Annotated in this window: 412 protein-coding genes, 7 tRNA genes, 3 rRNA genes, 1 other RNA gene, 3 pseudogenes and 1 riboswitch (2 of these 427 cut by a window edge); of the genes and pseudogenes, 199 read left to right on the plus strand and 227 right to left on the minus strand. The window is 63.0% G+C overall.

Annotated elements, in window-relative coordinates:
- The 16 genes from nusG to tyrS all read right to left on the minus strand — a co-directional run.
- A protein-coding gene (gene nusG / locus H0I86_RS28480; RefSeq protein WP_002555501.1) for a transcription termination/antitermination protein NusG crosses the window boundary here: on the minus strand, window positions 1-350 show its 5' portion. The gene continues 184 nt to the left of window position 1, outside the view; 350 of the gene's 534 nt are visible here — the first part of the coding sequence; its start codon is at window positions 348-350; its stop codon lies off the left edge, out of view.
- A gap of 9 nt (window positions 351-359) precedes the next feature.
- Window positions 360-728, minus strand: a complete 369-nt coding sequence (gene secE / locus H0I86_RS28485; protein WP_009045851.1) for a preprotein translocase subunit SecE — start codon at window positions 726-728, stop codon at window positions 360-362.
- Window positions 729-773: 45 nt separating this feature from the next.
- Window positions 774-849, minus strand: a tRNA-Trp gene (locus tag H0I86_RS28490).
- A gap of 53 nt (window positions 850-902) precedes the next feature.
- Window positions 903-2,096, minus strand: coding sequence for an elongation factor Tu (gene tuf / locus H0I86_RS28495; protein WP_016702644.1), 1,194 nt, complete (start codon window positions 2,094-2,096; stop codon window positions 903-905).
- Between the two features lie 84 nt (window positions 2,097-2,180).
- Window positions 2,181-2,256: transfer RNA gene (locus H0I86_RS28500), tRNA-Thr, on the minus strand.
- Window positions 2,257-2,282: 26 nt separating this feature from the next.
- Window positions 2,283-2,356, minus strand: a tRNA-Gly gene (locus H0I86_RS28505).
- A gap of 25 nt (window positions 2,357-2,381) precedes the next feature.
- Window positions 2,382-2,466 (minus strand) — tRNA-Tyr (locus H0I86_RS28510).
- Window positions 2,467-2,608: 142 nt separating this feature from the next.
- Entirely contained in the window at window positions 2,609-3,049 is a 441-nt protein-coding gene (locus H0I86_RS28515) for a hypothetical protein (RefSeq protein WP_180922996.1), read from the minus strand.
- A gap of 7 nt (window positions 3,050-3,056) precedes the next feature.
- Window positions 3,057-3,806, minus strand: coding sequence for a pantothenate kinase (locus H0I86_RS28520; protein ID WP_180922997.1), 750 nt, complete (start codon window positions 3,804-3,806; stop codon window positions 3,057-3,059).
- A complete protein-coding gene (gene birA / locus H0I86_RS28525) occupies window positions 3,796-4,755 on the minus strand; it encodes a bifunctional biotin--[acetyl-CoA-carboxylase] ligase/biotin operon repressor BirA (RefSeq protein WP_180922998.1) in 960 nt (319 codons plus the stop codon). Before birA ends, H0I86_RS28520 begins: the two co-directional genes overlap by 11 nt.
- 168 nt (window positions 4,756-4,923) lie before the next feature.
- Window positions 4,924-5,039, minus strand: a 5S ribosomal RNA gene (gene rrf, locus H0I86_RS28530).
- 137 nt (window positions 5,040-5,176) lie between these two features.
- A 23S ribosomal RNA gene (locus tag H0I86_RS28535) occupies window positions 5,177-8,068 on the minus strand.
- A gap of 240 nt (window positions 8,069-8,308) precedes the next feature.
- Window positions 8,309-8,384, minus strand: a tRNA-Ala gene (locus H0I86_RS28540).
- A 26-nt stretch (window positions 8,385-8,410) separates the two neighbouring features.
- Window positions 8,411-8,487: transfer RNA gene (locus tag H0I86_RS28545), tRNA-Ile, on the minus strand.
- 65 nt (window positions 8,488-8,552) lie between these two features.
- A 16S ribosomal RNA gene (locus tag H0I86_RS28550) occupies window positions 8,553-10,089 on the minus strand.
- Together the 16S, 23S and 5S rRNA genes with 2 tRNA genes alongside form the textbook arrangement of a ribosomal RNA operon.
- A 551-nt stretch (window positions 10,090-10,640) precedes the next feature.
- Window positions 10,641-11,840, minus strand: a complete 1,200-nt coding sequence (gene tyrS / locus H0I86_RS28555) for a tyrosine--tRNA ligase (protein WP_180922999.1) — start codon at window positions 11,838-11,840, stop codon at window positions 10,641-10,643.
- Window positions 11,841-12,051: 211 nt separating this feature from the next.
- On the opposite strand from tyrS, the gene H0I86_RS28560 reads away from it, so the two are divergent.
- Together H0I86_RS28560 and H0I86_RS28565 are read left to right on the plus strand one after the other, a co-directional pair.
- A complete protein-coding gene (locus H0I86_RS28560; protein ID WP_180923000.1) occupies window positions 12,052-13,482 on the plus strand; it encodes a peptidoglycan DD-metalloendopeptidase family protein in 1,431 nt (476 codons plus the stop codon).
- Between the two features lie 2 nt (window positions 13,483-13,484).
- A complete protein-coding gene (locus H0I86_RS28565; protein ID WP_180923001.1) occupies window positions 13,485-14,576 on the plus strand; it encodes an anhydro-N-acetylmuramic acid kinase in 1,092 nt (363 codons plus the stop codon).
- Window positions 14,577-14,643: 67 nt separating this feature from the next.
- Here the strand turns inward: H0I86_RS28565 and erpA are convergent, their stop codons facing one another.
- Complete coding sequence (gene erpA / locus H0I86_RS28570) at window positions 14,644-14,994, minus strand: iron-sulfur cluster insertion protein ErpA (RefSeq protein WP_007906865.1); 351 nt, start codon at window positions 14,992-14,994, stop codon at window positions 14,644-14,646.
- A 167-nt stretch (window positions 14,995-15,161) separates the two neighbouring features.
- Window positions 15,162-16,196 carry an N-acetyl-gamma-glutamyl-phosphate reductase gene (argC, locus tag H0I86_RS28575; RefSeq protein ID WP_009045860.1) on the minus strand — a complete coding sequence of 345 codons (1,035 nt, stop codon included), beginning with the start codon at window positions 16,194-16,196 and terminating at the stop codon, window positions 15,162-15,164.
- Window positions 16,197-16,330: 134 nt separating this feature from the next.
- Here argC and hemJ point away from each other — a divergent pair, with 134 nt between their 5' ends.
- From hemJ to coq7, 6 genes are all read left to right on the plus strand, one after another.
- A complete protein-coding gene (hemJ, locus tag H0I86_RS28580) occupies window positions 16,331-16,762 on the plus strand; it encodes a protoporphyrinogen oxidase HemJ (protein WP_180923002.1) in 432 nt (143 codons plus the stop codon).
- 35 nt (window positions 16,763-16,797) lie between these two features.
- On the plus strand, window positions 16,798-17,766 hold the full coding sequence (locus tag H0I86_RS28585) for an NAD(P)H-dependent flavin oxidoreductase (protein ID WP_114761272.1): 969 nt from the start codon (window positions 16,798-16,800) through the stop codon (window positions 17,764-17,766).
- 92 nt (window positions 17,767-17,858) lie between these two features.
- The gene (locus H0I86_RS28590) at window positions 17,859-18,728 is read left to right on the plus strand and encodes a DUF805 domain-containing protein (RefSeq protein ID WP_180923003.1); all 870 of its coding nucleotides are present in this window, start codon (window positions 17,859-17,861) and stop codon (window positions 18,726-18,728) included.
- A gap of 128 nt (window positions 18,729-18,856) precedes the next feature.
- The gene (locus H0I86_RS28595) at window positions 18,857-19,645 is read left to right on the plus strand and encodes an SDR family NAD(P)-dependent oxidoreductase (protein WP_009051137.1); all 789 of its coding nucleotides are present in this window, start codon (window positions 18,857-18,859) and stop codon (window positions 19,643-19,645) included.
- A 79-nt stretch (window positions 19,646-19,724) separates the two neighbouring features.
- Window positions 19,725-20,063 carry a histidine triad nucleotide-binding protein gene (locus H0I86_RS28600; RefSeq protein ID WP_007930180.1) on the plus strand — a complete coding sequence of 113 codons (339 nt, stop codon included), beginning with the start codon at window positions 19,725-19,727 and terminating at the stop codon, window positions 20,061-20,063.
- A gap of 125 nt (window positions 20,064-20,188) precedes the next feature.
- On the plus strand, window positions 20,189-20,836 hold the full coding sequence (gene coq7, locus H0I86_RS28605; RefSeq protein WP_124322549.1) for a 2-polyprenyl-3-methyl-6-methoxy-1,4-benzoquinone monooxygenase: 648 nt from the start codon (window positions 20,189-20,191) through the stop codon (window positions 20,834-20,836).
- Between the two features lie 83 nt (window positions 20,837-20,919).
- On the opposite strand, the gene H0I86_RS28610 is transcribed toward coq7, so the two are convergent.
- Window positions 20,920-21,342 carry an OsmC family protein gene (locus H0I86_RS28610; protein ID WP_009045862.1) on the minus strand — a complete coding sequence of 141 codons (423 nt, stop codon included), beginning with the start codon at window positions 21,340-21,342 and terminating at the stop codon, window positions 20,920-20,922.
- Window positions 21,343-21,576: 234 nt separating this feature from the next.
- Between H0I86_RS28610 and crp the strand changes: the two genes are divergently transcribed.
- Complete coding sequence (crp, locus tag H0I86_RS28615) at window positions 21,577-22,221, plus strand: cAMP-activated global transcriptional regulator CRP (RefSeq protein ID WP_009051139.1); 645 nt, start codon at window positions 21,577-21,579, stop codon at window positions 22,219-22,221.
- On the opposite strand, the gene H0I86_RS28620 is transcribed toward crp, so the two are convergent.
- The 4 genes from H0I86_RS28620 to H0I86_RS28635 form a co-directional block, all read right to left on the minus strand.
- Window positions 22,218-22,919: a lipoate--protein ligase family protein gene (locus H0I86_RS28620; protein WP_180923004.1), complete on the minus strand. Its 702-nt coding sequence runs from the start codon at window positions 22,917-22,919 to the stop codon at window positions 22,218-22,220. The genes crp and H0I86_RS28620 overlap by 4 nt on opposite strands.
- A gap of 67 nt (window positions 22,920-22,986) precedes the next feature.
- Window positions 22,987-23,823 carry an indole-3-glycerol phosphate synthase TrpC gene (gene trpC / locus H0I86_RS28625; RefSeq protein WP_009051141.1) on the minus strand — a complete coding sequence of 279 codons (837 nt, stop codon included), beginning with the start codon at window positions 23,821-23,823 and terminating at the stop codon, window positions 22,987-22,989.
- Window positions 23,820-24,869 (minus strand): anthranilate phosphoribosyltransferase, encoded by a 1,050-nt coding sequence (gene trpD / locus H0I86_RS28630; RefSeq protein ID WP_092304072.1) that lies wholly within the window; start codon window positions 24,867-24,869, stop codon window positions 23,820-23,822. Before trpD ends, trpC begins: the two co-directional genes overlap by 4 nt.
- A 9-nt stretch (window positions 24,870-24,878) precedes the next feature.
- The gene (locus H0I86_RS28635) at window positions 24,879-25,472 is read right to left on the minus strand and encodes an aminodeoxychorismate/anthranilate synthase component II (RefSeq protein ID WP_007930170.1); all 594 of its coding nucleotides are present in this window, start codon (window positions 25,470-25,472) and stop codon (window positions 24,879-24,881) included.
- A 408-nt stretch (window positions 25,473-25,880) separates the two neighbouring features.
- On the opposite strand from H0I86_RS28635, the gene estP reads away from it, so the two are divergent.
- Window positions 25,881-27,791, plus strand: a complete 1,911-nt coding sequence (gene estP / locus H0I86_RS28640) for an esterase EstP (protein WP_180923005.1) — start codon at window positions 25,881-25,883, stop codon at window positions 27,789-27,791.
- 71 nt (window positions 27,792-27,862) lie between these two features.
- Here estP and trpE read toward each other — a convergent pair whose 3' ends face one another.
- The 10 genes from trpE to H0I86_RS28690 form a co-directional block, all read right to left on the minus strand.
- On the minus strand, window positions 27,863-29,344 hold the full coding sequence (gene trpE, locus H0I86_RS28645) for an anthranilate synthase component I (RefSeq protein WP_180923006.1): 1,482 nt from the start codon (window positions 29,342-29,344) through the stop codon (window positions 27,863-27,865).
- A gap of 70 nt (window positions 29,345-29,414) precedes the next feature.
- Window positions 29,415-30,233, minus strand: a complete 819-nt coding sequence (locus H0I86_RS28650; RefSeq protein WP_180923007.1) for a phosphoglycolate phosphatase — start codon at window positions 30,231-30,233, stop codon at window positions 29,415-29,417.
- Entirely contained in the window at window positions 30,230-30,904 is a 675-nt protein-coding gene (gene rpe, locus H0I86_RS28655) for a ribulose-phosphate 3-epimerase (protein WP_009051147.1), read from the minus strand. Before rpe ends, H0I86_RS28650 begins: the two co-directional genes overlap by 4 nt.
- Before the next feature lie 80 nt (window positions 30,905-30,984).
- Window positions 30,985-32,133 (minus strand): iron-containing alcohol dehydrogenase, encoded by a 1,149-nt coding sequence (locus H0I86_RS28660; RefSeq protein ID WP_180923008.1) that lies wholly within the window; start codon window positions 32,131-32,133, stop codon window positions 30,985-30,987.
- A gap of 132 nt (window positions 32,134-32,265) precedes the next feature.
- Window positions 32,266-33,090 carry an ABC transporter permease gene (locus H0I86_RS28665; RefSeq protein WP_180923009.1) on the minus strand — a complete coding sequence of 275 codons (825 nt, stop codon included), beginning with the start codon at window positions 33,088-33,090 and terminating at the stop codon, window positions 32,266-32,268.
- 13 nt (window positions 33,091-33,103) lie between these two features.
- Window positions 33,104-34,351, minus strand: a complete 1,248-nt coding sequence (locus H0I86_RS28670) for an ABC transporter permease (RefSeq protein ID WP_180923010.1) — start codon at window positions 34,349-34,351, stop codon at window positions 33,104-33,106.
- A gap of 68 nt (window positions 34,352-34,419) precedes the next feature.
- Window positions 34,420-35,463, minus strand: a complete 1,044-nt coding sequence (locus H0I86_RS28675) for an ABC transporter substrate-binding protein (protein ID WP_180923011.1) — start codon at window positions 35,461-35,463, stop codon at window positions 34,420-34,422.
- Window positions 35,464-35,507: 44 nt separating this feature from the next.
- A complete protein-coding gene (locus tag H0I86_RS28680) occupies window positions 35,508-36,632 on the minus strand; it encodes an ABC transporter ATP-binding protein (RefSeq protein ID WP_009051151.1) in 1,125 nt (374 codons plus the stop codon).
- A 232-nt stretch (window positions 36,633-36,864) separates the two neighbouring features.
- Window positions 36,865-37,494 (minus strand): response regulator, encoded by a 630-nt coding sequence (locus H0I86_RS28685; protein WP_025807370.1) that lies wholly within the window; start codon window positions 37,492-37,494, stop codon window positions 36,865-36,867.
- Between the two features lie 55 nt (window positions 37,495-37,549).
- Window positions 37,550-39,943, minus strand: coding sequence for a PAS domain-containing sensor histidine kinase (locus tag H0I86_RS28690; protein WP_180923012.1), 2,394 nt, complete (start codon window positions 39,941-39,943; stop codon window positions 37,550-37,552).
- Between the two features lie 74 nt (window positions 39,944-40,017).
- Here H0I86_RS28690 and H0I86_RS28695 point away from each other — a divergent pair, with 74 nt between their 5' ends.
- Entirely contained in the window at window positions 40,018-41,016 is a 999-nt protein-coding gene (locus tag H0I86_RS28695) for an alpha/beta hydrolase family protein (RefSeq protein WP_180923013.1), read from the plus strand.
- 92 nt (window positions 41,017-41,108) lie between these two features.
- On the opposite strand, the gene H0I86_RS28700 is transcribed toward H0I86_RS28695, so the two are convergent.
- From H0I86_RS28700 to H0I86_RS28710, 3 genes are read right to left on the minus strand one after another with little or no spacing between them, the layout of a single operon-like run.
- Window positions 41,109-41,876: a TerB family tellurite resistance protein gene (locus H0I86_RS28700; RefSeq protein WP_009051155.1), complete on the minus strand. Its 768-nt coding sequence runs from the start codon at window positions 41,874-41,876 to the stop codon at window positions 41,109-41,111.
- A 1-nt stretch (window position 41,877) separates the two neighbouring features.
- The gene (gene murU / locus H0I86_RS28705; RefSeq protein ID WP_180923014.1) at window positions 41,878-42,549 is read right to left on the minus strand and encodes an N-acetylmuramate alpha-1-phosphate uridylyltransferase MurU; all 672 of its coding nucleotides are present in this window, start codon (window positions 42,547-42,549) and stop codon (window positions 41,878-41,880) included.
- Window positions 42,546-43,571: an aminoglycoside phosphotransferase family protein gene (locus tag H0I86_RS28710; RefSeq protein WP_180923015.1), complete on the minus strand. Its 1,026-nt coding sequence runs from the start codon at window positions 43,569-43,571 to the stop codon at window positions 42,546-42,548. The genes murU and H0I86_RS28710 overlap by 4 nt, the downstream gene beginning before the upstream one ends.
- A gap of 130 nt (window positions 43,572-43,701) precedes the next feature.
- Between H0I86_RS28710 and H0I86_RS28715 the strand changes: the two genes are divergently transcribed.
- From H0I86_RS28715 to H0I86_RS28765, 11 genes are all read left to right on the plus strand, one after another.
- Complete coding sequence (locus tag H0I86_RS28715; protein ID WP_180923016.1) at window positions 43,702-46,503, plus strand: LPS-assembly protein LptD; 2,802 nt, start codon at window positions 43,702-43,704, stop codon at window positions 46,501-46,503.
- A complete protein-coding gene (surA, locus tag H0I86_RS28720) occupies window positions 46,484-47,800 on the plus strand; it encodes a peptidylprolyl isomerase SurA (RefSeq protein WP_180923017.1) in 1,317 nt (438 codons plus the stop codon). Before H0I86_RS28715 ends, surA begins: the two co-directional genes overlap by 20 nt.
- On the plus strand, window positions 47,797-48,786 hold the full coding sequence (gene pdxA / locus H0I86_RS28725; protein WP_180923018.1) for a 4-hydroxythreonine-4-phosphate dehydrogenase PdxA: 990 nt from the start codon (window positions 47,797-47,799) through the stop codon (window positions 48,784-48,786). Before surA ends, pdxA begins: the two co-directional genes overlap by 4 nt.
- Window positions 48,783-49,601, plus strand: coding sequence for a 16S rRNA (adenine(1518)-N(6)/adenine(1519)-N(6))-dimethyltransferase RsmA (rsmA, locus tag H0I86_RS28730; protein WP_053262877.1), 819 nt, complete (start codon window positions 48,783-48,785; stop codon window positions 49,599-49,601). The genes pdxA and rsmA overlap by 4 nt, the downstream gene beginning before the upstream one ends.
- A gap of 122 nt (window positions 49,602-49,723) precedes the next feature.
- A complete protein-coding gene (gene apaG, locus H0I86_RS28735; RefSeq protein ID WP_007926128.1) occupies window positions 49,724-50,104 on the plus strand; it encodes a Co2+/Mg2+ efflux facilitator ApaG/CorD in 381 nt (126 codons plus the stop codon).
- Entirely contained in the window at window positions 50,104-50,985 is an 882-nt protein-coding gene (locus H0I86_RS28740; protein WP_180923019.1) for a symmetrical bis(5'-nucleosyl)-tetraphosphatase, read from the plus strand. Before apaG ends, H0I86_RS28740 begins: the two co-directional genes overlap by 1 nt.
- A gap of 32 nt (window positions 50,986-51,017) precedes the next feature.
- Window positions 51,018-51,347, plus strand: coding sequence for a thiosulfate sulfurtransferase GlpE (gene glpE, locus H0I86_RS28745; protein ID WP_180923020.1), 330 nt, complete (start codon window positions 51,018-51,020; stop codon window positions 51,345-51,347).
- Between the two features lie 295 nt (window positions 51,348-51,642).
- Complete coding sequence (locus H0I86_RS28750; protein WP_007926124.1) at window positions 51,643-53,565, plus strand: PrkA family serine protein kinase; 1,923 nt, start codon at window positions 51,643-51,645, stop codon at window positions 53,563-53,565.
- A 189-nt stretch (window positions 53,566-53,754) separates the two neighbouring features.
- Complete coding sequence (locus tag H0I86_RS28755; protein ID WP_180923021.1) at window positions 53,755-55,026, plus strand: YeaH/YhbH family protein; 1,272 nt, start codon at window positions 53,755-53,757, stop codon at window positions 55,024-55,026.
- Window positions 55,023-56,585 (plus strand): SpoVR family protein, encoded by a 1,563-nt coding sequence (locus H0I86_RS28760; RefSeq protein WP_009051165.1) that lies wholly within the window; start codon window positions 55,023-55,025, stop codon window positions 56,583-56,585. The genes H0I86_RS28755 and H0I86_RS28760 overlap by 4 nt, the downstream gene beginning before the upstream one ends.
- Window positions 56,586-56,649: 64 nt before the next feature.
- Entirely contained in the window at window positions 56,650-57,879 is a 1,230-nt protein-coding gene (locus tag H0I86_RS28765) for a multifunctional CCA addition/repair protein (protein ID WP_180923022.1), read from the plus strand.
- Between the two features lie 82 nt (window positions 57,880-57,961).
- Here H0I86_RS28765 and folK read toward each other — a convergent pair whose 3' ends face one another.
- Together folK and folB are read right to left on the minus strand one after the other, a co-directional pair.
- Window positions 57,962-58,480 carry a 2-amino-4-hydroxy-6-hydroxymethyldihydropteridine diphosphokinase gene (gene folK / locus H0I86_RS28770; RefSeq protein WP_180923023.1) on the minus strand — a complete coding sequence of 173 codons (519 nt, stop codon included), beginning with the start codon at window positions 58,478-58,480 and terminating at the stop codon, window positions 57,962-57,964.
- Window positions 58,471-58,824: a dihydroneopterin aldolase gene (gene folB, locus H0I86_RS28775; protein ID WP_180923024.1), complete on the minus strand. Its 354-nt coding sequence runs from the start codon at window positions 58,822-58,824 to the stop codon at window positions 58,471-58,473. Before folB ends, folK begins: the two co-directional genes overlap by 10 nt.
- A gap of 74 nt (window positions 58,825-58,898) precedes the next feature.
- Between folB and plsY the strand changes: the two genes are divergently transcribed.
- Complete coding sequence (gene plsY, locus H0I86_RS28780) at window positions 58,899-59,468, plus strand: glycerol-3-phosphate 1-O-acyltransferase PlsY (protein WP_180923025.1); 570 nt, start codon at window positions 58,899-58,901, stop codon at window positions 59,466-59,468.
- Window positions 59,469-59,509: 41 nt separating this feature from the next.
- Here the strand turns inward: plsY and tsaD are convergent, their stop codons facing one another.
- Complete coding sequence (tsaD, locus tag H0I86_RS28785; RefSeq protein WP_180923026.1) at window positions 59,510-60,535, minus strand: tRNA (adenosine(37)-N6)-threonylcarbamoyltransferase complex transferase subunit TsaD; 1,026 nt, start codon at window positions 60,533-60,535, stop codon at window positions 59,510-59,512.
- A 200-nt stretch (window positions 60,536-60,735) separates the two neighbouring features.
- On the opposite strand from tsaD, the gene rpsU reads away from it, so the two are divergent.
- From rpsU to H0I86_RS28815, 6 genes are all read left to right on the plus strand, one after another.
- Entirely contained in the window at window positions 60,736-60,951 is a 216-nt protein-coding gene (gene rpsU, locus H0I86_RS28790; protein WP_002551877.1) for a 30S ribosomal protein S21, read from the plus strand.
- A 469-nt stretch (window positions 60,952-61,420) separates the two neighbouring features.
- Window positions 61,421-63,385: a DNA primase gene (dnaG, locus tag H0I86_RS28795; RefSeq protein ID WP_180925929.1), complete on the plus strand. Its 1,965-nt coding sequence runs from the start codon at window positions 61,421-61,423 to the stop codon at window positions 63,383-63,385.
- 67 nt (window positions 63,386-63,452) lie between these two features.
- Window positions 63,453-65,300, plus strand: coding sequence for an RNA polymerase sigma factor RpoD (gene rpoD, locus H0I86_RS28800; RefSeq protein ID WP_180923027.1), 1,848 nt, complete (start codon window positions 63,453-63,455; stop codon window positions 65,298-65,300).
- Between the two features lie 122 nt (window positions 65,301-65,422).
- Complete coding sequence (locus H0I86_RS28805; RefSeq protein WP_180923028.1) at window positions 65,423-69,166, plus strand: bifunctional diguanylate cyclase/phosphodiesterase; 3,744 nt, start codon at window positions 65,423-65,425, stop codon at window positions 69,164-69,166.
- A gap of 15 nt (window positions 69,167-69,181) precedes the next feature.
- Window positions 69,182-69,258: transfer RNA gene (locus H0I86_RS28810), tRNA-Ile, on the plus strand.
- Window positions 69,259-69,529: 271 nt separating this feature from the next.
- Window positions 69,530-70,333: a WaaZ-like lipopolysaccharide core biosynthesis protein gene (locus tag H0I86_RS28815; RefSeq protein WP_180923029.1), complete on the plus strand. Its 804-nt coding sequence runs from the start codon at window positions 69,530-69,532 to the stop codon at window positions 70,331-70,333.
- An 85-nt stretch (window positions 70,334-70,418) separates the two neighbouring features.
- Here H0I86_RS28815 and H0I86_RS28820 read toward each other — a convergent pair whose 3' ends face one another.
- Window positions 70,419-72,785, minus strand: a complete 2,367-nt coding sequence (locus H0I86_RS28820; RefSeq protein ID WP_180923030.1) for a glucose/quinate/shikimate family membrane-bound PQQ-dependent dehydrogenase — start codon at window positions 72,783-72,785, stop codon at window positions 70,419-70,421.
- A gap of 214 nt (window positions 72,786-72,999) precedes the next feature.
- Between H0I86_RS28820 and H0I86_RS28825 the strand changes: the two genes are divergently transcribed.
- From H0I86_RS28825 to H0I86_RS28870, 10 genes are all read left to right on the plus strand, one after another.
- On the plus strand, window positions 73,000-73,461 hold the full coding sequence (locus H0I86_RS28825; RefSeq protein WP_009051175.1) for an Lrp/AsnC family transcriptional regulator: 462 nt from the start codon (window positions 73,000-73,002) through the stop codon (window positions 73,459-73,461).
- A gap of 182 nt (window positions 73,462-73,643) precedes the next feature.
- On the plus strand, window positions 73,644-75,326 hold the full coding sequence (locus H0I86_RS28830) for a flavin monoamine oxidase family protein (protein ID WP_180923031.1): 1,683 nt from the start codon (window positions 73,644-73,646) through the stop codon (window positions 75,324-75,326).
- Between the two features lie 104 nt (window positions 75,327-75,430).
- Window positions 75,431-76,225, plus strand: a complete 795-nt coding sequence (locus tag H0I86_RS28835; protein ID WP_180923032.1) for a carbon-nitrogen hydrolase family protein — start codon at window positions 75,431-75,433, stop codon at window positions 76,223-76,225.
- A 48-nt stretch (window positions 76,226-76,273) separates the two neighbouring features.
- Complete coding sequence (pqqF, locus tag H0I86_RS28840) at window positions 76,274-78,739, plus strand: pyrroloquinoline quinone biosynthesis protein PqqF (protein ID WP_180923033.1); 2,466 nt, start codon at window positions 76,274-76,276, stop codon at window positions 78,737-78,739.
- Window positions 78,740-78,895: 156 nt separating this feature from the next.
- Window positions 78,896-78,970: a pyrroloquinoline quinone precursor peptide PqqA gene (gene pqqA, locus H0I86_RS28845; RefSeq protein WP_009045898.1), complete on the plus strand. Its 75-nt coding sequence runs from the start codon at window positions 78,896-78,898 to the stop codon at window positions 78,968-78,970.
- 71 nt (window positions 78,971-79,041) lie between these two features.
- On the plus strand, window positions 79,042-79,953 hold the full coding sequence (gene pqqB / locus H0I86_RS28850; protein WP_180923034.1) for a pyrroloquinoline quinone biosynthesis protein PqqB: 912 nt from the start codon (window positions 79,042-79,044) through the stop codon (window positions 79,951-79,953).
- A 123-nt stretch (window positions 79,954-80,076) separates the two neighbouring features.
- A complete protein-coding gene (gene pqqC / locus H0I86_RS28855) occupies window positions 80,077-80,829 on the plus strand; it encodes a pyrroloquinoline-quinone synthase PqqC (RefSeq protein ID WP_180923035.1) in 753 nt (250 codons plus the stop codon).
- Entirely contained in the window at window positions 80,826-81,101 is a 276-nt protein-coding gene (gene pqqD, locus H0I86_RS28860) for a pyrroloquinoline quinone biosynthesis peptide chaperone PqqD (RefSeq protein WP_124322579.1), read from the plus strand. Before pqqC ends, pqqD begins: the two co-directional genes overlap by 4 nt.
- Window positions 81,073-82,245 (plus strand): pyrroloquinoline quinone biosynthesis protein PqqE, encoded by a 1,173-nt coding sequence (pqqE, locus tag H0I86_RS28865; protein WP_180923036.1) that lies wholly within the window; start codon window positions 81,073-81,075, stop codon window positions 82,243-82,245. The genes pqqD and pqqE overlap by 29 nt, the downstream gene beginning before the upstream one ends.
- Window positions 82,211-84,052 carry a S9 family peptidase gene (locus H0I86_RS28870; protein WP_180923037.1) on the plus strand — a complete coding sequence of 614 codons (1,842 nt, stop codon included), beginning with the start codon at window positions 82,211-82,213 and terminating at the stop codon, window positions 84,050-84,052. The genes pqqE and H0I86_RS28870 overlap by 35 nt, the downstream gene beginning before the upstream one ends.
- A gap of 50 nt (window positions 84,053-84,102) precedes the next feature.
- Here H0I86_RS28870 and H0I86_RS28875 read toward each other — a convergent pair whose 3' ends face one another.
- The 5 genes from H0I86_RS28875 to H0I86_RS28895 form a co-directional block, all read right to left on the minus strand.
- Entirely contained in the window at window positions 84,103-84,261 is a 159-nt protein-coding gene (locus H0I86_RS28875) for a YqaE/Pmp3 family membrane protein (RefSeq protein ID WP_003228885.1), read from the minus strand.
- A 131-nt stretch (window positions 84,262-84,392) separates the two neighbouring features.
- Window positions 84,393-84,713 (minus strand): helix-turn-helix domain-containing protein, encoded by a 321-nt coding sequence (locus H0I86_RS28880; RefSeq protein ID WP_009051184.1) that lies wholly within the window; start codon window positions 84,711-84,713, stop codon window positions 84,393-84,395.
- Window positions 84,670-85,062, minus strand: coding sequence for a type II toxin-antitoxin system RelE/ParE family toxin (locus tag H0I86_RS28885; protein ID WP_180923038.1), 393 nt, complete (start codon window positions 85,060-85,062; stop codon window positions 84,670-84,672). The genes H0I86_RS28880 and H0I86_RS28885 overlap by 44 nt, the downstream gene beginning before the upstream one ends.
- Before the next feature lie 277 nt (window positions 85,063-85,339).
- Complete coding sequence (locus tag H0I86_RS28890; RefSeq protein ID WP_180923039.1) at window positions 85,340-86,623, minus strand: aspartate aminotransferase family protein; 1,284 nt, start codon at window positions 86,621-86,623, stop codon at window positions 85,340-85,342.
- Window positions 86,620-87,318: an MOSC domain-containing protein gene (locus tag H0I86_RS28895; protein ID WP_180923040.1), complete on the minus strand. Its 699-nt coding sequence runs from the start codon at window positions 87,316-87,318 to the stop codon at window positions 86,620-86,622. The genes H0I86_RS28890 and H0I86_RS28895 overlap by 4 nt, the downstream gene beginning before the upstream one ends.
- Window positions 87,319-87,420: 102 nt before the next feature.
- Here H0I86_RS28895 and H0I86_RS28900 point away from each other — a divergent pair, with 102 nt between their 5' ends.
- Entirely contained in the window at window positions 87,421-88,329 is a 909-nt protein-coding gene (locus tag H0I86_RS28900) for a LysR family transcriptional regulator (RefSeq protein ID WP_180923041.1), read from the plus strand.
- 237 nt (window positions 88,330-88,566) lie between these two features.
- Here the strand turns inward: H0I86_RS28900 and H0I86_RS28905 are convergent, their stop codons facing one another.
- From H0I86_RS28905 to bioB, 10 genes are all read right to left on the minus strand, one after another.
- Window positions 88,567-90,345: an acyl-CoA dehydrogenase C-terminal domain-containing protein gene (locus tag H0I86_RS28905; RefSeq protein WP_180923042.1), complete on the minus strand. Its 1,779-nt coding sequence runs from the start codon at window positions 90,343-90,345 to the stop codon at window positions 88,567-88,569.
- A gap of 201 nt (window positions 90,346-90,546) precedes the next feature.
- Complete coding sequence (locus tag H0I86_RS28910) at window positions 90,547-92,343, minus strand: acyl-CoA dehydrogenase C-terminal domain-containing protein (RefSeq protein ID WP_180923043.1); 1,797 nt, start codon at window positions 92,341-92,343, stop codon at window positions 90,547-90,549.
- Between the two features lie 90 nt (window positions 92,344-92,433).
- Entirely contained in the window at window positions 92,434-93,726 is a 1,293-nt protein-coding gene (locus H0I86_RS28915; protein ID WP_180923044.1) for a GGDEF domain-containing protein, read from the minus strand.
- 218 nt (window positions 93,727-93,944) lie between these two features.
- On the minus strand, window positions 93,945-95,750 hold the full coding sequence (locus tag H0I86_RS28920; protein WP_009051192.1) for a phenylacyl-CoA dehydrogenase: 1,806 nt from the start codon (window positions 95,748-95,750) through the stop codon (window positions 93,945-93,947).
- A 302-nt stretch (window positions 95,751-96,052) separates the two neighbouring features.
- The gene (locus H0I86_RS28925; RefSeq protein ID WP_180923045.1) at window positions 96,053-96,349 is read right to left on the minus strand and encodes a pyrroloquinoline quinone biosynthesis protein PqqE; all 297 of its coding nucleotides are present in this window, start codon (window positions 96,347-96,349) and stop codon (window positions 96,053-96,055) included.
- A 107-nt stretch (window positions 96,350-96,456) separates the two neighbouring features.
- Entirely contained in the window at window positions 96,457-97,137 is a 681-nt protein-coding gene (gene bioD / locus H0I86_RS28930; protein WP_180923046.1) for a dethiobiotin synthase, read from the minus strand.
- Window positions 97,134-97,946, minus strand: a complete 813-nt coding sequence (gene bioC, locus H0I86_RS28935; protein ID WP_180923047.1) for a malonyl-ACP O-methyltransferase BioC — start codon at window positions 97,944-97,946, stop codon at window positions 97,134-97,136. The genes bioD and bioC overlap by 4 nt, the downstream gene beginning before the upstream one ends.
- Window positions 97,939-98,670, minus strand: a complete 732-nt coding sequence (locus H0I86_RS28940) for an alpha/beta fold hydrolase (protein WP_009051196.1) — start codon at window positions 98,668-98,670, stop codon at window positions 97,939-97,941. Before H0I86_RS28940 ends, bioC begins: the two co-directional genes overlap by 8 nt.
- Entirely contained in the window at window positions 98,663-99,841 is a 1,179-nt protein-coding gene (gene bioF, locus H0I86_RS28945; protein WP_180923048.1) for an 8-amino-7-oxononanoate synthase, read from the minus strand. Before bioF ends, H0I86_RS28940 begins: the two co-directional genes overlap by 8 nt.
- 140 nt (window positions 99,842-99,981) lie before the next feature.
- Window positions 99,982-101,037: a biotin synthase BioB gene (bioB, locus tag H0I86_RS28950; protein WP_180923049.1), complete on the minus strand. Its 1,056-nt coding sequence runs from the start codon at window positions 101,035-101,037 to the stop codon at window positions 99,982-99,984.
- A gap of 91 nt (window positions 101,038-101,128) precedes the next feature.
- On the opposite strand from bioB, the gene H0I86_RS28955 reads away from it, so the two are divergent.
- The 5 genes from H0I86_RS28955 (at window position 101,129) to rarD (ending at window position 107,007) form a co-directional block, all read left to right on the plus strand.
- Window positions 101,129-101,869: a ComFC family protein gene (locus tag H0I86_RS28955; protein WP_180923050.1), complete on the plus strand. Its 741-nt coding sequence runs from the start codon at window positions 101,129-101,131 to the stop codon at window positions 101,867-101,869.
- Between the two features lie 64 nt (window positions 101,870-101,933).
- Window positions 101,934-102,698: a TOBE domain-containing protein gene (locus tag H0I86_RS28960; RefSeq protein ID WP_180923051.1), complete on the plus strand. Its 765-nt coding sequence runs from the start codon at window positions 101,934-101,936 to the stop codon at window positions 102,696-102,698.
- A gap of 176 nt (window positions 102,699-102,874) precedes the next feature.
- Window positions 102,875-104,776, plus strand: coding sequence for a PhoX family protein (locus H0I86_RS28965; protein ID WP_180923052.1), 1,902 nt, complete (start codon window positions 102,875-102,877; stop codon window positions 104,774-104,776).
- A gap of 148 nt (window positions 104,777-104,924) precedes the next feature.
- A complete protein-coding gene (locus H0I86_RS28970; protein ID WP_180923053.1) occupies window positions 104,925-105,899 on the plus strand; it encodes a serine/threonine protein kinase in 975 nt (324 codons plus the stop codon).
- A 220-nt stretch (window positions 105,900-106,119) separates the two neighbouring features.
- Window positions 106,120-107,007, plus strand: coding sequence for an EamA family transporter RarD (gene rarD / locus H0I86_RS28975; RefSeq protein WP_180923054.1), 888 nt, complete (start codon window positions 106,120-106,122; stop codon window positions 107,005-107,007).
- Window positions 107,008-107,232: 225 nt separating this feature from the next.
- On the opposite strand, the gene H0I86_RS28980 is transcribed toward rarD, so the two are convergent.
- A complete protein-coding gene (locus H0I86_RS28980; protein WP_180923055.1) occupies window positions 107,233-107,751 on the minus strand; it encodes a glycine cleavage system transcriptional repressor in 519 nt (172 codons plus the stop codon).
- Between the two features lie 495 nt (window positions 107,752-108,246).
- Between H0I86_RS28980 and H0I86_RS28985 the strand changes: the two genes are divergently transcribed.
- Window positions 108,247-110,424, plus strand: a complete 2,178-nt coding sequence (locus H0I86_RS28985) for a malate synthase G (RefSeq protein ID WP_180923056.1) — start codon at window positions 108,247-108,249, stop codon at window positions 110,422-110,424.
- 80 nt (window positions 110,425-110,504) lie between these two features.
- Here H0I86_RS28985 and H0I86_RS28990 read toward each other — a convergent pair whose 3' ends face one another.
- Window positions 110,505-110,951: a response regulator gene (locus H0I86_RS28990; RefSeq protein WP_009045922.1), complete on the minus strand. Its 447-nt coding sequence runs from the start codon at window positions 110,949-110,951 to the stop codon at window positions 110,505-110,507.
- Window positions 110,952-111,204: 253 nt separating this feature from the next.
- Between H0I86_RS28990 and H0I86_RS28995 the strand changes: the two genes are divergently transcribed.
- The 7 genes from H0I86_RS28995 to H0I86_RS29025 all read left to right on the plus strand — a co-directional run bounded on the left by H0I86_RS28995 (window position 111,205) and on the right by H0I86_RS29025 (window position 119,590).
- A complete protein-coding gene (locus H0I86_RS28995; protein WP_180923057.1) occupies window positions 111,205-113,145 on the plus strand; it encodes a putative nucleotidyltransferase substrate binding domain-containing protein in 1,941 nt (646 codons plus the stop codon).
- The gene (locus tag H0I86_RS29000; RefSeq protein WP_180923058.1) at window positions 113,142-113,849 is read left to right on the plus strand and encodes a 3'-5' exonuclease; all 708 of its coding nucleotides are present in this window, start codon (window positions 113,142-113,144) and stop codon (window positions 113,847-113,849) included. The genes H0I86_RS28995 and H0I86_RS29000 overlap by 4 nt, the downstream gene beginning before the upstream one ends.
- Window positions 113,850-114,075: 226 nt before the next feature.
- Complete coding sequence (locus tag H0I86_RS29005) at window positions 114,076-114,594, plus strand: RNA polymerase sigma factor (RefSeq protein WP_009051207.1); 519 nt, start codon at window positions 114,076-114,078, stop codon at window positions 114,592-114,594.
- Window positions 114,591-115,577 (plus strand): FecR domain-containing protein, encoded by a 987-nt coding sequence (locus H0I86_RS29010; RefSeq protein WP_180923059.1) that lies wholly within the window; start codon window positions 114,591-114,593, stop codon window positions 115,575-115,577. The genes H0I86_RS29005 and H0I86_RS29010 overlap by 4 nt, the downstream gene beginning before the upstream one ends.
- Before the next feature lie 200 nt (window positions 115,578-115,777).
- Window positions 115,778-118,207 carry a TonB-dependent siderophore receptor gene (locus tag H0I86_RS29015; RefSeq protein WP_180923060.1) on the plus strand — a complete coding sequence of 810 codons (2,430 nt, stop codon included), beginning with the start codon at window positions 115,778-115,780 and terminating at the stop codon, window positions 118,205-118,207.
- 64 nt (window positions 118,208-118,271) lie between these two features.
- Complete coding sequence (locus H0I86_RS29020; RefSeq protein ID WP_180923061.1) at window positions 118,272-119,405, plus strand: PepSY-associated TM helix domain-containing protein; 1,134 nt, start codon at window positions 118,272-118,274, stop codon at window positions 119,403-119,405.
- Complete coding sequence (locus H0I86_RS29025; protein WP_180923062.1) at window positions 119,402-119,590, plus strand: hypothetical protein; 189 nt, start codon at window positions 119,402-119,404, stop codon at window positions 119,588-119,590. The genes H0I86_RS29020 and H0I86_RS29025 overlap by 4 nt, the downstream gene beginning before the upstream one ends.
- Here H0I86_RS29025 and H0I86_RS29030 read toward each other — a convergent pair.
- On the minus strand, window positions 119,568-119,990 hold the full coding sequence (locus tag H0I86_RS29030; RefSeq protein WP_180923063.1) for a hypothetical protein: 423 nt from the start codon (window positions 119,988-119,990) through the stop codon (window positions 119,568-119,570). The genes H0I86_RS29025 and H0I86_RS29030 overlap by 23 nt on opposite strands.
- Before the next feature lie 111 nt (window positions 119,991-120,101).
- On the opposite strand from H0I86_RS29030, the gene H0I86_RS29035 reads away from it, so the two are divergent.
- Window positions 120,102-120,731, plus strand: coding sequence for a glutathione S-transferase (locus H0I86_RS29035; RefSeq protein ID WP_180923064.1), 630 nt, complete (start codon window positions 120,102-120,104; stop codon window positions 120,729-120,731).
- A gap of 206 nt (window positions 120,732-120,937) precedes the next feature.
- On the opposite strand, the gene creD is transcribed toward H0I86_RS29035, so the two are convergent.
- The 4 genes from creD to rloA2 form a co-directional block, all read right to left on the minus strand.
- Window positions 120,938-122,314: a cell envelope integrity protein CreD gene (creD, locus tag H0I86_RS29040; protein WP_180923065.1), complete on the minus strand. Its 1,377-nt coding sequence runs from the start codon at window positions 122,312-122,314 to the stop codon at window positions 120,938-120,940.
- 284 nt (window positions 122,315-122,598) lie between these two features.
- Window positions 122,599-124,020 (minus strand): two-component system sensor histidine kinase CreC, encoded by a 1,422-nt coding sequence (gene creC, locus H0I86_RS29045; protein ID WP_180923066.1) that lies wholly within the window; start codon window positions 124,018-124,020, stop codon window positions 122,599-122,601.
- Entirely contained in the window at window positions 124,020-124,700 is a 681-nt protein-coding gene (gene creB, locus H0I86_RS29050; protein ID WP_101283783.1) for a two-component system response regulator CreB, read from the minus strand. Before creB ends, creC begins: the two co-directional genes overlap by 1 nt.
- 59 nt (window positions 124,701-124,759) lie before the next feature.
- Entirely contained in the window at window positions 124,760-125,260 is a 501-nt protein-coding gene (gene rloA2, locus H0I86_RS29055; RefSeq protein WP_009051216.1) for a retropepsin-like aspartic peptidase RloA2, read from the minus strand.
- Between the two features lie 213 nt (window positions 125,261-125,473).
- On the opposite strand from rloA2, the gene yihG reads away from it, so the two are divergent.
- Window positions 125,474-126,361 (plus strand): 1-acylglycerol-3-phosphate O-acyltransferase, YihG family, encoded by an 888-nt coding sequence (gene yihG / locus H0I86_RS29060; RefSeq protein ID WP_180923067.1) that lies wholly within the window; start codon window positions 125,474-125,476, stop codon window positions 126,359-126,361.
- Here the strand turns inward: yihG and H0I86_RS29065 are convergent, their stop codons facing one another.
- Window positions 126,362-126,934 (minus strand): DUF2780 domain-containing protein, encoded by a 573-nt coding sequence (locus H0I86_RS29065; RefSeq protein WP_180923068.1) that lies wholly within the window; start codon window positions 126,932-126,934, stop codon window positions 126,362-126,364. It abuts the gene before it with no gap.
- Between the two features lie 320 nt (window positions 126,935-127,254).
- On the opposite strand from H0I86_RS29065, the gene H0I86_RS32305 reads away from it, so the two are divergent.
- From H0I86_RS32305 to H0I86_RS29085, 3 genes are read left to right on the plus strand one after another with little or no spacing between them, the layout of a single operon-like run.
- Window positions 127,255-127,833 (plus strand): PAAR domain-containing protein, encoded by a 579-nt coding sequence (locus H0I86_RS32305; protein WP_081359560.1) that lies wholly within the window; start codon window positions 127,255-127,257, stop codon window positions 127,831-127,833.
- Window positions 127,834-127,842: 9 nt separating this feature from the next.
- Window positions 127,843-128,796 (plus strand): CHAP domain-containing protein, encoded by a 954-nt coding sequence (locus H0I86_RS29080; RefSeq protein WP_180923069.1) that lies wholly within the window; start codon window positions 127,843-127,845, stop codon window positions 128,794-128,796.
- Window positions 128,793-129,359: a hypothetical protein gene (locus tag H0I86_RS29085; protein ID WP_162096227.1), complete on the plus strand. Its 567-nt coding sequence runs from the start codon at window positions 128,793-128,795 to the stop codon at window positions 129,357-129,359. The genes H0I86_RS29080 and H0I86_RS29085 overlap by 4 nt, the downstream gene beginning before the upstream one ends.
- A 62-nt stretch (window positions 129,360-129,421) precedes the next feature.
- On the opposite strand, the gene fdhA is transcribed toward H0I86_RS29085, so the two are convergent.
- The 8 genes from fdhA to H0I86_RS29125 form a co-directional block, all read right to left on the minus strand.
- Entirely contained in the window at window positions 129,422-130,621 is a 1,200-nt protein-coding gene (gene fdhA / locus H0I86_RS29090; protein WP_009045939.1) for a formaldehyde dehydrogenase, glutathione-independent, read from the minus strand.
- A gap of 195 nt (window positions 130,622-130,816) precedes the next feature.
- Window positions 130,817-131,674 (minus strand): formyltetrahydrofolate deformylase, encoded by an 858-nt coding sequence (gene purU, locus H0I86_RS29095; protein ID WP_180923070.1) that lies wholly within the window; start codon window positions 131,672-131,674, stop codon window positions 130,817-130,819.
- Window positions 131,675-131,818: 144 nt separating this feature from the next.
- Window positions 131,819-132,451, minus strand: a complete 633-nt coding sequence (locus tag H0I86_RS29100) for a sarcosine oxidase subunit gamma (RefSeq protein WP_180923071.1) — start codon at window positions 132,449-132,451, stop codon at window positions 131,819-131,821.
- Between the two features lie 172 nt (window positions 132,452-132,623).
- Entirely contained in the window at window positions 132,624-135,641 is a 3,018-nt protein-coding gene (locus H0I86_RS29105) for a sarcosine oxidase subunit alpha (protein WP_180923072.1), read from the minus strand.
- Window positions 135,638-135,967 carry a sarcosine oxidase subunit delta gene (locus H0I86_RS29110; RefSeq protein WP_009051222.1) on the minus strand — a complete coding sequence of 110 codons (330 nt, stop codon included), beginning with the start codon at window positions 135,965-135,967 and terminating at the stop codon, window positions 135,638-135,640. Before H0I86_RS29110 ends, H0I86_RS29105 begins: the two co-directional genes overlap by 4 nt.
- A gap of 14 nt (window positions 135,968-135,981) precedes the next feature.
- Complete coding sequence (locus H0I86_RS29115; protein WP_009051223.1) at window positions 135,982-137,232, minus strand: sarcosine oxidase subunit beta family protein; 1,251 nt, start codon at window positions 137,230-137,232, stop codon at window positions 135,982-135,984.
- A gap of 23 nt (window positions 137,233-137,255) precedes the next feature.
- Window positions 137,256-138,509, minus strand: a complete 1,254-nt coding sequence (gene glyA / locus H0I86_RS29120; protein ID WP_180923073.1) for a serine hydroxymethyltransferase — start codon at window positions 138,507-138,509, stop codon at window positions 137,256-137,258.
- Window positions 138,510-138,964: 455 nt separating this feature from the next.
- Window positions 138,965-139,708, minus strand: a complete 744-nt coding sequence (locus H0I86_RS29125; protein WP_180923074.1) for a TraX family protein — start codon at window positions 139,706-139,708, stop codon at window positions 138,965-138,967.
- A gap of 224 nt (window positions 139,709-139,932) precedes the next feature.
- Here H0I86_RS29125 and H0I86_RS29130 point away from each other — a divergent pair, with 224 nt between their 5' ends.
- The 4 genes from H0I86_RS29130 (at window position 139,933) to H0I86_RS29145 (ending at window position 144,370) form a co-directional block, all read left to right on the plus strand.
- A complete protein-coding gene (locus tag H0I86_RS29130) occupies window positions 139,933-140,973 on the plus strand; it encodes a threonine aldolase family protein (RefSeq protein WP_180923075.1) in 1,041 nt (346 codons plus the stop codon).
- 168 nt (window positions 140,974-141,141) lie between these two features.
- Window positions 141,142-142,587: a purine-cytosine permease family protein gene (locus H0I86_RS29135; protein WP_180923076.1), complete on the plus strand. Its 1,446-nt coding sequence runs from the start codon at window positions 141,142-141,144 to the stop codon at window positions 142,585-142,587.
- Window positions 142,584-143,408 carry a nitrilase-related carbon-nitrogen hydrolase gene (locus H0I86_RS29140; RefSeq protein ID WP_180923077.1) on the plus strand — a complete coding sequence of 275 codons (825 nt, stop codon included), beginning with the start codon at window positions 142,584-142,586 and terminating at the stop codon, window positions 143,406-143,408. The genes H0I86_RS29135 and H0I86_RS29140 overlap by 4 nt, the downstream gene beginning before the upstream one ends.
- 137 nt (window positions 143,409-143,545) lie before the next feature.
- Window positions 143,546-144,370 carry an SDR family oxidoreductase gene (locus tag H0I86_RS29145; protein ID WP_180923078.1) on the plus strand — a complete coding sequence of 275 codons (825 nt, stop codon included), beginning with the start codon at window positions 143,546-143,548 and terminating at the stop codon, window positions 144,368-144,370.
- A gap of 192 nt (window positions 144,371-144,562) precedes the next feature.
- Here H0I86_RS29145 and gbcB read toward each other — a convergent pair whose 3' ends face one another.
- Window positions 144,563-145,663, minus strand: coding sequence for a glycine betaine monooxygenase reductase subunit (gbcB, locus tag H0I86_RS29150; protein WP_023969192.1), 1,101 nt, complete (start codon window positions 145,661-145,663; stop codon window positions 144,563-144,565).
- A gap of 439 nt (window positions 145,664-146,102) precedes the next feature.
- Between gbcB and gbca the strand changes: the two genes are divergently transcribed.
- Window positions 146,103-147,398, plus strand: a complete 1,296-nt coding sequence (gene gbca, locus H0I86_RS29155) for a glycine betaine monooxygenase oxygenase subunit (RefSeq protein ID WP_124300668.1) — start codon at window positions 146,103-146,105, stop codon at window positions 147,396-147,398.
- Between the two features lie 72 nt (window positions 147,399-147,470).
- On the opposite strand, the gene H0I86_RS29160 is transcribed toward gbca, so the two are convergent.
- The 8 genes from H0I86_RS29160 to H0I86_RS29195 form a co-directional block, all read right to left on the minus strand.
- Window positions 147,471-147,749 (minus strand): hypothetical protein, encoded by a 279-nt coding sequence (locus H0I86_RS29160; protein WP_180923079.1) that lies wholly within the window; start codon window positions 147,747-147,749, stop codon window positions 147,471-147,473.
- A 24-nt stretch (window positions 147,750-147,773) separates the two neighbouring features.
- Window positions 147,774-148,388 carry a hypothetical protein gene (locus H0I86_RS29165; protein ID WP_180923080.1) on the minus strand — a complete coding sequence of 205 codons (615 nt, stop codon included), beginning with the start codon at window positions 148,386-148,388 and terminating at the stop codon, window positions 147,774-147,776.
- A gap of 1,230 nt (window positions 148,389-149,618) precedes the next feature.
- Window positions 149,619-150,389, minus strand: coding sequence for an electron transfer flavoprotein subunit beta (gene etfB / locus H0I86_RS29170; RefSeq protein WP_180923081.1), 771 nt, complete (start codon window positions 150,387-150,389; stop codon window positions 149,619-149,621).
- A 15-nt stretch (window positions 150,390-150,404) separates the two neighbouring features.
- On the minus strand, window positions 150,405-151,625 hold the full coding sequence (etfA, locus tag H0I86_RS29175) for an electron transfer flavoprotein subunit alpha (protein ID WP_180923082.1): 1,221 nt from the start codon (window positions 151,623-151,625) through the stop codon (window positions 150,405-150,407).
- The gene (gene dgcB, locus H0I86_RS29180) at window positions 151,625-153,574 is read right to left on the minus strand and encodes a dimethylglycine demethylation protein DgcB (protein ID WP_180923083.1); all 1,950 of its coding nucleotides are present in this window, start codon (window positions 153,572-153,574) and stop codon (window positions 151,625-151,627) included. Before dgcB ends, etfA begins: the two co-directional genes overlap by 1 nt.
- A gap of 140 nt (window positions 153,575-153,714) precedes the next feature.
- Complete coding sequence (gene dgcA, locus H0I86_RS29185; RefSeq protein WP_151264733.1) at window positions 153,715-155,775, minus strand: dimethylglycine demethylation protein DgcA; 2,061 nt, start codon at window positions 155,773-155,775, stop codon at window positions 153,715-153,717.
- Between the two features lie 15 nt (window positions 155,776-155,790).
- Window positions 155,791-156,321: a DUF5943 domain-containing protein gene (locus tag H0I86_RS29190; RefSeq protein ID WP_003228980.1), complete on the minus strand. Its 531-nt coding sequence runs from the start codon at window positions 156,319-156,321 to the stop codon at window positions 155,791-155,793.
- Window positions 156,322-156,397: 76 nt separating this feature from the next.
- On the minus strand, window positions 156,398-157,375 hold the full coding sequence (locus H0I86_RS29195; protein ID WP_007926352.1) for a dipeptidase: 978 nt from the start codon (window positions 157,373-157,375) through the stop codon (window positions 156,398-156,400).
- A gap of 227 nt (window positions 157,376-157,602) precedes the next feature.
- Here H0I86_RS29195 and H0I86_RS29200 point away from each other — a divergent pair, with 227 nt between their 5' ends.
- The 4 genes and pseudogenes from H0I86_RS29200 (at window position 157,603) to H0I86_RS29215 (ending at window position 159,230) form a co-directional block, all read left to right on the plus strand.
- The gene (locus tag H0I86_RS29200; RefSeq protein WP_180923084.1) at window positions 157,603-158,004 is read left to right on the plus strand and encodes a lysozyme inhibitor LprI family protein; all 402 of its coding nucleotides are present in this window, start codon (window positions 157,603-157,605) and stop codon (window positions 158,002-158,004) included.
- Window positions 158,005-158,230: 226 nt separating this feature from the next.
- Window positions 158,231-158,473: pseudogene (locus H0I86_RS29205) on the plus strand (type II toxin-antitoxin system RelE family toxin); the annotation flags it as partial.
- On the plus strand, window positions 158,466-158,780 hold the full coding sequence (locus tag H0I86_RS29210; RefSeq protein ID WP_180923085.1) for a helix-turn-helix domain-containing protein: 315 nt from the start codon (window positions 158,466-158,468) through the stop codon (window positions 158,778-158,780). The pseudogene H0I86_RS29205 and the gene H0I86_RS29210, both read left to right, overlap by 8 nt.
- Before the next feature lie 33 nt (window positions 158,781-158,813).
- Window positions 158,814-159,230, plus strand: coding sequence for a DUF3010 family protein (locus tag H0I86_RS29215; protein WP_180923086.1), 417 nt, complete (start codon window positions 158,814-158,816; stop codon window positions 159,228-159,230).
- Window positions 159,231-159,349: 119 nt separating this feature from the next.
- On the opposite strand, the gene H0I86_RS29220 is transcribed toward H0I86_RS29215, so the two are convergent.
- Window positions 159,350-160,297, minus strand: a complete 948-nt coding sequence (locus tag H0I86_RS29220) for a GlxA family transcriptional regulator (protein ID WP_180923087.1) — start codon at window positions 160,295-160,297, stop codon at window positions 159,350-159,352.
- A 193-nt stretch (window positions 160,298-160,490) separates the two neighbouring features.
- Here H0I86_RS29220 and choX point away from each other — a divergent pair, with 193 nt between their 5' ends.
- The 7 genes from choX (at window position 160,491) to aac(6') (ending at window position 166,294) form a co-directional block, all read left to right on the plus strand.
- The gene (gene choX, locus H0I86_RS29225) at window positions 160,491-161,435 is read left to right on the plus strand and encodes a choline ABC transporter substrate-binding protein (protein ID WP_180923088.1); all 945 of its coding nucleotides are present in this window, start codon (window positions 160,491-160,493) and stop codon (window positions 161,433-161,435) included.
- Between the two features lie 72 nt (window positions 161,436-161,507).
- Complete coding sequence (gene cdhC, locus H0I86_RS29230) at window positions 161,508-162,395, plus strand: 3-dehydrocarnitine:acetyl-CoA trimethylamine transferase CdhC (protein WP_009051243.1); 888 nt, start codon at window positions 161,508-161,510, stop codon at window positions 162,393-162,395.
- A gap of 51 nt (window positions 162,396-162,446) precedes the next feature.
- Window positions 162,447-163,412, plus strand: coding sequence for an L-carnitine dehydrogenase (locus tag H0I86_RS29235; RefSeq protein WP_180923089.1), 966 nt, complete (start codon window positions 162,447-162,449; stop codon window positions 163,410-163,412).
- A 149-nt stretch (window positions 163,413-163,561) separates the two neighbouring features.
- Entirely contained in the window at window positions 163,562-164,038 is a 477-nt protein-coding gene (locus H0I86_RS29240; RefSeq protein WP_180923090.1) for a thioesterase family protein, read from the plus strand.
- A 25-nt stretch (window positions 164,039-164,063) separates the two neighbouring features.
- On the plus strand, window positions 164,064-165,227 hold the full coding sequence (locus tag H0I86_RS29245) for a gamma-butyrobetaine dioxygenase (RefSeq protein WP_180923091.1): 1,164 nt from the start codon (window positions 164,064-164,066) through the stop codon (window positions 165,225-165,227).
- A gap of 297 nt (window positions 165,228-165,524) precedes the next feature.
- Entirely contained in the window at window positions 165,525-165,785 is a 261-nt protein-coding gene (locus H0I86_RS29250; protein ID WP_180923092.1) for a hypothetical protein, read from the plus strand.
- A 62-nt stretch (window positions 165,786-165,847) separates the two neighbouring features.
- Window positions 165,848-166,294, plus strand: a complete 447-nt coding sequence (gene aac(6') / locus H0I86_RS29255) for an aminoglycoside 6'-N-acetyltransferase (protein ID WP_180923093.1) — start codon at window positions 165,848-165,850, stop codon at window positions 166,292-166,294.
- Here the strand turns inward: aac(6') and gbdR are convergent, their stop codons facing one another.
- The gene (gbdR, locus tag H0I86_RS29260; RefSeq protein ID WP_009045963.1) at window positions 166,295-167,389 is read right to left on the minus strand and encodes a choline metabolism transcriptional regulator GbdR; all 1,095 of its coding nucleotides are present in this window, start codon (window positions 167,387-167,389) and stop codon (window positions 166,295-166,297) included. It lies immediately after the preceding gene.
- Window positions 167,390-167,959: 570 nt separating this feature from the next.
- A complete protein-coding gene (locus H0I86_RS29265) occupies window positions 167,960-169,336 on the minus strand; it encodes an L-serine ammonia-lyase (RefSeq protein ID WP_180923094.1) in 1,377 nt (458 codons plus the stop codon).
- Between the two features lie 427 nt (window positions 169,337-169,763).
- On the opposite strand from H0I86_RS29265, the gene H0I86_RS29270 reads away from it, so the two are divergent.
- The 3 genes from H0I86_RS29270 (at window position 169,764) to choV (ending at window position 172,798) form a co-directional block, all read left to right on the plus strand.
- The gene (locus H0I86_RS29270) at window positions 169,764-170,711 is read left to right on the plus strand and encodes a choline ABC transporter substrate-binding protein (RefSeq protein ID WP_180923095.1); all 948 of its coding nucleotides are present in this window, start codon (window positions 169,764-169,766) and stop codon (window positions 170,709-170,711) included.
- 66 nt (window positions 170,712-170,777) lie between these two features.
- Entirely contained in the window at window positions 170,778-171,623 is an 846-nt protein-coding gene (gene choW, locus H0I86_RS29275; RefSeq protein WP_007925985.1) for a choline ABC transporter permease subunit, read from the plus strand.
- Complete coding sequence (choV, locus tag H0I86_RS29280) at window positions 171,620-172,798, plus strand: choline ABC transporter ATP-binding protein (RefSeq protein WP_124322633.1); 1,179 nt, start codon at window positions 171,620-171,622, stop codon at window positions 172,796-172,798. Before choW ends, choV begins: the two co-directional genes overlap by 4 nt.
- A gap of 234 nt (window positions 172,799-173,032) precedes the next feature.
- On the opposite strand, the gene H0I86_RS29285 is transcribed toward choV, so the two are convergent.
- Entirely contained in the window at window positions 173,033-174,973 is a 1,941-nt protein-coding gene (locus tag H0I86_RS29285; protein ID WP_373369440.1) for a BCCT family transporter, read from the minus strand.
- A gap of 482 nt (window positions 174,974-175,455) precedes the next feature.
- Here H0I86_RS29285 and betI point away from each other — a divergent pair, with 482 nt between their 5' ends.
- The 9 genes from betI (at window position 175,456) to yccS (ending at window position 189,511) form a co-directional block, all read left to right on the plus strand.
- A complete protein-coding gene (gene betI / locus H0I86_RS29290) occupies window positions 175,456-176,049 on the plus strand; it encodes a transcriptional regulator BetI (protein WP_180923097.1) in 594 nt (197 codons plus the stop codon).
- Window positions 176,050-176,162: 113 nt separating this feature from the next.
- A complete protein-coding gene (betB, locus tag H0I86_RS29295) occupies window positions 176,163-177,635 on the plus strand; it encodes a betaine-aldehyde dehydrogenase (protein WP_180923098.1) in 1,473 nt (490 codons plus the stop codon).
- A 177-nt stretch (window positions 177,636-177,812) separates the two neighbouring features.
- Window positions 177,813-179,516: a choline dehydrogenase gene (gene betA / locus H0I86_RS29300; protein WP_180923099.1), complete on the plus strand. Its 1,704-nt coding sequence runs from the start codon at window positions 177,813-177,815 to the stop codon at window positions 179,514-179,516.
- A 397-nt stretch (window positions 179,517-179,913) separates the two neighbouring features.
- Window positions 179,914-181,356 (plus strand): TldD/PmbA family protein, encoded by a 1,443-nt coding sequence (locus H0I86_RS29305; protein WP_180923100.1) that lies wholly within the window; start codon window positions 179,914-179,916, stop codon window positions 181,354-181,356.
- Window positions 181,356-182,693 (plus strand): TldD/PmbA family protein, encoded by a 1,338-nt coding sequence (locus tag H0I86_RS29310; protein ID WP_180923101.1) that lies wholly within the window; start codon window positions 181,356-181,358, stop codon window positions 182,691-182,693. The genes H0I86_RS29305 and H0I86_RS29310 overlap by 1 nt, the downstream gene beginning before the upstream one ends.
- A 109-nt stretch (window positions 182,694-182,802) precedes the next feature.
- Window positions 182,803-184,233: a multidrug transporter subunit MdtD gene (mdtD, locus tag H0I86_RS29315; protein ID WP_180923102.1), complete on the plus strand. Its 1,431-nt coding sequence runs from the start codon at window positions 182,803-182,805 to the stop codon at window positions 184,231-184,233.
- A gap of 165 nt (window positions 184,234-184,398) precedes the next feature.
- The gene (gene dbpA / locus H0I86_RS29320) at window positions 184,399-185,736 is read left to right on the plus strand and encodes an ATP-dependent RNA helicase DbpA (protein WP_231999354.1); all 1,338 of its coding nucleotides are present in this window, start codon (window positions 184,399-184,401) and stop codon (window positions 185,734-185,736) included.
- A 161-nt stretch (window positions 185,737-185,897) separates the two neighbouring features.
- On the plus strand, window positions 185,898-187,076 hold the full coding sequence (locus H0I86_RS29325; RefSeq protein WP_180923103.1) for a BaiN/RdsA family NAD(P)/FAD-dependent oxidoreductase: 1,179 nt from the start codon (window positions 185,898-185,900) through the stop codon (window positions 187,074-187,076).
- 242 nt (window positions 187,077-187,318) lie between these two features.
- The gene (gene yccS, locus H0I86_RS29330; RefSeq protein ID WP_180923104.1) at window positions 187,319-189,511 is read left to right on the plus strand and encodes a YccS family putative transporter; all 2,193 of its coding nucleotides are present in this window, start codon (window positions 187,319-187,321) and stop codon (window positions 189,509-189,511) included.
- 108 nt (window positions 189,512-189,619) lie between these two features.
- On the opposite strand, the gene H0I86_RS29335 is transcribed toward yccS, so the two are convergent.
- Window positions 189,620-190,357 (minus strand): substrate-binding periplasmic protein, encoded by a 738-nt coding sequence (locus H0I86_RS29335; RefSeq protein ID WP_180923105.1) that lies wholly within the window; start codon window positions 190,355-190,357, stop codon window positions 189,620-189,622.
- A gap of 274 nt (window positions 190,358-190,631) precedes the next feature.
- Here H0I86_RS29335 and H0I86_RS29340 point away from each other — a divergent pair, with 274 nt between their 5' ends.
- Window positions 190,632-191,084, plus strand: coding sequence for a GNAT family N-acetyltransferase (locus H0I86_RS29340; RefSeq protein ID WP_180923106.1), 453 nt, complete (start codon window positions 190,632-190,634; stop codon window positions 191,082-191,084).
- A gap of 66 nt (window positions 191,085-191,150) precedes the next feature.
- On the opposite strand, the gene H0I86_RS29345 is transcribed toward H0I86_RS29340, so the two are convergent.
- Genes H0I86_RS29345 through H0I86_RS29355 form a run of 3 tightly spaced genes read right to left on the minus strand, consistent with a single transcriptional unit; the run spans window position 191,151 to window position 194,148 of the window.
- Window positions 191,151-191,447 (minus strand): winged helix-turn-helix domain-containing protein, encoded by a 297-nt coding sequence (locus tag H0I86_RS29345; RefSeq protein WP_023969222.1) that lies wholly within the window; start codon window positions 191,445-191,447, stop codon window positions 191,151-191,153.
- 22 nt (window positions 191,448-191,469) lie between these two features.
- The gene (locus H0I86_RS29350) at window positions 191,470-191,982 is read right to left on the minus strand and encodes a M48 metallopeptidase family protein (RefSeq protein WP_016704232.1); all 513 of its coding nucleotides are present in this window, start codon (window positions 191,980-191,982) and stop codon (window positions 191,470-191,472) included.
- 42 nt (window positions 191,983-192,024) lie between these two features.
- A complete protein-coding gene (locus H0I86_RS29355; protein WP_180923107.1) occupies window positions 192,025-194,148 on the minus strand; it encodes a putative bifunctional diguanylate cyclase/phosphodiesterase in 2,124 nt (707 codons plus the stop codon).
- A 318-nt stretch (window positions 194,149-194,466) separates the two neighbouring features.
- Here H0I86_RS29355 and H0I86_RS29360 point away from each other — a divergent pair, with 318 nt between their 5' ends.
- Window positions 194,467-195,138, plus strand: a complete 672-nt coding sequence (locus tag H0I86_RS29360; RefSeq protein WP_180923108.1) for a polysaccharide lyase family 7 protein — start codon at window positions 194,467-194,469, stop codon at window positions 195,136-195,138.
- A gap of 25 nt (window positions 195,139-195,163) precedes the next feature.
- On the opposite strand, the gene H0I86_RS29365 is transcribed toward H0I86_RS29360, so the two are convergent.
- The 7 genes from H0I86_RS29365 to tkt form a co-directional block, all read right to left on the minus strand.
- Window positions 195,164-196,084, minus strand: coding sequence for a WaaS/CpsH family glycosyltransferase (locus H0I86_RS29365; RefSeq protein WP_180923109.1), 921 nt, complete (start codon window positions 196,082-196,084; stop codon window positions 195,164-195,166).
- Between the two features lie 257 nt (window positions 196,085-196,341).
- Window positions 196,342-197,406 carry a class II fructose-bisphosphate aldolase gene (gene fba, locus H0I86_RS29370; RefSeq protein WP_003229012.1) on the minus strand — a complete coding sequence of 355 codons (1,065 nt, stop codon included), beginning with the start codon at window positions 197,404-197,406 and terminating at the stop codon, window positions 196,342-196,344.
- A gap of 255 nt (window positions 197,407-197,661) precedes the next feature.
- On the minus strand, window positions 197,662-197,991 hold the full coding sequence (locus H0I86_RS29375; protein WP_180923110.1) for an MliC family protein: 330 nt from the start codon (window positions 197,989-197,991) through the stop codon (window positions 197,662-197,664).
- 60 nt (window positions 197,992-198,051) lie between these two features.
- The gene (locus H0I86_RS29380) at window positions 198,052-198,270 is read right to left on the minus strand and encodes a hypothetical protein (RefSeq protein ID WP_124322647.1); all 219 of its coding nucleotides are present in this window, start codon (window positions 198,268-198,270) and stop codon (window positions 198,052-198,054) included.
- A 31-nt stretch (window positions 198,271-198,301) separates the two neighbouring features.
- Window positions 198,302-199,465 carry a phosphoglycerate kinase gene (locus tag H0I86_RS29385; protein ID WP_180923111.1) on the minus strand — a complete coding sequence of 388 codons (1,164 nt, stop codon included), beginning with the start codon at window positions 199,463-199,465 and terminating at the stop codon, window positions 198,302-198,304.
- A gap of 41 nt (window positions 199,466-199,506) precedes the next feature.
- Window positions 199,507-200,562 (minus strand): erythrose-4-phosphate dehydrogenase, encoded by a 1,056-nt coding sequence (epd, locus tag H0I86_RS29390; RefSeq protein ID WP_180923112.1) that lies wholly within the window; start codon window positions 200,560-200,562, stop codon window positions 199,507-199,509.
- Between the two features lie 147 nt (window positions 200,563-200,709).
- A complete protein-coding gene (gene tkt, locus H0I86_RS29395; RefSeq protein WP_180923113.1) occupies window positions 200,710-202,707 on the minus strand; it encodes a transketolase in 1,998 nt (665 codons plus the stop codon).
- A 272-nt stretch (window positions 202,708-202,979) separates the two neighbouring features.
- Here tkt and H0I86_RS29400 point away from each other — a divergent pair, with 272 nt between their 5' ends.
- From H0I86_RS29400 to H0I86_RS29415, 4 genes are all read left to right on the plus strand, one after another.
- Window positions 202,980-203,975, plus strand: coding sequence for an ArsR/SmtB family transcription factor (locus H0I86_RS29400; RefSeq protein WP_180923114.1), 996 nt, complete (start codon window positions 202,980-202,982; stop codon window positions 203,973-203,975).
- Between the two features lie 19 nt (window positions 203,976-203,994).
- Window positions 203,995-205,185 carry a methionine adenosyltransferase gene (gene metK, locus H0I86_RS29405; RefSeq protein WP_007922339.1) on the plus strand — a complete coding sequence of 397 codons (1,191 nt, stop codon included), beginning with the start codon at window positions 203,995-203,997 and terminating at the stop codon, window positions 205,183-205,185.
- A 248-nt stretch (window positions 205,186-205,433) separates the two neighbouring features.
- Window positions 205,434-207,122, plus strand: a complete 1,689-nt coding sequence (gene ligB, locus H0I86_RS29410; protein ID WP_180923115.1) for an NAD-dependent DNA ligase LigB — start codon at window positions 205,434-205,436, stop codon at window positions 207,120-207,122.
- Window positions 207,123-207,219: 97 nt separating this feature from the next.
- Window positions 207,220-207,615: a DUF1090 domain-containing protein gene (locus H0I86_RS29415; RefSeq protein WP_180923116.1), complete on the plus strand. Its 396-nt coding sequence runs from the start codon at window positions 207,220-207,222 to the stop codon at window positions 207,613-207,615.
- 52 nt (window positions 207,616-207,667) lie between these two features.
- Here the strand turns inward: H0I86_RS29415 and H0I86_RS29420 are convergent, their stop codons facing one another.
- Window positions 207,668-208,117, minus strand: coding sequence for a c-type cytochrome (locus H0I86_RS29420; protein ID WP_180923117.1), 450 nt, complete (start codon window positions 208,115-208,117; stop codon window positions 207,668-207,670).
- A 128-nt stretch (window positions 208,118-208,245) separates the two neighbouring features.
- On the opposite strand from H0I86_RS29420, the gene mltA reads away from it, so the two are divergent.
- A complete protein-coding gene (mltA, locus tag H0I86_RS29425) occupies window positions 208,246-209,421 on the plus strand; it encodes a murein transglycosylase A (protein ID WP_180923118.1) in 1,176 nt (391 codons plus the stop codon).
- 51 nt (window positions 209,422-209,472) lie between these two features.
- On the opposite strand, the gene H0I86_RS29430 is transcribed toward mltA, so the two are convergent.
- Together H0I86_RS29430 and H0I86_RS29435 are read right to left on the minus strand one after the other, a co-directional pair.
- On the minus strand, window positions 209,473-209,859 hold the full coding sequence (locus H0I86_RS29430; protein ID WP_009051278.1) for an MAPEG family protein: 387 nt from the start codon (window positions 209,857-209,859) through the stop codon (window positions 209,473-209,475).
- A gap of 36 nt (window positions 209,860-209,895) precedes the next feature.
- The gene (locus tag H0I86_RS29435; protein WP_180923119.1) at window positions 209,896-210,729 is read right to left on the minus strand and encodes an EamA family transporter; all 834 of its coding nucleotides are present in this window, start codon (window positions 210,727-210,729) and stop codon (window positions 209,896-209,898) included.
- A gap of 209 nt (window positions 210,730-210,938) precedes the next feature.
- On the opposite strand from H0I86_RS29435, the gene H0I86_RS29440 reads away from it, so the two are divergent.
- Both H0I86_RS29440 and H0I86_RS29445 read left to right on the plus strand, forming a co-directional pair.
- Entirely contained in the window at window positions 210,939-212,108 is a 1,170-nt protein-coding gene (locus H0I86_RS29440; protein ID WP_180923120.1) for an MFS transporter, read from the plus strand.
- Between the two features lie 176 nt (window positions 212,109-212,284).
- Window positions 212,285-213,544 carry a cation:proton antiporter gene (locus H0I86_RS29445; RefSeq protein WP_180923121.1) on the plus strand — a complete coding sequence of 420 codons (1,260 nt, stop codon included), beginning with the start codon at window positions 212,285-212,287 and terminating at the stop codon, window positions 213,542-213,544.
- Here the strand turns inward: H0I86_RS29445 and H0I86_RS29450 are convergent.
- Window positions 213,538-214,419: a formate/nitrite transporter family protein gene (locus tag H0I86_RS29450; protein ID WP_180923122.1), complete on the minus strand. Its 882-nt coding sequence runs from the start codon at window positions 214,417-214,419 to the stop codon at window positions 213,538-213,540. The genes H0I86_RS29445 and H0I86_RS29450 overlap by 7 nt on opposite strands.
- Before the next feature lie 118 nt (window positions 214,420-214,537).
- On the minus strand, window positions 214,538-214,942 hold the full coding sequence (locus H0I86_RS29455) for an acyl-CoA thioesterase (RefSeq protein WP_180923123.1): 405 nt from the start codon (window positions 214,940-214,942) through the stop codon (window positions 214,538-214,540).
- A gap of 197 nt (window positions 214,943-215,139) precedes the next feature.
- Window positions 215,140-215,246, plus strand: a riboswitch (S-adenosyl-L-homocysteine riboswitch).
- A gap of 22 nt (window positions 215,247-215,268) precedes the next feature.
- On the opposite strand from H0I86_RS29455, the gene ahcY reads away from it, so the two are divergent.
- The 5 genes from ahcY (at window position 215,269) to rhlE2 (ending at window position 221,831) form a co-directional block, all read left to right on the plus strand.
- Window positions 215,269-216,678, plus strand: coding sequence for an adenosylhomocysteinase (gene ahcY / locus H0I86_RS29460; RefSeq protein ID WP_180923124.1), 1,410 nt, complete (start codon window positions 215,269-215,271; stop codon window positions 216,676-216,678).
- Between the two features lie 189 nt (window positions 216,679-216,867).
- A complete protein-coding gene (gene metF / locus H0I86_RS29465; RefSeq protein WP_053270112.1) occupies window positions 216,868-217,713 on the plus strand; it encodes a methylenetetrahydrofolate reductase [NAD(P)H] in 846 nt (281 codons plus the stop codon).
- Window positions 217,714-217,795: 82 nt separating this feature from the next.
- The gene (locus H0I86_RS29470) at window positions 217,796-218,878 is read left to right on the plus strand and encodes a hypothetical protein (protein WP_180923125.1); all 1,083 of its coding nucleotides are present in this window, start codon (window positions 217,796-217,798) and stop codon (window positions 218,876-218,878) included.
- Between the two features lie 55 nt (window positions 218,879-218,933).
- Complete coding sequence (locus tag H0I86_RS29475; RefSeq protein WP_180923126.1) at window positions 218,934-219,749, plus strand: substrate-binding periplasmic protein; 816 nt, start codon at window positions 218,934-218,936, stop codon at window positions 219,747-219,749.
- A 225-nt stretch (window positions 219,750-219,974) separates the two neighbouring features.
- Complete coding sequence (rhlE2, locus tag H0I86_RS29480) at window positions 219,975-221,831, plus strand: RNA helicase RhlE2 (RefSeq protein ID WP_180923127.1); 1,857 nt, start codon at window positions 219,975-219,977, stop codon at window positions 221,829-221,831.
- Window positions 221,832-222,011: 180 nt separating this feature from the next.
- Here rhlE2 and H0I86_RS29485 read toward each other — a convergent pair whose 3' ends face one another.
- Window positions 222,012-222,608, minus strand: coding sequence for a YceI family protein (locus H0I86_RS29485; protein ID WP_009051286.1), 597 nt, complete (start codon window positions 222,606-222,608; stop codon window positions 222,012-222,014).
- A 32-nt stretch (window positions 222,609-222,640) separates the two neighbouring features.
- Entirely contained in the window at window positions 222,641-223,192 is a 552-nt protein-coding gene (locus H0I86_RS29490; RefSeq protein WP_180923128.1) for a cytochrome b, read from the minus strand.
- 280 nt (window positions 223,193-223,472) lie between these two features.
- Between H0I86_RS29490 and H0I86_RS29495 the strand changes: the two genes are divergently transcribed.
- Both H0I86_RS29495 and H0I86_RS29500 read left to right on the plus strand, forming a co-directional pair.
- Complete coding sequence (locus tag H0I86_RS29495; protein ID WP_180923129.1) at window positions 223,473-224,879, plus strand: adenosylmethionine--8-amino-7-oxononanoate transaminase; 1,407 nt, start codon at window positions 223,473-223,475, stop codon at window positions 224,877-224,879.
- Between the two features lie 97 nt (window positions 224,880-224,976).
- The gene (locus tag H0I86_RS29500; RefSeq protein WP_180923130.1) at window positions 224,977-225,696 is read left to right on the plus strand and encodes a 16S rRNA (uracil(1498)-N(3))-methyltransferase; all 720 of its coding nucleotides are present in this window, start codon (window positions 224,977-224,979) and stop codon (window positions 225,694-225,696) included.
- A 67-nt stretch (window positions 225,697-225,763) separates the two neighbouring features.
- On the opposite strand, the gene H0I86_RS29505 is transcribed toward H0I86_RS29500, so the two are convergent.
- Genes H0I86_RS29505 through H0I86_RS29515 form a run of 3 tightly spaced genes read right to left on the minus strand, consistent with a single transcriptional unit; the run spans window position 225,764 to window position 228,313 of the window.
- Entirely contained in the window at window positions 225,764-226,666 is a 903-nt protein-coding gene (locus H0I86_RS29505; protein WP_038636122.1) for a transporter substrate-binding domain-containing protein, read from the minus strand.
- A 27-nt stretch (window positions 226,667-226,693) separates the two neighbouring features.
- Window positions 226,694-227,044 carry a RidA family protein gene (locus H0I86_RS29510; protein WP_124355490.1) on the minus strand — a complete coding sequence of 117 codons (351 nt, stop codon included), beginning with the start codon at window positions 227,042-227,044 and terminating at the stop codon, window positions 226,694-226,696.
- Window positions 227,045-227,071: 27 nt separating this feature from the next.
- Window positions 227,072-228,313 (minus strand): D-amino acid dehydrogenase, encoded by a 1,242-nt coding sequence (locus tag H0I86_RS29515; protein ID WP_124355491.1) that lies wholly within the window; start codon window positions 228,311-228,313, stop codon window positions 227,072-227,074.
- A gap of 106 nt (window positions 228,314-228,419) precedes the next feature.
- Here H0I86_RS29515 and H0I86_RS29520 point away from each other — a divergent pair, with 106 nt between their 5' ends.
- Complete coding sequence (locus H0I86_RS29520; RefSeq protein ID WP_124355492.1) at window positions 228,420-229,334, plus strand: LysR family transcriptional regulator; 915 nt, start codon at window positions 228,420-228,422, stop codon at window positions 229,332-229,334.
- A 27-nt stretch (window positions 229,335-229,361) separates the two neighbouring features.
- Here H0I86_RS29520 and trhA read toward each other — a convergent pair whose 3' ends face one another.
- Entirely contained in the window at window positions 229,362-229,979 is a 618-nt protein-coding gene (gene trhA / locus H0I86_RS29525) for a PAQR family membrane homeostasis protein TrhA (RefSeq protein ID WP_124355493.1), read from the minus strand.
- Between the two features lie 154 nt (window positions 229,980-230,133).
- On the opposite strand from trhA, the gene H0I86_RS29530 reads away from it, so the two are divergent.
- Window positions 230,134-231,060: a LysR family transcriptional regulator gene (locus tag H0I86_RS29530; RefSeq protein WP_180923131.1), complete on the plus strand. Its 927-nt coding sequence runs from the start codon at window positions 230,134-230,136 to the stop codon at window positions 231,058-231,060.
- A gap of 9 nt (window positions 231,061-231,069) precedes the next feature.
- On the opposite strand, the gene madM is transcribed toward H0I86_RS29530, so the two are convergent.
- From madM to pilG, 15 genes are all read right to left on the minus strand, one after another.
- The gene (gene madM / locus H0I86_RS29535; RefSeq protein WP_180923132.1) at window positions 231,070-231,834 is read right to left on the minus strand and encodes a malonate transporter subunit MadM; all 765 of its coding nucleotides are present in this window, start codon (window positions 231,832-231,834) and stop codon (window positions 231,070-231,072) included.
- A gap of 5 nt (window positions 231,835-231,839) precedes the next feature.
- A complete protein-coding gene (gene madL, locus H0I86_RS29540; protein ID WP_180923133.1) occupies window positions 231,840-232,232 on the minus strand; it encodes a malonate transporter subunit MadL in 393 nt (130 codons plus the stop codon).
- 66 nt (window positions 232,233-232,298) lie between these two features.
- Window positions 232,299-233,234 carry a malonate decarboxylase subunit epsilon gene (gene mdcH, locus H0I86_RS29545; RefSeq protein ID WP_180923134.1) on the minus strand — a complete coding sequence of 312 codons (936 nt, stop codon included), beginning with the start codon at window positions 233,232-233,234 and terminating at the stop codon, window positions 232,299-232,301.
- The gene (locus H0I86_RS29550) at window positions 233,231-233,851 is read right to left on the minus strand and encodes a malonate decarboxylase holo-ACP synthase (protein ID WP_180923135.1); all 621 of its coding nucleotides are present in this window, start codon (window positions 233,849-233,851) and stop codon (window positions 233,231-233,233) included. Before H0I86_RS29550 ends, mdcH begins: the two co-directional genes overlap by 4 nt.
- A 5-nt stretch (window positions 233,852-233,856) precedes the next feature.
- Window positions 233,857-234,663 carry a biotin-independent malonate decarboxylase subunit gamma gene (mdcE, locus tag H0I86_RS29555; RefSeq protein WP_180925930.1) on the minus strand — a complete coding sequence of 269 codons (807 nt, stop codon included), beginning with the start codon at window positions 234,661-234,663 and terminating at the stop codon, window positions 233,857-233,859.
- Window positions 234,660-235,508, minus strand: coding sequence for a biotin-independent malonate decarboxylase subunit beta (locus H0I86_RS29560; protein WP_180923136.1), 849 nt, complete (start codon window positions 235,506-235,508; stop codon window positions 234,660-234,662). The genes mdcE and H0I86_RS29560 overlap by 4 nt, the downstream gene beginning before the upstream one ends.
- Window positions 235,501-235,800: a malonate decarboxylase subunit delta gene (locus H0I86_RS29565; RefSeq protein WP_180923137.1), complete on the minus strand. Its 300-nt coding sequence runs from the start codon at window positions 235,798-235,800 to the stop codon at window positions 235,501-235,503. The genes H0I86_RS29560 and H0I86_RS29565 overlap by 8 nt, the downstream gene beginning before the upstream one ends.
- The gene (locus H0I86_RS29570; protein WP_180923138.1) at window positions 235,800-236,675 is read right to left on the minus strand and encodes a triphosphoribosyl-dephospho-CoA synthase; all 876 of its coding nucleotides are present in this window, start codon (window positions 236,673-236,675) and stop codon (window positions 235,800-235,802) included. Before H0I86_RS29570 ends, H0I86_RS29565 begins: the two co-directional genes overlap by 1 nt.
- Entirely contained in the window at window positions 236,676-238,352 is a 1,677-nt protein-coding gene (gene mdcA, locus H0I86_RS29575) for a malonate decarboxylase subunit alpha (RefSeq protein WP_180923139.1), read from the minus strand.
- Window positions 238,353-239,089: 737 nt separating this feature from the next.
- Entirely contained in the window at window positions 239,090-239,545 is a 456-nt protein-coding gene (locus H0I86_RS29580; RefSeq protein WP_085533007.1) for a chemotaxis protein CheW, read from the minus strand.
- On the minus strand, window positions 239,538-245,492 hold the full coding sequence (locus H0I86_RS29585; RefSeq protein WP_180923140.1) for an Hpt domain-containing protein: 5,955 nt from the start codon (window positions 245,490-245,492) through the stop codon (window positions 239,538-239,540). Before H0I86_RS29585 ends, H0I86_RS29580 begins: the two co-directional genes overlap by 8 nt.
- 30 nt (window positions 245,493-245,522) lie before the next feature.
- Window positions 245,523-247,586, minus strand: coding sequence for a methyl-accepting chemotaxis protein (locus H0I86_RS29590; RefSeq protein WP_180923141.1), 2,064 nt, complete (start codon window positions 247,584-247,586; stop codon window positions 245,523-245,525).
- Window positions 247,587-247,683: 97 nt separating this feature from the next.
- Complete coding sequence (locus tag H0I86_RS29595; RefSeq protein WP_038575084.1) at window positions 247,684-248,223, minus strand: chemotaxis protein CheW; 540 nt, start codon at window positions 248,221-248,223, stop codon at window positions 247,684-247,686.
- An 11-nt stretch (window positions 248,224-248,234) separates the two neighbouring features.
- The gene (pilH, locus tag H0I86_RS29600) at window positions 248,235-248,600 is read right to left on the minus strand and encodes a twitching motility response regulator PilH (RefSeq protein WP_007953328.1); all 366 of its coding nucleotides are present in this window, start codon (window positions 248,598-248,600) and stop codon (window positions 248,235-248,237) included.
- A 43-nt stretch (window positions 248,601-248,643) separates the two neighbouring features.
- Complete coding sequence (gene pilG / locus H0I86_RS29605; protein WP_180923142.1) at window positions 248,644-249,051, minus strand: twitching motility response regulator PilG; 408 nt, start codon at window positions 249,049-249,051, stop codon at window positions 248,644-248,646.
- 236 nt (window positions 249,052-249,287) lie between these two features.
- On the opposite strand from pilG, the gene gshB reads away from it, so the two are divergent.
- The 7 genes from gshB to H0I86_RS29640 all read left to right on the plus strand — a co-directional run bounded on the left by gshB (window position 249,288) and on the right by H0I86_RS29640 (window position 255,231).
- The gene (gene gshB / locus H0I86_RS29610; RefSeq protein WP_180923143.1) at window positions 249,288-250,244 is read left to right on the plus strand and encodes a glutathione synthase; all 957 of its coding nucleotides are present in this window, start codon (window positions 249,288-249,290) and stop codon (window positions 250,242-250,244) included.
- Between the two features lie 100 nt (window positions 250,245-250,344).
- Window positions 250,345-251,244, plus strand: coding sequence for an energy transducer TonB (locus H0I86_RS29615; RefSeq protein ID WP_180923144.1), 900 nt, complete (start codon window positions 250,345-250,347; stop codon window positions 251,242-251,244).
- A 53-nt stretch (window positions 251,245-251,297) separates the two neighbouring features.
- On the plus strand, window positions 251,298-251,867 hold the full coding sequence (locus tag H0I86_RS29620; RefSeq protein ID WP_007929972.1) for a YqgE/AlgH family protein: 570 nt from the start codon (window positions 251,298-251,300) through the stop codon (window positions 251,865-251,867).
- The gene (gene ruvX, locus H0I86_RS29625) at window positions 251,867-252,304 is read left to right on the plus strand and encodes a Holliday junction resolvase RuvX (protein WP_180923145.1); all 438 of its coding nucleotides are present in this window, start codon (window positions 251,867-251,869) and stop codon (window positions 252,302-252,304) included. Before H0I86_RS29620 ends, ruvX begins: the two co-directional genes overlap by 1 nt.
- Window positions 252,305-252,425: 121 nt before the next feature.
- Window positions 252,426-252,932, plus strand: coding sequence for a bifunctional pyr operon transcriptional regulator/uracil phosphoribosyltransferase PyrR (gene pyrR, locus H0I86_RS29630; RefSeq protein WP_007929976.1), 507 nt, complete (start codon window positions 252,426-252,428; stop codon window positions 252,930-252,932).
- A gap of 26 nt (window positions 252,933-252,958) precedes the next feature.
- Entirely contained in the window at window positions 252,959-253,963 is a 1,005-nt protein-coding gene (locus H0I86_RS29635; protein ID WP_007929978.1) for an aspartate carbamoyltransferase catalytic subunit, read from the plus strand.
- Window positions 253,960-255,231 (plus strand): dihydroorotase, encoded by a 1,272-nt coding sequence (locus tag H0I86_RS29640; RefSeq protein WP_180923146.1) that lies wholly within the window; start codon window positions 253,960-253,962, stop codon window positions 255,229-255,231. The genes H0I86_RS29635 and H0I86_RS29640 overlap by 4 nt, the downstream gene beginning before the upstream one ends.
- A gap of 108 nt (window positions 255,232-255,339) precedes the next feature.
- On the opposite strand, the gene H0I86_RS29645 is transcribed toward H0I86_RS29640, so the two are convergent.
- The gene (locus tag H0I86_RS29645; protein ID WP_038575076.1) at window positions 255,340-255,759 is read right to left on the minus strand and encodes an NINE protein; all 420 of its coding nucleotides are present in this window, start codon (window positions 255,757-255,759) and stop codon (window positions 255,340-255,342) included.
- Between the two features lie 250 nt (window positions 255,760-256,009).
- On the opposite strand from H0I86_RS29645, the gene H0I86_RS29650 reads away from it, so the two are divergent.
- Window positions 256,010-256,642 carry a C40 family peptidase gene (locus H0I86_RS29650; protein WP_009046022.1) on the plus strand — a complete coding sequence of 211 codons (633 nt, stop codon included), beginning with the start codon at window positions 256,010-256,012 and terminating at the stop codon, window positions 256,640-256,642.
- Between the two features lie 82 nt (window positions 256,643-256,724).
- Here H0I86_RS29650 and H0I86_RS29655 read toward each other — a convergent pair whose 3' ends face one another.
- The gene (locus H0I86_RS29655) at window positions 256,725-257,759 is read right to left on the minus strand and encodes a type IV pilus twitching motility protein PilT (RefSeq protein ID WP_180923147.1); all 1,035 of its coding nucleotides are present in this window, start codon (window positions 257,757-257,759) and stop codon (window positions 256,725-256,727) included.
- 57 nt (window positions 257,760-257,816) lie between these two features.
- Here H0I86_RS29655 and H0I86_RS29660 point away from each other — a divergent pair, with 57 nt between their 5' ends.
- The 11 genes from H0I86_RS29660 to H0I86_RS29710 all read left to right on the plus strand — a co-directional run bounded on the left by H0I86_RS29660 (window position 257,817) and on the right by H0I86_RS29710 (window position 265,542).
- A complete protein-coding gene (locus H0I86_RS29660; RefSeq protein WP_180923148.1) occupies window positions 257,817-258,515 on the plus strand; it encodes a YggS family pyridoxal phosphate-dependent enzyme in 699 nt (232 codons plus the stop codon).
- Between the two features lie 34 nt (window positions 258,516-258,549).
- The gene (gene proC / locus H0I86_RS29665; protein WP_180923149.1) at window positions 258,550-259,368 is read left to right on the plus strand and encodes a pyrroline-5-carboxylate reductase; all 819 of its coding nucleotides are present in this window, start codon (window positions 258,550-258,552) and stop codon (window positions 259,366-259,368) included.
- A 10-nt stretch (window positions 259,369-259,378) separates the two neighbouring features.
- Window positions 259,379-259,969, plus strand: a complete 591-nt coding sequence (locus H0I86_RS29670; protein WP_009051315.1) for a YggT family protein — start codon at window positions 259,379-259,381, stop codon at window positions 259,967-259,969.
- Window positions 259,970-259,982: 13 nt separating this feature from the next.
- Window positions 259,983-260,276 carry a DUF167 domain-containing protein gene (locus tag H0I86_RS29675; RefSeq protein WP_009046027.1) on the plus strand — a complete coding sequence of 98 codons (294 nt, stop codon included), beginning with the start codon at window positions 259,983-259,985 and terminating at the stop codon, window positions 260,274-260,276.
- Between the two features lie 209 nt (window positions 260,277-260,485).
- Entirely contained in the window at window positions 260,486-261,625 is a 1,140-nt protein-coding gene (gene metX, locus H0I86_RS29680; protein WP_180923150.1) for a homoserine O-succinyltransferase MetX, read from the plus strand.
- A 7-nt stretch (window positions 261,626-261,632) separates the two neighbouring features.
- Window positions 261,633-262,253, plus strand: coding sequence for a methionine biosynthesis protein MetW (gene metW, locus H0I86_RS29685; RefSeq protein WP_007921185.1), 621 nt, complete (start codon window positions 261,633-261,635; stop codon window positions 262,251-262,253).
- A 27-nt stretch (window positions 262,254-262,280) separates the two neighbouring features.
- Window positions 262,281-262,715, plus strand: a complete 435-nt coding sequence (locus H0I86_RS29690) for a DUF4426 domain-containing protein (protein ID WP_028683555.1) — start codon at window positions 262,281-262,283, stop codon at window positions 262,713-262,715.
- Window positions 262,712-263,308, plus strand: a complete 597-nt coding sequence (gene rdgB / locus H0I86_RS29695) for an RdgB/HAM1 family non-canonical purine NTP pyrophosphatase (protein ID WP_009046030.1) — start codon at window positions 262,712-262,714, stop codon at window positions 263,306-263,308. Before H0I86_RS29690 ends, rdgB begins: the two co-directional genes overlap by 4 nt.
- On the plus strand, window positions 263,305-264,507 hold the full coding sequence (hemW, locus tag H0I86_RS29700; protein ID WP_258019373.1) for a radical SAM family heme chaperone HemW: 1,203 nt from the start codon (window positions 263,305-263,307) through the stop codon (window positions 264,505-264,507). Before rdgB ends, hemW begins: the two co-directional genes overlap by 4 nt.
- A 22-nt stretch (window positions 264,508-264,529) precedes the next feature.
- Window positions 264,530-264,853 (plus strand): DUF3392 domain-containing protein, encoded by a 324-nt coding sequence (locus tag H0I86_RS29705; RefSeq protein WP_007921199.1) that lies wholly within the window; start codon window positions 264,530-264,532, stop codon window positions 264,851-264,853.
- Between the two features lie 137 nt (window positions 264,854-264,990).
- Window positions 264,991-265,542 carry an RNA 2'-phosphotransferase gene (locus tag H0I86_RS29710; protein WP_180925932.1) on the plus strand — a complete coding sequence of 184 codons (552 nt, stop codon included), beginning with the start codon at window positions 264,991-264,993 and terminating at the stop codon, window positions 265,540-265,542.
- A gap of 44 nt (window positions 265,543-265,586) precedes the next feature.
- Here the strand turns inward: H0I86_RS29710 and trmB are convergent, their stop codons facing one another.
- From trmB to H0I86_RS29730, 4 genes are all read right to left on the minus strand, one after another.
- Window positions 265,587-266,312, minus strand: coding sequence for a tRNA (guanosine(46)-N7)-methyltransferase TrmB (gene trmB / locus H0I86_RS29715; RefSeq protein ID WP_180923151.1), 726 nt, complete (start codon window positions 266,310-266,312; stop codon window positions 265,587-265,589).
- 9 nt (window positions 266,313-266,321) lie between these two features.
- Window positions 266,322-267,116 carry a thiazole synthase gene (locus tag H0I86_RS29720; RefSeq protein ID WP_007921204.1) on the minus strand — a complete coding sequence of 265 codons (795 nt, stop codon included), beginning with the start codon at window positions 267,114-267,116 and terminating at the stop codon, window positions 266,322-266,324.
- A 67-nt stretch (window positions 267,117-267,183) separates the two neighbouring features.
- On the minus strand, window positions 267,184-267,384 hold the full coding sequence (gene thiS / locus H0I86_RS29725; RefSeq protein WP_180923152.1) for a sulfur carrier protein ThiS: 201 nt from the start codon (window positions 267,382-267,384) through the stop codon (window positions 267,184-267,186).
- A 71-nt stretch (window positions 267,385-267,455) separates the two neighbouring features.
- Window positions 267,456-267,836 carry a DUF423 domain-containing protein gene (locus H0I86_RS29730; protein ID WP_180923153.1) on the minus strand — a complete coding sequence of 127 codons (381 nt, stop codon included), beginning with the start codon at window positions 267,834-267,836 and terminating at the stop codon, window positions 267,456-267,458.
- 73 nt (window positions 267,837-267,909) lie between these two features.
- Between H0I86_RS29730 and mtgA the strand changes: the two genes are divergently transcribed.
- Window positions 267,910-268,632, plus strand: a complete 723-nt coding sequence (gene mtgA / locus H0I86_RS29735) for a monofunctional biosynthetic peptidoglycan transglycosylase (protein WP_180923154.1) — start codon at window positions 267,910-267,912, stop codon at window positions 268,630-268,632.
- Between the two features lie 148 nt (window positions 268,633-268,780).
- Here the strand turns inward: mtgA and rpoH are convergent, their stop codons facing one another.
- The 4 genes from rpoH to ftsY all read right to left on the minus strand — a co-directional run bounded on the left by rpoH (window position 268,781) and on the right by ftsY (window position 272,985).
- Complete coding sequence (rpoH, locus tag H0I86_RS29740) at window positions 268,781-269,635, minus strand: RNA polymerase sigma factor RpoH (RefSeq protein WP_007921212.1); 855 nt, start codon at window positions 269,633-269,635, stop codon at window positions 268,781-268,783.
- A gap of 115 nt (window positions 269,636-269,750) precedes the next feature.
- A complete protein-coding gene (gene ftsX / locus H0I86_RS29745) occupies window positions 269,751-270,773 on the minus strand; it encodes a permease-like cell division protein FtsX (RefSeq protein WP_180923155.1) in 1,023 nt (340 codons plus the stop codon).
- Entirely contained in the window at window positions 270,770-271,441 is a 672-nt protein-coding gene (gene ftsE / locus H0I86_RS29750; RefSeq protein ID WP_180923156.1) for a cell division ATP-binding protein FtsE, read from the minus strand. Before ftsE ends, ftsX begins: the two co-directional genes overlap by 4 nt.
- Window positions 271,438-272,985, minus strand: a complete 1,548-nt coding sequence (gene ftsY, locus H0I86_RS29755) for a signal recognition particle-docking protein FtsY (RefSeq protein WP_180923157.1) — start codon at window positions 272,983-272,985, stop codon at window positions 271,438-271,440. Before ftsY ends, ftsE begins: the two co-directional genes overlap by 4 nt.
- Window positions 272,986-273,606: 621 nt before the next feature.
- On the opposite strand from ftsY, the gene H0I86_RS29760 reads away from it, so the two are divergent.
- The 5 genes from H0I86_RS29760 (at window position 273,607) to H0I86_RS29780 (ending at window position 278,963) form a co-directional block, all read left to right on the plus strand.
- Complete coding sequence (locus H0I86_RS29760; protein ID WP_180923158.1) at window positions 273,607-274,962, plus strand: M16 family metallopeptidase; 1,356 nt, start codon at window positions 273,607-273,609, stop codon at window positions 274,960-274,962.
- Complete coding sequence (locus tag H0I86_RS29765; protein ID WP_180923159.1) at window positions 274,955-276,445, plus strand: M16 family metallopeptidase; 1,491 nt, start codon at window positions 274,955-274,957, stop codon at window positions 276,443-276,445. Before H0I86_RS29760 ends, H0I86_RS29765 begins: the two co-directional genes overlap by 8 nt.
- Window positions 276,445-277,065, plus strand: coding sequence for a 16S rRNA (guanine(966)-N(2))-methyltransferase RsmD (gene rsmD / locus H0I86_RS29770; RefSeq protein ID WP_180923160.1), 621 nt, complete (start codon window positions 276,445-276,447; stop codon window positions 277,063-277,065). Before H0I86_RS29765 ends, rsmD begins: the two co-directional genes overlap by 1 nt.
- 63 nt (window positions 277,066-277,128) lie before the next feature.
- Window positions 277,129-278,133: a hydrolase gene (locus tag H0I86_RS29775; RefSeq protein ID WP_180923161.1), complete on the plus strand. Its 1,005-nt coding sequence runs from the start codon at window positions 277,129-277,131 to the stop codon at window positions 278,131-278,133.
- Window positions 278,130-278,963: an AraC family transcriptional regulator gene (locus H0I86_RS29780; RefSeq protein ID WP_180923162.1), complete on the plus strand. Its 834-nt coding sequence runs from the start codon at window positions 278,130-278,132 to the stop codon at window positions 278,961-278,963. Before H0I86_RS29775 ends, H0I86_RS29780 begins: the two co-directional genes overlap by 4 nt.
- Window positions 278,964-279,084: 121 nt before the next feature.
- Here H0I86_RS29780 and H0I86_RS29785 read toward each other — a convergent pair whose 3' ends face one another.
- Together H0I86_RS29785 and H0I86_RS29790 are read right to left on the minus strand one after the other, a co-directional pair.
- The gene (locus H0I86_RS29785) at window positions 279,085-279,939 is read right to left on the minus strand and encodes a sulfurtransferase (protein WP_180923163.1); all 855 of its coding nucleotides are present in this window, start codon (window positions 279,937-279,939) and stop codon (window positions 279,085-279,087) included.
- A 39-nt stretch (window positions 279,940-279,978) separates the two neighbouring features.
- Complete coding sequence (locus H0I86_RS29790; RefSeq protein ID WP_180923164.1) at window positions 279,979-280,650, minus strand: TetR/AcrR family transcriptional regulator; 672 nt, start codon at window positions 280,648-280,650, stop codon at window positions 279,979-279,981.
- A gap of 145 nt (window positions 280,651-280,795) precedes the next feature.
- On the opposite strand from H0I86_RS29790, the gene H0I86_RS29795 reads away from it, so the two are divergent.
- The 5 genes from H0I86_RS29795 to H0I86_RS29815 all read left to right on the plus strand — a co-directional run bounded on the left by H0I86_RS29795 (window position 280,796) and on the right by H0I86_RS29815 (window position 285,513).
- Window positions 280,796-282,226, plus strand: a complete 1,431-nt coding sequence (locus tag H0I86_RS29795) for a coniferyl aldehyde dehydrogenase (RefSeq protein WP_180923165.1) — start codon at window positions 280,796-280,798, stop codon at window positions 282,224-282,226.
- Window positions 282,227-282,253: 27 nt separating this feature from the next.
- The gene (locus H0I86_RS29800) at window positions 282,254-282,799 is read left to right on the plus strand and encodes a twin-arginine translocation pathway signal protein (protein ID WP_180923166.1); all 546 of its coding nucleotides are present in this window, start codon (window positions 282,254-282,256) and stop codon (window positions 282,797-282,799) included.
- A 113-nt stretch (window positions 282,800-282,912) separates the two neighbouring features.
- A complete protein-coding gene (locus H0I86_RS29805) occupies window positions 282,913-284,508 on the plus strand; it encodes a GMC family oxidoreductase (RefSeq protein WP_180923167.1) in 1,596 nt (531 codons plus the stop codon).
- 115 nt (window positions 284,509-284,623) lie between these two features.
- Window positions 284,624-285,103 (plus strand): pantetheine-phosphate adenylyltransferase, encoded by a 480-nt coding sequence (coaD, locus tag H0I86_RS29810; RefSeq protein WP_003229157.1) that lies wholly within the window; start codon window positions 284,624-284,626, stop codon window positions 285,101-285,103.
- Between the two features lie 158 nt (window positions 285,104-285,261).
- Window positions 285,262-285,513, plus strand: coding sequence for a YfhL family 4Fe-4S dicluster ferredoxin (locus tag H0I86_RS29815; protein ID WP_007921257.1), 252 nt, complete (start codon window positions 285,262-285,264; stop codon window positions 285,511-285,513).
- Window positions 285,514-285,641: 128 nt separating this feature from the next.
- Here the strand turns inward: H0I86_RS29815 and mutM are convergent, their stop codons facing one another.
- Complete coding sequence (gene mutM / locus H0I86_RS29820) at window positions 285,642-286,454, minus strand: bifunctional DNA-formamidopyrimidine glycosylase/DNA-(apurinic or apyrimidinic site) lyase (protein WP_028683539.1); 813 nt, start codon at window positions 286,452-286,454, stop codon at window positions 285,642-285,644.
- A 34-nt stretch (window positions 286,455-286,488) separates the two neighbouring features.
- The gene (locus H0I86_RS29825) at window positions 286,489-287,301 is read right to left on the minus strand and encodes an HDOD domain-containing protein (protein ID WP_164485217.1); all 813 of its coding nucleotides are present in this window, start codon (window positions 287,299-287,301) and stop codon (window positions 286,489-286,491) included.
- Window positions 287,302-287,565: 264 nt separating this feature from the next.
- On the opposite strand from H0I86_RS29825, the gene H0I86_RS29830 reads away from it, so the two are divergent.
- Complete coding sequence (locus tag H0I86_RS29830) at window positions 287,566-288,762, plus strand: class I SAM-dependent rRNA methyltransferase (RefSeq protein ID WP_180923168.1); 1,197 nt, start codon at window positions 287,566-287,568, stop codon at window positions 288,760-288,762.
- An 84-nt stretch (window positions 288,763-288,846) separates the two neighbouring features.
- Here the strand turns inward: H0I86_RS29830 and H0I86_RS29835 are convergent, their stop codons facing one another.
- A complete protein-coding gene (locus H0I86_RS29835) occupies window positions 288,847-289,410 on the minus strand; it encodes a hypothetical protein (protein ID WP_180923169.1) in 564 nt (187 codons plus the stop codon).
- 310 nt (window positions 289,411-289,720) lie between these two features.
- Between H0I86_RS29835 and ilvD the strand changes: the two genes are divergently transcribed.
- A complete protein-coding gene (gene ilvD / locus H0I86_RS29840) occupies window positions 289,721-291,562 on the plus strand; it encodes a dihydroxy-acid dehydratase (protein ID WP_081359501.1) in 1,842 nt (613 codons plus the stop codon).
- A gap of 156 nt (window positions 291,563-291,718) precedes the next feature.
- Here ilvD and H0I86_RS29845 read toward each other — a convergent pair whose 3' ends face one another.
- A complete protein-coding gene (locus tag H0I86_RS29845; protein WP_180923170.1) occupies window positions 291,719-292,774 on the minus strand; it encodes an HAD family hydrolase in 1,056 nt (351 codons plus the stop codon).
- Window positions 292,775-293,014: 240 nt separating this feature from the next.
- On the opposite strand from H0I86_RS29845, the gene H0I86_RS29850 reads away from it, so the two are divergent.
- Entirely contained in the window at window positions 293,015-294,406 is a 1,392-nt protein-coding gene (locus H0I86_RS29850) for an L-cystine transporter (RefSeq protein WP_124355702.1), read from the plus strand.
- Between the two features lie 92 nt (window positions 294,407-294,498).
- Here H0I86_RS29850 and H0I86_RS29855 read toward each other — a convergent pair whose 3' ends face one another.
- Entirely contained in the window at window positions 294,499-295,011 is a 513-nt protein-coding gene (locus H0I86_RS29855; RefSeq protein WP_180923171.1) for a dihydrofolate reductase, read from the minus strand.
- A gap of 96 nt (window positions 295,012-295,107) precedes the next feature.
- Between H0I86_RS29855 and H0I86_RS29860 the strand changes: the two genes are divergently transcribed.
- Together H0I86_RS29860 and H0I86_RS29865 are read left to right on the plus strand one after the other, a co-directional pair.
- Window positions 295,108-296,487 carry a DUF2868 domain-containing protein gene (locus H0I86_RS29860; RefSeq protein WP_180923172.1) on the plus strand — a complete coding sequence of 460 codons (1,380 nt, stop codon included), beginning with the start codon at window positions 295,108-295,110 and terminating at the stop codon, window positions 296,485-296,487.
- Window positions 296,480-297,868, plus strand: a complete 1,389-nt coding sequence (locus tag H0I86_RS29865) for a GTPase/DUF3482 domain-containing protein (protein ID WP_180923173.1) — start codon at window positions 296,480-296,482, stop codon at window positions 297,866-297,868. The genes H0I86_RS29860 and H0I86_RS29865 overlap by 8 nt, the downstream gene beginning before the upstream one ends.
- 114 nt (window positions 297,869-297,982) lie before the next feature.
- On the opposite strand, the gene H0I86_RS29870 is transcribed toward H0I86_RS29865, so the two are convergent.
- The 7 genes from H0I86_RS29870 to H0I86_RS29900 form a co-directional block, all read right to left on the minus strand.
- Window positions 297,983-298,537, minus strand: coding sequence for a phosphonate degradation HD-domain oxygenase (locus H0I86_RS29870; RefSeq protein ID WP_180923174.1), 555 nt, complete (start codon window positions 298,535-298,537; stop codon window positions 297,983-297,985).
- Window positions 298,537-299,670 carry a TIGR03364 family FAD-dependent oxidoreductase gene (locus H0I86_RS29875; RefSeq protein WP_180923175.1) on the minus strand — a complete coding sequence of 378 codons (1,134 nt, stop codon included), beginning with the start codon at window positions 299,668-299,670 and terminating at the stop codon, window positions 298,537-298,539. The genes H0I86_RS29870 and H0I86_RS29875 overlap by 1 nt, the downstream gene beginning before the upstream one ends.
- Before the next feature lie 120 nt (window positions 299,671-299,790).
- The gene (locus tag H0I86_RS29880) at window positions 299,791-300,816 is read right to left on the minus strand and encodes a putative 2-aminoethylphosphonate ABC transporter substrate-binding protein (RefSeq protein ID WP_180923176.1); all 1,026 of its coding nucleotides are present in this window, start codon (window positions 300,814-300,816) and stop codon (window positions 299,791-299,793) included.
- A gap of 47 nt (window positions 300,817-300,863) precedes the next feature.
- Complete coding sequence (locus H0I86_RS29885) at window positions 300,864-302,588, minus strand: putative 2-aminoethylphosphonate ABC transporter permease subunit (protein ID WP_180923177.1); 1,725 nt, start codon at window positions 302,586-302,588, stop codon at window positions 300,864-300,866.
- A gap of 1 nt (window position 302,589) precedes the next feature.
- Window positions 302,590-303,666 carry a putative 2-aminoethylphosphonate ABC transporter ATP-binding protein gene (locus H0I86_RS29890; protein WP_124309754.1) on the minus strand — a complete coding sequence of 359 codons (1,077 nt, stop codon included), beginning with the start codon at window positions 303,664-303,666 and terminating at the stop codon, window positions 302,590-302,592.
- A gap of 170 nt (window positions 303,667-303,836) precedes the next feature.
- Window positions 303,837-304,700, minus strand: a complete 864-nt coding sequence (locus H0I86_RS29895; protein ID WP_180923178.1) for a LysR family transcriptional regulator — start codon at window positions 304,698-304,700, stop codon at window positions 303,837-303,839.
- 20 nt (window positions 304,701-304,720) lie between these two features.
- On the minus strand, window positions 304,721-306,982 hold the full coding sequence (locus H0I86_RS29900) for a heavy metal translocating P-type ATPase (RefSeq protein WP_258019374.1): 2,262 nt from the start codon (window positions 306,980-306,982) through the stop codon (window positions 304,721-304,723).
- Here H0I86_RS29900 and H0I86_RS32310 point away from each other — a divergent pair.
- A complete protein-coding gene (locus H0I86_RS32310) occupies window positions 306,956-307,150 on the plus strand; it encodes a hypothetical protein (RefSeq protein ID WP_373369393.1) in 195 nt (64 codons plus the stop codon). The genes H0I86_RS29900 and H0I86_RS32310 overlap by 27 nt on opposite strands.
- 49 nt (window positions 307,151-307,199) lie before the next feature.
- Complete coding sequence (gene cadR, locus H0I86_RS29905; protein ID WP_007930346.1) at window positions 307,200-307,649, plus strand: Cd(II)/Pb(II)-responsive transcriptional regulator; 450 nt, start codon at window positions 307,200-307,202, stop codon at window positions 307,647-307,649.
- 78 nt (window positions 307,650-307,727) lie between these two features.
- Here cadR and H0I86_RS29910 read toward each other — a convergent pair whose 3' ends face one another.
- The 3 genes from H0I86_RS29910 to H0I86_RS29920 all read right to left on the minus strand — a co-directional run bounded on the left by H0I86_RS29910 (window position 307,728) and on the right by H0I86_RS29920 (window position 310,430).
- Window positions 307,728-308,699: a thymidylate synthase gene (locus H0I86_RS29910; protein ID WP_041984989.1), complete on the minus strand. Its 972-nt coding sequence runs from the start codon at window positions 308,697-308,699 to the stop codon at window positions 307,728-307,730.
- A 47-nt stretch (window positions 308,700-308,746) separates the two neighbouring features.
- Window positions 308,747-309,568: a prolipoprotein diacylglyceryl transferase gene (gene lgt, locus H0I86_RS29915; RefSeq protein WP_009051352.1), complete on the minus strand. Its 822-nt coding sequence runs from the start codon at window positions 309,566-309,568 to the stop codon at window positions 308,747-308,749.
- 79 nt (window positions 309,569-309,647) lie between these two features.
- Window positions 309,648-310,430 (minus strand): sulfite exporter TauE/SafE family protein, encoded by a 783-nt coding sequence (locus H0I86_RS29920; RefSeq protein WP_180923180.1) that lies wholly within the window; start codon window positions 310,428-310,430, stop codon window positions 309,648-309,650.
- Window positions 310,431-310,553: 123 nt separating this feature from the next.
- On the opposite strand from H0I86_RS29920, the gene H0I86_RS29925 reads away from it, so the two are divergent.
- Window positions 310,554-311,300, plus strand: coding sequence for an NRDE family protein (locus tag H0I86_RS29925; protein WP_180923181.1), 747 nt, complete (start codon window positions 310,554-310,556; stop codon window positions 311,298-311,300).
- 72 nt (window positions 311,301-311,372) lie between these two features.
- Here the strand turns inward: H0I86_RS29925 and ptsP are convergent, their stop codons facing one another.
- A complete protein-coding gene (gene ptsP, locus H0I86_RS29930) occupies window positions 311,373-313,652 on the minus strand; it encodes a phosphoenolpyruvate--protein phosphotransferase (RefSeq protein WP_016704812.1) in 2,280 nt (759 codons plus the stop codon).
- Window positions 313,653-313,674: 22 nt separating this feature from the next.
- The gene (locus H0I86_RS29935) at window positions 313,675-314,154 is read right to left on the minus strand and encodes an RNA pyrophosphohydrolase (protein WP_007927344.1); all 480 of its coding nucleotides are present in this window, start codon (window positions 314,152-314,154) and stop codon (window positions 313,675-313,677) included.
- Between the two features lie 143 nt (window positions 314,155-314,297).
- Between H0I86_RS29935 and H0I86_RS29940 the strand changes: the two genes are divergently transcribed.
- Window positions 314,298-314,954: a histidinol-phosphatase gene (locus H0I86_RS29940; protein WP_180923182.1), complete on the plus strand. Its 657-nt coding sequence runs from the start codon at window positions 314,298-314,300 to the stop codon at window positions 314,952-314,954.
- Window positions 314,955-315,003: 49 nt separating this feature from the next.
- Here the strand turns inward: H0I86_RS29940 and H0I86_RS29945 are convergent, their stop codons facing one another.
- Both H0I86_RS29945 and ilvA read right to left on the minus strand, forming a co-directional pair.
- A complete protein-coding gene (locus tag H0I86_RS29945; RefSeq protein WP_124322732.1) occupies window positions 315,004-315,432 on the minus strand; it encodes a DUF2269 family protein in 429 nt (142 codons plus the stop codon).
- Between the two features lie 46 nt (window positions 315,433-315,478).
- On the minus strand, window positions 315,479-316,993 hold the full coding sequence (ilvA, locus tag H0I86_RS29950) for a threonine ammonia-lyase, biosynthetic (RefSeq protein ID WP_180923183.1): 1,515 nt from the start codon (window positions 316,991-316,993) through the stop codon (window positions 315,479-315,481).
- 262 nt (window positions 316,994-317,255) lie between these two features.
- Between ilvA and rpiA the strand changes: the two genes are divergently transcribed.
- Window positions 317,256-317,927 (plus strand): ribose-5-phosphate isomerase RpiA, encoded by a 672-nt coding sequence (gene rpiA / locus H0I86_RS29955; RefSeq protein ID WP_180923184.1) that lies wholly within the window; start codon window positions 317,256-317,258, stop codon window positions 317,925-317,927.
- Between the two features lie 285 nt (window positions 317,928-318,212).
- The gene (locus tag H0I86_RS29960) at window positions 318,213-320,165 is read left to right on the plus strand and encodes an autotransporter domain-containing protein (RefSeq protein WP_180923185.1); all 1,953 of its coding nucleotides are present in this window, start codon (window positions 318,213-318,215) and stop codon (window positions 320,163-320,165) included.
- Between the two features lie 172 nt (window positions 320,166-320,337).
- Here the strand turns inward: H0I86_RS29960 and H0I86_RS29965 are convergent, their stop codons facing one another.
- From H0I86_RS29965 to H0I86_RS29980, 4 genes are all read right to left on the minus strand, one after another.
- Window positions 320,338-321,249 carry an SdiA-regulated domain-containing protein gene (locus H0I86_RS29965; protein ID WP_009051361.1) on the minus strand — a complete coding sequence of 304 codons (912 nt, stop codon included), beginning with the start codon at window positions 321,247-321,249 and terminating at the stop codon, window positions 320,338-320,340.
- A gap of 116 nt (window positions 321,250-321,365) precedes the next feature.
- Window positions 321,366-322,295, minus strand: coding sequence for an SdiA-regulated domain-containing protein (locus H0I86_RS29970; protein WP_180923186.1), 930 nt, complete (start codon window positions 322,293-322,295; stop codon window positions 321,366-321,368).
- 188 nt (window positions 322,296-322,483) lie between these two features.
- Window positions 322,484-323,149: a fumarylacetoacetate hydrolase family protein gene (locus H0I86_RS29975; RefSeq protein WP_028683527.1), complete on the minus strand. Its 666-nt coding sequence runs from the start codon at window positions 323,147-323,149 to the stop codon at window positions 322,484-322,486.
- Window positions 323,150-323,204: 55 nt separating this feature from the next.
- Window positions 323,205-324,599, minus strand: coding sequence for a D-2-hydroxyglutarate dehydrogenase (locus H0I86_RS29980; protein WP_180923187.1), 1,395 nt, complete (start codon window positions 324,597-324,599; stop codon window positions 323,205-323,207).
- A gap of 204 nt (window positions 324,600-324,803) precedes the next feature.
- On the opposite strand from H0I86_RS29980, the gene serA reads away from it, so the two are divergent.
- Window positions 324,804-326,033: a phosphoglycerate dehydrogenase gene (serA, locus tag H0I86_RS29985; RefSeq protein ID WP_007932850.1), complete on the plus strand. Its 1,230-nt coding sequence runs from the start codon at window positions 324,804-324,806 to the stop codon at window positions 326,031-326,033.
- A 74-nt stretch (window positions 326,034-326,107) separates the two neighbouring features.
- On the opposite strand, the gene H0I86_RS29990 is transcribed toward serA, so the two are convergent.
- The gene (locus H0I86_RS29990) at window positions 326,108-326,545 is read right to left on the minus strand and encodes a DUF4399 domain-containing protein (RefSeq protein ID WP_009051365.1); all 438 of its coding nucleotides are present in this window, start codon (window positions 326,543-326,545) and stop codon (window positions 326,108-326,110) included.
- A gap of 133 nt (window positions 326,546-326,678) precedes the next feature.
- Here H0I86_RS29990 and H0I86_RS29995 point away from each other — a divergent pair, with 133 nt between their 5' ends.
- On the plus strand, window positions 326,679-327,452 hold the full coding sequence (locus H0I86_RS29995; RefSeq protein WP_180923188.1) for a transporter substrate-binding domain-containing protein: 774 nt from the start codon (window positions 326,679-326,681) through the stop codon (window positions 327,450-327,452).
- Window positions 327,453-327,532: 80 nt separating this feature from the next.
- On the opposite strand, the gene H0I86_RS30000 is transcribed toward H0I86_RS29995, so the two are convergent.
- Both H0I86_RS30000 and H0I86_RS30005 read right to left on the minus strand, forming a co-directional pair.
- On the minus strand, window positions 327,533-328,015 hold the full coding sequence (locus H0I86_RS30000) for a 2-thiouracil desulfurase family protein (protein WP_180923189.1): 483 nt from the start codon (window positions 328,013-328,015) through the stop codon (window positions 327,533-327,535).
- A 2-nt stretch (window positions 328,016-328,017) separates the two neighbouring features.
- A complete protein-coding gene (locus tag H0I86_RS30005) occupies window positions 328,018-328,650 on the minus strand; it encodes a 2OG-Fe(II) oxygenase (RefSeq protein WP_009051368.1) in 633 nt (210 codons plus the stop codon).
- Window positions 328,651-328,821: 171 nt separating this feature from the next.
- On the opposite strand from H0I86_RS30005, the gene H0I86_RS30010 reads away from it, so the two are divergent.
- Window positions 328,822-329,574 (plus strand): DUF2059 domain-containing protein, encoded by a 753-nt coding sequence (locus tag H0I86_RS30010; protein ID WP_180923190.1) that lies wholly within the window; start codon window positions 328,822-328,824, stop codon window positions 329,572-329,574.
- 96 nt (window positions 329,575-329,670) lie between these two features.
- Here H0I86_RS30010 and bipL read toward each other — a convergent pair whose 3' ends face one another.
- A complete protein-coding gene (gene bipL, locus H0I86_RS30015) occupies window positions 329,671-330,594 on the minus strand; it encodes a phospholipase BipL (protein ID WP_180923191.1) in 924 nt (307 codons plus the stop codon).
- Window positions 330,595-330,703: 109 nt separating this feature from the next.
- Here bipL and H0I86_RS30020 point away from each other — a divergent pair, with 109 nt between their 5' ends.
- The 3 genes and pseudogenes from H0I86_RS30020 to H0I86_RS30030 all read left to right on the plus strand — a co-directional run.
- Entirely contained in the window at window positions 330,704-331,282 is a 579-nt protein-coding gene (locus tag H0I86_RS30020; RefSeq protein ID WP_180923192.1) for a DUF6436 domain-containing protein, read from the plus strand.
- Window positions 331,283-331,389: 107 nt separating this feature from the next.
- Window positions 331,390-333,801: a penicillin acylase family protein gene (locus H0I86_RS30025; RefSeq protein WP_180923193.1), complete on the plus strand. Its 2,412-nt coding sequence runs from the start codon at window positions 331,390-331,392 to the stop codon at window positions 333,799-333,801.
- 161 nt (window positions 333,802-333,962) lie between these two features.
- Window positions 333,963-334,085 (plus strand): annotated as a pseudogene (locus tag H0I86_RS30030) (carboxymuconolactone decarboxylase family protein); the annotation flags it as partial.
- Between the two features lie 190 nt (window positions 334,086-334,275).
- Here H0I86_RS30030 and H0I86_RS30035 read toward each other — a convergent pair.
- The 8 genes from H0I86_RS30035 to H0I86_RS30070 form a co-directional block, all read right to left on the minus strand.
- A complete protein-coding gene (locus H0I86_RS30035; protein ID WP_023967929.1) occupies window positions 334,276-335,166 on the minus strand; it encodes an ABC transporter permease subunit in 891 nt (296 codons plus the stop codon).
- Window positions 335,163-336,044 carry an ABC transporter permease subunit gene (locus tag H0I86_RS30040; RefSeq protein WP_180925933.1) on the minus strand — a complete coding sequence of 294 codons (882 nt, stop codon included), beginning with the start codon at window positions 336,042-336,044 and terminating at the stop codon, window positions 335,163-335,165. Before H0I86_RS30040 ends, H0I86_RS30035 begins: the two co-directional genes overlap by 4 nt.
- Window positions 336,045-336,079: 35 nt before the next feature.
- On the minus strand, window positions 336,080-337,222 hold the full coding sequence (locus H0I86_RS30045; protein ID WP_007928322.1) for an ABC transporter ATP-binding protein: 1,143 nt from the start codon (window positions 337,220-337,222) through the stop codon (window positions 336,080-336,082).
- Window positions 337,223-337,293: 71 nt separating this feature from the next.
- The gene (locus H0I86_RS30050; RefSeq protein ID WP_023967926.1) at window positions 337,294-338,388 is read right to left on the minus strand and encodes a polyamine ABC transporter substrate-binding protein; all 1,095 of its coding nucleotides are present in this window, start codon (window positions 338,386-338,388) and stop codon (window positions 337,294-337,296) included.
- A 186-nt stretch (window positions 338,389-338,574) separates the two neighbouring features.
- Entirely contained in the window at window positions 338,575-339,669 is a 1,095-nt protein-coding gene (locus H0I86_RS30055) for a polyamine ABC transporter substrate-binding protein (protein WP_123363317.1), read from the minus strand.
- Between the two features lie 185 nt (window positions 339,670-339,854).
- Window positions 339,855-341,219: an aspartate aminotransferase family protein gene (locus H0I86_RS30060; protein WP_180923194.1), complete on the minus strand. Its 1,365-nt coding sequence runs from the start codon at window positions 341,217-341,219 to the stop codon at window positions 339,855-339,857.
- Between the two features lie 57 nt (window positions 341,220-341,276).
- Complete coding sequence (locus H0I86_RS30065; RefSeq protein WP_007928318.1) at window positions 341,277-342,635, minus strand: glutamine synthetase family protein; 1,359 nt, start codon at window positions 342,633-342,635, stop codon at window positions 341,277-341,279.
- A 30-nt stretch (window positions 342,636-342,665) separates the two neighbouring features.
- Window positions 342,666-343,463 (minus strand): gamma-glutamyl-gamma-aminobutyrate hydrolase family protein, encoded by a 798-nt coding sequence (locus H0I86_RS30070; protein WP_180923195.1) that lies wholly within the window; start codon window positions 343,461-343,463, stop codon window positions 342,666-342,668.
- Window positions 343,464-343,731: 268 nt separating this feature from the next.
- Here H0I86_RS30070 and H0I86_RS30075 point away from each other — a divergent pair, with 268 nt between their 5' ends.
- Both H0I86_RS30075 and H0I86_RS30080 read left to right on the plus strand, forming a co-directional pair.
- On the plus strand, window positions 343,732-345,108 hold the full coding sequence (locus tag H0I86_RS30075; protein WP_009051380.1) for a glutamine synthetase family protein: 1,377 nt from the start codon (window positions 343,732-343,734) through the stop codon (window positions 345,106-345,108).
- 222 nt (window positions 345,109-345,330) lie between these two features.
- Window positions 345,331-345,966: a TetR/AcrR family transcriptional regulator gene (locus H0I86_RS30080; protein WP_124355511.1), complete on the plus strand. Its 636-nt coding sequence runs from the start codon at window positions 345,331-345,333 to the stop codon at window positions 345,964-345,966.
- 194 nt (window positions 345,967-346,160) lie between these two features.
- Here H0I86_RS30080 and H0I86_RS30085 read toward each other — a convergent pair whose 3' ends face one another.
- The 10 genes from H0I86_RS30085 to argE form a co-directional block, all read right to left on the minus strand.
- Window positions 346,161-346,376: a TOBE domain-containing protein gene (locus tag H0I86_RS30085; RefSeq protein ID WP_007928303.1), complete on the minus strand. Its 216-nt coding sequence runs from the start codon at window positions 346,374-346,376 to the stop codon at window positions 346,161-346,163.
- A gap of 107 nt (window positions 346,377-346,483) precedes the next feature.
- Window positions 346,484-347,290, minus strand: coding sequence for an aliphatic sulfonates ABC transporter ATP-binding protein (gene ssuB, locus H0I86_RS30090; protein WP_124355512.1), 807 nt, complete (start codon window positions 347,288-347,290; stop codon window positions 346,484-346,486).
- A complete protein-coding gene (gene ssuC, locus H0I86_RS30095) occupies window positions 347,287-348,075 on the minus strand; it encodes an aliphatic sulfonate ABC transporter permease SsuC (protein ID WP_124355513.1) in 789 nt (262 codons plus the stop codon). Before ssuC ends, ssuB begins: the two co-directional genes overlap by 4 nt.
- Window positions 348,076-348,084: 9 nt before the next feature.
- Complete coding sequence (gene ssuD / locus H0I86_RS30100; RefSeq protein WP_180923196.1) at window positions 348,085-349,233, minus strand: FMNH2-dependent alkanesulfonate monooxygenase; 1,149 nt, start codon at window positions 349,231-349,233, stop codon at window positions 348,085-348,087.
- Window positions 349,234-349,257: 24 nt separating this feature from the next.
- The gene (locus tag H0I86_RS30105) at window positions 349,258-350,226 is read right to left on the minus strand and encodes a sulfonate ABC transporter substrate-binding protein (protein WP_180923197.1); all 969 of its coding nucleotides are present in this window, start codon (window positions 350,224-350,226) and stop codon (window positions 349,258-349,260) included.
- A gap of 89 nt (window positions 350,227-350,315) precedes the next feature.
- The gene (gene ssuE, locus H0I86_RS30110; protein WP_007928287.1) at window positions 350,316-350,909 is read right to left on the minus strand and encodes an NADPH-dependent FMN reductase; all 594 of its coding nucleotides are present in this window, start codon (window positions 350,907-350,909) and stop codon (window positions 350,316-350,318) included.
- A 254-nt stretch (window positions 350,910-351,163) separates the two neighbouring features.
- Window positions 351,164-351,802, minus strand: coding sequence for a peroxiredoxin (locus H0I86_RS30115; protein WP_009051386.1), 639 nt, complete (start codon window positions 351,800-351,802; stop codon window positions 351,164-351,166).
- A gap of 272 nt (window positions 351,803-352,074) precedes the next feature.
- Entirely contained in the window at window positions 352,075-353,448 is a 1,374-nt protein-coding gene (locus tag H0I86_RS30120; RefSeq protein WP_009051387.1) for an OprD family porin, read from the minus strand.
- Window positions 353,449-353,954: 506 nt separating this feature from the next.
- Window positions 353,955-355,253 carry an amino-acid N-acetyltransferase gene (argA, locus tag H0I86_RS30125; protein ID WP_038574944.1) on the minus strand — a complete coding sequence of 433 codons (1,299 nt, stop codon included), beginning with the start codon at window positions 355,251-355,253 and terminating at the stop codon, window positions 353,955-353,957.
- A gap of 145 nt (window positions 355,254-355,398) precedes the next feature.
- The gene (gene argE / locus H0I86_RS30130) at window positions 355,399-356,547 is read right to left on the minus strand and encodes an acetylornithine deacetylase (RefSeq protein WP_150085996.1); all 1,149 of its coding nucleotides are present in this window, start codon (window positions 356,545-356,547) and stop codon (window positions 355,399-355,401) included.
- A 158-nt stretch (window positions 356,548-356,705) separates the two neighbouring features.
- Between argE and H0I86_RS30135 the strand changes: the two genes are divergently transcribed.
- Window positions 356,706-358,073, plus strand: coding sequence for a CYTH domain-containing protein (locus H0I86_RS30135; RefSeq protein ID WP_180923198.1), 1,368 nt, complete (start codon window positions 356,706-356,708; stop codon window positions 358,071-358,073).
- 77 nt (window positions 358,074-358,150) lie between these two features.
- On the opposite strand, the gene H0I86_RS30140 is transcribed toward H0I86_RS30135, so the two are convergent.
- Window positions 358,151-358,621: an Lrp/AsnC family transcriptional regulator gene (locus H0I86_RS30140; RefSeq protein ID WP_180923199.1), complete on the minus strand. Its 471-nt coding sequence runs from the start codon at window positions 358,619-358,621 to the stop codon at window positions 358,151-358,153.
- A gap of 124 nt (window positions 358,622-358,745) precedes the next feature.
- On the opposite strand from H0I86_RS30140, the gene H0I86_RS30145 reads away from it, so the two are divergent.
- Together H0I86_RS30145 and tfpB are read left to right on the plus strand one after the other, a co-directional pair.
- Window positions 358,746-359,066, plus strand: coding sequence for an ACT-like domain-containing protein (locus H0I86_RS30145; RefSeq protein WP_150085994.1), 321 nt, complete (start codon window positions 358,746-358,748; stop codon window positions 359,064-359,066).
- A gap of 126 nt (window positions 359,067-359,192) precedes the next feature.
- Complete coding sequence (tfpB, locus tag H0I86_RS30150; protein ID WP_180923200.1) at window positions 359,193-360,971, plus strand: type IV pilus assembly ATPase TfpB; 1,779 nt, start codon at window positions 359,193-359,195, stop codon at window positions 360,969-360,971.
- 9 nt (window positions 360,972-360,980) lie between these two features.
- Here tfpB and H0I86_RS30155 read toward each other — a convergent pair whose 3' ends face one another.
- A complete protein-coding gene (locus H0I86_RS30155; protein WP_180923201.1) occupies window positions 360,981-361,964 on the minus strand; it encodes a hypothetical protein in 984 nt (327 codons plus the stop codon).
- A 209-nt stretch (window positions 361,965-362,173) separates the two neighbouring features.
- On the opposite strand from H0I86_RS30155, the gene H0I86_RS30160 reads away from it, so the two are divergent.
- Complete coding sequence (locus H0I86_RS30160; RefSeq protein ID WP_009051394.1) at window positions 362,174-362,491, plus strand: DUF2388 domain-containing protein; 318 nt, start codon at window positions 362,174-362,176, stop codon at window positions 362,489-362,491.
- A gap of 77 nt (window positions 362,492-362,568) precedes the next feature.
- Here H0I86_RS30160 and gcvP read toward each other — a convergent pair whose 3' ends face one another.
- The gene (gene gcvP / locus H0I86_RS30165) at window positions 362,569-365,442 is read right to left on the minus strand and encodes an aminomethyl-transferring glycine dehydrogenase (RefSeq protein ID WP_180923202.1); all 2,874 of its coding nucleotides are present in this window, start codon (window positions 365,440-365,442) and stop codon (window positions 362,569-362,571) included.
- A gap of 174 nt (window positions 365,443-365,616) precedes the next feature.
- On the opposite strand from gcvP, the gene H0I86_RS30170 reads away from it, so the two are divergent.
- On the plus strand, window positions 365,617-366,756 hold the full coding sequence (locus tag H0I86_RS30170) for a DegT/DnrJ/EryC1/StrS family aminotransferase (RefSeq protein ID WP_180923203.1): 1,140 nt from the start codon (window positions 365,617-365,619) through the stop codon (window positions 366,754-366,756).
- Window positions 366,757-366,820: 64 nt separating this feature from the next.
- On the opposite strand, the gene gcvH is transcribed toward H0I86_RS30170, so the two are convergent.
- The 8 genes from gcvH to H0I86_RS30210 all read right to left on the minus strand — a co-directional run bounded on the left by gcvH (window position 366,821) and on the right by H0I86_RS30210 (window position 375,794).
- On the minus strand, window positions 366,821-367,204 hold the full coding sequence (gcvH, locus tag H0I86_RS30175) for a glycine cleavage system protein GcvH (RefSeq protein ID WP_092298127.1): 384 nt from the start codon (window positions 367,202-367,204) through the stop codon (window positions 366,821-366,823).
- 51 nt (window positions 367,205-367,255) lie between these two features.
- The gene (gene gcvT, locus H0I86_RS30180) at window positions 367,256-368,338 is read right to left on the minus strand and encodes a glycine cleavage system aminomethyltransferase GcvT (RefSeq protein ID WP_180923204.1); all 1,083 of its coding nucleotides are present in this window, start codon (window positions 368,336-368,338) and stop codon (window positions 367,256-367,258) included.
- A 156-nt stretch (window positions 368,339-368,494) separates the two neighbouring features.
- Window positions 368,495-370,111: an ABC transporter permease gene (locus tag H0I86_RS30185; protein WP_180923205.1), complete on the minus strand. Its 1,617-nt coding sequence runs from the start codon at window positions 370,109-370,111 to the stop codon at window positions 368,495-368,497.
- A 94-nt stretch (window positions 370,112-370,205) separates the two neighbouring features.
- Window positions 370,206-371,207, minus strand: a complete 1,002-nt coding sequence (locus tag H0I86_RS30190; protein ID WP_180923206.1) for an extracellular solute-binding protein — start codon at window positions 371,205-371,207, stop codon at window positions 370,206-370,208.
- Between the two features lie 144 nt (window positions 371,208-371,351).
- Window positions 371,352-372,569 (minus strand): 2-octaprenyl-3-methyl-6-methoxy-1,4-benzoquinol hydroxylase, encoded by a 1,218-nt coding sequence (locus tag H0I86_RS30195; protein WP_180925934.1) that lies wholly within the window; start codon window positions 372,567-372,569, stop codon window positions 371,352-371,354.
- A 121-nt stretch (window positions 372,570-372,690) separates the two neighbouring features.
- Window positions 372,691-373,878: a 2-octaprenyl-6-methoxyphenyl hydroxylase gene (ubiH, locus tag H0I86_RS30200; protein ID WP_038574913.1), complete on the minus strand. Its 1,188-nt coding sequence runs from the start codon at window positions 373,876-373,878 to the stop codon at window positions 372,691-372,693.
- Window positions 373,875-375,209 (minus strand): Xaa-Pro aminopeptidase, encoded by a 1,335-nt coding sequence (gene pepP / locus H0I86_RS30205; protein WP_180923207.1) that lies wholly within the window; start codon window positions 375,207-375,209, stop codon window positions 373,875-373,877. The genes ubiH and pepP overlap by 4 nt, the downstream gene beginning before the upstream one ends.
- Before the next feature lie 27 nt (window positions 375,210-375,236).
- Complete coding sequence (locus H0I86_RS30210; RefSeq protein WP_180923208.1) at window positions 375,237-375,794, minus strand: YecA/YgfB family protein; 558 nt, start codon at window positions 375,792-375,794, stop codon at window positions 375,237-375,239.
- A gap of 140 nt (window positions 375,795-375,934) precedes the next feature.
- Between H0I86_RS30210 and H0I86_RS30215 the strand changes: the two genes are divergently transcribed.
- The 4 genes from H0I86_RS30215 (at window position 375,935) to H0I86_RS30230 (ending at window position 377,393) form a co-directional block, all read left to right on the plus strand.
- A complete protein-coding gene (locus tag H0I86_RS30215; protein WP_110644473.1) occupies window positions 375,935-376,144 on the plus strand; it encodes a TIGR02449 family protein in 210 nt (69 codons plus the stop codon).
- Window positions 376,141-376,464, plus strand: a complete 324-nt coding sequence (locus H0I86_RS30220; RefSeq protein WP_007926742.1) for a cell division protein ZapA — start codon at window positions 376,141-376,143, stop codon at window positions 376,462-376,464. Before H0I86_RS30215 ends, H0I86_RS30220 begins: the two co-directional genes overlap by 4 nt.
- Before the next feature lie 24 nt (window positions 376,465-376,488).
- Window positions 376,489-376,667, plus strand: a non-coding RNA gene (gene ssrS / locus H0I86_RS30225) — 6S RNA.
- Between the two features lie 120 nt (window positions 376,668-376,787).
- Entirely contained in the window at window positions 376,788-377,393 is a 606-nt protein-coding gene (locus H0I86_RS30230) for a 5-formyltetrahydrofolate cyclo-ligase (protein WP_180923209.1), read from the plus strand.
- Between the two features lie 34 nt (window positions 377,394-377,427).
- On the opposite strand, the gene H0I86_RS30235 is transcribed toward H0I86_RS30230, so the two are convergent.
- On the minus strand, window positions 377,428-377,574 hold the full coding sequence (locus H0I86_RS30235) for a hypothetical protein (protein WP_007926740.1): 147 nt from the start codon (window positions 377,572-377,574) through the stop codon (window positions 377,428-377,430).
- Between the two features lie 195 nt (window positions 377,575-377,769).
- On the opposite strand from H0I86_RS30235, the gene H0I86_RS30240 reads away from it, so the two are divergent.
- From H0I86_RS30240 to H0I86_RS30255, 4 genes are all read left to right on the plus strand, one after another.
- Window positions 377,770-378,219 (plus strand): EVE domain-containing protein, encoded by a 450-nt coding sequence (locus H0I86_RS30240; RefSeq protein WP_180923210.1) that lies wholly within the window; start codon window positions 377,770-377,772, stop codon window positions 378,217-378,219.
- A 137-nt stretch (window positions 378,220-378,356) separates the two neighbouring features.
- Entirely contained in the window at window positions 378,357-379,322 is a 966-nt protein-coding gene (locus H0I86_RS30245; RefSeq protein WP_180923211.1) for an HlyD family secretion protein, read from the plus strand.
- Window positions 379,319-382,039 carry a ribosome-associated ATPase/putative transporter RbbA gene (rbbA, locus tag H0I86_RS30250; protein ID WP_180923212.1) on the plus strand — a complete coding sequence of 907 codons (2,721 nt, stop codon included), beginning with the start codon at window positions 379,319-379,321 and terminating at the stop codon, window positions 382,037-382,039. Before H0I86_RS30245 ends, rbbA begins: the two co-directional genes overlap by 4 nt.
- Window positions 382,039-383,154: an ABC transporter permease gene (locus tag H0I86_RS30255; protein WP_009051411.1), complete on the plus strand. Its 1,116-nt coding sequence runs from the start codon at window positions 382,039-382,041 to the stop codon at window positions 383,152-383,154. Before rbbA ends, H0I86_RS30255 begins: the two co-directional genes overlap by 1 nt.
- A 129-nt stretch (window positions 383,155-383,283) precedes the next feature.
- Here H0I86_RS30255 and H0I86_RS30260 read toward each other — a convergent pair whose 3' ends face one another.
- Window positions 383,284-383,691, minus strand: coding sequence for a flagellar basal body-associated protein FliL (locus H0I86_RS30260; RefSeq protein ID WP_009051412.1), 408 nt, complete (start codon window positions 383,689-383,691; stop codon window positions 383,284-383,286).
- A 158-nt stretch (window positions 383,692-383,849) separates the two neighbouring features.
- Between H0I86_RS30260 and H0I86_RS30265 the strand changes: the two genes are divergently transcribed.
- Together H0I86_RS30265 and glpT are read left to right on the plus strand one after the other, a co-directional pair.
- On the plus strand, window positions 383,850-384,827 hold the full coding sequence (locus H0I86_RS30265) for an NADPH:quinone oxidoreductase family protein (protein ID WP_180923213.1): 978 nt from the start codon (window positions 383,850-383,852) through the stop codon (window positions 384,825-384,827).
- Between the two features lie 251 nt (window positions 384,828-385,078).
- Window positions 385,079-386,428 carry a glycerol-3-phosphate transporter gene (gene glpT / locus H0I86_RS30270; RefSeq protein WP_007926732.1) on the plus strand — a complete coding sequence of 450 codons (1,350 nt, stop codon included), beginning with the start codon at window positions 385,079-385,081 and terminating at the stop codon, window positions 386,426-386,428.
- On the opposite strand, the gene H0I86_RS30275 is transcribed toward glpT, so the two are convergent.
- From H0I86_RS30275 to H0I86_RS30300, 6 genes are all read right to left on the minus strand, one after another.
- Window positions 386,425-387,072 (minus strand): gamma-glutamylcyclotransferase, encoded by a 648-nt coding sequence (locus H0I86_RS30275; RefSeq protein ID WP_180923214.1) that lies wholly within the window; start codon window positions 387,070-387,072, stop codon window positions 386,425-386,427. The two genes, glpT and H0I86_RS30275, sit on opposite strands and share 4 nt — an antisense overlap.
- Window positions 387,073-387,292: 220 nt before the next feature.
- Window positions 387,293-388,261 (minus strand): CDP-6-deoxy-delta-3,4-glucoseen reductase, encoded by a 969-nt coding sequence (locus H0I86_RS30280; protein WP_180923215.1) that lies wholly within the window; start codon window positions 388,259-388,261, stop codon window positions 387,293-387,295.
- Window positions 388,261-389,727 (minus strand): 4-hydroxy-3-polyprenylbenzoate decarboxylase, encoded by a 1,467-nt coding sequence (gene ubiD / locus H0I86_RS30285; RefSeq protein ID WP_009046125.1) that lies wholly within the window; start codon window positions 389,725-389,727, stop codon window positions 388,261-388,263. The genes H0I86_RS30280 and ubiD overlap by 1 nt, the downstream gene beginning before the upstream one ends.
- 140 nt (window positions 389,728-389,867) lie before the next feature.
- Window positions 389,868-391,127: a transcription termination factor Rho gene (gene rho / locus H0I86_RS30290; RefSeq protein ID WP_007926725.1), complete on the minus strand. Its 1,260-nt coding sequence runs from the start codon at window positions 391,125-391,127 to the stop codon at window positions 389,868-389,870.
- A gap of 249 nt (window positions 391,128-391,376) precedes the next feature.
- Window positions 391,377-391,706, minus strand: a complete 330-nt coding sequence (gene trxA / locus H0I86_RS30295) for a thioredoxin TrxA (protein WP_003206727.1) — start codon at window positions 391,704-391,706, stop codon at window positions 391,377-391,379.
- A 126-nt stretch (window positions 391,707-391,832) separates the two neighbouring features.
- Window positions 391,833-392,531: a FadR/GntR family transcriptional regulator gene (locus H0I86_RS30300; RefSeq protein WP_009051417.1), complete on the minus strand. Its 699-nt coding sequence runs from the start codon at window positions 392,529-392,531 to the stop codon at window positions 391,833-391,835.
- Window positions 392,532-392,785: 254 nt separating this feature from the next.
- Between H0I86_RS30300 and H0I86_RS30305 the strand changes: the two genes are divergently transcribed.
- The 5 genes from H0I86_RS30305 (at window position 392,786) to ppx (ending at window position 397,355) form a co-directional block, all read left to right on the plus strand.
- Complete coding sequence (locus H0I86_RS30305; protein ID WP_009051418.1) at window positions 392,786-393,571, plus strand: transporter substrate-binding domain-containing protein; 786 nt, start codon at window positions 392,786-392,788, stop codon at window positions 393,569-393,571.
- Window positions 393,572-393,592: 21 nt separating this feature from the next.
- The gene (locus tag H0I86_RS30310; protein ID WP_023967888.1) at window positions 393,593-394,261 is read left to right on the plus strand and encodes an amino acid ABC transporter permease; all 669 of its coding nucleotides are present in this window, start codon (window positions 393,593-393,595) and stop codon (window positions 394,259-394,261) included.
- Window positions 394,258-394,908 carry an amino acid ABC transporter permease gene (locus tag H0I86_RS30315; RefSeq protein WP_023967887.1) on the plus strand — a complete coding sequence of 217 codons (651 nt, stop codon included), beginning with the start codon at window positions 394,258-394,260 and terminating at the stop codon, window positions 394,906-394,908. The genes H0I86_RS30310 and H0I86_RS30315 overlap by 4 nt, the downstream gene beginning before the upstream one ends.
- Window positions 394,895-395,629 carry an amino acid ABC transporter ATP-binding protein gene (locus H0I86_RS30320; protein WP_007926719.1) on the plus strand — a complete coding sequence of 245 codons (735 nt, stop codon included), beginning with the start codon at window positions 394,895-394,897 and terminating at the stop codon, window positions 395,627-395,629. The genes H0I86_RS30315 and H0I86_RS30320 overlap by 14 nt, the downstream gene beginning before the upstream one ends.
- Window positions 395,630-395,852: 223 nt before the next feature.
- On the plus strand, window positions 395,853-397,355 hold the full coding sequence (gene ppx / locus H0I86_RS30325; RefSeq protein ID WP_180923216.1) for an exopolyphosphatase: 1,503 nt from the start codon (window positions 395,853-395,855) through the stop codon (window positions 397,353-397,355).
- Window positions 397,356-397,455: 100 nt separating this feature from the next.
- Here the strand turns inward: ppx and ppk1 are convergent, their stop codons facing one another.
- Both ppk1 and hemB read right to left on the minus strand, forming a co-directional pair.
- Entirely contained in the window at window positions 397,456-399,675 is a 2,220-nt protein-coding gene (gene ppk1 / locus H0I86_RS30330; RefSeq protein WP_180923217.1) for a polyphosphate kinase 1, read from the minus strand.
- Between the two features lie 18 nt (window positions 399,676-399,693).
- Window positions 399,694-400,707 (minus strand): porphobilinogen synthase, encoded by a 1,014-nt coding sequence (gene hemB / locus H0I86_RS30335; RefSeq protein WP_180923218.1) that lies wholly within the window; start codon window positions 400,705-400,707, stop codon window positions 399,694-399,696.
- Between the two features lie 207 nt (window positions 400,708-400,914).
- Between hemB and H0I86_RS30340 the strand changes: the two genes are divergently transcribed.
- Window positions 400,915-401,547 (plus strand): DedA family protein, encoded by a 633-nt coding sequence (locus H0I86_RS30340; protein ID WP_009051424.1) that lies wholly within the window; start codon window positions 400,915-400,917, stop codon window positions 401,545-401,547.
- On the opposite strand, the gene H0I86_RS30345 is transcribed toward H0I86_RS30340, so the two are convergent.
- Window positions 401,528-402,763: a sterol desaturase family protein gene (locus tag H0I86_RS30345; protein ID WP_180923219.1), complete on the minus strand. Its 1,236-nt coding sequence runs from the start codon at window positions 402,761-402,763 to the stop codon at window positions 401,528-401,530. The genes H0I86_RS30340 and H0I86_RS30345 overlap by 20 nt on opposite strands.
- 113 nt (window positions 402,764-402,876) lie before the next feature.
- On the opposite strand from H0I86_RS30345, the gene elbB reads away from it, so the two are divergent.
- Entirely contained in the window at window positions 402,877-403,545 is a 669-nt protein-coding gene (gene elbB, locus H0I86_RS30350; RefSeq protein WP_038574879.1) for an isoprenoid biosynthesis glyoxalase ElbB, read from the plus strand.
- 47 nt (window positions 403,546-403,592) lie between these two features.
- Here elbB and H0I86_RS30355 read toward each other — a convergent pair whose 3' ends face one another.
- The 5 genes from H0I86_RS30355 to H0I86_RS30375 all read right to left on the minus strand — a co-directional run bounded on the left by H0I86_RS30355 (window position 403,593) and on the right by H0I86_RS30375 (window position 409,671).
- Window positions 403,593-404,048, minus strand: a complete 456-nt coding sequence (locus H0I86_RS30355) for a YaiI/YqxD family protein (protein WP_180923220.1) — start codon at window positions 404,046-404,048, stop codon at window positions 403,593-403,595.
- A 102-nt stretch (window positions 404,049-404,150) separates the two neighbouring features.
- Window positions 404,151-406,049: an FTR1 family protein gene (locus H0I86_RS30360; protein WP_180923221.1), complete on the minus strand. Its 1,899-nt coding sequence runs from the start codon at window positions 406,047-406,049 to the stop codon at window positions 404,151-404,153.
- Between the two features lie 262 nt (window positions 406,050-406,311).
- Window positions 406,312-406,944 (minus strand): LysE family transporter, encoded by a 633-nt coding sequence (locus H0I86_RS30365; RefSeq protein ID WP_180923222.1) that lies wholly within the window; start codon window positions 406,942-406,944, stop codon window positions 406,312-406,314.
- A gap of 235 nt (window positions 406,945-407,179) precedes the next feature.
- A complete protein-coding gene (locus H0I86_RS30370) occupies window positions 407,180-407,761 on the minus strand; it encodes a mechanosensitive ion channel family protein (protein WP_180923223.1) in 582 nt (193 codons plus the stop codon).
- Entirely contained in the window at window positions 407,761-409,671 is a 1,911-nt protein-coding gene (locus tag H0I86_RS30375) for an ATP-binding cassette domain-containing protein (RefSeq protein ID WP_180923224.1), read from the minus strand. The genes H0I86_RS30370 and H0I86_RS30375 overlap by 1 nt, the downstream gene beginning before the upstream one ends.
- Before the next feature lie 50 nt (window positions 409,672-409,721).
- On the opposite strand from H0I86_RS30375, the gene H0I86_RS30380 reads away from it, so the two are divergent.
- The gene (locus H0I86_RS30380) at window positions 409,722-410,186 is read left to right on the plus strand and encodes a TIGR02444 family protein (protein WP_180923225.1); all 465 of its coding nucleotides are present in this window, start codon (window positions 409,722-409,724) and stop codon (window positions 410,184-410,186) included.
- Here the strand turns inward: H0I86_RS30380 and H0I86_RS30385 are convergent.
- On the minus strand, window positions 410,183-411,334 hold the full coding sequence (locus H0I86_RS30385; RefSeq protein WP_180923226.1) for an AlgP family protein: 1,152 nt from the start codon (window positions 411,332-411,334) through the stop codon (window positions 410,183-410,185). The genes H0I86_RS30380 and H0I86_RS30385 overlap by 4 nt on opposite strands.
- A gap of 193 nt (window positions 411,335-411,527) precedes the next feature.
- On the opposite strand from H0I86_RS30385, the gene H0I86_RS30390 reads away from it, so the two are divergent.
- Entirely contained in the window at window positions 411,528-412,193 is a 666-nt protein-coding gene (locus H0I86_RS30390) for an FKBP-type peptidyl-prolyl cis-trans isomerase (RefSeq protein WP_180923227.1), read from the plus strand.
- A gap of 62 nt (window positions 412,194-412,255) precedes the next feature.
- On the opposite strand, the gene rsd is transcribed toward H0I86_RS30390, so the two are convergent.
- The 8 genes and pseudogenes from rsd to H0I86_RS32625 all read right to left on the minus strand — a co-directional run.
- The gene (gene rsd / locus H0I86_RS30395; protein ID WP_180925935.1) at window positions 412,256-412,714 is read right to left on the minus strand and encodes a sigma D regulator; all 459 of its coding nucleotides are present in this window, start codon (window positions 412,712-412,714) and stop codon (window positions 412,256-412,258) included.
- Window positions 412,715-412,922: 208 nt separating this feature from the next.
- Window positions 412,923-413,444, minus strand: coding sequence for a disulfide bond formation protein B (locus tag H0I86_RS30400; RefSeq protein WP_180923228.1), 522 nt, complete (start codon window positions 413,442-413,444; stop codon window positions 412,923-412,925).
- 164 nt (window positions 413,445-413,608) lie between these two features.
- On the minus strand, window positions 413,609-414,847 hold the full coding sequence (locus H0I86_RS30405; protein ID WP_180923229.1) for a heme biosynthesis protein HemY: 1,239 nt from the start codon (window positions 414,845-414,847) through the stop codon (window positions 413,609-413,611).
- The gene (locus H0I86_RS30410; protein WP_180923230.1) at window positions 414,844-415,983 is read right to left on the minus strand and encodes a uroporphyrinogen-III C-methyltransferase; all 1,140 of its coding nucleotides are present in this window, start codon (window positions 415,981-415,983) and stop codon (window positions 414,844-414,846) included. The genes H0I86_RS30405 and H0I86_RS30410 overlap by 4 nt, the downstream gene beginning before the upstream one ends.
- Before the next feature lie 17 nt (window positions 415,984-416,000).
- Window positions 416,001-416,768 carry a uroporphyrinogen-III synthase gene (locus H0I86_RS30415; protein WP_180923231.1) on the minus strand — a complete coding sequence of 256 codons (768 nt, stop codon included), beginning with the start codon at window positions 416,766-416,768 and terminating at the stop codon, window positions 416,001-416,003.
- Window positions 416,765-417,706, minus strand: a complete 942-nt coding sequence (gene hemC / locus H0I86_RS30420) for a hydroxymethylbilane synthase (RefSeq protein WP_180923232.1) — start codon at window positions 417,704-417,706, stop codon at window positions 416,765-416,767. Before hemC ends, H0I86_RS30415 begins: the two co-directional genes overlap by 4 nt.
- A gap of 141 nt (window positions 417,707-417,847) precedes the next feature.
- Entirely contained in the window at window positions 417,848-418,594 is a 747-nt protein-coding gene (locus tag H0I86_RS30425; protein WP_180923233.1) for a LytR/AlgR family response regulator transcription factor, read from the minus strand.
- A pseudogene (locus tag H0I86_RS32625) lies at window positions 418,591-418,743 on the minus strand (sensor histidine kinase); the annotation flags it as partial. The gene H0I86_RS30425 and the pseudogene H0I86_RS32625, both read right to left, overlap by 4 nt.
- A 441-nt stretch (window positions 418,744-419,184) precedes the next feature.
- Between H0I86_RS32625 and argH the strand changes: the two are divergent.
- Entirely contained in the window at window positions 419,185-420,579 is a 1,395-nt protein-coding gene (gene argH / locus H0I86_RS30430; RefSeq protein WP_009051440.1) for an argininosuccinate lyase, read from the plus strand.
- A gap of 70 nt (window positions 420,580-420,649) precedes the next feature.
- On the opposite strand, the gene H0I86_RS30435 is transcribed toward argH, so the two are convergent.
- Window positions 420,650-421,306: a glutathione S-transferase family protein gene (locus H0I86_RS30435; protein ID WP_180923234.1), complete on the minus strand. Its 657-nt coding sequence runs from the start codon at window positions 421,304-421,306 to the stop codon at window positions 420,650-420,652.
- A 125-nt stretch (window positions 421,307-421,431) separates the two neighbouring features.
- Here H0I86_RS30435 and H0I86_RS30440 point away from each other — a divergent pair, with 125 nt between their 5' ends.
- The 3 genes from H0I86_RS30440 (at window position 421,432) to H0I86_RS30450 (ending at window position 425,184) form a co-directional block, all read left to right on the plus strand.
- Window positions 421,432-421,728 (plus strand): hypothetical protein, encoded by a 297-nt coding sequence (locus tag H0I86_RS30440; protein ID WP_009051442.1) that lies wholly within the window; start codon window positions 421,432-421,434, stop codon window positions 421,726-421,728.
- Between the two features lie 186 nt (window positions 421,729-421,914).
- The gene (locus tag H0I86_RS30445; RefSeq protein WP_007926676.1) at window positions 421,915-422,160 is read left to right on the plus strand and encodes a TIGR02647 family protein; all 246 of its coding nucleotides are present in this window, start codon (window positions 421,915-421,917) and stop codon (window positions 422,158-422,160) included.
- Window positions 422,161-422,334: 174 nt separating this feature from the next.
- Window positions 422,335-425,184: a class I adenylate cyclase gene (locus H0I86_RS30450; protein ID WP_180923235.1), complete on the plus strand. Its 2,850-nt coding sequence runs from the start codon at window positions 422,335-422,337 to the stop codon at window positions 425,182-425,184.
- 17 nt (window positions 425,185-425,201) lie between these two features.
- Here the strand turns inward: H0I86_RS30450 and rnk are convergent, their stop codons facing one another.
- The 3 genes from rnk to cyaY form a co-directional block, all read right to left on the minus strand.
- Window positions 425,202-425,615 (minus strand): nucleoside diphosphate kinase regulator, encoded by a 414-nt coding sequence (gene rnk, locus H0I86_RS30455; RefSeq protein ID WP_007926672.1) that lies wholly within the window; start codon window positions 425,613-425,615, stop codon window positions 425,202-425,204.
- 147 nt (window positions 425,616-425,762) lie between these two features.
- The gene (locus H0I86_RS30460) at window positions 425,763-425,996 is read right to left on the minus strand and encodes a DUF1289 domain-containing protein (protein ID WP_180923236.1); all 234 of its coding nucleotides are present in this window, start codon (window positions 425,994-425,996) and stop codon (window positions 425,763-425,765) included.
- Between the two features lie 4 nt (window positions 425,997-426,000).
- Window positions 426,001-426,333 (minus strand): iron donor protein CyaY, encoded by a 333-nt coding sequence (gene cyaY / locus H0I86_RS30465; RefSeq protein ID WP_023967860.1) that lies wholly within the window; start codon window positions 426,331-426,333, stop codon window positions 426,001-426,003.
- A gap of 239 nt (window positions 426,334-426,572) precedes the next feature.
- Here cyaY and lptM point away from each other — a divergent pair, with 239 nt between their 5' ends.
- Genes lptM through H0I86_RS30495 form a run of 6 tightly spaced genes read left to right on the plus strand, consistent with a single transcriptional unit; the run spans window position 426,573 to window position 431,159 of the window.
- A complete protein-coding gene (gene lptM, locus H0I86_RS30470; protein ID WP_007926668.1) occupies window positions 426,573-426,725 on the plus strand; it encodes an LPS translocon maturation chaperone LptM in 153 nt (50 codons plus the stop codon).
- A gap of 9 nt (window positions 426,726-426,734) precedes the next feature.
- Entirely contained in the window at window positions 426,735-427,982 is a 1,248-nt protein-coding gene (lysA, locus tag H0I86_RS30475) for a diaminopimelate decarboxylase (protein WP_180923237.1), read from the plus strand.
- A 4-nt stretch (window positions 427,983-427,986) separates the two neighbouring features.
- Window positions 427,987-428,817 (plus strand): diaminopimelate epimerase, encoded by an 831-nt coding sequence (gene dapF / locus H0I86_RS30480; RefSeq protein ID WP_180923238.1) that lies wholly within the window; start codon window positions 427,987-427,989, stop codon window positions 428,815-428,817.
- A 13-nt stretch (window positions 428,818-428,830) separates the two neighbouring features.
- Window positions 428,831-429,556 carry a DUF484 family protein gene (locus H0I86_RS30485; RefSeq protein WP_180923239.1) on the plus strand — a complete coding sequence of 242 codons (726 nt, stop codon included), beginning with the start codon at window positions 428,831-428,833 and terminating at the stop codon, window positions 429,554-429,556.
- A gap of 2 nt (window positions 429,557-429,558) precedes the next feature.
- Window positions 429,559-430,455 (plus strand): tyrosine recombinase XerC, encoded by an 897-nt coding sequence (xerC, locus tag H0I86_RS30490; RefSeq protein ID WP_038574777.1) that lies wholly within the window; start codon window positions 429,559-429,561, stop codon window positions 430,453-430,455.
- Window positions 430,455-431,159 carry an HAD family hydrolase gene (locus H0I86_RS30495; RefSeq protein WP_180923240.1) on the plus strand — a complete coding sequence of 235 codons (705 nt, stop codon included), beginning with the start codon at window positions 430,455-430,457 and terminating at the stop codon, window positions 431,157-431,159. Before xerC ends, H0I86_RS30495 begins: the two co-directional genes overlap by 1 nt.
- Before the next feature lie 103 nt (window positions 431,160-431,262).
- Here H0I86_RS30495 and sutA read toward each other — a convergent pair whose 3' ends face one another.
- From sutA to glnK, 4 genes are all read right to left on the minus strand, one after another.
- Entirely contained in the window at window positions 431,263-431,586 is a 324-nt protein-coding gene (gene sutA, locus H0I86_RS30500; RefSeq protein ID WP_023967855.1) for a dormancy-specific transcriptional regulator SutA, read from the minus strand.
- A 101-nt stretch (window positions 431,587-431,687) separates the two neighbouring features.
- On the minus strand, window positions 431,688-432,113 hold the full coding sequence (locus H0I86_RS30505) for a secondary thiamine-phosphate synthase enzyme YjbQ (protein WP_016703180.1): 426 nt from the start codon (window positions 432,111-432,113) through the stop codon (window positions 431,688-431,690).
- Between the two features lie 211 nt (window positions 432,114-432,324).
- The gene (locus tag H0I86_RS30510) at window positions 432,325-433,662 is read right to left on the minus strand and encodes an ammonium transporter (RefSeq protein WP_009051452.1); all 1,338 of its coding nucleotides are present in this window, start codon (window positions 433,660-433,662) and stop codon (window positions 432,325-432,327) included.
- Between the two features lie 35 nt (window positions 433,663-433,697).
- A complete protein-coding gene (gene glnK, locus H0I86_RS30515) occupies window positions 433,698-434,036 on the minus strand; it encodes a P-II family nitrogen regulator (RefSeq protein WP_002555808.1) in 339 nt (112 codons plus the stop codon).
- Window positions 434,037-434,452: 416 nt separating this feature from the next.
- Here glnK and H0I86_RS30520 point away from each other — a divergent pair, with 416 nt between their 5' ends.
- The 9 genes from H0I86_RS30520 to H0I86_RS30560 all read left to right on the plus strand — a co-directional run bounded on the left by H0I86_RS30520 (window position 434,453) and on the right by H0I86_RS30560 (window position 443,212).
- Entirely contained in the window at window positions 434,453-434,713 is a 261-nt protein-coding gene (locus H0I86_RS30520) for an accessory factor UbiK family protein (RefSeq protein WP_007926648.1), read from the plus strand.
- Between the two features lie 221 nt (window positions 434,714-434,934).
- The gene (locus H0I86_RS30525; protein ID WP_180923241.1) at window positions 434,935-435,996 is read left to right on the plus strand and encodes a CDP-glycerol glycerophosphotransferase family protein; all 1,062 of its coding nucleotides are present in this window, start codon (window positions 434,935-434,937) and stop codon (window positions 435,994-435,996) included.
- A gap of 4 nt (window positions 435,997-436,000) precedes the next feature.
- Window positions 436,001-436,528, plus strand: coding sequence for an adenylyl-sulfate kinase (locus H0I86_RS30530; RefSeq protein ID WP_180923242.1), 528 nt, complete (start codon window positions 436,001-436,003; stop codon window positions 436,526-436,528).
- On the plus strand, window positions 436,522-437,094 hold the full coding sequence (locus H0I86_RS30535) for a hypothetical protein (RefSeq protein WP_180923243.1): 573 nt from the start codon (window positions 436,522-436,524) through the stop codon (window positions 437,092-437,094). Before H0I86_RS30530 ends, H0I86_RS30535 begins: the two co-directional genes overlap by 7 nt.
- Window positions 437,091-437,819 (plus strand): formyltransferase family protein, encoded by a 729-nt coding sequence (locus tag H0I86_RS30540; RefSeq protein ID WP_180923244.1) that lies wholly within the window; start codon window positions 437,091-437,093, stop codon window positions 437,817-437,819. The genes H0I86_RS30535 and H0I86_RS30540 overlap by 4 nt, the downstream gene beginning before the upstream one ends.
- On the plus strand, window positions 437,816-440,215 hold the full coding sequence (locus H0I86_RS30545) for a PEP/pyruvate-binding domain-containing protein (RefSeq protein WP_180923245.1): 2,400 nt from the start codon (window positions 437,816-437,818) through the stop codon (window positions 440,213-440,215). Before H0I86_RS30540 ends, H0I86_RS30545 begins: the two co-directional genes overlap by 4 nt.
- The gene (locus H0I86_RS30550; RefSeq protein WP_180923246.1) at window positions 440,212-440,844 is read left to right on the plus strand and encodes a gamma-glutamyl-gamma-aminobutyrate hydrolase family protein; all 633 of its coding nucleotides are present in this window, start codon (window positions 440,212-440,214) and stop codon (window positions 440,842-440,844) included. Before H0I86_RS30545 ends, H0I86_RS30550 begins: the two co-directional genes overlap by 4 nt.
- 6 nt (window positions 440,845-440,850) lie before the next feature.
- Complete coding sequence (locus tag H0I86_RS30555; protein WP_180923247.1) at window positions 440,851-441,600, plus strand: phosphocholine cytidylyltransferase family protein; 750 nt, start codon at window positions 440,851-440,853, stop codon at window positions 441,598-441,600.
- 118 nt (window positions 441,601-441,718) lie between these two features.
- Window positions 441,719-443,212: a YifB family Mg chelatase-like AAA ATPase gene (locus H0I86_RS30560; protein ID WP_180923248.1), complete on the plus strand. Its 1,494-nt coding sequence runs from the start codon at window positions 441,719-441,721 to the stop codon at window positions 443,210-443,212.
- A gap of 6 nt (window positions 443,213-443,218) precedes the next feature.
- Here the strand turns inward: H0I86_RS30560 and H0I86_RS30565 are convergent, their stop codons facing one another.
- The gene (locus H0I86_RS30565; RefSeq protein WP_180923249.1) at window positions 443,219-444,433 is read right to left on the minus strand and encodes an aldose 1-epimerase family protein; all 1,215 of its coding nucleotides are present in this window, start codon (window positions 444,431-444,433) and stop codon (window positions 443,219-443,221) included.
- A gap of 106 nt (window positions 444,434-444,539) precedes the next feature.
- Window positions 444,540-445,115 (minus strand): TetR/AcrR family transcriptional regulator, encoded by a 576-nt coding sequence (locus H0I86_RS30570; RefSeq protein WP_180923250.1) that lies wholly within the window; start codon window positions 445,113-445,115, stop codon window positions 444,540-444,542.
- A 114-nt stretch (window positions 445,116-445,229) separates the two neighbouring features.
- Between H0I86_RS30570 and H0I86_RS30575 the strand changes: the two genes are divergently transcribed.
- Window positions 445,230-446,153: an ABC transporter six-transmembrane domain-containing protein gene (locus H0I86_RS30575; protein WP_180923251.1), complete on the plus strand. Its 924-nt coding sequence runs from the start codon at window positions 445,230-445,232 to the stop codon at window positions 446,151-446,153.
- A 97-nt stretch (window positions 446,154-446,250) separates the two neighbouring features.
- Here H0I86_RS30575 and H0I86_RS30580 read toward each other — a convergent pair whose 3' ends face one another.
- Together H0I86_RS30580 and H0I86_RS30585 are read right to left on the minus strand one after the other, a co-directional pair.
- Window positions 446,251-448,227 (minus strand): methyl-accepting chemotaxis protein, encoded by a 1,977-nt coding sequence (locus H0I86_RS30580; RefSeq protein ID WP_180923252.1) that lies wholly within the window; start codon window positions 448,225-448,227, stop codon window positions 446,251-446,253.
- A gap of 189 nt (window positions 448,228-448,416) precedes the next feature.
- Window positions 448,417-449,337: a LysR substrate-binding domain-containing protein gene (locus H0I86_RS30585; protein ID WP_009051546.1), complete on the minus strand. Its 921-nt coding sequence runs from the start codon at window positions 449,335-449,337 to the stop codon at window positions 448,417-448,419.
- 157 nt (window positions 449,338-449,494) lie between these two features.
- Between H0I86_RS30585 and H0I86_RS30590 the strand changes: the two genes are divergently transcribed.
- On the plus strand, window positions 449,495-450,904 hold the full coding sequence (locus H0I86_RS30590; RefSeq protein WP_180923253.1) for a NorM family multidrug efflux MATE transporter: 1,410 nt from the start codon (window positions 449,495-449,497) through the stop codon (window positions 450,902-450,904).
- 42 nt (window positions 450,905-450,946) lie between these two features.
- Here H0I86_RS30590 and H0I86_RS30595 read toward each other — a convergent pair whose 3' ends face one another.
- Complete coding sequence (locus H0I86_RS30595; RefSeq protein WP_180923254.1) at window positions 450,947-452,620, minus strand: putative bifunctional diguanylate cyclase/phosphodiesterase; 1,674 nt, start codon at window positions 452,618-452,620, stop codon at window positions 450,947-450,949.
- A 266-nt stretch (window positions 452,621-452,886) separates the two neighbouring features.
- On the opposite strand from H0I86_RS30595, the gene rep reads away from it, so the two are divergent.
- Window positions 452,887-453,061, plus strand: the start of a protein-coding gene (gene rep / locus H0I86_RS30600; RefSeq protein WP_009046172.1) for a DNA helicase Rep. It continues 1,835 nt past the right edge of the window; only the first 175 of its 2,010 coding nucleotides appear in the window; the start codon lies at window positions 452,887-452,889; its stop codon lies off the right edge, out of view.

A 453,061-nucleotide genomic window follows, 5' to 3' on the forward strand; every position in this document is an offset into this window, starting at 1 on the left:
TTGTCGCTACCGTCAGCGACACGACGCAGAATTGCTTCTGCTTCTTTGTCCGTGATTGGTGCAGGTTTGTCGGCAGTACCGCCAATAAAGCCCATCACCCGAGGAGTGTCCTTGACCAAGTGCCAAGTACCCTCATTCATATCCATCTGAACCAGCACATAACCCGGGAAGAACTTGCGTTCACTTTTGCGTTTCTGGCCATTACGCATTTCAACCACTTCTTCAGTGGGAACCAGAATTTCGCCAAAGCCATCTTCCATGCCAGCCAGCTTTACGCGCTCGATCAACGAACGCATTACATGCTTCTCATAACCCGAGTAAGCATGCACAACGTACCAACGCTTAGCCACGGGACACCCTTAGCCAACAATCAAGGAAACGAGCCAGCCGAGCAGGGAATCAAGCCCCCACAACAGCAACGCCATAACCAGAACAACAGCCACTACGATCAACGTGGTCTGCGTGGTTTCTTGGCGAGTTGGCCATACGACTTTACGAATCTCGGTGCGAGCTTCCTTAACCAGTACAAAGAAAGACTTGCCCTTGGCCGTCTGCAAGCCTACAAAGGCAGCTACAGCAGCGATGGCAAGCAAAGCGAGTACACGGTACAGGATCGGCGAAGCAGAGTAATACTGATTACCGACAACGCCAACGACCACCAAAGCAACTACTACAAGCCACTTGAGCAAATCGAAGCGAGAGCCTTGAGCTTCAGCTTTAGGAGTCATCTGTGAAGATCCTGTGAAAAGAAAGCCAGACACAACAAGTGAATCTGGCAGGTCAGGAGGGAATCGAACCCCCAACCTACGGTTTTGGAGACCGTCGCTCTGCCAATTGAGCTACTGACCTAAAAACAAATCAGGCCGACCATTATGCCGGCCCGATGGAGATATATCAAGAACTTACTCGATGACTTTGGCCACGACGCCAGCGCCGACGGTACGACCGCCTTCACGGATAGCGAAACGCAGACCATCTTCCATCGCGATGGTTTTGATCAGAGTGACAGTCATCTGGATGTTGTCACCTGGCATTACCATTTCAACGCCTTCTGGCAGCTCGCAGTTACCAGTCACGTCAGTAGTACGGAAGTAGAACTGTGGACGGTAGCCCTTGAAGAACGGAGTATGACGGCCACCTTCTTCTTTGCTCAGAACGTACACCTCAGCGGTGAACTTGGTGTGCGGCTTAACGGTACCTGGCTTAACCAGAACCTGGCCACGCTCAACGTCGTCACGCTTGGTGCCACGCAGCAGAACGCCGCAGTTCTCGCCAGCACGACCTTCGTCGAGCAGTTTGCGGAACATTTCAACGCCGGTGCAGGTGGTTTTCTGAGTTTCGCGCAGACCAACGATCTCAACTTCTTCCTGGATGCGAACGATACCACGCTCAACACGACCAGTTACCACGGTGCCACGACCAGAGATCGAGAACACGTCTTCGATAGGCATCAGGAACGGCTTGTCGATAGCACGCTCTGGCTCTGGAATGTAGGTATCCAGAGTTTCTACCAGCTTCTTAACAGCGGTAGTGCCCATTTCGTTGTCGTCTTGGCCGTTCAGAGCCATCAGAGCCGAACCGATGATGATTGGAGTGTCATCACCTGGGAAGTCGTAAGTGCTCAGCAGATCGCGCACTTCCATCTCAACCAGCTCCAGCAGCTCAGCGTCGTCAACCATGTCAGCCTTGTTCAGGAAGACAACGATGTACGGAACGCCCACCTGACGGGACAGCAAGATGTGCTCACGAGTTTGTGGCATCGGACCATCGGCAGCCGAGCAAACCAGGATCGCGCCGTCCATCTGGGCAGCACCAGTGATCATGTTTTTGACGTAGTCGGCGTGACCTGGGCAGTCAACGTGCGCATAGTGACGAATGTTCGAGTCGTACTCTACGTGCGCGGTGTTGATGGTGATACCACGAGCCTTTTCTTCCGGGGCGCTGTCGATCTTGTCGAAGTCAACACGAGCCGAACCGAAAACCTCGGAGCAGACGCGAGTCAGAGCAGCGGTCAAAGTGGTTTTACCGTGGTCAACGTGACCGATGGTACCAACGTTGACGTGCGGCTTATTACGTTCGAACTTTTCCTTAGCCATCGAAATCACCCCTAGGAGAAGAATTGAGCAAGTCACACAAGCCATTAAAACAAAGGCAGATATTTTCATATCTGCCTTGTTATATGGAGCTCTTGAGCGGATTTGAACCGCTGACCTCACCCTTACCAAGGGTGTGCTCTACCAACTGAGCTACAAGAGCGAAACACTTTGCACAACCTGCAAACTTGGAGCGGGTAGCGGGAATCGAACCCGCATCATCAGCTTGGAAGGCTGAGGTTCTACCACTAAACTATACCCGCGGAGCTTGCAGCTCACACTTAAATCTGGTGGAGGGGGAAGGATTCGAACCTTCGAAGTCGTAGACGTCAGATTTACAGTCTGATCCCTTTGGCCGCTCGGGAACCCCTCCTAAGCGAGGCAGCATTCTATACCATGCCACCCTTCTGTCAAGCATTTTCTCATTAAAAACCTGAGGTTAGCTGCGTTGACCTTGCTTCGCTGCGCCTACCTCTAGAGGTCTTCACTGCGGAGCGGGCGCCATTCTATGCAAACTATTCGGCACTTGCAATGCCTTCGCATGACATTATTTTATGTTTTAACTCATTGAATTCTTTAGCAAGATTCTGCAGCAGCGAATCATCCAGCAAATGCTTGCTTTCAGGGGCCACACGCAACCAGTAACCAGAAGCATCAGGCAGAGCCAAAGACTTCAACCGAACCTCCACACCCAATACCGACAGGCGCTGCTCAAGCGTTTGAGCCTGATCACGACGAGCAAAACCACCTATATAGAGGCAATCGCCTTGAGCCTCGCCTCCCTTGTCACGCCTGGAGAGCGAGCCAGACGACTCACTCAATAAGCGAATATCCTGCTGAGACCCTTTATAAAGCGTCAGAGGCGTTACCTCCTTCGCACGCAAAGGCGCCTCCTGCTGATGCCAGACGTAATAGAACACATTGAGAACCAGGAGCAGCAGGAACAACCAGCGCATAAAAACCTCAGGACAATGGGCACGCCATAGCCAATCCAACAAAAACCAGATCCGGGACCACTCGCCCCTGCGGCACGACGCCAGAAACCAGCCCAGCATCACCACCAGTGAGGAACACCACGAAGTCCTCCCCCCAATAGTCGCGCGCCAACTCCAACTGGGTCAGCACGAACCCTCTCAGCATCAATGAGCAGCCGCGCTCTACCGCCTCAACTGTCGTACGACCCGGCAACAGGCTCTCCAGGGCGCGCTCGGCAGACAAATCGTCGTACCGAATCCGACGAGTGTGGGTTCTCAGCTGATTACGCATCAATGGCATCCCCGGACAGATAAAGCCCCCCAGGTGCTCCCCATCCGCCGCAATGAAGTCCGCAGTAACAGCTGTCCCAAAATCGAGCACCAGACAAGCACCAGCTGCCAGGCGAAAGCCCCCCAGCATGGCAAGCCAGCGATCCAGCCCAAGTCGTTCAAACTCCTCATAGCCATTTCGTACGCCAGCCATTTCTTTCGCAGGCACAGCACAGACCACCGACACACCAAAAGCCTGTACCAACATGGAAGTAAGCTTGCTCGTCTCTTCGACCGTACGAACGCTGACCAAGCGGCAGCGAGTCAAGACCAAGCCGCTTAGCGCACGCAGATGCCCGACCAAAGCGTCATCGGAATCAACCACGCCCTCAGCAAATACCCCAAGCGCAGCATTAGCCAGAACACGCCATTTAATGAAGCTGTTTCCGCAGTCAAGCTCAAGAATCATCGCGCAACCTCAAGCTGAGCTCACCACCGCTGTAGACCTTCTCAACCCCATCTACTTCCAATCGCAATGCCCCCTGCTGATCGATGCCTATAACAACACCGTCTATTTTATTGATCCCAGCAATCAGAGACACCGCATTACCTTGCCACAAGTGATTCTGCTCCCACTCCTCTTGAATAGAGGAAAAGCCCTGGACTTGGTGACGCTCCAGATAGGCCCTCAGCATCATGCTCAGCCGAGCAACCAACTGGTTGCGATCAACCTGCTTGCCGGACTCAAGCCGCATAGAAGTCCACTGCTGATCAACCTCGTCGGTTTTCTGCATGTTGACGTTGATACCCACACCCAGAACCACATGACAAACATCGGCGGGATCCCCAACCAACTCCAGCAGGATTCCAGCAATTTTTTTGCGCCCAACCAAAACATCGTTTGGCCACTTCAGCCCCACACCAGCAATCCCAAACTCACGCAAGGTTTGCATGACTGCCAGCCCGACCACTAAGCTGAGCCCTTCAAGCTGACGCATTCCACCATCGATACGCAGTACGAGGCTGTAATAAACATTTTCTGCAAAAGGGCTCACCCATTTGCGACCTCTCCGACCACGCCCCGCCGTCTGACGCTCAGCGAGCACCAGGAACGGCGCAGGCACACCGCGCTCGACAGCCCTCAGAGCTTCAGCATTTGTAGAGTCGATGGAATCGAAAGCCAACACAGCCCAAGGGCAATCCTTTGACTGCTCGTAAATATTTGCCGGGCTCAGGAGCATCAGCGGAGCCGCCAATTGATAACCGCGACCGCGAACTTTATGGATAGAAAGCCCCAGATCAGCCTCCAACTGCTGCAACTGCTTCCACACGGCACTGCGGCTAATACCCAAGGCAGCACCAAGGGCCTGGCCCGAGTGAAACCGCCCGTCCTTCAGAAGCTCCAACAATGTCAGCATGCAGATCTCGCCTCACAATGAGGCAGGCATGATAGCCATGCCTAAGGCTGTTGCATAGAAAGCGTGACAGGCACAATCAAGCAGCTAGCACCTGCAATTCAGAATGGTTTTTCTACGCGCCAAAAACAAAACCCCAACTGCTTTCGCAATTGGGGTTTCGGAATTTAATCTTGACGATGACCTACTCTCACATGGGGAAACCCCACACTACCATCGGCGATGCATCGTTTCACTTCTGAGTTCGGGATGGGATCAGGTGGTTCCAATGCTCTATGGTCGTCAAGAAATTCGGTGTGCCGACTCGTCTTTCGACGTTTCAGCAAATTGGGTATGTAATAGCTTTGTGTGTTTTCTCGAACTTTCGGTTCGTTTCGTCTTCACACACCGCAATTCGCTCTTAAGCAAATTGCTTGGGTGTTATATGGTCAAGCCTCACGGGCAATTAGTATTGGTTAGCTCAACGCCTCACAGCGCTTACACACCCAACCTATCAACGTCGTAGTCTTCGACGGCCCTTTAGGGAACTCAAGGTTCCAGTGAGATCTCATCTTGAGGCAAGTTTCCCGCTTAGATGCTTTCAGCGGTTATCTTTTCCGAACATAGCTACCCGGCAATGCCACTGGCGTGACAACCGGAACACCAGAGGTTCGTCCACTCCGGTCCTCTCGTACTAGGAGCAGCCCCTCTCAAATCTCAAACGTCCACGGCAGATAGGGACCGAACTGTCTCACGACGTTCTAAACCCAGCTCGCGTACCACTTTAAATGGCGAACAGCCATACCCTTGGGACCGGCTTCAGCCCCAGGATGTGATGAGCCGACATCGAGGTGCCAAACACCGCCGTCGATATGAACTCTTGGGCGGTATCAGCCTGTTATCCCCGGAGTACCTTTTATCCGTTGAGCGATGGCCCTTCCATACAGAACCACCGGATCACTAAGACCTACTTTCGTACCTGCTCGACGTGTCTGTCTCGCAGTCAAGCGCGCTTTTGCCTTTATACTCTACGACCGATTTCCGACCGGTCTGAGCGCACCTTCGTACTCCTCCGTTACTCTTTAGGAGGAGACCGCCCCAGTCAAACTACCCACCATACACTGTCCTCGATCCGGATGACGGACCTGAGTTAGAACCTCAAAGTTGCCAGGGTGGTATTTCAAGGATGGCTCCACGCGAACTGGCGTCCACGCTTCAAAGCCTCCCACCTATCCTACACAAGCAAATTCAAAGTCCAGTGCAAAGCTATAGTAAAGGTTCACGGGGTCTTTCCGTCTAGCCGCGGATACACTGCATCTTCACAGCGATTTCAATTTCACTGAGTCTCGGGTGGAGACAGCGCCGCCATCGTTACGCCATTCGTGCAGGTCGGAACTTACCCGACAAGGAATTTCGCTACCTTAGGACCGTTATAGTTACGGCCGCCGTTTACCGGGGCTTCGATCAAGAGCTTCGCGTTAGCTAACCCCATCAATTAACCTTCCGGCACCGGGCAGGCGTCACACCCTATACGTCCACTTTCGTGTTTGCAGAGTGCTGTGTTTTTAATAAACAGTCGCAGCGGCCTGGTATCTTCGACCGGCATGGGCTTACGGAGCAAGTCCTTCACCCTCACCGGCGCACCTTCTCCCGAAGTTACGGTGCCATTTTGCCTAGTTCCTTCACCCGAGTTCTCTCAAGCGCCTTGGTATTCTCTACCCAACCACCTGTGTCGGTTTGGGGTACGGTTCCTAGTTATCTGAAGCTTAGAAGCTTTTCTTGGAAGCATGGCATCAACCACTTCGTCACCTGAAAGGTAACTCGTCATCAGCTCTCGGCCTTAGAACCCCGGATTTACCTAAGATTCCAGCCTACCACCTTAAACTTGGACAACCAACGCCAAGCTGGCCTAGCCTTCTCCGTCCCTCCATCGCAATAACTAGAAGTACAGGAATATTAACCTGTTTTCCATCGACTACGCTTTTCAGCCTCGCCTTAGGGACCGACTAACCCTGCGTCGATTAACGTTGCGCAGGAAACCTTGGTCTTTCGGCGTGGGTGTTTTTCACACCCATTGTCGTTACTCATGTCAGCATTCGCACTTCTGATACCTCCAGCAAGCTTCTCAACTCACCTTCACAGGCTTACAGAACGCTCCTCTACCGCATCACTTACGTGATACCCGTAGCTTCGGTGTATGGTTTGAGCCCCGTTACATCTTCCGCGCAGGCCGACTCGACTAGTGAGCTATTACGCTTTCTTTAAAGGGTGGCTGCTTCTAAGCCAACCTCCTAGCTGTCTAAGCCTTCCCACATCGTTTCCCACTTAACCATAACTTTGGGACCTTAGCTGACGGTCTGGGTTGTTTCCCTTTTCACGACGGACGTTAGCACCCGCCGTGTGTCTCCCATGCTCGGCACTTGTAGGTATTCGGAGTTTGCATCGGTTTGGTAAGTCGGGATGACCCCCTAGCCGAAACAGTGCTCTACCCCCTACAGTGATACATGAGGCGCTACCTAAATAGCTTTCGAGGAGAACCAGCTATCTCCGAGCTTGATTAGCCTTTCACTCCGATCCACAGGTCATCCGCTAACTTTTCAACGGTAGTCGGTTCGGTCCTCCAGTCAGTGTTACCTAACCTTCAACCTGCCCATGGATAGATCGCCCGGTTTCGGGTCTATACCCAGCGACTAAACGCCCTATTAAGACTCGCTTTCGCTACGCCTCCCCTATTCGGTTAAGCTCGCCACTGAATATAAGTCGCTGACCCATTATACAAAAGGTACGCAGTCACAGAACAAAGTCTGCTCCCACTGCTTGTACGCATACGGTTTCAGGATCTATTTCACTCCCCTCTCCGGGGTTCTTTTCGCCTTTCCCTCACGGTACTAGTTCACTATCGGTCAGTCAGTAGTATTTAGCCTTGGAGGATGGTCCCCCCATATTCAGACAAAGTTTCTCGTGCTCCGTCCTACTCGATTTCATGACTAAGAGACTTTCGCGTACAGGGCTATCACCCACTATGGCCGCACTTTCCAGAGCGTTCCGCTAATCTCAAAGCCACTTAAGGGCTAGTCCCCGTTCGCTCGCCACTACTAAGGGAATCTCGGTTGATTTCTTTTCCTCAGGGTACTTAGATGTTTCAGTTCCCCTGGTTCGCCTCTTGCACCTATGTATTCAGTACAAGATAACCATCTTATGATGGCTGGGTTCCCCCATTCAGACATCTCCGGATCAAAGTCTGTTTGCCGACTCCCCGAAGCTTTTCGCAGGCTACCACGTCTTTCATCGCCTCTGACTGCCAAGGCATCCACCGTATGCGCTTCTTCACTTGACCATATAACCCCAAGCAATCTGGTTATACTGTGAAGACGACATTCGCCGAAAATTCGCGATTAAACTCACAAATTTTACCTTAGCCTGAATAAACACCAGTGAAAGTGCTATCCAGTCTATCTTTCTATCACATACCCAAATTTTTAAAGAACGATTCTGATAAAGATCAGAAATCAACATTCATCGCCACTTTAGCGGAATGCTCATTTCTAAGCTTTAAACGATGGACACCAATCTGTAATGGTGGAGCCAAGCGGGATCGAACCGCTGACCTCCTGCGTGCAAGGCAGGCGCTCTCCCAGCTGAGCTATGGCCCCGTATCGCTACAGGGTGCACCAGTAATTGGTGGGTCTGGGCAGATTCGAACTGCCGACCTCACCCTTATCAGGGGTGCGCTCTAACCAACTGAGCTACAGACCCAATCGTCTTCTTCAATGAATCAAGCAATTCGTGTGGGAGCTTATGAAGCAGCTGATGTCGTCGATTAAGGAGGTGATCCAGCCGCAGGTTCCCCTACGGCTACCTTGTTACGACTTCACCCCAGTCATGAATCACACCGTGGTAACCGTCCTCCCGAAGGTTAGACTAGCTACTTCTGGTGCAACCCACTCCCATGGTGTGACGGGCGGTGTGTACAAGGCCCGGGAACGTATTCACCGCGACATTCTGATTCGCGATTACTAGCGATTCCGACTTCACGCAGTCGAGTTGCAGACTGCGATCCGGACTACGATCGGTTTTATGGGATTAGCTCCACCTCGCGGCTTGGCAACCCTCTGTACCGACCATTGTAGCACGTGTGTAGCCCAGGCCGTAAGGGCCATGATGACTTGACGTCATCCCCACCTTCCTCCGGTTTGTCACCGGCAGTCTCCTTAGAGTGCCCACCATAACGTGCTGGTAACTAAGGACAAGGGTTGCGCTCGTTACGGGACTTAACCCAACATCTCACGACACGAGCTGACGACAGCCATGCAGCACCTGTCTCAATGTTCCCGAAGGCACCAATCCATCTCTGGAAAGTTCATTGGATGTCAAGGCCTGGTAAGGTTCTTCGCGTTGCTTCGAATTAAACCACATGCTCCACCGCTTGTGCGGGCCCCCGTCAATTCATTTGAGTTTTAACCTTGCGGCCGTACTCCCCAGGCGGTCAACTTAATGCGTTAGCTGCGCCACTAAGAGCTCAAGGCTCCCAACGGCTAGTTGACATCGTTTACGGCGTGGACTACCAGGGTATCTAATCCTGTTTGCTCCCCACGCTTTCGCACCTCAGTGTCAGTATCAGTCCAGGTGGTCGCCTTCGCCACTGGTGTTCCTTCCTATATCTACGCATTTCACCGCTACACAGGAAATTCCACCACCCTCTACCATACTCTAGCTCGCCAGTTTTGGATGCAGTTCCCAGGTTGAGCCCGGGGATTTCACATCCAACTTAACGAACCACCTACGCGCGCTTTACGCCCAGTAATTCCGATTAACGCTTGCACCCTCTGTATTACCGCGGCTGCTGGCACAGAGTTAGCCGGTGCTTATTCTGTCGGTAACGTCAAAATACTCACGTATTAGGTAAGTACCCTTCCTCCCAACTTAAAGTGCTTTACAATCCGAAGACCTTCTTCACACACGCGGCATGGCTGGATCAGGCTTTCGCCCATTGTCCAATATTCCCCACTGCTGCCTCCCGTAGGAGTCTGGACCGTGTCTCAGTTCCAGTGTGACTGATCATCCTCTCAGACCAGTTACGGATCGTCGCCTTGGTGAGCCATTACCTCACCAACTAGCTAATCCGACCTAGGCTCATCTGATAGCGCAAGGCCCGAAGGTCCCCTGCTTTCTCCCGTAGGACGTATGCGGTATTAGCGTCCGTTTCCGGACGTTATCCCCCACTACCAGGCAGATTCCTAGGCATTACTCACCCGTCCGCCGCTCTCAAGAGAAGCAAGCTTCTCTCTACCGCTCGACTTGCATGTGTTAGGCCTGCCGCCAGCGTTCAATCTGAGCCATGATCAAACTCTTCAGTTCAAACATCTTTGGGTTTTGAGAAAACCCTAAACTTGGCTCAGCAATCGTTGGTTACATCTTTGATTTCTCGCGGAGTAACTTGTGATGCTGATAATCTTTTTGACTATCAGTCTGACTCCACAAGCACCCACACGAATTGCTTGATTCAGTTGTTAAAGAGCGGTTGGCTAAGTCTTTCGTCTCAACCGAGGCGCGCATTCTACAGCAGCCCCTATATCTGTCAAGCGGTTATTTTAAGAAGTTTTCAAAGTTTCCTTTGCAACTTCAACCACTTGCGCTTCCGATCTCTCGTCAGCGGGAGGCGAATTCTACAGCGTTACACACTGCTGTCAACACCTCTTTTTCTCCGCTTTCGACCGAGAAGATCGAACCGTCAATAAGGCGAAAACAAGACACCTTATCAACTCCTTCGGGCTTCGATGAACTGAAGCGCAACCGCTGTCGAAAACCGCGTAACTCATTGAATCTCAAGGAGTTTTCCGTTTCGACTGCGCCGGAAGTGGAGCGAATTATAGAGAGATATAATTCGCCGTCAACACCTATTTTCAGTTTTATTCGGATTTAAGTGTAATTCGTGCAAAAGCCTTCTTTCCGGCCTGGCAAATATGAGTCGAGCCGATCGCCCATATAAAGGAACGCTCAACCACCTCACCATCCACACGCACACCACCCGAGCCGAGCAGGTCACGCGCCATCGCCGAGTTCTTTACCAAGCCGGCCTTATTAAGGACAGCCGCGATCGGCATGTCTTCAGCAGCAGCCAGCTCGATCTCAGGCAGATCATCCGGCAGCTCACCATCCTTCATACGGTTACCCGCCGCACGATGAGCATTCGCCGCAGCCTCTTCACCATGGAAGCGCGCAACGATCTCTTCAGCCAGCTTGATCTTGATATCCCGCGGATTCGCACCCGCCTCGACATCCGCCTTAAAGGAAAGGATTTCCTCCATGGAGCGGAAGCTCAGCAGCTCGAAGTAACGCCACATCAAGGCATCCGGAATAGAAACCAACTTGCTGTACATGACTCCTGGCGTTTCTTGGATACCCACATAGTTACCCAGCGACTTGGACATCTTCTTGACGCCGTCCAACCCCTCGAGCAATGGCATCGTCAGAATGCACTGAGCTTCCTGACCATAACCGCGCTGCAGCTCACGACCCATCAACAGGTTAAACTTCTGATCGGTACCACCCAACTCCACATCGGCACGTAGCGCCACCGAGTCATACCCCTGAACCAGCGGATAGAGGAACTCGTGAATGGCAATTGGCTGATTGGTGGAGTAGCGCTTGTCGAAGTCGTCACGCTCGAGCATACGGGCAACGGTGTACTGGGAAGTCAGGCGAATGAAATCCGCAGGCCCCATTTTGTCCATCCAGGTGGAGTTGAAGGCCACCTCGGTTTTCGCCGGGTCGAGAATCTTGAACACCTGACTCTTGTAGGTCTCGGCATTTTCGAGGACCTGCTCGCGAGTCAGTGGCGGACGGGTTGCGCTCTTGCCGCTCGGATCACCGATCATCCCAGTGAAGTCGCCGATCAGGAAGATCACCTGGTGCCCCAGATCCTGAAACTGGCGCAGCTTATTAATAAGCACGGTGTGCCCCAGGTGCAAATCCGGCGCCGTCGGGTCGAAGCCAGCCTTAATACGCAGCGGCTGGCCGCGCTTGAGCTTTTCGATCAGCTCGGACTCGACCAACAACTCTTCCGCACCACGTTTGATCAGCGCTAGCTGCTCTTCAACCGACTTCATAACAGACCCGCAAGGCTCAGATTCAAAGGGAACCAACCATACAAGATCAGCGCCCAATTACAAGTTTTGCCCGGCGTATGGATGGCTTTCCGCGAACAGGACGTCCGCAGGCTTGCTTAACAGATGATTTGGTTATATTTTATACAGTTATTTCATCTTCATCATGTCATTCATCTTTTCCAATTCATCTTTTTCAAAGTCAAAATTACCTATGACCACAGAACCGCCTAAAGCCCCACCGCTTTATCCGAAGACCCACCTGCTCGCCGCAAGTGGCATCGCCGCCCTCCTCAGCCTGGCGCTCCTGGTATTCCCTTCCAGTGATGTAGAAGCCAAAAGAACAACTCTGAGTCTTGATCTGGAAAGCCCAGCCGAGCAACTGACACAAGATCAAGACGCTGCAGACGCCGTACAAGCCACAAATGAAGCCGTACCTTCCCCGTTCGCGCAAATCGAAAACAGCCCCGAAGACACCGCAAAGACCGCTGAAACCACTCAAGAACAGCCTACTCCAGCCCTAGCAGAAGAAAAGAAGACGGCCAATCACAGGGAAGTCATTGTTGCCAAGGGCGACACCCTTTCCACGCTATTCGAGAAGGTCGGCCTGCCAGCCACCTCGGTGCACGAAGTGTTGGCCAGCGACAAGCAAGCCAAGCAGTTCACCCAGTTGAAGCGCGGCCAGAAACTTGAGTTCGAACTGGGCCCGGACGGTCAGTTGAGCAACTTGCACAGCAAGGTCAACGACCTGGAAAGCATCACCCTGACCAAAGGGCCAAAAGGCTTCGCCTTCAGCCGTATCACCGCCAAACCCATGGTGCGCACAGCCTACGTTCATGGCGTGATCAACAGTTCGCTGTCGCAATCCGCAGCACGAGCTGGCCTCTCTCACAGCCTGACAATGGACATGGCCAATGTCTTTGGCTACGACATCGACTTTGCCCAGGATATCCGCCCGGGCGACGAGTTCGACGTGATCTACGAGCAGACCGTCGTCAATGGCAAAGCCGTGGGTTCCCGCAACATTCTCTCTGCGCGCTTCACCAACCGCGGCAAGACCTACACCGCGGTGCGTTACACCAACAAACAAGGCATGAGCAGCTATTACACCGCTGACGGCAATAGCATGCGCAAGGCCTTTATCCGTACGCCGGTGGACTTTGCACGTATCAGCTCACGCTTCTCCATGGGCCGCAAGCACCCGATCCTGAATAAGATCCGCGCTCACAAAGGCGTCGACTACGCAGCCCCTCGCGGCACGCCAATCAAGGCCGCCGGCGATGGCAAGGTGCTCCTGGCAGGTCGTCGTGGCGGATACGGCAACACCGTGATCATCCAGCACGGCAATGCCTACCGCACGCTGTATGGCCATATGCAAGGCTTCGCCAAAGGCGTCAAGACCGGTGGGACCGTCAAGCAGGGCCAGGTGATCGGCTACATCGGTACCACCGGGCTTTCCACAGGCCCGCATCTGCACTACGAGTTCCAGGTCAACGGCGTTCACGTCGACCCTCTGGGCCAGAAGCTGCCGATGGCCGACCCGATCGCCAAAGCGGAACGCGCGCGCTTCCTACAACAAAGCCAGCCGCTGATGGCGCGGATGGATCAGGAAAAAGCCACCCTGCTCGCTTCGAACAAGCGTTAAGCATGGCGCTCTATATAGGTGTGATGTCCGGGACCAGCCTTGATGGCCTGGATATCGCGCTCATCGAGCAAACCCCGGCGATCAGGCTGATCGCCACGCACTACATCCCCATGCCCGAATCCCTGCGCACCGAGCTGCTTGGCTTGTGCGCCAGCGGCCCCGATGAAATCGCCCGCTCCGCCATCGCCCAGCAGAACTGGGTAAAGCTGGCCGCCCAAGGCATTCATAGCCTCCTTGCCCAACAGCAGCTGAAACCCGCTGACATCCGTGCCATTGGCAGTCATGGCCAGACCATTCGCCATGAGCCAGCCCGCGGTTTCACGGTCCAGATCGGCAACCCGGCCCTGCTGACAGAGCTCACTGGAATTACGGTGGTCAGCGACTTCCGCAGCCGCGACGTCGCCGCCGGCGGCCAGGGCGCCCCATTGGTGCCGGCCTTTCATGAAGCGCTCTTTGATCGAAGTGCCGGCAAGCGCGCGGTCTTGAACGTCGGCGGCTTCAGCAACCTGAGCCTGATCGAGAACGACAAGCCGGTTACCGGCTTCGATTGCGGCCCGGGCAACGTTCTGCTGGACGCCTGGATCAATGCCCAACGTGGCGAGAACTACGATCGCGACGGCCAGTGGGCTGCCAGTGGCCAAGTTGAGCCGACGCTGTTGAACGCACTGCTCAGCGACCCGTTCTTTGCCACTCAAGGCCCGAAGAGCACTGGCCGCGAGGTGTTCAACCTGGAATGGCTACAGGGGCATCTGGCTCGCTTGCCAGTTTTTGCTCCCGAAAACGTACAGGCAACGCTCCTGGAGCTGACGGCACTGACCATTGTCGAGTCGCTGCAAGCCGCGCAGACCGGTACCCAGGAACTGTTGGTCTGCGGCGGTGGCGCCCACAACTCGGCCTTGATGAATCGCCTGTCCAGCCTGCTGCCTAACGCCAAGGTCAGCAGTACCGCCACCCACGGCGTCGATCCGGACTGGGTTGAAGCCATGGCGTTCGCCTGGCTGGCCCACTGCTGCCTCGAAAGCATAGCCGCCAACCGCCCAAGCGTCACCGGTGCCCGCGGCCTACGTGTATTGGGCGCGATCTACCCCGCCTGATCGCCAGACAGCAAAACGCCGCAAAGCCCGAAAGCCCTGCGGCGCCTGATAAAACCTTGACCAGCGATCAGATCGAGAACGAAGAACCGCAACCGCAAGTGGTCGTGGCATTCGGGTTCTTGATCACGAAGCGCGAACCTTCCAGACCTTCCTGATAATCCACCTCGGCACCCGCCAGGTACTGGAAGCTCATCGGATCGACCACCAGGCTGACACCCTCGCGCTCGACGATGGTGTCGTCATCCGCGACTTCTTCATCGAAAGTGAAGCCGTACTGAAACCCTGAACAACCGCCGCCCGTAACGAATACGCGCAGCTTCAAGCGATCATTACCCTCCTCATCGACCAGGCTCTTCACCTTGTGTGCGGCACCGTGAGTGAATTGCAAAGCCGTGGGGGTGAAGGATTCGACGCTCATGCTGACTATCTCCCGGCGTTACGCCGCCATAATGCGTGATGACGCGCATTATCCGCTTCTCCCAGAAAAGCGGTCAACTATTGTTACGGTATATCAATAAGCCCGGGGGCTCACCGCAGAATGCAAAAAGGCCCGTAACGGGCCTTTTGCTGAAGCAGGCAGACGCCTTAAGGCAGCATTCCAGCGTGGGACAGACCCAGGCGCTCGTCCAGACCGAACAGGATGTTCAGGTTCTGTACGGCCTGGCCCGAAGCGCCTTTGACCAGGTTGTCGATCACCGACAACACGACCACCAGATCGCCATCCTGCGGACGGTGCACGGCAATCCGGCAGACGTTGGCGCCCCGCACGCTACGGGTTTCCGGATGGCTGCCCGCCGGCATCACATCCACGAACGGCTCGTTGGCATAACGTTTCTCGAACAGCGCCTGCAGGTCCACCGACTTGTCCACAACAGTGGAATAGAGCGTCGAGTGAATTCCGCGAATCATCGGCGTCAGGTGCGGCACGAACGTCAGGCCGACATCCTTGCCCGCCGCACGGCGCAGGCCCTGGCGAATCTCCGGCAGGTGACGATGCCCCTTGACCGCATAGGCCTTCATGCTTTCCGAGGTCTCGGAGTACAGGGAGCCAACACTGGCACCCCGACCGGCACCGCTGACACCCGACTTACAGTCGGCGATCAGCCGCGAAGTGTCGGCCAGCCCAGCTTCCAGCAATGGCAGGAAGCCGAGCTGGGTAGCGGTCGGGTAGCAACCCGGAACAGCGATCAGGCGCGCCTTCTTGATCTGCTCGCGATTGACTTCCGGCAGGCCATAGACGGCTTCGTCGAGCAATTCAGGGGCACCGTGAGGCTGGCCATACCACTTGGCCCACTCATCGGCGTCCTGCAGACGGAAATCCGCCGACAGGTCGATGACCTTGGTACCCGCAGCCAGCAGCTCCCCCGCCAGGGCATGGGCAACGCCGTGCGGCGTCGCGAAGAACACCACATCGCAGGCACCGAGGGTCTTGATGTCCGGAACGCTGAATGCCAGGCCGTCATAGTGGCCTCGCAGGTTCGGGTACATATCGGCAACGGCAAGGCCTGCCTCGGATCGGGAAGTGATGACTACCACTTCAGCTTGCGGATGCTGTGCCAACAGACGCAGCAGTTCGACACCGGTGTAACCCGTGCCGCCGACGATACCGACCTTGACCATAAACCTGCCCTCAACGAACCCACTGGAAAGCCGTCGATAATAGGGGCCACGCGCCCCTGCGACAACCGTCAAGGTGACGTGCGGAGGCTCCTGCCTCTACTATCTGCGCTACCGTGAACCTGGGAATAACCGAAATGCTCTATCTGTGGCTCAAAGCCTTTCACATCGTCAGTCTGGTCTGCTGGTTTGCCGGGCTGTTCTATCTGCCGCGCCTGTTCGTTTATCACGCTCAAAGCGAAGACACGATCAGCAAGGAACGCTTCAGCGTCATGGAGCGCAAGCTGTACCGCGGGATCATGGGGCCGGCGATGATTGCCACGCTGATTTTCGGTATCTGGCTGCTGAGCCTGAACCCCAGCGCCTACTTCGGCCAGGGCGGCTGGATGCATGCCAAGCTGATCCTGGCGGTCATCCTGATTGGCTACCACCACATGTGCGGTGCCCAGGTGAAACGTTTTGCCCGTGGCGAAAACACCCGCAGCCATGTCTTTTACCGCTGGTTCAATGAAGTACCAGTTCTGGTATTGCTGGCTATCGTAATTCTGGTCGTCGTCCGGCCGTTCTAACTCCTACTAGCCGTTCATTATTCGGAGTACTTCCAATGTCGCTGCCCGCTCTGCTCGAACAACGCTTGCGCTTGCCTGTCGTGGCGGCGCCGATGTTCCTGATTTCCAACCCACAACTGGTTCTGGCGTGCTGCCGCAACGGTGTGGTCGGCAGTTTCCCTGCCCTCAACCAGCGTGAAAGCAGTGGCTTCAAAGCCTGGCTGGAAGAAATCGAAGCAGGCCTTGCGCCCCTGGAAAACCCCGCACCCTATGCCGTCAACCTGATCGTGCATCACAGCAATCCACGCTTGAATGCCGACCTGGCGATCTGCATCGAACACAAGGTGCCTATCGTCATCACCAGCCTGGGGGCGGTGAAGGAGTTGGTCGATGCGGTGCATGCTTATGGAGGCCTGGTCTTCCATGACGTCACCACCCGGCGCCATGCAGAAAAAGCCGCCGAGGCCGGGGTCGACGGCCTGATCGCCGTAGCCGCCGGCGCCGGCGGCCACGCCGGGACCTGGAGCCCGTTCTCCCTGATCGCTGAAATCCGCCAGTTCTTCGACAAGACGCTGCTGCTGGCCGGCTGCCTGAACCATGGCCACGAGATCCTCGCCGCCCAATTGCTTGGCGCCGACCTCGCCTACTTCGGCACGCGCTTTATCGGCACCACGGAAAGCCACGCGCCGGAGGCCTATAAAGAGATGCTGCTGAGCGCCAAGGCCGCCGACATCGTGCACACCGCGGCAGTCTCCGGGGTTCCGGCAAGCTTCATGCGTCAAAGCCTGGAAAACGCCGGCTTCGACCTTGCCGCCCTACAGGGCAAAGGCGAAGTCAACTTCGGCTCGAAACTCAAGCCACTCAGCGACGAAGCCAAAGCCTGGAAAACCGTATGGTCCGCCGGACAAGGCGTCGGTGAAATCGATGACTTGCCGAGCGTCGATCAACTGGTCGCCCGCCTGGACGCCGAATACCGTGCAGCGCAGGAGCTGGCCGCTCGGCTGCCGCAACGCTGGCCACGCTGAATCGCTGATGTTTTTTGGCCAGCCACGGACGGCTGGCCTTAAACTATCGCCTTGCGAAAGCCCTCTCTATATAGCCGACAAGGAAGCCCTGCATGAGCGAAGACCGTTTCAAGATCGTATTTGACGGGGCTCTGCTTCCGGGTGTCGACATCGAACATGCCAAGCAGAAAATCGCCAAGCTGTTCAAAAGCGATATCGCCGCGATCGAGCCTCTGTTCAAGGGGCAAAACATCACCCTCAAGCGCGACCTCTCCCAGCAGGATGCCGATATTTATCTCGCCGCGCTAAACCAGGCCGGTATCGCCCCACGCGTCGAACCGGATCTTGCCCCAGGCACCAGCCAACCGACATCTCAACCTGCTCCCCCAGCGCCAGCCCCTTCACTTTCAGTGGACTTGCCTCAGGCAGGACCCACCGCGACAAGTGACTGGCAACGCCCGACACCGACACCGGCGCCAGAACCCATGGCCGGCGCGGACACTTCGCCCTATACCCCGCCTCAAGCCACAGTGGGCGATCCCCTCCCCGAGTTTGGCGAACTGAAGTTCTATACCGTCGATGGCCGCATCGGGCGCCTGCGCTATCTCGCCTGGACCCTGGCGCTGATCCTGTTGACTACCCTCGTCGGCGGTTTCCTGACCGCAGCCCTGGTCGGCAACGGCTTGCAGGTTACGGGAATGATCTTCCTTGGCGTCGTAGCACTGGCCTTCGCCTATCTGAACATCACCATTTCCGTTCAGCGCCTGCATGACCTGGGCTGGTCGGGCTGGCTCTGGCTGTTGAACTTGCTGCCTTTTGTGTACGCAGTGTTTCCGCTGCTGCTGGCGGTCCTGCCGGGCAACACCGGCGCCAATCGTTACGGCGCGCCGCCTCCGCCAAACAGTGGAGCAGTCAAGGGGCTTGCCGCGCTGTGGATAATCGTTTTGCTGCTGTCCTTCATTGGAGGGCTCAGCTCGGTCTAAGGCGTCCAGGATGGCAGCAGCGAAAGCAGCAAGCCCGCCCTGGCCACCTGTAGACTATCGGATTGAACTAACGCGCCGGTGCCTGGGACTTTACCCACAGGCGACCGACCGTTGCAATGGAGAACCGCATGACCCGTTACGCTCTGATCACAGGCGCCTCCAGCGGCATAGGACTGGCCCTGGCCGAAGCGCTGGCCCGGCGCGGCCGCAGCCTGATCCTGGTGGCCCGTCAGCGTGATCAGCTGGAAAGCATCGCCATCGAGTTGACCCAGCGCTTTGGTGTCGAAGTGCTGTTCCGCGCCTGCGACCTGTCCGAGCCTTTGCGGCTTTCGGGCTTTCTGCTGGAGCTGGAGGAAGGCGACCGGCAGATCGACCTGCTGGTGAACTGCGCCGGCATCGGCACCTGCGGGCCGTTCCTCGCCCAGGATTGGATGACCGAACAAGACCTGATCGAAGTGAACATTCTCGCCCTCACCCGGCTTTGCCACGCCCTGGGCAACAGCATGGCCTTGCAGGGCGGCGGGCAGATTCTCAACGTCGCCTCGATCGCCGGCTTCTATCCCGGCCCCTGGATGAGCACTTACTACGCCAGCAAGGCCTATGTGCTGCACTTCTCCGAAGGCCTGCGCGAAGAGCTGAAAAACAATGCGGTGAAGGTGTCCGTGCTCTGCCCCGGCCCGACCCGCACCGGTTTCTTTGATACCGCCCAGTTGAACACCAGCAAGCTCAACGACAGCAAGCTGCTGATGAGCCCGGAAGAAGTCGCGCTGTACACCGTACGCGCCCTGGAAAAGAACCGCGCCATTATCATCCCCGGCCGCCGCAACCGCTGGTTCGCGTTCAGCCCGCGCCTGGGTTCGCGCTGGCTGACCCGCAAGATTTCCGGCGCCGTCAACAAAGCCTATTGCCCGCGCTGAACTGACAATCATCTAAGGCTGTGCGCACTCGGCTTGCCTGAGTACACTCAGCCCGGACCAACACAACGGAGAAACAGCTGTGGATACTCTGTTCACCAAGATCATCAACCGGGAAATACCGGCGAAGATCATCTACGAGGACGACCAGGTTCTGGCCTTTCACGATATCGCCCCACAGGCCCCCGTGCATTTCCTGGTAGTTCCGAAAAAGCCGGTGCGTACCCTCAATGACCTGACCGAAGACGACAAGCTGCTGGCCGGACACATCCTGTTCACCGCCCAGCGCCTGGCCAGGGAACTGGGTTGCGAGGAAGGCTTCCGCGTCGTCATGAACTGCAATGAACTCGGCGGCCAGACCGTGTATCACATTCACATGCACGTTCTGGGTCAGCGCCAGATGCACTGGCCGCCGGGCTGATCCCCGTCCAAAGTGCGCGACAGCACACTTCTCGCCCGGTTTTGCCGAGAGTGTGCTGATCCAGCGCAGGCCTCTGCCTATCGATTGGGGTAAACTGGCCGCCGTGATTCTTCCCGGAGGTAAGCATGACTACCCAACGTCACTACTCGCCGATTGACCGTCTACTGCTGCAGGCAGATGCGGCAATGCGTACCTTGCTGCCCTTCAGCGGCCAGCCTTATCGCCCTTCCCCTGCCATCGTGCAGCCAGACGTGCAGATGAGCGAAGAGGACACCAAGCATGTCGCCGGCCTGATGCGCATCAACCATACCGGCGAAGTCTGCGCCCAGGCGCTGTACCAGGGCCAGGCCCTGACCGCCAAGCTGCCGCACGTGCGCGCCGCCATGGAGCACGCCGCGGAAGAAGAAATCGACCACCTGGTCTGGTGCGAGCAACGCATTCACCAGCTGGGTAGCCACACCAGTGTGCTCAACCCACTGTTTTACGGCATGTCGTTCGGCATTGGCGCGGTGGCCGGGCTGATCAGCGACAAGGTCAGCCTGGGTTTCGTGGCTGCCACTGAAGATCAGGTGTGCAAACACCTCAACGAGCACCTTGAGCAATTGCCGGCTGAGGACGAAAAATCCCGGGCGATTCTCGAGCAGATGCGCATCGACGAAGAACAACACGCCGAAAGCGCGCTGGATGCAGGGGGATTCCGCTTCCCGGCACCAGTAAAATTCGGCATGAGCCTGCTGGCCAAGGTCATGACCAAAAGTACTTACCGGATCTGATCGATACAAATTGCAGGCAAAAGAAAGGGCGCTTTTTCAGCGCCCTTTCTTTTGCCACGAGTTCAGGATGGTTGAATGGGAATTCAACCGAGCTCGACGATTTCGTAGTCGTGAGTGATGGCAACCCCGGCCGCCCCGAGCATGATCGATGCCGAGCAGTATTTTTCCGCCGACAGCTCAATGGCGCGCTTGACCTGGGCTTCTTTCAGCCCACGCCCCTTGACCACGAAGTGCATGTGGATCTTGGTGAAAACCTTGGGATCCTCGGTCGCACGCTCGGCGTCGAGAAAGGCTTCGCAACTTTCGACAGCCTGGCGGGACTTTTTCAGGATGCTGACCACGTCGAAGTTGCTGCAACCGCCTACGCCGAGCAGGAGCATTTCCATCGGGCGCACGCCCAGGTTACGACCACCAGCTTCCGGCGGGCCATCCATTACCACCACATGACCGCTGCCCGATTCCCCGAGGAACATGGCTTCGCCAGCCCATTGGATGCGTGCCTTCATCGCCAAGACTCCACTGCTAAAAAAGGGTCGCCAGCTTAGCACAGGGCCTTGGATGGCAGCGCTTTGCCTGTTCCGGTGCCACACTCAGTTCTGATAGGAAAATTCTTAATTACCCAAAGGATGTGTCTGTTAAGCTGGCGCCAAATCACTGGCGCATTGCCAGCTATCGGCGATCCTGCTTGACCGCCCCATAAAAAACCAAATCACACCGTGCTGTCTTTTCGGGATACAACCATGGTTGCTCTTGCCCCTACACCCAAGATCAAGAACCTCGACAAGCTGTTGATGCACTGCCAGCGCCGCCGTTATCAGGCCAAGAGCAACATCATCTGCGCCGGCGACCAGTCGGACACGCTGTTCTTCATCATCAAAGGCTCGGTCACCATCCTGATCGAAGACGATGACGGTCGGGAAATGATCATCGCCTATCTCAATGCCGGGGACTTTTTCGGCGAGCTGGGCCTGTTCGAACAGGCCGGACATGAGCAGCAACGCAGCGCCTGGGTACGCGCCAAGGTCGAATGCGAAGTTGCGGAGATCAGCTATGCGAAATTCCGTGAGCTGTCTCAACAGGATCCGGACATTCTGTACGTGCTCAGCGGCCAGATCGCCCAGCGCCTGCGCAACACCACCCGCAAGGTCGGCGACCTGGCGTTCTTCGATGTCACCGGGCGCGTGGCCCGCTGCCTGCTCGAACTGTGCAAGCAGCCGGATGCCATGACCCACCCGGACGGCATGCAGATCAAGGTGACCCGCCAGGAAATCGGGCGAATCGTCGGCTGCTCACGGGAAATGGTCGGCCGGGTGCTCAAGGACCTCGAAGAACGCAACCTGGTCCATGTCAAAGGCAAGACCATGGTGGTGTTCGGCACCCGCTAGAGCGGCAGGAACTGCGCCAGCATCTGCCGATACAGGGTATCCAGGCGCTCGATGGCATTCGGCGCGGCGAACGCCTCATGCAAGGCGATATGGCTCTCGGCACGGCAACGCTGCTCCAGGCCACAGGCCTGGTTGAACCGATTGACCGCCGCGACCATGGTTTCCCGCTCGTCATCCAGCAACAGCGCGCCATGCACCAATCCAACCGGACGCGTCCCACCCTTGCTCTGACGCCAACGCTGGGCGGTGCCAACCATCTTGCGCCCGTTGAGATTGACGTTGAACCGGCCATCGCAGAAAGCGCCCTCGACTTCACCCAGGGAGGGTTCGCCCCCCAGCTCGGAAAGCAGGTCGCAGATCGGCTGGCACAAACGGCGATAACCGGTTTCGATCCGGTTCTGGTCACCCTCACTGCGAGGCGGCGCATAGACCAGCGCGATATTGATCGTCGCAGCCGATTGCGGCACCGGCTCCCCACCGGTTTCCCGTAGCAACACCGGCCAGCCACTGGCGGCCAGTGCCTCGCAAGCCTGCTCAAACCCCGGCAAACGACTCAAGCGCCGCGGCATCACCAGCACCCTGTCACTCGGTTGCCAGAACAACAGGCCGTACTCCTGGTCACCGCTGCATACCTGGGCGAGCAGATCCTGTTCGGCCTGCAGGCCGGCTTCGACGGTCAGGGAAAGGGGTTGGGTCATGGCAGTAAAAGTCCTTTGCGATAGGTATAAAAAAGCCGGCGGCGCCGGCTTCTTCATCAACTCAGGTTCAGTCCAGGGTCGAACCGCTCACCGGCACGCCACGCTCCGGGAAGAACAGCCGTTGCAGTTCCAGGCCTGGGCTCTCGGCCCGCATAAAGGCCTCGCCCACCAGGAAGGAGTAGACGTCGCTGATTTCCATCAGCTCGACATCGGCCCGGTTGAGGATGCCGCTCTCGGTGATCACCAGACGATCGCGCGGAATCTGCGGCAACAGATCGAGGGTGGTCTCCAGATTGACCTCGAAGGTGTGCAGGTTGCGGTTGTTGATGCCCACCAGCGGCGTGTCGAGGGTTTTCAGGGCGCGTTGCAGCTCGTCGCCGTCATGCACTTCGACCAGCACATCAAGCCCCACGCCTTTGGCCACGGCAGCCAGCTCGGCCATCCTGGCATCATCCAGCGCAGCCACGATCAACAGCACGCAGTCGGCCCCCAAGGCACGGGCTTCGACGATCTGGTACGGATCGATCATGAAGTCCTTGCGAATCACCGGCAGCGAACAGGCGGCACGCGCCTGTTGCAGGTAGGCATCGGCGCCCTGGAAGTAATCGACGTCGGTGAGCACCGACAGGCAGGTCGCGCCGCCCTTCTCATAGCTCTTGGCGATTTCCGCCGGCACGAAATGCTCGCGGATCACGCCTTTGCTCGGCGAGGCTTTCTTGATTTCGGCGATCACCGCCGGCTGCTTGAGCTTGGCCTGGTCGAGTAGCGCCTTGGCAAAGCCGCGTGGCGCATCTGCGGCGCGGGCCAAGCCTTCGAGTTCGGCCAGGCTTACCCGTGCGCTACGCTCAGCCACTTCCTCGACCTTGCGGGCGAGGATTTTTTCCAGAACCGTCGGCACACTCATCCTTCATTCTCCTGCTTGAATACCGCGGTAAAGGCGCCCAATTCCTCAAGCTTCTCGCGAGCCAGCCCAGTGTGCAAAGCGTCATGGGCCAGGGCCACGCCCTCTTTCAGACTGCTGGCATGGTCCGCCGCATAGAGCGCGGCACCGGCATTGAGCACGATCATCTCCGCCGCCTTCTGCCCATGCTCGGTCTTGCGCCGCCCCAGGGCATCGCGAATCAGCTCGAGCGATGCCGCCGGGCTTTCGACCACCAGGCCGAACAGGCTCTGGCTCTTCATGCCGAGGTCTTCGGGCTGTACCCAATACTCAGTGATCTGATCGTCCTTCAGTTCGGCGACAAAGGTCGGCGCGGCGAGACTGAATTCATCCAGGCCATCCTGAGAGTGCACTACCAGCACGTGCTTGCTGCCCAAACGTTGTAAAACTTCGGCCAACGGCCGGCACAACGCCTGAGTGAACACACCCACCACCTGATGTTTCACGCCGGCCGGATTCGTAAGCGGGCCGAGCATGTTGAACAGGGTGCGCAGGCCGAGATCGCGGCGCGGGCCGGCGGCGTACTTCATTGCACCGTGATGGGACTGGGCGAACATGAAACCGATGCCGACGTTGTCGATGCAGCGGGCAACCTGTACCGGCGTCAGGTTCAGGTAGATGCCGGCGGCTTCGAGCAGGTCGGCACTGCCGCTTTTCCCGGACACCGCACGGTTGCCATGCTTGGCCACCGTGCAACCGGCCGCAGCGACGACAAAGGAAGAAGCCGTGGACACGTTGAAGATGTTCGCACCGTCACCGCCGGTGCCGACCACATCGACCACGCCGTCGAGGGTTTTCAGCTCGACCTTGTCCGCCAGCTCGCGCATGACCGAAACAGCGCCGACGATTTCGTCGATGCTTTCGCTTTTCATGCGCATAGCCATCATGAAGGCGCCGATCTGTGCGTCGGTGCACTGGCCGGTCATGATTTCACGCATGACCTGGCGCATTTCATCGGTGCTCAGATCGAGATGGCCGACGATACGGCTCAGGGCAGTCTTGATATCCATGGAAAGTCCTTAGCGCGTGCCGCCGCTCTGTTTGAGGAAGTTGGCGAACAGCTCGTGGCCCTGTTCGGTGAGAATAGACTCGGGGTGAAACTGCACACCCTCGATGTTCAGCGTCTTATGGCGCAGCCCCATGATCTCGTCGACGGAGCCGTCTTCCAGCTGGGTCCAGGCGGTCAGTTCGAGGCAGTCCGGCAACGTGTCGTGCTTGACCACCAGGGAGTGGTAACGGGTCACGGTCAGCGGATGGTTCAGACCGGCGAATACGCCCTTGTCCTGGTGAAATACCGGGCTAGTCTTACCATGCATCACCTGCCGCGCACGCACCACGTCGCCACCAAAGGCCTGGCCAATGGACTGGTGGCCCAGGCAGACACCCAGGATCGGCAGCTTGCCGGCGAAATGCTTGATCGCTTCGATGGACACACCGGCTTCGGTCGGTGTGCAAGGACCGGGCGACACGACAATCCGCTCAGGATTGAGCGCTTCGATTTCAGCCACGGTCAGCTCGTCGTTGCGCACTACCTTGACCTCGGCACCCAACTCGCCAAGGTATTGCACAACGTTATAGGTAAAGGAGTCGTAGTTATCGATCATCAGCAACATGGGAATTACAACCTCTTGAATTCACTGACTTTTAATACAGCCTTCAGTGGATTGCCCGCTGACAGGCCCGCCGGAGGTTGCAATCACTCAACCAGCACAAGCGGAGTCGAACAGGGGTAAAGAAGGCAAAGCGGCACAGGTCCGGCCGGGCCGGCAGAGAAAAGTTAGGCGCGCCAACGCCAACGGGCGTGTGCCTTAACAACTCGCATCAAGAGTTTGCTGACGATCAACACGGGGAAGGTCTCATTCATACGTTCAGGCACAGTAACTTAGCTGAGCAGAGGGTGCAATATGGCGGGCCCCGCGCCCGGATAAACAAGCGATATGGCTTATAGCCATAGCTGAAACGCAAAAGTTTTTGGTACTGTCGTCTCGTTCTCTACAACAATAAATAAAACGGACTTGCTCATGATCAAAAAGACGTTGTTCGTACCACTCGCCAGCAGTCTTTTGTCTTTGGCCTGCGTTCAAGCAATCGCAGCCCCCTCCCCCTATTCCAGCTTTATCGTGTTCGGCGACAGCCTCAGCGATGCCGGGCAATTTGCCGATCCAGGCGGTCCCGCGGGAGCCACCCAGCGCTTTACCAACCGCACCGGCCCGGTCTATCTGGATGGCAGCGGAGAACTCCGTTCCTCCAACTCGACCCAATTGCTCGGCGCCAAACTGGGATTCTCGGACGACCAGCTCGCCGCCTCGACCTCGGCCACCCGCGCCAGCGAAGGGCTGCCTGACGGCAACAACTGGGCGGTCGGCGGCTATCGCACCGACCAGATTTTCGATTCGATCACCACCACCTCGACCGCCGGCAGCCGTAGCCGCCCGGGTTATCTGGTGGCCAACAATTTCCGCGCCGACCCGAATGCCCTGTACTACCTGTCGGGCGGCGGCAACGACTTCCTCCAGGGCCGCGTCACCAGCCTCGACCAGGCCAATGCAGCAGCTGGTCGCCTGGTCGACAGCGTGCAGACCCTGCAACAGGCCGGCGCCCGTTACATCATGGTCTGGCTGTTGCCGGATATCGGCCTGACCCCGGCGATCAACGGCAGCCCGTTGCAAGGGTTCACCTCCCAGCTCAGCGCCCAGTTCAACACCGAGCTGGTGCGGCAACTGCAGACGGTCGATACCGAAGTCATTCCCCTTAATATTCCCGCGCTCTTGAATGAAAGTTTCGCCAACCCGGCGCAGTTCGGCCTGGCCATCGACCAGAACCTCACCGCCACCTGCTTCAGTGGCAATGGCTGTACGGAAAACGCCCGCTATGGCATTCACAGTGCCACACCGGACCCGAGCAAGCTGATCTACAACGATGCGGTCCACCCCACCGAAGCCGGCCAGCGGCTGATCGCCGATTACGCTTACTCCCTGCTGGCGGCGCCCTGGGAAATAACCCTGCTCCCGGAAATGGCCCAGGGCACCCTGCGCGCGCACCAGGATGAGCTGCGCAACCAATGGCAGGCCGACTGGGAGAACTGGCAGGGTGTCGGTCAATGGCGAGCGATTGTCGCCGCGGGCGGCCAGCATCAGGACTTCGACAGCCAGCGCAGCGGCGCCAGTGCCGACGGCAACGGTTTCAACCTGAACATCGGTGGTAGCTACCGGCTCAATGAGGCCTGGCGAGTGGGCGTGCTGGCCGGTGCCTATCGGCAGAAGCTCGAAGCGGGCAGCAACGATTCGGACTACAAGCTCAACACCTACCTGGGCACCGCCTTCGTCCAGTACCAGCAAAACCGCTGGTGGGCCGACGCGGCAGCCACCGCCGGGCATCTGGACTACGACAACCTGAAGCGCAAATTCGACCTGGGGCCTAACGAGCGCGGGGAAAAAGGCGACACCAGCGGCGACATCCTGGCCTTCAGCGCTCGCCTGGGCTACGACATCGCGCAGCAGGCCAGCAGCCCGTGGCACCTGTCGCCGTTCATCAGCGCCGACTACGCGCGAGCCAAGGTCGACGGTTACTCCGAGGACGGCAACGACTCCACCGCCCTGACCTTCGATGACCAGAAACGCACCTCGCGGCGCCTGGGCATCGGCCTGCAGGGCAAGTATCAGATCACCCAGCAAACCCAGGTGTTCGGCGAAGTCGCCCACGAAAAGGAATACGAGGACGATACCCAGAAGCTGACCATGGCCCTCAACAGCCTGCCGGACAACCACTACACCCTGGAAGGCTATACCCCGCAGACCAACCTGAACCGCCTGAACCTCGGGGTCAGCCACAAGCTCACCCAGGACCTGGCCTTGCGCGCCAGCTACAACATCCGCAAGGACGATGACTTCACCCAGCAAGGCATCAACGTCGGGGTCAGCCTCGACTTCTAAGCCTGAACCGCAGGCAATAAAAAACGCTGCCCCGTGAGGAGGCAGCGTTTTTTTATCGCCCTAGATCCAGCTCAGCTGTCAGGCGTTTGCTCGGCCAAGGCCACCGCGCGGAACATGGCGCGACGCTTGTTCAGGGTTTCTTCCCATTCCAGCGCCGGCACCGAGTCGGCGACTATGCCGCCACCGGCCTGCACATGCAGTTCGCCGTCCTTGATCACCGCCGTACGAATGGCGATGGCGGTGTCCATGTTGCCGTTCCAGGCGAAGTAACCCACTGCCCCGCCATACACTCCGCGCTTGACCGGCTCCAGCTCGTCGATGATTTCCATCGCGCGGATCTTCGGCGCGCCGGACAAGGTGCCCGCCGGCAGAATCGCCCGCAATGCGTCCATCGCGGTCAGCCCGGCCTTCAACTGGCCCGTGACGTTGGAGACGATGTGCATCACGTTGGAATAACGCTCGATCACCATCTTCTCGGTGAGCCTCACCGAACCAATCTCGGAAACCCGCCCGGTATCGTTGCGCCCCAGGTCGATCAGCATCAGGTGTTCGGCGATTTCCTTGTCGTCGGACAGCAGGTCCTTCTCCAGCGCCAGGTCCGCCTCTTCGTTGGCGCCGCGTGGGCGGGTGCCGGCGATCGGGCGAACGGTGATCAGGTTGTCTTCGACCCGCACCAGCACTTCCGGCGAACTGCCGACGACATGGAAGTCGCCGAAGTTGAAGAAGTACATGTAAGGCGTCGGGTTGAAGCAACGCAATGCGCGATACAGATCGATCGGCGCCGCCTTGAAGTCGATGGACATGCGCTGCGACGGCACCACCTGCATGCAGTCGCCCGCCAAGATGTACTCCTTGATGGTATCGACGGCACGCTCGTAGTCGCCCTGGGTGAAGCTGGAGCGGAATACCGGGTCGGCCGTCTGCTGCTTGCTGAAGTCCAGGCCGGGACGCGGGGTGATGGGCTGGCGCAGCTTCTCAAGCAACGCCTGCAGGCGTGCCTGGCCTTGCTCGAAGGCATCGGCCTGGGAAGGGTCGGCGAGGACGATAGCGTGCATCTTGCCGGCGAGGTTATCGAACACCACCACGGCGTCGGAGACCATCAGCAGAATGTCCGGTACGCCGATCGGATCCGGGTTCGGACATTTGCCCAGACGCTTCTCCACGTAACGCACACAGTCGTAGCCAAAATAACCGACCAGGCCGCCGTTGAAACGTGGCAGGCCCGCGATGGTCGGCACCTGGTAGCGCGCCTTGAATTCTTCGACGAACGCCAGCGGATCGGCCACGTCATGACTTTCGGTCTCGACGCCATCGACGGTGACGCTGACATGGTGGTCATGCACCCGCAGCACGGTGCGGCAGGGCAAACCGATGATCGAATAACGACCCCATTTCTCACCGCCCTGCACCGACTCCAGGAGGTAGGAGTTGGGCTGGTCGGCCAGTTTCAGGTAGATCGACAGCGGCGTGTCGAAGTCGGCCAGGGTTTCGCGGGCAAGCGGGATGCGGTTGTAGCCAGCAGCGGCCAAACGCAGGAATTCTTCGCGGATCATGGGGTGCCTCGTGGCTTGAGGTTCTGACAGTCAGGTATGCAAACGCGCCGGAAGACCGGCCAGGAACAAGTCAGGCGCGCCAACGCCAGCGGGCCAAGGCCTTGATGACTTTCATCCAGAGTTTGCGAGTGACCACCACGATGGCGTTTCCAGGAGGGGATTGAACAGCGTCGGGCAACGTTATCTCAGCGGCCGGATCCAGGCAACCGGGAATTAGCTGGCGCAGATCGTCGATCACCAGGGCCGGCATTTCCTCGGCAATCGGCTGTCCGTGGTTGTAGCCATAGCTCAATGCCACGCACTTCACGCCCGCGGCTTTCGCCGCCTGCACGTCGCTGCGCGAATCACCGACGAACAACGATTGCGAGGCCGGGATACTGGCCATTTTCATGACGAAAAACAGGGCGGCCGGATCGGGTTTCTTCTGCGGCAGGGTATCGCCACCGATGATCCAGCGGAAATAACGGCCGATCTTCATTTGATCCAGCAGGGGCGCGACGAAACGCTCCGGTTTGTTGGTGATCAGCGCCATTTCGACGCCCTGCTTGTGCAGCCATTTGAGGGTGTCGCGCACGCCGGGGTAGACCACGGTCAGTTCGTGGCCATCTTCATAGGCGCTGTTGAACAACTCCAGTCCGCGCTCCGCCTCGACATCGTCGACGCCCTGCGCCGCGATGTCGTTGGCCAGGGCCCGGCGCACCAGCATCTGCACGCCATTGCCGACCCACTCGCGCACCGCCTCGATACCGGCGGGCGGACGCCCCAGTTTGAGCAGCATGTCGTCCACGGCCGCCGCGAGGTCGGGAACCGAATCGACCAGGGTGCCATCCAGGTCGAACATCACCAGCCGCGGCAGACGCCCCGGGAACAGCTGCTCGAAACCGCTCATGGACGCGCCAGCGCCAGTTCGGCACGCATCTTCTCGATCACGTCCTGGTAGTTCGGCGCATTGAAGATCGCCGAGCCCGCCACGAAGGTATCGGCACCCGCTGCAGCGATTTCGCGGATGTTGTTCACATTCACCCCGCCGTCGATTTCCAGGCGGATATCGCGACCGGAAGCATCGATCAGGGCACGGGCCTCACGCAACTTGTCGAGGGTGCCCGGGATGAACTTCTGGCCGCCAAAACCGGGGTTGACGCTCATCAACAGGACCATGTCGACCTTGTCCATGACGTACTTGAGCACGTCCAGCGGGGTGGCTGGGTTGAACACCAGGCCGGCCTTGCAGCCGCCTTCGCGGATCATTTGCAGGGAGCGGTCAACATGCAGCGTGGCTTCCGGGTGGAAGGTGATGTAAGTCGCGCCGGCCTCGATGAAGTCGCCGATGATGCGATCCACCGGGCTCACCATCAGGTGGGCGTCGATCGGTGCTGTGATGCCGTACTTGCGCAGGGCAGCGCAGACCATCGGACCGATGGTCAGGTTAGGTACGTAATGGTTGTCCATGACATCGAAGTGCACGATATCGGCGCCAGCGGCGAGAACATTGTCCACTTCCTCGCCCAGGCGGGCGAAATCGGCGGAGAGGATCGACGGAGCAATTGCGAAGGGCTGCATGACGCACCTTTTTGAGCAGAAATCACGGTGGCGCGCATTGTATACCTCATGCTTTGGCGCGCGCACCGTGACTGCGATGATCAGTAAGCCGCGCGATAGATCTTCTCTATGTCGCCCGGGCTCAGCTTGCGCGGGTTGTTGCGCATCAGGCGTTCGATCCCCGCGGCCTCCACCGCCATGGACGGAATAGCCTCCTCCGGCACCCCAAAGCTGCGCAGTCCCGATGGAATCTCCACCGCGGCGCAAAGCTGGGTCATGGCCTCGACGGCCTTGTCGGCAGCTTCGGCCGCGCTCAGATGAGCGGTCTTCACCCCCATGGCCTCGGCGATATCCTGCATGCGCTCGACGCAGGCCATCTTGTTCCAGGTCATGACGTACGGCAGCAGTAAGGCATTGCTGACGCCATGGGCAATGTTGAAGCGCCCACCCAGCGGATAGGCCAGCGCATGCACTGCGCCGACCCCGGCGTTGCCGAAGGCCATGCCGGCCATCAGGCTGGCGGTGGCCATGTCTTCGCGGGCCTGCAGGTGGGCAGGATTGGCGTAGGCTTTGGGCAGCGCCTGGACGATCAGCTTGATGGCGCCAATGGCCAGGGAATCGGTGATGGGCGAGGCGTTGAGCGACAGGTAGGACTCGATGGCGTGCACCAGCGCATCGACACCGCTGGCGGCGGTGACACTACGAGGGCAGGTCAGGGTCATCTGCGGGCTGACCAGCGCCACATCCGGCAACAGGTAATCGCTGACAATGCCCTTTTTCAACTGAGCGACCTTGTCCGAGAGAATCGCCACATTGGTGACTTCGGAGCCGGTACCGGCCGTGGTGGGGATGGCGATCAGCGGCGGCCCCTTACGCGGCACCTGGTCGATACCGAACAGGTCTTCCAGCGCCCCATGATAACCGGCGTAGGCCGCAACGCTTTTGGCGATGTCGATGGCGCTGCCGCCGCCCAGGCCGATCAGCCCGTCGTGCCCGCCCTCGCGGTAAACCTGCATGCAGTCTTCGACGATGGCGATTTCCGGGTCGGGCAGCACCCGGTCGAAAATCTCGTAGTCACGCCCCCCCAGCTGCGCCAGCGCCAGCTCCACGGTGCCGGATTTGACCAGCGCGGCATCGGTGACGATCAGCGGGTTATCGACATCCAGACGGCTCAGCTCGGTGGACAGTTGCTCGATGGCGGCAGAACCGGTGAGCAGTTTGTGGGCGATTTTGAAAGAGGAAAGACTCATGTGCGCGGCCTCTTATAAAGGGGGAAGCTGGCACAAGAGTAGCTGGGGATTCGGGGTTGTCTGCCATTCAGCCAATGAATGCCGTAACAGATCGCGCCCACGGCCGGCGCGGGAGCGATCTGTCCGTGGCGATCAGACCGAGGCGGTCCGCAGTTTTTCGCTGCGGCCACGCAACCATTCCAGGGTCAGCAGCAAAATCACCGAGAAGGCGATCAGCAGCGTCGCCGCGGCGGCGATGGTCGGGCTGAGGTTCTCGCGGATGCCGCTGAACATCTGCCGGGGCAAGGTGGCTTGCTCGGGACCGGCGAGGAACAGCGTGACCACCACTTCATCGAACGAGGTGGCAAAGGCGAACAGAGCGCCGCTGATCACCCCCGGCGCGATCAACGGCAGGGTCACCCGACGGAACGCCGTCAGTGGCGAAGCGCCGAGGCTGGCCGCGGCCCGTACCAGGTTCTGGTTGAAGCCCTGCAAGGTGGCCGAGACCGTGATGATCACGAAAGGCACGCCCAACACGGCATGGACGATGATCAGCGAGAAGAAGCTGTTACCCATGCCCAGGGGCGCGAAGAACAGGTAGCTGGCCACACCGATGATCACCACCGGCACCACCATCGGCGAAATCACCAACGCCATCACCAGCGCCTTGCCGGGGAAGTCGCCGCGGGTCAGGCCGATCGCCGCTAGCGTGCCGAAGACCATCGCCAGCACGGTGGCCGCCGGGGCGACGATGATGCTGTTCTTCAGGGCGCGCATCCATTCCGCCGAGCCGAAGAAGTCGTGATACCACTGCAGCGAGAAGCCTTGCAGTGGGTACACCAGGAAGCTGCCCGAGTTGAACGACAGCGGAATGATCACCAGCACCGGTAGGATCAGGAACAGCAGGATCAAGCCGCAGAGAATCCGCAAGCTGTAGAACCAGACCCGCTCGACGGGCGACATGTAAGGGCTCAGCATTTCGACTCTCTCCTTAGCTCAGGCGCAGGCGACTGGCGCCCACCAGCCAGCTGTAAATCAGATACAGCACGATGGTCGCCAACAGCAGCAGGCCACCCAGCGCAGTCGCCATGCCCCAGTTGATGCTGGTGTTGGTGTAGAAGGCGACGAAGTAGCTGACCATCTGATCGTTCGGGCTGCCCAGCAGCGCCGGGGTGATGTAGTAGCCGATGGCTAGGATGAACACCAGCAGGCAACCGGCGCCGACGCCGGCATAGGTCTGCGGGAAATACACCCGCCAGAAGCTGGTGAACGGATGGCAGCCGAGGGAAATCGCCGCGCGCATATAGGTCGGCGAGATGCCTTTCATCACGCTGTAGATCGGCAGGATCATGAACGGAAGCAGGATGTGCACCATGGAGATGTAGACCCCGGTGCGGTTGAACACCAGTTCCAGTGGCTTGTCGATCACGCCCATGGCCATCAGCGCGCTGTTGATCAGGCCACCCGATTGCAGCAGCACGATCCACGCCGCCACGCGTACCAGGATCGACGTCCAGAACGGCAGCAGCACCAGGATCATCAGCAGGTTGCTCTGGCGCGCCGGCAGGTTGGCCAGCAGATACGCCAGCGGGTAAGCCAGCACCAGGCAGATGCCGGTAATCACCAGGCCCATCCAGAAGGTCCGGGCGAAGATATCCAGGTAGATGGCCTGGTCAGGGGTCGCCGGGGCGATCTCTCCCAGGTCGTCGATCCGATGGTCGACGGCGGCCAGCAGGTAGAACGGGGTCAGGCTGCTGGTGTTGCGGCGTACCGCCTGCCAATAAGCCGGGTCGCCCCAGCGCTCGTCGATGGCTTCCAGCGCTTCTTTATAAGAAGCCGGCTCCTCCTTGAACGGCAGGGCTCTCGCGGTTTTGGTCAGCAGGCTACGATAGCCGGCCAACTCCATATTCAGGCGCTTGGACAGGTCGCCCAGGGTTTGCTGCTTGCGCGCTTCGGCCAGGTCTTCGCTCAGCGCCTTGTACACCGGTTCGGCCGGCAGGCCGCGTCCGTCCCAACCAGCCACGGCGACCACGGTGCGCGGCATGCCTTCGACCACTTCCGGGTTACCGACGCTCTTGTACAGCAGCGCTACGATAGGCACGAGAAACACCAGCAGCAGGAACAGCACCAGAGGCGCGATCAACGCTTGCGCCTTCCAGCGGTTGACCCGCTCGGCGCGCGCCAGGCGCTGCTTGAGGCTGGGGCTGGTGACCTCGTTCAGGGGAACGCTAATGGCCATGACGAACTCCGCAAATCTTTAAACAGTAACGGCGTCACCCACAGGTGACGCCGCCCATGCATGACGCCTTACTTGGCCGCCCACGAGTTGAAACGCTGCTCCAGCTGCTCACCGTTATCAGCCCAGAAGCTGACGTCGATCTGCACCTGGTTGGCGATGTTTTCCGGGGTGGTCGGCATGTCTTTCAGGATGTCCTTGGCCAGCAGCGGGACTGCCTGGGTGTTGGCCGGACCGTAGGCGATGTTTTCCGAGTAGGTCTTCTGCTGCTGCGGCTGCACCGAGAAGGCGATGAATTTCTTCGCCGCTTCGGCGCGGGTCTTGTCCAGGCCCTTCGGAATGGCCCAGGCGTCGAAGTCGTAGATACCGCCGTTCCACACGACCTTCAGGTTGCTTTCCTTCTGTACCGCGGCGATCCGGCCGTTGTAGGCCGAACTCATGACCACGTCACCGGAAGCCAGGTATTGCGGCGGCTGGGCACCGGCTTCCCACCACTGAATGCTCGGCTTGAGCTCATCAAGCTTCTTAAAGGCACGATCCTGACCGTCCTTGCCGGCCAGCACCTTGTACACATCCTTGGGCGCCACGCCGTCGGCCATCAGGGCGAATTCGAGGGTGTACTTGGCGCCTTTGCGCAGGCCGCGCTTGCCCGGGAATTTCTTGGTGTCCCAGAAATCCGCCCAACTGGTCGGCGCGGTCTTCAGCTTGTCGGCGTTATAGGCCAGGACGGTCGACCAGACGAAGAAACCTACGCCGCAAGGCTGGATCGCGCCCTTGACGTAATCTTCGGCCTTGCCGAACAGCTCGGGATCGAGCTGCTCGAACATGTCTTCGTCGCAACCGCGGGACAGCTCCGGCGACTCGACTTCCACCAGGTCCCAGGAAACGCTCTTGGTGTCGACCATGGCTTTGACCTTGGCCATCTCGCCATTGTATTCGCCAGCGATGATCTTGCCGTTGCCCGCGGCTTCCCACGGGGCATAAAAGGCTTTGACCTGAGCCGCCTTGTTCGCCCCGCCAAAGGACACCACGGTCAGGTCCGGGCCCGCCGCCATCGCGTGCGCCGCGCCCATCAGGCCCAATGTCAAAGCGGTGAATTTCAGGGATCTCGACATTTATTGTTCTCTCCACGTGCAGGGTTGGTGAAGCAAGGGGGCGATCAATGCGCCTCTAGAAGTGGGTCGAGCGCGCGAACGTGCTCGACCTGCCAGCCAAGCGGAACCACATCGCCCACTGCCAGCGCAGGATCGAGCTCGGCAATCGGCTGTTTCACGAAGAAGTCGGTCTTGCCACAGACTTCCAGGCGAACCCGGACGTGGTCGCCCAGATAGATGAATTCCGCCACCCTCCCTGAGAAGCGGTTGACACAACTTTCGCTGGAGCCGTTGAGGCTCACACGCTCCGGACGAATCGACAGGGTCACCGGCTCACCGGTCTTGCCGACATTGACCGCCAGCGCCTCGACCTTCTCGCCGCGCCCCAGCTCGACCACGCAGCGATCGCCGCTGTGGCTGTGCAGACGGCCGTTGAGACGGTTGTTCTCGCCGATGAAGTTGGCGACGAAGGTGTTCTTCGGCTCTTCGTAAAGGGTGCGTGGCGGGGCGATCTGCTGGATTTCGCCCTGGTGGAATACCGCGACCCGGTCGGACATGGTCAGGGCTTCGCCCTGGTCGTGGGTCACATAGACCACGGTCACACCGAGGCGTTGGTGCAGGTGCTTGATTTCCATCTGCATGTGTTCGCGCAGCTGTTTGTCCAGCGCGCCGAGGGGTTCGTCCATCAGTACCAGCTGCGGCTCGAACACCAGCGCCCGGGCCAGGGCCACCCGCTGCTGCTGGCCACCGGACAGTTGCGCCGGATAACGCTGGGCGAAGGATTCGAGCTGGACCATGCTCAGCACGCGTTTGACCCGCTCGCTGATGTCGGTCTTGCTCAGGCCACGCACCGACAGCGGGAACGCCAGGTTCTCGGCCACGGTCATGTGTGGGAACAGCGCATAATTCTGAAACACCATGCCGATATCGCGCTTGTGCGGTGGCACGTTGTTGATCGCGCGCCCGGCCAGCTGGATTTCCCCGGCGGTCGGAGTCTCGAAGCCGGCCAGCATCATCAGGCTGGTGGTCTTGCCGGAGCCGGATGGCCCGAGCAGGGTAAGGAACTCGCCTTTGCGAATTTCCAGGTTGAGGTCTTTGACAATCAGGTTTTCGCCGTCGTAGCTCTTTTGCACACCACGGAAACTGACCAGTACATCACTCGCCCCAGCGCTTGAATCGACCTCGCTCATACCCACACCTTTTGTTTTTTGACGGCTGTGGACTAAGCCTAGTGGAGGCCACAAGCCGCGCAAATCGGGGGGTATGAGAGATTGGCCTCAGCCGGATGGAAGGTTCCTTGTAGGAATCCCCCTACAAGGATGGCGCGATTGGATAAGTCCCGGCAGAGGCCTGACGGGGATCATGGCCATAAGCCGGTTTTCGTGTCGCAAATGAATATGTCGCGGCTGATAGCCCTTACGATCAAAGCAGCTTGTGCTCCATCGCGTACTTCACCAGCTCGGCCAGGGAGGTGATGTTGAGTTTCTGCATCAGCCGCGCCTTGTGGGTACTGATGGTCTTGCTGCTCAAGGCCAGCTGCTGGGCGATGTCGTTGACGTTGGCCCCCTGGGCCAGCCGTTCGAACACGGAAAACTCACGCTCCGACAGCAGGGAATGCAGGGGCCGGGTATCCGTCAGGCCGACTTCGAAGACCATCCGGTCGGCCAGTTCCGGGTCGATATAACGCCCGCCCGCCGCCACCTTGCGGATCGCCGTCAGCAGCAGCGCCGGGTCGCTGTCCTTGGTGGCATAACCGGCCGCTCCCACTTTCAGCGCCCGGGCCGCCATCTGCGCTTCGTCGTGCATCGACAGCACCAGGATCGCCGGTGGATTGTTCAGCGCGCGGATCCGCGGGATCGCCTCCAGGCCGTTGACGCCAGGCATGGAAATATCCAGCAGCACCACTTCGCAAGGCACGTGGCGCAGGGTTTCCAGCAACTGCTCGCCATTGCTCGCCTCCCCCGCCACCGTCAGGTCCTTGGCCAGGCCGATCAACTGCTTGATGCCTTCGCGAACGATGGTGTGGTCTTCGGCTACCAGTACACGGATCACAGCTCGTACCTCTTCTTATTGGTGATGATCTCTGCAGCGGCGAGTCTGCTCGCGCCTACAGGTCCAGCGGCACCGTAACGCTCAGGGTGGTGCCCTCGCCCAGCTGACTGTCCAGGGTCAGGCTGCCGCCCATGATCAGTACCCGCTCGCGCATGCCCACCAGACCGAAGGACGTCGGCCGCCCGGCCTCGACCACGAAACCCTGGCCGTCGTCGCTGATGGTCATGCACAGCTGATTGTGCTCGAGGCTCAGGGTCAGTTCGACAGTATGCGCCTGTGCATGGCGCATCACGTTGGTCAGCGCCTCCTGGAGGATGCGGAACAGACCGATGGCCTTGGCGTCGCTGAGCACCGGCAGATTGTCGGGCACCTGCACCAGGCAAGGAATCTGCGTGCGCGCCTCGAAACGCCGCGCCTGCCACTCGATGGCCGACGCGATGCCGGCATCGAGAATCGGCGGGCGCAAGGCCGTGGCCACATCGCGCACCAGTTGGAACAGCTGGGCGATCAGGCGCTTCATGCTGTTCAAGCGTTCGTGCAGCCCCGGATCGAGTTGCGCGTAGGCCAGCTCGCACATCGAGGTCTCCAGCTTGAGCACCGTGAGCATCTGCCCCAACTCGTCGTGCACCTCCCGGGCGATGCGGGCCTTTTCCTCTTCGCGCACGCTTTCCAGGTGCGCCGACAGCTCGCGCAGTTGCTCGCGCGAGCTGGCCAGTTCCAGTTCGATGCGCTTGCTTTCGCTGATGTCCCAGACGATGCCGTCCCAGACATAGGCGCCGTCCTCAAGCTGGCGGGTGATGGCCTTGATTTCCGCCCAGCGCTGTTCGCCCTGGCGGGTCAGGATCCGCCCCTGCCAGGACCAGTCGCTGTCGGTGTCCAGGGCATGGTCCTGGGTCTGGTGGTAGCTGGCCCTATCTTCGGGGTGCACCAGGCTGCGCAGCCCTATGTCGCGGTGGCTGAGGGTCGCCGGGGAGTAACCCACCAGGCTCTCGCTGCCTTCGCTGATGTAGGCGAAATCGATCTGCCCGGTCACCGGCGCCCGTTCCAGGCGGAACACCAGCCCCGGCACATTGGCGGCGATCCCCTGCAACCGCGCCTCGCTTTCCTGCAGGGCCGCCAGGGCGCGACGACGCTCGGTGACGTCAGTGAGGTAAACCACCAGGTATTCGCCATCGCGAAAGCGCAGAAAGCTCAACGATACATCGGCCGGCAGGATGCTGCCGTCGGCGCGGACACACTGGGTCTCGAAGCTGGGCGGCGCGTCCTCGCTGGCCCGGGCGCGCTTCCACAGGCCAAGCCAGCGGTCCATGTGCAGGTTGGGTTCGAAGTCGCTCAACGGCCGGTCGACCACCGCCCCCGGCGCATAACCCAGCATGCTTTCGGCCGCGCGATTAGCGTAGCGCACATGGCTGTCCCAGTTGACCCAGAGAATGCCCACCGTGCTCTGGTCGATGGAAAACTGGGTCAGGCGCAAGGCTTCTTCACTGGCCTCGCGCCGGGCCAGATCCTCGCGGGTGCTCAGCAACCGCTGCTCGAGCGCCTGTTGCTGGCGGCGCTGCCAGATAACGATGGCCATGCTCGCCAACAGCAGCACGGCCAGCAACAGGCTGAGGTTCTGCCAGAAAGCGCGGGACTCGCTCAGCCGCGGATACTTGGGCTGCAGCCAGCGATTGTGCAACTGCTCCAGGTCCTTGGCGGCGATACCGTGCAAGGCGCGTTGCACGATATCCGCAAGCTCGGGCCAGTCGCGCCGGGTAGCCACCCGCAGCAGTTGCGGCAGGCCGATATCGCCCACCACCGCCAGGCCGGCGAACTCCGGTTCCGCCGACAAACGACTGAGCTGCGCTTCATCGATCACCGCATAACGCGCCTGCTGGCTGAGCAGCAATTGCAGGGCTTGGCGCTCCAGGGGCACGCCCTGCAAATTGAGATTGGAGTAAGTCGCACGCAGATAGTCCGCCACCGCGCTGGGCATGCGCACCGCCACGCGAGTCTGGCTGTCGAGCTTTTCCAGCTCCACCGCGCCGGCGCCCTTCTGCTCGCCGACCACCAGTTGCGGGACGCGCATATAGGGATCGGAAAACTGCCAGAGCCGCAGCCCGGCCGGGGTCTGGCTCAGGCCCGGGGCCATATCGATTTCACCGGCGCGCACCGCAGCCTCCAGTTGCGCCTGATCGGCAAAGTTGCGCCAACTCAGATCGACCTTCATCGCCTGGGCCAGCCACTGCATCAGTTCGATATTGGCGCCGGACAAGCGTTGCAGCCGCCGGTCGTACTGGGCGTAGGGGGCCTGGAGCACCACGCCGACCCGCAGTTCCCGGTGCTGTTCCAGCCACTGCTGCTGCGCGGGGCTCCACTGCGCCTGGGCGATATGCGGCGCAGGCACCGCCCAGGCCATCAAGGGAAGGCAGATACAGCCGATAACCAGCAGGCAGCGAAAACGCATCATCTGAAGTCTCACACACTGACAAATACTGACCAACCCATTAGGCTGCCGGGATTACTTCTGGCCTGGAATAACCGATGCCCTTTGTCCACCGCACGGCACTGCCCGCATTGTGCCTGTCGCTGATCCTGCCTTGTGCCTTTTCGGTCGAGGCCGACGATCCGCAACCCGCCCCGGCAGAACAGGCTGCCGCGGAAAAACCGGCCGAGCGCCAGCCGCTCCTTGAGCGTAGCCAGGAAGATGCCGCGGCCCTCGAACGCGTCATACCGCCCGGCGAACAACAGTCATTGCAAGCCGGCAGCGAGAGCTTTCTGGCCCTGTGGAAACCGGCCAACAGCAGCGACCCCAAGGGCATGGTAATTATCATCCCCAGCGCTGGCGAAACCGCTGACTGGCCTCAGGCAATCGGCCCTTTGCGCAACAGATTGCCGGATGCCGACTGGAGCAGCCTGAGCCTGACCTTGCCCGACCTGCAGAGCGATGCGGCGCAACCGCGCATCGTCGAGGCCGAACCTGCCCCCGCGCCCGTCGACACTAGCAGCAAAGATGCCGCCACGGCGGCGCCCAAGCCGATCGAACAGGCCGCCGGTGGCGAAGCCGAAATTGCCGATCACGCAGTGGTGGAGAGCAGCGAAGAACAGGCCAAGGCCGATGTCGAGCGAATCTTTGCCCGTATCGACGCCGCGGTGACCTACGCCCAGCAGCAGAACGCCCGCAGCATTGTGCTGCTGGGTCATGGCAGCGGCGCCTACTGGGCCACGCGCTACCTGAGCGAAAAACAGCCGCCGGAGATTCAGAAACTGGTGCTGGTGGCCGCCCAGACTCCGTCCATCGGCAAGCCCGGACTGGCGGAACTGACCCCGACCCTGAAGCTGGCGACCGCCGACTTTTTCTACAAGGACAACGCGCAGTCTCGCAAGAGCGCCCTGGAACGTCTGCAAGCGAGCAAGCGCCTGAAGAACGCCAACTTCACCCAGATCTCGCTCAATGCCCTGCCGGGCAACAGCAGGGCTGAAAACGAACAGCTGTTCAGACGCGTACGTGGCTGGCTGAGCCCGCAACCCGCGCAAGACTGAACCCCGCCGCGCCCGGCCCCGCTCCTGTTTTTGACAGGGGTGGGGCCGGGCGCGGGGCATTTCCCTCTAGCGCATCTCTCTAACGAGTCTCTCTAACGAAAATCCCGACGCTCGCGGATCAGCGCATAAGCGCTGTGCAACTCGCGGGTTTTTTCCGTGGCTTCCCGCACCTGCAACGGACTTGCGCCGCTACCGGCAATCTTGTCCGGGTGATGACGGCTGAGCAGGCGCCGGTAGGCGCGCTTGATCTGCGAAGGCTCACTGGTCGCCGAGACACCCAGCAGGCGCAATGCGTCCTGATAAGTGCCACTGCTATTGGCCAACGGTTTTTTGCTCGGCTCATAGTCCGCTGCCAACGCCTGCACCTGCTGCACAGTCCAGCCCAGCCATTTGCCCCAGAGCTGGATCAGCTCACGCTCGGCGGGGCTGGCCCGGCCATCGGCCCAGACCATCCGCCAGCAAGCACGCAATACACCCTCGGCGGCATGAGGCTGCGCCGCCAGGCGGCGCAGGTAGCCTCGCAACCGATCGTTACCCGACTTGCCCCGATTGAACGCGGCAATGGCGCGGCGCTGCGCGACTTCACTCATATCCAGCGAGCGCATTTCCAGACGCGCCTGCTGGATATGCCCATCGACCACCCGGCCATCGCTTTTCGCCAACCGCCCCAAGAGTACGAACAGCAGTTCATCGTTGCGCAGCGCCGGTCGACCGCCCAGACGCTCACGCACCTGGGCCCAGCTATGCAGTTGCAGGCGCCGGTCCAGCGCCTGTCCCAGCAACGCTCCCAGCATGGCCCCCGGGATACTGGCTATGGCAAAGCCAGCCCCGGCTCCGATCAGAGTCCCTGGCCACAACATATCAGTGACTCGCTTCTAACAAGGTTTCGACTTCCGCCAGGCGCTCATGGGTACCGACATCGACCCAGTGTCCCTGCAAACGCTCGCCGCTGACCTGTCCATCGGCCATGGCCTTGCGCAGCAGGGGCGCCAGTTTGAACGCATCCGGCGTGCAGCCCTGGAACAGGTCCGGGTGCAACACCGCGATCCCGCTGTAGGTCAGGGTCTGCACGCCCGGCTCGGCGTCCCGCACCCGGGCATCGCTGAGGACGAAATCCCCGGCTGTATGGTGAGCCGGGTTATCCACCAGCACCAGGTGCGCCAGCGCGTCCAGCGGACGGTTCAACGAGCGGAAATCGTAATCGGTCCAGACATCGCCGTTGACCACCACAAAGGGCTCGTCGCCCAGCAATGGCAAGGCGCGGAAAATACCGCCGCCGGTTTCCAGCGGCTCGCCCTCCGGCGAATAGCGGATGCTCAGGCCGAAGCGCGAACCATCGCCCAGATGATCTTCGATCTGCTGCCCCAGCCAGGCGTGGTTGATGACGATTTCGGTAAAGCCCGCCCGGGCCAGTGCCCGCAGGTGGTACTCGATCAACGGCACACCGGCAACGCGGATCAATGGCTTGGGCGTGGTCAGGGTCAAGGGGCGCATCCGTTCGCCCTTGCCTGCGGCCAGAATCATCGCCTTCATACACAGGCTCCGACCGGTTGACGCAGGCTGGCCAACAGCTCACCCAACTCCGCCAGCTCCGGCCGACGAGCCACGACGGCTTCTATATAAGCAAAGAAACGCGGCACGTCGCCCAGATAGCGGGGCTTGCCGTCGCGGTGGCAAATACGCGCGAAGATCCCGATCACCTTGAGATGGCGCTGCACCCCCATCAGGTCGCTGGCGCGCAGGAAATCCTCGAAATCGGGCTGTACCGCGATCCCGAGCCGGGACGCTTGCTGCCAGTAGTCTTCCAGCCAGCCGCGCACCCGCGCTTCGGGCCAGCTGAGAAAGGCATCCTTGAACAGGCAGGTGACGTCATAGGTCACCGGGCCATAGACCGCATCCTGGAAATCCAGCACGCCCGGGTTGGGCTCGCTGAGCATCAGGTTGCGCGGCATATAGTCACGATGCACCAGCACCTTGGGCTGGGCCAGGGCGCTTTCGATCAACAGTTCGCTGACCCGCTGCCATTGGCCGCGCTGGCGCTCATTCAGCTCGACGCCCAACTCGCGTCCCACGTACCACTCGGGGAACAGTTCCAGTTCGCGGCGCAGCAAAGCGACGTCATAACTGGGCAACGGCGCATCCATCGGCAACTGCTGGAAAGCCAGCAAGGTTTGCAGCGCATCCTTGAACAGGGCGTCGGCATTTTCGCCGTCGATCACGTCCAGATAGGTTTTGTTGCCCAGGTCATTGAGCAAAAGAAAGCCGCGCGGCAGATCTTCTGCATAAATTTTCGGCACATTGGTTGCGGATTTTGCCAGCAGATGAGCGATATCCACGAAGGGTTTGCAGTTTTCCTGGGGCGGTGGAGCATCCATCACGACAAAGCTGCGGCCTTCGCCTTCCCAGCGGAAATACCGCCGGAAACTCGCGTCGCTGCTGGCCGCGGTCAATGTGGCCGGGGGCACGGGGCCCCATCCGTTGGAGGCGTAAACAATCGACAACTGCTCATCGAGCCAAACTTTCAGGTGTTGCAAGCGTACATCTTGGTCAGGCATTGCAAGGGTCTCCGACGGCGCTAGCCGTCAAGCGGGTCATGCTTTATTATCCAGCATCTTTTTCAGACCATCGAGAGGCGTGCGGCCCACACCGCGGGCAGATGGCACGCAGGAAGCCCGGACTAATAAGATGGCATTGAAATCCCCCGCGTTTCGTAAAAAATTTCCGTTGTTGGTTACTGGCAGTCTGCTGGCCCTGCAACCCCTAGCCACTTCGTTCGTGGTCGCCGCAGAACAGTATGACTGCTCAGTCTCTGCTTCGGGTGGCTGGGACTGCGCGCCGAAAACCAGCGCCGCTAAACTGCCTCCGCGCCCCGTGCATGATGCGAGTGCGGTCAGTTCGAGTACCGCTACACCGGCCGAAGGCGGCGAAACCCGTGAAGACACCGGTGCCAAGCCGATGCTGGTTACCGAGTCCAAGGGCCGCGGCCTGAAGTCCCGCAGCGAAGACTACAGTCACCTCGACTGGGTTCCGCGCGAGAAGCTGACCGCCGCCCAGTTGGCCGAGACCGGTCCTTACTGCGCTGGTGCTTATATCGAACCGATTCGTCCTGGCATGAATGACAAGACGAATAAAAGTGACGCCCCGACCTTTATCGGCGCCAAGGCTTCGCGTTATCAGCAGGAGCAACAGATCGCTACCCTGGCCGGTGACGTGGTCATGCGCCAGGGCAGCATGCAGGTCGAGGCCGACGAGGCCAACCTGTACCAGGCTGAGAACCGTGGCGAACTGAGCGGCAACGTCCGCCTGCGCGACAACGGCACCCTCATGGTTGGCGATCACGCCGACGTGCAACTGGACACCGGCGAGGCCAAGGTCGACAACGCCGAATACGTGATGCACAAATCGCGCATCCGCGGTAACGCGCTGTACGCCAAGCGTGCCGAGAACGCGATCATTCGTCTCAAGGACGGCACGTACACTACGTGCGAACCGAGCAGCAACGCCTGGCAGCTCAAGGGCAACAACATCACCCTGAACCCGGCGACCGGCTTCGGCACCGCGACCAACGTGACGTTGCGCGTCAAGGACATTCCGGTCCTGTACACGCCATACATCTATTTCCCGATCGACGACCGTCGCCAGTCCGGCTTCCTGCCGCCGACCATCGGCAGCGGCAGCGATACCGGCTTCATGCTGGTCACCCCGTACTACTTCAACCTGGCGCCGAACTACGACGCCACGTTGTATCCGCGCTACATGAGCAAGCGCGGCCTGTTGATGGAAGGCGAATTCCGCTACCTGACCAAGTCCAGCGAAGGTCAGTTCGGCGCGGCGTACCTCAATGACGAAAACGACGACCGCAAGCTGCAGTCGGACTACGAAAAAACCCGCTACATGTACAACTGGCAGCACAAGGGCGGGCTCGATTCGCGTCTGATGACCGAGGTCGACTACACCAAGATCAGCGATCCGTACTACTTCCAGGATCTGCAGACCGACCAGATTGGTGTGGAAAGCCGAGACTTCGTGAACCAGCAGGGTGCAGTGACCTATCGCGGTGATACCTATACCGCGCGACTCAATGCACAGGCTTATGAACTGGCCACGGTTTCCAATATCACGCCTTACAACCGTCTGCCGCAAATCACCTTGAATGGTTTCCTGCCGCAACATCCGGGCGGTCTGGATTTCAAGTACGAAACCGAGATTGTTCGCTTTGATCGCGACCTGCAGAACGGTACGTTTTTTGATGAGAATGGTGTCGGTGCACCGAGACTCGACCGCAACATTCAAGGTCTGGCGCGTGCCAATGGCAATCGCCTGAATCTTGCACCGTCTGTAAGCCTTCCGCTTAACTGGACCTATGGCTTCCTGAAGCCGTCCCTCAAGTATCAATACACCCAGTACGATCTGGATCTGGACAGTATTGGCAAGAGCCAGGTTGCTGCACAGACTGCGGAGCAGAACCGTCTTGACGGTACTTACAGCAGCAACCAGAACCGTGGCGTGCCTATTGCCAGCATCGACAGCGGCTTGTACTTCGACCGCAACACCCAATGGTTCGGCAAAAACTATCGCCAGACCCTGGAACCGCGCCTCTACTATCTCTACGTACCGGAGAAAGACCAGAGCGACATCCCGGTATTCGATACCAGCGAGTCTACTTTCAACTACTCGTCGCTGTTCCGTGATAACCGTTTCACCGGCTCCGACCGCGTAGGCGACGAGAACAAACTGTCTCTCGGCGTCACCAACCGCTGGATCGAAGAAAACGGCTTTGAACGTCAACGCATCAGTATCGGCCAGGCCTTGTACTTCAAGGACCGCGAAGTCCAGTTGCCGGGTATCGATGCGAAGACCCGCGATGACGCACACTCCAATGTTTCGCCTTATGCGCTGGAATACGAGTACCGCTGGAACCGCGACTGGCGTACTACTGCCGACTATAACTGGGATCCGGACAGCCACAGCCCGCGCTCCGGCAGTGCGATGTTCCACTACCAGCCGGAAGACAACCCGAACAAGGTTATCAACGCCGGTTATCGTTATCGCAACGACCTGGTTCGTTACGACCAGTCCACGGGTAAATGGTCGGTGGGTGGCGGTGACTACGGCACTCCTGGCACTCCTGGCTACGTGAAGGACTATTACAAGATCAAGCAGCACGACTTCTCGGTGATCTGGCCGATCGTGCCGCAATGGAACCTGATCAGCCGCTGGCAGTACGACTACAACCGCAACCGTACCCTCGATGCCTTCGGTGGTTTCGAATACGACAACTGCTGCTGGAAACTGCGCCTGATCAACCGTTACTGGGTCAAGTATGACGAACTCAGTCAAGACGCCCCGCAGAACGAGAAAGGCGACCATGGCATCTTCCTCCAAATCGTCCTGAAAGGACTCGGCGGCCTGACCGGCGCCAAGGTAGAGAGCTTCCTCGACAAAGGCATTCAAGGTTACCGTGAACGTGAAGACCAAGCTTTCTGATTGTCTGCGCCCGCTGATGCTGGGCGCGTTGTTCCTGGGTACCGCGGCGAGCGCCGCGGTACAACCCATCGACAAAGTGGTGGCCATCGTCGATAACGATGTGGTCATGCAGAGCCAGCTGGACCAACGGGTTCACGAAGTTCAGCAAACCATCGCCAAGCGCGGCGGCGGCATGCCTCCCGCCGAGGTCCTGAACCAGCAGGTACTGGAACGCCTGATCGTCGAAAACCTGCAACTGCAGATCGGCGAGCGCTCCGGCATCCGCATTACCGATGAAGAGCTGAACCAGGCTGTCGGCACCATCGCCCAACGCAACAACATGACGCCCGATCAGTTCCGCGCCGCCCTGGCTCGTGATGGCCTGTCCTATCAGGACGCCCGTGAGCAGATCCGCCGCGAGATGATCATCAGCCGTGTGCGCCAGCGCCGTGTTGCCGAGCGCATTCAGGTCTCCGAGCAGGAAGTGAAGAACTTCCTCGCCTCCGACCTGGGCAAAATGCAGCTGTCCGAAGAGCTGCACCTGGCCAATATCCTGATTCCAACCCCAGAAAGCGCCAACTCCGAAGCGATTCAGAGCGCCGCGCGCCAGGCCATGGATATCTATCAGCAGCTCAAGCAAGGCGCCGACTTCGCTCAGTTGGCCATCGCCCGCTCGGGTAGCGACAACGCCCTGGAAGGCGGCGACATGGGTTGGCGTAAAGCCGCTCAACTGCCCCCTCCGTTCGACCGCGAACTGAGCGCCATGGCAGTGGGCGATATCACCCAGCCAGCCCGTACGCCAGGCGGTTTCATCATCCTGAAGCTGTTGGAAAAACGCGGCGGCGGCAATCAGATGCGTGACGAAGTGCATGTCCGTCACATCCTGATCAAGCCAAGTGAAATTCGCAGCGAAGAAGAAACCAAACGCCTGGCCCAGAAGCTCTATGAGCGCATCGAAGCCGGCGAAGACTTTGCCGAACTGGCGAAAAGCTACTCGGAAGATCCGGGTTCCGCCCTCAACGGCGGCGACCTCAGCTGGATCGACCCGAACGCCCTGGTACCCGAGTTCCGCGACGTAATGGCCAAGACCCCGCAAGGTCAGCTGTCCAAGCCGTTCCAGAGCCCTTATGGCTGGCACGTACTGGAAGTCCTTGGCCGCCGCGCCACCGACAGCACTACCCAGGCTCGCGAACAACAAGCGATGACTGTGCTGCGCAACCGCAAATACGACGAAGAGCTGCAAACCTGGCTGCGCCAGATTCGCGACGAAGCCTACGTCGAGATCAAACTTCCTGGCGCTGACCAGGCGGCACAGTGAAACCCAAGCGTTTCGCGCTCACCCCCGGCGAGCCAGCCGGCATAGGTCCCGACCTGTGCCTGTTGCTCGCCTCGCAACAACAGCCACACCCCCTGATCGCCATCACCAGCCGCGACCTGCTTACCGAGCGGGCCGCGCAGCTGGGTGTGGCCGTCAGCCTGATTACGGTCGGCCCCGACAATTGGCCGAACCAGCCGGCCGCCGCCGGTAGCCTTTATGTCTGGGATACCCCGCTGTCGGCCAAGGTCGTCGCTGGTCAGCTGGACAAGGCCAACGCCGCATTCGTCCTGGAAACCCTGACCCGGGCCGGCCAAGGCTGCCTGGACGGGCATTTCGACGGCATGATTACCGCCCCGGTGCACAAGGGTGTGATCAACGAATCCGGCATCGCCTTTTCCGGCCATACCGAGTTTCTCGCCGACCTGACGCACACCGAACAGGTAGTAATGATGCTGGCCACCCATGGCCTTCGCGTCGCACTGGTGACCACTCACCTGCCCCTGCGGGACATCGCCGACGCCATTACCCCGGAGCGCCTGGAGCGGGTTACACGTATTCTGCATGCGGACCTGCGCAACAAATTCGGCATCGCCCAGCCACGTATCCTGGTCTGCGGGCTCAACCCGCATGCCGGCGAAGGCGGACATCTGGGCCATGAAGAAATCGATATTATCGAACCCACCCTGGAGCGTCTGCGCAACGAAGGCATGGACCTGCGCGGCCCCCTGCCCGCCGACACTCTGTTTACCCCAAAATATCTGGAGCACTGCGACGCAGTGCTGGCGATGTACCATGACCAAGGGCTGCCCGTGCTGAAATACAAAGGCTTCGGCGCCGCGGTCAACGTGACGCTGGGCCTGCCGATCATCCGCACCTCGGTCGACCACGGCACTGCCCTGGATCTGGCTGGCAGCGGCAAGATCGATACCGGCAGCCTGAAAGTCGCCCTGGAAACCGCCTACCAGATGGCCGAGACCCGTTTATGACCGAGCAATACCAGCACCGGGCGCGCAAGCGCTTCGGCCAGAACTTCCTGCATGACGCCGGCGTGATCGACCGCATCCTGCGCTCCATCAATGCCAAGTCCGGCGACCGCATGCTGGAAATCGGCCCGGGCCAGGGCGCCCTGACCGAGGGCCTGCTCAACAGCGGCGCCCAACTGGATGTGGTCGAGCTGGACAAGGACCTGGTGCCGATCCTCAACCAGCAGTTCGCAGGCCGGGACAATTTCAGCCTGCACCAGGGCGACGCTCTGAAGTTCGACTTCAACAGCCTGAATGCCGCGCCCGGCAGCCTGCGCGTGGTCGGCAACCTGCCCTACAACATCTCCACCCCGCTGATCTTTCACCTGCTGCAAAACGCCGGGCTGATCCGCGACATGCACTTCATGCTGCAGAAAGAAGTGGTCGAGCGCCTCGCCGCGGGCCCGGGCGGTGGTGACTGGGGCCGCCTGTCGATCATGGTCCAGTACCACTGCCGCGTGGAGCATCTGTTCAATGTCGGCCCTGGCGCATTCAATCCGCCACCGAAAGTCGACTCGGCGATCGTCCGCCTGGTGCCACATACGGTACTGCCTCACCCGGCCAAGGATCATCGCCTGCTGGAGCGCATCGTCCGCGAAGCCTTCAACCAGCGCCGCAAGACCCTGCGCAATACCCTCAAGGCCCTGCTCTCCAGCGCCGAGATCGAAGCCGCCGGCGTCGATGGCAGCCTGCGTCCGGAGCAACTGGACCTGGCAGCCTTCGTTCGCCTGGCCGACAAGCTCAGCGAACAAGCCGCGGACACCGCCAGCGCCAGCTGACACGCCGCCAACGTTATCGGGTAAGACGCCAGGCGCCATGTCTGGCTTACTACCCGATACTTGGCCTAGACTGACCTCCATCAGCTTTGTCCCGCGTCCCGCTTCGTTTTAAGGCCCCTTGCATGTCCGATCCTCGCTATCAGATCGACGTCAGCGTCGTCACCCGCTTTCTCGCAGAACAGTCGCAACCCGAGCAGAACCGCTTTGCCTTCGCCTACACCATCACCGTACAGAACAATGGCTTGCTGCCCGCCAAATTGCTCTCGCGGCACTGGGTAATCACCGATGGCGACGGGCACGTCGAGGAGGTTCGCGGTGCCGGTGTCGTCGGCCAGCAACCGCTGATCGCCGTAGGAAAAAGCCACACCTACAGCAGTGGTACGGTCATGACCACACGCGTCGGCAATATGCAGGGCAGCTATCAGATGCTCGCCGAAGACGGCAAACACTTCGACGCCATCATCGCCCCCTTCCGTCTGGCCGTGCCCGGAGCCCTGCACTGATGACGACTTATGCCGTCGGTGACCTGCAAGGCTGCCTGGGGCCGTTGCAGTGCCTGCTTGAAAAAGTCTCTTTCGACCCGGCCAGGGATCGCCTGTGGCTGGTCGGCGATCTGGTCAACCGCGGCCCACAGTCGCTGGAAACCCTACGCTTTCTGTATGCCATGCGCGATTCCCTGGTATGCGTGCTGGGCAATCACGACCTGCACCTGCTGGCCGTCTGGCGCAATATCGAACGCCTGAAGAAAGCCGATACCCTGAGCGAGATCCTCAACGCGCCGGATTGCGAGGAATTGCTCCAGTGGCTGCGCCAGCAAAAGCTGATGCACTATGACGAACAGCGCAACGTCGCCCTGGTTCACGCGGGGATACCGCCACAGTGGTCGCTGAAAAAGGCCCTCAAGTACGCCACCGAAGTCGAAGAGGCGCTGCGTGACGACAACCGCTTCGAGCCCTATCTGGACGGTATGTACGGCAACGATCCGATAAAATGGGACAACGAGCTCAAAGGCGTGACCCGTCTGCGGGTGATCACCAACTATTTCACTCGCATGCGTTTCTGCACCAGCGACGGCAAGCTCGACCTCAAGGGCAAGGAAGGGCCGGACACCGCCCCACCGGGTTACGCCCCATGGTTCGAGCACAAGGAACGCAAGACCCGGGACGTGAAAATCATCTTCGGTCACTGGGCCGCCCTCGAAGGCAACTGCAACCAGCCCGGCGTCGTCGCCCTGGACACTGGCTGCGTCTGGGGCGGCGCCCTGACCCTGCTGAACGTCGACACCGGCCAACGCCTCGGGTGTGAATGCGACACCCACGGCCACATCAAGCCCCAGGCCAATCAACCTTCCCCTGAACCCATGCCAATCACCGCCAAGCGCTAGACGGCGCTTGCCACCAGGCCCAGGAACCCGCCATGAGCGAATTCAAACGCATCCCCCCAGAACAGGCCCAGGCACTGCGCGAGCAAGGCGCCGTGGTGGTCGATATCCGCGATCCGCAGACCTTTGCCTTGAACCACATCAGCGGCTCCCTGCATCTGGACAACCACTCCATCTCCGACTTCATCCGCAATGCCGATCTCGACGCCCCGCTGGTGGTCGTCTGCTATCACGGCAACTCCAGCCAAAGCGCGGCGGCCTACCTGATCAGCCAGGGGTTCTCCGACGTCTACAGCCTGGACGGTGGTTTCGAATTGTGGCGGACCACCTACCCTGCGGAAATTGCCCAGGGTGGCCACGAATAATTTTTTCTGCGCTCCAGCCCGCGTCACTCGCGGGCTGGCGCCTCGACCGACGAACGGTCACTTGAACAAATTGCGTATTCCACCTTTATCTCCCCGATTCCGAACTATCCTTAGCCTCAGGCCATCCAATCAGGGGAGAGCCGGTACACCGGCGTGCGGGTCATCGGTACTAGCTTTCAAGGTCGATAGCTTTGAAAGTGTTCTGGGGGGTAAATAGCAGCCGGATTCCCGGTTGCATGCCAGCACTTGACTGACTGATCCGGCGTCGGCTCCACGTATCGAGCGAGGTGACGTCATGAGTATTTTTAGCCACTTCCAACAACGCTTCGAATCCACACGCCAGGAAGAGTTCTCGTTACAGGAGTACCTGGAGCTCTGCAAAAAGGACCGTAGCGCCTACGCGTCGGCCGCTGAACGCCTGCTTCTGGCTATCGGTGAACCAGAGCTGCTGGACACATCGACCAATTCGAGACTGTCACGGATCTTCTCCAACAAAGTGATCCGTCGCTATCCGGCCTTTGAGGACTTCCATGGAATGGAAGAATGCATCGACCAGATCGTCTCCTACTTCCGTCATGCCGCTCAGGGCCTGGAAGAGAAGAAACAGATCCTCTACCTCCTCGGTCCCGTCGGTGGCGGTAAATCATCCCTGGCCGAGAAACTCAAACAACTGATCGAGAAGGTACCCTTCTACGCCATCAAGGGCTCCCCGGTATTCGAGTCGCCTCTCGGGTTGTTCAACGCCACGGAAGATGGCGCAATCCTCGAAGAAGACTTCGGCATCCCACGGCGTTACCTGAACACCATCATGTCGCCCTGGGCTACCAAGCGCCTGTCCGAGTTCGGCGGCGATATCAGCCAGTTCCGGGTGGTCAAGCTCTATCCCTCGATCCTCAACCAGATCGCGGTTGCCAAGACCGAACCTGGGGACGAGAACAACCAGGACATTTCCGCCCTGGTGGGCAAGGTCGATATTCGCAAGCTGGAGGAGTTCCCGCAGAACGACGCCGACGCCTATAGCTATTCGGGCGCACTGTGCCGGGCCAACCAGGGCCTGATGGAGTTCGTCGAAATGTTCAAGGCACCGATCAAGGTGCTGCACCCATTGCTGACGGCCACCCAGGAAGGCAACTACAACAGCACCGAGGGGCTGGGCGCGATCCCCTTCACCGGCATCCTGCTGGCTCACTCCAACGAATCGGAATGGCACACCTTCCGTAACAACAAGAACAACGAAGCCTTCATCGACCGGATCTATATCGTCAAAGTCCCTTACTGCCTGCGGGTCAGCGACGAAGTCAAAATCTACGACAAACTGTTGTTCAACAGCTCCCTGTCCAAGGCGCATTGCGCTCCCGACACCCTGAAAATGCTCGCTCAGTTCACCGTGCTCTCACGCCTCAAAGAGCCGGAGAACTCGAACATCTACTCGAAAATGCGCGTCTACGACGGCGAGAACCTCAAGGACACCGATCCGAAAGCCAAGTCGATTCAGGAATACCGTGACGCCGCCGGCGTGGACGAGGGCATGAACGGTCTGTCGACCCGCTTCGCCTTCAAGATCCTGTCGAAAGTCTTCAACTTCGATCCCCATGAGATCGCGGCCAACCCGGTGCACCTGCTCTACGTGCTCGAACAGCAGATCGAACAGGAGCAATTCCAGGCGGAAACCCGCGAACGCTACCTGCGCTTCCTGAAGGAATACCTGGCTCCGCGCTACATCGAGTTCATCGGCAAGGAAATCCAGACCGCGTACCTGGAGTCCTACAGCGAATACGGCCAGAACATCTTCGACCGCTATGTGCTGTATGCGGACTTCTGGATTCAGGATCAGGAATACCGCGATCCGGAGACCGGCGAGATCCTCAATCGGGTCGCGCTCAACGAAGAGCTGGAGAAAATCGAGAAACCGGCCGGCATCAGCAATCCGAAGGACTTCCGCAACGAAATCGTCAATTTCGTACTGCGGGCCCGAGCCAACAACAATGGCAAGAACCCAACCTGGCTCAGCTACGAAAAACTGCGGGTGGTCATCGAGAAGAAAATGTTCTCCAACACCGAGGACCTGCTCCCGGTCATCAGCTTCAATGCCAAGGCCAGCAAAGAGGATCAACAGAAACACAACGACTTTGTTACCCGAATGGTCGAGCGCGGCTACACCGACAAACAGGTACGACTGCTGTCCGAGTGGTATCTGCGGGTCAGAAAATCGCAGTAACCCGCCGGTTGCACCGGTTGTCGTTAGCCAGGAGCCTGTCTCAGCGATTTCTGCTACACAGGCTTCAGGAAGCGCGTTTGAACGTTCGCAGCGAGGCTCGGGCAGAGTACCGGCGGCAAGACAAACTTACCGCCCCCTCTCCCCGTCCGGGCCGCTTGCGAGCTTCAAGACCGCTTCTAAGGAGCAGTCATGAGTTATGTGATCGACCGACGTCTCAATGGCAAGAACAAAAGCACGGTAAACCGCCAGCGGTTTCTGCGGCGCTATCGTGACCACATCAAGAAGGCCGTCGAAGAGGCGGTCAGCCGCCGTTCCATCACTGACATGGAGCATGGCGAACAAATCAGCATCCCAGGCCGGGATATCGATGAACCCGTGCTCCATCATGGGCGCGGCGGCAAACAGACCGTGGTGCACCCGGGAAACAAGGAGTTCACGGCCGGCGAGCACATCGCACGCCCTCAAGGCGGGGGCGGCGGGGGCGGCCGGGGCAAGGCGGGCAATTCCGGCGAAGGCATGGACGAGTTCGTTTTCCAGATTACCCAGGAGGAGTTCCTCGAGTTCATGTTCGAGGACCTGGAACTGCCGAACCTGGTCAAGCGCAACCTGACCGGGACCGACACCTTCAAGACCGTCCGGGCCGGGATCAGCAACGAGGGCAATCCCTCGCGCATCAACATCATTCGGACCCTGCGCTCGGCCCACGCCCGGCGCATCGCCCTGTCCGGCAGCAGCCGGGCAAAACTACGCGAAGTCAAAGAGCAACTTGAACGCCTGAAACGCGAAGAACCGGACAACTTCGGCGATATTCAGGAAATGGAAGCAGAAATCGAGCGTCTCAGCGCCCGTATCCATCGGGTGCCGTTTCTCGACACCTTCGACCTCAAGTACAACCTGCTGGTCAAACAGCCCAACCCCAGCTCCAAGGCCGTGATGTTTTGCCTGATGGATGTTTCTGGCTCCATGACCCAGGCCACCAAGGACATCGCCAAGCGTTTCTTCATCCTTCTGTACCTGTTTCTCAAGCGTAACTACGACAAGATCGACGTGGTGTTCATCCGTCACCACACCAGCGCGCGTGAGGTGGACGAAGAGGAGTTCTTCTACTCCCGGGAAACCGGCGGCACCATCGTCTCGAGCGCGCTGAAGCTGATGCAGGAGATCATGGTCGAGCGTTATCCGAGCAACGAGTGGAACATCTACGCCGCCCAGGCTTCCGACGGCGACAACTGGAACGACGACTCGCCAATCTGCCGCGATATCCTGATCAACCAGATCATGCCCTTCGTGCAGTACTACACTTACGTGGAGATTACCCCGCGCGAACATCAGGCTCTGTGGTTCGAATACGAGCGCATCGCCGAAGCCTTTTCCGATACTTTCGCCCAGCAGCAACTGGTCTCGGCCGGAGATATCTATCCGGTCTTCCGTGAACTCTTCCAGCGCAGGTTAGTGACATGACCGCCAGAGAGCAGAAACGCCAGCCTATCTCCACCGGTTCGGAATGGACGTTCGAGCTGATCCAGGCCTACGACCGCGAAATCAGCCGTATCGCGGCGCGCTACGCCCTGGATACCTATCCCAACCAGATCGAAGTGATCACCGCCGAACAGATGATGGATGCCTACGCCTCTGTCGGCATGCCCCTGGGTTATCACCATTGGTCTTATGGCAAGCATTTCCTTAGCACCGAAAAGTCCTACAGCCGCGGCCAGATGGGGCTGGCCTACGAGATCGTGATCAACTCTGACCCCTGCATCGCCTACCTGATGGAAGAAAACACCATCTGCATGCAGGCACTGGTGGTGGCCCACGCCTGCTACGGCCATAACAGCTTCTTCAAGGGCAACTATCTGTTCCGTACCTGGACGGATGCCAGCTCGATCATCGATTACCTGGTGTTCGCCAAGCAGTACATCATGCAGTGCGAAGAGCGCCACGGCATCGATGCCGTGGAAGACCTGCTGGACTCCTGCCATGCCCTGATGAACTACGGAGTGGACCGCTACAAACGTCCTTATCCGATTTCCGCGGAAGAAGAACGGCGCCGGCAAAAGGACCGGGAAGAACATCTGCAGAAACAGATCAACGACCTGTGGCGCACCATCCCCAAAGGCACGGACAAGTTCAGCGACAAGGACAACGCGCGCTTCCCTGCCGAACCGCAGGAGAACATCCTGTATTTCATCGAGAAACACGCGCCGCTGCTGGAGCCGTGGCAACGGGAAATCGTGCGGATCGTGCGCAAGATCGCCCAATACTTCTACCCGCAACGCCAGACCCAGGTGATGAACGAAGGCTGGGCAACGTTCTGGCACTACACCCTGATGAACGACCTGTATGACGAAGGCCTGGTGACCGATGGCTTCATGATGGAATTCCTCGCCTCCCACACCAGCGTGGTCTTCCAGCCTGGCTTCGACAGCCCCTACTACAACGGTATCAACCCCTACACCCTGGGTTTCGCCATGTACCGCGATATCCGGCGCATCTGCGAAGAACCGACCGAGGAGGACCGCCGCTGGTTCCCGGAACTGGCCGGGACCGACTGGCTTTCCAGCATCAAGTTCGCCATGAGCAGCTTCAAGGACGAGAGCTTCATCCTGCAGTACCTGTCACCCAAGGTCATCCGCGACCTCAAGCTGTTCAGCATCCTGGACGACGACCAGAAAGACGATCTGCTGGTACCGGCCATTCATGACGAAAGCGGCTATCGGATCATCCGCGAAACCCTCGCCGCCCAGTACAACCTGGGCAACCGCGAGCCTAACGTGCAGATCTGGAGCATCGACAGGCGGGGCGACCGCTCGCTGACCCTGCGCCATCAACAGCACGACCGCAAACCATTGGGCGACTCTACCGACGAGGTCCTCAAGCACCTACACCGGCTATGGGGGTTCGACATCCACCTGGAGACCCTGCAGGGTGACCAGGTGATGAAAACCCATCACGTACCGCCAAGAAGCGATCACAACGAAGGGGACTACGGCCGCCTGGACCTGGCGGTCATCCACCTCTGAGCGCATGACAAACCTCCGAAAGCTCGGCGCAAGGGTTATTCTGTCGGGCTAACGGAGGTTTTTTATGCAGATTTACAAGGTCGGCGGTGCGGTACGCGATCGCCTGCTGGGCAAACCGGTAACCGACATCGACTGGGTGGTAGTCGGCGCCACGGCCGAAGAAATGCTCGCCAAGGGTTTTCGCCCGGTAGGTTCGGACTTTCCGGTCTTTCTTCACCCCAAGAGCAGCGAGGAATACGCCCTGGCCCGCACCGAACGCAAGAGCGGTCGTGGCTATGGCGGCTTTACCTTTCACGCCAGCCCCGAGGTCACTCTCGAAGAAGACCTGATCCGCCGCGACCTGACGATCAATGCCATGGCGGAAGACGACCAGGGCGTTCTGACGGACCCATATCACGGCCAGCAGGACCTGGAAAACCGCCTGCTGCGCCATGTTTCCCCAGCATTCGCCGAAGATCCACTGCGCGTCCTGCGCGTTGCGCGCTTTGCTGCTCGCTACGCCGGGCTCGGCTTCCGGGTGGCGCCTGACACCCTCGAACTGATGCGCCAGCTCAGCGAATCAGGCGAGCTGGAAGCCCTGACGCCGGAACGCAGCTGGAAGGAAATCTCCCGCGCACTGATGGAAGATCACCCCCAAGTGTTCATCCAGGTACTGCGCGACTGTGGCGCGCTCAAGGTCCTGATGCCTGAGGTGGAGGCGCTGTTCGGCGTCCCGCAACCCGCCGCCCATCATCCGGAGATCGACAGCGGTGTGCATACACTGAGCGTTCTCGAGCAGGCGGCACTGCACAAGCAGCCATTGAGCGTGCGCTGGGCGTGCCTGTTGCACGACCTGGGCAAGGGCCTGACACCGCAAAGTGAATGGCCACAACACATCGCACATGAACACAAGGGCCTGAAGCTGATCAAGCAGGTCAATGAGCGCTTCAAGGCGCCACGCGACTGCCAGGAACTGGCGCTGCTGGCGGGCCAATACCACACCCATGGCCATCGAGCCCTCGAACTGAAACCTTCGACACTGGCGGAGCTGCTGCAGAACTTTGACGTGTACCGGCGGCCACAGCGTTTCGAGGAGTTTATCGCCGCCTGCGAAATGGATGCCCGCGGCCGTCTCGGCCTGGAGGAGCGCGCCTATCCCCAGGCGGACTATCTGCGCGGCGCGGCTACGGCGGCGCGAACGGTAGCGGTACAGCCGCTGCTGGAGCAGGGATTCAAGGGGCCGGAGCTGGGGGAGGCGCTGAAACGGGAACGACTGAAGGCGCTGAAGGCCTACAAGGAACAGTACTCGCAGTAAGAAACATCACGAGCAAGCGCCTCCATAGGAGCCAGCTTGCTCGCCAGCCGATCGCAGTCGGCCAGAGCTGCGCCAGCCAGGGCTATCCCAGCTCCGGCGGCGTCAGCTGTATACCTCGCCACTCGAATGCCACGGGCGCCAGTACCTGGTCGATCCGGGCCTCACGCCAGAGGGTAGCGAAGTCCTGCCCCGCCAGCGGATGAACCCGCTCCGGAGCCATCAGCGACAAGGGCCAAAGCACAAAGGCGTTCTTCAGAATCTCTGCACGCGGCAGGATCAAACCGTCGAAATTGCCCACCAGATCGCCGTACAGCAGCACATCGATATCCAGCGGCAAACCTTTGCGGTCCGGGGCATAACGACCATTGTCCGCTTCGATGAACTTCAACCGACGGTCCAGTTCCATCAGCGGCAGATCGGTAAAACCCGAGACCACCAGATTGAAGAACGGCCCGCTCTTGATCCCCACCGGCTGGCTTTCGAACACCGCCGAGCAGCGCATATCCAGCAGGAAGCCCGCCAGGGCATCGAGCCCGGCCAGCAGATGGGTTTCGCGCTCGATATTGCTGCCGAGCCCAAGAAATACCTGAGTTAGCGACATCCGCGCTCGATCTCCACGCCAACACCTTTGGCGGCCGCGACAGCACCGGGTTTGGTCAGCTTGAGGTGCAACCAGGGGATATGGAATTCGGCCATGAGGACTTCAGCCAGACGCTCGGCAAAAGTCTCCACCAGCTGGAACTGCGCCTGTTCGGCAAACGCCTGGATCCGCGAAGACACGCTGGCATAGTCGAGCGCCAGGGTCAGGTCGTCACCGGCGGCGGCCGGGCGGTTATCCCAGGCGAAGCTCAGGTCAAGGCGCAGGCACTGCCGGATGCCTCGCTCCCAGTCGTAGGCACCGATCACCGTGTCGACTTCCAGGCCCTCGATAAACACTCTGTCCAAGCACTCTTCTCCGCAGCACGACAAGGGCGCAATGCGCCGTTAGAATCAGGGCGTCCTCGCCCGGAATAGTTAGCATGTTTTGGTTACTGGCGATCTTCGCCTACCTGCTCGGCTCGCTGTCCTTCGCCATCTTGCTCAGCCGCCTGACCGGTACACCCGATCCGCGAATGAGTGGCTCGGGCAATGCCGGCGCCACCAACATGCTGCGCCTGGCCGGCAAGAAACTTGCGGTACTGACCTTGCTCGGCGATCTGCTCAAAGGGCTATTGCCCGTGCTGATCGCCAGTCTCGCAGGCCTTTCGCTCCAACAACAGGCCTGGATCGGGCTCTACGCCGTACTGGGCCATCTGTTCCCGGTGTACTTCCGCTTTCGCGGCGGCAAGGGTGTCGCCACCGCCGCCGGGATGCTGCTGGGGCTTTACCCGCCAGCGGCGCTCCTGGCCATCACCGCCTGGCTACTGACCTTTTACCTGACCCGCACCAGCTCGCTGGCGGCCCTGATCGCCACGCCCCTGACCTTGCCATTGCTGGCCTGGCAGGCACCGGCGGCGCTGCTGCCGATGAGCGTGCTCACACTGCTCATCGTCTGGCGCCACCGCGGCAATCTACGCGACCTGTTTGCCGGGCGCGAACGGCATTTCTGAATCCTGAAGATGAACCGGGCTCAGGTCGGGTAGATCCCGACTCACAACGGCGACAACTGCTCCATCGGCCAACGCGCCTGCACACTGATCGCCAGGCTTTCCTGCTGACCTGCCTGCAAGCGCTGGCAACCGGCAAACGCAATCATCGCGCCGTTGTCGGTGCAGAACTCAGGACGGGCGTAAAACACGCTCCCCTTCATCTCGCCGAGCATTTTCTCCAGCGACGCACGCAGAGCCTTGTTGGCGCTAACGCCGCCAGCGATTACCAGACGTTTGAGTCCCGCCTGCTTCAAGGCTCGCTTGCATTTGATGGTCAGAGTTTCCACCACCGCCTGCTGGAAGGCGAGCGAGATGTCGCAACGGGTTTGCTCGCCGTCGTCCCCAGCGCTGACGCATTGTTGCCAGGTGTTCAGGGCAAAGGTTTTCAAGCCACTGAAGCTGAAATCCAGCCCCGGACGATCGGTCATCGGCCGCGGGAAGACAAAGCGCCCGGCCACGCCTTGTGCGGCCAGGCGAGCGATTTCCGGACCGCCCGGATAATTCAGGCCGATCATCTTCGCTGTCTTGTCGAAGGCCTCACCGGCTGCATCATCCAGGGTTTCACCCATCAGCTCGTATTGGCCGATGCCATCGACCCGCACCAGTTGCGTATGGCCGCCGGAAACCAGCAAAGCGACGAACGGAAATTCCGGCGGTTGTTCTTCCAGCATAGGGGCCAGCAAATGGCCTTCCATATGGTGCACACCCAGCGCCGGGATACCCCAGGCGAAGGCCAGCGCCTGCGCGCAAGAGGCGCCCACCAGAAGGGCGCCGACCAAGCCGGGGCCCGCGGTATAGGCAATGGCATCGATTTCGGTCGGCACACAGTCCGCCTCGGCCAGAACCTGACGAATCAGGGGCAGCATACGCTTGACGTGATCGCGAGAGGCCAGCTCCGGCACCACGCCACCATAGGCCCGATGCAGGTCGATCTGACTGAACAGCGCGTCGGCCAGCAGGCCACGTTCACTGTCATAAAGCGCGACGCCGGTTTCGTCGCAGGAAGTTTCTAATCCCAGTACTAGCATGGGTTTGCGCCTTGTAGAGGCTAATTTCGAAGGCGCGCATAATAGTCGCCACTCCCTCAGCCGACCAGCGGTTTTCGATCAGAGGCTTTGCATTCCGAGCGATGAGGGGTTAACATCCGCAACCCTTAAAAACCGACGACCTCAGCCGCGATTTTTGCGACGAGAACGTTGACCCCGGTAATGAATGAAGGTAGCTCTGGATGCCAGCCGTCAAAGTTAAAGAGAACGAACCCTTCGACGTAGCTCTGCGTCGTTTCAAGCGCTCCTGCGAAAAAGCCGGTGTTCTGGCTGAAGTTCGTAGCCGCGAATTTTACGAGAAGCCGACTTCCGAGCGTAAGCGCAAAGCAGCTGCTGCTGTTAAGCGTCACGCCAAGAAAGTTCAGCGCGAACAGCGCCGCGCCGTACGTCTGTACTAATACACAGACGTTCGCTGCAAGCTTCTGCCAAGCCCGGCCCTCAGCCGGGCTAATGGCATTTGCGGACAACGCTTGATGCTTCACCGTCAACGCCGCGCATGCGACCGCGACAATCCGCTTCACCACGTCAGACCTGGCTTCCTGCCAGCGGTGCACGTCTCTTCTGACGAGCCTTCCAAGGCTACTGACGAGCACACTTTTATTCTGATTCCTCAACAGACTCAGCCCAAGGCGCCCTTCTCCAGCGCCCGCTTATGAGCCATCCGAGAGCTGTCGGACTCAGAGCAATATCTTCAAATAGTCGAAGACTGATTGAAACTAACGTCAGTGGACTTTCGGCAGATACACTTCCCGATAGCGATCAAGCCGACGACAGATGGTCGAACGCGCAGCCGTTGCGTCTCGAACAGCCCATTTTCGAAGCCTTCGCATTGGTCCAATTCTTTCGCGCAGTGATGACGAGAACGCCATGGCCGGGCTGATTCCCCAGAGCTTTATTGACGACCTTCTGAACCGCACCGACATCGTCGATGTTGTCAGCTCGCGCCTGCAGATGAAAAAGGCCGGCAAGAACTACACTGCCTGCTGCCCGTTCCACAAAGAAAAAACCCCCTCCTTCAGCGTCAGCCCCGACAAGCAGTTCTACTACTGCTTCGGCTGTGGCGCGGGCGGGAACGCCCTCGGCTTCATCATGGACCACGACAACCTGGACTTCCCCCAGGCGGTCGAGGAACTGGCCAAAGCCGCGGGCATGGAAGTCCCGCGGGAGGAAAGCGGCCGCTCGCACAAACCCCGGCAGCCGACCGATTCGCCGCTCTACCCGCTGCTGACCGCCGCCGCCGATTACTATCGCCAAGCCCTGAAAAGCCATCCAGCCCGCAAGGCAGCGGTCGACTACCTCAAGGGACGCGGCCTGACCGGCGAGATCGCCCGCGATTTCGGCCTCGGTTTTGCGCCGCCCGGCTGGGACAACCTGTTCAAGCACATGAGCAGTGACACCCTGCAACAGAAAGCCATGATCGACGCCGGCCTGCTGATCGAAAATGCCGAAACCGGTAAACGCTACGATCGCTTTCGCGACCGAGTGATGTTTCCGATCCGCGACAGCCGCGGCCGGATCATCGCCTTTGGTGGCCGGGTACTGGGCGATGACAAGCCGAAATACCTGAACTCGCCGGAAACCCCGGTGTTTCACAAGGGCCAGGAGCTTTACGGCCTGTTCGAGGCTCGCAAGAACAACCGCAACCTCGACGAAATCATCGTCGTCGAAGGCTACATGGACGTGATTGCCCTCGCCCAACAGGGCTTGCGTAACGCCGTTGCGACCCTGGGCACCGCCACCAGCGAAGAACACCTCAAGCGCCTGTTCCGCATCGTGCCCAGTGTCCTGTTCTGCTTCGACGGCGACCAGGCAGGACGCAAGGCCGCCTGGCGCGCGCTGGAGGCGACCCTGTCCAGCCTGCAGGATGGTCGCCGGGCGCGCTTTCTGTTTCTTCCCGAAGGCGAAGACCCGGATACCCTGGTGCGCTCCGAGGGTACAGACGCCTTTCGCGCACGCATCAATCAACACGCTCAACCGCTGGCCGATTATTTCTTCCAGCAACTGACCGACGAAGCGGATCCACGCTCGCTCGAGGGCAAGGCCCACCTGGCCACTCTTGCTGCACCGTTGATCGACAAGGTCCCCGGAGCCAACCTGCGGACCCTGATGCGCCAGCGCCTCAGTGAAATTACCGGACTCAACAACGAGACCGTCAACCAGTTGGTGCACAGCGCCCCACAAGAAGCGCCTCCGGTGTACGACGCCGGCATCGACTACGACGGCATACCGGACTATGTCGACTACCACGAGCCGCAAGAAGCCTACGTGCCACAGCAGGAATGGACGCCGAAGAAAAGCGGCGCGGGCGGCAAGAAGTGGGAGAACAAACCCTGGGACAAAAAGGGCAAGCGTAACGGCGATCGTGATCAACCACGTGCCCCGCGCGTTCCGGCCGCCGTCGAACCCCCAACACTGTCAGCCCTTCGAACATTGCTGCATCACCCGCAACTGGCCGAGAAAGTTGAAGACGCCGGGCATTTCGCCGCCGACGACAACACCAATACCCAGTTGCTGGTCGCTCTGATCGAAGCCGTGCAGAAAAATCCTAAGCTACGCTCTATTCATCAGCTGATGGCGCGCTGGCACGGCACCGAACAGGGCCGCCTGATCAAGGCGCTGGCAGAAAAGGAGTGGTTGATTGAGGGCGATAACCTTGAACAACAGTTTTTCGACACCATTAAAAGCTTGTCCGCTCGTCAACGTGAGCGTGTTTTGGAACAACTTCTCAGGAAATCGCGTCAAAGCGAGTTGAGTGGCGAAGAAAAAATTCAGCTACTTGAGCTTCTAAAACGAAATGTTCCCGCATCAAACCCGACCTCAACTGGCGCGTGAGGTCATAGCTCGGGTATAATCCTCGGCTTGTTTTTTGCCCGCCAAGACCTTCAGTGGATAGGGTGTTATGTCCGGAAAAGCGCAACAGCAGTCTCGCCTCAAAGAGTTGATCAGCCGTGGTCGTGAGCAGGGTTACCTGACTTACGCGGAGGTCAACGACCACCTGCCGGAGGATATTTCAGATCCGGAACAGGTGGAAGACATCATCCGCATGATCAACGACATGGGGATCAACGTATTCGAGAGTGCTCCGGATGCGGATGCCCTTTTGTTGGCCGAAGCCGATACTGACGAAGCTGCAGCTGAAGAAGCCGCCGCAGCGTTGGCGGCTGTGGAAACCGACATTGGTCGCACTACCGACCCAGTGCGTATGTACATGCGCGAAATGGGTACGGTAGAGCTGCTCACACGTGAAGGCGAAATCGAAATCGCCAAGCGTATCGAAGAGGGCATCCGTGAGGTGATGGGCGCGATCGCGCACTTCCCTGGCACGGTTGAGCACATCCTCTCCGAATACACTCGCGTCACCACCGAAGGTGGCCGCCTGTCCGACGTCCTGAGCGGTTACATCGACCCGGACGACGGCATTGCGCCGCCTGCCGCCGAAGTACCACCGCCTGTCGATGCCAAGGCCACAAAAGCGGACGACGACACCGACGACGATGACGCCGAAGCCAGTGACGACGAAGAAGAAGCCGAAAGCGGTCCGGATCCGGTCATCGCAGCCCAGCGCTTTGGCGCCGTTGCCGACCAGATGGAAATCACCCGCAAGGCGCTGAAGAAGCACGGTCGCGAACACAAGCAAGCCCTGGCTGAAATGCTGGCCCTGGCTGAACTGTTCATGCCGATCAAACTGGTTCCGAAGCAATTCGAAGGCTTGGTTGAACGTGTTCGTAGCGCCCTGGATCGCCTGCGTCAGCAAGAGCGCGCGATCATGCAGCTCTGTGTTCGTGATGCCCGCATGCCACGCGCCGACTTCCTGCGCCAGTTCCCTGGCAATGAAGTGGACGAAAGCTGGTCCGACGCACTGGCCAAAGGCAAGGCCAAGTACGCCGAAGCCATCGGCCGCCTGCAGCCGGACATCATCCGTTGCCAGCAGAAGCTGACCGCGCTCGAGACCGAGACCGGCCTGACGATCGCCGAGATCAAGGACATCAACCGTCGCATGTCGATCGGCGAGGCCAAGGCCCGTCGCGCGAAGAAAGAGATGGTCGAAGCCAACCTGCGCCTGGTGATCTCCATCGCCAAGAAGTACACCAACCGTGGCCTGCAATTCCTCGACCTGATCCAGGAAGGCAACATCGGTTTGATGAAAGCGGTAGACAAGTTCGAATACCGTCGCGGCTACAAGTTCTCGACTTATGCCACCTGGTGGATCCGTCAGGCGATCACTCGCTCGATCGCCGACCAGGCCCGCACCATTCGTATTCCGGTGCACATGATCGAGACGATCAACAAGCTCAACCGTATTTCCCGGCAGATGTTGCAGGAAATGGGTCGCGAACCGACTCCGGAAGAGCTGGGCGAACGCATGGAAATGCCTGAGGACAAGATCCGCAAGGTATTGAAGATCGCTAAAGAGCCGATCTCCATGGAAACCCCGATCGGTGATGACGAAGACTCCCATCTGGGTGACTTCATCGAAGACTCGACCATGCAGTCGCCAATCGATGTCGCCACCGTCGAGAGCCTTAAAGAAGCGACTCGCGAAGTACTCTCCGGCCTCACTGCCCGTGAAGCCAAGGTACTGCGCATGCGCTTCGGCATCGACATGAATACCGACCACACCCTCGAGGAAGTCGGTAAGCAGTTCGACGTTACCCGTGAGCGGATTCGCCAGATCGAAGCCAAGGCGCTGCGCAAGCTGCGCCATCCGACGCGAAGCGAGCACCTGCGCTCCTTCCTCGACGAGTAATACCAAGACCCCCAGCCCTGCTGGGGGTTTTGTTTTGTGCAGTTTAAAACTCCCCGCGCCTCACTCCCTGCGGATTGCCCGTCTACACTCGAAACATTCCCCCGTGCCATAACGAGACCGTTATGCCCAGACTGCCGACCGTGCTGATGCTGTCGCTGCTCGCCTGGACCGCAACGGCCGGCGCACTGACGCTCACCGATGAAGAACGAGGCTGGCTTTCCGCTCATCCGGAGTTGCGCCTGGGCGTCGATGCATCATGGCCACCCTTCGAATATCGCGATGAGGAAGGGCGCTACCAGGGCCTTGCGGCGGACTATATCCACCTGATCCAGGATCGCCTGGCGATCACGCTCAAGCCGATAGAGCCCGCCAGCTGGAGCGAAGTGCTCGAATCCGCGAAAAAGGGCAAGCTGGACCTGCTGCCGGGCATCATGTCGACCCCGGAGCGGCAAAACTACCTGGCTTTCACCCGCCCGTACCTCGATTTCCCCATCGTGATCCTGGCCCATAAAGGCGGCGCGCAACCTCGCAAGCTCCCGGACCTGTACGGCCTGAAGATCGCCGTCGTGGAGAATTACGCCCCCCACGAACTGCTGCGCACCCACCATCCAGACCTGAACCTGGTCGCCCTGCCCAATGTGAGTTCGGCTTTGCAGGCACTGGCCCTCAATCAGGTCGATGCCGTGGTCGGCGACCTGGCCTCCAGTGTCTGGAGCCTGCGGCGGCAGAAGTTGGACGGGCTCTATGTCAGTGGCGAAACGCCCTACCGCTATCAGTTGGCCATGGGCGTCCCCCGCGACAGCAAGATACTGGTAAGCATTCTCGACAAGGTGCTGGCCGACATAAGCCCGGCGGAGGTCAACGAAATCCAGCAGCGCTGGGTGGGCAATGTACTCGACCATCGTTCGTTCTGGTCGGACTTGCTGTTCTATGGTCTGCCAGGGCTGCTCCTGCTGTTTGCCGTGCTGGCGGCGGTGATCCGCATCAACCGCCGGCTGAGCTCCGAAATCGCACGGCGCGTGGCGCTGGAACAGGAGCTGCGCAGCAGCGAATACCATTACCGCGGCCTGGTCGAAAGCCTTTCGGCGATCGCCTGGGAAGCCCGCATCAGCGACTTCACCTACAGCTACGTGTCGCCCCATGCCGAGCAACTGCTGGGCTATCCCCTTTCGCACTGGCTGATTCCCGGGTTCTGGAAAAACATCATTCACCCCGCCGACCTGACGCGCGCCCAGCACTTCTGCGATCACGAGGTCCTGGCCGGACGCGATCACAGCCTGGATTACCGGGTGATCACTGCCGATGGCCGCTGCCTGTGGGTTCGCGACATCGTCAGCCTGATCGAGCATGGGCATGAACCGATCATGCGCGGCCTGATGATCGACATCAGCGAAACCAAACGCACCGAAGAGGCCCTGCAGCTCTCAGAACAGAAATTCGCCTCGGTTTTCCAACAATGCCCGGACATCCTGGTCATTGCCCGCCTGTCGGATGGTTGCCTGCTGGAGGTCAACGAGGCGTTCGAGGAGCAGATCGGCCTGAGTGCCGAGCAAGTCATCGGTCAAACGGCCACCGAGCTGAACATCTGGGGTATCCAGGGCGTCGGCCCCGGTCTGCTGCAGCGCTTGCAGGCCGGCAGTATCCGTAACCTGGAGATGCCCTTTCGGCGTAGCAATGGCCAGCTGTTCACCGGACTGATCTCCGCCGAACCCTTCGACCTCGACACCACGCCCGCCCTGGTCGTGGTGGTTCGCGATATCACTCAGTTGAAGGAAACCCAGCAGCAGTTGCAAACCTCCGAAGAGAAGTTCGCCAAGGCGTTTCACGCCTCGCCCGACGGCCTGCTGCTTAGCCGCCAGCGCGACGGCTTGCTAATAGAGGTCAACGAAGGTTTCAGCCGCATCACCGGCTTCAATAGCGCCATGTCCGTCGACCGTTCCACGCTGGAGCTAGGCATCTGGGTCAACCTCAACGAACGCCGGCAGATGCTCGACCTGCTGCAGCGGGATGGTTTCGTGCGCGACTTCAGTTGCCACATTCGCCGCAATGACGGTCAGATCCGCCTCTGTGAGCTCTCCAGCCGGCCGCTGCCGATCGGCGACGAGGATTGCATGCTGACCATCGCCCGCGACATTACCGAGCGCCACCTGATGCAGGAGAAGCTACAACAGGCCGCCACCGTGTTCGAGAGCACCGCCGAAGGCGTACTGATCACCGATACCCAGCAGCACATCAGTGCGGTCAACCGGGCGTTCACCGAAATCACCGGCTACAGCGAAACCGAAGCCCTGGGCCACACCCCGCGCCTGCTGGCTTCCGGCCTGCATGACAGCGCCTTCTACGCCGCCATGTGGCACCAGCTGACCGCCGAAGGTCATTGGCAGGGAGAAATCTGCAATCGACGCAAAAATGGCGAGCTGTACCCCAGTTGGCTGACCATCAGCGCCGTGCGTAACAAAGACCGCTTTATCACCCACTTCGTCGCGGTATTCGCCGATATCTCCAGCCTCAAGCACGCCCAGGCCAAGCTCGATTACCAGGCGCACCATGATCCGCTGACCGGCCTGCCGAACCGCACCCTGTTCGAAAGCCGCCTGCTGACTGCGCTCAACAGCCAGCAGGAGAACGGTGGCCAGGGAGCCGTGCTGTTTCTCGATCTGGACCGCTTCAAGCACATCAACGACAGCCTCGGCCACCCGGTCGGCGACTTGCTGCTCAAGGGCATTGCCGTACGCCTGAAAGAGCAACTGCGGGATATCGACACCGTGGCCCGCCTGGGCGGAGACGAGTTCATCATCCTACTGCCCGGGCTGCAGCAGCCCAGCGATGCCGACCACATCGCCAACAAGCTGCTGAACTGCTTCACCGCGCCGTTCCAGGCCGGCGAGCACGAGTTCTTCATCAGCGCCAGCATCGGTACCAGCCTCTACCCCAAGGATGGCTGCGACGTGGCCACGCTGGTCAAGAATGCCGACGCCGCCATGTACCGCTCCAAGGCCAAGGGTCGCAACCGGGTCGAAAGCTACACCCGCGACCTGACCGCCCAGGCCAGCGAGCGCGTGGCCCTGGAACATGAACTGCGGCGCGCCATCGAACGCAACGAGCTGCATCTCTACTACCAACCCAAGATCAGGCTGGGCGACCAGGCGCTGGTAGGCGCCGAGGCGCTGATTCGCTGGCATCATCCGACCTTCGGCGATGTCCCGCCCGAGCACTTCATCCCCCTGGCCGAAGAGAACGGCATGATCCTGCAGATCGGCGACTGGGTGCTGGAACAGGCCTGCCAGCAGTTGCGTAAGTGGAACGAGAGCTACGAGAGCTTCGGCCCGCTCTCGGTCAACCTCGCCGGCGCCCAGTTGCGCCAACCGAACCTGCTGGGGCGGATTGAGCAACTGCTGAAAGACAACCGCCTCAAACCCGGCTTCCTGCAGCTGGAAATCACCGAGAACTTCATCATGAGCCAGGCCGAGGAAGCCCTGGCGGTCCTGCACCAGCTAAAGCGCCTGGGCGTTCAGCTGGCGATCGACGATTTCGGTACCGGCTACTCGTCCCTGAGCTACCTCAAGCGCCTGCCGCTGGATTTCCTCAAGATCGATCAATCTTTCGTCCGTGGCCTGCCGGATGACCCGCACGATGTGGCAATCGTGCGGGCCATCATCGCCCTGGGCCGCAGCATGCAATTCACCGTGATCGCCGAAGGCGTGGAAACCCATGACCAGCAGGTATTTCTCGGGAACGAAGGCTGCGAGCAGATCCAGGGCTACATCATCAGCCTGCCGCTGAGCGCCGACGAATTCGCCGCGACCTTTCTGAGCCTTCCCGTTTCGGATTTTTCGGATAGCACAGGCGAGAAACCGTCGCTATAATCCGCGGCCTACTGAGGGCCTATAGCTCAGTCGGTTAGAGCAGAGGACTCATAATCCTTTGGTCCACGGTTCGAGTCCGTGTGGGCCCACCATCTTTGAAAGCCGCGCATTGCGCGGCTTTTGCGTATTCACAACGCTGCAAATCCCTCGATCAGGCCGCCAGGCCGGCAAAGCCCCCGATCATTTCTTCCCAGAAATCAGCCCTAGCGCACAACTATTAAAAACCGCCACGGTCATAACCGCGCGGAAGTCGCGCATGGCCGACGTTTGGTCCTAGACTGCACTTCTATCAATGGGGGAGAGCCTGTCCTTTCCCCGGCGTGATGCACCACCTAAGCCACCCCTAATAATCAGAGTGGCCTGATGATTCGGACACAGCACATGGAAGTAGTATCTACGGCGCCTTCGCCTGGCCGGGTAACGGGGTTCGCACGTTGCCGGAATATTCAGCAAGGCCCTGTTTTCATCATTGCATCCGGTAGTTCGGCAAAGGACTTCCCCATCGAGGCCTTTTCCAACATCCCGATGATCACCATGAACGGGGCCATCTCGATGTTCCGCGGGACCGGCATTCAGCCCTTTTTTTATGCCTGCACCGACACCAGTTTCTCCCTCCAGCAACCCGAACTCTTCGCCCAGGCGATGGCTATCAGTCAGCGGGTAGCGCTCTGGGAAGAACATGCCCGGACGATTCCGATCCAGCCTCGCGGCGAGCTGTTTCTGCTGAAGAAGGCGCCACGACAGACCTGGAAGGAGCGGTTGCTCAGGAGCAACCGCGATCTGGTGCGCCCTCCTCTGCTCTGGGGCAACAGGAACCGGACCATCGGCTTCAGCAAGAATCTCGAACTGGGTTTCTTCGACGCCCGTACTGTGGCTTATCTGGCGCTGCAACTCGCCTATCACGCTGGCTTCGATACAGCGATCCTGGTGGGCGTCGACCTGAGTCCTGCCCAGGGGCGCTTTTATGAAACGCCAGACACCTTCAAGTCACCCTGCGGCCTGGACCAGCACTTGCAATCGCGGATCCTGCCGTCCTTGAAGCTGATGTCGGACAAGGTCATGGGCAAGGTTTTTTCCGTATACAACCTGTCCCCCACGTCGCGTATTCCTACCTCGATCATTCCCAACATCAGCCTCGACGAACTCGGCAAACTGATTCATCGCTGAGCTGTCGCAGAAGAACCAACGGGGTGTATCCGCCACAAAAAAAACCGCGCCAGGCGCGGTTTTTCTGTCAGGCCAGGATCAGCCCTTATTCAGGCAATGCATAAGCGATCACATAGTCCCCACGGTCCGGCGACTGACGCGCGCCGCCAGCGGTCAGCAGGATGTACTGCCGGCCGGTCTTGGGCGAAACGTAGGTCATGGGCCCCGACTGGCTACCCACCGGCAGGCGGGCTTTCCAGATTTCGTTGCCGTTGCCGGTATCGAAGGCGCGCAGGTAGAAATCCTGGGTGCCGGCGAAGAACAGCAGGCCGGACTGGGTCGCCAGGGACGCGCCCAGGGTCGGCATGCCGATCGGGATTGGCATGTGCATGCGAATGCCCAGGGGACCGGTGTCCTGCACGGTACCGACCGGCACCTGCCACACCAGCTTCTTGGTTTTCAGGTCGATGGCCGACATGGTGCCGAACGGCGGCTTCTGGCACGGGATACCGGCAGGCGAGAGGAAACGCTGGCGCATGGCCCCAAACGGCGTGCCGTCCTGGGGTACTACACCCATTTCGATACCGCTGGCCCCGGCCGCGATCTTCGCGCGCGGGATCATGTAGTTGGCCAGGCCCAGGCGCATGTCGTTGACGAACATATAGTTGCTGTTCGGGTCCACCGACACGCTGCCCCAGTTCATGCCACCCAGGGAACCCGGGAACTGCAAGGCGTGATCCATGCCCGGCGGGGTGTAGACGCCTTCATGGCGCATGCCCTTGAACTGGATGCGGCACATCAACTGGTCGAACGGCGTCGCGCCCCACATATCCGATTCGGTGAGGGTCTGGTTGCCGATCGACGGCATCTCCACCGAGAACGGCTGGGTTGGCGAGTAGCGTTCGCCCGGCATATTGCCCTGCGGCACCGGACGCTCTTCCACCCGGGCGATAGGCACGCCGGTTTCGCGGTTGAGCAGGAAGATCTCACCCTGCTTGGTGACTTGCGCCAGCGCCGGCTGCACCCCGCCCTTGTCGTCCGGCACGTCGTACAGCAGCGGCTGCGCCGGCAGGTCGAAGTCCCACAGGTCGTGGTGGGTGGTCTGGAAGTGCCAGCGCACCTGACCGGTTTTAACGTCCAGGGCGACGATCGACGAACTCCACTTGTCGTCGAATTCCGTGCGCTGGCCTGCGAAGAAGTCTGGCGTGGCATTGCCGGTCGGCAGATAGACCAGGCCGAGCTTGGCGTCATAGGACATGGCCGACCAGACGTTCGGTGTACCGCGGGTGTAGGTCTCGCCCGCCGGTGGACGCTTGGTGGTGTTCGGGTTACCCGGATCCCAGGCCCAGACCAGCTCGCCGCTGCGCACGTCGAAGGCGCGGACCACGCCCGGTGGCTCGCCGATGGAATAGTTGTCCGCTACCCGGCCACCGACGATGACTACGTTGCCGGCCACCAGCGGAGTCGAGGTCTGCTGGTAATAGCCAGGCTTCACTTCGCCCATATCGGTTTTCAGGTCGACCGTGCCCTTGTCACCGAAGTCTTCGCACGGCTTGCCGGTTTCTGCGTTGATCGCGATCAGGCGCGCATCGCCGGTCGGCAGGAACAAACGCTTGGTACAGGCGGCCGGAGCGACCGCTGCCTCGGCAGCCGGCTCGGCGGAGGCATCGAAGTAACCCAGGCCGCGGCAACGCTGCCAGTTAGGCGCCGAGCCTTGCGGATCGAACTTCCAGCGTTCGGCGCCAGTGTCGGCGTCCAGGGCGAACACCTTGCCGTAGGCGGTGCAGGTATAGACCGTGTCACCAATCTGCAGGGGTGTGTTCTGGTCTTCGGCGCCCGCGCCAGTGCTTTGCGGAATATCGCCAGTGCGGAAAGTCCAGGCCACCTGCAACTGGTCGATGTTGCCCTTGTTGATCTGGTCCAGCGCGGCAAAACGATTGCCGGCGGTGGTGTTGCCCCAATGGGCCCAGTCCTTCTGCTCGGTACCTGGAGCCACAGGCTTGATCGCCGGCTCGCTGCTGGCCTTGACCACATGGGTCGGCACGAACATGTAGGCCAGGGTCGCCACGATACCAATACCCAGCACACCCGCCAGGCCATAAGCGCCACGGCCGGCGGTCGCGCCCGAAGCACGTACCAGGGTTGGATAGATCAGCGCCACCACCAGGCCGATGACGGCGAAGGTCAGCGCCCGCGAAACCAGCGGCCAGTATTCCAGCCCGGCATCCCAGACCGCCCAGATCGCGGTCAGGACCAGCGCCACCCCGTATAGCCAGGCGCCGCGCGGGTTACGCCGGGCGATCAGCAGCCCGGAAACGATCATCGCCAGGCCCATCAGCAGGAAGAACCAGCTACCGCCCAGGCTGACCAGGTACCCGCCCCCGCCGGCCAGCCCCAGGCCGATCAATGCGATCAGCGCCCCCAGCGCCCCCAACAGCCATTTGCTGCCGGTGGCAGCCCCATAATTATTCATGTTGGAAATTTCTCCCATTCTTTACGTGGCGAGAGAATGTACTAACCAGTTACTTATGACAACTTGTCGCAGGCAATTCGTGGCAAAAAATCTCAGCCGTGCCATTGAGCCTAGCCGTCACAGCACAACCCGCAGCCAATACGCCATGCCACGAGCATCGCCCCCAGCTAGCCTGTAACATGCTCGGCCACCGTTGCCCGCGCCGGAGTTCACCTTGTCTGACAGCCGCCCTCCCGTCCTCGACGAAATCGACCGCCAACTGATCGCGGCCCTGCAGATCAATGCCCGCGAAAGCGTGGCCATGCTCGCCAGGCAGCTGGGGATCGCCCGTACCACCGTGACCTCGCGCCTGGCGCGGCTGGAAAAGGCGCGGGTGATTACCGGTTATGGCGTGCGCCTGGGTCAGCGGGTCATCGATGGCGGCTTGCAGGCCTATGTGGGGATCAAGGTCCAGCCGCGCTCCGGCAAGGAGGTACTGCGGCGCCTGAGCGCCATGGCCCAGGTCCAGCAGCTCTGCGCAGTAAGTGGGGAATTCGACTATGTCGCCTGGCTGCGCACCGATTCACCGGAACAGCTCGACCAGTTGCTCGACCAGATCGGCAGCGTCGACGGCGTGGAAAAGACCACCACCTCGATCATCCTCAGCAGCAAGATCGACCGTGGGCACCCCGTCTGAAGGGCCTGCCCTCGCTGCGACATGCGCAGTTCGTCAATCTGTAAAGCTCAGTCGCCATATTGATTGCTCATCATTCAAAACGACGACACTTTGCGTCTTATTAACGTGCGCAACGCTCCCTAGAATGGCTGCCATCTTTTCCTATACTCAGCGCTCTGCTCGAGTCGCCAGCAAGGTCAGCCATGAACAAGAACAATCGCCATCCTGCAGACGGTAAGAAACCCATCACCATTTTCGGCCCGGACTTCCCGTTCGCCTTCGACGACTGGATCGAGCACCCGGCCGGCCTGGGCAGCATTCCCGAGGCCAACCATGGCGCCGAAGTGGCGATTGTCGGTGCCGGTATCGCCGGGCTGGTGGCGGCCTACGAGCTGATGAAACTGGGCCTCAAGCCCGTGGTGTACGAAGCCTCGAAAATGGGTGGCCGGCTGCGCTCCCAGGCGTTCGAAGGCGCCGAAGGGATCATCGCCGAGCTGGGCGGCATGCGCTTTCCGGTGTCCTCCACGGCCTTCTATCACTACGTCGACAAGCTGGGTCTGGAGACCAAACCCTTTCCCAACCCGCTGACGCCGGCTTCCGGCAGCACCGTGATCGACCTCGAAGGCCAGACTCACTACGCGCAGAAGCTCGCCGACCTTCCGGCGCTGTTCCAGGAAGTGGCCGACGCCTGGGCCGATGCCCTGGAAGACGGTTCGCGCTTCAGCGAAATCCAGCAGGCCATTCGCGAGCGCGACGTGCCGCGCCTCAAGGAACTGTGGAACACCCTGGTGCCGCTGTGGGACGACCGCACCTTCTATGACTTCGTCGCCACCTCGAAAGCCTTCGCCAAGCTGTCGTTCCATCACCGCGAAGTGTTCGGCCAGGTCGGTTTCGGCACCGGCGGCTGGGATTCGGACTTCCCCAACTCGATGCTGGAAATCTTCCGCGTGGTGATGACCAACTGCGACGATCACCAGCACCTGGTGGTCGGCGGCGTCGAGCAGGTGCCGCTGGGCATCTGGCGTCATGTGCCGGAGCGCTGCGCCCACTGGCCGCAAGGCACCAGCCTCAGTTCGCTGCACCACGGCGCGCCGCGTCCCGGGGTGAAACGTATCGCCCGGGCCGCCGATGGCCGCTTCAGTGTCACAGACAATTGGGGCGATACCCGCGAATACGCGGCGGTGCTGACCACCTGCCAGAGCTGGCTGCTGACCACCCAGATCGAATGCGAAGAATCGCTGTTCTCGCAGAAGATGTGGATGGCCCTGGACCGTACCCGCTACATGCAGTCGTCGAAGACCTTCGTCATGGTCGACCGGCCGTTCTGGAAGGACAAGGATCCGGAAACCGGTCGCGACCTGATGAGCATGACCCTCACCGACCGCCTGACCCGCGGCACCTACCTGTTCGATAACGGCGACAACAAGCCAGGGGTCATCTGCCTGTCCTATTCGTGGATGAGCGACGCCCTGAAGATGCTGCCGCATCCGGTGGAAAAACGGGTCAAACTGGCCCTCGACGCGCTGAAGAAGATCTACCCGAAAGTCGATATCGCCGGGCGCATCATCGGCGACCCGATCACCGTGTCCTGGGAAGCCGACCCGCACTTCCTCGGCGCGTTCAAGGGTGCGCTGCCTGGCCACTACCGCTACAACCAGCGCATGTATGCGCACTTCATGCAGGACGACCTGCCCGCCGAACAGCGCGGTATCTTCATCGCCGGCGACGATGTGTCCTGGACCCCGGCCTGGGTCGAGGGCGCAGTCCAGACCTCGCTCAACGCGGTCTGGGGCATCATGAAGCACTTCGGTGGGCAGACCCACGCCCAGAACCCGGGCCCGGGCGATGTGTTCCACGAAATCGGCCCGATCGCCCTGGCCGACTGAACCTGTAGCTGCTGCGGGCTGCGATAGAGCGCAACACTCGTGGCTTTTGAACAGCCCGCGGCAACGGCTACAGTGACAGTCCAGCGCACAGAGGAGTCATCACCATGCGTGTAGCGCTTTATCAATGTGCCCCACAACCGCTGGATGTCGCCGGCAACCTGCAACGCCTGCAGAAAGTCGCCGTGGAAGCCTCCGGCGCCGACCTGCTGGTGCTGCCGGAGATGTTCCTCAGCGGCTACAACATCGGCGTAGAGGCGGTGGGCGCCCTGGCCGAGGCCCAGGACGGCCCGTCGGCGCAATACATCGCCAACGTCGCCCAGTCGGCGCGCATCGCGATTCTGTATGGCTACCCGGAGCGCGCCGACGACGGCCAGATCTACAACGCCGTGCAACTGATCGACAGCAACGGCCAGCGTCTGTGCAACTACCGCAAGACCCACCTGTACGGCGATCTCGACCGCTCGATGTTCAGCGCCGGCCCGGACGATTTCCCCTTGGTGGAACTCAATGGCTGGAAGCTCGGTTTCCTGATCTGCTACGACATCGAGTTCCCGGAGAACGCCAGGCGCCTGGCGCTGGCCGGGGCCGAGCTGATTCTGGTGCCCACCGCCAACATGCTGCCCTACGACTTCATCGCCGATGTCACCGTGCGTTCGCGCGCCTTCGAAAACCAATGTTATGTGGCCTACGCCAACTACTGCGGCCACGAAGACGAGATCCACTACTGTGGCCAGAGCAGCATCGCCGCGCCCGACGGCCAGCGGATTGCCCTCGCCGGGCTGGATGAAGCCCTGATAACCGGCACGCTGGACCGCCAGTTGATGCTCGACTCACGCGCCGCCAATCGCTACTTCCATGACCGGCGCCCGGAGCTTTACGACGACCTGAACAAGCGTTGATCCGAGGTTATCCGCTAGCATGGGCGCTTCACTGTTCTGGAAGTGCTCATGCCCGCGCTGAACCACCCTCTGCCTCATCAGGAAACCCTGGCCAACGGCCTGCGGGTTTCACTGCACCACGTCCCTCGATTGAAGCGCTGCGCGGCGGCCCTGCGGGTCTCGGCCGGCAGTCACGACGTACCGCTGGCCTGGCCCGGGCTGGCGCACTTTCTCGAACACCTGCTGTTTCTCGGCACCGAGCGTTTTCCCGCGGAACAGGGCCTGATGGCCTATGTGCAACGCCACGGCGGCCAGGTGAACGCCAGCACCGGCGAACGCCACACCGATTTTTTCTTCGAACTGCCCCCCGCGGATTTCGCCGCCGGGCTGGAGCGCCTGGCCGACATGCTCGCCCACCCGCGCATGAGCCAGGAAGACCAGTTGCGCGAGCGCGAGGTGCTGCATGCGGAGTTCATCGCCTGGTCGCGGGATGCCGCGGCGCAACGGCAGTTCGCCTTGCTCGACGGCCTGTCGGCGGAACACCCGCTGCGGGCGTTCCATGCCGGCAATCGCTACAGCCTCAACGTGCCGCGCCCGGCGTTTCAGCAGGCGCTGCGGGCCTTCTATCAGGCTCACTACCATAGTGGGCAAATGTCCCTGAGCCTGGCCGGCCCACAGTCGCTGGAGGAGCTGAAGGCCCTGGCAGAGGGTTTTGGCGCGGCCCTCGCCGTCGCTGAGGCGCAACCGCAAGACGCCCCTGTACCCTTGCTGGCATCTGCGCAGCAGCATTATCAGCAGCTCGAAGGGAGCCACCTGAACCTGCTGTTCGCCTGCGAGCAACTGCCCACGGCCGCCCGCGAGGCGCTGGACTTTCTCTGCACCTGGCTGGCCTCCGGCAAACCCGGTGGGCTGCTGGCCACGCTCAAGGAACGCAAGCTGGTCGAGGGGTTGAAGGCCGCGCCGCTGTATCAGTTCGCCGGTCAGGCATTGCTGCATATCCAGTTCGACTTGACCGAGCAAGGCGCCCAACAGCCGGAGCAGGTGAGTGAGTTGCTCTTCGATTGGCTGGCCTTTTTCAGCAGCCAGGACGACTGGCCAGCATTGCGTGACGAATACGCCCTGCTGCAACAGCGCAAACGCCAGGTCGCCAGCGCACTGGCGTTGGCAAGACTGAACAACGAACAGCTGGAACCACAACTGTCCGACCATGGCGTCACAGCCCTCAAGGCCTTGCTGTCGCAACTTCAAACCCCGCAGGCCGCCAGCTGCGGTATCCACTGGCAACTGCCTGCGCCCAATCCGTTCCTGCGCAGCTCGGTGCCAGCCGCCCGGGCCGGCCTGATTCGCGGGCAAACCAGCGCCCACCGCGGCTTGCGGACCTTCGCCCAGGACCGCTTGCGGCAGCGTCGCGAATCCTCGGCGATGACCTTCAGCCAAGCCATCGCCGACGATACCGGCGAAGCCGCCCTGTATTTGCGCTGGCGCCTGCAAAGCCTGTTGCCGCAGGAGCTGCACAGCCGCTTGCAAAACCACCTGCGCAACCTGCGGGACGACGGGCTTCAGGCGGGCGTCGAGTTGTCCTTCGGCGTCTCGGGCAACCAGTGTCTGTTGACACTGAAAGGGCTTCCCGAGCCGATGCCGGCCATGCTCCAACAGGCTCTGCTGGAACTGAGCCAACCCGGCGCGGCGTTCTGGCAGATGTCCCCGGCGGCTCCCACGCCGTTGCTGCCGATCCGCCAATTGCTCCAGGAGCTGCCCGAGCGCTGCCTGGACGTACCCGCCTCCCAGGCGCCGCATCCACTGGATGAACAAGGCTGGCAAACGCTGTGGGAGGACGCCCACTGGGACGGCCTGGCCATCGGCCTGGGTCATGCCCAAAGCGCGATCGGCGCGGCATTGGGCAAGGCCCCCGGGACTGCCGACAGCCGGCTTTCAGCGCCGCCCTCGATAGCCGCGCAGCAGCTCTGGCATGAGCTCGCAACCGGCGCCGGCGAGCAGGCCCTGCTGCTGTTTTGCCCGGCACCGGGCAGCACCCTTCAGCAGGAAGCCAGCTGGCGGCTGCTGGGGCAACTTGGCCAGATGCCGTTCTATCAGCACCTGCGGGTCGAGTTGCAACTGGGCTATGCGGTGTTCAGCGGCGTGCGGCAGATCAACGGCCAGACCGGCCTGCTGTTCGGCGTGCAATCGCCCAGCGCTTCGCTGAGCGAAATCCTCGAACATATCCAGGCGTTCCTGGCGCGCTTGCCCGAGTTGATCGAGGCACTGGATGATGCCTCCCTGGACGACTTCAAAGCTAACCTCGCCGCCCAGTTCGATGCCCATGCATTGCCCGTGGCGCAACTGGCCGAGCTGCTCTGGCAGGACCGACTGGCCGGCCATCCGTCGGATTACCTGGAGCAATTGCAACAGGAGATGATGGCGGCCACCCGGCCACAGCTGCTGCTCGCAGCCGAACAATTGCAACAGGCGCAAGGCGGCTGGCGCTGCCTGGCCAATGGCGCCTGCCCAGGCGAACCCTGGCAAGCGGCAAAATGATCGTTACCCTGGCTGCAACGAGCTTTCTTCAACAAATGCGGTCATTCCCCGAAGGGAATTTAGTAAGATAGCCCCCTAAGCATCTGAACATCTCCGGTTGGAGGTGGACTATATGTATAGATCTCAACCGTCCCACCCACCTGAAGGAGCACCTCCATGTCCTGGTCCAAACCTGCCTACACCGACCTGCGTATCGGCTTTGAAGTCACCATGTACTTCGCCAGCCGTTGATTGCTTGCGCAGTGCAACGCCTCGGCTCGCCGGGGCGTTTTTATTTTCAGCTTTAACCTGATGGAGCGGCCATGTTTGTCCAGATTCTAGGTTCCGCCGCCGGTGGCGGTTTTCCGCAGTGGAACTGCAACTGCGTGAACTGCGCGGGCTTTCGCGACGGCAGCCTGCGGGCAAAGGCTCGCACCCAATCGTCCATCGCCATTTCCGATGACGGCGTGAACTGGGTCCTGTGCAACGCCTCGCCGGACATCCGCGCCCAGCTCCAGAGCTTCGCCCCGATGCAACCGGGCCGCGCCCTGCGCGACACCGGGATCAGCGCGATCATCCTGATGGACAGCCAGATCGACCACACCACCGGCCTGCTCAGCCTGCGCGAAGGCTGCCCGCATCAGGTCTGGTGCACCGACATGGTCCATGAAGACCTCAGCAGCGGTTTCCCGCTGTTCACCATGCTCACCCACTGGAACGGCGGGCTGGACTGGAACCGCATCGAGCTCGACCAGAGCTTCACCATCCCGGCCTGCCCGAACCTGCGTTTCAGCCCGCTGCCACTGCGCAGCGCCGCGCCGCCCTATTCGCCCCATCGCTTCGACCCACACCCGGGCGATAACATCGGCCTGATCGTCGAGGACCTGCGTACCGGCGGCAAATTGTTCTACGCCCCTGGACTGGGTAAGGTCGATGCAGCGCTGCTGGAAATCATGAGCGGCAGCGACTGCCTGCTGGTGGATGGCACCCTGTGGGAAGATGACGAGATGCAGCGCCGCGGCGTCGGCACCCGGACCGGGCGGGAAATGGGCCACCTGGCGCAGAACGGCCCCGGCGGCATGCTGGAAGTGCTGGAGCAGCTGCCGGAGCAGCGCAAGATTCTTATCCACATCAACAACACCAACCCGATCCTCGACGAGGATTCCGCCGAACGCGCGGAGCTGGCGCGGCGTAACGTTGAAGTGGCTTACGACGGCATGAGTATCGAGCTGTAACCAAAGGATTTTTCGCGAGCCAGCCGCGCTCCTGTAGATAGCGCTGTCTACAGGAGCGCGGTTTGCCCGTGACAAGCCTCAACCAGGCAACACACATCTACGGTTGTTCCCCGGAGAACCGCAATGACTGACACAGCAATGTCCCCCGCCGAATTCGAGCAGGCCCTGCGGGCCAAGGGCGCCTATTACCACATCCACCATCCGTACCACGTGGCGATGTACCAAGGCCGGGCGACCCGCGAGCAGATCCAGGGCTGGGTCGCCAACCGCTTCTACTACCAGGTGAACATCCCGCTCAAGGACGCGGCGATCCTCGCCAACTGCCCGGACCGGGAAATTCGTCGCGAGTGGATTCAGCGCCTGTTGGACCACGACGGCGCCCCCGGCGAAGACGGTGGCATCGAGGCCTGGCTGCGCCTGGGGCAAGCGGTCGGTCTCGACCCAAACCAACTGCGCTCGCAAGAACTGGTGCTGCCGGGCGTGCGTTTCGCCGTCGACGCCTACGTCAACTTCGCCCGTCGCGCCAGTTGGCAGGAAGCTGCCAGCAGCTCGCTGACCGAGCTGTTCGCGCCGCAGATCCACCAGTCGCGTCTCGACAGCTGGCCCCAGCATTACCCGTGGATCGACCCGGCCGGCTATGAATACTTCCGCACGCGCCTGGGCCAGGCGCGACGCGATGTCGAGCACGGCCTGGCGATCACCCTGCAGCACTACACCACTCGCGCCGGCCAGGAGCGCATGCTGGAAATTCTCCAGTTCAAACTGGACATCCTTTGGAGCATGCTCGACGCCATGAGCATGGCCTATGAACTCAATCGCCCGCCGTACCACAGCATCACCGCACAACGGGTCTGGCATAAAGGAATCACCCTATGAGCTTCGATCGCAGCAAGACCCCGACCTGGCGCCCCGGCTACCGCTTCCAGTACGAACCGGCGCAGAAGGGCCATGTACTGCTCTACCCTGAAGGCATGATCAAGCTCAACGAGAGCGCCGCACTGATTGGCGGGTTGATCGACGGCGAACGGGATGTCGCGGCGATCATCCAGGCACTGGAGATCCAATTCCCCGACGTGCCCGAACTCGGTGACGACATCGAGCAATTCATGGAGGTCGCCCGTGCACAGCACTGGATCGAACTTGGCTGATTCGCCAGCGCCGATACCGCCCAAGCCGGAAGTCGGCCTGCCGCTGTGGCTGCTGGCCGAACTGACGTACCGCTGCCCACTGCAATGCCCGTATTGCTCCAACCCGCTGGATTTCGCCGAGCAGGGCAAGGAGCTGAGCACCGAGCAGTGGCTCAAGGTGTTTCGCGAAGCCCGGGAAATGGGCGCCGCGCAACTGGGCTTTTCCGGTGGCGAACCGCTGGTGCGCCAGGACCTCGCCGAACTGATCGGCGAGGCGCGCAAGCTGGGGTTCTACACCAACCTGATCACCTCGGGCATTGGCCTGACCGAGCAGAAGATCAGCGACTTCAAGAAGGCCGGGCTCGATCATATCCAGATCAGTTTCCAGGCCAGCGACGAGCAGGTGAACAACCTGCTGGCCGGCTCGAAAAAAGCCTTCGCCCAGAAGCTGGAAATGGCCCGGGCGGTGAAAGCCCACGGCTACCCGATGGTGCTGAACTTCGTCACCCACCGGCACAACATCGACCGGATCGATCGCATCATCGAGCTGTGCATCGCCCTGGAAGCAGACTTCGTCGAGCTCGCCACCTGCCAGTTCTACGGTTGGGCCCAGCTCAACCGCGTCGGCCTGTTGCCGACCAAGGAACAACTGGTACGCGCCGAACGCATCACCAACGAATACCGCGCCAGGCTGGAAGCCGAAGGGCATCCGTGCAAACTGATTTTCGTCACCCCGGATTATTACGAGGAACGCCCGAAAGCCTGCATGAACGGCTGGGGCAGCATCTTCCTCACGGTCACCCCGGACGGCACCGCCCTGCCCTGCCACGGCGCCCGGCAGATACCCGTGCAGTTCCCCAATGTCCGCGACCACAGCATGCAACACATCTGGTACGACTCCTTCGGCTTCAACCGCTTCCGCGGCTACGACTGGATGCCCGAGCCGTGCCGCTCCTGCGATGAAAAGGAAAAGGACTTCGGCGGCTGCCGCTGCCAGGCCTTCATGCTCACGGGCGACGCCAGCAACGCCGACCCGGTGTGCAGCAAGTCGCACCATCACGGCGTGATCCTCAAGGCCCGCGAAGAAGCCGAGCACGCTACCCAGACCATCGAGCAACTGGCCTTCCGTAATGAACGAAACTCGCGCCTCATCGCCAAAGGCTGAATCTTTCAGCGCCGCCCAAGCCGTCGCCGCCGGCATCGATTTCGCCGAACTGCGGCTCGGCGCCAACGGCCTGTTCTGGAACGAATACCGCCCCGAAGATGCCGCCTGCCGGATCTGGCACTGGCGCGACAACCAGGCCCGCTGCCTGACGCCACAAGGTTTCAGCGTGCGCAGCCGGGTCTACGAATATGGCGGCGGCGCCTTTTGCCTGAGCGATGACGGGCTGGTGTTCGTCAACGAAGCGGATCAGCAACTCTACCGACAATCGCTGCAAGGCGAAACGCCGGTAGCCCTGACCTCCGGCAAGTGCCGTTATGGCGACCTGCAGTTCGCCGCCGGCCAGGTGCTGGCAGTGGAAGAACACAACAACCAGCATCGCCTGGTGGCCATCGACTCCGATAACGGCAAACGCCAACTGCTGGCCGAAGGGGCGGATTTCTATGCCGCTCCCACATTGAGCCCGGACGGTCAGCGCCTGGCCTGGATCGAATGGGATCGGCCGCACCAGCCCTGGACCTCGACCCGCCTGATGGTCGCCGCGCGCCTGGCCAATGGCCGCTGGGATGACCCACAGTGCCTGGCTGGCGACAGTGCAGAAGAGTCGCTGCAACAACCACGTTTCGATGAAACCGGCCGCCTGTATTGCCTGACCGACCGCGCCGGGTTCTGGCAACCCTGGGGTGAAACCCCAAGTGGCCTGCAAGCGCTGCCCTGCGTCGCCGCCGATCACGCCCCCGCCCCCTGGCAATTGGGCGGCTGCACCTGGCTGCCACTGGGTGGCGACAGCTGGCTGGGCACCTGGACGCAAGGCGGCTTCGGCCGCCTGGGGCTGCGCCTGGCCGAGGGTTCACAGCAGGATTTCAGCGGCGACTACAGCCGCTTCCGCAACCTGGCGCTGGATGAGCGGTTCATCTATTGCATCGCGGCTTCACCTGTCAGCCCGTCCGCGGTGGTCGCCATCGATCGTCAGTCGCAGCGGGTCACAGTCCTGGCAGGCGGTGTGGCGCCGCTGCCGCCCGAGCAGATCAGCCGTCCGCAAACCCTGCGCTATCCCAGCGGCCAGGGCGAGGCCCAAGGTTTTTTCTACCCGGCCATGAGCGATGACGACCGGCCACCACTGGTGGTGTTCATCCATGGCGGCCCGACCTCGGCCTGTTACCCGATACTCGACCCGCGCATCCAGTACTGGGCGCAACGGGGGTTCGCCGTGGCCGACCTGAACTATCGCGGCAGCAGCGGCTATGGCCGCGAGTACCGGCAAGCCCTGCACCTGAGCTGGGGCGAGGTGGATGTGCAGGACGCCTGCGCGGTGGTTGCCTATCTGGCCCGACAAGGCCTGATCGATGGCGACCGGGCCTTTATCCGCGGAGGCAGTGCCGGCGGCTACACCACCCTTTGCGCGCTGGCCTTCGCCGATGTGTTCCGTGCCGGCGCCAGCCTGTATGGCGTCAGCGACCCGGTCGCCCTGGGGCGAGCCACCCACAAGTTCGAAGGCGACTACCTGGACTGGCTGATCGGTGATCCCGAACAGGATGCCGAGCGCTACAAGGCCCGTACCCCGCTGTTGCATGCCGACAATATCCGTGTACCGGTGATTTTCTTCCAGGGCGAACTCGACGCCGTGGTGGTGCCCCAGCAGACCCAGGACATGCTCAAGGCCTTGCAGAACAACGGTATTGTGGCCGAAGCGCACTATTACCCGGACGAGCGCCATGGCTTTCGCAAGGCCATCAATCAGGCCCACGCGCTGGAACAGGAATGGTTGTTTTATCGACGGGTAATGGAACAGATGGGCACTCTGCGGTAGTCGGCACCCAAGGGGACAAGCCCGCTCCGGTGCGGGAGCGGGCGCCAGGCTCAGCGCTTGGCGATGATGTACACCGCATGCACGATGCCCGGGATGTAGCCGCACAGGGTCAGCAGGATATTCAGCCAGAACGCACCGCCGAACCCCACCTGCAGGAACACTCCCAATGGCGGCAACAGAATGGCGATGATGATGCGGATAAAGTCCATGGATCAGCTCCTGATAGAAATCGACTCGTACGAGCCTCACAGCTAATCGACCCGTGGCGTTTGGCAGGGTTCAGTCGGGTCCGGCCAAGGGCAAGTTTTATCCTCAGGCGGGCTGGTGTTTCAGTACCGGCTCACGCCAGTATTTCAAGGCCATGTTTCTGCACGATGCTCAACAGTTTGAGCGCCATGCCGCTCGGGTGTTTCTCGCCGGACTCCCACTGTTTCACCGTGGACGCGCTGGTGTTCAGGTAGCGGGCAAAGACCGGCTGGCTGACATTGCTACGCTCGCGCAGCAGCTTGATCTGCTCCGCGGGAATGCTCGCCGGCACTGGCGCGATACACGCCTCATCGAACTGGCGCATGGTGGTTTTGCCGATGGCGCCGATGGCGTGCAGGGCACTGGCCGACTCATGTATCGATCCAAGGGCTTCGGTCTTGAATGGCTTGCTCATGTCTGATCTCCACAAACGCTTTCATCTCAAGTAGCTGCTGGACCTGCCAGCCATCCAGCCCTTCGTATGCCTTGGCCAGCGCGCGGAACGCCTGCAGCTCCTGGTGGCTGATATTGCTCTGGTCCTGCTTGGCGAACAGGAACTGGAACACCCAGTAGCGCCGGCCCCTGGCCAGGACGATCGAACGATGGCGGTTGGCATTCAGGCGTTTTTTCCAGACCCCACCACCAAGGTCATCAGCCTGGCCGCGGCATAACTCGCTGAATGCGGCCAACAGCTCATTGTCATGAATCAAGGCCTTTTTCGCCGCGACAGCAAAACCTTTGGTTTTGAACAACCTGATGGTCATGGCTTCCTTTCCCAAAAACATACCACTTGGTGGTATATATGTTCAACCCAAGCTGCCCGGTGGTCTTTCACCCCATGCAGCCCCCACCGTCCTGGCGGATGAGCCTAAGGAACCCTCTCTGGATGATGGCCTTCAAGACTTGCTAGTGGTTTTGCAAAAGCTCGAGACAAAAAAACGCCCCGTGCGAAAAATCGGACACGGGGCGATGCGTTATACCGCGAGACGGTTCGGGAATTCTGTCAGGGCAAGATCGGGTATGGCGGGACCAGAGCTGGCTTTAAACCACCAGTCCCTTGCGGCATTGCAGCTGCGCAGTGCGTACTCGCGAAAAGGCCCGCGCCAGGCGCAGCAGCATTTCGTCGATATTCGTCTTGCTCACCGTCAGCGCCGGGGTAAACCGCAGGCAGTCCGGCTGCGTCGCGGCCAGCAGCAGACCTTCGTAGCGAGCCGCCTTGACCACGGCCTCGGCCGAGTCGTCGGCCAGGCTCAGGCCCCAGAACAAGCCCTGCCCGCGCAATTTTCCCTGGGCATAACGGTTAGCCAGGCGGGCCAGACCTTCGCGCAAGTACTGGCCGTTGTCCCGCACATGCTCGAGAAAGCTGTTATCCAGCACGCTATCGAGCACCGCCATGCCCGCCGCGGTCATCAGGGCATTGCCGTGATGGGTACCATTCAGCTCTCCCACCTCGAAGCAGCAGGCCTTGCCACGCGCCAGCAAGGCCGCCAAGGGCACGCCGCCGCCAAGACCTTTGCCCAGGGCAACGATGTCAGCGCGCACGCCATAGACCTGTTCAGCCAGCAAGGTGCCGCAGCGGCCGATACCGGTCTGCACTTCATCCAGGATCAGCAGAATGCCTAGCTCGCGACACAAGCGCTCGACACCCTTGAGGTAATGCTCGGTCGCCGGAATCACCCCGGCCTCGCCCTGGATCGGCTCAAGCATGATCGCCACGGTCTGCGCGTCCACCGCAGCATGCAACGCCGGCAGGTCGTTGAAGGGGACATGACTAAAACCCGCCAGCTGTGGCTCGAAGCGATTGGCGATGTTGCTGCTGGCTGACGCCGACATTGCCGCAAAGCTACGACCGTGGCAGCTACCGCTGGCGGTGATGATCTTAGACGCGCCACTGCGATGCAGCTGGCCCCATTTGCGGGCCAGCTTGATCGCCGCCTCGCAGGCTTCGCTGCCACTGCTCAACAGATAGGCCTGGTCGCTACCGGTGCTGCGGCACAAACGTTCGCTGAGGTTGAGCATGCCACGGTTGTAAAAGCCCGAGCCGGGGTTGATCAGCGACTGGGCCTGGGCCGTCAGCGCCTTGACCAGCGCCGAGGGGCTATGGCCAAGGCTGTTGGCGGCGTTGCCCTGGACGAAGTCGAGATAGGCGCGGTCATCGCTGTCCCACAGCCATGAGCCCTGGCCACGCACAAATACTGGATGGGGTCGCTGGACGCTGGGCATCAGGCACTCACTGGAAAGATTGTCACTCATCGGTGACAGGTAGGGCTCGGCCGCCAGATCATCGAGGCTTGGCTGAGGGCGACGCAGGCTGAACAAATTCATGCGCTCAACCCTTCCAGCGGCAGGCCCAGCAAGCGTGAAGACCAATCCTCGACCAGGCCGGTGCGCATGCGCTTGATCGCGATGTCGCGCCAACGCGACGCCAGTGCCGGACAGTCCACCAGTTTCTTCAAGCCCGCATGCTCCAGAGGTTCTCGATAAAAACAGCGCAGGGCCCAGGCCACGGTCAGCCCTGGATAGCTGCGCTGGATCAGCTCGAAAGGCTGATCGGCACTGACGAAGCCGGGTTTGAGCACCCGGTAGAACCAGCCGCAGCGACCATTGTTTTGCGCCTGTTGCGGCAGGTCGGGGATGCCCCAGCGGTGGCTCAGGCGATAACAGGGCGAGCGTGGCTGGCTGACCTGCAGCAGCGCGCCGCCCCAGCGAAACATATCGCCCAGGCAGACCTGCTCTTCGGTCAGGCCGTGGGTGGACAGGTTTTCGCCAAAGGCTGGGGCGCACCAGTCGATCTGTGGATAACGCTTGCGCCAGTAGCGGTAGTGCTCGGCGGGATAATGGTGCAGCGCCCGCTCCGGGCCGGTATGAAACCGTGGGTCGCCGTGTTCGTCGCTGCCCAGGCCCTGCGGCCATAACCAGAGTCGGTTTGCAACCGGACGTTTGTCCGTATCACTGATCAAACCCTGTCCGAGGTTTTTTGCCTTGCCTATGTAAACACCATCCACGTAAACGGTATTCATCGCGCCTTCTGGCCCTGTAAGCCCTGTGAATAGGGGTTAGACTAGGCTTCTCCGACATGTCGGGCCATTTCGATTTTCCAGCTTTTTCGATAAGCAGAACTTATGGATTTTAAACAACTGCGTTATTTCGTCGCGGTGTATGAAGAAGGTCACGTGGGACGCGCCGCCGAGCGCCTGTCGATCTCCCAACCCGCGCTCTCGCAACAGATCCGTCAGCTGGAACAGAACCTCGACGTCAGCCTGTTCGAACGCAGCAGCAAGCGCCTGTTACCGACCCTGGCGGCCCATACCCTGTACAACCATGCCCTGCCCTTGCTCGACGGCATGCAGCGAGCTCGCGAAGCCCTGGGCAACTTCAAGGGCCAAGCCCTGCGCACATTGGCAATCGGCGTACTGCAAACGGTGCACAGCAGCCTGGTGCCACAGATGCTCGAACGGGTGCGCAAGGCCCAGCCGCACCTGGTGGTGCAGATCTACGAACTGACCGGCCTGGAAATCGAACGGCGCCTGCTCAATGGCTCATTGGATACCGGCATCAGTTATCTGCCGCCGCGCCAGCCAGGGCTGCACGGTGTGCAGCTCTACGAAGATGAGTTGACCCTGGTGATTCCCGCCGAGCATCCCCTGCGCGAATTCAAGAAGGTCTCCATGAGCCAGGCCGCGGAGCTGCCCATGCTGTTGTTGGGCGAGGAGTTCCAGATACGCCAGATCTGGCAGGCACAACTGGCCAACCTCGGGCGCCGGCCGCAGGTGCAGGCGGAACTGAACAATATGGCGGGGATTCTCGACAGCCTGCCCAACACCCGCCTGGCGACGGTCCTGCCGGGGCGCTCGCGTCAGACCCATAGCCATACGGACCTGTTATGGAAACCGCTGAGCGAACCGAGGGTGCCGTTGAAAGTGGGGCTGGTATGTCGTGATGTGCAGCGTCAGCAGGCAACCCTGGAGTTGCTGCGAACCTTGCTGGAAGAAGAGATGAGCGGCCCGGCGACGCTGGAAGGGCTTGGTTGAACAAGCGCAGAAAAAAAACGCGGGCAAAAGAAAACCCCGCCGAAGCGGGGCTTTGCAGACTGTTTCCCTGACATCCTTTTCACTCCACCATCCTGGCGGAATCCTACGTGTCCGTGTTATTGCTTTGCGCTTCCTGCGCGACGTCCATGTGAAGTAGATTAGCTCTGGATCCAATCTGCCGATATGGGTGATTAGCAGCACGTCACGTAAGAGAAAGCTTACATGACGCGCACATACTCAGAACTGCGCCGCATCCAGCAGGAACAGTGATTCGCTACCCGCCTTCACCGATGCGCTCAGCGAGTGAATACGCGGCAGCAGCCGGGCGAAGTAGAAGCGCGCGGTACCCAGCTTGCTGGCGTAGAAATCGTCTTGCGACTCCTTGCCCAGGGCCGCTTTCGCCATCAACGCCCACATATAGGCGTACGCCGTGTATCCGAATGCTTGCAGGTATTCGACCGAGGCCGCGCCGATTTCGTTCGGATTGCTCTTGGCCCGATCCAGCAGCCAGGCAGTCAGTTCGTCCAGGTTATCCAGTGCGTCGTTCAACGGTTTGGTGAACTCGGCCAGATCGGCGCTGGCAGTCGCGGTGAAATGGCGAATCTCGTCCGCGAACAGCTTGTAGAACGCCCCGCCGCTACCGACGATCTTGCGCCCGACCAAGTCCAGCGCCTGGATGCCATTGGTACCTTCATAGATCTGGGTAATGCGCACATCGCGCACCAGCTGTTCCTGACCCCATTCGCGAATGTAGCCGTGGCCACCGAAGATCTGCTGGCCATGAACCGTGGTTTCCAACCCCAGATCGGTGAGGAAAGCCTTGGCCACCGGCGTCAGCAGGGCCACCAGATCTTCCGCGCGCTTACGCACGGCAGCGTCTTCGCTGAACTTGGCGGTATCCAGTTGCATCGCCACATAGGTGGAGAACGCACGGCCGCCCTCGTTCGCAGCTTTCATGGTCAGCAGCATGCGCCGTACGTCGGGGTGCACGATGATCGGGTCGGCAACCTTGTCCTTGGCCTGCGGGCCGGTCGGCGAACGGCTTTGCAGGCGATCGCGGGCGTACTCCACAGCGTTCTGGTAGGAACGCTCGCCCGAGGCCAGGCCTTGGATACCGACGCCCAGACGCTCGTAGTTCATCATGGTGAACATCGCCGCCAGTCCTTTGTTCGGCTCGCCGACGATGTAACCGACGGCTTCGTCGAAGTTCATCACGCAGGTGGCCGAAGCCTGGATGCCCATCTTGTGTTCGATCGAACCGCAGTTGGCCGGGTTGCGCGCGCCGAGGCTACCGTCGGCGTTGATCAGGAACTTCGGTACCAGGAACAGCGAAATGCCCTTCGGCCCCGCCGGTGCGTCCGGCAGCTTGGCCAGCACCAGGTGGATGATGTTCTCGGTCAGGTCGTGCTCACCGCCGGTGATGAAGATCTTGGTGCCGCTGACCTTGTAGGAACCATCGGCCTGCGGTTCGGCCTTGGTGCGGATGATGCCCAGGTCGGTGCCGGCATGCGGCTCGGTGAGGCACATGGAGCCGGCCCAGACGCCCGCATACATGTTTGGCAGGTAGGCCGCCTTCAACTCTTCGCTGGCGTGGGCGTTGATCGACAGGCAAGCGCCCGCGGTCAGCATCGGGTACAGGCCGAACGACAGGCCGGCCGAGTTGACCATTTCCTCGACCTGGGCGGATACCGCCTTGGGCATGCCCATGCCGCCGTAGGTCGGATCGCCGCCGACGCCGACCCAGCCGCCTTCGGCATAAGTCTGGTAGGCCTGTGGAAAACCTGCCGGCGTGGTGACCGCGCCATCGCTCCAGTGACAGCCCTCTTCGTCGGCGGCGCGGCTCAGCGGGGCGATACTTTTGCCGGTGACTTTGCCGGCCTCCTCAAGAATCGCTTCGACGGTGTCGGCGTCGACGGTGTCGGCCAGAGCAGGCAGTTCGGCCCAGAGTTTGGCGACCTCGAAAACTTCATTGAGGACGAAGCGCATATCGCGCAGGGGCGCTTTGTAGTCAGCCATGGCAAACCTCGCAAGATCTAAACAAGTGGACCCGAACGGCCCCATTTACGAAAGCTCGAGTGTACCCGAACAACTTTTAAGACACATAGGGTCAACTCGTGACTTATATGTAATTTTTAGTCACCACAAATCGCAGGCAAACCCATCCCCGCAAAAACCTGCAGGAGTGGGTTTGCCCGCGATGGACGATTACATGGAAACCTAGAGCGCAAACAGCTCCGCCGGCAGCGTCATCAAGCAATCACTGCCCGCCTCGATCGCTGCCTGATGGGACGCCGTGCGCGGCAGCAGACGCTTGAAGTAGAACTCGCAGGTCGCCAGCTTGGCCTGGCAATAATCGGCATCATCTTCACCGGCATCGAGCCGGGCCTGGGCCACCAGCGCCATGCGCAGCCACAGGTAGGCGAGGATGATGTAACCGCTGTACATCAGGTAATCCAGCGCCGCGGCCCCGACCTCGTCAGGGTTCTTCATCGCCGCCATCCCGACCTTGGTGGTCAGCGCACCCCACTGCTGGTTGAGCCCATTGAGCTGCGCCACATGCCCCCTGAGCTGTGGATGCTCGGCATTCGCCGTGCAGAATTTGTGGACGATCTTGGTGAACCCCATCAGCAGCTTGCCCTGGCTGCCGAGCACCTTGCGTCCCAGCAGATCCAGGGCCTGGATGCCGTTGGTGCCTTCATAGATCGGCGCGATACGGCAGTCGCGCACCAGTTGCTCCATGCCCCATTCTCGGATGAAGCCATGCCCGCCAAACACCTGCATGCCGTGGTTGGTCACTTCCAGCCCGGTTTCGGTCATGAAGGCCTTGCAGATAGGTGTCAGGAAGGCCAACAGGTTCTCGGCATCCTGGCGCTGGGTTTCATCGGCGGCCAGGTGCGCCACATCCAGCAACTGCGCGGTGAAATAGGCCAGTGCACGATTGCCTTCGTTGAAGGCTTTCATGGTCAGCAGCATGCGCCGTACATCGGGGTGGACAATAATCGGGTCGGCGGCCTTGTCCGGCGCCTTCGGCCCGGTCAGGGAGCGCATCTGCAGGCGGTCGTTGGCGTATTTGATCGCGCCCTGGAAGCTCGCCTCACCCAGGCACAGCCCCTGCATCCCGGTACCGAGGCGAGCGTGGTTCATCATGGTGAACATGCAGTTCAGGCCCTTGTTGGCCTCACCGATCAGGAACCCCTTGGCGCCATCGAAGTTCAGCACACAGGTGGCCGAAGCCTTGATCCCCATCTTGTGTTCGATGGAGCCGCAGCTCACACCGTTGCGCTCGCCCGCCTCGCCGTCGGCGTTGGGCAGGAACTTGGGCACGATGAACAGCGAAATACCCTTGGTGCCCGCCGGCGCATCCGGCAGCTTGGCCAGCACCAGGTGGATGATGTTTTCACTCATGTCGTGCTCGCCGGCCGAGATGAAAATCTTGCTGCCGGAAACCACATAGCTGCCATCGGCCTGGGGCACGGCGCGGGTCTTGATGATGCCCAGGTCGGTGCCGCAATGGGCTTCGGTCAGGCACATGGTGCCGGTCCATTGGCCGGCGGTGAGCTTGCTCAGGTAGGTCCGTTTCTGCTCTTCGCTGCCATGGGCATGAATCGCCGACATGGCACCGTGAGTCAGGCCCGGGTACATGCCCCAGGAGGTGTTGCTGGAGCCGACCATCTCGCTGATCACCAACCCCAGTGAATGCGGCAGGCCCTGGCCACCGTAGCTCGGATCCGCTGCCAGGCCGTGCCAGCCACCTTCGACATACTGGGCGAAAGCCTGCTTGAAGCCTTTTGGCGTGGTGACCACGCCATTGTCGAAATGGCAGCCGTCTTCGTCGCCGGAGCGGTTCAGCGGCGCCAGCACGTTTTCACAGAACTTCGCCCCTTCTTCGAGGATCGCGGCCACCATGTCCGGGCTGGCATCGCTGGCTCCCAGAGCCGCATAGCTGGAATGAAAGTCGAAGACGTGGTCGATCAAAAAACGCATGTCGCGCAGGGGAGCTTTGTACTCGGGCATGGTCGTTTCTCCGGTAGCAGATCGATCCAACCTACTGCCGCTCATCCGACCTGCCAATCACAGTCCAGACGCTGAATGCGCCGCTATCACTCAACCCGCAGCGGTGTCCATGCGTACCGCGCCACGGCGGTTCTGACCGAAGGCCATGACGCAGTTACGCCCTGCCCCCTTGGCGCTGTACAACGCCTGGTCGGCGGACTTGAGCACCTCTTCCGGCGAGCGGTGCTCCATCTGCCGCTCGGCGACACCGATACTGACGGTCACCGACACGCTGGACGCCGCGGCCGCGCCCCGGCGCTGACGACCCTGCTGGTCGTCCTGCGGGCGACTCTCCTGATTGCGCAGTTGAATGTTGTAGTTGGCGATGGTCTCGCGAATGACTTCCAGGTGCGGCATGCATTCCTCGAGGGTCTTGCCGGCGAACACCACCGCAAACTCCTCGCCGCCATAACGATAGGCACGACCGCCGCCACTGACCTTCGACAGCTTGCTGGCCACCAGGCGCAGTACCTGGTCGCCCACGTCGTGGCCGTGGGTGTCGTTGAATTTCTTGAAGTGATCGACATCGCTCATCGCCAGCACATAGTTGCGGCCCAGGCGCTGCATACGCTCGTTCAAGGCGCGGCGCCCCGGCAAGCCAGTCAGTTCGTCGCGGAAGGCCATCTGATACGCCTCGTGGGCAACGGCCGCGGCGATCATCAACATCACCTGGCTGCACATGATGTTCAGGGTAAACGGCAGGATGAAGGTCTTGGGCAGCATCCAGAACAGCCCCAGCAACCCCACCAACTGCGCCGCATGCAACGGGCGTGGGTTGCGCCAGTACTGGATCGCCAACAATAGGAAGGCGGCGAGAAACACCGGATACGACAACTGGATCAGGCTCATCCAGGCGCCATGCAGGGCCGGCCAACGGATTTCCGCCAGCCAGGCCAGCAGCGCCTGGGGATAACTCTGCTCCAACCCCAGCGCCACACTGCCAAAGGCGAGCAATACGGCAAAGCGCGCCACCATGTCCTGGAACAGGTGGGTACGCTCCTGCCAGGCCGCGAACAGGCCGAACAGCAGCGGTAACAGCAGACAGACCAAGTGGAATACCACGGCCGCATCCTCGCGCACCTTGCCGTTGTCGCGGTAATAGTCAGTCTGGGTATCGAGCAGGAAATAGGCGATGTACACCGTGACCATCAGGAACAGTTCCCGCTGGCGCCGATACACCGCGCAGTAGGCACCGCCGAGCAACAGCACCAGGGTCGGCAAGACGTTGAACAGCGAGGTGAAGAAGACGTTGAGATCCTTGACGTAGGCGGCCGCAAGCCCCGCAAGCAGGAGTAACAATGACGGAAGAAAATGGCTGAAACGTACAGCAGAAGAACGCGGCAAGGTAAAGCTCCGACGCGGCTAAACAGTTGATGGCACTATGCCTTCACCGGACATAGTTAAACAGCACAAATGTGACACATATCACATTGCCACCTCTGTAACGGCAAGGATCGGCTTCTTCTTAACGTTTTAGTCGGATTATTTTCAGATTCATCCCGCGCACAAAAAAGCCGCTTCTCCCGAAGGAGAAGCGGCTTCTGAATGGACCTCGGTAAGGCTTAGTAAGCCAGGCCGAAATCTTCTTCTTTCATGTCCATCAGGTTGTTGGCACCCGACAGCATGGCCGCAACGTGAGTGCGGGTACGCGGCAGGATGCGCTGGAAGTAGAAGCGCGCGGTCTGCAGCTTGGCGGTGTAGAACGCCTCTTCGGTGGTACCGGCAGCCAGCTTTTCGGCAGCCAGGCGCGCCATGTCGGCCCAGAAGTAAGCCAGGCAGGCATAACCGGAGTACATCAGGTAGTCCACGGACGCAGCCCCGACTTCTTCACGGTCTTTCATGGCCGCCATACCGACCTTCATGGTCAGCTCGCCCCATTCCTTGTTCAGCGCAGCCAGCGGTGCGACGAACTCTTTGACCGACTCGTTGCCTTCGTTGCTCTGGCAGAACTTGTGGACGATCTTGGTGAAGCCTTTCAGGGCTTCGCCTTGGGTCATCAGCACTTTACGGCCCAGCAGGTCCAGCGCCTGGATGCCGGTGGTGCCTTCGTACAGCATGGAAATGCGGCTGTCGCGAACGTTCTGCTCCATGCCCCACTCGGCGATGAAACCGTGGCCACCGTAGATCTGCACACCGTGGTTGGCGGCTTCGAAGCCGACTTCGGTCATGAAGGCCTTGGCGATAGGAGTCATGAAGGCCAGCAGGGCGTCGGCTTTCTTCTTCTCTTCTTCATCCACGCCGTATTTGACGATGTCGACCTGCTTGGCGGTGAAGTAGACCATGGCACGGTTGCCTTCGGCGAAAGCCTTCATGGTCAACAGCATGCGGCGTACGTCAGGGTGCACGATGATCGGGTCGGCGGCCTTGTCCGGCGCTTTCGGGCCAGTCAGGGAGCGCATTTGCAGACGATCGCGAGCGTATTTCAGGCCACCCTGGAAACCGATCTCGGCGTGGGCCAGGCCTTGCAGCGCGGTACCCAGGCGAGCGGTGTTCATGAAGGTGAACATGCAGTTCAGGCCTTTGTTCGCCGGGCCGATCAGGAAACCGGTGGCCGCGTCGAAGTTCATCACGCAGGTGGCGTTGCCGTGGATACCCATCTTGTGTTCCAGGGAACCACAGCTCACGGCGTTGCGCTGGCCGACGGAGCCATCGGCGTTCGGCAGGAACTTCGGCACGATGAACAGCGAGATGCCTTTGGTGCCAGCAGGAGCATCCGGCAGGCGGGCCAGAACGATATGGACGATGTTGTCGGCCATGTCGTGCTCACCGGCCGAGATGAAGATCTTGGTGCCGGTGACTTTGTAGGAACCGTCGGCCTGAGGTTCGGCCTTGGTGCGCAGCATGCCCAGGTCGGTGCCGCAGTGCGGTTCGGTCAGGCACATGGTGCCGGTCCACTCGCCGGATACCAGCTTGGTCAGGTAAGCCTCTTGCTGCTCAGGCGTACCGTGTTCGGAGATGGTGTTCATCGCGCCATGGGACAGGCCTGGGTACATGCCCCACGACCAGTTGGCTTCGCCGACCATTTCGCTGACAGCCAGGCCCAGGGACTCCGGCAGGCCTTGACCGCCATGCTCGACATCGTGAGCCAGGCTTGGCCAGCCGCCTTCGACGAATTGCTTGTAGGCCTCTTTGAAGCCAGTCGGGGTCTTAACGCCGGACTCGCTCCAGGTGCAGCCTTCCAGGTCACCCACACGGTTCAGAGGGGCCAGTACCTGCTCACAAAACTTCGCGCCTTCCTCGAGGATGGCGTCAACCATGTCTGGAGTAGCGTCCTGGCAAGCCGGCAGGCTCTGATAGTGCGCTTCATAGCCGAGCAGCTCGTCACGAACGAAGCGAATATCACGCAAGGGGGCCTTGTAGTCAGGCATAGCGATAAACCTCTGCTGATGTAACCGGGAATGAACGACCGCGTTGATTTATTGTGGCGGTCAAACAGTTGTTTGAAACATACGTTTACGCCCAAACCTTGTCAAGCACCACGCAAACACCGTTCGTCATCGATCCTCTACAGGCCTTGCACGCCAAGGCCCACAGCGAATGCCGTGAAATATTCGGAAGCTAAATTGAGTGTAGGAGCTGGCAGGCCAGCAAGACGGAAGAAGGGACTGTGCAGGGTGTTCTTGCGCGGACCACCCTGCCCGAAAAAACGGGCAGGGCTACCGAGGGAGGGTCAAGCGTAGGTGTCGATCAGCGTACCAAGCACTTCATCGGCGGCCTTGGCGACTTTCACGCCCAGCTCCGTCTGGATCTTGCCCATGGACATCTCGACCATGTTGCTGGCCAGGTCCGATTGCTGGCTGCGATCGACGGACCGCAGGCGCTCGACCTGGACTTCGGAAGACTGGCTGGTGACAGAACGCTCGATGGTCGTGCTGGCGATCTGGCTGGCCGCCTGATCGACACGGTTCTGCCCGGTCTGCACGGTACTCAGGCCGGCGTAAAAAGCGGTATTCCCGGAAATTTCCATGGGAGGACTCGACCCTGCAAGGAATGAACAGCGGCTATTGAACCAGACGCGCCAGGAAAAGACCCGTCAAAAACACTAATAGCACAGTGCCACATCATAGGCAAAATCTAGTCAAGCAGGTCCAGCTGCAGATGCTCGGCCACTGCTTCGGCGCTGATCGCCTTCAATCTCGGGACCCGTCCCAGACAAGGAGCAGGCAAGCGTTCCGCCAGTGTGGCGAGGTTTTCCTCTAGCCGCGAAGTCTTCGGCTCGATGATGTTGGCCACCCAACCCGCCAGCTGCAAACCGTCCTGGGCAATCGCCTCGGCCGTCAGCAGGGCATGGTTGATACAGCCCAGGCGCACGCCCACCACCAGGATCACCGGCAGATCCAGGGCCATGGCCAGGTCGGACAGGTTGTCCTGGTCGGCCAGCGGCACACGCCAGCCGCCAGCCCCTTCGATCAGGGTGAAGTCCGCCCCCTTGGCCAGCACCTGGCGCATAGGCGTCAGCAAGGCCTGCACAGTCAACGCCACACCAGCCTCGCGGGCCGCCAGATGAGGAGCGATGGCCGGTTCAAAGGCCAGTGGATTGACCTCGTCGTAGGTCAGGGGCAACGAACATTCGGCCAGCAAGGCCAGCGCATCGGCGTTACGCAGCCCCTTGGGGGTCAGCTCGCAGCCTGAAGCCACCGGTTTCCCGGCCGCCGTGCTCAGCCCCGAGAGCCGCGCGGCATGCAGCAAGCCAGCGGCGACGGTGGTCTTGCCAACATCGGTGTCTGTCCCGGTAACGAAATAGGCTCGGCTCATAGCGGCTTCTCCAATACGGCGTAGACCACCTGGTAGGTCGCGGGCAATCCCTGCGCTTGACGGAACTGTTCGTAGGCGTCGATCAGGCCCCTGATCCGCGCCCGCCCTGTCAGCCCACCGGGCCGTCCAGGGTTGAGATTGTGCGCTCCCAGGGCCTTCAACTCATGGGTCAGGCTGCGCACATCGGGGTAGTGCAGCACATGCGGACGGGTTTCCAGGCTCAGCACCTGCAAACCACTCGCCGCGCACAGCTGTTGATACGTGCTGAACTCACGGAAGCGGTTGACGTGCACCATGCCGTCGACCTGACGCCAACTGTCGCGCAATTCGTACAGCGTACCGACGCACAGGCTGGCGAAGGCCAGCACGCCGCCCGGCTTCAGCACTCGATGCGCCTCGCTGAGAACCGAACGGAAGTCCGCGCACCACTGCACCGCCAGGCTGGAGAAAATCAGTTCGCAACTCTGCCCCTGCAACGGCAAACGCTCGGCATCACCGGCAATGAAATACTGCGCCCCGCCCAGCGGACGGGCGTGCTCGAGCATGCCTTCGGCGATGTCCAGCGCCAGCCCTTCGCTGGCCGGGAAGCGCTCGCCCAGCAGGCGGCTGAAATAACCGGTGCCGCAGCCCATGTCCAGCCAGCGGCCAGGCTCGCGGTCTTGTGGCAGGCGGCTCAGCAACTCGTTACCGACGTCGCGCTGCAGTTGCGCCACGCTGTCGTAACTGGACGCCGCGCGGGAAAAGGAAGCCGCCACTTGGCGCTTGTCGGGCAAGCTGCCGGGTGGCTTGGGAAGGGACAGATCAGTCATCGCCGGACTCATGCAAAAAAGCCTGGATCGCCCCCGCCACACCGTGGGGATCCTCCAGAAGAAACGCGTGGCTGGCCTGTTCAATCAGACCAACTTCGACATCGGGCAACAACGCCAGCAATTCGCCCGCGGCTTCGGCCGGCACCAGTCCGTCGAGCCCGGCGAACAGATGCAACTGCGGCCCACGAAACGCCTGCAGGGCATGGCGGGTATCCAACTGCGCCAGCAACTCCAGGCCGGCCATCAATACCGCGCCCGAGGTATGCGGCGCGCCGCCCGACAGCAGGCGCGACAGGCCGCGTGGATCTTCGGCGCCCTGGGCGCACAGCAAACTGAAGCGCTTGAGGGTGGTGCGCGGGTCGGCGTTGCAGCCGGCCAGAAACCCGTCGAAGGTCTCCCCCGGCATCGCGCTCGCCCACTCGGCGTGAGCCACGAAACTGGGGTTGCTGGCCAGGGTCAACAGACCGCAGCAGCGCTCGCCACGACGCGCCGCCAGCTCGGAAGCCAGCATGCCACCCAGCGACCAGCCACCGAGCCAGGCGTTGTCCGGCACGCTGGCGTCCAGTTCGTCGAGCCACTCATTCAGGTCGCTGGACTCCAGCTCCGGCAACGGTTCGATCTCGACCCGCAGGTGTTCGTCCAGCCCCTGCAGAGCCGCCGCCAAGGGTTCCAGCGGCGATACGCCGAGGCCCCAACCGGGCAGCAGAATCAGTCGATCACGCATGGCTTGGCTCCGGTCCCGGTTCGCTAAAACAATCCGCCAGTGCATTCAACAATAGCTGGACCTGAGCCTCACTGTGAGCGGCGGACAGGGTCACCCGCAGGCGGGCGCTCCCCGCGGGCACGGTAGGTGGACGAATCGCGCTGACCATCAGGCCGCGCTCGCGCAGCATCTGTGACAGGCGAATCGCCCGCGCGCTGTCGCCGATCAGGATCGGCTGGATCGGCGTGAAGCTGTCCATCAGAGTCAGCCCGATCTGCTCGGCGCCCTGGCGGAACTGGCGGATCAGCCTGTTCAGGTGCTCACGCCGCCAGTGCTCGCTGCGTAGCAACTCCAGGCTTTTCAGGGTGGCGCAGGCCAGGGCCGGTGGCTGGCTGGTGGTGTAGATATAGGGACGAGCGAACTGGATCAGGCTTTCGATCAGTTCCTCGCTGCCGGCGACAAAGGCGCCGGCGGTGCCGAACGCCTTGCCGAGGGTGCCCACCAGGACCGGTACATCTTCCTGGCTCAAGCCGAAGTGCTCGACGATCCCTCCGCCGTTGGCCCCCAGTGGCCCGAATCCATGGGCGTCGTCAACCATCAGCCAGGCGCCCTTGGCCCGGGTTTCGCGAGCCAGGGCCGGCAGGTCGGCCAGGTCGCCGTCCATGCTGAACACGCCATCGGTGACCACCAGGGTATTGCCGGTGGCTTTCTCCAGGCGCTTGGCCAGGCTCTCGGCATCGTTGTGCAGGTAACGGTTGAAGCGCGCGCCGGAAAGCAGGCCGGCATCCAGCAACGAAGCGTGGTTGAGGCGGTCTTCCAGCACCGTGTCGCCCTGCCCCACCAGCGCGGTGACCGCGCCGAGATTGGCCATATAACCGGTGGTGAATAGCAATGCCCGCGGGCGACCGGTGAACTCGGCCAGGGCTTCTTCCAACTGGTGATGGGGCGTGCTGTGGCCGATCACCAAGTGCGAGGCGCCACCGCCCACGCCCCAGCGGGACGCACCGGCGCGCCAGGCCTCGATCACTTGCGGATGATTGGCCAGGCCCAGGTAATCGTTGTTGCAGAATGCCAGCAATGGCTGGCCGTCGACCACCACTTGCGGCCCTTGCGGGCTTTCCAGCAGTGGACGCTGACGATAGAGGTTTTCGGCACGACGGGCAGCGAGACGCGCGCGGAGATCGAAAGACATGCAGGCCTCGATGATCGGACGATGATTGCCGTAGCCGCTGCCGCAGGCTGCGATCGACCCGAAGGGGCGCGAGGAGCTTGAGTCCATCGAGGTCCTGCGGACCTATCGCAGCCTGCGGCAGCGGCTACAGGGAGAGATGCTTAAACCGCGGCGTTATAGAACTGCTCGCTGCTCTTCTGCTCCACCAGCGCCTGCTCGATGGCGGCCTGGTGCACCTCGTCGGCGTGCTCTTCGCGGGCTTCCGGCAGGATGCCCAGGCGCGCGAACAGTTGCATATCCTTGTCGGCCTGCGGGTTGGCAGTGGTCAGCAGTTTCTCGCCGTAGAAGATCGAGTTGGCGCCGGCGAAGAACGCCAGGGCCTGCATCTGCTCGTTCATCGCTTCGCGGCCGGCGGACAGGCGCACATGGGATTTCGGCATCAGGATGCGAGCCACGGCAAGCATGCGGATGAAATCGAACGGATCGACATCCTCGGAATTTTCCAGCGGCGTGCCGGCCACTTTCACCAGCATGTTGATCGGCACCGATTCCGGATGCTCCGGCAGGTTGGCCAACTGGATCAGCAGGCCGGCGCGGTCATCGAGGGACTCGCCCATGCCGAGGATGCCGCCGGAGCAGATCTTCATCCCGGCATCGCGCACGTAGGCCAGGGTCTGCAGGCGCTCGCTGTAGGTGCGGGTGGTGATGATGCTGCCGTAGAACTCCGGCGAGGTATCGAGGTTGTGGTTGTAGTAGTCCAGGCCGGCCTTGGCCAGGGCTTCGGTCTGGTCCTGATCCAGGCGACCGAGGGTCATGCAGGTTTCCAGGCCCATGGCCTTCACGCCCTTGACCATTTCCAGCACGTACGGCATGTCCTTGGCCGACGGGTGTTTCCAGGCCGCACCCATGCAGAAACGAGTCGAACCTATGGCCTTGGCGCGCGCGGCCTCTTCGAGGACCTTCTGCACTTCCATCAGCTTTTCTTTTTCCAGGCCGGTGTTGTAGTGACCGGACTGCGGACAATATTTGCAATCTTCCGGGCAGGCGCCGGTCTTGATCGACAACAGGGTGGAAACCTGGACGCGGTTGGCGTCGAAATGCGCGCGGTGCACCGTCTGCGCCTGGAACAGCAAGTCATTGAACGGCTGGACGAAGAGGGCTTTGACTTCAGCCAAAGTCCAGTCATGACGCAGATTGGCGGTGGTGCTGGCGCTCATGGGCGATTCCTTGATTATGCTTGGCAAGCGGTGGCGGGAAGGGAATACCCACAGCCGCGACACGGATGTTGGGCATATTTAAGGAAGCGCCATGCAGTGTCAACCACATTACCAAGGACAGGTTTACATCTGGTTAAAAAACAAACAAACCTGTTTGCTTTGCGATGAGCCGACCGACACGCCCCAACCCATTTGCACCGCCTGTGAAACCGAACTGCCGTGGCTCGGCGATCATTGCCAGGTCTGCGCCCTGCCCTTGCCCGCGGCCGGCCTGACCTGCGGCCAGTGCCTCAAGCGACCGCCGGCCTTTGCCCAGGTGGTGGCGCCCTGGCGTTATGGCTTTCCGGTGGACAGCCTGGTCAGCCGTTTCAAGCACAACGGCAAATGGCCCTTTGGCCGACTTTTGGCCGAACTGCTCGCGCAATCGCTGCAACATCGCTATGCCGAGGACCTGACGCAACCCGACGCCCTGCTGCCGGTGCCCCTGGCCCGCAAGCGCTTGCGCCAGCGAGGCTATAACCAGGCGGCGATGCTCGCGCGCTGGCTGGGCGAGATCCTGCAAATCCCCTGCGACGAAACCTCGTTGCTGCGCACCCAGGACACGCCATCGCAACAAGGCCTGGATGCCAGGGCGCGACAACACAACCTGCGCCACGCCTTTGCCCTGATGCCCGAGGCGGCGGTCCATGGCCGACACCTGGCGCTAGTGGACGACGTGCTCACCACCGGCGCGACTGCCCACGCCCTGGCGCGGCTGTTGCTCACGGCCGGGGCGCGGCGGGTTGATGTCTACTGCCTGGCACGTACGCCAAAACCCGGCGAGCCCGACTGAACTTGACTCTCGGCCCTCAAGCCGCAAACTCCCTTTCCATTCCCAGCGTTCAAAGCGTTCCGCCATGCCCTTGCCCACCTTGTTGACCCAGCACATCGCCCGTCGCCCGCAGCGCATCGCCCTGCTGCAGCACATCGCCGAACAGGGCTCGATCACCCGTGCCGCGAAAAGCGCCGGCCTGAGTTACAAGGCGGCCTGGGATGCCATCGACGAGTTGAACAACCTGGCGCAAAACCCCCTGGTCGAACGCAGCGTCGGCGGCAAAGGCGGCGGTGGCGCCAGGCTCTCCGCCGAAGGCGAGCGGGTGCTGCGTCTCTACCAGCGTTTGCAGGCCTTGCAGGCCCAGGTACTGGAAGCCGCCGAAGACGCCGCCGACCTCGATCTGCTGGGGCGCCTGATGCTCCGGACCAGCGCCCGCAACCAGCTGCACGGCACGGTGCAGGCCGTCGAAGCGCAAGGGCGCAATGACCTGGTGCGCCTGGCGCTCGCAGAAGGCCTGGTGATCCAGGCGCAGATCACCCATGACAGCACCCTGCATCTGGAACTTGAGCCAGGCACAGGCGTAGTGGCGTTGATCAAGGCCGGTTGGCTGGAACTGCTAGCCATCGATCAGCCCGCAACACCCGGACACAATTGCCTGCTGGGCACCCTGGAAGCGATCCTCGACGCCGACGACGGCCCCAGCGAAATCCGCATCGCCCTGCCCAGCGGCCAGACCCTCTGCGCCCTGGCCGAACCGCTGCACTTGCGAAACCTTGGCTTGAGCGCCGGCAAGCCGGTGCGGGTGCAATTCTCACCGTCCAATGTGCTGCTCGGCACGCCGCTGTAGCCAGACTTATCACTGCTCTGTAGCCGCTGCCGCAGGCTGCGATAGGTCCGCAGGACCTTGACCGACTGCGAGCCTTCGGCAGCGGCTACACAAAACGGCGAAATGCTTTCGTCGCTGCAATATGTTCGTCATCGACGCTGATTAAGGTGGCTGCAAAATCCTGCAGGAAGCCTGTGATGAGCCTACTAGAAGAAGACCAACCTACCGACCTCGAAAAGATGGTCGGCCTCAGCCGCCGTGGTTTCATCAGCGCCGGCGCCCTATGCGGCGCGGCCATGTTCCTCGGTGGCAACCTGCTGAGCCGCAGCGTGCTGGCCGCCAGCGTCAGCGCCGGTTCCAGCAAGCTGCTGGGCTTTGAAGGCATTGCCGCCGCCACCAGCGATACCATCACCCTGCCGCCGGGCTACAAGTCCTCGGTGCTGATCAGCTGGGGCCAGCCCCTGCAGAAGAACGGCCCGGCCTTCGACCCGAGCGGCAATGGCACCGCCGCGGCCCAGGAGGTCCAGTTCGGTGACAACAACGACGGCATGAGCCTGTTCGCCTTCCCGGACGACAAGAATCGCGCGCTGATGGCGATCAACAACGAATACACCAACTATCGCTACCTCTACCCTCACGGCGGCATGCCGCAGTCGGCGGAAGACGTGCGCAAGGCCCTGGCCAGCGAAGGCGTGTCGGTGATCGAAGTGCAGCGCCGCAACGGCCAATGGCAGTTCGTCCAGGGTTCGCGCTACAACCGGCGCATCCACGGCAACGCGCCGATTCGCCTGAGCGGCCCGGCCGCCGGCCATGCGCTGATGAAAACCAGCGCCGACAAGAGCGGCAGGAAAGTCCTCGGCACCTTCCAGAACTGCGCCAACGGCAAGACGCCATGGGGCACCTACCTGACCTGTGAAGAGAACTTCACCGATTGCTTCGGCAGCAGCAACGCCCAGCAGACGTTCGATGTCGCGCAGAAGCGTTATGGCGCCTCGGCGAGCAGCCGCGACATCAACTGGCATCAGTTCGACCCACGCTTCGACCTGGCGAAAAACCCCAACGAACTCAACCGTCACGGCTGGGTCGTGGAGATCGACCCGTTCGACCCGCAGTCCAAACCGATCAAGCGCACCGCCCTGGGCCGCTTCAAGCATGAAAACGCCGCCCTGGCCGAAACCCGCGACGGACGCGCCGTGGTCTACATGGGCGACGACGAGCGTGGCGAGTTCATCTACAAGTTCGTCAGCCGCGACCGCATCAACCACCGCAACCCCAAGGCCAACCGTGACCTGCTGGACCACGGCACCCTATACGTGGCGATCTTCGACAATGGCGACGGCAACCCGGACCACCCGAAAGGCCAGGGCAAATGGGTCGAGCTGAGCCACGGCAAGAACGGCATCGACGCCAGCAGCGGTTTCGCCGACCAGGCCGAAGTGCTGATCCACGCCCGCCTGGCGGCCAGCGTGGTCAAGGCTACGCGCATGGACCGTCCGGAATGGATCGTGGTCAGCCCGAAAGACGGCCAGGTCTACTGCACCCTGACCAACAACTCCAAACGTGGCGAAGACGGCCAGCCAGTGGGCGGCCCGAACCCGCGGGAGAAAAACGTCTATGGGCAGATCCTGCGCTGGCAGACCGGCCGTGGCGACCACGGCTCGATGGACTTCACCTGGGACCTGTTCGTGGTGGCCGGCAACCCGGCCGTGCATGCCGGCCAGCCGAAAGGCGGTTCGTCGAACATCACCCCGCAGAACATGTTCAACAGCCCCGACGGCCTGGGTTTCGACAAGGCCGGCCGCTTGTGGATCCTCACCGACGGCGACTCCAGCAACACTGGCGACTTCGCCGGCATGGGCAACAACCAGATGCTCTGCGCCGACCCGGACACCGGTGAGATCCGCCGCTTCATGGTCGGGCCGGTGGGCTGCGAAGTCACCGGCATCACTTTCTCGCCGGATCAGCGAAGCCTGTTCGTGGGCATCCAGCATCCGGGCGAGAACGGTGGTTCGACCTTCCCCGAGCACCTGCCGAACGGCAAGCCGCGTTCCTCGGTGATGGTGATCACCCGGGAAGACGGCGGCATCGTCGGCGCCTGATCCACCGCTTCGCGAGCAAGCCTTGCCCCTACACGTATCTGTAGGGGCAAGCTTGCCCGCGATAGCGCCCTCACAGTCACCACCTGTCATCCTTCGTGCGCTACCATGCTTGGCCGGACGCAGCAGCCTGCTGCGCGCAGGAGTCAGCATGTCTCACCCGTTCGAAACCCTTACCCCCGATCTAGTCCTCGATGCCGTCGAAAGCATCGGTTTTCTCAGCGACGCCCGTGTCCTGGCACTCAACAGTTACGAAAACCGTGTCTACCAGGTCGGCATCGAAGACGGCGAGCCGCTGATCGCCAAGTTCTACCGTCCGCAGCGCTGGACCAACGAGGCGATTCTCGAAGAACACCGCTTCACCTTCGAACTCGCCGAATGCGAAGTGCCGGTGGTGGCGCCGCTGATTCACCAGGGCGAAAGCCTGTTCGAGCATCAAGGCTTCCGCTTCACCCTGTTCCCGCGCCGTGGCGGCCGGGCGCCGGAACCCGGCAACCTCGACCAGTTGTATCGCCTGGGGCAATTGCTCGGCCGCCTGCATGCGGTCGGCGCCACCCGCCCGTTCGAGCATCGCGAGGCGCTGGGAGTGAAGAACTTCGGCCACGATTCGCTGACCACCCTGCTGCAAGGCGACTTCGTGCCCAAGAGCCTGCTGCCGGCCTACGAGTCGGTGGCCCGCGACCTGCTCAAGCGGGTGGAAGAGGTCTACCAGGCCACGCCGCACCAGAACATCCGCATGCATGGCGACTGCCATCCCGGCAACATGATGTGCCGCGACGAGGTGTTCCATATCGTCGATCTCGACGACTGCCGCATGGGCCCGGCGGTACAGGACCTGTGGATGATGCTCGCCGGCGATCGCCAGGAATGCCTGGGGCAGCTGTCGGAACTGATGGATGGCTACAGCGAGTTCCACGACTTCGACCCGCGCGAGCTGGCGCTGATCGAACCGCTGCGCGCCCTGCGCCTGATGCACTACAGCGCCTGGCTGGCGCGGCGCTGGGACGACCCGGCGTTCCCGCGCAGCTTCCCCTGGTTCGGCAGCGAGCGTTACTGGGGCGACCAGGTGCTGGCGTTGCGCGAGCAACTTTCGGCGCTCAACGAAGAACCCTTGAAGCTGTTCTGACCCCAGCCTGTATCGGGTCTGTAGGAGCGAGGCTTGCCCGCGATCAAGACACCGCGGTGCATCAGAATCACCGCGGCGAACCTACCGCGGGCAAGCCTCGCGCCTACAGAACCCGGATCGATCACAAAAGCAGGTCACCGCGATTACGCCGACAAAGACACAGCCTGATAAACCTCCTTACAATCACTGCCTTTGTTAGCTGCCTAAGCAAGGATTCTGCATGCAAGCCGCCAACCCGCGTCGCGGGTACATCCTGGGCCTGAGCGCCTATATCATCTGGGGCCTGTTCCCGATCTACTTCAAAGCCATCGCCAACGTGCCCGCCGTGGAAATCATCATCCACCGGGTGCTCTGGTCCGCGCTGTTCGGCGCGCTGCTGCTGATGGTCTGGAAGCATCCCGGCTGGTGGCGCGAGTTGCGGGACAACCCCAAGCGCCTGGCGATCCTGGCCCTGAGCGGCACCCTGATCGCGGCCAACTGGCTGACCTATGTCTGGTCGGTGAACAACGGGCGCATGCTCGAAGCCAGCCTGGGCTACTACATCAACCCGTTGGTGAATGTGCTGCTGGGCATGCTGATCCTCGGTGAGCGGCTGCGGCGCCTGCAGTGGCTGGCGGTGGGCCTGGCGGCGGTCGGCGTGGCGCAGCAGGTGTGGCAGGTCGGCAGCCTGCCCTGGGTCTCTCTGGTGCTGGCGCTGACCTTCGGTTTCTACGGACTGATCCGCAAGCAGGCGCCGGTCAAGGCGCTGCCGGGGCTGGTGGTGGAAACCTGGATGCTGGTGCCGATCGCCCTCGCCTGGCTCTTGTACAACCCCACCGCGACCAGTGCCCAGGCGGCCTTCTGGACCAGCTCCGAAGCCTGGTGGCTGGTGGCGGCCGGCCCCGTCACCCTGGTGCCGCTGGTGTGCTTCAACGCCGCCGCCCGTCACCTGCCCTACACCACCCTGGGCTTCTTGCAGTACCTGGCGCCGACCCTGGTGCTGCTGCAGGCGGTACTGCTGTTCGGCGAACACCTGTCGTCGAGCACCCTGGTGGCGTTCATGTTTATCTGGGCCGGCCTGGCGGTGTACAGCGTGGATGCCTGGTTGAGCCTGCGCAAACGCAGCTGATCAATAAACGTACAAACCTCTACAGGCCACGGTTGGCGCGGCCTGCATCTATCCTTCCCAAGGTTATCCACAGCGTGATCCCCGCCGTTTGTGCACAAGCCCTTGAAACTGCTGGTTTTTTGATCAGATTCCGCAAAGCCTTGGCTGGCTTGGGCTGGCGGTAGGTCTCTACAGGTTATCCACAGTCGCATGCACGCTAAAACTGGATAACCTGCCTTTTCAGGTTCACACCTCGCTGCGCAGCACCAACTCCACCATCAAATCATCCGCCAGGGTTTCCAGGCGCGACTGCAGGACATCGAGGGACAAGGTCAGCGGTACCGCCAGGATCGCTTCGGCATGGAACAGCGGCTCGCTGCTCATGGGCGCCGGGCGCACTTCGGTCACCAGTCGCTCCAGGCTCACCCCCTGCTCGCTCAACAGGCGGGTGATGTCGCGCACGATGCCCGGCCGGTCGTTGCCCACCAGCTTCATGGCGATCGGCTTCCAGGTGCAGGATTGTTCGATGCCGCTTTCGGCGATCAGCACCCGGATGCCCTGGGCCGCCAAGCCTTGCAGGGCGTCCACCAGCTCGTCGTAGGCTTCCGCCGGCACACCGACCCGCAGGATGCCGGCGAACTGCCCCGCCATGCGCGACATGCGGCTCTCCAGCCAGTTACCGCCGTGCGCGGCGATGCATTGGGCGATGCGCTCGACCTGTCCGGGCTTGTCCGGGGCGAATACGGTGAGTACGAGGTGGTCCATGGCGCAACCCTCTGTCAGGACTTTTGTTATAGAAAATCAAGTATAGGCAAGGCTCATCCTGCTGCTTCCCTTGCGCCTGCAGGCAAGGCGTAAAGCCGGAAAACGGTGTGCTGCCGCTGCCGGAATATAAATCGTGTACAACTCCTTGGATTTATATGGAACAATTCAATAGTTTTTTGAGAACATCCTATTCCCCAGCGTGACTGCTCCGCGAACTTGGGTCGCGGAACGACGTATTTAGTCTAATTTTCACAACCGCAATTCATCATGTAGTATGCCGCAGCGCGCACTACATAACGTTGGATCGATGTCTGCCAAGGCGCAGTCGCAACCCTGAAAGCCCTGTCAGCAAGGCTTCAAGCCGTTGATTGGAACCATCCCAGCCGCCAGCGATGGCATGTACTGGTAGAGGGGTTTGTGGTTTAAATGGCCAGAGGCTTCATTGTTAATTTGAAGAGCTGAAAAGCGAAATAGCTGAGCAGAGTGAGGCAAGCAATGACTGAACACGTTCAAGTCGGTGGCCTGCAGGTCGCCAAAGTCCTGTTCGACTTCGTGAACAACGAAGCCATTCCCGGTACCGGCCTCACCGCCGACAAGTTCTGGGCCGGCGCCGACAAGGTCATCCACGACCTGGCGCCGAAGAACAAAGCCCTACTCGCCAAACGCGACGATTTCCAGGCGCGTATCGATGCCTGGCACCAGTCCCGTGCCGGCCAGGCCCACGACGCCGTGGCCTACAAAGCCTTCCTGCAAGACATCGGTTATCTGCTGCCAGAAGCGGCGGACTTCCAGGCCACGACGCAAAACGTCGATGACGAGATCGCCCGCACGGCCGGCCCGCAGCTGGTGGTCCCGGTGATGAATGCCCGTTTCGCCCTCAACGCCTCCAACGCCCGCTGGGGCTCGCTGTACGACGCGCTTTATGGCACCGACGCCATCAGCGAAGCCGACGGCGCGGAAAAAGGCAAAGGCTACAACAAGGTGCGCGGCGACAAGGTCATCGCCTTCGCCCGCGCCTTCCTCGACGAGGCCGCGCCATTGGCTGCCGGCTCCCATGTCGACTCCACCGGCTACAAGATCGTCGACGGCAAGCTGGTGGTCGCCCTCAAGGGTGGCAGCAACAGCGGCCTGCGCGACGACGCCCAGCTGATCGGCTACCACGGCGATACCGCGGCCCCGACCGCGGTCCTGCTGAAACACAACGGCCTGCATTTCGAGATCCAGATCGACGCCAGCAGCCCGGTCGGCCAGACCGACGCCGCCGGCGTAAAAGACGTGCTGATGGAAGCGGCGCTGACCACCATCATGGACTGCGAAGACTCGGTCGCCGCCGTCGATGCCGATGACAAGGTGGTGATCTACCGCAATTGGCTCGGCCTGATGAAGGGCGACCTGGCCGAAGAAGTGGCCAAGGGCGGCCAGACCTTCACCCGCACCATGAACGCCGACCGCGAATACACCGCACCCAACGGCGGCAGCGTGAAGCTGCACGGTCGTTCGCTGCTGTTCGTGCGCAACGTCGGTCACCTGATGACCATCGACGCGATCCTCGACAGCCAAGGCAACGAAGTGCCGGAAGGCATCCTCGACGGCCTGGTCACCAGCCTCGCGGCGATCCACAACCTCAACGGCAACACCTCGCGCACCAACAGCCGCACCGGCTCGGTGTACATCGTGAAACCGAAGATGCACGGTCCGGAAGAAGCCGCGTTCACCAACGAGCTGTTCGGGCGCATCGAAGACGTGCTGGAACTGCCGCGCAACACCCTGAAAGTCGGGATCATGGACGAGGAGCGCCGCACCACGGTCAACCTCAAGGCCTGCATCAAGGCCGCCAGCGAGCGCGTGGTGTTCATCAACACCGGCTTCCTCGACCGCACCGGCGACGAAATCCACACCTCCATGGAAGCCGGCGCCGTGGTGCGCAAGGCCGAGATGAAGGCCGCCAAGTGGATCGGCGCCTACGAGAACTGGAACGTCGATATCGGCCTGAGCACCGGCCTGCAAGGCCGCGCGCAGATCGGTAAAGGCATGTGGGCCATGCCGGACCTGATGGCCGCCATGCTCGAGCAGAAAATCGCTCACCCGCTGGCCGGCGCCAACACCGCCTGGGTACCTTCGCCTACCGCCGCGGTCCTGCACGCCCTGCACTACCACAAGGTCGATGTGTTTGCCCGCCAGGCCGAACTGGCCAAGCGCGCCCGCGCCTCGGTAGACGACATCCTGACCATCCCGCTGGCCAGCAACACCAACTGGTCGGCCGAAGAGATCAAGAACGAACTGGACAACAACGCCCAGGGCATTCTCGGCTACGTGGTGCGCTGGATCGACCAGGGCGTCGGCTGTTCCAAGGTGCCGGACATCAACGATGTCGGCCTGATGGAAGACCGCGCCACCCTGCGCATTTCCAGCCAGCACATCGCCAACTGGCTGCGCCATGGCGTCGTCACCGAAGCCCAGGTCATGGAAAGCCTCAAGCGCATGGCGCCCGTGGTGGACCGGCAGAATGCCGGCGACACCCTGTACCGTCCGCTGGCCCCGAACTTCGACAGCAACATCGCCTTCCAGGCGGCGGTCGAACTGGTGATCGAAGGCACCAAGCAGCCGAACGGCTACACCGAGCCGGTACTGCACCGTCGTCGTCGCGAGTTCAAGGCCCGCAACGGCCTGTGATCCTGCGTTAACGCAGTAAAAAAAGCCCTGGTCGCACGATCAGGGCTTTTTTGTTGGGGCCGCAAACGTCATCGCTCGCGCTAGCGCACCACCCCCAGCTCATGCTTGACCAGCGCCAGCAGCTTGCCGGTGTCGATCGGCTTGAGCAGGAAGTCCACCACGCTCAGGTGCATGGCCGCGATGGCGTCACGCACATCGGCATCCCCGGAAATGATAATGATCGGCAGCGCCGCCCGCTCCGATTCTCGCACCTGGCGTATCAGGTCCAGGCCGTTGCAGGGGGCCATGCGCAGATCGGTGATCAGCAGTCCGATCGATTTGTTCGAGTTCAACAGTTCAAGTGCGGCCTTGCCACTGGCCGCGGTCATGCAGCGAATGCCATCCAGCCCCAGAATCTCCGACAGCAACTCACGGGCATCCTTGTCATCATCGGCAATCAACACGCGCTGGGGCGGCAGATCAGGCTCGAGCATCACGGCGTTCAGCGCCTCGCGCTCGGCATCACTCAAAATATCGTGGTCGGACATGGCTTTCTCTACATATTCAAATCGATCCCCTAGCACAGTGGTCAGACATCGCTAAGCAGGCCTCCAATGTGCACTTCGTCGGATTTTTTTCCAAGAGGCCGGATAAGTACTTTTTTCACGGTTTTGACACCTGCTTGAAGCGAATTAACAGGTGCAGACCCGCTACCTAGACTTACGTCCAATGGGCACCCGGCAGCGTGGGACCGACCATGACCCAAGACCCGACCACAACAAATCCAAAAAGACTGCGGTAATGGTTATGAGTAAAGCGGATGCCTTCACCCAGGCAGGGAAAACCGCGGTGTTGCAGAACATCCACGGCACGATGCAGTTTCTCCAGCGGTTCCCCCCTTTCAATCAGATGGAAAACGCTCACCTGGCGTACCTGGTCGAGCAATGCCAACTGCGTTTCTACGGCCCCGGCGAGAGCATCATCAAACCCGCCGACGGCCCGGTCGAACACTTCTATATCGTCAAGCAGGGCCGGGTGGTCGGCGAGCGCCAGCACGCCCTCAAGGGCGGCACCGAAACCACCTTCGAGATCACCGCCGGCGAGTGTTTCCCCCTCGCCGCGCTGCTGGGCGAGCGCGCCACCCGCACCGAACACCTGGCGGCCGAGGACACCTTCTGCCTGCAACTGAACAAGCCAGCTTTCATCAAGCTGTTCGCCCTCTGCGCGGTGTTTCGCGATTTCGCCCTGCGCGGTGTCAGCAGCCTGCTGGACCAGGTCAACCAGCAGGTCCAGCAAAAGGCCGTGGAAACCCTCGGCACCCAGTACTCCCTCAACACCCGGCTGGGCGAACTGGCGATGCGCCATCCGGTGACCTGCAGCCCGCTGACCCCGCTGCGCGAAGCCGTGAGCCTGATGCACGAGCAGCAGGTCGGCAGCATTGTGGTGGTGGATGAACACAAGGCGCCGCTCGGCATCTTCACCCTGCGCGACCTGCGCCAGGTGGTGGCCGACGGCACCAGCGACTTCAACCAGGGCATCGAACGGCACATGACCCAGGCGCCGTTCGCCCTGTCGCCGGACCACAGTGCATTCGACGCCGCCATCGCCATGACCGAACGGCATATCGCCCACGTCTGCCTGGTAAAAGAGCAGCGCCTGTGCGGCGTGGTTTCCGAGCGCGACCTGTTTTCCCTGCAACGGGTCGACTTGGTGCATCTGGCGCGGACCATCCGCAACGCGCCGCGCATCGACAACCTGGTGGCGATCCGCGGCGAGATCGGCCTGCTGGTGGAACGCATGCTGGCCCACGGCGCGTCCTCGACCCAGATCACCCACATCATCACCCTGCTCAACGATCACACCGTGTGCCGGGTCATCGAACTGACCCTGGCCGACAAGGGCGACCCCGGCGTGCCGTTCAGTTGGCTGTGTTTCGGCAGCGAAGGCCGGCGCGAGCAGACCCTGTACACCGACCAGGACAACGGCATCCTGTTCGAAGCCCGCGACGCGGCCCATGCGGCACAGATCCGCGGCAAGCTGCTGCCCCTGGCGCAGCAGATCAACCAGAGCCTGGCGCTGTGCGGCTTCACCCTGTGCAAGGGCAATATCATGGCCGGCAACCCCGAGCTGTGCCTGTCCCGCGCCGAGTGGGCACGGCGCTTCGCCGCCTTCATCCGGGAGGCCACACCGGAGAACCTGCTGGGTTCGAGCATCTATTTCGACCTGCGGGTGGTCTGGGGCGACGAGCAAGGCTGTGCCCAACTGCGCCGTGGCATTCTCGACCAGGTCGGCGACAACCGTCTGTTCCAGCGCATGATGGCCGAGAACGCGCTGCGCCAGCGCCCGCCAGTGGGGCGTTTCCGCGAATTCGTCCTGGCCAGGAAAAACGGCGAAAAAGCCACCCTCGACCTCAAGATCCAGGGCCTCACCCCCTTCGTCGACGGCGCGCGCCTGCTGGCCCTGGCCAACGGCATCGACGCCAACAACACCCTGGAGCGCCTGCGCCAGCTGGTGGCCAGGGAGGTCATCGAACCCCTCGACGGCGCCGCGTATGAAGAGGCCTATCACTTCATCCAGCAGACCCGCATGCAACAGCACCAACTGCAGACCCGGCAGAACCTGCCTTACTCCAACCGCGTCGACCCGGACAGCCTCAACCACCTGGACCGGCGCATCCTGCGCGAGTCGCTGCGCCAGGCCCAGCGCCTGCAAAGCAGCCTGGCGCTGAGGTACCAGCTATGAGCCTGTTCGCCTGGTTGCGTCCGGCCAGCGCGGCACTCAGCGCCGAACAGCAACAACGCCGCGAGCGCCTGCCCGTCGCCCCGCCACTGGGCGAATGCAGCCTGCGCGAACAGCGCTGGGTGGTGCTGGACCTGGAAACCACCGGGCTCAACCTCAACCGCGACCAGGTGCTGTCCATTGGCGCGGTGGTGATCGAAGACGGCGCCATCGACTTCAGCCAGCAGTTCGAACGCACCTTGCAGCGTACCGACCACAAGCTCAGCCCCAGCGTGCTGATCCACGGCCTCGGCCCGAGCGCGATCGCCGCCGGTAGCGACCCGGTGGAGGCCTTGCTGGATTTCATGGAGTTCGTCGGCGACAGCCCGCTGCTGGCCTTCCATGCGCCGTTCGACCAGCACATGCTCGGCCGGGCCCTGAAGGACAGCCTGGGTTATCGCCTGCAGCATCCGTTCCTCGACGTCGCCGAAATGGCCCCGCTGCTCTGCCCCCAGGCGCATATCCGCGAAGCCGGGCTGGATGACTGGATGGGCTACTTCAAGCTGCACGCCGGCGAACGCCACCATGCCGCCGCCGACGCCCTGGCCACCGCCGAACTGGCGCTGATCCTGTTCAGCCGCGCCCGCCAGCAGCAGATCCACAGCCCGCTGAACCTGCAACAGCGGCTCAGCCAATGGAAGCGCCGGCAACAGTCGCACTCCTTCTGACCCTGTAGCCGCTGCCGAGCTATAGCGCGGCTGCGATCAGGCTGGGCGGCATTCCGACGCAGCGCCGGCTTCGCCGTCGATCGCAGGCTGCGCCAGCGGCTACAGAAATCGGCCCGAAACATTGGCTATCCACCCCGCCGACCAGCGCCCATTGCGCGGCTCTTTGCGCCCTGCCACAATCGCGAATAATTCTCGTTAGTTTAAACTTCTCGATTGGGATACTCAGGTGTCGTCAGCCCAAAGCCCCCACAGTGACCTCGTTGGCGCGTTGTATCGCGACCATCGCGGCTGGCTGCTGGCCTGGCTGCGACGCAACGTGGCCTGCCCGCAACGGGCCGAGGACCTGAGCCAGGACACCTTCGTCCGCCTGCTGGGCCGCGACGAACTGAAGGCCCCGCGCGAGCCGCGGGCGTTCCTGGTGGCCATCGCCAAGGGCCTGCTGTTCGACTACTTCCGCCGCGCCGCGCTGGAACAGGCCTACCTCACCGAACTGATGCTGGTCCCGGAAGAGGAACAGCCCTCCCCGGAAGAACAGCAATTGATCCTCGAAGACCTCAAGGCCATCGACCGCCTGCTGGGCAAGCTGTCGAGCAAGGCCCGCGCCGCCTTCCTCTACAACCGTCTCGACGGCCTCGGCCACGCGGAAATCGCCGAACGCCTCGGCGTGTCCGTGCCGCGGGTCAGGCAGTACCTGGCCCAAGGCATTCGCCAGTGCTACATCGCCCTGTACGGTGAGCCGCTATGAGCCCGCTCAACGCCAAGCCGGTGTCCGCCCGGGTGCTGGACGCGGCGATTGCCTGGCAGCTGTCGCTGGACTCCGGCGAGGGCAACCCGATGGCGCGCGAAGAGTTCGCCAAATGGCATGCCGCCGATGAAGAACACGCCCGCGCCTGGCGCCAACTGGGCATGCTCGACCAGCGCTTCAGCGTCGCCAGCGGCCCGGCCCGCAGCGCCCTGCTGCAATCGCGGGACAGCCTCCGCCGCCGCGTGCGCAAGCTCGGCAGCGGGCTGGCCAGCTTCGCCCTGCTGCTGGGCCTGGCCCTGTTCGCCGGCGAACGTTACGGCCAGCTGGATTACTGGCTCGCCGACCAGCGCACCGCCACCGGCGAACAGCGCACCCTGCGCCTGGCCGACGGCACGCTGATCAACCTCAATACCCACAGCGCCGTGGATGTGCGTTTCGACGAAAAACAGCGGCGCATCGTGTTGCAGGCAGGCGAGATCCTGGTCGAGACCGGCCACAACGACGCCCGGCCCTTTATCGTCGAGACCCGCGAGGGCCATATGCGCGCCCTGGGCACGCGCTTCCTGGTCAAGCGTGAGGAACAGGGCACCCGCTTGAGCGTGCTGCAATCGGCCGTGGCCGCGCGGCCGGAGTCCGGCCAGGACGAACAGATCCTCAAGGAGGGCCAGCAGGTGCTGATGCGCCGCGACGGCCTTGGCCCGCTGCTGGCCCTGAACCCCGGCGCCGATGCCTGGACCCGCGGCATGCTGGTGGTAGACAACGCGCGCCTGGCGGACCTGGTCAGTGAGCTGGGGCGCTACCGCCGCGGCCATCTGGGAGTGTCCGACGACGTAGCCGACCTGCGCATCACCGGCAGCTTTCCGCTGCACGACACCGACCTGGCCCTGAGCGCGCTGCTGCCCACCCTGCCCGTGGCCATCGAGCGGCACACGCCCTGGTGGGTCACTCTGGTGGCGCGGGCCGAGAGCAAGGCCAAGCCTTAGCACGTGCTGCGTCGGGACGATCTTTATCGCGGCAATCGCCCCTCGATCGCTCGTAAAAACGCTCCTTGGCACCGGGTGTCCCGAGCCGAAACACCGCGCTGTTTTTCGTGAATCGAAATTATTTTCAATCCGCCCTATCACTTTTTGAATCTCGTCCGGCACATAGGCAATTGAGAAATGTTTCCACCAGGAGCCGCCGTATGTCCCGCTCGCTAGACACCCTGTTGCGCCCCAGCCTGTTGGCCGTGGCCATTGCCCTCTGCGCACCGTTGGCCAGCACCCCGCTGATCGCCGCCGAACAGGCGTCCGGCGTGCGCGCCTACAACCTGCCGGCCGCGCCCCTGGCCAGCACCCTGAACCAGATCGCCAGCCAGGCCGGCCTGGCCCTGAGCCTCAACCCGAACCTGGCCGCCGGCAAGACCTCGGCCCCGGTCAAGGGCCAGTTCGATGCCGCCGGCGCCCTGCGCGAGGCCCTGCGCGGCACCGGCCTGCAACTGGAACAAAGCAGCGCCGGCACCTACAGCCTGGTAGCGATTCCCGACGGTGTGGTGGCCCTGCCGGAAACCAGCATCACTGGTCAGCAGGCTTATGAGAGTGCCTGGGGGCCGGTGGACGGTTACCTCGCCGCGCGCACCGCCGCCGGCACCAAGACCGACACCTCGCTGGTTGAAGCGCCGCGTTCGATTTCCGTCGCCACCCGCCAACAGATGGAAGACCGCAACGTGCAGAACCTTGATGATGCCGTGCGCTACATGCCCGGTATCGTTTCCGCCAGCTACGGCAGCGACACCCGCTATGACTGGATGCGCGTGCGCGGTTTCGAGCCCACTCAATTCCTCGACGGCCTGCCACTGCCCCGCGGCGTGTATGCCAACCCGAAAGCCGAAACCTGGAACCTCGACCGCCTTGCCCTGCTGCGCGGCCCGGCCTCGTCGGTCTACGGCCAGACCCCGCCGGGCGGCCTGCTGGACATGGTCAGCCGGCGCCCCAGCGCTGAATCGAGCCATGCCATCCAGCTGCAGTACGGCAGTGACAACTACCGCCAGATCAACTTCGCCAGCACCGGCAAGATCGACAATGAAGGCCAGTTCCTCTATGGCCTCAGCGGCGTGGTGCGGGATGCCGGTACTCAGGTCGATCACATCGACAACAAGCGCTACAACATCGCCCCCAGCCTGACCTGGAACATCGATACCGATACCAGGCTGACCCTGCTCTCGCAGTTCACCCGTGACGATACCGGCGCGACCAGCCAGTTCATGCCGATCCAGGGCACCAAGATCAAGTCGCCGCTGGGTGACGTCTCCCATCACAAGAACCTCGGCGACCCGGACTACGAGTTCTACGACCGCACCTACTACGCCCTGGGCTACGCCTTCGAGCACCGCTTCAACGATGTCTGGCAGTTCCGCCAGAACCTGCGCTACACCAAATCGGAGCTGTCCTTCCAGCAGCTGACCGTGGGCTCCTACGCCTACTCCCCGGCCGATGCGGCAGGCAATATCAGCCGTACCTCGACCAACGTGGACGAGGACATCAGCCAGTTCGCGGTCGACAACAACTTCCAGGCCGACTTCGCCACCGGCGACATCACCCACACCGTGCTGATCGGCCTGGATCACCAACGCACCGACACCTCCTATCTGTCGATTTACGGCGACGGCGGGACCACCAACATCTTCAACCCGGTCTATGGCAAGCCGATCGTGCGTCCGGCGCGCTCCAGCGCCTACTACGACTACAACCAGAAAACCGTGCAGACCGGCCTCTACGTACAGGACCAGATGGCCCTGGACCAATGGCGCCTGACCCTGGGCGGTCGTGAAGACTGGGTGCACCAGGGCACCACTTACTTCAACAAGAACGACGTGACCAACACCGACCGCAGCAAGAACTTCAGTGGCAACGCGGCACTGAGCTATGTGTTCGACTCGGGCCTGGTGCCGTACCTCTCCTACGCCGAATCGTTCCAGCCAGCCAGCAACGCCAGCGTCTCCCCCACCGAGTCGTATAAACCCACCGAGGGCAAGCAATGGGAGCTGGGCATCAAGTACCAGCCACCTGGTTCGAACACCCTGCTGAGCGCGGCGGTCTACGACCTGACGCAGAAAAACGTGCTGGTAACCAGCATCGGTGCCGGTGGCGAGTCGGTGACCAACCAGACCGGCGAAGTGAAGGTCAAAGGCCTGGAGCTGGAAGCGGTGTCCGACGTGACCGACAACCTCAAGGTCATCGCCGCCTACACCCTGGCCAAGTCCGAGGTGCAAAAAGGCATCTACAAAGGCAACCGCCTGCAACTGATGCCCAACCAGCAAGCCTCACTGTGGACCGACTACACCTGGCACAGCGGTGTGCTCGACGGTTTCGGCATTGGCGCCGGAGCCCGCTACACCGGCAATACCTATGGCGACCAGGCCAATACCTGGCTGGGCAAGGCCAATGCCTACACGGTGTTCGATGCCGCCGTGCATTACGACCTGGGCCGCCTGGACAGCAGCCTCAAAGGCGCGTCGCTGAAACTCAACGCCACCAACCTGTTCAACAAGGACTACCTGTCCACCTGCGATGGTTCCTACTGCTATTTCGGCGATCAGCGTAGCGTGGTCGCCAGTGCCACCTATCAGTGGTAATCGGCTGAGTTAACCACCGGGCCGTCCTGCCAAGGGCGGCTTTGCTGTGTCTGAAGGCTAAGAAATGAAAAGCAAAACCATCCGCCGCTGGTCCTTTATCCACACCTGGAGCAGCCTGGTCTGCACGGTGTTCCTGCTGATGCTGGCCCTGACCGGCCTGCCGCTGATCTTTCACCACGAGATCGACCACCTGCTGGGCGACGCGCCGCCGCTGCGGGAAATGCCCGCCGACACCCCGCAGTTGGACCTGCAGCAGCTTGTGCGCGCCGCCGAGGCCCATCGCCCGGGCGAGGTCATGCAGTACTTCGGTTGGGACGAGGAAGACCCCAACGGCGTGCTCACCATCATGGCCAGGACCGCCGGCACCGAGCCCAACTCGTCCCACACCTTCATGCTCGACGCCCGCACCGGCGAAGCCGTGGAAACGCCCTCGGCCAACGGCGGGCTGATGATGTTCATCCTGCGCCTGCACGTGGACCTGTTCGCCGGCCTGCCGGGCAAGCTGCTGCTGGCCTTCATGGGCCTGCTGTTCGTGCTGGCGATCGTCTCCGGCGTGATGCTGTACCTGCCGTTTATGCGCCGGCTGGCCTTCGCCACGGTGCGCCAGGACAAATCCACCCGCCTGCGCTGGCTGGACCTGCATAACCTGATCGGTGTGGTGACCCTGACCTGGGCCCTGGTGGTCGGCGTCACCGGGGTGATCAGCGCCTGCGCCGACCTGCTGATCGCCGCCTGGCGCAACGACAGCCTCAGCGCGATGATCGAGCCGTACCGCGATGCGCCGCCGCTGACCCAACTGGCCCCGGCCAGCCGCCTGCTGGAGATCGCCAAGGAGGTGGCGCCGGGCATGCAGCCGGACTTCATCGCCTTCCCCGGCACGCGTTTTTCCAGCGAGCACCACTACGCGGTGTTCATGAAAGGCAGCACCCACCTGACCTCGCACCTGCTGACCCCGGTGCTGATCGACGCCAGCACCCTGGAGGTCACCGCGGTGGCCGAACGTCCCTGGTACATGGACGCCATGGGCATGTCGCAACCGCTGCACTTCGGCGACTACGGCGGCATGCCGATGAAGATCCTCTGGGCGACCCTGGATGGGCTGACCATCATTGTCCTGGGCAGTGGCCTGTACCTGTGGATAGTCCGCCGCCGCGCGGCCAGGCCGGCCTTGGGCGAACCCGCCGGGGTGGCGCCATGAGGCCGCGGCAATCGAACTTCTGGAAGGTCTTCGGCGCGCCGCTGTTCATCGCCGTGCTCTGTGCCGCGGGGCTGTTCTCCGCGCTGCTCGGCGACGGCATCTGGGACACCCTGAGCTGGCTCGGCCTGAGCGCTCCGGCCCTGATCGCCCTGCGGGGTTTGTTCAACCGCCCGCCCCCGGCCTGACCCCGGCGGCGGGGAAACCGCGCCACAGGTACAGCGACAGCCCCAGGCCGATCGGCAATACCGGGATGAAGACGCGGTTTTCCCGCTGCGCCTCGGTAGCGACCAGCACGCAGAACAGTGCCAGCCCCAGCAGCGGTACATAGCTTGCCGCCAGGCCCCAGCGCCAGGGCCGGGTCAGCGGTTCGGGGCCCCGCAGGCTCAGCAGCGCACAGCCCAGGGCTGGCAGGGCCAGCGCCGGCAGCGCCCAGTACCAGGCCATGTAGGCGAACGCCATGATCAGCTCCGGCTCACCCTCGCCGTGGCGGCGAAACTCGTACTGCAAGGCCAGGTACACCGCCAGCGCGCCCAACAGGGTCAGGGCCAGGCTGTACAAGCCGTGTCGAAGATAGGACCTGCGCATTCATCACTCCTTGTCTGTCCTGCATGCCGCCCCTGTGGCCGGGGCCAGAGGCTGCGCTAAGATCCCCCGGGTTACGAGCCTGCGCTCCACTTCCACCCGCGAGGAATATTCATGTCCACCCCCAGCATGACGCTGTTCCACAACCCGGCATCACCTTATGTGCGCAAAGTCATGGTGCTGCTGCATGAGACCGGCCAGCTGGACCGCGTGGCCCTGCACGCCAGCCAGTTGACCCCGGTGAATCCGGACGCCGCCCTCAACCAGGACAACCCGCTGGGCAAGATTCCTGCGCTGCGCCTGGCCGACGGCAATGTGCTGTACGACAGCCGGGTGATCCTCGACTACCTCGACCAGCAACACGTCGGTAACCCGCTGATCCCCCGCGAAGGTTCGGCCCGCTGGCGACGCCTGACCCTGGCGGCCCTGGCCGACGGGATCATGGATGCCTCGGTGCTGATCCGTTACGAACTGGCCCTGCGCGCCCCCGAGAAACACTGGGAGCTGTGGCTCGATGGCCAGCGCGACAAGATCCGCCGCGCCCTGGCCGTGCTCGAGGCCGATGCGATCGCCGAACTGGCCAGCCACTTCGACGTCGCCGCCATCAGCGTCGCCTGTGCCCTGGGTTACCTCGACTTCCGCCACCCCGACCTGCAATGGCGCGATGCCCAGCCCCAGTTGGCGGCCTGGTACGCCGAGGTCAGCCAACGCCCTTCGATGCTGGCGACCCAGCCGCCAGCTTGAAGGCCCCGGGTGCGGTCATCACCTGAAGTACGCTGGTGGCCGGCCCGGCCCTATCGCGAGCAAGCTCGCTCCTACAGGTTTCGCGGTGTCCCATGTAGGAGCGAGCTTGCTCGCGATGGCCGCTCCTCGGTGCTTCAGGCAACAACCTGACTATCCATGCCAGCAAGGCCTCTGCTTGCTGCTGATCCTCGCGCAAGCCCAACGACCTACTCATGGGCCACCTCCGCTTCGAACGTCAGCGGCTGGGCCGGTTTGGCCTGGCCTACGCCGTACCAGTCGAGCTTGCGGGTCAGCACCATGAACACCCCCAGCAGGCCGAACAACAGCAGCGAACCCATCAGCAGCGCGTAATCCTCGGCGCTGAGCAAGCCGTACAACAGGCCATACAAGGCAGCCAGGCCGGCGGCGAAACTCAGGCCATGGCCCAGGCTGCGCAACACATGGCAGACGTAGAAACCGATCAGCATCACGCAGGCACCGGCCGACAGCAGGTAGGCCAGGGCAAAGCCGATGTGCTCCGACAGCGACAGCAGCAACAGATAGAAGAACGCCAGGGCCACGCCCACCAAGGCGTACTGCACCGGGTGCACCGCCAGGCTCTTGAGCACCTCGAAGAGGAAGAAGCCGGCAAAGGTCAGGGCGATGAACAACAGTGCGTATTTTATCGCCCGGTCGCTCTTGAGGTACTGGTCCACCGGGTCGATGAAACTCACGCCGAAGGAGCGGTTCTTGAAATCCTTGCACTGTCCGCTGGCCAGGCAATTGATCAAGGCGCTTTCCAGGTTGGTGGAGAAGAACGAGGTCTGCCAGTTGGCGGCGAAACCCAGGTCGGAAATCTCCCGCTGCGCCGGCAGGTAGTTGCCGATAAAGCTCGGATGGGGCCAGTCGGCACGCAGGCGTACCTTGCTGGTCTTGCCCACCGGCAGCACTCGCAACTGGCCGGTGCCTTGCAATTGCAGGTCGAAAGCGAAATCCAGGTCGGTGCTGCGCTTGCCGTCCAGCAGCGGCAGGTTAACGTGTACCCCCTCCCCCAGCCAGTCAACCCGGGTGCCGGGCGCGAAAGGCAGGTTCTGCCCGTTCAGCTCGAGGGCCAGCGCTTGTTCGATGCCGCGAATGTCGCTGATGCCCACGGCGAGAAACGGCTGCTCGAACTTGTAGTCGGCGAAGTCTTCCTTGATCCCCAATTGCTCGGGCAGCGCAAACTGCCCGCTGATGCGGTTGTTGGCATGGAACAGCCGGGCCTGGTAGATCCCCCGGGCACGCAACTCGGTCCGCACCTGGCCATCGAGTTCGAAGTGCTCCGGCAGGAAATACAGCTGCCCACGTTCCTCACCCTGTTCCTGGTAACGCGTGTTGGTCTTCTCGTTGGTTTTCCAGGTGCGCACCACCTTGCGATAAGGCACCACCAGCAGCGGGCCGCTCAGTTGTTGGCTGTAGCTGGAGCTGCGGGCGATGTCGGTCAGCACACCGTCGCGCAGTTCCTGGCGCTCCTGGATCAGCCCATCGATCATCAACAACGGCACCAGCAGCCCCAGGATCAAAAGGGCGATCGCCCCAAGCTTTATGGTCAGATTGCGGTTCATGGAGTCTCTCCCTGTTCGAATGAGGGAGAGTCTGGGCAGCCCATGTGGGGGTTTTATGGGGGGAGTGTGGAGAGTGTGTGGAGATTGGCTTTGTAGGAACCAGCCGACGCGTTTTCCCAGGTGAATCGCAGATTCAGGGGTTGCGGTCGCTACGTCGGAATGCCGCCCAGACCGAGCGCAGCCTCGCAGGCTCGGCAGCGGCTACATGGACTGCGCGCATCTTGTAGCCGCTGCCGAAGGCTGCGATCGGGTGCGAAGCAGCCGCAAACGGTGCACGCGGTGGCTCAGAGGGGAAACAGCAGCGTCACTTCAACGCCACCTTCCACATTGCCGATCTGCATCTGGCCGCCATGCAGTTGCACCACTTCTTCGACGAAGTTCAGCCCCAGGCCGGTGCTTTTACGCCCGCTGTCAGGCCGTGGCAGGGAGTAGAAACGTTCGGTCAGGCGCGCCAGGGCGTAGTCCGGGATGGGCTCGGCCTGGTTGAACAGGCTGAACCGCAGTTGGTCGCCCGCTCTGCTGGCGCTCAAGCGCAACACGCCACCGGCGGGGGTGAAATCCAGGGCGTTTTCCAGCAGATTGCCCAGGGCCTGGCGCAACAGGAACGCTTCGCCCGACAGCTTCAGCCCCGGCTCGATGCGCTGTTCGACCTGCAAGCCCTTGCCCTCAATCCGCGCCTTCTGGCTGTCCAGCACCTGGTTCGCCAGGTCCGCCAGCGGCACCGCCTCGCGCTCTTCCAGGCCGTGGCGCTGCTCGACCTGCGCCAGGTTCAGCAAGCGCTCGATCAGGTGCTGCATGCGCGCGCTTTCGCTGTCGATGTTGCTGACGAAACGTGCGCGCTGCTCGCCGGGCATCTCGCTCTGCAACAGCTCAGCCGCCCCGCGAATCGCCGCCAGCGGGCTTTTCAGCTCGTGGGTCAGGGTATGCACGTAACGCTCGACATAAGCCTTGCCCTCCAGCTGGGTGCGCATGTGCTCCACCGCCGTGGCCAGTTGCTCCAGCTCGCCGCCGCGGTAGTGCGGCAGCTCGGCGCGGCGACCCTCGCTGACCGCCTGGGCATAACCGGTCAGGCGGCGCAGGGCGACGCTCAGCCACCAGGACAGCAAGGCGCCGAACAACAGGCCGAGGCCGATCAGGCCGGCGCCGTACCACAGCAGGCGGCGCTCGGTGCGGTCGACGTAGGGCTGCAGGGAACTGTTGGGCTTGGCCACGGTGACCACGCCGATGATCCGGCCGTTGTCGCGAATCGGCGCGCCGACATGCATCACCGAGGAGCTAGGGTCATCGGCCACGCTGCGCGAGGAACGCGCGCCGTATTGGCCGCGCAGGGTCAGGTACACGTCGTTCCAGCGCGAATAATCCTGGCCGACCGCCAGACCGCTGGAGTCCAGCACCACCTTGCCCTCGGCGTCGGTAACGTAGATGCGGTGGTTGACCTGGTTTTTCGGCAGGCCCCAGATAGTCGCCGCCGGCTGCCGCTCGCCATAGGCCTTGAGCAGTTCCGGCCAGCGGTTCTCGCTGAGGGTGCCGGCCTTGAAGTCGTCGCGCAGGATTTCCGCCAGCAGGTTGGCGGTGTCCACCAGGGTTTCTTCGGTGGACTGGCGCACGCCCGGGCGGATTTCCTCCATCACCGTGCTGAGCACGAAATAGCCGGTCAGGCCGACGAACAGGACGTAGACCAGGAAAATCCGGATTCCCAACGGCATCAGCTGTGCCCCGGGCTGTAGCTGTAGCCCAGGCCGCGATGGGTCTGGATCGGCTCGGCGTCGGCCGCCACCAGGCGCAGCTTGGCCCGCAGGCTCTTGATATGGCTGTCGATGCTGCGCTCGTAGCCGGCATCCGCCGCCACCCCCAGGGCGTCGAGCAACTGCTCGCGGCTGAACACCCGCTCGGGTTGCTCCAGCAGGCAATGCAGCAGGCGGAACTCGTGGCGAGTCAGGCTCAGCAACTGGCCGCGGTAGCTGATCTGGAACTTGTCGGTATCGACCTGGAACGGCGCGGCCGGCGCCTCGACCACCGCTCGCGGCGCCATGCGCTTGAGGATGGCCTTGACCCTTGCGGCGACCTCGCGCGGGCTGAAGGGCTTGACCACATAATCGTCGGCGCCGATTTCCAGGCCCACCACCCGGTCGATTTCACCGTCCCGGGCACTGAGGAACATCACCGGCACCTCACTGAAGCGCCGCAGTTGCTTGCAGGTTTCGAAGCCGCTGATGTCCGGCAGGCCGATGTCGAGAATCAGCAGGTCCGCCGGCGTATGGCGCTGATAGTCCAGCGCCGCCTGCCCGAGGTTCAGCCAGGTGGTGCTGAACCCTTCACCCTGCAGGGCAAAAATCAGCGTATCGGCAATCGCCGCTTCGTCTTCGACAATCAGGATATGAGGCATGGCATCCAAGCACGGAAAGTAAGTGCCAGAACGGTGCCGGATGCCTCATGCGCCGTCAATCAGCAGTCGGGCTTGTCCGCGGTAAAACGCCGGGCCGGGTTCACCGCGGCGCCGAACTCGCGCAAGGCTTTGGCGCCGATCAGCAGCGGGTAATTGAAGCTGCTGCGGTCGGTCAGGTTGACCTCGACGGTGCGCTTGACGTTGCCCAGGCACATTTCCAGATCGACCACCGGACGCTTGGCCACCTGGGCCTCTTCCTTGTCTTCGTCTTCATCGGCGCGGCTCTTGATCTTGCTGATCCGCGCCACCTTGTGTTCGTAGACCTTGCCGTCGGCGTCCTTGGTCGCCAGGCGGAAGCGCACCCATTCCTCGCCATCGCGGGTAAAGGTCTCGATATCCTTGGCCGACAGCGAGGCGGTCAGGGCGCCGGTGTCCATCTTGGCCTTGAGGGTTTCGCCGATTTCCGGCAGTTGAATGTATTCGTAGCGCCCGTAGAGGGTCGGCTCGGCGGCCATGACCGGCAGCGCCAGCAGGGACAGGAGTGCAAGGACGGATTTCACGTGAGCAGGTTCCTTGGAAAGTGGGCAGCAGGATTTTAGACCGTGGCCGGGCAATTGGTTCGCCTCGCGAGAAAACCCGGAAACCGCCACGGTCGGCGAAATTGACCGCCAGCATATCCCCGTATACGTGAAACATTCGTCAGCACATCAGGATTTGGCCTGCCTGGCGAAGGTGCTTATCATGGCGCGCCCAAACGCTTGCAAGAGTTCCTTATGCGCCGCCTGCTCACCGGCTGTTTCGTCACCCTGTTGCTGTTGCTCAACACCCTGGTCCTGTTCGGGCCGCTGATGGTGTTCGCCCTGCTCAAGCTGGTCCTGCCAGGGCGCCTGCGCGACCACGCGTCGAAGGCGGTGATGTGGATTGCCGAAACCTGGGCCGAAATCGACAAACTGATCTTCGCCCTGTGCATTCCCACCCAGTGGGATATCCGTGGCGGCGACGACCTGCGGGTCGACACTTCTTACCTGGTGATCAGCAACCACCAGTCCTGGGTCGACATCCCGGCGCTGATCCAGACCCTCAACCGCCGTACCCCCTTCTTCAAGTTCTTCCTGAAAAAAGAACTGATCTGGGTGCCTTTCCTCGGCCTCGCCTGGTGGGCCCTGGATTACCCCTTCATGAAGCGCTACAGCAAGGCCTTCCTGGCCAAGAACCCGGAATTGCAAGGCAAGGACCTGGAAATCACCAAGGCCGCCTGCGAGCTGTTCAAGCGCCAGCCGGTCACCGTGGTCAACTACCTGGAAGGCACCCGCTTCACGTCGGCCAAGCGTGAGCAGCAGCAATCCCCCTTCAGCCAACTGCTCAAGCCGAAGGCCGGCGGCGTGGCATTCGTCCTGGCGGCCATGGGCGAACAGCTCGACGCCATCCTCGATGTGACGGTGGTCTATCCGCAGCAGAAGATTCCCGGTTTCTGGGACCTGATCAGCGGCAACGTGCCGCGGGTGATCGTCGATATCCAGACCCGTGAGCTGGATCCGACGTTGTGGCGGGGGGATTACGAAAACGATCCGGCGTTTCGCCAGACCGTCCAGAACTGGGTCAACCAGCTCTGGACCGAGAAGGACCAGCGCATCGACGCCTTGCGCGCCGAGCGCCGTTGATCAGCTGCCGCTGCCGACGCCCCAGATCCCACCCAGGCTGTTGAGCAGCGAACCGCCCACTCCTTGCTGACCCAGGTATTGCAGGATCACCGGGGCGAACTGGCCGATCATGCCACTGTCCATGCCCAGGGCGCTGAACGCGCTGTTCAAGTCATTGGTGTTCTGCACGTTACCCAACGCATTCTCCAGGCCGGCGGTCTTGCTGCCACCGCTCTGCCCCAGCAGGCCACTCAAGGCGCCCAGGCTGCCCAGCGCGTTGCCGCCCGAGAGCTTGTCCAGCCCCGGAACGCTTTGGCTCAGTTGCGAGTAGTCGGTGCTGCTCAGCTGGTTCTTCGCCAGGCCCAGCATCGCACCGGTACCACCGATGGCCTGCTCCGGCGTGACATCCAGTTGCGAGAGCGCACTGAGCAGATTGGCGGTCTGCGAGGTTGGAGCGGCAGCGGCGGCCTTGTCGCCCCCCTGCATGCTGGACACCGCATTGGCGGCATCGCTCAGGCTGAAGCCTGCGGCAAAAACCGGGCTGGCACCCAGGGTCAGCAACGTAGCCAGTGCAACACTGCGGGAAATTTTCATCGAGACAACCTCTTGAGCATGAAAACCACCCGATATTGGGTGGGAAAAAGCAGCCATTTGACTGATGGCCAATAGGAATGTTCCCGGTCGCGAGCAAATCCCCGAGTAACTATAACGAGGTGGAAAATGCAGTGCCCCGGACTGCAATTGAGCGTACATCATCACCAGCTCACGGTTTTGAAACTGGAGCGAATACTGCTTTTTGGAATGGTGCGATTAACCACCGGTCTCGAATACTTGTCACGTATAGATACAAAACCGGCCTTGAAAATAGATTAAGCGACGTGTGAGATCCGGGCTCGTTAAATGGGAGGGAGCCCATGTCATCAGCTGATCCACGAAAGCTAGCGTCCAAGGGAGGTCCTACCTCTACTGGCGGTGTCATTCTTGAGGGAAACGACGGTATATACATAGAGGGCCGAATTATCAGTTCGGTTGGCCAACTGGCCAGTTGCCCGGTTTGTGCCGCTGGAAAGGGCCCTATTGTTGCCGTAGGAGAAAGGACGGTCTACCTACCGGCGGGTCCCGCCGCACGGGAAGGAGACTATGTTGCCTGTGGCTGTCCCCCCTTCACCAATACCCTACTCACACAACAACACAGCGGACTTGCTGGCGTAGGTCACTCTGCTCCAGTGGGTAGCGGGATAGCTTTGCTTTCTAGCATAAGCCTTCCAAAAAGCCTACAAGTCATCATTGAGCGCCAGGATGATATAGAGAAACCTGGGCTGGCCTACAAGATAAAAGATAAAGACCAACTTACCTTATTCAACGACGATACTTGCCAAAAAACCGGAGAGGGAAAAGAACACCCCGTCGAAGACTACTCCTCCTGCGACACTGTTTTTGTGGGCGATGACTCGACTTGGGAGTTTTTCTCCTACGAAGAACCTATTGAATAAGGTGCCTCAATGAAATCAGAAATCACATTGGTTTTTAAAGACTTCCTGATGGATACGCCAGATGGCGTGCATTTCAAGCTTCTTATAGACAACAAACCCATCGATAAAAAAATCACCAACAAACAAGAGTCGACGATCACCTACACTTTGACCGCCCGTAAACTCGAGACGACTGTCAGAGGCCCTGACAATGCAGCTTTGACTACCATTGAAAGCAAGCCGAAATATGAAGTTTCCTTGCTTATCGTTAGTGCCGCTGGAAATAAGAAAGCCATAGGAAAAGCCACGCTAACCGCAGGCAATCGGTTAAATCTGGTTGCGGTATCTCCTTGGACGAAAATCCAGCTATCGGCTCAGGACACGCCATCGAATGATAACTTCTACTCAGTAGAATACGGAGTAAAGAATAATAACAATGAAATCAGAACGGTAAAAATCGCCGTTCATGACATACCTAGAAAAATATTGATGAAAGCACTTTCTCATCGTGGTTCGACCGATTGGGCAGGACCAAAAGAAAAAGAATCGCTACCTCATCCAACTCTAGAGAAAACCACCTCATTCAAGAAAAACACTAACAAATGCAACTTATTCGTTTACGACGTTCTCACTTCTGTCGGTATTTCCGTGGCGCTCATTGAACATGGTCGACTGACATGGCTTCCAGGCAATGGTAGCCTGAGTCCGCCCCTGGCTGCCGAATGGGGTAATCCTGACAAGTTACTCAATAGCTGGAAAGTAGAGACGCAACCGCTACCTGGCGATATTGGTGCTTACACCGCCAATTACTCAAACGCGAGTGGTCATGTTGGCTTTGTCGTTGCCAAGGGTGTTTGTGTATCTGCAGGCTGGTTAAAGGTTGAGGTCAATGATGCAGGTTTCCGAAACTTCAATGGCACCGCCTCCAGAGGGGACCATGACTTTACTGTTTTCCGTCGCTACAAACACAGCAAACCACAATGAAAAAAATCCTGTATCCACTCTTGACCATTGCACTCATCTCCATCGTAGCCTGGCGCGTCTGGTCGCCGGTCGATGATTTGGCCTGTGCAGGCCAAACCGTAGCCAACGGCCCGCTGAGTCGTTTCGTTACCGACTACTTCAAGCAAGGCGATGGAAGAGCCTGGCAAGAAGACACCAACGTCTTCGATATCCTCGCCGAACCCACGGCCAGCAGCATCACCCAGCAGCCGCAAGCGTATTACTGCGAAGCGCTCGGTCTGCTTGAAAGCCCGACACGCACACAGTCGGAGAAGGTCTATACCTCGATCCTGATGCTAAAGCTGCCCATCGACTATTACCTGAGCCTCATGGATCACAGCCACAGGTTTTATAAAGAGGGTCGGATTGATGACACGGTACTGGGGTTCGTTCTTAAACCAAGAGGAACCGCACTCAATTATTGGTGGCTTCCACAATGGCGCTCTCGCTTCAACCGAGATGCACCGTCTGTGTTTCCTCCACCCGACATTGCAGAAATATTGTCGGGAAAGTACTGGCTCCACTATCCGGGCACAGGTTTCTGAACATCGAAAACAGCCATAAAAAAGGGCGACCCGAGGGTCGCCCTTTTTGCTGCGCTGAAGGCTTACGCCGCGCTGAACAGCTTGTGCGGGTCGATGACGAATTTCTTCGGCACGCCGGCGTCGAATTCGCCGTAGCCACGCGGGGCGTCATCCAGGCTGATGACCTGCACGCCGACCACTTCGGCGATGTTGATGCGGTCCCACATGATGGCTTGCATCAGTTGGCGGTTGTACTTCATCACCGGGGTCTGGCCGGTGTGAAAGCTGTGGGACTTGGCCCAGCCGAGGCCGAAACGGATGCTCAGGCTGCCCATCTTGGCCGCGGCATCCACCGCGCCCGGGTCTTCGGTGACGTAGAGGCCTGGGATACCGATCTTGCCGGCGACCCGTACCACGCCCATCAACGAGTTGAGCACCGTGGCCGGCGCTTCGTGCTGGGCACCGGAATGGCCATGGCCGCGGGCTTCGAAGCCCACCGCGTCAACCGCGCAATCCACTTCCGGCTCACCGAGCAACGCGGCGATCTGTTCGTGCAGCGGGGTGTCCTTGGACAGGTCGGCGATTTCAAAGCCCTGGGCCTTGGCGTGGGCCAGGCGTACCGGGTTGACGTCGCCGACGATCACCACCGCCGCGCCCAGCAGACGGGCGGACGCAGCCGCGGCCAGGCCTACCGGACCGGCGCCGGCGATGTAGACGGTGCTGCCCGGGCCAACGCCGGCCGTTACCGCGCCGTGATAGCCGGTCGGCAGGATGTCGGACAGACAGGTCAGGTCGCGGATCTTCTCCATCGCCTTGTCGCGGTCCGGCAGTTTCAGCAGGTTGAAGTCGGCGTACGGCACCAGCACGTATTCGGCCTGGCCGCCGGTCCAGTCGCCCATATCGACGTAGCCGTAGGCACCGCCGGCGCGAGCCGGGTTGACGGTCAGGCAGACCCCGGTGTGTTGCTCCTTGCAGGAGCGGCAGCGCCCGCACGCCACGTTGAACGGCACCGAGACCAGGTCGCCGAGCTTCAGGTTCTCGACATCGCTGCCCTTCTCTACCACCTCGCCGGTGATTTCGTGACCCAGGACCAGGCCGACCTGGGCAGTGGTACGGCCGCGCACCATGTGCTGGTCCGAGCCGCATATATTGGTGGATACCACGCGCAGGATGACGCCGTGCTCAATCTTCCTGCCGCGCGGGTCCTGCATTTTTGGATAGTCGATTTTCTGTACTTCGACCTTGCCATTGCCGAGATACACGACACCACGATTACCAGACATGCTTTCACCTCGCTGTTGTTTTTATGAAACCGCGTTGCCGGAAAAAGGCAGCGCGTAGAGTGCTCGGGTACAGATGCTGTTTCGTCTTCAAAATCACTACGCTGTAGCCGCTGCCGCAGGCTGCAATAAGGTCCGAAGGGCCTTCCAGGACCCTCCCCTACGGGGTCGATCGCAGCCTTCGGCAGCGGCTACAGGTCATAGAACCACTGTTCGATTGGCGTTGAGGAACACCCGCCGTTCGATGTGATAACCCACGGCCCGCGCCAGGGTCAGGCCTTCGATATCGCGCCCCTTGGCGATCAGGTCCTCGGGGTAGTGACTGTGGTCCACCACTTCCACGCCCTGGGCGATGATCGGGCCTTCGTCCAGGTCGTTGTTGATGTAGTGCGCGGTAGCGCCCACCAGTTTCACGCCCTTGTTGTAGGCCTGGTGATAAGGCTTGGCGCCCTTGAAACCGGGCAGCAGGGAATGGTGGATGTTGATCGCCTTGCCATCGAGCTTGCGGCACAGCTCCGGCGACAGCACTTGCATGTAGCGCGCAAGGATCACCAGTTCGGCGCCGGACTCCTCGATCACCTGCCACACCTGACGCTCCTGGGACGGCTTGTCGTTGGGGTCCAGGGGGAAGTGGTAGTACGGGATCTGGTGCCAGTCGGCCAGGGGCTTGAGGTCCGGGTGGTTGGACACCACCGCCACCACCTCCATCGCCAGCTGGCCGATGCGCTGGCGGTAGAGCAGGTCGTTGAGGCAGTGATCGGCCTTGGAGACCATGATCACCACTTTCGGCCGATGCTGCGGCGGGGTCAGCTCGACGTTCATGTCGAAGGCCCGGGCGCGTTCGGCCAGACCGTCGCGCAGGCCCTGCTCATTGAAATCCTCGGGCTGGCGAAATTCCACGCGAATGAAAAAACGCGCCGAAAGCCGGTCATCGAACGAGTGGTGCTCAGTGACATAGCAGCCCTGCTCGAACAGAAAGCGGGTCACCGCATCCACCGTGCCGAGCACGCTGGGGCAGTCGGCAGTCAGAATCCAGGTATCGGGTGCGCGGCTCATGCGGGGTGACTCCTGTTCGTAAGTACACTTCTGTAGCCGCTGCCGCAGGCTGCGATAAGGTCCGAAGGACCTTCCAGCGCCCTTAAGAGCGACACCCCCTGCGGGGTCGATCGCAGCCTGCGGCAGCGGCTACAGGGATTTGTGTTACGCCTGGATGCTGAGGCCGTATTCGGCGGCGGCATCCTGCAGCCACAACCACCAGTAATCGGAGAAGCTGCGGCGGATCACCAGTTCCCAGGTGTCTTCGCCCATGCGGCGGATCACCAGTTGCGACTTGGCGAACACGGTGCCGACAGCCTTGCCCACCGGGAAGTTGTTGGGGTGCACGTCGTAGCTGGTGGACTTCATCAGCACTTGGCGCACATTCGGGCCGGACAGCTCGAGGATCTGCTGGCCGCCACTGACGTTGACGATCTGGATGTGCAGGTTGCCCAAGGCTTCGCGCAATTTTTTCTCGGCGGCGAATTCTTCACCGCTCGGCACCACCAGCAACCACTCGTCCGGCCCCATCCACTGCAGGCTGGTTTCGCCCTTGGCGACCACGGTCAGGGCCACCGGCAGTTCCAGGCCCAGGGCCTTGTGCACGCCGGAAGCGAAGGCCGGGTCATGCGCATCGCCACGGATGGTCAGGTGGCCGAGGAGTTTTTTCTCGCGCAGGGTCACGCCTGCGTTCTTGCGGCCCTTGCCCACCAGGCTGGCGAGATCGGCATGGTGCAGCGACGACTCGGCTTTGGCGCCAGTGGTCGGGCGCTGTTGGTAAACGTTGACTGCGGTCATAGAGCACCTGTCTTGAAATTCTGTTGTGCGAAAACCACCGATCCTGTAACCGCTGCCGAAGGCAGCAATAGGCAGGGGTCGCGCTCGACTCGAAGAACCTTCCAGCGCCAGTAAGAGCGGCGCCTGCTTCGCAGTCGTACGCAGCCTGCGGCAGCGGCTACATGGACCTTTGTTAAACGTTCTGGCGATCGCCTTTCGGATCGAAGAACACCGAAGAAACGATTTCCGCCTCGATCACCGTGCCGTCGGCCAATGGCGCGAACACCCGCTCGCCCATCCGCTTCAGGCCACCCTTGACCACGCCCAGGGCAAACGAATACCCCAGGGAGTTGTGGGCATAACTGGAGGTCACGTGACCGACCATGCTCATCGGGATCGCCTGCTTGGTGTTGAACACCAGTTGCGCGCCTTCCGGCAGCCACTGGTTCGGGTCGATCGGCTTCAGGCCCACCAACTGCTTGCGCTGGTCGCGCACGCAGTCTTCGCGGTTCATGCCACGCCAGCCGATCCACGAGAACGGCTTGGTGCGACCGACGCACCAGCCCATGTTCAAGTCGTCCGGGGTCATCGAGCCGTCAGTGTCCTGGCCGACGATGATGAAGCCCTTCTCGGCCCGCAGTACGTGCATGGTTTCGGTGCCGTACGGGGTCAGGTTGTACTTCTTGCCAGCCTCGACGATCTGCTCCAGCACGCCCATGGCGTAGTCGGCCTGGACGTTGACTTCGTACGACAGCTCACCGGTGAAGGAGATACGGAACACTCGCGCCGGCACGCCGCCCACCAGGCCCTCTTTCCAGGTCATGAACGGGAAGCCGTCCTTGTCCAGGTCGATGTCGGTGACTTCGCTGAGCAGCTTGCGGCTGTTCGGCCCGGACAGGGTCATGGTCGCCCAGTGGTCGGTGACCGAGGTGAAGTACACCTTGAGGTCCGGCCATTCGGTCTGCTGATAGATCTCCAGCCATTGCAGGACGCGCGCGGCGCCGCCCGTGGTGGTGGTCATGATGAAGTGGTTTTCGCCGACGCAGGCAGTCACGCCGTCGTCGAAGACCATGCCATCTTCCTTGCACATCAGGCCGTAGCGCGCCTTGCCCACGTCGAGCTTGGTCCAGGCGTTGGTGTAGATGCGGTTGAGGAACTCACGGGCGTCCGGGCCCTGGATATCGATCTTGCCCAGGGTCGAGGCGTCGAGCAGGCCGACGCTGTCACGCACCGCCTTGCACTCGCGCTTGACCGCGGCGTGCAGGTCTTCGCCGTTCTTCGGGAAGTACCAAGGGCGCTTCCACTGGCCGACGTCCTCGAACTCGGCGCCGTTCTTCACGTGCCACGCATGCAGCGCGGTGAAGCGCACCGGCTCGAAGATGTGCCCGCAGTGACGACCGGCCACGGCGCCGAAAGTCACCGGCGTGTAGTTCGGACGGAACATGGTGGTGCCCATCTGCGGGATGCTCACGTTCAGCGAACGGGCCGCGATGGCCAGGCCGTTGACGTTGCCAAGCTTGCCCTGATCGGTACCAAAGCCCAGCGCGGTGTAGCGCTTGACGTGCTCGACCGACTCGAAGCCCTCGCGGGTCGCCAGTTCGATGGCGGCGGCGGTGACGTCGTTCTGCAGGTCGACGAACTGCTTGGGTGCCCGCGCGGTGCCCTTTTCATGGGGCACCTGGAACAACGCCAGGGTTGGCTCTTCCAGACGGCTCAGGGCCTTGGGCAGTACCGCTTCCACGGCCTTGAAACCCGCTTCGCTGGCCGCGCGCACGCCGCCTTCGAAACCGTCGGCCAGGGAATCGCCGAGGCTGTAGACGCCGTTGATGCCGCCGACGCACACACGTTTCTGCGGTGCTTCGCCCGGTACGAAACCGAGGATGTCTTCACGCCAGATCGGCTTGCCGCCCAGGTGCGACGCCAGGTGCACCACCGGGCTGTAGCCGCCGGAGCTGGCAATCAGGTCGCAGTCCAGCCACTCGCCGGGGCTGGTGACTTTGTGCGCCTTGACGTCGATCGCCGCAACGCGAGCGCCGGTCACATGCTTGCTGCCACGGGCTTCGATGACCGCACTGGAGGTGAGGATGCGAATGCCCTTGGCGCGGGCTTCTTCCACCAGCGCACCGCGCGGGTTGTGACGGGCATCGGCGATGGCTACCACTTGCAGGCTGGCGTCGAGCCAGTCCAGGGCCACACGGTAGGCATGGTCGTTGTTGGTGCTCAGCACCAGCTTCTTGCCCGGTGCCACGCCATAGCGGCGCACGTAGACCGAGACCGCGCCGGCCAGCATATTGCCCGGCACGTCGTTGTTGCCGTAGACCAGCGGACGCTCGCAGGCGCCGGTGGCCAGCACCACGCGCTTGGCACGCACCCGGTGGATGCGCTGGCGTACCTGGCCGATCGGCGCGCGATCGCCGAGGTGGTCGGTCAGGCGCTCGTGAATGGTCAGGAAGTTATGGTCGTGGTAGCCGTTCACGGTGGCCCGTGGCAGCAGGGTCACCTCCGGCAGCGACTTCAGCTCGGCAACCACGGTGGCGACCCACTCGGCCGCCGGCTTGCCGTCCAGGCTTTCGCGGCTGTCCAGCAGGCTGCCGCCGAATTCTTCCTGCTCGTCGGCGAGGATCACCCGCGCACCGCTGCGCGCGGCAGCCAGGGCCGCGGCCAGGCCGGCAGGGCCGGCGCCGACGATCAGCACGTCGCAGTGCTGGTTCATGTAGTCGTAGGTGTCCGGATCGTTCTCGGTCGGCGAGCGACCCAGGCCCGCGGCCTTGCGGATGTACTTCTCGTAGGTCATCCAGAACGATTGCGGGTACATGAAGGTTTTGTAGTAGAAGCCCGGCGGCATCAGCTTGCCGCCGACCTTGCCGAGAATCCCCATCATGTCGTTGTTGACGCTCGGCCAGCCATTGGTGCTGGTGGCGACCAGGCCCTGGTACAGCGCCTGTTGGGTAGCGCGCACGTTAGGAATCTGGGTGGCTTCGGTGGCGCCGATCTGCAGCACCGCGTTCGGCTCTTCGGCACCGGCGGCGAAGATGCCGCGCGGCCGGGAATACTTGAAGCTGCGACCGATGATGTCCACGCCGTTGGCCAGCAGGGCAGCGGCCAGGGTGTCGCCTTCGAAGCCTTTGTAGGTCTGGCCGTTGAAGGTGAAGCTGAGGACTTTGTTGCGGTCGATGCGTCCGCCGTTGGACAGGCGATTGGACTGGCTCATACCTTCTCTCCCAGAGCCTGCGTGGCCGCTTTCGGGCTATCGGTCTTGTCGGTGAATTGCGGCTTGGTACCGATCTTGTAGGTTTCGAGAATCTCGTAGGTCACGGTGTCGCGGGTGGCGTTGAAGTACTGACGGCAGCCGGCGGCATGGATCCACAGCTCGTGGTGCAGACCGCGAGGGTTGTCGCGGAAGAACATGTAGTTGCCCCACTCCTCGTCGGTGCAGTTGTTCGGATCCAGCGGACGCGGGATATGCGCCTGGCCGGACGAATGGAATTCCTCTTCGGAGCGCAGTTCGCCGCAGTGAGGACAGAAGATGTGCAACATAGGGATTTCTCCTGTTAGTGGGCGACAGCTGCAGCGCCGTGTTCATCGATCAGCGCACCGTTGTGGAAACGGTCGATGGAGAAAGGTGCGGCCAGCGGGTGCATTTCACCCTTGGCCAGGCTCGCGGCGAATACGTTGCCCGAACCCGGGGTGGCCTTGAAGCCGCCGGTACCCCAGCCGCAGTTGAAGAACATGTTCGGCACTGGAGTCTTGGAGATGATCGGGCAGGCGTCCGGGGTGGTGTCGACGATGCCGCCCCATTGGCGGTTCATGCGCACCCGCGAAAGGATCGGGAACATCTCGACGATGGCCTGGATGGTGTGCTCGATCACCGGGTACGAACCGCGCTGGCCGTAGCCGACCCAGCCGTCGATACCGGCGCCGATCACCAGGTCGCCCTTGTCGGACTGGCTGATGTAACCGTGCACCGCGTTGGACATGATCACACTGTCGATGATCGGCTTGATCGGCTCGGACACCAGTGCTTGCAGCGGGTGCGATTCGATCGGCAGGCGGAAACCGGCGAGCTTGGCCATGTGCCCGGAGTTACCGGCGGTGACCACGCCGACGCGCTTGGCGCCGATGAAGCCCTTGTTGGTTTCCACGCCGATGCACACACCGTTTTCCTTGCGGAAGCCGATCACTTCGGTCTGCTGGATCAGGTCCACGCCCAGGGCGTCGGCGGCACGGGCGAAGCCCCAGGCCACGGCGTCGTGGCGAGCCACGCCGCCACGGCGCTGGACGGTGGCGCCCATCACCGGGTAGCGGGTGTTCTTGGAGCAGTCCAGGTACGGAATCTCGTCCGCCACCTGCTTGGCGTTGAGCAGCTCGCCGTCCACGCCGTTGAGGCGGTTGGCGCTGACCCGACGCTCGGAATCACGGATGTCCTGCAGGGTGTGGCACAGGTTGTAGACGCCGCGCTGGGAGAACATCACGTTGTAGTTGAGGTCCTGGGACAAGCCTTCCCACAGTTTCATCGCGTGTTCGTACAGGTGCGCCGACTCGTCCCACAGGTAGTTGGAACGCACGATGGTGGTGTTGCGCGCGGTGTTACCGCCGCCCAGCCAGCCTTTCTCGACCACGGCGACGTTGGTGATGCCGTGCTCCTTGGCCAGGTAGTAGGCGGTCGCCAGGCCATGCCCGCCACCGCCGACGATGACCACGTCGTAGACCTTTTTCGGGGTCGGCGTGCGCCACATGCGCTGCCAGTTTTCATGGTGGCTGAGGGAGTGCTTGAAGAGGCCGAAGCCCGAGTAGCGTTGCATAGTCATTTACTCCAAAACCGCACTCAGCGATAAACCGGGAAGTCCGCGCACAGGGCCGCCACGTGCTGGGCGACATTGGCCTCGACATCGGCGTCGCCGAGGTTGTCGAGGATGTCGCAGATCCAGCCGGCCAGCTCCACGCACTGGGTAACCTTGAAGCCGCGGGTGGTCACCGCCGGGGTGCCGATACGCAGGCCGGAGGTCACGAACGGCGACTGTGGATCGTTCGGGACAGCGTTCTTGTTCACGGTGATATGGGCGCGCCCCAGGGCGGCGTCCGCATCCTTGCCGGTGAGGCCCTGACGGATCAGGCTGACCAGGAACAGGTGGTTGTCGGTGCCGCCGGACACTACATCGTAGCCGCGTTTGATAAATACGCCGGCCATGGCCTGGGCGTTGTCGATCACTTGCTGCTGGTAGGCCTTGAAGCCAGGCTCCAGCGCTTCCTTGAAGCACACCGCCTTGCCGGCGATCACGTGCATCAGCGGGCCGCCCTGGGCGCCAGGGAATACCGCGGCGTTGAGCTTCTTCTCGATTTCTTCGTTGGCCTTGGCCAGGATCAGACCGCCACGCGGACCGCGCAGAGTCTTGTGGGTGGTGGTGGTGACCACGTCGGCGTAAGGCAGCGGGTTCGGGTACAGGCCAGCGGCGACCAGACCGGCGACGTGGGCCATGTCGACGAACAGCAGCGCACCGACTTTATCCGCGATCTGGCGGAAGCGTGGGAAGTCGAGGGTCTTGGAATAGGCCGAGAAGCCAGCGACGATCATCTTCGGCTTGTGCTCGACGGCCAGGCGCTCGACTTCGTCGTAGTCGATCAGCCCGGTGTTGGTGTCGATGCCGTACTGCACGGCATTGTACAGCTTGCCCGAAGACGACACTTTGGCGCCGTGGGTCAGGTGGCCGCCATGGGCCAGGCTCATGCCCAGGATGGTGTCGCCGGCTTGCAGCAGGGCCAGGTACACGGCGCTGTTGGCCGAGGAACCGGAGTGCGGCTGGACGTTAGCGTAATCGGCGCCGAACAGTTGCTTGGCGCGCTCGATGGCCAGGGCCTCGACCTTGTCCACGTGCTCGCAACCACCGTAGTAGCGCTTGCCCGGATAACCTTCGGCGTACTTGTTGGTCAGGCCACTGCCTTGCGCTTGCATCACGCGCTTGCTGGTGTAGTTCTCCGACGCGATCAGCTCGATGTGATCTTCCTGACGTTGCTCCTCGGCATTCATGGCCGCCAGCAGTGCATCGTCATAACCCTGGATTTGGTCTTGCTTGCTGAACATCGCGTCTCTCCCAGCGGCGGCGGTGCGCCTTTCGTCTCGGTGAGGCACGTACCCTGCGGTAGTGCCCTTTGGATGCGATGGTATGACCGGCGCTGACCGATCAAATGCCTATGGACGCCACGCAAAGGTGCGTTTACGACATGGCCTGGCGCAGAGAGACAAATGCTTGCGCGCGCCACAGGCCGAAGGCTCTAAATCGGTGGCTTGCCCGCGACCGCCAGACCCCGCCACCGACCAGTGGCGCGACAGCTTTCGGGCCTGCGCGCCTGTAGCCGCTGCCGAGCCCGCGAGGCTGCGCTCGGCCGCGAAGCGGTCGTAAAACCAGACAACCTGTTCTTCCAGACATACCGCATGTTCAGGTTTTGCGAGGACTGCGTCGGAATGCCGTCCACCTCGTTCGCAGCCTCGCAGGCTCGGCAGCGGCTACAGGGCGTTCGCAGCGACAACACTCGCCGTCAGGCCAGGAGATTGCGCAGCATCAGCAGCAGGAGGAAATGCCCGGGATACAGGAGATAGGCCCAGCGCCGCATCGGTGGCGGCGAAAAACCGCGCAGCCGCCGCAGGATCGCCAGCCCCAGCCACGGCGCCAGCACGCAGGCGACCAGGGCCCAGGCCGCCACCTGGTTGCCCTGGCGCGCCGCCGGCAGCAGGCTTTCCCACTGATTGGCCGCCAGGCACAGCAGCCCCGGCAGCAGCGCCCAGTACCAGCGGCGCTGCAACACTATTAACAGCGCCAGCGGCAGCAACACGCCGAACAGGCCGAACATCAGGTAGCGGTCGAACAGCCCGCCCAACAAGGCCGCGACGATCCCCAGCCACAGCGCCAGCCCGCCGCGTCGCTGCCAGGCACGGGCCACCAGCAGGCCCAGGGCCAGGGTCGGCAGCACATTCAGGGTATCGGGGTCGGGAATGTACAGCCGGTACGGTACTTCGCTGAGCAGGCTGAACAGCAGCAGCCAGCCCAGGTAACGCCATTGCCCCGCGCCCTCGCGATCCACCGCACCGGCCCGCGCCACATTGGCCGCCAGCGCCAGGCAGAACCAGGGAAACGCCAGGCGCCCGGGCACATACAGCAGATCCAGGCTCCAGCCGACGTAGCGCAGGTGATCGAGCACCATGCAAAGCAGCGCCAGCCACTTGAGCAGGTCCAGGGCGCCATCGCGCCGGGCGACCAGCGGGGTCAGCATCGGGTCTGGCATATATCCTCATGGCCTGTGCATTTTTCACCCATAAACAGAGCGTGTGCTCCCCCGTCAATCTTGGGTAAAGTGGCGCTCCACCGATCTCTGCGGGGCCTGCGCTGTCCTGCTGGCCCAGACCTCGTTGCGGACGCTTTACCCAAGGGCTCCTTACCCAGGAGCGCCTTATCCGGAGCCCTTTATCGAAGGACTCCCCTTTCGGACCCTTAGCACGGAAGACGGCCATGACCGACAAGAGCCAACAATTCGCCAGCGACAACTATTCCGGCATTTGCCCCGAGGCCTGGGCGGCCATGGAACAGGCCAATCGCGGCCACGAACGCGCCTATGGCGACGACCAGTGGACCGCGCGCGCCGCCGATTATTTCCGCAAACTGTTCGAGACCGACTGCGAGGTGTTCTTCGCCTTCAACGGTACCGCCGCCAACTCCCTGGCCCTGTCGTCGCTGTGCCAGAGTTACCACAGCGTCATCTGCTCGGAAACCGCCCACGTCGAAACCGACGAATGCGGCGCGCCGGAATTCTTCTCCAACGGCTCCAAGCTGCTGATCGCCGGCACCGAGAACGGCAAGCTGACCCCGGACTCGATCCGCGACATCGCCCTCAAGCGCCAGGACATCCACTATCCCAAGCCACGGGTGGTGACCCTGACCCAGGCCACCGAAGTCGGCAGCGTCTACACCCCGGAAGAAATCCGCGCCATCAGCGCCACCTGCAAGGAGCTGGGGCTGAACCTGCACATGGACGGCGCGCGGTTCTCCAACGCCTGCGCCTTCCTCGGCTGCTCGCCCGCCGACCTGACCTGGAAAGCCGGGGTCGACGTGCTGTGCTTCGGCGGCACGAAAAACGGCATGGCGGTGGGCGAGGCGATCCTGTTCTTCAACCACAAGCTGGCCGAAGACTTCGACTACCGCTGCAAGCAGGCCGGCCAGTTGGCCTCGAAGATGCGTTTTCTGTCGGCGCCCTGGGTCGGCCTGCTGGAAAACGACGCCTGGCTCAAATACGCCCGCCACGCCAACCATTGCGCGCAGTTGCTGGCCGAGCTGGTGGCGGACATTCCAGGGGTGGATCTGATGTTCCCGGTGCAGGCCAACGGCGTGTTCCTGCAACTCTCGGAACCGGCCATAGCCGCGCTGACCGCCAGGGGCTGGCGCTTCTACACCTTCATCGGTAAAGGCGGCGCGCGCTTCATGTGCTCGTGGGACACCGAAGAAGCGCGGGTCCGCGAACTGGCCGCGGACATTCGCCAGGTCATGGCCGGCTGAAACGCCCTCACTGGCCTGCCGTTTCCTGTCGCGACCAGGAGCGGTGGGCCGGCGCTGCGTGACATCAGTTCACAGATTCCTGAACTGATTATTTCCCTCCACTGATTCAACATCACAGGCGTATATCCGAGACTCCGGGGTCAATTTATAAAAACAAGGCAATACCCCATGACCAGCCTGCCCGCGGCAACGGAAAAAGCCCCGTCACCCAGCCTCAAGATCGAAACCCGTTCCATCGACTACGTGCCGCGCCACGAGCGCCACGGCAAGGTCTGGCACCAGGGACCGTTCTGGTTCACCGGCAACTTCGTCCTGACCACCATGGTCACCGGCTTCACCGGCGCCGCCCTCGGCCTGAGCCTGCACTACTCGATCCTGGCCATCGTCCTCGGCGTCTGCCTGGGCACCTTCTGCATGGCCTTCCACGCCAACCAGGGACCACGCATGGGCCTGCCGCAGATGATCCAGTCGCGGGCGCAATTCGGCCTGCGCGGCGCCATCGTGCCGTTCACCGCGGTGGTCTTCGTCTACATCGGCTTCAACGTGTTCAACGTGATCCTCGCCACCGATGCGATCAACACCGTGGTCCCCGGCGCGCGAGCGCCCTGGTACAGCCTGATGATCATCCTCGCGGTGATCATCGCCGTGGTCGGCCATGACCTGCTGCACGCCGTGCAGCGCTGGCTGACCTACATCCTGATCAGCGTGTTCACCGTGCTGACCATCAGCGCGCTGATGACCCTGCAGGCCGATGCCGCCGTGGCCGACGCGCACTTTTCCTGGTCGGCCTTCCTGATCCAGCTGTCGGCGGCCGCCGGCTACCAGATCAGCTACTCGGTGTATGTCTCGGATTACTCGCGCTACCTGCCGCACAAGACCTCGTCGCGCCAGGTGATTTTCTGGACCTACCTGGGCGCCGCGGGCTCGGCGCTGTGGCTGATGTCCCTGGGCGCCTTCCTGGCGTCCGCCCTGCCGTCTCCGGACGCCATCGGCAGTGTCCGCGAAGTCGGCAACCAGATGATCCCGGGCTTCGGCACCTTTACCGTGCTGATCGCCGTGCCCGCCCTGGTCGGCATCATGGCGGTCAACTGCTACGGCGCGATGCTCACCGGCATCAGCGCCATCGACGGTTTCCTGCAGATCCAGCCGAACCTCAAGAGCCGGGTGGTGGGCATCGCCCTGGTGGCGGTGGTGATTTTCCTGATCGCCATGAACATCCCCGACAGCTACCTGGCGAGCTTCAACACCTTCGTGCTGCTGATGCTGTATTTCCTGGTGCCCTGGACCGCGGTCAACCTGGCGGACTTCTACGTGGTGCGCAAAGGTCACTACGCCATCAGCGATATCTTCAACCCGGCCGGCATTTATGGCCGCTGGGCCATGCCCGGGCTGGTCGCCTATTTCCTCGGCCTGATCGCGATGATTCCGTTCATGTCCCTGAGCTTCTACCAGGGCCCGGTTTCCCGGGCGCTGGAGGGCGCGGACATTGCCTTTGTCATCGGCCTGGCCGTGGCCGGCGTGGCCTACTGGGCGCTGACCCGCGGCCTGGACCTGGACGCCGAACGCCTGGCGATCCAGGCCAGCGAACGCCAACTGGAAGGAGCCGGCCAATGACTGGACTGCCTACCCTGAAAGTCGCCTGCCAACAGATCGCCCCACGGGTAGGCGAGCTCGACTACAACCGCGACCTGGGCCAGCGGGCCATTCGCGAGGCCGCCGCCGAGGGCGCCCAGGTGGTGGTGCTGCCGGAACTGGTGCAAAGCGGCTATGTGTTCGCCGATCGGCAAGAGGCGCTGGCGCTGTCCGAGAGCCTTGACGGGCCGACATTGACCCTGTGGAAGGCCTTGGCTGCGGAGCTGCAGGTGGTGATAGTCGGCGGCTTCTGCGAGCGCCTGAATGCCGGGCAAGTGGCCAACAGCGCCGCGCTGGTCGAGCCCGAGGGGCGGGTGACGGTGTATCGCAAGGCCCATCTGTGGGACCGGGAGAAGCTGGTGTTCACGGTGGGCGACCAGCCGCCACCGGTGGTCGAGACCCGTTTTGGCGCGATCGCGATGCTGATCTGCTACGACCTGGAGTTCCCGGAATGGGTGCGCCTGCCCGCGCTGGCCGGCGCCGCCCTGCTCTGCGCCCCGGTCAACTGGCCGGACGGGCCGCGCCCCGCGGGCGAGCGCCCGGCGGAAATGGTCCGGGTCCAGGCCAACGCCGCGGTCAACCGTATGTTCATCGCCGCCTGCGACCGCTGCGGCGACGAGCGTGGCGTGGCCTGGGTCGGCGGCTCGCTGATCGTCGACGCCGACGGTTATCCGCTGGCCGGCAGCGCCCGTCACCCCCAGCAGCAATTGCTGCTCGCGGAGCTGCCCCTGGCGGACGCCCGGCACAAGCACATCAGCGCCCATAACCATGTGCACCTGGACCGCCGTCCGGCGCTGTACTGAGTCCTCCCCCTGCCGCGGGCAAGGCCCGCGGCCCAGCGCCTTTTCGCCCCCACCCCGCACACGCGCCAGACATGAACTAGATTGACTGGCGAGCCGCTGTACCCGCTCGGATAACGACAATAATCAGGAGCGCATCCATGTCCTTACAAGGCAAGACCCTGTTCATCACCGGCGCCAGTCGTGGCATCGGCCGCGAGATCGCCCTGCGGGCGGCGCGGGACGGGGCCAATATCGTGATCGCGGCAAAAAGCGCCGACCCTCATCCCAAGCTGCCCGGCACCATCTTCAGCGTGGCCCGCGAGGTCGAGGCGCTGGGGGGCAAGGCCCTGGCCCTGCAAGTGGACGTGCGTGACGAAGAGGTGGTGCGCCAGGCCCTGGCCAAGGCCGCCGAGCAGTTCGGCGGCATCGATGCGCTGGTCAACAATGCGGGGGCAATCAAGCTGACCGGGGTGCAGCACATCGAACTCAAGCGCTTCGACCTGATGCACCAGATCAACACCCGCGCCGTGCTGCTGTGCAGCCAGGCGGCCCTGCCCTACCTGAAAAGCAGCGGCGGGCACATCCTCAGCCTGTCGCCGCCGCTGAACCTGGCGAGCAAATGGTTCGCCCAGTACAGCCCCTACACCGTGACCAAATACGGCATGAGCATGCTGACCCTGGGCATGAGCGAGGAATTCAAGAACTACGGCATCAGCGTCAACTCGCTGTGGCCGCAGACCATGATCGCCACCGCCGCCATCGAGTTCCAGCTGGGTTCGCGCGAATCGTTCAAGCATGCGCGCACGCCTGCGATCATGGCCGACGCGGCCCACGCGATTCTCTCCAGCCGCCAGCGCCGCATCACCGGGCGCTTGCTGATCGACGAGGAAATACTGCGCGAACAGGGGGTGAGCGATTTCGCCCATTACCGCTTCGATCCCGACAGCAGCGAAGCGCTGATGACGGATCTGTTTATCGATTGAGCGAGCGGATCAATCTGTAGCCGCTGCCGAGCCCGCGAGGCTGCGAACGAGGTGGGCGGCATTCCGACGCAGTCCTCGCAAAACCTGAGCACGTGGTGTTCCAGAAAGAACGGGCTGTCCGGTTTTACGACTGCTTCGCAGTCGATCGCAGCCTCGTGCCTCGGCAACGGCTACGGGCTACCGGTCCGCCGCTCAATACTCGACCCGCACATCCCCCTTCGGCACGCTGCAGCAGGACAGGATGTAGCCTTCGGCTTCGTCTTCCTCGGTGATGCCGCCATTGTGGTCCATCTCCACTTCCCCACCCAGCTTGAGCACCTTGCAGGTGCCGCAGATGCCCATGCCGCAGGCCTTGGGGATCATCAGGCCAAGCTTGGCCGCGGCGGCGTGGACGGTTTCGCCCGGCGCCACGCGGATACTCTTGCCGGAAGCGGTGAACTCCACCTGGTGCAGGTCGGCGGCGTCGATTTCCGGCGCCTCGGCGGCCTGTTCGGCCTGTTCCACGGCGTCGGCACGGGCTTCCGGTGGCGTCGCGCCGAAGGATTCCTCGTGGTAGCGCGACATGTCGAAACCGCTGGCCTCGAGCAGGCGCTTGACCGCGTTCATGTAAGGGGTCGGGCCGCAGCAGAACACCTCGCGTTCGAGGAAGTCCGGCGCCATCAGCTCCAGCATCTTGTGGTTCAGGTAGCCGCGATAACCGGCCCAGGGCTCGCCCAGGCCATGTTTCTCGCAGATCAGGTGCAGGCTGAAGTTGTCGATCCGCGATGCCATGTGCTCCAGCTCGCGGTGATAAATGATGTCCTTCGGCGAGCGCGCGCTGTGGATAAACACCATGTCGACATTGCCATTGGTGTCGTAGAACCAGCGCGCCATGGACATCACCGGGGTGATGCCGACGCCGCCGCTGAGGTACAGGACTTTCGGGCTCGGGAAGTCGATGGCGTTGAACAGCCCCACCGGCCCGTGCACCGCCAGCTCCTGACCTTCGTGCAGGGTGTCGTGCAGCCAGTTGGACACCTTGCCGCCAGGGACGCGCTTGATGGTCACCGAGAAGCTGTACGGCACCGAGGGCGAGCTGGAAATGGTGTAGGAACGCATGATCGGCTGGCCTTCGATCTCCAGCTCCAGGGTGACGAACTGCCCCGGCTTGAAGAAGAACATGATCGGCTGGTCGGCCATGAAGCAGAAGGTGCGCACGTCCCAGGTTTCCTGGATGACTTTGACGCAACGGACGATGTGTCGGCCATTGGCCCAGGTCTGGGTGGTTACCGGGTTCAGGAAGTTGTTGGACATGCTGATCTCCACGGCCGACTGCCGGCCTTTATGGTGGCGATTGTGCGCAGGCCCATAAACACCCATTTACCTATCTGCGACATTCACATACTTATCGCGACCAGCCCCCAACCACCGGGGCTTGCGCGTCGGGAACAGATTGGGCCATGTCGCCCATGGATAAGGTTCTGGACCGCGCCGGCCCCACACTCGCCTCAACTGATAACCGCTGATTTTTCAGCCTTGCGTCGTAACCGTGGCCGGTGTGACGGGCTTGTGCGGAGCAAGCCCCCAGCCTGAAGTTCTGAGTCAAGGCGCCGCGACGAGTCATAGCCCGCTATGGCGAGGAGCGGTAACGCAGAATCAGGACTTCAGGCGCAGGGATTGCCCGTACAAGCCCGTTACACCGGCCACACTGCCACTTTCGCCGGCCACACAGATGGCCATGAGGACCAAAACGATGGACGTCACCGCAACCCTGAGCCTGGGCGATCCGCTGGAACCCGCACGCAAGGCCACCGCGCAAATGCTCCAAGAACGCGAGCGGACCTTCTCCCTGCCGCAGCCGTTCTACTGCGACGAGCGCCTGTTCGATATCGACATGCAGGAGATCTTCCAGAAGGAATGGCTGATCGCCGGCATGACCTGCGAGATTCCGACCAAGGGCAACTACATGACCCTGCAGGTCGGCAAGAACCCGATCATCGTGATCCGTGGCGCCGACGGTGTGGTCCATGCCTTCCACAACGTCTGCCGCCACCGCGGTTCGCGCCTGTGCACCAGCGACAAGGGCAAGGTCGCCAAGCTGGTCTGCCACTACCACCAGTGGACCTATGAGCTGGACGGTCGCCTGCTGTTTGCCGGCACCGAGATGGGCGCCGACTTCGATATGAAGCAGTACGGCCTCAAGCCGGTGAACGTGAAGACCGCTGGTGGCTACATTTTCATCAGCCTCGCGGAAAACCCGCCGGCCATCGATGACTTCCTGGCGACCCTGACGCACTACATGGAACCCTACGACATGGAGAACACCAAGGTGGCGGTGCAAACCACCTTGATGGAAAAGGCCAACTGGAAGCTGGTGCTGGAGAACAACCGCGAGTGCTACCACTGCGGCGGTTCGCACCCGGAACTGCTGAAAACCCTGCTGGAGTGGGACGACGTCACCGACCCGCGCGCCGACCAGGCGTTCAAGGACCACGTGGCCGCCTCCGCCGCCGCCTGGGAAGCCGAGAAGATCCCTTACGCCCACGCCAGCTTCGGCCTGCGTAACCGCATCGTGCGCATGCCGCTGCTCAAGGGCACCGTGTCCATGACCATGGACGGCAAGCAGGGCTGCGCCAAGCTGATGGGCCGGATCAAGAACCCGGACCTGGGCTCGATGCGCATCCTGCACCTGCCGCACTCGTGGAACCACTGCATGGGCGACCACATCATCGTGTTCACCGTGTGGCCGATCAGCGCCCAGGAAACCATGGTCACCACCAAGTGGCTGGTGCACAAGGACGCGGTCGAAGGCGTGGACTACGACGTCGAGCGCATGCGCCAGGTGTGGGACGCCACCAACGACCAGGATCGTCGCCTGGCCGAAGAGAACCAGCGTGGCATCAACTCCACCGCCTACCAGCCAGGCCCGTACTCCAAGACCTACGAGTTCGGCGTGGTCAACTTCGTGGACTGGTACAGCGAGCGCATGCTGAACAACCTCGGCGCCGAACCGGCTCCGTACCTCAAGGGCGTGCCGGTTCAAGGCTGAAGGCTTCTGCCCCGCCGATAAAAAACCGCGAGCATGCTCGCGGTTTTTTTTGGAGCTTCACGTTGTTAACAACTACCAGTTCCAGGAATGGATGATGCCCTGTGCCACACCGAAGATATCCTTGAAGTCCTCGGCATTGGGCGCGCGCTTATAGTTCGGATCGATATGTCGCAGTAAATCGTCATATAAGCCGTCGATTCTTTCCTGGGTTCTTTCCTTATCGTGCTGACGCAGTACATCGAGTCGTGCCTTGTTATCGGCCAGTGCCCTGTCTTCCTCGATATAAAAAGCCCTGTCCCACTCGAGCTTGTAAGGGTCGACAAAAGGCAGCAGGCCAACGGGTTTGACCATAAGCCACCTCCGAAGCTCAGCAGATCAAGAGAACCAACCGGTGATCCAGCTGACGACGGAGTTGAAGGTATTGGTTATTTTCTCCCAGACATTCTTCAGCCATTTGATGATGTTCTTCCCGATATCAACGAAGAAGTCGGCGATCTTGTCCAGCACGGCATTGAACAAGTTGCCGAAGGTTTCCATGAAGCCGACCACGGCATCGGCGCTTTGTGGATAATCGCTGACCAGGGCGATTGCTTCGTCATACATCTTGTCGATGCGCTTTTCCGCGGCGGCCTTGTCCCGGTTACGCAGTTCCTCGAGTTTTTTCTTGTAGTCCGTGGTATCGGTCGAGCCCGAGTTCTGGAAGTGCTCCGTGGCCTTGGTCAGCTCGGATTCCGACTGGTCGGCCTGCGCTTCCCCCGTCTTCCGGGCCTTGGGCTCGAGGGCGCGCACCGCGGGATCGTTGGAGCTGGTGGTGACGTAGAGGCTACGCAGGTGAATCTGCTGCAGGTGAGGCGAAGCCATCAGCAGGCCCCTGGCCTCGCCCCTGGATCTCTTCTTGGCGTGCCCGCGCATTTCATTGAGCAGCTCGATATAGGCTTCCTTGCTGGGCGCGGCAGCGGCCTTGGTTTTGGCTTTGGATGCTTCGGACATTTCAATAACTCCTTGTAATTGAATACATGCACACTTGTGCCTTTGCTCGCGGAATCGCAACAACTTCCAGGGCGCCCGCGACTATCCCAAGCCCATAACCCAGAACCAACCGTCGTTAAATACCGGTACTCAACAGGCTTTCGAGAAAGCCCTGAACTTCATCAACCAGGAGGGGCTTTGGAAATAGCTTCTTCACCGATCAACAGGCTCGATGTCAGCTATCGGAGAACGCTAGAGACAAACGATGTTTTTCACTTTTGACTCCTGTCATGGATTTTCTTGAGGGATTGTCGAGAACTCGACTAACGCCCTTGATAATCCGCCCACTTCTTGTGGTGAGAGCAAGTAAAGTCTTGGCCCCATTGCATGTCAAACAGCCCTCCATACCCAGAGGAAACTGTATTTATGCTGGCTGGATATATAAGCCATACCTCGTTCGGTGTTTATCGGGCGCCCCGCCGGAAACGGACGATCGCCGCCGCACGACTGTACAAAAATTGACCTGTTCTCGCCGGGGCACCACCGGCCAAGGCTTTCAGAGGTCCGCAAACAAGTTATCCACATCTCCACCCACAGCAAATGTGGGCAACTCGGCTTTAAACCGACGGATTCAGTGGCAGAACCTGAAGAAAATCCGTGACTTATCCAAAAAGGTCTTCTCCACAAGGCTTTGATCGTTTTTTGAACAACAGCCTGTAAGCCACATATTTAAAGGGCCATAGACGAAGGCGAACACCTTATCCACAGAAGCGCCAACAGACTTTGGGGGCAACTTCGCAGTGAAAGGCATCGGGCTGTGGAAAACCGCCGCATACCGCAAAATATCGAGGTTTCAGTGCTGCCGGCAGGGCAAAGTCCCACATTTGCCTATTTTTTGACCAGCGCCTTGAAGACCGCTGTTTATAAGGCTCTCAGCGGATAGCGAACATCTTATCCACAAAGAGGCCAACAGACTTTGGGGGCAACTCGCCGGCGGCAGAGAAGCGAGGGAGTTCCTTATCCACAGAAAAACCTTCGGAAAAACCTCGACTTAGCTTGATCGTTTTTCGTACAACGCGCTGCAGCGCTTGATTGGCGAGGCTTGCAGAGAGGGACGAACATCTTATCCACAGAGGCGCGCACAGGGATTGTGGGTAAACGTGGATAAAGGGGAGGAATCTATCGCAGGCAAGCCGCGCCCCTGTAGGAGCGAAGCTTGCTGGGGATAACGGTGAAGCGACAGGCCTGGCCCTAACGGACCACGCCTTCTTCGATCAGCAGCTTGAGGATGGCCTCGGCCCCGGCTTCGGCGCTGCCGCCCTTGAGCACCTGGCCGCCACCGCCGCTGGCCTTGGCGGTCGCGGCTTTCATGCGGTCGGCGCCGCTCTTGGCCTTGATCACTTTCAGGCGCTTGGGCCGGGGTTTGGCCGGTTGCAGGGTGGCGCTGGTGAACAACTCATCGTCGAGCACTTCCACCTGCCGCGCCTGTAGTACCCCACGTCGGGCCGGACCGTAGGCGCTCTGCCGTGGCTTGGGCGCGGCGTTATCCACAGTGGCGAGGAACGGCAGGCGCACCTTCAGCCGACGGCGCTGGCCACGCGGCAGGGCTTGCAGCACCAGGGCCACGCCACTGTCGATGGACTCCACCTGGGCCAGGCCCACCACCAGCGGCCAGCCGAGGTTTTCCGCCAGCAGGAATGGCAGCATGCCCGAACCTTCGCCGGTTTCCGCCTGGCTGCCGGTAAGCACCACTTGCGCCCCGGCATCGCGCAGATAATCGGTCAGCGCCGGCAGCGCATCGGCACCGGCCGACTGCTCCAGCACGTGCATCTGTTCCAGGCCCATGCCCAAGTACGCGCGCAGGGCCGGCTCGGCGATATCGCCGGCGTGCAGCACCTGCAGCCTGTCCCCGGCCAGTTGCAGCCCCAGCTCGACCGCCCGCGCATCCTGCTCGGCACGCCGTGGCCGGCCGGAAGTCGGGTGGGCGCCGATGGACACCAGGCTGATCACATTAGTACTCATAACCCTATCCTTCCCTTAAGCCGCATCGCGCTTGGCGCCGTTGCGGTAGGCCTCTACCGCCGCGATCAAGGCTTGAAGAAGCTCGGCGCTTTCGCCAATCACCGACAGGTCGGCGCGTTTGATCATGTCGCAGCCCGGATCGAGGTTGATCGCCACCACCTTGTCGCAGGCACCGATGCCCTGCAGGTGCTGGATCGCCCCGGAAATCCCCACCGCCACGTACACCCGGGCGGTGACCCAGGTGCCCGAGGCGCCGACCTGACGGTCGCGGGCCATGAAACCGTCGTCCACCGCCACCCGCGACGCGCCTTCGGTGGCGCCCAGGGCCGCGGCGGTCCTGTGGAAAAGCTCCCAGTCCTTGACCCCGTTGCCGCCGGAGAAAATGAACTCGGCCTCGGCCATGGGAATCGCCGCCGGGTCCACCGCCACCGCGCCCAGGTCCTCGATCCGCGCCAGGCTGCGCGCCACCGTTGTGGATAACTCCACCGGCAGAGCTTCGTGGCGGGTTTCGCTGACCGGCTCCGCGCATTCGGCGGCGGCCAGGATCAAGCGTGCCAGCGGCCGGGCCAGGTCCTGCAAGCCGGCACCGGCGCGGCCGATGCACTGCTCGTCCTTGACCTGCCAGACCCGCGTGGCCGGGCGTTCGCCCAGGGCCGCAGCAAACCGTCGGCCCAGTTCGCCGCCACCGGTGCGGCTGTCGGGCAGCAGCCAGTGACGCGGGCTGAACTGGTTATCCACAGCCCGCAGGCCCTGGACCCGTTGTTCCGGTGCATAACCGCTGAATTCGTTGCCTTCCAGCACCAGCAGGCGGTCGACGCCAGCCGTGGCGAAAGTGTTTTCCTTGTGCTCGCCGAACACCACCGCCAGCACCGCACCGTCCTTGCCGGCCAGTTGATGGGCCAGGCCCAAAAGATCGCGGTCGTGGCTGCTCAGGCGGCCGCCGACCATGTCCGGCACCACGCAGATGTAGAACGCCGGCTGCGCCACCTGATGCAGCGGCAGCTGGACTTCGACCGCGGCGCTGCGCTTGACCGCCCCACCCTGCTGGGCGCCGCTGCGGTCGATGCGCTTGATGCCGTTGGGGCCGATGAAACCGACCCCGTGGGGGTTCTTGCGGATGATGCCGTTGGGCCCCATCCAGCTGTGCTGCGCCGGTTGCATGGCCGCGTGCAGCGGGTGCAGGCGGTTACGGGCGATCCATTCAGCCCGCGGGTCGCGGCGGATAATGTTGCTCATCAGTGGGCCTCCGCAGGTTCACGTTTGGCCGGGGTCGCCGGCTTGCCGGGCGCGGCGTCTTCCAGCAAGGCGTCGGCCACCAGTTCGGCAATGTCCTTGATCAGCGGTCGTGGTTCGACCACGCCTTCGAGCATCGCGGTGCATTGTGGACAACCCACGGCCACCAGCTCGGCGCCGGTTTCGCGAATGTCGTCCATGCGCATGTCGGGGATCCGCTGCTTGCCCGGGATGTCGGTGATCGGCGCGCCGCCGCCACCGCCACAGCAGCGCGAGCGGAAACCGGAGCGTTGCATTTCCTTGACCTCGATCCCCAGCGCCCGCAGCACTTCCCGCGGCGCTTCGTACTCGCCGTTGTAGCGGCCCAGGTAGCACGGGTCGTGATAAGTCACGCTGTTGCCTTTGTGCTGGCCCAGATTCAGGGCGCCGCCGGCGATCAGCTCGGCCATGTAGGTGCTGTGGTGCAGCACCACGTACTCGCCACCGAGGGCGCCGTATTCGTTTTTCAGCACATGGAAACTGTGGGGGTCGCAGGTGACGATGCGCTTGAAGCTGTACTTGGCCAGGGTCTGGATATTGCGCTTGGCCAGCAGCTGGAAGGTCGCCTCGTCGCCCAGGCGCCGGGCCACGTCGCCGCTGTCGCGCTCTTCCAGGCCCAGTACCGCGAAGTCGACCTTGGCCGCTTTCAGCACTTTGACGAAGGCGCGCAGGGTGCGCTGGTTGCGCATGTCGAACGCGCCGTCGCCAACCCAGAACAGCACGTCGGTGGTTTTCTTCTCGCCGAGCAGCGCCAGGTTGAGGTCCGCCGCCCAGTTCATCCGCCCGCCCGGGGCAAAACCGCCCGGGTTGTCGGTGGCGATCAGGTTTTCCAGGACTTCGGCGCCCTTGTTCGGGGTGGCGCCCTTTTCCAGGGTCAGGTGACGACGCATGTCGACGATGGCATCGACGTGCTCGATCATCATCGGGCACTCCTCGACGCAAGCGCGGCAAGTGGTGCAGGACCACAGGGTCTCGGCGTCCACCAGGCCGTTGACGATCGGCTGGTGCGGATTGCCGCTGTGTTCGCCAATCGGCTTACCCGGATACGGGCTGCCAGCGAACTTGGCATCGGTACCGCCCGCCAGGCCAACCACCATGTCCTGGATCAGCTTTTTCGGGTTCAGCGGCTGGCCTGCGGCAAAGGCCGGGCACGCGGCTTCGCATTTACCGCACTGCACGCAGGCGTCGAAGCCCAGCAGCTGGTTCCAGGTGAAATCCTTGGGTTTTTCCACACCCAGCGGCGCGTTCGGGTCTTCCAGGTCCAGCGGCTTGAGGCCGGTGGAACGGCCGCCGCCGAAGCGCTCGGCGCGGCGGTGCCAGGCCAGGTGCAGGGCACCGGCGAAGGCGTGCTTCATCGGGCCGCCCCAGGTCATGCCGAAGAACAGCTCGGACACGCCCCACAACACGCCGATGCCGAGGATCACCGCCAGTACCCAGCCACCGAAGTTTTCCGGGAGGATCCCGGCCACCGGCAGGGTCACCAGGAAGAACGACGCCGAGAACGCCAACAGGCTTTTCGGCAGGCGCATCCACGGACCTTTCGACAGGCGCGACGGCGGGTTGCGGCGGCGCAGGTAGACGAAGATCGCGCCGACGAACATCACCGCCGACATCAGCAGCAAGGCGTAGCCGAGGATGCGGTTATGCAGGCCGAAACCGTGCACCAGAATCGCCAGCACGATGGACGCCACCGCGCCACCGGCCGTGGCCACGTGGGTGTTGGCGATGTATTTGTCCCGCGCCACCACATGGTGCAGGTCGACCATGTAGCGCTTGGGCATGGCCAGCAGGCCGCCGATCAGGTCGACCTTGGACGCACGGCCCCGGCGCCACATGGCCACCCGCCGCAACGCGCCCAGGACAGCCAGGCCGATGGCTGCGAACAGCAGGATGGGAAGAAGGGTGTTCAACATGGTGGAGCTCCCAAAGACCAGCTCGGTCGTTGTAGCCGCTGCCGCAGGCTGCGATGAAGTCCGCAGGACTTTCCTGCGAACTCAAGAGCACGACTGCTTCGCAGTCGATCGCAGCCTTCGGCAGCGGCTACAGGTATGGCTTAGAAATCCTTGCAGATCCGCAGGGCGTCATAGATGGCCGCGTGGGTGTTGCGCTGCGCCACGCAGTCACCGATGCGGAACAGCAGATAACCGTCGCCCGCCTGGCTCAACGAAGGCTGCGGCTTGATCGCGAACAGCGCTTCGACGTCGACCTGGCCCTTGTTGCGCGAACCTTCCTTGAGCGCGTAGTAGATCGCTTCGTCAGGCCGCACGCCGTTCTCCACCACCACCTGGTCGACCACCCGCTCCTCTTTGGCGCCGGTGTATTCGTTCTCCAGCACCGCCACCAGCTTGTCGCCTTCGCGGTAGACCTTTTCCAGCATCATGTCGCCGGTCATGATCACTTCTTTGGGGTACATGCTGCGGTAGTAGGTCGGGAACGACGTGCCACCGATGGCCACGCCCGGCTTGATGTCGTCGGTGACGATCTCGACCTGGCTGCCCTTGTCGGCGAGGAAGTCGGCCACCGACATGCCGGTGAACTCGCAGATAGTGTCGTAGACCAGCACGTTCTTGCCCGGCGCCACCTTGCCGTCGAGCACGTCCCAGCTGCTGACCACCAGCCCTTCGGCGGCGCCCCAGTGTTCGTTCTGCTCGAGGAACGGATGCCCGCCGACGGCCAGCACCACGATGTCCGGACGCAAGTCGAGGATGGTCTCGGCATCGGCCGCGGTGCCCAGGCGCAGATCGACCTTCAGCCGTGCCAGCTCCAGCTGGTACCAGCGGGTGATGCCGGCGATCTGGTCGCGCTGCGGTGCTTTCGCGGCGGTGGTGATCTGCCCGCCGATGGCGTCCTTCTTCTCGAACAGGGTCACGTCGTGGCCACGTTCGGCCGCCACCCGCGCCGATTCCATGCCGGCAGGGCCGGCGCCAACCACCACCACCTTGCGTTTCGGCCCGGTGGATTTCTCGATGATGTGCGGCACGCCCAGGTATTCACGGGAGGTCGCGGCGTTCTGGATGCACAGCACGTCCAGGCCCTGGTACTGGCGGTCGATGCAGTAGTTGGCGCCCACGCACTGCTTGATCTGGTCGATCTGGCCCATCTTGATCTTGGCGATCAGGTGCGGGTCGGCGATGTGCGCGCGGGTCATGCCGACCATGTCGACATAGCCGCCTTCCAGGATGCGCGTAGCCTGGTTCGGGTCCTTGATGTTCTGCGCATGCAGCACCGGAACCTTGACCACTTCCTTGATGCCGGCGGCCAGGTGCAGGAACGGCTCCGGTGGATAACTCATGTTCGGAATCACGTTGGCCAGGGTGTTGTGAGTGTCGCAACCCGAGCCCACGACGCCGATGAAATCGAGCATGCCGGTGTCGTCGTAATACTTGGCGATCTGCTTCATGTCCTCGTGGGACAGGCCGTCCGGGTGGAATTCGTCACCGCAGATACGCATGCCCACGCAGAAATCGTCGCCGACTTCGGCGCGCACCGCCTTGAGCACTTCCAGGCCGAACTTCATCCGGCCTTCGAAGCTGCCGCCCCATTCGTCGGTCCGCTTGTTGACCCGCGGGCTCCAGAACTGGTCGATCATGTGCTGGTGCACGGCGGACAGCTCGACGCCGTCCAGGCCTCCGGCCTTGGCCCGGCGCGCGGCCTGGGCGTAGTTGCCGATCACCCGCCAGATCTCTTCCGGCTCGATGGTCTTGCAGGTGGCGCGATGCACCGGTTCACGGATGCCTGACGGCGACATCAGGGTCGGCCAGTTGAAACCGTCCCAGCGCGAGCGGCGGCCCATGTGGGTAATCTGGATCATGATCTTGGCGCCATGCTTGTGCATGGCGTCGGCCAGATTCTGGAAGTGCGGGATGATACGGTCGGTGGACAGGTTCACCGAGCTCCACCATTCCTGCGGGCTGTCGATGGCCACCACGGACGAGCCGCCACAGATCGCCAGGCCGATACCGCCCTTGGCTTTCTCTTCGTAATATTTCACGTAGCGGTCGGTGGTCATGCCGCCATCGGTGGCGTAGACCTCGGCGTGCGCGGTGCTGAGCACCCGGTTGCGGATGGTCAGTTTGCCGATCTGGATCGGCTGGAACATCGCTTCGAAAGCCATTTTTCTTAACTCCGCTTACAACGGCTTGACGGTGAACAGGCCATCGTCGTGGCCTTCTTCGGAACCGCCGTAGACCTGTTCGGCGACGGTGCGGATCTTGCTGCCGCGGGCGGCCAGGATCTGGTCCATGGCGCCGGCGAACCAGCCGGTGAACATGTAGTCGACCTTGCGCCCGACCTTGCCGTACACATAGACGAAGGCCGAGTGTTCGAGCTTGACGCTGGCGGTGCCCTTGTCGAGGTCGATGTCCTGGATCTTGAACAGGCCCCAGCCGCGCTGCGACAGGCGCTTCATGTAGTGCTCGAACACCGCGACGCCTTCCAGGCCGTGGCATTCGGCTTCTTTTTCGCACCAGTGCCAGGCGGACTTGTAGCCAGCCTTGTAGAGGATCTCGGCATAGGCTTCGGCGCCCAGCACTTCCTCGATGCCCATGTGGTTGTTGACGAAGAAGTGACGCGGCACGTACAGCATCGGCAGGGCGTCGGAGGTCCAGACACCGGTTTCGCTGTCGACTTCGATGGGCAGTTGCGGGGCGATCTTGGCCATGGAAACTTAACTCCAGAAAATTCGTTGTGTTGCCCCCGGCGCGGACGGCCGGGGGAAAGGATTCAGAGGTTGCGGCTTATTCGCCCCAGACGTCCTTCAGGACATTCACCCAGTTCTCGCCCATGATCTTGCGCACCACACGCTCGGAGTGACCGCGCTTGAGCAGGGTCTCGGTGAGGTTGGGGAACTCGCCCACGGTGCGGATGCCCAGCGGGTTGATGATCTTGCCGAAGTTGGTCAAGCGACGGGCGTAGCCCTTGTCGTGGGTCAGGTATTCGAAGAAGTCCTGGCCATGGCCCTGGGTGAAGTCGGTGCCGATGCCGATGGCGTCTTCGCCGACGATGTTCATGGTGTACTCGATGGCTTCGGCGTAGTCGTCGATGGTCGAATCGATGCCCTTGGCCAGGAACGGCGCGAACATGGTCACGCCGACGAAACCGCCGTGGTCGGCGATGAACTTCAGCTCTTCATCGGACTTGTTGCGCGGGTGCTCCTTGAGACCCGACGGCAGGCAGTGGGAGTAGCAGACCGGTTTCTTCGATTCGAGGATGACTTCCTCGGAGGTCTTGGAGCCGACGTGGGACAGGTCGCACATGACGCCGACGCGGTTCATCTCGGCGACGATCTCACGACCGAAGCCCGACAGGCCGCCGTCGCGCTCATAGCAGCCGGTGCCCACCAGGTTCTGGGTGTTGTAGCACATCTGCACGATACCCACGCCCAGCTGCTTGAAGACCTCGACGTAGCCGATCTGGTCCTCGTAGGCGTGGGCATTCTGGAAGCCGAAAAGGATGCCGGTCTTGCCCAGCTCCTTGGCCTTGCGGATGTCGGCGGTGGTACGCACCGGCATCACCAGGTCGCTGTTCTCGCGGATCAGCTTCTGGCTGGAGGCGATGTTGTTGACCGTGGCCTGGAAGCCCTCCCACACCGACACGGTGCAGTTGGCCGCGGTCAGGCCGCCCTTGCGCATGTCTTCGAACAGCTCACGGTTCCACTTGGCAATGATCAGCCCGTCGATAACGATGCTGTCGGCGTGCAATTCGGCTGGGCTCATCAGGCAGTCCCCTTATTGGCAATTCATGCGCCGAATCGTCTGCCGGCGCTTTGGGGTCAGCATATGCCTCGGTGCCTGGGCAGCCGGGTGCAAAAACGACAGGGGAATTGCCGAAAGCGTCAATCCGCGACAAAGGGTCTGCCGGGCGTCCCTTGCCCCATCTGTTCTTTGTCATGCGCATGGGCCAGAATCCGCCGCATCACTGGATTAGAGGGGTCTGCGACGCAATGAAATCGATCTTCCTGGCTTTGGCACTGCTGGCGACTGGCGCACAGGCGGCTGAAGAAGCCGACAACTCCCCGTGCGACAGCGTCGAACAGGACCAACAGACCCTGGAATGCGCCACTTTCAACAAAACCACCGCCGAGCAACTGCTGAGCGACAACCTGCAGAGCCTGCTCGAACGCCTGGGCACACTGTACGGCAGCGACAAGGCGCAGCTGGCCGACATCACCGCCAAGGTCCAGAGCGCCCAGCAGCTGTGGCAGAAACAGCGCGACGCCGACTGCGCCATCGACACCTTCCCCGCCAAACCCGGCAGCAAGGCCTACGCCATTGCCCAGGCCGATTGTCTGGCGCGCATGAGCGATGAGCGGTCGGAGTTTCTCGAGTCGATCGGGCAGGAGTAACCGCCCTGGCCGCAGGCTTTATCTGCGACAACAACACCGCCATCGCGGGCAAGCCTCGCTCCTACGCCGGTAGGAGCGAGCGGCGACACTCGATACACCCCTGAGTACCCTCCTCCTTTCACGGCTGTAACAAGCCATGAGCAATACCCGGACAAGGTTCTCGCCTTGGCCCGCAGGCTGATATAAGCAAAGATTGATTAATCTTATAAAAGACTTATATTCGTTCATGAACAGCATCCTGCGGACCCGTAAGGCCGTCAAACAACTGCTGCGATTGCACAGCGCCCATCAGGTACAGATCCGCGATGCGGTGACCTTGCTCGGCGACATGCCCGATACCGGCAACGTCAAGGCACTCAGCGGCCATACCTATGCCTACCGCCTGCGAGTGGGCAACTATCGAATCCTGTTCGACTGGGACGGCGCTATCCGAGTGGTCAGTATTCAAGAGGTCAAGAAACGTGACGAACATCCAGATCATCAATGGCACGGATGGCAAGCCGGCGTTCGTGGTGATTCCTTATGCGCACTATGTGGCACAACAGCAGGAGCCGGACCTGATCCCCCACGACGTGGTCAGCCGCATCGTTGACGGCGCCACGCCAATCCGCGCCTGGCGCGAACACCTGCACCTGACCCAGGACGAGGTCGCCAGGCGCCTGGGGATTTCCCAGCCGGCCTTCGCCCAGCAGGAAAGCGTCGCCAAGCCCCGTCGCGCCACCCGCGAGAAGATCGCCGCGGCCTTTGGCATTCGCGCCGACCAGCTGGAACTGTAAGCTGCACGCCATTCACCGAAAAAAGGTCTTCCCATGAGCATCTGCGGCATCGAAATCAAAGGCAGCGAAGCCATCTTCGCCATGGCCACCCTGCAAGACGGCACAGCGCAACACCTGGCCAACGCCTGCAAGAAAATCACCCTGGACGACGATGACGAAGCCGCCAACGTCAAAGCCTTCGCCACCCAGGTCGCAGCCTTCGTCCGCGACAACGGCATCAGCCGCATCGCCATCAAGAAACGCAGCAAAAAAGGCGAATTCGCCGGCGGCCCGACCACCTTCAAGATCGAAGGCGTGTTCCAGTTGCTGGACAACTGCGAGGTGACCCTGCTGTCGCCGCAGACCATCAACGCGCAGAACAAAAAGCACAACTTCGACCTGCCGGCGACGCTGAACAAGTATCAGCATGAGGCGTACAAGACCGCCTGTGCGGCGTTGCTGAAGAAATAAGCGCCCTCTGCTTCTTGTAGGAGCAGGGGCGAGTCCAGTCCTTGCTCGCGATGCAGGCAACGCGCTGTGTCAGACAGGCCGCCATCGCGGGCAAGCCTCGCTCCTACAGAATCAGCAGCTCAGGCCTTCAGGCTATGGCGCCGGTCTTCCCGCGGGCACTGGGCAAAACGCGCGCGATAGCTGCGAGTGAAATACGAGGGTGATTCGAAGCCACAGGCGATGCTGACTTCCAGCACGCTCATGTCGGTCTGGCGCAGCAGTTGCCGGGCCTTTTCCAGGCGCAGCCCCAGGTAGAAGTTGCTCGGGGTGTCGTTCAGGTGCAGGCGGAACAGGCGTTCGAGCTGACGCCGGGTGACCTTGATCGACTCCGCCAGTTGCAGGGTGCTCAGGGGCGGCTCGCTGTGCTGCTCCATCTCGCCGATCACCTGCACCAGCTTCTTGTTGCGGATGCCGTAGCGGGTGGCGACTTCCATGCGCTGGTGGTCCTTGCGCGGGCGGATGCGCCCGAGCACGAACTGCTCGCTGACCTGGATCGCCAGCTCCGGGCCGTGGGCCTGGCCGATCAGGTCGAGCATCATGTCGATGGACGCGGTGCCGCCGGCCGAGGTGATGCGCCGCCGGTCGATCTCGAACAGCTCCTGGGTCACGCTGAGTTGGGGATAGGACTCCTTGAATGCCTCGATCGCTTCCCAGTGCAGGGTCACGCGGTGGCCTTCGAGCAGCCCGGCTTCGGCCAGGACCACGCTGCCGGTGTCGATGCCGCCCAGGGGCACGCCCTCCACATCCAGGCGGCGTAACCAGTGCACCAGCGCCGGGGTGACGAACTTCAGCGGCTCGAAGCCGGCCACCACCAGCAGGGTCGCGCCCCTCTTCAACGGCTCCAGCGCCGCATCGGCGTTGACCGACATGCCGTTGCTCGCCAATACCGCGCCGCCATCGGCGCTCAGCACATGCCAGCGATACAGCTCGCCGCGAAAGCGGTTGGCCACGCGCAGCGGCTCGATGGCCGAGATGAACCCGATGGCCGAGAAGCCCGGCATCAGCAAGAAATAGAAATCCTGGGACATGGAACGCACTCGGATGACGGGCAGCGTGGCCACTGTGATACGCCGTTTCCACGCCGGGTTCAAGACGAAGGTCGCTGCAGTGCAAGAGCCGGTCGCCGCTGTGCGTTTTCAGCGCTCGCCGGCTGCGTAACGTGGCATCACCGGCGCACATAGACGTCGGGCCCCACAATAACGACCTGCCGAGGAAACCTTCATGAAACGACTGATCAGCAGTTGCGTCCTTGCACTCAGCGGTACCGTCTTTCTCAGCTCCGGCGCCATGGCCGCCGACGCCGCCAGTTGCCAGAACGTGCGCCTCGGCGTGGTCAACTGGACCGACGTGATCGCCACCAGCGCCATGGCCCAGGTGCTGCTCGACGGCCTCGGCTACAAGACCAAGCAGACCAGCGCCTCGCAGCAGATCATTTTCGCCGGCATCCGCGACCAGCGCCTGGACCTGTTCCTCGGCTACTGGAATCCGCTGATGACTCAGACCATCACCCCGTTCGTCGACGCCAAGCAGGTCAAGGTGCTGGCCGAGCCCAGCCTCAAGGACGCTCGCGCCACCCTCGCGGTGCCCACCTACCTGGCGGACAAGGGCCTGAAGACCTTCGCCGACATCGCCAAATTCGAGAAGGAACTGGGCGGCAAGATCTACGGTATCGAGCCTGGTTCGGGCGCCAATACCCAGATCAAGGCGATGATCGCCAAGAACCAGTTCGGCCTGGGCAAATTCCAGCTGGTCGAATCCAGCGAGGCTGGCATGCTGGCGGCGGTGGATCGCGCGGTGCGGCGCAAGGAAGCCGTGGTGTTCTTCGGCTGGGCGCCGCACCCGATGAACGTTAACGTGCAGATGACCTACCTCACCGGCAGCGACGACGCCCTGGGCCCGAACGAAGGCATGGCCACGGTGTGGACCGTCACCGCGCCGACCTACGCCGAACAGTGCCCGAACGTCAGCCGGCTGCTGAGCAACCTGACCTTCAGCGCCGAGGACGAGAGCCGCATGATGCAGCCGCTGCTCGACCACAAGGACGCCCTGGAGTCGGCCAAGCAATGGCTGGCCGACCACCCGCAGGACAAGGCGCGCTGGCTCGAAGGGGTCACTACCTTCGATGGCAAGCCGGCCGCCGACAACCTGAAACTGACCAGCCAATAACCCCCCCTGACTCCCTCTGCGCAGCGCCAAACGGCTGCGCAGCGACTCACCACGCCTGTAAGGAACCGCACCATGAACCACGACGTCATCATCACCTGCGCACTCACCGGTGCTGGCGACACGACCGCCAAGAGCCCCCACGTGCCGGTCACCCCGAAACAGATTGCCGCCGCCGCGGTGGAAGCGGCCAAGGCCGGCGCCACCGTGGTCCACTGCCACGTGCGCAACCCGCAAACCGGCAAGTTCAGCCGCGACGTCGCGCTGTACCGGGAAGTGATGGAGCGCATCCGTGAAGCGGACGTCGACATCATCGTCAACCTCACCGCCGGTATGGGCGGCGACCTGGAGATCGGCGCCGGCGAAAACCCAATGGAATTCGGCCCCAATACCGACCTGGTCGGCCCGCTGACCCGCCTGGCCCACGTCGAGGAACTGCTGCCGGAAATCTGCACCCTGGACTGCGGCACCCTGAACTTCGGCGACGGCGACACCATTTACGTGTCCACCCCGGCGCAATTGCGCGCCGGCGCCAAGCGCATCCAGGAACTGGGGGTGAAGGCCGAGCTGGAAATCTTCGACACCGGCCACCTGTGGTTCGCCAAGCAGATGATCAAGGAAGGCCTGCTGGACGACCCGCTGTTCCAGCTGTGCCTGGGCATTCCCTGGGGCGCGCCGGCCGACACCACCACCATGAAGGCCATGGTCGACAACCTGCCGGCGGGCGCGGTCTGGGCCGGTTTCGGTATCGGCCGCATGCAGATGCCGATGGCCGCGCAGGCGGTGCTGCTGGGCGGCAACGTGCGGGTCGGCCTGGAGGACAACCTGTGGCTGGACAAGGGCGTGCTGGCGACCAACGGCCAGCTGGTGGAACGCGCCAGCGAGATCCTCAGCCGCCTCGGCGCCCGCGTCCTGACCCCGGCCGAGGGCCGGGCCAAGATGGGCCTGAGCAAGCGCGGCTGACCCCGAAGGCGGCTACAGATACGTCCACTTTTGACTTTCAGGAAACCTGTCATGAGCTTTATCACCGAGATCAAAACCTTCGCCGCCCTGGGCAGCGGTGTCATCGGCAGCGGCTGGGTATCGCGCGCCCTCGCCCACGGCCTGGACGTGGTGGCCTGGGACCCGGCGCCCGGCGCCGAGGCGGCCCTGCGCAAGCGCGTGGCCAATGCCTGGGGCGCCCTGGAAAAACAGGGCCTGGCACCGGGCGCCTCCCAGGATCGCCTGCGCTTTGTCGCGACCATCGAAGAGTGTGTGAAAGACGCCGACTTCATCCAGGAAAGCGCCCCGGAACGCCTGGAACTGAAACTCGAGCTGCACGCCAAGATCAGCGCCGCGGCCAAGCCCGATGCGCTGATCGGCTCCAGCACCTCCGGCCTGCTGCCGAGTGAGTTCTACGAGAGTTCCACCCACCCGCAACGCTGTGTGGTCGGTCACCCGTTCAACCCGGTGTACCTGCTGCCGCTGGTGGAAGTGGTCGGCGGCAAGAACACCGCGCCAGAAGCCGTGCAGGCCGCGATCAAGGTCTATGAATCCCTCGGCATGCGCCCGCTGCACGTGCGCAAGGAAGTCCCGGGGTTTATCGCCGACCGCCTGCTGGAGGCGCTGTGGCGCGAGGCCCTGCACCTGGTCAACGATGGTGTCGCCACCACCGGCGAAATCGACGATGCGATCCGCTTCGGCGCCGGCCTGCGCTGGTCGTTCATGGGCACCTTCCTGACCTACACCCTGGCCGGGGGCGATGCCGGCATGCGGCACTTCATGGCCCAGTTCGGCCCGGCCCTGCAGCTGCCGTGGACCTACCTGCCGGCCCCGGAACTGACCGACAAGCTGATCGACGACGTGGTCGAAGGCACCGCCGAGCAGCTCGGCACACACAGCATTTCGGCGCTGGAGCGCTATCGTGATGACTGCCTGCTCGCCGTGCTCGAAGCGGTGAAAACCACCAAGGCCAAACACGGCATGAGCTTCAGCGAGTAACCCTGACGCCCACCCTGTAGCCGCTGCCGCAGGCTGCGATAAGGCTCGAAGAGCCTTTCGAAAGCCGCAAGAGCGCGTCTCCTTCGGAGCCGATCGCAGCCTGCGGCAGCGGCTACAGGTTCAGCCCGCCATTTTCGTGAGCCCATGACATGCCCGCACTCACCACCTACACCACCCGCATCAGCCCCGACTGGGTCGATTACAACGGCCACCTGCGGGACGCCTTCTACCTGCTGATTTTCAGCTATGCCACCGACGCCCTGATGGACCAGTTGGGCATGGACAGCAACCACCGCGAAGCCAGCGGCAATTCGCTGTTCACCCTGGAGCTGCACCTCAATTACCTGCATGAAGTGAAGCTCGATACCGAGGTCGAAGTGCGCACCCAAATCATCGGCCACGACCGCAAGCGCCTGCACCTGTATCACAGCCTGCACAAGGTTGGTGATGACCTGGAAGTAGCCGGCAACGAGCAGATGCTGCTCCACGTCGATCTCGCCGGCCCGCGTTCGGCGCCGTTCAGCGAGCCGGTGCTGAACAGGCTGCGAGCCATCGCCGCCGAACAGGCCGACCTGCCCGCCCCCGCCTGGATCGGCCGGGTGATTGCCTTGCCGCCGGAAAAATAATCACCCCATAAAAAAGGACCGCACCGTGAATACCGCCACCACTTTTGCCGACTTTCGCAGTTACCCGTTGATCAGCGCGTTGACCGCCGTACAAGCCCTGGCGGACCGTGTTCAGGTGCAGTGGGCCGACGGTCGCTCGAGCCCCTTTCATCATCAGTGGCTGCGCGACAACTGCCCCTGCTCGCAATGCGTCTACAGCGTGACTCGCGAGCAGGTGCTGGAGATAGTCGACGTCGCCGAAGACCTGGCCCCGGTGTCCAGCCGGATCGACGCCCAGGGCTGCCTGAGCATCGACTGGCAGGACGGCCACCTCAGCCGCTTCGACCCGGGCTGGCTGCGGGCCCACGCCTACGACGATGAAAGCCGCGCCGAGCGCCGCGCCCGTCGGCCGCAAAGCCAGCTGTGGGACAGCCGGCTGCAACTGCCGGTGTTCGAGTACCAGGCGCTGATGGAGGCCCCGCAGGCGCTGCTGCAATGGCTGCTGGCGGTGCGCGATATCGGCCTGACGCAGGTCCGCGGCGTGCCCACCGCACCGGGGTCGCTGGCCCAGGTCGCCAAGCGCATTGCCTTTATCCGCGAGAGCAATTTCGGCGTGCTGTTCAACGTGCAATCCAAGGCCGACGCCGACAGCAACGCCTATACCGCCTTCAACCTGCCGCTGCACACCGACCTGCCGACCCGCGAGCTGCAACCGGGTTTGCAGTTCCTGCATTGCCTGGTGAACGACGCCGAAGGTGGCGAAAGCATTTTTGTCGACGGTTTTGCCATCGCCGACGCTTTGCGCCGCGAGGACCCCGAGGCGTTTCGCGCGCTGTGCGAGATCCCCGTGGAGTTTCGCAACAAGGACCGCCACAGCGACTACCGCTGCCTGGCGCCGGTGATCGTCCTGGATGCAGTGGGCGACGTCGCGGAAATCCGCATGGCCAACTTCCTGCGCGGGCCGTTCGAGGCCTCGGTGGACGACATGCCCCGGCTCTACCGCGCCTATCGACGTTTTATCGCCATGACCCGCGAGCCGCGCTTTCGCCTGACCCGGCGCCTCAACCCCGGCGAACTGTGGTGTTTCGACAACCGCCGCACCCTGCACGCGCGCAACGCCTTCGACCCCGCCACCGGCGCGCGGCATTTCCAGGGGTGCTACATCGACCGCGACGAGTTGCTGTCGCGGATTCTGGTGTTGCAGCGCTAGACCGCGTCGCCAGCGAAAAACCCATCTGGCAGCGCATTTTTCCCAGGCCAAAAAAGACCCCGATCAAGCCGTGACAGGATCGGGGCAGAGGAGGTTTTCTGAGGAGCCGACACGAGGGTGACCAAACCTTCGATGACCGAGCTGGAGTCCAGTGTGCCCAGTCGCCCTCAAGCCAAGTTAGCCGAAAACGACCTGTTCATAGGCATCCCGGCCATTGCGACAATTCGCCCTTGCCGACTGTCCGGGCGGCTACCAGAATCGACTCACGACCACGCTCCCTGAACAAGGATAAGAGTCATGATGCACGCGGATCTGATTGACCAGGACGACCTGCTCGGCCAACTGAGGGCCCTGGGTTTTGAAATGCCGGCCGGCGCCACGGCCGACCAGGCCTGCGAGTGCGCTGTGCGCGGCTTGAGCGATGCCCGGGCCAAGGCCCTCAAGGGCATGGTCGAGCAGATACTCACCGGTAATGCGACCATCCTGCCGGCCGTGCGCCAGGCCATCGACAAACAGCTGTTGCCGGCCCTGGCCCAGTTCCAGAACAGCCGCGCCTGAGCCTTCGCCGGGAGCGGATCCCGGCGTAGAGTGCGGTGCTTGCAAGCCAAGGAACCGCCCCCATGATTCGAATCGAACCCTGCCAGTCAGCCCGTCAACCGGGCTGGCTGTCATTGCGCCAGGCACTGTGGCCCGACTGCCCGGCCGAGGAACATCTGGACGAAATCGCCAGCTTGCTGGACGACCCGCAGCGCTATATCAACCTGCTCGCCTATACCGCCGACGGCCAGCCAGTGGGATTGGCCGAAGCCTCGTTGCGCCGCGACTACGTGAACGGCACCGAACATTCGCCGGTGGTGTTTCTGGAGGGTTTGTACGTCAGCGCCGAACTGCGGCGCCAGGGCATTGCCGAACGACTGATCGACGCCGTCGCCCAATGGGGACGGGATCAGGGCTGCGTGGAAATGGCTTCGGATACCGGCCTGGAAAACCTGTTGAGCCAGACCGTGCACAAGGCGCTCGGTTTCGAGGAAACCGAGCGCGTCGTGTACTTCAGGAAAAGCCTGTGATTACAACCTGACGCTGGCGAAGGTCGATTCGTTGCGCGCCTGGCTCAGCGAGGACATCGGGCCGGCCAGCACCAGCGCCTGCGGAATCGGCATCATCGCCACCTGCTGGGCGGTGTTGGAGCCCACGCGTTCGTCACGCGGCGGAATGCCGAAGTACTCGCGGTAGCACTTGGAGAAGTGCGGCGTGGAGACGAAACCGCAGACCGAGGCCACTTCGATGATCGACATCGGCGTCTGCTTGAGCAACTGGCGGGCGCGGATCAGCCGCAGCTTCAGGTAGTAACGCGATGGCGAACAGTGCAGGTATTTCTGGAACAGCCGCTCCAGCTGACGCCGCGATACCGAGACGTAGACCGCCAGTTCGTCGAGGTCGATCGGCTCCTCCAGGTTGGCTTCCATCAGCGCGACGATTTCCTGCAACTTCGGCTGATTGGTGCCGAGCATGTGCTTGAGCGGCACACGCTGGTGATCCTGCTCGTTGCGGATACGTTCGTAGACGAACATTTCCGAGATCGCCGCCGACAGCTCGCGGCCGTGATCGCGGCTGATCAGGTGCAGCATCATGTCCAGCGGCGCGGTGCCGCCGGAGCTGGTGAAGCGGTTGCGGTCGAGGGTGAACAGGCGAGTGCTCATGGCCACCCGTGGGAAAGCTTCCTGCATCGAGGCCAGGCATTCCCAGTGCACGCTGCAATCGAAGCCGTCGAGCAGGCCGGCGCAGGCCAGGGCCCAGCTGCCGGTGCAGACCGCGCCGAGACGACGGGACTGGCGCGCCTGGCTTTGCAGCCACGACACATGCTCGCGGGTCACGGTGCGCTGGATGCCGATGCCGCCGCAGACGATCACGGTGTCCAGGGCGGGGGCTTTGTGCATGGAGGCGTCGGGGGTGATCTGCAGGCCATCACTGGCCCAGACCTGGCCGCCGTCGACGCTGAGGGTGGTCCAGCGATACAGCTCGCGACCGGACAACTGGTTGGCCATGCGCAGCGGCTCGACCGCGGAGGCCAGGGAAATCAGCGTGAAATTGTCCAGCAGCAAAAAGCCGATGGATTGAGGCGCACGGTTCTGGGGTTGAGCCCCGGAGTTGAACGTCGTCATCGCGGTATCTCCTCACACAAAGCAGGTGATGGCCTCAGGCGGAGGCTCTTGTTATTGCCATCATTCTCACGCGGGAGACGGGCTTTGTGATGACAGAGCAATTGCCATGCCTAAAATTGAATGGCCATTCAATAACTCCTGAAAACGACGTCGCGATGCGTCTATATAAGCCGCGCGCAATGTGCGGGTTATCAGTGCCGAATCGGCCGTGGAGGGCCCTGGGCCGGTGGCTGTGAGCAAATCGGTAGCACTTGTGGGAACGGCGATAAACGTCCCGGGAAAAGAGTGTCACCGCAAGCACAGGTGGGCGCTCAGCCGAGGTCAGTGAAAAACCTGACCGATGAGCCCTTGGACTTACCTGTTTGCGACGCTCCAAAAGGTGGCGAGGGCGTCGCTGGGTGTTCAATTTATGAGCAGGACGCTGCTGCGGCTTGCCTTGAAAAGAGTGGTGAGTCTCCTGGCGCTATCGCGGGCAAGCCTCGCTCCTACACTCCTACAGATGCACGCGTTCTTCTGTAGGGGCGAGGCTTGCCCGCGATGGACTGCGCAGCAGTCCCGCTGTTTAAGCCCTCAACACTCGACGGCGCTGACCGCCAGTCCGCCGCGCGATGTCTCCTTGTATTTGTCATGCATGTCGGCGCCGGTATCGCGCATGGTGCGGATCACCCGGTCCAGGGAAATGAAGTGCTGGCCGTCGCCGCGCAGGGCCATTTGCGCGGCGTTGATGGCCTTCACCGCGGCAATCGCGTTGCGCTCGATGCACGGCACCTGCACCAGGCCGCCGACCGGGTCGCAGGTCAGGCCAAGGTTATGCTCCAGGCCGATTTCCGCGGCGTTGCACAGCTGCTCCGGCGACGCCCCGAGAATCTCCGCCAGACCAGCGGCAGCCATGGCGCAGGCGGAACCCACCTCGCCCTGGCAGCCGACTTCGGCACCGGAGATCGAGGCGTTCTTCTTGCAGAGAATGCCCACCGCCGCCGCGCCGAGGAAAAAGTCCACCACGTTGGCGTCGGTGACATCCTCGCTGAAGCGCATGAAGTAATGCAGCACCGCCGGGATGATCCCCGCCGCGCCGTTGGTCGGCGCCGTCACCATGCGCCCGCCGGCGGCGTTCTCTTCATTGACCGCCAGGGCGTACAGGTTGACCCACTCCATGGCGCTCAGGGTCGAGCCGATCACATTGGGTTTGTTCAGCTCTTGCAGGCTGCGGTGCAGCTTGGCCGCGCGGCGCCGCACATTGAGCCCGCCGGGCAGGATGCCTTCATGCTTGAGGCCCTGCTCGACGCAATCCTGCATGGCCTGCCAGAGCTTTATCAGGCCCGCGCGGATCTCCTCCTCCGAACGCCAGACCTTCTCGTTGGCCATCATCAGTTCGGCCACCCGCAGGTTGTGCTTCTGGCACAGGCCCAGCAGCTCCACGGCGCTGGAAAAGTCATAAGGCAATTCGGTGCGATCCAGGTCCACCACGCCGCTGCTGGCCTGGGCCTCATCGACGACAAAACCGCCGCCCACGGAATAATAGGTATCACGGTGCAGCTCCCCGGATTCGCCTTCGGCCACCAGGGTCATGGCGTTGGGGTGAAACGGCAGGTTCTCGTCGAGCAGCAGCATGTCGCGCGCCCAGACGAAGGGAATCGGCAGGCGGTTGTCGAGCAGCAGGGTATTGGTTTCGCGCAGGGTCTCGATGCGACCGCCGATCTGCGACGGATCGATCGCATCCGGCCATTCGCCCATCAGCCCCATGATCACCGCGTTGTCGCTGCCGTGCCCGATGCCGGTGGCTGACAGCGAACCGTAGAGCCTTACCTCGATGCGGCGCACCTGCTCCAGCAGGTCTTTTCCCCGCAGTGCCTGGACGAACAGCACCGCGGCGCGCATGGGCCCGACGGTGTGGGAACTGGAGGGGCCGATACCGATTTTGAACAGGTCGAAAACACTGATAGCCATTACTGCGAAACTCCTCGATGAGCACACGCCGGGCGCCCAAACGCCCGGTGGCGAAGCTGCTACGCTCAAGCAGTAATCCGCCGAGATACGCGCATCATCAGGCTTTTGCAGTGTCGCTCAACGTCTCACACCGACTCACTCATGCCCACCAACGCCGTGGCCCGCCGACCTCCGGTTCTGGCCGTTTTTTTTGCGGTTCAGCCGGGCAAAAAGTGCTGAAAAAAGCTGTAAGCGACCTCACCGACACTGGATGCGACCCTCCCTGTACTGGATACGACGCACCCTGTAGGCGTCAGATTTTCACTGGTACATGATCAGTCTCGACTCGATTGCAAGGCACTGTGGTAGAGCTGTCCCACTCGCCCCAACCGCAACACTTATAAGTGCGGTCAGACACACCGCCAGAAAACACCCAGGAGTCCACCCCATGAAAGGTTCCCCGTCGTTGTTGTTGGCCGCCATGCTGAGTCTGCCGCTTCTGGCGCACGCCGCAGAACCGGCGCAATGCAGCACCGTAAACTTCTCCGATGTCGGCTGGACCGACATCACCGTCACCACCGCGACCACCAGCGTGGTTCTCGAGGCACTTGGCTACAAGACCAAGACCACGATGATTTCCGTGCCGGTGACCTACAAGTCCCTGGCCGACGGCAAGAACATGGACGTGTTCCTCGGCAACTGGATGCCGACCATGGAAAACGACATCAAGCCCTACCGCGATGCCGGCACCGTGGAAACCATCCGCGCCAACCTGGAGAACGCCAAGTACACCCTGGCGGTCCCGGAAGAGCTGTACAACAAGGGCCTGAAGGATTTCGCCGACATCGCCAAGTTCAAGAAAGAACTGGACGGCAAGATCTACGGCATCGAGCCGGGTAACGACGGCAACCGCATGATCCAAAGCATGATCGACAAGAACGCCTTCGGCCTGAAAGACGCCGGCTTCAAGGTGGTCGAATCCAGCGAGGCGGGCATGCTGTCCCAGGTCGAGCGCGCGCAACGGCGCAGCACCGCGGTGGTGTTCCTGGGCTGGGAACCGCACCCGATGAACACCCGTTTCAAGATGAAGTACCTGACCGGTGGCGACGAGTTCTTCGGCCCCAACTACGGCCAGGCGACCATCTACACCAACACCCGCAAGGGCTACGCCGAGGAATGCAGCAACGTCGGTCAGTTGCTGAAGAATCTGTCGTTCACCCTGAATATGGAAAGCGCCCTGATGGGTAACGTCCTGGACGACAAGATGAAGCCCGAGGCGGCCGCCAAGGCCTGGCTGAAGAAAAACCCCGAGGTACTCGATACCTGGCTCGCTGGCGTGACCACCATTGACGGAAAACCAGGCCTGGAGGCCGTGAAAGCCAAGCTTGCGCAGTAAATCGCTTACGCCGGGTGGGTTCGCCCGCCCGGGCTGTTTATTCCTTGCATGCGGACGTTCAATACCATGCTCATTGATCAGAAAATCCCTTTAGGCCAGTACATCGCTGCCTTCGTTGAATGGTTGACGCAACACGGCGCCAACACATTTGATGCGATCGCATCGACCCTGGAAACGATGATCCACGGCGTGACGTTTGCGCTGACCTGGTTCAACCCGCTGGCCTTGATCGGCCTGATTGCCTTGCTCGCGCACATCATTCAACGCAAATGGGGCCTGACGGCCTTTGTCGTGCTGTCCTTCCTGCTGATTCTCAATCTGGGTTACTGGCAGGAAACCATGGAAACCCTGGCCCAGGTGCTGTTCGCCACCCTGGTCTGCGTGCTCATTGGCGTGCCGCTGGGCATCGTCGCCGCGCACAAGCCGATGTTCTACACCATGATGCGTCCGGTGCTCGATCTGATGCAGACCGTACCGACCTTCGTTTACCTCATTCCTACCCTGACCCTGTTCGGTCTGGGTGTGGTGCCAGGCCTGATCTCCACGGTGGTGTTCGCCATTGCCGCGCCGATCCGCCTGACCTACCTGGGCATCCGCGATGTACCACAAGAGTTGATGGACGCCGGCAAAGCCTTTGGCTGCTCGCGCCGTCAACTGTTGTCGCGTATCGAGCTGCCCCACGCCATGCCGAGCATCGCTGCCGGCATCACCCAGTGCATCATGCTGTCGTTGTCGATGGTGGTGATCGCGGCCCTGGTGGGCGCCGATGGCCTGGGCAAACCCGTGGTCAACGCACTGAACACCGCCGATATCGCCCTGGGCTTCGAAGCAGGCCTGGCAATCGTACTGCTGGCGATCATGCTCGACCGTATCTGCAAACAACCCGAAGCCAAAGTAGGGGGTGACGCATGAGCATAATCCGCTTCGATAACGTCGACGTTATCTTCTCCAAGGATCCACGCGAGGCGCTCAAGCTGCTGGATCAGGGCATGACCCGCAACGAGATCCTGAAAAAGACCGGCCAGATCGTCGGTGTGGAAAAGGCCAGCCTGGACATCGAGAAAGGCGAAATCTGCGTGCTGATGGGCCTCTCCGGTTCCGGCAAGTCAAGCCTGCTGCGCTGCATCAACGGCCTCAATACCGTCAGCCGCGGCAAGCTGTTCGTCGAGCATGACGGCAAGCAGATCGACATCGCCTCCTGTACCCCGGCGGAACTGAAGATGATGCGCACCAAGCGCATCGCCATGGTGTTCCAGAAGTTCGCCCTGATGCCCTGGCTGACCGTTCGCGAGAACATCAGCTTCGGCCTGGAAATGCAGGGCCGCCCGGAAAAGGAACGGCGCAAGCTGGTGGACGAGAAACTCGAGCTGGTGGGCCTGACCCAATGGCGCAACAAGAAACCCGACGAACTGTCCGGCGGTATGCAGCAACGTGTCGGCCTGGCCCGCGCCCTGGCGATGGACGCCGACATCCTGCTGATGGACGAACCCTTCTCCGCCCTCGACCCGCTGATCCGCCAGGGCCTGCAGGACGAACTGCTGGAACTGCAACGCAAGCTGAGCAAGACCATTGTGTTCGTCAGCCACGACCTCGACGAGGCCCTGAAACTTGGCAGCCGCATTGCCATCATGAAAGACGGCCGGATCATCCAGTACAGCAAGCCGGAAGAGATCGTGCTGAACCCGGCGGACGACTATGTGCGCACCTTCGTCGCCCATACCAACCCGCTCAACGTGCTCTGCGGCCGCAGCCTGATGCGCACCCTGGACAACTGCAAACGTATCAACGGCTCCGTGTGCCTGGATCCGGGTGGCGATTCCTGGCTGGACCTGGCCGAGGGCAACACCATCAAGGGCGCACGCCAGAACGGCGCCAGCCTCGACCTGCAGAACTGGATCCCGGGCCAGGCGGTGGAAGGCCTCGGCCGCAAGCCGACCCTGGTGGACTCCAGCATCGGCATGCGCGACGCGCTGCAGATCCGCTACCAGACCGGCAACAAGCTGGTGCTGCATGACAACAACAAGGTGGTGGGGATCCTTGGCGACAGCGAGCTCTACCACGCGCTGCTCGGCAAGAACCTGGGGTAACAGCGACACGCAAACACAAACGCCGCGACATCGATCGCGGCGTTTTTGTTTTATCGGGAATAAAGGGTGCGGATTGCTCCCTGTTGCGGGAGCGGGTGTTGCTGATGTTGCGGTGATCCAGACAGATCGCTTCGCGGGCAAGCCTCGCTCCTACAGAAGCAGGTCAATCCTTGCTGGTCCGCGATGAATGCGACGCGGTACCCGGTGAATTCGGGCCCGCGTCTTCTTCAGACCTTAGCTGTAGACCCGGCCAAGGAGCTGCCGATGGCTTTCGAACTGATCGAGCACGTCACGGGTGATCTGCTCCTGAGTGAAGCCCATCAAGTCGTATTCCTGGCTGCCGTTGTGCAGGTAGACCTCGGCGCGGTAGTAGCGCGCACGCTCCTCTGCCGCATCGGCCGATTCGCTCGGCGCCGCCAGATAGCCGTCCAGGCTCACTTCATAGACGAAAGGGTTGCCCTCTTCCATCTCGATCCGCACCCCCATGCAGCGCTTGGACTTGCCCAGCAGGGTTTGCACATCCAGGCCCTGGTTGCGCAACTGGGTAGCGGCCTCTTCCAGTGCCGGCGTCACGTGCTTGTCCATGAAACGCTGAACCACCGCCTGGGTCGGCTGCAGGTCCAGCTGGGTCAGGCGCTCGCTGAAACCACGACGACCACGGGCCGCCAGTTCCGCTTGCTCCTGTTCGATCTGCGTGTCCTGGCGCATGGCCTTGTGCAGGCCGAACATGAAGCACACCAGCACCACCGAGAACGGCAGGCCGGCCAGCACCACCATGGTCTGCATGGCCTCGAAGTTACCGGCGAACAGCAGGCCGACGGTCACCAGGGTGATCACCACCGACCAGAAGATCCGCAGCCAGTGCGGGGCGTCTTCATCGACGTTGCCGCCCTTGCAGGACAGGTTGGCCATCATCACCGCGCCGGAGTCGGCCGGGGTCAGGAACAGGACGAAGCCGACGAAAATCGACACGCCGATGACAATCTTCGACGCCGGGTAATGATCCAGCAGTTGGTAGATCGCCATGGACGGCTGTTGCAGCGCCGTCTTGCCGAGCTCTACCGCGCCGTGGTTCATCACCAGGTCCAGGGCCGAGTTACCGAACACCGACAGCCAGGCCAGGGTGAAGCCCAGCGGAATCAGCAGCACGCCCGCCACCAGTTCGCGCACGGTACGGCCACGGGAAATACGCGCGATGAACATGCCGACGAATGGCGCCCAGGAAATCCACCACGCCCAGTAGAACAGGGTCCACAGGCCCAGCCAGCGGTCGGACTTGGCGCTGTCGCCTTCGTACACATAGAGGTCAAAGGTCTTGAGCACCACACCGTTGAGGTAATCGCCGACGTTTTGCACGAAACCGTTGAGCAGGTGCAGGGTCGGACCAAACAGCAGCACGAAGATCAGCAGGCCGCTGAACAGCACTATGTTCAGGTTGGACAGGCGGCGGATGCCGTTTTCCACACCCGATACCGCGGCGATGGTGGCCACGGTGCTCATGACGATGATCACGATCAGCAGGTTGGTGTTGCTGTGTTCCATGCCGAACAGGTTTTCCAGGCCGGAAGACACCTGCATCGAGCCGATGCCCAGGTTGGTCACCAGGCCCAGCAGGGTCACGAACATGCCGAAACCGTCCACCGCGTGGCCGGCCGCGCCCTTGACCCAGCGCTCGCCCACCAGCGGGTACAGCGCCGAACGCAGCGCCAGCGGCTGGTTATGGCGGTAGGCAAAGTAAGCCACGGCCAGGCCGACCAGGGCGTAGATCGCCCAGCCGTGCAGGCCCCAGTGCAGGAAGGTCAGCTGCAGCGCCTGGCGCGCGGCCTGGTTGCTGCCCGCTACGCCTTCAGGCGGGTTGAAGTAGTGGTCCAGCGGTTCGGAAGCGCCGAAGTACAGCAGTGAGATGCCGATACCGGACGAGAACAGCATGCCGGCCCAGGCGCCATAGCTGAAATCCGGGGTGTCTTGCTTGGTTCCCAGCTTGAGCTTGCCGTAGGAGGAAAACGCCAGGCCGACGACGAATACCAGGTAGGCGGCGATCACCACCATGTAGTACCAGCCGAAGCTGCGGGACAACCAAGCCTGGGCAATGCCGAGCAGTCTGCCGGCCTCTTGCGGGGCGATGATCAGAATGGCGGTCAGCAACAGGATCAGCGCGGTAGAGGTGTAGAACACCCAACCGTTGACCCGCACCTTTTCCGGTGGGGTCTTTATAAGAGAGGCAGAACTCATGGCACAGATGCTCCAGGCAGTGCGAGAGAAGAACACAAGGCAACACGGCACCCGACCAATCGGTTAGTTGGCAGCCGACCGACGGGTGATATAAAGACACCCCGAAAAAGCCCGAACCTGCAGGAGTTGCGTTGAGAACCAGCGTCGAAGGCCGAGTGCAAACGTGCAGTTCGTCACCTGGCCTTAAGCGTCTTGCCCACTCAACACATCCGTCCTCGCTGGCTCACGCTATGTCCTGCTTGGGTTTCAGGCTTTTTTCGGAGGTCGCTTTTCCGCCATCTACACGCAGGAAGGACCTGGAGGCAGCGACGATTTGTCGCAGATCTTATTCTTTGTTGATTGAACGTTCAATCAAAACAAAATAGACTGGCCCTCACGCCGGTAGCCGTTTCACGACTGCCAGCAGGCCTAAGGAGATGTGCAAGATGCCCAAGGTCGGTATGCAACCCATACGCCGCCAGCAGTTGATCGAAGCCACGTTGCTGGCGGTCGATCAGGTCGGGATGGGGGACGCCAGCATTGCGCTGATCGCCCGTTTGGCCGGTGTCTCGAACGGCATCATCAGTCACTACTTTCAGGACAAGAACGGCCTGATCGCCGCCACGGCGCAGTATCTGATGAGTGTCCTCAGCGAGAACGTCACCGCGCGCCGTCAGGCGCTGGAGGACAACAGCCCGCGGGCTCACCTCCAGGTGATCATCGAAGGCAACTTCGACGCCAGCCAGGTCAATGGCCCGGCAATGAAAACCTGGCTGGCCTTCTGGGCCACCAGCATGCACCACCCGTCTTTGCACAGGTTGCAGCGGATCAACGATCACCGCCTGTATTCCAACCTGTGCTGCCAGTTCCGCCGCGTCCTGCCGCTGGATGATGCACGCAGCGCAGCGCGAGGCCTGGCAGCCCTGATCGACGGTTTGTGGTTGCGCGGCGCGCTGTCGGGAGACGCTTTCGACACCGAGCAGGCGCACCGGATCGCTTACGAATACATGGATTTCCAACTGGCTAAGCAGGAGCGCTAGAGCACATTACAAGACGCTCGGTCCCCTGAACTGCCACTGACCAGCGCGCCCAGGCTACACGGCGCACCCAGTGGTGAACGCCAACCACTTATGCACTTGCGAGGACTATCAACATGGCCCGTTTCGAACTGCAAAAACTCTACATTGACGGCGGCTACACCGACGCCGGCAGCGACGCCACCTTCGACGCCATCAACCCGGCCAACGGTGAAGTCCTCGCTCAAGTGCAACGTGCGACCTTTGATGACGTCGAGCGCGCCGTTGTCAGCGCCGAAAAAGGCCAGAAGATCTGGGCCGCGATGACCGCTATGGAGCGTTCGCGCATCCTGCGTCGCGCCGTGGACATCCTGCGCGAGCGCAACGATGAACTGGCTGCCCTGGAAACCCTGGACACCGGCAAGGCCTACTCCGAAACCAAATATGTCGACATCGTCACCGGCGCCGACGTACTGGAATACTACGCGGGCCTGGTACCGGCCATCGAAGGCGAGCAGATCCCGCTGCGCACCACTTCGTTCGTCTACACCCGTCGCGAGCCGCTGGGCGTCGTGGCCGGTATCGGCGCGTGGAACTACCCGATCCAGATCGCCCTGTGGAAATCCGCGCCAGCCCTGGCGGCCGGTAACGCGATGATCTTCAAGCCAAGCGAAGTCACCTCGCTGACCACCCTGAAACTGGCCGAGATCTACACCGAAGCCGGTGTTCCGGCTGGCGTGTTCAACGTCCTGACCGGTAGCGGCCGCGAAGTCGGCACCTGGCTGACCGAACACCCGCGCATCGAGAAAGTCTCCTTCACCGGCGGCACCGACACCGGCAAGAAGGTCATGGCCAGCGCTTCCAGCTCCTCGCTGAAAGACGTGACCATGGAACTGGGCGGCAAGTCGCCGCTGATCATCTTCGACGACGCCGATCTGGATCGCGCCGCCGACACCGCGATGATGGCCAACTTCTACAGCTCCGGCCAGGTCTGCACCAACGGTACTCGCGTCTTCGTACCGAGCCACCTGAAAGCCGCTTTCGAAGCCAAGATCGTCGAGCGCGTCGCACGCATTCGCGTTGGCAACCCGGAAGACGAAAACACCAACTTCGGCCCGCTGGTCAGCTTCGCCCACATGGAAAGCGTGCTGGGCTACATCGCCAAGGGCAAGGAAGAAGGCGCCCGCCTGCTGTGCGGCGGCGAACGCCTGACCGACGGCGCATTCGCCAAAGGCGCATTCGTGGCACCGACCGTGTTCAGCGACTGCACCGACGAGATGACCATCGTCCGCGAAGAAATCTTCGGCCCGGTGATGAGCATCCTGACCTACGAAACCGAAGAAGAGGTGATCCGTCGCGCCAACGACACCGACTTCGGCCTGGCCGCCGGTGTGGTAACCCGTGACCTGAACCGCGCGCACCGCGTGATTCATCAGCTCGAAGCCGGTATCTGCTGGATCAACGCCTGGGGCGAATCCGACGCCAAGATGCCGGTCGGTGGCTACAAGCAGTCGGGTGTTGGCCGTGAGAACGGCATCAGCTCGCTGAACAACTTCACCCGCATCAAGTCGGTACAGGTCGAGCTGGGCGACTACGCCTCGGTGTTCTAAGACACCCAGCCTGAACGACAACCTGTAGCCGCTGCCGAGCTTGCGAGGCTGCGATAAGGCCCGCAGGGCCTTCGAGGGCCTCAAGAGCGCGTCCCGTTCCGGGCCGACCGCAGCCTTCGGCAACGGCTACAGGCCTATTGCTCGTCCGACCTGACCACACTCAAGAGGGTGCATTCAATGTCCCAAGAATACGATTACATCATCATCGGTGCCGGCTCCGCCGGTAACACCCTGGCGACCCGTCTGACTGAAGACGAAGGCGTCACCGTGCTGCTGCTCGAAGCCGGCGGCCCGGACTACCGTTTCGACTTCCGCACGCAGATGCCGGCAGCCCTGGCGTTCCCGCTGCAAGGCCGTCGCTACAACTGGGCCTACGAGACCGATCCAGAGCCACACATGAACGGTCGCCGGATGGAATGCGGCCGCGGCAAGGGCCTGGGCGGTTCCTCGCTGATCAACGGCATGTGCTACATCCGCGGCAACGCCATGGACTACGACGGCTGGGCAAAACTGCCAGGCCTGGAAGACTGGACCTACCTGGACTGCCTGCCGTATTTCCGCAAGGCGGAAACCCGCGACATCGGCCCGAACGACTACCACGGTGGCGACGGTCCGGTCAGCGTGACCACGCCGAAAGCCGGCAACAACCCGCTGTTCCACGCCATGGTCGAAGCCGGCGTGCAAGCCGGTTACCCCGCTACCTCCGACCTCAACGGCTACCAGCAGGAAGGTTTCGGTCCGATGGACCGCACCGTGACGCCTAAAGGCCGTCGCGCCAGTACCGCCCGCGGCTACCTCGACGTGGCGAAGAAGCGTTCGACCCTGAACATCGTCACCCACGCCCTGACCGACAAGATCCTGTTCGAAGGCAAGCGTGCCGTTGGCGTGCGTTACCTGGTCGGCTCCGCCGAAGAGCGCGTCGAAGCCCGTGCCCGCAAGGAAGTGCTGCTGTGCGCCGGCGCCATCGCCTCGCCACAGATCCTGCAACGTTCCGGCGTCGGCCCGGCCAAGCTGCTGGAAAGCCTGGACATTCCGGTGGTCCACGACCTGCCGGGCGTCGGCGAGAACCTGCAGGACCACCTGGAGCTGTACCTGCAGTACGCCTGCACCCAACCGGTCTCGCTGTACCCGTCGCTGCTCTGGTACAACCAGCCGGCCATCGGTGCCGAGTGGCTGTTCAACGGCACCGGCATCGGCGCCAGCAACCAGTTCGAAGCCGGCGGTTTCATCCGCACTCGCGAAGAGTTCGAATGGCCGAACATCCAGTACCACTTCCTGCCGGTGGCGATTAACTACAACGGCAGCAACGGTGTGAAGGAGCACGGCTTCCAGGCGCACATGGGCTCCATGCGTTCGCCAAGCCGCGGCCGGATCCAGCTCAAGTCCAAGGACCCGCGCCAGCACCCGAGCATCCTGTTCAACTACATGGCCACCGAGCAGGACTGGCAGGAATTCCGCGATGGCATCCGCCTGACCCGGGAAATCATGCAACAGCCGGCACTGGACGCCTTCCGCGGCCGCGAAATCAGCCCGGGCATCGAGGTGCAGACCGACGAGCAGCTGGATAAATTCATCCGCGAGCACGCCGAAACCGCGTTCCACCCATCCTGCTCGTGCAAGATGGGCACCGACGAAATGGCCGTGGTCGATGGCCAGGGTCGCGTGCATGGCATGCAGGGTCTGCGAGTGGTCGATGCCTCGATCATGCCGATCATCACCACCGGCAACCTGAACGCGCCGACAATCATGATGGCCGAGAAAATCGCCGACAAGATCCGTGGCCGTCAGCCTCTGCCACGCAGCAAGGCGGCCTACTACGTGGCGGGCGATGCCCCGGTACGTGGCAAGCCGGTACGTGAAGTGAGCGCTACCGCGCAGTAACGTCGAACGGCGCCGATCGCACGATCGGCGCCGTTTTGCTGTATCCGGCCTGTAGCCGCTGCCGCAGGCTGCGATCGGTCTGGGCGGCATTCCGTGCGCAGCCGACGCAAACCAGCCACCACGGTTCACCAGGCAAGAACCCGATTGCCGAATCACAGCCCTTGGCAACAACTACAGTTCTCCAACATTTCCCTGCCCCTTCCCGCTTGATACCGCCCACCGCACGGGCCTAATCTAGGCGCTCGCAGCATCCCCCAGCACCTTTTCCGACCTGGCTTCAAAGCCCTTCGGGCTTTATCGCGAGCACGCTCGCTGCTACAGAAAAACACTGGCCCGACGCTCGCTTGCTCTCGATAAGGCCTGCAACAGCCGGACGGTTCACATGGAGGCTCCTCACATGTTCGATTTCCACCCCCAGCTCAAGCAGCGCTTCGCTGCCTTGCGCACGGGCGCCGAATTCTTTTCCCTGCGTTACGTGCGCGAATCCGGCCAGTACCTGTCGGTGCGCAAGAACGTCGCGGAGCCGCCGAGCCTGAGCCGTGACGAAGGCGCGATGCTCACCGTGCGGGTCAATGGCGTCGAGGCCTACGCCGCCACCAACGACCTGTCGCAAAACGGCCTGCAGGCCGCGCTGCAACGCGCCGAGCAACAAGCCCGGCTGATCGCCGCCCACGCCCTGCTCGACCTGCGCGAACAGGCGGTGTCCAGCGACCGCGCCGATTACTTCTCGCCCAACCTCGAGCAGCCCTTCCCGTCCCTGAGCGACTGCTACCAACTGCTCGGCGACGAGTCCGCGGCCGTGCCCAAGGACGAGCGCCTGGTGAACTGGCAGGTCAGCCTCGGCATCACCCACGTCGAGCAGATCTACCTCAACAGCGCCGGCGCCGAACTGCGCCAGGCCCAGCGTTTCGTCTACCCGGGCATGGACGTCACCGCCTACGATGGCAATGACAGCCAGACCCGCAGCCTGGGCCGCGAGAACTTCGGCCAGCAGGGCGGCGCCGATGTGATCAGCCGCTGCGGCCTGATCGGTGCCGGCGCCCAGGTCGCCGACCAGGCGCTGCAACTGCTGCTGGCGCCCAATACGCCCCAGGGCCCGCGCGACCTGTTGCTGATGCCGGACCAGATGATGCTGCAGATCCACGAATCCATCGGCCACCCGCTGGAGCTGGACCGCATCCTCGGCGACGAGCGCAACTACGCCGGCACCAGCTTCGTGAAAAGCAGCGACTTCGGCAGCCTGCAATATGGCTCCAGCCTGCTCAACGTGACCTTCGACCCGGACATTCCCGAGCAGCTGGCCAGCTACGGCCATGACGACGACGGCACAGCCGCCAGCAAGCAGTTCCTGATCAAGCAAGGCCTGCTGCTGCGCCCGCTGGGCGGCGCGCTCTCGCAATTCCGCGCCGGCCTCGACGGCGTGGCCAACAGCCGCGCCTGCAGCTGGAACCGCCCGCCCATCGACCGCATGGCCAACCTCAATATCGAGCCCGGCGACCAGCCGCTGGCGCAGCTGATCGGCGGCATCGAGAACGGCATCCTGATGTCCACCAACCGTTCCTGGTCCATCGACGATGCGCGCAACAAGTTCCAGTTCGGCTGCGAATGGGGCCAGCTGATCGAGAACGGCGAACTCAAGGACGTGGTGAAAAACCCCAACTACCGGGCGATTTCCGCGCAGTTCTGGAAAAACCTCAGCGCCGTCGGCGACGCCAGCACCTTCAAGGTCCTGGGCACGCCGAACTGCGGCAAGGGCGAACCGAACCAGGTGATCCGCGTCGGCCATGCCTCGCCGGCCTGTGTTTTCAGCAATGTCGATGTATTTGGAGGAGACGCCTGATGAGTACGTCCCTGAATCAGGCCGAACAGTTCAAGACCCTGGTGGACTGGCTGCGCGACGCCGTGCGCGAGCCCGAGCAGTTCACCCTGAGCTACGCCGCCGAGTCTTCGCAGTTCATCCGCTTCAACCACGCCAAGGTGCGCCAGGCCGGGCAGGTGCAGCAGGCCAGCCTCGGCTTCAAGCTGATCGACGACGGGCGCCATGCCGATCTCAGCATCACCCTCGCCGGCGACCCGCAGGTCGACATCCAGCGCCTGGCCGAAGGCCTGCAACAGTTGCGCGAGACCCTGCCGCTGCTGCCCCAGGACCCGTACCTGCTGCTCAACCACGACGCCTGGAACACCCACAATGTGCAGGAACACCCGCTGCCCAGCAGCGAGCAGGTGGTGGCCGAAATCGGCCAGGCCGCCGCCGGGCTGGACCTGGTGGGGTTCTACGCGGCCGGCCCGATCAGCCGGGGTTTTGCCAGTTCCTCGGGAGCCTTTGGCTGGCACCAGGCCAACAGCTTCAACTTCGACTTCAGCCTGTTCCACGAGAATGGCCAGGCCGTCAAAGCCAGCTACGCCGGGCACGAATGGAGCAGCCAGGGCTTCGCCCAGCGCTTCCAGCAGGCCCGGGAACAGCTGGCGTTTCTCGGCCGACCGCTGCGCACCCTGGCGCCCGGGCAGTATCGCGCCTACCTGGCGCCGGCGGCCCTGGAGGAAATCATGGGCATGCTGAGCTGGGGCGGGTTTTCCGCCCAGTCCATCGCCAGCAAGCACAGCCCGCTGCAAAAGCTCTACGCCGGCGATGCCCGCCTGAGCCCCCTGGTGTCGCTGGACGAGCAGGTCACCGGCTCGTTGAGCCCGGCGTTTTCCGATGAAGGCTACCCGCGCAGCGACCTGTCGCTGATCGCCGGCGGCGTCGCCCAAGGGCAGTTGATCAACTCGCGCAGCGCCGCCGAATACAGCCTGACCACCAACGGCGCCGGTAGCGGCGAATACCCCAGCGCGTTGAACATGGCGCCCGGGCAGTTGTCGCAGCAGGACATTCTCCAGCAACTGGGCACCGGCCTGTACATCAGCAACCTGTGGTACCTGAACTACTCGGACCAGCCGGCGGCGCGCCTGACCGGCATGACCCGCTTCGCCACCTTCTGGGTGGAGAACGGCGAGATCCAGGCGCCAGTCAGCACCATGCGTTTCGATGACAGCGTCTACAGCCTGCTGGGTTCGCACCTGGAAGGCCTGACCCGGGAGCGCGAGCTGCTGCTGTCGGCCAGTACCTACAGCCAGCGCCAGACCGCCTCGGCGCAGCTGCCGGGCGCGCTGGTGAGCCGGCTGACCCTGACCCTGTAACCGCTGTCGCGGGCAAGCCTCGCGCTTCCGTAGGAGCAGGGGGGACGCCCAGTCCTTGCCCGCGATGTGGTTGCAGGGGGATAGGTGCTCACAACAAGAAAGAGGTCCCATGCCCAACCGTGCCGAGCTTGACGCCAACACCGCCCACTGGCTGCCCTGGGTGGTGGCCATCGCCTTCTTCATGCAATCCCTCGACGGGACCATCCTCAATACCGCCCTGCCGGCCATGGCCCGCGACCTGGCGGAAGACCCATTGCGCATGCAGGGCGTGGTCATCGCCTACATGCTCACCGTGGCGCTGCTGATCCCGGCCTCCGGCTGGATCGCCGACCGCTTCGGCACACGCAAGATTTTCTTCGGCGCCATCTTGCTGTTCAGCATCGGCTCGCTGCTCTGCGCCCTGTCCAACTCCCTGAGCCTGCTGGTCGGCGCCCGGGTGATCCAGGGCCTGGGCGGCGCCCTGATGCTGCCCGTCGGCCGATTGGTGGTGCTACGCGCCTACCCGCGTTCGGAACTGGTGCGGATCATGGGTTTCATCACCATCCCCGGGCTGCTCGGCCCGCTGATCGGCCCGACCATGGGCGGCTGGATGGTGCAGTACCTGACCTGGCACTGGATCTTCCTGATCAACCTGCCGGTGGGCGTGATCGGCTGTTATGCCGTCTGGAAGCTCATTCCCGACCTGCGCGGCAGCGAACGCACGCGTTTCGACGGCCTGGGCTTTTTGCTGTTCGGCGCGGCGATGGTGCTGATCACCATTGCCATGGAAGGCTTGGGCGAACTGCACCTGCCGCACCTGCGGGTGATGTTGCTGCTGTTCGGCGGCCTGGCCTGCCTCGCGGCGTACTGGCTGCGGGCCGGGCACATCGACAATCCGCTGTTCGCGCCTTCGCTGTTCAAGGTGCGGACCTTCGCCGTGGGCATCCTCGGCAACCTGTTCGCCCGCCTCGGCAGCGGCGCCCTGCCGTTCCTGGTGCCCCTGCTGCTGCAAGTGGCCCTCGGTTATTCACCGTCCCAGGCCGGGATGAGCATGCTGCCGCTGGCCGCCGCGGCGATGCTGGCCAAGTCCATCGCCCGCCCGCTGATCGAACGCCTGGGCTACCGCATCGTCCTCACCGGCAACACCCTGGCGCTGGGGATCATGCTCGCCAGCATGGGCCTGGTCACGCAGCAGACGCCCTACCCGCTGCTGCTGGGCATGCTGGCGGTGCTGGGGGCGATCAACTCGCTGCAGTTCACGGCGATGAACACCGTGACCCTGATCGACCTCGACGACGCCTCCGCCAGCAGCGGCAACGGCCTGCTGTCGGTGGTGGCGCAACTGTCCCTGAGCCTGGGGGTGGCCTGCGCCGGCGCGCTGCTCGGTGGCTTCACCGCCGAAGTCGGCAACGACGGCGTGAACACCGTGCTCGGCGCCTTCCAGCTGACCTTCCTCACGGTGGGAATCATGGCGATGCTGGCGGCGGCAATCTTCCTGCAGCTATCACCCAAGGACGGCCGGCGGGTACGCAAGGTCGAGGAGCAACATATCGAGCACTGATTTCCCACGGGGCGCGCAGGCTTCTGCGGGGAATCTGGCTACTTTTCGTCCAGAAATTGCAGGTAAAGGGGGCGGGGCTGATACACTGCGCGACATTTTGTTTTGCAGGCCCGTCCCGTGACCACCATCGCCACCGCTTTTAATACTTTGCCGCTGTCCGCCGCCATGCTGGCTAACCTCGACTCACTCGGTTATGCCCAGATGACGCCGGTCCAGGCGCAAAGCTTGCCGGTGATCCTCAAGGGGATGGACCTGATCGCCCAGGCCAAGACCGGCAGCGGCAAGACCGCCGCGTTCGGCATCGGCCTGCTGAACCCGATCAATCCGCGCTATTTCGGTTGCCAGGCCCTGGTGATCTGCCCGACCCGCGAGCTGGCCGACCAGGTGGCCAAGGAAATCCGTCGCCTGGCCCGCGCCGAAGACAACATCAAGGTCCTGACCCTGTGCGGCGGCGTGTCCTTCGGCCCGCAGATCGCCTCGCTGGAGCACGGCGCGCACATCATCGTCGGCACCCCCGGCCGCCTGTCCCAGCACCTGCGCAAGGGTTCGCTGAAACTCGACGGCCTCAACACCCTGGTCCTCGACGAAGCCGACCGCATGCTGGATATGGGCTTCTACGACCCGATCGAAGAAATCATCGCCTACACCCCCGAGCGCCGGCAGACCCTGCTGTTCTCCGCCACCTACCCGGTGGGCATCAAGCAGCTTGCTTCCAAATTCATGCGCGACCCGCAGCAGGTGAAGGCCGAAGCCCTGCACGCCGACAGCCAGATCGAGCAGCGTTTCTACGAGATCTCACCGGAAGAGCGCATCGACGCGGTGGTCAAGGTGCTGAACCACTTCCGTCCGCAATCCTGCGTGGCCTTCTGCTTCACCAAGCAGCAGGTCCAGGAAACCGTCGACCACCTGACCGCCAAGGGCATGTCCGCGGTGGGACTGCACGGCGACCTGGAGCAGCGCGACCGCGACCAGGTATTGGCGATGTTCGCCAACCGCAGCACCTCGGTGCTGGTGGCCACCGATGTGGCCGCCCGCGGCCTGGACATCGATGCCCTGGACATGGTGATCAACGTCGAGCTGGCGCGGGATTCGGAGATCCACATCCACCGCGTCGGCCGCACCGGCCGCGCCGGCGAGAAGGGCCTGGCGGTCAGCCTGGTGGCACCGTCCGAAGCGCACCGCGCCCAGGCTATCGAGCAACTGCAGAAGTCGCCCTTGAACTGGGAACAGATCGACAGCCTGAAATCCCAGGGCGGCGGCCCGCTGCTGCCGGCCATGAGCACCCTGTGCATCGGCGCCGGGCGCAAGGACAAAGTGCGTCCGGGCGACATCCTCGGCGCCCTGACCGGTGAAGCCGGCATCCCCGGCACCCAGGTCGGCAAGATTGCGATTTTCGACTTCCAGGCCTATGTCGCCGTGGACCGCGGCATCGCCAAGCAGGCCCTGCAACGCCTGAACAGCGGCAAGATCAAGGGCCGCTCGCTGCGCGTGCGCATCCTGTAATACCACCGCTTAACCTGTAGCCGCTGCCGCAGGCTGCAACCGATCTGGGCGGCACTCCGTACGAAGGGGTGCGGGATCTTGAGATCGCTGAAGGCCTTCGGCCTTATCGCAGCCTGCGGCAGCGGCTACAGGGTTGTTTGCCCCCTATCGAGGACACCGTTTTGCGCTCTACCGAAGTCGTGATCATTGGCGCTGGCGCCGCAGGGTTGATGTGCGCGCTGACCGCGGCCGGTCGTGGCCGCCAGGTGATGCTGCTGGACCATGCCAACAAGGCCGGCAAGAAGATCCTCATGTCCGGCGGTGGGCGCTGCAACTTCACCAACATGTATACCGAGCCCGGCAACTTCCTTTCGCAGAACCCGCATTTCTGCAAGTCGGCCCTGGCTCGCTACACCCAGTGGGACTTCATCGGCCTGGTGGCCAAGCATGGCGTGCCGTACCACGAGAAAAAGCTCGGCCAGCTGTTCTGCGACAACAAGTCCAGCGACATCCTCGGCATGCTGCTCGACGAGTGCGACCAGGTCGGCGTCCAGCTGCACCTGGACACCTCGATCCAGCAGATCGAGAAGCTCGACGCCGGCTACCTGCTGGAAACCACCCTCGGCCAGCTCCAGTGCGAATCCCTGGTGATCGCCACCGGCGGCCTGTCGATTCCGACCCTGGGCGCCACCGGCTTCGGTTATCAGATCGCCAAGCAGTTCGGCCACGAGCTGCTGCCGACCCGCGCGGGCCTGGTGCCGTTCACCATCACCGACCAGCTCAAGGAGCTGTGCGGCGAGCTGTCCGGCACCTCGGTGGACTGCCTGGTGAGCTGCAACGACATGAGTTTTCGCGAGAACATCCTGTTCACCCACCGAGGCCTGAGCGGCCCGGCGATCCTGCAGATTTCCTCATACTGGCAACCCGGCGACACGCTGGAGATCAACCTGCTGCCGGACCACGACGTGCCGGGCTGGCTGCAACAGCAGCAGGCCGAGCGTCCCAACAGCGAGCTCAAGACCCTGCTCGGCGAGATCTTCACCAAGAAGATGGCCGGCCTGCTGGCCGACAGCTGGTTCGTCTCCAAGCCGATGAAGCAGTACACCCACGCCGAGCTGGCGGACATCGCCAGCAAGCTGGCGAGCTGGCAGCTGGTGCCCGCCGGCACCGAGGGTTATCGCACCGCCGAGGTGACGCTGGGCGGCGTCGACACCCGCGAGGTGTCGTCCAAGACCATGGAATCGCTGAAGAGCCCGGGCCTGTATTTCATCGGTGAGGTGCTGGACGTCACCGGCCACCTGGGCGGCTTCAACTTCCAGTGGGCCTGGGCCTCCGGCTACGCGGCCGCGCAGTACGTCTGATCCGCTTCCTGGCGCTCACCCGATCCCTGTAGCCGCTGCCGAAGGCTGCGATAGGTCCGCAGGACCTCGGGGGACGCCAGATCGCTGTGCCCCTTCGGGTCGATCGCAGCCTTCGGCAGCGGCTACAGGTACCGATGAACATCAGCGGGAACAGAATTTGCTGGCGGATGTGACGCCCCCATTGCGCGGGCGTCAATACTGGCTCAATTTAGCGGCATCGCCCCGGAAGGCTTTCTCACTTCATGTCATCGACCAGCTTTCGTCAGTCACTGCGGCGCCTTTGGGCGCTGGATAAATTCAGCTACAGCGTGCGGGTGTTCATCGCTCTGACCGGGAGCATGGCGCTGTGCTGGTACCAGGACGAAATGGCTTTGCTGATCCCCTTGTTCCTGGGGATTATCGCCAGCGCCCTGGCCGAGACCGACGACAGCTGGCAAGGCCGGATCAATGCCCTGGCCGTGACCCTGGTGTGCTTCAGCGTCGCCGCCCTTTCCGTCGAACTGTTGTTCCCCTACCCCTGGATCTTCGTCATCGCCCTGGCGCTGGCCAGCTTTGGCCTGACCATGCTCGGCGCCCTGGGCGAACGTTACGGGGCGATCGCCTCGGCGACCCTGATCCTGTCGGTCTACACCATGATCGGCGTGGACCAGCGCGGCGGCGCCGTCACTGACTTCTGGCATGAACCGCTGCTGCTGGTGGCCGGCGCCGCCTGGTACGGCCTGCTGTCGGTGCTGTGGCAGGCGATGTTTTCCAACCAGCCGGTGCAGCAGAGCCTGGCGCGCCTGTTCCGCGAGCTGGGCTATTACCTCAAGCTCAAGTCGTCGCTGTTCGAACCGATCCGCCAACTGGACGTGGAAGCGCGCCGGCTGGAGCTGGCGCAGCAGAACGGCCGGGTGGTGGCGGCCCTGAACGCCGCCAAGGAAATCATCCTGCACCGGGTCGGCAACGGCCGGCCGGGCTCGAAAGTCAGCCGCTACCTGAAGCTGTACTTCCTCGCCCAGGACATCCACGAACGCGCCAGCTCGTCCCACTACCCCTACAACGCCCTGGCCGATGCGTTCTTCCACAGCGACGTGCTGTTCCGCTGCCAGCGCCTGCTGCGCCAGCAAGGCAAGGCCTGCCGGGCCCTGGGCGAATCCATCCAGCTGCGCCAGCCCTTCGTCTACGATGCCAGCTTCGCCGAGGCCCTGAGCGACCTGCACGCCTCCCTGGAACACCTGCGCATCCAGAGCAACCCGGCCTGGCGCGGCCTGCTGCGTTCGCTGCGAGCGCTGGCCGCCAACCTCGGCACCCTCGACCGCCTGCTCAGCGACGCCAGCAACCCCGACGCCCTGGCCGACGCCACCGACAGCAGCCTGCTGGACCGCTCGCCGCGCAACCTCAAGGACGTCTGGACCCGCCTGCGCACCCAGCTGACCCCGACGTCGCTGCTGTTTCGCCACGCCCTGCGCCTGCCCCTGGCCCTGAGCATCGGCTACGGCATGGTGCACCTGATCCACCCGTCCCAGGGCTACTGGATCATCCTCACCACCTTGTTCGTCTGCCAGCCGAACTACGGCGCCACGCGGCGCAAGCTGGGCCAGCGGATCATCGGCACCGCCATCGGCCTGGTGGTCGCCTGGGCGCTGTTCGACCTGTTCCCCAGCCCGCTGGTGCAGTCACTGTTCGCCATCGCCGCCGGGGTGGTGTTCTTTACCAACCGCACCACCCGCTACACCCTGGCCACCGCCGCCATCACCATCATGGTGCTGTTCTGCTTCAACCAGGTGGGCGACGGCTACGGGCTGTTGCTGCCGCGCCTGTTCGATACCCTGCTGGGCAGCCTGATCGCCGGCCTGGCGGTGTTCCTGTTCCTGCCGGACTGGCAGGGCCGGCGCCTGAACAAGGTGCTGGCCAATACCCTGACCTGCAACAGCATCTACCTGCGGCAGATCATGCAGCAGTACGCGGCCGGCAAGAGCGACGACCTGGCGTACCGCCTGGCCCGGCGCAATGCCCATAACGCCGACGCGGCGCTGTCCACCACCCTGGCCAACATGCTGATGGAGCCCGGGCATTTCCGTAAGGAAGCGGACGTCGGCTTTCGCTTCCTGGTGCTGTCGCACACCTTGCTCAGCTACCTCTCCGGCCTCGGCGCGCACCGGGAAACCCAGTTGCCGGCGGAAGTCCGCGAGCACCTGATCGATGGGGCCGGGGTCAGCCTCGCCAGCAGCATCGATGAAATCGCCCAGGGCCTGGCGAGCAAGCAGCCGGTGGCGATCCAGAGCGATGCCGAAGAAGCCCTGGCCAACGAGCTGGAGCAGATGCCGGACGAGATCGATGAAGGTCAACGGCTGGTGCAGACCCAACTGGCGCTGATCTGCCGCCAACTGGGCCCCTTGCGGACCCTGGCGGCGCACCTGATCAAGGACACCGGCGAAGAACAGGCCGCGTAGCCGCTGCCGCAGGCTGCGATCGCCTCCGCAGGAGGCGCAAGCTTTCAAGCACGCCGCAGGTTTCGGCCTTGGCGCCCAGCCTTCCGCAGTAGCTTTAATGGCGCCGCTTTACATCCCGTGCTGGCGCAGCAAGCGCTCGTAGCTACCGTCGGCTTTCATCGCCTCGATCTCCCGGTCGAACTTCGCCACGATCTGCGCATGCGCGGGGTTCTTCAGGCTGACCAGGATATGCAGGCCGTTCTCGCTCAGGGAATTGGGCAGGAACTCCACCGCATTGCGCACCCGCGGCGACTCCCGCGCCAGGTAATAACGGGCAACGTATTCGTCCTCCAGGGTCAGCTTGACCCGGTCGGCCGCCAGCATGCGCACCGCCATCGCGAAGTTATGCACCAAGACCTTCTGCAGCTCTGGATCGCTGTCGAAATCGGGCGAGTAGGCATAACCACGCACCACCGCGATGGGGTACCCGTGCAATTGCTTGAGGTTGGTGTATTCGATGGAGGCATCCTTGCGCCGGATGAAACGCACCCGATTGACCAGGTACTCCGAGGAGAACTGCCCCAGCTGGGTGCGCGCCTCATTGAACCAGGCATTCACCAGCACGTCGTAACGGCCCTCGCCGACGCCGAGCAGGGCCCGCGCCCAGGGCACCTGTTCGAACTCGCTGGCGTAACCGGCCCGGGCCAGCGCGGTGCTGACGATGTCGGTGGCCAGCCCGCCGTTGACCAGCGTCGCATCCGTGAAGGGCGGCCAGGCGTCGGCCACCAATCGCAATTTTTCCGCATAAGCGCTCTGGCCCAGCAACAGCAATCCGATCAAAGCAAAAGCTCGATGCAATCGCGGCATGCTAAAAGATCCTTAGCGGGCGGACAGCCCTGCGTGTTTTTTGCCCAGACTCGAGGTTCTCCGGCCGGTAGACGGCCGCGATCCAGCTCCTAACAGTAGCTTATGGGCGCCACTGCACAGCGCGTCAGCGCAGATTACACAAAGAAGACACACGTGAACCAACGCGATGATGGCATTTTGATCTGCCTCACAGAATCGCCACGCCACTGCCAGGCAAGACAAGCTACCCGCCAGGCGCTTAACATCCGGTCACAGCTTTCCAAAGGATGAAACGATGACAATCGAATGGGTCTGCAAACACCACACCGATCTGGGCAAGGAGCAGCTGTACGCGATCCTGCAGTTGCGTACCGAAGTCTTCGTGGTCGAGCAGAAATGCGCCTACCAGGAAGTCGATGGCCAGGACCTGGAAGGCGACACCTGCCACCTGATGGCCTGGGACGATGACCAGCTGGTGGCTTACCTGCGCCTGCTCGACCCGGTCTCCCAGGGCGGCGACGTGGTCATCGGCCGCGTGGTGATCGCCCCGCAGGCACGGGGCAAGGGGCTGGGCCATGAACTGATGGAGCACGCGCTGAAACAGGCGCAGAAACACTGGCCGCAAACGCCGATCTATCTGTCGGCCCAGGCGCATTTGCAGGGGTATTACGAGCGCTACGGCTTCAACGTCGTGGGCGAGGAGTACCTGGAAGACAATATCCCGCATATCGGCATGCGCCGCAGCTGATATCGCGATCGCGAGCCTGCTGCAGCCAGCAGGTTCGCATTCACACCGATGGGCTGCCGGGATCCCTCAGGGATACTCCAGCACCGCCTTGATCCGTGACAGATTCGCCTCGATCCAGCCCTTGTCGATCGCGCCCCAGCTTTTGATCCGATAGCTGCCGGCATGATTGCGCGCGCCGTCCTGCTGCTCGAACTCACAGACGATATCCAGATCCGCCAGGGCCGCAATGGTGTCCTGCGCCGTGCGCCGCGGCATGCCGGTCGCCTCGGTCAGGGCCGGGACATTGCTGGCCAGGCCGCTGTCGATCAGGTAGGCCACGTACAGCCGGCGGTAAAAACTGCTTTTGGTCTTGCTCACGTCCATCGCCCGCTCCTTGTGCCCAGGGTCACTCAGCCCCGCCCGGACGCGCTTGCAGCTCGCGCCAGGTCAGGTAGACCCGCAGGTCGAATTCCAGTTGGTGATAGCCCGGCAGCATGTGCTCGCAGAGCTTGTAGAAGGCCTTGTTGTGCTCGCTTTCCTTGAAGTGCGCCAGCTCGTGGACGACGATCATGCGCAGGAATTCCGGCGCCGCCTCCTTGAACAGCGAGGCGATGCGGATTTCCTTCTTGGCCTTGAGCTTGCCGCCCTGGACCCGCGAGATCGTGGTGTGCAGGCCCAGGGCGCGGTGCGTCAGGTCCAGGCGGTTGTCGAACAGCACCTTGTCGATGGCCGGGGCGTTGCGCAGGTACTCCTGCTTCAACTCCAGGGCATAGCCGTACAGCGCCTTGTCGCTCTGTACCCCGTGCTTGCCGGGATAACGCTGGCTCAGGTAGTCGCCCAGCCGCCCTTGCGCAATCAGCTGGCGCACTTGCTCTTGCAGGGTGGCGGGATAGGCCTGGAGGTATTTCAACGCGGTCATGGGGCGGCAACGCAATCACGAAAGGCCGCCAGTGTAGCGAATTCAACCCGGCAACGCGCTCCAGTCGAAGGGCTCGGCGAAGCGCTCGGCATCCGCGGCGATCAACGGCCGCGCCACCAGGAAACCCTGCACGTACTCGCAGCCGTTGGCCTGCAGCCAGCGGTACTGTTCCAGGGTTTCCACGCCTTCGGCGATCACCAGCACACCGAACGCCTTGCACAAGTCGATCACGCAGCGCGCCAGCGCCGCATCCCGCGTCGAGCCCGGCAACCTGGCGATCAGGTGGCGGTCGAGCTTGAGGGTATCGAGCTCCAGGTCCCGCAGGTGAGCCAACGAACAGTCGCCCGACCCGAAGTCGTCCAGCGCCACCCGCACCCCGAGGCTGCGTAACAGGCGCAGTTGCTTGCGCGACTCATCGAGGTTCTGGGTCAAGGCGCTTTCCGTAACCTCGACTTCCAGTTGCCACGGCTCCAGGCCGTGACGCTCCAGGACCTGGCGCAGTTCGGTGACCAGGTTCGGCATGGCGAACTGGGTGCCGCTCAAGCTCACGGCCAACACGGTCTGCTCGGCGAACAGCGTTTTCCAGGACGCCCGCTGGCTCGTACTCTGCTGGTAGATCCAGCTGCCCAGGCGACTGATCAGCCGCGCTTCCTCCAGCAGCGGCAAAAACAACCCCGGCGGCACATCGCCGACGCTCGGATGCCGCCAGCGCAACAGGGCTTCGAAACCGCGCAGGTGCCCGTCGGCAATCGCCACCTGGGGCTGGTACACCAGGTTGAACTCCTTGCGCTCGACCGCGCTGCGCACACTTTCCTCGAGCATCAGCCGCGAGCGGGCTCGGCCATTCATTTCGTGGTCGTAATAACGGTATTGCTGGCGCCCGGCACGCTTGGACTCATACATGGCGATATCCGCCGCGCGCATCAGGCCATCCAGGTTGGAACCGCAATCGGGGTAGATGGCGATGCCGATGCTGGCCCCCAGGGCGACATCCAGACCGTCGATCTGCTGACAGATCGATATCCGCTCGATGAGCTTCTCGGAAATCTTCGCCGCCTGTTCCGGGAACTCCAGTTCCAGCAACGCGGTGAACTCGTCGCCGCCCATGCGCGCCAGGATGTCGAAGGAGCGCAGGCAGGCTTTCATCTGCTCGGACACCCAGCGCAGCACCCGATCCCCCGCGTCGTGCCCCAGGGAATCGTTGACCCGCTTGAAACCATCCAGGTCCAGGTACAGCAGCACCAGCGACTTGTCCGAGCGCTCGCTGCGCAGCAACACGCTTTCCACGGTCTGGTAGAAGCCGCGCCGGTTGAGCAGGCCAGTCAGCGGATCGGTCACCGCCTGGTATTCCAGTTGCTGGTGCAGGTGGCGGACTTCCGACATGTCGAGCAGGGTCACCACCATCGCCTTCTGTTCGCTCGGCAGCGGCGCGCAGGACAACGCCACCGACACCTGCTGGCCCGGCAGGGTACGCAAGATGGCGTCGTGCAGGCGGTAGGTCTCGCCCTTGCGATAGCAGGCATATAGCTCGGATTCGGCCCACTGCGGCACATGGGGTTTTTGCAGATAGTCGAGCAGCGCCGAACCCTCCAGCTCGCTCACCGGAGCGTCGAGCAAACGCGAGACCGCCGGGTTGGCGAAACGGACGATCCCACCTTCATCCACCACCAGAATCCCTTCCGCGGCGTTCTCCAGCACCGAGGCGTTGAAGGCCCGGGCGTTCTCCAGGTCGTGGCTCAGACGCTGCAGCGCGCGGCGATTGCGCTGCTGCTCCAGCAACGCCTGGACCTTGGGCTTGAGGATCTGCGGGTCGAACGGCTTGAACAGGTAATCCACCGCGCCGCTGGCGTAGCCCTTGATCACGGCGTCCTTGGACTGCTCGTTGGCGGTAAGGAAGATGATCGGGGTCAGGCAGGTTCGCTGGCTGCCGCGCATCAGGCGGGCGACTTCGAAACCGTCCATTTCCGGCATCTGCACATCCAGCAACACCAGATCGATGTCGTGTTCCAGTAACAGACCCAGGGCCTCGACACCCGAGGCGGCGGTCATGACCTGCCAGTCGTGGCGCTGCAGGAGTGCTCGCATGCTGAGCAGATTTTCGGGGTAATCATCAACAATCAGTAAGACCGAGCTGGCTTCACCTGGCCGAGTTTGCGCGCATTCCATGCTGCTTCTCTTGTCTGTGTAGGGCCGGCCTGCGAAGAAGACCGGACAAAAACTGAGCCTTCACTCTAGACCCGGAACCCGCAAAGCAGAAGCTGTCACAGCGCCAGCATTTAGCCAAAGCCCCAGGCACCCGACTAACGGTCAGCCCCATAGGCGCTGAAAGCGGTGGCGGCAGCTTTTCGACAGATGGTTGACGCCAATTATCCGCCAGGCGGGCATTAACAAAAGCGGCTTCTACGCTTATAAAGACCGCCTTCAAAAGCGCAGGCTAAAGCCTTTGTCGGCTTTCATCCGGCATCAAATCGGGAAGCTTTGACTATGATCGACCTCGCAACCTGGAATCTGAGCATTCCCGAAGGCAGTCCACCGGCGACCATCGACACCCCCCAACTGGTGGATGGCTTCAAGAACCAGTATTTCCATTCCGACACCGGCACCCTGTTCTTCTGGTCGCCCGTCACCGGCTCCCGTACCGCCAATGCCATCTACCCGCGCAGCGAGCTGCGTGAAACCTACGCCAACGGCACCCTGAAGAACTGGACCTACCCGGAAGCCGACAACCTGCTCTATGCCACCCTGGCGGTGAACCAGGTGCCGTCCACGGGCAAGATCGTCATCGGCCAGATCCACGCCTACAACAGCACCAGGCCGCTGGTGAAAGTCGAGTACCAGTACAAGACCACCACACAGAGCGGCAACATCGTCGCCAAGGTCCGCATGCACCCGGACGATGCCGAAAGCCGGGTGATCATCGTCGCCGAGAACGTGCCGCTGGACCGCGAGTTCTCCTACCTGATCCACCTCAGCCCCGGCGGCGCGCTGGGCGTCAGCGCCGCGGGCTACCAATGGGACACCCAGCTCAGCAGTTCCTGGCGCGACAAACCGCTGTACTTCAAGGCCGGGGTGTACGTGCAGGACAACACCGGCTACACCACCGAAGGCGGCAAGGTGACCTTCTACAAGCTGGATATCGATCACAACGAGACCTGAGCCGCCGACTCCCGAGCACTGTTGTTTATGCTGGAGCCGCTTCTGCCTGCGTATCGGCGATGATGCGCTCGAGCATGTGCTCGGGAGTGTGCTTGGACAACACCTCCCGCTCGATCAAAACCGGCTCCTTCTCGAGGAAGGCTTCCAGCCCCACAAACGAACCCTCGTCTGCGATAAAAATGTTTTCTGGCCGGTAGAAGTCGCATGCCCTGGCTTCAACGTTGCTGGTGATCAGCTTCTTGTTGAAGAACGCCGCCTCCAGCGTCCTGAGCGTCAACCCCGACTGGCCTTCCTGGTTGATTTCCACCAGAACATCCGCAGCCACCGACTTCTCGATGTTTTGCTCATAACTCAGGATATCGTCGATATAAAAACGGGAATGCGCATTCGACGTGCAGTCCCTGACGATCGCAAAGTCGACCTCGCTGCCTTTAGCCTCAAGCACCCGCGCCAGTGCCTCGATTTCATCGGTACGACCTTTGTCCCGCCCCAGAAAAAAGCAGCGCTTTACCTCCCGGCGGCAAGCTCGGGCCTCGACCATCTGTCGAGCTTCGAAGTAACCGAATGGGAAAAACTGCGGAAGGTATTCCATGCCAAACGCGGCACATTGATTGCGGTCGTAGCTGTAGATGATGTCGAAACTGCCACGCATCTGCTCCACGAAGTCCCGGGTGACCAGGTCCCGCATCAACAACACTTTCCTGCCGGAAAAGCTGTCGATCACACTGGGAATCAGTCCGCGCCTGACCTGCCCTTCGTTACAGACCAGAATATCCTCGCTGCTGACCCGGTTGAGCGACAGCACCAGCTTCCCCAGCCACTCAGTACCAATCCCGAGGAACGGCAGGCACTTGTTGATCGACTTTACATAGCGCACCGCACGCTTGGCCGATGAAGGCAGAGACATCATGGCAACGTTGTGTCGGGTAGACAGGTAATCGATCATTCGGCGCTCGTACTGCGCTGTCCACCCCAAGAAAAAAACCTTCATCCGAACTTCATGGCCCTTAACTTGAGTAATCAATCGCAAGCTCCGCTTGATAGCGGTCGCTTGAACCTAGCGTTTCCTACAAAACGGCTCCAATGCTATCACGCCCCACCCGACCAAAATCCCAAGAAATGGCGATTAGCCATTACCCACACCAAACAACAGCCACAAAAAAGCCCGCATGGCTGCGGGCTTTCTCGTAAAAACGCTAAGGCTTAGTTGACCTTGGCGTTCAGCTCACCCTTGAGGTAGCGCTGGAACATCGCTTCCAGGGAGATCGGCTTGATCTTCGAAGCGTTGCCGGCGGTGCCGAAGGCTTCGTAACGGGCGATGCACACGTCGCGCATGGCGGTTACGGTGGCGCCGAAGAACTTGCGCGGGTCGAACTCGCTCGGGTTGGTGGCCATCAGGCGACGCATCGCACCGGTGGACGCCAGGCGCAGGTCGGTGTCGATGTTGACCTTGCGCACGCCGTACTTGATGCCTTCGACGATTTCTTCAACCGGCACGCCGTAGGTTTCTTTGATGTCGCCGCCGTACTGGTTGATGATCGCCAGCCACTCTTGCGGAACCGAAGACGAGCCGTGCATCACCAGGTGGGTGTTGGGGATGCGCTTGTGGATCTCTTTGATGCGGTCGATCGCCAGCACGTCGCCGGTAGGCGGCTTGGTGAACTTGTAGGCTCCGTGGCTGGTACCGATGGCGATGGCCAGGGCGTCGACCTGGGTCTTCTTGACGAAGTCCGCGGCTTCTTCCGGGTCGGTCAGCATCTGGCTGTGGTCCAGCACGCCTTCGGCGCCGATGCCGTCTTCTTCACCGGCCATGCCGGTTTCCAGGGAACCCAGGCAGCCCAGCTCGCCTTCTACCGAAACGCCACAGGCGTGAGCCATGGCCACGGTCTGCTGGGTCACGCGAACGTTGTACTCGTAGTCGGTCGGGGTCTTGCCGTCTTCGCCGAGGGAGCCGTCCATCATGACCGAGGAGAAGCCCAGCTGGATCGAGCGCTGGCAGACATCAGGGCTGGTGCCGTGGTCCTGGTGCATGCACACCGGGATGTGCGGGAATTCTTCGATCGCCGCCAGGATCAGGTGGCGCAGGAAAGGCGCGCCGGCGTATTTGCGGGCACCGGCCGAAGCCTGGACGATCACCGGAGAGTCAGTCTTGTCAGCGGCTTCCATGATGGCGCGCATCTGTTCAAGGTTGTTGACGTTGAAGGCTGGAACGCCGTAGCCGAACTCGGCTGCGTGGTCCAGCATCTGGCGCATGCTGATGAGTGCCATTGTGTGTATCTCTCCCGGTCGAGGGTCGTTAATCGTGCAAGCCTGCCGTAGCGGCGGCTGCTATTCAAGTGATTGCAGATCGGGGGTCAGCCCGGCCTGCCGATTCGTTACTGCATCAATCTCAAGAGCCGCGCCTCTCTCTGTAGGAGCGAAGCCTGCTCGCGATCAGGGTCATCACATTCAACATCTCTGTTGACGGTTGGATCGCTATCGCGAGCAAGCTTCGCTCCTACAGGTTCAACATCGGCTCCCGGCCTACGGCGCTTTACAGCCGCGGCCGATCAAATCGTTGGTGGCAACCCAGTAAACCAGGCCTTCGTCACCTTTTTCGTGAAACGCCAGCATGTCGTTGCTGTACAGCGAACCGGAACCGCTCGGCTCCAGCTTCAGGCGATAGACCTGGTCGGCCCCGCCCAGCCGCACATCGACTTCCTTGCGGCTGCTGTCGGCGTAGCGCCAGACCACTTGCGCCTGGCTGTCGCACACCCAGGTCGTCCAGTTGTCCGTCTCGGCCGGCTTGAACAGGTCGAAGTTGGCGCAACCTGCCAGCAATCCCAGCGCAGCCACGGCGATAAAGCCTTTCATCGGTGTTCCTCGGCTGACGGCCCACGGCCGCCAGCACAGCGCGTTATCGAATCAGACCCGTCAAGGGCAACCATGTTCCTTGGCCTTGGCTGGCGTCTCGTACTTATCCAGAGCATCGGGTCCCATGCGCTTGTTGATCACAGGCGCGGTCTCGGCCTGCCAGTCGGCCTGATAGCAGCCTCTCTCCGGCTCTCCCGACTCGGGCTCCGGCTGGGCAGGCTGGCTGCCGCAACCGGCCAGCAAGCCCGCAACGATCAACAGCGGTAACGTCTTGACCATATGAACACTCCTTTGCCTGGCCATTGGGACTTCAGGCTTTGGCCCGGCTTTCCAGGACTTCGACCGCCGGCAGCACCTTGCCCTCGACGAATTCGAGGAAAGCGCCACCGCCGGTAGAAATGTAGGAGATTTGCTCGGCTACGCCATATTTATCGATGGCCGCCAGGGTGTCGCCGCCGCCGGCGATGGAGAACGCCGCACTTTCCGCGATGGCCTGGGCCAGCACCTTGGTGCCGTTACCGAACTGGTCGAACTCGAACACACCGACCGGACCGTTCCACAGGATGGTCTTGGACGACTTCAGCAGCTCGGCGAAATTCGCCGCGGTTTGCGGGCCGATGTCCAGGATCATGTCGTCGGCGGCCACCTCGGCAATCAGCTTGACGGTGGCGGTCGCGCTTTCGGCGAACTCCTTGGCCACTACCACGTCCACTGGCAGCGGCACGCTGACCTTGGCGGCGATGGCACGAGCGGTATCCAGCAGGTCCGGCTCGTACAACGACTTGCCGACCGGGTGACCGGCAGCGGCGAGGAAGGTGTTGGCGATGCCGCCGCCGACGATCAGCTGGTCGCAGATCTGGCTCAGACTGTTGAGCACGTCGAGCTTGGTCGACACCTTGGAGCCGGCAACGATAGCGGCCATCGGCTTGGCCGGGGCGCCCAGGGCCTTGCCCAGCGCTTCCAGCTCGGCGGCCAGCAGCGGACCGGCAGCGGCGACCTTGGCGAACTTGGCCACGCCGTGGGTCGAACCCTCGGCGCGGTGCGCGGTGCCGAAGGCGTCCATCACGAACACGTCGCACAGGGCGGCGTATTGCTGGGCCAGTTCGTCGGCGTTCTTTTTCTCGCCCTTGTTGAAGCGCACGTTCTCGAACAGCACGATGTCGCCGGCCTTGATGTCGACGCCGCCCAGGTAGTCGGCCACCAGCGGCACTTCACGACCCAGGGCACGGCTCAGGTAGTCGGCCACTGGCTTGAGGCTGTTCTCGGCGGAGAACTCGCCTTCGGTCGGACGACCGAGGTGCGAGCAGACCATCACGGCCGCGCCTTTTTCCAGGGCCAGCTTGATGGTCGGCAGCGAAGCCAGGATACGCGCATCGCTGGTGACAACACCGTCCTTGACTGGGACGTTGAGGTCTTCGCGGATCAGTACGCGCTTACCTTGCAGATCGAGGTCGGACATCTTCAACACGGTCATGGGTCGCAATTCCTGGGTTACTGTTTTTTGGAAACGGGAAGTTAAGAGACGGCTTTGGGTACAGCGGCTTGCAGATAGTGTCCTGCAACATCCAGCATTCGGTTGGCAAAACCCCATTCGTTGTCGAACCAGGCCAGGATGTTCACCAGCCGCGGGCCGGAAACACGGGTCTGGCTGGCATCGACGATCGCCGAATGCGGATCATGGTTGAAATCACAACTGGCGTGCGGCAACTCGGTGTAGGCCAACAGGCCCTTGAGCGGACCGCTGGTGGCAGCCTCGCGCAGGATCCGGTTGACTTCGCCGGTGTCGGTATCGCTCACGGTCTGCATCGTGATGTCGAGGCAGGACACGTTGACGGTCGGCACGCGCACAGCTTTGGCCTGAATTCGCCCGGCAAGTTCCGGCAGCAGCCGTTCGATGCCACGCGCCAGACCAGTGGACACCGGGATCACCGACTGGAACGCCGAACGGGTGCGGCGCAGGTCTTCGTGGTGATAGGCGTCGATCACCGGCTGGTCGTTCATCGCCGAGTGGATGGTGGTGATCGACACGTATTCCAGACCGATGGCCTGGTCCAGCAGGCGTAACAGCGGCACGCCGCAGTTGGTGGTGCAGGACGCATTGGACACCAGCAGCTCGTCGCCGGTCAGGCAGTCCTGGTTGACGCCGTAGACGATGGTGGCGTCGACATCCGCCTCGCTGGCCATCGGCTGGGAAAACAGCACCCGCGGCGCGCCAGCGTCGAGAAAACGCTGGCCGTCTTCACGGGTGTGATAGGCACCGGAACATTCGAGCACCAGGTCGACGCCCAGGGACGCCCAATCGATGCCTTCGGGGGTGGCACTGCGCAGGACCTTCACGCAGTTGCCATTGATATGCAGACAGTCGCCGTCGACCTTCACTTCGCCGGGAAACCGGCCGTGGGTGGAGTCGAAACGTGTCAGGTATTCCACGCTGGCCATGTCGGCCAGGTCGTTGATCGCGACAATCTCGAACCCGGCCGCAGCCCCCCGTTCGAACAGGGCACGCAAGACACAACGACCGATCCGGCCGTAGCCGTTGAGTGCAACTTTATAGGGACGCGGTTGAGGCATGGGGTTCTCGATTACCGGGGTGAATCCATCACTGTCGTGTTGCCTGTTCCATTGTCATCGCGGGCAAGCCTCGCGCCTACCGATCACGAAGATCCCGTAGGCGCGAGGCTTGCCCGCGAAGAACAACAGACAACGCGACTGGCGGACTTAGTCTTCCAGCAGCTCTTCAGCCTGACCCAGGATGTTCTCCAGGGTGAAACCGAACTCTTCGAACAAGGCCGGCGCAGGCGCCGACTCGCCGTAGGTGGTCATGCCGATGACGCGACCTTCCAGGCCGACGTACTTGTACCAGTAGTCCGCGTGAGCGGCCTCGATGGCGATACGGGCGCTGACCTGCAGCGGCAGGACCGACTGCTTGTAACCGGCGTCCTGAGCATCGAACACGCTGGTGCATGGCATGGACACCACGCGCACCTTGCGGCCCTGCTCGGTCAGTTTGTCGAAAGCCTGCACCGCCAGGCCGACTTCGGAGCCGGTGGCGATCAGGATCAGCTCAGGCTCGCCTGCGCAGTCCTTGAGCACGTAGCCGCCACGGCTGATTGCGGCGATCTGCACGGCATCGCGGGCCTGATGCTGCAGGTTCTGGCGGGAGAAGATCAGCGCCGAAGGGCCGTCCTTGCGCTCGATCGCGTTTTTCCAGGCCACCGCCGATTCCACGGCATCGGCTGGACGCCAAGTGTCGAGGTTCGGGGTGCAGCGCAGGCTGGCGATCTGCTCGATCGGCTGGTGCGTCGGGCCGTCTTCGCCCAGACCGATGGAGTCGTGGGTGTAGACGTGGATCACGCGCTGCCTCATCAGGGCCGACATGCGTACTGCGTTGCGCGCGTATTCCATGAACATCAGGAAGGTCGCGCCGTAAGGCACCAGGCCGCCGTGCAAGGCCACGCCGTTCATGATGGCGGTCATGCCGAACTCGCGAACGCCGTAGTACATGTAGTTGCCGCTGGCGTCTTCGGCGCTGACGCCCTTGCAGCCTTTCCACAGGGTCAGGTTGGAACCGGCCAGGTCGGCCGAACCGCCGAGGAATTCCGGCAGCAGCGGGCCGAACGCGTTCAGGGCGTTCTGGCTGGCTTTACGGCTGGCGATGGTTTCGCCCTTGGCCGCGACTTCGGCGATGTAGGCATCGGCCTTCTCGGAGAAATCGGCCGGCAGGTCACCGCTCAGGCGACGCACCAGTTCGTTGGCCAGCTCAGGGAATTCGGCGGAGTAGGCGGAGAAACGCTGGTCCCACTCGGCTTCGACGGCGCGACCGGCTTCCTTGGCGTCCCACTCGGCGTAGATGTCGGCCGGGATTTCGAACGGACCGTGGTTCCACTTCAGCGCGGCGCGGGTCAGGGCGATTTCCTCGGCGCCCAGTGGCGCGCCGTGGCAATCTTCCTTGCCTTGCTTGTTCGGCGAACCGAAGCCGATGGTGGTCTTGCAGCAGATCAGGGTCGGCTGCTCGCTTTTGCGCGCGGTGTCGATCGCGGTCTTGATCTCTTCAGGGTCGTGACCGTCGACGTTGCGGATCACCTGCCAGTTGTAGGCTTCGAAACGCTTTGGCGTGTCGTCGGTGAACCAGCCTTCGACTTCGCCGTCGATGGAAATGCCGTTGTCATCGTAGAAGGCGATCAGCTTGCCCAGGCCCAAGGTGCCGGCCAGAGAAGCAACTTCATGGGAAATGCCTTCCATCATGCAGCCATCGCCCAGGAACACGTAGGTGTGGTGGTCGACGACGTTGTGGCCTGGGCGGTTGAACTGCGCCGCCAGGACCTTTTCCGCCAGGGCGAAGCCCACGGCGTTGGCCAGGCCCTGGCCCAGCGGGCCGGTGGTGGTCTCGACGCCCGGGGTGTAGCCGAACTCCGGGTGGCCCGGGGTGCGGCTGTGCAGCTGGCGGAAGCTCTTCAGGTCGTCGATGGTGACGTCGTAGCCGGTCAGGTGCAGCAGCGAGTAGATCAGCATCGAGCCGTGGCCGTTGGACAGCACGAAGCGGTCACGGTCGGCGAAGGATGGATTGCTCGGGTTGTGCTTCAGGTAGTCACGCCAAAGTACCTCGGCGATATCCGCCATACCCATAGGGGCACCGGGATGGCCGCTGTTGGCTTTTTGCACGGCATCCATGCTGAGGGCACGAATGGCGTTGGCACGCTCACGACGGCTTGGCATCGCTGATCTCCTGGGGGTTATCTAAGTCGAGTTGGATAAAACGAATCGGAAAAAGGCGTGCATTTTCCCTCAGCGGTAGGCCGGGGGCAATGACAGATAATGACTCTGGCGCGTTTTTCCGGTCGATAAAGGGGCATTCGCCTGATGAAACCATTCCGCAGTTCGTCTGTAGAACACCACGACCTGCGTTAAGTGCCATCTATCGAGCAATATCAAAACTTTTTGATATTGGTCTTGCGAGGTTGGGGGTGCGTCACTAGACTGCTGGCCTTATGAATTTACGCGCGCCCTCCATTAGCCACGATGACTGCGATGAGCTGGCGGCCCTGTGCAAGGCCGGCGGCGATCCGCTGCGGCTGAATGTATTGCGCGCGCTGGCCAACGACTCGTTCGGCGTACTGGAACTGGCGCAGATCTTCGCCATCGGCCAGTCCGGCATGAGCCACCACCTGAAGGTCCTGGCCCAGGCCGAGCTGGTGGCGACCCGCCGCGAAGGCAACGCAATCTTCTACCGGCGCGCCCTGCCCCACACCGAACTGCTGGGCGGCCGGCTGCACGCCGCCCTGCTGGATGAAGTGGATAACCTGACGCTGCCCGGCGAAGTGCAATCGCGTATCGGCCTGGTGCACCGCCAGCGGGCGGCCGCCAGCCAGGACTTTTTCTCACGGGTCGCGGAGAAGTTTCGCGCCCAGCAGGACCTGATCGCAGGACTGCCCCAGTACCGCGAAAGCGTGCTGGCACTGCTCGACAAACTGAACTTCACGGACACCGCCACGGCGATCGAAGTCGGCCCCGGGGATGGCAGCTTCCTGCCGGAACTGGCCCACCGCTTCACCCGGGTGACCGCGCTGGACAACAGCCCGGCCATGCTCGAACTGGCACGCCAGATCTGTGAACGCGAAACGCTGGCTAACGTCAGCCTGCAACTGGCCGATGCATTGAATGGCGTGAGCCTGACGGCCGATTGCGTGGTGCTGAACATGGTCCTGCACCATTTCGCCGCGCCGGCCGATGCGCTGAAGCGCCTGGCCGGCTTGCTGCAACCGGGTGGCAGCCTGTTAGTGACAGAGTTGTGCAGCCACAACCAGAGTTGGGCCAGGGAGGCCTGCGGTGATCTCTGGCTGGGGTTTGACCAGGACGACCTGGCCCGCTGGGCCACCGCTGCGGGACTGGTTCCCGGAGAAAGTCTGTATGTAGGTTTACGTAATGGTTTCCAGATCCAGGTCCGCCACTTTCAGCGACCGGCTGGCGACACTCACCATCGGTAAATTTTAGGAACCCGTCGAGATGAGCGAATACTCCCTTTTCACCTCCGAGTCCGTGTCTGAAGGGCATCCGGACAAAATCGCCGACCAGATTTCCGATGCGGTGCTGGACGCCATCATTGCCCAGGACAAGCACGCCCGCGTAGCGGTGGAAACCCTGGTCAAGACCGGTGTGGCCATCGTCGCCGGCGAAGTCACCACCTCGGCCTGGGTTGACCTGGAGCAGATCGTTCGTGACGTCATCACCGACATCGGCTACACCAGCTCCGACGTCGGTTTCGACGGCGCGACCTGCGGCGTGATGAACATCATCGGCAAGCAGTCCCCCGACATCAACCAGGGTGTCGACCGCGCCAAGCCTGAAGACCAGGGCGCTGGCGACCAGGGCCTGATGTTCGGCTACGCCAGCAACGAAACCGACGTGCTGATGCCAGCCCCGATCACCTTCTCGCACCAACTGGTGCAGCGCCAGGCCGAAGCCCGCAAGTCCGGCCTGTTGCCGTGGCTGCGTCCGGATGCCAAGTCCCAGGTCACCTGCCGCTACGAAGGTGGCAAGGTGGTCGGCATCGACGCCGTGGTCCTGTCGACCCAGCACAACCCTGACGTGTCGTACAAAGACCTGCGCGAAGGCGTGATGGAACTGATCGTCAAGCACGTGCTGCCGGCCGAACTGCTGTCCAAGGACACCCAGTTCCACATCAACCCGACTGGCCAGTTCATCATCGGCGGCCCGGTCGGCGACTGCGGCCTGACCGGTCGCAAGATCATCGTCGACAGCTACGGCGGCATGGCCCGTCACGGCGGCGGCGCGTTCTCCGGCAAGGACCCATCGAAGGTCGACCGTTCGGCCGCCTACGCCGGTCGTTACGTGGCCAAGAACATCGTCGCCGCCGGCCTGGCCGAGCGCTGCGAGATCCAGGTGTCCTACGCCATCGGCGTGGCCCAACCGACTTCGATCTCGCTGAACACCTTCGGCACCGGCAAGATCAGCGATGACAAGATCATCAAGCTGGTGCGCGAAGTGTTCGACCTGCGTCCATACGCGATCACCACCATGCTCGACCTGCTGCACCCGATGTACCGCGAGACCGCGGCCTACGGCCACTTCGGCCGCACCCCGCAAACCAAGACCGTGGGTGACGATACTTTCACCACCTTCACCTGGGAAAAGACCGACCGCGCCGAAGCCCTGCGCGCCGCTGCCAACCTGTAATCCCGGCAGCACTTACCCAAGCCCCGCACGGTTCGCCTTGCGGGGCTTTTTTGTGGCTGAAGGTTTCATGATTTGCAGGGCCCTCTTACGGGAGCAAGCCTGATTCCTGCGGGTACAAGCTGGCTCGCGAAAAAACCGGCCCATCGTCAAACCAGCCCGCGAAATACCCGGCAACCCATACGCCCTTTCTCCCTCCCGCCCACCCCTCTAGCCTGCAACCTGACTCCCCCCGAGCAAGGATGCTCCCCATGCCCGACTACAGAGCACTGCCCATGGCCGGCCTCCTCCTGAGCGCCATCGCCCTGCCGAGCGTCGCCAGCCCATGCCCCGACTGGACACCCGCCCAGGCGCAAGCCGAAACGGCCACCCTGCAACAGCACATCAACCGCTGGGACGACAGCTACCACCGTGAAGGCCTGTCGCAGGTGACTGACGAACTCTACGACCAGTCCCGCGCCCGGCTCGAACATTGGCAAAGCTGTTTCCCCGCCGTCGGCGCAGAGCGCGCCAACCCGCTACGCACCGCACGCGGCACTGTCCCGCATCCCATTCCCCATACCGGCGTGGAGAAACTGGCCGATGAAAGCGCCGTACGCCAGTGGTTCGCCGGGCGCGAGGAGGTCTGGGTACAGCCCAAGATCGACGGCGTGGCCGTGACCCTGATCTATCGCCAGGGACGCTTCCAGCAAGCCATCAGCCGTGGGGATGGCCTTCAGGGCCAGGACTGGACCAGACCCGCGCAGCAGATAAGCGCCATCCCCAAACGCCTGCCCGAACCTCGGGACCTGCTGCTACAGGGCGAGCTCTATTGGCGCCAGAACGATCACATACAAGCCAAGGCCGGCAGCCTGAATGCCCGTGGCCAAGTCGCCGGCCTATTGGCCCGCAACCAGCTGGATCCCCGGCAGGCCAGCCAGATCGGCCTGTTCGTCTGGGACTGGCCCCAAGGCCCGAGCACCCTGGCGCAGCGCCTGGACGGCCTCAGGGCCCTGGGTTTTCCCCACAGCAGCGAATACAGCCAGCGCGCCAGTACGTTCGCCGAGGTCCAGCGCTGGCGAGAGCACTGGTATCGCTCGGCCCTGCCCTTCGCCAGCGATGGCATCGTCCTGCGCCAGAGCCGACGCCCGGAGGCGCAACGCTGGCAGGCCAAGGCGCCCTATTGGATCGCCGCATGGAAGTACCCGTTCGCCCAGGCCCTGGCCATGGTACGCAAGGTCGACTTCAAGATCGGTCGCACCGGCCGGATCACCCCGATGCTCGAACTGGAGCCGGTCCAGCTCGACGACCGGCGGATCAGGCGGGTCAGCGTCGGCTCGCTGCCGCGCTGGCAAGAACTGGATATCCGCCCTGGCGACCAAGTATCGATCAGCCTAGCCGGCCTGACCATCCCGCGCCTGGACAGCGTGATACTGCGCACGCCCCAGCGTGTTCCGCTGCAAGTCCCGGACGCCTCGGCCTTCCATGCGCTCAGTTGCTGGCAACCCCTGCCCGGCTGCAGGAGCCAGTTCCTCGCGCGCCTGACCTGGCTGAGCGGCAAGTCCGGGCTGGACCTGCCCCATGTCGGCGCCGGCACCTGGGAGAAGCTGCTGGATGCAGGGTTGATCAACGGGCTGGTCGATTGGTTGACCCTCGATCCTGCAGAGCTTGCTAACATTACCGGCCTTGGCGAACGCAGCATCGCGCGTTTGCTGAGCAGCCTGCACAGCGCCCGCCAGCAGCCGTTTCAGCGCTGGCTCAAAGCCCTTGGACTGCCACCGACCGGCAACGCCAGGCTCGAGGATGACTGGGCGGTGTTGGCGGCCAGAACCACCGAACAGTGGCAGACCCAAAGCGCTATCGGCCCGGGACGCGCCGCTCAGTTGAGCGCCTTTTTCCGCGATCCGCAGGTCCTGGCCTTGACTGAAGAATTACGTGCCGCCGGAATCGAAGGCTTCTGAAGCCTTTACAACCGGCGGCGTTGAACCCCGGGGACGCAGATGGCTCAAACAGCCCATCGCCCCACTCCTGCTATTCATCTTTTCACATGGAGCCTTTATGAAATTCCTTGCACCGCTCACCCTCTTCGCCGCGTTCAGCCTGACAACCCCAGCCCTGGTGGCCGCCGAGCAAGCCCAGGAACTCACCGGCTGCGCCGCCAAGCGCCAGGCCATCAGCACCCAGATCGAACAGGCCAAGGCCCATGGCAACAGCGAGCAACAGGCCGGCCTGGAAAAGGCCCTGAGCGAAGCCACCACGAACTGCACCGACGCCTCGCTGAAAAAGGAACGCGAAAACAAGGTGCTGGAAGCCAAGCACGAGGTCAGCCGGCGCCAGACCGACCTGGACAAGGCCATGAAAAAAGGCGACGCCGAGAAGATCAATAAGCGCAAGGACAAGCTGGCCGAGTCCCGCAAGGAATTGCAGGAAGCTCTCGACGAACTGGACAAGTAAGGTCGGGCCGTTGCGGCAGATGTGCCTGCCACAGCCACCTCAGGCGACGGGATCAGTGATCGCGAAACTCTTTATGGCAGGCACTGCAGGCATCTTCGACTTTCTGCACCGCCGGCCCCAGGTTGCTGGCCTTGTACGGCTGGATCTTGCTGGCGATGACCAATTCACCGGTGGCCGCCTCGAGGGCACGGGCCAGTTCCTGGAAGCGTGCCTGCTTCTGCCAGACATCGTCAGTCGCGCTGGTGTGTTCCTGTTCCTTGACCTGCGGGAAGTGCTTCCAGGGTTCGTGGGACAGGCTGTCCAGCTTGGTCGCGCCTTCGGTAAAACGCGGGCCATCGAACGGGATACGCCCACGGAGCATGCCGCCCAGATCCTCACCGGTCTTGAGCATCTGTTTGAAGATCGCCTTGCGCTGGCCCAGCGGGGAGTTCGGATCGACACCGCCGCAGGCGGACAACGTCAGGCAGGCCAGCAATACAACAGAGAGTCTTTTAAGAATCATGGTGGCTTCGGGTCACGGGAAACGGCCGCCAGTATCCTCGCCTGTCCGGCAAAGACCAATAGCCCTATTAACAATATGGATTGCCTGAAGTTGCCATGCGCCCAGGCAAGCCACAAAGGAACTACCCAATGAGCACCCGTTTCAAACTGTGGCGTCGACACCTGGCCTGGGCCTTGCCGACCGCGATCCTGCTGGCCGGTTGCAATGGCGGCGAAGTCGGCAAGCCACCCCAACCCCACGCTGTCGCGACCTATACCAGCGCCAGCTGGGAAGCCTTGCCCACTGTGTCCGACAACGACCTGCTGGCCGGCTTCGGCTCCTGGCGCAGCGCCTGCACCCGACTGAAAGCCGACCCGGTGTGGGGCTCGACCTGCGCGACGGCGGCCAATGTGCCGCTCACCGCACTCGATGTCCGCAGCTTCCTCAAGGAACACCTGGATGTCTACGGCCTGCGCTCGGCCAGCGGCAGCAGCAACGGCCTGATCACCGGCTACTACGAGCCGGTCTATCCGGGCAGCCTGACCCAGACCCAGGCCGCGTCAGTGCCGGTCTACGGCGTGCCGGAAGACATGATCATCGTCGCCCTCGACAGCATTTATCCCGAACTCAAGGGCAAGCGCCTGCGTGGCCGCCTCGAGGGCCGGGTACTGAAACCCTACGACGATGCCGCCACCATCGAGGCCAAGGGGGTCAAGGCGCCGGTGATCGCCTGGCTGACCGACCCGATGAACCTGCAATTCCTGCAGATCCAGGGCTCGGGCCGCATCCAGCTGGAAGACGGGCGCCAGCTACGCATCGGTTATGCCGACCAGAACGGCCACCCCTACCGCCCCATCGGCCGCTGGCTGGTGGATCAGGGCGAGCTGAAGAAAGAGGACGTGACCATGGGCACCATCGCAGCCTGGGCCAAGGCTAACCCCAATCGCATCCCGGAACTGCTGGGCAGCAACCCCAGCTACGTGTTCTTCAACCGCAACCCGGACAGCAACGAAGGCCCGCGCGGCTCGCTGAACGTACCGCTGACGTCCGGCTACAGCGTGGCGGTGGACCGCAAGGTGATACCGCTGGGCAGCCTGTTGTGGCTCTCCACCACCCGGCCCGATGGCAGCAGCCTGATCCGCCCGGTGGCGGCGCAGGACACCGGCGGCGCGATCGCCGGCGAGGTTCGCGCCGACCTGTTCTGGGGCACCGGCGACGCGGCCGGGCAACTGGCGGGGGACATGAAGCAGCAGGGCCAGATCTGGATGCTCTGGCCCAAGGGCGCCACGCTGCCGAAAGTGCCTGAAGTCACCGACAGCAAATGACCCTGTAACGCTGCCGCCTCGTCGAGAGGCGGCAGCGGCTACGAAAGCCGGTCAGATCGATACGAAAAAGAAGCTGGCAATCAGCGCGATACCGACGAGCCACACCAGCGACCGCAGGGTCGCCCAGTCCGCCAGGTAGCAGATGATGTACAGCAGGCGACTGGTGATGAACAGCACCGCCAGCACATCGATGGTCACCAGTTCGGCGACGTTGGCGATGTGGGCAATGATCACCCCTGCCGCGAAGGCCGGGGTCACTTCAAAACTGTTGAGCTGCGCCGCGTGCGCCCGCCGGGCGAACCCCTCGAGGGTCTCGAGATAGGCCCGTGGGTCATGGTTCTGCCGCAGGCCAAAGTTGCCCCCGCTGAACTTGGCAATGCTGTTACACAGGTAAGGCAGGAAGATGGCGATCAATACACACCAGAAAGCAACGGTCATGGCAGAGTCCTTTTTAAAGTCATGAGGGGAGCGGGGTCAGAACTTCATCACCAGCATGCCGATCAGCACCAGCCCACAAGCTAAGAGCCGAGGTCGGCCGAAAGGTTCTTTCAGGTAACGCATGCCGAACAACACCACCAGGATCACGCTGATTTCCCGCAGCGCCGCCGCCTCGGCGATCGATCCCAGCTGCATGGCCCACAGCACCAGAGCGTAGCTGAACAATACGCAGAACCCGACACTCAACCCCAGCTGCCATTGCTCGCGCCAGAACAGGGTGAAGGCCGCACGCTTGCGCAGCAGCGCCAGCAACGGGAAAGGCCAGGCGCTGAGCAGCGTCATCCACACCAGGTAATCCAGCGGATGGGACCAGCGGCGCAATGCCTGACCGTCGATAAAGGTGTAGCAGCCGATGCACAGGCCGATCAGCGCCACCACCGGCAACATCGACCACGGCAGGCGGTCGCCGCCACCGCCCTGCCACAGCAGGCACAGCATGCCGAAAGGGATCAGCAGGATGCCGAGGATCTGCTGGGGGCTGAGTACCTCGCCCGCGAAGATCAGGGTCAGGGCCAGCACCACCAGGGGCGAAAGACCGCGCATCAGTGGATAGACCAGACCCAGGTCGCCGACTCGATAGGCCTGGATCAGCAGGTAGCGGTAGAGCAATTCGAAAACCGCCGAGGCCAGGATCCACGGCCAGATCTCCAACGGCGGCCATGCGACGAATCCCAGCATCAGCGCCACGAACAGCAAGGCGACACTGTCCATGCAGGCCACCACCAACAAGCGCTCGCCGCTGAACTTGATCAGAGTATTCCATGCCGCATGCAGCAGCGCCGCCACCAGAACCAGAGCTGTCGCCAGCACCTCACACTCCCTGTTTGCGATGAGAGAATCGATTCACCTAGGCACTACGGCTGTCTATACTGACGCCGACCACGCCGCACTCAGTTGCGCATATCTATTCCAATAATTTTTGCTGCTGCCCGATCCGCCGGACCTGAGCCGATGGAGGAGCAAAGCCGGCATGCGTATGCCTGATCAAGGCGTCAAGACTACAGACAGAGAATCCTCGCATGCCACTCGCCTTGCTCGCACTGGCTGTTGCCGCCTTCGGCATCGGCACCACCGAATTCGTCATCATGGGCCTGCTGCCCGATGTCGCCCGCGACCTGTCCGTCAGTATTCCCCATGCGGGCCTGCTGATCACCGGTTACGCCCTGGGCGTGGTGTTCGGCGCGCCGATCCTCGCCGTCGGCACCGCCAACATGCCGCGCAAGGCTACGTTGCTGGGCATGACCCTGATGTTCATCCTCGGCAACGTGCTCTGCGCGCTGGCGCCGAACTACGCCACGCTGATGGCCGCGCGGGTGATCACCGCACTGTGCCATGGTGCGTTTTTCGGCATCGGCTCGGTGGTCGCCGCCAGCCTGGTGGCGCCGAACAAACGCGCCCAGGCGATCGCCATGATGTTCACCGGCCTGACCCTGGCCAACGTGCTTGGCGTGCCGCTGGGTACAGCGTTGGGGCAGTACGCCGGCTGGCGCTCGACCTTCTGGGCGGTGTCGGTGATCGGGGTGATCGCCGCCATTGCCCAATGGCTCTGGCTGCCCCGGCATATCGCCATGGACAAGGCCAACCTGGCCAGCGAGCTCAAGGTCCTGGGCAAGGCCAACGTGCTGCTGGCCCTGGGCATGAGCGTGCTGGCCTCCACCAGCCTGTTCAGCGTCTTCACCTATATCGCGCCGATCCTGCAGGACGTCACCGGCGTCAGCCCCCATGGCGTGACCATCATGTTGCTGCTGTTCGGCGTCGGCCTGACCGCCGGCAGCATGCTCGGCGGCCGCCTGGCCGACAGCCGCCTGCTGCCGTCGCTGGTGGCCATGGCGCTGGCTGTGGTGCTGGTGCTGGCTGCGTTCAGCCAGACCAGCCACCTGCTGATTCCGGCGGCGATCACTTTGCTGTTGTGGGGGATTTTCGCCTTCGCCCTGTGCCCGATCCTGCAACTGCTGATCATCGACCAGGCCCATGAGGCCCCCAACCTGGGCTCGACCCTGAACCAGAGCGCCTTCAACCTGGGCAACGCCGCCGGCGCCTGGATCGGCGGCCTGGTGGTCGCCAGCGGCGCCGACCTGGCCGACCTGCCGTGGACCGGAGCGCTGGTCGGCGGGCTGACGGTGCTGACCGCGCTGCTGTTCATTCACCTGCAACGCCGCCAGGCAGCCGCGGTCAATGTATCCGGCTGAGGCCGCCGAGCGCGCGACTGGCCGACAGTCGCCTCTAGAACCACACACCGACCGGCTCACCGCCAGAAGAATCTGAACTTTCCTTGTCGGTGTGCCCCGGGCCGCCAGCGGCCCATCCAACCCTTGCCCGATGGCTTTCGGGCTTTCTTTTCACGTTTCTATCCAAGGGACTCCGGATGCTTGAACTCGTTGCCGCCTTCATCTGCCTGACCACCCTGCTCACCTACGTCAATTTCCGCTTCATCGGCCTGCCACCGACCATCGGTGTGATGGTCACCGCCCTGCTGTTTTCCCTGCTGCTGCAAGGCTTGAGCTTCCTCGGCTATCCCGGCCTGGAAGAGCATGTGCAACAGCTGATCGGCCAGATCGACTTCGGCGACCTGCTGATGAACTGGATGCTGTCGTTCCTGCTGTTCGCCGGCGCCTTGCACGTCAACCTCAACGACCTGCGCAGCTACCGCTGGCCCATCGGCCTGTTGGCCACGGTCGGCGTGCTGATCGCCACGTTCGTCATCGGCAGCCTGGCCTACTGGATCTTCGGCCTGTTCGGCTGGCACGTGAGCTTCCTCTATTGCCTGCTGTTCGGCGCCCTGATCTCGCCGACCGACCCGATCGCGGTGCTCGGCGTGCTGCGTACCGCCAACGCGTCCAAGCCACTGAAAACCACTATCGTCGGCGAATCGCTGTTCAACGACGGCACCGCGGTGGTGGTGTTCACCGTGTTGCTGGGGATCGCCCAGCTCGGCGAAACCCCGACCCTCGGCGCCACTGCCCTGCTGTTTGCCCATGAGGCCATCGGCGGCGTGGTGTTCGGCGGACTGATCGGCTACCTGGTGTACCTGATGATCAAGAGCATCGAGCAGCACCAGATCGAGGTGATGCTGACCCTGGCCCTGGTGATCGGCGGCTCGGCGATGGCCAGCGAACTGCACGTCTCGGCGCCGATCGCGATGGTGGTGGCGGGCCTGATCATCGGCAACCTGGGGCGCAACCTGGCGATGAACGACATGACCCGGCGTTACCTGGACGGCTTCTGGGAACTGCTCGACGACATGCTCAACGCCCTGCTGTTCGCCCTGATCGGCATGGAGCTGTTGCTGCTGCCGTTCAACTGGCTGCACTTGCTGGCCGCGTGCCTGCTGGCGGTGGCGATCGTACTGTCGCGCCTGCTCACCGTGGCCCCGGCCATCGTCCTGCTACGCCGCTGGCGCAGCGTGCCGCGCGGCACTATCCGGGTACTGACCTGGGGCGGCCTGCGCGGCGGGGTTTCAGTGGCGCTGGCCCTGGCCCTGCCATTGGGCCCGGAGCGCGACCTGGTACTGAGCATCACCTACATCGTGGTGCTGTCATCGATCCTCCTGCAGGGCCTGACCATCGGCAAGCTGGTACGCCATGTCACCCAGGATGAGCCAGCGGTCACCCAGGACGCTCACTGATCCTTTTCTGATCGATCGCGGACCCGCTCGGGGTCCGCAGTCGTTTTTGGCAGGCCACTTTCACTGCGCACCTGGGCATGGCTGATCAGGGCGAAGATAAAACTGCCGCCGACGATGTTCCCCACCAACGTCGGCCCGGCGAACACCCACCAGAAATCCCGCCACGGCAATTCGCCGGCAAACACCAGGTACGAAACCTCCACCGAACCGACCACGATATGGGTGAAATCCCCCAGGGCCATCAGGTAGGTGATCAGGATGATGATCCACATCTTGGCGCTCTCCATGGACGGGATCATCCAGACCATGGTGGCGATCATCCAGCCGGAAATGATGCCCTTGGCGAACATCTGCCCGGCATCGTTCTCCATGACCTTGCGCCCGATATCGAGGAAGGCCAGGTCGGTCTTGCCGTCGAAAATCGGCAGGTGCAGCATCACGTAGGCCACCAGCAGCGTGCCGCACAGGTTGCCCACCAAGACCACGCCCCACAGGCGACACAGGCGCGCGAAGTTGCCCAGGGTGGGTTTGCTCATGACCGGCAGCACGGCCGTCAGAGTGTTTTCGGTGAAGAGTTGCTGGCGCGCCAGGATCACCGCCAGGAAGCCCGCGCAGTAACCGAAACTGGCAATCACCTTGAATCCTTCGCCGTCGGGCAGGCGCGAGTTGAGCAGGCCCATGCCCATCAGCGACAGGCCCATGGTCAGGCCGGCGGCCAGGGCCGACCACCAGAGCGCCGCGACGCTGCGCTCCAGCTCCTTGTCGCCCTGGGTGCGGATGATCTCGTGCAAGACCGCCGCGCGGGGCGGCTGGTTCTTGTCTACGTCGTGCTGTTCTTCGGGAGAAAGGCCCGGGGTCTTGCCGTCTGTCTGCACGTTAGTGGCTCCTGAACCTGTGGGTACCTTGTCAGGTACGACATCCCGGGTTCAGGGCTCGTTCAGTGCCCTCATGCAGGAATGGACAGGCTCGATACCTACCGTGGAGAGGATCGGCTCAGCCGATCGGCTCGTCATCCTTGAACTGGTCTTTCACGTACCTGATCTCGGTACGACCGTGGGGAGCCGGCAAGCCGTCCTCGCCCAGGTTGACGAAAACCATCTTCTCGACGGTGAGGATGCTTTTGCGTGTGATCTTGTTGCGCACTTCACAGGTCAGGGTGATCGAGGTGCGGCCGAATTCGGTGGCGGTGATGCCCAGCTCGATGATGTCGCCCTGGCGCGAGGCGCTGACGAAGTTGATTTCGGAAATGTACTTGGTGACCACGCGCTGGTTGCCCAGCTGGACGATGGCGTAGATCGCCGCTTCTTCGTCGATCCAGCGCAACAGGCTACCGCCGAACAGCGTGCCGTTGGGGTTGAGGTCTTCGGGTTTTACCCATTTGCGGGTGTGGAAATTCATACTCACTCCTGACCGTCTTGCCGATTGATGCCGGCATCATGGCAGACCCCGGCGCAGAGCTCTATTGAGCTTCTACTATGGTCGCGATTACCGTTCGATCATCGTCCGACAGAAATCCTTGGGAAGTCGCAGGCAGACGGCTATAATCGCCTCCGTTTCAAAACGGTAACGATCACCTGATACCGTTTTCCCGCCACCTGTCCGAGGGGCGCTGCAGCAGGTTCGACCTGTCAGGCTCGGATGGGGCGTTGTCTGGCCGTGATGGTTCGGTCAGTCACTAAACGCACAACGGCGCCCATTCGCATACTTACGAATGGAGGCTCTTCATGAGCGCTGTCATCACGCCTGCAGATTTTACCGACTACAAAGTCGCCGACATGTCCCTGGCCGCCTGGGGCCGTCGTGAAACCATCATCGCCGAATCGGAAATGCCGGCCCTGATGGGTCTGCGCCGCAAGTACGCCGCTGAACAACCGCTCAAGGGCGCGAAGATTCTCGGCTGCATCCACATGACCATCCAGACTGCCGTGCTCATCGAAACCCTGGTTGCCCTGGGTGCCGAAGTACGCTGGTCGTCCTGCAACATCTTCTCGACCCAGGACCAGGCCGCTGCCTCCATCGCCGCCGCCGGCATCCCGGTATTCGCCTGGAAAGGCGAGACCGAGCAAGAGTACGAGTGGTGCCTGGAGCAGACCATCCTCAAGGATGGCAAGCCTTGGGACGCCAACATGATCCTCGACGACGGCGGCGACCTGACCGAGCTGCTGCACAAGAAGTACCCGCAGGTGCTGGATCGCGTCCACGGCGTGACCGAGGAAACCACCACTGGCGTGCACCGCCTGCTGGACATGCTGGCCAAGGGCGAACTGAAGATCCCGGCCATCAACGTCAACGACTCGGTGACCAAGAGCAAGAACGATAACAAGTACGGCTGCCGTCACAGCCTGAGCGATGCGATCAAGCGCGGTACCGACCACCTGCTGTCCGGCAAGCAAGCGCTGGTCATCGGCTACGGTGACGTGGGCAAGGGCTCGGCCCAGTCCCTGCGTCAGGAAGGCATGATCGTCAAGGTTTCCGAAGTCGACCCGATCTGCGCCATGCAGGCCTGCATGGACGGTTTCGAACTGGTTTCGCCGTTCATCGACGGGATCAACACCGGCACCGAAGCGAGCATCGACAAGGCCCTGCTGGGCAAGATCGACCTGATCGTGACCACCACCGGTAACGTCAATGTTTGCGACGCAAACATGCTCAAGGCCCTGAAGAAGCGCGCCGTTGTCTGCAACATCGGTCACTTCGACAACGAAATCGACACCGCTTTCATGCGCAAGAACTGGGCATGGGAAGAAGTGAAGCCCCAGGTGCACAAGGTTCACCGCACCGGTCCGGGCGCTTTCGACGCCCAGAACGACGACTACCTGATCCTGCTGGCCGAAGGCCGCCTGGTGAACCTGGGCAACGCCACCGGTCACCCAAGCCGCATCATGGACGGTTCGTTCGCCAACCAGGTCCTGGCGCAGATCTTCCTGTTCGGCCAGAAGTACGCCGACCTGTCGCCAGCCCAGAAAGCCGAGCGCCTGACCGTTGAAGTACTGCCGAAGAAACTCGACGAAGAAGTGGCCCTGGAAATGGTCCGCGGCTTCGGTGGCGTGGTCACCCAACTGACCAAGCAACAGGCTGACTACATCGGCGTGACCGTCGAAGGCCCGTTCAAGCCGCACGCTTACCGGTACTAAGAGCAGTTGCAAGCCTTGAGCTTCAAGCGGCAAGCAAGGGCCACAAGCCCTGCTTGCCGCTCGAAGCTTTCGGCTTCGTCCCTATTTGCTTAAACAGTTTCAAGCAGCCCGTTCCAGGCACAAGAGCTGAGCGCACCTCCGCTACTCTTGCAGCTTGTGGCTTGCAGCTTGTAGCTGGAGGTTTCCTCCATGTCCCAAGACCGTCGCTACAGCTTCGAGTTCTTCCCGACCAAGACCGATGCTGGACATGAAAAACTGCTCGCCACTGCCCGCCAGCTGGCCAGCTACAACCCCGATTTCTTCTCCTGCACCTACGGTGCCGGTGGCTCGACCCGCGACCGCACGATGAACACCGTGCTGCAGCTCGAAAGCGAAGTGAAGATCCCGGCCGCGCCGCACCTGTCCTGCGTGGGCGACAGCAAGGCCGACCTGCGTGGCCTGCTGAGCCAGTACAAGGCCGCCGGCATCAACCGTATCGTTGCCCTGCGCGGCGACCTGCCTTCGGGCATGGGCATGGCCAGCGGCGAGCTGCGTCACGCCAACGACCTGGTGAGTTTCATTCGTGAAGAGACCGGCGATCACTTCCACATCGAAGTGGCGGCGTATCCGGAAATGCACCCACAGGCGCGCAATTTCGAAGACGACCTCAACAACTTCGTGCGCAAGGCCAACGCCGGCGCCAACAGTGCGATCACCCAGTACTTCTTCAACGCCGACAGTTATTTCTACTTCGTCGAACGCGTGCAACAAATGGGTGTGAACATCCCGATCGTGCCCGGCATCATGCCGATCACCAACTACAGCAAGCTGGCGCGTTTCTCCGACGCCTGCGGCGCGGAAATCCCGCGCTGGATCCGCAAGCAACTGGAAGCCTACGGCGACGACAGCCAAAGCATTCAGACGTTCGGCGAACAGGTCATCACCGAAATGTGTGAACGTTTGTTGCAAGGCGGGGCGCCAGGGCTGCATTTCTATACCCTGAACCAAGCCGAGCCAAGCCTGGCCGTCTGGAACAACCTGAAGCTACCGCGTTAACCGCCCGGCAGCATCAGAAAAGGCCTTGGCGAAATCCAGGGCCTTTTTTTTAACCCCCAATACATCCGAAGGATCGCCGTAGATGTCCACAGGCAGCACCGCAGCACGCCCACAATTGATCTATCTGGTTTACGGCGCCGCGACCTATCACCAGGAAGCCGCGTTCAGTATTGCCAGCGCCCTGGCCGGGCTGCGCGAAACACCGGGCGAGGCCCTCGACATCCAGGTCTTCACCGACAATGCCGCGCCTTACCGCGACCTGCCTGTGCGCGTGCGCCCCTTGGATGAAAGTACCCGCCAGGCCTGGATCGCCCCACACGGCTACCACTTTCGCGCCAAGCACGTGGTGATGCAGCAGGTGCTGCAAGAATCCGAACTGGCGTTGCTGATCGATACCGACACCTTTTTCCACTGCTCGCCGCTGGAGCTGTTTCGCCGCATCCAGCCCGGCACCCTGCTGTGTAACGCCTTCGGCATGTGCTACGGCGCCAACAAGGAATCCGGCCTCTACCAGTCCCTGGCTGGCTTGCTGCGGGAACGCAAACTCGCTGACGACCAGATGCCGTTGCTGAACTCCGGCGTGATCGGCCTGCACCGCGCGGACGCCGATGTGCTGGACCGTTCCATCGCCCTGATGGACGAGCTGTACCCGCTGGCCAACGGCGCCTACACCCTTGAAGAGTTCTGCCTGGCAGTAGCGGCCTATCGCACCAAACAGGTCCGCGAATGCCCCGACCTGATCCACCACTACTGGAGCCGCAAACAGCTGTTTCGCGCCAAGATCAAGGCCTGGCTGGACAAGCACGGCGCAGCGCCCACCAGCAGCGTCGCCCTGGACGAAACCCGCCTGGTCACCGCGACCCTGCCACGCCCGCCGGCGTTGCAACGCTTGGCCTACAAGATCGTGACCCTGGCCCTGCCTGGGCACCAGCGGCAGTTCATGCGCGAAATCCTCTACGGCTGCTACCGCCATACCAACGAATTCGATCAGGCCTGCGCCCCGGTCTGGTGGGAGAAAGCCCGGGAAAACGCCGAAGGCCGCCTGAAAAAGCCGCTCAACAGCCATCAACTCGAGCGCTGGTTCAACCACCCGGTGATTCGCCTGGTACTGGGCCAGCGACGCAAGGCCATCTACCTGCATCTGATCGAGACCAAGGCTGACTGAGGCTTGAGCTAGACAGCCTCTGGTATTGGACGACCTCTCGTCGTAATCTCCAGCGATGCCCCTCATCGCCCAGCTGCTGACAGCCTTTATCTGCGCTTGCCTGAGCCTCGCCGCCCATGGCGAGAAGCTGCGCATTGTCACCGAGCCCTGGGCCCCTTATGTCTATGAGGAACAGGGCAAGGCCCGGGGGCTGGATTACGAAACCACGGCCATTGTCTTCCAGCGCCTGGGGATCGAAGTCGAATGGCAGTTCCTGCCCTGGAAACGTTGCCTGGCCATGCTCGAACAGGGCCAGGCCGACGGTGCCCTGGACATCTTTCACAGCAACGAACGCGAAAGCAGCCTGCTCTACCCCAGCGAGCCGCTGTCGGACGTCGAGTTCGTGATGTTCTATGCCAACGCCCGGCCCTTTCCGTTCCGCACCCTGGAAGACTTGCGCGGGCTGACCGTGGGCACCTCCCCCGGCTATCTGTACAGCCAGGACTTCAGGGAATCCACGCTGTTCAAGCACGAGCCGGCGCCGACCCACGAGGCCAACTTCGGCAAGCTGCTGCGCGGCCGCATCGACCTGCTGATCACCGATCGGCGGGTCGGCCAGCATCTGCTCGACCAACTGAACATTCGCCAGCAGATCACCGAGAACCCCGTAGTCATCAGCCGCCAGAGCCAGTTTCTGGCGGTACGGCGCAATGCCGGCATGGACTTGCTGGTGCAGCGTTTCGGCGCCGAACTCAAGCGCTTCAAGCGCGAGCCGGCCTACGCCGAACTGAGCGCCCGCTACGGCGCGGCCCCGGCCATCGCCGACCCAAGCGCAATGCCGCCCGGCACACCGCTGAAAACCGTTGAGCAGCAGGAACGCAGCGCACGCTGATTGCTCTGTTATACTCCGGCCTTCCCGCCAGGCTCACGCCCGGACGCTCGATCCTGTTCAAGGCATCTCGATACCGCTACAGCGCAGCCACAAGGCCCGCGCGAGCCCTCGCCGATGAGCCTTCAGGAGCCAGCAGGACCGGACGGGATTGCGTCCTCTTAAACGCCATTCGCGCCAGGCAAGACTATCCCTCTGGGCCAAGCCCTCACTAAAACAGGATTACTCATGTCCTTTGCTTCCCTCGGTCTCTCCGAGGCTTTAGTCGGCGCCATCGAAGCCGCCGGCTACACCCAGCCTACTCCGGTGCAACAGCGGGCCATTCCCGCCGTGTTGCAAGGTCGCGACCTGATGGTCGCGGCACAGACAGGTACTGGTAAAACCGGCGGTTTCGCCCTTCCGATCCTGGAACGGTTGTTTCCCAACGGTCACCCGGACAAATCCCAGCGTCACGGCCCGCGCCAACCGCGCGTCCTGGTCCTGACCCCAACCCGCGAACTGGCCGCGCAAGTGCACGAGAGCTTCAAGGTCTATGCCCGCGACCTGAAGTTCGTCAGTGCCTGCATCTTCGGCGGCGTCGGCATGAACCCACAGGTTCAGGCCATGGCCCGCGGCGTCGACGTGCTGGTGGCCTGCCCCGGCCGCCTGCTCGACCTGGCCGGCCAGGGCAGCGTCGACCTGTCCCACGTGGAAATCCTCGTGCTCGACGAAGCCGACCGCATGCTCGACATGGGCTTCGTCCATGACGTGAAGAAAGTCCTCGCGCGCCTGCCCGCCAAGCGCCAGAACCTGCTGTTCTCCGCGACCTTCTCCAAGGACATCACGGACCTGGCCGGCAAGCTGCTGCACAACCCCGAGCGCATCGAAGTCACGCCGCCGAACACCACGGTCGAGCGTATCGAGCAACGGGTGTTCCGCCTGGCCGCCAGCCACAAGCGTGCCTTGCTGGCCCACCTGATCACCGCCGGCGCCTGGGAACAGGTGCTGGTCTTCACCCGTACCAAGCACGGCGCCAACCGCCTGGCCGAGTACCTGGACAAGCACGGCCTGACCGCCGTCGCCATTCACGGCAACAAGAGCCAGAACGCCCGCACCAAGGCCCTGGCCGACTTCAAGGCCGGTGAAGTGCGGATCCTGGTCGCCACCGACATCGCCGCCCGCGGCCTGGACATCGACCAGTTGCCACACGTGGTCAACTTCGAACTGCCGAACGTTGACGAAGACTACGTGCACCGTATCGGCCGTACCGGCCGTGCCGGTCGTTCGGGCGAAGCGATCTCGCTGGTCGCGCCGGACGAAGAGAAGCTGCTCAAGAGCATCGAGCGCATGACCAAGCAGAAGATCCCCGACGGCGATCTGATGGGCTTCGACGCCAGCGCCGTGGAAGCCGAGAAACCGGAAGTGCGCGAGCGTCCGGACGTGCGTAACCCGCGCAACTCCCGTGGCCCGCGTGGCGACGGTCCGAACGGCGGCGGTGGTGGCGGCGGCCGTAAAGACAAAGGCAAGGACAAGGGCAAGGAAAAACCGACCGCTCGCGGCGACCGCCCGGCCCGTGAGCAGAAGCCTCGCGAAGGCACCCCGGCCCGCGAACAGCGCCAGCCGACGCCACGCGCCGACCGTGCCCCGGACGAGTTCCTGGACGACGACGTGGACAACTTCGGCAATCGCGCTGACTACGTCAGCCCGTACCAGAACAAGAACAACCAGTCGGGCCGCGGCCGCCGTCCAGGCGCGCCAGGCCAGGGCGCAGCCAACAGCAATGCGCCACGCGGCGGCCAGGGTCGCTCCGGCGGTCCGCGCAACAGCAGCGGCGCCAGCACCGGCACCCCGCCTGCCAAGCGCAACGGCCCACGCAGCGGCGCTCCACGCGACGGCCAGGCCCGTCGCGAAGAGTCGCGCAATCGTCGTCCGGCCCGTGACGACCAGGCACGTCAGGAGCCGGCGGTGCAGAACCCGCGTGGCAACCAGCCGAAGATCATGCACAAGGAATCGAAAGCCGACCGCTTCCCGACACCCGAGCAGCTCGATCAACTGCCAAGCCGTCCACGTGGCGAGAAACCAGCCTTGCTGACCCGCAATCGCTGAAGTTTACGCGGCAATAAGAAACGCCCCTGATCGCGAGATCAGGGGCGTTTTTTTATGGCCTCTGTAACCGCTGCCGAAGGCTGCGATCGACCGGGAACCGGTCGCTGGCCTCAAGGGCCATGAAGGTCCTGCGGACCTTGTCGCAGCCTCGCGGGCTCGGCAGCGGCTACGGGCGAAGCATTACTTCGCTTTCACACCTTCGAAGGTGATGTACAGGTCGACATTGTTGGAGGCCGGGCCCAGGTCCATCATCTTGCCGAAATCCTGGCGATTGATGCTGGTGGTACCTTCGAAGCCGGCACGGTAGCCGCCCCATGGGTCCTTGCCTTCACCCAGGAAGGTCGCCTTGACCACGACCGGCTTGGTTACGCCGTGCAGGGTCAGGTCACCGGTCACGTCGGCAGTCTGCTTGCCATCGGCGTTCTTGCCGGTTGGCTTGACGCTGGTGGAGACGAACTTGGCGTCAGCGAACTTGCCCACGTCCAGGAAGTCTTTGCTGGCGATGTGCTTGTCGCGCTCGGCGTGGTTGGTGAACACGCTGGCGGTGCGCACATTGACTTCGATCTTGGCGTCTTCAGGCTTGGCCGCGTCGAAGCTGAATTTACCGTCCAGGTCCTTGAAGGTACCGGTGATGAAGCTGTAGCCCAGGTGGCTGATCTTGAAGTCGACGAAGGCGTGCTGGCCTTCCTTGTCGATCACGTAATCAGCGGCCATCGCCTGACCGGCAGACAACAGAGCAGAACCGATTGCCAGAGCGGCGAGAGTCTTTTTCAACATGCTTTCTATTCCTTTTGAGTCGAGGTTGAGCATCAGGCTTTGCGTCCCAGCATTCGAGCCAGGGTCGCGTCACGATCGATAAAGTGGTGTTTCAAAGCCGCCAGAGCATGCACTCCGGCAAAGATCACCAGAGCCCAGGCCAGGTACAGATGCACCTCGCCGGCCACATCCGCCTGGTCCGGTAGTCCGGAAACCAGGGCGGGAATTTCAAACAAGCCAAACACCGGAATCCCGACACCGTCTGCGGTTGAAATCAGGTAACCGGCAATCATCACAGCGAACAGACTGAGATACAGGAAGGCATGGCCGAAGGTGGCGCCCAGGCGCGTCAGGCGACCATGGTTGGCCGGTGCCGGTGGCGGCGGGCTGACAAAGCGCCACAGCACCCGCAGCAGCATGACCGCGAACAGCGTCAAGCCAATGCTCTTGTGCAGGTCCGGCGCATCTTTGCGCCAGGCACTGTAGTAATCCAGGCCGACCATCCACAGGCCCAGGGCGAACAATCCAAAGACTGCCAGCGCCACACTCCAGTGCAGGAAAATGCTTATCCAGCCGTAGCGGGAAGAAGAGTTACGTAGCTGCATCACTTATATCCTGTAAGAACTGCTGCCCAAGACTATCGATTTAACTATCGAATTAAAGCGGAAATTTTCGCTTTGAAATATCGAGAAATACGATGTTGATCTTACGAACACTAAATTAACCAGGCATTAAGGTCTACGTGGGGAAAACGTGACAGACCGTCCTGCGACTGCAATCAATTCGCCCTTCCAGGCATGCAATGGGTTGTGACACGGCCTGGCATTGCATAGGCTTGCGCGATTGTTTGCTCGCGTACTTAGAGCCGCCTCCAGGAGACTGAACATGGGCCTCAACAACCAGTGGATGCAACGCGATCTCGCGGTGTTATGGCATCCCTGCACCCAGATGAAAGACCACGAGCAGCTGCCGCTGATCCCGATCAAGCGCGGCGAAGGCGTGTGGCTGGAGGACTTCGAAGGCAAGCGCTACCTCGACGCGGTCAGCTCCTGGTGGGTCAACGTATTCGGCCACGCCAACCCGCGCATCAACCAGCGCATCAAGGATCAGGTCGATCAGTTGGAGCACGTGATCCTTGCCGGCTTCAGCCATCAGCCGGTGATCGAGCTGTCCGAGCGCCTGGTGAAAATGACTCCCGAAGGCCTGACCCGCTGCTTCTATGCCGACAACGGCTCGTCGTGCATCGAAGTGGCGATGAAGATGAGCTTCCACTACTGGTTCAACCGCGGCCAGAAGGACAAGAAGCGCTTCGTCACCCTGACCAACAGCTACCACGGCGAAACCATCGCCGCGATGTCGGTGGGCGATGTGCCGCTGTTCACCGAGACCTACAAGGCCCTGCTGCTGGACACCATCAAGGTGCCGAGCCCGGACTGCTACCTGCGCCCCGAAGGCATGAGCTGGGAAGAACACTCGCGCAACCTGTTCGCGGCCATGGAACAGACCCTGGCGGAACACCACGCCACCCTCGCCGCGGTGATAGTCGAGCCGCTGATCCAGGGCGCCGGCGGCATGCGCATGTACCACCCGGTGTACCTCAAGCTGCTGCGCGAGGCCTGCGACCGCTACGGCGTGCACCTGATCCATGATGAGATCGCCGTCGGCTTCGGTCGTACCGGCACGATGTTCGCCTGCGAACAGGCCGGCATACGCCCGGACTTCCTCTGCCTGTCCAAGGCCCTGACCGGCGGCTACCTGCCGCTGGCCGCGTGCCTGACCACCGACGAGGTCTACAGCGCCTTCTACGACGACTACCCGACCCTGCGCGCCTTCCTCCACTCCCACAGCTACACCGGCAACCCGCTGGCCTGTGCGGCGGCACTGGCGACCCTGGATATCTTCGAGCAGGACAACGTCATCGAGAACAACCGGGCGCTGGCCCAGCGCATGGCCAGCTCGACCACACACCTGGCGGACCACCCGCACGTTGCGGAAGTTCGCCAGACCGGCATGGTCCTGGCCATCGAGATGGTCCAGGACAAGACCAGCAAGACCGCCTACCCGTGGCAGGAACGCCGTGGCCTGAAAGTCTTCCAGCATGCCCTGGAGCGTGGCGCCCTGCTGCGTCCGCTGGGCAGCGTGGTGTATTTCCTGCCGCCCTACGTGATCACTCCGGAACAGATCGACTTCCTCGCCATCGTTGCCAGCGAAGGCATCGATATCGCCACCAGCGACAAGGTCAGCGTGGCGGTGCCCAAGGACTTCCACCCAGGCTTCCGCGATCCGGGTTGAGCCCCTCGCCGACAAGCCCGCCGCTTTATAGAGGCGGGCTTGCCGACGCAAAGATCCATTGACCCACCTCGAACCGAATTTTCCCCAGAGAACCACCATGAGACTGTCCCGCTTCTTTATCGACGCCCCCCTGAGCCTCGGCGAGCACGAACTGCCGGAAGCCCAGGCCCACTACATCGGGCGCGTGCTGCGCATGGCCGAGGGCGACGCGCTGCAGTTGTTCGACGGTTCGGGCAACGAATTTCGCGGCACGCTGCTGGAAGTCGGCAAGAAACGCGTGGTGGTCCGGCTCGATGAAAGCTTCGCCGGGCAGGTCGAGTCGCCGCTGCAGATCCATCTCGGTCAGGGCTTGTCCCGGGGCGAGCGCATGGACTGGGCGATTCAGAAAGCCACCGAACTGGGGGTGAATGAAATCACCCCGATCTTCAGCGAGCGCTGCGAAGTGCGGCTCAAGGACGAACGCGCCGACAAGCGCCTGGCTCACTGGCGCCAGGTGGCCGTCAGCGCCTGCGAACAATGCGGGCGCTCACGGGTGCCGGTGATTCATCCGCCGGTGCCGCTGGCCGACTGGATCAAGCAGACCCAGGCCGACCTCAAGCTGGTGCTGCACCCGGTGGCCGAGCCGCTGGTAAGCCATGCCAAACCGGCGACCCTGGCATTCCTGATCGGCCCGGAAGGCGGTTTGTCCGATGCCGAAGTGGACCAGGCCCAGGACGCGGGCTTCCTGCCGGCGCGCCTCGGCCCGCGGGTGCTGCGCACCGAAACCGCGCCAGTGGTAGCGCTGGCGGTGGCCCAACAGCTGTGGGGCGACTTCTGACTCGCCTGACACACCACGCCGCGCTCATCGCCGGCAAGCCCTGGCTCCTACAGAAGCGGACCGGTGTTTACTCCACCGGATCGCTCACCGGCTTGGCGATGATCGCCTTCAACTCGCTGGTCATCGGGAATTCCAGGTTCAGGCCCTTGGGCGGAATCGGCTGTTCGAACCAGCGCTGGTAGATCCCGTTGATCTCCCCTGAGCGGTACAGGTCCGCCAGGGTGCTGTTCACCAGTTCCAGGAACTGCGGATCGTCCTTGCGCACCATGCAACTGTAGATTTCCCGCGACTGCTCCTCGCCGACCACCACCCAGTTGTGCGGATCGCGGGCCTTGGCCCGTTCACCGTAAAGCAGCGCGTCGTCCATGTAGAACGCCGCGGCGCGACCCGATTGCAACATCTGGAAGGCTTCGCCGTGGTCCTTGGCGCTGATCACGAACATGTCGATCTTGTGCTCGACGTTATAGCTCTTGAGGAAGCGCTCGTTGGTGGTGCCGGCGGTGGTCACCACGTTCTTGCCGCGCAGGTCGGCGAAACTCTTGATCCCGCTGTCCCTGGCGGTCAGCAACTGGCCCTTGACGTAGATGAAGCCGTAGGAGAACGCCACCTGCTTCTGCCGTTCGGCGGTGACTCCGGTGGAGCCGCATTCCAGGTCCACGGTGCCGTTTTGCACCAGAGGGATGCGGGTCTGGGACGTCACCAGGTTGTACTTCACCGCCAGTTGCGGCAATGCCAGTTTGTCGCGGATGCGCTCGACGACCTTGCTCGCCAGGTCCACCGAGTAGCCCATGGGTTTGCCGCTGTTGTCACCCACATAGGAAAACGGCACCGACGCATCGCGATAACCCAGGGTAATACTGCCGGCATTGGCGATCTTGCCCAGGGTGCCGGTCAGCGGCGCCTCGCTGGCGTACAGTGGGGAGCCGAGCAACAGGCCCAGGGTGCAGCCGAGCAACGTGATTTTTTGCATTGTTATTCTCCGTTGTGGGTGAAGGCGTTAGCGGCGAACCGCGATGACAGTGATTTCCACCAGGATTTCCGGGCGCGCCAGCGCGGCCTGCACGGTGGTGCGGCTCGGCGCCTGGCCAGGGGACAACCAGGCCGACCAGACCTCGTTCATCGCGGCAAAGTCCTGCTGGATGTCTTTCAGGTAGAGGGTCGCACTGAGCAGATGATCCTTGTCGCTGCCGGCCTCGGCCAGCAAGGCGTCGATCTTCGCCAGCACTTCACGGGTCTGGCCGCCGGCATCGGTGGCCGGGCCCGGCACCTGGCCGGAGAGGAAGATCAGATCGGCAAAGCTCACGACAGCGCTGAGGCGGTCATTGCTGTGGAGACGCTGGATGGTCATGGGACAGCTCCTTGTACGCGAAAGAAATCAGGCGGCATGGGGCGCGAGCCCCTGCATGTCGATGGAAGGACGGCGCTGGCCGATCAGCTCGGCCAGCAGGCGCCCGCTGCCACAGGCCAGGGTGAACCCCAGGGCGCCGTGGCCAAGGTTGAGCCACAGGTTGCGGTAGCCGGTGGCGCCAATCAGCGGTACGCCGCTGGGAGTCGCCGGACGCATGCCGGCCCACTCGATGGCGGCATCGTAGTCGCCGGCGTTGGCGAAGGTTTCCCGGGCCTGGCGCTGCATCAGGGCCAGGCGCCTGGGGTCCAGGGACGGGTCGAAACCGACGATATCGACCATGGCCGCCACTCGCAGCTGCTGGCCGATCCGCGCGTAGACGATCTTGCGGTTGTAGTCGGTGATGCTGATCTCCGGAGCCCGATGCCCCGCGCCGATCGGCACGCTGAGACTGTAGCCCTTGAGCGGATACAGCGGCAGCTTCAGCCCGGGCAACGCCAGCTCGCCACTGCGATGACCGGCGGCGAGTACCAGTTGATCCACCGCCAGCACCTCGTCGCCCAGCTCGATGGCCTGCACCTGGCCGCCCGCCTGACGAATACCGGTGACCTGGCGCCCCGTCAGCAGCTGGCAGCGGCCGGAAGCCTGCAGCCGCGCCACCAGTTGCTGGCAGAAGGCATGACAGTCGGCCACCTCTTCGTCCGGGGTGAAGATGCCGCCGACAAAGGGCGCGCCGCCGAGGGTCGGCTCCAGTTGCGCGCATTCGCCAGCGGACAGTACCTGCTGCTGGCGAGGATCGGCCAAGCCATGGCGGGCATGCTCGAAACTGGCGGTTTCGCGAAAGGTCACCAGCTTGCCGTTACGCCGCCAGTGAAAACCCTCGAGCCGATCCTCCTCGCGCCAGCTCTGCAAGGTGGCCTGACTCAACAGCGCCAGGCGCAGCAGGTGAGCGCCGTTGCGCCGGTTGACCGAACTACGACAGGCCGCCAGGAACCCGGCCATCCAGCGCCACTGCGCCGGGTCCAGGCGCGGGCGCAGCTTCAGCGGCGAGTCGCCCCGCAGCATCCAGCCCAGGGCCTGCCAGGGCACGCCGGCATCGGCCAGCGGCGCCACGTAGCGGTACGACAGCTGGCCGCCATTGGCGAAGCTGGTCTGGCTGGCGAAGGATTCGCGCGCCTCCACCAGGCTGACGTCGAACCCTTCGCGAACCAGGGCGTAGGCGCTGGCGAGGCCGATGACCCCGCCGCCGATGATGCAAACCCGCTGTGCCATGTCAGTCCTTAAACCTTGTTGAGCGGGCTTCAGGTTAGGACCAGGTGACAGGCCCGGGACAATGAATAAAGATGGACCACCCATAAACAAAGGTTATGGACTCATCATGCGACTGCGTCATATCGAGATTTTCCAGGCCATCCGCCAGACCGGCTCGATCAGCGGCGCGGCGCAACTGCTACACGTCTCCCAGCCGGCGGTGACCAAGGTCTTGCAGCACGCCGAGCAGCAGCTGGGGTTCCCGCTGTTCCTGCGGGTCAAGGGCAAGTTGCAGGCCACCCCGGAAGCCCTGGAGCTGGAGCGCGAAGTCGACAAGGTCAGCGAAAGCCTGCAAGGGGTGCGGCGCCTGGCCCGGAGCCTGCGCCGCGAACCGGGCCACAGCCTGCGGATCGGCGCCACGCCGGCGCTGGCCCTGTCCTTGCTGCCGCCGGCCATCAACCAGTGGACCCGGCGCTACCCGGACATCGTCTGCGAGCTGTCCAGCGCCCACAGCCGCGAGCTGGTGCAGAACCTGCTGATGCGCGAGATCGACGTGGCCCTGACCCTGCAACGCCCGGATCATCCGGGGCTGACCGCCCAGGCCCTGGCCAGCGGGGTGCTGGTGGCGCTGGCGCCGCTGGATTACTGGCCCCAGGCGGCCAGGGGCACGCCGCTGCCCTTGATGGAATTGGCAGGGGCGCCCTTGATCGGCCTGTCCAGCGCCGACCCGCTGGCGGCGAAACTCGACGGTTACCTGAAAGCCGTGGAGCCCGCGCCACGGGTCAGCATTGCCGTGCAGACCTACTCCCTGGCCCGGGCCATGGTCGAATCCGGGGCCGGGCTGGCGGTGATCGACCCCTTCACCGCCCTCGGCGCCTCCCCCGCCAGCACCGCGATTCGCCCGCTGACCCCGGCGCTGCCAATCACCCTGTATGCCGTGACCCGCGCGGTGGAGGCCCTGCCCCATACCTTGAGCAGCCTGCTGGAGATCTTCGGCGGCCGGGCCCAGGAACAATTGGATAGGTTGATGACTGGGGATTGAGGCGGCCCTGCCCGGCCTTAACGCCCCTCACAACACATAGAAGAAGATCGCCACGAAGTGCAGCAGGCTGCCGGCGATCACGAACAGGTGCCAGATCCCGTGGGCGTGGCGCAAACGGCTGTCGAGGGCGAAGAAGACGATGCCGACGGTGTAGAGCACCCCGCCCGAGGCCAGCCAGGCGAAGCCGGCGAGGCCCAGGGCCGCCAGCAGCGGCTTGACCGCCACCAGCACGATCCAGCCCATCACCGCGTAGATCACGATGGACAGGATGCGCGCCTCGGAACGCGGCTTGATCTCCTGCAAGATACCGATCAGCGCCAGCCCCCAGACGATCCCGAACAGCGTCCAGCCCCAAGGCCCGCGCAGGGTCACCAGGCAGAACGGCGTATAGCTGCCGGCGATCAGCAGGTAGATGGAGTAGTGATCGACCTTCTGCATGATGCTTTTCGCCCGCCCGCGCACGCTGTGGTACACGGTCGAGGCGCTGTACAGCACCAGCAAGGTGAAGCCGTAGATCGCCACGCTGACGATTTTCCACGGGCTGCCGTCGAGGCAGGCCAGCACCAGCAGCCAGATCCCCCCGACCAGTGCCGCAATCGCTCCCACCAGATGTGTCCAGGCGTTGAGTCTTTCCCCGTAATACATGTGCCACTCACCTCCCAAGGCGGAAAATCTGCGCAAGGCTCAGGCCTGTAGCCTGAAAGCGCAATGTTTCCGAATAAAGCCATGGACGAAAAAACCTCCAGCCAAGTCATGACCCGGCAGGCACAATCGGAGCATTCGAATAAGAGTGCCCGTCATGCTGATCGATGAAGAGTTGACCCTGAAAAAGCTCGAAGTGTTTCTGGCGTTCATGCGCACCGGCAACCTGGCACGCGCCGCCGCCGAGTTGCAGACCAGCAATGTCAGCGTGCACCGGGCCATTCACTCCCTGGAAAGCGCCCTGCGCTGCCCGCTGTTCAAGCATGAAGGGCGCAACCTGACGCCGCTGGAAAGCGCCTTCGTCCTTGAGGAACGGGCGCAGAAGCTGATCCAGGACGTGCTCGAGAGCGTGCGCCTGACCCGCGAAGCCGCCGGGTTCTCGGCGGAACGTTTCAAGCTCGGTTCCCTGTACTCATTGACGGTGAAAACCGTGCCGCAGTTGATCATGGGCCTGAAGCTGCGCCGCAGCGAGCTGAATATCGACCTGATCCTCGGCTCCAACATCGACCTGCTGTACAAGCTGAAGAACATGGAGGTCGACGCGATCCTGGTATCGCTGGACGACAGCGTCAGCGACCCGGACTGCGAGCAGATCCCGCTGTTTTCCGACGATATCTACCTCGCCACGCCAGCCGACTCGCCGTTCGCCCAGCAGGCGGAAGTCGACCTCAGCGATGTGCGCGACGCGACCTTCATCACCCTGACCCAGGGCTTCGCCACCCATCAGGACGGCGTGCGGGTGTTCAAGCAGGCGGGGTTCGAACCGAAGGTGGCGATGCAGGTCAACGACATCTTCACCCTGCTGAGCATGGTCAGCTCGGGGGTGGGCTATGCCCTGCTGCCGGGAAGGATTGCCGCGGTGTACGAAAACCGCGTGAAGCTGATTCCGCTGCAGGCGCGCTACCGGCTGCAACAGCATATCGGCGTGGTGTTCCTCAAGGCCAAGGAGCGCGACCCGAACCTGCTGGCGCTGCTGGCCGAGTGCCGGATGTACGCCAACCGGCAGAGCGAATCGCCACGGTAACCGTCGGCCTCAGCCCAGCAGGCCGCGCATCAGCAGGAACAGCAGCGACGGTCCCAGCAGGCAGCCCAGGGCGGTGTAGAACGCCGCCGTCAGGCAACCGTAGGGCACCAGCTTGGGATCGGTCGCCGCCAGCCCCCCGGCCACGCCGCTGGAAGTGCCCATCAGGCCGCCAAAGATCACCGCGCTGCGCGGGTTGTCGAGGCCGATCAGCGGCGCCACGAAAGGGGTCATGACCATCACCAGGATCGCCTTGATCAGACCGGCGGCAATCGACAGCGCCATGACTTCGGAACTGGCGCCAATGGCCGCCCCGGTCACCGGACCGACGATATAGGTCACCGCCCCCGCACCAATGGTGGTCAGGCTGACCGCATCGGTATAACCGAAGGCCATGGCCACGCCGACCCCGGCCACGAAGGACGAGCCGACCCCGACGAACAGCGCCAGCACGCCGACGAAACCGGCGCGCTTGAGCTCCTCGACGCTGACCCCGAACGCCGTGGCGACAATCGCGAAGTCCCGCAGCATCGCACCGCCCAGCAGGCCAATGCCCGACAGCAGCGGGATATCCACCACGCCCTTTTGCCCGCCGGTAAAGGCGCCACCGACATAGGACAGCACCAGCCCCAGCAGGATGGCGATGGCCGAGCCATGCAGGCGGCCCTTGGTAAAGGTGTTGGAGATCCAGTAAGAGACCCACATGGTGATCCCGATCACCGCGAAACCACTGATTAACCCGTAGCCGGTAATGACCTTCATCATCGCTTCGTACATGGCGCTCACCCCACACTTTTCTGAGGGGCGGCCACGTCCGGCGCCTTGTTGCCGATGCGCACCAGCACCGGAACCAGGGCAAAGGCGATCACGACCGCCAGGGTTCCCGCGAGAATCGCCATGGGCCCACCCTTGAGCGCGCCATAAACGTTCTGCTGGGCGGCCATGGCTACCACTATGGGGATATACACCGCGCCCCAGAACTCCACGCCCTGCTCGGACTTGCCAGTGAACAGGCCGCGTTTGTTCAGGTAGCTACCGAGACCGATCAACAGCAGCATGGCGATACCCACACCGCCGACATTGGCCGGTACGCCGATCAGTTTGCCCAGCAGCTCACCGATGAAAATACCCGCCAGGGTACAAAAGGCCAGAAAGGCCACACCGTAGATAATCATTGTTGTAGTCCTCAAAGTGCATCGTCGAAGTTGTTGTTCTTGTGCTTCGCCAGCTTGAGTCGGTGTCTAGGGTTGGCGGTTTCCCTCCTCGCGCAACAGCGCTTGCAGGGTGTCGAGCCGGGCACCGTCGCAGGCCATCACGGTGCCCTGCTCGAACACCCGACGCGCCAGAGCGGTCAACACCGCACCGGGCGGCAGTTCGATCTGTAGCCGCACGCCGCGCTCGTAGGCGCTTTGCACAGTGCCGCGCCAATCCACCACCCGGCACATGTTGAACGCCAGGTCGTCGCGCAACTGCTCTGGCGTGCGCAGCGGCCGCGCGCGGCTGCCGCTCAGGTAACCCAGGCGCGGCGGCTGCAGCGTCACCCTGGAGAAGGCCTCGGCCAGGACCTGGGTCGGCTGCTCCAGCAACGGGCAATGGGACGGCACGCTGACCGCCAGACGCTTGGCCACCCCGACACCGCAACTCCGGGCCAGCTCGGCGACCTGGGCCATGGCGGTATCGCTGCCGGCGATCACCACCTGGCTATCGGCGTTGATATTGGCCAGGTACACCGGGTTGTCCGGGCGGTGCACCCGGGCCAGAAAAGCCTCCACCGTCGCCAGTTCCAGGCCGATGATCGCGGTCATGCCATAACCCTGCGGATAGGCCTGCTGCATCAGCTCGCCGCGCAGGCTGACCAGACGCAGCGCATCGCCAAAATCCAGGGCCCCGGCGACCACTGCGGCGGGATAGGCTCCAATCGACAAGCCCGCCACGTAATCCGCGCCCGGCCCGTTTTCCAGCAACACCCTGGCATTGGCCACGCCGGCGATCAGCAGGCACAGCTGCACCGCCCGGGTGCTCGCCAGGGCCTGGGACGAGTCCAGGGCCAGGGCATCCTCGCCCAGGACTTCGCTGGCCTGTCGCAGGCAGGCGTCCACCAGGGCGCTGGTCGGCAGGCGATGCAACATCCCCGGCTGCTGCGCGCCCTGGCCTGGGAACACCAGCAGGCTGCTCACGCCACCTGCTCCAGGGCCTGCCACGGATCGCTGACCAGACGCGCGCCACTGGCGCTTTTCAGCAGCACCCGCGCCGATGTCCCGGCCCACTCGCGCAGGGCCACCGCGCCGTTGGGTGTCTGCAATTGCAGGTCCACCGGGCAGACGGCGCCATCGAGCCGCGCCAGCAACGCCCGGGCCTGAACCCGGTCCATGGGCTGTGCAGTGCGCAGGATCAGGTCCAGGTCGCTCTGCCGATGCAGCGCCGGCACGCCGCTGGCCAGTTCAAAACCGGCACTGCCGCTGACACCCCAGGCCAGGCCAAGGGCATCCAAGGGTTCACGCAACTGAGCCAGCGCCTGGAGCGCTGGCCAGGCCCGATCCGACTCGACATAACGCAGCTCTTCCGGGCGCACCCGGCGCTCGATGGCTGCCACCGCCATCAGCGTCCCGTAGCGCTGCTCGCGCAGCCGCCCACGCACGCCCACCGCCACTTGCCCGGCCGCGGTCAAGGCACGGCGCACCACCACCGGTTGCCCGGCGGCCATGGCCGTCACTGCCCAGGCCGGGGCATCGGCGGGCAACTGTTGCGGGGTCAGGCCCCACAACAGGTCATGGGGCAGCAAGGCGCTGGTCATGGCGCTCACCATTGCTCGCGCAACAGCTGGCGGACCCGGTTCGAAGCACCACGGTTAGTGGCGCCCAGGCGTCCCGAAAGATCGCGGCCATGGCTCCGCACATCGACAATCGCCTGGCTCAGGCATTGCCGCACCTGGGCCAGATCGTCGGCGGTCGGCTGTTCGATCTGGCTGACCGACAGGGTCTCCCAGAGCAAACCGAGGCTGGCATAGCTGTCGATGTCATAGGCCATGGGCGGCACGCTGGCCGCCAGGGCCTCCAGTTCCTCGACGCTGCGCAGGGTGACCCGCGCCGCCGACACCTTGCCCATGGCGTGCACCATCACCCCCGGATCGCGCAGGGCGATCAGGCGGTTGGCCTGATAACCGTGGGCCAGGAAGGCCCCGGACATGGCCTTGCCCACCAGCAGGCCGATCACCGGATGCCCGGCCAGCCGGGCCCGGGCATAACTGTCGGCGGCCGCGGCCAGGGCCTGATGGATACCCAGGGCTTCTTCGCGACGCCCATAGGCCTGGCTCGGCACATCGACTATGGCGATCAGCGCGCGCTTGACGCTCTGCTCGCGGTCGGCCTCGATCGCCTCGTCCACCGCCTTGGCCAGGCCCCAGCCTTCCAGCAGGCCGACCTCACCGTTGCGGGCGCGCACAAAGGGGTTGGCCGGGTCGGCGACCACGGCGATAAAGCGCACCGGCTGCTGTTCCAGCGTGGCGTCCGCCACCTTCAACGAGGCGGGCAGGCCCGCGACCGGGGCAGCGACCGCGCTCAGGGCCGTGAACCAATGCAGGCCCCGCAGGGAATAAGCACTCATCAGTGATCTCCTCGATACAGCTGGCGAACCGTCGCCGGATCGATCTGTGGATGGCTGTCCAGCCGTGCCAGGCGTTGCAGGTACAATTCCGCCTGACGGCTGCGCTGCCCGTCGGGCAGGCCCTGGGCCAGCAGCTCGCCGACCTGTTGGCGGATCTGCGCCACGTCGTCGGCCACATAACGGTCCGCCAGGCCGCTGGCGAAACGCTGCTCGCCGCCGGTCAGGCTCCAGATAAAGGGCCGGTCGCGGGAGTCGTATTCCTCGAGGCCGGCTTCCTGTTCGATCACCTGCGGGCCATTGAGGCCCAGACGCGCCTCCTGGGTCACCAGCAGGTAACTGCACAGCCCGGCGGCAATCGACATACCGCCAAAACAGCCGACGCTGCCGGCCACGATACCTATCACCGGCTGGTACTGGCGCAGGTCGACAATTGCCGCGTGGATGTCAGCTATGGCTGCCAACCCGAGGTTGGCTTCCTGCAGGCGCACGCCGCCGGTTTCCAGCAACAGCACGGCGCGGGTGGGAATGCCCTTGCGGTTGTCTTCGGCCGCCAGTTCCAGGGCGCCGGCAATCTTCGCCCCGCCGACCTCGCCGAGGCTGCCGCCCTGGAACGCGCCTTCGATGGCGGCGATCACCACCGGCAGGCCATCGATGCTGCCCTTGGCGATCACCACCCCGTCGTCGGCCTGGGGCACCACGCCCTGGCGGGCCAGCCACGGCGACATGACGCGCTGGAACGGATCAAGCAACTCGCGAAAGCTGCCGGCGTCGAGCAGGGCCTTGGCCCGCTGCCGGGCACCGAGTTCGACGAAGCTGTGTTTGTTGAGCAAACGGGCGCTGTCAGTCATGGCCGATCTCCTCGAAACCCTGCTCCAGGCGCAGGCGGACCACGCCGGGAGTGGCGCCGAAGTCATGGATGTCGATGCTCAGGGCTGGCGGCGTCTGGCCGCCGAACATGCGCTCGAACAGATGCTGCCAGCGCGACGCGCTGCCGTTGACCGAGGTCTGCACTTGAATGCTCAGCTTGCCGGGCTGCCCGGGTTCGAGCAGCACTTCCAGGTCGCCCGAGCCGACACAGCCCACCAGCGCCCGGCCCCGGGCGGGTTGCCCGGCGGGAAATTCGAAAGACAAGGTTTCCATCACACTGCTCCCTGGATGAAGGCGGCGCCGGAGGCGATCCGGTCAATCAGCAGGCAGGCCGCGAGCAAGTCCGCGGCGCCACCGGGCGAGGCATTCAAGGCCACCAGGCACTGGTCCAGCTCATGCAGGCGGCGACGCCCGGCCAGGCTGGCGCTGCCACCGGCATCGAGCACCGCCTGGGCGCCCCGTTGCATGGCCTGCAGGCCCACCTCGCCAGCGCGATAGAGCACGCAGGTGTCGGCCAGGCCGGTCATGATCGCCAACAGCGCATCGAGCCGGGCGTTCTGTTCGCCATGCCCCTGGGCACGGCTGCGTTCGAGTTGCGGCAGGCCCCGTTGCAGCACGGCCGGAAAGCCCAGCTGGGCTTCTTCCCGGGCGCCACGCACGCCATAGCGCAGCGCCACCTGCGCGCCGTGGCTGAGGGGCCGCGGCGCATGACGGTCGTCCAGCAACGCCAGGCGCGCGGCCCGCAGGCACAGGGCTCCTGCCGTGTTGGCTTGCGGTTTCAGCGCGGCGGCGGCCACCAGCAGGCCCAGGGCCCAGATCGCGCCACGATGGGTGTTCACCCCATTGGTAGTGGCGAGCATCGCCGCTTCGCCTTCACGACCAATGCAGCCCAGGGCTTCGCGCAGGGGCAGGCCGACCGTGCCGAACTCGCTGGCGGCTTCGGCCATTTCCCTGAAGGCTGGCCACAGCGACAGCGCCGAGGCATGCATCAGCCCCAGGTGCAGGTCGCTGTGGGCGCCGTTGCCACGGCGGTCGACCAGGGCCGGTTTCGGCGACAGGTCGGCTTCGTCGATCAGCGCGTCCACCGCCAGGTCCGCCAGGCGCTCGGCCAGGCTCAGGGGTTTGCTTTGCAGGTTGAATGCGTGCATTTACCAGCTCCTGAACTTGGCGGGCGGGTTGTACAGGCCACCCGACCACTCCACCAGATCGGCGACGCTTTTCGCCGCCAGCAGCTCGCGGCTGGCGTCGGTGCGGCGAATGCCGAGGTCTTCGGGCAAGGCGATCAAGCCTTCGCGGCGCATGCGCGCGGTGTCTTTCGGGTTGTGGCGCAGGCCGATGGCGGTCACCCCGGCCACCGCCGCGATCATCGCCTGGCGCTCTTCCAGGGAACGCGCCTTGTACAGGTAGGCGATGCCCTCCTCGGTCAGCAGGTGGGTGACGTCGTCGCCGTAGATCATGATCGGTGCCAGGGGCATGCCGCTTTTCTTCGCCACTTCCACGGCATCCAGGGTTTCGACGAAGGTCGGTTTGCCGCCTTCCTGGAAGGTCTCGACCATCTGCACCACCAGCTTCTTGCCGCGTTCGAGCATGGCCGCCGGCGCGTCGCTCTGATCCTGGCGCATATCCAGCCAGGCCGGGGTGCAGTGGCGCCGGCCGCGAGGGTCGTGGCCCATGTTCGGCGCACCGCCGAAGCCGGCCAGGCGGCCGCGGGTCACGGTGGAGGAATGACCGTCGCCATCGACCTGCAAGGTGGCGCCGATAAACAGGTCCACCGCGTATTGCCCGGCCAGTTGGCAGAACATCCGGTTGGAACGCAACGAACCGTCGCGCCCGGTAAAGAACACATCCGGCCGCTCGGCGATGTAGCGTTCCATGCCCAGTTCGGTGCCGAAGCAATGCACGCTTTCCACCCAGCCGCTTTCGATGGCCGGGATCAGGGTCGGGTGAGGGTTGAGGGTCCAGTTGCGGCAGATCTTGCCTTTCAGGCCGAGGGATTCGCCGTAGGTCGGCAGGATCAGCTCGATGGCCGCGGTGTTGAAACCGATGCCGTGGTTCAGCGACTGGACCTTGTGTTTCTCGTAGATGCCGCGGATCGCCATCATCGCCATCAGCACGTGCACCGGCTTGATGTGGCGCGGGTCGCGGGTGAACAACGGCTCGATGTAGAACGGCTTGTCGGCCACCACCACGAAATCGACCCAGGACGCCGGGATATCCACCCGCGGCAGTTCGCCGACGTCGTCCACCAACTGGTTGACCTGGACGATGACGATGCCGTCGCTGAACGCCGCCGGCTCGATCAGCGCCGGGGTGTCCTCGGTGCTCGGCCCGGTGTAGATGTTGCCCACGCGGTCGGCCATAAAGCCGGCCGAGAGCACCACGTTGGGGATCAGGTCCACCACCAGCCGTGCATAGAGCTCGATGTAGGTATGGATCGCGCCGATTTCCAGCAGGCCGTCTTCCAGCAGCTGGCTGATGCGCAGGCTCTGGGTGCCGGCGAAGGAGAAGTCGAGCTTGCGGGCGATACCGCGTTCGAACAGGTCCAGGTGCTCCGAACGGCCGACGCTGGGCATGATCATGTGCAGGTCGTGCAGGCGGCCCGGGTCGACCTTGGCCAGGGAGCGGGACAGGAAGTCCGCCTGCTTCTGGTTGTTGCCCTCCAGCACCACACGGTCGCCGGGCAGAATCAACGCCTCCAGTGCCGCGACTATCTTGTCGGTGGGCAACACCGCGCCATCGGCAAGACCCCGCACCTGCTCGAGACGCCGCTGCTTTTCAGCGCGCCGCCGCGTCCAGCGCGAGTCGGGGGATATTGTTGTTGTCATGCTCACTCCACGGGTTCGCTGTCGTGGCAGCTACCTTAGGAGCGAGGATGCGTGGCATCAATCAAGCAGAGTGGTGGATCGTTACGGTGAGGGTAATGATCAAGGATGCAGGCCTTCACACCTACGCCCCATAGACAACCTTGTGCTTAACCCTCAATCCGCCACTGCAACGCATCCAGCGCATCGCAGCCATCCTGCAACAGCAGATGGGCCGCATTGACGATGTGCTGCACGTCCTGGAAACCGCGTAGCCGCTGCCGCAGGCTGCGATCGACCGCGTAGCGGGCGCAAAGCAGACGCCAGAGCAGGTCAGCTATACCGCGTCGCCAGATTTACGGGGCTGCGCCCCGATCGCAGCCTGCGGCAGCGGCTACAGGGTTAGCGCCGACCGGCATGTCGCGTCTGGCCTTGGCTTTTGATCTTGATCCACCCGCCCCACCGGAGCGAAGGCCGTACGCAGGGGCAAGTGAACGGGACAACCACATAGGTGACAGAAAAATACAGGCACATGGGTAACACCACATCAGGGCGGAACCATAAGTGGCCGTTACCGCAGAAACGGATATGTACCCCGTCCAACATCCCCAGCGCCGCCATCGTGGGCAATCGAGCGTCGACCGGCCGCTCCTACGGATCCGTGGCGTCCCAAAAACAATCGCTACGTCGTCGAACGAGCGTGCCGACATGATTGACACCATCAGTCCCTTTCTGGGACCGATCAAGCCACTCGGCAGGATCTAGGACAGCCCCGCTTCCACCAGCATCGCCTCCAACCCCAACAGATCCGGAATCTTCGCCACCTGCTCCCCCACCTGTACCGCGGCCTTTTCCAGCCGGCACAGCGGCACATCGACGTAGCTCAGCTGGCTGTCGAGCCGGCAGGAGCGCGGGATGCCCTGGATCACCAGGGCGATGAACTTCAGGCGCTCGCGGCCGCCCAGGGTGTTGAGCACCACGATGCGGGCGCGTTCGCCGATGGCGAGGGGCTGGCCGCAGGCGGCCTCGAAGCTGATCAGCGGCAGCTGGCGGTCGCGCCAGGCCACGGAGCGCAGGTACCAGGGCGGCGCGTCGCTGGCGGGCTCGCCGCGCTGGTAGTCGATCAGTTCGGCCACCGCGACGTTGGGCAGGATCAGGGTGCGGTCGGCCAAGGGCAGCAGCAGTCCGGTGAGGAAGCTGGCGCGGTAGTCATGCATGGGGTCTGCTCCACTGGGCGATGCTCTCCAGCAATACCGACTCCTGGTAAGGCTTGCCAAGGTAGTCGTTGACGCCAATGGCCATGGCCCGGTCGCGGTGCTTCTGGCCGGTGCGCGAGGTGATCATGATGATCGGCAGCTGTTGCAGGCGCGGGTCGGCGCGCACCTGCATCGCCACCTCGAAGCCGTCCATGCGCGGCATCTCGATGTCCAGCAGCATCAGGTCCGGGGTGTGCTCCTGCAACAGCGCCATGGCGTCGACCCCGTCCTTGGCGGTCAGCACGTTCATGCCGTGGCGTTCCAGCAGGCGGCTGGTGACCTTGCGCACCGTCACCGAGTCATCGACCACCAGCACCAGCCTCGGCCGCAGCGGTTCGACCTCGGCGCTCACTTCATCGCCGGCCGCCATGCGCGGCACCGGCAAACGCGTTTGCAGGGCGCGGATATGCGCCAGCAGATCGAGGATCAGCACCACCCGGCCATCGCCGAGGATGGTCGCGCCGGACAGCCCCTGCACCGCCGCGAACTGCGGCCCCAGGCTCTTGACCACGATCTCCCGGGTGCCGGCCATGGCGTCCACCTGCACGGCGATCCGGTGTTCGTTGTAGTGCACCAGCAGCACCGGCAGCGGCAGGCTCTGCCCCAGCAGTTTCGGCCGGGCCACGGTGTGCAGCAGCTCGCCGAGGTAGCACAGCTCATAACGCTGGCCGGCGTATTGGTAATGGGGCGGGTCGAGCTGGTAGTAGCTTTCCAGTTCGTGGGGCAATACCCGGACGATGCCCTCGATGGTGTTCAGCGGGATCGCGTACTGCTCCTCCAGGCACTGCACCATCAGCGCCCGGTTGACCGACAGGGTGAACGGCAGGCGAATGCGAAAATGCACGCCCTGCCCAGGGATCGAGTCGATGGTCATCGAGCCGCCGAGCTGGCGCACCTCTTCATGGACCACGTCCATGCCCACACCGCGCCCGGAAATCTGGGTGATTTTTTCCGCCGTGGAAAACCCCGGCTGCATGATGAATTGCAGCACGTCGCGGTCGCTGATCTCGACATTGGGGGCGAGCAGGCCACGCTTGATCGCCTTGCGCCGCACCGCCTCCAGCGGCACCCCGGCGCCGTCGTCGCGCATGTCGAAGACGATATCGCCACCTTCGTGGGACAGGTCCAGGGTGATTCGCCCCTGCTCCGGCTTGCCCGCGGCGCGCCGCACCTCGGCGGACTCCAGGCCATGGTCGACGGCGTTGCGCAGCATGTGTTCCAGGGGCGCGACCATGCGTTCCAGCACATTACGGTCCATCTCGCCCTCGGCGTTGCCGACGCTGAACGACACGTCCTTGCCCAGCTCCTCGGCCACCTGGCGGACGATACGCTTGAGGCGCGGCACCAGGCGCTCGAACGGCACCATGCGCGTGCGCATCAGGCCTTCCTGCAGCTCGGTATTGACCCGCCCCTGCTGCTGCAACAGGTTTTCCGCGTCCTGGTTGCGCCGGTCCAGGGTTTCCTTGAGGTCGAGCAGGTCGGACGCCGACTCGAACAAGGCCCGCGACAGTTGCTGCAACTGCGAATGGCGATCCATCTCCAGCGGGTCGAACTCCTCGTACCCCAGGCGCTCGGCCTCGACCTGCTGGCGGCTGAGGATCCGCCCCTGGGTTTCGGTGTCCAGGCGGCGCAACTGGTCGCGGATGCGCTCGATGGTGGTTTCCATTTCGCTCAGGGCCACCCGCGCATCGTTGACCTGCTGCTCGATGCGCCCCCGGAAGATCGAGGTCTCCCCGGCCAGGTTGACCAGGTCGTCCAGCAGCTCGGCCGAGACCTTGACCATGTCCCCGGCCACCGCGGCCTCCGCCGGTATCGCCGGCGGCTCGGGTTTGCTTGGCGGGATAAGGTCGGGCAGCAACAGAGGCGGGGCTTCGGCCTGGGTCGGATGAGTAAAGCCGCGAATCGCCTCGATCAGGCTGTCGGCCGGCTTGATCGGTTGTTCGGCACGGGCGGCGTCGAGCATCTGCGCCAGGCGGTCCTGGCTTTTCTGCAACAGGCCGAACAGCGCCGGGGTCGGTTGCAACAGGCCCGCGGACAGGCCTTCGTAGAGAAACTCCAGTTCATGGGCCAGGTCGCCGATCGGCACGATCTCCACCATGCGCGCGCCGCCCTTGAGGGTGTGCAGGTCGCGCAGCAGGGTTTCCACTTCCTGGCGGCTGGCCGGTTCGGCCTGCCAGCGCGTCAGCGCCGCCCCCGAACTGTCGAGAATGTCGAAGCCTTCTTCGAGGAAGATCTCCAGCAGCTCCGGATCGTGGGCCGCCGAATCGTCGGCCACCGCGGCCTCGGGCACCTCGCTGGTGACCCCGCTGCGCTGGCGAAAACCGCGGATCGCTTCGATCAGCGCCTTGGGATCGCTCAGCGCTTGCTGCGCCTGCAACTGCTGCAACAGCAGCGCCAGTTGCTCATGGCTGCGTTGCAGCAGGTCGGCCAGGGCCTCGCCATGCTGGTAACGGCGATCCACCAGGCCTTCGTAGAGGTTTTCCAGTTCCTGGGCCAGGTCGCCCACCGGGCCGACTTCGGCCATGCGCGCGCCGCCCTTGAGGGTATGCAGGTCGCGTTGCAGGGAAGACAGCGGCGCGCCGTTGTCCGGGTCGGCCAGCCAGCGCTGCAAGGCCTGGCCGGCGCTTTCGAGAATATCCACCGCCTCTTCGAGGAAGATCGCCACGATTTCATCGTCCGGTCCGTCCACCTCGATCGGCGCCTCCTGCTCCATCTTGGCGGTGGCGCTGGCCAGGTCGGTGATGCTCAGGGTGCGGCTGCCGTCGCTGCGGATCAGACCCATGGCCGACGGGTCGAGGCTTTCCTCGAGCAGTTCGCGCAAGGCCCGGACCATGGCCGGTTGCGGGCTGACTTCCTGGCCGGCGGCCAGTTCGTCGAGCATGTTGATCAGGGCTTCGTGGGCGTTTTCCGCCTCATGGAAAAACCGCTCGCCGACCGCCAGGCTGCTTTCTTCCACGGCGCCGTACAGGTCCAGCAGCGCTTCGCACAGCTCGTCCATCGGTTGCAGGTCCGCCAGGTGCGCACCTTCGCCGAGGGTGGTCAGTTCGTCCAGCAGGGCGCTGAGCTCCTGGCGCTCACCGGGGTGCTGCCGCCAGCGGCGCAGCAGGTTTTCGGCGTCCAGCAGGATGTCCATGCCCTGGGCCAGGAAGCTGCTGATCAATTGCGCATCGCGCTTGACCCGCAGCCCGGTATTGGGTGCGTTGAGCAGGGTTTCCAGGCGCTCGGCGGTCAGCGCCTTGACCCGTTCGATCAGGTCGGCGGCGCCTTCTATGGGCGCCAGCGGATCGTCGCCCAGCTGTTGCAGGCCACGACGAAACAGGCCTTCGGCTTCCAGCAGCAGCTCGACTTCGTCCAGGTCCAGGGCCATCAGGTGCGCGCGGTATTCCCGGGCCAGCAGGTCCAACGGCGCCGCTAGCTCGGCGATCGACAGCACGCCGGCCATGTAGGCGCTGCCCTTGAGGGTGTGCAAGGCACGCTGCAATTCGTCGCTGGCCTGCAGAGGCAGGTGCTCGGCAGCCTGCTCGAGAAAACGCTTGATGCTCTCCAGATGGGTTTCGGCCTCGTTGCGGAAGATCTCCAGCAACTGCGGATCGAGCCCGCCTTCCAGCCCGTCCACCAACGCCGTGTCGCCCTTGGCCAGGGCATGCGCCCGGGCAGCCAGGCGGTCGACATCGTCGCGCTGGCGCTGGGCCTGGGCGGCGAATTCGGCGACCAGCTCCGGCAGCAGTTGCAATACCTCTTCGAGCAATTGCCGCACCTGCGGCCCCGGTTCCACGCTGTGTTCCAGGACGCGGTTGAGCAGGTTTTCCACGGCCCAGGCCAGCTCGCCCAGCACCAGTGCGCGAACCATCCGCCCGCTGCCCTTGAGGGTGTGGAAGGCCCGGCGGATTTCGCCCAGCGCCGCCTTGCCGTGGGGGTCGGCGGCCCAGCGCGGCAGATACTCGCGCAACACGTCGAGCACTTCGTCGGTCTCTTCTAGGAAGACTTCACGCAGCTCGTCGTCCACCGGCGCTTCATCGCCCGGCGGCGGCAACAGGCTGCCCGGCGTATCCAGCGCCGGTGGATTGAGCGCCGAGACCGGGCTGGCCAGCACGTCGGCCAGGGACTGCACCACTTCCGGGCTGTCCAGCTCCTGCAGGTCCCGCATCACCAGGGCCTCGTTGGGGCTGAGCACATCGCTGAGCAGCGGCACCTGTTCGCTCGTCACCCACTCGTCCGGTGCCTGCTTTTGTGGCATATAGCCCAGCGCGGCCAGGCCCTGCTCGGCCACGTCGAGAATCTTTTCCCCCGGCGCCTGGTGATCGTCGCTCAGGCGCTCCAGGTAATACTCGATGCTGGTGATCACATCGGCCAGATTGTCCAGCTGCTGCCAGCCGGGCTGGCGCGGGTCCAGCAGCAGGTGTTCGCGCACAAAACCATTGCAGGCTTCCAAAAGACCCGCCGCCCGGCTCAGGGGAATCATCGCCAGGGCGCCACGCACCTGGGTCAGCAGCTCTGGCAGCGCCTGCAAGTGTTCGCGGTCCCAGCCGGCGTCGATGTAGTCGACGATCAGGTCCTTGGCCTGTTGCAGGCAGATCCGCGCCTCCTTGATCACCAGTTGGTGGATCTGGGTCAGGTCGGTGGTCGGCAGGCGGCTTTCTTCGCGGCTCTCGGGTTCGGCCGGACCGACCATGCCGGCCAGGGTCGCCTCGACATACAGCAGGGCCCCGGCCACATCCATCAGCACCGCGTCGTTCGGTTCGCGTTGGCCCTGGGCCAGGCTCAGCACCACCGCCAGTTGGTCGATGATGACCTTGCGCGGCTGGCCGAAACCCAGCACCGCCAGGGTGTCGGCGATCTGCCGCAGGGGCGCCAGCAGGCTGTCCAGGTCCGACGCGTGCTGGCGGTCGCTGCGCACGAACAGGTCCAGGCGCTCCTTGACCCGCACCAGTTCCTCGCACAGGGCCGCCAGCACCGAGCGCATGGCGTCGCGGTCGGGGCCGGCCATGCGGGCCCGTTCCTGGTCGACCAGCGCATTGTCGGGCAAAGCGTCATCGAGTCCGTAAGCGTCTTTCATGGTCTGCATCTGCGCGGTGGGATAGCGGGCCTTGGCGATATAAAACAGCAGGCTTTTGAGCAGTTCTTCGGGGGCCGGCTGGTTGATCCCGGCGATGCCCTGTTCATAGAGGCGCTTGAGTTCGCGGTCGGCATCCTTGAGCAGGCTGCGCACCGCCGGGCTGTTGGCGATCGCCCCGCTGCCCATGCCTTCCACCAGGGCCAGGGCGATCTGCCACAAGGGCCCCAGCGGGGCGTTCTGGCACAACACCTGGAGGCGCTCGAAGACCTTGGCCATATAGCCCAGGCTGTTTTTCACATCCTGCTCGCGCAGCAGATCGACCAGCGCGGTTTGCAGCATGTGCCGCAACTTGCGCAGCAGGATGGTCAGGTCGGGGGGCGCCAGGCGGTTCAGCGTCGCCTCGTCCAGCGCCGGCAGGTCCGGCAGCTGCGGGCTGAACAGGCTGGTTTCGCTCAGCAGGCTTTCGCCCCGGGCGCTGCGCAGGTCGTTGAGCAGCGGCAAAACCACCAGCGGCAGGTCGCGGCGCGCACTTTGCACCCGGTCGAGGTACTGCGGCAACTGGCTGATGGCTTGGCGCAGCAGGTAAATGGCCTCGTCGCGCTGGGCCACGCGGTACTCGCGCAAGGCCAGGGCCAGGGCTTCCATTTCTTCGGCGAGCAGCGCCGCGCCATAGAACTCGACCATCTGCAGGCTGCCGTGGACCTGATGGATGCAGTCCAGGCACTGGTCGAGGGCCTCCACCGCCTGCGGCTCGTCGACCAGGTGATCGAGCGCCTGGTGGGCCTGCTTCAGCGTTTCGGCAATTTCGCCCTTGACCCATTCCAGGGCCACATAGTCGTGCCGATCACCCATTACCATTCCCATCAAAGTCGTGCTCCGGCCTCAGCGGTTTTCCCGCGGCGTCTGCTCGCGACCGGCCGGCAAGGTGAAACCGGACACCGAGCGCCGCAGCTGGCTGGCCATTTTCGCCAGGTTGCCGATGCTTTCGGCCGTCGCGGTCGAGCCGGACGAAGTCTGTGAAGTAATCTGCTGGATCACGTTCATGGTCAAGGATATCTGTCCGGCCGACGAAGTCTGCTGCTGGGCGGCATTGGAGATGCTCTGGATCAGCGCCGCCAGGGTCTTGGAGACACCTTCGATTTCTTCCAGGGCCACCCCGGCATCCTGCGCCAGCCGGGCGCCGCGCACCACTTCCGAGGTGGTCTGCTCCATGGAGATCACCGCCTCGTTGGTGTCGGTCTGGATCGCCCGCACCAGGGTCTCGATCTGCCGGGTCGCCGCCGAAGAACGTTCCGCCAGGCGCTGCACCTCATCGGCCACCACCGCGAACCCGCGCCCGGCATCCCCGGCCATAGAGGCCTGGATCGCCGCGTTGAGCGCGAGGATATTGGTCTGGTCGGCAATGTCATCGATCAGGCTGACAATGTCGCCAATTTCCTGGGAAGACTCGCCCAGGCGCTTGATGCGTTTGGCGGTGTCCTGGATCTGCTCGCGAATGTTGTCCATGCCGTGGATGGTGTTATGCACCACCTCGTTGCCCTTGTTGGCGATCTCCACCGAACGCTCGGCCACCGCCGAGGACTCGGCGGCGTTGGCCGACACCTGGTCGATGGACTGGGCCATTTCGTTGATCGCGGTGGAGGCTTCGGAAATCTGTTGGGCCTGATGCTCCGAGGCTTCGGCCAGTTGCATGGCGGTGGCCTGGGTTTCCTGCACCGCGCCGGCGACCTGGCCGGCGGTGAGGTTGATGGTCGCCACCAGGTCGCGCAGCTGGTCGACGGAATAGTTGATCGAATCGGCGATGGTGCCGGTGAAGTCCTCGGTCACCGAGGCGGTCACGGTGAGGTCGCCGTCGGCCAGGTCCTCGATCTCGTCCAGCAGGCGCATGATCGCGTTCTGGTTGCGTTCGTTCTTCTCGGCGGTCTCGTGCAGCTGGCGATTGGTTTCCCGCACCATCACCAGGCCGATCAGGATGATCGAGGCCAGCGCCGCCAGGCCCAGGACATAACCGCCGATGGTGTCCAGCGAACGCCCGCCGGCCAGGTTCTCGAAGCCGATGGCCAGGTGCGAGGCTTCGTCGAGCAGGGTCTGCGACAGGCTGAAGATATTGCTCGCCGATTCGCGGACCTGGAACAGTTCGGGAGAGGTTTCGAGGATTTCGTCCACCGAGCCGGAGACGAACTGGAACAGCTCGCTGATCTCGGTCAGCCGCGCCCGCGCATCGCGGTCCTCGACCTGGCTGATCTTCAAGGTCGGGTTGCCCTGGAGCATGCCGCTCAGCACCTGGCCGAAGCGCGCCGCATCACGGCCAAAGGCATCGGCGGCCTGCACCGCGTTCTCGTCGCCGGCCAGCACGGTATTCACCGCGCCGAGAATCCGTTCGGCCAGCAGCGACTGGCGCTGCGCCATGGCCACCTGGGCGGCCGGAGCGCCACGCTGCAGGAGGATTTCCACGACCTTTTCATACTCGACCTGCAACTGCGGCACGGTTTCCGCCAGGGTCGCGGCTACTTGATGCAAGGACAGCACGGTCTGTTCGCTGGCCAGGATCGCGTCGGCGTTGTGCAGCAGCTTGTCCCAGTCCTGCTGCACCGCGTGCATTTCCTGGCGCACCGCCACGGGCGCGGCGGGCAGCCCGGTGGCCGGGTCGCCTTTTTTCAGGTAGCCCCAGCGCTGGGCGAAATCGTTGCGCGCATCGCCCAGCAGCTTGAAGGCCGCGGCCTTGCCCGCCGCGGCTTCCGTGGCGTTCTTGGCGATGCGCTGGGACAGCACCCGCAGTTCGCCGGCGTGGCCGATGTACTGCTTGTCGTAAGTGGCCTGGGTGTTGAGGTAAGCGAAGTTGGCGAACAGCAGCATGATGAACACGATCAGGGCGATGAACAGCACAATGATCTGTGAGCGGCTGCGCGATCCTTCCATTGGCTTGCCTGGGTTGGCTTTTAGCATCTGCACACCTGAATTCCGGTTGTTCTGTTGCCCGCGCAAGGGGCGGCGCGGTTCTGCAGGTTCATTGCGCAATATTCATCGCGAGCAAGCCTCGCGCCTACAACGCTACGTCCAGGAACCCCGGCGACTGCGCCAGGGCGAAGGGACTGAATACCCACCAGACCTGCTCGCAGGGGAAATACCCACGCAGGTACGGCGTGATGGCGCCCTGTTCGCTACCGCTGGCAGCCGTCTTCAGGCTGCTCTGCTCGAAGTGCTGCATGCCGGCCACTTCGTCCACCATCAAGCCGGCGAACACTTCCTTGTGCTCGACCACCAGCACCCGCCGCTGCTTGCGCAGCGCCGACAGCTCATGGCCGAAGAAGCCGCACAGATCCATGATCGGCAGCAGCCGTCCGCGCAGGTTGGCCACGCCCTTGACCCAGGGCTTGACCCCGGGCAGCAGCGTATAACGGGGCTCGTGCAGGACCTCGCTGACTTCGCCCATCGGCGCCACGTACCAGTGCTCGCCGATGCGAAAACCGATCCCGCTCCAGCCGTGCTGGCGGGTCTCCTGGGAGGGCAGGTCGGCCGCCAGCAGGCGACAACGCTGGTCGATCTCGAGCAGCAGTTCGAAGGCGGTTTGCGACTCGGCCATGGCGCGGGCGGTCAGCCGGCCAGGACGTTGTTCAGGGTCTTGATCAGGGTGTCTTCGTCGACCGGCTTGGTCAGGTAATCCTTGGCGCCCTGGCGAGTGCCCCAGACCTTGTCGGTTTCCTGATCCTTGGTGGTGATGATGATCACCGGGATATGGCTGGTTTCCGCGTCCTTGGTCAACTGACGGGTGGCCTGGAAGCCATTGAGGCCGGGCATGACGATATCCATCAAGACCGCGTCGGGCTTTTCCTGGCGCGCCAGGGCCACGCCGTCGGCGCCGTTTTCGGCCTTCAGGACTTCATGACCGTGCTTTTCCAGCATGCCGGTCAGTTTGTACATTTCAGTCGGCGAGTCATCGACGATCAGAATACGAGCCATGGTCTTCCCCATACGAATAGGCGTGCGGCCCGCTGGCCGAACCTCAATGTGCTTGTTCTACTGCGGCGAACCCCGGCACATGGGCCTTGATCGCGCCCAGCAGCTCTTCCTTGCTGAAAGGCTTGGTCAAAAACTGGTCAGAGCCGACGATGCGACCCTTGGCCTTGTCGAACAGGCCGTCCTTGGAGGACAGCATAATCACCGGCGTGGACTTGAACGCGCTGTTGTTCTTGATCAGCGCGCAGGTCTGATAGCCATCGAGCCGCGGCATCATGATGTCGACGAAGATGATGCCCGGGTGGTTGTCGGCGATCTTGGCCAGGGCCTCGAAACCGTCGACCGCGGTGATGACTTCACAGCCCACATTCTTCAGCAGCGTTTCGGCCGTGCGGCGAATCGTCTTCGAATCATCGATCACCATCACCTTGAGGGCGCTGGATTGCTGTTCCATATCTGCTCTACCATCGCCACAGCGAATCGATTTTCTGCCCGTACTGGTGGCCAATGCCTCAAGCCCTTGATGTTCAAGGCCTGAGCACGGCATGCGAGCCTTTTTAGCATACTCTCCCCATGCAATCTATCGGCCGGCCGGCGCGGTGGTTTTTCCTTGACCGGGAACCGCCCGGGCGCCACTCTGACGCCACTTTTTCAAGCCATTGCGCCCACTAATTTTCGAGGAAACCGCCCATGAGCGTTCGCGTCGGGATTGTCATGGACCCTATCGCCAGCATCTCCTACAAGAAGGACAGCTCGCTGGCCATGCTGCTGGCCGCCCAGGAGCGCGGCTGGACCCTGTTCTATATGGAACAGCGCGACCTGTACCAGGCGACCGGTGGCGTGGCCCGGGCGCGGATGCGCCCGCTGAAGGTGTTCGCCGACCCGCACAAGTGGTTCGAGCTGGAGGCCGAGACCGACAGCGCCCTGAGCGAGCTGGACGTGATCCTGATGCGCAAGGACCCGCCGTTCGACATGGAGTTCGTCTACTCCACCTACCTGCTGGAACAGGCCGAGCGCGACGGCGTGCTGGTGGTCAACAAGCCGCAGAGCCTGCGCGACTGCAACGAAAAACTGTTCGCCACCCTGTTCCCGCAGTGCACGCCGCCGACCATCGTCAGCCGTCGCCCGGACGTGTTGCGCGAATTCGCCGACCATCACGGTGACGTGATCCTCAAGCCGCTGGACGGCATGGGCGGCTCGTCGATCTTCCGTCACACCGCCGGCCACCCGAACCTCTCGGTGATCCTCGAAACCCTGACCCTGCACGGCAAGCAGCAGATCATGATCCAGGAGTATCTGCCGGCCATCGTCGATGGCGACAAGCGCATCCTGATGATCGACGGCGAGCCTGTGGATTATTGCCTGGCGCGGATTCCCGCCCACGGCGAAACCCGTGGCAACCTTGCCGCCGGTGGCCGTGGCGAAGCCCGTCCGCTGACCGAGAAAGATCGCTGGATCGCCGCACAGGTCGGCCCGACCCTGCGCGAAAAAGGCCTGCTGTTCGTGGGGCTCGACGTGATCGGCGAACACCTGACCGAAATCAACGTCACCAGCCCGACCTGCATCCGCGAGATCGACAACGCCTTCGGCACCAACATCGGCGCAATGCTGATGGATGCCATCGATCAGAAGCTCAAGGCTCGTTGATCCAGAACCGCCAAGCACAAACCAACATTGCGTTATCATGCGCCGCCTGTGAAACGCGCGATGTTGGTCTTGTGATGTTTTTTGTGATGTTGAGCCGCTGATGACACTCCCTTCCGATCTGCCCCCCGAGCTGGCCCACAGCGGCGTGCGCCCGGCCGATCGCCTGGGGTTTACCCTGTTCCTGGCCGCCCTGCTGCACATCGCGCTGATTCTCGGCCTGGGTTTCTCCTTCGCCGAACCCAAGCAGATCAGCAAGACCCTGGAAATCACCCTGGCCACCTTCAAGAGCGAGACCAAGCCGAAGAAGGCCGACTTTCTCGCCCAGGAAAACCAGCAAGGCAGCGGCACCCTGGAGAAGAAGGCGATCCCGAAGACCACCGAAGTGGCGCCGTTCCAGGAAAACAAAGTCAACAAGGTCACCCCGCCGCCTCCGGCCAAGACCGAGGTCAAGGAAGCCGCGCCCAAGGCCGCAGTCGCCACCACCGCGCCGAAACCGAAAAAGACCGTCACCAAGCGTGAAGAGGTCAAGACCGAGGCCAAACCCAAGGTGCCCGTGCCGACGTTCGACAGCGAGCAGTTGTCCAGCGACATCGCCAGTCTGGAGGCCGAGCTGGCCCAGGAACGGCAGCTGTACGCCAAGCGCCCGCGCATCCACCGCCTGAGCGCGGCCTCGACCATGCGCGACAAGGGCGCCTGGTACAAGGACGAGTGGCGCAAGAAGGTCGAGCGCATCGGCAACCTCAACTACCCGGAAGAAGCCCGGCGCAAGCAGATCTACGGCAACCTGCGGCTGATGGTCTCGATCAACCGCGACGGCTCGCTGTACGAGGTACTGGTGCTGGAGTCCTCCGGCCAGCCGCTGCTGGACCAGGCGGCCCAGCGCATCGTGCGCCTGGCGGCGCCGTTCGCGCCCTTTACCGGCGACCTGTCGGATATCGACCGGCTGGAGATCATCCGCACCTGGAAGTTCGCCCGCGGCGACAGGCTGTCCAGCAACTGAATGAGAGCATCCCCAGCTTGTCAGTTCGCCCCTCCACCGCCACACTAGCGCTCATGAAAAACGTCAGCCCCAGCTACCTCAAGCATCACTTCCTGATCGCCATGCCGCACATGGCCGACCCGAACTTTGCGCACACCTTGACCTACATCGTCGAGCACAATGCCAATGGCGCCATGGGGTTGGTGGTCAATCGTCCGCAGGACCTGAACCTCGCCGACATCCTCGAGCAATTGCGCCCCGAGATCGACCCGCCGGCGCTCTGCCAGCATGTGCCGATCTTCATCGGTGGCCCGGTACAGACCGATCGCGGTTTTGTCCTGCACCCCAGCGGCCCGACCTTCCAGGCCACGGTCGAGCTGGACGGCCTGTCGCTGTCGACGTCCCAGGACGTGCTGTTCGCCATCGCCGACGGCGTCGGCCCGGCCAAAAGCCTGATCGCCCTCGGTTATGCCGGCTGGGAAGCCGGGCAGCTGGAAGCCGAACTGGCGGACAACGCCTGGCTGACCTGCCCGTTCGACGCCGACATCCTGTTCAACACCAGCAGCGAACTGCGCCTGGAAGCGGCGGCCAAGCACCTGGGCATCAACCTCGCCCTGCTGACCAGCCAGGCGGGCCACGCCTGATGGCCCTGCGACTGATCCTCGGGTTCGACTACGGCACCAGACAGATTGGCGTGGCGGTCGGCCAGGCCATCACCGGCCAGGCCCGCGAGCTGTGCACCCTGAAGGCGCAGAACGGCGTACCGGACTGGAATCAGGTCGAAGCCCTGATCAAGGAATGGAAGCCGGACGCGGTGGTGGTCGGCCTGCCATTGAACATGGACGGCACCCCGAGCGAGATGTGCGTGCGCGCCGAGAAGTTCGCCCGGCGCCTCAATGGCCGCTACAACCTGCCCTTCTATACCCATGACGAACGCCTGACCACCTTCGAGGCCAAGGGCGAACGCCTGGCCCGGGGCGGGCAGAAAGGCAGTTACCGCGACAACCCGGTCGACGCCATCGCCGCCGCCCTGCTGCTGCAAGGCTGGCTCGACGAAAACGCAGCGCTGTTGAACAACTGAAACGCCGAATCCTGAAGATGTGTGGCCACCCCCCGGCCACGCGCCTCCTGGCCACAACACCAGCCGTAAGACCCTGCGCCTCGCTGCACGCAACCAGGCGCGGGCCCACGAAGGAGCAATCATGAGCCTGCCCAATCCCGCCGAACTGATCAGCCAGATGGCCGTGCGTCTCACCGCCCACCTGGAACAACGCGCCATCAGCGAGCCCCGCTATATCGGCATCCGTACCGGCGGCGTCTGGGTCGCCCAGGCCCTGCTCGCCGAACTGGGCAGCGACGCGCCGCTGGGCACCCTGGATGTGTCCTTCTACCGTGACGACTTCAGCCAGAACGGCCTGCATCCGCAGGTGCGCCCTTCCGAGCTGCCGTTCGAGATCGAGGGCCAGCACCTGATCCTGATCGACGACGTGCTGATGAGCGGCCGCACCATCCGCGCCGCCCTCAACGAGCTGTTCGACTATGGCCGCCCGGCCAGCGTGACCCTGGTCTGCCTGCTGGACCTGGACGCCGCCGAGCTGCCGATTCGCCCGAACGTGGTCGGCGCCACCCTGTCGCTGGCCGCCCACGAGCGGGTAAAATTGTCCGGTCCTGCGCCGCTTCAACTCGAGCTTCAAGACCTCGCCCTTTAATTCGCCCCTCTAAAGAGTCCATTGCGATGACGCCTCTAGACGCCAAGCGCCCGCTGCAGCTCAACGATCAGGGCCAACTGCGCCACTTCCTCTCGCTCGACGGTCTGCGTCGCGAGCTGCTGACGGAAATCCTCGACACCGCCGACTCCTTCCTCGAAGTCGGCGCCCGGGCGGTGAAGAAAGTCCCTTTGCTGCGCGGCAAGACCGTGTGCAACGTGTTCTTCGAAAACTCCACCCGCACCCGCACCACCTTCGAACTGGCGGCCCAGCGCCTGTCGGCGGACGTGATCACGCTCAACGTGTCCACCTCCTCGGCCAGCAAGGGTGAAACCCTGCTCGATACCCTGCGCAACCTCGAAGCCATGGCCGCCGACATGTTCGTCGTGCGCCACGGCGACTCCGGCGCCGCGCACTTCATCGCCGAACATGTGTGCCCGCAGGTGGCGATCATCAACGGCGGCGACGGCCGCCACGCCCACCCGACCCAGGGCATGCTCGACATGCTCACCATCCGTCGGCACAAGGGCGGCTTCGAAAACCTCTCGGTGGCCATTGTCGGCGACATCCTGCACTCGCGGGTCGCGCGCTCGAACATGCTGGCCCTGAAAACCCTGGGTTGCCCGGACATCCGCGTGATCGCGCCCAAGACCCTGCTGCCGATCGGCATCGAGCAATACGGGGTGAAGGTCTACACCGACATGGCCGAAGGCCTGAAAGACGTCGACGTGGTGATCATGCTGCGCCTGCAGCGTGAGCGCATGCAGGGCGGCCTGCTGCCGAGCGAGGGCGAGTTCTATCGCCTGTTCGGCCTGACCACCGCGCGCCTGGCCGGCGCCAAGCCGGACGCCATCGTCATGCACCCGGGGCCGATCAACCGCGGCGTGGAGATCGAATCGGCGGTGGCCGACGGTCCGCACTCGGTGATCCTCAACCAGGTGACCTACGGCATCGCGGTACGCATGGCCGTACTGTCCATGGCCATGAGCGGGCAGACCGCCCAGCGACAATTCGAGCAGGAGAACGCCCAGTGAAGCTCAGCATTCTCGGCGCCCGTGTCATCGATCCAAGCAGCGGCCTGGATCAAGTCAGCGATATCCATCTGGAAGCCGGCAAGATCGTCGCCATCGGCGCCGCGCCCGCCGGTTTCAACGCGGTTGAAAGCCTCGACGCCAAAGGCCTGGTGGCCGCGCCCGGGCTGGTGGACCTGAACGTCTCCCTGCGCGAGCCGGGCTACAGCCGCAAAGGCACCATCGCCAGCGAAACCCGCGCCGCCGCGGCCGGTGGCGTCACCAGCCTGTGCTGCCCGCCGCGCACCAAGCCGGTGCTGGACACCTCGGCGGTGGCCGAGCTGATCCTCGATCGCGCCCGCGAAGCCGGCAATACCAAGGTGTTCCCGATCGGCGCCCTGAGCAAAGGCCTGGACGGCGAACAGCTGGCCGAGCTGATCGCCCTGCGCGACGCCGGTTGCGTAGCCTTCGGCAACGGCCTGGAGGGTTTCCGCAGCGCCCGCACCCTGTGCCGGGCGCTGGAATACGCGGCAACCTTCGACCTGACGGTGATTTTCCACTCCCAGGACCGCGACCTGGCCGAAGGCGGCCTGGCCCACGAAGGCGCCACCGCCAGCTTCCTCGGCCTGCCGGGCATTCCGGAAACCGCGGAGACCGTGGCCCTGGCCCGCGACCTGCTGCTGGTGGAGCAAAGCGGCGTGCGCGCGCACTTCAGCCAGCTGACCAGCGCCCGCGGCGTGGCCCTGATCGCCCAGGCCCAGGCCCGCGGCCTGCCGGTGACCGCCGATGTGGCGCTGTACCAGTTGATCCTCACCGACGACGCGCTGATCGACTTCTCCAGCCTCTATCACGTACAGCCGCCGCTGCGCTCGCGCGCCGACCGCGAAGGCCTGCGTGAAGCGGTGAAGTCCGGGGTGGTCCAGGCCATCTCCAGCCATCACCAGCCCCATGAACGCGATGCCAAGCTGGCGCCTTTCGGGGCTACCGAGCCGGGCATCAGCAGCGTCGAGCTGCTGCTGCCGCTGGCCATGACCCTGGTGGAAGACGGCTTGCTCGATCTGCCGACCCTGCTGGCACGCCTGAGCAGCGGCCCGGCCGATGCCCTGCGCCTGCCGGTCGGCAAACTGGTGGTGGGCGCTCCGGCGGACCTGGTGCTGTTCGACCCGAGCACGTCCACCGTGGCCGGCGAACACTGGCTGTCGAAAGGCGAGAACTGCCCGTTCCTCGGCCATAGCCTGCCGGGCGCGGTGCGCTACACCCTGGTGGATGGGCGGATCAGCCACAAGGGCTGAGTCCTGCGGCGCCTGTTATCGCGGGCAAGTCGGATCGCCGCCTGCTCGCTCCTACGGATGTCCTGTATCTGTAGGAGCGGAGCTTGCCCGCGATGACGATCTCGAAACTCAACGCCGCTGCGCGTTACGCAACGACACCTGGTCGTTCAGCGTCCAGAAGTCATACAAGACCCCCAGGAAGAACACTCCGCCAGTCAGCAGGTACAGCAGGCCGCTGATCCACTTGCCCTGATACATGCGGTGCACGCCAAAGACCCCGAGAAAGGTCAGCAGGATCCAGGCGACGCTGTATTCGATAGGTCCCGGGGTAAAACGCAGGTCGGCCTCGCGGTCCATGGCCGGGATCAGGAACAGGTCGATCAGCCAGCCGATACCCAGCAAGCCCAGGGTGAAAAACCAGATAGTCCCGGTAATCGGCTTGCCGTAATAGAAGCGGTGAGAGCCGGTAAAACCGAAAATCCACAACAGGTAACCGATCACCTTGCTGTGGGTGTCATGGGTCGAACCGTCCGGGCGATAGGTGTTCATTGAGTACCTCGTTCCACGCAATAGATAAATTTTCTTTAATTCTTTGTGACTTTTTTACAGGCAGCCGACGTGTGGCAAATGTTAAGGTCGCTGCCGTGAAACCCTTGCACTGCCTGACTTCTGTCAGACAATTGCGTCAATTTGCCGCCTCTTCAGCGAATTTGACCTCCAGGTTGAATCGACCAACGGCCTGAGAAGTGACAAAAAAGCTGTTATAAAGTTGCGCGCTAACCCATATGAGCCTTGCCTAATGCGTCCATTTTTCAAGACATGGCTAACCATTTGCCTATTGATGCCACTGGCCGCCCACGCCACCAATCGTGAGCAACGTCTTCCCAACGTGAACGGCTTCACTCCAAAAGCCCACGTTACCCAAGTCAGCAAGAACAGCTCCAAGAACAAGCTGTCGGTCAAACGCCCGACTCACTTGAGCAGCGTCAGCAGCAAGCCGGTGCCGCAGATGGCGGCCAAGCAGAGCAGCACCGTGCTCAGCCGTGCCGTCAACGTACTGGGTACCCCTTACCGTTGGGGCGGCAGCAGCCCCAGCAAAGGCTTCGACTGCAGCGGCCTGGTGAAATACGCGTTCAACGACGTCGCCGCCGTCGATCTGCCGCGCACCTCCAACGCCATGGCCAGCGGCCATGGGCAGAAAGTCGAGCGCAAGGACCTCAAGCCTGGCGACCTGCTGTTCTTCAACCTCAAGAGCCGTCGGGTCAACCACGTCGCCATCTACCTGGGCAACGATCGCTTCATCCACGCGCCGCGCCGCGGCAAGTCGGTGACCATCGATACCCTGAAGAAGCCGTACTGGGACAAGAACTACGTAGTGGCCAAGCGGGTCCTGCCAAAAGAGCAGAACACCCTGCGCATCGTCCAGCGCTGATCGGCCCCTCCGATCGCGAGTCATCGAGCCACCACGCTCGATGGCTCGCGATTGCATTTACCGCCTCGAACCCTCTCCAGCCTCAAAGACTGTCCGGCGCCCGCGCCTTTTCCCGGGCGTGCTCCCGGCTGACCAGCCCTGCATCCACCAGCGCCTTCAGGCTCATGTCCAGGGTCTGCATCCCCAGCGCCCCGCCGGTCTGGATCGCCGAGTACATCTGCGCCACCTTGTCTTCGCGGATCAGGTTACGGATCGCCGCGCTGCCCAGCATGATCTCGTGAGCCGCTACCCGGCCACCGCCGATCCGCTTCACCAGTGTCTGGGAAATCACCGCCTGCAGCGATTCGGAGAGCATGGAGCGGACCATCGCCTTCTCCTCGGCCGGAAATACATCTACCACCCGGTCCACGGTTTTCGCCGCCGAGGTGGTGTGCAGGGTGCCGAACACCAGATGCCCGGTCTCCGCGGCGGTCAGCGCCAGGCGAATGGTTTCCAGGTCGCGCATCTCTCCGACCAGGATCACATCCGGGTCTTCGCGCAGGGCCGAACGCAGCGCCGTGGAGAAGCTGTGGGTGTCGCGATGCACCTCGCGCTGGTTGATCAGGCACTTCTTCGATTCGTGGATGAACTCGATGGGGTCCTCGATGGTGAGGATGTGCTGGTGCCGGCTCTGGTTCAGGTGATCGATCATCGCCGCCAGGGTGGTCGACTTGCCCGAACCGGTCGGCCCGGTCACCAGCACCAGGCCGCGGGGCACTTCGCTGATCCGGCGAAACACCTCGCCCATGCCCAGTTCATCCATGCGCGGCACCTTGGCCGGAATGCTGCGAAAGACCGCGCCACCGCCGCGCTGATGATTGAAGGCATTGACCCGAAAGCGCGCCAGGCCCGGCACCGCGAAGGAAAAGTCGATCTCCAGCGCGGCCTTGAACTCGGCCCGCTGCGGGTCCGTCATGCTGGCCAGGATCAGCTCGTGCACCTGTTGCGCCTCCAGCACCGGCAGGTTGATCCGGCGAATATCGCCGTCGATGCGAATCATCGGCGGCAACCCGGCCGAGAGATGCAGGTCCGAAGCGCCCTGTTTGACGCTGAAGGCCAGCAACTCAGTGATATCCATAGCGTTCCCCAATTCCAGTAGAATGCCGCGAACCCAAGACCCGCTGGCGTACATCGAATGTCCACGATAGCAGACAACATCGCCCTGGTTAGCGCACGGATCCGTGCCGCGGCTCAGGCCTCGCAACGTGACGAAAGCAGCATCCATCTGCTGGCCGTGAGCAAGACCAAGCCTGCCGCGGCGCTGCGTGAAGCCTACGCCGCCGGCCTGCGTGATTTCGGCGAGAACTACCTGCAGGAAGCCCTCGGCAAACAGGCGGAACTCGGCGACTTGCCCTTGAGTTGGCACTTCATCGGCCCCATTCAGTCGAACAAGACGCGAGCTATCGCCGAGAACTTCGCCTGGGTGCATTCCGTGGATCGCTTGAAAATCGCTCAACGCCTGTCCGAGCAACGCCCGGCCGACTTGCCGCCGTTGAATATCTGCATTCAGGTCAATGTCAGCGGCGAGGCCAGCAAGTCTGGCTGCACGCCGGCCGACCTGCCCACCCTGGCCAGCGCCATCAGCGCCTTGCCGCGCCTGAAACTGCGCGGGCTGATGGCGATTCCCGAGCCGACCGACGATCGTGCCGCCCAGGACGCCGCCTTCGCGGCCGTGCGCCGCCTGAACGAAAACCTGCGCGCCAGCCTGGACCTGCCAACCGACACACTTTCCATGGGCATGAGCCACGACCTCGAAGCGGCCATCGCCCAAGGCGCCACCTGGGTACGTATCGGTACCGCCCTGTTTGGTGCCCGCGACTATGGCCAGCCATGACCGTGGCGGCCCCACCTCTGAATAAGGACCTGTCATGAGCAAGACTCGTATCGCCTTTATCGGCGCCGGCAACATGGCTGCCAGCTTGATCGGCGGCCTGCGCGCCAAGGGCCTGGACGCCAGCCAGATCCGCGCCAGCGACCCGGGCGCCGAAACCCGCGCCAAGGTCCGGGCCGAGCACGGCATTGAACTGTTCGCCGACAACGCCGAAGCCATCGACGGTGTCGATGTGGTGGTGCTGGCGGTCAAGCCACAGGCCATGAAGGCCGTGTGCGAAGCCCTGCGCCCCAGCCTGAAGCCGCACCAACTGATCGTCTCCATCGCCGCCGGCATCACCTGCGCCAGCATGAACAAATGGCTCGGCGAGCAGCCGATCGTGCGCTGTATGCCCAACACCCCGGCCCTGCTGCGCCAGGGCGCCAGTGGCCTGTACGCCACCGCCGCGGTGAGCGCGGAGCAACGCCAGCAGGCGCAAGAGCTGCTGTCGGCCGTGGGCATCGTCCTGTGGCTGGAACAGGAGCAGCAACTGGACGCGGTGACCGCGGTGTCCGGCAGCGGCCCGGCGTATTTCTTCCTGCTGATCGAAGCCATGACCGCCGCCGGCGAGAAGCTCGGCCTGCCACGGGAAACCGCCCGGCAACTGACCCTGCAGACCGCGCTGGGCGCGGCGCACATGGCGGTGTCCAGCGACGTCGACGCGGCCGAACTGCGCCGCCGCGTGACCTCGCCGGCCGGTACCACGGAAGCTGCGATCAAGTCGTTCCAGGCCAGCGGCTTCGAAGCCCTGGTGGAAAAAGCATTGGGTGCCGCCGCGCACCGCTCGGCCGAGATGGCCGAACAACTGGGCCAATAAGGAGCCAATGATGATTGGATTGAACACTGCGGCGGTGTACGTGCTGCAAACCCTGGGCAGCCTGTACCTGCTGATCGTTCTGCTGCGCTTCGTGCTGCAACTGGTACGCGCCGACTTCTACAACCCACTGTGCCAGTTCGCCGTGCGCGCCACCCAGCCGCTGCTCAAGCCGATGCGCCGGGTCATCCCGAGCCTGTTCGGCCTGGACATGTCGTCGCTGATCCTGGCGATCGTCGTGCAACTGCTGCTGATGGCCCTGACCCTGCTGCTGACCTACGGCACCACCGGCAACCCGGTGCAACTGCTGATCTGGTCAATCATTGGCGTAACCGCGCTGTTCATGAAGATTTTCTTCTTCGCCCTGATTATCAGCGTGATCCTTTCCTGGGTCGCCCCGGGCAGCCATAACCCGGGCGCCGAACTGGTCAACCAGATCTGCGAGCCGGCCCTGGCGCCGTTCCGCCGTATCCTGCCGAGCATGGGCGGCCTGGATATATCGCCGATCCTGGCGTTCATGGTGCTCAAGCTGATCGACATGCTGGTGATCAACAACCTGGCAGCGATGACCATGATGCCGGAAATCCTGCGCCTGCTGATCTGACCCGGCCTCTGTGATGAGCTACTTTCGCTGGGACGGCGACGACCTGATCCTGGAGTGTCACCTGCAACCTGCGGCCCGTAGCGATGACTTCGCCGGGCTGCATGGCGAGCGCCTGAAGATCCGCCTTACCGCGCCGCCGGTGGAGGGCAAGGCCAACGCCTACCTGATGGCGTTCCTGGCCAAGGCGTTCGGCGTGTCCAAGAGCCAGGTCAGCCTGATCAGCGGCGAGCTGAACCGGCAGAAACGGGTGCGGATCAACGCGCCGAAGAAGCTGCCGGACCTGCCCGGATTACAGCGTCCGTCCTGATCACTCTCTGTAGCCGCTGCCGTAGACTGCGATAAGGGCCGAAGGCTCTTCGAGGCCCTCAAGAGCACGCCTCCTGCGCAGCCGATCGCAGCCTGCGGCAGCGGCTACAGGGATCGCCACAATCCGAGACAGAATCAGCCCCGGCCTTTGCTTGCCGCTGGGGGCAGCGGTCTTTAGACTTACGCCTCATTTAAACGAGAGCAGGGTCGATGCCAACTGCCTTTCCCGCCGATTCCGTTGGTCTGGTGACGCCGCAAGTGGCGCATTTCAGCGAGCCCCTGGCCCTGGCCTGCGGCCGCTCCCTGCCAGCCTATGATCTGATCTTTGAGACTTACGGCCAGCTGAACGCCATGGCGAGCAATGCCGTGCTGATCTGCCACGCCCTGTCCGGCCATCACCACGCCGCCGGCTACCACAGCCCCGACGACCGCAAGCCGGGTTGGTGGGACAGCTGTATCGGCCCGGGCAAGCCGATCGACACTAACAAGTTCTTCGTCGTCAGCCTGAACAACCTCGGCGGCTGCAACGGCTCCACCGGTCCGAGCAGCATCAACCCGGACACCGGCAAGCCGTTCGGCGCCGATTTCCCGGTGCTGACCGTGGAAGACTGGGTGCACAGCCAGGCACGCCTGGCCGACCGGATCGGCATCAACCAGTGGGCCGCCGTGATCGGTGGCAGCCTTGGCGGCATGCAGGCCCTGCAATGGACCATCACCTACCCGGACCGGGTGCGCCATTGCCTGGCCATCGCTTCGGCGCCCAAGCTGTCGGCGCAGAACATTGCCTTCAACGAAGTGGCGCGCCAGGCCATCCTCACCGACCCCGAATTCCACGGCGGTTCGTTCCAGGAACAGGGCGTGATCCCCAAGCGCGGGCTGATGCTGGCGCGGATGGTCGGGCACATCACCTACCTGTCCGACGACTCCATGGGCGAGAAATTCGGCCGCGGCCTGAAGAGCGAAAAGCTCAACTACGACTTCCACAGCGTCGAGTTCCAGGTCGAAAGCTACCTGCGTTATCAGGGCGAGGAGTTCTCCGGGCGGTTCGACGCCAACACCTACCTGCTGATGACCAAGGCCCTGGATTACTTCGATCCGGCGGCGAACTTCGACGATAACCTGGCGAAAACCTTCGAAGGCGCCAAGGCCAAGTTCTGCGTGATGTCCTTCACCACCGACTGGCGCTTCTCCCCGGCCCGCTCGCGGGAGCTGGTGGACGCCCTGATGGCCGCGCGCAAGGACGTCAGCTACCTGGAAATCGATGCGCCACAGGGCCACGACGCTTTTCTGATTCCGATCCCGCGCTACTTGCAGGCGTTCGGTAATTACATGAACCGAATTACGGTGTGAACAAGCCATGAGAGCTGATCTGGAAATCATCCAGGAATGGATCCCCGCCGGCAGCCGCGTGCTCGACCTCGGTTGCGGCAATGGCGAACTGCTGAGCTGGCTGCGCGATCACAAGCAGGTCACCGGCTATGGCCTGGAAAACGACCCGGACAACATCGCCGAGTGCGTGGCCAAGGGCATCAACGTCATCGAACAGGACCTGGACAAGGGCCTGGGCAACTTCGCCAGCAACAGCTTCGATATCGTGGTCATGACCCAGGCCCTGCAGGCCGTGCACTACCCGGACCGGATCCTCGACGAAATGCTGCGGGTCGGCCGCCAGTGCATCATCACCTTCCCCAACTTCGGTCACTGGCGCTGCCGCTGGTACCTGGCCAGCAAGGGGCGGATGCCGGTCTCCGAATTCCTGCCGTACACCTGGTACAACACGCCGAACATCCACTTCTGCACATTCGAGGACTTCGAAGAGCTTTGCCGCGAACGCGAAGCCAAGGTCATCGATCGCCTTGCGGTGGATCAACAGCACCGGCACGGGTGGGCCAGTAAGCTATGGCCTAATCTGTTAGGTGAGATCGGCATCTACCGCGTCAGCAGCCCCGGCCTGCAGGATCACCAGATCGCGGTATAAACCAGGTTCAAAGCAAGGAGAACGATCATGGGTCGCTTGGTTACTTTTCTATTGGCAGCGTGCCTGAGCGCGTCGGCGATGGCCGCCGAGCCCATCAAGGGCGAACGCCAGGAAGTGTTCGGTGACGTGACCGTGCACTACAACACCTTCAACTCCACCTTCCTGCAACCGGATATCGCCAAGGCCGCGGAACTGGTGCGCAGCAAGAACCAGGGCGTGATCAACGTTTCCGTGCTCAAGGCCGGCAAACCGCTGGTCGCCCAGGTCACCGGGACCGTCAAGGACCTGACCAGCCAATCGGTGCCGCTGAAATTCAAGCAGGTCACCGAACAGGGCGCGATCTACTACATCGCCCAGTACCCGGTGGAACAGCAGGAAACCCGCACCTTCGAAATCAAGGTGCAGACCGGCGACACGATCAACACCATCAATTTCAACCAAGAGCTTTTCCCCGGCGAATGATGACTTTTACCCAACTCGTACTGGCCAGCCATAACGCCGGCAAACTCAAGGAACTCCAGGCCATGCTCGGCGACTCGGTGCACCTGCGCTCGATCGGCGAGTTCAGCAGCGTCGAGCCGGAAGAAACCGGCCTGTCGTTCGTCGAGAACGCCATCCTCAAGGCCCGCAACGCTTCGCGCATTTCCGGCCTGCCGGCGCTGGCGGACGATTCGGGCCTGGCGGTGGACTTCCTCGGCGGCGCGCCGGGCATCTACTCGGCGCGTTACGCCGACGGCCAGGGCGACGCGGCGAACAACGCCAAGCTGCTGGACGCCCTGAAGGACGTCCCCGAGGCCGAGCGCGGCGCGCAGTTCGTCTGCGTGCTGGCGCTGGTGCGGCATGCCGAGGATCCGTTGCCGATCCTCTGCGAAGGCCTGTGGCACGGACGCATTCTCACGGCCGCCAGCGGTGAGCACGGTTTCGGCTACGACCCGCTGTTCTGGGTGCCGGAGCGCAACTGCTCCAGCGCCGAACTGGACCCGATCCAAAAGAACCAACTCAGCCATCGCGCCCGCGCCATGGCCATTCTGCGGCAACGCTTGAGCCTGCAATGACCATTGATTCGTCCGCGCAACCGCTGATTCTCGGCGGTGCGCAAACGCCCCGGGCGGCCCTGCCCCAGCTGCCGCCCCTGGCGCTGTACATCCACATCCCGTGGTGTGTACGCAAATGCCCTTACTGCGACTTCAACTCCCACGCCGCCAGCCCGGTACTGCCGGAAGAAGAGTACGTCGACGCCCTGCTGGCCGACCTCGACCAGGACCTGTCCGCCGTCTATGGCCGCGAGCTGAGTTCGATCTTCTTCGGCGGCGGTACGCCGAGCCTGTTCAGTGCCCAGGCCCTGGGCCGGCTGCTCAAAGGCGTGGAGCAACGCATCCCGTTCGCCCACGACATCGAGATCACCCTGGAAGCCAACCCCGGGACCTTCGAGCAGGAGAAGTTCACCGCCTATCGCGCCCTGGGCATCAATCGCCTGTCGATCGGCATCCAGAGCTTCCAGGAGGACAAGCTCAAGGCCCTGGGCCGCATCCATAACGGCGACGAAGCGGTCCGCGCCGCCGGCATGGCGCGCCAGGCCGGGTTCGACAACTTCAACCTGGACCTGATGCACGGCCTGCCGGATCAGTCCCTGGACGACGCCCTGAGCGACCTGCGCCAGGCCATCGCCATGAAACCGACCCACCTGTCCTGGTACCAGCTGACCCTGGAGCCCAATACGGTGTTCTGGAACCAGCCGCCGACACTGCCGGAAGACGACACCCTGTGGGACATCCAGGAAGCCGGCCAGGCGCTGCTGGCCGAGCACGGCTACGCCCAGTACGAAGTCTCGGCCTATGCCCAGCCCGGCCGGGCGGCACGGCACAACCTCAATTACTGGAGCTTCGGCGACTTCATCGGCATTGGCGCCGGCGCCCACGGCAAGCTCAGCCATCCGGACGGGCGCATCGTGCGCACCTGGAAGACCCGCCTGCCCAAGGACTACCTCAACCGGGCGAAAAACTTCAAGGCCGGCGAAAAGGACCTGAGCAACGAAGAACTGCCGTTCGAATTCCTGATGAACGCCCTGCGTCTGACCGAAGGCGTCGAGGCCCGGCTGTACCCGGAGCGCACCGGGCTGCCCCTGGAAAGCCTCGCCGAAGGTCGCCGCGACGCCGAACAAAGCGGCCTGTTGCAGGTCGAACCGTCACGCCTGGCGGCCACCCCGCGTGGCCAACTCTTCCTCAATGACTTGCTGCAGAAATTTCTGAGCTGATTTCAGCCCTAAGGGAAAACGAATGGATTTGATACTCGACCTGCTCGCTACCGTGTCCCGCTGGAGTCGCAGCAACCTTTCAGAAATCTCCCTGGCCCTGGTCGGCTGCCTGTTGGTGCTGTTCGGCGCCGATATCAAAGGCTGGGTCGAAGCGCGCCTGGGCGGCCTCGCCGGCGCCCTGCGCGTACCGATGATGGCGCTGCTGTGCATGATCGGCAGCGGCGCGGCGCTGATCTACGCCACGCCGTGGATCGTCCGCGGCCTGAGCCAGTTCAACAACTACAGCCTGGCGCCGGTGCTGCTGGTGGTGCTGGTGCTGATCGGCGTCGTCGCCGACCGCCGATAAACCGCGCCCCGTAGAATCGAAGGTTGCGCGCGATGAACGACGCGCTGTGCCAGGCATTGCGCGTGGCGACCATCGTGGGCAAGTCGGATCGCCGCCCGCTCGCTCCTACAGAAGACGAATGCAGGGATATGCAGAACATGAGCAAAAAGCGCCTGGACGATACCAGCAAGTTCCTCAGCTACGTGCTGCGCCACGAGCCGCAGGCGATTGGCCTGCAACTGGACAGCGAAGGCTGGGCCGGGATCGATGCCTTGATCGAGGGTGCCGCCAGGGAAGGACGCGAGCTGACGCCCGAACTGATCGCCGAGGTGGTCGCCAGCAATGACAAGAAACGCTTCGCCCTCTCCGACGATGGCCAGCGCATCCGCGCCGTGCAAGGCCACTCCAGCAAGACCGTGAGCCTGCAACTGGCCGAGCAGCCACCACCGGCTGTGCTTTACCACGGCACCGCCACGCGATTCATGGACTCGATCAACGAGAAGGGCCTGGTCCCAGGCGCACGCCATCACGTGCACCTGTCACAGGACCTGGCGACCGCCGAAGCCGTGGGGCAGCGCTACGGGAAGGTGGTGATACTCAAGATCGCCGCACAGGACATGCAGGCGCAGGGATTCAAGTTTTATCAGGCGGAGAACGAGGTCTGGCTGACCGATCACGTTCCCGTTGGTTTTATCGAAGCGTTGTCGTAAGAGCGAAGCTTGCTCGCGAGCAAACTCCGCTCCCACAGATTGGCTCAAGCCAGCTTTTCGAACTTCAGATCCCACACACCATGGCCCAGGCGCTCGCCGCGGCGCTCGAACTTGGTGATCGGACGCTCGGCAGGACGCGGCACGCACTTGCCGTCCTCGGCCAGGTTGCGGTAACCCGGCGCGACATTCATCACTTCCAGCATGTACTCGGCATAAGGCTCCCAGTCGGTGGCCATATGCAGGATGCCGCCGACCTTCAGCTTGCTGCGCACCAGCTCGGCGAAGGACGCCTGCACGATACGACGCTTGTGATGACGGCTCTTGTGCCACGGATCGGGGAAAAACAGCATCAGGCGATCCAGGCTGTTATCGGCGATGCAGCGGTTGAGCACTTCGATCGCATCGCAATCGTAGACCCGCAGGTTGGTCAGGCCCCGGGTCAGCACGCCGTTGAGCAGCGCGCCGACACCCGGACGGTGCACTTCCACACCAATGAAATCCTGCTCCGGCGCGGCCGCGGCCATTTCCAGCAGCGAGTGGCCCATGCCGAAGCCGATTTCCAGGGAACGTGGCGCCGAGCGGCCAAACACCTGATCGAAATCCACCGGCGCGTCGGCCAGCGGCAGCACATACAGCGGCGCGCCCTGCTCCAGGCCGCGCTGCTGGCCTTCGGTCATGCGCCCGGCGCGCATCACGAAACTCTTGATGCGGCGGTGTTGGCGCTCGTCGCCGGCTTCCGGCTGGATTGGCGTGTCGTTTGATTCAGTCATCAATGGCTCTTACTTGATCAGACCATCCAGCGGCGAGGAAGCGCTGGCATAGAGTTTCTTCGGCATGCGGCCGGCGAGGTACGCCAGGCGGCCTGCCACAATGGCGTGCTTCATGGCTTCGGCCATCAGCACCGGTTGTTGCGCATGGGCGATGGCCGAGTTCATCAGCACCGCTTCGCAGCCCAGCTCCATGGCGATGGTGGCGTCGGAGGCAGTGCCGACACCGGCATCCACCAGCACCGGGACCTTGGCTTCTTCGAGGATGATCTGCAGGTTGTACGGGTTGCAGATCCCCAGGCCAGTACCGATCAGGCCAGCCAGCGGCATGACCGCGATGCAGCCCATTTCCGCCAGTTGGCGGGCGATGATCGGATCATCGCTGGTGTACACCATCACGTCGAAACCTTCCTTGACCAGCACTTCGGCGGCCTTGAGGGTTTCCAGCACGTTGGGGAACAGGGTTTTCTGGTCGGCCAGCACTTCCAGCTTCACCAGGTTATGGCCGTCGAGCAGTTCACGGGCCAGGCGGCAGGTGCGCACGGCTTCGACCGCGTCATAGCAACCGGCGGTGTTCGGCAGGATGGTATAGCGATCCGGCGGCAGGATATCCAGCAGGTTCGGTTCGCCCGGGTTCTGCCCGATATTGGTCCGGCGCACGGCGACGGTGACAATCTCGGCACCCGAGGCTTCGATGGCCAGGCGGGTTTCTTCCATGTCACGGTACTTGCCGGTGCCTACCAGCAAACGCGACTGGTAAGTACGACCGGCCAGGACGAAAGGCTTGTCGCTGCGAACGTTGCTCATCGGAAATCCTCTATTGGGGTGAGGTTCTTGCAGAATGCGTGGGTGGGGCCAACCCTGGCCCGGGTGGCTAGCCGCCGCCGATGGCGTGTACGACTTCGACCCGATCGCCCTCGTTGAGGGTGGTCTCGGCGTGCTGGCTGCGCGGGACGATATCCAGGTTGAGTTCAACCGCGATCCGGCGTCCGGTCAGGTCCAGACGGGTCAGCAGGGCCGCAACGGTTTCGCCGTCGGGCAGTTCAAAGGATTCGCCGTTCAACTGAATGCGCATGCCGAATGCCGCCATCATTTTTAGGGGTCAGCATTCTAGCCCGATCATGACCTAAAGGTCAGCTACAAGCGTCAAGCGGTCAGTTGCAAACGCCAGGCGGCAAGACCCAGGCACAACCAGCCGATCAGGAAGGCCAGGCCACCGAACGGGGCGACGATGCCCAGCTTGCTGAAACCGGTGAGGGTCAGCAGGTAGAGGCTGCCGGAAAACAACAGGATACCGATGGCGAACGAAGCACCGGCCCAGGTCACCAGGCGGCCGGGGATCTGCGTGGCCAGCAGCGCCACGCCCAGCAGTGCCAGGGTGTGCACCAGCTGGTAGGTGACGCCGGTATGGAAAATCACCAGGTATTCCGCGCTCAGGCGACTTTTCAGACCGTGGGCAGCGAATGCGCCCAGGGCAACGCCGGTAAAGCCGAAAAAGGCGGCCAGCATCAGGAAGCCACGCAGCATGAGGAACTCCAGTCAGAATCGTCGATCGGGCCTGTATAATGGCGCGCTCAACGGGTTCGGCCAAGCCATCTCTATGCTGCGTTTATTTTTCCGTCGTTTATCTAAAGCCCTGCTCTGGTTCGCCGCCGGCAGCGTTTTGCTGGTGCTGGTGTTCCGTGTCGTGCCGCCTCCGGGCACGGCCTTGATGGTCGAACGCAAGGTCGAATCCTGGATCGACGGCGAACCCATCGACCTGCAACGCAGCTGGAAACCCTGGGACGAGATCTCCGACGACCTGAAGGTGGCGGTGATCGCCGGCGAAGACCAGAAATTCCCTGAACACTGGGGGTTCGACTTCGGCGCGATCCAGGCCGCCTTCGCCCACAACGAGCGCGGCGGTTCGATTCGTGGCGCCAGTACCCTGAGCCAGCAAGTGGCGAAAAACCTGTTCCTGTGGTCCGGACGCAGCTGGCTGCGCAAAGGGCTGGAGGCTTGGTTCACCGGGCTGATCGAGATCTTCTGGCCCAAGCAACGGATTCTCGAGGTCTACCTCAACAGCGTCGAGTGGGACGAAGGCGTATTTGGCGCCGAAGCCGCGGCGCGGCATCACTTCGGCGTCAGCGCGGGCTCGCTGTCGCGGCAGCAGGCCAGCCTGCTGGCCGCAGTCCTGCCCAACCCTCGGGTATGGAGCGCCAGCCATCCGAGCAGCTATGTGGCACAACGGGCCGGCTGGATCCGCCGGCAGATGAGCCAGCTGGGCGGCGACAGCTACCTGCTGGGCCTGAACGATTCGCGCAAGGCGCTGTGGGCGCAGTGAAGCTCAAGATCTGATCGCGCTACAGGCCCACGCATTCTTCTGCAGGCGCGAAGCTTGCTCGCGATAGCGCCCTTACAGACACCGCCGCCCCAACGCCACAAACAAAAACGCCCCGATCGGATCGGGGCGTTTTTTATTGCGTGGCGTATTACGCGGCAATCGACAACTTGAGCTTGTTCATCGCGCTCTTCTCGAGCTGACGGATACGCTCGGCCGACACGTTGTACTTCTGCGCCAGATCATGCAGCGTGGCTTTCTCTTCCGCCAGCCAGCGCTGGTAGAGAATGTCGCGGCTGCGGTCGTCCAACACTTCCAGCGCCTCGTGCAGGTTGCTGGTGGAGTTGTCGGTCCAGTCGGCGTCTTCCAGCTGACGGGCCGGATCGTAACGGTGGTCTTCCAGGTAGTTGGCCGGCGATTGGAAGGCGCTGTCGTCATCCGCTTCGGCGGCTGGGTCGAAGGCCATGTCATGGCCGGTCAGGCGGCTTTCCATCTCGCGCACTTCGCGCGGCTCCACACCAAGGCTTTCCGCCACACGATGGACTTCTTCGTTATTCAACCAGGCCAGGCGCTTCTTCTGGCTGCGCAGGTTGAAGAACAGCTTGCGCTGGGCCTTGGTGGTCGCGACTTTCACGATGCGCCAGTTGCGCAGGATGAACTCGTGGATTTCCGCCTTGATCCAGTGCACGGCGAACGAAACCAGACGCACGCCCATTTCCGGGTTGAAGCGTTTTACAGCCTTCATCAGGCCGACATTGCCTTCCTGAATCAGGTCGGCCTGGGCCAGACCGTAGCCGGAATAGCTACGGGCGATATGTACGACAAAACGCAGGTGGGCGAGCACCATCTGCCGAGCCGCCTCAAGATCCTGCTCATAGTAGAGACTCTCGGCCAGTTCACGCTCCTGCTCGGGCGTCAGCAATGGAATGCTGTTCACCGTGTGCACATAGGCCTCCAGGTTCGCACCCGGGACCAAGGCATAAGCAGGTTGCAAAGAAGTGGTCATACGAAAAAACCTCCGACTCACATAACTCGTGCTTATTCAGCACTGCTGAAAATTGACCGGGAACCGCAAAACAAGTTCCCAAAAGTTCTAAAAGGTCAATACAAGCAAAAAGACACTATTTCGGCGCCAGCTCCCGCAAGTGGCGGGCGACCGCAATCCACGCACCGATATACCCCAACAACACCGCGCCAAGCAAGAGTGATAGACCATCGGCGACCGGCACGCCAGCCAGGGCGAAATCACTGCCGTACAAGCCGGCCAGCCCCACTACCGCATCATTCAGCCAGTCGAGGCCGAACGCCAGAACACCCCAGGACAGAATCCCCGCACCGAAGCCATACAAGGCGCCCATATAAAGGAAGGGACGCCGCACATAACTGTCCGTGCCGCCGACGAGTTTAATCACTTCTATCTCGGTGCGGCGGTTTTCAATATGAAGACGAATGGTATTGCCTATCACCAAAAGTAATGCAGAAACCAGCAACACCGTCAGGCCGAAGACAAAGCGGTCGCCCAGCTTGAGGATCGCCGCCAGCCGCTCGACCCACACCAGGTCCAGTTGCGCCTGCTGCACCTTGGGCATTTCCGCCAGGCGCTGACGCAAGGCTTCCAAGGTCGCCTTGTCCACTTCGTTCGGCGTGACCAGGACCACGCCCGGCAGCGGGTTCTGCGGCAACTCCTTGAGCGCCTCGCCCAGCCCGGACTGCTGCTGGAACTCGTCCAGGGCCTTGTCCTTGCTGATGAACTCGGCATCCGCCACGCCCGGCATGGCCTTGATCTGCCCGCTCAGGCTTTCGCCCTCGGTGGCGCTGGCGTCGAGCTCCAGGTACAGGGAAATCTGCGCCGCGCGCTGCCAGGAACCGCCCAGGCGCTCGACGTTGTTGAGCAACAACGACAAGCCCATCGGCAGGCTCAGGGCCACGGCCATCACCAGGCAGGTGAAGAAGCTGCCGATCGGCTGCTTGCCCAGGCGGCGCAGGCTATCCAGCAGGCTGGCGCGATGGCTTTCGATCCAGGCATGCAGCAGGGTGCTGAAATCCGGGCCGTCGTCCTCGTCGCGCTTTTTCTTCTGTGGCGGCTGGTCCGAGGCTTTCGGAGCCACACGTTCGGCCACTTTGGGGCTGCGAGTCGCACTCATACGCCAGCCTCCCCGTCGCCGATCAATCGGCCGCGTTGCAGGGTCAGCATGCGGTGGCGCATGCGTGCGATCAGCGCCAGGTCGTGACTGGCGATCAGCACGCTGGTGCCCAGACGGTTGATATCTTCGAATACGCCCATGATTTCCGCCGCCAGACGCGGGTCGAGGTTACCTGTGGGTTCGTCCGCCAACAGCAAGGCCGGACGGTGCACGATGGCGCGGGCAATGCCGACGCGCTGCTGCTGACCGGTGGACAGGTCACCCGGGTAGAGATCGGTCTTGTCCGAGAGCGCCACGCGCTCCAGGGCCGAGTCCACGCGCTTGGCGATTTCGACCTTGGACAGGCCGAGGATCTGCAACGGCAAGGCGACGTTGTTGAAAACGGTGCGATCGAACAGCAATTGGTGGTTCTGGAACACCACGCCGATCTGCCGCCGCAGGAACGGAATCTGCGCATTGCTGATGGTGCTCAGGTCCTGGCCGGCCAACAGCAGCTTGCCGCTGGTTGGACGCTCCATGGCCAGCAACAACCGCAGTAGCGTGGACTTGCCGGCACCAGAATGACCGGTGACGAACAGAAACTCGCCCCGACGAACCCGGAAACTCAGCTCGTGCAAGCCGACGTGGCCGTTCGAGTAACGCTTACCGACCTGTTCGAAACGAATCATGAACGCTCCCGCTCGGCAAACAGTGCCTGGACAAAGGGTTCGGCTTCAAAGGTACGCAGGTCGTCGATGCCCTCACCGACGCCGATGTAGCGGATCGGCAGGCCGAACTGCTTGGCCAGGGCGAAGATCACCCCGCCCTTGGCGGTGCCATCGAGCTTGGTCAGGGCCAGGCCGGTCAGCTCGACCGTCTGGTTGAACTGCTTGGCCTGGTTGATGGCGTTCTGGCCGGTACCGGCGTCGAGCACCAGCAGCACTTCGTGCGGCGCGTCGGCGTCGAGCTTGCCGATCACCCGGCGAACCTTCTTCAGCTCTTCCATCAGGTTGTCTTTGGTGTGCAGGCGACCGGCGGTGTCGGCGATCAGCACATCGATGCCACGGGCCTTGGCGGCCTGCACGGCGTCGAAGATCACCGAAGCCGAGTCGGCGCCGGTGTGCTGGGCGATGACCGGGATCTTGTTACGCTCGCCCCAGACCTGCAGCTGTTCCACCGCCGCGGCGCGGAAGGTATCGCCCGCGGCGAGCATGACCTTCTTGCCTTCGAGCTGCAGCTTCTTGGCCAGCTTACCGATGGTGGTGGTCTTGCCGGCGCCGTTGACGCCCACCACCAGAATCACGAACGGCTTGGTTTGCGAAGCGATCCGCAGCGGCTGCTCCACCGGCTTGAGCATGCTCGCCAGCTCGGCCTGCAGCGACTTGTACAGCGCATCGACGTCGGTCAGCTGTTTGCGCGCGACCTTCTGGGTCAGGTTCCGAATGATCACCGCAGTGGCTTCCACGCCCACGTCGGCGGTCAGCAGGCGGGTTTCGATATCTTCCAGCAGCTCGTCGTCGATGGTCTTCTTGCCCAGGAACAGGCTGGCCATGCCTTCGCCGATGCTGGCACTGGTCTTGGACAGGCCCTGCTTGAGGCGGGCGAAGAAGCCGACCTTGTTTTCTTCGGCACGGGGCGCCTCGACGGCAGCGGGCGCTTCGACCGCCGCGACTGGAGCAACTGGAGCAACGACAACCGGGGCAGGCTCCGGTGCTCGGACAGGCTCGGGCTGCACGAAGGCCGCGATCACCGGTTGCGGCACGTCCTTTTCTTCGATCGGCGCCTGGGCCGCAGCTGGCTCGCTGTGTGCCAACTCGGCCACCAACAGCTCGGCGGCTTGCTGCACATCAGTCGCGGCCGGAATCGGCGGAGTGATGTGCGGCGCCTGCTCGTCTTCCACCAGCGCCACCGGCTCTTCCGCCACCGGAAGGGTCAGCCAGGGCTTGTGCTCGGGATCGGGGGTCAGCGGCAGCTCCGCCGCGGCAGCAGGCTCGACCGCTGGCGCAGGTTGTTCAGGCTGCAGGATCGGCTCGGCGATCGGCAACACCACAGGCGCCACAACTTCGGCAACCGGGGCTTGTTCTATAACGGGAGTGGGAGCCGAGACAGGCTCGACAGGGACTTGTGGCTGTTCGACGACGGTTTCCTGCGGCTTTTTGCGCAGCCATCCGAACAGGCCTTTCTTCTCGCCAGCCGCGGCTGGGGTCTTCTTGTCGTCGTTGGAACCAAACATGGAGGACGGCTATCTCAAGGTAGCGACGCGCCATCAAGGCGCACCGGCAAATAAATATTCGATGCAGAACAGACTGCGTTTCCGCCGGCTTGTTCACGCGCAACATTTTGTCGAGGTGCCCAATGGCATCTCAAGGATCGATTTTACTAAAGGACTGAAACGGCAAAATCGGCGAAAAGTCGAAGTCTAGTCGATAAAACAGCGCTTCTTGCCGGGAACCCATACAACCTGCTCAAGCACACGTTGATCCATGCGAGCCTGATAGGCGTGGCCGCCAGTAAAACGGATCAGTATCCTAGGGCGTGTCATCAATCATTACCAGTACCGCGTGGCCGCCTGAAAACGGGCCAGGCAAGGCGCAGTCCGCCGGAAATGTGTTTTCCTTTCCAAGGACTGCAACGCAGCATGGCCCGTTTTCAGGCGCCACCCGGAGGGCCGGGCCTGCCAGTGCGCAGGGCTGCGTTGCTCGGAGTTTATTTGGAATGACCAAACCACACTCCTCGCGCCTTGCCCTGCGTACTGGCAGGCTCCGGCGCGGTACTGGTAATGATTGATGACGCGCCCCAACCTCTCGCCCGTAGGCTAAGACCAAGCGGGCAGTCCAACAGGTTTAAAAAACGAATGAATGCTCTAGCCCGCCGCGCCGCAGGCCTGCTGCTCAGTACGGTTTGTCTGCCCCTTTCAGCCTTGGCTGCCGATCCACAACCCACCCACGAATTCACCCTCGACAACGGCCTCAAGGTCGTGGTCCGGGAAGACCATCGGGCTCCGGTCGTGGTCTCCCAGGTCTGGTACAAAGTCGGCTCCAGCTACGAAACCCCGGGCCAGACCGGCTTGTCCCACGCCCTGGAACACATGATGTTCAAGGGCAGCGAAAAGATCGGCCCCGGCGAAGCCTCGCTGATCCTGCGCGACCTGGGCGCCGAAGAGAACGCCTTCACCAGCGACGATTTCACCGCCTATTACCAGGTGCTGGCCCGCGACCGCCTGGGCGTGGCCTTCGAGCTGGAAGCCGATCGCATGGCCAGCCTGCGCCTGCCGCCGGATGAGTTCAGCCGCGAAATCGAAGTAATCAAGGAAGAGCGCCGCCTGCGCACCGACGACAAGCCGATGTCCAAGGCCTTCGAACGCTTCAAGGCGATGGCCTACCCGGCCAGCGGCTACCACACGCCGACCATCGGCTGGATGGCCGACCTCAACCGGATGAAGGTCGAGGAACTGCGCCACTGGTACGAGTCCTGGTATGTGCCGAACAACGCCACCCTGGTGGTGGTCGGCGATGTCACCCCGGACGAAGTCAAAACCCTGGCCCAACGTTATTTCGGCGCCATTCCCAAGCGGGCCGTGCCCGCGGCGAAGATTCCCCTGGAGCTGGCCGAGCCTGGCGAGCGGCAGCTCACCCTGCGGGTGAAGACCCAGCTGCCGAGCGTGATGCTGGCCTTCAACGTGCCGAGCATCGCCACCGCCGAAGACAAGCATTCGGTGCACGCCCTGCGCCTGATCGCCGCGCTGCTCGACGGCGGCTACAGCGCCCGTATCCCGACCCGCCTGGAGCGCGGCGAAGAGCTGGTGTCCGGCGGCTCGTCGAGCTTCGACGCCTACACCCGCGGCGACAGCCTGTTCCTGCTTTCGGCCATGCCCAACAGCCAGAAGAAAAAAACCATCGCCCAGGCCGAAGCCGGGTTGTGGCGTTTGCTCGAAGAGCTGAAAACCACCCCGCCGACCGCCGAAGAACTGGAGCGCGTGCGCGCCCAGGTGATCGCCGGCCTGGTCTACGAGCGTGACTCCATCACCAGCCAGGCTACCGCCATCGGCCAGCTGGAAACCGTCGGCCTGTCCTGGAAGCTCATGGATACCGAACTTGCCGAACTGCAAAGCGTGACCCCTGAAGACATCCAGAAGGCCGCTCGTACCTATTTCACCCGCGAACGCCTGAGCGTTGCCCACGTATTGCCTGAGGAGTCCGCTCATGAGTAAGCGCAAAAGCGCCAGCCCGGTCCTGCTCGGCCTGGCACTCGTGGCCCTGATCGCCGCCGCCGGCCTTTATCTGCTGCGCGCGGCCCCGTCCGACGCCAGCCAGTCGCTGGACAAGGCCAAGAGCAGCCAGAAGCTGCAATCCCTGGCCGAGCTCGACGGCAAGGCCCCAAGCCACCGCAGCCTCGACATCAAGACCTGGAGCACCGCCGAAGGCGCCAAGGTGCTGTTCGTCGAAGCCCATGAGCTGCCGATGTTCGACATGCGCCTGACCTTCGCCGCCGGCAGCAGCCAGGACGGCGACGCGCCGGGCCTGGCGATGCTGACCAACGCCATGCTCAACGAAGGCGTGGCCGGCAAGGATGTCGGCGCGATCGCCGAAGGTTTCGAAGGCCTGGGCGCCGATTTCGGCAACGGTGCCTACAAGGACATGGCCATCGCTTCCCTGCGCAGCCTGAGCGCGCCGGACAAGCGCGCGCCGGCCCTGCAACTGTTCGCCGATGTCGTCGGCAAGCCGACCTTCCCGGCCGATTCCCTGGCGCGCATCAAGAACCAGATGCTCGCCGGCTTCGAGTACCAGAAACAGAACCCCGGCAAGCTGGCGAGCCTGGAGCTGATGAACCGCCTGTACGGCAGCCATCCGTATGCCCATTCCAGCGACGGCACCGCGCAGAGCGTGCCGCCGATTAGCCTGGCCCAGCTGCGGGCGTTCCACGCCAAGGCCTATGCCGCCGGCAACGTGGTGATCGCCCTGGTGGGCGATCTGTCGCGCAGCGATGCCGAGGCGATTGCCGCGCAGATCTCCGCCGCCCTGCCCAAAGGCCCGGCGCTGGCGAAAATCCCGCAACCGAGCGAACCACAGGCCAGCATCGGCCATATCGAGTACCCGTCCAGCCAGACCAGCCTGCTGCTGGCGCAACTGGGCATCGATCGTGACGATCCGGATTACGCGGCGCTGTCCCTGGGCAACCAGATCCTTGGCGGCGGCGGTTTTGGCACCCGGCTGATGAGCGAAGTACGCGAGAAGCGCGGCCTGACCTACGGCGTCTATTCCGGCTTCAGCCCGATGCAGGCCCGTGGCCCGTTCATGATCAACCTGCAGACCCGCGCCGAAATGAGCGAGGGCACCCTCAAGCTGGTGCAGGACGTACTCGCCGACTACCTCAAGACCGGCCCGACCCAGAAGGAACTCGACGACGCCAAGCGCGAGCTGGCCGGCAGCTTCCCGCTGTCCACCGCCAGCAACGCCGACATCGTCGGCCAACTGGGCGCCATCGGCTTCTACAACCTGCCGCTGAGCTATCTTGAAGACTTCATGCAGCAGTCCCAGAGCCTGACCGTGGAACAGGTCCGGGACGTACTGAACAAGCACCTGAGCGCGGACAAGATGGTCATCGTCACCGCCGGTCCGACCGTGCCGCAAAAGCCGTTGCCGGCCCCTACTGACAAACCCGCCGAGCAGCCGCTCGGGGTTCCGGAGCACTAATGGCCAGCCCATCGCGTCCCAGCAAGAAACCCGTCCACAACCAGCACAACGGTGTGGGCCAACTGCGCATCATCGGCGGCGAGTGGCGCAGCCGCCGCCTGAGCTTCCCCGATGTGCCGGGCCTGCGCCCGACGCCGGACCGGGTGCGCGAAACCCTGTTCAACTGGCTGGCGCCTTATGTCGCCGGGGCCAAGGTGCTCGACCTGTTCGCCGGCAGCGGCGCGCTGTTTCTCGAAGCCCTGTCCCGTGGCGCCGCCATGGGCCAGGCGCTGGATGCCAGCAACCTGGCCGTGTCGCGCCTGCGCGAACACCTGGGCACCCTGCGCTGCACCGTTGGTCAGGTACAAACCGCCGACGCCCTGCGTTATCTGGAAAGCCAGCCGGCCAGCCGTTTCGACCTGGTTTTCCTCGACCCGCCGTTCCATCAGAACCTGCTGCCGGCCGCCTGCGCCCTGCTGGAAGAACGCGACTGGCTGGCCGACGACGCCTGGGTCTATACCGAAAGTGAAACCGCGCCGTCGACCCTCGGCCTCCCGGCGAACTGGCGCCTGCACCGCGAGCAAAAATCCGGGCAGGTGTACTACGCCTTGTGGCAACGTATGGCAGAGATCGCCGGTTAAACCACTGGCCTGAAAAGGTGCGCAGCCCCGCCGGGGACGCGCACCGCTGCTACGAGAATCACCGTGCCTACTCCGTCAGATCGCTTCATTCCCGCCTTCGGCCTCGGCAACCCGCACCTGCAAACCCTGTGGGGCCCGCTGTGGCGCAAGACCACTCATCTCGACCGCCAGCGCGAACGCCTGTGGCTCGACGACGGCGACTTTCTCGATCTCGACTGGCACGGCCCGCACACCGCCACCGCGCCCTTGGTGCTGGTGCTGCACGGCCTGACCGGTTCCTCCAACTCGCCTTACGTGGCCGGCCTGCAAAAGGCCCTGGCGAGCCAGGGCTGGGCCAGCGCGGCGCTGAACTGGCGCGGCTGCTCGGGCGAGCCCAACCTGCTGCCGCGCAGCTACCACTCGGGCGCCAGCGAAGATCTGGCCGCCGCCATCGACCACCTGCGCAGCAAGCGCCCGCTGGCCCCGCTGTTCGCGGTGGGCTACTCGCTGGGCGGCAATGTATTGCTCAAGCACCTGGGGGAAAGCGGCAGCGCCAGCCAGTTGCAAGGTGCCGTCGCGGTGTCGGTGCCGTTTCGCCTGGACCAGTGCGCCGACCGTATCGGCCAGGGCTTTTCCAAGGTCTACCAGGCGCATTTCATCCGCGAGATGCTGGCCTATATCAAGGACAAGCAGCGCCAGTTCCAGCACGACGGGCGCCATGAGGGCCTGGCCGTGCTGGAGCGGCTCGGGCCGCTGGAAAAAATGCGCACCTTCTGGGACTTCGACGGCCGGGTCACCGCGCCGCTGAATGGCTTTGCCGACGCCCAGGACTATTACCGGCGTGCCTCCAGCCGCTATTTCCTTGGGGAAATCCGCACACAAACCCTGATCATCCAGGCCGCGGACGATCCTTTCATATTCCCCCACAGCCTGCCGGAAGCCCGCGAGCTGTCCAGCAGCACCCACTTCGAGCTGCAGGCCAAGGGTGGGCACGTCGGTTTTGTCGAGGGTTCGGTGAAGACGCCGGGTTATTACCTGGAACGGCGCATTCCCCAGTGGCTGTCCGGCCTGGGGCGCGAGCCGCGATGAACAGCGGCCGGGGCGAATCGATCCGTTTCTGGCAAACCGCGCCCCTGGCCGGCGTGGAGTTGCTGGCCGCGCGTTATATCGAGCATCGCTTCGTGCCCCATGTGCATGACGGCTATGTGATCGGCATGATCATGGACGGTGCCCAGCGCTACCGTTATCGCGGCGCCGAGCACCTGGCGGGGCGCGGCACCCTGGTGCTGATCAACCCGGACGAGTTGCACACCGGCCACAAAGGCACCGAGGACGGCTGGCTGTACCGGGCGTTTTATCCGGACAACGCACAGATCCTCGCCATGCTGGGCGAGCTGGAATTGCCCACCGACAGCCTGCCGGCCTTCGGCGCCACGCTGTATCGCGACCCCGATCTGGTCAGCGGCTTCTGCCAGTTGCATCAATTACTGGAAAGCCCGGCCACCGCCCTGCAACAACAGACCCTGTGGCGGGAAATGATGCTCTTGCTGCTGCGGCGTCACGCCGGGGTCAAGGCGCCGGGCGAACCCGGGCGGGAACACCGGGCGATCGTCCAGGCCAAGGAGTTGCTGCAAGCACAGCTGGCCGCTCCGCCGTCCCTGGAAGAACTGGCCGCGGCGGTCAATCTCTCGCCCTTCCATTTCGCCCGGGTATTCCGTCGCGCCACCGGCATGCCGCCGCACACCTGGCTGATGCAACAGCGCATCGCCCAGGCCCGGGCACTGCTGCGCGACGGCTGCCTGCCGCTGGAAGTGGCGACGCAATTGGGGTTCTCCGACCAGAGCCATCTGAGCCGGCAGTTCAAGCAGGTCTATGGCGTAGGGCCGGCGGCCTATCGCAGCGCCCGCCAGTCCCTCTGAAACAACGCCTGCCCCTGTAGAAGCGAAACTTGCTCGCGAAAACTGTCTCAGCCGATGCGGTCCAACAGAAACAACGCAGCGCCTGGATCGCGAGCAAGCTTCGCTCCTACGGTGAGGGGGCTCAGTCGCCCGTGGCGACCGCGCGCTGCGGATCGGTGATCCATTCGCTCCAGGAGCCGGCATACAACTTGCCCAGGGGATAACCGGCCAGGCACAGGGCGAACAGGTTGTGACAGGCGGTCACGCCCGAACCGCAGTACGCCACCAGTTCGGTCGGCGAACGCTCGCCCAGCTTCGCGGCAAAACGCTTCTTGAGCTGATCGGTCGGCAGAAAACGGCCGTCGCTGTCCAGGTTGTCGGTGAAAGCCGCGCATTGCGCGCCGGGGATATGCCCGGCCACCGGATCGATCGGCTCCACTTCGCCGCGAAAACGTGACTGGGCGCGGGCATCGAGCAGGGTCAGAGTCGGCTGGCCGAGGCGTTTTTGCAGCTGCTCGGCACTCAGCAGCAGGGTTTTATCGGGCTGGCCCGTGAAGTGGCCGAGAACATTGGTCGGCGGATCCAGGCTCAACGGCAGGCCCGCGGCGTGCCAGGCTTTCAGGCCGCCATCGAGAATGAACACACCGTCGCGCTTGCCCAGCCAGGCCAGCAGCCACCAGGCGCGGGCGGCATAGGCACCGGGGCCATCGTCGTAGAGCACGATGTCGCTATCGGCGTCGATGCCCCAGGCCTGCAGGCGCGCGTTCAGCGTCGCCGGTTCGGGCAGCGGATGACGCCCGGTCACGCCCTTGACCACCCGGCCACTGAGATCGCGCTCCAGGTCGGCAAAATGCGCGCCGGCCAGATGCCCGCTGGCATAACTGCGCTGGCCGTAATCCGGGTCTTCCAGGGCAAAACGACAATCGAGAATCACCAGCCCGGGCTGCTCCAGGCGAGCGGCCAATTGCTGTGGACTGATCAGTTGCGCGATGGGCATGACGGGCTCCAGTAATTGAACGATGACTTGATCCAGATCCTACTGCACTTCTTCCAGGGCTTGCGCCAGGGGCACGTAAAACTCGTCGTATAGCGCGTCGACCGCCTCCCGGGCAGGGTCGGTGACAAATCCAGCCTCCAGCACCAGCACCTGGTACACGCCGCGCTTGATGGCTTCTTCGCTCAGGTGCGCGGAGTTTTCCCGGGTGGTACACAAAAAACGCACCCAGGAGGTAAGGATGATCCAGGCATTGAGGGTCAGGGACTCGATCTGCACCTTGTCCATCCGCAGGATGCCGGCTTCGACGAAACCTTCGTAGATCGCCGTGCCGTGGATCAGGCAGCGCTGGGAGAAACGCCGGTAACGGGCGGCCAGTTCGGCGTCGCTGTCGAGCAGGTGTTCCAGGTCGCGGTGCAGGAAGCGATAACGCCACATGGCGGCCAGCAGTTCCTGCAGGTAATAGCGCTTGTCCTCCACGGTCACGCTGCGGCCCTGGGGCAGGCGCAGGAAGCTGTCGACCAGGGCTTCGTACTCGCAGAACAGCACGGCGATGATCGCCTGCTTGTTGGGGAAGTGGTAATACAGGTTGCCCGGCGAAATCTCCATGTGGGCGGCAATATGGTTGGTGCTGACACTGCGTTCGCCTTGCTGGTTGAACAGCTCCAGGCTGTTCTGGACGATACGTTCGCGGGTTTTTATGCGTGGGGCCATGAGCGTGGGCTTTAATCGAGAAGGCATTGCCCGGCATCTTACGACCTATCCCCGATGGGATAAATCAAAGCTGGCCCGGGATCTCATTTGACATTTTAGAGTATAAACTCTAAAAATCTCCCACCCACAAAAACCGGAGCCGCCCATGTCTGCCGAAATCGCCTACTTGCCGGAAGCCCACCAGCAACTGGATGAGCTCCACCGTCTGTTCGCTGTTCAGCGCCAGGCCTTCGCGGCCAACCCCATGCCACCGGCCGCCCAGCGCCAGCAATGGCTCAAGAGCCTGCGCGACCTGCTCGACAGCGAACGCCAGGCCCTGATCGATGCCATCAGCGAAGATTTCAGCCATCGCAGCGCCGACGAAACCCTGCTCGCCGAAATCATGCCCAGCCTGCAGGGCATCCACTACGCCAGCAAACACCTCAAGGGCTGGATGAAACCTTCCAGGCGCAAGGTCGGCGTGGCCTTCCAACCGGCCTCGGCCAAGGTCGTCTACCAGCCGCTGGGCGTGGTCGGGGTGATCGTGCCGTGGAACTACCCACTGTTCCTGGCCATCGGCCCGCTGGTCGGCGCGCTCGCCGCCGGCAACCGGGTATTGCTCAAGCTCAGCGAATCGACCCCCGCCACCGGCCTGTTACTCAAGCGCCTGCTGGCCAAGGCGTTCCCCGAGGACCTGGTCGCCGTGGTGCTGGGCGAAGCCGACGTGGGCGTGGCCTTCTCCCGGCTGCCTTTCGATCACCTGCTGTTCACCGGCGCCACCAGCATCGGCAAGCACGTGATGCGCGCCGCGGCGGAAAACCTGACCCCGGTGACCCTGGAGCTGGGCGGCAAGTCCCCGGCCATCGTTTCCGACGACGTGCCGCTCAAGGACGCCGCCGAACGCATCGCCTTCGGCAAGACCATGAACGCCGGCCAGACCTGCGTCGCCCCGGACTACGTACTGGTCCCGGAACACCGCGTCGGCGCCTTCGTCGACGCCTATCGCCAGGTGGTCCGGGGTTTCTTCCCGACCCTGGTCGACAACCCCGACTACACCGCGATCATCAATCCGCGACAACTCGCGCGCCTGAACAGCTACATCAGCGACGCCACCAGCAAGGGTGCGCTGCTGATCCCGCTGTTCGAGGAGAACCAGGAGCGGCGCATGGGCCACAGCCTGATACTCAATGTCAGCGACGACATGACGGTGATGCAGGACGAGATCTTCGGCCCGATCCTGCCGATCGTGCCCTACACCGGCCTGGACCAGGCCTTCGCCTATATCAACCAGCGCCCTCGCCCCCTGGCGCTCTACTACTTCGGCTACAACAAGGCCGAGCAGGAACGGGTGCTCAACGAAACCCACTCGGGCGGGGTCTGCCTCAACGACACCCTGCTGCACGTCGCCCAGGACGACATGCCGTTCGGCGGCATCGGCCACTCGGGCATGGGCCATTACCACGGTCACGAAGGTTTCCTGACCTTCAGCAAGGCCAAGGGTGTGCTGAGCAAGCAGCGCCTGAATGCCGCTCGGCTGATCTACCCGCCCTATGGCAAACCGATCCAGAAGCTGATCCAGAAGCTGTTCATCCGCTAACCAGACCATTGCCGGGTACTAACAATAATGCCCCCCAGCCTGCCTGCAGCACCCACACTGTCGCGCCGTGGCCTGTTGAAAATCGGCCTGTGCGCCAGCGCGTTCCTGACCACTGCCGGCCTCGGCGCCAGCCTCAGCGGCTGCTCGTCCGGCACCGCGGCCAGCGGCTTTGCCGCATTGCGCAGCAGCGACCTGCCGGTGCTGCGGGCGCTGATCCCGGTCATGCTCGACGGCGCCGTGGCCGCCGAGAAGCTGCCGGCGGCGCTCGACGCCACCCTGAAAAGCCTGGATCACAGCCTCGACCACCTGTCGCCGGAGATGCTCAAGCTCACCCGCCAGCTGTTCGACGTGCTGGGCATGGGCATCACCCGTGGCCCCCTGACCGGCATCTGGGGCAGTTGGGAAAACGCCAGCGCCGAAGACATCCGGCACTTTCTCGAACGCTGGGAAAACAGCTCCCTCAGCCTGCTGCGCATGGGCCACGCGTCCCTGCTGCAACTGGTGATGATGGCCTGGTACAGCCGCGCCGAATCCTGGGCCCATTGCGGTTATCCCGGGCCGCCCAAGATCTGATACCCGTAGCCGCTGCCGCAGGCTGCGATAAGCCCCGCAGGGGCTTGCTTTGCAGTCGATCGCAGCCTGCGGCAGCGGCTACAGAAATGCAGAACAACAAGAGAGCGCCTGATATGCCCGTACCCGATCTGTTTCGCGAAGGCCTGGCCCGAGGCTGGAAAACCTACAACGGCTCGCAATTGCAGGAGGACCTGACCCTCGAAGCGGATGTCGCCATCATCGGCAGCGGCGCGGGCGGCGGCACCAGCGCCGAGATCCTCAGCGCCGCCGGCTACAAGGTGCTGCTGATCGAAGAAGGGCCGCTCAAGACCAGCGACGACTTCAAGATGCTCGAGGACCAGGCCTACGCCAGCCTCTATCAGGAAGGCATCGGCCGCATGAGCAAGGACGGCGCCATCACCATCCTGCAAGGCCGTGCGGTCGGCGGCACCACCCTGATCAACTGGACGTCCAGCTTCCGTACCCCCGACCTGACCCTGGAGCACTGGGCCAAGGAACACGACGTCAAGGGCCACAGCCCGGTCGAGATGGCGCCCTGGTTCGAAAAAATGGAGCAGCGCCTGGGGGTCGCTCCGTGGGTCATGCCGCCCAACGCCAACAACGACGTGATCAGGCTCGGCTGCGAGAAGCTCGGCTACAGCTGGCACGTGATCCCGCGCAACGTGCGCGGCTGCTGGAACCTCGGCTATTGCGGCATGGGCTGCCCGACCAACGCCAAGCAGTCGATGATGGTTACCACCATTCCCGCGACCCTGGAAAAAGGCGGCGAACTGCTGTACCTGGCCCGCGCCGAGCGCCTGCAAATCAAGGGCGACCAGGTCGAAAGCCTGCTCTGCCTGGCCATGGACGAACGCTGCGTGGCGCCCACCGGGCGCATCATCAAGGTCAAGGCCCGGCACTACGTGCTGGCCGGCGGCGGCATCAACAGCCCGGCCCTGCTGCTGCGCTCCGACGCGGCCGACCCGCACAAGCGCCTGGGCAAACGCACCTTCCTGCACCTGGTGAACTTCTCCGCCGGGCAGTTCGACCAGGTGATCAACCCCTTCTACGGCGCGCCGCAGTCGATCTATTCCGATCATTTCCAGTGGCAGGACGGCGCCACCGGCAAGATGTCCTACAAACTCGAGGTGCCGCCGCTGCAACCGGCACTGGCCGCCACCCTGCTCGGCGGTTTCGGCCTGCAAAGCGCCCTGAACATGCAGCAATTGCCCCACACCCACGCCATGCTCGCGCTGCTGCGCGACGGTTTTCACCCGGACAGCAGCGGCGGCAGCGTAGAACTGCGCGGCGACGGTTCGCCGGTGCTCGACTATCAGGTCTCGGACTACGCCTGGGACGGCGTGCGCCGGGCCTTTCACAGCATGGCGGAGATCCAGTTCGCCGGCGGCGCCAAGGCGGTCATGCCGATGCACAGCGATGCCCGCTACGTGAAGACCCTGGCCGAGGCCAAGACCCTGATCGACAGCCTGAACCTTGCGCTGTACCGCACCCGCCTGGGCAGCGCCCATGTGATGGGCGGTTGCGCCATGGGCGAAGACCCGAAAAACGCCGTCACCGACAGCCTGGGCCGGCATCACCAGTTGGCCAATCTGTCGATCCACGACGGTTCGCTGTTCCCCACCAGCATCGGTGCCAACCCGCAATTGTCGGTCTACGGCCTGACCGCGCAACTGGCCACGGCCCTGGCCGAACGGCTGAAAAGCAGGTGAAAACGCCGCTTATTTTCGTCGTCTATAGTGCTTTCTTCCGTTACAGGCGACTTGGCCGACCGGAAAGGCTGCGATACCATCCGACTCCCCAACGGACTCCCGCCAGGACGACGCGATGAACCGAGTGTTGTACCCAGGTACCTTCGACCCTATTACCAAGGGCCATGGCGATCTGGTCGAACGCGCCTCGCGCCTGTTCGATCATGTGATCATCGCCGTCGCCGCCAGCCCGAAGAAAAACCCGCTTTTTCCCCTGGAACAGCGTGTGGAACTGGCTCGCGAGGTCACCAAGCATCTGCCGAACGTTGAAGTCGTCGGTTTTTCCACGCTGCTGGCGCATTTCGCCAAGGAGCAGAACGCCAATGTCTTCCTGCGGGGGCTGCGGGCGGTTTCGGACTTCGAATACGAATTCCAGCTGGCCAACATGAACCGCCAACTGGCGCCGGATGTGGAAAGCCTGTTCCTCACGCCGTCTGAACGTTATTCATTCATTTCCTCGACCCTGGTCCGGGAAATCGCGGCATTGGGCGGTGATATCAGCAAGTTCGTGCATCCAGCCGTGGCCGACGCCCTGACCCTGCGCTTCAAGAAATAACCCCCGCGGGAGCTGGCGCGGCCCACGCCAGCTCCCGCGCGGCCGACCTGCAAACGCCCCTCCCATCGAGCCCCGCGTGCACTGCGCTCGCCAATGCGGCACAATTGCGCCATTGGTTTTTCAAATGCCTGGGCCCGCCGCCCCGGCCGGAGTGCCCCATGTCCCTGATCATCACCGACGATTGCATCAACTGCGACGTCTGCGAACCCGAGTGCCCGAACGCCGCGATTTCCCAAGGCGAAGAGATCTACGTGATCGACCCGAACCTGTGCACCCAATGTGTCGGCCACTATGACGAGCCGCAGTGCCAGCAGGTCTGCCCGGTGGATTGCATCCCACTGGACGAGGCCCACCCGGAAACCGAAGAAGAGTTGATGGCCAAGTACCGGAAGATCACCGGCAAGGCATAACACAGCCATCGAGACTTGCGACCGTAGCCGCTGCCGAAGGCTGCGATCGGCCGAAACGGCCGCGACGCCAGTAAGATCGCCACAGGTCCTGCGGACCTATCGCAGCCTTCGGCAGCGGCTACAGGCAATCAGCTCTGGCATTTAGGGCAGAACACGCTCGCACGCTGCCCCAGCTTGATCTCGCGCAGCCCCGTGCCACAGACCTTGCAGTGCTCCCCGCCACGCCCGTAGACGAACAGTTCCTGCTGGAAATAGCCCGGCTGCCCGTCGCCGCCGATAAAGTCGCGCAGGGTGGTGCCGCCGCGTTCGATGGCCGCGGCCAGGATGCGTTTGATCTCGATCGCCAGCTTCAGGTAGCGCGCCCGGGAAATCCCCTTGGCTTCGCGACGCGGGTCGATGCCGGCGGCGAACAGCGCTTCGGTCGCGTAGATATTGCCCACCCCCACCACCACCGCGTTGTCCATGATGAACGGCTTGACCGCCATCGAACGTCCCCGCGACAGCTGATACAGGCGCTCGCCGTCGAACAGGTCGGTCAGCGGCTCCGGCCCCAGGCGGATCAGCAGCTCGTGATTGAGCGGGTCGAGGCTCCAGAGCATCGCACCAAAGCGCCGCGGATCGGTGTAGCGCAGGGCCAGGCCTGACTCCAGCTCGATGTCGACGTGCTCGTGCTTGGCCGCCGGCAGGCCGACCTCTACCAGGCGCAAGTTGCCCGACATGCCCAGGTGACTGATCAGGGTGCCGACTTCGGCATTGATCAGCAGGTACTTGGCGCGACGCTCGACCTTGACGATCTGCTGGCCGGACAGGCGCACATCGAGGTCCTCCGGAATCGGCCAGCGCAGGCGCCGGTCGCGCACGATCACGCGACTGACGCGCTGCCCTTCCAGGTGCGGCGCGATACCGCGCCGGGTGGTTTCGACTTCCGGTAATTCAGGCATGTGCGCCTCGTGTTCTCTATAACGTGGTCGGGAATCAGTGCGCGCCCAGTTCGCGCACGGTTTCCTTGAGGTTCTCGAAGTCATAGTCGGACAGGCCGACGTAATCGAGGATCAGATGGCCGATGCTGTTCCATTCATGATCATCGACCTGATTGCCCAGCACCCGGTAGGACGCGCAGATATGCTCGGCCATTTTCAGGATCGCCAGCAGGTTCTTCAGTTGGCTGTTGCGCGACGACTCGTCGCTGAAGATCGCCAGGGCGTTGTGGTGATTGGCGATGGCGTTGGTCACGTGCTCCGGCAGGCGCCAGGACTTGGCCGTGTAGTAACCGACCACCGCGTGGTTGGTATTGAACACACGGTTTTCCGTATCCACCACCCGGTTCTCGGGGCCCGCGCTGGCGTAGGCCTCTTCCAGCACCGTCATGTAGTCGGGGAAGCGCTTGAGCATCAGCGGCACGCCGCAATCGTGGAACAGCCCCAGGGCATAGGCTTCGTCGACCGCTTGCGAGCCGGTGCGCTTGGCCAGGGTCAGGCAGGTCATCGCCACATCCTGGGCGGTGTCCCAGAAACGGTTGAGGGTAACGATGGTTTCGTCGCTCATCTCGCCCTTGATCGACTGCGCGTTGATCAGGTTGATGATCGAACGGCTGCCCAGCAGGTTCACCGCGCGCTGGATCGAGGCGATCTTGTTGCTCAGCCCGTAATACGGCGAGTTGACGATTTTCAGCAGGGCGCCGGAAAGGCCCGGGTCCTGGGAGATCAGCCGCGCGATCACTTCCAGGTCAGGGTCGGGCATGTACTGCTCCATCTGCAAATCCACCATGATTTGCGGTTGGGGCGGCACGCTGATGCCTTGCAGGGCCTGTTGAATCTGTTCGGCGGAAAGCTCTTGGGACATAGATACGCACTCTGGACTAGGCGGCGATTCTAACCCTTTAAAAGGCGCCCATGGCCACCCGAAAGGAACTTTACAACAGGCGCCTCGGGGCAACGCCGGGCCAGGCGCGGGTTATCCATGGCGGGTCTGCCCTGTCACCGCATATCCACTCGCCAGCCTCTCGGCGAGCGCAACACGTTATACTCCCGCTCTTTTTTCCGGAGCGACGTCATGTCCCTGCCAAGCCTGCGCCTCAAAGCCAACGCCGATCGCCGCCTGCGCGCCGGCCACCTGTGGGTCTACAGCAACGAAATCGATGTAGCCGCCACCCCACTCCACGGCTTCAAGGCAGGCGACCAGGCAATGCTGGAAGCCGCCGGCGGCAAGCCGCTGGGCGTCGTCGCCATGAGCCCGAACAACCTGATCTGCGCCCGCCTGCTGTCGCGCGACGCCAAGCTGGCGCTGGACAAGTCGCTGCTGGTGCACCGCCTGAACGTGGCCCTGTCGCTGCGCGAGCGTCTGTTCGACAAGCCGTTCTACCGCCTGGTCTACGGCGACTCCGACCTGCTGCCGGGCCTGGTGGTCGACCGTTTCGGCGACATCCTCGTCGTGCAGCTGGCGTCGGCAACCATGGAACAGCACAAGGACGACGTGATCGCCGCCCTGGTCCAGGTGCTCAAGCCAAGCGGCATCCTGTTCAAGAACGACTCCGCCGCGCGTGATGCCGAAGGCTTGGGCCGTTACGTGGAAACCGTGTTCGGCCTGGTGCCGGAGTGGGTCGCCCTGGAAGAGAACGGCGTGAAGTTCGAGGCCCCGGTGATGGAAGGCCAGAAAACCGGCTGGTTCTACGACCACCGCATGAACCGCGCCCGCCTGGCGCCTTACGCCAAGGGCAAGCGCGTGCTGGACCTGTTCAGCTACATCGGCGGCTGGGGCGTGCAGGCCGGCGCCTTCGGTGCCAGCGAAGTGTTCTGCGTCGATGCCTCGGGCTTCGCCCTCGACGGTGTTGAACGCAACGCCGCATTGAACGGCATCGCCGAGAAAGTCACCTGCATCGAAGGCGACGTGTTCGAGGCCCTGAAAGAACTCAAGGCCGCCGAAGAGCGTTTCGACGTGATCGTGGCCGACCCGCCGGCCTTCATCAAACGCAAGAAAGACCTGAAGAACGGCGAAGGCGCCTACCGCCGCCTGAACGAACAGGCCATGCGCCTGCTCAGCAAGGACGGCATCCTGGTCAGCGCTTCGTGCTCGATGCACCTGCCGGAAGACGACCTGCAGAACATCCTGCTCACCAGCGCCCGCCACCTGGACCGCAATATCCAGCTGCTGGAGCGCGGCGGCCAGGGCCCGGACCATCCGGTACACCCGGCCATCCCGGAAACCCGCTACATCAAGAGCATCACCTGCCGCCTGCTGCCTAACAGCTGAGCCTGACTGGACACCCCTTGCCCCACGCGGCAAGGGGCGCCCAAGCCGATTGTCCCCGCCCTCTCCTCACCCAAGACTCAGCGCTCAAGCGACCTGTGCCCGACGGCGCGCGCGCCATAAAGAGCCGAGGAACATGGCGCCGGAGAACGCGAGGGTCGGCGCGGCAAAAAACGCCAGGGACAGCAACCCGCTCTTGAAGGGGTCGAGGTGACGGTGCTGAATCCATAGCTTGAACAGCCACTGCACCAGCCAGGGCACTGGTAAAGCCAGCAGCACCCAGGCGCCGTTCCCGAACAGCCGTCGCCACAGGTCGCCACGCCCTTGCAACAGTGTGGCGCTGAGCAAGGTCATCAGCAGCAGGCCGGCCATCACACCGAACCCCACGCCAAGGGTGAAGGGCAAACCACGACAGGCCCAAACCAACCCCGCCGCCATCAGTGCCACCAACAGCATCGCAATCCAGGTCCGCGGCTGGCATCGCTGCTCGGCCAGCAATTGCAGCAGCCCGCCGCCCATCAGCAGGGCAACTGCCAGCGCGGCCATGGCGACACCGGGCAAGTCGCTATAAAGGACGCTCCACATCAGCAGCAGGCCCTGCGCCAGGCCAACGAAAAAGTAAAACCTCAGGGATCGCAGCGTCGCGGACATTCCAGCTCCATTGGAAGGTGATCGAAGGCCGGCGAGTCTAAACCAGTCCCTGATCGACGGCTGCCCATTTCCATATCCAGGCAATCGACGCCGTAGAGCGGCCACGGCATTCCTTCCTGGCGCCAGCGGTGTAGAATCGCGAGATTCATCGCCAGTCATCCCCCGGCGGGTTTATGAGCTCAGGCTGAGGCGCGCGGCGATCCCGCGACGTCATCGGCAGCTTCAGGACACACGGCCATTTCTGAGTGTTCCAGAGGTCAATAGAAGCTCACTCCCCATTTGTTACCTGATTAGCCGCCCGGAGTGCTCCATGCCTGATTACCGCTCGAAAACATCCACCCACGGCCGCAACATGGCCGGCGCCCGCGCACTGTGGCGCGCCACGGGGATGAAAGATGACGACTTCAAGAAGCCGATCATCGCCATTGCCAACTCCTTCACCCAGTTCGTACCGGGCCACGTGCACCTCAAGGATCTGGGCCAGCTGGTCGCCCGCGAAATCGAACGCGCCGGCGGCGTGGCCAAGGAATTCAACACCATCGCCGTGGATGACGGCATCGCCATGGGCCACGACGGCATGCTGTATTCGCTGCCGAGCCGCGAGATCATCGCCGACTCCGTGGAATACATGGTCAACGCCCACTGCGCCGACGCCATCGTCTGCATCTCCAACTGCGACAAGATCACCCCCGGCATGCTGATGGCCGCCCTGCGCCTGAACATCCCGGTGATCTTCGTCTCCGGCGGCCCGATGGAAGCCGGCAAGACCAAGCTCGCCTCCCACGGCCTCGACCTGGTCGACGCCATGGTGATCGCCGCCGACTCCAGCGCTTCTGACGAGAAGGTCGCCGAGTACGAGCGCAGCGCCTGCCCGACCTGCGGTTCCTGCTCCGGCATGTTCACCGCCAACTCGATGAACTGCCTGACCGAAGCCCTGGGGCTGGCCCTGCCGGGCAACGGTTCGACCCTGGCCACCCACAGCGACCGCGAGCAGCTGTTCCTGCAGGCCGGCCGCACCATCGTCGAGCTGTGCAAGCGCTACTACGGCGAGAACGACGAGTCGGTGCTGCCGCGCAACATCGCCAACTTCAAGGCGTTCGAGAACGCCATGATGCTCGACATCGCCATGGGCGGTTCGACCAACACCATCCTGCACCTGCTGGCCGCGGCCCAGGAAGCCGAGATCGATTTCGACCTGCGCGACATCGACCGCCTGTCCCGCAGCGTGCCGCAACTGTGCAAGGTGGCGCCGAACATCCAGAAGTACCACATGGAAGACGTGCACCGCGCCGGCGGCATCTTCAGCATCCTCGGTTCCCTGGCCCGCGGCGGCCTGCTGCACACCGACCTGCCGACCGTGCACAGCCGCAGCATGGAAGAAGCCATCGCCAAGTGGGACATCACCCAGACCAACGACGAAGCGGTGCACCACTTCTTCAAGGCAGGCCCGGCCGGCATCCCGACCCAGACCGCGTTCAGCCAGTCGACCCGCTGGCCGAGCCTCGACGACGACCGTGAAAACGGCTGCATCCGCAGCGTCGAGCACGCCTACTCGAAAGAAGGCGGCCTGGCCGTGCTGTACGGCAACATCGCCCTGGACGGCTGCGTGGTGAAGACCGCCGGCGTCGACGAGTCGATCCACGTCTTCGAAGGCAACGCGAAAATCTTCGAAAGCCAGGACAGCGCGGTGCGTGGCATCCTCGCCGACGAAGTGAAGGAAGGCGACATCGTCATCATTCGCTACGAAGGTCCGAAAGGCGGCCCGGGCATGCAGGAAATGCTCTACCCGACCTCCTACCTGAAGTCCAAGGGCCTGGGCAAAGCCTGCGCCCTGCTGACCGACGGCCGCTTCTCCGGCGGCACCTCGGGCCTGTCCATCGGTCACGCTTCGCCGGAAGCTGCCGCGGGCGGCGCCATCGGCCTGGTACAGGACGGCGACAAGGTGTTGATCGACATTCCGAACCGCTCGATCAACCTGTTGGTCAGCGACGAAGAACTGGCCGCGCGCCGTGTCGAGCAGGACAAGAAAGGCTGGAAGCCAGCGGAAAAACGCCCACGCAAGGTGACCACCGCCCTGAAGGCCTACGCCCTGCTGGCCACCAGCGCCGACAAGGGCGCGGTGCGCAACAAGGCACTGCTCGACGGCCTGTGATTGCTAGCTGCTGAATGAAAATGCCCCGCCAAGCGCGGGGCATTTTTTTGCCTGGAGATCGGCCTCTGCGAGGCCCGTCGCGGGCCAAGCCTCACACCTACAGGACTCATGCAGCCTGTAGGAGCGAGGCTTGCCCGCGATGGGTTCAACCCGCCGTTACTGGATGTCTTCCGGCTTGACGATCACCCAGTTCTTGTCCGCCGTCACCGGCAGTCCTTCCTTGGCCTGGGCCGCGGCGTGCTTGGCCATCATGCCGTTGATCTGGGCCATGTACTTGTCCTTGCGGTTGACCCACAGGTGGATGCCGCCCTTGGCCACGTCGACATCGTGGAACAGCATGTAGCCGTCGCTGGTCGGGGTGTCGCCGCCCACCAGCACCGGTTTTTTCCACTCATCGATGTAGGTCAGGATCGCCGCGTGCTTGCCGGCCATCCAGGTCGCCGGGGTCCACAGGTAAGGGGTCAGTTCCAGGCCGAGGTTGGCCTTCTCGTCATATTTGCCGGCGGTGATCTGCTTGCGCGCGGTGGTCAGCTCGCCGGTCTTGCGGTCCTTGAGCAGGGTGGTCACGCCGATGACGTTCTGCGGCTTGACGTTGTAGCCGTACTTCGGATCGGAGGCGACCATGCGCACCAGCTCTTCGGAAGCGGCGGTCATCACATAGACCTCGATGCCGTTCTCCATCAGCTTGTTGTACAGCTCTTTCTGGCCGGTGAAGATTCTCGGCGGATTGATCTCGGTGTTCTTGACCACGTCGCCTTCGAAATAAGTGGCCGGCACCGGTTTGCCCGAGGCCATCAGCTCGTCGACATAGCCCTTGAGTTCCTTGAGGGTGAAGCCGGAGAACACCTGCGCGACCCAGGGGTAGCAGACCATGTCGTCGACTTCACAGAGGCGATAGTAATAGCTGAACAGGCTTTCCTTGTGCTCGGCGGTGTCCTTGAACGGCATCAGCTTCAGGGAAGGGTCGAGGGTCTCGCGGGTGATCAGGCCCTTGTTCTCCATGAACGGCAGCAGCGACTCTTCCAGGTCGTAGCGGTAACTGGTGTTGTCCATGTCGAACACCGCGTAGTTACCCTTGTTGGCGTTGGCCGCGATCATCGCGTCCAGTTGCTTGGCCTGGTCCGCGGGCCAGTGCTTCAAGTCGGTGGCGAGAACCTGGCCGGCAAGGCCCAGGCAGAGTGCGGCAACCAGAAATTTCGGAGCGAGTTTCATCGGCGTTTTCTCCCTGATTTAAAGAGATCGACGCTAACAAATCGCTGTGACAATCCTCGCCTGTGGGCGACCGCCCGCGTCCTGATTCCGCCACCGGCATGTGCCTGAGCGTCAGCGGCTTATTCCAAAAACGACAGTCTCAATGCGTTTTTGATATTAATTCATTAGATATCAAGCTGTTAGGCTTGCCGGTTCGCAATCGCAGCCACAAGCGATTGGCACAAGTCTTATGGAGCCTCAATGAACCTGCCGCTGATCCTCAATCTGCTGGTGTTCCTCGCCTTGCTGCTGGGCCTGGCACAAACCCGTCACACCACCTGGAGCCTGGCCAGGAAGGTCCTGCTGGCGCTGGTGCTGGGCGTGGTCTTCGGTGTTGCCCTGCACAGCCTCTACGGTGCCGGCAACCCCGTCCTGAAAACCTCCATCGGCTGGTTCGACCTGGTGGGCAACGGTTACGTGCAGCTGCTGCAGATGATCGTGATCCCGCTGGTGTTCGCCTCGATCCTCAGCGCCGTGGCGCGCCTGCACAACGCCTCGTCCCTGGGCAAGATCAGCTTCCTGACCATCGGCACCCTGCTGTTCACCACCGCCATCGCCGCGGTGATCGGCATCGCCCTGACCAACCTGTTCGGCCTGACCGCCGAGGGGCTGGTGGCCGGTACCCAGGAAATGGCGCGCCTGCAGGTGATCCAGAGCGATTACGCGGGCAAGGTCGCCGACCTGAATATCCCGCAGCTGCTGCTGTCGTTCATTCCGCAGAACCCCTTCGCCGACCTGGCCCGGGCCAAGCCGACCTCGATCATCAGCGTGGTGATTTTCGCCGCCTTCCTCGGCATCGCCGCCCTGCAACTGCTCAAGGACGACGCCGACAAGGGCCAGAAAGTGGTCAACGCCATCGACACCCTGCAAGCCTGGGTCACCCGCCTGGTACGCCTGGTGATGAAGCTGACCCCTTACGGCGTGCTGGCGCTGATGACCAAGGTGGTCGCCAGTTCCAACCTGCAGGACATCATCAAGCTCGGCAGTTTCGTGGTGGTGTCGTACATCGGCCTGGGCCTGATGTTCGTGGTTCACGGCCTGCTGGTGTCGCTGGCCGGGATCAACCCGCTGCGCTTCTTCCGCAAGGTCTGGCCGGTGCTGACCTTCGCCTTCACCAGCCGCTCCAGCGCCGCGACCATCCCGCTGAGCATCGAGGCACAGACCAGCCGCCTGGGCATTCCGCAGTCCATCGCCAGCTTCGCCGCCTCGTTCGGCGCGACCATCGGCCAGAACGGCTGCGCGGGCCTGTACCCGGCCATGCTGGCGGTCATGGTCGCCCCGACCGTGGGCATCAACCCGCTGGACCCGCTGTGGATCGCGACCCTGGTGGCGATAGTGACCTTGAGTTCGGCCGGGGTGGCCGGGGTGGGCGGTGGCGCGACATTCGCCGCGCTGATCGTGCTGCCGGCCATGGGTTTGCCGGTGTCCCTGGTGGCGCTGCTGATTTCGGTGGAGCCACTGATCGACATGGGCCGTACCGCACTGAACGTCAGCGGTTCGATGACCGCCGGTGCGATCACCAGCCAGATCATGCAGCAGACAGATAAAGAAAAGCTCGATGCCGATGAGCATGCGGAGCTGGCGCAGGCTTAAGGGCTGCGACCTTTAGAACGTCATCGCGGGCAAGCCTCGCTCCTACAGAGGAACGCCTTCATCTGTAGGAGCGAGGCTTGCCCGCGAAGCTTTTAGGTTCTTTCGAAAACTTCGAAACAGTACGCAGGTTTGTCACCTTCAGCGGGATTCGGCGTAAAGGAGGTTCGCTCCCAATCGTATGGGCCAAACTCCGGGAACCACGCATCGCCTTCAGGGCGTAAAGCGACTCTAGTTAAATACAAGCGATCAGCATGCGGTAACGCCAGCTCATACAACTGCGCGCCCCCAATCAGCATTAGCTCCTCCACGCCTTGCTTCAAAGCCCACTCCTCTGCACGAGTCACAGCTGCCTCAAGCGACGGATAAACCTCCGCGCCTTCCAACTGCAAACCATCCTGACGGCTGACGACAATGTTCAAACGCCCAGGTAGCGGACGACCGAGGGAGTCCCAAGTTTTACGCCCCATAATGATCGGTTTGCCGAGGGTCGTAGCCTTGAAATATTTGAAGTCGCCCGGCAAGTGCCAAGGCATGCTGTTGTTCACGCCAATCACTCGGTTTTCACCAAGAGCTGCGATCAGACATAAAGGAAGTGTTTTGTTCATTCGAGTGAGGATACCAGAGGCTGACCATCCCGCAACTTACCCCGACCAGCGCCACAGCAGTTATGCTCTGCGCTCCATTGAGCAACGGAATAACGCGTGACAGCACTGACCCCACTGGAAAGACTCTGGCTCACCGAAGCCGTACGCCTGCGTGAAGAACACGCCGGCGCCCTGGAGGACCAGGAAGCCAATCGCCTGGCGCGCACCGCTGGCGGCGACCTGGCGAGCCGCCTCCAATACCGCGCGCTATGGCTGGCCGAACGCGACGGCCTGGCCGCCGCCCTGCGCCACTGGGTCCAGGGCGCGCGCCTGGCACTGATGCTGCTGGCGCTGCTGGCCATCGTCAGCGGCGCCGGCCTGGCCTTCGCCGCCCTGGGCAACGGGCAGGCGCCGGTCAATGTGTTCTGGGCCCTGGGTAGCCTGCTCGGCCTCAACCTGCTCCTGCTGCTGAGCTGGGCCCTGGGCCTGCTGTTCGCCGGCGAACACGGTGCCAGTCTCGGCCGCCTGTGGCTGTGGCTCAGCGCCAAGCTCGCCCGCGACGCCAAGGCCGCGCAGTTGGCGCCCGCCCTGCTGCTGTTGCTGCAACGGCGCAAACTCAATCGCTGGGCCATCGGCACCCTGGTCAACGGCCTGTGGCTGCTGGCCCTGCTCAGCGCCATGGCAATCCTGCTGATGCTGCTGATCACCAAGCGCTACGGGTTCTACTGGGAAAGCACCCTGCTCGGCGCGGATGCCTTCGTGGCGATGACCAACGCCCTCGCGGCCATACCCCGTGCCATAGGTTTCGGGGTACCGACCGTAGAGATGATTCACGCCAGCACCCGGGATGTTTACAACACCGAGCTGGTGCGCCAGATGTGGGCCGTCTGGCTGGTGGCCTCGCTGATCATTTACGGCGTGCTGCCGCGCCTGCTGTTGATGCTGTTCTGTCGCTGGCGCTGGAAGCGCGGGCAGGCGCGCCTGCAACTGGACCTCAATCTCCCCGGCTACAGCCAGCTGCGCGAAGCGCTGATGCCCAGCAGCGAACGCCTGGGGATCAACGATGCCGCCCCCGACTTGCTGCACCGTATCGAAGGCGGCGTCAGCGCGCAGGACAGCGATGGTGCCCTGCTGGTGGCCATCGAACTGGACGACCAGCGCCCCTGGCCACCGCAATTGCCGGCCACGGTGAAAGACGCCGGCATCCTCGACAGCCGCGAATCCCGGCACAAGCTGCTGGAACAGATGAGCCGCTTTCCGCCGGCGCGCCTGGCCATCGCCTGCGATCCACGACGCTCGCCGGACCGTGGCAGCCTGGCGCTGATCGCCGAGCTGGCCCGCAGCGCCACTGCCACCCGGGTCTGGCTGTTGCAGGCGCCGCCGGGCCAGGCGCTGGATGCCGAACGCCTGGGTGACTGGCACGTGGCCCTGCAACAACTGGAGTTGCCGTTCGCCGATTGCGTGCCGCTGAACTGGCTGGAGACCGGGCATGACTGATCCTCGCAAACCGCCGTTGAAGCTGGCGGTGGTCGGCCACACCAACGTCGGCAAGACCTCCCTGCTGCGCACCCTGACCCGGGACGTCGGCTTCGGCGAGGTCTCCCATCGCCCCAGCACCACTCGCCATGTCGAGGGCGCGCGGCTGTCGGTGGACGGCGAACCGCTGCTCGACCTGTACGACACCCCCGGCCTGGAAGACGCCATCGCCCTGCTCGACTACCTGGAACGCCTGGAGCACCCCGGCGAGCGCCTGGACGGCCCGGCCCGCCTGATGCGGTTTCTCGAAGGCAGCGAAGCGCGCCAGCGTTTCGAACAGGAAGCCAAGGTGCTGCGCCAGCTGCTGGACTCCGACGCCGGGCTGTATGTGATCGACGCCCGCGAGCCGGTACTGGCCAAGTACCGCGACGAACTGGAAGTCCTCGCCAGTTGCGGCAAGCCGCTGCTGCCGGTGCTGAATTTCGTCAGCAGCGCCGACCATCGCGAGCCGGACTGGCGCGAAGCCCTGGCCCGCCTGGGCCTGCACGCACTGGTGCGGTTCGACAGCGTGGCGCCGCCGGAGGACGGCGAGCGGCGGCTGTATGAAAGCCTGGCGTTGCTGCTGGAAAGCTCGCGGCCGCAGCTGGAACGCCTGATCGCCGACCAGCAGGCGCAACGCGCGGCTCGCCAGCAAAGCGCCGCGCGGCTGATCGCCGAACTGCTGATCGATTGCGCCGCCTGCCGGCGCAGTGTGATCAGCGAGGTCGAGCAGGAACAGCAGGCCATCGGCGAGCTGCGCAAGGCCGTGCGCCAGCGCGAACAACGCTGTGTCGAGGCGTTGCTCAAGCTCTACGCCTTCCGCCCGCAGGATGCCGCCGCCAGCGATGTGCCGCTGCTCGACGGGCGTTGGGGCGATGACCTGTTCAACCCGGAAACTCTCAAGCAGCTGGGCGTGCGGGTCGGTGGTGGGATCGCCGCCGGCGCGGCGGCCGGGGCCGGCGTCGATCTGCTGGTGGGCGGCCTGACCCTGGGCGCGGCGGCCCTGGCCGGAGCGATCGCCGGTGGCGCGCTGCAAACCGCCCGCAGCTACGGCGGCCGCCTGCTGGGCAAGCTCAAGGGCCAGCGCGAGCTGACCGTGGACGACAGCGTGCTGCGCCTGTTGGCCCTGCGCCAACGGCAACTGGTGCAGGCGCTGAATGTGCGCGGCCATGCGGCGCTGGGCAGCATCCAGCTGGCCACGCCCCAGGACCAGAGCTGGCGCGAGGGCAAGCTGCCGGAGGCGCTGAACAAGGCCCGCGCCCATCCGCAGTGGTCGTCCCTCAACCCGGCGCCGCGGCTGAGCCAGGCGGAGCGTCAGGAGCAGATCGAGGTGTTGGCGCAGAAGCTGGTGGTCGAGGATTAGGTCATCCATCTGTAGCCGCTGCCGCAGGCTGCGATAAGGCCGTCAGGCCTTCCTGCGTCAGTGAGAAACCTGCGACCGTTCCGGTCGATCGCAGCCTGCGGCAGCGGCTACAGATTATGCGTTCAGCAGACGCCCCGCCTTATCCTTGAGCACCTGCAAATCCATCACCGGCACCCACAGTTCCTTGGCCTGCTCATCCCAATGGCGCAGGCGCAGGCTGACCGCGCACAGCGGGTCCTGTTCGAAGGCCCGGGCTTCCTCGGCGCTCATCACTCCGCCCTGGTATTGCAGGGTGCGCCGGCTGGCTTGGCTGAGCCGCTCGTAATAGCCCGGCTCATTGAAGGTCAGGTAACGCTTGGCCTGCACGTGGTACTCCACCAGCCGCGCCAGGCGCTCGCTGAAACCGGCGCGGCGCAGGTAGTCGGCGCCCAGCCGCTCATGGCTGACCACGCCGAAACCGCCCATGTTCTCGGCACCCTGCACGCAGATATGCCCGATATCGTGGAAGAACGCCGCCAGCACCACTTCGTCGTCGAAGCCCTCGGCCATGGCCCGTTGCGCGGCCTGGGACATGTGTTCGATCTGCGACACCGGCTCGCCGATGTAGTCGCTGTCGCCAAAACGCTCGTACAGGCCGAACACCTCGGCGATCCGCTGCTCAGGCCCCATCAGGCTTCCTCCAGCAAACGGGCGATATTGCCCTCGGCCATGGCCGGGCCGACGCTCATGCCCACACCGCTGTGCATCAGCGCCGCGCTGACCCCGGCGGCCGGGCGCAGGAAGGAGAACGGCCCCGGGCCACGGGCGCCATAGACACCCTGCCAGCGCTCGATCACCTGCACCTTGCAGCCCAGGGTGTGCTCGGCCAGTTCGAGCATCCAGTTGTCCACCTGTTCGGCATTGAACGGCGACGGGTCGCTGCCGTAATGGTGGGAGTCGCCGATGATCAACTCGCCATAGGGCGTCGGGCTGATCAGCAGGTGGATGCCGTTTTCGTGCAGGTGCGGCGCGTCCCGCAGGATCTGCGCCTGCACCGCCGCCGCTTCGGGCAGGTCGGCAAAGGCGCCGTAATGCACGCAGCTCAGGCCGGTGAGCAGCGCGTGCTGCAGGTCCAGCTGCACCTCGGGCCGGGCGCGGAGCATTTGCAGGCGACAGACCTGCGGCGCCAGCGCGGCAATCGGCTCGGCCAGCAGGGTCTGATAGTCATGCCCGGAACAGACCAGGATCTGCGCCGCGCGAAAGCTGCCGGCGGTGCTGTGCAACTGGCCGGGCTCGATGTCGCGCACCAGGGTGGAGAAATGAAACGCCACCCCCAGGTCGCGGCGCAGGTAGTCGATCAGCATCGGCAGGGCTTCGCGGGAATACAGCTGCTGGTCGTCCAGGCCGTGCAGCACCGCGCGATGATGGTGGAAGCGGCCGCCGTACAAATCGTTCAAGGCTGCGCCGCGCAGCAGTTCGACGCGGTAGCCGTGTTCCCGCGCGCGCCCGGCGCAGAAGGCCTGCAGCAATTGCTCTTCGGCCTCGGTGCGGGCGAACAGGTAAGAGCCGTTGCGCTTGAGCGGCAAGCCGGCCAGTTCGGCCCAGTCACCCCAGATGCCGCGGCTGGCCCTGGCCAGGTCGAGCATCACCCCAGGCGGCTGGCCGGTCACCAGGGCCTGGCCGAAATTGCGCACCGACGCGCCCAGGGGCGTGGCGCTGCGCTCGAAAACCTTGACCCGCAAACCGCGCTTGGCCGCGGCATAGGCATGGGACAGCCCGAGGATGCCGGCGCCGACGATCAGCAGGTCGTTGTGGTTGCTCATGTGTGTGGTCCTTGGGCGATGACCTTGGCGGGGTCGAATCGCGGGCAAGTCGGATCGCCGCCCGCTCGCTCCTACAGAAGCGTCCATAGAAGCGAGGCGGCCCGCGACAGGGGCTGTCGATTACTTGGCGGCGACCTTCTCGGACTTACCGTCATACCGCTTGCGCCACTCGGCGAGGATCTGGTCACGGTTCTTCGAGGCCCAGGCGAAGTCGTTCTTGATCAGGCGCTGCTCGTAGTCGGCCGGCAGTTCGGTCTGCGGCTTGGCGATCCCCGGCTGGGCCAGGACGGCGAAGTTTTCCTTGTACAGCTCCATGGCCGCGGGGCTGGCGGAGAAGTCGGCGAGTTTCTTCGCGGCTTCTTCATGAGGGGTGCCCTTGATCACCGCGGTGGCTTCGATTTCCCAGCCCAGGCCTTCCTTCGGCAGCACGATGTCCAGCGGCGCGCCCTGGCGCTTGAGCTGCACGGCCGGGTATTCGAAGGAGATGCCGATCGGGAATTCGCCGGCCGCCGCCAGCTTGCACGGCTTGGAGCCGGAGTGAACGTACTGGCCGATGTTCTGGTGCAGCTCGTCCATGTACTGCCAGCCCTGCTTCTCGCCGAAGGTCTGCAACCAGGCGCTGACGTCGAGGAAACCGGTGCCGGACGAAGCCGGGTTGGGCATGACGATCTTGCCCTTGTACTCAGGCTTGGTCAGGTCCTGCCAGCTCACCGGCTTGGTCAGGCCCTGCTTTTCGGCTTCGACGGTGTTGAAGCAGATGGTCGCGGCCCAGATGTCCATGCCGACCCAGGCCGGCGGGTTGGCGGCGTCGCGGTAGTTGCCGCCGATCTTGCCCAAATCCTTCGGCGCATAGCTTTGCAGCATGCCCTGCTGATCGAGGATCGCCAGGCTGGAGGCCGCCAGGCCCCACACCGCGTCCGCCTGCGGCCGGGCTTTTTCCGCCAGCAGCTTGGCGGTGATGATCCCGGTGGAGTCGCGCACCCATTTGATTTCCACGTCCGGGTTGGCGGCTTCGAAGGCCTGCTTGTAGCTCTTGAGCTGTTCGGCCTCGAGGGCGGTATAGACGGTCAGTTCGGTCTTCGCGGCAAAGGCGTTCATGCTGAAAGCAGTGAGGACAGCAGCGGCAACAGCCAGGGGCTTGAACATGGTGCGGTTCCTTTCTGTAGTGGGGCTGGGGTGAGGGTTGGACAGATTCAGTGGCCGGGCGCGGTCTGCCGCCAGGCCTGGGAGCGGCGCAGCAAGCCGCGCGAAGCCCAGGCCAGGAGCAGCGACACGCCCGCCGAGGTAAAGAGGATCAGGGTCGACATGGCGGCCGCGCCGCCGACGTTGCCGGCGTCGTCCATGTTCAGCACCGCCACCGCCGCAAGGATGGTGTCGGGGCTGTAGAGGAAGATCGCCGCCGAGACGGTGGTCATGGCCGAGACGAACAGGTAGCGCAGGATGTCCAGCAGCGCCGGCAGGCAGATCGGCACGGTGACCCGCAGGTAATGGCGGTACAGCGGCGCCTTGAGCGACAGCGCGGCGGCCTCGAACTCGGCGTCGAGCTGGCGCAGCGCGGTGGTGGCGGTCATCTGTGCGGTGGTCAGGTAGTGGGCGATGGTGCACACCACCAGCAGGGTCATGCTGCCGTAGAACACATGCAGAGGGTTGCCGCTGAGGTTGAAGAAGAAGACATAACCCAGGCCCAGCACCAGCCCCGGTACCGCCATCGGCACGAAGCTGAGCATGCGCAGCGCCAGATTGAGGCCGCGCTGGGCGTGGGTCTTCTCCATCAGGTAGGCGCCGGTGAAGATCAGCACTCCGCCGATCAGCGCCGTGCACAGGGCCATGGTCAGGCTGTTGCGGTAGGCCAGCCAGCCGCCGCCGGCGGTGTCGTTGAACTGGTAATGATTGAGCGACAGCGACAGGTTATAGGGCCAGAACTTCACCAGCGACGAGAACACCGCCATGCCGAACACCAGCAGCAGCGCCGCACAGATCAGCAGGACGATCGCCAGGTAGCAGCCGTCTCTCAGGCGAGAAGGCGCCGGGTTGAAAACTTGGGCGCGGCCGCTCATGGCGTCGCCATGACGACGACGCAGCCAGGCATCGACGCCGAAGCTGAACAGCGCCGGCAGCAACAGCACCATGCCGATCAAGGCGCCACGACCGAACTGCTGCTGGCCGACCACGGCCTTGTAGGCCTCCAGCGCCAGCACCTGATAGTCGCCACCGACCACCACCGGCACGCCGAAATCGGTGATGGTCAGGGTGAACACCAGGCAGAACGCGGCGAACACCGCCTGCCGGGTGGCTGGCCAGGTGATGCTGCGAAAGGCCTTGGCCGGGCTGGCGCCCATGCTCGACGCGGCATCGAACAACCGCGCATCGGCCAGGGACAGGGCCGACAGCAGGATCATCAGGGCGTGGGGAAAGGTGTAGATCACTTCGCCGAGGACAATGCCCCAGAAGCCGTAGATATTGTCCGAGAGCAGCCCGCGCAGCAGGCCCTGGTTGCCGAACAGATAGACCAGGGCGATCCCCGGCAGCATCGACGGCGCCATCAGCGGCAGCAGCGACAGGCCGCGCCAGATCGCCTTGCCGGGAATCAGTGTGCGTTGCAGGGCGTAGGCGAACAGGTAGGCCAGCGGTACCACTATGGCGGCGACGCTGAGGGAGACTTTCAGGCTGTTGCCCAACAGCCAGTGGAAGTTGGCGCTGGTCACCAGCTCACGAGCGGCGACCAGGCCACCGCCCTGCCCGGCTTCGCCGCTGAAGCCGCGCCAGAAGATCGCCAGCAACGGCAGCAGCACCGCCAGGCCCAGTAGCAAGAGCAGCACCAGCTTGCCGCCAAGCACGAAGACACGGTCGCCGACTTCCGCACGGGCCGCCTGGCGCGCTCGTTTCGCGGGCAGCGGCAGGGTCAGGTCAACGGCCATCTCAGGCAAACACCTGCAGGCTGCGCGGTGGCAAGGCGACCCAGATGTCCTGGGCACCGAGGCGCGGCATGGCTTCCGGAGCCAGCTCGGCCAGCAGCGGATGGCCGGGCAATTCGTTGAGTTCGAAGCTCATGCGGCAGCGGTTGCCGAGGAAGGTGATCTCCCGGACCTTGGCCGGGAACAGGTTTTCCTCGTGCACCGGCGGATTGACGTTGATCGCCTCCGGGCGACAGAACAATCGGCCCGAAGCAGCCTTGCCGGAGTCCGCCGCCAGCCGCAGGTTCATCCCGCCGACCTGGGCGTGGCTGTCGCTGCTGCGGCGGAACGGCAGCCAGTTGCCCTGGCCGACGAATTCGGCGACGAACGGGGTGGCCGGGCGATCGTAGATTTCCTGCGGCGTGGCGTACTGCTCGACCTTGCCGTTGTTCATCACCGCGATGCGGTCGGCCATCAACATGGCCTCGTCCTGGTTGTGGGTGACCATCAGGGTGGTGATGCCCAGGCGCCGCTGCAGCTGGCGCAGCTCGGTACACAGGTGCTCGCGCACCCGGGCATCCAGCGCCGACATCGGCTCATCCAGCAACAGCAACGAAGGCGCCGGGGCCAGGGCGCGCGCCAGGGCCACCCGCTGCTGCTGGCCGCCGGACAGCTGGCCGGGGTATTTCTTTTCGCTGCCGGTCAGGCCCACCAGTTCCAGCATCTGCGCCACGCGCTGGCGCACTTCGTCGCGGCCGCTGCCGGCCAGGCCGTAGGCGATGTTGGCTTCGACGCTGAGGTTGGGGAACAGCGCATAGGACTGGAACAGAATGCCATAGTCCCGGGCCTGGGGCGCCAGGTGCGAGACGTCGCGAGTGCCCAGGTACAACTCGCCCCGGTCCTGGCGCTCGAGGCCGGCGATGCAGCGCAGCAAGGTGGTCTTGCCGCAGCCCGACGGGCCGAGCAGGCACACCAGCTCACCGGCCGCCACGTCCAGGGAGACGTTATCCAGCGCGGTGAAAGCGCCAAAGCGTTTCTGCATGCCGCGCACCTTCATCGGGGCGCCGGGGTTGCTCAGGGCAGTTGCGATCGGGTTGTTCATGGACGGACCTCATCAAGCAGATGCAGGCCATCCTAGGGAGCGAATGCGTAGTTACTGTGGCAGTGAGGCAAAAGCTGCCGATAGTGGTATTGGCGGATTTGGGTTGGCCCTGCCGGTAATCCCGTAACCCTGTAGCCGCTGCGCTCGGCAGCGGCTACAAGGAGCAGGGTTCAGGCCGGCGCCATTTCCTGCGCCAGCCCGAGGAAGGCCGCCGGCAGGCGCGCGCCCTTGCGCTCCTTGAGGCAGTACAGGTACTCGGCGATCTGCGGCGCGTTCTCGATGGTCAGCACCCGCAGTTGCGGATCGTGGGGGACTTCCTGGCGGGCAATGATGCTGATGCCGATATTGCGCAGCACCGCCTCGCGGATCGACTCGCGGCTACCGATCTCCAGCAGCGGCCCGAAACTGACCCGGGCACTGTCGAGCAGCTCCTCGGTCAGGCGCCGAGTGGTGGAACCCGGCTCGCGCATCAGCAGGGTGTGCCCGGCCAGGGCGTTCAAGGGCACGTGATCGAGGGTCGCCAACGGATGATTGCGGTGCACCGCCAGCACCAGCGGGTCGCTGCCAAGCACCCGGCGGATCAAGCGCGAATCTTCCAGCAGTTGCGAGGACGCGGCGATGTCGACCCGGTATTCCTCCAGCGACTCCAGGACCTGCTGCGAGTTGCCGATTTCCACCGACACCTCCACCTGGGGCAGGCGCTCCCGGAAGGTCTTCACCAGGTCGAGGATGTAATACGGCGCCGTGGCGGCGATCCGCAGGGTGCCTTGCAGCTGGCCGCTGTTGCGCAGGAAAAACTCGATATCGGCTACCTGCTGCAACAGCGCCTTGACCATCGGCAGCAGCCGGGCGCCCTCCTCACTGAGGCTGAGGCGGCGGCCGCCGCGGTAGAACAGCTCGACCGCATACTGGCTTTCCAGATGGCGGATCTGGGTGGTCACCGTGGGCTGGCTCAGGCCGAGCTTTTTCGCCGCCAGGGTGATGCTGCCCAGGCGGGCCACCATGTAAAACGCCTTCAGCTCGGCACTCAGCACTGCACGCTCTCGTTATCCCTTTATTTGCGCAACAGGCGCAAACCGTTGAAGACCACCAACAGGCTGACGCCCATGTCGGCGAATACGGCCATCCACATGGTGGCCAACCCGAAGAAGGTTACCCCAAGAAAGATCGCCTTGATGACCAGGGCCAGGGCGATATTTTGTACGAGAATGTTCGAGGTCTGGCGGGACAGCCGGACAAACGCCGGGATTTTGCGCAGATCGTCGTCCATCAGGGCGACATCGGCGGTCTCGATGGCAGTGTCGGTACCCGCCGCGGCCATGGCGAAACCGATCTCCGCGCGGGCCAGGGCCGGGGCGTCGTTGATACCGTCGCCGACCATGCCGACCCGATGCCCCTGGGCATACAGGTTTTCGATGGCTTGCAGCTTGTCGGTGGGCAGCAGGTCGCCACGGGCCTGGTCGATGCCCACCTGGGCGGCGATGGCCTCGGCGGTGTGCGGGTTGTCGCCGGTCAGCATCAGGGTCTTGATGCCCAGCTCGTGCAACTGCTGGATCGCTTCGCGACTGGACTCCTTGACCGTGTCCGCCACGGCGAACAGGGCCAGGGGGCCGACGCTATCGAGCAACAGCACCACGGTCTTGCCCTGTTTCTCCAGGGCGAACAGCTGCTCTTCCAACTCCGGCGAGCACAGCCCCAGCTCCTCCACCAGGCGGTGATTGCCCAGGTGGTAGAGCTGGCCGTTGATTTCCCCGCGCACGCCGCGGCCGGCCAGGGCCTCGAAGTTATCCACAAGGTGCAGGCTCAGCTGCTTATCCACAGCCGCATTGGAGATGGCCAAGGACACCGGGTGGTCGGAGCGGGACGCCAGGCTGGCGGCGATGGCCGGGGCGCTGCTGTCCGCCAGCGGGTCAAGGGACAGGAAATCGGTCTGCACCGGCTTGCCGTGGGTGATGGTGCCGGTCTTGTCCAGCGCCAGGTAATCGAGCTTGTAACCGCCCTCCAGGTAGACCCCGCCCTTGATCAGGATGCCTTTGCGCGCCGCCGCGGCCAGGCCGCTGACGATGGTCACCGGGGTGGAAATCACCAGGGCACAAGGGCACGCCACCACCAGCAGCACCAGGGCACGGTAGATCCAGTCGAACCAGGCCGCGCCCATGAACAGCGGCGGAATCACCGCCACGGCCAGGGCGAAGGCAAACACCGCGGGGGTGTAGATTTTCGAGAAGCTGTCGACGAAGCGCTGGGTCGGCGCACGCGCGCTCTGGGCCTGTTCCACGGCATGGATGATCCGCGCCAGGGTCGAGTTGTTGGCCGCTGCGGTCACCCTGTATTCCAGGGAGCCGGCCTGGTTGATGGTGCCGGCGAAGACCTTGTCGCCCAGGGTCTTCTCCACCGGCAGGCTTTCGCCGGTGATCGGCGCCTGGTCGATGGTCGAGCTGCCGGCTACCACCTCACCGTCCAGGCCGATGCGTTCACCCGGACGCACCCGTACCCGCGCGCCAGGCTCGATGCTTTTCGCTTCCCGCTCGACCCAGCTGCCGTCCGCCTGCTGCACCGTGACCCGCTCCGGGGTCATCTGCATCAGGCCGCTGATGGCATTGCGCGCGCGGTCCAGGGACCGGGCCTCGATCAGCTCGGCCACGGTGAACAGGAACATCACCATCGCCGCTTCCGGCCATTGGCCGATCAGCACGGCGCCGGTCACGGCGATGCTCATCAAGGCGTTGATATTCAGGTTGCGGTTCTTCAGGGCGATCCAGCCCTTTTTGTAGGTACCGAGGCCGCCGCTGAGGATCGACACCAGAGCGATCACCGCGACCACCCAGGTCGGCGCGGCGCTGGTGAAGTGGATCACTTCCGCGGCCAGTGCGCCGATACCGGACAGCGCCAGCGGCCACCAGTGCTTTTTCACCGGCGCCGCGGCCGGGGCATCGGACTCGCCGCCCTGGCCGATAGGCTCGGCTTCCATGCCCAGGGACTTGATGGCGGCGATGATCGGGGCGACGTCCGGCAGGTCATGGGTCACGCCCAGCACCCGGTTGATCAGGTTGAACTCCAGCTGCTGCACACCCGCCAGCTTGCCCAGCTTGTTCTGGATCAGCGTCTGCTCGGTCGGGCAGTCCATGGCGTCGATGCGGAAGTTGCTCAGGCGAGCAGTGGCGCTCGGCGCCGCGCTGAGCTTGACCAGCGCCGGCGCGGCGGCCGACGAACAGCAGGCGTCGCCGTGACTGGCGGCCTGGGGCTCGCTCAACTGGATCAACGACGGCGACGAGCAGCAGGAACCGCCGTGGCCAGCATGGTCGTGTTTTTTCACCGGATGCAGTTTGGCGCCATGATCGTGATCGTGATCGTGATCGTGATCGTGATCGTGATCGTGATCGTGATCGTGGCCAGCATGCTTGGAACCAGCGCCAGGTTTGCCAGGGGTGTGCAACGAATCGCTCATAAGGTCGCGTCCGAAAAGGTGCCTGTTGCCAAGTGAACACCCTGTAGCCACTATAGGGTCAAGCATCCTTTCGGAGATTGGCGCGATGAAAATTGGCGAGCTGGCGAAGCTGACCGACTGTCAGGTCGAAACCATCCGTTACTACGAGCGCGAAGGCCTGCTGCCGGAACCGGCCCGCAGCGAGGGCAATTACCGTCTGTATACCCAGGCCCACACCGAACGCCTGACCTTCATCCGCAACTGCCGCAGCCTGGACATGACCCTCGAGGAAATCCGCAGCCTGCTGAACCTGCGCGACAGCCCGCAGGACCAGTGCCAGAACGTGAACGCGCTGATCGACGAACATATCCACCACGTCAAGGCGCGGATCGACGGGCTCTTGGCCTTGCAGACACAGTTGCTCGACCTGCGCCAACGCTGCAGCGAAGGGCCGGACCTGGATCAGTGCGGGATTTTGCAGCGCCTGGAAGTCAGCGGCTCGGTGGCCCCCAGCGAGGCCGAGGATTCTCATGTGGGCCGTAGCCACGGCCACTAGAAACGACGCGGGCCAGCCTTGCTCCTGCGATAGACAGGAGCGAGGCTGGCCCGCGAGCATTGCGCAATGACGCCTGGGTCAGACCGCCATCGGCGCAGTCATCGGCGCGTGGTGCTCGTAGCCTTCCAGCGAGAAGTCGCTCGGCTCGACCTTTTCCAGCCACTCCGGCTCGTACACACCGGTCTTGGCGAACTCCGGTACACGCTCGGAAATCACCAGCTTCGGCATCGGAAACGGTTCGCGCTTGAGCTGTTCGTTGAGCATGTCCAGGTGGTTTTCGTAGACGTGGGCGTCACCGATGAAATAGGTGAACCAGCGCGGGGTGTAGCCGGTCAGGCGACCGATCAGGCTCAGCAGCGCGGCGCCTTCGGTGAGGTTGAACGGCGTGCCCAGGCCCAGGTCGTTGGAACGGATGTAGAGGGTCAGGGAGATTTCCCGGGTCTCGACATTCGGGTGGAACTGGTACAGCAGGTGGCACGGTGGCAGGGCCATTTCATCCAGCTGGGCGCAGTTCCAGCCGTGGAACAGGATACGGCGGCTGCCCGGGTCCTTGATGATGGTGTCCACGCACTGGCGCACCTGATCGATGGCCTTGTACAGCACTACGTAGGCCTGGCCGTTTTCCTCACCCTCGGCGATCTGCCGGTAACCCTGCTTCAGGGTCTGCTCGATGGCGGCCGGGTTGCTCAGGGGGATCTGCTTGTACGCCGGCCACTTGCGCCATTGCACGCCGTAGATCTCACCCAGGTCGTCCTCGCCCTGGCGGAAGGGGTTGGCCAGCCATTGCGCGTTTTCGTTGGCGTTCTGGTCCCAGACCTTGCAGCCCAGGGCGCGGAATTCGGCGGCGTTGTTCACCCCACGGAGGAAACCGCACATCTCGCCGATGGCCGACTTGAAAGCCATCTTGCGGGTGGTGATCGCCGGAAAACCTTCTTTCAGGTCATAACGCAGCATCGCGCCGGGAAAGCTGATGGTGTTCACGCCCGTGCGGTTGGCCTGCTTGGTGCCGTTCTTGATGACGTGAGCGACCAGATCGAGATATTGCTTCATGTATTACCTGTGTCCTTGAAGGCAGGGCTTGCGCCCTGCGATCCGAATTAGAGCGCGGCGTCTTTCGCCGCCGGTGCCGCTGGAGCGCGGTGGTAGGCCAGCCAGATCAGGAACAGGCCGCCAACGATCATCGGCAGGCACAGCACCTGGCCCATGGTCAGCCAGTTCCACGCCAGGTAACCCAGCTGCGCGTCCGGGACCCGGACGAACTCGACGATAAAACGGAAAATACCGTAAAACAGGGCGAACATCCCGGAAACCGCCATGGTTGGGCGAGGTTTGCGCGAGAACAGCCAGAGGATGAGGAACAGCGCCACACCTTCCAGGGCGAACTGATACAGCTGCGAAGGATGGCGCGGCAGCTGGGCCGGATCGCTGAACGGCGGGAAGATCATCGCCCACGGCAGGTCGGTCGGCTTGCCCCACAGCTCGGCGTTGATGAAGTTGCCGATGCGCCCGGCGCCCAGGCCGATCGGCACCATCGGCGCGACGAAGTCCATCAGCTGGAAGAACGACTTGTTGTTCTTCTTGCCGAACCACAAGGCCGCCAGCATCACCCCGATGAAACCGCCGTGGAACGACATGCCGCCTTTCCAGACTTCGAAGATCAGCGTCGGATTGGCCAGGTAGGCGCTCAGGTCGTAGAACAGCACATACCCCAGGCGCCCGCCGACAATGACCCCCATCGACATCCAGAACACCATGTCGGAAAGCTTTTCCTTGGTCCAGGTCGGGTCGAAGCGGTTCAACCGGCGCGACGCCAGCAGCCAGGCGCCACCGATGCCGATCAGGTACATCAGGCCGTACCAGTGAATTTTCAGCGGGCCGATGGCCAGGGCCACCGGGTCGATCTGCGGGTAAGGCAGCATTGCGACTCCTCGTTAGAGTGAAACTCGATTTGCGCCGCGACCATGTCACGCGCGGATTAAGCCAGGATTGCGAAACCTGTCAGAGCAGAAACGTCAGGCCGACCACGAACAGCAGGCCGGCGAACAGCCGCTTCAACAGGCGCGGCGACAGCCGATGGGCCAGTCGCGCGCCGAACCGGGCAAAGACCATGCTGGTCAGGGCGATGCCCAGCAGCGCCGGCAAATACACAAAACCCAGACTATGAGCCGGCAGCAACGGATCATGCCAGCCCAGAATCATGAAACTTATTGCACTGGCCACGGCAATCGGCAAACCGCAGGCCGAGGACGTGGCCACCGCCTGCCGCATCGGCACGCTGCGCCAGGTCAAAAACGGCACGGTCAGCGAGCCGCCACCGATGCCGAAAATCGCCGAAGCCCAGCCGATCACGCTGCCGGCCAGGGTCAGCCCGAGCTTGCCGGGAACGTCGCGGCTGGCCTTGGGCCGCAGGTCCAGGGCCATCTGCAGGGCGACCACCAGGGCGAAGACACCGATGATTTTCTGCAGGTTCGGCCCGGAGATCGCTTCGGCCGTCAGCGCCCCGACCCCGGCGCCGAGCAGGATGCCCAGAGTCATCCAGGCAAAGATCGGCCAGCGCACCGCGCCTTTGCGCTGGTGTTCGCGAACCGCGTTGACCGAGGTGAAGATGATGGTCGCCAGCGACGTGCCGACCGCCAGGTGGGTCAGGATCGACGGATCGAAACCTTGCAGGGTGAAGCTGAACACCAGCACGGGAACGATGATGATGCCGCCACCCACGCCAAACAGGCCGGCCAATACGCCTGCGCAGGCCCCCAGCAGCAGATAGAGCAGAAATTCCATGGAGGCATCCCGAAAAGAGAGCGGCATGGTAACGGATGCATGGCCCTTGGCTCCACTGGATGGCGATGGATACCCAGTCGATCTGTGCGTAGAGTGGGCAAAAAACACAAAAGGGACGACCTGATGTGCTTGATCGTATTCGCCTGGCGGCCGGGCCACGCCCTGCCCCTGATCGTCGCGGCCAACCGTGACGAGTTCTACGCCCGCCCCAGCCTGCCACTGGCGCAATGGCCCGAAGCACCCGACATCTACGCCGGGCGCGACCTGGAGGCCGGCGGTACCTGGCTCGGCCTGGGCGCCGACGGACGTTTCGCCGCCCTGACCAATATCCGCAATCCCCACCAGCCCCCCGCGCGCCGTTCCCGAGGCGAACTGGTGGCGCGTTTTCTCAGCAGCAAGATCTCGATAGACGACTATTTCAGCGACGTTGTCGGCCGATCCCTGGAATATGCCGGCTTCAACCTGCTGGTGGGCACCCCTGACCAGCTCTGGCACTACAACGCCCAGGCCCGTGAGCCGCAGCAACTGGGCAGTGGCGTGTACGGCCTGTCGAATGCCGGGCTCGACACGCCCTGGCCCAAGCTGCTCAAGGCCAAGGCGGCGCTGCAGGAAGTACTGCACGACCCGCAGCCCCAGGCTTTGCTCGCCCTGCTCAGCGATGCGCAGACCGCGCCGTTTGCCGACCTTCCCGACACCGGGGTCGGCCTGGCCACGGAGAGCCTGCTGTCGAGCGTGTTTATCGCCAGCCCCAGTTATGGCACGCGGGCCAGCACGGCGCTGATCGTCCGGGCCGATGGTTCCAGGCACATAGTCGAGCGCAGCTTCGGGCCCTATGGCGGGCATCTGGGGGAAGTGGAGCTGAGGATTTAGCGGACGCTATCGCGAGCAAGCCCGCTCCTGCTGATGTAGGAGCGGGCTTGCTTGCAATGGAAACAACAGAAATTAAAGGGTCTTGGCCGACGCCGGATTGATCATCCGCGCCAGGCCCAGGTTCTTCAGCGCCAGTTGCAACGAGCTGTGGATAACTTGCGGGTTGTCGATGGTCATCAACTCGGCCAGCAGTTCCTTGGCCTTGCTGAGATTGATCTGACGCAGCATCCACTTCACTTTCGGCAGGTTGGTGGCGTTCATCGACAGGCTGTCGAAGCCCATCGCCATCAGCAGCACCGCTGCCGCCGGGTCGCCGGCCATCTCGCCGCAGATGCTCACCGGCTTGCCTTCGGCATGGGCATCGCGCACCACGGTCTGCAAGGCTTGCAGCACCGCCGGATGCAGGTAGTCGTAGAGATCCGCCACCCGCGGGTTGTTGCGGTCCACGGCCAGCAGGTACTGGGTCAGGTCGTTGGAGCCGACCGACAGGAAGTCTACCTGGCGCGCCAGTTCCTTGGTCTGGTACACCGCGGCCGGGATCTCGATCATCACCCCGATCGGCGGCATCGGCACGTCGGTGCCTTCGTCGCGCACTTCGCCCCAGGCGCGGTGGATCAGGTGCAATGCTTCTTCCAGCTCATGGGTGCCGGAAATCATTGGCAGGAGAATGCGCAGGTTGTTCAGGCCTTCGCTGGCCTTGAGCATGGCGCGGGTCTGGACGAGGAAAATCTCGGGATGGTCGAGGGTGACGCGAATGCCGCGCCAGCCGAGGAAGGGGTTGTCTTCCTTGATCGGGAAATACGACAGTGACTTGTCGCCGCCGATGTCCAGGCTACGCATCGTCACCGGTTGCGGGTGGAAGGCCGCGAGTTGCTCGCGATAGATCGCCAGCTGCTCCTTTTCGCTCGGGAAGCGTTGGTTGATCATGAACGGCACTTCGGTGCGGTACAGACCCACGCCTTCGGCGCCACGCTTCTGTGCCCGCGCCACATCCGCCAGCAGGCCGGTGTTGACCCACAGCGGCATGCGGTGGCCGTCCAGCGTCACACACGGCTGGTCGCGCAGCGCATCCAGGCCCTGGGCCAGCTGCCGTTCTTCCTCGACCACATCGGCGAACTGCTTGCGCAGCACGTCGCTGGGGTTGGTGTAGACCTCGCCGTGGTAGCCATCGACGATCATCTGGATGCCGTCGACTTTCGAGTACGGCAGGTCGACCAGGCCCATCACCGTCGGGATGCCCATGGCCCGGGCCAGGATCGCCACGTGGGAGTTGCCCGAACCCAATACCGAGACCAGGCCGACCAGCTTGCCTTCGGGCACCTCGCCGAGCATGGCCGGCGTCAGTTCCTCGCTGACCAGGATGGTGTTGTCGGGGTAGACCAGGGTTTGCTGGCGCTCTTCCTGCAGGTAGGCCAGCAGGCGGCGGCCCAGGTCCTTGACGTCCGACGCCCGCTCGCGCAGGTAGGCATCGTCCATCAGTTCGAAACGGTTGACGTGATCGGTGACCACCTGGCGCAACGCGCCCTGGGCCCACTGGCCGGTCTTGATCACGGTGGTCACTTCGCTGCCCAGGGAAGCATCGTCGAGCATCATCAGGTAGACGTCGAACAGCGCCCGCTCTTCGGGGCGCAGCTGGGTAGCGAGTTTTTCCGAGAGGGTGCGCATGTCGGCGCGCACGCCTTCGATGGCGGTCTTGAACAACGCCAGCTCGGCGTCGATGTCGGTAATGCTCTTGTCAGGCACCACGTCCAGGTCGGCCGGCGGCAGCATGACCACCGCGGTACCGACCGCAGCGCCTGGCGAGCCGGGCACGCCGATGAACTTGGCTTCCTGGATGCCCTTGCCCTGGCGACCCAGGCCACGGATCGAACCGGTGGCTTCGGCATGGGCGATAACCCCCGCCAGTTGGGCGCTCATGGTCACCAGGAAGGCTTCTTCGCCCTCGTCGAACTGACGACGCTCCTTTTGCTGGATGACCAGAACGCCGACGACCCGGCGGTGGTGAATGATCGGCGCGCCGAGGAAGGAGGCATAACGCTCCTCGCCGGTCTCGGCGAAGTAGCGATAACGCGGGTGATCGGCGGCGTTTTCGAGGTTCAGCGGTTCTTCGCGCGTACCGACCAGGCCGACCAGACCTTCGTTGGGTGCCATGCTGACCTTGCCGATCGAGCGCTTGTTCAAGCCCTCGGTGGCCATCAGGACAAAACGGTTGGTCTCCGGATCCAGCAGATAGACCGAGCAGACCTGACTGCCCATGGCCTCTTTGACGCGCAACACAATAATCCCCAACGCCGCCTTGAGATCCTTGGCGGAGTTAACTTCCTGGACGATCTTGCGCAGCGTATTGAGCATGGCTCGGGGTCGAACTCCGTCGTCAGTCGCGCGCTAGAAGGCGCGGGGCAAGCTCTTTGAGAGCGCGGCGATAAACCTCGCGCTTGAATGTCACCACCTGGCCCAACGGATACCAATAACTGACCCAGCGCCAGCCATCGAATTCCGGTTTACCGGTCAAATCCATCCGCACCCGCTGCTCGTTGGAGATCAGGCGCAGGAGAAACCATTTCTGTTTCTGGCCGATGCACAGCGGTTGGCTGTGGGTACGGACCAGGCGTTGCGGCAAACGATAGCGCAACCAGCCCCGGGTGCAGGCGAGAATTTGCACATCTTCGCGTTCCAGGCCCACTTCTTCGTTCAACTCGCGGTACAAAGCGTCTTCCGGCGTCTCTTCGGGGTTGATTCCCCCTTGCGGAAACTGCCAGGCATCTTGATTGATACGGCGAGCCCATAGCACCTGGCCGGCATCATTCGTCAGAATGATCCCGACATTGGGGCGGAAACCATCGGGGTCGATCACGGCAACAACCTCGCAAACGCATATCGCCGCATTGTTCCACAAAGGTTGTGAAAGCAGCAACGAGGCTTCCTACCTTATGTGCACTCTTGTGAAAAGACCGTATTCTGGTCGCCTTTTTTCAGACTTATCAGCGAGTAACCGTGATGCGCCTGGCTTTATTCGACTTGGACAACACCCTTCTGGGCGGCGACAGTGACCATGCCTGGGGCGATTACCTGTGCGAACGAGGCTTCCTCGACGCCGTCGCCTACAAGGCCCGCAACGACGAGTTCTACCAGGACTACCTGGCCGGCAAGCTCGACCAGGCCGCGTACCTGAACTTCTGCCTGGAGGTTCTCGGCCGCACCGAGATGGACGTGCTCGACCAGTGGCACCGCGACTACATGCGCGACTGCATCGAGCCGCTGATGCTGCCCAAGGCTGCGCAATTGCTGGCCAAGCACAAGGCCGACGGCGACAAGCTGGTGATCATCACCGCCACCAACCGCTTCGTCACCGCGCCGATCGCCGAACGCCTGGGCGTGGAAACCCTGATCGCCACCGAGTGCGAGATGCAAGACGGCCGCTACACCGGGCGCAGCATCGACGTCCCGTGCTTTCGCGAAGGCAAGGTCACCCGCCTGACGCGCTGGCTCGAGGAAACCGGCCACAGCCTGGAAGACAGCTACTTCTATAGCGATTCGATGAATGACTTGCCGCTGCTGGATCTGGTGGCGAACCCGATCGCCGTGGACCCGGACCCGAACCTGCGGGCCCTGGCCCAGCAGCGTGGCTGGCCGGTGATCAGCCTGCGCGACTGAGAAAGCTAGCGCGAGCTCGCCCTATAGGAGCGAGCTCGCGATCAGGCCGTCAAACAGGCTTGGCGCCCATCAACCCAGCGATGGCGAAGAAGCACACGAAGCTGAACACCGCCAGCGCCAGGGTGAACTTCGGACTCCCCACGCCCGAAGCGATCCGCAGCCGATTGAGCCGCGCCAGCAGCCAGAAACAGCTCAAGGCACCCAGGGTGTAGATCAGGCTGGAGGCCAGGATCCAGGTCTGCCCCAGCGACCAGCCCAGCAGATGCACCAGCCACCAGCCGCTGAACGGCAGGCTGGCCAGGCAGATCACCAGCAACAGCCAGACGAACACCAGCGGCCGGCGCAACAGCCGGCTGTAGATACTCGCGTCACCCTTGCTACGAGCGCGCCAGACCCAGATCGCCAGCCCCAGCGCGCTGCCCAGCAGCAACACGGTGGCCAGGATATGGACGGTTTTGAGGACGGTCAGCGTTTCCATGTAATCGACTCCTTGAGGCCTTGGCCTTGCCCACCAGCGTAGCCGTTCAGCCGAGGAACAGCTGATACGCCGGGTTATCACTCTCGTCCCAGTACGGGTACCCGATCTGCGCCAGCGCCGCCGGCACCAGGTGACGTTCGTTCGCCGGCACTTGCAGGCCGGCGACCACCCGGCCATCGGCCGCGCCATGGTTGCGGTAGTGGAACATCGAGATGTTCCAGCGCCCGCCGAGCTTGTTGAGGAAGTTGAACAGCGCGCCCGGGCGCTCCGGGAACTCGAAGCGGAACACCACTTCGTCGCTGACCCGCGCCGCATGCCCGCCGACCATATGACGGATATGCAACTTGGCCAGTTCGTTGTCGGTCAGGTCAGTCACCGGGAAACCCTGTTCGGACAGGCTGGCGATCAGCGCGCTGCGCGGATCGTTTTCCGGGTGGGTCTGCACGCCAACGAAGATGTGCGCTTCGCTGCCGGTGTTGTAGCGGTAGTTGAATTCGGTGATCTGGCGCTTGCCGATGGCTTCGCAGAAGGCCTTGAAGCTGCCCGGCTGCTCGGGAATGGTCACGGCGATGATGGCTTCGCGGCCCTCGCCCAGTTCGGCGCGCTCGGCGACATGGCGCAGGCGGTCGAAGTTGATGTTGGCGCCGGAGTCGATGGCCACCAGGGTCTGCCCACTGACGCCACGCTGCTCGACATATTTCTTGATCCCGGCCACGCCCAGGGCGCCAGCCGGTTCGGTGATGGAGCGGGTGTCGTCGTAGATGTCCTTGATCGCCGCGCAGATCTCGTCGGTGCTGACGGTGATCACTTCATCCACGTAGTCCTTGCAGATATCGAAGGTGTGCTGGCCGATCTGCGCCACCGCGACGCCGTCGGCGAAGATGCCCACGGTCGGCAGCACCACGCGCTCGCCGGCGGCCATCGCCGCTTGCAGGCAGTTGGAGTCGTCCGGCTCGACGCCGATGATCTTGATTTCCGGACGCAGGTATTTGACGTAGGCCGCAATCCCGGCGATCAGGCCGCCACCGCCGACCGGCACGAAGATCGCGTCCAGGCGCCCCGGATGCTGGCGCAGGATTTCCATCGCCACGGTGCCCTGCCCGGCGATGGTGTGCGGATCGTCGTACGGGTGGATATAGACGTAGCCCTTTTCGTCCACCAGCTTCAGCGAGTAGGCCAGGGCTTCGGGAAAGGAATCGCCATGCAGCACCACTTTGCCGCCGCGCGAGCGCACGCCTTCGACCTTGATCTCCGGGGTGGTCTTGGGCATCACGATGGTCGCCTTCACCCCCAGCACCTTGGCCGCCAGGGCCAGGCCCTGGGCATGGTTGCCAGCCGAGGCGGTGACCACGCCACGGGCGCGTTCCGCATCGCTGAGTTGGGTCAGCTTGTTGTAGGCGCCGCGAATCTTGAACGAGAACACCGGCTGCAAGTCTTCGCGCTTGAGCCAGATCTGATTGCCCAGCCGCTCGGAGAGCTGGCGGGCAGTCTGCAACGGGGTTTCTACGGCAACGTCGTAAACGCGCGAGGTGAGGATCTTTTTGACGTACTGTTCGAGCATCGGAAAGCATCACTGAGCGGGTTGGGCAGGGCCAGCGAGTCTAACCCAGCGTTTGCCCGGGCGACCACACGAATCCTGAGGTTTCAGGATCTCTGTAACCACTGTTGAAGGCTGCGCACTCTCGTCCGTCACGACCTGACGGCCGATCGCAGCCTTCGGCAGCGGCTACCAAAGCGGTTCGCCAAACGGGCAATGACCTGCTCAGGACACCGGCCTATAATGCCGGCCTTTCCGTTCCCCCTTGCCCGCTTCCGGAGCCCGCATGACCCAGGATCAACTCAAACAGGCCGTGGCCCAGGCCGCCGTCGACCTCATCCTCCCGAAACTCGATGACAAGAGCATCGTCGGGGTCGGCACCGGCTCCACCGCCAACTGCTTCATCGACGCCCTGGCCCAGCACAAGTCTGCCTTCGACGGCGCGGTCGCCAGCTCCGAAGCCACCGCGGCGCGCCTCAAGGGCCACGGCATCCCGGTGTACGAACTGAACACCGTCAGCGACCTGGAGTTCTACATCGACGGCGCCGACGAAAGCGACGAGCACCTGAACCTGATCAAGGGCGGCGGCGCGGCCCTGACCCGCGAGAAGATCGTCGCGGCCGTGGCCAAGACCTTCATCTGCATCGCCGACGCCAGCAAGCTGGTGCCGGTGCTGGGCGCCTTCCCGCTGCCGGTGGAAGTGATTCCGATGGCCCGCAGCCATGTGGCCCGCGAGCTGGTGAAGCTCGGTGGCGACCCGGTCTACCGGGAAGGCGTGATCACCGACAACGGCAACATCATCCTCGATGTGCACAACATGCAGATCACTAATCCGGTGGAACTGGAAGCGCAGATCAACGCGATTGTCGGCGTGGTCACCAACGGCCTGTTCGCCGCCCGCCCGGCCGACGTACTGCTGCTGGGCACCCGCGAAGGCGTGAAGACCCTCACCGCCTGATGCCGCCGACTTCGCCCCTGCCGTAATGGCGGGGGCGAATGCCCTCGATCCGCCCCCTCCCGCCCCAATTTCCTCCATACCGCTACTTTTCGCCGCATTTAGCCGCAGAAATATCCAGATTCGCGCACCAGGTCTCAGTGCGGTCCACGACTTCCAGTATCAAATCCGTTACAAATTACCGCCAGGCGACGTTCGGTTTAAGCAATGCGCCAATACAGGCTCGCCCAGGGAAAGAGGCGCGCATTGTGCAACGGCCCCCGTTTTTCACCCTCAAGGAAGATCACCGTGCTCAAACCCCTCACGCTTGCTGTCAGTCTTGCCAGCGTCCTGCTGTCCACCCAGGCCCTTGCCTATGAATATGGCGAACACGCGGCCACCACCCTCGACAAACTGATCAACGACTACCCGGGCCGCTACCGCGGCACCGCCAACTTCGCCGGTGCCGCCGACTGGATGCAGAGCCAGATGGGCAGCGCCTACGACATCAGCCGCCAGGACTTCTCCTGGACCGCCGGTGGCAGCCGTCGCAGCTCGCAAAACGTGGTGGCCTACGCCGCCGGCACCAAGCCGCAATACGTGGTGGTCGGCGCGCACTTCGATACCTATTTCGGCCGTCCGACCCTGCAAGGCCTGGACGACAACGGCTCCGGCGCCAGCGTCCTGACCGAGATCGCCCGCAACCTCGGCGGGCTGCAACTGGAAAACGGCTTGCAGGTGGTCGGCTTCGGCGCCGAGGAAGAAGGCCTGCGCGGCTCCAGGGCGTTCGTCGACTCCCTCAGCGCCAGCCAGCGCGCCAACATGCTGGCCATGATCAACCTCGACAGCCTGATCACCGGCGACATGATGTATGCCCACGCCGGCCAGAACAGCACCGCCAACCCGGCCCTGGCCTCGTTGCGCGAGCACACCCTGCAGATCGCCAGGGAGCTGCAGATCAATCTGTTCACCAACCCCGGCCTCGACCCGGCATACCCCGCGGGCACTGGCTGCTGCAGCGACGGCGAGGCCTTCGAAGGGCTGAACATCCCGATTCTCTATATCGAGGCCACCAACTGGGAAATCGGTGACCTGGACGGCTATACCCAGACCACCAACCCGGCCATCCCCGGAGGCTCCACCTGGCACGATCCCGCCGAGGACAATAAGGCGGTACTGACCAACGCCTTCGGCCAGGAGCGCATCGACCAGCGCCTGCGCGATTACTCGCGCCTGCTCAGCCGCCTGGTCCTGGAGCTGACCAATGCCGACCTGCTGGCCTCCACCGCTTCCGGCGGCGCCGTGGCGCGCAACCAGCAGGATCATCTGCAACGCCAGCATCAGGCCATGGTCCGGCTGCACGACCGGCGCTGGCTGACCTTGCAGGCGATGGGTCGGGAAATCGGCAGTTTCGATGGCGAGATCGGCATCGACGGCGAGTACAGCCCCGACAGCGGTTTCGACAGCGCGCCGAATCCCGAGGCGCGCCGGCTGGGGGTGCATGCCCTGGGCGACTACCAGCTCAATTCGAGCCTGAACGTCGGCGCCAGCCTCAGTTACCAGAACGGTCGCGACAAGCTCGAGCATCGCGGCAAGCTCGACAGCGACACCTGGCAGACGGCGGTCTACGCCTTGCTCAATGACGGCGGCCCGCAATGGCTGGCCGGCGACCTGAGCGTCGGCCGCACCCGCTTCGAATCCAAGCGCAACCTGGTGATCCAGGCCAACGGCGGCCCGGTGCTGCTGAACCAGAAGCTGACGGGCGATACCGACGCCCTGACCCTGGGCGCCCGCGTGCTTGGTGGTTACGACCTGGATTTCGGTGCGATCAAGAGCGGCCCCTTCGCCGGCCTCGATTACACCCACTACCGCATCGACCGCTTCCACGAGAAACAGAACCTGCGCACGGCACTGAGTTACGAGGAGCAGTCATTCGATTCGCTGGAAGCCAGCCTCGGCTGGCGCGTTCGCGGCGCCGTCGCCCTGCCTTACGGCATGAGCCTGCTGCCTTATGGCGACCTGGCCTGGGTCAAGGAGCTGGGAGATGGCCGCCTGGACGACCTGGACCTGACCAGCCGCGCCGATGGTCAAGTGCGCGTGGCTCGCCTGGGCGGTGTGGACAAGAGCTTCGGCCGCGCCCAGCTCGGCAGCCAGTTGGCGATCACGCCGCAGCTGGGGCTGTACGCCGAGGTCAACGGCCGGATCGGTCACGCCGAAGGCAGCCAGACCGGCTATTCCCTCGGCGTGCAATGGCAGTTTTAAGCGGTAGCCTGTAGCCGATCCTTGTAGCCGCTGCCGAGTCCACGAGGCTGCGTCCGAGGACGCAGTCCTCGCTGATCCGGTGCATGCGGACTGTCTGGGAGGATGGGGTTGCCTGGTTTACGGCCGCTGCGCGCCCGGGCGCAGCCTCGCGGGCTCGGCAGCGGCTACAGGGTTACGGGGTCGGCTTCTTGAAGACGTAGAACAGGTTCGGCTCGCTGACCAGGTACAGGGTGCCGTCGTCGTCCATGGCGATGCCTTCGGCCTGCGGCACCGTGGCCTGCAACCCTTGCCGGCCCTTGCGCAGCGACATGGTGCTCAGGGGGCGACCATCCACGTCCAGCTCCAGCACCAGCCACGACTCATCCGACAGCGCCAGCAGATGCCCGGTGCGCTCGTCGTATTGCAGGCTGGACAGGTCACGCACGAACAGCCCGGCATCGCGCTTGGGGTTGTTGACCACATGCACCGCGTAGGACTTCTCGGGGTCGTAATGCGGGAAGCCCTTGACCTCGTAGATCAGCATCGGGTCGCGCTCCTTGGCGACGAACAGGCGCTTGCCCACCGAGTCGTAGGCCAGGCCCTCGAAACCCTTGTTGCCGCTCATGTGCACACCCAGGGTCATCTGCTCGGCGTCCGCCGCGTCGAGGAACACTGTGTCCTCCTCCAGATGAATCTTGATCAGCCGCTGCTGGCGCTCGTCGGTGATCACGTAGGTGTCGGCGCTGATGAACTCGACCGCTTCCGGATCGCCAAAACCGGTCAGGGCGATGCGCCGCAGGATGCGCCCGTCGAGTGACAGCTCGATCAGCTCGGCATTCTTGTTGGTCACGGTGAACAGGCTTTTGCGCACCGGGTCGTAGGTCAGCGCCGAGACGTCATCCAGGCCTTCGATCTTTTGTGCTTCGAGACTCACCCGATAGCCATCCAGGCCAATGGCATCGGTGTTGACCGGCTGCGACATGACCCGCCAGTTGAACCACAGGCGCTCGAAGTAACGGTGGTGCTGCCCGGCAATGCCCAGCAGCACCAGCACGATAAAACACAGGAGGAGGAACAGCGGTTTGGGATAGGCGAGTCGACGCATGCTGGCAAGCTCAAATACAAATCAGGCGGATGAAATATCACAGCCGGATGAATTTAAACTTAATCGCAGCGGGCGTATGCCAGATTTATGGCCTTTTGCCGCCAGAAACTGCTGAATCAGCGCTTCTCAAAGCGATAGAACAGGTTGGGTTCGCTGACCATGTACAGGTTGCCCTGCTCATCCATAGCCACGCCCTCGGCCCGCGGAATGGTGTCTTTCAGGCCGTTGAAACCGCCCAGCAAGGTCATGAAGCTGACCTGCTCACCGGTTTCGTCCAGCTCCAGCAACATGTGCGAATCGGCAGACAGCACCAGGGTGTGCCCGGTGCGTGGGTCGATGCTCAGGGCGGACAGGTTGCGCAGGTCCAGCTCATCGCTTTCCAGCTTCTGCTTGTCGCCCTTGAGAGTCTGGCTGCCGTCGCTGTTCCAGGTGAACAGCGCCGGCGGACGCTCCTCGCCCAGCAGCAACTGCTGCTTGCGCGAATCCCAGGCCACGGCTTCGAACGCCTTGTTCTGGTCCTGAGAAGGCCCAAGATCGTATTTCGGGAAATCGGAAATGTTCAGCTCGCGGGTATTGGCATCCACCTTGACGATGGTCAGCAGGTGATCGCGCTCGTCGACGATCCCCAGCAGGCCGTTCTCCATGACCGTCACCCCCTCCGGGTTGCTCCAACCCACCAGCGGCATCTTGCGCAGCACATCGCCCTGCAGGTTCAGCTCGACCAGGAACGGGTTCTTGCCCATCACCGAAAACAGGGTCTTGGTCTGCGGGTTGTAGGCCAGGTCGGAGGCCTCGTCCTTCTCCATGCCCGGCAGCACCTTGGCGTCGATCACCGCGCGGTAATCCGGCAGCCAGACACTTTCCTGGCGCTCGGCCGGGGTTTCGAAACGCTCCAGCACCCAGAGCAGGCCACGGTCGTCCCAATGCATAGCAATCGCAATGCCATACATCACCACGCCCGCCAGCAGCAGCCAGGAATACCAGCGCATGGCGAACAAACCACGACGGCGAACAGTTTGAAGCTCAGGGGTGTGAGGCACGGACATGGGAACGCGTTCCAGAAAACCAGCTATGGGTAATAGCACATCGGGGCAGACTCAGACGTCTGTAATCGGAAAATTATCCAGAACGGATGTGAAAAAAACGGCAAAGGGTCTGAAACGCCCCAGATGTCAGTACTTTCGCTGAAGAGGCCCGCCCATTGCAGGCGAGCCTCGCGTCGAAAACCGCTGGATCAGCTGACGCGACTTTCGAAGCGGCTGACGCCCGGCAACTCCAGCACCAGCTCATCACCGACGTTCAGCGGGCCGACGCCCACCGGCGTGCCGGTCAGGATCACGTCGCCCGCCTGCAGGGAGAAGCAGCCGGCCATGTACTGGATCATCGGTACGATCGGGTTGAGCATGATGCTGCTGTTGCCGTCCTGGCGGACCTCGCCGTTGATGGTCAGGCGAATATTGATGTCGGTCAGGTCCGGGAAGGTGCTGCCGACCACGAATGGCGCCAGCACGCAGGCGCCGTCGAAGCACTTGGAGATTTCCCAGGGCAGCCCCTTGGCCTTGAGCTCGGCCTGCTTGTCGCGCAGGGTCAGGTCCAGGGCCGGGGCGAAACCGGAGATGGCGTCCAGCACTTCCTCGCGGCTGGGCTTGGTCGACAGCGGCTTGCCGATCAATACCGCGATTTCCGCCTCGTAATGCACGGAGCCACGCTCGGTGGGGATGGCAAAACCGCCTTCCAGAGGCACCACGCAACTGCCCGGCTTGATAAACAGCAGAGGCTCGGTCGGCACCGGATTGTCCAGTTCCTTGGCGTGCTCGGCATAGTTGCGCCCGATGCACACGATCTTGCCGACCGGGAAATGAATACGGGTACCGTCGACATACTGGTGCTGATAGCTCATTACCGACTCCTGCTCGTTTGGTTCATCAGGTACCGCTGCTTGAATGACCCTGGGGTCAAACAGCGAAAATCTTGCCCGGGTTCATGATGCCGTTCGGGTCGAACACCGCCTTGACCGCCTTCATGTAGTCGATTTCCACCGGCGAACGGCTGTAGGTCAGGTAATCGCGCTTGGTCATGCCCACGCCGTGCTCGGCGGAAATCGAGCCGTTGTACTTCTCGACGGTTTCGAACACCCACTTGTTGACGGTGGCGCACTTGGCGAAGAACTCGTCCTTGCTCAGCTCGTCCGGCTTGAGGATGTTCAGGTGCAGGTTGCCGTCGCCGATGTGGCCATACCAGACCACTTCGAAATCCGGGTAGTTTTCCGCGACGATCGCGTCAATATCCTTAAGGAAAGCCGGTACCTTCGACACGGTGACCGAAATGTCGTTCTTGTACGGGGTCCAGTGCGAGATGGTTTCGGAGATGTACTCGCGCAATTTCCACAGGTTCTGCAGTTGCTGCTCGCTCTGGCTCATCACGCCGTCCAGCACCCAGCCCTGCTCCACGCAGTGCTCGAAGGTGGCCAGGGCGTCGTTGGCCACGTCCTCGTTGCTGGCTTCGAACTCCAGCAGCACATAGAACGGGCAATCGGTCTCGAACGGCGCCGGTACGTCACCGCGGCCGAGGATCTTGGCCAGGGCCTTGTCGGAGAAGAATTCGAAGGCGGTCAGGTCGAGCTTGCCTTGGAAGGCATGCAGCACTGGCATGATCGAATCGAAATCCGGAGTCCCGAGCACCATCGCCGTGAGGTTGTTCGGTGCACGCTCCAGGCGCATGGTGGCCTCGACCACGAAACCCAGGGTGCCCTCGGCGCCGATGAACAGCTGGCGCAGGTCATAGCCGGTGGCGTTCTTGACCAGGTCCTTGTTCAGCTCCAGCAGGTCGCCCTTGCCGGTGACCACTTTCAGGCCAGCCACCCAGTTGCGGGTCATGCCGTAGCGAATCACTTTGATCCCGCCGGCATTGGTGGCGATATTGCCGCCAATCTGGCTGGAACCGGCGGAAGCGAAGTCCACCGGGTAATACAGGCCGTTTTCTTCGGCGAGGTTCTGCAACTGCGCGGTCACCACGCCCGGCTGGCAGACCGCGGTGCGGTCAGTCAGGTTCAGGTCGAGGATCTGGTTCATGTAGTCGAAAGACACCACCACTTCACCGTTGGCCGCCACCGCGGCGGCCGACAGGCCGGTACGGCCGCCGGAGGGCACCAGCGCGACCTTGTGCCGGTTGGCCCAGCGCACGATGGCCTGGACCTGCTCGATGGTCTTGGGAAAGACGATGGCGCTCGGCGCCGGGGCGAAGTGCTTGGTCCAATCCTTGCCGTAAGCATCCAGGGAGCTGGCGTCGGTCAGGACCTTGCCAGCCTCGACCAGGGTCTTCAGCTCATCAATCAGCGCAGGATTGGTCATCGACAGAACTCTCGAACAATTCATGGTCATCCTGAGAACGCTTCACGTCGCAGGAACGAGTGTTTCGCGGGGTCCGTATGCTAGCATACGACCCCCCGCAGAATAGTGCCGAAGGGCGTTCTGCGGCGACGGCTTTCCTGCCGTCCGGGTCAGCATCTGTTGACCATTTCCTGCCATTTTTCTCCGGGACACAGGTTTACGCAGATGAGCAAGACTTCTCTCGATAAGAGCAAGATCAAGTTCCTTCTTCTCGAAGGCGTCCACCAATCGGCTGTCGACGTCCTCAAGGCCGCGGGCTACACCAGTATCGAGTACCTCACCGGTTCTCTGCCGGAAGCCCAGTTGAAGGAAAAGATCGCCGATGCGCACTTCATCGGCATTCGCTCCCGCACCCAACTGACTGAAGAAATCTTCGATCACGCGAAGAAGCTCGTCGCTGTTGGCTGCTTCTGCATCGGCACCAACCAGGTTGACCTCGACGCGGCTCGCGAGCGCGGCATCGCGGTGTTCAACGCACCGTACTCCAACACCCGTTCCGTAGCCGAACTGGTGCTGGCCGAAGCGATCCTGCTGCTGCGCGGTATCCCAGAGAAGAACGCCTCCTGCCACCGTGGCGGCTGGATCAAGAGCGCGGCCAACTCCTTCGAGATCCGTGGCAAGAAGCTGGGCATCGTCGGCTATGGCTCGATCGGCACCCAACTGTCGGTCCTGGCCGAGGGTCTGGGCATGCAGGTGTTCTTCTACGACACCGTGACCAAGCTGCCGCTGGGTAACGCCACCCAGGTCGGCAACCTGCACGAGCTGCTGGGCATGTCCGACATCGTCACCCTGCACGTTCCGGAAACCGCTGCGACCCAGTGGATGATCGGCGAGAAGGAAATCCGCGCCATCAAGAAAGGCGGCATCCTGATCAACGCCGCGCGCGGCACCGTGGTCGAGCTGGACCACCTGGCCGCGGCGATCAAGGACAAGCACCTGATCGGCGCCGCCATCGACGTGTTCCCGGTGGAGCCACGCTCCAACGACGAAGAGTTCGAAAGCCCGCTGCGTGGCCTGGACAACGTGATCCTGACCCCGCACATCGGTGGTTCGACCGCCGAAGCCCAGGCCAACATCGGCCTGGAAGTGGCCGAGAAGCTGGTCAAGTACAGCGACAACGGTACTTCGGTATCGTCCGTGAACTTCCCGGAAGTGGCCCTGCCGGCTCACCCTGGCAAGCACCGCCTGCTGCACATCCACGAGAACATCCCGGGTGTGATGAGCGAGATCAACAAGGTCTTCGCCGAAAACGGCATCAACATCTCCGGTCAGTTCCTGCAGACCAACGAGAAAGTGGGCTACGTGGTGATCGACGTCGACGCCGAGTACTCGGAGTTGGCGCAAGAGAAACTGCAACACGTCAACGGCACCATCCGCAGCCGCGTGCTGTTCTAAGCACTCGCTGGCAATAAAAAAGGGAGGCCCTGGGGCCTCCCTTTTTATTTACAGGCAGTTTTTACCGCCCGCACTTACTTGACGGTGATGGTGATCTTTTCCGAAACGATTGGCGGGTCGAACGGCACGTGGTTCTTGTCGCCCAGCTCCAGCTGCAGGGTGTGCTTGCCCGGGGCCAGGGTCAGTTCGGTTTCGGTCTGGGCCTTGCCGAAGTGGATGTGCTGGGCGTCGGCCGGAATCGGCATGTTTTCGGCCGGCAGCTTGTCGACGTCGACCAGCAGGTGGTGGTGCCCGGTGTGCGGAGTCTGGTCGCCGGCGGGCGCCAGGGAGATGTCGCTGACGCCGAACTTGACCTTGAAGGTCTTGGCCACGGTATCGCCATTGACCGGGGTGACGATAAAGACAGAAGCGCCTTCCGGCGCCTTGGTGCGAGGAATATCCGCCGCAGAAGCCAGCATCGAAGCCCCCAGCATCAGGCCGGCCAATGCAGCACGAGATATAAAGGTTTTCATTCTATTCTCCAGTTTTTCCGCAAAATCGGTACGGTTATGACAACTTCGTGGCATATCGTTGTCGAAGGGCAATCAACACCATAGCAAAGCGAGCCTGAACAGCGCATCGCACATATAAATTCAAGGAGTGACCATGCGTTTCCTGCCTGGCCTGATACTTTTGCTACCTCTTGTGAGCACTTACGCTCAAGCCGAACTGATCGACGATGTGAATGACCGCGGGGAACTGCGCATCGCGCTGGAGGCCAACACCCCGCCCTTCAACTTCAAGGACGACGGCAAGCTCACCGGCTTCGAGGTCGAGCTGGGCCAACTGCTTGCCCGCGAACTGGATGTGCGGGCGGACTTCGTGGTCGCCGACGCCGCCGACCTGCTGCCAGGCGTCGAAAGCGGCCGCTACGACGTCGCCATCAATCACATAGCAATGACTGCGGAACTCAAGGATCGTTTCGACTTCAGCGAGCCTTACAGTTATTCCAGCGCACAATTGATCGTACGCAAGGAAGAAGAGCGCGCGCTGGGCAGCCTGCAGGCGCTCCAGGGCCAGGCACTGGGCGTGGCCCAGGGCAGCCAGTTCGTCGAGCAGGCGCGCACCGTGGAAGGCATCGACCTGCGCAGCTACCCGAACGCCCAGCAACCCATCAAGGATGTGGCGGACAAGCAGCTCGACGCCGCCATCAGCGACCGCCTGCTGATCCCCTATGCCATTCGCGACAGCCGCCTGCCGGTGAAGGAAGGCGCCAAGGTCGGGCCGACCCTGAGCCTGGCGATCCCGTTCCAGAAAGGTAATCCGGCGTTCCAGGCGAGCCTCGACGGCGCGCTGCAGCGCATCAAGGCCGATGGCCGGCTGATGGCGTTGTCGGAAAAATGGTTCGGCATGGATGCGAGCAAGCCGCCCAAGCCTTGATGCCGTAGTCGCTGCCGAAGGCACGTGATATCGCTGGCCCTGCGGACCTTTCGCAGCCTGCGGCAGCGGCTACAGGAGGGTTAGAGCGCCGCCAGGGCCGCGGCGGCCTCGGCCAGTTCCAGCTCGCTGAAGACTTGCACCCCGGCCCGCTTGAGCAAGGCGGCGGTGACGCCCTCGCCACTGACCTTGACCCCACTGAAGCAGCCGTCGTAGGTCAGCAGGTTGCCGCAGGACGGGCTGTTGGCCTTGAGCACGGCGATGCGAATCCCGTGTTCGCGCACCAGTTCCAGCGCCTGCCGGGCACCGCTGAGGAACTCGGCGCTGACATCTTCGCCCTCGGTGGTGATGACCTGCGCCAGGCCATCGAGCACTTCGCCGCCCTGACCGCCGGGTATTTCTGCGGCCGCCCGTGGCGTCGGCAGACCGCCGGCGACTTCCGGGCACAACGCGACCACCCAGCCTTCGGCCTGCCAGCTCGCCAGTTGATCGAACGGCCCGCTGGCGCCACCGTCGTAACGCACGCGGTGGCCCAGCAGGCAGCGACTGACCAGGATCTTGTGCATGATCAGAACGGCTCGTTGCCGCGCCGGCGGAACCAGCCCGTCAGGGACAGGCGCTCCCGGGTCGCGGGCAGGACTTCATGGGGCACCTCGCCGGAAAGGAACACCACCAGCCGGCCGCCAGCGGGATCCACGTCGTATTCGCTCTCGCCATCGAAGTACATGCGCAGTTGCCCACCCTGCTCCGGCAGCCAGTCCTGGTTGAGGTAGATCACCGCCGACACCATGCGCCGGTCATCGTCGCGGAAACGGTCGACGTGCTTGAGGTAGAACGCCCCTGGCGGGTACAGCGCGAAATGGCTTTCGAAGTCTTCCAGGCCGAGGAACAACCCACGGTTCAGCGCCTCGCGCAGGCTGTCCATCAACCCCAGGTAGGTATCGCAGCAGTCGGCCTGGCCGGGCTCGAGCCACTGGATGTGATCGCCGCGGATCCCTTCGCGAATCTCCTGCGCCGGGCCACGGCCGACCGCCGCCGGCGCCAGCTCGCCTTCGGCCGCGCGCTTGCGGCACTCGGCCGCCAGCTCCAGGGTCAGGGCTTCTGGCAGGAAGATGTTCTGCTGCGACCAGCCACGGGTGGCCAGGTCATCGACAATGCGTAACAGCAGCGGGTGATCAGAGGGTATTTGCATGGCGCGCATAGTATCCACACCCAGATGAATCCGACAGATCCTCTAGATAATTCTGACCAAGCAGCCTGGCGCTGTCTCTGTTCGTCGTTCGATCGGACAGTTTGCGTACTGAACCTGATACGAATTCTCGACAACCATCGCCTTGCCCCGGAGAATAGTGGGCTGCCGACAGGAGTCCTTATGCGCCGTTTGCTTTTTTCACTGTTGATGTTCTGTGTGTTGCCCGCCTGGGCAGACGGCCACGACCAGTTGTACAAGGTCGCCGGCTGGCCGGAACAACGTGCGCATTTCAACGATGCCCTCACCGCCGCCCAGCAGCGTTACCAGAATAGCCTGCCGCCGGCGGTCTATCAGGCGCTGGTCAATAACAGCAACCAGCGCTTCGCCCCGCAGGCCATGGACCGTCGTGCCCAGGCGCAACTGCGGCAGAACCTCGCCGACCCGAAACCGGCCCTGGCGTTTTTCCAGTCGCCGCTGGGGCGCAAGATCGTCGCCGCCGAACTGCTGGCGACCCGCCGCGACCAGTTGGCGAAAAATGCCCAGGGCCTGCCGAAGATGCAGGCCAGCGATACCCGGCAATTGATCATCGGCCACCTGGCCCGGGCGTTGCCGGCCCGTGAAGCCGGCGCGGAAGTCAGCCTGGCGATCGCCGGCGTGGCCGCTGACAGCCTGAGCCAGATGATTCCCGGCCTGCTGGGGGCCGGCCAGGCGCAGAACATGCTCAACGGCCAGCGCCAGCGGCTGATGGCGCAGATCGGCAACGACCTGAACAACACCCTGCTGTACGTCTATCGCGACCTGTCCGACCCCGAGCTGGAAGAGTTCGCCAACTTCGCCGAGTCCGCCGAAGGCAAGGCCTACTACCAGGCCGCCCTGGCCGCGATCCGCGCCGGGCTGGCCGTCGGCCAGAGTACTTCCAGCCTCGCGCCCTAAGCGCCTCTTGTAGCCGCTGCCGCAGGCTGCAATCGACCGGTACGGTCGCGGGACCTGTCGCAGCCTTCGGCAGCGGCTACAGGCGCGTGAATACCTTCAAAGATGCTGGTTGAGGAAAGCGAAGTATTCCTGGCGAATGCGCGCCGCCTCGTTCGCCAGGTGATGCCGCGCCTCGGGCAGCATCAGCACCTGGGGCTGCTGGAACTTCTGCCGGATCACCTGCAGGTTGTGCTGCCAATCCACCGTCATGTCCGCCTGCCCCTGAACGATCAAGGGCTGCCGGCTGCTGCGCGGAGCCAGCTCGATGCGCTTGATCCACTGCGCCAACGCTCCGACCCAGGCGGTCGGCAGGCGCAAGGGCTGCAACGGGTCGCGCTGCAGGAACGGCAGAAAATCGGGATCGGTGGAGTTCTCGCTGAAGCGCCGGGCGATGCCTTTGACGAAAGGCCTGAGCATGTAATAGCTGAGCTTCGACCAGCCCCAGGCACGCGGGCGTACCAGCGGCGACAGCAGGATCACCTGGCCCTGGGCCGGGCTCTGGGCGCCCTGATTGAGCAGATGGTCGATCACGATCGCGCCGCCCGTGCTTTGCCCGCACAGGTGCCAGGGCTGGGGCAGATCGAGGGACCGGGCTTCGTCGAACAAGCCTTGCAGCACTGCCTGGTACACCGCGAAATCATCGATGCTGGCGCGCTCGCCGCTGGACAGGCCGTGGCCCGGCAAGTCGCAGGCAATCACTACCCACTGCCGCTCCAGCGCCCATTCGATCACATGCCGGTACAAGCCCATGTGATCGTAAAAACCGTGCAGCAGAAACAAGGTCGCCACCGGCTGTTCGGGCCACCAGACCTGGCCGACCACCTCAAAACCGCCGACCGAAAAACGCCCCAGCCCACGCTTGACCGGCAGATCCAGCCCGTAGAAGCGCTGATAGGCCTGCGCCTGGGCCGAGAGCGGCTGCGCCTCGGCCAGGGGCCGCAGGCTGGCGCGCAGAAGGTCGGGGTCGAAGGTCGCATGCATAAGGGTTTTCCCAGGGTGGCGCGAAACGCGAAACAGGCTTTATCGGCCTGCGATATTCATCTGTCGGGGCAAGCATGGCAAGCTACGCGACCTTCGAGGAATGATCCGTATGCGTCTGCCCTACCGCACGACCCTGCTTGCCAGCCTGCTCGTCCTCCTGTGCGCCGGGGTGCTGTGGGTCGCCTACGACTGGTTCCAGGGACGTTTCCTGCGGACCTTCAGCGAACACACCGCGGTGTTTTCCGGCGACCCGCTGCAACTGCCTCCTGGCCTCGCCGGCGAAGGCGCCATCCGCCTGGTGCACTTCTGGGACCCGGCCTGCCCGTGCAATGTCGGCAACCAGCAGCACCTGGCCGAGCTGATCGAGCATTACGGCCCGCAGGGTGTGGAGTTCTACTCGGTGCAGAAGGCCGGCAGCCACGGCCAGTTGCCCGCCACCCTGAGCCGTCTGAAAGTCCTCGACGGCCTGCCCGGCTCGGAGCAGATCCCCGCCAGCCCGGCCGTGGCGATCTGGGACCGCAACGGCACCCTGGCCTATTTCGGCCCCTACAGCGAAGGCCTGACCTGCAACTCCAGCAACAGCTTTATCGAACCTATCCTTCAGGCCCTGCACGAAGGCCGTACGGTGAGCGCCACCCACACCTTGGCGGTGGGCTGTTATTGTCCATGGCCGAAACAGACGGATTAAGGCATTCCTGACTTTTCACAGACAACGGATGCCCGGCACAGAAGGCCTGTGCTAAATGCTTGCCTTCCCCCACGGCAGGCAAATCGCAGAAAGAACAAGGAGTCACCATGAAACGCAGCCTGACCGTACTCGTCGTCCTGATCCTCGCCCTCGCCGCGGGTGGAGGCTGGTACCTGTACAGCAAGCAGCCGTCGCGCCAGGGCCAGGTCGAGCTGGAGCGCCTGCAGGGCTCGGTCACGGTGCGTTACGACGAACGCGGCGTGCCGCATATCCGCGCGGAAAACGAAACCGACCTGTACCGCGCCCTGGGCTATGTCCACGCCCAGGACCGGCTGTTCCAGATGGAGGTCATGCGGCGCCTGGCCCGCGGTGAGCTGGCCGAGATACTCGGCCCCAAACTGCTCGACACCGACAAACTGTTCCGCAGCCTGCGCATCCGCGAACGCGCCGACAGCTACGTCGCCGGGCTGGATCGCCAGTCGCCTGCCTGGAAGGGCCTGCAAGCCTATCTGGACGGGATCAATCAGTATCAGAACACTCACCCGCAACCGATCGAGTTCGATGTCCTTGGCATTCCCAAGCGTTCCTTCACCGCCGAAGACAGCATCAGCGTCGCCGGCTACATGGCCTACAGCTTCGCCGCGGCCTTCCGCACCGAGCCGCTGCTGACCTACGTGCGCGACCAGCTCGGCAGCGACTACCTGAAAGTCTTCGACCTCGACTGGCAGCCCAAGGGTGCCCTGGCCAAGGGCCGCGGCCCGCTGGCGCCAAGCCTGGCCACCAGCGACTGGCAGGACCTGGGCGCCATCGCCCGGCTGAGCGAACAGGCCCTGGCCGACGCCGGCCTGCCGCAATTCGAAGGCAGCAACGCCTGGGCGGTGTCCGGCAGCCGCACCAAGAGCGGCAAGCCATTGCTGGCCGGCGACCCGCACATCCGCTTCGCGGTGCCGTCGGTGTGGTACGAGGCCCAGCTGTCGGCGCCGGGCTTCGAGCTCTATGGTCATCACCAGGCGCTGGTGCCCTTCGCCTTTCTCGGCCACAACCTGGATTTCGGCTGGAGCCTGACCATGTTCCAGAACGACGACCTGGACCTGATCGCCGAGAAGGTCAACCCGAACAACGCCAACCAGGTCTGGTACCGCGGCAAGTGGGTCGACCTGGTCAACAGCGAGCAGCAGATCGCGGTGAAGGGCCAGTCGCCGGTCACCCAGATCCTGCGCCAGTCGCCCCATGGGCCGATCATCAACGAGGTGCTCGGGGCCAATGCCGGCAAGACACCGATCGCCATGTGGTGGGCCTTCCTCGAAACGCCGAACCCGATCCTCGACGGCTTCTACCAGCTCAACCGCGCCGACACCCTGGCCAAGGCCCGCAGCGCCGCGTCCAAGGTCCAGGCACCGGGCTTGAACATCGTCTGGGCCAACGCCAAGGGCGATATCGGCTGGTGGGCCGCGGCACTGTTGCCCAAGCGCCCGATCGGCGCCAAGGGCGCATTCATTCTCGACGGCAGCACCTCGCTGGCGGACAAAGAGGGCTTCTACCCGTTCAGCGCCAACCCGCAGGAAGAAAACCCGGCGCGCGGCTATATCGTTTCGGCCAACTTCCAGCCGGTCTCGCCTACCGGTATGGAGATTCCCGGCTACTACAATCTCGCCGACCGCGGCCAGCAACTGGACCGCCAGCTCAGCGACAAGAGCGTGAAGTGGGATATCGAAACCAGCCAGAAGCTCCAGCTGGGCACCACCACCGCCTACGGCCCGCGCCTGCTGGCGCCGCTGCTGCCGGTGTTGCGCGAGGTGGTGAGCGACCCGCAGGAACTCAAGCTGGTGGAGCAACTGGCGCAGTGGAAAGGCGACTACCCGCTGGACTCCACCAGCGCCACCCTGTTCAACCAGTTCCTGTTCAACCTCACCGACGCGGCCTTCCACGACGAGCTGGGCGACGCCTTCTTCGACACCCTGCTGTCCACCCGGGTGATCGACGCCGCGCTGCCACGCCTGGCCGCCTCCGCCGACTCGCCATGGTGGGACAACCGCAACACCCTGGGCCAGGAAAGCCGCGCCGACACGGTCAGGGTCGCCTGGCGCGCGAGTCTCGCTCATCTCAAGGCGACCTTTGGCGACAACCCGACCCAATGGCGGTGGGGCCAGGCGCATACCCTGACCCACAGCCATCCGCTGGGCCTGCAGAAGCCCCTGGACCGGGTTTTCAACGTCGGCCCGTTCGCCGCGCCGGGCACCCACGAAGTGCCGAACAATCAATCGGCCAAGATCGGCCCGGCACCCTGGCCGGTGACCTACGGCCCTTCGACCCGGCGCCTGATCGACTTCGCCGACCCGGCCCACAGCCTGACCGTCAACCCGGTCGGGCAAAGCGGCGTGCTGTTCGACAAGCACTATCAGGATCAGGCCGAGGCCTATATCGAAGGGGTGTACCAGCAGGCGCACTTCAACGAAGAAGAAGTCATGGCCAATACCCACAGCACCCTGAAGCTGTTGCCGGCGCGGGCGGCGCAGTAAGCCCCACGGTAAACGACGCACAACCTGCAGGAGCCAGCTTGCTGGCGGTCCAGTCGATACGCCAGGTCAGATCTGCCGTCTCGCGAGCAATCGAGCGTCGACTGGCCGCTCCTATAGGGACTCCGGCGTGCCGCGGGCATCGTGAGCGGATTGGGTAACCCGAAGCGGCGCTCAAGGCCGGGGCCACCCGTGAAGAGATTGCCACCGCCATCTCGTTGAATGCCGGAGCGGCCTATGTCTATTCACTGCATACCCTGAAGGCATACGACTCGCTGAAGAGCTGAGGCGTTTTCGAAGCTATCGCTGTAGCCGCTGCCGCAGGCTGCGGTAGGTGCGAAGGACCTCGGCGACCTTGAGACCGCTTCGACCGTTCCGGTCGATCGCAGCCTGCTGCAGCGGCTCCCCCCGAAAACGACATCGCCCCTGAACAGGGGCGATGTCTTGTCACGGTCAAAGCCTTCCGGCTGTTGCCTATCAGGCCGCTTCCGGGGCCTGTGCGCGGCGCACGTCCGGCTGTTTCCAGGAATCGGCCGCGGCCTCTTCGATGGCTTGCTGGATGGCGCGCTTGCGGCGCTCTTCGGCCTGGCGGCTGAAGTACCAGACCAGGAAGGTCACCAGCGACACCGCCAGCAGGATCAGGCTGGCCACGGCGTTGATCTCCGGTTTCACCCCGAGACGCACCGCCGAGAACACTTCCATCGGCAAAGTCGTGGAACCCGGGCCGGAGACGAAGCTCGCCAGCACCAGATCGTCCAGGGACAGGGCGAAGGACATCATGCCGCCGGCCGCCAGCGACGGCGCGATCATCGGGATGGTGATCAGGAAGAACACCTTCCACGGCCGCGCCCCCAGGTCCATGGCCGCCTCTTCGATGGACAGGTCCAGCTCGCGCAGGCGCGCCGACACCACCACCGCCACATAGGCGGCGCAGAACGTGGTGTGGGCGATCCAGATAGTGACGATGCCGCGCTCCTGCGGCCAGCCGATCATCTGCGCCATGGCCACGAACAGCAGCAACAGCGACAGACCGGTGATCACTTCCGGCATCACCAGCGGCGCGGTGACCAGGCCGCCGAACAGCGTGCGGCCCTTGAAGTGGGTGATACGGGTCAGGACGAAGGCCGCCAGGGTGCCCAGGGCCACCGCGGCAATCGCGGTGTAGCAGGCGATCTCCAGGGAGCGCACCACCGAGCCCATCAGTTGCGAGTTGTCCAGCAGGCCGACGTACCACTTCACCGACCAGCCGCCCCAGACCGTCACCAGCTTGGAGGCGTTGAACGAGTAGATCACCAGGATCAGCATCGGCAGGTAGATGAACAGCAGCCCCACCACCAGCATCAGGTTCGAGAAACTGAAGCGCTTCATTCCTTGCCCTCCATTTCTTTGGCCTGACTGCGGTTGAAGAGGATGATCGGCACAATCAGGATCGCCAGCATCACCACTGCCAGGGCCGACGCCACCGGCCAGTCACGGTTGTTGAAGAACTCTTGCCAGAGCACTTTACCGATCATCAGGGTTTCCGGACCGCCGAGCAGTTCCGGGATCACGAACTCGCCCACCACCGGGATGAACACCAGCATGCAGCCGGCGATGATGCCGTTCTTCGACAGCGGCACGGTGATTTTCCAGAAACTGTTGAAGGTGCTCGAACCCAGGTCCGAGGCGGCTTCCAGCAGGCTGGTATCGTGCTTCACCAGGTTGGCGTAGAGCGGCAGGATCATGAACGGCAGGTACGAATAGACCACGCCGATGTACACCGCCAGGTTGGTGTTGAGGATCTGCAGCGGCTCGTCGATCAAGCCCATGCTCATCAGGAAGCCGTTGAGCAGGCCGTTGTTGCTGAGGATGCCCATCCAGGCGTAGACGCGGATCAGGATCGCGGTCCAGGTCGGCATCATGATCAGCAGCACCAGCACGGTCTGCAGCTCTTTGCGGGCGCTGGCGATGGCATAGGCCATCGGGTAGCCGATCAGCAGGCACAGCAGCGTGCTGAAGAACGCCATCTTCAGCGAGCCGAGGTAGGCGGCGATGTACAACTCGTCGTCGCCGAGCATCGCGTAGTTGCCCAGGTTGAGCAGCACCTGCAGCTTCTGGTCGATGAAGCTGTAGATCTCGGTGTACGGCGGAATGGCCACGTCCGCTTCGGCGAAGCTGATCTTCAGGACGATGAAGAACGGCAGCATGAAGAACAGGAACAGCCAGAGGAACGGGACCCCGATGACCAGCTGGCGGCCACCGGGAATTATTCGATTGAGGCGGCGCTTGAGCTTTCGCATGTTCATGAGCGCAGTACCACGCCGCTGTCGTCTTCCCACCAGACGTACACCTGGTCGCCCCAGGTCGGCCGCGCGCCGCGACGCTCGGCGTTGGCCACGAACGACTGCACCAGCTTGCCGCTCGGCAGCTCGACGTAGAACACCGAGTGGCCGCCCAGGTAGGCGATGTCGTGCACCTTGCCGCTCGACCAGTTGTATTCGCAGGTCGGCATGTCCGGGGTCACCAGGAGTTTTTCCGGGCGGATGGCGTAGGTCACCGACTTGTCCTGCACCGAGGTGCTGATGCCGTGGCCCACGTAGATGTTGCGATCCAGGTCCTTGCAGGTAATGGTCGCGTGGCCTTCGGCGTCGTCGATCACTTCACCTTCGAAGATGTTGACGTTGCCGATGAATTCGCAGACCAGGCGGCTGGTCGGGGTCTCGTAGATGTCGATCGGGCTGCCGATCTGGGCGATCCAGCCCAGGTGCATGATCGCAATACGCTCGGCCATGGTCATGGCCTCTTCCTGGTCGTGGGTCACCATCACGCAGGTCACTCCGACACGCTCGATGATCTCCACCAGCTCCAGCTGCATCTGCGAGCGCAGCTTTTTATCCAGCGCGCCCATCGGCTCATCGAGCAACAGCAGCTTCGGCCGCTTGGCCAGGGAGCGGGCCAGGGCCACGCGCTGGCGCTGACCGCCAGAGAGTTGATGCGGCTTGCGCTTGGCGTACTGGCTCATCTGCACCAGCTTGAGCATCTCGGCCACGCGGGCGTCGATCTCGGCCTTGGGAATCTTGTCCTGCTGCAGGCCGAAGGCGATGTTCTGCGCCACGGTCATGTGCGGGAACAAGGCGTAGGACTGGAACATCATGTTGATCGGCCGCTCGTAGGGCGGCATGTCGGTGATGTCCACACCGTCCAGGTAGATGCGCCCCTCCGTGGGCCGTTCGAACCCCGCGAGCATGCGCAGCAAGGTGGACTTACCCGAGCCAGAACCGCCGAGCAGGGCGAAGATCTCGCCTTTCTTGATTTCCAGGGACACGTCGTCCACGGCAATCGTCTCGTCGAACTTCTTCGTGACCCGGTCGATCTTGACCAACACCTGCTTCGGTGTCTGGTCGCCCTCGAGGGCTTTCTTGTAGGCGCCGGAGGCAACTGCCATTTACGAAACTCCCAACAGAATTTGCAGTTCGCCCCATGCGGGCGAACTCTGGATAGTTTGAGCGATTGACACTATTTGCCCGACTTGACCTTGGTCCAGCTGCGGGTCATGAGTCGTTGGATCTTGGGCGGCAACTCCGAGTTGACGTACAGCTTGTCGACGATCTCCTGCGGTGGGTAAACCGCTTCGTCCTTGCGGACCGATTGGTCCATCAGCTCGCCCGCCTTGGGGTTCGGGTTGGCGTAGCCGACGGAGTCGCTGACCTGGGCGATCACCTCAGGCTTGAGCAGGTAATTGATGAAGGCATGGGCCTGCTTGACGTTACCGGCGTCCTTGGGAATGGCCAGCATGTCGAACCAGAGGTTGCCGCCTTCCTTGGGGATCACATAGGCGATCTCGATGCCCTTGCCGGCTTCGGCGGCGCGCGCCTTGGCCTGGAACACATCGCCGGAGAAGCCTGCGGCCACGCAGATTTCGCCATTGGCCAGGTCGGAGATGTATTTCGAGGAATTGAAGTAGGTCACGTAAGGTCGCACCGCCAGCAACTTGGCTTCGGCCTTCTTGTAGTCGTCGGGGTTCTGGCTGTTGGGGTCCAGGCCCATGTAGTTGAGTACCGCCGGGAGCATTTCATCGGCGGAGTCGAGGAAGGCGACGCCGCAGCTCGACAGCTTCTTGATGTTTTCCGGCTCGAACAGCATGGCCCAGGAGTCGATCTTGTCCACGCCCAGCGCGGCCTTGACCTTCTCGACGTTATAGCCGATGCCGTTGGTGCCCCACAGGTAAGGCACGGCGTACTGGTTGCCCGGGTCGTTCTTCTCCAGGCGCTTGAGCAGCACCGGGTCGAGGTTCGAATAGTTGGGCAACTGCGCCTTGTCGAGTTTCTGGAACGCTCCGGCCTTGATCTGCTTGCCCAGGAAGTGATTGGACGGCACGACCACGTCATAGCCGGTACGACCGGCGAGCAACTTGCCTTCCAGGGTTTCGTTGGAGTCGAACACGTCGTACAGCGGCTTGATGCCGGTGGCCTTTTCGAAGTCCGCCAATGTGCTCTGACCGATATAGTCAGACCAGTTATAAATATGCACGGTCGGCGCAGCATAGGCGCTGACGGCCAGCGTCAGCCCGGCGCCCACCAGCATGGCTTTGCGAAATAAAGAAATAGGCAAGTGGAGGTCCTCTAAACAATTGGGCCTGAGTTGCCCGCACTACATGACAGCCAAGAGCTGCCCAGCAACAAAACCGGCGCGCAACTTACCTTCGATAAACCGATCCAGCAAAACTTTCTGTCATTTAATTGCACCGCTGACCGCCCTCGCGGGGACGACAGCCAGCGGTTGCTGCCTCAAACCGGTTTATTTGCCGGATTTGATCTTGGTCCAGCTGCGGGTCAACTCACGCTGGGTAGCGGCCGGCAGATCGGCGATCGCATACAGCTTGGCCTGCACGTCGGCTGGCGGGTAGATGCCCGGATCGCTGGTGATGTCCTTTTCCACCAGCGCCGTTGCGGCGGCGTTGCCGTTCGGGAAACGCACGGCATTGGTGATGCTGGCCATGACTTCAGGCTTCTGCAGGTAGGTCATGAACTTGTAGGCGCCCTCGACGTTTTCCGCATCCTTGGGGATAGCGACCATGTCGTAGAAGGTGCCGGCGCCTTCTTTCGGAATGACGTAGCTGACTTTCACCTTGTCGCCGGCTTCGGCGGCACGGGACTTGGCCTGCTGGACGTCACCCGAGTAACCGACCGCTACGCAGATGTTGCCGTTGGCCAGGTCCGAGATGTACTTGGAGGAGTGGAAATAGGTGATCGAAGGACGGATCTTGAGGAACAGCTCTTCGGCTTTCTTGATGTCGTCTTTCTTCTGGCTGTCGGTCGGCAGGCCCAGGTAATGCAGGGCGACCGGGATCATTTCGGTTGGCGAGTCGAGGAAGCTCACGCCGCAGCCCTTGAGCTTGGCGATGTTCTCGGGCTTGAGCAGGGTATCCCAGGAATCGATCTTGTCGACGCCCAGCGCAGCCTTGACCTTCTCCGGGTTGTAACCGATGCCGATGGAACCCCACATGTATGGGAAAGCATGCTTGTTGCCCGGGTCACTGACCGAAACCGCCTTGAGCAGATCCTGGTTCAGGTTTTTCCAGTTGGGCAACTTGGAGACGTCCAGCTCCTGATAGACACCGGCCTTGATCTGCTTGGCCAGGAAGTTGTTCGATGGCACGACCACGTCGTAACCGGACTTGCCTGCCAGCAGTTTGGCTTCCAGGGTCTCGTTGCTATCGAAAACGTCGTAGACCACCTTGATCCCGGACTCTTTCTCGAAGTTCGCGATGGTGTCAGGTGCGATGTAGTCGGACCAGTTGTAAACGTGCAGCACCTTGTCGTCTGCCTGGGCCACTGCCGCCATCGCGCCCATCAGGGACATGGCGAGGAGGGTCTTGCCAGCTTTCTTCATACCTATTGCCTTCATGCGTCATGCTCCAATTATTCTTTTTAACCTTGTGTTCAGCGACCGGTTGCCAGGCAACTAAAAACAGGCGGTAGTCTGGCAAGTTCCAAGGCGGGCTTTCAACAGAAGACCCATCCTTTATGGCCGCCCCGAGTGAAGTACCGCAGGGTACTTCGCTCAGAGCCTAGCACTTAGCCCTGCAACGCACTCAAGGTCAGGTCCAGGCACTTGCGGGCCTTGCTCACCAGCTCATCGATCTCCTCCTTGGTGATCACCAGGGGCGGAGCAATGATCATGGTGTCGCCCACGGCGCGCATGATCAGGCCGTTGTCGAAGCAGAACTGCCGGCAGATCATGCCGACGCCTTTTCCGACATACCGCGCACGGGTGGCCTTGTCCTGAACCAGCTCGATGGCACCCAACAGGCCGACTCCGCGAACCTCACCCACCAGCGGGTGATCGTTCAGTTCCCGCAGACGTTTCTGCAAATAAGGTGCCGTTTCTGCCTTGACGCGCTCGATAATTTTTTCGTCGCGCATGATGCGGATGTTTTCCAGGGCCACGGCGGCGGCCACCGGGTGCCCGGAATAGGTGAAACCGTGGTTGAAATCGCCGCCCTCGTTGAGCACCGCCACCACTTCGTCGCGCACCACCAGGCCACCCATGGGGATGTAGCCGGAGGTCAGGCCCTTGGCGATGGTCATCATGTCCGGCTTGAGGTCGTAGAAATCGCTACCGAACCACTCACCGGTACGCCCGAAACCACAGATCACCTCGTCGGCGACGAACAGGATGTCGTACTTGGCGAGGATTTCCTTGATTCGCGGCCAGTAGCTTTCCGGCGGAACGATCACGCCGCCCGCGCCCTGGATCGGCTCGGCAATGAAGGCGCCGACGTTATCGATGCCGACTTCGAGAATCTTCTCTTCCAGTTGGTTGGCCACCCAGATCCCGAACTCGTCCGGGGTCATGTCGCCGCCTTCACCGAACCAGTAAGGCTGCGGAATGTGCACGATGCCCGGGATCGGCAAGTCGCCCTGTTCGTGCATGTAGGTCATGCCGCCCAGGCTCGCGCCGGCCACGGTGGAACCGTGATAGCCGTTTACCCGGCTGATGATGGTTTTCTTCTTCGGCTGGCCCTTGATCGCCCAGTAGTGGCGAACCATGCGCAGCATGGTGTCGTTGCCTTCGGAGCCGGAACCGGTGAAGAACACATGGTTCATGCCCTGCGGGGCAACATCGGAGATGGCCTTGGCCAGTTCCAGCGCCGGCGGGTGAGCGGTCTGGAAGAACAGGTTGTAGTACGGCAGCTCGCGCATCTGCTTGCTGGCGGCTTCGACCAGTTCTTCGCGGCCGTAACCGATGGCCACGCACCACAGCCCGGCCATGCCGTCGAGGATCTTGTTGCCCTCGCTGTCCCAGAGGTAAACGCCCTCGGCATTAGTGATGATCCGCGGCCCCTTCTCCTTCAACTGCTTGAAGTCGCTGAACGGTGCCAGGTGGTGCTCGCTGCTGAGGGTTTGCCACTCACGGGTTTGCGGGTTGTTGCTGGTCATTGGAACTCTCCTAGTTTTCCGGTGAGGGCGCTGCCGGTGACGGCGGCGCCCCGCGCATCAGACGGCGAAGAGCAGGAACTCCCGCTCCCACGAACTGATGACGCGCTTGAAGTTTTCATGCTCGGCCCGCTTGACCGCGACGTAGCCAGTGATGAATTTCTTGCCCAGGTATTTCTCGATGGTCTTGCTGTTTTCCATGCGCTCCAGAGCGTCCTCGATGGTCAACGGCAGGCGCAGGTTGCGGCGCTCGTAACCGCGGCCGACTACCGGCGCGCTCGGATTGTGGCCTTCGACCATGCCGATGAAACCGCACAGCAGGCTGGCGGCGATGGCCAGGTAAGGGTTGGCGTCGGCGCCCGGCAGGCGGTTTTCCACCCGGCGGTTCTGCGGCCCGGCATCCGGAACACGCAGGCCCACGGTGCGGTTCTCTTCGCCCCACTCCACGTTCACCGGCGCCGAGGTGTCCGGCAGGAAGCGGCGGAACGAGTTGACGTTGGGCGCGAACAGCGGCAGCAGCTCGGGGATGAACTTCTGCAGGCCGCCGATGTGGTTGAGGAACAGCTGGCTCATGGTCCCGTCTTCATTGGAGAAGACGTTCTTGCCGGTCTCGATGTCGATGATGCTCTGGTGCAGGTGCATGGCGCTGCCCGGCTCGCCGGTCATCGGCTTGGCCATGAAAGTAGCGGCCACCTCATGCTTGAGCGCGGCTTCACGCATGGTGCGCTTGAACACCAGGATCTGGTCGGCCAGGGACAGGGCGTCGCCGTGACGGAAGTTGATTTCCATCTGCGCCGTGCCGTCTTCGTGGATCAGCGTGTCGAGGTCCAGTTCCTGCAGTTCGCACCAGTCGTAGACGTCCTCGAACAGCGGGTCGAATTCGTTGGCCGCTTCGATGGAGAACGACTGGCGACCGGTTTCCGGGCGACCGGAGCGGCCGACCGGTGGCTGCAACGGATAGTCCGGGTCGTCGCTGCGCTTGGTCAGGTAGAACTCCATCTCCGGCGCCACGATCGGCTGCCAGCCGTGGTCGGCGTAGAGTTTCAGGACCTTCTTGAGCACGTTGCGCGGCGACAGCTCGATCGGGTTGCCCTGCTTGTCGTAGGTGTCGTGGATCACCTGGGCGGTCGGCTCGATGGCCCAGGGCACGAGGAATACCGCGTTCTGGTCCGGACGGCAGACCATGTCGATGTCGGCCGGGTCCAGCAGTTCGTAATAGATGTCGTCTTCGACATAGTCGCCGGTCACCGTCTGCAACAGCACGCTCTCGGGCAGGCGCATGCCTTTTTCGGCAATGAACTTGTTGGTCGGCGAGATCTTGCCCCGGGTGATCCCGGTCAGGTCGCCAATCATGCATTCGACTTCTGTGATCTTGTGGTCTTTCAACCAATCGGTGAGCTGGTCGAGGTTGTTACTCATAAATGCCTCTAGGCGTGAGTTTCCTGGCTCTTATAAGCCAGGTTTTTGTGACGCATTGGCGTCGCGTTGAATTACCCGCTTGCGACAGGCATCGCCAAATGCCTGGAAGATGGCGAGGTAGTGAGGGTTAGAGCTTACCTGCCATTCAGGGTGCCATTGCACCCCCAAAGCAAAAGCCTTGCCGCCCTCGATCGGCGCCCCCTCGACGGAGAAGGCTTCAATCAACCCGTCGGGTGCCAGGGCCTCTATCTTCAGGCCCGGCGCCAGACGTTCAACGCCTTGGCCATGAATCGAATTGACCTCAATCTGCGCCGGCAGGCCGAGACCGGCCAGCACCCCGCCCGGCTGTACATACAGCGCATGGGCCGGACCGTATTGCACTTCCACCGGCCGGCTATCGTCCTCGCGGTGGTCCATGAACGGGCCGGCTTCGTGGACCCGCTGGTGCAGGCTACCGCCGAAGGCCACGTTCATTTCCTGGAAACCGCGGCAGATCCCCAATACCGGAACCCCGGCCGCCACCGCGGCGCGGATCAACGGCAGGGTGCTGGCATCACGGGCAGGATCGTGCGCGGTTCCCGGCGCGCTGGCGGGACCGCTATAGTGAAAAGGCTCGATATTGGAGGGTGAACCGGTAAAGAGGATGCCATCCAGACCGTCCAGAATATCGGACGGGCTCAGAATATCGGCCAGGGACGGGAGGATCATGGGCACGCCCTTGGCTGCTACTGCCACTGCGCGGACGTACTTGTCGCCACTGATGTGATAAGCATGCAGACCGATCTGCCTAGAGCAGGCGGTGACGCCGATTAACGGCAGGCGAGACATGAAACACCCCGGTATTATTGCTGTTATGGGTTTAAATCGAGCTTAGCCTTGTTCATTTTTTTACACAACACCCCCGTAAAAAATACAACACGGCCCGCTCAAGGCCGCGGCGGCCAAGCCCTCCGAAGCCAGAAAAGCGCCCCAAAAATGCCCCACAGGCGCTTTTTTAGGGCAAAAAAGGCCTCGCTTGACTTCGGCATGCCGTTCGGGTTGACTGAAACCTGAAAAGATCAATGATTGATATTTTTAACAACAAAGGTGTTGCATCATGTCGGTACCCCCGCGTGCCGTTCAGCTTAACGAAGCGAACGCGTTCCTTAAGGAACATCCTGAGGTTCTGTACGTTGACCTTCTGATTGCGGATATGAATGGTGTGGTGCGCGGCAAGCGCATCGAACGCACCAGCCTCCACAAGGTTTACGAGAAAGGCATCAACCTGCCGGCCTCTTTATTTGCCCTGGATATCAACGGCTCGACGGTGGAAAGCACCGGCCTGGGCCTGGACATCGGCGACGCCGATCGAATCTGCTATCCAATCCCCGATACCCTGTGCAATGAACCCTGGCAGAAGCGCCCCACCGCGCAACTGCTGATGACCATGCACGAACTCGAAGGCGACCCTTTCTTCGCCGACCCGCGCGAAGTGCTGCGTCAAGTCGTTGCCAAGTTCGACGAGCTGGGCCTGACCATCTGCGCCGCGTTTGAACTGGAGTTCTACCTGATCGACCAGGAGAACGTGAATGGCCGGCCACAACCGCCACGCTCGCCGATCTCCGGCAAGCGCCCGCATTCGACCCAGGTCTACCTGATCGACGACCTCGACGAATACGTCGACTGCCTGCAGGACATTCTCGAAGGCGCGAAAGAACAAGGCATCCCGGCCGACGCCATCGTCAAGGAAAGTGCTCCGGCGCAATTCGAGGTGAACCTGCACCACGTCGCCGACCCGATCAAGGCCTGCGACTATGCGGTACTGCTCAAGCGTCTGATCAAGAACATCGCCTACGACCATGAGATGGACACCACCTTCATGGCCAAGCCTTACCCAGGCCAGGCGGGTAATGGTCTGCACGTCCACATTTCGGTCCTGGACAAGGACGGCAAGAATATTTTTGCCAGCGAGGATCCCGAGCAGAACGCCGCACTGCGTCACGCGATCGGCGGTGTGCTCGAGACCCTACCGGCGCAGATGGCTTTCCTCTGCCCGAACGTCAACTCCTACCGTCGTTTCGGCGCGCAGTTCTATGTGCCGAACTCGCCGAGCTGGGGCCTGGACAACCGCACCGTCGCCCTGCGCGTACCGACCGGCTCCGCCGACGCGGTCCGCCTGGAACACCGTGTGGCCGGCGCCGACGCCAACCCGTACCTGCTGATGGCTTCGGTCCTGGCGGGTGTGCACCACGGCCTGGTCAACAAGATCGAACCGGGCGCGCCAACCGAAGGCAACTCCTACGAGCAGAACGAGCAAAGCCTGCCGAACAACCTGCGCGACGCACTGCGCGAGCTGGACGACAGCGAAGTCATGGCCAAGTACATCGACCCGAAATACATCGATATCTTCGTGGCCTGTAAGGAAAGCGAGCTGGAGGAGTTCGAACACTCGATCTCCGACCTCGAGTACAACTGGTACCTGCACACCGTGTAAGCGGCTGTAGCCCAGAGAACGCCATCGGCCGCAAAGGCCCGTGGCGTTTTTTTATGGCCGCCTTGCGGCGGATCGCGGGCAAGCCTCGCTCCTACAGAATCGGTGGGACGCCATTTCTACCGCGACAGCACCCCACACGAGCGAGGCTTGCCCGCGAAGGCATCCTGGCAGACAACACCCGACACGCCTCGTACAATGCCCGCTGCCCCGCAGGAGACTCCAATGACACGCGTAGCCACCCCCCGCAAACCCCGCGCACGCAGCCAGGCCCGGATCGACTCGATACTCGATGCCGCCCGCACCCTGCTTGCCGCCGAGGGCGTGGCCAGCCTGTCGATCTACAGTGTGGCCGAGCGCGCGGAGATCCCGCCCTCCTCGGTCTATCACTTTTTCGCCAGCGTTCCGGCCCTGCTCGAAGCCCTGACCGCCGACGTCCACGCCGCATTCCGCGCCTGCCTGCAAGAGCCTATCGACCACGCAGCCCTGAGCAGTTGGCACGACCTGTCGCGATTGGTCGAACAGCGCATGCTCGCCATCTACAGCGCCGACGCCGCGGCCCGCCAGCTGATCCTGGCCCAGCATGGCCTCACCGAGGTCACCCAGGCCGACCGCCAGCACGACATCGAACTGGGCGACCTGATGCACAAGCTGTTCGACCAGCACTTCCAGCTGCCGGCGCTGCCCGCGGATGTCGATGTGTTCACCCTGGCCATGGAACTGGGCGACCGCGTCTACGCGCGCTCGGTCCAGCAGCATGGGCAGATCACCGAGCGCATGGCCGAGGAAGGCATGCGGGTGTTCGATGCCTACCTGGGGTTGTACCTGCCACCTTACCTGCCCAAGCGCCCTGCCCTGTAGCCGCTCGCCCGGCCGCAACGCGGCCGTGAAACCTGGCCATGCATTCCTTCAGGTAAACCGGTTGGCGAAGGCTGCGTCGGAATGCCGCCCACCTCGATCGCAGCCTCGCAGGCTCGGCAGCGGCTACGGCAGTCATCGCCCACAAAAAAGCCCCGAAGGGCTCACGCCGTCCGGGGCCGGTTGTCGCGCATCGATCACAACTTGGCGATCGACACCTCGGTGGATTTCACGAACGCGATCACTTCGCTGCCGATCGCCAGTTCCAGTTCCCGGACCGAACGGGTGGTAATCACCGATGTGACGATGCCGGAGGCAGTCTGCACGTCGATTTCCGAGAGCACGTCGCCTTCGACGATTTCCTTGATGGTGCCTTTGAACTGGTTGCGAACGTTGATGGCCTTGATAGTCATACGATTTCTCCTCGGGTCGAAATAAGCGGCAAGTTTCAAGCGGCAAGCTGCAAGTAAAAGCACTCGACTCCTTCTTGCAGCTTGCAGCTCAAAGCTTGCCGCCGCTTTTATTGCGCCCAGCGCAATTGCGTGGGCAAGGGTGAAACGGGTTCCGGCTCGGGTGGCGACCCGGGCAGCGACAACACGCGGTTGAGTACTTCGGCTTCCAGCGCCGCCAGCCGATGGGAACCACGCACCCGAGGGCGCGGCAGCTCCACCAGCAGATCGAGACCGACCTCGCCTTCTTCGATCAGGATCACCCGGTCGGCCACCGCCACCGCTTCGCTGACATCGTGGGTCACCAGCAGGACGGTGAAGCCATGCTGCTGCCACAGGCGCTCGATCAGTTGCTGCATCTCGATCCGGGTCAGGGCATCCAGCGCGCCCAAGGGCTCGTCCAGCAGCAACAGGCGCGGCTGGTGAATCAGCGCCCGGGCCAGGGCCACGCGCTGCTTCTGGCCGCCGGACAAGGCGGCCGGCCACTCATTGGCGCGATCGGCCAGGCCCACCGCCTCCAGGGCTTCCAGGGCCTGGGGGCGCCAATCGCCCTTGAGGCCCAGGCCGACGTTGTCGATGACTTTCTTCCAGGGCAGCAGGCGCGCCTCCTGGAACATCATGCGGGTGTCCTCGATGGCCTGGCTCAGCGGCGCGGCACCGGCCAGCAATTCACCACCGGTAGGCTTGTCGAGGCCGGCCAGCAAGCGCAGCAAGGTGCTCTTGCCGCAGCCGCTACGGCCGACCACCGCGACGAATTGCCCGGCCGGAATATGCAGGTCGATCTCGCGCAGCACCTGGCGCGAACCGAAGGTTTTTTGCAGCTTGCGCACCACCAGCGGAATACCGCGCAGCAGGCGTGGAGGTTGTTGAGCCGTCATTGCGCACCGCCCTTGGCCACTTGATAGGCCGGATGCCAACGCAGCCAGGCACGTTCCAGGCCGCGCGCGGCGAGGTCCGCCAGTTTGCCGAGCACGGCATACATGACGATGGCCAGCACCACCACGTCGGTCTGCAGGAATTCCCGGGCGTTCATCGCCAGATAGCCGATGCCGGAGCTGGCGGAGATGGTTTCCGCGACGATCAGCGTCAGCCACATGAAGCCCAGGGCGAAACGCACGCCCACCAGGATCGAAGGCAAGGCGCCCGGCAGAATCACCTGGCGGAACAGGGCTCCGCCTGCCAGGCCATAACTGCGCGCCATTTCCACCAGCGCCGAGTCGACATTGCGGATGCCGTGGTAGGTGTTCAGGTAGATCGGGAACAGGGTGCCCAGGGCCACCAGGAAAATCTTCGCCGACTCGTCGATGCCGAACCACAGGATCACCAGGGGAATCAGCGCCAGGTGCGGTACGTTGCGGATCATCTGCACCGAGCTGTCGAGCAGGCGTTCGCCCCACTTCGACAGGCCGGTGACGAACCCCAGGGCCAGGCCGATGCTGCCGCCGATCAGGAAACCGATCGCCGCGCGCCAGCCGCTGATAGCCAGGTGGGTCCAGATTTCGCCGCTGCGCACCAGGCCGACCCCGGCTTCGATCACCGCGCTGGGTGCCGGCAGGATTCGCGTCGACAGCCAACCGGCCGAGACCGACAACTGCCACACCGCCAGCAACAGCAGTGGCAGGGCCCAGGGTGCCAGGCGATGGAACAAGCTTTGTCCGATCATGGCCACGCCTCAGCTCTGGGACGCAGCTTTGGGAGTGATGTCGTTGGCGACCATTTCGCCGAACGGGCTGACGTACCCGGCGCCCTTGGGCAGCTCGGGACGCTCGATATCCAGGTGCGGGAACAGCAGCTCGGCCACCCGGTACGACTCTTCCAGGTGGGGGTAACCGGAGAAGATAAAGGTGTCGATACCCAGGTCCGCGTACTCCTTCATCCGCGCCGCCACGGCCGGGCCATCGCCGACCAGCGCGGTGCCCGCGCCCCCCCGTACCAGGCCGACGCCGGCCCAGAGGTTGGGGCTGACTTCCAGTTTGTCGCGGCGCCCACCGTGCAGGGCCGCCATGCGTTGCTGGCCGACCGAATCGAAGCGCGCCAGGGAGGCCTGGGCACGGGCGATGGTGTCGTCGTCCAGATGGGAGATCAGGCGCTCGGCCGCTTGCCAGGCCTCGGCGTTGGTTTCACGCACGATCACGTGCAGGCGAATGCCGAAGCGCACGCTGCGCCCCTGCTTGGCGGCCTTGGCCCGGACCTGCTCGATCTTCTCGGCCACCGCGGCCGGTGGTTCGCCCCAGGTCAGGACCATGTCCACCTGCTCGGCGGCCAGGTCCTGCGCGGCTTCCGAAGAACCGCCGAAGTACAGCGGCGGACGTGGTTGCTGGATCGGCGGATAGAGCAGCTTGGCGCCCTTCACGCTGATGTGCTGGCCGTCGTAGTCGACGGTTTCGCCTTCCAGCACCCGACGCCAGATACGAGTGAACTCCACCGAAGCCTGGTAGCGCTCTTCATGGCTGAGGAACAGGCCGTCGCCGGCCAGTTCGTCCGGATCGCCACCGGTCACCAGGTTGAACAGCGCCCGGCCGCCGGACAGGCGATCCAGGGTTGCCGCCTGGCGCGCCGCCACCGTCGGGGAAATGATCCCGGGGCGCAGGGCGACCAGGAACTTCAGGCGCTGGGTCACCGGGATCAGCGAGGCCGCCACCAGCCAGGAATCCTCGCAGGAACGCCCGGTGGGGATCAGCACGCCGCCGAAACCGAGGCGATCGGCCGCCTGGGCGATCTGCTGCAGATAACCGTGGTCGACGGCGCGAGCGCCTTCGGCGGTGCCAAGGTAATGGCCGTCGCCGTGGGTAGGCAGGAACCAGAAAATATTGAGGCTCATGGAGTTGTCTCCTAAGGGGTCGAGTTACGGCGCTTTGGCAACGGCGGCCGGAGGCGTCCAGATCACGTCTTTGATGCTCAGGGGCTTGGGAATCAGCTTGAGCTGGTGGAAGCTGTCGGCGATTTTCTGCTGGGCCACCACCACGTCCGGGGTCAGGAAGTACGCGCCATAACCCTGGCGTTTCACCGAGGTCAGGGTGATGTCCGCCGGCAGGCCAAGCAGTGGCGCCACCTGTTGGGTCACCTCGTCCGGGTTGGCCTTGGACCACTCGCCCACCGCGCGCACTTCTTCCACCAGGGCCTTGATCACCTCGGGGTACTGTTGTGCGTAGGGTTTGGTCGCCAGATAGAACTGGTGGTTGTCGACGATGCCGCTGCCGTCACGCAGGGTGCGGGCTTGCAACTGCTTCTCGGCCGCCGCCTGATAGGGGTCCCAGATCACCCAGGCATCGACGCTGCCACGCTCGAAGGCGGCGCGAGCATCGGCGGGCGGCAGGAATACGGTCTGAATGTCGCTGTACTTGAGGCCGGCGTCTTCCAGGGCGCGGACCAGCAGGTAGTGCACGTTGGAGCCCTTGTTGAGGACTACCTTCTTGCCCTTGAGCTCGGCTACCGACTTGATCGGCGAATCCTTGGGCACCAGGATCGCTTCGCTGGTCGGCGCCGGTGGCTCGTAGGCCACGTACAACAAGTCGGCACCGGCGGCCTGGGCGAATACGGGCGGGGTCTCGCCGGTGACGCCGAAGTCGATGGAGCCGACGTTCAGCCCTTCCAGCAGCTGCGGGCCGCCGGGGAATTCGGTCCATTGCACCTGCACGCCCTGCTCCGCCAGGCGCTTCTCCAGCGAGCCCTTGGCCTTGAGCAGCACCAGGGTGCCGTATTTCTGATAGCCGATACGCAGGGTCTCGGCCGCGTGGGCTTGAACGATGGCGCCGAAGGACACAGCCGCAGCAAACAGAGCGACCAGACCACGACGCAAAATCACAGGGCGCATGGCGCTCTCCTTTTTGCTGTTGGGTTTTGGCTGCACCTGCTAGGCCGTTGGCGGCTAAGTAAGGCCAGTACTTCAGATTCGGGTAGGACTCAAATGCTCCAGCGAGCACTCAACAAACGATCATTCAACAGATTCGGGTCCAGCGGCTTGGGACGTCGCGCCATGGCGCTGTGGAACTGTTCCAGGGCTTCGCGCAGGCGCTGTTCCAGGGCCGGCGCCAGCTGCGCTTGGGCACTGCCCTCGCCGTAGGCGATCTGGCTGTCCTCGGCGAAGATGCCCTGGAGCATCTCCTGGGCCTTGAGGGCCGACAGCACCGGCTTGAGCGCGTAGTCCACCGCCAGCATGTGGGCGATGCTGCCGCCCGTGGCCATCGGCAACACCACCTTGTGGTTCAGGGCACGCTCCGGCAGCAGGTCGAGCACGGTTTTCAGCGCGCCGGAAAACGATGCCTTGTAGACCGGCGTGGCGATCAGCAAGCCGTCGGCCTGTTCGATCTGTTGCAACAGGTCGATCACCATCGGGCTGTCGAAGCGTGCGTGGAGCAGATCCTCGGCCGGGAAATCCCGGACCTGATAGTCGACCACTTCCACACCTTGTTGCTGCAACCAGCGTTTGGCGTGTTCCAGCAGCACCCCGGAGCGGGAGCGTTGGCTGGGACTGCCACCGAGTGAGACGACCAGCATGCAGAGGTTTCCTTTAGCGGTAATGGACGATTCGCGGTTTGCGATCTCGCTGAGCTGAGCAGACCTTAACAGCCTATTTATATATCCATAAATCTTATTTTTTCATTTGTTTATTCTATAAATGAATATATGAAATACCATTCTCCAGGCAAAAAAATAGGCCGTCGAAACGGCCTTAAAACCCCTGCTTTGTGGAAGCGGTACATGACCCGCAGGCGGCGGCAATGCCGGCTCGCGCCTGCGGGCCCACGGTGTCAGCGATTCGGTTGCGGCGTCAGGCGCAGGTAGGGTTTGACCGCGCGATAACCTTTGGGGAAGCGTTTCTTGATTTCCTCTTCGTCCTTGAGCGACGGCACGATCACCACTTCATCACCGTCCTGCCAGTTGGCCGGGGTGGCCACCTTGTAGTTGTCGGTGAGCTGCAGCGAGTCGATCACCCGCAGGATCTCGTGGAAATTGCGCCCGGTACTGGCCGGATAAGTGATGGTCAGGCGCACCTTCTTGTTCGGGTCGATGACGAACAGCGAACGCACGGTCAGGGTGTCGTTGGCATTCGGGTGGATCAGGTCGTACAGGTCCGAGACCTTGCGGTCGGCGTCGGCCAGGATCGGGAAGTTGACGAGGGTGTTCTGGGTTTCGTTGATGTCCTCGATCCACTTGTGGTGCGAGTCCACCGGGTCCACCGACAGGGCAATGGCTTTCACGCCGCGCTCGGCGAACTGGTCCTTGAGCTTGGCAGTGAACCCCAGCTCGGTGGTGCACACCGGGGTGAAGTCCGCCGGGTGGGAAAACAGCACGCCCCAACTGTCGCCGAGCCACTCGTGGAAACGAATCTTGCCGGCACTGGAATCCTGTTCGAAGTCGGGGGCGATGTCGCCAAGTCTGAGGCTCATGTTGCTGCTCCTGTGAGTGCGTTATGAGCCCTACTGTGCCTGCGCCTGGGAATATTTAAAAAGAATAAATATCGATTTATTTAAACGATAAATGAATATTAAAAATCTCTTCACTGGATTCGCGCGCGCCCAGGGCACACCATCTTCGACAAGGTTCGAGAAGGCCTTGAGTAGCTGTAAAGAGGGGTTTCAGGGAGGACCTGCGGGGGTGGGTCCGACCTGGATGACAACACCTCGCCCGGCATTGCGCCGGGCGAGGTTTTAACGTCGGATTACAACAGCGGGATCGAGTAGCTGACGATCAGGCGGTTTTCGTCCTGCGAGCGCTGGCCCGGAATATCGTTACGCCACATGGCGTTTTTCCAAGTCAGGCCCAGGTTCTTCAGCGGACCTTCCGGAATCACGTAGGCCACGGTCAGGTCCCGTTCCCACTCGCTGGCGTTGGTCGCCGAAACGGTACGCTGAGGGAGAACGGAACCCTCTTTGCCGGAAGTGTCGATGTTATCGCCACGCAGATAGATCACACCGGCGGTCAGGCCAGGCACGCCTACCTTGGCGAAATCGTAGGAGTAGCGAGCTTGCCAGGTACGTTCGCCAGCACGGGCGAACTTGGCGATCTGCATGTCGGTAGTCAGGTAAGCCGACGAACCGTCACCCTGGTTCAGCCAAGGGAAGTCGCTGTCACCGTTACTCACCTGGTAGCCGCCACCGAAGGTATGGCCGGCAACCGAGTACAGGAACAGGCCGCTGATCAGGTTGTTATCAACCTTGCCCTTGGTGATGCCAGTGCCGTAGTCACCGGTGGTGTAGTAGGCCGAGTCGTGGCCGTTGGCACCGTCGTCACGGCTGTTGAAGTAGCGCAGGTCAGACTTCAATACGCCCGGGCCGATAGCCCAGTTGTGCAGCAGGCCAACGAAGTGCTGCTTGTAGAAGTCTTTCAGGTTGCCGTAGTAGTACTGAGCGGTCAGATCTTTAGTGATCTTGTAGTCACCACCACCGTAGATGAACTTGTTGCTGTCACGACCAGCAGCGGTGTGTGCGTTGGCGCCCGCGATCGACAGTTCTTCGTTGTTGCTGGAGTTACGACCCTTGGCATGCTCGATCTGACCACCCACCAGTGTCAGGTCCTTGATGTCGTTCGAGGTGATCTGACCGCCCTGGAAGGTTTGTGGCAGCATACGACCATCGTTGGTCACGATAACCGGCAGTTTTGGCTGCAGGGTACCGAGCTTCAGTTCGGTCTGAGAGATCTTGGCTTTGGCGGTCAGGCCCAGGCTGGAGTAGTTATCGACCGCTTTGCCATTGGACTCGCTTGGGAAAACAGTGCCGCCATAAGAGGTAGCAGTGGCGCCGTTGGTGCCGCCGCCCGAATCCAGCTTGATGCCCAACAGGCCGATGGCGTCGAGACCGAAGCCGACGGTGCCTTCGGTGTAACCGGAAGTGAAGTTGAGCTGGAAGCCTTGGCCCCACTCTTCCTGCTTGCTCTGCGCGCCGGACGCCTTGGTGTCGGCATCGCGGTTGTCAGTATTGATGTAGAAGTTACGCAGACCCAGAGTGGCCTTGCTGTCTTCGATGAAACCGGCGGCGCCTGCCTGCTGCGCCATAACCCCAACGGCCACAGCCAGGGCCAAGGTGGACTTGTTCATGTTTCGCTCCTCTCGTTTCTAATTCTTGTGTACTCAGGCCCAGGGTCTGCTGCCCCGGGTCCATCGGTGGGCGATTAGCGCCAGACCGTGACCCATAAGTCAATCGTAACCAACTGTGTCTACGACCAAGGTCTAATCGCGATGGTTTGGTCCTTGCAGGGTAATGAATTTCTCATAATCCCAAAAAGAATTATTTCATTTTTTTTCATACCATTATGGAATATCAATAGGCGCGTCTTTTGAGCCGTGGCACAAGGTATCGGCGCCCTTTTTAATTCCTGAATGATATTTCCCCACTGATCTTTAGATCGACCAGTTAAAACATAAGCCAGATACGTCAACCAGTATCGAAAAGGCGACGCAATAATGGCGTCGCGCCAATGGTCGCGTCAATTTGTTACAGTTCTTGTATCGACCACCTTCTTTTTTCTGAAACCTGAATCAGGCTCGGCAGGCACAACAAAAAACCCGCTCTGTCAAGAGCGGGTTGTCGAAGGGGATGAAGCTCAGAGGGCTTTTTCGAAGATCTTCGAGTTGCGCTGGTAGTTGTACAGCGAGGCCCGCGCGGAAGGCAGACGCTCGACGCTGCTAGGGGCAAAACCGCGCTCACGGAACCAGTGAGCGGTACGGGTGGTGAGGACAAACAGGGTTTTCAGGCCCTGGGCCCGGGCCCGGGTTTCGATCCTTTCCAACAGTTCGTCGCCGCGACCGCCGTGGCGGTATTCCGGGTTCACCGCCAGGCAGGCCAGCTCCCCGGCGTCGGAGTCGGCGATCTGGTAGAGCGCGGCACAGGCAATGATCATCCCCTCGCGCTCGACCACGCTGAACTGTTCGATCTCACGCTCGAGCACCTCGCGGGAACGCCGCACCAGAATGCCCTGCTCTTCCAGCGGACTGATCAGATCCAGCAGACCGCCGACGTCCTCGATGGCCGCCTCGCGGACCAGTTCGAACTGCTCCTGGGCCACCAGCGTACCGCCACCGTCACGGGTGAACAGTTCGGTCAGCAGCGCGCCGTCTTCGGCGTAGCTGACGATATGGCTGCGCCCTACGCCCCCCCGGCAAGCTTCGGCCGCGGCATCCAGCAGCTCCGCCTGATAGTTGCTGCCCAGGCGCTGCAAATGCGCCGGCACCTGTTGCGGACGCAGTTCGCGCACCAGATTGCCGTTTTCATCCAGCAGGCCACGCTCGGCGCCGAACAGCAGCAGCTTGTCGGCAGCCAGGTCGATGGCCGCGCGGGTGGCGACGTCTTCGCAGGCGAGGTTGAAGATTTCCCCGGTCGGTGAGTAGCCCAAAGGCGACAGCAACACGATCGAGCGCTCGTCCAGCAGGCGGTTGATGCCCTTGCGGTCGACCCGACGCACTTCGCCGGTGTGGTGATAGTCGACACCCTCGAGCACGCCGATCGGCCGGGCGGTCACCAGGTTACCGCTGGCGACCCGCAGACGCGAACCCTGCATCGGCGAGGACGCCATGTCCATGGACAGCCGCGCTTCAATGGCGATGCGCAACTGGCCAACGGCGTCGATCACGCATTCCAGGGTCGCCGCATCGGTGATGCGCATGCCGTGGTGGTAATGCGGGGTCAGGCCGCGCGCAGCCAGGCGGGCTTCGATCTGTGGACGCGAGCCATGTACCAGCACCAAGCGCACGCCCATGCTGTGCAGCAACACCAGGTCATGGACGATGTTGCCGAAGTTCGGATGCTCTACGCCGTCGCCGGGCAGCATGACCACGAAGGTACAGTCGCGGTGGGCATTGATATAAGGAGAAGCGTGACGAAGCCAATTGACGTATTCGGGCATAACCTGAGCCTGTAAATAAGAAGCAGCCTATAAAAGGACGAAACGGGAAAACGCACAGCGGGCTGGTGGTTATCGTCGGAACAGGCTTGGCGACACGCTCGCTCTCCTTGAGGTACGGGCTTGGCCGTCGGTGATTTAGTAGAAATCAGGCCGGCGTCAGGCAGTAATGGTTAATCAGTTCACGTAGTAGATGCACGGTAGGCTGCAAGCGTGACATTTCGAGGTATTCCCCCGGTTGGTGAGCACAGGCGATGTCGCCCGGGCCCAGCACCACAGTCTCGCAGCCAAGGCGCTGAAGATAAGGCGCTTCGGTGCCGAACGCCACTGCTTCGGCGCGATGGCCGGTCAGGCGCTCGGCCACCCGCACCAATTCGCAGTCTTCGGCCTGCTCGAAGGGCGGCGCTTCGGGGAACAGCGGTGCAAAGTCGATCGTCACCTGATGCCGCTCGGCCACGGGCACCAGCTTCTGCCGGATGGCCGCGCGCAGCGCCTGCGGGTCCATGCCCGGCAGCGGCCGCAGGTCGAACTCCAGCGAGCATTGGCCGCAAATGCGGTTCGGGTTGTCGCCACCGTGGATACACCCAAGGTTCAGGGTCGGCTGCGGCACGCTGAACTGCGGGTTGCGAAATTCGCGCTGCCACGCCAGGCGCAGGCCGCGCAGTTCGCCGATGGCATCGTGCATGGCTTCCAGGGCGCTATGGCCCAGGCTCGGGTCGGAGGAATGGCCGCTGCGCCCGAGAATATCGATGCGCTCCATCATCACGCCTTTGTGCATGCGGATCGGCCGCAGCCCGGTCGGCTCGCCGATCACCGCGGCGCGCCCCAATGGCCGGCCGGCTTCGGCCAGGGCCCGGGCGCCGGCCATGGAGCTTTCCTCGTCGCAGGTGGCGAGGATCAGCAACGGTTGCTTGAAGGGCTGCTCCAGCAACGGCCGGACCGCCTCGATGACCAGGGCGAAAAAGCCTTTCATGTCGCAGCTGCCCAGGCCGACCCAGCGTCCGTCGACCTCGGTGAGCTTCAGCGGGTCGGTCTGCCACAGCGCGCCGTCGTAGGGCACGGTGTCGCTGTGCCCGGCCAGTACCAGGCCGCCGGGGCCGCTGCCGAAACTGGCGAGCAGGTTGAACTTGCCGGGGCTGACCTGCTGGATATCGCAGGCAAAACCCAGGTCGCCGAGCCAGCTCGCCAGCAAATCGATGACCGCACGATTGGACTGATCCAGCGCCGGCTGGGTACAGCTGACCGAAGGTGTGGCAATCAGCGCAGCGAACTGCTCTTTCATGGACGGCAATGGCATGCGCTGGCTCTCGGGTTCCAAGATGAAGTCCATCATAGAGCCATCCTGCGACAGGAATAAACCGCCACGGCACCTCGACGCGGCGAGTCCTGTACACTGCACGACCTAGGCAGCCACACATTCCCCCGGCTGCGCTCCCGATCCTGGATTTTCCGGCCATGCAGAAAGAAACCGAAATCAAACTCCGCGTCAGCCGCGAAACCCTCGCCGCCCTGCGTGAGCACCCGCTCCTGAAAAAACGCAATAAAAGTGGCTGGGAACACCGCGAACTGATGAACCAGTACTTCGACACGCCCGAGCGCGACCTGGCCCGCGCCAAGGTCGCCCTGCGCCTGCGCCGCGACGGCGAAGAAGTGATCCAGACCCTCAAGACCCGAGGCCAGAGCGTCGCCGGCCTGTCGGAACGCAACGAGTACGACTGGCACCTGGCCAAAGCCAAGCTCGACCTGAAGAAACTCGACGGCGAATGCTGGCCCGAGCAACTGGCCGAGCTGGACAAAAAGGCCCTCAAGCCGATCTTCACCACCGACTTCGTCCGCGAACGCGCGGAAATCGCTTGGGGCCGCGGCAAGGCCAAGGTGGTGATCGAGGCCGCCCTGGACCTGGGCCACGTGATCGCCGGCAAGCAGAAGGAAGAGATCTGCGAGCTGGAACTGGAACTGCGCGAAGGCGAACCGGCCGCCCTGCTGGAACTGGCCGCCGAGCTGGCCGCCACCCTGCCGCTGATGCCCTGCGACATCAGCAAGGCCGAGCGCGGCTACCGCCTGTTCGACGCCAACAGCTACTCCCTGAGCCTGCCCGCTCCGGAGCTGAGCGCGGAAACGCCGCTGGACGACGCCTTCGCAGCGCTGACCTGGCACCTGCTGGGCAGCAGCCAGCGCCTGGCCGAGCAATATCGCTTCAACGGTCACTGGCGTTTGCTGCAGGACTGGGTCGAGAACCTGGCGGAACTGCGCGCCCTGGTCAGCAGCCTGGGCCAGGCCGCGCCGCGCCAGGCGACCGCCGAGTTGCGCGCTTCGCTGGACGGCCTGCTGGAAGACTGGCGCCCACTGGTGCAAGCCGGCCTGGACGACGAAGACGTGCGCAAGGCCGCGCCCGAGCAGTTCATCGAAGAGCTGCAGGACGTGCGCTGGGGCCTGTTCTCGCTGAACACCTCGCGCTGGTTGCTGGCCCGCAGCTGGACCGCCGAGCGCAATACCCGTGGCAACCGCCAGGGTGCGGCGCAACTGGGCAGCTGGTTGCCGCGCCTGCTGGCCGACGAAGCCAGCTCCCTGCAACTGCCCCGCTACCAGCAACAGCCGGAAGACCTGGCCGAGCAACTGCCGCGTATCGAACGCATCCAGTCCTGGCTGCATCACGCACGCAACGTGCTGGAAATCCCGGAGCTGGACCGTCTGTACGGCGAGTTGAACAAGCTGGCGCAACTGGCCCACGAGCCGATCACCGACGAAGCCCTGGATGCCCGCAAGCAACAGGCGATCACGGTGTTCCAGAACCGCGCGTGGAAGACCTTGCTGCGCATGTAAGGGCTCCATGAACAGGCTCGCTCCTGCCTTGCGGGAGCGAGCTGGCTCGCGACAGCACCCACCGCTTTACCCCGTCTTCAGCGCAATACCGGCAAACTGGTGGTCGACTTGATCTCCGACAGCGCCACGATCGAATTCACTTCCTGAATCCCCGGCACCATCGACAGTTTCTCGAAGAAGAAACGCTCGTACGCCTCGATGTCCGCCGTGACTATGCGCAACAGGAAATCCACTGCCCCCATCAGCACATAACACTCCAGCACTTCCGGAAAACCGCGGATCGCCTCGGTGAATTCGGTGAAGTTGGAACGGCCATGAGCGTTGAGTTTGACCTCGGCAAAGATCTGCGTGTTGAGGCCGATCTTCTTGCGGTCGAGCAGCGTCACCTGGCCACGGATCACCCCCTCCTCCTTGAGCCGCTGGATCCGCCGCCAGCAAGGTGACTGGGATAGCCCCACCTGTTCGGCGATCTGCGCGCTGGACAGCGAAGCGTCTTCTTGCAGCAGCGCCAGGATGCGGCGGTCGTAGGAGTCCAGCTCGCTATGCATAGATATTCCTCAATAGCCAACAAATACGAATCACATGATTCGACATTTTCGAAAATCCCTTCATCTTAGATAAGAAATACCCGCAACCGAATGTAAAAATTTCTCCATTGATCTGGAGAATCCCATGCCCCCTCTCGAAGCCGTCAGTTCCCGCGCCGATGTGTGGAATGTCGCCAACACCCATTGCCGGGTGCATTACCAACTGGTCACCGACGCCGAGGCCGATGTGTTGTGCCGGGTGCTCAATCATTTCGCCCTGCAGTCCCTGCTACCGCAGCAGGTCCAGGTGCAACAGCAGGACGGTTCGCTGCTGATGGAAGTGCTGCTTGAGGGCCTGAGCTGGCACCGCGCGCAAGTCATCGCGGAAAAACTGCGCAACCTGGTCAGCGTGTGTTCGGTACAGCTGCAACTCGCCGAGCGCGAGCCGCTGCAGGCCGCTGGCTGAGGACGCCTGGCAAAACCCTGCAACGCTTGGGCGACTGACGGTCGCCATCCCGGGACTATTCTTGGCATTCCGTGGTCAGAGGCGCATCTAACCCGCCCGCTGCCGGATTGTTCACAAGGAGCCCGCATGTCCGTTCCTCTCGTTACCCAGGACCGCTGGCTGGATCTCAACGATCTGCTGCGCGACCTGGTCGCCCAGGGTTTCATCAGCCAGGACTCGGCCGAACATGCCCTGACCACCCGCCGCAACGCCGCCAACAGTCAGCTGCACCCGCTGGAGTTTCTCGCCAGCCAGCACCTGGACGACCTCCGTCGGCCAGGTAAACGCCTGGACCTGGAAAGCCTGACCCTGTGGCTGGCGCAACAGGCCGGCCAGCCATACCTGCGCATCGACCCGCTGAAAATCGATGTCGCCGCCGTCACCCCGCTGATGTCCTACGCCTTCGCCCAACGCCACAAGATCCTTGCGGTATCGATCGACGCCGAGGCCGTCACGGTGGCCAGCGCCCAGCCTTATGTCAGCGCCTGGGAAGCCGACCTGACCCATGTGCTGAAGCTGCCGATCAAGCGGGTCGTAGCCAACCCGGTGGAAATCCAGCGCCTGACCGTGGAGTTCTTCCGCCTGGCCAAGTCGGTCACCGGGGCCAGCGCCGACCAGAAAAGCAACGCCCCGGGCAACTTCGAACAACTGCTCAACCTCGGCGCCAGCGATCAGGAGCCCGATGCCAACGACGCGCACATCGTCAATATCGTCGACTGGCTGTTCCAGTACGCCTTCCAGCAGCGGGCCAGCGATATCCACATCGAGCCGCGCCGCGAACAAGGCACCGTGCGCTTTCGCATCGACGGGGTGCTGCACAACGTCTATCAGTTCCCGCCCCAGGTCACCATGGCCGTGGTCAGCCGCCTGAAAAGCCTGGGCCGGATGAACGTCGCGGAAAAACGCAAACCCCAGGACGGCCGGGTCAAGACCAAGACCCCGGAAGGCGGCGAGGTGGAGTTGCGCCTGTCGACCCTGCCCACCGCCTTCGGCGAGAAAATGGTCATGCGCATCTTCGACCCCGAGGTGCTGCTCAAGGACTTCGACCAGCTGGGGTTCTCCAGCGACGACCTGCGGCGCTGGCAGGAAATGACCCGCCAGCCCAACGGCATCATCCTGGTCACCGGCCCCACTGGTTCGGGCAAGACCACCACCCTGTACACCACCCTGAAGAAACTGGCGACGCCGGAGGTCAACCTCTGCACCATCGAGGACCCGATCGAGATGGTCGAGCCGGCGTTCAACCAGATGCAGGTCCAGCACAACATCGAGCTGACCTTCGCCAGCGGCGTGCGCGCACTGATGCGCCAGGACCCGGACATCATCATGATCGGCGAGATCCGCGACCTGGAAACCGCGGAAATGGCAATCCAGGCCGCCCTCACCGGCCACCTGGTGCTGTCGACCCTGCACACCAACGATGCCCCCGGCGCCATCAGCCGCCTGCTGGAACTGGGCGTCGCGCCCTACCTGATCAAGGCCACGCTGCTCGGGGTCATGGCCCAGCGCCTGGTGCGCACCCTGTGCCCGCACTGCAAGACCCCGCTGACCCTGGACGAAGGCGACTGGCAAAACCTGACCCGGCCCTGGCAGGCGCCGCTGCCCAGCCATGCCCACGGCGCCACCGGCTGCCTGGAATGCCGCGATACCGGCTACCGGGGCCGCGCCGGGGTGTATGAAATCATGCAGTTGAGCGACAGCCTCAAGGCCCTGATCAGCGCCGACGCCGACCTGCTCGCCATACGCCGCCAGGCCTTTCTGGAAGGCATGCGCAGCCTGCGCCTGTCCGGGGCGCAGAAAGTCGCGGCCGGGCTGACCACCCTCGAGGAGATATTGCGGGTAACGCCACAAAGCGAGCAGCGATGAGCCGTCCGGCTACCAGTCGAGGACACCCAACCCGGTATTGGGCTTGATCCACAGCACCGCGCCGTTCTCCCTGCGTTGCAGTATCGAGCGCCCGGCGTTGAGCGTTTCCTCCGTGCGCAGGTTCTGCGCGGAGTCCGACTTGCTCGGGCTGAACATCAGGGTCCCCGGCGTGTCCTGGCGAACCCTCATGCCGCGGGGGTAGTGCCAATCGCCCAGGGTCAGGTCTTGCGCCAGTTGCCCGTTCCAACGTCCGGGTTGCCGTTGCTCGTCGAGATCCAGGCTCAGGCTCGACAGCGCTATCCCCTGGATAACCACCGCTGGTGAAGCCAGACCGATGCTGTTGATTCTGAACCTACCGTCGTATTGTTGCCTGACCTCGCTGGAGTTCGGCCACTTCACCCCTGCCACATCGGCTCCGGTCACCAGGGTGCATTCAGAGAAGCGCCAGCGGCTGGGTTGCAAGCGGTCCGCGTCGGCGATGTCCAGCGTTACCCAGGTGCCGCCGGTGCAGGGCCAGCCCGCAACGACCTGGTCACGGCTCAGCAGCATCTTTGAGAGAGGGCCGCTGCCGTGCATCTGCAACTCTGTAATCTCCACACCGTTGATGGTGTGTGGTGCAGCGAATTTGGCGTAATAGAGGCTGCGCAGTCCATAGGGTTGCGGCTGGCCTTGCGAGTCCAGAGGTTCAAGTGTTCCCAGATTCAGCTTGGCGCCTGCGGGCAATGGCAGGCCATCAAGCTGCACGTCCTGCTCAAGTTGCGGGTGGAGTGCCTTTCTAAGCTGGTCGTCGCTATGGATTTTCCACAGTGTGCAAACCACGATGATTGCGCATACCCCTGCAAGCACACCGAAGTGCAGGGGCTGACGACGCATCCGGTGTCGGAAGGCCGGAATGAGCCAGGCTATCAGCAGCAAGGGAAGTCCAATAAAGGACAGCAACACCAGGTTCAACAGGGTTGCGTAGATCATCGCGCCAAAAATCAAGGCCGGCATCCGTGCAGTCGAGAAAGTCGCCCATGGTGTCAAATGCCGCCCCTGCGTTCCAGCACATTGACTCGATACCGAGGTGCGGCGGCCGCTCCTGAACAGGTCGTTTCAGCCCCTGTCCACGCCGGCGAAAGCTTGTTGGTGCCACAGGGAACTCAATCGGGCCAATGCCTATCAAAGGGCTCAGTTTTCCCCCCTAGCTGGAGTCACCCACCATGCGTTTCAAAACAGCTGTCGCCACCCTGGCCCTGCTTTCCCTGCCTGTAGGTTCGGCAATGGCCGACAGCTTCTGGCGTAACATCCTTTCCACCGGCGCCACCACCGCTTCCACCTACCTGACTTCCAAGGATCACAAGCTGGTCGCCGCCGCCCAGGACGACGCCAGCAGCTTCGTCGCCAGCGAAGGCAGCATCCGCGGTCCGTACCTGGAAGCCGCGATGCAGAAAGTCCGTGCCGACAACCCGGGCCTGCAGGCCACCGACATGGAGCTGGCCAACGCGATCCTGGCGAAAAACGCCATCGCCCAGCAGTGACCGCCAACCGGTAGCCAGGCTGGCGCAACGAAAAATGCCGCTCACAAGAGCGGTATTTTTTTGCCCGCCGTTCGAGCTCAGCGGTAGGCATCCACCGGTACGCAGGCGCAGAACAGGTTGCGGTCGCCGTAGACATTGTCGACCCGGTTCACCGTCGGCCAGTACTTGTACGCCCTGGCGTGGGGGCTGGGGATCACCGCCTGTTCGATGCTGTAGGGCCGCTCCCATACCCCGGCGATGTCCGCCAGGGTATGGGGCGAACGCTTGAGCGGGTTGTCTTCGGCCGGCCAGTTGCCTTCCTGGACCTGGGCGATCTCGGCGCGAATGCTCAGCATGGCCTCGATAAAGCGGTCCAGCTCAGCCTTGGACTCGCTTTCGGTGGGTTCCACCATCAGCGTGCCCGGCACCGGGAACGACATCGTCGGCGCATGAAAACCGTAGTCCATCAGGCGCTTGGCCACGTCCTCTTCGCTGATGCCGGTCTGCGCCTTGAGCGGCCGCAGGTCGAGAATGCATTCGTGGGCGACCCGGCCATTGCGCCCGCTGTAGAGCACCGGAAAGGCCCCGCTCAGGTGCTCGGCCAGGTAGTTCGCGGCGAGGATCGCCACCTCGCTGGCATCCGCCAGCTGTGGCCCCATCAGGGCGATGTACATCCAGCTGATCGGCAGGATGCTCGCGCTGCCCCAGGGCGCCGCGCTGACCGCGCCGTTCTGCGGCAGCGGCCCGTCGATGGCCACCACCGGGTGGTTGGCCACGAACGGCGCCAGGTGCGCCCGCACGCCGATCGGCCCCATGCCCGGCCCGCCGCCGCCGTGGGGAATGCAGAAGGTCTTGTGCAGGTTCATGTGGGAAACGTCGGCACCGATATCGGCCGGTCGCGTCAGCCCGACCTGGGCGTTGAGGTTGGCGCCGTCCATGTACACCTGGCCGCCGTGGCTGTGGATCACCTCGCAGATCTCGCCGATGCCCTCCTCGTACACCCCGTGGGTCGAAGGATAGGTGACCATCAGGCACGCCAGGTGTTCGCCCGCGGCCAGGGCCTTGTCTTTCAGGTCTTGCAGATCGACGTTGCCGGCGTCGTCGCAATCGACGATCACCACCTGCATGCCAGCCATCTGCGCCGAGGCCGGGTTGGTGCCGTGGGCCGAGGCGGGAATCAGGCAGATATTGCGCTCTCCCTGCTGGCGGCTCTCGTGGTATTTGCGGATCGCCAGCAACCCGGCGTACTCGCCCTGGGCCCCGGAGTTGGGCTGCATGCAGATCGCGTCGAAGCCGGTAATGGCACATAACCAGCGCTCCAGTTCTTCGATCATCAGCGAATAGCCGAGCGCCTGCTCCGGCGGGACAAAGGGATGCAGGTTGGCGAAGCCGGGCCAGGTGATGGGGATCATCTCGCTGCTGGCATTGAGTTTCATGGTGCAGGAGCCCAACGGGATCATCGACTGGTTCAGCGCCAGGTCCTTGTTTTCCAGCTGCTTGAGATAGCGCAGCATCTCGGTTTCGCTGTGATGGCTGTTGAACACCGGATGGCTCAGGTAAGGCGTGCTGCGCAGCAGGTCCTGGGGAATGCCCGGGACCAGGCTTTCAGCGTCCAGTTGCGCCACGTCCAGGCCGTGGTCGGCACCGAGGAACACATCGAACAGGCGGGCGACGGTATTCTCGTCGCAGGTTTCATCCAGGCTCAGGCCCAGGTGCCCGCGCCCGAGGATCCGCAGATTGATCTGCGCGGCCTTGGCGCTCTCGATAATGGCCGTCTGGCTACCGCCGACCTCCAGCGTCAGGGTGTCGAAAAACTGCCGGTTCAGCCGCTCGATGCCCTTGCGCTCAAGGCCAGTGGCGAGGATGCAGGTCAGCCGGTGGACACGCTGGGCGATGCGCCGCAGACCTTCCGGGCCGTGATAGACCGCGTAGAAACTGGCGATATTGGCCAGCAGCACCTGGGCGGTGCAGATGTTCGAGTTGGCCTTCTCGCGGCGGATATGTTGCTCGCGGGTCTGCAGGGCCATGCGCAGCGCCACGTTGCCCCGGGCATCCTTGGACACGCCGATGATCCGCCCCGGAATCGCCCGCTTGTACTCCTCGCGGCTAGCAAAGAACGCCGCGTGGGGCCCGCCGTAGCCCATGGGCACGCCAAAGCGCTGGGACGAACCGAACACCACGTCGGCCCCCAGCTCGCCCGGCGGCGTCAGCAGCAACAGGCTCAACAGGTCGGCCGCCACGCAGGCCAGCGCCTGCTGCGCATGCAGGTGATCGATCAGCGGCCGCAGGTCGCGAATCTCGCCGTGGGTGTCCGGGTACTGCAACAAGGCGCCGAAGACCTGGTGCCGCTTGAGGTTGTCCAGGGTGTCGACCACCAGTTCGAAGCCAAACCCTTCGGCGCGGGTCTGCACCACCGAAAGGGTCTGCGGATGGCAGTTCTGGTCGACGAAGAACAGATTGCTTTTCGACTTGGCCACGCGCTTGGCCAGGGCCATGGCTTCGGCGGCGGCGGTCGCTTCGTCCAGCAGCGAAGCGTTGGCCAGCTCCAGGCCGGTGAGGTCGATGGTCAGTTGCTGGAAATTGAGCAGTGCTTCGAGCCGGCCCTGGGCGATTTCCGGTTGGTAGGGCGTGTAGGCGGTGTACCAGCCGGGGTTTTCCAGCACGTTGCGCAGGATCACCGTGGGGGTCAGGGTGCCGTGGTAACCCATGCCGATCAGGCTGGTCCAGACCTGGTTCTGCTCGGCATAACCACGCAGCTTGGCCAGGGCGGCCTGCTCGTCCAGCGCCGGCGGCAGGTCCAGCGGACGGTTGAAACGGATGCCCGGCGGCACGGTCTGCTCGATCAGCTCGACCCGGCTGCCCAGGCCCAGGCTATCGAGCATCGCTTGCTGCTCGGCGGCGTCGGGCCCGAGGTGACGCCGCAGAAAGGCATTGGGATCGCGTAACTGGCTCAAGGACGGCAACTGGGACATGACGGGCTCTCTCTCAGGCGGCGCTCGGCGTCGATGGAACACGGTCAAAGCAGCATAGCAGCCGATCCCGGACGCCGACGGTGTGGCACCCCGGGCGAACCGGTAGCATGATGCTCGACTCCGGCGCGGCCCGCCGCCCTGCCTCGACCTCTGCTTATCGGGTACCCCATCGTCATGAGCCAGCTGCCTTTCCTGCCGTTCTCCAAACCCACCATCGATGAAGCCACCATCGCCAGCGTCGGCGAAGTCCTGCGTTCGGGCTGGATCACCAGCGGGCCCAAGGTCCAGGCCTTCGAAGCGCAACTCTCGCAGTACTGCGGCGGGCGCCCGGTGCGCACCTTCAATTCCGGCACCTGCACCATGGAGATCGCCCTGCGTATCGCCGGCATCGGCCCTGGCGACGAAGTCATCACCACGCCGATTTCCTGGGTGGCCACGGCCAACGTGATTCTCGAAGTCGGCGCCACCCCGGTGTTCGCCGACATCGACCCGGTTACCCGCAACATCGACCTGGCCCAGGTGGAAGCGGCCATCACGCCACGGACCAAAGCCATCATCCCGGTGTTTCTCGCCGGCCTGCCGCTGGACATGCCGCGCCTGTATGCCTTGGCGCGCAAACACGGCCTGCGGGTCGTAGAAGATGCCGCCCAGGCGCTGGGCTCGAGCTGGAACGGCGAGCGCATCGGTGCCGGCGGCGACCTGGTGTCTTTCAGCTTCCAGGCCAACAAGAACGTCACCTGCAGCGAGGGCGGCGCCCTGGTGCTGAACACCGCCGAAGAGGCCCGCCTGGCGGAGAAGTACCGCCTGCAAGGCGTGACTCGCCACGGCTTCGATGGCCTGGACGTGGACGTGCTGGGCGGCAAATTCAACATGACCGACGTCGCGGCGGCCATCGGCCTGGGCCAGTTCGCCCATCTCGAAGCCTTCACCGCTCACCGCCGCGAACTGGCCCGGCATTACTTCGAATGCCTTGGCAGCGACTTCGAAACCCGTTACGGCGCGCAATTGCCACCGGCAGACTTCAGCAACAGCAACTGGCACCTGTTCCAGCTGGTACTGCCGGAGCGGCATGACGGCAAACCGGCGCGGGCGACCTTTATGGAGCAGATGCAGGAACGCGGCATCGGCATCGGCTATCACTACCCGCCGATTCACTTACTGAGCCTGTACCGCGAGCGCGGTTTCAAGGAGGGGATGTTCCCGGTGGCGGAACGGGTGGGACGCCTGATCGTCTCGTTGCCGATGTTCACGGCCATGAGCAAGAGCGATGTAGAGCGGTCGGTGGCGACCGTGAAGGAAGTGTTGCAGCAGTAAAGGCAATTCCCAGCCGGCCCGCCCCGGCAAAGGGAGCGGGCCGGCTGGCAATCGATGTAAAGCCTTATTCGCCGATGGCTGCCTGGTACCCGGCAGCGTCCAGCAGCTTGTCCAGGTCAGCGCCATTGCTTGGCTTGAGCTTGAAGATCCAGGCGCCGTACGGGTCGCTGTTGAGCAGCTCCGGGCTGCCGCTCAGGTCTTCGTTGACCGCGATCACTTCGCCGGCCACTGGCGCGTAGATGTCGGAAGCGGCCTTCACCGATTCCACCACACCGGCCTGGTCGCCAGCGCCGAAGACATTGCCGACTTCGGTCAGCTCGACGAACACCACGTCGCCCAGGGCTTCCTGAGCGTGGTCGCTGATGCCCACGGTCACGGTGCCATCGGCTTCCAGACGGGCCCATTCGTGACTTTCGGCAAAACGCAGGTCAGCAGGGATATCGCTCATGTTCTGTGTCCTCAAGAAGAAATGTCAGCGGTAGATCCCGCCGGAAATAAGTTAGATCAAGGTTTTGCCATGACGCACGAAGGTCGGTTTTACCACCCGGACCGGGTACCACTTGCCACGGATTTCCACTTCTGCACGGTCGGCGGTAGCCATGGGCACCCGTGCCAGGGCGATCGATTTGCTAAGCGTAGGAGAGAAACTACCACTGGTGATCTCCCCTTCGCCAACATCGGCGATGCGCACCACCTGGTGGGCACGCAGCACGCCACGCTCTTCCAGCACCAGGCCGACCAGTTTGTGCTTCACCCCACCCACGCGCTCGGCCTCCAGCGCGGTGCGCCCGATGAACTTACGCGACACCGGTTCCCAGGCGATGCTCCAGGCCATGTTGGCCACCAGCGGTGAAACGCCCTGGTGAATGTCCTGGCCGTACAGGTTCATGCCGGCCTCCAGGCGCAGGGTGTCCCGGGCGCCGAGGCCGATCGGCGAGATGCCCGCGCCGACCAGATCGTTGAAGAACGCCGGGGCCTGGTCGGCCGGCAGGACGATTTCCAGGCCATCCTCACCGGTGTAGCCGGTGCGCGCGATGAACCAGTCGCCATCGGCCTGGCCTTCGAAGGGTTTGAGTTGCTGGATCAGCGTGCCGCGCGACTGGGTCACCAGTTCGGCGATCTTGTGGCGGGCGTGGGGCCCCTGGATCGCCAGCATCGCCAGCTCGGAGCGTTCGTGCAGTCGCACCTGGTAATCGCCCAGTTGCGCCTGCATCCAGGCCATGTCCTGATCACGGGTGGCGGCGTTGACCACCAGCCGGTAACCGGTGTCGGTGCGGTAGACGATCATATCGTCGACGATGCCGCCGTGCTCGTTGAGCATGGCGCTGTACAAGGCCCTGCCGGGGCTTTGCAGGCGTTCGACGTCGTTGGCCAGCAGGTGCTGGAGCCAGGCCTTGGCCTGGGGTCCGTCGACATCGATCACGGTCATGTGGGATACATCGAAAACCCCGCAATCGCGTCGCACCTGATGGTGCTCCTCGACCTGCGAGCCGTAATGCAGAGGCATATCCCAACCGCCAAAATCGACCATCTTCGCGCCCAGGGCGAGATGAAGGTCATACAGAGGCGTGCGCTGTCCCATGGGTTTCTCCTTCCGGGCGTGGCGAAGGTGCGGGCGGTCGCCGTATGAGCTGGAAGCCTTGAAATAGATGGCTCTCAGACAATTCAAGAGACCCGATCAGAAAGATCGACCGCACCGAATGCCGCGCATTGTAGCCGCAAGGTGTGACACTGGCACCTAACCGATTCGATGAGCGGAGCGTCGGATCAGTCCGATCACCGGCAGCAATCCCACCAGGACCAGGGTCAGGGCCGGCAATGCGGCACGTGCCCATTCGCCCTCGCTGGTCATCTCGAAGATCCGCACCGCCAGCGTGTCCCAGCCGAACGGGCGCATCAGCAAGGTGGCGGGCATTTCCTTGAGCACATCGACGAACACCAGCAACGCCGCGCTCAGGGTGCCGGGCAGCAAAAGCGGCAGATACACTTTGAAAAACAGTCGTGGTCCGCCGACCCCCAGGCTGCGTGCCGCTTCCGGCAACGACGGGCGGATCCGCGCCAGGCTGCTTTCCAGCGGTCCGTAGGCTACCGCGATAAACCGCACCAGATAGGCCAGCAGCAACGCCGCCAGGCTACCCAGCAGCAACGGTTTGCCCGCCCCACCGAGCCAGCCCGACAGCGGGATCACCAGCTCGCGATCCAGATAACTGAAGGCCAGCATGATCGACACCGCCAGCACCGAGCCCGGCAAGGCATAACCCAGGTTGGCCAGGCTGACGCCGGAACGGATCGCCCGGGTCGGCGCCAGCCGTCGGGCGAACGCCAGCAGCAGGGCCACGCTGACCGTGATCAGGGCCGCCATGGCGCCCAGGTACAGGGTGTGCAGGATCAGCCCGGCATAACGCTCGTCGAGGTCGAAACGGCCACGCTGCCAGAACCACACCACCAGTTGCAGCACCGGGATGACGAAGGCGCAGGCGAACACCAGCGCGCACCAGCCCGTGGCCGCCAGGGCCTTGATGCCATGCAGGTGGTACAGCGCCTTGCCCCGCGGCCGCTCGTTACCCGAGCGACTGGCGCCGCGGGCGCGACGCTCGCCGTACAGCACCAGCATCACCGCCAGCAGCAACAGGCTGGCCAGCTGCGCGGCGCTGGACAGGCTGAAGAATCCATACCAGGTCTTGTAGATAGCGGTGGTGAAGGTGTCGAAGTTGAACACCGCCACCGCGCCGAAGTCCGCCAGGGTTTCCATCAGCGCCAGGGCCACACCGGCACCGATGGCCGGCCGCGCCATGGGCAGGGCCACGCGCCAGAACGCCTGCCAGGGCGTCTGCCCAAGCACCCGCGCGGCCTCCATCAGGCCCTTGCCCTGGGCCAGGAACGCGGTGCGCGCCAGCAGATACACATAGGGATAGAACACCAGCACCAGGACCAGGATCACCCCGCCGGTGGAACGCACCCGCGGCAGGCGCAGGCCCGTGCCGAACCATTCGCGCAGCAGGCTCTGCACCGGGCCGGAAAAGTCCAGCAGGCCGACGAAGACAAAGGCCAGCACGTAGGCTGGAATCGCAAAGGGCAGCATCAGCGCCCAGTCCAGCCAACGGCGTCCGGGAAACTCGCAGAGGCTGGTCAGCCAGGCCAGGCTCACGCCCAGCAGCGTCACGCCCACACCGACGCCCAGCACCAGGGTCAGGGTGTTGCCCAACAGACGCGGCATCTGGGTCTCCCACAGATGCGACCAGATCTGCTGGTCGACCACCTGCCACGACAACAGCAGCACGCTCAGCGGCAGCAGCACCAGGGCGGCGACGGCAAAAACCAGCGGGTACCAGCGACGTTGGGCGGGATGGGCCACGAAAGACTCTCGAGCGAGATGGATCAATAAAAGGCAATTGCGAACCGGCTAAACAAAACGCCCCGCAAAGGCGGGGCGCAGTATAACCAGCGGATCAGTTCCAGCCAGCACGGTCCATCAGGCGAATGGCCTCGGCCTGGCGCTTGCCGGCCACTTCCACCGGCAAGGTGTCAGCCACGAACTTGCCCCAGGCGGCCACTTCGGCGGACGGCGGCACGCTCGGGTTGGCCGGGAACTCCTGGTTCACGTCGGCGAAGATCTTCTGCGCTTCCTCGGTGGTCATCCACTCCACCAGGGCCTTGGCGGCTTCCGGGTGCGGTGCGTGCTTGGTCAGGCCGATGCCCGACAGGTTGACGTGCACGCCGCGGTCGCCCTGGTTCGGCCAGAACAGTTTGACCGGCAGGTCCGGCTTCTGCTTGTGCAGGCGGCCGTAGTAATAGGTGTTGACGATGCCCACGTCACACTGGCCGGCGTTGATCGCCTCGAGCACCGCGACGTCGTCGGAGAACACGTCGGTGGACAGGTTGTTGACCCAGCCCTTGACGATTTCTTCGGTTTTCGCCACGCCGTGGGTTTCGATCAGGGTCGCGGTCAGCGACTGGTTGTAGACCTTCTTCGCCGTGCGCAGGCACAGGCGGCCTTCCCACTGCTTGTCAGCCAGGGCTTCGTAGGTGGTCAGCTCGGACGGTTTCACCCGCGCGGTGGAGTAGGCGATGGTCCGCGCCCGCAGGCTCAGGCCGGTCCAGGCATGCGAGGCGGCGCGGTATTGCAGGGGGATGTTGGCGTCGATCAGCTTGGAGGTGAACGGCTGCAGGATGCCCATCTGCTCGGCTTGCCACAGGTTGCCGGCATCGACGGTGAGCAGCAGGTCGGCGGTGGCGTTCTCGCCTTCGGCCTTGATCCGCTGCATCAGCGGCGCTTCCTTGTCGGTGATGAACTTCACCTGGACCCCGGTTTTCTGGGTGTAGAGATCGAAGACCGGCTTGATCAGCTCGTCGATACGCGAGGAGTAGACCACCACTTCGTCGGCTGCCTGGACAGTACCGCCAATGAGGGTGAGGGCCAGGGCGGTCAGTAGACGCTTCGGTGCCAACATGGGAGCGGTCTCTCGAAATCAAAGGGAAGTAAATGATAAGGACTACTATTTAGCTTCTCAAACTGAACCGAAGGCCGAGGCGTTACGAGATGTTGCTGAGCCTCGGCAGCGCGGGGTTCAAGCGTGAGTCGCGAGCAGGCTTGCTCAGGCCTTGGCCAGTTCCGGCAAGTCCCCGGTGAGGCCCAACGCCTGGCGCACGAACAGCGCCTTGGCTTCGGGCATCTGGTCGACCATTTTCAGCCCGGTGTTACGCAACCAGCGCAGCGGCAGCGGATCGGCCTGGAACAGCCGCTCGAAGCCCTCCATCGCCGCCATCAGCGCCAGGTTGTGCGGCATGCGCCGCCGCTCGTAACGGCTGAGCACCTTGGTGTCGGCCAGGCGTTCGCCACGGCTGGCCGCCTGCAGCAGCACCTCGGCCAGCACCGCGGCATCGAGGAAGCCCAGGTTGACCCCCTGCCCGGCCAGCGGATGGATGGTATGGGCCGCGTCGCCGATCAGCGCCAGGCCCTCTGCCACGTAACGCTTGGCATGACGCTGGCGCAACGGCACGCAGAGCCGCGGATCGGCGCTCAACACCGCGCCCAGGCGGCCTTCGAAGGCACGCTCCAGCTCTCGGCAGAAGTCGCTGTCGTCCAGCGCGATCAGGCGTTCGGCCTCGCTGGGCGTGGTCGACCAGACGATCGAGCACCAGTCATGCTGGCCGTCGCGCTCCAGCGGCAGGAAGGCCAGTGGGCCGTTGTCGGTGAAACGCTGCCAGGCGGTCCTCTGGTGCGGCTCGGCGCAGCACACGCTGGTCACGATGGCGTGATGCAAGTAATCCCATTCGCGGGTGGCGCAGCCGGTCAGGCGCCGCACCGCCGAATTGGCGCCGTCGGCGGCGATCACCAGCGGCGCGCGCAGGCTGCGGCCATCGGCCAGGGTCAGCAACCAGTCGTCGCCGGAACGGCGCATCTGTTCCAGACGGGCATTGGCCAACAGGCCGATGTCGCAGTTGTGCAGGCGCTCCAGCAACGCGTCCTGGACCACGCGGTTTTCAACGATATGGCCCAGCGCCTCGGCATGCACGCTGGCGGCCGAGAAGTGAATCTGCCCGGTGCCGCTGCCATCCCAGACCTGCATCTGGGCATACGGGCTGCTGCGCCGTCGGGTCACCCCTTCCCAGACACCCAGGCGCTCGAGAATCCGCTGGCTGGCCGCCGACAACGCGCTCACCCGCGGTTCGAACGGCGCTTCGCTGTCGAAGGGCTTGACCTTCAGCGGGCTGCCGTCGAGCAGCAGCACTTCCAGGCCACTGTCCTGCAACGCCAGCGCCAGGGCGCTCCCGACCATTCCGGCCCCGACAATCAGCAGATCTGCACGCATTTCCATGCTTTAAGCCTGTCTCGCTTGCGGCTTGAGCCGCACGTAAAGGGTTTTGTCGAACCGTGCTACTTGGCTGCCGACACTGTGCTGGATTTCCATGCCCGGTCGCGGGCTCAGCCACTCACGCATCGGGACGGGTACCCAGGCCCATGGCCTGTCGCGCGAACCAGCGCTTGGCCGGTGGCAGCAGGTCCAGGCCCAACAGCCCGATATTGCGCCCCAGGGACACCAGCGGCAGCTTGCTGCCGAACAGCCGGGTGACCTGGTCGGAGAAGCCCACGGTCAGGTCCTGGTCCAGGCGCTGCCGCTCGCGGTAGGCTTGCAAGATGCTGAAATCGCCGGGCGGCGTCGGGCTGACCAGCAAGGCATCGGCCAGCGCCTGGGCATCTCGCAACGATAGGTTGAAACCCTGCCCGGCAATCGGGTGCAGGCTATGGGCCGCGTTGCCCAGCACCACCAGATGAGGACGTACCTGCTCCTCGGCCTCCACCAGCGACAATGGGTAAAGATGCCGCGCGCCGACCTGTTTCAGGGTGCCCAGGCGATAACCGAATATTCCCTGCAATTCGCTGAGGAAGCTGCGTTCATCCAGCGCGGCCAGGCGCTGCGCGTCCATGCCCAGACGGGTCCAGACCAGCGCGCAACGGTTCTCCGGCAGCGGCAGCAGGGCCATCGGGCCGTCGTCGGTGAAGCGCTCGAAGGCCATGCCGTTATGGGCTTCGCTCGGGGTGATATTGGCGATCAGCGCGCTCTGGTTGTAGGGGCGCTTTTTCACCCCGATACCCAGTTGCTCGCGCAGCCCGGAGCGACCGCCGTCGGCCAGCACCGCCAGCTCGCAGTCCAGGCTGGTTTCATCGTTGAGGGTCAGGCGGTAGCCGTCTTCCAACGGCTCCATGCGCGTGACTTCGGCCGGGCAGCGCCAGCTCACCACGTCCTTGTCCAGCCCCTGCCAGAGGCATTGGCCGAGCCAGGCGTTTTCCACCACATAACCGAGGGCGGGAACGCCCTCCTCCATGGCCGACAGCCGCGCGGTGGAAAACCGCCCACGGTCGGAGACATGGATCTGTTTGATCGGCTCGGCGCGGCGGGAGATTTCCTGCCATACACCCAGGCGTTGGTAGATCTGCCGCGCGCCGAACGACAGCGCCGAAGAACGCGCGTCGTAGCTGGGCTGATAGGTATCGCCCGGAGCGAATGGCTCGATCAGTACGATTTTCCAGCCACGCTCCTTGGCGCCGGCCTGCAGGGCCAGGGCCAGGCTGGCACCGACCAGGCCACCGCCGATGATCGCCAGATTGACCCGGTTCATGCTGCATGGCTCCGTGCGGCGGCCATCAGAGCCTCGATCTCGGCCACGGTTTTTGGCACGCCATCGGTGAGAATTTCACAGCCTTGCTTGGTTACCACCACGTCATCCTCGATGCGCACGCCAATGCCGCGCCATTTCTTCGCCACGTTCTGATTGTCCGGCGCGATGTAGATACCCGGCTCGACCGTCAGGGCCATGCCGACTTCCAGCACCCGCCATTCGCCGCCGACCTTGTACTCGCCGACATCATGCACATCCATGCCCAGCCAGTGGCCGGCGCGGTGCATGTAAAACGCCTTGTAGGCTTCGCTGGCGATCAACTCGTCCACCTCGCCTTCGAGCAGCCCCAGCTTGACCAGCCCGGCGGTGATCACCCTGACGGTTGCCTCGTGAGCCTGGTTCCAGTGCTTGTTCGGCGCGATCTCGGCAAAGGCGGCTTCCTGGGAGGCCAGCACCAGCTCATAGATCGCCTTCTGCTCAGCGGAAAACTTGCCGTTCACCGGCCAGGTGCGGGTGATATCACTGGCATAACAATCGATCTCGCAACCGGCGTCGATCAGCACCATATCGCCGTCCTTGAGCAACGCGTCGTTCTGCTGGTAATGCAGGATGCAGCTGTTGCGCCCGGCGGCGACGATCGAGCCGTAGGCCGACATCTTCGCCCCGCCCCGGCGGAATTCGTAGTCCAGCTCGGCTTCCAGGCTGAACTCGTACAGACCCGGCCGGCTGGCCTGCATGGCCCGAATATGGGCTTGGGCGGAAATCCGCGCGGCCTCGCGCATCACCTTCACTTCCGCCGCCGATTTATACAGGCGCATGTCGTGCAGCAGATGATCCAGGGCAACGAATTCGTTCGGCGGCTGGGCACCCAGGTGCGCCTTGGAGCGGATCACGTTGATCCACTCCATCAGGTGGCGATCGAACTCGGGGTTGCTGCCCATGGCCGAATACACCCGGTCGCGGCCTTCGATAAGGCCCGGCAGGATGTCGTCGATATCGGTAATGGGGAAGGCGTCGTCGGCGCCGTAATCGCGAATCGCGCCTTCCTGCCCAGCCCGCAGGCCGTCCCAGAGTTCGCGCTCGGCATTGCGCTCGCGGCAGAACAGGATGTACTCGCCATGCTCGCGACCGGGCATCAGCACGATCACCGCCTGGGGTTCGGGAAAGCCGCTGAGGTATTGGAAATCGCTGTCCTGGCGGTAGACATGCTCGACGTCGCGGTTGCGGATCGCCACCGCGGCAGCCGGCAGGATCGCGATGCTGTTGGGTTCCATCTGCGCCATGAGCGCCTTGCGGCGGCGGGTGTATTCCGATTTCGGGATATGGATCATGGGCAGACGGATTTCCCTATCGAACGATCAGTGCAGAGAAGGCTTGGCGGCCGGTTCAACCGTCTTGTTGGTCTCGGTGAACAGCAGCAGCGGGGCGACCCGCAGGTATTCCATCACTTCCATGTAGTCGCTTTCGCCGTCGTCGGACTCTTCCAGTGCGTCCTGCACCTGGGCAATCGCCGCAAGGTCCTGCAACACTTCCGTGGCCTCGGCGCTCAGGGCGCTGCTGTCGCGGGAGTTCAGGCCGAAACCGGTGAGGAAACCCTGGCACCATTGACCCAGGGCCGCGGCGCGCTCGGCCAGCGGGGCGTCGTCGGTGGGCAGCAGCAGAACGACGGTCATGTCGTCGCTGGTCAGCTCGCCCTTGACCATCTCCTGCAGGCCGATCAAGGCGTTGCGAATATTGTCCTGCGGCTCGCCTTCGAGCAGTTCGGCGGCGTCGATCAGCCAGCCGTCGACCTCGAAGCCGGCGCCGGCGCAGCTGCGACCCAGCAACAGGCCATGCAATTCGGCAGGCGAGACAGGGTGACCGCTGCTGCTGAGCAGGGTGGCGAAGGCGTTGTACGGGGAATTCTGAATGGGCATGGGTAGCTAGGCGCCAAGCGGCGCAATGTCTAGAATGGAGGCCTTGTATCCTAGCATCGGCAGACGCGCCAAGACCATCGAGGGCGTCAACTCGTTTGCCCGGGCAGTTGCCACTCATCAGACAAATCCAGTGGGATCCAATGGAAGACACCGATCTGCAAGCGCTGATGGCTAGACTCGAACTGCTAATTGGCCGGGTCGAGCAACTAAAGAGTCAAAACACACTCTTATTAGCTCAGGAAAAGACTTGGCGCGAGGAACGCGCGCACCTCATTGAAAAAAACGAAATCGCCCGGCGTAAGGTCGAATCGATGATTTCGCGCCTCAAGGCCCTGGAGCAAGACTCATGAGTTCAAGCAATAGCGTTACCGTGCAGATCCTCGACAAAGAGTATTCGATCATCTGCCCCCAGGAAGAACGTAGCAATCTGGTGAGCGCCGCCCGGTACCTGGATGGCAAGATGCGCGAGATCCGCAGCAGCGGCAAAGTCATTGGCGCCGATCGTATCGCCGTGATGGCCGCCCTCAATATCACCCACGATCTGCTGCACAAGCAGGACCGCCCTGACGTGCAAGCCAGCGGTTCGACCCGCGAACAGGTGCGCGATCTGCTCGAGCGCGTGGATCTGGTGCTCGCCACCGACACCGATACAACCAAGGCTGATTCCTGAGGGTGGTTGCGGTATAATCCCCACCACTCCCTGGGGTGCTTGCCAGTTGGCGATGTCCCTGAGCCGATTCGCACTACCCTGGAAGTTGCACGTTGGGCCGGTGTGCATGTCCGCTAGACGGAAAGCCTTAACGCCTACTGCATCTTCCGCCTTGAACTTTCGGGTTCAAGGGCTAAGTCGACAGCGGTTCATCCGGGGAGCCTGAATTCCAGACCAATGCCAGCTATGCAAATAGCTGGCATTGTTTTTTTCGGCTCCGTTTTTTTCAGTTCCGGGTTATTTGATACGCTGTCCTGCCGTACCCCACCCGGACCCGAGCGACCATGACCGAACCGGCGCCGCTTTCCCGCCCGCAACTTCGACGCATACTGCGCAAAGCCCGCCGCGCCCTCACCGCCAGCGAACAACGCCAAGCCTCTCGTGGGCTGTATCGGCAACTGGCGCAGCATCCGCTGTTCCGCCGCGCCAGGCACATCTCCCTTTACCTGCCCATGGACGGTGAAATCGATCCGCGCCCGCTGCTGCTGGCCGCGCAACGCCGGGGCAAGGCGACCTATCTGCCGGTGCTCAGTGCCTGGCCTCAGACCAAGATGGTGTTTCAGCGCGTTTGCCCCGGGGAAAAACTGCGCCCCAACCGCTTCCGCATTCCCGAGCCACGGAGAAGCCTGGCCCGGCAACGCAAGGTCTGGGCGCTGGACCTGGTGCTGTTGCCGCTGGTCGGCTTCGATGAGGCGGGTGGACGCCTGGGAATGGGCGGTGGTTTCTATGATCGCAGCCTGGCCTATCTGGCCCGGCGCAAAAGCTGGCGCAAACCGACGCTGCTGGGGCTGGCCCATGAATGTCAGAAAGTCGCGAAACTGGATCAGGCGAGCTGGGATGTACCGCTGCACGGAACGGTGACGGACAAGAAATGGTATTTCGCGAAATAGGCACCACCAGGAGAAAGCGGCGCCCTGGAAAGGATCAACGCTTGTAAGGCTGCTGCTGTTGCGCGAGTTCGACCGGTGCGTCGGTCTTGTTGGCCCACAGGCTCTGCGCATAACCGGTTGTCACTACGCCCAAACCGAACAAAATAACCAAAATCCATAGTAAATCCGGTTTGCGTTGCATCGATTGCCCCCCTCAGGCAAATCACACACGATGACAGCGACGGTTTCCATAACAGGCCGTGCAGCAGCGTCAAGCTTAAAATCCCGGCATTTTGCGATAACGTGAACCGACACGCAAATGCTGACGTCAACCGACTGTCGGTTTGTCATAAAATCGCCCGACAACTTGCCCACGCCCCTCTGGAGAGCAAAGAAAATGGCCTATTGGCTGCTGAAATCCGAACCGGAAGAACTCTCGATCGAGGGCCTGGCGCTCAAGAAACAGGCACGTTGGGACGGCGTGCGCAACTACCAGGCACGAAACTTCCTGCGCAACATGGCGGTGGGTGACCAGTTCTTCTTTTATCACTCCAGCTGCCCTGAACCGGGTATTGCCGGGATTGGCCGGATCATCGAGGCCGCTTACCCGGATCCGACCGCCCTGGAACCGGAAAACTCACACTTCGATCCCAAGGCCAGCGCCGAGAAAAACGCCTGGAGCGCCGTCGACGTCGCCCATGTCGAAACCTTCCCCAAGGTACTGCGCCTGGATTATCTGAAGCAGCAAACCGCCCTCGCCGAGCTGCCCCTGGTGCAGAAAGGCAGCCGGCTGTCCGTGATGCCGGTGACCGCCGAACAGTGGGCGGCGGTGCTCGCATTGCGCTGAACAGGCCACCAGCGCTACTCAGGCAGGCATCCCACGCACAACGTACTAGGCTTGCCCGTTCATTTGACGGACATCAAGTCGCCCCATGGCTTGAGCCGCCAGACTAGGACGCTATAGCCGCAGGGAAGCCTCCCCCAATGCCGACAAATCAACGCTCCTCCCGTCTTTTTGCCTTCGCCTTGCTGGCATTGCTGCTGATCGCGGGCGGTTTTGGTTATTGGAAATCCACCCTGGACCGCCTGCCCGAAGGCTTGAGCATGGGCAACGGCCGGCTTGAAGCCACCGAAGTGCAGATCGCCAGCAAGACGCCCGGACGCCTGGCCGAAGTGCTGGTCGACGAAGGCGACAACGTATTCAAGGACCAGTTGCTGGCCCGCATGGACACCCGCACCCTGGAAGCCCAGCGCGCCCAGGCCGAGGCCGACGTGGTGCGCACCCGGGAAAACCTCGCGGCGGCCGAAGCCAACGTGCAGCTGCGCCAGAGCGAACTGCTACTGGCCAACCAGGAACTCAAGCGCTCCCGGGAACTGTTCAAGCGTGGTTTCGCCAGCCAGCAGATCATCGACCAGCAGCAGGCGCGCCTGAACACCGGCAATGCCGCCGTCCAGGCGGCCCAGGCCCAGGTCGCCGCAGTGCGCGCCGCCATTGGCTCGGCCAAGGCGCTGGTCGCCCAACTGACCAGCGAAATCGACGACAGCAGCCTGCGCGCGCCCATCGACGGCATCATCCAGTTGCGCCTGGCCGAACCGGGCGAGGTGCTGGGCGCCGGCGGCCGGGTGTTGCTGCTGATCGACCCGAGCGACCAGTACATGAACCTCTACCTGTCCGCTTCGGTGACCGGCCGCCTGGCCGTCGGCAGCGAGGCGCGGATCCTCCTCGACGCCCTGCCTGATCAGCCACTGCCGGCGAAAATCAGCTTTGTCGCGGCCAAGTCCCAATTCACCCCCAAGGAAGTGGAAACCCGCGATGAGCGCCAAAAACTGGTGTTCCGCGTCAAGCTGCGGCTGACCCAACCCAGCGCCGTACCCCAGGCCAAGCCGGGCATGCCCGGCGCCGGCTACGTGCGCACCGCGACCGTGGACTGGCCGGCCAACCTGCAATGAACGAACTGGCGCTGCAGGCCACGGGCATCCATCATCGCTATGGCTCGCAACAGGCCCTGGTCGACCTCGCCTTCAGCCTGCCCGCCGGCACCCGTTGCGGGCTGATCGGCCCGGATGGCGCCGGCAAGTCGAGCCTGCTGGGCTTGATCGCCGGGGTGAAGAAGCTGCAGCAGGGCCAACTGCAAGTGCTCGGCGGCTCCATCGAGCAACGCCGCCATCGCAACAGCCTGTACGCGCGGATCGCCTTCATGCCCCAGGGCCTGGGCGGCAACCTGTATCCCGAGCTGTCGATCCAGGAAAACATCCGCTTCTTCGCCACCCTGTTCGGCCTGTCGAAAAGCGAATGCGAACAGCGCATGCACAACCTGTTGCTGGCCACCGACCTGCTGCGCTTCGCCGAACGACCCGCGGGCAAGCTGTCCGGTGGGATGAAGCAGAAGCTCGGGCTGTGCTGCGCGCTGATCCATGAGCCGGACCTGCTGATCCTCGACGAACCCACCACCGGCGTCGATCCGCTGTCGCGCCGGCGCTTCTGGGAACTGGTGGACGAGGTTCGCCGCCAGCGCCCGCAACTGACGCTGTTGGTGGCCACCGCCTATATGGAGGAAGCCGAACAGTTCGAACATTGCCTGATGCTCGACCGCGGCCGGCTGATTGCCCAGGGCTTGAGTCGGGAACTGGCCATCGTCACGCCCAGCGGCAAGCTCGACGATGCCTTCACCCACTTTCAGGGCGACAGCGGGCACGACAACCAGCCGCTGGTGATCCCGCCCAGAATCACAGACGACCAGCAAGTCGCCATCGAAGCCCATGAACTGACCCTGCGTTTCGGCGATTTCACCGCCGTGAACAAGGTCAGCTTTGCCATTGGCCGGGGCGAGATTTTCGGCTTCCTCGGCTCCAACGGCTGTGGCAAGACCACCACCATGAAGGTCCTGACCGGGCTGATGCCGGCCACCGAGGGCAGCGCCAAACTGCTGGGCAACCCGGTGGACGCCAAGGACCTGGCCACCCGCAAGCGCGTGGGCTTCATGTCCCAGAGCTTTTCGCTGTACGGCGAACTCAGCGTGCGCCAGAACCTGGTGCTGCATGCCCGGCTGTTCGACCTGCCCAAGGCCGAGAGCGGCCCGCGGATCGAAGAGCTGATCCGCCGCTTCGCCCTTCAGGAGATTGCCGAGCAACCCTCCGGCGCCCTGCCCCTGGGCTTGCGCCAGCGCCTGTCCCTGGCGGTGGCGGTGCTGCACCGTCCGGAAGTGTTGATCCTCGACGAGCCGACCTCGGGCGTGGACCCGGCGGCCCGCGACGACTTCTGGCGCCTGTTGATCGAGCTGTCGCGGGAACAGGGGGTGACGATCTTTCTGTCCACCCACTTCATGAACGAAGCCCAGCGCTGCGACCGCATCTCACTGATGCACGCCGGCCAGGTGCTGGCTTGCGATACGCCGGCCGCCCTGCAGCAACAGTTCGCCGGCGAAACCCTGGAAGCCGCCTTTGTCCGCTGCCTGGAAGACGCCCAGGGCGCGTCGGAACCACCGCCCCCAGCCACGCCACAGCCCGAGCTCGCCAGCGCCGTGCACAGTGACAGTCGGCACTTCAGCCTGTCGCGCCTGATCGCCGTGGCCACCCGCGAAGGCAAGGAGCTGCTGCGCGACCGGGTGCGCCTGGGGTTCGCCTTGTTCGGGGCCCTGTTCATGATGGTGATCTTTGGCTACGGCATTTCCCTGGACGTGGAAAACCTCGCCTTCGCCGTCTACGACCAGGACCAGACCCCGCAAAGCCGCGCCTACCTGGAAGCCTTCCGCAGCTCCCGTTACTTCAAGGAGCAGAAGCCGATCCGTGACGCCGCCGAACTGCACCGGCGCCTGCAACGCTCGGAGATCAAGCTGGCCCTGGAGATTCCCCCCGGCTTCGGCCGCGACCTGTACGCCGGGCGCCAGCCCGCGGTGGCCGCCTGGCTCGACGGCGGCATGCCGTTTCGCGCCGAGACCAGCCGCAACTATGTCGAGGCGGTGCATCAGGCCAATATCGAATTGCTGGCCGAACACAGCAGCCGGGCCCAGGGGCGACCGCCCGCGGCCCGCCTGGAAACGCGCTTTCGCTACAACCAGGACGTGGTCAGCGTGAATGCCATCGGCCCCGGGGTGATGGCGCTGATCCTGGCGTTCATCCCGGCGATGCTCACGGCGCTGGGCATCGTGCGCGAGAAGGAGCTGGGCTCGATCACCAACTTCTACGCCACGCCGCTCAAGCGCCTGGAGTTTCTCCTGGGCAAGCAGGCGCCCTACCTGGGCCTGAGCCTGATCAACCTGGCGCTGCTGGTGGCCATGAACCGCTGGCTGTTCGGCGTACCCTTCAAGGGCAGCGGCCTGACCCTGGCCTTCGGCGGCCTGCTCTATGTGCTGGCCACCACCAGCCTGGGCCTGCTGATTTCCGCCTTCACCCGCACCCAGATCGCGGCGATCCTCGGCACCATGATCATCACCAGCCTGCCGACCATCCAGTTTTCCGGGCTGATCGTGCCGCGCTCGTCGCTGGACGGCGCCGCGGCGCTGATGGGGCAGCTGTTCCCCGCCGGCTACTTCCTCGACATTGCCGTCGGCACCTTCACCAAGGCCCTGGACCTGCGCCAGTTGTGGCCACAGTGCCTGGCGTTGTTCGGGTTCTTCCTCGGGTTCACCGGGCTGAGCCTGGCGATGCTGAAAAAGCAGGAGGCCTGATGCACCGGTTCAACCACATCCTGCGCCTGGGCCTCAAGGAGCTCACCAGCCTGCGACACGACAGCGTATTGCTGCTGTTCCTGCTGTACGCCTTCACCGTGGCCATCTACATGCCCGCGGCCGGGTCGGTGATCGGCGTGCACAACGCCAGCGTCGCGCTGGTGGACGAAGACCACAGCCATCTCTCGCGCCAGCTGGCCGAGGCCCTGCAACCCCCGGAATTCCAGAACCCGGAGCCGTTGCCCTATGACCAGCTGGACCAGGTCATGGACAGCGGCCAGTTCACCTTCGTCATCAATGTGCCGGCCAACTTCCAGAACGACCTGCTGGCCGGGCGCCAACCCAGCGTGCAAGTGAATGTCGACGCCACCGCCATGAGCCAGGCCTTCATGGGCGCCGGTTATATCGGGCGGATTTTCCAGCGTGAACTGTCGAACTACAGCCAGGCCGACCCGGCGAGCCGGATGCCGGCCCAACTGACCAGTCGCGCGCTGTTCAACACCAACCTGCAGGGCGGCTGGTTTCTGGCGGTGATCCAGATCGTCAACAACATCACCATCCTGGCCATCGTCCTGACCGGCACGGCGCTGCTGCGCGAACGCGAGCACGGCACCCTCGACCATCTGCTGGTGCTGCCGCTGACCGCCCTGGAAATCATGCTGGCGAAGATCTGGAGCAACATGCTGGTGGTGGTGCTCTGCACCTGGGTGTCGCTGGAGGTGATCGTCAAGGGTGTGCTGGGCGTGCCGCTGGCCGGTTCGCTGGGGCTGTTCCTCGCGGTGACCGCGCTTTACCTGTTCGCCAGCACCGCGCTGGGGATCTTTCTCGCCACGCTGGCGCGCTCGACCCCGCAATTCGGCTTGCTGGCGATTCCGGTGATCATCCCGATGTTGCTGCTGTCGGGCGGCAGCACCCCGCTGGACAGCATGCCCCAATGGCTGCAATGGGTGATGCAGGGCTCGCCGTCGACCCACTTCGTCAGCCTCAGCGCCGCGATCCTGTTTCGCGATGCCGGCATCAGGGTGGTCTGGCCAGACCTGCTGGCCCTGGCGGTGATCGGCCTGCTGTTCTTCGGCATCGCCCTGGCGAGGTTTCGCAGGAGCCTGGCGTCCTGAGGTTGCCTCAGGGCATGGAACACAGCAGCGACAGGAGCGACGCTTGCTCGCCATCAACCGCCAGGACGGAATCCGGCAGGGCCCGCACTATCGCTATCGCGGGCAAGCCTCGCTCCTACGGATCCAGCGTTACTGGATGATCAGGTTGTTGAACAGCAGGTCTTCCACCACCGGCTTGCCGGTTTCGTCGTTCATCACCTGCTGGGTCTGCTTCAGGGCTTCCTGGCGCAGCTTTTCCTTGGCTTCGACGTTGTTCATGGTTTCCGTGGTCTGCTGGGCGAACAGCGCCACCAGTTGGTTGCGGATCAACGGTTCGTTGGCCCTCACCGCCTGGGCGGCGGCATCGCCGGTCACCCGCAGGGCAACGTCAGCCTTGTAGACCTTGAGCTTGGGGCCGCCATCCAGGCCGTAGTTACCCACGAACGGCGGATTCAGGCTGATGTAACTGACTTTCGGTGCTTCGCCCTCTTTGGCTTCCTCGGCCATGGCTGCCATGGGCAGAGACAGGGCCAGCATCAACATGATCCACGCTTTCACAATTCGCTCCTTATCCGGTAGGCGGTCTAGCATAAAGGCCCCTCTGCCCGAGCCCAAGCACAAAGCTTATGGCTGGTTATCAGGCCGGGGCATGCTCGTTGACCGCGTTATTCACCCACCTACACTTATCGGCCATCACTCCCAAAGGAATAGCCCTGATGAAAGCCGTGCTGTGCAAAGCCTTCGGCCCCGCCGAAACGCTGGTGCTGGAAGACGTCGCGAGTCCTGTACCGAAGAAGAACGAAATCCTGCTGCAGGTGCATGCAGCCGGGGTGAACTTCCCGGACACGCTGATCATCGAGGGCAAATACCAGTTCAAGCCGCCCTTCCCGTTCTCGCCCGGTGGCGAGGCCGCGGGGGTGGTCGGCGCTGTCGGAGAGAAGGTGAGCCACCTCAAGGTCGGCGACCGGGTCATGGCGCTGACTGGCTGGGGCAGCTTTGCCGAGGAAGTGGCGGTGCCGGGCTACAACGTCCTGCCGATTCCAGCATCGATGGACTTCAATACCGCTGCCGCCTTCAGCATGACCTACGGCACCTCGATGCACGCCCTCAAGCAGCGCGGCAACCTGCAGCCGGGTGAAACCCTGCTGGTGCTCGGCGCTTCCGGCGGCGTCGGCCTGGCGGCGGTGGAAATCGGCAAGGCCATGGGCGCGCGGGTCATCGCCGCCGCCAGCAGCACCGAGAAACTCGCGGTGGCCAAGGCCGCCGGCGCCGACGAGCTGATCAACTACAGCGAAACCAGCCTGAAGGACGAAATCAAGCGCCTGACCGACGGCCAGGGCGCCGACGTGATCTACGACCCGGTCGGCGGCGACCTGTTCGACCAGGCCATCCGCTCCATCGCCTGGAACGGCCGGCTGCTGGTGGTGGGTTTTGCCAGCGGGCGCATTCCCGAGTTGCCGGTCAACCTGGCGCTGCTCAAGGGCGCCGCAGTGGTCGGCGTGTTCTGGGGTTCGTTCGCCCAACGCCAGCCCCACGACAATGCGGCGAACTTCCAGCAACTGTTCGGCTGGTTCGCCGAAGGCAAGTTGAAGCCGCTGGTCTCGCAGATCTATCCGCTGAGCAACGTCGCCAGCGCCATCAACGATCTTGGCCAGCGCAAGGCGGTGGGCAAGGTGGTGGTCCAGGTTCGCTGAAGCCCCCTGCGCTCTACCGGAGCCCGCTCGCGATAACGGCATGAAACTGCTTATCGCGAGCAAGCTCTTCTCCCCCCGTCGCAGCCGCCGGCACCAGAAACGCCCCCTGCTTATCTTTAAGCGACATGTTCGTAAAAGAACATGCAAATGCTCCCGCGTTGAGTGCTTCCAAATAAGATGCAGTGCTATTTTCGGTAACGAAACTGTAACATTCGCATCCGCAGTCAAAACAAGAAATTTGGAGCTCTTGAATGTTTGCTTTCTTTCGACCTGCCGCACACCAGGCGCCCCTGCCTGACGAAAAAATAGACAGTACCTACCGCCGCCTGCGCTGGCAGATCTTCGCCGGGATCTTCATCGGTTACGCCGGCTACTACCTGCTGCGCAAGAACTTCTCCCTGGCCATGCCGTACTTGATCGAAGAGGGTTACACCCGCGGTCAGCTGGGCCTGGCCATGTCGGCGATCGCCATCGCCTACGGCCTGTCCAAGTTCCTCATGGGCCTGGTGTCCGACCGCTCCAACCCGCGCTACTTCCTGCCCTTCGGTCTGCTGGTGTCGGCCGGGGTGATGTTCATTTTCGGTTTCGCACCTTGGGCCACGTCCAGCGTGACCATGATGTTCATCCTGCTGTTCATCAACGGCTGGGCCCAGGGCATGGGCTGGCCACCAAGCGGACGGACCATGGTGCACTGGTGGTCGCAGAAGGAACGCGGCGGCGTGGTTTCGGTATGGAACGTTGCGCACAACGTCGGCGGCGGCCTGATCGGCCCGCTGTTCCTGCTCGGCATGGGCTGGTTCAACGACTGGCACGCGGCGTTCTACGTCCCGGCCGCCGTGGCCTTGATGGTGGCGCTGTTCGCCTTCGTCACCATGCGCGACACCCCGCAATCGGTCGGCCTGCCGCCGATCGAGAAGTACAAGAACGACTACCCGGAAGGCTACGACGCCAGCCACGAAGAAGAATTCAGCGCCAAGGAAATCTTCGTCAAATACGTGCTGCGCAACAAAATGCTCTGGTACATCGCCATGGCCAACGTCTTCGTCTACCTGCTGCGCTACGGCGTACTGGACTGGGCGCCGACCTACCTCAAGGAAGCCAAGCACTTCACCGTGGATAAAACCTCGTGGGCGTACTTCTTCTACGAATGGGCGGGGATTCCGGGCACGCTGCTGTGCGGCTGGATGTCGGACAAGATCTTCCGTGGCAACCGTGGCCTGACCGGCATGGTGTTCATGGCGCTGGTGACCGTGGCGACCCTGGTGTACTGGCTGAACCCGGCCGGCAACCCGACCATCGACATGATCGCGCTGTTCTCCATCGGCTTCCTGATCTATGGCCCGGTGATGCTGATCGGCCTGCAGGCCCTGGAACTGGCGCCGAAGAAAGCCGCTGGCACAGCCGCGGGCTTTACCGGGCTGTTCGGCTACCTGGGTGGCTCGGTCGCGGCCAGCGCGGCGATGGGCTACACCGTGGACCACTTCGGCTGGGACGGCGGTTTTGTCCTGCTGGTAGGCGCCTGCCTGCTGTCGATGGCTTTCCTGGCCCCGACCCTGTGGCACAAACAGGTCGCCAGCCAGAGCCGCGAAGCCATTGCCTAGTGGGTCGCTGACTTACAGCGCTTGAGCCGCGCCTCCAGATTACGGTCTGGCATGGCGTGGCTACGCAGGGCGTGCACGGTCTGCTCGACATAATCGCGAGTGGTGCCGTAGCGCCCGCAGGCGCTTTCAAATACCTGGCTCAACACATGGTCCGGCAGGTTGCCGGCATAGCTGGGCAGGTGTCGCTCCAGAACGAATCCCAGGGCCTGAACCCGGCTACCGTCTTCGAGACGGCAGTTGAGCCAATGCGGACGATAGGACGGGTACGGCATCTCGCGCTGCCACAGCGCATACAGCGAGGTCTCCAGCTGCTCTTCCGGCAAGCGGTAGGCGAAGCCGCTGCAGGAACCGCCACGATCCAGGCCAAAGACCAGCCCCGGCTTCTCCGGCGTGCCACGGTGTTCATGGGACCACAGGTACAAACCGCGATGGTAGCCATGCACTCGCCCGCGCATGCGCTCGACCGCCGAACATTCAGGGCGCCAGATCAGCGAACCGTAGGCAAACAACCAGACCGGCCCGCCCTTGTGACGTGCCATGGTGGACTGCATCGAACTGAGGAGCTGTTCGTGGGTGAGCTGCGGCCCCAGGTCGAGCCGCAGAGGGTAAGCCAGATTCAAAAAACTGGATTCAATGGCTGTCATGGCGAATAGCGTTCGGCTCCCCGCGTATAAAGAATTACTTAATAGAACGCACCGCTGTAACTCCAAGACACATATGCTTCAAGTGTTTCAAGGCAAGTTAAGTGCCATCGAAGAGTTTTAACTTTCAATAATGCGTGACATATAACCTACCGGCATTTATCTAATTAAATAAATACCGATGGGCTATATAGGAAGTTATAACGGGGACAGTCCCGAGAACTCAGGACCGAGGAGCGTAGGCAAATACATCGGCGCGCATCTGGTGCGCATCCATGCCCGCTTCGACCAGCGCGTCGAGGGTCGCGTAGATCATCGCTGGCGAGCCGCTGGCGTAGACATGCACCGCCGACAGGTCGGCAATGTCCTCGCTCACCGCCTCGTGCAGCATGCCGCAGCGCCCTTCCCAGCCACAGAGGTCGCTGACCACCTTGTGGAGGAACAGGTTAGGCAGCTTCTTCCATTCGTCCCAGTGTTCGATCTGGTAGAAGTCGTCCGGCCGGCGCACGCCCCAGTACAGGTGCACCGGGTATTTGAAGCCCTTGGCCCGGCAATGCTCGATCAGGCTGTGCATCTGCGCCATGCCGGTGCCGGCGGCGATCAGCACCAGCGGTCCATCCGGCAGCTCGGCCAGGTGGGTATCGCCAAACGGCAGCTCGATGCGCACGTTGCCATTGCGCCGCAACTGTTCGATCAGGTTTTGTGCACTGCTTTCGCGCACCAGTACGTGCAGCTCCAGCTCGCGCCCGGCGTGCGGCGCCGAGGCCAGGGAGAAGGCCGACTGCTCGCCATTCTCCCGCTCGAGCATCAGGTACTGGCCAGCGTGATAACGCGGCGGCTTGCCGGCCGGCGACCGCAGGCGGACCCGCCAAACATCGCCGCCGACTTCCAGACACTCGGTGACCTGACACGACAGACTGCGCACTGGCAACTCTCCCGGCGCAAGGACGCCATCCCACAGCACGATGCAGTCTTCCAGCGGCTCTGCAATGCAAGTGTAGAACTCGCCGTGATCGCGCACATCGCCGGCCTGCAGGACACGGCCCTCCACCAGCAAGGCACAGCACACATGACAGTTGCCATTGCGGCAGCTTTGCGGGCATTCATAGCCCAGGCGCCGCGCCGCATCGAGAATCCGCTCGCCGGGCAACGTCTCAAGCACCGCTCCGGAGGGCTGCAAGGTTACACGCATCAATCTATTCCTAACTGATTCCAGATGGCATCGATCCGGCGGGTCACCGCCTCATCCTTGACGATCACCCGGCCCCACTCGCGGGTGGTTTCACCGGGCCACTTATGCGTGGCATCGAGCCCCATCTTCGAACCCAGGCCGGAGACCGGCGAGGCGAAGTCGAGGTAGTCGATCGGCGTGTTATCGATCATCACCGTGTCGCGCTTGGGGTCCATGCGCGTGGTGATGGCCCAGATCACGTCGTTCCAGTCGCGCGCGTTGATATCGTCGTCAGTGACGATAACGAACTTGGTGTACATGAACTGTCGCAAAAACGACCAGACACCGAGCATTACCCGCTTGGCGTGGCCGGGGTACTGCTTCTTCATGGTCACCACCGCCATGCGGTACGAGCAGCCTTCGGGCGGCAGGTAGAAGTCGGTGATTTCCGGGAACTGCTTCTGCAGGATAGGCACGAATACTTCGTTCAGCGCCACGCCGAGAATCGCAGGCTCATCCGGCGGACGACCGGTGTAGGTGCTGTGGTAGATCGGCTTGATCCGGTGGGTGATGCGCTCGACGGTGAACACCGGGAAGCTGTCGACTTCGTTGTAGTAGCCGGTGTGGTCGCCATACGGGCCTTCGTCGGCCATCTCGCCCGGATGGATCACCCCTTCCAGGATGATTTCCGCGGTGGCCGGCACTTGCAGGTCGTTGCCACGGCATTTCACCAGCTCGGTACGGTTGCCCCGCAGCAGGCCGGCGAAGGCGTATTCGGAGAGGCTGTCCGGCACTGGCGTCACGGCGCCGAGGATGGTCGCCGGGTCGGCCCCCAGGGCCACGGATACCGGGAACGGCTGGCCCGGGTGCTTCTCGCACCACTCGCGGTAATCCAGCGCGCCGCCACGGTGGCTCAACCAGCGCATGATCACCTTGTTGCGACCGATCACCTGCTGGCGATAGATACCGAGGTTCTGCCGGTCCTTGTTCGGGCCCTTGGTGACGGTCAGGCCCCAGGTGATCAACGGACCGACGTCGCCCGGCCAGCAGGTCTGCACCGGCAGCATCGCCAGGTCGACGTCATCGCCTTCGATGACCACTTCCTGGCAGATCGCGTCCTTGACGACTTTTGGCGCCATGGAAATGATCTTGCGAAAGATCGGCAGCTTGGACCAGGCATCCTTCAGCCCCTTGGGCGGCTCTGGTTCCTTGAGGAAGGCCAGCAGCTTGCCGATTTCCCGCAGTTCGCTGACCGCTTCGGCGCCCATGCCCAGCGCCACGCGCTCCGGGGTGCCGAACAGGTTGCCCAGCACCGGAATGTCGTAGCCGGTGGGCTTTTCAAACAGCAGGGCCGGACCTTTGGCACGCAAGGTGCGATCGCAGACCTCGGTCATTTCCAGCACTGGGGACACCGGAACCTGGATGCGCTTGAGTTCGCCGCGCTGTTCCAGACCGCTGATAAAGTCGCGCAAGTCGCGATACTGCATGCGTGAGCCTCGTTTTGGCCGTGGCGTTCGGGGCTGGCAGTTTAGCGCCGAACCCGACTGTTCAGAACAGTGAACTGCCGTTCATCAATAATCAGATAGCAAAAAGCCGGGTTTCCCCGGCTTTCGCGGTCCCGCTCGACTTACTTGCGTTTCATCGACAGGAAGAACTCATCGTTGGTCTTGGTCTGTTTCAGCTTGTCGACCAGGAACTCGATGGCGGCGACTTCATCCATCGGATGCAGCAGCTTGCGCAGGATCCACATGCGCTGCAGCTCGTCGTCGGCGGTCAGCAACTCTTCGCGGCGGGTGCCGGAACGGTTGATGTTGATGGCCGGGAAGACACGCTTCTCGGCGATCTTGCGGTCCAGAGGCAGCTCCATGTTGCCGGTGCCCTTGAACTCTTCGTAGATCACTTCATCCATCTTCGAACCGGTTTCAACCAGCGCGGTAGCGATGATGGTCAGCGAGCCGCCTTCTTCGATGTTCCGCGCGGCGCCGAAGAAACGCTTCGGTTTTTCCAGGGCGTGGGCATCGACACCACCGGTCAGCACCTTGCCGGAGCTCGGGATCACGGTGTTGTAGGCACGGGCCAGGCGGGTGATGGAGTCGAGCAGGATCACCACGTCCTTCTTGTGCTCGACCAGGCGCTTGGCCTTCTCGATCACCATTTCGGCAACCTGCACGTGGCGGGTCGGCGGTTCGTCGAAGGTGGAGGCGACCACTTCGCCGCGCACGGTGCGCTGCATCTCGGTCACTTCTTCCGGACGTTCGTCGATCAGCAGCACGATCAGATGAACTTCAGGGTTGTTACGGGTGATGTTCGACGCGATGTTCTGCAGCATGATGGTCTTGCCCGCCTTCGGCGGAGCAACGATCAGACCGCGCTGGCCTTTACCGATCGGGGCGCACAGGTCGATGACACGACCGGTCAGGTCTTCGGTGGAGCCGTTGCCGGCTTCCATCTTCATGCGCACGGTCGGGAACAGCGGCGTCAGGTTTTCGAACAGGATCTTGTTCTTCGCGTTCTCGGGACGATCGTAGTTGATCGTGTCGACCTTCAGCAGTGCGAAGTAACGCTCGCCTTCCTTTGGAGGGCGGATCTTGCCAACGATGGTGTCACCGGTGCGCAAGTTGAAACGACGGATCTGGCTCGGGGAGACGTAGATATCGTCTGGGCCGGCCAGATAGGAGGCGTCGGAGGAGCGAAGAAAGCCGAAGCCGTCCTGGAGGATCTCCAGCACGCCATCACCGGAGATTTCCTCGCCGCTTTTAGCGTGCTTTTTCAGCAGGGAGAAAATCACGTCCTGCTTGCGCGAACGGGCCATATTTTCTATGCCCATCTGTTCGGCCAATTCGAGCAGTTCGGTAATCGGCTTTTGCTTGAGTTCAGTCAGATTCATATAGGAATGACGTAATCATTTATGGAGGGGGGGGAAATTAAGCTTTTGGCTTAATGATGCCGCGCCGCGGAGAAGGCGACAGGATCGCGTACTTATTCGAAAAGGAGAGCGTCGGCGACGGCTTGCAGGGGGCAGAGGAGAAACCAGTGCGGGGCCGAATGTAACACCTGAGTTTCTGAGCGTCTAGCCCTGAATAATGAAAAAGCCCCGCTATTTACGGGGCTTTTTTGATGCGATTTACAACGACGCTTAGATGTTGGCGTCGAGGAAAGCAGCCAGTTGCGACTTGGACAGTGCGCCGACCTTGGTGGCTTCGACGTTGCCGTTCTTGAACAGCATCAGCGTCGGGATACCACGCACGCCATGCTTGGCCGGGGTTTCCTGGTTTTCGTCGATGTTCAGCTTGGCAACGGTCAGCTTGCCTTTGTAGGTTTCAGCGATTTCGTCCAGGACCGGAGCGATCATTTTGCATGGGCCGCACCACTCAGCCCAGTAGTCGACCAGTACAGCGCCTTCGGCCTTGAGTACGTCAGCCTCGAAGCTAGCGTCGCTAACGTGTTTGATAAGATCGCTGCTCATGGAAGTCTCCAGGTTGTAAGCAAAAAAACGTGGCCCATCATAGCCGCCCTTCCCGCGTTCAGGAAGCCGGAGTTGATTGACTCTCGCTATGGTGACCGATGAATTTGGGTATAGCTCAACTGGAAACTATGCGGGGGTGACAAAGGCGATTCCAGTGCGCAATGCCGCGCCACGCACATGCTCCTGCATGGCCTTCTGCGCCGCCCCAGAGGCATGCCGGGCCAGCCCGCGCAGGATCTTGCGGTGCTCCTGCCAGGTTTCCATGGCCCGCTCGGGCCGGATGAACGGTAGTTTCTGGCTCTCCAGGAAGATCTCGGCGCTGGTACTGAGAATGCTCACCATTGCCTGATTGCCGCTGGCCTGCAGGATCTTCTGGTGAAACTCGAAATCCAGTCGCGCCGCCGCCTCGAAATCCGCCGCCCGCAGCTCGTTGCGCATGGCCTCGACATTATCCTGCAGCGCATCCAGCTCGTCGGCGGTCAGCGTCACGGCCGCCAGCCCCGCGGCGAAGCCTTCCAGGGCGTATCGCAGCTGAAAGATGTCCGTTGGCGAGGCTTGGGCCGCGAACGGCCAGCTCAGCCCCACGCCATTGACCGGCGACTCCGCGGCCTGCACGAACACACCCTTGCCAGGCTGCACGCTGATCACGCCCAAGGCGCTCAAGGACGACAGCGCCTCGCGCAACGAGGCCCGGCTGACCCCCAGTTGCACGGCCAGATCGCGCTGTGACGGCAGCGCATCGCCTGGGCCGAAGCCGCGCTCGTTGATCAATTGGCGGATGGCTTGCAGCGCCACCTCGGGTACGGCGCGGGAGATCGAGTTCATAAAATTCAGGCTGGCCGGTCCAGGAAAAAGCTAGTTGTAAAGCTATTCGCCGAGCCCGGCAAGTCGTGCCCCAAGGGGGTTCGGGCGCGTTGCCGGACGCTCGATAAGGGGGCAGAAACGCCAGCAACTGTTCAGACCAGTAAGACCGAACAAAACCAGAAAAACCCAGCGCTCCAGGGCTTTTACCGGCGTTTGGCACGGCCTGTGCTGTGTCGCAGCGCAGAAATCACTTCCCGTGAATCCGGAGATTTGCCATGACCAAGCGTTTCAGCGCCCTGCTCTCTGCCCTGTTTGCCAGTCTGATGCTGAGTCAGACGCCCGCCCACGCCAACGGCCTGGACGATGTCGTCGCCCGTGGCACCCTCAAGGTGGCCGTGCCCCAGGATTTCCCGCCCTTTGGTTCGGTCGGTCCGGACATGAAACCCCGCGGCCTGGATATCGACACCGCGAAACTGCTGGCCGACCAGCTCAAGGTCAAGCTCGAGCTGACCCCGGTCAATAGCACCAACCGCATTCCGTTCCTGACCACCGGCAAGGTCGACCTGGTGATCTCCAGCCTCGGCAAGAATCCGGAGCGCGAGAAGGTCATCGACTTCTCCCAGGCCTACGCCCCCTTCTACCTCGCGGTATTCGGCCCACCCGAGGCGCCGGTCGCCACCCTCGACGACCTCAAGGGCAAAACCATCAGCGTCACCCGTGGTGCCATCGAAGACATCGAGCTGACCGCCGTGGCCCCGCAAGGCGTGACCATCAAGCGCTTCGAGGACAACAACTCGACCATCGCCGCCTACCTGGCCGGCCAGGTTGACCTGATCGCCAGCGGCAACGTGGTGATGGTCGCCATCAGCGAGCGCAACCCGAAACGCATCCCGGCGATGAAGGTCAAGCTCAAGGATTCCCCGGTCTACGTCGGCGTGAACAAGAACCAGCCGGAGCTGCTGGACAAGGTCAACCAGATACTCACCACCGCCAAGGCCGACGGCAGCCTGGAAAAGAACGCCCAACTGTGGCTCAAGCAGCCGTTGCCGGCTGGCCTCTGATCGCGGTCGCGGAGGTTATCCATGGCTTATCAGTTCGACTTTCTACCGGTGCTGGAAAACACCGGCCTGCTGCTGCGCGGCGCCCTGTTCACCCTTGAGCTGACCGCCATCGGCACGCTGCTCGGGGTCGGCCTGGGCATCGTCGGCGCGGTGGTGCGGGCCTGGAAGATCCAGCCCTTCTCGGCCCTCTTCGGCGTCTACGTCGAACTGATCCGCAACACCCCGTTCCTGGTGCAGCTGTTCTTCATCTTCTTCGGCCTGCCGTCCCTGGGGTTGCAGATTTCCGAGTGGCAGGCAGCGGTGCTGGCGATGGTGATCAACCTGGGCGCCTACTCCACGGAAATCATCCGCGCCGGCATCCAGGCCATCCCCCGCGGCCAACTGGAAGCCGCGGCGGCCCTGGCCATGACCCGCCTGGAAGCCTTCCGCCACGTGGTGTTGCTGCCGGCGCTGGGCAAGGTATGGCCGGCCCTGAGCAGCCAGATCATCATCGTCATGCTCGGTTCGGCGGTGTGTTCGCAGATCGCCACCGAGGAGCTGAGCTTCGCCGCCAACTTTATTCAGTCGCGCAACTTCCGCGCCTTTGAAACCTACGCCCTGACCACGCTGATCTACCTGTGCATGGCCCTGCTGATCCGGCAGTTGCTGAACTGGGTCGGGCGCCGCTATATCGCGAGGAGCAGCCAATGAGTGATTTCAGCTTCTGGGACATCGTGCGCAACCTGCTGACCGGCCTGCAATGGACCCTGCTGCTGTCGCTGGTGGCCTTTGTCGGCGGCGGGTTGATCGGCTTGCTGATCATGACCCTGCGCATTTCCAAGAAGGCTTTCCCCAGCCATTTCGCCCGCTTGTATATCGAGCTGTTCCAGGGCACGCCGCTGTTGATGCAGCTGTTCCTGGTGTTCTTCGGCATCGCCCTGCTGGGTGTGGATATCTCGCCCTGGCTGGCGGCGGCCATCGCCCTGACGCTGTTCACCAGCGCCTACCTGGCGGAGATCTGGCGCGGCTGCGTCGACTCGATCCCCAACGGCCAGTGGGAAGCCTCCTCCAGCCTGGCGCTCAACCCTTATGAACAGCTGCGCCATGTGATCCTGCCGCAGGCGCTGCGGATCGCCGTGGCGCCTACCGTGGGCTTTTCAGTGCAGGTGGTCAAAGGCACCGCGGTGACCTCGATCATCGGTTTCACCGAGCTGACCAAGACCGGCGGCATGCTCGCCAACGCCACCTTCGAGCCCTTCATGGTCTACGGCCTGGTGGCGCTCGGTTACTTCCTGCTGTGCTACCCCCTGTCCCTCAGTGCGCGCTACCTGGAAAGGAGACTGCATGCCTCTGCTTAGAATTTCCGCCCTGCATAAATATTACGGCGACCATCATGTGCTCAAGGGCATCGACCTCAGTATCGAGGAAGGCCAGGTGGTGGCGATCATCGGCCGCAGCGGCTCGGGCAAGAGCACCTTGCTGCGCACCCTCAACGGCCTGGAATCGATCAACGACGGGGTCATCGAAGTCGACGGCGAATACCTCGACGCCGCCCGTGCCGACCTGCGCAGCCTGCGGCAGAAGGTCGGCATGGTGTTCCAGCAGTTCAACCTGTTCCCGCACCTGACCGTCGGCGAGAACGTCATGCTCGCTCCGCAAGTGGTGCAGAAGGTGCCCAAGGCCAGGGCCGCCGAACTGGCGCGCGAGATGCTGAAACGGGTCGGCCTGGAGGAGAAGTTCGACGCCTTCCCCGACCGCCTGTCCGGTGGCCAGCAGCAGCGGGTAGCGATTGCCCGGGCCCTGGCCATGTCGCCCAAGGTGCTGCTGTGCGACGAGATCACCTCGGCCCTCGACCCGGAACTGGTCAACGAAGTCCTGAGCGTGGTGCGCCAGCTGGCCAAGGACGGCATGACCCTGATCATGGTGACCCACGAGATGCGTTTTGCCCGGGAGGTGGGCGACAAGCTGGTGTTCATGCACCAGGGCAAGGTGCATGAAGTGGGCGACCCGAAAGTGCTGTTCGCCAACCCGCAGACGCCTGAGCTGGCGAATTTTATCGGGACCAATGAGAGCGCTTGATCGCTACCTGTAGCCGCTCCGCAGGCTCCGACAAGACCTGCGGAACCTTCCAGGGCACTCAAGAACAGCGCCTGCTTCACAGTAGATCGCAGCCTGCGGCAGTGGCCACAAGGATCGCTGCCGCACGCTTTTATGCGTTGAATCAACGCATTGGACACTGCGCGTTGGCGCGAGCGATTGATCGTGGCAGGATGGCAAGGTTATCGACCGAGACCCCCAAACCATGCCGCAAACCCAAGCCAAGAATCTGTCCCTGATCGCCGCCATCGACCTGGGCTCCAACAGCTTTCACATGGTCGTGGCCAAGGCTCACCATAATGAAATCCGCATTCTCGAGCGGCTCGGTGAAAAGGTGCAGTTGGCCGCCGGGATCGACGAAGACCGTCAACTCAACGAAGAATCCATGCAGCGCGGGCTCGATTGCCTGAAGCGCTTCGCCCAACTGATCAACGGCATGCCCCTGGGCGCGGTGCGTATCGTCGGCACTAACGCCCTGCGCGAAGCCCGCAACCGCGGCGAGTTCATCCGCCGCGCCGAGGAAATCCTCGGCCACCCGGTGGAAGTCATCTCCGGTCGTGAAGAAGCCCGCCTCATCTACCTGGGCGTGTCCCATACCCTCGCCGACACCCCGGGCAAGCGCCTGGTCGCCGACATCGGCGGCGGCAGTACCGAATTCATCATCGGCCAGCGCTTCGAGCCGCTGCTGCGCGAAAGCCTGCAGATGGGCTGCGTCAGCTTCACCCAGCGCTATTTCCGCGACGGCAAGATCACCCCGGCGCGCTACGCCCAGGCCTACACCGCGGCGCGCCTGGAAATCATGAGCATCGAACACGCCCTGCATCGCCTGACCTGGGATGAAGCCATCGGCTCCTCGGGCACCATCCGCGCCATCGGCCTGGCGCTCAAGGCCGGCGGCCACGGCAGCGGTGAAGTCAACGCCGAAGGCCTGGCCTGGCTCAAGCGCCGGCTGTTCAAGCTGGGCGACGTGGAGAAAATCGACTTCGAAGGCATCAAGCCGGATCGCCGGGCGATCTTCCCGGCCGGCCTGGCGATTCTCGAAGCCATCTTCGACGCCCTCGAACTGCAGCGCATGGACCATTGCGAAGGCGCCCTGCGCGAAGGCGTGCTCTACGACCTGCTGGGCCGTCATCACCACGAAGACGTGCGCGAGCGCACCCTTGGCTCGCTGATGGAGCGTTATCATGTCGACCTGGAACAGGCTGCCCGGGTCGAGCGCAAGGCACTCCACGCCTTCGACCAGGTGGCCGAGGACTGGGACCTGGAGGACGGCGTCTGGCGCGAACTGCTGGGCTGGGCCGCCAAGGTCCATGAAGTGGGCCTGGATATCGCCCACTACCAATACCACAAGCACGGCGCCTACCTGATCGAGCACTCGGACCTCGCCGGTTTCTCCCGCGAAGACCAGCAAATGCTCGCGCTACTGGTACGTGGCCACCGCCGCAATATTCCCAAGGACAAGTTCGCCGAATTCGGCGAGGAAGGCAGCAAGCTGATCCGCCTGTGCGTGCTGCTGCGTTTCGCCATCCTCTTCCACCACATCCGCGGCACCCAGGAAATGCCCCAGGTGAAGCTGCACGCCGCCGGCGACAGCCTGGAGGTGATGTTCCCGGCAAACTGGCTGGATGAGAACCAGCTGACCCAGGCCGACTTCGCCCTGGAAGCGGAGTGGCTGACCCGGGTCGGCATCACCCTCAACGTGCACTGAAACACCCCTGCACAAAAAAGCCGGCTTGCCGGCGATGGGCTCCTTCCAAAGGGCACCATCGCCGGCAAGCCGGCTTTTTCATGGGCTCAATGACCCGGGCTCAGCGCACCGCCAGTACCGGGTTGCTCAGGCGCTCCAGCAATGTGGCCTGGGCGCTGCGCGGGTTCTGGTTGCCGGTCGGCGTGTTGCGGATGTAGCGGCCGTCCGACTGCAGGCTCCAGCTGTGGGTGTTATCGGTGAGATAACTTTCCAGCTCCTTCTTGACCCGCAGGATCAGCTTCTTGCCCTCGACCGGGAAGCAGGTCTCGACACGCTTGTCGAGGTTGCGCTCCATCCAGTCGGCGCTGGACAGGAACATCTGCTCCTCGCCGCCATTGAGGAAATAGAACACCCGGGTGTGTTCCAGGAAGCGGCCGATGATCGAGCGCACATGGATGTTGTGCGATACGCCGGCGATTCCCGGACGCAGGCAGCACATACCCCGCACCACCAGGTCGATGCGCACGCCCGACTGGCTGGCCTTGTACAGCGCGCGGATGATCTTCGGATCGGTCAGCGAGTTGAACTTGGCAATGATGTGCGCCGGCTTGCCGTCCAGGGCGAACTGGGTCTCCCGGGCGATCATGTCGAGCATGCCCTTCTTCAGGGTGAAAGGCGCGTGCAGCAGCTTCTTCATGCGCAGGGTCTTGCCCATGCCGATCAACTGGCTGAAAAGCTTGCCGACGTCATCGCACAAGGCGTCGTCGGAGGTCAGCAGACTGTAGTCGGTGTACAGACGGGCGTTACCGGCGTGGTAGTTGCCGGTGCCCAGGTGGGCGTAGCGCACGATCTCACCGGCTTCGCGACGCAGGATCAGCATCATCTTGGCGTGGGTCTTGAAGCCAACCACGCCGTAGATCACCACCGCGCCGGCCGCTTGCAGGCGGCTGGCCAGTTGCAGGTTGGACTCTTCGTCGAAGCGCGCGCGCAGCTCGATCACCGCGGTGACTTCCTTGCCGTTACGCGCCGCATCCACCAGCGCATCGACGATTTCCGAGTTGGCGCCGCTGCGGTACAGGGTCTGGCGCACCGCCAGCACGTGCGGGTCCTTGGCGGCCTGGCGCAGCAGGTCGACCACCGGGGTGAAGGACTCGAACGGGTGCAGCAACAGGATGTCCTGCTTGCTGATCACGCTGAAGATGTTCTCGCTGTTCTGCAACAGCTTGGGAATCTGCGGAGTAAACGGCGTGTACTGCAGCTCCGGGTGGCTGTCCAGGCCAGTGATGCTGAACAGGCGCGTCAGGTTCACCGGACCGTTGACCTGGTACAGCTCGGTCTCGCTCAGGTTGAACTGCTTGAGCAGGTAGTCGGACAGGTGTTTCGGGCAGGTGTCGGCCACTTCCAGACGCACCGCATCGCCGTAACGACGGGAGAACAGCTCGCCGCGCAGGGCGCGGGCCAGGTCTTCGACGTCCTCGGTGTCCACCGCCAGGTCGGCGTTGCGGGTCAGGCGGAACTGATAGCAGCCTTTTACCTTCATGCCCTGGAACAGGTCATCGGCGTGGGCGTGGATCATCGACGAGAGGAATACATAGTTGTCGCCAGGGCCGCCGACTTCTTCCGGCACCTTGATGATCCGCGGCAGCAGGCGCGGCGCTGGGATGATCGCCAGGCCGGAGTCGCGACCGAAGGCGTCGATCCCTTCGAGCTCGACAATGAAGTTCAGGCTCTTGTTCACCAGCAGCGGGAACGGGTGCGTCGGATCGAGGCCGATCGGGGTGATGATCGGCGCGATCTCGTCGCGGAAATAGCGACGGACCCAGGTCTTGAGCTTGGTGGTCCAGTAACGGCGACGGATGAAGCGGACCTGATGTTTCTCCAGCTCCGGCAACAGGATGTCGTTGAGGATCGCGTACTGGCGGTCGACGTGACCGTGCACCAGGTCGCTGATGCGCGCCAGGGCCTGGTGCGGTTGCAGGCCATCGGCACCGGCCTGTTCGCGGGCGAAGGTGATCTGCTTCTTCAGGCCGGCGACGCGGATCTCGAAGAACTCGTCCAGGTTGCTGGAGAAGATCAGCAGGAACTTCAGGCGTTCCAGCAACGGGTAGGACTCATCCAGCGCCTGCTCCAGCACGCGGATGTTGAACTGCAGTTGCGACAGCTCGCGATGGATATACAGGCTGCTGTCATCCAGGCTCGGGATGACCAGGGTCGGCATCGCCACATGCGGCGCGTCCGCTTGCACCGGCGGGGCTTCCAGCTCCGGTGGTGTTTCAACAACCTGCTCGACCACGGGTTGAGCTTCTTTTACGGCAACTTCAGTGAGTCCTTCGGTATTCATCGCGTGTTCCTGGGAGGGCTATTTTTGCTCTCGTAACAATTGAGCAGCACGAACGGCAAAGTAAGTCAGGATGCCATCGGCACCCGCGCGTTTAAAAGCGGTCAAGGATTCGAGGACAACCCCTTCGCTCAACCAGCCATTCTGGATCGCCGCCATGTGCATGGCGTATTCGCCGCTGACCTGATAGACAAAGGTCGGCACCTTGAATTCATCCTTGACCCGCAAAAGGATGTCCAGGTACGGCATGCCCGGCTTGACCATGACCATGTCCGCGCCTTCGGCGAGGTCGGCGGCCACTTCATGCAGGGCTTCGTGGCTGTTGGCCGGATCCATCTGGTAGGAAGCCTTGTTGGCCTTGCCCAGGTTCAGCGCCGAGCCGACCGCATCGCGGAACGGGCCGTAATAGGCGCTGGCGTACTTGGCCGAATAGGCCATGATCCGCACGTTGACATGCCCGGCGAGCTCCAGGGCTTCGCGGATCGCCTGGATGCGACCGTCCATCATGTCCGAAGGCGCCACCACCTGGGCGCCGGCTTCAGCATGGGACAGGGCTTGCTTGACCAGCGCATCGACGGTGATGTCGTTCTGCACATAGCCTTCTTCGTCGAGGATGCCGTCCTGGCCGTGGGTGGTGAACGGGTCGAGCGCCACGTCGGTGATCACCCCCAGCTCAGGGAAACGTTCACGCAGCGCGCGGGTGGCGCGCTGGGCAATGCCGTTCGGGTTCCAGGCTTCGGCGGCATCCAGCGACTTGAGCTCCGCCGGGGTCACCGGGAACAACGCCAGCGCGGGAATCCCCAGCTCGACCCACTGCGCCGCTTCCTCCAGCAGAAGGTCGATGGTCAGGCGTTCGACGCCCGGCATCGAGGCCACCGCTTCCCGGCGATTCTCACCGTCGAGCACGAATACCGGCAGGATCAGGTCATCGGTGGTCAGGACGTTTTCACGAACCAGGCGACGAGAAAAATCATCACGACGATTGCGACGCAGGCGGGTGGCAGGAAACAAACGGTTGGCTGGGGTAAAGCTCACGACAGACTCCTGAGCCCGCGCAGGCGGGCGAGCGTGACAGTTATAAGCGCCCATTATGACGAACGGATGACAGTTGTGCTTAACCCTGTGACCGGTAGTCGCAGCTATTGTCCAGCCAGCATTTGTTCACGTCGAGACACATTTGGATACTTTCCTCCATGGGCTCGAAGGGTTAGGCTGCGCGTTCATTTCGCCAGCATCCAGACAATGCTCCAACAATTTCTTCAGGAATTCGGCTACTTCGCCCTCTTTCTCGGCACATTCTTCGAAGGCGAGACCATCCTGGTTCTGGCCGGCTTTCTCGCGTTTCGCGGATACATGGACATCAACCTGGTGGTGGTCGTGGCCTTCTTCGGCAGCTATGCCGGCGACCAGCTGTGGTACTTCCTGGGACGCAAGCACGGGCGCAAGCTCTTGGCGCGCAAGCCGCGCTGGCAATTGATGGGTGATCGGGCGCTGGAGCATATCCGCAAGCATCCGGACATCTGGGTGCTGAGCTTTCGCTTCGTCTACGGCCTGCGCACCGTGATGCCGGTGGCCATCGGCCTGTCGGGGTATCCGCCGGGACGTTATCTGTTGCTCAACGGCATTGGCGCGGCAATCTGGGCCGCCGCCCTGGCCGCCGCGGCCTATCACTTCGGCGCCGTGCTCGAAGGCATGCTGGGCAGCATCAAGAAATACGAACTGTGGGTGCTCGGCGCCTTGCTGGTCCTGGGCTTTGCCCTGTGGCTGCGCCGCCGCTTCAAGAATGCGCGGCTGGCCAAGGCGATCTACGAAGCCGAACAGGTCAAGCAGAACGAGCAGAACGATTGCTGCAAGTCTAAGACGCCAGTCGAGTAAGGCGGCCCCGGCAGCAGTAAAGCGCAATGCCACTGAACAGGCTGTAACTGATCAGGCCGACCCAGCCCAAGGCGCTGGCCGGCCACAGCCCGACCAGAGGCGCCAGCCACACCAGCGGCAGGTTCGACGCCAGCCGCAGCAATTCCATCTTCAGCGCCCACGGGCGATTCTCCAGCGCCACCCCCAGCACGAACAAACCGAAGGCCATGGTGCTCCAGCCCAGCACCAGGGCCGCGACCGGCAGGCTGTCGCCCAGGTTCATCAGGTAGCTGCCAAAGGCGGCGTACACCGCGAACTGCAACACCACATAAGCCTGCTGCCGGGCATCCAGCGGCACCTCGAACTTGCGGAACTGGCTCAGGTCCGACTTGCGCAGCGGGTACTGGGCCGCCACATCCGCCGGGCGCCAGCCGGTGCGCATGAACCAGATCCGCAGCTTGTCCCAAACGCGCTCGGTACGCCGCGCATCGTCGAGCAACTGGGCATAGAACTGCAGGTTGGCCCACACCGGATTCCAGCTGGCCAGGGGCGTGGTGACGCCGAAGATCACCGGCTCGTTGTCGTCCTCCTCCTGGAAGGTGCCGAACAGCCGGTCCCAAATAATGAACACGCCGCCGTAGTTGCGATCCATGTAGAGAGCGTTCTGTGCATGGTGGGCCCGATGATTGGACGGCGAGACGAAAAACCATTCGAACCAGCCCAGCTTGGGAATGTGCCGGGTGTGCACCCAGAACTGATACAGCAGGTTCAACGCCCCCACGCTGACAAACACCAGCAGCGGCACCCCCAGCACGGCCATCGGCAGGTAGAAGATCCAGCTCAGCAGGAAGCCGGTGCTGGTCTGGCGCAGCGCCGTGGAGAGGTTGTAGTCCTCGCTCTGGTGATGCACCGAATGCGCCGCCCAGAGAATGTTGCGCTCATGGCCCATGCGGTGCAGCCAGTAGTAGCAGAAGTCGTAGAGGACAAAGGCGAACACCCAGACCCAGGCGCTCTCAGCCGACAGGCTGAAGAGCCCCAGGTGTTCCAGGGCAAAGGCGTAGGTCACCAGGCCGACACCCTTGGTCAACAGCCCGGTGGTGGTCGACAAGGCCCCGGTGCTGAGGCTGTTGATAGCGTCCGCGACCCGATAGTTGTTCACCCTCCGCCAGCGGTCGACCAGTAGCTCGAGGGCGATCAGCACAAAGAAGAACGGCACCGCATAAAGAATGAAATTCATGACACGACCTGATCGGAATCCTGATCGAAGATTAGGTCGGGCGGCGGGATAACCCTATGGCAACGGGCGACAAATTAGTGGACATTTAACGCCATGAATCTGGAGAAAAAACCATGAGCAAAAAAGTTGCAGTGATCCTTTCCGGCTGTGGCGTCTACGACGGTGCCGAGATCCATGAAAGCGTCATCACCCTGCTGCGCCTGGACCAGCGCGGCGCCCAGGTGCAGTGCTTCGCCCCGAACATTGCCCAGTTGCATGTGATCAACCACCTGACCGGCGCAGAGATGCCCGAGTCGCGCAATGTCCTGGTGGAATCGGCGCGCATCGCCCGCGGCCAGGTGAAAGACATCCGCGAGGCCAACGCCGAAGACTTCGACGCGCTGATCGTGCCCGGTGGCTTCGGCGCGGCGAAAAACCTTTCCAACTTCGCCGTGGAAGGGGCCGGCTGCACGGTCCAGCCGGATGTCCTGGCGCTGACCGAAGCCTTCGCCGAAGCCGGCAAACCGGTGGGCCTGATCTGCATCTCGCCGGCATTGGCGGCGAAGATCTACGGCCCGGGCGTCACCTGCACCATCGGCAACGACGCCGATACCGCGGCCGCCGTCAGCAAGATGGGCGCGACCCACGCAGAGTGCGCCGTCGGCGACATCATCGAGGACAAGGCACGCAAGCTGGTCAGCACCCCGGCCTACATGCTCGCGCAGTCCATCAGCGAAGCGGCGGCCGGGATCAACAAGCTGGTTGATCGGGTACTGGAACTGACCCACGAAAACGACGAGTAATCCAAAAACCGTGGCGAGCGGCAAGCACCCTCGCCACGCGGGAATCGTCAGGCCTGACGCGCTAGCCGCGTCAGGATCCGGTCCAGGGCGTTGGCGAAGGCCTGCTTCTCGCGGTCCCCATAAGCGCCTGGCCCACCACCGACCTGCCCCTGCTCGCGCAGATCGGTAAACAGGTTACGCACCGCCAGCCGCTCGCCCATGTTCTGCGCATCGAACTCCTTGCCCCGCGGGTCAAGGGCGGCGACGCCTTTCTTCACCAGGCGGTCGGCCAGAGGCACGTCGCTGCAGATCACCAGTTCGCCCGGCAGCGCGTGTTCCACCAGGTAATCGTCGGCCGCATCCGGACCGCTGGGCACCACGATCAGCTTGACGCAGGCAAAGGCCGGCTTGATCTGCGGTTGCCCCGCCACCAGCACCAGCTCGAACTGGCGCTTGAGGGCAAACCTCACCACCTGATCCTTCGCCGCCTTGGGGCAGGCGTCGGCATCGATCCACACACGCATTGCGTTATTCCTCTGAAAGCATCGCGGGCAAGCCACGCGCCTACAGTTCTCGATGAACTGTGGGTGCGCGGCTTGCCCGCGATAATGAGCGAAACGGATGCCTCAGGAAACCTGGGGCCGCCGTTTCTCGGCGATGCGGCTGCGACTGTAGAGCACGATGATCGCCACGATCGCCACCACCTGTGCCGTCAGCGAGTAGGCATCGGCGTGAATGCCCAGCCAGTCGAAGTCGAAGAACGCCACCGGCCGCGTACCGAAGACTCCGGCCTCCTGCAGCGCCTTGACGCCATGCCCGGCAAACACCACCGACAAGGCGCACAGCAATGCCGCATTGATACCGAAGAACAGGGCCAGCGGCAGCTTGGCCGAACCGCGCAGGATCACCCAGGCCAGGCCGAACAACAGCACCAGCGCCGTGGCGCCGCCGGCCAGCACCGCGTTGTGGCCCGCCGGGCCAGCCTGCAGCCACAGGGTTTCGTAGAACAGGATCACTTCGAACAGTTCGCGATAGACCGAGAAGAACGCCAGCACCGCAAAACCGAACCGGCCACCGCCGCCCACCAGGCTGCTCTTGATGTAGTCCTGCCAGGCCGCCGCGTGCCGGCGGTCGTGCATCCACACGCCGAGCCAGAGCACCATGACACTGGCGAACAGGGCCGTGGCGCCTTCCAGCAATTCGCGCTGGGAGCCACTGACGTCGATCACATAGGCCGCCAGCGCCCAGGTCGCCAGGCCGGCCAGCAAGGCCAGGGCCCAGCCGACGTTGACGCTGCGCACCGCCGATTGCTGGCCGGTATTGCGCAGGAAGGCCAGGATCGCCGCCAGCACCAGGATCGCTTCCAGGCCCTCGCGCAGCAGGATCAGCAGGCCGGAGATGTAGCTCAGCGACCAGCTCAGGCCATCGCTGCCCAGCAGGCCCGCCGAATCTGTCAGCTTGGCCTTGGCGGCATCCAGACGCTGCTCGGCCTGCTCTACCGGCAAGCCGTCCTGCAACGCCTGACGATAGGCCATCAGGGCCTTCTCGGTGTCCTTGCGCACGTTGGCGTCGACGTTGTCGAGGGAGCTTTCCACCAGCTCGAAACCTTCCAGGTACGCCGCCACCGACAGGTCGTAGGCCTGTTCGCGGTCACCCGCGCGGTAGGCGGCCAGGCTCTTGTCCAGGGTCGAGGCGGTGTAGTCGAGCAGTTGCGCCGGGCCGCGCTTGACCTGTGGCGGCTGGGCACGCTGGGCCCGGAAGGTCGCCGCGGCCTGCGGGCCTTCGGCGGCCTCTACTTCGCTTGGGGTCTGGCGGGCCAGGTCGGCGAGGTTGTAGCTCTTGTCGCCCTTCGCCGCGGCCGGGTCGGCAGTGAAGCCGGCGATATAGGTCGCCAGGTCCCAGCGCTGGCGGTCGTCCAGTTGATCGGAGAACGACGGCATGTCGGTGCCTTCGACGCCCAGGCCGAGGGTGTTGTAGATCGCGTAGAGGCTCAGGTGATCCGTGCGCGCCGCATCCCGCAGGTTGGCCGGTGGCGGCGTCAGGCCGACCCCGGCCGGGCCGTCGCCGGCACCGGTGTCGCCGTGACACACCGAGCAGTGCTGGGCATACAAAGGCGCGCCACGACTCGGGTCCGGAGTGATGATCGGGGCCTGGCTGACCTCATAGGCCACCGCCAGCCTGGCGCCCAGCTGCCGCGCCTGACGGGCGACGAGGGCACCGTCCGCCTTGGCCTTGACCGCGTCGTTCAGGCTGGCGATGCCCTGCTCCAGCTCGGCCTTCTCCGGCTTGGCCGGCAAATCGGCGACCAGCCCCTGCAACACGCCGAGAAACTCGACCTGCTCACGGTATTCGGAGTCATCAATGACCTTGCCCGCCTCGACCGTCGGTGGGTAGTCCGCGCCAATGTAGTCGAGCAGGTGCAGCGCCTTGGGCGCGCCTTCTACGGTGTCTGCCAGCAGGTTGGCGCTGCATAGGGCCAATATCGGCAGCACGAGCCACGCCAGGAAACGGGAGGGGGCAGTCATGAACGAATCTCAAATGGAAATACGAAGTAACACATTGTTCACTTCCAATGAGTTTCACTCAAGCGTTGTCACGCACGACACCCAGACGCAGTCGCGCCTGATGCCGGGCCAAAGCCTTGAATCACCTGGGGTCCGGGGGTTCCTGAACAAAGATGAAATAAATCCGGGCGTCACCGGGACCGGTTCATGCTCTCGAATCCCCCTGGAACACAGGCATAAAAAAGACGCCCTAGCTGGGCGCCTTTTTTGTAGGGCCAGTCTCTCAGACCGGCGCTTTGCGAATGGTCGCCAGCAAGCCGGCGGCGCCGAGGAACAGACCGGCAAAGGTGCGGTTCATCCGGCGCTGCTGGGTCGGCGTGCGCAGCAGGCGCAGGACCTTGGAAGCCAGGCCGGTGTAGCCGGCCATGACGATCAGGTCGACAGCGATCATGGTCGCGCCGAGGATCAGGTATTGCTTCACCAGCGGCGCGTGGGGATCGATGAACTGCGGCAGGACCGCCAGCATGAACACCAGCGCCTTGGGGTTGCTGATGTTGACCAGGAACCCGCGGAACACCAGGGCCAGGGGTTTGCCGATCGCTCGGATCGCGGCGTCGTCGCTCAGGTCGCTGGGCAGCGCGCGCCACTGTTTGACCGCGAGGTACACCAGGTAAGCCACGCCGAACCATTTGATCGCGTAAAAGGCGGTCGAGGATGCCGCGAGAATCGCCCCCACGCCGGCGGCGACAATCGCAATCTGCATGGCCAGGCCCAGTTGCAGGCCCAGGGCGTTCCAGTAACCGCGCCAGAAACCGTATTGCAAGCCGCAGGACATCGACGCAATCGCGCCGGCCCCCGGGGAAAGGCTGATCACCCAGCAGGCGGCAAAAAACGCCAGCCATGTCTCAAGAACCATCGCACACCTCGGCTCGAATTCGTCGTAGACGCCTAAGCTAATGCGCTGGCGGGCGGATGACCATAGATTTTTGTCGGACAGATATCGCTGCCCTGTAGCCGCCGCCGAAGGCTGCGATAGGCCGGGGTCGCGCTCGACACGCAGGACCTTCCTGCGATCTCAAGAGCGCGCCTGCTTCGCAGCCGATCGCAGCCTCGCGATGCTCGGCAGCGGCTACAGAGACGGCACAGGAGGGCTATTTCTCGCCGGAGCCTATCGACAGCGCATCGCTGCCACGCCAGCGGCGCACCGAACGCTGGAAGAACAGGCTGTTGGGCACCTGCACCATGACGCCGCCGGTGCCGGCTTCTTCGGCTTCGATCAGCGAGGTGTACAGCAGGTTGATTGCCACCACCCGCCCCTTGATGCCCGGCTTGTCGAGGGTGTCCACCAGCTCGACCACATCGCCGATGCGGAACGGCCCCACGGTAAAGATCAGGATGGCGCAGAGCAGGTTGGACAGCACGCTCCACATGGCGAAGAAGGCCACCGCCGCCACCGCGACAAAACCGGACAGGGCAGTCCAGAGCACCGTCGCCGACACCCCGAGCCGCTCCAGCACGAAGATCAGCGCGCTGCCCATGATCAGCCAGCGCAAGCCGCCGCGCAGCGGCATCAGCAGCTGCGGCGGGAACGGATAACGTTCACCCAGGCGGGTCAGGCAGCGCGCGACAAAACGCTGGGTGATGTAGCCAGCCAGCAGGATCAGCAGGATTTGCACGGTGACCCACAGCGGCTCGATCCACATGATCGGCACAGGCAGCTTGAACGCGTCCATCAGGACAAGGCTTCCAGTTCCGCCTGCATGCTTTCCAGCAGTTCCAGGGCTTCCATCCAGGCCTCTTCCAGCTCGCCTTCGCGCACCTTCAACTTGGCCTGCTCGGCCAGCAGATCACGCAATTCATCCTTGCGGGCCGCTTCGTAGACACCACTGTCGCCAAGGCTGGCTTCGATTTTCGCCAGCCGCTCGTGGACCTTGCCCAGCTCGGTTTCCAGCTTGTCGGCTTCGCGCTTGTGCGGGGCCAGCTGCTGGCGCAGGGCCGCGGCTGCCTGGCGCTGGGCCTTCTTGTCAGTCTTGTCCGGGTTGACCGTGGTCGTGCTGACCGGCGCGTTACGCTGGCGGTAGTCCACCAGCCAGCGTGCGTAGTCATCCAGGTCGCCGTCGAACTCCTCGACCTTGCCGTCGGCCACCAGGAAGAAATTGTCGGTGGTGCTTTTCAGCAGGTGACGGTCGTGGGAGACCACCAGCACCGCGCCGCTGAACTCTTGCAGGGCCATGGTCAGGGCCAGGCGCATCTCCAGGTCCAGGTGGTTGGTCGGTTCGTCGAGCAACAGCAGGTTCGGGCGGTCCCAGGCGATCAGCGCCAGGGCCAGGCGCGCCTTTTCGCCACCGGAGAAGTTCAGCACCGGCTCGTCGATACGCGCGCCACGGAAGTCGAAACCGCCGAGGAAATCGCGCAGGGTCTGCTCGCGCTCGGTCGGCGCCAGACGCTGCAAATGCAGCAACGGGCTGGCCTTGGCATCGAGCGAGTCCAGCTGGTGCTGGGAGAAGTAGCCGACCACGGTGTTCTCGCCGCGTGTCAGGCGGCCGCCCAGCGGCGACAGCTCGCCGGAGAGGTTCTTGATCAGGGTCGACTTGCCGGCGCCGTTGGGGCCGAGCAGACCGATGCGCGCACCCGGGGTCAGTTGCAGCTTGACCTTATCCAGCACGGTCTTCTCGCCATAACCCAGGCGAGCATCGGACAGATCGAGCAGCGGGCTGGAGATTTTTTCCGACTCGCGGAAAACGAAGTCGAACGGCGAGTCGACGTGGGCGGCGGACAGCTCTTCCATCCGCTCCAGGGCCTTGATCCGGCTCTGGGCCTGGCGGGCCTTGGTGGCCTGGGCCTTGAAGCGCGCAATGTACTTTTCCATATGCGCGCGTTGCGCCTGCTGCTTCTCGTAGGCTTGCTGCTGTTGCGCCAGACGTTCGGCACGGGCCCGCTCGAAGGCGCTGTAGCCACCGCGATAGAGGGTGATCTTGCGCTGATCGACGTGAGCCACATGGTCGACCACAGCATCGAGGAAATCGCGGTCGTGGGAAATCAGCAACAAGGTGCCGGGGTAGCCCTTGAGCCAGTCCTCCAGCCAGAGAATCGCATCGAGATCCAGGTGGTTGGTCGGTTCGTCGAGCAGCAGCAGGTCCGACGGGCACATCAGCGCCTGCGCCAGGTTCAGGCGCATCCGCCAGCCACCGGAGAAGTCGCCGACCTGACGGTCCATCTGCTCGTTGCTGAAGCCCAGGCCAGCCAGCAACTTGCGCGCCCGGGCGTCGGCGGTATAACCGTCGGCGCTGTCCAGCTCGGCATGCAGGCGTGCCAGGGCCGCACCGTCATGGGCCGCTTCGGCGGCGGCCAGCTCACGCTGCACCTGGCGCAGGCGCAGGTCGCCATCGAGCACGTAGTCGACCGCCAGTCGCTCGAGGGTGTCGACCTCCTGGCGCATATGGGCGATGCGCCAGTCGGCCGGCAGGAAGCAGTCGCCCGAATCCGGGTGCAACTCGCCACGCAGCAAGGCGAACAGGCTGGATTTGCCGGCGCCGTTGGCACCGATCAGGCCGGCTTTCTGGCCGGCGTGCAGGGTCAGCTCGGCGTCTTCTAGCAGACGTTGCGGACCACGCTGTAAAGTCAGGTTTTGAAGTCGAATCATAATGGCGGCGGAGTCTACCAGCTTCGTTCGCAACTGGCGCGAGTAGCAATATGTCCTCTGACCTGTGGAGCTTCACCCTCAAGACCTACGCCCGCCCGGGCGTCGAAGAAGCCTGCCTGGACCTCCAGGCAGCCGGGGCCAATGTCTGTCTTTTACTCTGCGCAGCCTGGCTCGGCGCGCGCGGGGTGACCTGCACTGCACAGCGCCTGCAACAGCTGTGGAGCCTGGGCCAGCCTTGGCACGACGACGTCGTCAGGCCGCTGCGCCAGCTGCGCACGCAATGGCGCCCGGCCGCGAGCACGGATCCGGAACTGGTGGTCTTGCGCGAACAGGTCAAGGCATTGGAACTGGAGGCCGAGCGGCAACTGCTGCTGCGCCTGGAAGCGTTGGCGGGGGGATGGTCGGAGGGTGAAACTCAGGATCTGACGAACTGGCTGGAAGGACTGGCGGCCGAAGCCGCCAACCTCAACCGCGACGCGCTGCAGGCGCTGCGCGTCGCGGTGACCGGCGCTTAGGAAGCGCTGGTTGGCGTAGTGCTGGCAGGCGCGGCAGTCGGAGCCGGAACTGGCGCAGCAGCCGCCGCTGGAGCGGGCGAAGATACCGGTGCCGCCGGCTTGGCAGCCGGGGTTGCCGGGGTGGCTGGCTTGGCGGCCGCTGGAGCGGTGGCCGGTTTGGCTGCAGCAGGTTTGGCGGCGACTGGCTTCTTCGCGGCGGGTTTTGCCGCTGGCTTGGCGGCTGGTTTTGCTGCAGCAGGTTTCGCAACTGCTGGCTTGGCGGCAGTGGAAGCCGCCGGCTTGGCTGCTGCAGGTTTGGCGGCGGGTTTGGCTGCAGGTTTAGCCGCTGCCTTCACCGGAGCTTTTGCCGCAGCCGGTTTGGCGGCCGGCTTGGCAGCAGTTTTTGCCGCTACCGGCTTAGCCGCGGGCTTGGCAGCTGCAGGCTTGGCCGCTGCGGTTTTAGCCGCAGGCTTGGCGGCGGGTTTGGCCGCAGGTTTTGCTGCTGGCTTGGCCGCGGGTTTCGCTGCAGCCGGTTTGGCAGCCGCTGTTTTCGCAGCAGGTTTGGCGGCAGCTTTCGCAGGTGCTTTTGCAGCAGCCGGCTTAGCCGCTGGCTTGGCAGCTGCAGGTTTGGCTGCGGCGGTTTTTACCACTGGCTTGGCAGCTGGTTTGCTGGCAGCTTTTACCGGTGCTTTAGCAGCAGCTTTGGCAGGGGCTTTTGCCGCCGGCTTGGCTGCGGCTTTCTGGGCTGGAGCGGCTGCCGGTTTGGCGGAGCGAGTGCTCAGCAATTTGGCTGCGGCTTCTTTCACACGACCTACGCCCTGGGCCAGTTTCAGGCTTTCCTGAGCGTCGCGCTTGAGTTGCAGAATGTAGGCGCGGGTTTCGGATTGACGTGCCTTGAGTGCATCGAGCAGGTCTTCAAGTTCTTTCACTGCGTCCTTGGCTTTGGCTTGTGCCTTGGCCTTGCCGGCCGCCGCGGCGTCCTGCAATTTGGTACGCGATTTGTGCAGCTTTTCCTGTGCCTTACCGCGTTGCTTTTCCAGTTTGGCGAGCAGTTTTTCAGCATCAGCCAAGGCTTGAGAACAAGCGTTTTCCAAGTGTTCGAGCAGGCTGCCCGAAAGCTGTTGGAGCAAATGCAACGGAGTACTTACAGGCTTCTTATTGGCCGACATGGTTTACCTCCTGGCTGACGTGAGTTGCGGCTCATACTAGACCTCTGCTGCTACCGCCGCTAGGGCATGTTGACAGTATCGAATGCCATGCGTTGCAGAGGATCGAAAATGTTCTTCGCACACAGGAAAGTTACTCGCCAGCCACCACATCCACGCTGGCATAATCCACCTCGTCTCAGGCCGGAGAGCGCCCATGTCGCGTTACCTTTTTTTATCCTTGTATGTGTTGTTGCCACTGGCTCAGGCCGCCGAAGATTCGCAGAAAAACGATGCCCACGATCTCGCCTACAGCCTGGGCGCCAGCCTCGGCGAACGCCTGCGCCAGGAGGTGCCTGACCTGCAGATCCAGGCATTGGTGGAAGGCTTGAAACAGGCCTACCAAGGCAAGCCTCTGGCACTCAAGGACGAGCGCATCGAACAGATCCTCGCCCAGCATGAGGCACAGGTCGGCGAACAAGCGAACAAGCCGCGAATCGAGGTGGCACTGGAAAACGAACAGCGTTTTCTCTCGGCCGAAAAAGCCAAGCCGGGCGTACGCGAACTGGAGAACGGCATCCTGCTGACCGAGCTGACACCCGGCAACGGAGTACGGCCGGGAGCCAATGGTTCGGTACAGGTTCGCTACATCGGACGCCTGCCTGACGGCACGGTGTTCGATCAGAATCAGCAGCCGCAGTGGTTCCGCCTGGACAGTGTGATTGCCGGATGGCGCAGCGCGTTGCAGCAGATGCCGACCGGGGCAAAGTGGCGCCTGGTGATTCCTTCGGCCCAGGCTTACGGCGCCGATGGCGCGGGCGACCTGATCGCGCCTTACACACCCCTGGTGTTTGAAATCGAGCTGCTGGGGGCTACCGGTTAAGGGGCGCAGAAACGAAAAACGGTGCGCAATGCGCACCGTTTCGGGAAAGCTTTCGCTGCAAGTCAGGCCTGAACGGCGGCCTCTTCCTTGTGAGCGTTGTGCAGCACTTCGATCAGGCAATCTTCCAGCTCGAAGCGCTCATGCAGCAGACCGCCCAGCTCCTTGAACTTCTCCGCCACGCACTTTCCTTCGTCGCACAGATCGTTGAACGCCAGCAGCTTTTCAGTGATGACATCGATCCGAGGATAAATGGTTTCGGCCAGTTCGAGCCCGCGCTTGTCGTTGAAAGCCTTGGCCTCGCCAGTCAGCTGCTCGTAGATTTCAAAGTGGCCGGCGGAGACGTAGTCCACCAGGATTCCACAGAACTCCTGCAGCGGCTGTCGATTTTCAGCCAGCATCTCAGGCTCTGCACCGAGAGCATCATAGGCCCGAACCAGTTCGTGACGCTCCTGCAACCAGCGATCGATCAGCAGATGCACTCCACCCCAGCGTTCCTGAGCATTCTGACAACTTTCGAGCATGGCGATCTCTCTTCCCTTATGGGTCATGCCGCTCTGAATCCGCCACTGGACTGAACATCAGCATCCGGCCAGGCAGAACAGCATCGAGCAACGTAATTGCGGTGATACGTGCGGGCCAGATTATGCCCGCGCGACAGCCGCTTCAAGGTACGCAGGAGATAAAGTTCATACAAGTGTTTAATCTCGATCCCCGTCGCAAAACGACGATTCAGGTCGCGGCCGCCCTGCGCCGGCCCCGTGGTAGAAGCCGCACCAGGCGATAGGCACTCAAAATCATCACAGCGATGAAAAACAGCAGGCTCCACTCCGCGGCGCTCATGTCCAGCAGCGTCCAGTTGACCTCCGCGCACTGCGCGGTCCCGGTGAAAACCAACTGCAAGGCATGTCCCCAAGACAGATTGCCAAGCATGAACGGCATGTCCGGCAAGCACGCCAGCAACTGATCCGAAGGAATGTTCTGCAGCAGCACATGGCGCCCTGCCGTGACCACACCCGCCAGGCTGCAGAGCAGTTCCAGCAGCCAATATAGGGCACTCGCCGGGTATTGTGGCCCCTGCACGACCGCGACCAGGCTGATCGAAGTCAACAGCAGCGCGAAGAATCGTTGCACCACCCACAGCAGGCAAGGCTCGAGCCCAATCCCGTACTCCAGGTGAAACGAAGCCCACAGGGCCGAGGCACCGGTAAAAAACACAAGGGAGAACAGCAAGCGTGAGCCGGCCAGCGACATGGTGTATCCACAACGGAAGAAACAGGCTGCCACGGTAGAGAAAGCGCTCGGCCCTTTCAAGGCGCGCCATGACAAGATCGAGCGCGGCAAATGGGCACAGAGCCCAGATCGGAGGGAGTTGAGGGACGGGGCGCCCCCCTCAGGGACGGCCCAGCCCTGCGGGTTTATACCCTGGCGGGCACCGGCAACGGCGATGCCAGGAGGCGCTCGTCCAACAGCCCCAGACCCTCCTGGAACAGCTGGTTGCTGCGCTCGGTATCGCCCAGCTGCGCCAGCAACCGGGCCAGCTCGGCGCAAGCCTCAGGGTTGCGCTGCAGACGCAGGCTGCTTTCCAGATAGTCCCGCGCCTTGCCCCAGAGGCTGGTTTGCAGGCACAGGCGACCCAGGGTCAGCAGCAGGCTCGGATCGTTCGGATGATCCTTGAGCCACTGCTCGGCGAACTGCAGCTGCCGCGCCGGATCACTGCCGCGCAGCAAGCCGTAAAGCCGCGCCAGATGGCTGTCGTACTTGCGCTTGAGAGCGACACGCAGCACTTCTTCGGCCTCGGCCTCGGCGCCCAATTGGCGCAGCTGTTCGGCATAGGCCAGTACCAGTTGCGGTTCCTGGCGTTGAGCCGCGGTCAGTTGCTGCCAGGCGCGATTGAGCGATTGCAGGCCGACCGCACCATCTTCTTCGCGATGCGCCGCGAGGGTCAGGTTCTCGCCCCAGGCCCGACGTTCCAGCTCGGCCAGCTCGTTGGCGGGCAGGACCTTGTCCTTGCGCAGTTCGGGCAGCAGGCGAATCACCGCCGACCAGTCGCCCCGCTGCTGTTGCAGACGCTGCAACTGCCGCAGCGCCTGGACACTGTGCGGGTGCCGCTCGTGCATGGCTTGCAGGGTGCTCAGGGCGCCTTCGGTATCACCGCGATCGGTCTGCAACTGGGCATGACTCAAGGCCACCGCCAGCTCGGCCTGGGGCTGCCGCTCGAGGGCACGCTCCAGCAGGCTGTCGCACTGCTCGTAATTTCCCAGCTCGTTCGCCGCCCGCGCCGCGCCGAGGTAGTAAAGGAGAGGCTGGCGCTCGGCTTCCGCGGCACGATGCAAATGCTTCTGGGCGCTGGCCCAGCGGCCTTCGGCAAGATCCATCTGGCCTTGCTCGATGGCGATCTGTACGCGACGGCTGCGGTTGCGCCGCGACCAGGGGTTGACCACGCCGCTGGAGGCCATCACCAGTTCGATCAACGCCTTGATACCCCAGATCACCAGCCAGATCACCGCGACCAGTGCCAGGGTCGCCCACAGGCTCGACTCATAACGGAAGCTGTCGTAGGCAATCAGGATGTACCCGGAATGCTCGGCGATCGCCAACCCCAGCAATCCCGAGGCGGCGATCACCAGGAACAGAATCACGTACAGGCGCTTCATGGGCTGGTCTCCTGCGGGGCATTCGCAGCAGGCTTGGCCAGTGGTTTCACCGACTCTTCAGCGCTCAGGTTGCGCCGTTCCAGGTAGGCCTGAACGGCGCTCAGGGTCTTGGTCAGGTCCGGCGTCTGCACGGTGACCGGCTGTTTGCTCAGTTCGGACACGCGCTCCAGCATGAGCTTGCTCTGCGGGTTGTCCTGATTGAAGTTGCCCTTCAACACATCGCGGGCTTCCGCCAGCGCCTGGGTGTACACCGGCGCCTGGCCATTCAACGCCGCCCACTGGGCCTGCTCCAGGGCCAGGCTCAAGGCCAGGCGCACCTGCGTCAGGCTTTGCCCGGCGAGCAGCGGCCGCACGTTCTTGTCCGCGTTGAAGTCGATACGAATGTAACGCGAGATCTGGTCCCACCATTGCGCCCAGCGGCTGGCGCCGTCGCCGTCGGCGGTCAGGCCCAGCAGCGAATCGCCACGGTCGCGATACTCGGGGGCCAGCTCGGTGAGTTCGGTCACCTGGTCGCGCAGTGCGCCCAGTTGCAGGAACAGTCCGGTGCGATCCGGCTGTTCGGTGCTGCGCAGGGCCGCGAGGCTCTTGGCCAACTGCTCGCGCGCGGCGAAAGAGCCGGGATCGTTCTGCTCGCGCAGGATCTCGTCGGCGCCCTGCACCAGGGCCTGGGCGCTGCTGATGTCCTGCAAGGCCGAAAGGCGCAGGCTGGCCAGACGCAACAGATGCTCCGCCTCGGCCAGACGCCAGTCCTTGCGGCTGGCACCCAGCACGCTCTCCAGCTTCTGATTGAGTCGCTGCTGGTCGCCCTGCAACTGCGCGACCAGACGGCGGCGCTCTTCCAGTTCATCGGCCGCCGGCAATTGCTCCAGGCGTGCCATCAGGCGCTGCTCATTGAGCTTCAGGCTCTGCGCCTCATCACCCAGGGCCTGCAACTGCCCCAACTGCTGTTGATTGTTGGCCTGCAGGCTGCGCACCTGCCAGACACCCCAGCCGCCGGCAGCGACACCGGCCGCCCCCAGCAACAGGGCGAGGATCGCCAACCCGTTGCCGCGACGCTGCGGAGCAGGGGTTGCGGGTTCAGCCGGCGCATCGATAACCGGCTGGACATCATCTTTAGGCAAGGCTGTTTCGCTCACGTATCCATCCTTTGCGTTTAGAGAACGGGCACGGGGTGCTCCCGTAACGCCGTTAGCAAGGCCGCGGCGCTGGCGCCACGACAATCCACAACTTTCTCGGCCCCGGCGGCACGCGCCATTTCGGCGACCCGGGGGCTCGGTACAAACAACGGCAGCCGCGCCACCTGTGGCCAGGCCTCGCCGGCCAACTGCTGCAAGTGCTCGAAACCCTGCCCACTGCTGACCACCAGCCCATTCAAGCGTTCCGCCTGGATGCGTTGCATCAGGACTCCGTCGGCATAGCGCGGCAGGTCGCGACGGTACAGCTCCAGATAATCGACACTAGCACCTTGGCTGCGCAAACGCTCAGCCAGCAGCTCGCGACCACCCTCCCCGCGCACGATCAGCACCCGTGGAGCAGGCCGTGCAATAGCCTCGCGCAACTGGGGAAGTTCAAGCAAGGCTTCACTGTCATCGCCTTGCTCGGGGAAAAAAACATCCTGGCCGTGATCGGCCAGAATCTGCGCCGTCGCGGCGCCCACACTGAACCAGCGCTGGCTCGGCGGCTGCGGCCAGAACTGCTCGAGCAGTTGCACGGCCATTCGCGCGGCCGGCTTGCTGACCACGATCACCGCGCAGTACCGGTGCAGCTCAAGCACTCTGGCGCGCTGGGTATCGTCAAAAGGCAGGGCCTGGATTTCCAGCAACGGCAGGCTGCTGCTGAAAACTCCCGCTTCGCCCAGAACCTCAGCCAGCAGCGCTGACTCGTCCGTGGGCCGGGTCAGCAGCACACGCCAGTCGCTCACTCTTCGCCAGCCTCGCCATAGACCGCGCGCAGAATATTGTCGGCGCCCTGGGCCAGCAGATCCTCCGCAACCTGCACACCAAGCGCCGCCGCCGCGCTACGTGGAGCACGCGCCTCGGCGCTGAGCAGCACGCCGCCGCTCGGTTCGCCGACCAGGCCGCGCAACCACAGCTGATCGCCTTCGAGCACCGCATAGCAGGCGATAGGCACTTGGCAGCCACCATTCAGATGCTTGTTGAGGGCCCGCTCGGCGGTGACCCGATCCGCCGTATCGGCATGATGCAGCGGCGCCAGCAGCTTGTGGATCTCGCTGTCGGCCGTACGGCACTCGATGCCTACCGCGCCCTGGCCGCCAGCCGGAAGGCTGTCGTCGACGCTGATCGAAGAGCTGATGCGATCTTCGAAGCCAAGACGAATCAAGCCCGCAGCAGCCAGGATAATGGCGTCGTACTCACCGGCGTCGAGCTTGGCCAGGCGAGTGTTGACGTTGCCGCGCAGGAAGCGGATCTGCAGGTCCGGACGACGAGCCAGCAGCTGCGCCTGGCGACGCAGGCTGGAGGTGCCCACCACGCTGCCCGCGGGCAGGTCGTCGAGGCTGGAGTAGGTATTGGAGACAAAGGCATCGCGCGGGTCTTCGCGCTCGCAGATGCAGAACAGGCCCAAGCCTTCGGGAAAGTCCATCGGCACGTCTTTCATCGAGTGCACGGCGATATCCGCTTCGTTTTCCAACAGCGCGGTTTCCAGCTCCTTGACGAACAGCCCCTTGCCGCCGATTTTCGACAACGGCGAGTCGAGCAGCTTGTCGCCACGACTGACCATAGGCACCAGCGTCACGATCAACCCCGGGTGAGCGGCTTCCAGACGAGCTTTGACGTATTCGGCTTGCCACAAGGCCAAGGCACTTTTGCGGGTAGCGATGCGGATTTCGCGAGAGGACATGGATCAATCCGTACTGATAGAAAATACGGCAGATGATAACAGCTCAGCCAAATCAGCTCTGACTTGTATCAGGAACCGCAGCCCCTCCCTGGCCGCAGGAACGTTGCGGGCGGGGTGCATGACCCGCCCGTTTGTCCGGATCTAGAGCTGCTGCATCATCTTGCGCACGCCGGCCACATGCCGTCGGCTGACGATCAGCGCATCACCATTGAGCCCCTTGAGGAACAGCTGGAAATGTCCCAGCGGCGTACGCTGCAGGCGTTCGATGCGTTCGCGGGCCACCAGGGCGTTGCGATGGATGCGTACGAAACGCTCGCCAAACTCGTCTTCCAACGCCTTCAGGGGTTCGTCCAGCAGGACTTCGCCGCTTTCATGGCGCAAGGTCACGTATTTGTGGTCGGCAATGAAATAGACGACCTGATCCAGCGGGATCAGCTCGATACCTTTGCGGGTGCGCGCACTGATATGACTACGGGGGCCGCTGCCGCTTTCGGCGGCGGGCCGGGTCAGGGCCGCGAGCTGGACCCTGTTGGGGCGGTCGGCCTTCTTCAGCGCCTCGAGCAGATACTCGGAACGCACCGGTTTGAGCAGGTGACCGACTTCGCTGACATCAAAAGCCTCGAGGGCGAATTCATCAGGGGCGGCACAAAACACCACGGCTGGCGGCGCTTCGCGTTCGCACAGGCGGGCGGCAACCTGCAGGCCATCGAGACCCGGCATGCGGATGTCGAGAAGCACGATATCCGGTTTCAGGCTGTCGATCAGGGCCAATGCCTCTTCGCCATTGGTGGCGCTGGGCTCCAGGACACTGTATCCCTCAAGCTCACTGACCATACGGCTCAGTCGCTCGCGGGCTAGGGGTTCGTCATCAACGATCAGGACATTCATATTGCGCTGGATTCCTGCGTGAGTCTCGCACAAGGATAGCGTAGACAGGTGAAGTGACGTCCGTCACGGCGATCCACGCTAAGACTAGTGCGAGGGCCAAAAAGTGCCCCACGACGGGCACCATTATTTACCCGGGCCTGCTCGACACCGCTTAAGGCCCGCCACTGCACGACATGGTCATGGGGACTGCTGATACAGGACACAAACACCCCCTCTTTTATAGTCGGCTTCCACCTCGGCCGCCTCCCTCGTGAATCGCGAGGTGGTGCCGGGACCGGAGCGCATGCGACAACGGTTGCGTGATCAGCGACCAGGCTCGATGAAACATCCGAGATTGCGCTGTTCCTTCAGTCCAACTGTAGACGGTTGCCAAGACGATATTGCTCAAACAATAAATATCGTTACATCCCCCCTCGAACCGCCTTCGTTCGCCTAGTCTCTGCGCGCCCGAGGTCGGCGACAAGCGCCCGCGGCCCCCATGGCAGAAATAAAAACCTGCCGACCGGTGCCAGCTACAGGATTGGCAACCCTGTTATTATCCGCGGCAACTTTTCACCTCATTTCCCTTCCAGCCGATCACGAGCGAATTCATGAGCACTGACAAGACCAATCAGTCCTGGGGCGGCCGCTTCAGTGAGCCCGTCGACGCCTTCGTCGCCCGCTTCACCGCCTCCGTCACTTTCGACCAGCGCCTCTATCGTCACGACATCATGGGCTCGATCGCCCACGCCACCATGCTGGCCAAGGTCGGCGTACTGACCGATGCCGAACGCGACAGCATCATCGACGGTCTGAAAACCATCCAGGGCGAAATCGAGGCGGGCACCTTCGACTGGCGCGTCGATCTGGAAGACGTGCACATGAACATCGAAGCACGCCTGACCGACCGCATTGGCGTCACCGGCAAGAAGCTGCACACCGGCCGCAGCCGCAATGACCAGGTGGCCACCGATATCCGTCTGTGGCTGCGCGACGAAATCGATCTGATCCTGGCGGAAATCACCCGCCTGCAAAAAGGCCTGCTGGAACAAGCCGAGCGCGAAGCCGACACCATCATGCCGGGCTTCACCCACCTGCAGACTGCACAGCCTGTGACCTTCGGTCATCACATGCTGGCCTGGTTCGAGATGCTCAGCCGCGACTACGAGCGTCTGGTCGATTGCCGCAAGCGCACCAACCGCATGCCTCTGGGCAGCGCCGCGCTGGCCGGCACCACCTACCCGATCGACCGCGAGCTGACCTGCCAGCTGCTGGGCTTCGACGCCGTCGGTGGCAACTCGCTGGACAATGTGTCTGATCGCGATTTCGCCATTGAGTTCTGCGCCGCCGCCAGCGTGGCCATGATGCACCTGTCGCGTTTCTCCGAAGAGCTGGTGCTGTGGACCAGCGCGCAGTTCCAGTTCATCGATCTGCCCGACCGCTTCTGCACCGGCAGCTCGATCATGCCGCAAAAGAAAAACCCGGACGTTCCGGAGCTGGTTCGTGGCAAGAGCGGTCGCGTGTTCGGCGCCCTGATGGGCCTGCTGACGCTGATGAAGGGCCAGCCCCTGGCCTACAACAAGGACAACCAGGAAGACAAGGAACCGCTGTTCGACGCCGCCGACACCCTGCGCGACTCGCTGCGCGCCTTCGCCGACATGATCCCGGCGATCAAGCCCAAGCACGCGATGATGCGCGAAGCGGCGCTGCGCGGTTTCTCCACCGCCACCGACCTGGCGGACTACCTGGTACGCCGTGGCCTGCCATTCCGCGATTGCCACGAGATCGTTGGCCACGCTGTGAAGTACGGCGTGGAAACCGGCAAGGACCTGGCGGAAATGAGCCTGGAAGAACTGCGCAAGTTCAGCGACCAGATCGACCAGGACGTGTTTGCCGTGCTGACCCTGGAAGGCTCGGTCAATGCCCGTGACCACATCGGCGGCACCGCGCCAGCTCAAGTCAAGGCGGCGGTGGTTCGTGGCCAGGCGTTGCTGAGCAGCCGCTAAACGCTAGCGCGGGCAAGCCACGCTCCTACCAAGAGCATGGCTTGCCCGCTGTCAGCGATCTGAAACCTTTCTACTTCTTGCTGGCAATCATCGCCAGGAACTGCGGCATCGCCGCGTCCTTGTCCGCCGCAACCCGCTGCACGTTGGGCATCTGCTCCAGCCGCGCCATCAAGGCCTTGGCCGCCGGCATCTCGGCCAGCAAATCCACACCGAATAGTTTCTGCCCTACCGCACAGGCCAGGCTCACGCTGTACAGGAAATACAGATCCGCCACGCTCAGGCTGCTGCCCGCCACATAAGGGGCAAACTTGCCGTGCCTGGCCAGCGAGGCGAACCCCAGCACCAGCTCATTGCGGGATTTTTCCTTGATGGCCTCGGGGACCGCTGTGCCAAAGAACGCCTCGCCGTAACAGGCCCGCGCCGGCAACTCGATGTAAAGCTCGATCTCCTTGGCCAGCGCCAGCACCTGGGCACGCTCGAACGGATCGCTTGGCAGCAGCGCCGGGCCCGGCTGGGTTTCGAGGTATTCGAGGATCACGCTGGTTTCATTGATAACACCCTGCTCCACCCCCAGCACCGGCACCTTGCCGCGTGGACTGATGGTCAACGCCTCAGGGCTTTGCCCGGCGTAGAACGGCACTTCTTCGAAAGGCAGACCTTTTTCCAGCAATGCCAGTTTCACCATGTTGTAGTAATTGCTGACGGCGAATCCATAAAGCTTGAACATCACGTAGCCTCCAGGCCGGGTACGGGGTTGGCAGCCACTCTTATAGATCCTCGACAGCCGACCGGCCAGCAGCATCAGGCTCCTGAATACGGGTAAACTGGCGACCTTTCCTTGAGGAGCCTGCCATGAGCGAGCCAACCCCCGACACCCACCAAGACGACAACGACGAAGAAGCGTTCACCGAAAACACCCTGATCGAAGCGATCGAAAACCAGATCGAAAGCGACAACCCGCCCGCGGCCAAAGCCACCTTCAACAAGCTGACCCTGGTCGGCTATGAGCGTGACGAAATCCTCAACCTCATGGCTCACGTCCTGGCGGTGGAAATCGACGCGATCCTCGAAGAAGACCGCGCGTTCGACACCCAATGGTACGAAGCCGCGCTGCGCGCCCTGCCCGAGCTGCCGCCCGAGAAGAAGTAAGCCCGCCACGCTTCGCGCCCGCACCTGACCGGCGCGACGGCGAGCCTTGACTACACTGGTACGCGCCCTGCGGCCAAATACCGCCGCCCAGGGGCGCAAAAGTCCGCAGCGGACACTGGACAGGCTGCACAACTGCGGTCACCTTAAGGACGCTGTCGTCTAATTCCTAGAAAGTCTGGAGTCCTTATGTCGTATACCCCTGAGTTGGTTGCCGAACTGGAAATCCTTGCACTCTTCAACCTGGACAGTTCCCAGGAAGGCCTGAAAATCCATCAGACCGCTGCCCCCCAAGCTATCGCCGCCGCACGACGCCTGTTCGAGAAAGAACTCATTACCCAGCCCGATGGTGGTTACCTGACCAGCCTGGGCCGCGATGCCGCCGAGCATGCCCAAGGCCTGCTGACCATTCTGACGGTCAAAGAAGCCGCCTGAACGCTCTCCCCTACGGCCCTCGGAATCCCCGCCTGTCGGATTCCGCGGGCAAGCTCCAGCGAGACGCTGGAAATCTGACGTCAAAAATAAAATTCAGCTTAAAGCCCGCCCTCGACTGGCTGTAAACTCCTGCGCACAAGACCTCCCACGTTCAAGCTTCACGAGCCTGTTTGAATGATCCGCACCCATGAAATCCGCCCAGATCTGGACGAGGGAATCGACCGCAAGGTTCTCAGCCAACTGCGCGCGCGCTTTCTGAAGCTCAACGAGGGGCGTCTGGGCCGGGCCATGGAAGGGTTGTCGCCACGCCAGCAACTGGTGCTCAACCTGTTGCCGCTGTTCTTTCACGTCAACCACCCGTTATTGCCGGGGTATGTGTCGGGCGGCACACCGGCCGGGCTGTCGAACTACGAGCCCGACACGCCGACCCTCAACGAAGCCCAGCGCCTGACCCGTTCGTTTTCCTACAAGGCCCGCCCCGGCAATGCGCCGCGGCCTATCCACGGCCTGTTCCTGATGGGCAGCCTGGGTACCCTGGCCCAGGCCGACCAGAGCGATATGGACGTGTGGGTCTGCCATGCGCCCGATCTCGGCGAAAACGAACTCGCCGAACTGCGCAAGAAATGCCTGCTGCTGGAAGCCTGGGCCACCAGCCAGGGCGCCGAGGCGCATTTCTTCCTGATCGACCCCAGCCGCTTTGTCCGTGGCGATCGCGACACCCAGCTGAGCTCCGACGATTGCGGCACCACCCAGCACTACCTGCTGCTGGACGAGTTCTACCGCACCGCCATCTGGCTGGCTGGGCGTACGCCGCTGTGGTGGCTGGTGCCGGTGTACGAAGAAGACCGCTACCACCAGTACACCCATACGCTGCTGTCCAAGCGCTTCATCCCCGCTGACGAAAACCTCGACCTTGGCCATCTGGCCCATATTCCGCCGGGCGAATTCATCGGGGCCGGGCTCTGGCAACTGTTCAAGGGCATCGAGTCGCCGTACAAGTCCGTGCTCAAGCTGCTGCTGACCGAGGTCTACGCCAGCGAGCACCCACGGGTGGAATGCCTGAGCCTGCGCTTCAAGCAGGCGGTGTTCGCCAACCGCCTGGACCTCGACGAGCTGGATCCGTACATCGTGGTCTACCGGCGCATCGAGGAGTACCTCAAGGCCCGCGGCGAGCCGGAGCGCCTGGAACTGGTGCGTCGCAGCCTGTACCTGAAGGTCAACCGCAAGCTCACCGGCAACAACGGCGCACGCAACCCGAGCTGGCAGCGCTCGCTGCTCGAACGGCTGGCCCGCGAATGGGGTTGGGATCAGCGCCAGCTGGCGATGCTCGACAGTCGCAGCCAGTGGAAAGTCCGCCAGGTCAGCGCCGAACGCCGGGCCCTGGTCAACGAACTGAACTACAGCTACCGCTTCCTGACCCAGTTCGCCCGTACCGAGCAGACCCTCGGCCTGATCAACAAGCGCGACCTTAATATCCTTGGCCGACGCCTGTACGCGGCCTTTGAACGCAAAGCCGGCAAGATCGAGTTCATCAACCCCGGCATTGCCCCGGACCTGGCCGAAGACACCCTGACCCTGGTGCAGTCGCCCAACAAGAAAGAGCCTGGGCAAACCCACTGGGGCCTGTACAACGGCAGCCTGAATGCCCTGGAGTGGGAACACTTCGCGCCGATCAAGCGCAGCCGCGAACTGCTGGAGCTGCTGACCTGGAGCCATCGCAACGGCGTGATCGACAGCAGCACGCGCCTGGCGCTGCACCCGGGCAGCAGCGACTTGAGCGAGTTCGAGCTGTTCAATCTGCTGGGCAGCCTGCAACAGACCATCGCCCTGCCCCTGGGCACCGTCAGCGAAGAACGCCTGCTGCACAGCAGCGTGCCCAGCGAAGTGCTGATCCTGGTGAACGTCGGCCGCGACCCGCTCAAGCACCACCGCGACCTGAACATCCTGATGACCACCGAGCGTACCGATTCTTTGAGCTACGCCGGGGTGCGGGAAAACCTGGTGCTGACCCTCGACCAAGTGACGCTCAACAGCTGGAATGAGGTCTTGGTCGGTCGTTACGACGGCGCCCATGCCCTGCTCGACTGCCTACGCGACTACCTCAACAATCTGCCGCCCGGCCCCGAGCAGCCAAAGCTGCGAGTGCGCTGCTTTTGCCACAACCGCGCGCAGTTCATCGCCCAACGGGTCGAAGAGCTGTTCGACACGGCGCAGAACCTGTTGCTCAGCCAGCTCAATCACCGCTACCTGATCCAGGTGCAGCAGCATTACCACGTGCTGGAGTTGGTGCCGGGCCGGGTCAATCATGTGGCGCTGGCGAGCCTGCCGGCGCTGATCGACTACCTGGGCGAAGAACAATCGAGCTACAGCCCGCTGCACCTGGACCCGATGGCCCTGGAAGAACACGACCTGGCGCTGATCCTGCCGATGGGCCAGCCTGATTGCATCCAGGTGTTCTACCGCGTCGTCGAGGCTCAGGCCGAGCTGTACGTGCTGGATGAGTTCGATGCGCTCTGGCAGCAACGCCTGCCCTACCACGACGAACAGAGCCTGCTGGTGCCCCTGCAACGTTTCCTGCAGTCGATCCTCTACCGGCGCAACGCCCAGCTGCCGATGGAGGCCTCCCAGCCCCTCGTGCCGCTGGATATTTTGTATTACCAGATATTGCCTTCAGGCAGCACAAAGGCTCGCCGGGTCGAGCCACGCCCGGCGCCGCAGACGCCGGCGAGCAACGCCTTTTATGACGTGCAGGGCATCATCGGCAAAGCCGCACCGGGGCAGGTGCAGGTCACCCTGTATTGCAATCAACGGGAGTTTTCCGAGCTGGAGCATGGCGACCAGTTGTTCGCCGCGGTCGCCCAGGAGATTGTCGGCCAGCGCCGCGAAACCGAGCGTTATCGCTGCTACATCACCGATCTGGACCTGTCCGGCCTGCTCGGTGACCACCACGGCTCAAGCAATCTCTACCTGCGCTACAAGGCCGACCTGGAGCGCGCCTTGAACGACGCGCTCGAGCAGGTCTAGCCGGTCAGAGGTGCCCCTCAGAGGTGAAAGTCGCCAGCCGCTTCGGGTTGGTATTCGACCTCCAGCAAGGTCAGCTTCAGGGTCTTGCCGCCCGGAGCCGGCCAGTCGATGTACTGCCCGACCTGCAAGCCGAGCAAGGCGCTGCCCACCGGCGCCAGGATGGAGATCCGGCCTTCGTCGGCGTTGGCGTCCTGTGGATACACCAGGGTCAGGTGATAGTCCTTGCCGCTGCCCTCTTCGCGGCAATGCACGCGCGAGTTCATGGTCACGACACCGGGCGGGACTTCATCGTGGCCCACCAGGGTTTCGGCGCGATCCAGCTCGGTCTGCAACGCAATGACGCCAGGCAGCGTGTCGTCCAGGCTGTCGATCAGGCGCTCCAGACGCTGCACGTCGAGGCGGGTGAGAATGATGGAAGGTGCGGTGCTCATGATCCAGGCAGACTCCTTTTTTCGGCACAAAAAAGCAAAACCCCGTCCAGATCAGACGGGGTTTTCACTGGCCTCGATGTGGCGAGGCGTAACCGGACACTACCACAGCAGCACAAATAAACAAGCTACCGGATTTTCTGGCCAGGGCTAGCCGGCGCCGTGCGCCATCGCCCGCTTGCGCTCCAGGGCCTGGCGGCAGATGACGCGCCGTCGCTCATCGTCCGCCGAGCGCCATTCGCGAATGTCTTCGACATGCCGGAAACAACCCTTGCAGACCTTTTCCTCGTCCAGCCGGCACAGGCTGATGCAGGGCGAGGCCACGGCCGGGCTGACATTGCTGTACAGCGGCTTGGGCGGGCGCACCGGGGCGGTTGGCGTCACGGTCTCAGAGCCCTTCGAACTCAAGCTTGATGTCGGCCTGTTCGAGGACGATGCGCTCGAGCATTTCGCCCAGTTGCTCTTCGCTCTTGTCGCACATCCAGCGCTCGCTTTCTTCGTCGTAGTCGAAGTGGAAGCCACCGGAGCGCGCGGCCAGCCACAGCTGACGCAGCGGTTCCTGGCGGCTGAAGATCACCTGGCTACCGTTTTCGAACTTGACGGTGAGCACACCGGCGGAGCTCTCCAGATCGATATCCAGGTCACTCTCCTCGAAAATGTCCTCCAGCGCCTGCTGGGTGGCATCGACCAGGTCGTGGAAACGGGCTTCAGTCAAACTCATTGCGGGAACCTCGAAAAGTGTCTACTCACGCTCAAGCGCCGCAAGATACGGGCGCATCCGGGCGAATGCAAAGGATACCGATCAAGGGCGCGGGCAGCAGAGAAAATATCCCCGCAGCCGCCGCGCCCAACCCCTGCGCCCGGGGCAAAGGCCCGCCGGACGGGTGTTCCAGCGCATAGGCAAGCCGTCGGGTGGCCGGTATACTCGGGCGCAATTAACGCATTCTCAAGGATTTCGCCATGAAGCGCCTGATCTCTTCCCTTGCTGCGCTCGTCGCGGTTGCCTGCCTTGTCACTGCCTGCGGTCAAAAAGGCCCGCTGTATCTTCCCGATGACAGCAAATCCCCCGAAGACCAAGGTCACTCGCAGTCGCACAAGCACGACACCAACTAAGGGAACCCCATGGACGCTTTTAACTACCGCGACGGGCAACTGTTCGCGGAAGGTGTAGCGTTGTCCGCCATTGCCGAACGCTTTGGCACGCCGACCTACGTCTATTCCCGAGCGCATATCGAAGCGCAGTACCACGCGTACGCCGATGCCCTCGCCGGCATGCCGCACCTGGTCTGCTTCGCGGTAAAGGCCAACTCCAACCTGGGTGTACTGAATGTCCTGGCGCGTCTGGGCGCCGGTTTCGATATCGTCTCCCGCGGCGAGCTGGAACGCGTCCTGGCAGCTGGCGGCGCGGCCGACAAGATCGTCTTCTCCGGTGTCGGCAAGACCCGTGACGACATGCGTCGCGCCCTGGAAGTCGGTGTGCACTGCTTCAACGTCGAATCCAGCGACGAGCTGGAGCGCCTGCAACAGGTCGCCGCCGAACTGAAGGTTCGCGCCCCGGTCTCGCTGCGGGTCAACCCGGATGTCGACGCGGGCACCCACCCGTACATCTCCACCGGCCTGAAGGAAAACAAGTTCGGTATCGCCATCGCCGATGCCGAAGACGTGTACATCCGCGCGGCCCAGTTGCCGAACCTGGAAGTGGTCGGTGTCGACTGCCATATCGGCTCGCAACTGACCACCCTGGCCCCCTTCATCGATGCCCTCGACCGTCTGCTGGACCTGGTCGACCGCCTGGGCGAATGCGGCATCTACCTGCGCCACATCGACCTCGGTGGCGGCCTGGGCGTGCGTTATCGCGATGAAGAGCCGCCGCTGGCCGCCGACTATGTCAAGGCAGTGCGCGAACGCCTCGACGGCCGCGACCTGGAACTGATCTTCGAACCCGGCCGCTTCATCGTCGCCAACGCCGGGGTACTGCTGACCCGGGTCGAGTACCTCAAGCACACCGAACACAAGGACTTCGCCATCGTCGACGCGGCAATGAACGACCTGATCCGCCCGGCCCTGTACCAGGCCTGGATGGACGTCAGCGCCGTACGCCCGCGCGATGGCCAGGCACGTACCTACGACATCGTCGGCCCGATCTGCGAAACCGGCGACTTCCTGGCCAAGGAACGTCAACTGGCCCTGGAAGAAGGCGACCTGCTGGCCGTGCATTCGGCCGGTGCCTACGGTTTCGTCATGAGCTCCAACTACAACACCCGCGGTCGCGCTGCTGAAGTGCTGGTCGATGGTGAACAGGCTGTTGAAGTGCGTCGCCGCGAGACGGTAGCCGAGTTGTTTGCTGGCGAAAGCCTGCTGCCGGAGTAGAACCATGCTGCTGCGTTTTACCAAGATGCACGGCCTGGGTAATGATTTCATGGTCCTCGACCTGGTCAGCCAGCACGCGCACATCCTGCCCAAACATGCCAAGCAATGGGGCGATCGCAACACCGGTGTCGGTTTCGACCAACTGCTGATCGTCGAGGCGCCGAGCAACCCGGACGTGGACTTCCGCTACCGGATCTTCAATGCCGACGGTTCCGAAGTGGAGCAGTGCGGCAACGGTGCACGCTGTTTCGCCCGTTTCGTGCTGGACAAGCGCCTGACCACCAAGCGCCAGATCCGCGTCGAGACCAAGAGTGGCATCATCGAACTGGATGTGCGCAACGATGGTCAGATCAGCGTCGACATGGGCGCGCCGCGCCTGGTGCCCGAGCAGATTCCGTTCGTGGCGCCGGCCCAGGCCTTGAATTACCAGGTCGAAGTCGACGGCCAGACCGTCGAGCTGGCCGCCGTGTCCATGGGCAACCCCCATGCCGTGCTGCGGGTCAACGACATCAACAGCGCGCCGGTGCATGAGCTGGGGTCGAAGATCGAACATCACCCGCGCTTTCCGGCCCGGGTCAATGTCGGCTTCATCCAGGTCATCGACCGTCAGCGCGCGCAGCTGCGTGTCTGGGAACGTGGCGCCGGGGAAACCCAGGCCTGCGGTACCGGCGCCTGCGCCGCCGCAGTGGCCGCGATCAGCCAGGGGTGGATGGATTCGCCGCTATTGATCGACCTGCCGGGCGGGCGCCTGTCCATCGAGTGGGCAGGCCCTGGCCAACCGGTGAAGATGACCGGCCCGGCAGTACGCGTATACGAAGGACAGGTGCGTCTTTGAATGAGCGAAAACCATGACTGATCAGCCTCAGGTTCCAGCCGAACAGCCCGACGAATCTCCTGCCGAAAACCTCGAGGCGGCGGCGATCGCCGCGTACCTGGAGGCTCATCCGGACTTCTTCGTCGAGCATGAAGAACTGCTCCCGGCGTTGCGCATTCCCCATCAGCGCGGTGACACCATCTCTCTGGTGGAGCGGCAGATGAAGATCCTGCGCGAGCGCAACATCGAGATGCGCCACCGGCTTTCGCAGTTGATGGACGTGGCCCGCGACAACGACCGGCTCTTCGAGAAGACCCGCCGCCTGATTCTCGCGCTGATGGATGCCAATAGCCTGGAAGATGTGGTGATGAGCGTCGAAGACAGCCTGCGCCAGGACTTCCAGGTGCCTTTCGTAAGCCTGATCCTGTTCAGCGACAGTGCCATGCCGGTAGGCCGCTGGGTCACCGCCGCCGACGCCCAGACCGCCATCGGCGGCTTGCTGACCGAAGGCAAGAGCGTCAGCGGCAGCCTGCGCGAGCATGAGCTGGACTTCCTGTTCGGCGAAGAGCAACGCCAACAGATCGGCTCCAGCGCCGTGGTCGCCATCGCTCATCAGGGCATTCACGGCGTGCTGGCCATCGCCAGCCGTGACCCGCAGCACTACAAAAGCTCGGTGGGAACGCTGTTCCTCAGCTATATCGCCGAAGTCATGGGCCGCGTGCTGCCGCGCTTCACTCACTCGCTACGCTCGGTTCTCTGACCATGGAACGACAACTGGACGCCTACTGCGAGCACCTGCGCAGTGAGCGCCAAGTGTCGCCCCATACGCTGCAAGCCTACCGTCGCGATCTGGAAAAGGTGCTGGCCTTCTGTGCCAAACAACAGGTCTCCAGCTGGTCCGACCTGGACATCCAGGGCCTGCGCAGCATGATTGCGCGCCTGCACCAGCAGGGCCAATCCTCCCGCAGCCTGGCGCGCCTGCTCTCCGCCGTGCGCGGTCTGTATCACTACCTGAACCGCGAAGGCCTGTGCAATCACGACCCGGCCAACGGCCTGGCGCCGCCCAAGGGCGAGCGTCGCCTGCCCAAGACCCTGGACACCGATCGCGCCCTGCAACTGCTCGATGGCGCGGTGGAGGACGATTTCCTCGCGCACCGCGACCAGGCGATTCTCGAGCTGTTCTACTCCTCCGGGTTGCGCCTGTCGGAGCTGACCAGCCTCGACCTCGAACAGCTGGACCTGGCCGATGGCCTGGTGCAGGTGCACGGCAAAGGCAGCAAGACCCGGGTCCTGCCGGTCGGCAAAAAGGCCCGCGAGGCGCTGCAACTCTGGCTACCGCTGCGGGCGCTGAGCAATCCGCCGGATGACGCGGTGTTCGTCAGTCAACAGGGCCGGCGCCTGGGCCCCCGGGCGATTCAACTGCGGGTCAAGGCCGCCGGCGAGCGCGAGCTGGGACAGAACCTGCATCCGCACATGCTGCGACACTCCTTCGCCAGCCACCTGCTGGAATCTTCCCAGGACCTGCGCGCCGTCCAGGAACTGCTGGGGCACTCGGATATCAAGACCACCCAGATCTATACCCACTTGGACTTCCAGCACCTGGCAGCGGTCTACGACAGCGCCCACCCACGGGCCAAACGCAACAAAGGCGGTGAGTAATGACGATCAAGCTGATCACCTTCGACCTCGACGACACGCTGTGGGATACCGCACCCGTGATCGTCAGCGCCGAAGCCGTACTGCGCCAGTGGCTGACCGACCACGCGCCGCAGCTGGGCGGTGTTCCGGTAGAGCATCTCTGGGCCATCCGTGAGCGCGTGCTGAACAACGAGCCGGGGCTCAAGTACCGCATCAGTGCGCTGCGCCGCCGGGTGCTGTTTCATGCGCTGGAGGAAGCCGGCTACGACCAGGGCCAGGCCAATGCCCTGGCCGACCAGAGCTTTGAAGTGTTCCTGCATGCCCGGCATCAGCTGGACATCTTTCCCGAGGTACAACCGACCCTGGAAGCATTGGCCAACCACTTCGCGCTGGGCGTCGTCACCAATGGCAACGCCGATGTGCGCCGCCTGGGGCTGGCGGATTACTTCAAGTTCGCCCTGTGTGCCGAAGACATCGGCATCGCCAAGCCCGACTCACGGCTGTTTCACGAGGCCCTGCAACGGGGCGAGGCGACGCCGGACACCGCCGTACACATCGGCGACCACCCGGGCGACGACATCGCCGGGGCGCAGCAGGCCGGCCTGCGGGCCATCTGGTTCAACCCGGCCGGCAAGGCCTGGGAGGCCGAGCGGCTGCCGGATGCGGAAATCCGCAGCCTGACCGAGCTGCCGAAACTGCTGGCGCGCTGGCACAACGGCGCCTGATAGCACGCTAGCGACCACCACAACGCAGTACCATCGCCCAACAAACGCCCATGAAAAAGCCCGCAGCGACGGCGGGCTTTTTCAGCAAGCAAGTGGCGGGCGCTTAGATAGGCCGGCTACCGTACTTGTTATCAGGCTTCTTGGGCGGGTCGGCAACCACATTGGCCTCGACTTCCTGCACTTTACCGCCACGGGCCAGGAACTCCTCCATGGCACGCGCCAGTGCATCACGCTCTTTGTTCTTGGCTTCGACACTCGGCAACTCGTCTACCGAGACGGCAGCCTTGGCCTTGCCTTTGGCGGTCGGGGCAGGAACATCACTGCCATCGTCTTCCACCACATCGTCGGCGGCCGCTTCAAGACCTTCTTCGGTTTCGTCTTCGTCGCCTACTTCGAGGTCGTCGTTTTCCAGATCATCGTCGCTCATGTTCTACCTCATGACTTGCGAAAAGCAGATTAGTTATAGCCCAGCTGAGCCGACTGTCGAAGGCCGCTGGAAAAAATCAACATCCACTGATAACCAGCGGCTTATGCCTTATCACCGTGCAAGGTGGCAAGGACTTTGCGGGCACCGCCATGATCGCGATGCTCGCCCAGATAAACGCCTTGCCAGCTGCCTAACGCCAAGCGACCTGCCGATACCGGCAAGCTCAATTGACAGCCTAGCAAACTGGCCTTGAAGTGCGCCGGCAGATCATCGGGCCCTTCGTCGTCATGTTCATACCCGGCCATGCCTTGAGGCACCAGGGTGTTGAAAAAACGCTCGAAGTCACGACGAACCGCAGGGTCGGCATTCTCGTTGATGGTCAACGAGGCCGAGGTATGCTGCAGCCACAAATGCAACAGACCGACCCGGCATGCCTTCAGCTCAGGCAGGCCGGCGAGCAACTCGTCCGTTACCAGATGAAAGCCCCGGGGCCTTGCCCGCAGGGTAATCAGAGTCTGTTGCCACATACAGTTCTCCGCACATTCGGCGCGCATTCTAGCGCGCTCTGGGAAAAAACAAAGTGCCGAATATTCCTCCAATGCTGTAAGTCATTGACCCGAAAAAAAAGCGCTTATCAAACTGGCTGACAAGCTCTGGGAAAAACCTTTCAGCTGTCTCTCAATGACAAAACGCAGACAAAAAAATGCCCGGCAAGCCGGGCATTTTTTTCAGGCGAAATTACAGGTTGTAACCACGCTCGTTGTGTTGCGCCAGGTCGAGGCCGACCGACTCTTCTTCCTCGGTGACACGCAGCCCGATGACCACATCCAGCACCTTGAGGATGATGAAGGTGACGATCGCGGTGTAGATCACCGTGAAACCCACGCCTTTGCACTGGATCCACACTTGCGCGGCGATGTCGGTCACGGTGCCGAAGCCGCCCAGCGATGGCGCGGCAAACACGCCGGTGAGGATCGCGCCAAGGATACCGCCGATACCGTGCACGCCGAAGGCATCCAGGGAATCGTCGTAACCCAGTTTGCGTTTCAGGGTGGTCGCGCAGAAGAAGCACACCACGCCCGCTGCCAGGCCGATCACCAGGGCGCCCATCGGGCCTACGGTGCCAGCGGCAGGCGTGATCGCCACCAGGCCGGCAACCACACCCGAGGCGATGCCCAGGGCGCTTGGCTTACCATGAGTCAGCCATTCGGCGAACATCCAGCCCAGCGCCGCGGCGGCGGTGGCGATCTGGGTCACCAGCATCGCCATGCCGGCCGTGCCGTTGGCGGCAGCGGCGGAACCGGCGTTGAAGCCGAACCAGCCGATCCACAGCATGGCCGCGCCCATCAGGGTGTACCCCAGGTTGTGCGGCGCCATCGGGGTGGTCGGGAAGCCTTTACGCTTGCCCAGCACCAGGCAAGCCACCAGGCCGGCGATACCGGCGTTGATATGCACCACAGTGCCGCCGGCGAAGTCCAGCACGCCCCAGTCCCACATCAGGCCGCCGTTGCCGGACCAGACCATGTGGGCGATCGGCGCGTAGACCAGGGTGAACCAGATGGCCATGAAGATCAGCATGGCGGAGAACTTCATCCGCTCGGCGAAGGCACCGACGATCAGCGCCGGGGTAATGATGGCGAAGGTCATCTGGAAGGTGATGAACACCGCCTCGGGGAACAGCGCCGCCGGGCCAGTCAGGCTCGCCGGGGTGACGCCGGCCAGGAAGGCCTTGCCCATGCCGCCGACGAAGGAGTTGAAGTTGACGACGCCCTGCTCCATGCCGGTGGTGTCGAACGCGATGCTGTAGCCATAAATGACCCACAGGATGCTGATCAGACCGGTAATGGCGAAGCACTGCATCATCACGGAAAGAATGTTTTTCGAACGCACCATGCCGCCGTAGAACAGCGCCAGGCCGGGAATGGTCATGAACAGCACCAGGGCCGTCGAGGTCAGCATCCAGGCGGTGTCGCCGGAATTGAGGACTGGAGCTGCCACTTCGTCCGCCGCCATGGCCAGGCCAGGCATTACGAGGGACAGCAGGGCTCCTAGCCCTGCGATTTTACGCAGAGTCATATTGTTTTCTCCTGGGGCGTTGGGTTTGGGGCGGCTTAGATGGCGTCGGTATCGGTTTCGCCGGTACGGATGCGAATAGCCTGTTCCAGATTGACCACGAAGATCTTGCCGTCACCGATCTTGCCGGTGTTGGCGGCCTTGGTTATCGCCTCGATGACCCGATCAAGATCCTTGTCGTCGATGGCGACGTCGATCTTCACCTTGGGCAGGAAGTCGACCACGTACTCCGCGCCGCGATACAGCTCGGTGTGCCCCTTCTGCCGGCCGAAGCCTTTGACCTCGGTAACGGTAATGCCCTGCACGCCGATCTCGGACAGCGACTCGCGCACGTCGTCCAACTTGAACGGCTTGATGATGGCAGTGACTAGCTTCATGAAACTTTCTCCCGAATTGGTGGACTTGCCCCAGGAAAACAAACCCGACTCAAGTCTAAGCGCAGTGCCTGGCTTTGTAACGCATCGTCGGTCTTCCTCGACCAGACCGACGCCAGCTAACCGCTGCCGACGAAACACTTCCCCGCTCCGCCTGCCGCACTGCATTCGTCACAGCGACTGCATCAGTGCATGGGTCATCAGCGACTAAGCAGAAACCTTGCCATCTCATGAAAACCCACTGATTTCAGTCCCTTGGCCGCCGCCACGGAAACCACTTCGCCATCATCGCCACGGATACGCACAACAACGGTGCGCCACTGCCCGGCGCGATGCGCGAAAAGCGTGCATCCCCGCCCGCCAATTGACTATAGACAGTGCGTGATACACTGCCCGCCATTGTTTTCAGGACACCTCCCATGCTCGCGCCCAAAGACCTCCTCGATGCCCTGAGCGGCCATGCCGCCCGCCTGTTCAGCGGCGATACCCCACTGCCCCGCGCCGAAATCGAAAGCCAGTTCAAGGCCCTGCTGCAAAGCGGCTTCAGCAAGCTGGACCTGGTCAGCCGGGAAGAATTCGACAGCCAGATGGTCGTCCTGGCCCGTACCCGCGCCCGCCTGGAAAGCCTGGAGGCGAAGGTCGCCGAGCTGGAAGCCAAGCTCAACCCGAGCGAGCAGTAACCTCCTCGCCCGCATTTGCCGGCTTGACCGTGCCCGCACCTGTCATTGGTCGGGCCGGTCCCTGCCGGCAAAGATTTTCCGCGCTGCCCGTTCATTTCCCTCCTACTCCGCCGATAACATGTCCAGCGTTTGCGATCCTGGCCACCCCTGGGCGAGCCATGCCGCGCAATACCGCTAAGCAACGCGAACGCTTGCCTCGACTTATTGCACCAGGTAGCCCTATGACCGCGCCAAAACCCTTCAGCCGCTTGGCCTTCTTCGTTCATACCGCCGAGATGCTCAATCACTATCAGGCGGTCTGGAGCCTGCTGGGGGCCGATGCTTTCGACGTGGTCCTGCATGGCACCCATGAAGAGCGCGCGCAAAGCCGCGAACTGATCGGCGGCCTGGGTTACAGCTGCCACGGCAGCCTGGATGTGATCAAGGCCAATCACCGCTATGACGTGGTGGTCTCCAACCACAGCATGTACGACCATGGCTCGCAGCCGATGATCAAGGCGCTGGGCCATCGGCAGGTGCGCTTCATGTACGCCCTGGGCAAGTACAAACACAACTTTTCCAGCTGGAACCGGCACTACGACCTGATCCTGTGTTTCGGCCCCTGGCAGGCCGAGCGTCTGCGCGAATGCTGCGACGCCGTGACCTTCCAGATGGGCTACCCGCGCTACGACGCCTACTTCCGCGAAACCTCGCGGCAAGGCCAGCATCCGACGGACCTGGGCCTGGACCCGACGAAAAAGACCGTGCTGTGGCTGCCGACCTGGATGGAGCTGTCGTCGATCAACCGCTTCGCCGACGCCATGGCCGGGTTGTGCGAGCGCTACAACGTCATCGTGAAGACCCATCCGCTGTCGGCGGAGGCCGATCCCGAGGCGCTGAAACTGCTTGAGCAATACCCGTTCACCGCGGTGATTACCCGCGTCTACGACAACCTCACCCTGTTCCGTTGCGCCGACTATGTGGTTTCGGACTACGGCGGAACCGCGTTCGGCGCCCTGTACCTGGACAAGAACCTGCTGCTGTTGAATGTACCGGACGCCGAGCAGGATGCGCTGACCGGCGAGGAGTCGCCCGATGTGCTGCTGCGCAACGACATCGTCAACCTCGACCCCGAGGCACGCTGGCAACTGGCCGACCTGCTGGGGGATGAAAGCCTCTGGCAACAGCAGGCCGCGGTCCGCCAGCGTCTGCGTCGCCATTACTTCGCTCCCAGCTATGGTTTCTCGGCGGAGCTGGCGGTCCTGGCGCTGCGCAACATCGAAAACATACTCAAGCAGGGGTGAAACCATGGTGATCTGGCTGGTCGGCATGTCAGGAGCAGGCAAAACCACGATCGGCCGGGCCCTGTATGCCAGCCTGAAAGCGCAACGGCCGCAGACCGTGTTCGTCGACGGCGACGAGATTCGCGCGCTGTTCCGCCATGACCAGCGGGCGGACGCCTACAGCGTTGCCGGACGCCGGGTCAACGCCGAGCGGATCCAGGCCCTGTGTGGCTGGCTCGATGGCCAGGGCATCGATGTGGTCTGCTGCATCCTGTCGATGTTCCAGGACATCAGCGACGACAACCGCCAGCGTTTCTCCAGCTACCGGGAAGTGTTCGTCGATGTGCCGCTGAGCACCCTGATCAGCCGTGACAACAAGGGGCTGTATCAGTCCGCCCTGCGGGGCGAGCAGAGCAATGTGGTGGGCGTGGACATCGAATACCCGCCGCCACAATGCCCGGACCTGGTGCTGCATAACCGTCACGAGCCCGACGATATTCCTGGCTACGTGGACCGCATTCGCCAGCTCTGTGGGTATCCACCGTCATGCTGAACTACACCTACAGCGACGGGGACCTGCTGGAAAACCCGCAGACCTACCGTTACAGCAGCTTCCAGGGCGAAGCCTTAGTCGATGCCTGGCGCACCTCGCGCCTGGCTGTGTGCGCCCACTTGCCGACGCCGGCCTTGCCCACGCTGCATCCACAAGGCCCGGCGCACGCCGCGGACAGCACGGCGCTGCTGAGCCACCTGTGCCTGGAAATGCGCGCGGGCGCCGGAGTCTCCGGCCCGCTGGCGGCCTACTGGCTGCCGCGCCTGCTGAAGAAATTCGAAGTGAGCAAACGCCTGTATACCGGCTACGAAGCCGCGGCTCCGCACCGTCCGCTGCCCTACGGCAGCTATGGGTCCGTACCGCCTTACCTACTGCTGGCCGAGTGCATGCTGCACGGCTGGCAGGCAAGCGGCGCGGCCTATTACCTCAGTGGCCTGCTCAAGCTGACGGACACCCTGGTGTCGCAGCAGGGCCGCCTCGACCCGGACCAGGGCGCCTACCTGGCCTGGCTGCTGACCCAGGAACAACAGGTGCTGGCCACAGTCGCCCGGGAGGCCGGCCTATGAGTCGCGCCCGCCTGCTGATCCTCTGCGCCCGCACCGCGCGCTCGGTCGCCTACCTGCAAGGCATGGCGGCAGCCGGTATCGAACCTGACGCGGTGATTGTCTATGGCCAGGGCGGCGGCGCGTTGCAAACCACCCGCGAGTTGCAGGTACAGCCACTCGCGGGACTGTTCTGCCCGGACCTGAACCAGGACATCGACACTTGCCTGGCCACCCTGGACTGGCCCCACGAGGTATGCCCGGCCCAGGCTCTCGACGACCCGCAGTTGCTCGCGCTTATCGCACGCCAGGCACCGGACCTGCTGGTCTACTCTGGGTACGGCGGGCAACTGGTGCCGGCGGCCCTGTTGAGTCGTTACCCGGTGCTGCATATCCACTCCGGCTGGCTGCCGGATTATCGCGGCAGCACCACCCTGTACTACCAGATCATCGAACAGCGCGAGTGCGCCGCCAGCGCCCTGCTGCTCGACGAGCAGATCGACACCGGCCCGGTGCTGGCGCGCAAGGCTTATCCGCTGCCGCCGCCAGGCATGGACGTCGACTACCTGTATGACAACGCGATCCGCGCCGACCTGCTGGTGCAAGTCCTTGGCCACTGGCGTCGCGAAGGCGCCCAGGCCCTGCGGCCCCTGCCGGCCGAGGCCGAGAAACCGCCGTACTTCATCATTCACCCGCTGCTCAAGCACCTGGCCCTGCTGGCGGTGGACAAGCACGAGGACGCGCCATGAACCAGGCCGCCGCGAACACCATTCGTTTCGGGACCAAGTCCGAAACCCTGGAGCGCCTGCAGCTGCGGGTCACCCGCTCGCGGATCCTGCCGCTGTACTTCTTCACCGCGCGGCAGTGGCTTGATGCCCCAGCGGACGTGCTGCAGAACATCGCCAGGATAGAGCATGGCGGTTGCGTGATCGTGCGCAGCAGCGCGCAGAACGAAGACAGCTTCAACAGCTCTATGGCCGGCCTGTTCACCAGTTGCCTGAACGTCAGCGCCACGGATCCACGGGCCCTAAACGCGGCCATCGAACAGGTGATTGCGTCCTTCGCCGAGCACCGCTGCGAGGACAACCAGGTCCTGGTCCAGCCGATGCTGACCTCGATCCAGATGAGCGGCGTGGTGATGACCCACGACCTGGAGCATGGCGCCCCTTACTACGTGGTGAACTACGACGACGAGAGCGGCCTGACCGATACCATCACCGGCGGCCAGGGCATCCAGAAAACCGTGCTGGTCTACCGTGACACCGAGAGCCCCCAGTTGCGCTCCCCACGCCTGCAGGCGGTGATCGATGCCTGCCGGGAGCTGGAAATGCTCTGCGGTAACGTGCCGCTGGACATCGAGTTCGCCGTCGACCGCCACCAGCAGGTGTATGTGCTGCAGGTGCGGCGCATCACCCTGTGCAACACCTGGCATCCGGTCACCGAACGGCGGGTGGCGCGCCAGCTCGAGCACATCCAGCGCTTCCTGGGCAAACGCCTGGCGCCCCAGGCCGGCCTGTATGGCGACAGCACCCTGCTGGGGGTGATGCCCGACTGGAACCCGGCGGAAATCATCGGTACCACTCCGCGCCCGCTGGCGGCCTCGTTGTATCGGCGCCTGGTGACCGATTCGACCTGGCGCGAAGCCCGCGCCCTGATGGGCTATCACCACCCGCGGCACCAGGCGCTGATGGTGATGCTCGGCCATCACCCGTATATCGACGTGCGCTGCAGCTTCAACTCGTTCCTGCCGGCAGGCCTGGAGCCGAAGTTGTGCAACAGGCTGGTCAACGCCTGGCTGCAGCGCCTGCAGGCCCACCCGCAATGGCACGACAAGGTCGAGTTCGAAGTCGTCCAGACCTGCCTGGACTTCACTTTCGATGCCGACTTCGCCGAGCGTTATGGCGACAGCCTCAGCGCCGCCGAACAAAGGGCCTATCGCACGGCCCTCGATCAGCTGACGCTGCGGGCGCTATGCAGTAACGGCGCCGGCGCGCTGCCGCCCTTGCTGGACCAGGTGCGCGCTCATGAGCGCCAGCAGCAAAGCCGCCGTCTCGACGCCATTCCAGCCGACCTCGACAGCATCCACCGCTTGCTGCTGGACTGCCGCGAGCAAGGCACGCTGCCGTTCGCCATGCTCGCCCGGCATGCATTCATCGCCGAAGCCCTGCTGCGCTCGGCCTGCCGCCGTGGCGCCCTGAGCAACGAGCGCCTGCTGGCCTGGAAGCAGTCGATCCACACCGTCACTACCGAACTGACGCGCGAATACGCCCAGGTCTGCGCTGACGTCCGGACACTGCCGGCCTTTGTCGCCAAATTCGGCCATCTGCGCCCCGGTACTTACGACATCACCTCATTGCGTTATGACGAACGCCACGACCTGTTCGCTGCCGCGACCGTCGAGCTGGGTCATGGCAAGAGTTCGCAAGCAGCCTTCCAACTGCAGCCTGAAGAACGCCAGGCCCTGCAGCAGTTGATCGACGAACAAGGCTGGCCGCTGTCGACCGAACACCTGCTGGACTATGCCAGCCAGGCCATCCAGGCCCGGGAATACGCCAAGCTGGTGTTCACCCGGGACCTGTCCGATGCCCTGCAACTGCTGGTGAGCTGGGGCGCCGACGTTGGCCTGGCCAGGGAAGACCTGTCCTTTCTCGATATCCACCCGCTGCTCGACAGCCTCACCACGCCGCTAATGGACGACACCGACCGGGTCCTGCTGGAAGCGGCCAGCCAGGCGCGACGCAGTTATGAACAGGGTATCTCGCTGAAGCTCGGGCACCTGATCAGTGCGGTCGACGATGTGTTCGTCGCACCGCTGCATCGCAGCCTGCCCAACTTCATCACCCGGCAGAACGTCGAAGCCGTCGGCATGGAATTGCGTCAGGACACCCCAGCCTCGGCGCCGCTCAAGGGCAAGATCGTCTGCATCGAAAATGCCGACCCCGGCTACGACTGGGTCTTCACCCGCGGTATCGCCGGGCTGGTCACCCAATACGGCGGGGCCAACTCGCACATGGCCATCCGCTGCGCCGAATTCGGCATTCCTGCGGCCATCGGTTGTGGCGAACAGCTGTTCAATCGAATCCTGCGCAGCCCGCGCATCGCCCTCAATTGTCGCGACAAGACCCTGAACCCGGTGCAGCCATGAAACGCCTGGGCATCACCCTGAGAACCTGCAACCCGCAGGCCTATCACGAACCGCGCGATGGCCTGGCCAGGGACTGGTACCGCTTTTTTACCGAACTCGGCTGTGGCAACCAATGGCTGCTGCTGCCCAATCTGGGCGAGGACACCGTGGCCTACGCCCAAGACCAGGGCGTGCAAGGGGTGATCTTCAGCGGTGGCGACGACCTCGGCGGCGACCCGTTGCGCGATCAGAGCGAACAGGCGCTGCTGGCCCACTGCGTGGCCGAGCGGCTGCCAGTGCTGGGGGTCTGCCGTGGATTGCAACTGATCCACAGCTTTTTCGGTGGCCGGCTGGCCGATGCCGACCGCGACGTGCACGTCGCGCAACGCCACCTCATCACCTTGCTGGCCGCCGACGAGCTGCCCTGGCTACCGGGCCAGGCCGCTTCGCGCTCGGTCAATTCCTTCCACGGCAAACAGTTGCTCGACCCGCTGCCCGCCACCCTGCGCCCCTGGGCCCTGGACGCTGCCGGGACCTGCGAGGCCCTGGTGCATACCAGCCTCAAGGTGGCCGGCATCATGTGGCATCCCGAGCGCGAAGCAGCGCTGGACGAAGCCGATCGACAACTGTGCCAATGGCTCTTTGAGTGACCTGACATGAAAGCCGTAATTCTCGCCGCCGGCCGCGGCTCCCGCCTGAAAGACCTGACCGCCGCACTACCCAAGCCCCTGACCTGCCTGGCTGGCAAGCCGCTGCTCGAATGGCAGCTGCAAGCCCTGAAAAACGCCGGGGTCGACGAGGTGCATCTGGTCAGCGGCTATTGCAGCGAAGCCCTTGAAGGCTACGGCCAGAGCCGGCTGTACAACCCGCATTGGGCCAGCAGCAACATGGTGCGCAGCCTGATGCGCGCCGATGCCCTGCTGTCCAGCGAACCGACCCTGGTGTGCTACGGCGACATCGTCTATCGCCCGGATATCGTCCGCGACCTGATGGCCTCCCAGGCGCCCCTGAGCATCACCTACGACCTCGACTGGTGGGACCTGTGGTCGGCGCGTTTCGATGATCCCCTCAGCGATGCCGAAAGCTTCCGCCAACAGGCCGGCCGGCTACTGGGCATTGCTGAAAAGGTCGCCAGCCGCGAAGAAATCGAGGGCCAATACATGGGCCTGCTGAAATTCACCCCCGAAGGCTGGAGCCAGGTCCGGGCGCTGCTGTCCGGCATGAGCGCCCCGCAGATCGACAAACTGGACATGACCAGCCTGCTGCGCGCCCTGCTCCAGGCCGGCACCGCTATCGCCACCGTGGCCATTCGCGGCGGTTGGGTGGAAGTCGACAATCAGACGGACATCGCCCTGTACGAACAACGCATCGTCCAACCGGGCTGGTCCCACGACTGGCGCGGCTAAGCCGGCCGCCGCAACATCCTGAGCCGATTTACCGGCGCGGCAGTGCCCCGGCCAGCGCACACCGGGGCTACGCTTGCACAACCGCAGGATGCGGTTTCCCAGTCTCAAGGAACGAGTCATGTCTCTGGCCATTGTCCACAGCCGTGCCCAGACCGGCGTGCAAGCGCCAGCCGTGTCGGTCGAAGTTCATCTGGCCAACGGCCTTCCGGCCCTGACCCTGGTGGGCCTGCCCGAAGCGGCGGTCAAGGAAAGCAAGGACCGGGTGCGCAGCGCCATTCTCAATGCCGGCTTCGATTTTCCGGCCCGGCGCATCACCCTCAACCTCGCCCCGGCCGACCTGCCCAAGGACGGCGGGCGCTTCGACCTGGCAATCGCCCTGGGCATACTGGCCGCCAGCGTGCAGGTGCCGACCCTGGCCCTGGAGAATGTCGAATGCCTGGGCGAGCTGGCGCTGTCCGGCGCGGTTCGTCCGGTGCGCGGCGTGCTGCCGGCGGCCCTGGCCGCGCGCCAGGCCGGACGCACGCTGATGGTGCCGCGCGCGAATGCCGAGGAAGCCTGCCTGGCGTCAGGACTGACGGTGATCGCAGTCGATCATTTACTGGAAGCCGTTGCACATTTCAACGGCCATACACCGATCGAGCCCTACGCCTCGGACGGCCTTCTCTACCAGAACCGACCCTATCCCGACCTGAATGAAGTACAGGGCCAACTGGCCGCCAAACGCGCGCTGCTGGTGGCCGCGGCCGGTGCGCACAACCTGCTGTTCAGCGGCCCTCCGGGCACCGGCAAGACCTTGCTGGCCAGCCGCCTGCCCGGCCTGTTGCCGCCGCTGGAGGAGCAGGAGGCCCTGGAAGTGGCTGCCATCCAGTCGGTCACCAGCCACATTCCCCTGAGCCATTGGCCGCAACGGCCCTTCCGTCAACCTCATCACTCGGCTTCTGGACCAGCGCTGGTGGGGGGTGGCTCGAAGCCGCAACCCGGGGAAATCACGCTTGCCCATCACGGTGTGCTGTTCCTCGATGAATTGCCGGAATTTGATCGCAAGGTACTGGAAGTCCTGCGCGAGCCGCTGGAGTCGGGGCAGATCGTCATCGCCCGGGCCCGTGACCGGGTGCATTTTCCCGCGCGTTTCCAGCTGGTAGCGGCGATGAACCCCTGTCCCTGTGGATATCTTGGCGAGCCCAGTGGCCGCTGCCGCTGCACACCGGAGCAGATCCAGCGTTATCGCAACAAGCTCTCCGGGCCGCTGCTCGACCGTATCGACCTGCATCTGACCGTGGCCCGGGAAAGCACAGCCCTCAACCCCAAGCCACAAGCTGGGGACAACACCGCGCAAGCCGCGGCCCTGGTGGCCCGCGCCAGGGAGCGGCAACAGCAACGCCAGGGTTGCGCCAATGCTTTTCTCGACCTGCCGGGCCTGCGCCGGCATTGCCAGTTATCCACAACCGACGAGCGCTGGCTGGAAACCGCTTGCGAACGCCTGACCCTGTCCCTGCGCGCCGCCCACCGCCTGCTCAAGGTCGCCCGCACCCTGGCGGACCTCGAGCAGGTCGAGCAGATCAGCCGCGAGCACCTGGCCGAGGCGCTGCAATACCGGCCGGCCGCTAGCTAAAGAGGATCACTCCTTGCTCAGGTCCACCAGCGGCGTCGGCCGTACTTCGGTCTGCCGGCCGTTCTGGATCTGGCTGATCTCGGCCAGGGACTTATCCACAGCCGCCTTGTCGGCCAGCAGGCTGTAGCGGATCTGGAATTGCTTGCTCTGCCTGGCCTCGATGGTCGGTACCAGGCCCAGCGGGCGCTGGTAGCGACGGTTGTAGGAGAAGCTGGTGCCGGGCTCCAGGCCGGTCACGTAGCCCTGGCCCTGGGTATCGGTGTTTTTCCACAGGGAGAACACCGGCAACTGCCGGGTATTGAAGCCCACCGCCACACCGAGGGTGCCGGCCTTGTTGTGCAGCACCGTCAGGGTGTCGCCCTGGGCATCGGCATAAGGCACCACGTTGTAGACGGTCTCGTCGTAGTCCCGGGTCGGGCCGCGGTAGGTCTGCCAATCGGCGAGGTCGCCCTTGGCCTTGTCATTGAAAGGCGATACTTGCTTCACCGGTGCGGCGAACTTCGCGCCCTCTTCGAGGAACGGCGTGCTGAAGTTGCTGTGATACAGCGCCTGGTATTCCTTTGGGTAGTCGCCGTTGTTGGTCAGGATGTCGTTGAGGGCAAAACTGACACTGCCCGGCTCGGTCACCAGCTCGGTGGCCACCGAGAAATCGACCTTCTTGAACGCCTGTTCCTTGAGCTCGCCGCGCAGGCTGATGGCGTATGGCGGCTTCTCGTCGATATGCAGGGTGACCTTGTTCGCCGGGATGTTCGCCGCGCGACCGTGCAAGGTCAGCAGCTCGCCGTTATCCATGCCCGGATGCCCGACCCACTCATAGCCGCAGCGGGTCACCAGCTCGTTGAAACCTTCCAGCCAGCCCAGACCGCCGCGACCGTTGAGCTCGATGAACGCCGGGTTGACCACTTCCTTGACCGGCGAATCCCACCCCATGCGCACCGGACCGATGGAGGCCTGCAGCACGTTCATGCCACGGGTCGGCACCACCGAGAGCTTCATCGCGCCATTGTCGATATAGACAATGCTCACCCCCTCCTGACGCCCGCCATGCAGGGTGCGCAGGGTCACGGAAAAGGGTTGTTCAGTCTTTACTCCCAGCTGTTGGCTGGTGATATGGAAGTCCTGGGCGGCCTTGTCGGTATCGAGCAGGACATAGTCCCAGGCCATGGCGTGGGAAGCAGCGGTGAACGCGGAAAGAGCGACCAGCAGTCTGAGCGGTGTCATGGGCGTGTGCCTTTATTGGAGTTGTGGGATTTTTATAGCGCTGATGAATCGTTTCAGCAACCTAATTTCCGCAACCAGCCGGCACACTCGAACGCCTCTCCAGTGCTCAGCGAATCTTCAATAACAGCTCGACCACTTCCATCACCTCATCCATTGCCGCTGCGGCGGCCTCGGCCGAGGGTCGCAACAACAGGCCGTCGGCATAGCCCATGATCTGGGCGAAGATCTGCCGGGCTGCGCGTGCGGGTGATGCGCACTGGAAAACCTGGGCCTGCACGCCGGCTTCGATGATGCTGGCGAGCATGGCCTGCCACTGCTCATCCACCCTCTGGTAGGCCTCGGCCAGCGCGGTGTCGTGCATGGCTTCATCCCAGGCATCGAGCCACAGCGCCCAGCTGTCTTCGGCAGAAACCGGCAGGCAATCGCGCAGGAATCCGTGCAGGGCCTCCAGCGGCGGCAAGCCAACCAGGGGCGCGCCTACGGCGTCCAGTTGCTCGTTGGCAAAACGCACGAAGGCTTCGCGACGCAATTCATTCCAGTCGCTGAAGTAGTGATAGATGTGGCTACGGGACAGGCCGGCGTGGTCCGCCAGATCGCGGGTGGAAACCGCGGCGAAGCCCTTGCTGAGAAACAGCTCCAGGGCAGCGGCGATGATCTGGTCTTTGCGGTCGGTACGGGACATGCGGGCATTACCTCGGGACGCCGGTGGATGGATAGCGCTTGCGTTTTGAGCGATCGCTCAAATACCATTGAGCAGTCGCTCAATAATAGCGTTTATCTTCCATCCGGTGCACTCATGCCAGCCGTTACCCCGCAAGTCCTGATCGATGAAAGCAAAAAAATCGGCCAGCAATCCGCCAGCCAGACCCTGAAAGCCATCGCCCGCGCCTACCCCGGCAAGCTGTTCTGCACCTTGTCGCTGGTGGCGCTGGAGAACGCGCTACTGCTGGCCTACCCGCTGTTTGCCGGGTTCGCTGTGGACTCGATCATTCGCGGCGACGCCGGCAGTGCCCTGGTCTATGCGCTGGTGGTGCTGGGGTTCTGGGTGGTCGGGGCTGCGCGGCGGGCGGTGGATACCCGCACCTTCACGCGGATCTACGCCGACCTGGCGGTGCCGGTGATCCTCAACCAGCGCCTGCAGAACCAGAGCACCTCCACCGCCGCGGCGCGGGTGGTGCTGGCCCGGGAGTTCGTCGACTTCTTCGAGAAACATGTACCGACCATCGCCACCGCGCTGGTCTCGATTGTCGGCGCGGCAGTGATGCTACTGGTGATCGAACCCTGGGTCGGCCTGGCCTGCCTGGTGGCCTTGCTGCTGTGCATCACCCTGCTGCCGCGCTTTGCCCGGCGCAATCAGGAACTGCATGAGCGCCTCAACGACCGGCTGGAAAAGGAAATCGGCCTGGTGGCCAAGGTCGGGGCCACGTCCCTGCAACGGCACTACCGGCTACTGTCGCGGCTGCGGATCTGGCTGTCGGACCGCGAGGCGGCGGCCTATCTGCTGCTCGGCTCGGCGGCCGCGCTGCTGTTCGTGATCGCCATCAGCCAGTTGGCCCTGACCGAGGGGGTCAAGGCCGGGCATGTGTATGCGGTGATGACCTATCTGTGGACCTTTGTCAGCAGCCTGGATGAAGCACCGACCATGGTCGATCAACTGGCGCGCCTGCGGGATATCGGCAAGCGGGTGGACCCTGGGTTGGGGGAGAAGGCCGAGGGATAAGGCGGTCGGTCTGACGTGATCGCGGGCAATCGAGCGTCGACCGGCCGCTCCTACAGATGCCGTAACCCTGTAGGAGCGAGGCTTGCCCGCGAGGCTGTCAGCGGAAGCGGTCGACTTCCTGGCGCAAGTCCGCCGCCAGCTTCTCCAGTTCCTTGGCGGTGATCGCCAGGTTCGACACCACTTCGCGCTGTTCGCTGTTGGCCAGGGCAATGCTTTGCAGGTTGCTGCTGAGCAGGGTCGCGGTGCTGCTCTGCTCCTGGGTCGCGGTGGTGATCGCGGCGAACTGCTGGCCGGCCGAGCGGCTCTGCTCGTCGATGCGCGCCAGGGCCGAGGCGACATTGGCGTTGCGCGACAGGCCTTCCTGCATCAACACATTGCCCTGCTCCATGGTGGCGATGGCGTTGCCGGTTTCCTGCTGGATGCTGTTGATCATCCCCGAGATTTCGTCGGTGGCTTCACGGGTCCGCGAGGCCAGGTTGCGCACTTCGTCGGCGACCACGGCAAAGCCGCGACCTTGTTCGCCGGCGCGCGCGGCTTCGATGGCGGCGTTGAGCGCCAGCAGGTTGGTCTGGTCGGCAATCGCGGTGATCACCCCGACGATGCCGCCGATTTCCTCGGAGCGCTGGCCCAGGGTATTGATCACCGTCGCGGTGCTGTTCAAGGCGCCGGCGATCTGCTCCAGCGAGGCCGAGGCCTCCTCCATCGAGGCGCGGCCGATCCGGGTCTGCTGGGTATTTTCCTGGGCCAGGCGCTCGGTGTTGCCCATGTTGTCGGCGATGTTCAGCGAGGTGGCGCTGAACTCCTCCACCGCCCCGGCCATGCTGCTGATCTCGCCCGACTGCTGCTCCATGCCCTCGTATGCCCCGCTCGACAACCCGGACAGCGCCTGGGCCCGGCCATTGACCTCCTCGGCGGCCTTGCGGATGTGCTCGACCATGGTCGACAGGGCCTGGCCCATCTGGTTGAAGCTGCCCGCCAACTGGCCGATCTCATCCTGGCTGGAAACATTCAGGCGCGCGCTCAGGTCACCCTTGCCCAAAGCATCGGCCTGGCGCACCAGATCACCCAGGGGCGCAAGCTTGCTGCGCAGCAGCCAGACCGTGGCGCCCACCGCCAGCAGCATCGCCAACAGACTGCCGATGACCAGGCGCGTACCGACGCTCCAGGTCACCGCCCGGATTTCGGGCTTCGGCATGCTCGCCACCACCGACCAGGGCCCGCCTTCGAAGGGGACGGCGACACTGTAGAAATCCTCGCTCTTGTCGCTCCAGAAGCGGCCCTTGCCCGGCTGCCTGGCCAGTTCGGTAATGGTCGTCCCCGCCTGCTCCAGGGCCTGTACGCCAGCCGGCGGAACCAGCCATTTATGCTGCTCGTCGAGCAACGCCAGGGAACCGGTCTGGCCGATGCGGAAGCGCTTGAGGTTGTCGAACTGGGCGTTCTGCGCGTCGGTGTAGTCGAAGCCGACGAACAGCACCGCGATCACCTTGCCGGCGCTGTCCCGCACCGGGGTGTACTGGGTCATGTACAGGCGCTCGAAGAGCAGCGCGCGGCCGACATAGCTCTGCCCCGCCATGAGTTTCTGGTAGGCCGGGTGCGCGTGGTCCAGCAGGGTGCCAATCGCGCGGCTGCCATCCTGCTTGCTCAGCGAGGTGCTGACACGAATGAAGTCGTCGCCACTGCGCACGAACACGGTCGCCACGCCGGCGGTCATCTGCTTGAACTCGTCAACTTCCTCGAAGTTGTTGTTCAGCACTACGTCACCCAGATGCAGGCCCGGGGTCTGGGTACCGGCTACGGTCACCGGCTGGTCCGGGTGCAGGCTCAGGCCGCCGCTGAAACGCTTTTCGAACAGCCCGCTCAGGCGCTGGGTGCTTTCGCGCAGGGTGCTGTGGAAGGTATTGAGCTGGTCGGCCAGCAGCCGTGCCTCACTGGCCAGGTGTTCTTCCCGGGTGTCGAGGTTGGCGGCGTCCAGCGAGCGCAGGGCGAAGACAGTACTGCCGCTGATCACGATCGCCAGTACCACGGCGAGTGCGAGACCAAGCTGCGAGGCGATCCGGGCACGAGGTTGAGGCATGACAACTCCTGGCCGAGAGACCGGATCGTCCTGATCGCGTCACACGCTCGGCAATGGTTCTAATAAGAATGAGATGTCGGAACCGATCAGAACGAAGGTTCCACTTCCAAGGATTCGGCGGCGTCGCTCAATACTTGAGCGAGTTGCACGGGTATCGCGCAGGCCCCTTGCCGTGGGGCCTTCATTGTTTCAGCCGAGGCGCTCTACGTCGGGCAGTTGCATGGCCCGGACCTCGTTCTGGAGAAAATCGCTGAGGCGGCGCAAACGTTCACCTCCAGGCCGGGTCTTGGGCCAGACCAGGTAGTAGTTCTCGCCACTGGCCACCGCCGTCGGCCAGGGCAGGCTCAGCCGTCCCTGGGCCACATCCTCGGCCACCATCAGCAGATCGCCCATGGAAACCCCGTAGCCCCGGGCCGCGGCGATCATGCCCAGCTCCAGGGTGTCGAACACCTGCCCGCCCTTGAGCGAGACCTGCTCGGACAGCCCCATGCGCTCCAGCCAGTTGCGCCAGTCGCGGCGATCCGGAGTCGGGTGCAGCAACTCGGTGGCGGCCAGTCGCGCCACGTCCCACGGTTGGTCGTTGAGCAGGTTCGGCGCACCCACCGGGATCAGCAATTCCGGAAACAGGTAGCTGGCCTCCCAGTCCGGCGGAAAGTGGCCGTTGCTCAGCAGCACCGCGCAGTCGAAAGGCTCCTGGTTGAAGTCCACCGAATCGACGTCCATCCAGGCGCTGGTCAGTTGCACCTCGTTGCCCGGCTGCAGATGGCGGAAGCGGCTCAGGCGCGCCAGCAGCCAGCGCATGGTCAGGGTCGAGGGCGCCTTCATGCGCAGGATGTCGTCTTCGGCGCGCAGGGTATTGCAGGCGCGCTCGAGGGCAGTGAAGCCTTCGCGGATACCCGGCAACAGCAGGCGCGCGGCCTCGGTCAGTTGCAGGTTGCGCCCGCTGCGCTGGAACAGCCGGCAGGCGAAGTGATCTTCCAGGGTGCGGATATGCCGGCTGACCGCGCTCTGGGTGATCGACAGCTCCTCCGCCGCGCGGGTGAACGAGCTGTGTCGCGCCGCGGCTTCAAAGGCACGCAAGGCATACAGGGGCGGAAGACGACGGGGCATGGCAGCACTCCACAGGCGCAATGGCGCCAACTTACCAGAATCGGCAAAGCATGAGTTTTAATCATGCCACCAATCGTTTTTATCCCTTTGTGAAAGTCGCCGAGAGCGCCGAGAATCAAGCCTCTTAACTGCCTCCCCCGTATCGAGACCGATGACCATGCAGCATCCAGCACGCACCGAACTCTGGGCCATCCTGCGGCTGGCCGGGCCGCTGATCGCCTCACAGTTGGCGCACATGCTGATGGTGCTGACCGACACCCTGATGATGGCCCGCTTGAGCCCGGAAGCCCTGGCCGGCGGCGGTCTCGGCGCGGCCACCTATTCGTTCGTGTCGATCTTCTGCATCGGCGTGATCGCGGCGGTCGGGACCCTGGTCGCGATTCGCCAGGGCGCCGGCGACATCGAAGGCGCCGCGCGCCTGACCCAGGCCGGGCTCTGGCTGGCGTGGCTGATGGCGCTGGTCGCCGGCCTGCTGCTGTGGAACCTCAAGCCGGTGTTGCTGCTGTTCGGCCAGACCGAAACCAACGTGCAGTCCGCCGGTCAGTTCCTGCTGATCCTGCCGTTCGCCCTGCCCGGCTACCTGAGCTTCATGGCCCTGCGCGGCTTCACCAGCGCCATCGGCCGCGCCACGCCGGTGATGGTCATCAGCCTGGGCGGCACGGTGGCCAACTTCCTGCTCAATTACGCCTTGATCACCGGCATGTTCGGCCTGCCGAAACTGGGGCTGGTGGGGATCGGCCTGGTCACCGCGATCGTCGCCAACTGCATGGCCCTGGCACTGGCCTGGCACATCAAGCGCCACCCGGCCTATGCCGCCTACCCGCTGCGCCAGGGCCTGGCGCGGCCCAATCGCCAATACCTGCGGGAACTCTGGCGCCTGGGCCTGCCCATCGGCGGCACCTACGCGGTGGAAGTCGGGCTGTTCGCCTTCGCCGCGCTGTGCATGGGCACCATGGGCAGCACCCAGCTGGCGGCGCACCAGATCGCCCTGCAGATCGTCTCCGTGGCCTTCATGGTGCCGGCCGGGATCTCTTACGCGATCACCATGCGCATCGGCCAGCACTACGGCGCCGGGCAGCTGTTGCACGCGCGCATGGCCGGGCGGGTCGGGATCGCCTTTGGTGGCGCGGCCATGCTGGGCTTCGCCATGGTGTTCTGGCTGTTGCCGAACCAGTTGATCGGGCTGTTCCTCGACCATGACGACCCGGCCTTTCGCGACGTGATCAACCTGGCGGTCAGCCTGCTGGCGGTCGCGGCCTGGTTCGAGCTGTTCGATGGCACACAGACCATCGCCATGGGTGCGATTCGCGGGCTCAAGGACGCCAAGACCACCTTCCTCGTGGGCCTGGGCTGCTATTGGCTGATCGGTGCGCCGGCGGCCTGGCTGATGGCCTTCACCCTGGGCTGGGGCGCGACCGGCGTGTGGTGGGGCCTGGCATCGGGGCTGGCATGTGCCGCCATCAGCCTGACCCTGGCCTTCGAATGGAAGATGCGCCGGATGATTCGCCGGGAAGGTGCGGAGCCTGTCGCGCGGGATAACTTCCAGGCCGCCCAGGATTCCCTGTAGCGGCATGAGCTCGAGGGCTCCTGCAGCTACAGCGGGATGCCGTCAGCTGACCTCGCCGACCAGGACCTGCTGGCTTGCGCCGAACGTCAGGTATTCCACCAGTTCCGCCAGCGGCAGCGGCTTGCTGATCAGGTAGCCTTGCGCCTGATCGCAACCGAAGCTGCGCAGCAAGGCCAGTTGCTCGGGGGTTTCCACGCCTTCGGCCACCACCTCGAGATGGAGGTTGTGAGCCAGGTTGATCATGGCGTGCACCAGCTTGCGGTTCTCTTCGCGCTGCTCCATGCCGCCAACGAAGCTCTTGTCGATCTTGAGCAAGGCAATCGGCAGGCTGTTGAGGTGCACGAAAGACGAGAACCCGGTGCCGAAATCGTCCAGGGAAAACCGCACCCCCAACCGGCCCAGCGCGTCCATGGTCTGCTTGACCAGATCGCTGCGGCGCATCACCGCGGTTTCGGTCAACTCGAACTCCAGCCATTGCGCCTCGACACCCCGCTCGGCGATCAGCCGGCTGAGAGTCGACAGCAGCTGGCTGTCCTGGAACTGGCGGAACGACAGGTTGACCGCCATGTGCAGCGGCGCCAGGCCGCGTTCGCGCAGGGCCTGCATGTCGCGCAGCGCCCGGGAGATCACCCAGTAGCCCAGCGGCACGATCAGGCCGCTCTGCTCGGCCAGCGGCACGAACTCGCTCGGCGGCAACAGCCCGCGCTCGCCATGGCGCCAGCGCACCAGGGCCTCGAGGCCGACGATCTGCCCGTCATGCAGGTTCAGGCGCGGCTGGTAGTGCAGCTCCAGCTCGTCGCGGCGCAAGGCCCGGCGCAGTTCGCTTTCCAGGTCGGCGAGGCTGCGGGCATTGCGGTTGATGCGTTCGTTGAAGATATGAAAGGTACAGCCCTGGGTGCTTTTGGCCTGCTGCATGGCGATGTGCGCATGCCACATCAGCGGGTCGGCGCCGGCATTCGCCCTGGCGTGGGCGATGCCCAGGCTGCAGCCGATCAACAGGCTTTCGCCATCGATCCAGTACGGCTCGGCCATGACTTCGACGATGCGCTCGGCCATCCACTCGGCGCGCTGCGGCGCCCGGCGGGTATCGATCAGCAGGGCGAACTCGTCGCTGCCCAGGCGCGCCAGCTGGTCCCCGGCCTCAAGCTGGCTCTTGAGCCGCGAGACCACTTGCAGGATCAACCGGTCGCCGGCCTGGTGGCCCAGCGCATCGTTGGCATGCCGGAAGTTGTCCAGATCCAGGTGCCCCAGCGCCAATCCGCGCCCTTCGTTTTCCGCCAGGCGCGCCGCCAGCAGGGTCTGGAAACCCTGGCGGTTGGCGATGCCGGTCAAAGGGTCCTGCTCGGCCAGGCGCAACAGGGTGCTTTCCAGCACCCCGCGCTCACGCACATGGCGCAGGCAACGGCGCACCGTATCGGTACTGAGGTTTTTATTCACCAGCCAGTCGCTGGCGCCGGCTGGCGTGTTCAGCGGCTCCTGCTCCAGCAGCAATACCGTGGGCAGGCTGCAACGACCGGGAGCCGGTTGCAGTTGGGGAACGGTCAACAGAATCGCAGAGCGGTCTTCATCGAACAGACGGCTGACAGATTCCCAGGTCGGCGCACTGATCAGCACCACCGAGTCTCCCAACGGAGCGAGACACTCGCGCAACAACGCTGCCCACGCCGGCTCTTCGGCCAGCAGCAGCAAGCGCAAGGGTTCGACAGGCTTGGACAAGCTAGCTCCCTAGACTCTGTAATAGAAGTTGGCGGCGGGCATTATGACGCGTGGATAAACAATGACAAATGATATTGATTATCAAGCGCAATTTCTTGTACCGCTCTAACTCGAACATTAGACGCATATTCAGCGCGCATCCTGAGGGAAAGTATCAAAACCGGCAAATTTAGATAGCGTGCTGCGTCACAAGTCGGAGAGAGCAGCAGAATCCGTCCAGCCTGTTAAAATGCCCGCCCATTTCGCTACAGACCCCTTTTTTCGTCATGTCCCGACTCAATCCCCGGCAGCAAGAAGCCGTGAACTATGTCGGCGGCCCTCTTTTGGTGCTCGCCGGTGCAGGCTCCGGCAAGACCAGTGTAATCACGCGCAAGATCGCCCACCTGATCCAGAACTGCGGCATTCGCGCGCAGTACATCGTCGCCATGACCTTCACCAACA

This window comes from Pseudomonas chlororaphis subsp. aurantiaca, from assembly GCF_013466605.1.
Taxonomy (GTDB): domain Bacteria; phylum Pseudomonadota; class Gammaproteobacteria; order Pseudomonadales; family Pseudomonadaceae; genus Aquipseudomonas; species Aquipseudomonas chlororaphis_I.

What these genes read in the sequence shown, in the direction of transcription:
- folK (WP_180923023.1), bottom strand. Translation starts at nt 58,480, where the DNA reads ATGTCGCTAACTCAGGTATTTCTTGGGCTCGGCAGCAATATCGAGCGC.
- glpE (WP_180923020.1), top strand. Translation starts at nt 51,018, where the DNA reads ATGAGCGAATTCAAACGCATCCCCCCAGAACAGGCCCAGGCACTGCGC.
- H0I86_RS29125 (WP_180923074.1), bottom strand. Translation starts at nt 139,708, where the DNA reads ATGCCAGACCCGATGCTGACCCCGCTGGTCGCCCGGCGCGATGGCGCC.
- betB (WP_180923098.1), top strand. Translation starts at nt 176,163, where the DNA reads ATGGCCCGTTTCGAACTGCAAAAACTCTACATTGACGGCGGCTACACC.
- H0I86_RS29455 (WP_180923123.1), bottom strand. Translation starts at nt 214,942, where the DNA reads ATGAATTTCCACACCCGCAAATGGGTAAAACCCGAAGACCTCAACCCC.
- hemW (WP_258019373.1), top strand. Translation starts at nt 263,305, where the DNA reads ATGACCATTGATTCGTCCGCGCAACCGCTGATTCTCGGCGGTGCGCAA.
- ppk1 (WP_180923217.1), bottom strand. Translation starts at nt 399,675, where the DNA reads ATGAATACCGAAGGACTCACTGAAGTTGCCGTAAAAGAAGCTCAACCC.
- H0I86_RS30210 (WP_180923208.1), bottom strand. Translation starts at nt 375,794, where the DNA reads ATGCCCATTCAGAATTCCCCGTACAACGCCTTCGCCACCCTGCTCAGC.
- trhA (WP_124355493.1), bottom strand. Translation starts at nt 229,979, where the DNA reads ATGTATTACGGGGAAAGACTCAACGCCTGGACACATCTGGTGGGAGCG.
- mltA (WP_180923118.1), top strand. Translation starts at nt 208,246, where the DNA reads ATGAGCACCCGTTTCAAACTGTGGCGTCGACACCTGGCCTGGGCCTTG.
- H0I86_RS29920 (WP_180923180.1), bottom strand. Translation starts at nt 310,430, where the DNA reads ATGGAATTTCTGCTCTATCTGCTGCTGGGGGCCTGCGCAGGCGTATTG.
- H0I86_RS30085 (WP_007928303.1), bottom strand. Translation starts at nt 346,376, where the DNA reads ATGACTATCAAGGCCATCAACGTTCGCAACCAGTTCAAAGGCACCATC.
- metF (WP_053270112.1), top strand. Translation starts at nt 216,868, where the DNA reads ATGTCCCAAGACCGTCGCTACAGCTTCGAGTTCTTCCCGACCAAGACC.
- H0I86_RS29025 (WP_180923062.1), top strand. Translation starts at nt 119,402, where the DNA reads ATGAGGCCGCGGCAATCGAACTTCTGGAAGGTCTTCGGCGCGCCGCTG.
- H0I86_RS30565 (WP_180923249.1), bottom strand. Translation starts at nt 444,433, where the DNA reads ATGACACCGCTCAGACTGCTGGTCGCTCTTTCCGCGTTCACCGCTGCT.
- H0I86_RS29000 (WP_180923058.1), top strand. Translation starts at nt 113,142, where the DNA reads ATGAGCCTGTTCGCCTGGTTGCGTCCGGCCAGCGCGGCACTCAGCGCC.
- sutA (WP_023967855.1), bottom strand. Translation starts at nt 431,586, where the DNA reads ATGAGCGACGATGATCTGGAAAACGACGACCTCGAAGTAGGCGACGAA.
- H0I86_RS30355 (WP_180923220.1), bottom strand. Translation starts at nt 404,048, where the DNA reads ATGCGTGTGTGGATCGATGCCGACGCCTGCCCCAAGGCGGCGAAGGAT.
- epd (WP_180923112.1), bottom strand. Translation starts at nt 200,562, where the DNA reads ATGCCTCAACCGCGTCCCTATAAAGTTGCACTCAACGGCTACGGCCGG.
- bipL (WP_180923191.1), bottom strand. Translation starts at nt 330,594, where the DNA reads ATGCATGCGACCTTCGACCCCGACCTTCTGCGCGCCAGCCTGCGGCCC.
- dgcA (WP_151264733.1), bottom strand. Translation starts at nt 155,775, where the DNA reads ATGGCTTTCGAAGCGATGTTCCAGCCGATCCAGATCGGCAAACTGACC.
- H0I86_RS30440 (WP_009051442.1), top strand. Translation starts at nt 421,432, where the DNA reads ATGAGCGAGCCAACCCCCGACACCCACCAAGACGACAACGACGAAGAA.
- argH (WP_009051440.1), top strand. Translation starts at nt 419,185, where the DNA reads ATGAGCACTGACAAGACCAATCAGTCCTGGGGCGGCCGCTTCAGTGAG.
- H0I86_RS29505 (WP_038636122.1), bottom strand. Translation starts at nt 226,666, where the DNA reads ATGCAAAAAATCACGTTGCTCGGCTGCACCCTGGGCCTGTTGCTCGGC.
- H0I86_RS28610 (WP_009045862.1), bottom strand. Translation starts at nt 21,342, where the DNA reads ATGAAGGCACGCATCCAATGGGCTGGCGAAGCCATGTTCCTCGGGGAA.
- rpoD (WP_180923027.1), top strand. Translation starts at nt 63,453, where the DNA reads ATGTCCGGAAAAGCGCAACAGCAGTCTCGCCTCAAAGAGTTGATCAGC.
- plsY (WP_180923025.1), top strand. Translation starts at nt 58,899, where the DNA reads ATGTTTTGGTTACTGGCGATCTTCGCCTACCTGCTCGGCTCGCTGTCC.
- H0I86_RS30425 (WP_180923233.1), bottom strand. Translation starts at nt 418,594, where the DNA reads ATGAATGTCCTGATCGTTGATGACGAACCCCTAGCCCGCGAGCGACTG.
- tfpB (WP_180923200.1), top strand. Translation starts at nt 359,193, where the DNA reads ATGTCCGTTCCTCTCGTTACCCAGGACCGCTGGCTGGATCTCAACGAT.
- H0I86_RS30160 (WP_009051394.1), top strand. Translation starts at nt 362,174, where the DNA reads ATGCGTTTCAAAACAGCTGTCGCCACCCTGGCCCTGCTTTCCCTGCCT.
- H0I86_RS30365 (WP_180923222.1), bottom strand. Translation starts at nt 406,944, where the DNA reads ATGGTTCTTGAGACATGGCTGGCGTTTTTTGCCGCCTGCTGGGTGATC.
- H0I86_RS30010 (WP_180923190.1), top strand. Translation starts at nt 328,822, where the DNA reads ATGCGCCGTTTGCTTTTTTCACTGTTGATGTTCTGTGTGTTGCCCGCC.
- gcvH (WP_092298127.1), bottom strand. Translation starts at nt 367,204, where the DNA reads ATGAGCGATATCCCTGCTGACCTGCGTTTTGCCGAAAGTCACGAATGG.
- H0I86_RS29655 (WP_180923147.1), bottom strand. Translation starts at nt 257,759, where the DNA reads ATGGATATCACTGAGTTGCTGGCCTTCAGCGTCAAACAGGGCGCTTCG.
- H0I86_RS29430 (WP_009051278.1), bottom strand. Translation starts at nt 209,859, where the DNA reads ATGACCGTTGCTTTCTGGTGTGTATTGATCGCCATCTTCCTGCCTTAC.
- H0I86_RS30035 (WP_023967929.1), bottom strand. Translation starts at nt 335,166, where the DNA reads ATGAAGCGCTTCAGTTTCTCGAACCTGATGCTGGTGGTGGGGCTGCTG.
- H0I86_RS29550 (WP_180923135.1), bottom strand. Translation starts at nt 233,851, where the DNA reads ATGACCAGCGCCTTGCTGCCCCATGACCTGTTGTGGGGCCTGACCCCG.
- H0I86_RS30360 (WP_180923221.1), bottom strand. Translation starts at nt 406,049, where the DNA reads ATGACTGCCCCCTCCCGTTTCCTGGCGTGGCTCGTGCTGCCGATATTG.
- gcvT (WP_180923204.1), bottom strand. Translation starts at nt 368,338, where the DNA reads ATGGGACAGCGCACGCCTCTGTATGACCTTCATCTCGCCCTGGGCGCG.
- H0I86_RS29835 (WP_180923169.1), bottom strand. Translation starts at nt 289,410, where the DNA reads ATGTCCGCGACGCTGCGATCCCTGAGGTTTTACTTTTTCGTTGGCCTG.
- H0I86_RS29720 (WP_007921204.1), bottom strand. Translation starts at nt 267,116, where the DNA reads ATGAGCAACGTTCGCAGCGACAAGCCTTTCGTCCTGGCCGGTCGTACT.
- rhlE2 (WP_180923127.1), top strand. Translation starts at nt 219,975, where the DNA reads ATGTCCTTTGCTTCCCTCGGTCTCTCCGAGGCTTTAGTCGGCGCCATC.
- H0I86_RS28565 (WP_180923001.1), top strand. Translation starts at nt 13,485, where the DNA reads ATGGCGCTCTATATAGGTGTGATGTCCGGGACCAGCCTTGATGGCCTG.
- ftsY (WP_180923157.1), bottom strand. Translation starts at nt 272,985, where the DNA reads ATGTTTGGTTCCAACGACGACAAGAAGACCCCAGCCGCGGCTGGCGAG.
- H0I86_RS28620 (WP_180923004.1), bottom strand. Translation starts at nt 22,919, where the DNA reads ATGACCCAACCCCTTTCCCTGACCGTCGAAGCCGGCCTGCAGGCCGAA.
- H0I86_RS30080 (WP_124355511.1), top strand. Translation starts at nt 345,331, where the DNA reads ATGACACGCGTAGCCACCCCCCGCAAACCCCGCGCACGCAGCCAGGCC.
- H0I86_RS29830 (WP_180923168.1), top strand. Translation starts at nt 287,566, where the DNA reads ATGTCCCTGCCAAGCCTGCGCCTCAAAGCCAACGCCGATCGCCGCCTG.
- H0I86_RS28520 (WP_180922997.1), bottom strand. Translation starts at nt 3,806, where the DNA reads ATGATTCTTGAGCTTGACTGCGGAAACAGCTTCATTAAATGGCGTGTT.
- H0I86_RS30235 (WP_007926740.1), bottom strand. Translation starts at nt 377,574, where the DNA reads ATGCAACGCAAACCGGATTTACTATGGATTTTGGTTATTTTGTTCGGT.
- H0I86_RS28695 (WP_180923013.1), top strand. Translation starts at nt 40,018, where the DNA reads ATGCCCTTTGTCCACCGCACGGCACTGCCCGCATTGTGCCTGTCGCTG.
- metK (WP_007922339.1), top strand. Translation starts at nt 203,995, where the DNA reads ATGAGCGAATACTCCCTTTTCACCTCCGAGTCCGTGTCTGAAGGGCAT.
- glnK (WP_002555808.1), bottom strand. Translation starts at nt 434,036, where the DNA reads ATGAAGCTAGTCACTGCCATCATCAAGCCGTTCAAGTTGGACGACGTG.
- coaD (WP_003229157.1), top strand. Translation starts at nt 284,624, where the DNA reads ATGAACCGAGTGTTGTACCCAGGTACCTTCGACCCTATTACCAAGGGC.
- apaG (WP_007926128.1), top strand. Translation starts at nt 49,724, where the DNA reads ATGTCCGATCCTCGCTATCAGATCGACGTCAGCGTCGTCACCCGCTTT.
- H0I86_RS30485 (WP_180923239.1), top strand. Translation starts at nt 428,831, where the DNA reads ATGACTGATCAGCCTCAGGTTCCAGCCGAACAGCCCGACGAATCTCCT.
- madM (WP_180923132.1), bottom strand. Translation starts at nt 231,834, where the DNA reads ATGTACGAAGCGATGATGAAGGTCATTACCGGCTACGGGTTAATCAGT.
- ubiD (WP_009046125.1), bottom strand. Translation starts at nt 389,727, where the DNA reads ATGCAGTATCGCGACTTGCGCGACTTTATCAGCGGTCTGGAACAGCGC.
- H0I86_RS29865 (WP_180923173.1), top strand. Translation starts at nt 296,480, where the DNA reads ATGACTGATCCTCGCAAACCGCCGTTGAAGCTGGCGGTGGTCGGCCAC.
- H0I86_RS30275 (WP_180923214.1), bottom strand. Translation starts at nt 387,072, where the DNA reads ATGACAGCCATTGAATCCAGTTTTTTGAATCTGGCTTACCCTCTGCGG.
- argC (WP_009045860.1), bottom strand. Translation starts at nt 16,196, where the DNA reads ATGGTCAAGGTCGGTATCGTCGGCGGCACGGGTTACACCGGTGTCGAA.
- H0I86_RS29160 (WP_180923079.1), bottom strand. Translation starts at nt 147,749, where the DNA reads ATGGTCAAACCCGTTGGCCTGCTGCCTTTTGTCGACCCTTACAAGCTC.
- H0I86_RS30550 (WP_180923246.1), top strand. Translation starts at nt 440,212, where the DNA reads ATGAAACGCCTGGGCATCACCCTGAGAACCTGCAACCCGCAGGCCTAT.
- H0I86_RS29215 (WP_180923086.1), top strand. Translation starts at nt 158,814, where the DNA reads ATGAGCATCTGCGGCATCGAAATCAAAGGCAGCGAAGCCATCTTCGCC.
- H0I86_RS29995 (WP_180923188.1), top strand. Translation starts at nt 326,679, where the DNA reads ATGCGTTTCCTGCCTGGCCTGATACTTTTGCTACCTCTTGTGAGCACT.
- xerC (WP_038574777.1), top strand. Translation starts at nt 429,559, where the DNA reads ATGGAACGACAACTGGACGCCTACTGCGAGCACCTGCGCAGTGAGCGC.
- pepP (WP_180923207.1), bottom strand. Translation starts at nt 375,209, where the DNA reads ATGATCCATATCCCGAAATCGGAATACACCCGCCGCCGCAAGGCGCTC.
- lgt (WP_009051352.1), bottom strand. Translation starts at nt 309,568, where the DNA reads ATGCTGCCTTACCCGCAGATCGACCCGGTGGCCCTGGCCATCGGCCCG.
- H0I86_RS29375 (WP_180923110.1), bottom strand. Translation starts at nt 197,991, where the DNA reads ATGAAAGGCTTTATCGCCGTGGCTGCGCTGGGATTGCTGGCAGGTTGC.
- H0I86_RS29925 (WP_180923181.1), top strand. Translation starts at nt 310,554, where the DNA reads ATGTGCTTGATCGTATTCGCCTGGCGGCCGGGCCACGCCCTGCCCCTG.
- H0I86_RS29845 (WP_180923170.1), bottom strand. Translation starts at nt 292,774, where the DNA reads ATGAAACTCGCTCCGAAATTTCTGGTTGCCGCACTCTGCCTGGGCCTT.
- H0I86_RS29855 (WP_180923171.1), bottom strand. Translation starts at nt 295,011, where the DNA reads ATGAACAAAACACTTCCTTTATGTCTGATCGCAGCTCTTGGTGAAAAC.
- bioD (WP_180923046.1), bottom strand. Translation starts at nt 97,137, where the DNA reads ATGAGCCGAGCCTATTTCGTTACCGGGACAGACACCGATGTTGGCAAG.
- H0I86_RS29710 (WP_180925932.1), top strand. Translation starts at nt 264,991, where the DNA reads ATGAGCAAAAAGCGCCTGGACGATACCAGCAAGTTCCTCAGCTACGTG.
- rsd (WP_180925935.1), bottom strand. Translation starts at nt 412,714, where the DNA reads ATGCTCGAAAGTTGTCAGAATGCTCAGGAACGCTGGGGTGGAGTGCAT.
- H0I86_RS28955 (WP_180923050.1), top strand. Translation starts at nt 101,129, where the DNA reads ATGCAGTGTCAACCACATTACCAAGGACAGGTTTACATCTGGTTAAAA.
- H0I86_RS28805 (WP_180923028.1), top strand. Translation starts at nt 65,423, where the DNA reads ATGCCCAGACTGCCGACCGTGCTGATGCTGTCGCTGCTCGCCTGGACC.
- H0I86_RS30105 (WP_180923197.1), bottom strand. Translation starts at nt 350,226, where the DNA reads ATGCGCCCTGTGATTTTGCGTCGTGGTCTGGTCGCTCTGTTTGCTGCG.
- H0I86_RS30560 (WP_180923248.1), top strand. Translation starts at nt 441,719, where the DNA reads ATGTCTCTGGCCATTGTCCACAGCCGTGCCCAGACCGGCGTGCAAGCG.
- H0I86_RS30555 (WP_180923247.1), top strand. Translation starts at nt 440,851, where the DNA reads ATGAAAGCCGTAATTCTCGCCGCCGGCCGCGGCTCCCGCCTGAAAGAC.
- gbca (WP_124300668.1), top strand. Translation starts at nt 146,103, where the DNA reads ATGGACGTCACCGCAACCCTGAGCCTGGGCGATCCGCTGGAACCCGCA.
- tyrS (WP_180922999.1), bottom strand. Translation starts at nt 11,840, where the DNA reads ATGAAGTCGGTTGAAGAGCAGCTAGCGCTGATCAAACGTGGTGCGGAA.
- H0I86_RS30505 (WP_016703180.1), bottom strand. Translation starts at nt 432,113, where the DNA reads ATGTGGCAACAGACTCTGATTACCCTGCGGGCAAGGCCCCGGGGCTTT.
- H0I86_RS29470 (WP_180923125.1), top strand. Translation starts at nt 217,796, where the DNA reads ATGTCCACAGGCAGCACCGCAGCACGCCCACAATTGATCTATCTGGTT.
- H0I86_RS29675 (WP_009046027.1), top strand. Translation starts at nt 259,983, where the DNA reads ATGAGCTACTTTCGCTGGGACGGCGACGACCTGATCCTGGAGTGTCAC.
- H0I86_RS28590 (WP_180923003.1), top strand. Translation starts at nt 17,859, where the DNA reads ATGAGCGAAGACCGTTTCAAGATCGTATTTGACGGGGCTCTGCTTCCG.
- bioC (WP_180923047.1), bottom strand. Translation starts at nt 97,946, where the DNA reads ATGACTGATCTGTCCCTTCCCAAGCCACCCGGCAGCTTGCCCGACAAG.
- pyrR (WP_007929976.1), top strand. Translation starts at nt 252,426, where the DNA reads ATGAGCCTGCCCAATCCCGCCGAACTGATCAGCCAGATGGCCGTGCGT.
- H0I86_RS30005 (WP_009051368.1), bottom strand. Translation starts at nt 328,650, where the DNA reads ATGCGCGCCATGCAAATACCCTCTGATCACCCGCTGCTGTTACGCATT.
- H0I86_RS29110 (WP_009051222.1), bottom strand. Translation starts at nt 135,967, where the DNA reads ATGTTGCACATCTTCTGTCCTCACTGCGGCGAACTGCGCTCCGAAGAG.
- H0I86_RS28835 (WP_180923032.1), top strand. Translation starts at nt 75,431, where the DNA reads ATGCGTGTAGCGCTTTATCAATGTGCCCCACAACCGCTGGATGTCGCC.
- ssuB (WP_124355512.1), bottom strand. Translation starts at nt 347,290, where the DNA reads ATGACGGCTCAACAACCTCCACGCCTGCTGCGCGGTATTCCGCTGGTG.
- H0I86_RS30400 (WP_180923228.1), bottom strand. Translation starts at nt 413,444, where the DNA reads ATGTCGCTGGCCGGCTCACGCTTGCTGTTCTCCCTTGTGTTTTTTACC.
- H0I86_RS30220 (WP_007926742.1), top strand. Translation starts at nt 376,141, where the DNA reads ATGAGTTCAAGCAATAGCGTTACCGTGCAGATCCTCGACAAAGAGTAT.
- H0I86_RS28750 (WP_007926124.1), top strand. Translation starts at nt 51,643, where the DNA reads ATGAGTATTTTTAGCCACTTCCAACAACGCTTCGAATCCACACGCCAG.
- H0I86_RS28760 (WP_009051165.1), top strand. Translation starts at nt 55,023, where the DNA reads ATGACCGCCAGAGAGCAGAAACGCCAGCCTATCTCCACCGGTTCGGAA.
- H0I86_RS29780 (WP_180923162.1), top strand. Translation starts at nt 278,130, where the DNA reads ATGAACAGCGGCCGGGGCGAATCGATCCGTTTCTGGCAAACCGCGCCC.
- H0I86_RS29785 (WP_180923163.1), bottom strand. Translation starts at nt 279,939, where the DNA reads ATGCCCATCGCGCAACTGATCAGTCCACAGCAATTGGCCGCTCGCCTG.
- etfA (WP_180923082.1), bottom strand. Translation starts at nt 151,625, where the DNA reads ATGAGCAACATTATCCGCCGCGACCCGCGGGCTGAATGGATCGCCCGT.
- H0I86_RS30305 (WP_009051418.1), top strand. Translation starts at nt 392,786, where the DNA reads ATGACCAAGCGTTTCAGCGCCCTGCTCTCTGCCCTGTTTGCCAGTCTG.
- H0I86_RS29400 (WP_180923114.1), top strand. Translation starts at nt 202,980, where the DNA reads ATGAATTTACGCGCGCCCTCCATTAGCCACGATGACTGCGATGAGCTG.
- tsaD (WP_180923026.1), bottom strand. Translation starts at nt 60,535, where the DNA reads ATGCTAGTACTGGGATTAGAAACTTCCTGCGACGAAACCGGCGTCGCG.
- H0I86_RS30060 (WP_180923194.1), bottom strand. Translation starts at nt 341,219, where the DNA reads ATGACCAGCAACAACCCGCAAACCCGTGAGTGGCAAACCCTCAGCAGC.
- H0I86_RS29350 (WP_016704232.1), bottom strand. Translation starts at nt 191,982, where the DNA reads ATGACCGCGTTGAAATACCTCCAGGCCTATCCCGCCACCCTGCAAGAG.
- H0I86_RS30445 (WP_007926676.1), top strand. Translation starts at nt 421,915, where the DNA reads ATGTCGTATACCCCTGAGTTGGTTGCCGAACTGGAAATCCTTGCACTC.
- bioB (WP_180923049.1), bottom strand. Translation starts at nt 101,037, where the DNA reads ATGAGCGCCAGCACCACCGCCAATCTGCGTCATGACTGGACTTTGGCT.
- H0I86_RS29815 (WP_007921257.1), top strand. Translation starts at nt 285,262, where the DNA reads ATGTCCCTGATCATCACCGACGATTGCATCAACTGCGACGTCTGCGAA.
- H0I86_RS30590 (WP_180923253.1), top strand. Translation starts at nt 449,495, where the DNA reads ATGCAGCATCCAGCACGCACCGAACTCTGGGCCATCCTGCGGCTGGCC.
- H0I86_RS30115 (WP_009051386.1), bottom strand. Translation starts at nt 351,802, where the DNA reads ATGAGCCTCAGACTTGGCGACATCGCCCCCGACTTCGAACAGGATTCC.
- H0I86_RS28965 (WP_180923052.1), top strand. Translation starts at nt 102,875, where the DNA reads ATGAGCCTACTAGAAGAAGACCAACCTACCGACCTCGAAAAGATGGTC.
- H0I86_RS29670 (WP_009051315.1), top strand. Translation starts at nt 259,379, where the DNA reads ATGATTGGATTGAACACTGCGGCGGTGTACGTGCTGCAAACCCTGGGC.
- gbcB (WP_023969192.1), bottom strand. Translation starts at nt 145,663, where the DNA reads ATGTCCAACAACTTCCTGAACCCGGTAACCACCCAGACCTGGGCCAAT.
- H0I86_RS28995 (WP_180923057.1), top strand. Translation starts at nt 111,205, where the DNA reads ATGGTTATGAGTAAAGCGGATGCCTTCACCCAGGCAGGGAAAACCGCG.
- purU (WP_180923070.1), bottom strand. Translation starts at nt 131,674, where the DNA reads ATGAGCCGCGCACCCGATACCTGGATTCTGACTGCCGACTGCCCCAGC.
- ppx (WP_180923216.1), top strand. Translation starts at nt 395,853, where the DNA reads ATGCCGCAAACCCAAGCCAAGAATCTGTCCCTGATCGCCGCCATCGAC.
- H0I86_RS29100 (WP_180923071.1), bottom strand. Translation starts at nt 132,451, where the DNA reads ATGACCGCAGTCAACGTTTACCAACAGCGCCCGACCACTGGCGCCAAA.
- H0I86_RS28900 (WP_180923041.1), top strand. Translation starts at nt 87,421, where the DNA reads ATGGATTTTAAACAACTGCGTTATTTCGTCGCGGTGTATGAAGAAGGT.
- H0I86_RS30580 (WP_180923252.1), bottom strand. Translation starts at nt 448,227, where the DNA reads ATGCCTCAACCTCGTGCCCGGATCGCCTCGCAGCTTGGTCTCGCACTC.
- rho (WP_007926725.1), bottom strand. Translation starts at nt 391,127, where the DNA reads ATGAATCTGACTGAACTCAAGCAAAAGCCGATTACCGAACTGCTCGAA.
- ssuD (WP_180923196.1), bottom strand. Translation starts at nt 349,233, where the DNA reads ATGAGCCTCAATATTTTCTGGTTCCTGCCTACCCACGGCGACGGCCAT.
- H0I86_RS29965 (WP_009051361.1), bottom strand. Translation starts at nt 321,249, where the DNA reads ATGCGTCGACTCGCCTATCCCAAACCGCTGTTCCTCCTCCTGTGTTTT.
- estP (WP_180923005.1), top strand. Translation starts at nt 25,881, where the DNA reads ATGATCAAAAAGACGTTGTTCGTACCACTCGCCAGCAGTCTTTTGTCT.
- serA (WP_007932850.1), top strand. Translation starts at nt 324,804, where the DNA reads ATGAGCAAGACTTCTCTCGATAAGAGCAAGATCAAGTTCCTTCTTCTC.
- bioF (WP_180923048.1), bottom strand. Translation starts at nt 99,841, where the DNA reads ATGTCTTTCGATCTCCGCGCGCGTCTCGCTGCCCGTCGTGCCGAAAAC.
- H0I86_RS28890 (WP_180923039.1), bottom strand. Translation starts at nt 86,623, where the DNA reads ATGAATTTGTTCAGCCTGCGTCGCCCTCAGCCAAGCCTCGATGATCTG.
- H0I86_RS30215 (WP_110644473.1), top strand. Translation starts at nt 375,935, where the DNA reads ATGGAAGACACCGATCTGCAAGCGCTGATGGCTAGACTCGAACTGCTA.
- H0I86_RS29365 (WP_180923109.1), bottom strand. Translation starts at nt 196,084, where the DNA reads ATGATCGATTACCTGTCTACCCGACACAACGTTGCCATGATGTCTCTG.
- H0I86_RS30145 (WP_150085994.1), top strand. Translation starts at nt 358,746, where the DNA reads ATGCCCCCTCTCGAAGCCGTCAGTTCCCGCGCCGATGTGTGGAATGTC.
- H0I86_RS30190 (WP_180923206.1), bottom strand. Translation starts at nt 371,207, where the DNA reads ATGTTGGCACCGAAGCGTCTACTGACCGCCCTGGCCCTCACCCTCATT.
- H0I86_RS28595 (WP_009051137.1), top strand. Translation starts at nt 18,857, where the DNA reads ATGACCCGTTACGCTCTGATCACAGGCGCCTCCAGCGGCATAGGACTG.
- H0I86_RS30370 (WP_180923223.1), bottom strand. Translation starts at nt 407,761, where the DNA reads ATGGACGCGTTCAAGCTGCCTGTGCCGATCATGTGGATCGAGCCGCTG.
- H0I86_RS30265 (WP_180923213.1), top strand. Translation starts at nt 383,850, where the DNA reads ATGAAAGCCGTGCTGTGCAAAGCCTTCGGCCCCGCCGAAACGCTGGTG.
- creD (WP_180923065.1), bottom strand. Translation starts at nt 122,314, where the DNA reads ATGAACCGCAATCTGACCATAAAGCTTGGGGCGATCGCCCTTTTGATC.
- tuf (WP_016702644.1), bottom strand. Translation starts at nt 2,096, where the DNA reads ATGGCTAAGGAAAAGTTCGAACGTAATAAGCCGCACGTCAACGTTGGT.
- H0I86_RS28905 (WP_180923042.1), bottom strand. Translation starts at nt 90,345, where the DNA reads ATGGCTGACTACAAAGCGCCCCTGCGCGATATGCGCTTCGTCCTCAAT.
- H0I86_RS30525 (WP_180923241.1), top strand. Translation starts at nt 434,935, where the DNA reads ATGACCGCGCCAAAACCCTTCAGCCGCTTGGCCTTCTTCGTTCATACC.
- H0I86_RS28970 (WP_180923053.1), top strand. Translation starts at nt 104,925, where the DNA reads ATGTCTCACCCGTTCGAAACCCTTACCCCCGATCTAGTCCTCGATGCC.
- H0I86_RS30315 (WP_023967887.1), top strand. Translation starts at nt 394,258, where the DNA reads ATGAGTGATTTCAGCTTCTGGGACATCGTGCGCAACCTGCTGACCGGC.
- H0I86_RS30300 (WP_009051417.1), bottom strand. Translation starts at nt 392,531, where the DNA reads ATGAACTCGATCTCCCGCGCCGTACCCGAGGTGGCGCTGCAAGCCATC.
- H0I86_RS29490 (WP_180923128.1), bottom strand. Translation starts at nt 223,192, where the DNA reads ATGCAGCTACGTAACTCTTCTTCCCGCTACGGCTGGATAAGCATTTTC.
- H0I86_RS29880 (WP_180923176.1), bottom strand. Translation starts at nt 300,816, where the DNA reads ATGTTCAAGCCCCTGGCTGTTGCCGCTGCTGTCCTCACTGCTTTCAGC.
- hemC (WP_180923232.1), bottom strand. Translation starts at nt 417,706, where the DNA reads ATGTCCTCTCGCGAAATCCGCATCGCTACCCGCAAAAGTGCCTTGGCC.
- pilH (WP_007953328.1), bottom strand. Translation starts at nt 248,600, where the DNA reads ATGGCTCGTATTCTGATCGTCGATGACTCGCCGACTGAAATGTACAAA.
- H0I86_RS30000 (WP_180923189.1), bottom strand. Translation starts at nt 328,015, where the DNA reads ATGCACAAGATCCTGGTCAGTCGCTGCCTGCTGGGCCACCGCGTGCGT.
- H0I86_RS28585 (WP_114761272.1), top strand. Translation starts at nt 16,798, where the DNA reads ATGTCGCTGCCCGCTCTGCTCGAACAACGCTTGCGCTTGCCTGTCGTG.
- H0I86_RS28710 (WP_180923015.1), bottom strand. Translation starts at nt 43,571, where the DNA reads ATGCCTGACCAAGATGTACGCTTGCAACACCTGAAAGTTTGGCTCGAT.
- H0I86_RS28920 (WP_009051192.1), bottom strand. Translation starts at nt 95,750, where the DNA reads ATGCCTGACTACAAGGCCCCCTTGCGTGATATTCGCTTCGTTCGTGAC.
- H0I86_RS29875 (WP_180923175.1), bottom strand. Translation starts at nt 299,670, where the DNA reads ATGAGCAACCACAACGACCTGCTGATCGTCGGCGCCGGCATCCTCGGG.
- H0I86_RS28875 (WP_003228885.1), bottom strand. Translation starts at nt 84,261, where the DNA reads ATGGACTTTATCCGCATCATCATCGCCATTCTGTTGCCGCCATTGGGA.
- H0I86_RS29105 (WP_180923072.1), bottom strand. Translation starts at nt 135,641, where the DNA reads ATGAGCCAGTCCAATCGCCTGTCCAACGGCGGACGCATCGACCGCAAC.
- H0I86_RS30245 (WP_180923211.1), top strand. Translation starts at nt 378,357, where the DNA reads ATGCCGACAAATCAACGCTCCTCCCGTCTTTTTGCCTTCGCCTTGCTG.
- trpC (WP_009051141.1), bottom strand. Translation starts at nt 23,823, where the DNA reads ATGAGTGTGCCGACGGTTCTGGAAAAAATCCTCGCCCGCAAGGTCGAG.
- H0I86_RS29080 (WP_180923069.1), top strand. Translation starts at nt 127,843, where the DNA reads ATGAAATCAGAAATCACATTGGTTTTTAAAGACTTCCTGATGGATACG.
- H0I86_RS29590 (WP_180923141.1), bottom strand. Translation starts at nt 247,586, where the DNA reads ATGCTAAAAGCCAACCCAGGCAAGCCAATGGAAGGATCGCGCAGCCGC.
- yihG (WP_180923067.1), top strand. Translation starts at nt 125,474, where the DNA reads ATGCGCCGCCTGCTCACCGGCTGTTTCGTCACCCTGTTGCTGTTGCTC.
- trmB (WP_180923151.1), bottom strand. Translation starts at nt 266,312, where the DNA reads ATGACTGAATCAAACGACACGCCAATCCAGCCGGAAGCCGGCGACGAG.
- rarD (WP_180923054.1), top strand. Translation starts at nt 106,120, where the DNA reads ATGCAAGCCGCCAACCCGCGTCGCGGGTACATCCTGGGCCTGAGCGCC.
- H0I86_RS30380 (WP_180923225.1), top strand. Translation starts at nt 409,722, where the DNA reads ATGTCCTCTGACCTGTGGAGCTTCACCCTCAAGACCTACGCCCGCCCG.
- H0I86_RS29310 (WP_180923101.1), top strand. Translation starts at nt 181,356, where the DNA reads ATGAGTACGTCCCTGAATCAGGCCGAACAGTTCAAGACCCTGGTGGAC.
- H0I86_RS30340 (WP_009051424.1), top strand. Translation starts at nt 400,915, where the DNA reads ATGCTCCAACAATTTCTTCAGGAATTCGGCTACTTCGCCCTCTTTCTC.
- H0I86_RS29380 (WP_124322647.1), bottom strand. Translation starts at nt 198,270, where the DNA reads ATGGTCAAGACGTTACCGCTGTTGATCGTTGCGGGCTTGCTGGCCGGT.
- H0I86_RS29940 (WP_180923182.1), top strand. Translation starts at nt 314,298, where the DNA reads ATGCGCCTGGCTTTATTCGACTTGGACAACACCCTTCTGGGCGGCGAC.
- murU (WP_180923014.1), bottom strand. Translation starts at nt 42,549, where the DNA reads ATGAAGGCGATGATTCTGGCCGCAGGCAAGGGCGAACGGATGCGCCCC.
- coq7 (WP_124322549.1), top strand. Translation starts at nt 20,189, where the DNA reads ATGACTACCCAACGTCACTACTCGCCGATTGACCGTCTACTGCTGCAG.
- H0I86_RS29645 (WP_038575076.1), bottom strand. Translation starts at nt 255,759, where the DNA reads ATGAACACCTATCGCCCGGACGGTTCGACCCATGACACCCACAGCAAG.
- erpA (WP_007906865.1), bottom strand. Translation starts at nt 14,994, where the DNA reads ATGAGCGTCGAATCCTTCACCCCCACGGCTTTGCAATTCACTCACGGT.
- H0I86_RS30025 (WP_180923193.1), top strand. Translation starts at nt 331,390, where the DNA reads ATGAAACGCAGCCTGACCGTACTCGTCGTCCTGATCCTCGCCCTCGCC.
- H0I86_RS28815 (WP_180923029.1), top strand. Translation starts at nt 69,530, where the DNA reads ATGATTCGGACACAGCACATGGAAGTAGTATCTACGGCGCCTTCGCCT.
- betI (WP_180923097.1), top strand. Translation starts at nt 175,456, where the DNA reads ATGCCCAAGGTCGGTATGCAACCCATACGCCGCCAGCAGTTGATCGAA.
- H0I86_RS29515 (WP_124355491.1), bottom strand. Translation starts at nt 228,313, where the DNA reads ATGGCACAGCGGGTTTGCATCATCGGCGGCGGGGTCATCGGCCTCGCC.
- gbdR (WP_009045963.1), bottom strand. Translation starts at nt 167,389, where the DNA reads ATGACGACGTTCAACTCCGGGGCTCAACCCCAGAACCGTGCGCCTCAA.
- metW (WP_007921185.1), top strand. Translation starts at nt 261,633, where the DNA reads ATGAGAGCTGATCTGGAAATCATCCAGGAATGGATCCCCGCCGGCAGC.
- H0I86_RS30510 (WP_009051452.1), bottom strand. Translation starts at nt 433,662, where the DNA reads ATGACTCTGCGTAAAATCGCAGGGCTAGGAGCCCTGCTGTCCCTCGTA.
- H0I86_RS29195 (WP_007926352.1), bottom strand. Translation starts at nt 157,375, where the DNA reads ATGAGCCCAGCCGAATTGCACGCCGACAGCATCGTTATCGACGGGCTG.
- H0I86_RS29235 (WP_180923089.1), top strand. Translation starts at nt 162,447, where the DNA reads ATGAGCTTTATCACCGAGATCAAAACCTTCGCCGCCCTGGGCAGCGGT.
- H0I86_RS29585 (WP_180923140.1), bottom strand. Translation starts at nt 245,492, where the DNA reads ATGGGTGATCGGCACGACTATGTGGCCCTGGAATGGGTCAAGGGCGAA.
- H0I86_RS29580 (WP_085533007.1), bottom strand. Translation starts at nt 239,545, where the DNA reads ATGCATGACTACCGCGCCAGCTTCCTCACCGGACTGCTGCTGCCCTTG.
- H0I86_RS29065 (WP_180923068.1), bottom strand. Translation starts at nt 126,934, where the DNA reads ATGAAAATTTCCCGCAGTGTTGCACTGGCTACGTTGCTGACCCTGGGT.
- rdgB (WP_009046030.1), top strand. Translation starts at nt 262,712, where the DNA reads ATGATGACTTTTACCCAACTCGTACTGGCCAGCCATAACGCCGGCAAA.
- H0I86_RS30230 (WP_180923209.1), top strand. Translation starts at nt 376,788, where the DNA reads ATGACCGAACCGGCGCCGCTTTCCCGCCCGCAACTTCGACGCATACTG.
- H0I86_RS29495 (WP_180923129.1), top strand. Translation starts at nt 223,473, where the DNA reads ATGGGCCTCAACAACCAGTGGATGCAACGCGATCTCGCGGTGTTATGG.
- H0I86_RS30405 (WP_180923229.1), bottom strand. Translation starts at nt 414,847, where the DNA reads ATGAAGCGCCTGTACGTGATTCTGTTCCTGGTGATCGCCGCCTCGGGA.
- H0I86_RS30155 (WP_180923201.1), bottom strand. Translation starts at nt 361,964, where the DNA reads ATGCCGGCCTTGATTTTTGGCGCGATGATCTACGCAACCCTGTTGAAC.
- H0I86_RS30390 (WP_180923227.1), top strand. Translation starts at nt 411,528, where the DNA reads ATGTCGCGTTACCTTTTTTTATCCTTGTATGTGTTGTTGCCACTGGCT.
- thiS (WP_180923152.1), bottom strand. Translation starts at nt 267,384, where the DNA reads ATGCGCATTCAGTTGAACGGCGAATCCTTTGAACTGCCCGACGGCGAA.
- lptM (WP_007926668.1), top strand. Translation starts at nt 426,573, where the DNA reads ATGAAGCGCCTGATCTCTTCCCTTGCTGCGCTCGTCGCGGTTGCCTGC.
- H0I86_RS29790 (WP_180923164.1), bottom strand. Translation starts at nt 280,650, where the DNA reads ATGGCCCCACGCATAAAAACCCGCGAACGTATCGTCCAGAACAGCCTG.
- H0I86_RS30375 (WP_180923224.1), bottom strand. Translation starts at nt 409,671, where the DNA reads ATGATTCGACTTCAAAACCTGACTTTACAGCGTGGTCCGCAACGTCTG.
- H0I86_RS30120 (WP_009051387.1), bottom strand. Translation starts at nt 353,448, where the DNA reads ATGAACAAGTCCACCTTGGCCCTGGCTGTGGCCGTTGGGGTTATGGCG.
- H0I86_RS28895 (WP_180923040.1), bottom strand. Translation starts at nt 87,318, where the DNA reads ATGAATACCGTTTACGTGGATGGTGTTTACATAGGCAAGGCAAAAAAC.
- H0I86_RS29690 (WP_028683555.1), top strand. Translation starts at nt 262,281, where the DNA reads ATGGGTCGCTTGGTTACTTTTCTATTGGCAGCGTGCCTGAGCGCGTCG.
- proC (WP_180923149.1), top strand. Translation starts at nt 258,550, where the DNA reads ATGAGCAAGACTCGTATCGCCTTTATCGGCGCCGGCAACATGGCTGCC.
- secE (WP_009045851.1), bottom strand. Translation starts at nt 728, where the DNA reads ATGACTCCTAAAGCTGAAGCTCAAGGCTCTCGCTTCGATTTGCTCAAG.
- H0I86_RS29970 (WP_180923186.1), bottom strand. Translation starts at nt 322,295, where the DNA reads ATGTCCGTGCCTCACACCCCTGAGCTTCAAACTGTTCGCCGTCGTGGT.
- creC (WP_180923066.1), bottom strand. Translation starts at nt 124,020, where the DNA reads ATGCCGTTGGGAATCCGGATTTTCCTGGTCTACGTCCTGTTCGTCGGC.
- choW (WP_007925985.1), top strand. Translation starts at nt 170,778, where the DNA reads ATGCTCATTGATCAGAAAATCCCTTTAGGCCAGTACATCGCTGCCTTC.
- H0I86_RS29135 (WP_180923076.1), top strand. Translation starts at nt 141,142, where the DNA reads ATGACCAGCCTGCCCGCGGCAACGGAAAAAGCCCCGTCACCCAGCCTC.
- H0I86_RS28715 (WP_180923016.1), top strand. Translation starts at nt 43,702, where the DNA reads ATGGCATTGAAATCCCCCGCGTTTCGTAAAAAATTTCCGTTGTTGGTT.
- dbpA (WP_231999354.1), top strand. Translation starts at nt 184,399, where the DNA reads ATGCTGGCTAACCTCGACTCACTCGGTTATGCCCAGATGACGCCGGTC.
- H0I86_RS29265 (WP_180923094.1), bottom strand. Translation starts at nt 169,336, where the DNA reads ATGGCTATCAGTGTTTTCGACCTGTTCAAAATCGGTATCGGCCCCTCC.
- H0I86_RS29660 (WP_180923148.1), top strand. Translation starts at nt 257,817, where the DNA reads ATGTCCACGATAGCAGACAACATCGCCCTGGTTAGCGCACGGATCCGT.
- H0I86_RS30075 (WP_009051380.1), top strand. Translation starts at nt 343,732, where the DNA reads ATGTCGGTACCCCCGCGTGCCGTTCAGCTTAACGAAGCGAACGCGTTC.
- H0I86_RS28960 (WP_180923051.1), top strand. Translation starts at nt 101,934, where the DNA reads ATGCCCTTGCCCACCTTGTTGACCCAGCACATCGCCCGTCGCCCGCAG.
- H0I86_RS29475 (WP_180923126.1), top strand. Translation starts at nt 218,934, where the DNA reads ATGCCCCTCATCGCCCAGCTGCTGACAGCCTTTATCTGCGCTTGCCTG.
- rbbA (WP_180923212.1), top strand. Translation starts at nt 379,319, where the DNA reads ATGAACGAACTGGCGCTGCAGGCCACGGGCATCCATCATCGCTATGGC.
- cyaY (WP_023967860.1), bottom strand. Translation starts at nt 426,333, where the DNA reads ATGAGTTTGACTGAAGCCCGTTTCCACGACCTGGTCGATGCCACCCAG.
- H0I86_RS29595 (WP_038575084.1), bottom strand. Translation starts at nt 248,223, where the DNA reads ATGGCCGAGTCGCAAACCGCCTTCGAACTGCTGCTCGAGATCGACCAG.
- madL (WP_180923133.1), bottom strand. Translation starts at nt 232,232, where the DNA reads ATGATTATCTACGGTGTGGCCTTTCTGGCCTTTTGTACCCTGGCGGGT.
- H0I86_RS29165 (WP_180923080.1), bottom strand. Translation starts at nt 148,388, where the DNA reads ATGTCCGAAGCATCCAAAGCCAAAACCAAGGCCGCTGCCGCGCCCAGC.
- creB (WP_101283783.1), bottom strand. Translation starts at nt 124,700, where the DNA reads ATGCCTCATATCCTGATTGTCGAAGACGAAGCGGCGATTGCCGATACG.
- H0I86_RS28740 (WP_180923019.1), top strand. Translation starts at nt 50,104, where the DNA reads ATGACGACTTATGCCGTCGGTGACCTGCAAGGCTGCCTGGGGCCGTTG.
- H0I86_RS28765 (WP_180923022.1), top strand. Translation starts at nt 56,650, where the DNA reads ATGCAGATTTACAAGGTCGGCGGTGCGGTACGCGATCGCCTGCTGGGC.
- choV (WP_124322633.1), top strand. Translation starts at nt 171,620, where the DNA reads ATGAGCATAATCCGCTTCGATAACGTCGACGTTATCTTCTCCAAGGAT.
- H0I86_RS30195 (WP_180925934.1), bottom strand. Translation starts at nt 372,569, where the DNA reads ATGCGTGCAGATCTGCTGATTGTCGGGGCCGGAATGGTCGGGAGCGCC.
- H0I86_RS28690 (WP_180923012.1), bottom strand. Translation starts at nt 39,943, where the DNA reads ATGATGCGTTTTCGCTGCCTGCTGGTTATCGGCTGTATCTGCCTTCCC.
- H0I86_RS29335 (WP_180923105.1), bottom strand. Translation starts at nt 190,357, where the DNA reads ATGCCGCGATTGCATCGAGCTTTTGCTTTGATCGGATTGCTGTTGCTG.
- H0I86_RS29115 (WP_009051223.1), bottom strand. Translation starts at nt 137,232, where the DNA reads ATGCAACGCTACTCGGGCTTCGGCCTCTTCAAGCACTCCCTCAGCCAC.
- ligB (WP_180923115.1), top strand. Translation starts at nt 205,434, where the DNA reads ATGCCCGACTACAGAGCACTGCCCATGGCCGGCCTCCTCCTGAGCGCC.
- mtgA (WP_180923154.1), top strand. Translation starts at nt 267,910, where the DNA reads ATGCTGCGTTTATTTTTCCGTCGTTTATCTAAAGCCCTGCTCTGGTTC.
- glyA (WP_180923073.1), bottom strand. Translation starts at nt 138,509, where the DNA reads ATGTTCAGCAAGCAAGACCAAATCCAGGGTTATGACGATGCACTGCTG.
- H0I86_RS28990 (WP_009045922.1), bottom strand. Translation starts at nt 110,951, where the DNA reads ATGTCCGACCACGATATTTTGAGTGATGCCGAGCGCGAGGCGCTGAAC.
- pilG (WP_180923142.1), bottom strand. Translation starts at nt 249,051, where the DNA reads ATGGAACAGCAATCCAGCGCCCTCAAGGTGATGGTGATCGATGATTCG.
- argA (WP_038574944.1), bottom strand. Translation starts at nt 355,253, where the DNA reads ATGCCCGAATACGTCAATTGGCTTCGTCACGCTTCTCCTTATATCAAT.
- H0I86_RS29200 (WP_180923084.1), top strand. Translation starts at nt 157,603, where the DNA reads ATGAAATCGATCTTCCTGGCTTTGGCACTGCTGGCGACTGGCGCACAG.
- H0I86_RS29570 (WP_180923138.1), bottom strand. Translation starts at nt 236,675, where the DNA reads ATGCACGCATTCAACCTGCAAAGCAAACCCCTGAGCCTGGCCGAGCGC.
- H0I86_RS29340 (WP_180923106.1), top strand. Translation starts at nt 190,632, where the DNA reads ATGACAATCGAATGGGTCTGCAAACACCACACCGATCTGGGCAAGGAG.
- H0I86_RS30140 (WP_180923199.1), bottom strand. Translation starts at nt 358,621, where the DNA reads ATGCATAGCGAGCTGGACTCCTACGACCGCCGCATCCTGGCGCTGCTG.
- H0I86_RS30495 (WP_180923240.1), top strand. Translation starts at nt 430,455, where the DNA reads ATGACGATCAAGCTGATCACCTTCGACCTCGACGACACGCTGTGGGAT.
- H0I86_RS30065 (WP_007928318.1), bottom strand. Translation starts at nt 342,635, where the DNA reads ATGAGTAACAACCTCGACCAGCTCACCGATTGGTTGAAAGACCACAAG.
- H0I86_RS29520 (WP_124355492.1), top strand. Translation starts at nt 228,420, where the DNA reads ATGCGACTGCGTCATATCGAGATTTTCCAGGCCATCCGCCAGACCGGC.
- glpT (WP_007926732.1), top strand. Translation starts at nt 385,079, where the DNA reads ATGTTTGCTTTCTTTCGACCTGCCGCACACCAGGCGCCCCTGCCTGAC.
- H0I86_RS28885 (WP_180923038.1), bottom strand. Translation starts at nt 85,062, where the DNA reads ATGACCATCAGGTTGTTCAAAACCAAAGGTTTTGCTGTCGCGGCGAAA.
- H0I86_RS30020 (WP_180923192.1), top strand. Translation starts at nt 330,704, where the DNA reads ATGCGTCTGCCCTACCGCACGACCCTGCTTGCCAGCCTGCTCGTCCTC.
- ptsP (WP_016704812.1), bottom strand. Translation starts at nt 313,652, where the DNA reads ATGCTCAATACGCTGCGCAAGATCGTCCAGGAAGTTAACTCCGCCAAG.
- H0I86_RS29910 (WP_041984989.1), bottom strand. Translation starts at nt 308,699, where the DNA reads ATGAAGCAATATCTCGATCTGGTCGCTCACGTCATCAAGAACGGCACC.
- H0I86_RS30055 (WP_123363317.1), bottom strand. Translation starts at nt 339,669, where the DNA reads ATGAAGAAAGCTGGCAAGACCCTCCTCGCCATGTCCCTGATGGGCGCG.
- H0I86_RS29445 (WP_180923121.1), top strand. Translation starts at nt 212,285, where the DNA reads ATGCTTGAACTCGTTGCCGCCTTCATCTGCCTGACCACCCTGCTCACC.
- rsmA (WP_053262877.1), top strand. Translation starts at nt 48,783, where the DNA reads ATGACCGAGCAATACCAGCACCGGGCGCGCAAGCGCTTCGGCCAGAAC.
- cdhC (WP_009051243.1), top strand. Translation starts at nt 161,508, where the DNA reads ATGAACCACGACGTCATCATCACCTGCGCACTCACCGGTGCTGGCGAC.
- H0I86_RS28980 (WP_180923055.1), bottom strand. Translation starts at nt 107,751, where the DNA reads ATGGACCACCTCGTACTCACCGTATTCGCCCCGGACAAGCCCGGACAG.
- H0I86_RS29650 (WP_009046022.1), top strand. Translation starts at nt 256,010, where the DNA reads ATGCGTCCATTTTTCAAGACATGGCTAACCATTTGCCTATTGATGCCA.
- H0I86_RS29975 (WP_028683527.1), bottom strand. Translation starts at nt 323,149, where the DNA reads ATGAGCTATCAGCACCAGTATGTCGACGGTACCCGTATTCATTTCCCG.
- lysA (WP_180923237.1), top strand. Translation starts at nt 426,735, where the DNA reads ATGGACGCTTTTAACTACCGCGACGGGCAACTGTTCGCGGAAGGTGTA.
- pqqC (WP_180923035.1), top strand. Translation starts at nt 80,077, where the DNA reads ATGACTGACACAGCAATGTCCCCCGCCGAATTCGAGCAGGCCCTGCGG.
- H0I86_RS29010 (WP_180923059.1), top strand. Translation starts at nt 114,591, where the DNA reads ATGAGCCCGCTCAACGCCAAGCCGGTGTCCGCCCGGGTGCTGGACGCG.
- H0I86_RS30535 (WP_180923243.1), top strand. Translation starts at nt 436,522, where the DNA reads ATGCTGAACTACACCTACAGCGACGGGGACCTGCTGGAAAACCCGCAG.
- H0I86_RS28985 (WP_180923056.1), top strand. Translation starts at nt 108,247, where the DNA reads ATGACTGAACACGTTCAAGTCGGTGGCCTGCAGGTCGCCAAAGTCCTG.
- H0I86_RS29760 (WP_180923158.1), top strand. Translation starts at nt 273,607, where the DNA reads ATGAATGCTCTAGCCCGCCGCGCCGCAGGCCTGCTGCTCAGTACGGTT.
- rpiA (WP_180923184.1), top strand. Translation starts at nt 317,256, where the DNA reads ATGACCCAGGATCAACTCAAACAGGCCGTGGCCCAGGCCGCCGTCGAC.
- H0I86_RS30280 (WP_180923215.1), bottom strand. Translation starts at nt 388,261, where the DNA reads ATGCGTGTAACCTTGCAGCCCTCCGGAGCGGTGCTTGAGACGTTGCCC.
- trxA (WP_003206727.1), bottom strand. Translation starts at nt 391,706, where the DNA reads ATGAGCAGCGATCTTATCAAACACGTTAGCGACGCTAGCTTCGAGGCT.
- cadR (WP_007930346.1), top strand. Translation starts at nt 307,200, where the DNA reads ATGAAAATTGGCGAGCTGGCGAAGCTGACCGACTGTCAGGTCGAAACC.
- trpD (WP_092304072.1), bottom strand. Translation starts at nt 24,869, where the DNA reads ATGGATATCAAGACTGCCCTGAGCCGTATCGTCGGCCATCTCGATCTG.
- H0I86_RS29130 (WP_180923075.1), top strand. Translation starts at nt 139,933, where the DNA reads ATGACCGACAAGAGCCAACAATTCGCCAGCGACAACTATTCCGGCATT.
- H0I86_RS29145 (WP_180923078.1), top strand. Translation starts at nt 143,546, where the DNA reads ATGTCCTTACAAGGCAAGACCCTGTTCATCACCGGCGCCAGTCGTGGC.
- H0I86_RS32305 (WP_081359560.1), top strand. Translation starts at nt 127,255, where the DNA reads ATGTCATCAGCTGATCCACGAAAGCTAGCGTCCAAGGGAGGTCCTACC.
- H0I86_RS29510 (WP_124355490.1), bottom strand. Translation starts at nt 227,044, where the DNA reads ATGACCATCCAGCGTCTCCACAGCAATGACCGCCTCAGCGCTGTCGTG.
- H0I86_RS30170 (WP_180923203.1), top strand. Translation starts at nt 365,617, where the DNA reads ATGAGCCAGCTGCCTTTCCTGCCGTTCTCCAAACCCACCATCGATGAA.
- H0I86_RS28880 (WP_009051184.1), bottom strand. Translation starts at nt 84,713, where the DNA reads ATGAGCAAGCCATTCAAGACCGAAGCCCTTGGATCGATACATGAGTCG.
- H0I86_RS30540 (WP_180923244.1), top strand. Translation starts at nt 437,091, where the DNA reads ATGAGTCGCGCCCGCCTGCTGATCCTCTGCGCCCGCACCGCGCGCTCG.
- H0I86_RS28910 (WP_180923043.1), bottom strand. Translation starts at nt 92,343, where the DNA reads ATGCCCGAGTACAAAGCTCCCCTGCGCGACATGCGTTTTTTGATCGAC.
- H0I86_RS29190 (WP_003228980.1), bottom strand. Translation starts at nt 156,321, where the DNA reads ATGGCCAAGATCGCCCCGCAACTGCCCATCGAAGTCGACAGCGAAACC.
- H0I86_RS28670 (WP_180923010.1), bottom strand. Translation starts at nt 34,351, where the DNA reads ATGGCCATTAGCGTTCCCCTGAACGAGGTCACCAGCCCCAGCCTCAAG.
- H0I86_RS29870 (WP_180923174.1), bottom strand. Translation starts at nt 298,537, where the DNA reads ATGGGGCCTGAGCAGCGGATCGCCGAGGTGTTCGGCCTGTACGAGCGT.
- H0I86_RS30450 (WP_180923235.1), top strand. Translation starts at nt 422,335, where the DNA reads ATGATCCGCACCCATGAAATCCGCCCAGATCTGGACGAGGGAATCGAC.
- H0I86_RS29415 (WP_180923116.1), top strand. Translation starts at nt 207,220, where the DNA reads ATGAAATTCCTTGCACCGCTCACCCTCTTCGCCGCGTTCAGCCTGACA.
- H0I86_RS29485 (WP_009051286.1), bottom strand. Translation starts at nt 222,608, where the DNA reads ATGTTGAAAAAGACTCTCGCCGCTCTGGCAATCGGTTCTGCTCTGTTG.
- H0I86_RS29305 (WP_180923100.1), top strand. Translation starts at nt 179,914, where the DNA reads ATGTTCGATTTCCACCCCCAGCTCAAGCAGCGCTTCGCTGCCTTGCGC.
- H0I86_RS30310 (WP_023967888.1), top strand. Translation starts at nt 393,593, where the DNA reads ATGGCTTATCAGTTCGACTTTCTACCGGTGCTGGAAAACACCGGCCTG.
- pqqD (WP_124322579.1), top strand. Translation starts at nt 80,826, where the DNA reads ATGAGCTTCGATCGCAGCAAGACCCCGACCTGGCGCCCCGGCTACCGC.
- rsmD (WP_180923160.1), top strand. Translation starts at nt 276,445, where the DNA reads ATGGCCAGCCCATCGCGTCCCAGCAAGAAACCCGTCCACAACCAGCAC.
- H0I86_RS29560 (WP_180923136.1), bottom strand. Translation starts at nt 235,508, where the DNA reads ATGACTGACAGCGCCCGTTTGCTCAACAAACACAGCTTCGTCGAACTC.
- fba (WP_003229012.1), bottom strand. Translation starts at nt 197,406, where the DNA reads ATGGCACTCATCAGCATGCGCCAGATGCTGGACCACGCAGCCGAGTTC.
- H0I86_RS29440 (WP_180923120.1), top strand. Translation starts at nt 210,939, where the DNA reads ATGCCACTCGCCTTGCTCGCACTGGCTGTTGCCGCCTTCGGCATCGGC.
- dapF (WP_180923238.1), top strand. Translation starts at nt 427,987, where the DNA reads ATGCTGCTGCGTTTTACCAAGATGCACGGCCTGGGTAATGATTTCATG.
- dgcB (WP_180923083.1), bottom strand. Translation starts at nt 153,574, where the DNA reads ATGTTGAACACCCTTCTTCCCATCCTGCTGTTCGCAGCCATCGGCCTG.
- H0I86_RS30575 (WP_180923251.1), top strand. Translation starts at nt 445,230, where the DNA reads ATGCCAGCCGTTACCCCGCAAGTCCTGATCGATGAAAGCAAAAAAATC.
- H0I86_RS29020 (WP_180923061.1), top strand. Translation starts at nt 118,272, where the DNA reads ATGAAAAGCAAAACCATCCGCCGCTGGTCCTTTATCCACACCTGGAGC.
- H0I86_RS29530 (WP_180923131.1), top strand. Translation starts at nt 230,134, where the DNA reads ATGCTGATCGATGAAGAGTTGACCCTGAAAAAGCTCGAAGTGTTTCTG.
- betA (WP_180923099.1), top strand. Translation starts at nt 177,813, where the DNA reads ATGTCCCAAGAATACGATTACATCATCATCGGTGCCGGCTCCGCCGGT.
- H0I86_RS29615 (WP_180923144.1), top strand. Translation starts at nt 250,345, where the DNA reads ATGACACTCCCTTCCGATCTGCCCCCCGAGCTGGCCCACAGCGGCGTG.
- rpe (WP_009051147.1), bottom strand. Translation starts at nt 30,904, where the DNA reads ATGCAGCCCTTCGCAATTGCTCCGTCGATCCTCTCCGCCGATTTCGCC.
- elbB (WP_038574879.1), top strand. Translation starts at nt 402,877, where the DNA reads ATGAGCAAAAAAGTTGCAGTGATCCTTTCCGGCTGTGGCGTCTACGAC.
- H0I86_RS29765 (WP_180923159.1), top strand. Translation starts at nt 274,955, where the DNA reads ATGAGTAAGCGCAAAAGCGCCAGCCCGGTCCTGCTCGGCCTGGCACTC.
- H0I86_RS29980 (WP_180923187.1), bottom strand. Translation starts at nt 324,599, where the DNA reads ATGACCAATCCTGCGCTGATTGATGAGCTGAAGACCCTGGTCGAGGCT.
- H0I86_RS30570 (WP_180923250.1), bottom strand. Translation starts at nt 445,115, where the DNA reads ATGTCCCGTACCGACCGCAAAGACCAGATCATCGCCGCTGCCCTGGAG.
- ilvD (WP_081359501.1), top strand. Translation starts at nt 289,721, where the DNA reads ATGCCTGATTACCGCTCGAAAACATCCACCCACGGCCGCAACATGGCC.
- H0I86_RS28675 (WP_180923011.1), bottom strand. Translation starts at nt 35,463, where the DNA reads ATGTCGAGATCCCTGAAATTCACCGCTTTGACATTGGGCCTGATGGGC.
- ssuE (WP_007928287.1), bottom strand. Translation starts at nt 350,909, where the DNA reads ATGCTGGTCGTCTCACTCGGTGGCAGTCCCAGCCAACGCTCCCGCTCC.
- trpE (WP_180923006.1), bottom strand. Translation starts at nt 29,344, where the DNA reads ATGATCCGCGAAGAATTCCTGCGTTTGGCCGCTGCTGGCTACAACCGC.
- H0I86_RS29635 (WP_007929978.1), top strand. Translation starts at nt 252,959, where the DNA reads ATGACGCCTCTAGACGCCAAGCGCCCGCTGCAGCTCAACGATCAGGGC.
- yccS (WP_180923104.1), top strand. Translation starts at nt 187,319, where the DNA reads ATGTCATCGACCAGCTTTCGTCAGTCACTGCGGCGCCTTTGGGCGCTG.
- H0I86_RS30530 (WP_180923242.1), top strand. Translation starts at nt 436,001, where the DNA reads ATGGTGATCTGGCTGGTCGGCATGTCAGGAGCAGGCAAAACCACGATC.
- mdtD (WP_180923102.1), top strand. Translation starts at nt 182,803, where the DNA reads ATGCCCAACCGTGCCGAGCTTGACGCCAACACCGCCCACTGGCTGCCC.
- H0I86_RS30385 (WP_180923226.1), bottom strand. Translation starts at nt 411,334, where the DNA reads ATGTCGGCCAATAAGAAGCCTGTAAGTACTCCGTTGCATTTGCTCCAA.
- H0I86_RS29990 (WP_009051365.1), bottom strand. Translation starts at nt 326,545, where the DNA reads ATGAAAACCTTTATATCTCGTGCTGCATTGGCCGGCCTGATGCTGGGG.
- H0I86_RS30520 (WP_007926648.1), top strand. Translation starts at nt 434,453, where the DNA reads ATGCTCGCGCCCAAAGACCTCCTCGATGCCCTGAGCGGCCATGCCGCC.
- H0I86_RS29270 (WP_180923095.1), top strand. Translation starts at nt 169,764, where the DNA reads ATGAAAGGTTCCCCGTCGTTGTTGTTGGCCGCCATGCTGAGTCTGCCG.
- H0I86_RS29850 (WP_124355702.1), top strand. Translation starts at nt 293,015, where the DNA reads ATGAACCTGCCGCTGATCCTCAATCTGCTGGTGTTCCTCGCCTTGCTG.
- H0I86_RS29795 (WP_180923165.1), top strand. Translation starts at nt 280,796, where the DNA reads ATGTCTGCCGAAATCGCCTACTTGCCGGAAGCCCACCAGCAACTGGAT.
- H0I86_RS29565 (WP_180923137.1), bottom strand. Translation starts at nt 235,800, where the DNA reads ATGGAAACCTTGTCTTTCGAATTTCCCGCCGGGCAACCCGCCCGGGGC.
- ftsX (WP_180923155.1), bottom strand. Translation starts at nt 270,773, where the DNA reads ATGAGTGCGACTCGCAGCCCCAAAGTGGCCGAACGTGTGGCTCCGAAA.
- H0I86_RS29705 (WP_007921199.1), top strand. Translation starts at nt 264,530, where the DNA reads ATGGATTTGATACTCGACCTGCTCGCTACCGTGTCCCGCTGGAGTCGC.
- H0I86_RS29085 (WP_162096227.1), top strand. Translation starts at nt 128,793, where the DNA reads ATGAAAAAAATCCTGTATCCACTCTTGACCATTGCACTCATCTCCATC.
- H0I86_RS29890 (WP_124309754.1), bottom strand. Translation starts at nt 303,666, where the DNA reads ATGAACAACCCGATCGCAACTGCCCTGAGCAACCCCGGCGCCCCGATG.
- H0I86_RS30135 (WP_180923198.1), top strand. Translation starts at nt 356,706, where the DNA reads ATGCAGAAAGAAACCGAAATCAAACTCCGCGTCAGCCGCGAAACCCTC.
- H0I86_RS28940 (WP_009051196.1), bottom strand. Translation starts at nt 98,670, where the DNA reads ATGCGTGATCGACTGATTCTGCTGCCCGGTTGGGGCCTCGGCGTATCG.
- ilvA (WP_180923183.1), bottom strand. Translation starts at nt 316,993, where the DNA reads ATGCTCGAACAGTACGTCAAAAAGATCCTCACCTCGCGCGTTTACGAC.
- H0I86_RS29500 (WP_180923130.1), top strand. Translation starts at nt 224,977, where the DNA reads ATGAGACTGTCCCGCTTCTTTATCGACGCCCCCCTGAGCCTCGGCGAG.
- H0I86_RS29345 (WP_023969222.1), bottom strand. Translation starts at nt 191,447, where the DNA reads ATGGACGTGAGCAAGACCAAAAGCAGTTTTTACCGCCGGCTGTACGTG.
- H0I86_RS30320 (WP_007926719.1), top strand. Translation starts at nt 394,895, where the DNA reads ATGCCTCTGCTTAGAATTTCCGCCCTGCATAAATATTACGGCGACCAT.
- choX (WP_180923088.1), top strand. Translation starts at nt 160,491, where the DNA reads ATGAAACGACTGATCAGCAGTTGCGTCCTTGCACTCAGCGGTACCGTC.
- H0I86_RS29885 (WP_180923177.1), bottom strand. Translation starts at nt 302,588, where the DNA reads ATGGCCGTTGACCTGACCCTGCCGCTGCCCGCGAAACGAGCGCGCCAG.
- H0I86_RS30585 (WP_009051546.1), bottom strand. Translation starts at nt 449,337, where the DNA reads ATGCCCCGTCGTCTTCCGCCCCTGTATGCCTTGCGTGCCTTTGAAGCC.
- H0I86_RS29220 (WP_180923087.1), bottom strand. Translation starts at nt 160,297, where the DNA reads ATGTCCCAGGATTTCTATTTCTTGCTGATGCCGGGCTTCTCGGCCATC.
- H0I86_RS30545 (WP_180923245.1), top strand. Translation starts at nt 437,816, where the DNA reads ATGAACCAGGCCGCCGCGAACACCATTCGTTTCGGGACCAAGTCCGAA.
- rpsU (WP_002551877.1), top strand. Translation starts at nt 60,736, where the DNA reads ATGCCAGCCGTCAAAGTTAAAGAGAACGAACCCTTCGACGTAGCTCTG.
- H0I86_RS28635 (WP_007930170.1), bottom strand. Translation starts at nt 25,472, where the DNA reads ATGTTGCTGATGATCGATAACTACGACTCCTTTACCTATAACGTTGTG.
- H0I86_RS28925 (WP_180923045.1), bottom strand. Translation starts at nt 96,349, where the DNA reads ATGGAAATTTCCGGGAATACCGCTTTTTACGCCGGCCTGAGTACCGTG.
- H0I86_RS28515 (WP_180922996.1), bottom strand. Translation starts at nt 3,049, where the DNA reads ATGCGCTGGTTGTTCCTGCTGCTCCTGGTTCTCAATGTGTTCTATTAC.
- rnk (WP_007926672.1), bottom strand. Translation starts at nt 425,615, where the DNA reads ATGAGCACCGCACCTTCCATCATTCTCACCCGCCTCGACGTGCAGCGT.
- H0I86_RS30070 (WP_180923195.1), bottom strand. Translation starts at nt 343,463, where the DNA reads ATGTCTCGCCTGCCGTTAATCGGCGTCACCGCCTGCTCTAGGCAGATC.
- H0I86_RS28870 (WP_180923037.1), top strand. Translation starts at nt 82,211, where the DNA reads ATGAACGAAACTCGCGCCTCATCGCCAAAGGCTGAATCTTTCAGCGCC.
- H0I86_RS30240 (WP_180923210.1), top strand. Translation starts at nt 377,770, where the DNA reads ATGGCCTATTGGCTGCTGAAATCCGAACCGGAAGAACTCTCGATCGAG.
- H0I86_RS29800 (WP_180923166.1), top strand. Translation starts at nt 282,254, where the DNA reads ATGCCCCCCAGCCTGCCTGCAGCACCCACACTGTCGCGCCGTGGCCTG.
- etfB (WP_180923081.1), bottom strand. Translation starts at nt 150,389, where the DNA reads ATGAGTACTAATGTGATCAGCCTGGTGTCCATCGGCGCCCACCCGACT.
- metX (WP_180923150.1), top strand. Translation starts at nt 260,486, where the DNA reads ATGCCAACTGCCTTTCCCGCCGATTCCGTTGGTCTGGTGACGCCGCAA.
- mutM (WP_028683539.1), bottom strand. Translation starts at nt 286,454, where the DNA reads ATGCCTGAATTACCGGAAGTCGAAACCACCCGGCGCGGTATCGCGCCG.
- H0I86_RS29620 (WP_007929972.1), top strand. Translation starts at nt 251,298, where the DNA reads ATGAAAAACGTCAGCCCCAGCTACCTCAAGCATCACTTCCTGATCGCC.
- H0I86_RS29140 (WP_180923077.1), top strand. Translation starts at nt 142,584, where the DNA reads ATGACTGGACTGCCTACCCTGAAAGTCGCCTGCCAACAGATCGCCCCA.
- H0I86_RS28650 (WP_180923007.1), bottom strand. Translation starts at nt 30,233, where the DNA reads ATGAGCGGTTTCGAGCAGCTGTTCCCGGGGCGTCTGCCGCGGCTGGTG.
- H0I86_RS30345 (WP_180923219.1), bottom strand. Translation starts at nt 402,763, where the DNA reads ATGAATTTCATTCTTTATGCGGTGCCGTTCTTCTTTGTGCTGATCGCC.
- H0I86_RS28680 (WP_009051151.1), bottom strand. Translation starts at nt 36,632, where the DNA reads ATGAGCGAGGTCGATTCAAGCGCTGGGGCGAGTGATGTACTGGTCAGT.
- hemJ (WP_180923002.1), top strand. Translation starts at nt 16,331, where the DNA reads ATGCTCTATCTGTGGCTCAAAGCCTTTCACATCGTCAGTCTGGTCTGC.
- ahcY (WP_180923124.1), top strand. Translation starts at nt 215,269, where the DNA reads ATGAGCGCTGTCATCACGCCTGCAGATTTTACCGACTACAAAGTCGCC.
- H0I86_RS29355 (WP_180923107.1), bottom strand. Translation starts at nt 194,148, where the DNA reads ATGGAATGCGCGCAAACTCGGCCAGGTGAAGCCAGCTCGGTCTTACTG.
- gcvP (WP_180923202.1), bottom strand. Translation starts at nt 365,442, where the DNA reads ATGTCCCAGTTGCCGTCCTTGAGCCAGTTACGCGATCCCAATGCCTTT.
- H0I86_RS29360 (WP_180923108.1), top strand. Translation starts at nt 194,467, where the DNA reads ATGATCGACCTCGCAACCTGGAATCTGAGCATTCCCGAAGGCAGTCCA.
- H0I86_RS29015 (WP_180923060.1), top strand. Translation starts at nt 115,778, where the DNA reads ATGTCCCGCTCGCTAGACACCCTGTTGCGCCCCAGCCTGTTGGCCGTG.
- H0I86_RS29385 (WP_180923111.1), bottom strand. Translation starts at nt 199,465, where the DNA reads ATGACCGTGTTGAAGATGTCCGACCTCGATCTGCAAGGTAAGCGCGTA.
- H0I86_RS29945 (WP_124322732.1), bottom strand. Translation starts at nt 315,432, where the DNA reads ATGGAAACGCTGACCGTCCTCAAAACCGTCCATATCCTGGCCACCGTG.
- H0I86_RS29035 (WP_180923064.1), top strand. Translation starts at nt 120,102, where the DNA reads ATGTCCACCCCCAGCATGACGCTGTTCCACAACCCGGCATCACCTTAT.
- H0I86_RS28830 (WP_180923031.1), top strand. Translation starts at nt 73,644, where the DNA reads ATGAACAAGAACAATCGCCATCCTGCAGACGGTAAGAAACCCATCACC.
- argE (WP_150085996.1), bottom strand. Translation starts at nt 356,547, where the DNA reads ATGCCATTGCCGTCCATGAAAGAGCAGTTCGCTGCGCTGATTGCCACA.
- dnaG (WP_180925929.1), top strand. Translation starts at nt 61,421, where the DNA reads ATGGCCGGGCTGATTCCCCAGAGCTTTATTGACGACCTTCTGAACCGC.
- fdhA (WP_009045939.1), bottom strand. Translation starts at nt 130,621, where the DNA reads ATGTCTGGTAATCGTGGTGTCGTGTATCTCGGCAATGGCAAGGTCGAA.
- crp (WP_009051139.1), top strand. Translation starts at nt 21,577, where the DNA reads ATGGTTGCTCTTGCCCCTACACCCAAGATCAAGAACCTCGACAAGCTG.
- H0I86_RS29240 (WP_180923090.1), top strand. Translation starts at nt 163,562, where the DNA reads ATGCCCGCACTCACCACCTACACCACCCGCATCAGCCCCGACTGGGTC.
- ssuC (WP_124355513.1), bottom strand. Translation starts at nt 348,075, where the DNA reads ATGATCGGACAAAGCTTGTTCCATCGCCTGGCACCCTGGGCCCTGCCA.
- H0I86_RS30255 (WP_009051411.1), top strand. Translation starts at nt 382,039, where the DNA reads ATGCACCGGTTCAACCACATCCTGCGCCTGGGCCTCAAGGAGCTCACC.
- ftsE (WP_180923156.1), bottom strand. Translation starts at nt 271,441, where the DNA reads ATGATTCGTTTCGAACAGGTCGGTAAGCGTTACTCGAACGGCCACGTC.
- H0I86_RS28665 (WP_180923009.1), bottom strand. Translation starts at nt 33,090, where the DNA reads ATGCTGAGCCCTTACATGTCGCCCGTCGAGCGGGTCTGGTTCTACAGC.
- ubiH (WP_038574913.1), bottom strand. Translation starts at nt 373,878, where the DNA reads ATGAACCGGGTCAATCTGGCGATCATCGGCGGTGGCCTGGTCGGTGCC.
- H0I86_RS28660 (WP_180923008.1), bottom strand. Translation starts at nt 32,133, where the DNA reads ATGAGTCTTTCCTCTTTCAAAATCGCCCACAAACTGCTCACCGGTTCT.
- H0I86_RS29805 (WP_180923167.1), top strand. Translation starts at nt 282,913, where the DNA reads ATGCCCGTACCCGATCTGTTTCGCGAAGGCCTGGCCCGAGGCTGGAAA.
- ruvX (WP_180923145.1), top strand. Translation starts at nt 251,867, where the DNA reads ATGGCCCTGCGACTGATCCTCGGGTTCGACTACGGCACCAGACAGATT.
- tkt (WP_180923113.1), bottom strand. Translation starts at nt 202,707, where the DNA reads ATGCCAAGCCGTCGTGAGCGTGCCAACGCCATTCGTGCCCTCAGCATG.
- rpoH (WP_007921212.1), bottom strand. Translation starts at nt 269,635, where the DNA reads ATGACCACTTCTTTGCAACCTGCTTATGCCTTGGTCCCGGGTGCGAAC.
- H0I86_RS30045 (WP_007928322.1), bottom strand. Translation starts at nt 337,222, where the DNA reads ATGGCAGTTGCCTCCGGCGCCTACAAGAAAGCCCTCGAGGGCGACCAG.
- gshB (WP_180923143.1), top strand. Translation starts at nt 249,288, where the DNA reads ATGAGCGTTCGCGTCGGGATTGTCATGGACCCTATCGCCAGCATCTCC.
- mdcA (WP_180923139.1), bottom strand. Translation starts at nt 238,352, where the DNA reads ATGACAACAACAATATCCCCCGACTCGCGCTGGACGCGGCGGCGCGCT.
- H0I86_RS29730 (WP_180923153.1), bottom strand. Translation starts at nt 267,836, where the DNA reads ATGCTGCGTGGCTTCCTGATGCTGGCCGCCTTTTTCGGCTTTACCGGC.
- pqqF (WP_180923033.1), top strand. Translation starts at nt 76,274, where the DNA reads ATGCCCGCGCTGAACCACCCTCTGCCTCATCAGGAAACCCTGGCCAAC.
- H0I86_RS29420 (WP_180923117.1), bottom strand. Translation starts at nt 208,117, where the DNA reads ATGATTCTTAAAAGACTCTCTGTTGTATTGCTGGCCTGCCTGACGTTG.
- pqqB (WP_180923034.1), top strand. Translation starts at nt 79,042, where the DNA reads ATGTTTGTCCAGATTCTAGGTTCCGCCGCCGGTGGCGGTTTTCCGCAG.
- H0I86_RS30435 (WP_180923234.1), bottom strand. Translation starts at nt 421,306, where the DNA reads ATGTTCAAGCTTTATGGATTCGCCGTCAGCAATTACTACAACATGGTG.
- H0I86_RS29250 (WP_180923092.1), top strand. Translation starts at nt 165,525, where the DNA reads ATGATGCACGCGGATCTGATTGACCAGGACGACCTGCTCGGCCAACTG.
- H0I86_RS28755 (WP_180923021.1), top strand. Translation starts at nt 53,755, where the DNA reads ATGAGTTATGTGATCGACCGACGTCTCAATGGCAAGAACAAAAGCACG.
- H0I86_RS28820 (WP_180923030.1), bottom strand. Translation starts at nt 72,785, where the DNA reads ATGAATAATTATGGGGCTGCCACCGGCAGCAAATGGCTGTTGGGGGCG.
- birA (WP_180922998.1), bottom strand. Translation starts at nt 4,755, where the DNA reads ATGCTGACATTGTTGGAGCTTCTGAAGGACGGGCGGTTTCACTCGGGC.
- H0I86_RS28560 (WP_180923000.1), top strand. Translation starts at nt 12,052, where the DNA reads ATGACCACAGAACCGCCTAAAGCCCCACCGCTTTATCCGAAGACCCAC.
- H0I86_RS29030 (WP_180923063.1), bottom strand. Translation starts at nt 119,990, where the DNA reads ATGCGCAGGTCCTATCTTCGACACGGCTTGTACAGCCTGGCCCTGACC.
- H0I86_RS28700 (WP_009051155.1), bottom strand. Translation starts at nt 41,876, where the DNA reads ATGTTGTGGCCAGGGACTCTGATCGGAGCCGGGGCTGGCTTTGCCATA.